General features: G+C 62.0%; 341 protein-coding genes, 7 tRNA genes, 2 other RNA genes and 1 riboswitch. Of the genes, 164 read left to right on the top strand and 186 right to left on the bottom strand.

Annotation, left to right across the window (positions count from 1 at the left end):
* The first annotated feature begins 222 nt into the window (after window positions 1–222).
* The 7 genes from Q9295_RS01750 to Q9295_RS01720 all read left to right on the top strand — a co-directional run bounded on the left by Q9295_RS01750 (window position 223) and on the right by Q9295_RS01720 (window position 6,900).
* Window positions 223–1,539, top strand: coding sequence for a tyrosine-type recombinase/integrase (locus tag Q9295_RS01750; protein ID WP_306678775.1), 1,317 nt, complete (start codon window positions 223–225; stop codon window positions 1,537–1,539).
* Complete coding sequence (locus tag Q9295_RS01745) at window positions 1,539–2,297, top strand: hypothetical protein (protein ID WP_306678759.1); 759 nt, start codon at window positions 1,539–1,541, stop codon at window positions 2,295–2,297. The genes Q9295_RS01750 and Q9295_RS01745 overlap by 1 nt, the downstream gene beginning before the upstream one ends.
* Window positions 2,298–2,386: 89 nt before the next feature.
* Entirely contained in the window at window positions 2,387–2,572 is a 186-nt protein-coding gene (locus Q9295_RS01740) for a helix-turn-helix transcriptional regulator (protein WP_306678758.1), read from the top strand.
* Between the two features lie 105 nt (window positions 2,573–2,677).
* Window positions 2,678–2,953, top strand: a complete 276-nt coding sequence (locus Q9295_RS01735; RefSeq protein ID WP_306678757.1) for a winged helix domain-containing protein — start codon at window positions 2,678–2,680, stop codon at window positions 2,951–2,953.
* Window positions 2,950–3,831 (top strand): DUF7146 domain-containing protein, encoded by an 882-nt coding sequence (locus Q9295_RS01730; RefSeq protein ID WP_306678756.1) that lies wholly within the window; start codon window positions 2,950–2,952, stop codon window positions 3,829–3,831. Before Q9295_RS01735 ends, Q9295_RS01730 begins: the two co-directional genes overlap by 4 nt.
* Entirely contained in the window at window positions 3,828–5,324 is a 1,497-nt protein-coding gene (locus Q9295_RS01725) for a YfjI family protein (RefSeq protein ID WP_306678755.1), read from the top strand. Before Q9295_RS01730 ends, Q9295_RS01725 begins: the two co-directional genes overlap by 4 nt.
* A gap of 658 nt (window positions 5,325–5,982) precedes the next feature.
* The gene (locus Q9295_RS01720) at window positions 5,983–6,900 is read left to right on the top strand and encodes a hypothetical protein (protein WP_306678754.1); all 918 of its coding nucleotides are present in this window, start codon (window positions 5,983–5,985) and stop codon (window positions 6,898–6,900) included.
* A gap of 233 nt (window positions 6,901–7,133) precedes the next feature.
* Here Q9295_RS01720 and Q9295_RS01715 read toward each other — a convergent pair whose 3' ends face one another.
* Window positions 7,134–7,346, bottom strand: coding sequence for a helix-turn-helix domain-containing protein (locus Q9295_RS01715; protein ID WP_306678753.1), 213 nt, complete (start codon window positions 7,344–7,346; stop codon window positions 7,134–7,136).
* Between the two features lie 110 nt (window positions 7,347–7,456).
* Between Q9295_RS01715 and Q9295_RS01710 the strand changes: the two genes are divergently transcribed.
* The 4 genes from Q9295_RS01710 to Q9295_RS01695 are packed head-to-tail and all read left to right on the top strand — an operon-like array spanning window position 7,457 to window position 8,584.
* Entirely contained in the window at window positions 7,457–7,651 is a 195-nt protein-coding gene (locus tag Q9295_RS01710) for a hypothetical protein (protein WP_306678751.1), read from the top strand.
* Window positions 7,648–7,923: a hypothetical protein gene (locus Q9295_RS01705; protein WP_306678750.1), complete on the top strand. Its 276-nt coding sequence runs from the start codon at window positions 7,648–7,650 to the stop codon at window positions 7,921–7,923. The genes Q9295_RS01710 and Q9295_RS01705 overlap by 4 nt, the downstream gene beginning before the upstream one ends.
* A complete protein-coding gene (locus Q9295_RS01700; RefSeq protein WP_306678747.1) occupies window positions 7,920–8,147 on the top strand; it encodes a hypothetical protein in 228 nt (75 codons plus the stop codon). Before Q9295_RS01705 ends, Q9295_RS01700 begins: the two co-directional genes overlap by 4 nt.
* Complete coding sequence (locus Q9295_RS01695) at window positions 8,144–8,584, top strand: hypothetical protein (RefSeq protein WP_306678745.1); 441 nt, start codon at window positions 8,144–8,146, stop codon at window positions 8,582–8,584. The genes Q9295_RS01700 and Q9295_RS01695 overlap by 4 nt, the downstream gene beginning before the upstream one ends.
* A 264-nt stretch (window positions 8,585–8,848) precedes the next feature.
* Here Q9295_RS01695 and Q9295_RS01690 read toward each other — a convergent pair.
* The 10 genes from Q9295_RS01690 to Q9295_RS01645 all read right to left on the bottom strand — a co-directional run bounded on the left by Q9295_RS01690 (window position 8,849) and on the right by Q9295_RS01645 (window position 20,284).
* Window positions 8,849–8,938: transfer RNA gene (locus Q9295_RS01690), tRNA-Ser, on the bottom strand.
* 371 nt (window positions 8,939–9,309) lie between these two features.
* Window positions 9,310–10,029 (bottom strand): alanyl-tRNA editing protein, encoded by a 720-nt coding sequence (locus Q9295_RS01685; RefSeq protein ID WP_306678743.1) that lies wholly within the window; start codon window positions 10,027–10,029, stop codon window positions 9,310–9,312.
* 23 nt (window positions 10,030–10,052) lie between these two features.
* Window positions 10,053–12,479 (bottom strand): DUF3772 domain-containing protein, encoded by a 2,427-nt coding sequence (locus tag Q9295_RS01680; RefSeq protein WP_306678741.1) that lies wholly within the window; start codon window positions 12,477–12,479, stop codon window positions 10,053–10,055.
* Between the two features lie 4 nt (window positions 12,480–12,483).
* Entirely contained in the window at window positions 12,484–13,518 is a 1,035-nt protein-coding gene (locus Q9295_RS01675; RefSeq protein WP_306678740.1) for a cysteine synthase A, read from the bottom strand.
* A gap of 230 nt (window positions 13,519–13,748) precedes the next feature.
* The gene (locus Q9295_RS01670; protein ID WP_306678739.1) at window positions 13,749–15,140 is read right to left on the bottom strand and encodes an aspartate aminotransferase family protein; all 1,392 of its coding nucleotides are present in this window, start codon (window positions 15,138–15,140) and stop codon (window positions 13,749–13,751) included.
* Between the two features lie 297 nt (window positions 15,141–15,437).
* On the bottom strand, window positions 15,438–16,127 hold the full coding sequence (locus Q9295_RS01665; protein ID WP_306678736.1) for a GntR family transcriptional regulator: 690 nt from the start codon (window positions 16,125–16,127) through the stop codon (window positions 15,438–15,440).
* Between the two features lie 108 nt (window positions 16,128–16,235).
* A complete protein-coding gene (locus Q9295_RS01660) occupies window positions 16,236–17,132 on the bottom strand; it encodes an NUDIX domain-containing protein (RefSeq protein WP_306678734.1) in 897 nt (298 codons plus the stop codon).
* Window positions 17,108–17,548, bottom strand: a complete 441-nt coding sequence (locus tag Q9295_RS01655; RefSeq protein ID WP_306678732.1) for a TrgA family protein — start codon at window positions 17,546–17,548, stop codon at window positions 17,108–17,110. The genes Q9295_RS01660 and Q9295_RS01655 overlap by 25 nt, the downstream gene beginning before the upstream one ends.
* 187 nt (window positions 17,549–17,735) lie before the next feature.
* Entirely contained in the window at window positions 17,736–18,962 is a 1,227-nt protein-coding gene (locus Q9295_RS01650; protein ID WP_306678730.1) for an aminotransferase class V-fold PLP-dependent enzyme, read from the bottom strand.
* A gap of 269 nt (window positions 18,963–19,231) precedes the next feature.
* Window positions 19,232–20,284, bottom strand: coding sequence for an ABC transporter substrate-binding protein (locus Q9295_RS01645; protein ID WP_306678728.1), 1,053 nt, complete (start codon window positions 20,282–20,284; stop codon window positions 19,232–19,234).
* A gap of 257 nt (window positions 20,285–20,541) precedes the next feature.
* Between Q9295_RS01645 and Q9295_RS01640 the strand changes: the two genes are divergently transcribed.
* The 9 genes from Q9295_RS01640 to Q9295_RS01600 all read left to right on the top strand — a co-directional run bounded on the left by Q9295_RS01640 (window position 20,542) and on the right by Q9295_RS01600 (window position 26,670).
* On the top strand, window positions 20,542–21,534 hold the full coding sequence (locus tag Q9295_RS01640) for an MDR family oxidoreductase (protein ID WP_306678726.1): 993 nt from the start codon (window positions 20,542–20,544) through the stop codon (window positions 21,532–21,534).
* Between the two features lie 47 nt (window positions 21,535–21,581).
* Window positions 21,582–21,936, top strand: a transfer-messenger RNA (tmRNA) gene (ssrA, locus tag Q9295_RS01635).
* Window positions 21,937–22,152: 216 nt separating this feature from the next.
* Window positions 22,153–22,644 (top strand): SspB family protein, encoded by a 492-nt coding sequence (locus Q9295_RS01630; protein WP_306678724.1) that lies wholly within the window; start codon window positions 22,153–22,155, stop codon window positions 22,642–22,644.
* A 3-nt stretch (window positions 22,645–22,647) separates the two neighbouring features.
* The gene (locus Q9295_RS01625) at window positions 22,648–23,241 is read left to right on the top strand and encodes a class I SAM-dependent methyltransferase (RefSeq protein ID WP_306678722.1); all 594 of its coding nucleotides are present in this window, start codon (window positions 22,648–22,650) and stop codon (window positions 23,239–23,241) included.
* A 242-nt stretch (window positions 23,242–23,483) separates the two neighbouring features.
* Window positions 23,484–24,878 (top strand): class II fumarate hydratase, encoded by a 1,395-nt coding sequence (gene fumC, locus Q9295_RS01620; RefSeq protein WP_306678720.1) that lies wholly within the window; start codon window positions 23,484–23,486, stop codon window positions 24,876–24,878.
* Window positions 24,878–25,063, top strand: coding sequence for a DUF4169 family protein (locus Q9295_RS01615; protein WP_306678718.1), 186 nt, complete (start codon window positions 24,878–24,880; stop codon window positions 25,061–25,063). Before fumC ends, Q9295_RS01615 begins: the two co-directional genes overlap by 1 nt.
* 53 nt (window positions 25,064–25,116) lie before the next feature.
* Window positions 25,117–25,347, top strand: coding sequence for an N-(5'-phosphoribosyl)anthranilate isomerase (locus Q9295_RS01610; protein WP_306678716.1), 231 nt, complete (start codon window positions 25,117–25,119; stop codon window positions 25,345–25,347).
* A gap of 60 nt (window positions 25,348–25,407) precedes the next feature.
* Window positions 25,408–25,629 carry a ribbon-helix-helix domain-containing protein gene (locus tag Q9295_RS01605; protein WP_306678714.1) on the top strand — a complete coding sequence of 74 codons (222 nt, stop codon included), beginning with the start codon at window positions 25,408–25,410 and terminating at the stop codon, window positions 25,627–25,629.
* A gap of 3 nt (window positions 25,630–25,632) precedes the next feature.
* Window positions 25,633–26,670, top strand: coding sequence for a zinc-dependent alcohol dehydrogenase family protein (locus tag Q9295_RS01600; RefSeq protein ID WP_306678712.1), 1,038 nt, complete (start codon window positions 25,633–25,635; stop codon window positions 26,668–26,670).
* Between the two features lie 3 nt (window positions 26,671–26,673).
* Here Q9295_RS01600 and Q9295_RS01595 read toward each other — a convergent pair whose 3' ends face one another.
* The 3 genes from Q9295_RS01595 to Q9295_RS01585 all read right to left on the bottom strand — a co-directional run bounded on the left by Q9295_RS01595 (window position 26,674) and on the right by Q9295_RS01585 (window position 28,320).
* On the bottom strand, window positions 26,674–27,351 hold the full coding sequence (locus Q9295_RS01595) for a DUF1638 domain-containing protein (RefSeq protein WP_306678710.1): 678 nt from the start codon (window positions 27,349–27,351) through the stop codon (window positions 26,674–26,676).
* Entirely contained in the window at window positions 27,342–27,497 is a 156-nt protein-coding gene (locus Q9295_RS01590) for a hypothetical protein (protein WP_306678708.1), read from the bottom strand. Before Q9295_RS01590 ends, Q9295_RS01595 begins: the two co-directional genes overlap by 10 nt.
* 124 nt (window positions 27,498–27,621) lie before the next feature.
* Complete coding sequence (locus tag Q9295_RS01585) at window positions 27,622–28,320, bottom strand: cobalamin B12-binding domain-containing protein (RefSeq protein ID WP_306678705.1); 699 nt, start codon at window positions 28,318–28,320, stop codon at window positions 27,622–27,624.
* A gap of 156 nt (window positions 28,321–28,476) precedes the next feature.
* On the opposite strand from Q9295_RS01585, the gene Q9295_RS01580 reads away from it, so the two are divergent.
* Window positions 28,477–29,577 (top strand): PA0069 family radical SAM protein, encoded by a 1,101-nt coding sequence (locus Q9295_RS01580; RefSeq protein ID WP_306678704.1) that lies wholly within the window; start codon window positions 28,477–28,479, stop codon window positions 29,575–29,577.
* Window positions 29,578–29,595: 18 nt separating this feature from the next.
* On the opposite strand, the gene bmt is transcribed toward Q9295_RS01580, so the two are convergent.
* Both bmt and Q9295_RS01570 read right to left on the bottom strand, forming a co-directional pair.
* Window positions 29,596–30,612 carry a betaine--homocysteine S-methyltransferase gene (bmt, locus tag Q9295_RS01575; RefSeq protein ID WP_306678702.1) on the bottom strand — a complete coding sequence of 339 codons (1,017 nt, stop codon included), beginning with the start codon at window positions 30,610–30,612 and terminating at the stop codon, window positions 29,596–29,598.
* 181 nt (window positions 30,613–30,793) lie between these two features.
* Window positions 30,794–31,108, bottom strand: coding sequence for a DUF1476 domain-containing protein (locus tag Q9295_RS01570; protein WP_306678700.1), 315 nt, complete (start codon window positions 31,106–31,108; stop codon window positions 30,794–30,796).
* Between the two features lie 246 nt (window positions 31,109–31,354).
* Between Q9295_RS01570 and Q9295_RS01565 the strand changes: the two genes are divergently transcribed.
* Window positions 31,355–32,110, top strand: coding sequence for a phosphoribosylaminoimidazolesuccinocarboxamide synthase (locus tag Q9295_RS01565; protein ID WP_306678698.1), 756 nt, complete (start codon window positions 31,355–31,357; stop codon window positions 32,108–32,110).
* A gap of 76 nt (window positions 32,111–32,186) precedes the next feature.
* Complete coding sequence (gene purS / locus Q9295_RS01560; RefSeq protein WP_306678696.1) at window positions 32,187–32,426, top strand: phosphoribosylformylglycinamidine synthase subunit PurS; 240 nt, start codon at window positions 32,187–32,189, stop codon at window positions 32,424–32,426.
* A gap of 94 nt (window positions 32,427–32,520) precedes the next feature.
* On the opposite strand, the gene Q9295_RS01555 is transcribed toward purS, so the two are convergent.
* The 3 genes from Q9295_RS01555 to Q9295_RS01545 form a co-directional block, all read right to left on the bottom strand.
* Window positions 32,521–33,894: a cytochrome P450 gene (locus Q9295_RS01555; RefSeq protein ID WP_306678694.1), complete on the bottom strand. Its 1,374-nt coding sequence runs from the start codon at window positions 33,892–33,894 to the stop codon at window positions 32,521–32,523.
* Window positions 33,891–35,153 carry a hypothetical protein gene (locus tag Q9295_RS01550; protein WP_306678692.1) on the bottom strand — a complete coding sequence of 421 codons (1,263 nt, stop codon included), beginning with the start codon at window positions 35,151–35,153 and terminating at the stop codon, window positions 33,891–33,893. The genes Q9295_RS01555 and Q9295_RS01550 overlap by 4 nt, the downstream gene beginning before the upstream one ends.
* A 72-nt stretch (window positions 35,154–35,225) precedes the next feature.
* Entirely contained in the window at window positions 35,226–35,984 is a 759-nt protein-coding gene (locus Q9295_RS01545) for a cytochrome c biogenesis CcdA family protein (protein WP_306678690.1), read from the bottom strand.
* 142 nt (window positions 35,985–36,126) lie between these two features.
* Between Q9295_RS01545 and Q9295_RS01540 the strand changes: the two genes are divergently transcribed.
* Window positions 36,127–36,360: a sulfurtransferase TusA family protein gene (locus Q9295_RS01540; RefSeq protein WP_306678688.1), complete on the top strand. Its 234-nt coding sequence runs from the start codon at window positions 36,127–36,129 to the stop codon at window positions 36,358–36,360.
* 102 nt (window positions 36,361–36,462) lie between these two features.
* On the opposite strand, the gene Q9295_RS01535 is transcribed toward Q9295_RS01540, so the two are convergent.
* From Q9295_RS01535 to murD, 20 genes are all read right to left on the bottom strand, one after another.
* Entirely contained in the window at window positions 36,463–39,270 is a 2,808-nt protein-coding gene (locus Q9295_RS01535; protein WP_306678685.1) for an Rne/Rng family ribonuclease, read from the bottom strand.
* A gap of 446 nt (window positions 39,271–39,716) precedes the next feature.
* Entirely contained in the window at window positions 39,717–40,628 is a 912-nt protein-coding gene (gene ppk2, locus Q9295_RS01530; RefSeq protein ID WP_306678683.1) for a polyphosphate kinase 2, read from the bottom strand.
* A 118-nt stretch (window positions 40,629–40,746) separates the two neighbouring features.
* Entirely contained in the window at window positions 40,747–42,075 is a 1,329-nt protein-coding gene (locus tag Q9295_RS01525) for a sigma-54-dependent transcriptional regulator (protein ID WP_306678681.1), read from the bottom strand.
* 12 nt (window positions 42,076–42,087) lie between these two features.
* The gene (locus tag Q9295_RS01520; RefSeq protein WP_306678679.1) at window positions 42,088–43,848 is read right to left on the bottom strand and encodes a sensor histidine kinase; all 1,761 of its coding nucleotides are present in this window, start codon (window positions 43,846–43,848) and stop codon (window positions 42,088–42,090) included.
* Between the two features lie 47 nt (window positions 43,849–43,895).
* A complete protein-coding gene (gene purQ, locus Q9295_RS01515; RefSeq protein WP_306678677.1) occupies window positions 43,896–44,564 on the bottom strand; it encodes a phosphoribosylformylglycinamidine synthase subunit PurQ in 669 nt (222 codons plus the stop codon).
* A gap of 194 nt (window positions 44,565–44,758) precedes the next feature.
* Window positions 44,759–44,920 (bottom strand): DUF3563 family protein, encoded by a 162-nt coding sequence (locus Q9295_RS01510; protein WP_306678676.1) that lies wholly within the window; start codon window positions 44,918–44,920, stop codon window positions 44,759–44,761.
* Window positions 44,921–45,072: 152 nt separating this feature from the next.
* Window positions 45,073–46,725, bottom strand: coding sequence for a DNA repair protein RecN (recN, locus tag Q9295_RS01505; protein ID WP_306678675.1), 1,653 nt, complete (start codon window positions 46,723–46,725; stop codon window positions 45,073–45,075).
* 33 nt (window positions 46,726–46,758) lie between these two features.
* Complete coding sequence (locus tag Q9295_RS01500) at window positions 46,759–47,610, bottom strand: outer membrane protein assembly factor BamD (protein WP_306678774.1); 852 nt, start codon at window positions 47,608–47,610, stop codon at window positions 46,759–46,761.
* A 362-nt stretch (window positions 47,611–47,972) separates the two neighbouring features.
* Entirely contained in the window at window positions 47,973–48,905 is a 933-nt protein-coding gene (gene lpxC, locus Q9295_RS01495) for a UDP-3-O-acyl-N-acetylglucosamine deacetylase (protein WP_306678673.1), read from the bottom strand.
* Window positions 48,906–49,110: 205 nt separating this feature from the next.
* Complete coding sequence (gene ftsZ / locus Q9295_RS01490) at window positions 49,111–50,835, bottom strand: cell division protein FtsZ (RefSeq protein ID WP_306678672.1); 1,725 nt, start codon at window positions 50,833–50,835, stop codon at window positions 49,111–49,113.
* Window positions 50,836–51,029: 194 nt separating this feature from the next.
* Complete coding sequence (gene ftsA / locus Q9295_RS01485) at window positions 51,030–52,361, bottom strand: cell division protein FtsA (protein WP_306678670.1); 1,332 nt, start codon at window positions 52,359–52,361, stop codon at window positions 51,030–51,032.
* Window positions 52,358–53,263, bottom strand: a complete 906-nt coding sequence (locus Q9295_RS01480; RefSeq protein ID WP_306678668.1) for a cell division protein FtsQ/DivIB — start codon at window positions 53,261–53,263, stop codon at window positions 52,358–52,360. Before Q9295_RS01480 ends, ftsA begins: the two co-directional genes overlap by 4 nt.
* The gene (locus Q9295_RS01475) at window positions 53,251–54,171 is read right to left on the bottom strand and encodes a D-alanine--D-alanine ligase (RefSeq protein ID WP_306678665.1); all 921 of its coding nucleotides are present in this window, start codon (window positions 54,169–54,171) and stop codon (window positions 53,251–53,253) included. The genes Q9295_RS01480 and Q9295_RS01475 overlap by 13 nt, the downstream gene beginning before the upstream one ends.
* Window positions 54,172–54,202: 31 nt before the next feature.
* Complete coding sequence (gene murB, locus Q9295_RS01470) at window positions 54,203–55,141, bottom strand: UDP-N-acetylmuramate dehydrogenase (RefSeq protein ID WP_306678663.1); 939 nt, start codon at window positions 55,139–55,141, stop codon at window positions 54,203–54,205.
* Window positions 55,142–55,308: 167 nt separating this feature from the next.
* A complete protein-coding gene (locus Q9295_RS01465; protein WP_306678661.1) occupies window positions 55,309–55,545 on the bottom strand; it encodes a DUF2484 family protein in 237 nt (78 codons plus the stop codon).
* A gap of 92 nt (window positions 55,546–55,637) precedes the next feature.
* Window positions 55,638–55,970: a hypothetical protein gene (locus Q9295_RS01460; protein ID WP_306678659.1), complete on the bottom strand. Its 333-nt coding sequence runs from the start codon at window positions 55,968–55,970 to the stop codon at window positions 55,638–55,640.
* Window positions 55,971–55,973: 3 nt separating this feature from the next.
* Window positions 55,974–57,398 carry a UDP-N-acetylmuramate--L-alanine ligase gene (gene murC / locus Q9295_RS01455; protein WP_306678657.1) on the bottom strand — a complete coding sequence of 475 codons (1,425 nt, stop codon included), beginning with the start codon at window positions 57,396–57,398 and terminating at the stop codon, window positions 55,974–55,976.
* Window positions 57,395–58,492 (bottom strand): UDP-N-acetylglucosamine--N-acetylmuramyl-(pentapeptide) pyrophosphoryl-undecaprenol N-acetylglucosamine transferase, encoded by a 1,098-nt coding sequence (locus Q9295_RS01450; protein WP_306678654.1) that lies wholly within the window; start codon window positions 58,490–58,492, stop codon window positions 57,395–57,397. The genes murC and Q9295_RS01450 overlap by 4 nt, the downstream gene beginning before the upstream one ends.
* Window position 58,493: 1 nt before the next feature.
* A complete protein-coding gene (locus Q9295_RS01445; protein WP_306678653.1) occupies window positions 58,494–59,660 on the bottom strand; it encodes a peptidoglycan glycosyltransferase FtsW in 1,167 nt (388 codons plus the stop codon).
* Window positions 59,661–60,038: 378 nt separating this feature from the next.
* Window positions 60,039–61,439, bottom strand: a complete 1,401-nt coding sequence (gene murD, locus Q9295_RS01440; protein ID WP_306678651.1) for a UDP-N-acetylmuramoyl-L-alanine--D-glutamate ligase — start codon at window positions 61,437–61,439, stop codon at window positions 60,039–60,041.
* Between the two features lie 231 nt (window positions 61,440–61,670).
* On the opposite strand from murD, the gene Q9295_RS01435 reads away from it, so the two are divergent.
* On the top strand, window positions 61,671–62,156 hold the full coding sequence (locus tag Q9295_RS01435; RefSeq protein WP_306678649.1) for a hypothetical protein: 486 nt from the start codon (window positions 61,671–61,673) through the stop codon (window positions 62,154–62,156).
* Window positions 62,157–62,284: 128 nt separating this feature from the next.
* On the opposite strand, the gene mraY is transcribed toward Q9295_RS01435, so the two are convergent.
* The 8 genes from mraY to Q9295_RS01395 form a co-directional block, all read right to left on the bottom strand.
* Window positions 62,285–63,367, bottom strand: coding sequence for a phospho-N-acetylmuramoyl-pentapeptide-transferase (gene mraY / locus Q9295_RS01430; RefSeq protein ID WP_306678647.1), 1,083 nt, complete (start codon window positions 63,365–63,367; stop codon window positions 62,285–62,287).
* Entirely contained in the window at window positions 63,367–64,797 is a 1,431-nt protein-coding gene (locus Q9295_RS01425) for a UDP-N-acetylmuramoyl-tripeptide--D-alanyl-D-alanine ligase (protein WP_306678645.1), read from the bottom strand. Before Q9295_RS01425 ends, mraY begins: the two co-directional genes overlap by 1 nt.
* Before the next feature lie 136 nt (window positions 64,798–64,933).
* The gene (locus Q9295_RS01420; protein ID WP_306678642.1) at window positions 64,934–66,448 is read right to left on the bottom strand and encodes a UDP-N-acetylmuramoyl-L-alanyl-D-glutamate--2,6-diaminopimelate ligase; all 1,515 of its coding nucleotides are present in this window, start codon (window positions 66,446–66,448) and stop codon (window positions 64,934–64,936) included.
* A gap of 8 nt (window positions 66,449–66,456) precedes the next feature.
* Window positions 66,457–68,247, bottom strand: a complete 1,791-nt coding sequence (locus tag Q9295_RS01415; protein ID WP_306678640.1) for a peptidoglycan D,D-transpeptidase FtsI family protein — start codon at window positions 68,245–68,247, stop codon at window positions 66,457–66,459.
* Window position 68,248: 1 nt separating this feature from the next.
* Entirely contained in the window at window positions 68,249–68,653 is a 405-nt protein-coding gene (gene ftsL / locus Q9295_RS01410; protein WP_306678638.1) for a cell division protein FtsL, read from the bottom strand.
* Window positions 68,653–69,645, bottom strand: coding sequence for a 16S rRNA (cytosine(1402)-N(4))-methyltransferase RsmH (rsmH, locus tag Q9295_RS01405; RefSeq protein ID WP_306678635.1), 993 nt, complete (start codon window positions 69,643–69,645; stop codon window positions 68,653–68,655). Before rsmH ends, ftsL begins: the two co-directional genes overlap by 1 nt.
* 4 nt (window positions 69,646–69,649) lie before the next feature.
* The gene (locus tag Q9295_RS01400; protein WP_306678632.1) at window positions 69,650–70,159 is read right to left on the bottom strand and encodes a division/cell wall cluster transcriptional repressor MraZ; all 510 of its coding nucleotides are present in this window, start codon (window positions 70,157–70,159) and stop codon (window positions 69,650–69,652) included.
* A 790-nt stretch (window positions 70,160–70,949) separates the two neighbouring features.
* A complete protein-coding gene (locus Q9295_RS01395; protein WP_306678630.1) occupies window positions 70,950–72,035 on the bottom strand; it encodes an Mrp/NBP35 family ATP-binding protein in 1,086 nt (361 codons plus the stop codon).
* 276 nt (window positions 72,036–72,311) lie between these two features.
* Here Q9295_RS01395 and Q9295_RS01390 point away from each other — a divergent pair, with 276 nt between their 5' ends.
* Window positions 72,312–72,527: a DUF1127 domain-containing protein gene (locus Q9295_RS01390; RefSeq protein ID WP_306678627.1), complete on the top strand. Its 216-nt coding sequence runs from the start codon at window positions 72,312–72,314 to the stop codon at window positions 72,525–72,527.
* Between the two features lie 503 nt (window positions 72,528–73,030).
* A complete protein-coding gene (locus Q9295_RS01385) occupies window positions 73,031–74,176 on the top strand; it encodes a benzoate/H(+) symporter BenE family transporter (protein ID WP_306678625.1) in 1,146 nt (381 codons plus the stop codon).
* A 153-nt stretch (window positions 74,177–74,329) separates the two neighbouring features.
* Here Q9295_RS01385 and Q9295_RS01380 read toward each other — a convergent pair whose 3' ends face one another.
* Window positions 74,330–77,179: an ATP-dependent helicase gene (locus Q9295_RS01380; RefSeq protein WP_373457403.1), complete on the bottom strand. Its 2,850-nt coding sequence runs from the start codon at window positions 77,177–77,179 to the stop codon at window positions 74,330–74,332.
* 270 nt (window positions 77,180–77,449) lie between these two features.
* Here Q9295_RS01380 and Q9295_RS01375 point away from each other — a divergent pair, with 270 nt between their 5' ends.
* The 6 genes from Q9295_RS01375 to hisH all read left to right on the top strand — a co-directional run bounded on the left by Q9295_RS01375 (window position 77,450) and on the right by hisH (window position 84,596).
* Window positions 77,450–78,976: an MDR family MFS transporter gene (locus tag Q9295_RS01375; protein ID WP_306678623.1), complete on the top strand. Its 1,527-nt coding sequence runs from the start codon at window positions 77,450–77,452 to the stop codon at window positions 78,974–78,976.
* A gap of 117 nt (window positions 78,977–79,093) precedes the next feature.
* A complete protein-coding gene (locus tag Q9295_RS01370) occupies window positions 79,094–82,534 on the top strand; it encodes a pyruvate carboxylase (protein ID WP_306678622.1) in 3,441 nt (1,146 codons plus the stop codon).
* A gap of 268 nt (window positions 82,535–82,802) precedes the next feature.
* Window positions 82,803–82,877: transfer RNA gene (locus tag Q9295_RS01365), tRNA-Gly, on the top strand.
* Window positions 82,878–83,158: 281 nt separating this feature from the next.
* Window positions 83,159–83,233, top strand: a tRNA-Gly gene (locus Q9295_RS01360).
* Between the two features lie 137 nt (window positions 83,234–83,370).
* Entirely contained in the window at window positions 83,371–83,958 is a 588-nt protein-coding gene (hisB, locus tag Q9295_RS01355; RefSeq protein WP_306678621.1) for an imidazoleglycerol-phosphate dehydratase HisB, read from the top strand.
* The gene (hisH, locus tag Q9295_RS01350; RefSeq protein ID WP_306678619.1) at window positions 83,955–84,596 is read left to right on the top strand and encodes an imidazole glycerol phosphate synthase subunit HisH; all 642 of its coding nucleotides are present in this window, start codon (window positions 83,955–83,957) and stop codon (window positions 84,594–84,596) included. Before hisB ends, hisH begins: the two co-directional genes overlap by 4 nt.
* A 79-nt stretch (window positions 84,597–84,675) precedes the next feature.
* Here the strand turns inward: hisH and Q9295_RS01345 are convergent, their stop codons facing one another.
* Window positions 84,676–84,906 carry an Ada metal-binding domain-containing protein gene (locus Q9295_RS01345; protein WP_306678617.1) on the bottom strand — a complete coding sequence of 77 codons (231 nt, stop codon included), beginning with the start codon at window positions 84,904–84,906 and terminating at the stop codon, window positions 84,676–84,678.
* Window positions 84,907–84,981: 75 nt separating this feature from the next.
* The gene (locus Q9295_RS01340) at window positions 84,982–85,368 is read right to left on the bottom strand and encodes a DUF2147 domain-containing protein (RefSeq protein WP_306678616.1); all 387 of its coding nucleotides are present in this window, start codon (window positions 85,366–85,368) and stop codon (window positions 84,982–84,984) included.
* A 128-nt stretch (window positions 85,369–85,496) separates the two neighbouring features.
* Here Q9295_RS01340 and hisA point away from each other — a divergent pair, with 128 nt between their 5' ends.
* A complete protein-coding gene (gene hisA, locus Q9295_RS01335) occupies window positions 85,497–86,216 on the top strand; it encodes a 1-(5-phosphoribosyl)-5-[(5-phosphoribosylamino)methylideneamino]imidazole-4-carboxamide isomerase (RefSeq protein WP_306678614.1) in 720 nt (239 codons plus the stop codon).
* Here hisA and Q9295_RS01330 read toward each other — a convergent pair.
* Complete coding sequence (locus Q9295_RS01330) at window positions 86,213–87,133, bottom strand: HNH endonuclease (protein ID WP_306678612.1); 921 nt, start codon at window positions 87,131–87,133, stop codon at window positions 86,213–86,215. The two genes, hisA and Q9295_RS01330, sit on opposite strands and share 4 nt — an antisense overlap.
* Window positions 87,134–87,238: 105 nt before the next feature.
* Between Q9295_RS01330 and hisF the strand changes: the two genes are divergently transcribed.
* Both hisF and Q9295_RS01320 read left to right on the top strand, forming a co-directional pair.
* A complete protein-coding gene (hisF, locus tag Q9295_RS01325; RefSeq protein ID WP_306678610.1) occupies window positions 87,239–88,000 on the top strand; it encodes an imidazole glycerol phosphate synthase subunit HisF in 762 nt (253 codons plus the stop codon).
* An 8-nt stretch (window positions 88,001–88,008) separates the two neighbouring features.
* Entirely contained in the window at window positions 88,009–88,323 is a 315-nt protein-coding gene (locus Q9295_RS01320; RefSeq protein WP_306678772.1) for a phosphoribosyl-ATP diphosphatase, read from the top strand.
* A 201-nt stretch (window positions 88,324–88,524) separates the two neighbouring features.
* Here Q9295_RS01320 and Q9295_RS01315 read toward each other — a convergent pair whose 3' ends face one another.
* Both Q9295_RS01315 and rlmB read right to left on the bottom strand, forming a co-directional pair.
* Window positions 88,525–88,944, bottom strand: a complete 420-nt coding sequence (locus tag Q9295_RS01315) for a CoA-binding protein (protein WP_306678606.1) — start codon at window positions 88,942–88,944, stop codon at window positions 88,525–88,527.
* A gap of 174 nt (window positions 88,945–89,118) precedes the next feature.
* Window positions 89,119–89,907 (bottom strand): 23S rRNA (guanosine(2251)-2'-O)-methyltransferase RlmB, encoded by a 789-nt coding sequence (gene rlmB, locus Q9295_RS01310; RefSeq protein WP_306678604.1) that lies wholly within the window; start codon window positions 89,905–89,907, stop codon window positions 89,119–89,121.
* A 97-nt stretch (window positions 89,908–90,004) separates the two neighbouring features.
* Between rlmB and Q9295_RS01305 the strand changes: the two genes are divergently transcribed.
* From Q9295_RS01305 to Q9295_RS01295, 3 genes are all read left to right on the top strand, one after another.
* Window positions 90,005–90,088, top strand: a tRNA-Tyr gene (locus Q9295_RS01305).
* A 335-nt stretch (window positions 90,089–90,423) separates the two neighbouring features.
* Entirely contained in the window at window positions 90,424–91,218 is a 795-nt protein-coding gene (locus Q9295_RS01300; RefSeq protein ID WP_306678602.1) for a dimethylarginine dimethylaminohydrolase family protein, read from the top strand.
* A 99-nt stretch (window positions 91,219–91,317) separates the two neighbouring features.
* Complete coding sequence (locus Q9295_RS01295) at window positions 91,318–92,313, top strand: GT-B fold glycosyltransferase domain-containing protein (RefSeq protein WP_373457406.1); 996 nt, start codon at window positions 91,318–91,320, stop codon at window positions 92,311–92,313.
* On the opposite strand, the gene Q9295_RS01290 is transcribed toward Q9295_RS01295, so the two are convergent.
* On the bottom strand, window positions 92,310–92,909 hold the full coding sequence (locus Q9295_RS01290; protein WP_306678597.1) for a LysE family translocator: 600 nt from the start codon (window positions 92,907–92,909) through the stop codon (window positions 92,310–92,312). The genes Q9295_RS01295 and Q9295_RS01290 overlap by 4 nt on opposite strands.
* 192 nt (window positions 92,910–93,101) lie before the next feature.
* Here Q9295_RS01290 and Q9295_RS01285 point away from each other — a divergent pair, with 192 nt between their 5' ends.
* Entirely contained in the window at window positions 93,102–94,379 is a 1,278-nt protein-coding gene (locus Q9295_RS01285) for an O-acetylhomoserine aminocarboxypropyltransferase/cysteine synthase family protein (protein ID WP_306678595.1), read from the top strand.
* A gap of 69 nt (window positions 94,380–94,448) precedes the next feature.
* Here the strand turns inward: Q9295_RS01285 and Q9295_RS01280 are convergent, their stop codons facing one another.
* On the bottom strand, window positions 94,449–95,159 hold the full coding sequence (locus tag Q9295_RS01280; protein ID WP_306678592.1) for an SIMPL domain-containing protein: 711 nt from the start codon (window positions 95,157–95,159) through the stop codon (window positions 94,449–94,451).
* 171 nt (window positions 95,160–95,330) lie between these two features.
* Between Q9295_RS01280 and Q9295_RS01275 the strand changes: the two genes are divergently transcribed.
* The gene (locus Q9295_RS01275; RefSeq protein ID WP_306678589.1) at window positions 95,331–98,297 is read left to right on the top strand and encodes a hypothetical protein; all 2,967 of its coding nucleotides are present in this window, start codon (window positions 95,331–95,333) and stop codon (window positions 98,295–98,297) included.
* 71 nt (window positions 98,298–98,368) lie between these two features.
* Here the strand turns inward: Q9295_RS01275 and hppD are convergent, their stop codons facing one another.
* The gene (gene hppD, locus Q9295_RS01270; RefSeq protein WP_306678587.1) at window positions 98,369–99,463 is read right to left on the bottom strand and encodes a 4-hydroxyphenylpyruvate dioxygenase; all 1,095 of its coding nucleotides are present in this window, start codon (window positions 99,461–99,463) and stop codon (window positions 98,369–98,371) included.
* Window positions 99,464–99,592: 129 nt separating this feature from the next.
* Between hppD and Q9295_RS01265 the strand changes: the two genes are divergently transcribed.
* A complete protein-coding gene (locus Q9295_RS01265; protein ID WP_306678586.1) occupies window positions 99,593–100,063 on the top strand; it encodes an Lrp/AsnC family transcriptional regulator in 471 nt (156 codons plus the stop codon).
* Window positions 100,064–100,096: 33 nt separating this feature from the next.
* On the opposite strand, the gene cobT is transcribed toward Q9295_RS01265, so the two are convergent.
* On the bottom strand, window positions 100,097–101,098 hold the full coding sequence (gene cobT, locus Q9295_RS01260; protein WP_306678585.1) for a nicotinate-nucleotide--dimethylbenzimidazole phosphoribosyltransferase: 1,002 nt from the start codon (window positions 101,096–101,098) through the stop codon (window positions 100,097–100,099).
* A gap of 84 nt (window positions 101,099–101,182) precedes the next feature.
* On the opposite strand from cobT, the gene cobS reads away from it, so the two are divergent.
* The 5 genes from cobS (at window position 101,183) to Q9295_RS01235 (ending at window position 104,624) form a co-directional block, all read left to right on the top strand.
* The gene (gene cobS / locus Q9295_RS01255; RefSeq protein ID WP_306678583.1) at window positions 101,183–101,926 is read left to right on the top strand and encodes an adenosylcobinamide-GDP ribazoletransferase; all 744 of its coding nucleotides are present in this window, start codon (window positions 101,183–101,185) and stop codon (window positions 101,924–101,926) included.
* A gap of 136 nt (window positions 101,927–102,062) precedes the next feature.
* A complete protein-coding gene (ribB, locus tag Q9295_RS01250) occupies window positions 102,063–103,154 on the top strand; it encodes a 3,4-dihydroxy-2-butanone-4-phosphate synthase (protein WP_306678581.1) in 1,092 nt (363 codons plus the stop codon).
* Window positions 103,155–103,159: 5 nt separating this feature from the next.
* Entirely contained in the window at window positions 103,160–103,660 is a 501-nt protein-coding gene (locus tag Q9295_RS01245; RefSeq protein WP_306678578.1) for a 6,7-dimethyl-8-ribityllumazine synthase, read from the top strand.
* Window positions 103,657–104,136, top strand: a complete 480-nt coding sequence (gene nusB / locus Q9295_RS01240) for a transcription antitermination factor NusB (RefSeq protein ID WP_306678576.1) — start codon at window positions 103,657–103,659, stop codon at window positions 104,134–104,136. Before Q9295_RS01245 ends, nusB begins: the two co-directional genes overlap by 4 nt.
* Before the next feature lie 38 nt (window positions 104,137–104,174).
* Complete coding sequence (locus Q9295_RS01235) at window positions 104,175–104,624, top strand: META domain-containing protein (RefSeq protein WP_306678575.1); 450 nt, start codon at window positions 104,175–104,177, stop codon at window positions 104,622–104,624.
* A gap of 58 nt (window positions 104,625–104,682) precedes the next feature.
* On the opposite strand, the gene Q9295_RS01230 is transcribed toward Q9295_RS01235, so the two are convergent.
* The gene (locus Q9295_RS01230) at window positions 104,683–105,633 is read right to left on the bottom strand and encodes an alpha/beta fold hydrolase (protein ID WP_306678573.1); all 951 of its coding nucleotides are present in this window, start codon (window positions 105,631–105,633) and stop codon (window positions 104,683–104,685) included.
* Complete coding sequence (locus tag Q9295_RS01225; RefSeq protein WP_306678571.1) at window positions 105,630–105,917, bottom strand: SCP2 sterol-binding domain-containing protein; 288 nt, start codon at window positions 105,915–105,917, stop codon at window positions 105,630–105,632. Before Q9295_RS01225 ends, Q9295_RS01230 begins: the two co-directional genes overlap by 4 nt.
* Window positions 105,918–106,030: 113 nt before the next feature.
* On the opposite strand from Q9295_RS01225, the gene Q9295_RS01220 reads away from it, so the two are divergent.
* The 5 genes from Q9295_RS01220 to Q9295_RS01200 all read left to right on the top strand — a co-directional run bounded on the left by Q9295_RS01220 (window position 106,031) and on the right by Q9295_RS01200 (window position 111,256).
* A complete protein-coding gene (locus tag Q9295_RS01220) occupies window positions 106,031–106,618 on the top strand; it encodes a tetratricopeptide repeat protein (protein ID WP_306678569.1) in 588 nt (195 codons plus the stop codon).
* A 5-nt stretch (window positions 106,619–106,623) separates the two neighbouring features.
* Window positions 106,624–109,632, top strand: coding sequence for a helicase-related protein (locus tag Q9295_RS01215; RefSeq protein ID WP_306678567.1), 3,009 nt, complete (start codon window positions 106,624–106,626; stop codon window positions 109,630–109,632).
* A 24-nt stretch (window positions 109,633–109,656) separates the two neighbouring features.
* Complete coding sequence (locus Q9295_RS01210; RefSeq protein WP_306678565.1) at window positions 109,657–110,010, top strand: RNA-binding S4 domain-containing protein; 354 nt, start codon at window positions 109,657–109,659, stop codon at window positions 110,008–110,010.
* A 74-nt stretch (window positions 110,011–110,084) separates the two neighbouring features.
* A complete protein-coding gene (gene fdxA, locus Q9295_RS01205; protein ID WP_306678563.1) occupies window positions 110,085–110,423 on the top strand; it encodes a ferredoxin FdxA in 339 nt (112 codons plus the stop codon).
* Between the two features lie 323 nt (window positions 110,424–110,746).
* A complete protein-coding gene (locus Q9295_RS01200) occupies window positions 110,747–111,256 on the top strand; it encodes a CarD family transcriptional regulator (RefSeq protein ID WP_306678561.1) in 510 nt (169 codons plus the stop codon).
* 117 nt (window positions 111,257–111,373) lie between these two features.
* Here Q9295_RS01200 and Q9295_RS01195 read toward each other — a convergent pair whose 3' ends face one another.
* Window positions 111,374–111,706 carry a YnfA family protein gene (locus Q9295_RS01195; RefSeq protein ID WP_306678560.1) on the bottom strand — a complete coding sequence of 111 codons (333 nt, stop codon included), beginning with the start codon at window positions 111,704–111,706 and terminating at the stop codon, window positions 111,374–111,376.
* 24 nt (window positions 111,707–111,730) lie between these two features.
* Window positions 111,731–112,336 carry a riboflavin synthase gene (locus Q9295_RS01190; RefSeq protein ID WP_306678558.1) on the bottom strand — a complete coding sequence of 202 codons (606 nt, stop codon included), beginning with the start codon at window positions 112,334–112,336 and terminating at the stop codon, window positions 111,731–111,733.
* A gap of 219 nt (window positions 112,337–112,555) precedes the next feature.
* Between Q9295_RS01190 and Q9295_RS01185 the strand changes: the two genes are divergently transcribed.
* The 3 genes from Q9295_RS01185 (at window position 112,556) to Q9295_RS01175 (ending at window position 117,148) form a co-directional block, all read left to right on the top strand.
* Entirely contained in the window at window positions 112,556–113,845 is a 1,290-nt protein-coding gene (locus Q9295_RS01185; RefSeq protein ID WP_306678556.1) for a capsule polysaccharide biogenesis protein, read from the top strand.
* A gap of 102 nt (window positions 113,846–113,947) precedes the next feature.
* Window positions 113,948–115,075 (top strand): polysaccharide biosynthesis/export family protein, encoded by a 1,128-nt coding sequence (locus Q9295_RS01180; RefSeq protein WP_306678771.1) that lies wholly within the window; start codon window positions 113,948–113,950, stop codon window positions 115,073–115,075.
* 3 nt (window positions 115,076–115,078) lie between these two features.
* Window positions 115,079–117,148, top strand: coding sequence for a capsule polysaccharide biogenesis protein (locus Q9295_RS01175; protein ID WP_306678554.1), 2,070 nt, complete (start codon window positions 115,079–115,081; stop codon window positions 117,146–117,148).
* Here the strand turns inward: Q9295_RS01175 and Q9295_RS01170 are convergent.
* Window positions 117,145–118,497, bottom strand: coding sequence for an MATE family efflux transporter (locus tag Q9295_RS01170; RefSeq protein WP_373457401.1), 1,353 nt, complete (start codon window positions 118,495–118,497; stop codon window positions 117,145–117,147). The two genes, Q9295_RS01175 and Q9295_RS01170, sit on opposite strands and share 4 nt — an antisense overlap.
* Before the next feature lie 346 nt (window positions 118,498–118,843).
* The gene (locus Q9295_RS01165; RefSeq protein ID WP_306678550.1) at window positions 118,844–120,502 is read right to left on the bottom strand and encodes a bifunctional helix-turn-helix transcriptional regulator/alpha/beta hydrolase; all 1,659 of its coding nucleotides are present in this window, start codon (window positions 120,500–120,502) and stop codon (window positions 118,844–118,846) included.
* A 216-nt stretch (window positions 120,503–120,718) separates the two neighbouring features.
* Between Q9295_RS01165 and Q9295_RS01160 the strand changes: the two genes are divergently transcribed.
* From Q9295_RS01160 to Q9295_RS01145, 4 genes are all read left to right on the top strand, one after another.
* Entirely contained in the window at window positions 120,719–121,378 is a 660-nt protein-coding gene (locus tag Q9295_RS01160) for a glutathione S-transferase family protein (protein WP_306678548.1), read from the top strand.
* A gap of 133 nt (window positions 121,379–121,511) precedes the next feature.
* Window positions 121,512–122,531, top strand: a complete 1,020-nt coding sequence (locus Q9295_RS01155) for an LLM class flavin-dependent oxidoreductase (protein WP_306678546.1) — start codon at window positions 121,512–121,514, stop codon at window positions 122,529–122,531.
* Window positions 122,532–122,768: 237 nt separating this feature from the next.
* A complete protein-coding gene (parE, locus tag Q9295_RS01150) occupies window positions 122,769–124,730 on the top strand; it encodes a DNA topoisomerase IV subunit B (protein WP_306678544.1) in 1,962 nt (653 codons plus the stop codon).
* The gene (locus Q9295_RS01145; RefSeq protein ID WP_306678542.1) at window positions 124,723–125,397 is read left to right on the top strand and encodes a hypothetical protein; all 675 of its coding nucleotides are present in this window, start codon (window positions 124,723–124,725) and stop codon (window positions 125,395–125,397) included. The genes parE and Q9295_RS01145 overlap by 8 nt, the downstream gene beginning before the upstream one ends.
* Window positions 125,398–125,461: 64 nt before the next feature.
* Here the strand turns inward: Q9295_RS01145 and Q9295_RS01140 are convergent, their stop codons facing one another.
* The 3 genes from Q9295_RS01140 to Q9295_RS01130 form a co-directional block, all read right to left on the bottom strand.
* Window positions 125,462–125,866: a c-type cytochrome gene (locus tag Q9295_RS01140; RefSeq protein WP_306678540.1), complete on the bottom strand. Its 405-nt coding sequence runs from the start codon at window positions 125,864–125,866 to the stop codon at window positions 125,462–125,464.
* 116 nt (window positions 125,867–125,982) lie between these two features.
* A complete protein-coding gene (locus Q9295_RS01135; protein ID WP_306678538.1) occupies window positions 125,983–126,657 on the bottom strand; it encodes an ABC transporter ATP-binding protein in 675 nt (224 codons plus the stop codon).
* Window positions 126,650–127,939 carry an ABC transporter permease gene (locus Q9295_RS01130; RefSeq protein WP_306678536.1) on the bottom strand — a complete coding sequence of 430 codons (1,290 nt, stop codon included), beginning with the start codon at window positions 127,937–127,939 and terminating at the stop codon, window positions 126,650–126,652. The genes Q9295_RS01135 and Q9295_RS01130 overlap by 8 nt, the downstream gene beginning before the upstream one ends.
* A gap of 379 nt (window positions 127,940–128,318) precedes the next feature.
* Here Q9295_RS01130 and Q9295_RS01125 point away from each other — a divergent pair, with 379 nt between their 5' ends.
* Window positions 128,319–128,594 (top strand): hypothetical protein, encoded by a 276-nt coding sequence (locus Q9295_RS01125; protein ID WP_306678534.1) that lies wholly within the window; start codon window positions 128,319–128,321, stop codon window positions 128,592–128,594.
* 99 nt (window positions 128,595–128,693) lie between these two features.
* Here Q9295_RS01125 and Q9295_RS01120 read toward each other — a convergent pair whose 3' ends face one another.
* The 16 genes from Q9295_RS01120 to Q9295_RS01045 all read right to left on the bottom strand — a co-directional run bounded on the left by Q9295_RS01120 (window position 128,694) and on the right by Q9295_RS01045 (window position 146,673).
* Complete coding sequence (locus Q9295_RS01120; RefSeq protein ID WP_306678532.1) at window positions 128,694–129,194, bottom strand: DUF2937 family protein; 501 nt, start codon at window positions 129,192–129,194, stop codon at window positions 128,694–128,696.
* Window positions 129,195–129,393: 199 nt separating this feature from the next.
* Window positions 129,394–130,734 carry a proline--tRNA ligase gene (gene proS, locus Q9295_RS01115; RefSeq protein WP_306678530.1) on the bottom strand — a complete coding sequence of 447 codons (1,341 nt, stop codon included), beginning with the start codon at window positions 130,732–130,734 and terminating at the stop codon, window positions 129,394–129,396.
* A 194-nt stretch (window positions 130,735–130,928) separates the two neighbouring features.
* The gene (locus Q9295_RS01110) at window positions 130,929–132,197 is read right to left on the bottom strand and encodes a glycerate kinase type-2 family protein (RefSeq protein WP_373457400.1); all 1,269 of its coding nucleotides are present in this window, start codon (window positions 132,195–132,197) and stop codon (window positions 130,929–130,931) included.
* Window positions 132,181–133,182: a LacI family DNA-binding transcriptional regulator gene (locus Q9295_RS01105; RefSeq protein WP_306678528.1), complete on the bottom strand. Its 1,002-nt coding sequence runs from the start codon at window positions 133,180–133,182 to the stop codon at window positions 132,181–132,183. The genes Q9295_RS01110 and Q9295_RS01105 overlap by 17 nt, the downstream gene beginning before the upstream one ends.
* 73 nt (window positions 133,183–133,255) lie before the next feature.
* Window positions 133,256–133,564, bottom strand: a complete 309-nt coding sequence (locus tag Q9295_RS01100; protein WP_306678526.1) for a Dabb family protein — start codon at window positions 133,562–133,564, stop codon at window positions 133,256–133,258.
* Window positions 133,561–135,159, bottom strand: a complete 1,599-nt coding sequence (locus tag Q9295_RS01095; RefSeq protein ID WP_306678525.1) for a GMC family oxidoreductase — start codon at window positions 135,157–135,159, stop codon at window positions 133,561–133,563. Before Q9295_RS01095 ends, Q9295_RS01100 begins: the two co-directional genes overlap by 4 nt.
* 85 nt (window positions 135,160–135,244) lie before the next feature.
* A complete protein-coding gene (locus Q9295_RS01090) occupies window positions 135,245–136,024 on the bottom strand; it encodes a 3-ketoacyl-ACP reductase (protein ID WP_306678523.1) in 780 nt (259 codons plus the stop codon).
* On the bottom strand, window positions 136,021–137,505 hold the full coding sequence (locus tag Q9295_RS01085; protein ID WP_306678521.1) for a GMC oxidoreductase: 1,485 nt from the start codon (window positions 137,503–137,505) through the stop codon (window positions 136,021–136,023). The genes Q9295_RS01090 and Q9295_RS01085 overlap by 4 nt, the downstream gene beginning before the upstream one ends.
* Window positions 137,505–138,617 carry an ABC transporter ATP-binding protein gene (locus Q9295_RS01080; protein WP_306678519.1) on the bottom strand — a complete coding sequence of 371 codons (1,113 nt, stop codon included), beginning with the start codon at window positions 138,615–138,617 and terminating at the stop codon, window positions 137,505–137,507. The genes Q9295_RS01085 and Q9295_RS01080 overlap by 1 nt, the downstream gene beginning before the upstream one ends.
* Window positions 138,618–138,620: 3 nt before the next feature.
* Window positions 138,621–139,499 carry a carbohydrate ABC transporter permease gene (locus Q9295_RS01075; protein ID WP_306678517.1) on the bottom strand — a complete coding sequence of 293 codons (879 nt, stop codon included), beginning with the start codon at window positions 139,497–139,499 and terminating at the stop codon, window positions 138,621–138,623.
* On the bottom strand, window positions 139,499–140,395 hold the full coding sequence (locus Q9295_RS01070; protein ID WP_306678516.1) for a carbohydrate ABC transporter permease: 897 nt from the start codon (window positions 140,393–140,395) through the stop codon (window positions 139,499–139,501). The genes Q9295_RS01075 and Q9295_RS01070 overlap by 1 nt, the downstream gene beginning before the upstream one ends.
* A 106-nt stretch (window positions 140,396–140,501) precedes the next feature.
* The gene (locus tag Q9295_RS01065; RefSeq protein WP_306678515.1) at window positions 140,502–141,761 is read right to left on the bottom strand and encodes an ABC transporter substrate-binding protein; all 1,260 of its coding nucleotides are present in this window, start codon (window positions 141,759–141,761) and stop codon (window positions 140,502–140,504) included.
* A 55-nt stretch (window positions 141,762–141,816) separates the two neighbouring features.
* Window positions 141,817–143,343 (bottom strand): aldehyde dehydrogenase family protein, encoded by a 1,527-nt coding sequence (locus tag Q9295_RS01060; protein WP_306678513.1) that lies wholly within the window; start codon window positions 143,341–143,343, stop codon window positions 141,817–141,819.
* A 2-nt stretch (window positions 143,344–143,345) separates the two neighbouring features.
* Window positions 143,346–144,113, bottom strand: coding sequence for an enoyl-CoA hydratase/isomerase family protein (locus Q9295_RS01055; protein WP_306678511.1), 768 nt, complete (start codon window positions 144,111–144,113; stop codon window positions 143,346–143,348).
* The gene (locus Q9295_RS01050; protein ID WP_306678510.1) at window positions 144,110–145,681 is read right to left on the bottom strand and encodes an acyl CoA:acetate/3-ketoacid CoA transferase; all 1,572 of its coding nucleotides are present in this window, start codon (window positions 145,679–145,681) and stop codon (window positions 144,110–144,112) included. The genes Q9295_RS01055 and Q9295_RS01050 overlap by 4 nt, the downstream gene beginning before the upstream one ends.
* Entirely contained in the window at window positions 145,678–146,673 is a 996-nt protein-coding gene (locus Q9295_RS01045; protein ID WP_306678508.1) for a Gfo/Idh/MocA family protein, read from the bottom strand. Before Q9295_RS01045 ends, Q9295_RS01050 begins: the two co-directional genes overlap by 4 nt.
* Window positions 146,674–146,879: 206 nt before the next feature.
* Here Q9295_RS01045 and Q9295_RS01040 point away from each other — a divergent pair, with 206 nt between their 5' ends.
* The 9 genes from Q9295_RS01040 (at window position 146,880) to Q9295_RS01000 (ending at window position 156,334) form a co-directional block, all read left to right on the top strand.
* Window positions 146,880–148,049, top strand: coding sequence for an AI-2E family transporter (locus Q9295_RS01040; protein ID WP_306678506.1), 1,170 nt, complete (start codon window positions 146,880–146,882; stop codon window positions 148,047–148,049).
* A complete protein-coding gene (locus Q9295_RS01035; protein WP_306678504.1) occupies window positions 148,046–148,723 on the top strand; it encodes a P-loop NTPase family protein in 678 nt (225 codons plus the stop codon). The genes Q9295_RS01040 and Q9295_RS01035 overlap by 4 nt, the downstream gene beginning before the upstream one ends.
* Before the next feature lie 44 nt (window positions 148,724–148,767).
* Window positions 148,768–150,960 (top strand): RNA degradosome polyphosphate kinase, encoded by a 2,193-nt coding sequence (locus Q9295_RS01030; RefSeq protein WP_306678502.1) that lies wholly within the window; start codon window positions 148,768–148,770, stop codon window positions 150,958–150,960.
* A gap of 138 nt (window positions 150,961–151,098) precedes the next feature.
* The gene (locus Q9295_RS01025; RefSeq protein WP_306678500.1) at window positions 151,099–152,685 is read left to right on the top strand and encodes a Ppx/GppA family phosphatase; all 1,587 of its coding nucleotides are present in this window, start codon (window positions 151,099–151,101) and stop codon (window positions 152,683–152,685) included.
* Window positions 152,686–152,775: 90 nt separating this feature from the next.
* Entirely contained in the window at window positions 152,776–153,387 is a 612-nt protein-coding gene (locus Q9295_RS01020) for a VOC family protein (RefSeq protein ID WP_306678499.1), read from the top strand.
* Window positions 153,384–153,869, top strand: a complete 486-nt coding sequence (locus tag Q9295_RS01015; RefSeq protein ID WP_306678497.1) for a GNAT family N-acetyltransferase — start codon at window positions 153,384–153,386, stop codon at window positions 153,867–153,869. The genes Q9295_RS01020 and Q9295_RS01015 overlap by 4 nt, the downstream gene beginning before the upstream one ends.
* Window positions 153,870–153,936: 67 nt before the next feature.
* Window positions 153,937–154,650, top strand: coding sequence for a molecular chaperone DjiA (locus Q9295_RS01010; RefSeq protein ID WP_306678495.1), 714 nt, complete (start codon window positions 153,937–153,939; stop codon window positions 154,648–154,650).
* 3 nt (window positions 154,651–154,653) lie between these two features.
* On the top strand, window positions 154,654–155,661 hold the full coding sequence (locus Q9295_RS01005) for an endonuclease/exonuclease/phosphatase family protein (RefSeq protein ID WP_306678493.1): 1,008 nt from the start codon (window positions 154,654–154,656) through the stop codon (window positions 155,659–155,661).
* Between the two features lie 136 nt (window positions 155,662–155,797).
* A complete protein-coding gene (locus tag Q9295_RS01000) occupies window positions 155,798–156,334 on the top strand; it encodes a hypothetical protein (protein WP_306678491.1) in 537 nt (178 codons plus the stop codon).
* Window positions 156,335–156,562: 228 nt separating this feature from the next.
* On the opposite strand, the gene scpA is transcribed toward Q9295_RS01000, so the two are convergent.
* Window positions 156,563–158,689 carry a methylmalonyl-CoA mutase gene (gene scpA, locus Q9295_RS00995; protein WP_306678489.1) on the bottom strand — a complete coding sequence of 709 codons (2,127 nt, stop codon included), beginning with the start codon at window positions 158,687–158,689 and terminating at the stop codon, window positions 156,563–156,565.
* Between scpA and Q9295_RS00990 the strand changes: the two genes are divergently transcribed.
* Window positions 158,671–159,210: a DUF4174 domain-containing protein gene (locus Q9295_RS00990; RefSeq protein WP_306678487.1), complete on the top strand. Its 540-nt coding sequence runs from the start codon at window positions 158,671–158,673 to the stop codon at window positions 159,208–159,210. The two genes, scpA and Q9295_RS00990, sit on opposite strands and share 19 nt — an antisense overlap.
* 91 nt (window positions 159,211–159,301) lie before the next feature.
* Here Q9295_RS00990 and Q9295_RS00985 read toward each other — a convergent pair whose 3' ends face one another.
* From Q9295_RS00985 to Q9295_RS00960, 6 genes are all read right to left on the bottom strand, one after another.
* Window positions 159,302–161,302 (bottom strand): acetyl-CoA carboxylase biotin carboxylase subunit, encoded by a 2,001-nt coding sequence (locus Q9295_RS00985; protein WP_306678485.1) that lies wholly within the window; start codon window positions 161,300–161,302, stop codon window positions 159,302–159,304.
* 122 nt (window positions 161,303–161,424) lie between these two features.
* Entirely contained in the window at window positions 161,425–161,634 is a 210-nt protein-coding gene (locus Q9295_RS00980) for a hypothetical protein (RefSeq protein WP_306678777.1), read from the bottom strand.
* A 310-nt stretch (window positions 161,635–161,944) separates the two neighbouring features.
* Complete coding sequence (locus Q9295_RS00975) at window positions 161,945–162,337, bottom strand: hypothetical protein (protein ID WP_306678483.1); 393 nt, start codon at window positions 162,335–162,337, stop codon at window positions 161,945–161,947.
* 138 nt (window positions 162,338–162,475) lie between these two features.
* Window positions 162,476–162,601: a hypothetical protein gene (locus Q9295_RS00970; protein ID WP_306678776.1), complete on the bottom strand. Its 126-nt coding sequence runs from the start codon at window positions 162,599–162,601 to the stop codon at window positions 162,476–162,478.
* Window positions 162,602–162,824: 223 nt separating this feature from the next.
* A complete protein-coding gene (locus tag Q9295_RS00965) occupies window positions 162,825–163,247 on the bottom strand; it encodes a DUF6497 family protein (protein WP_306678482.1) in 423 nt (140 codons plus the stop codon).
* Window positions 163,248–163,250: 3 nt separating this feature from the next.
* Window positions 163,251–164,783: an acyl-CoA carboxylase subunit beta gene (locus Q9295_RS00960; protein WP_306678480.1), complete on the bottom strand. Its 1,533-nt coding sequence runs from the start codon at window positions 164,781–164,783 to the stop codon at window positions 163,251–163,253.
* Window positions 164,784–164,984: 201 nt separating this feature from the next.
* On the opposite strand from Q9295_RS00960, the gene Q9295_RS00955 reads away from it, so the two are divergent.
* Both Q9295_RS00955 and Q9295_RS00950 read left to right on the top strand, forming a co-directional pair.
* Window positions 164,985–165,332, top strand: a complete 348-nt coding sequence (locus Q9295_RS00955; protein WP_306678478.1) for a DMT family protein — start codon at window positions 164,985–164,987, stop codon at window positions 165,330–165,332.
* 118 nt (window positions 165,333–165,450) lie between these two features.
* Window positions 165,451–166,848: a helix-turn-helix domain-containing protein gene (locus tag Q9295_RS00950; RefSeq protein WP_306678476.1), complete on the top strand. Its 1,398-nt coding sequence runs from the start codon at window positions 165,451–165,453 to the stop codon at window positions 166,846–166,848.
* Window positions 166,849–166,907: 59 nt separating this feature from the next.
* On the opposite strand, the gene Q9295_RS00945 is transcribed toward Q9295_RS00950, so the two are convergent.
* From Q9295_RS00945 to betI, 4 genes are all read right to left on the bottom strand, one after another.
* Window positions 166,908–167,144 (bottom strand): HP1242/YdcH family protein, encoded by a 237-nt coding sequence (locus tag Q9295_RS00945; RefSeq protein ID WP_306678475.1) that lies wholly within the window; start codon window positions 167,142–167,144, stop codon window positions 166,908–166,910.
* A gap of 65 nt (window positions 167,145–167,209) precedes the next feature.
* The gene (gene betA / locus Q9295_RS00940) at window positions 167,210–168,859 is read right to left on the bottom strand and encodes a choline dehydrogenase (protein WP_306678473.1); all 1,650 of its coding nucleotides are present in this window, start codon (window positions 168,857–168,859) and stop codon (window positions 167,210–167,212) included.
* On the bottom strand, window positions 168,856–169,851 hold the full coding sequence (locus Q9295_RS00935; RefSeq protein ID WP_306678471.1) for a threonine ammonia-lyase: 996 nt from the start codon (window positions 169,849–169,851) through the stop codon (window positions 168,856–168,858). The genes betA and Q9295_RS00935 overlap by 4 nt, the downstream gene beginning before the upstream one ends.
* Window positions 169,848–170,444 carry a choline-binding transcriptional repressor BetI gene (gene betI / locus Q9295_RS00930; RefSeq protein ID WP_306678769.1) on the bottom strand — a complete coding sequence of 199 codons (597 nt, stop codon included), beginning with the start codon at window positions 170,442–170,444 and terminating at the stop codon, window positions 169,848–169,850. The genes Q9295_RS00935 and betI overlap by 4 nt, the downstream gene beginning before the upstream one ends.
* A gap of 85 nt (window positions 170,445–170,529) precedes the next feature.
* Here betI and choX point away from each other — a divergent pair, with 85 nt between their 5' ends.
* From choX to choV, 4 genes are all read left to right on the top strand, one after another.
* A complete protein-coding gene (gene choX / locus Q9295_RS00925; RefSeq protein WP_306678469.1) occupies window positions 170,530–171,459 on the top strand; it encodes a choline ABC transporter substrate-binding protein in 930 nt (309 codons plus the stop codon).
* Window positions 171,456–172,361: an alpha/beta fold hydrolase gene (locus tag Q9295_RS00920; RefSeq protein ID WP_306678467.1), complete on the top strand. Its 906-nt coding sequence runs from the start codon at window positions 171,456–171,458 to the stop codon at window positions 172,359–172,361. Before choX ends, Q9295_RS00920 begins: the two co-directional genes overlap by 4 nt.
* A gap of 61 nt (window positions 172,362–172,422) precedes the next feature.
* The gene (gene choW, locus Q9295_RS00915; RefSeq protein WP_306678465.1) at window positions 172,423–173,274 is read left to right on the top strand and encodes a choline ABC transporter permease subunit; all 852 of its coding nucleotides are present in this window, start codon (window positions 172,423–172,425) and stop codon (window positions 173,272–173,274) included.
* Window positions 173,271–174,296 carry a choline ABC transporter ATP-binding protein gene (gene choV / locus Q9295_RS00910; protein ID WP_306678463.1) on the top strand — a complete coding sequence of 342 codons (1,026 nt, stop codon included), beginning with the start codon at window positions 173,271–173,273 and terminating at the stop codon, window positions 174,294–174,296. The genes choW and choV overlap by 4 nt, the downstream gene beginning before the upstream one ends.
* Window positions 174,297–174,350: 54 nt before the next feature.
* Here choV and topA read toward each other — a convergent pair whose 3' ends face one another.
* Window positions 174,351–177,065 (bottom strand): type I DNA topoisomerase, encoded by a 2,715-nt coding sequence (gene topA / locus Q9295_RS00905; RefSeq protein WP_306678461.1) that lies wholly within the window; start codon window positions 177,063–177,065, stop codon window positions 174,351–174,353.
* A 98-nt stretch (window positions 177,066–177,163) separates the two neighbouring features.
* Window positions 177,164–178,357, bottom strand: coding sequence for a DNA-processing protein DprA (gene dprA, locus Q9295_RS00900; protein ID WP_306678459.1), 1,194 nt, complete (start codon window positions 178,355–178,357; stop codon window positions 177,164–177,166).
* A gap of 238 nt (window positions 178,358–178,595) precedes the next feature.
* Here dprA and Q9295_RS00895 point away from each other — a divergent pair, with 238 nt between their 5' ends.
* The 5 genes from Q9295_RS00895 (at window position 178,596) to Q9295_RS00875 (ending at window position 182,318) form a co-directional block, all read left to right on the top strand.
* Window positions 178,596–179,873, top strand: coding sequence for a 4-aminobutyrate--2-oxoglutarate transaminase (locus Q9295_RS00895; protein WP_306678458.1), 1,278 nt, complete (start codon window positions 178,596–178,598; stop codon window positions 179,871–179,873).
* Window positions 179,874–179,977: 104 nt separating this feature from the next.
* Window positions 179,978–180,238: a YMGG-like glycine zipper-containing protein gene (locus Q9295_RS00890; RefSeq protein ID WP_306678456.1), complete on the top strand. Its 261-nt coding sequence runs from the start codon at window positions 179,978–179,980 to the stop codon at window positions 180,236–180,238.
* Between the two features lie 187 nt (window positions 180,239–180,425).
* Complete coding sequence (locus tag Q9295_RS00885; protein WP_306678454.1) at window positions 180,426–181,145, top strand: energy-coupling factor ABC transporter ATP-binding protein; 720 nt, start codon at window positions 180,426–180,428, stop codon at window positions 181,143–181,145.
* Window positions 181,120–181,716, top strand: coding sequence for a CbiQ family ECF transporter T component (locus Q9295_RS00880; protein WP_306678452.1), 597 nt, complete (start codon window positions 181,120–181,122; stop codon window positions 181,714–181,716). Before Q9295_RS00885 ends, Q9295_RS00880 begins: the two co-directional genes overlap by 26 nt.
* A gap of 32 nt (window positions 181,717–181,748) precedes the next feature.
* Entirely contained in the window at window positions 181,749–182,318 is a 570-nt protein-coding gene (locus Q9295_RS00875) for a biotin transporter BioY (protein ID WP_306678450.1), read from the top strand.
* Window positions 182,319–182,330: 12 nt separating this feature from the next.
* On the opposite strand, the gene Q9295_RS00870 is transcribed toward Q9295_RS00875, so the two are convergent.
* The 5 genes from Q9295_RS00870 to metF all read right to left on the bottom strand — a co-directional run bounded on the left by Q9295_RS00870 (window position 182,331) and on the right by metF (window position 186,788).
* Complete coding sequence (locus tag Q9295_RS00870; protein WP_306678449.1) at window positions 182,331–183,446, bottom strand: thiolase family protein; 1,116 nt, start codon at window positions 183,444–183,446, stop codon at window positions 182,331–182,333.
* The gene (locus tag Q9295_RS00865) at window positions 183,443–184,582 is read right to left on the bottom strand and encodes an AMP-binding protein (RefSeq protein ID WP_306678447.1); all 1,140 of its coding nucleotides are present in this window, start codon (window positions 184,580–184,582) and stop codon (window positions 183,443–183,445) included. The genes Q9295_RS00870 and Q9295_RS00865 overlap by 4 nt, the downstream gene beginning before the upstream one ends.
* Complete coding sequence (locus tag Q9295_RS00860; protein WP_306678445.1) at window positions 184,575–185,348, bottom strand: HpcH/HpaI aldolase family protein; 774 nt, start codon at window positions 185,346–185,348, stop codon at window positions 184,575–184,577. The genes Q9295_RS00865 and Q9295_RS00860 overlap by 8 nt, the downstream gene beginning before the upstream one ends.
* Window positions 185,345–185,782, bottom strand: a complete 438-nt coding sequence (gene aroQ, locus Q9295_RS00855) for a type II 3-dehydroquinate dehydratase (RefSeq protein ID WP_306678443.1) — start codon at window positions 185,780–185,782, stop codon at window positions 185,345–185,347. Before aroQ ends, Q9295_RS00860 begins: the two co-directional genes overlap by 4 nt.
* A 136-nt stretch (window positions 185,783–185,918) precedes the next feature.
* Window positions 185,919–186,788 (bottom strand): methylenetetrahydrofolate reductase [NAD(P)H], encoded by an 870-nt coding sequence (gene metF / locus Q9295_RS00850; protein ID WP_306678441.1) that lies wholly within the window; start codon window positions 186,786–186,788, stop codon window positions 185,919–185,921.
* Between the two features lie 87 nt (window positions 186,789–186,875).
* Here metF and Q9295_RS00845 point away from each other — a divergent pair, with 87 nt between their 5' ends.
* The 3 genes from Q9295_RS00845 (at window position 186,876) to Q9295_RS00835 (ending at window position 190,516) form a co-directional block, all read left to right on the top strand.
* A complete protein-coding gene (locus tag Q9295_RS00845) occupies window positions 186,876–187,784 on the top strand; it encodes a LysR family transcriptional regulator (protein WP_306678768.1) in 909 nt (302 codons plus the stop codon).
* Window positions 187,785–188,101: 317 nt separating this feature from the next.
* Window positions 188,102–189,601, top strand: a complete 1,500-nt coding sequence (locus tag Q9295_RS00840) for an ATP-binding cassette domain-containing protein (RefSeq protein ID WP_306678439.1) — start codon at window positions 188,102–188,104, stop codon at window positions 189,599–189,601.
* A gap of 126 nt (window positions 189,602–189,727) precedes the next feature.
* Window positions 189,728–190,516, top strand: a complete 789-nt coding sequence (locus Q9295_RS00835) for an inositol monophosphatase family protein (protein WP_306678437.1) — start codon at window positions 189,728–189,730, stop codon at window positions 190,514–190,516.
* Between the two features lie 63 nt (window positions 190,517–190,579).
* Here the strand turns inward: Q9295_RS00835 and Q9295_RS00830 are convergent, their stop codons facing one another.
* Window positions 190,580–191,320 (bottom strand): rhomboid family intramembrane serine protease, encoded by a 741-nt coding sequence (locus Q9295_RS00830; RefSeq protein ID WP_306678435.1) that lies wholly within the window; start codon window positions 191,318–191,320, stop codon window positions 190,580–190,582.
* 117 nt (window positions 191,321–191,437) lie between these two features.
* On the bottom strand, window positions 191,438–194,884 hold the full coding sequence (putA, locus tag Q9295_RS00825) for a bifunctional proline dehydrogenase/L-glutamate gamma-semialdehyde dehydrogenase PutA (protein WP_306678433.1): 3,447 nt from the start codon (window positions 194,882–194,884) through the stop codon (window positions 191,438–191,440).
* A gap of 105 nt (window positions 194,885–194,989) precedes the next feature.
* Between putA and Q9295_RS00820 the strand changes: the two genes are divergently transcribed.
* Window positions 194,990–195,451: an Lrp/AsnC family transcriptional regulator gene (locus Q9295_RS00820; protein WP_306678431.1), complete on the top strand. Its 462-nt coding sequence runs from the start codon at window positions 194,990–194,992 to the stop codon at window positions 195,449–195,451.
* Here the strand turns inward: Q9295_RS00820 and Q9295_RS00815 are convergent.
* Window positions 195,448–195,762 (bottom strand): hypothetical protein, encoded by a 315-nt coding sequence (locus tag Q9295_RS00815; protein WP_306678429.1) that lies wholly within the window; start codon window positions 195,760–195,762, stop codon window positions 195,448–195,450. The two genes, Q9295_RS00820 and Q9295_RS00815, sit on opposite strands and share 4 nt — an antisense overlap.
* 96 nt (window positions 195,763–195,858) lie before the next feature.
* Here Q9295_RS00815 and Q9295_RS00810 point away from each other — a divergent pair, with 96 nt between their 5' ends.
* Together Q9295_RS00810 and Q9295_RS00805 are read left to right on the top strand one after the other, a co-directional pair.
* Complete coding sequence (locus Q9295_RS00810; RefSeq protein ID WP_306678428.1) at window positions 195,859–195,984, top strand: hypothetical protein; 126 nt, start codon at window positions 195,859–195,861, stop codon at window positions 195,982–195,984.
* Window positions 195,985–196,118: 134 nt separating this feature from the next.
* Complete coding sequence (locus Q9295_RS00805; protein WP_306678427.1) at window positions 196,119–196,256, top strand: entericidin A/B family lipoprotein; 138 nt, start codon at window positions 196,119–196,121, stop codon at window positions 196,254–196,256.
* 212 nt (window positions 196,257–196,468) lie between these two features.
* Here Q9295_RS00805 and Q9295_RS00800 read toward each other — a convergent pair.
* Window positions 196,469–196,554: transfer RNA gene (locus Q9295_RS00800), tRNA-Leu, on the bottom strand.
* A 226-nt stretch (window positions 196,555–196,780) separates the two neighbouring features.
* On the opposite strand from Q9295_RS00800, the gene Q9295_RS00795 reads away from it, so the two are divergent.
* Genes Q9295_RS00795 through Q9295_RS00785 form a run of 3 tightly spaced genes read left to right on the top strand, consistent with a single transcriptional unit; the run spans window position 196,781 to window position 198,412 of the window.
* Window positions 196,781–197,485, top strand: coding sequence for a CoA transferase subunit A (locus tag Q9295_RS00795; RefSeq protein WP_306678425.1), 705 nt, complete (start codon window positions 196,781–196,783; stop codon window positions 197,483–197,485).
* The gene (locus tag Q9295_RS00790) at window positions 197,485–198,123 is read left to right on the top strand and encodes a CoA transferase subunit B (protein ID WP_306678424.1); all 639 of its coding nucleotides are present in this window, start codon (window positions 197,485–197,487) and stop codon (window positions 198,121–198,123) included. Before Q9295_RS00795 ends, Q9295_RS00790 begins: the two co-directional genes overlap by 1 nt.
* Window positions 198,116–198,412 carry a GNAT family N-acetyltransferase gene (locus Q9295_RS00785; RefSeq protein WP_306678423.1) on the top strand — a complete coding sequence of 99 codons (297 nt, stop codon included), beginning with the start codon at window positions 198,116–198,118 and terminating at the stop codon, window positions 198,410–198,412. The genes Q9295_RS00790 and Q9295_RS00785 overlap by 8 nt, the downstream gene beginning before the upstream one ends.
* 344 nt (window positions 198,413–198,756) lie before the next feature.
* Here Q9295_RS00785 and Q9295_RS00780 read toward each other — a convergent pair whose 3' ends face one another.
* Window positions 198,757–199,650: a lytic transglycosylase domain-containing protein gene (locus Q9295_RS00780; RefSeq protein ID WP_306678422.1), complete on the bottom strand. Its 894-nt coding sequence runs from the start codon at window positions 199,648–199,650 to the stop codon at window positions 198,757–198,759.
* 365 nt (window positions 199,651–200,015) lie between these two features.
* Between Q9295_RS00780 and Q9295_RS00775 the strand changes: the two genes are divergently transcribed.
* The 13 genes from Q9295_RS00775 to Q9295_RS00715 all read left to right on the top strand — a co-directional run bounded on the left by Q9295_RS00775 (window position 200,016) and on the right by Q9295_RS00715 (window position 212,711).
* Complete coding sequence (locus Q9295_RS00775; RefSeq protein ID WP_373457405.1) at window positions 200,016–200,198, top strand: Flp family type IVb pilin; 183 nt, start codon at window positions 200,016–200,018, stop codon at window positions 200,196–200,198.
* Window positions 200,199–200,678: 480 nt separating this feature from the next.
* Complete coding sequence (locus Q9295_RS00770; protein ID WP_306678420.1) at window positions 200,679–200,867, top strand: Flp family type IVb pilin; 189 nt, start codon at window positions 200,679–200,681, stop codon at window positions 200,865–200,867.
* Between the two features lie 180 nt (window positions 200,868–201,047).
* The gene (gene cpaB / locus Q9295_RS00765; RefSeq protein ID WP_306678418.1) at window positions 201,048–201,977 is read left to right on the top strand and encodes a Flp pilus assembly protein CpaB; all 930 of its coding nucleotides are present in this window, start codon (window positions 201,048–201,050) and stop codon (window positions 201,975–201,977) included.
* A 205-nt stretch (window positions 201,978–202,182) separates the two neighbouring features.
* Window positions 202,183–203,583, top strand: a complete 1,401-nt coding sequence (locus Q9295_RS00760) for a type II and III secretion system protein family protein (RefSeq protein ID WP_306678416.1) — start codon at window positions 202,183–202,185, stop codon at window positions 203,581–203,583.
* A gap of 3 nt (window positions 203,584–203,586) precedes the next feature.
* On the top strand, window positions 203,587–204,252 hold the full coding sequence (locus Q9295_RS00755) for an OmpA family protein (protein ID WP_306678414.1): 666 nt from the start codon (window positions 203,587–203,589) through the stop codon (window positions 204,250–204,252).
* Between the two features lie 296 nt (window positions 204,253–204,548).
* Window positions 204,549–205,814, top strand: a complete 1,266-nt coding sequence (locus Q9295_RS00750) for a CpaE/TadZ family protein (RefSeq protein ID WP_306678412.1) — start codon at window positions 204,549–204,551, stop codon at window positions 205,812–205,814.
* Window positions 205,815–205,840: 26 nt separating this feature from the next.
* Window positions 205,841–207,292, top strand: a complete 1,452-nt coding sequence (locus tag Q9295_RS00745) for a TadA family conjugal transfer-associated ATPase (RefSeq protein ID WP_306678410.1) — start codon at window positions 205,841–205,843, stop codon at window positions 207,290–207,292.
* Between the two features lie 9 nt (window positions 207,293–207,301).
* The gene (locus tag Q9295_RS00740; RefSeq protein ID WP_306678409.1) at window positions 207,302–208,270 is read left to right on the top strand and encodes a type II secretion system F family protein; all 969 of its coding nucleotides are present in this window, start codon (window positions 207,302–207,304) and stop codon (window positions 208,268–208,270) included.
* 8 nt (window positions 208,271–208,278) lie between these two features.
* Complete coding sequence (locus Q9295_RS00735; protein WP_306678408.1) at window positions 208,279–209,256, top strand: type II secretion system F family protein; 978 nt, start codon at window positions 208,279–208,281, stop codon at window positions 209,254–209,256.
* Between the two features lie 27 nt (window positions 209,257–209,283).
* Window positions 209,284–209,844 carry a tetratricopeptide repeat protein gene (locus tag Q9295_RS00730; RefSeq protein WP_373457398.1) on the top strand — a complete coding sequence of 187 codons (561 nt, stop codon included), beginning with the start codon at window positions 209,284–209,286 and terminating at the stop codon, window positions 209,842–209,844.
* 88 nt (window positions 209,845–209,932) lie between these two features.
* The gene (locus Q9295_RS00725) at window positions 209,933–210,790 is read left to right on the top strand and encodes a tetratricopeptide repeat protein (protein WP_306678406.1); all 858 of its coding nucleotides are present in this window, start codon (window positions 209,933–209,935) and stop codon (window positions 210,788–210,790) included.
* Window positions 210,791–210,798: 8 nt separating this feature from the next.
* Entirely contained in the window at window positions 210,799–211,302 is a 504-nt protein-coding gene (locus tag Q9295_RS00720; RefSeq protein ID WP_306678404.1) for an A24 family peptidase, read from the top strand.
* Window positions 211,303–211,364: 62 nt separating this feature from the next.
* Entirely contained in the window at window positions 211,365–212,711 is a 1,347-nt protein-coding gene (locus Q9295_RS00715) for a DUF8689 domain-containing protein (RefSeq protein ID WP_373457397.1), read from the top strand.
* Window positions 212,712–212,732: 21 nt separating this feature from the next.
* Here Q9295_RS00715 and Q9295_RS00710 read toward each other — a convergent pair whose 3' ends face one another.
* The 3 genes from Q9295_RS00710 to mgtE are packed head-to-tail and all read right to left on the bottom strand — an operon-like array spanning window position 212,733 to window position 215,199.
* Entirely contained in the window at window positions 212,733–213,287 is a 555-nt protein-coding gene (locus Q9295_RS00710) for a hypothetical protein (RefSeq protein ID WP_306678402.1), read from the bottom strand.
* Entirely contained in the window at window positions 213,287–213,832 is a 546-nt protein-coding gene (locus tag Q9295_RS00705; RefSeq protein ID WP_306678400.1) for a 5-formyltetrahydrofolate cyclo-ligase, read from the bottom strand. The genes Q9295_RS00710 and Q9295_RS00705 overlap by 1 nt, the downstream gene beginning before the upstream one ends.
* Window positions 213,829–215,199, bottom strand: a complete 1,371-nt coding sequence (gene mgtE / locus Q9295_RS00700) for a magnesium transporter (protein WP_306678398.1) — start codon at window positions 215,197–215,199, stop codon at window positions 213,829–213,831. Before mgtE ends, Q9295_RS00705 begins: the two co-directional genes overlap by 4 nt.
* 132 nt (window positions 215,200–215,331) lie before the next feature.
* Between mgtE and guaD the strand changes: the two genes are divergently transcribed.
* Window positions 215,332–216,615: a guanine deaminase gene (gene guaD / locus Q9295_RS00695; protein WP_306678396.1), complete on the top strand. Its 1,284-nt coding sequence runs from the start codon at window positions 215,332–215,334 to the stop codon at window positions 216,613–216,615.
* Window positions 216,616–216,639: 24 nt separating this feature from the next.
* Here the strand turns inward: guaD and Q9295_RS00690 are convergent, their stop codons facing one another.
* The gene (locus Q9295_RS00690; RefSeq protein ID WP_306678394.1) at window positions 216,640–216,957 is read right to left on the bottom strand and encodes a ribonuclease E inhibitor RraB; all 318 of its coding nucleotides are present in this window, start codon (window positions 216,955–216,957) and stop codon (window positions 216,640–216,642) included.
* Window positions 216,958–217,112: 155 nt separating this feature from the next.
* On the opposite strand from Q9295_RS00690, the gene Q9295_RS00685 reads away from it, so the two are divergent.
* Complete coding sequence (locus Q9295_RS00685; protein ID WP_306678393.1) at window positions 217,113–217,580, top strand: hypothetical protein; 468 nt, start codon at window positions 217,113–217,115, stop codon at window positions 217,578–217,580.
* 19 nt (window positions 217,581–217,599) lie between these two features.
* On the opposite strand, the gene Q9295_RS00680 is transcribed toward Q9295_RS00685, so the two are convergent.
* The 3 genes from Q9295_RS00680 to Q9295_RS00670 form a co-directional block, all read right to left on the bottom strand.
* Window positions 217,600–218,955 (bottom strand): 8-oxoguanine deaminase, encoded by a 1,356-nt coding sequence (locus Q9295_RS00680; RefSeq protein ID WP_306678392.1) that lies wholly within the window; start codon window positions 218,953–218,955, stop codon window positions 217,600–217,602.
* A 124-nt stretch (window positions 218,956–219,079) separates the two neighbouring features.
* Window positions 219,080–219,877 carry an inositol monophosphatase family protein gene (locus Q9295_RS00675; protein ID WP_306678390.1) on the bottom strand — a complete coding sequence of 266 codons (798 nt, stop codon included), beginning with the start codon at window positions 219,875–219,877 and terminating at the stop codon, window positions 219,080–219,082.
* 131 nt (window positions 219,878–220,008) lie between these two features.
* A complete protein-coding gene (locus tag Q9295_RS00670; RefSeq protein WP_306678388.1) occupies window positions 220,009–220,371 on the bottom strand; it encodes a helix-turn-helix domain-containing protein in 363 nt (120 codons plus the stop codon).
* 346 nt (window positions 220,372–220,717) lie between these two features.
* Between Q9295_RS00670 and Q9295_RS00665 the strand changes: the two genes are divergently transcribed.
* Window positions 220,718–221,677, top strand: coding sequence for an NADPH:quinone oxidoreductase family protein (locus Q9295_RS00665; protein WP_306678386.1), 960 nt, complete (start codon window positions 220,718–220,720; stop codon window positions 221,675–221,677).
* Between the two features lie 196 nt (window positions 221,678–221,873).
* Complete coding sequence (locus Q9295_RS00660) at window positions 221,874–222,644, top strand: Bax inhibitor-1/YccA family protein (RefSeq protein WP_306678384.1); 771 nt, start codon at window positions 221,874–221,876, stop codon at window positions 222,642–222,644.
* A 373-nt stretch (window positions 222,645–223,017) separates the two neighbouring features.
* Here Q9295_RS00660 and rpmG read toward each other — a convergent pair whose 3' ends face one another.
* The 6 genes from rpmG to gatC form a co-directional block, all read right to left on the bottom strand.
* Window positions 223,018–223,185: a 50S ribosomal protein L33 gene (gene rpmG / locus Q9295_RS00655; protein WP_306678382.1), complete on the bottom strand. Its 168-nt coding sequence runs from the start codon at window positions 223,183–223,185 to the stop codon at window positions 223,018–223,020.
* 226 nt (window positions 223,186–223,411) lie between these two features.
* Window positions 223,412–223,839: RNase P RNA component class A (gene rnpB / locus Q9295_RS00650), an RNA gene on the bottom strand.
* Between the two features lie 11 nt (window positions 223,840–223,850).
* Window positions 223,851–224,495 (bottom strand): N-acetylmuramoyl-L-alanine amidase, encoded by a 645-nt coding sequence (locus tag Q9295_RS00645; protein ID WP_306678380.1) that lies wholly within the window; start codon window positions 224,493–224,495, stop codon window positions 223,851–223,853.
* An 83-nt stretch (window positions 224,496–224,578) separates the two neighbouring features.
* Window positions 224,579–225,343 (bottom strand): hypothetical protein, encoded by a 765-nt coding sequence (locus tag Q9295_RS00640; protein ID WP_306678378.1) that lies wholly within the window; start codon window positions 225,341–225,343, stop codon window positions 224,579–224,581.
* Between the two features lie 50 nt (window positions 225,344–225,393).
* Window positions 225,394–226,878, bottom strand: a complete 1,485-nt coding sequence (gene gatA, locus Q9295_RS00635) for an Asp-tRNA(Asn)/Glu-tRNA(Gln) amidotransferase subunit GatA (RefSeq protein WP_306678765.1) — start codon at window positions 226,876–226,878, stop codon at window positions 225,394–225,396.
* Window positions 226,879–226,886: 8 nt separating this feature from the next.
* Window positions 226,887–227,174 (bottom strand): Asp-tRNA(Asn)/Glu-tRNA(Gln) amidotransferase subunit GatC, encoded by a 288-nt coding sequence (gatC, locus tag Q9295_RS00630; RefSeq protein ID WP_306678376.1) that lies wholly within the window; start codon window positions 227,172–227,174, stop codon window positions 226,887–226,889.
* Window positions 227,175–227,426: 252 nt separating this feature from the next.
* Here gatC and Q9295_RS00625 point away from each other — a divergent pair, with 252 nt between their 5' ends.
* Window positions 227,427–228,122 (top strand): metal-dependent hydrolase, encoded by a 696-nt coding sequence (locus Q9295_RS00625; protein ID WP_306678375.1) that lies wholly within the window; start codon window positions 227,427–227,429, stop codon window positions 228,120–228,122.
* A 33-nt stretch (window positions 228,123–228,155) separates the two neighbouring features.
* Here Q9295_RS00625 and Q9295_RS00620 read toward each other — a convergent pair whose 3' ends face one another.
* Window positions 228,156–228,608, bottom strand: coding sequence for a nucleoside deaminase (locus tag Q9295_RS00620; protein WP_306678373.1), 453 nt, complete (start codon window positions 228,606–228,608; stop codon window positions 228,156–228,158).
* 87 nt (window positions 228,609–228,695) lie between these two features.
* Here Q9295_RS00620 and Q9295_RS00615 point away from each other — a divergent pair, with 87 nt between their 5' ends.
* The 10 genes from Q9295_RS00615 (at window position 228,696) to dtd (ending at window position 238,934) form a co-directional block, all read left to right on the top strand.
* On the top strand, window positions 228,696–230,075 hold the full coding sequence (locus Q9295_RS00615; protein WP_306678371.1) for a pseudouridine synthase: 1,380 nt from the start codon (window positions 228,696–228,698) through the stop codon (window positions 230,073–230,075).
* A 290-nt stretch (window positions 230,076–230,365) separates the two neighbouring features.
* Window positions 230,366–231,247 (top strand): 5-bromo-4-chloroindolyl phosphate hydrolysis family protein, encoded by an 882-nt coding sequence (locus Q9295_RS00610; protein ID WP_306678369.1) that lies wholly within the window; start codon window positions 230,366–230,368, stop codon window positions 231,245–231,247.
* Between the two features lie 68 nt (window positions 231,248–231,315).
* The gene (locus tag Q9295_RS00605) at window positions 231,316–232,488 is read left to right on the top strand and encodes a toxic anion resistance protein (protein ID WP_306678367.1); all 1,173 of its coding nucleotides are present in this window, start codon (window positions 231,316–231,318) and stop codon (window positions 232,486–232,488) included.
* Window positions 232,475–233,452 (top strand): DUF2927 domain-containing protein, encoded by a 978-nt coding sequence (locus tag Q9295_RS00600; protein ID WP_373457404.1) that lies wholly within the window; start codon window positions 232,475–232,477, stop codon window positions 233,450–233,452. Before Q9295_RS00605 ends, Q9295_RS00600 begins: the two co-directional genes overlap by 14 nt.
* 142 nt (window positions 233,453–233,594) lie before the next feature.
* Window positions 233,595–234,701 carry an SPFH domain-containing protein gene (locus Q9295_RS00595; RefSeq protein ID WP_306678366.1) on the top strand — a complete coding sequence of 369 codons (1,107 nt, stop codon included), beginning with the start codon at window positions 233,595–233,597 and terminating at the stop codon, window positions 234,699–234,701.
* 88 nt (window positions 234,702–234,789) lie between these two features.
* Complete coding sequence (locus Q9295_RS00590; RefSeq protein ID WP_306678364.1) at window positions 234,790–235,905, top strand: TFIIB-type zinc ribbon-containing protein; 1,116 nt, start codon at window positions 234,790–234,792, stop codon at window positions 235,903–235,905.
* A gap of 28 nt (window positions 235,906–235,933) precedes the next feature.
* On the top strand, window positions 235,934–236,434 hold the full coding sequence (locus Q9295_RS00585) for a GNAT family N-acetyltransferase (RefSeq protein WP_306678362.1): 501 nt from the start codon (window positions 235,934–235,936) through the stop codon (window positions 236,432–236,434).
* Window positions 236,435–236,520: 86 nt separating this feature from the next.
* Window positions 236,521–237,498, top strand: coding sequence for a phosphoribosylaminoimidazolesuccinocarboxamide synthase (locus tag Q9295_RS00580; protein WP_306678360.1), 978 nt, complete (start codon window positions 236,521–236,523; stop codon window positions 237,496–237,498).
* A gap of 60 nt (window positions 237,499–237,558) precedes the next feature.
* A complete protein-coding gene (locus Q9295_RS00575; RefSeq protein WP_306678358.1) occupies window positions 237,559–238,497 on the top strand; it encodes a carbohydrate kinase family protein in 939 nt (312 codons plus the stop codon).
* Entirely contained in the window at window positions 238,494–238,934 is a 441-nt protein-coding gene (gene dtd / locus Q9295_RS00570; RefSeq protein WP_306678356.1) for a D-aminoacyl-tRNA deacylase, read from the top strand. Before Q9295_RS00575 ends, dtd begins: the two co-directional genes overlap by 4 nt.
* A gap of 48 nt (window positions 238,935–238,982) precedes the next feature.
* Here the strand turns inward: dtd and Q9295_RS00565 are convergent, their stop codons facing one another.
* The 3 genes from Q9295_RS00565 to Q9295_RS00555 all read right to left on the bottom strand — a co-directional run bounded on the left by Q9295_RS00565 (window position 238,983) and on the right by Q9295_RS00555 (window position 243,540).
* The gene (locus tag Q9295_RS00565) at window positions 238,983–239,516 is read right to left on the bottom strand and encodes a DUF1176 domain-containing protein (protein WP_306678355.1); all 534 of its coding nucleotides are present in this window, start codon (window positions 239,514–239,516) and stop codon (window positions 238,983–238,985) included.
* A gap of 174 nt (window positions 239,517–239,690) precedes the next feature.
* Entirely contained in the window at window positions 239,691–241,583 is a 1,893-nt protein-coding gene (locus Q9295_RS00560) for an acyl-CoA synthetase (RefSeq protein ID WP_306678353.1), read from the bottom strand.
* A gap of 172 nt (window positions 241,584–241,755) precedes the next feature.
* The gene (locus tag Q9295_RS00555; protein ID WP_306678351.1) at window positions 241,756–243,540 is read right to left on the bottom strand and encodes an ABC transporter transmembrane domain-containing protein; all 1,785 of its coding nucleotides are present in this window, start codon (window positions 243,538–243,540) and stop codon (window positions 241,756–241,758) included.
* A gap of 214 nt (window positions 243,541–243,754) precedes the next feature.
* On the opposite strand from Q9295_RS00555, the gene Q9295_RS00550 reads away from it, so the two are divergent.
* The 4 genes from Q9295_RS00550 to Q9295_RS00535 all read left to right on the top strand — a co-directional run bounded on the left by Q9295_RS00550 (window position 243,755) and on the right by Q9295_RS00535 (window position 247,696).
* Window positions 243,755–244,585: an alpha/beta fold hydrolase gene (locus Q9295_RS00550; RefSeq protein WP_306678350.1), complete on the top strand. Its 831-nt coding sequence runs from the start codon at window positions 243,755–243,757 to the stop codon at window positions 244,583–244,585.
* Window positions 244,582–245,535, top strand: coding sequence for a threonine ammonia-lyase (locus Q9295_RS00545; RefSeq protein ID WP_306678348.1), 954 nt, complete (start codon window positions 244,582–244,584; stop codon window positions 245,533–245,535). The genes Q9295_RS00550 and Q9295_RS00545 overlap by 4 nt, the downstream gene beginning before the upstream one ends.
* 3 nt (window positions 245,536–245,538) lie before the next feature.
* Window positions 245,539–246,324 (top strand): 3-oxoadipate enol-lactonase, encoded by a 786-nt coding sequence (gene pcaD / locus Q9295_RS00540; protein ID WP_306678346.1) that lies wholly within the window; start codon window positions 245,539–245,541, stop codon window positions 246,322–246,324.
* A gap of 136 nt (window positions 246,325–246,460) precedes the next feature.
* Window positions 246,461–247,696, top strand: coding sequence for a mandelate racemase/muconate lactonizing enzyme family protein (locus tag Q9295_RS00535; protein WP_306678344.1), 1,236 nt, complete (start codon window positions 246,461–246,463; stop codon window positions 247,694–247,696).
* A gap of 32 nt (window positions 247,697–247,728) precedes the next feature.
* Here Q9295_RS00535 and Q9295_RS00530 read toward each other — a convergent pair whose 3' ends face one another.
* Window positions 247,729–248,376, bottom strand: a complete 648-nt coding sequence (locus Q9295_RS00530) for a TetR/AcrR family transcriptional regulator (RefSeq protein WP_306678342.1) — start codon at window positions 248,374–248,376, stop codon at window positions 247,729–247,731.
* A gap of 128 nt (window positions 248,377–248,504) precedes the next feature.
* Here Q9295_RS00530 and Q9295_RS00525 point away from each other — a divergent pair, with 128 nt between their 5' ends.
* On the top strand, window positions 248,505–249,629 hold the full coding sequence (locus tag Q9295_RS00525; RefSeq protein WP_306678341.1) for an acyl-CoA dehydrogenase family protein: 1,125 nt from the start codon (window positions 248,505–248,507) through the stop codon (window positions 249,627–249,629).
* 40 nt (window positions 249,630–249,669) lie between these two features.
* Here Q9295_RS00525 and Q9295_RS00520 read toward each other — a convergent pair whose 3' ends face one another.
* Together Q9295_RS00520 and Q9295_RS00515 are read right to left on the bottom strand one after the other, a co-directional pair.
* Window positions 249,670–250,485 (bottom strand): shikimate dehydrogenase family protein, encoded by an 816-nt coding sequence (locus tag Q9295_RS00520; RefSeq protein ID WP_306678339.1) that lies wholly within the window; start codon window positions 250,483–250,485, stop codon window positions 249,670–249,672.
* An 8-nt stretch (window positions 250,486–250,493) separates the two neighbouring features.
* Complete coding sequence (locus tag Q9295_RS00515) at window positions 250,494–251,282, bottom strand: 3-ketoacyl-ACP reductase (protein ID WP_306678337.1); 789 nt, start codon at window positions 251,280–251,282, stop codon at window positions 250,494–250,496.
* 350 nt (window positions 251,283–251,632) lie between these two features.
* Between Q9295_RS00515 and Q9295_RS00510 the strand changes: the two genes are divergently transcribed.
* The 3 genes from Q9295_RS00510 to Q9295_RS00500 all read left to right on the top strand — a co-directional run bounded on the left by Q9295_RS00510 (window position 251,633) and on the right by Q9295_RS00500 (window position 254,508).
* Window positions 251,633–252,634 (top strand): TRAP transporter substrate-binding protein, encoded by a 1,002-nt coding sequence (locus Q9295_RS00510; RefSeq protein ID WP_306678335.1) that lies wholly within the window; start codon window positions 251,633–251,635, stop codon window positions 252,632–252,634.
* 61 nt (window positions 252,635–252,695) lie between these two features.
* Entirely contained in the window at window positions 252,696–253,202 is a 507-nt protein-coding gene (locus tag Q9295_RS00505; RefSeq protein ID WP_306678333.1) for a TRAP transporter small permease, read from the top strand.
* Window position 253,203: 1 nt separating this feature from the next.
* The gene (locus tag Q9295_RS00500) at window positions 253,204–254,508 is read left to right on the top strand and encodes a TRAP transporter large permease (RefSeq protein WP_306678331.1); all 1,305 of its coding nucleotides are present in this window, start codon (window positions 253,204–253,206) and stop codon (window positions 254,506–254,508) included.
* Window positions 254,509–254,636: 128 nt separating this feature from the next.
* On the opposite strand, the gene Q9295_RS00495 is transcribed toward Q9295_RS00500, so the two are convergent.
* Genes Q9295_RS00495 through Q9295_RS00485 form a run of 3 tightly spaced genes read right to left on the bottom strand, consistent with a single transcriptional unit; the run spans window position 254,637 to window position 257,793 of the window.
* Complete coding sequence (locus tag Q9295_RS00495) at window positions 254,637–255,071, bottom strand: MaoC family dehydratase (protein WP_306678329.1); 435 nt, start codon at window positions 255,069–255,071, stop codon at window positions 254,637–254,639.
* A 1-nt stretch (window position 255,072) separates the two neighbouring features.
* Complete coding sequence (locus tag Q9295_RS00490; protein WP_306678327.1) at window positions 255,073–256,239, bottom strand: dihydrodipicolinate synthase family protein; 1,167 nt, start codon at window positions 256,237–256,239, stop codon at window positions 255,073–255,075.
* A 24-nt stretch (window positions 256,240–256,263) separates the two neighbouring features.
* A complete protein-coding gene (locus Q9295_RS00485) occupies window positions 256,264–257,793 on the bottom strand; it encodes an acyl CoA:acetate/3-ketoacid CoA transferase (RefSeq protein ID WP_306678325.1) in 1,530 nt (509 codons plus the stop codon).
* A 322-nt stretch (window positions 257,794–258,115) separates the two neighbouring features.
* Here Q9295_RS00485 and Q9295_RS00480 point away from each other — a divergent pair, with 322 nt between their 5' ends.
* The 3 genes from Q9295_RS00480 to Q9295_RS00470 all read left to right on the top strand — a co-directional run bounded on the left by Q9295_RS00480 (window position 258,116) and on the right by Q9295_RS00470 (window position 261,609).
* The gene (locus tag Q9295_RS00480; protein WP_306678323.1) at window positions 258,116–259,150 is read left to right on the top strand and encodes a LacI family DNA-binding transcriptional regulator; all 1,035 of its coding nucleotides are present in this window, start codon (window positions 258,116–258,118) and stop codon (window positions 259,148–259,150) included.
* Window positions 259,151–259,263: 113 nt separating this feature from the next.
* Complete coding sequence (lepA, locus tag Q9295_RS00475; protein WP_306678321.1) at window positions 259,264–261,063, top strand: translation elongation factor 4; 1,800 nt, start codon at window positions 259,264–259,266, stop codon at window positions 261,061–261,063.
* A 243-nt stretch (window positions 261,064–261,306) separates the two neighbouring features.
* Window positions 261,307–261,609 carry a hypothetical protein gene (locus tag Q9295_RS00470; protein ID WP_306678319.1) on the top strand — a complete coding sequence of 101 codons (303 nt, stop codon included), beginning with the start codon at window positions 261,307–261,309 and terminating at the stop codon, window positions 261,607–261,609.
* Here Q9295_RS00470 and Q9295_RS00465 read toward each other — a convergent pair.
* On the bottom strand, window positions 261,596–261,772 hold the full coding sequence (locus tag Q9295_RS00465; RefSeq protein WP_306678317.1) for a hypothetical protein: 177 nt from the start codon (window positions 261,770–261,772) through the stop codon (window positions 261,596–261,598). The genes Q9295_RS00470 and Q9295_RS00465 overlap by 14 nt on opposite strands.
* 48 nt (window positions 261,773–261,820) lie before the next feature.
* Between Q9295_RS00465 and Q9295_RS00460 the strand changes: the two genes are divergently transcribed.
* Complete coding sequence (locus tag Q9295_RS00460) at window positions 261,821–262,156, top strand: antibiotic biosynthesis monooxygenase family protein (protein WP_306678315.1); 336 nt, start codon at window positions 261,821–261,823, stop codon at window positions 262,154–262,156.
* A 12-nt stretch (window positions 262,157–262,168) separates the two neighbouring features.
* Window positions 262,169–262,423: a GlsB/YeaQ/YmgE family stress response membrane protein gene (locus tag Q9295_RS00455; RefSeq protein ID WP_306678313.1), complete on the top strand. Its 255-nt coding sequence runs from the start codon at window positions 262,169–262,171 to the stop codon at window positions 262,421–262,423.
* Window positions 262,424–262,468: 45 nt separating this feature from the next.
* Here Q9295_RS00455 and Q9295_RS00450 read toward each other — a convergent pair whose 3' ends face one another.
* Entirely contained in the window at window positions 262,469–262,549 is an 81-nt protein-coding gene (locus Q9295_RS00450; RefSeq protein WP_306678763.1) for an excalibur calcium-binding domain-containing protein, read from the bottom strand.
* Between the two features lie 218 nt (window positions 262,550–262,767).
* Window positions 262,768–264,951: an excinuclease ABC subunit UvrB gene (uvrB, locus tag Q9295_RS00445; protein WP_306678311.1), complete on the bottom strand. Its 2,184-nt coding sequence runs from the start codon at window positions 264,949–264,951 to the stop codon at window positions 262,768–262,770.
* A 245-nt stretch (window positions 264,952–265,196) separates the two neighbouring features.
* Between uvrB and Q9295_RS00440 the strand changes: the two genes are divergently transcribed.
* The 3 genes from Q9295_RS00440 to Q9295_RS00430 all read left to right on the top strand — a co-directional run bounded on the left by Q9295_RS00440 (window position 265,197) and on the right by Q9295_RS00430 (window position 266,062).
* A complete protein-coding gene (locus Q9295_RS00440) occupies window positions 265,197–265,508 on the top strand; it encodes an ETC complex I subunit (RefSeq protein WP_306678309.1) in 312 nt (103 codons plus the stop codon).
* Window positions 265,508–265,972 (top strand): GNAT family N-acetyltransferase, encoded by a 465-nt coding sequence (locus Q9295_RS00435; RefSeq protein WP_306678307.1) that lies wholly within the window; start codon window positions 265,508–265,510, stop codon window positions 265,970–265,972. Before Q9295_RS00440 ends, Q9295_RS00435 begins: the two co-directional genes overlap by 1 nt.
* Before the next feature lie 13 nt (window positions 265,973–265,985).
* Window positions 265,986–266,062: transfer RNA gene (locus Q9295_RS00430), tRNA-Arg, on the top strand.
* 33 nt (window positions 266,063–266,095) lie between these two features.
* Here Q9295_RS00430 and meaB read toward each other — a convergent pair.
* Entirely contained in the window at window positions 266,096–267,079 is a 984-nt protein-coding gene (meaB, locus tag Q9295_RS00425) for a methylmalonyl Co-A mutase-associated GTPase MeaB (protein WP_306678305.1), read from the bottom strand.
* A 185-nt stretch (window positions 267,080–267,264) separates the two neighbouring features.
* On the opposite strand from meaB, the gene hrpB reads away from it, so the two are divergent.
* A complete protein-coding gene (hrpB, locus tag Q9295_RS00420) occupies window positions 267,265–269,676 on the top strand; it encodes an ATP-dependent helicase HrpB (RefSeq protein WP_306678303.1) in 2,412 nt (803 codons plus the stop codon).
* A 37-nt stretch (window positions 269,677–269,713) separates the two neighbouring features.
* Here hrpB and Q9295_RS00415 read toward each other — a convergent pair whose 3' ends face one another.
* Complete coding sequence (locus tag Q9295_RS00415) at window positions 269,714–270,040, bottom strand: hypothetical protein (RefSeq protein ID WP_373457395.1); 327 nt, start codon at window positions 270,038–270,040, stop codon at window positions 269,714–269,716.
* Between the two features lie 447 nt (window positions 270,041–270,487).
* Between Q9295_RS00415 and rpmB the strand changes: the two genes are divergently transcribed.
* Both rpmB and Q9295_RS00405 read left to right on the top strand, forming a co-directional pair.
* Window positions 270,488–270,775 (top strand): 50S ribosomal protein L28, encoded by a 288-nt coding sequence (gene rpmB / locus Q9295_RS00410; RefSeq protein ID WP_306678301.1) that lies wholly within the window; start codon window positions 270,488–270,490, stop codon window positions 270,773–270,775.
* 322 nt (window positions 270,776–271,097) lie between these two features.
* Window positions 271,098–272,291 (top strand): MFS transporter, encoded by a 1,194-nt coding sequence (locus Q9295_RS00405; RefSeq protein WP_306678300.1) that lies wholly within the window; start codon window positions 271,098–271,100, stop codon window positions 272,289–272,291.
* Between the two features lie 82 nt (window positions 272,292–272,373).
* On the opposite strand, the gene Q9295_RS00400 is transcribed toward Q9295_RS00405, so the two are convergent.
* The 3 genes from Q9295_RS00400 to Q9295_RS00390 form a co-directional block, all read right to left on the bottom strand.
* A complete protein-coding gene (locus tag Q9295_RS00400; RefSeq protein ID WP_306678297.1) occupies window positions 272,374–272,874 on the bottom strand; it encodes a DUF1993 domain-containing protein in 501 nt (166 codons plus the stop codon).
* Between the two features lie 121 nt (window positions 272,875–272,995).
* Complete coding sequence (gene argF, locus Q9295_RS00395; RefSeq protein ID WP_306678295.1) at window positions 272,996–273,922, bottom strand: ornithine carbamoyltransferase; 927 nt, start codon at window positions 273,920–273,922, stop codon at window positions 272,996–272,998.
* Between the two features lie 65 nt (window positions 273,923–273,987).
* The gene (locus Q9295_RS00390) at window positions 273,988–275,178 is read right to left on the bottom strand and encodes an aspartate aminotransferase family protein (RefSeq protein WP_306678293.1); all 1,191 of its coding nucleotides are present in this window, start codon (window positions 275,176–275,178) and stop codon (window positions 273,988–273,990) included.
* A gap of 498 nt (window positions 275,179–275,676) precedes the next feature.
* Between Q9295_RS00390 and Q9295_RS00385 the strand changes: the two genes are divergently transcribed.
* A complete protein-coding gene (locus tag Q9295_RS00385) occupies window positions 275,677–276,312 on the top strand; it encodes a GcrA family cell cycle regulator (protein ID WP_306678291.1) in 636 nt (211 codons plus the stop codon).
* 89 nt (window positions 276,313–276,401) lie between these two features.
* Here the strand turns inward: Q9295_RS00385 and Q9295_RS00380 are convergent, their stop codons facing one another.
* The gene (locus Q9295_RS00380) at window positions 276,402–278,375 is read right to left on the bottom strand and encodes an AsmA family protein (RefSeq protein ID WP_306678290.1); all 1,974 of its coding nucleotides are present in this window, start codon (window positions 278,373–278,375) and stop codon (window positions 276,402–276,404) included.
* 253 nt (window positions 278,376–278,628) lie between these two features.
* On the opposite strand from Q9295_RS00380, the gene Q9295_RS00375 reads away from it, so the two are divergent.
* From Q9295_RS00375 to Q9295_RS00365, 3 genes are all read left to right on the top strand, one after another.
* Entirely contained in the window at window positions 278,629–279,321 is a 693-nt protein-coding gene (locus tag Q9295_RS00375) for a M48 family metallopeptidase (protein WP_306678288.1), read from the top strand.
* Between the two features lie 102 nt (window positions 279,322–279,423).
* Window positions 279,424–279,675: a DUF6455 family protein gene (locus Q9295_RS00370; protein ID WP_306678286.1), complete on the top strand. Its 252-nt coding sequence runs from the start codon at window positions 279,424–279,426 to the stop codon at window positions 279,673–279,675.
* 99 nt (window positions 279,676–279,774) lie between these two features.
* Entirely contained in the window at window positions 279,775–280,137 is a 363-nt protein-coding gene (locus tag Q9295_RS00365; RefSeq protein WP_306678285.1) for a YigZ family protein, read from the top strand.
* Window positions 280,138–280,178: 41 nt separating this feature from the next.
* Here the strand turns inward: Q9295_RS00365 and Q9295_RS00360 are convergent, their stop codons facing one another.
* The 3 genes from Q9295_RS00360 to Q9295_RS00350 all read right to left on the bottom strand — a co-directional run bounded on the left by Q9295_RS00360 (window position 280,179) and on the right by Q9295_RS00350 (window position 283,423).
* Window positions 280,179–280,553: a hypothetical protein gene (locus Q9295_RS00360; RefSeq protein ID WP_306678283.1), complete on the bottom strand. Its 375-nt coding sequence runs from the start codon at window positions 280,551–280,553 to the stop codon at window positions 280,179–280,181.
* Window positions 280,554–280,710: 157 nt separating this feature from the next.
* A complete protein-coding gene (gene rimO, locus Q9295_RS00355) occupies window positions 280,711–282,072 on the bottom strand; it encodes a 30S ribosomal protein S12 methylthiotransferase RimO (RefSeq protein ID WP_306678281.1) in 1,362 nt (453 codons plus the stop codon).
* Window positions 282,073–282,319: 247 nt separating this feature from the next.
* Complete coding sequence (locus Q9295_RS00350) at window positions 282,320–283,423, bottom strand: histone deacetylase-like amidohydrolase (protein WP_306678279.1); 1,104 nt, start codon at window positions 283,421–283,423, stop codon at window positions 282,320–282,322.
* Between the two features lie 60 nt (window positions 283,424–283,483).
* Here Q9295_RS00350 and Q9295_RS00345 point away from each other — a divergent pair, with 60 nt between their 5' ends.
* Window positions 283,484–283,744, top strand: a complete 261-nt coding sequence (locus tag Q9295_RS00345; RefSeq protein WP_306678277.1) for a DUF167 domain-containing protein — start codon at window positions 283,484–283,486, stop codon at window positions 283,742–283,744.
* A gap of 32 nt (window positions 283,745–283,776) precedes the next feature.
* Here Q9295_RS00345 and Q9295_RS00340 read toward each other — a convergent pair whose 3' ends face one another.
* Complete coding sequence (locus Q9295_RS00340) at window positions 283,777–284,502, bottom strand: response regulator (RefSeq protein ID WP_306678275.1); 726 nt, start codon at window positions 284,500–284,502, stop codon at window positions 283,777–283,779.
* A 147-nt stretch (window positions 284,503–284,649) separates the two neighbouring features.
* On the opposite strand from Q9295_RS00340, the gene mce reads away from it, so the two are divergent.
* Entirely contained in the window at window positions 284,650–285,054 is a 405-nt protein-coding gene (gene mce / locus Q9295_RS00335) for a methylmalonyl-CoA epimerase (protein WP_306678273.1), read from the top strand.
* Window positions 285,051–285,332: a DUF1467 family protein gene (locus tag Q9295_RS00330; RefSeq protein ID WP_306678271.1), complete on the top strand. Its 282-nt coding sequence runs from the start codon at window positions 285,051–285,053 to the stop codon at window positions 285,330–285,332. Before mce ends, Q9295_RS00330 begins: the two co-directional genes overlap by 4 nt.
* A 62-nt stretch (window positions 285,333–285,394) precedes the next feature.
* Here the strand turns inward: Q9295_RS00330 and Q9295_RS00325 are convergent, their stop codons facing one another.
* The 7 genes from Q9295_RS00325 to Q9295_RS00295 all read right to left on the bottom strand — a co-directional run bounded on the left by Q9295_RS00325 (window position 285,395) and on the right by Q9295_RS00295 (window position 291,927).
* A complete protein-coding gene (locus Q9295_RS00325; protein WP_306678270.1) occupies window positions 285,395–286,099 on the bottom strand; it encodes an EI24 domain-containing protein in 705 nt (234 codons plus the stop codon).
* A complete protein-coding gene (locus tag Q9295_RS00320) occupies window positions 286,096–286,674 on the bottom strand; it encodes a nitroreductase family protein (protein WP_306678268.1) in 579 nt (192 codons plus the stop codon). Before Q9295_RS00320 ends, Q9295_RS00325 begins: the two co-directional genes overlap by 4 nt.
* Before the next feature lie 225 nt (window positions 286,675–286,899).
* Window positions 286,900–287,616, bottom strand: coding sequence for a GNAT family N-acetyltransferase (locus tag Q9295_RS00315; protein WP_306678267.1), 717 nt, complete (start codon window positions 287,614–287,616; stop codon window positions 286,900–286,902).
* A 98-nt stretch (window positions 287,617–287,714) separates the two neighbouring features.
* The gene (locus tag Q9295_RS00310) at window positions 287,715–288,182 is read right to left on the bottom strand and encodes a DUF1993 family protein (protein WP_306678265.1); all 468 of its coding nucleotides are present in this window, start codon (window positions 288,180–288,182) and stop codon (window positions 287,715–287,717) included.
* Window positions 288,182–289,960: an aspartate--tRNA ligase gene (gene aspS / locus Q9295_RS00305; RefSeq protein WP_306678264.1), complete on the bottom strand. Its 1,779-nt coding sequence runs from the start codon at window positions 289,958–289,960 to the stop codon at window positions 288,182–288,184. The genes Q9295_RS00310 and aspS overlap by 1 nt, the downstream gene beginning before the upstream one ends.
* Window positions 289,961–290,215: 255 nt before the next feature.
* Window positions 290,216–290,830: an aminotransferase class IV gene (locus Q9295_RS00300; RefSeq protein WP_373457394.1), complete on the bottom strand. Its 615-nt coding sequence runs from the start codon at window positions 290,828–290,830 to the stop codon at window positions 290,216–290,218.
* A complete protein-coding gene (locus tag Q9295_RS00295) occupies window positions 290,788–291,927 on the bottom strand; it encodes an aminodeoxychorismate synthase component I (protein ID WP_306678262.1) in 1,140 nt (379 codons plus the stop codon). Before Q9295_RS00295 ends, Q9295_RS00300 begins: the two co-directional genes overlap by 43 nt.
* Before the next feature lie 249 nt (window positions 291,928–292,176).
* On the opposite strand from Q9295_RS00295, the gene carB reads away from it, so the two are divergent.
* Complete coding sequence (carB, locus tag Q9295_RS00290; RefSeq protein ID WP_306678260.1) at window positions 292,177–295,506, top strand: carbamoyl-phosphate synthase large subunit; 3,330 nt, start codon at window positions 292,177–292,179, stop codon at window positions 295,504–295,506.
* Window positions 295,507–295,616: 110 nt separating this feature from the next.
* Here the strand turns inward: carB and Q9295_RS00285 are convergent, their stop codons facing one another.
* The gene (locus Q9295_RS00285) at window positions 295,617–296,039 is read right to left on the bottom strand and encodes a hypothetical protein (protein WP_306678258.1); all 423 of its coding nucleotides are present in this window, start codon (window positions 296,037–296,039) and stop codon (window positions 295,617–295,619) included.
* Between the two features lie 465 nt (window positions 296,040–296,504).
* Window positions 296,505–297,068 (bottom strand): BrnA antitoxin family protein, encoded by a 564-nt coding sequence (locus Q9295_RS00280; RefSeq protein WP_306678256.1) that lies wholly within the window; start codon window positions 297,066–297,068, stop codon window positions 296,505–296,507.
* Between the two features lie 188 nt (window positions 297,069–297,256).
* Between Q9295_RS00280 and Q9295_RS00275 the strand changes: the two genes are divergently transcribed.
* The gene (locus Q9295_RS00275) at window positions 297,257–298,639 is read left to right on the top strand and encodes a DEAD/DEAH box helicase (protein ID WP_306678254.1); all 1,383 of its coding nucleotides are present in this window, start codon (window positions 297,257–297,259) and stop codon (window positions 298,637–298,639) included.
* An 81-nt stretch (window positions 298,640–298,720) separates the two neighbouring features.
* On the opposite strand, the gene Q9295_RS00270 is transcribed toward Q9295_RS00275, so the two are convergent.
* Window positions 298,721–299,173 (bottom strand): hypothetical protein, encoded by a 453-nt coding sequence (locus tag Q9295_RS00270; RefSeq protein WP_306678252.1) that lies wholly within the window; start codon window positions 299,171–299,173, stop codon window positions 298,721–298,723.
* 264 nt (window positions 299,174–299,437) lie between these two features.
* Here Q9295_RS00270 and Q9295_RS00265 point away from each other — a divergent pair, with 264 nt between their 5' ends.
* Window positions 299,438–300,031 carry a thymidine kinase gene (locus tag Q9295_RS00265; RefSeq protein ID WP_306678250.1) on the top strand — a complete coding sequence of 198 codons (594 nt, stop codon included), beginning with the start codon at window positions 299,438–299,440 and terminating at the stop codon, window positions 300,029–300,031.
* A gap of 74 nt (window positions 300,032–300,105) precedes the next feature.
* Here Q9295_RS00265 and Q9295_RS00260 read toward each other — a convergent pair whose 3' ends face one another.
* The gene (locus Q9295_RS00260) at window positions 300,106–301,062 is read right to left on the bottom strand and encodes a DMT family transporter (protein WP_306678248.1); all 957 of its coding nucleotides are present in this window, start codon (window positions 301,060–301,062) and stop codon (window positions 300,106–300,108) included.
* 90 nt (window positions 301,063–301,152) lie between these two features.
* Here Q9295_RS00260 and Q9295_RS00255 point away from each other — a divergent pair, with 90 nt between their 5' ends.
* Window positions 301,153–302,772: an AMP-binding protein gene (locus tag Q9295_RS00255; protein WP_306678246.1), complete on the top strand. Its 1,620-nt coding sequence runs from the start codon at window positions 301,153–301,155 to the stop codon at window positions 302,770–302,772.
* A gap of 96 nt (window positions 302,773–302,868) precedes the next feature.
* A complete protein-coding gene (locus Q9295_RS00250; RefSeq protein WP_306678244.1) occupies window positions 302,869–303,897 on the top strand; it encodes a hypothetical protein in 1,029 nt (342 codons plus the stop codon).
* An 83-nt stretch (window positions 303,898–303,980) separates the two neighbouring features.
* On the opposite strand, the gene Q9295_RS00245 is transcribed toward Q9295_RS00250, so the two are convergent.
* From Q9295_RS00245 to Q9295_RS00215, 7 genes are all read right to left on the bottom strand, one after another.
* Window positions 303,981–305,183, bottom strand: a complete 1,203-nt coding sequence (locus Q9295_RS00245; RefSeq protein WP_306678242.1) for an SPOR domain-containing protein — start codon at window positions 305,181–305,183, stop codon at window positions 303,981–303,983.
* A gap of 67 nt (window positions 305,184–305,250) precedes the next feature.
* On the bottom strand, window positions 305,251–305,880 hold the full coding sequence (gene upp, locus Q9295_RS00240; RefSeq protein WP_306678239.1) for a uracil phosphoribosyltransferase: 630 nt from the start codon (window positions 305,878–305,880) through the stop codon (window positions 305,251–305,253).
* A complete protein-coding gene (locus Q9295_RS00235) occupies window positions 305,881–306,858 on the bottom strand; it encodes an adenosine deaminase (protein ID WP_306678237.1) in 978 nt (325 codons plus the stop codon).
* A 65-nt stretch (window positions 306,859–306,923) separates the two neighbouring features.
* Window positions 306,924–308,120 carry a phosphopentomutase gene (locus tag Q9295_RS00230; protein WP_306678236.1) on the bottom strand — a complete coding sequence of 399 codons (1,197 nt, stop codon included), beginning with the start codon at window positions 308,118–308,120 and terminating at the stop codon, window positions 306,924–306,926.
* Window positions 308,121–309,428 carry a thymidine phosphorylase gene (locus Q9295_RS00225; protein ID WP_306678234.1) on the bottom strand — a complete coding sequence of 436 codons (1,308 nt, stop codon included), beginning with the start codon at window positions 309,426–309,428 and terminating at the stop codon, window positions 308,121–308,123. It abuts the gene before it with no gap.
* Between the two features lie 5 nt (window positions 309,429–309,433).
* Window positions 309,434–309,850, bottom strand: coding sequence for a cytidine deaminase (locus Q9295_RS00220; protein ID WP_306678233.1), 417 nt, complete (start codon window positions 309,848–309,850; stop codon window positions 309,434–309,436).
* A 66-nt stretch (window positions 309,851–309,916) separates the two neighbouring features.
* On the bottom strand, window positions 309,917–311,032 hold the full coding sequence (locus tag Q9295_RS00215) for a cupin domain-containing protein (protein ID WP_306678231.1): 1,116 nt from the start codon (window positions 311,030–311,032) through the stop codon (window positions 309,917–309,919).
* Window positions 311,033–311,173: 141 nt separating this feature from the next.
* Here Q9295_RS00215 and Q9295_RS00210 point away from each other — a divergent pair, with 141 nt between their 5' ends.
* The 3 genes from Q9295_RS00210 (at window position 311,174) to Q9295_RS00200 (ending at window position 317,121) form a co-directional block, all read left to right on the top strand.
* Window positions 311,174–313,477 carry an NADP-dependent malic enzyme gene (locus tag Q9295_RS00210; RefSeq protein WP_306678229.1) on the top strand — a complete coding sequence of 768 codons (2,304 nt, stop codon included), beginning with the start codon at window positions 311,174–311,176 and terminating at the stop codon, window positions 313,475–313,477.
* A gap of 224 nt (window positions 313,478–313,701) precedes the next feature.
* On the top strand, window positions 313,702–315,594 hold the full coding sequence (locus tag Q9295_RS00205; protein ID WP_306678227.1) for a propionyl-CoA synthetase: 1,893 nt from the start codon (window positions 313,702–313,704) through the stop codon (window positions 315,592–315,594).
* 156 nt (window positions 315,595–315,750) lie between these two features.
* On the top strand, window positions 315,751–317,121 hold the full coding sequence (locus Q9295_RS00200) for a sigma-54-dependent transcriptional regulator (RefSeq protein ID WP_306678225.1): 1,371 nt from the start codon (window positions 315,751–315,753) through the stop codon (window positions 317,119–317,121).
* An 18-nt stretch (window positions 317,122–317,139) separates the two neighbouring features.
* On the opposite strand, the gene Q9295_RS00195 is transcribed toward Q9295_RS00200, so the two are convergent.
* The gene (locus Q9295_RS00195) at window positions 317,140–317,904 is read right to left on the bottom strand and encodes an NAD kinase (protein WP_306678223.1); all 765 of its coding nucleotides are present in this window, start codon (window positions 317,902–317,904) and stop codon (window positions 317,140–317,142) included.
* Between the two features lie 216 nt (window positions 317,905–318,120).
* On the opposite strand from Q9295_RS00195, the gene glyA reads away from it, so the two are divergent.
* Window positions 318,121–319,410 carry a serine hydroxymethyltransferase gene (glyA, locus tag Q9295_RS00190; protein ID WP_306678222.1) on the top strand — a complete coding sequence of 430 codons (1,290 nt, stop codon included), beginning with the start codon at window positions 318,121–318,123 and terminating at the stop codon, window positions 319,408–319,410.
* A gap of 71 nt (window positions 319,411–319,481) precedes the next feature.
* Here the strand turns inward: glyA and Q9295_RS00185 are convergent, their stop codons facing one another.
* A complete protein-coding gene (locus Q9295_RS00185) occupies window positions 319,482–319,853 on the bottom strand; it encodes a hypothetical protein (RefSeq protein WP_306678221.1) in 372 nt (123 codons plus the stop codon).
* A gap of 93 nt (window positions 319,854–319,946) precedes the next feature.
* Between Q9295_RS00185 and Q9295_RS00180 the strand changes: the two genes are divergently transcribed.
* Window positions 319,947–320,720, top strand: a complete 774-nt coding sequence (locus Q9295_RS00180) for an alpha/beta fold hydrolase (protein WP_306678220.1) — start codon at window positions 319,947–319,949, stop codon at window positions 320,718–320,720.
* Here Q9295_RS00180 and Q9295_RS00175 read toward each other — a convergent pair.
* The 11 genes from Q9295_RS00175 to Q9295_RS00125 form a co-directional block, all read right to left on the bottom strand.
* Window positions 320,717–321,574 carry a dimethylsulfonioproprionate lyase family protein gene (locus Q9295_RS00175; protein WP_306678218.1) on the bottom strand — a complete coding sequence of 286 codons (858 nt, stop codon included), beginning with the start codon at window positions 321,572–321,574 and terminating at the stop codon, window positions 320,717–320,719. The two genes, Q9295_RS00180 and Q9295_RS00175, sit on opposite strands and share 4 nt — an antisense overlap.
* Window positions 321,571–322,410 (bottom strand): ABC transporter permease subunit, encoded by an 840-nt coding sequence (locus Q9295_RS00170; protein WP_306678216.1) that lies wholly within the window; start codon window positions 322,408–322,410, stop codon window positions 321,571–321,573. Before Q9295_RS00170 ends, Q9295_RS00175 begins: the two co-directional genes overlap by 4 nt.
* Window positions 322,407–323,369 carry an ABC transporter permease gene (locus Q9295_RS00165; RefSeq protein WP_306678214.1) on the bottom strand — a complete coding sequence of 321 codons (963 nt, stop codon included), beginning with the start codon at window positions 323,367–323,369 and terminating at the stop codon, window positions 322,407–322,409. The genes Q9295_RS00170 and Q9295_RS00165 overlap by 4 nt, the downstream gene beginning before the upstream one ends.
* Before the next feature lie 3 nt (window positions 323,370–323,372).
* Window positions 323,373–324,491, bottom strand: coding sequence for an ABC transporter ATP-binding protein (locus Q9295_RS00160; protein WP_306678212.1), 1,119 nt, complete (start codon window positions 324,489–324,491; stop codon window positions 323,373–323,375).
* A gap of 4 nt (window positions 324,492–324,495) precedes the next feature.
* Window positions 324,496–325,602, bottom strand: coding sequence for a polyamine ABC transporter substrate-binding protein (locus Q9295_RS00155; RefSeq protein WP_306678210.1), 1,107 nt, complete (start codon window positions 325,600–325,602; stop codon window positions 324,496–324,498).
* Window positions 325,603–325,668: 66 nt separating this feature from the next.
* A complete protein-coding gene (locus tag Q9295_RS00150; protein ID WP_306678208.1) occupies window positions 325,669–326,886 on the bottom strand; it encodes an aromatic ring-hydroxylating oxygenase subunit alpha in 1,218 nt (405 codons plus the stop codon).
* Window positions 326,883–328,022 (bottom strand): aromatic ring-hydroxylating oxygenase subunit alpha, encoded by a 1,140-nt coding sequence (locus Q9295_RS00145; RefSeq protein WP_306678207.1) that lies wholly within the window; start codon window positions 328,020–328,022, stop codon window positions 326,883–326,885. Before Q9295_RS00145 ends, Q9295_RS00150 begins: the two co-directional genes overlap by 4 nt.
* Window positions 328,023–328,046: 24 nt before the next feature.
* Complete coding sequence (locus Q9295_RS00140) at window positions 328,047–329,231, bottom strand: aminomethyl transferase family protein (RefSeq protein ID WP_306678205.1); 1,185 nt, start codon at window positions 329,229–329,231, stop codon at window positions 328,047–328,049.
* Window positions 329,228–330,787: a phytoene desaturase family protein gene (locus Q9295_RS00135; protein WP_306678204.1), complete on the bottom strand. Its 1,560-nt coding sequence runs from the start codon at window positions 330,785–330,787 to the stop codon at window positions 329,228–329,230. Before Q9295_RS00135 ends, Q9295_RS00140 begins: the two co-directional genes overlap by 4 nt.
* Entirely contained in the window at window positions 330,768–332,381 is a 1,614-nt protein-coding gene (locus Q9295_RS00130) for a phytoene desaturase family protein (RefSeq protein ID WP_306678202.1), read from the bottom strand. Before Q9295_RS00130 ends, Q9295_RS00135 begins: the two co-directional genes overlap by 20 nt.
* Window positions 332,378–333,745 (bottom strand): aspartate aminotransferase family protein, encoded by a 1,368-nt coding sequence (locus tag Q9295_RS00125; RefSeq protein ID WP_306678200.1) that lies wholly within the window; start codon window positions 333,743–333,745, stop codon window positions 332,378–332,380. The genes Q9295_RS00130 and Q9295_RS00125 overlap by 4 nt, the downstream gene beginning before the upstream one ends.
* 263 nt (window positions 333,746–334,008) lie before the next feature.
* Here Q9295_RS00125 and Q9295_RS00120 point away from each other — a divergent pair, with 263 nt between their 5' ends.
* A complete protein-coding gene (locus Q9295_RS00120) occupies window positions 334,009–334,677 on the top strand; it encodes a TetR/AcrR family transcriptional regulator (RefSeq protein WP_306678198.1) in 669 nt (222 codons plus the stop codon).
* A 5-nt stretch (window positions 334,678–334,682) separates the two neighbouring features.
* On the opposite strand, the gene Q9295_RS00115 is transcribed toward Q9295_RS00120, so the two are convergent.
* The 11 genes from Q9295_RS00115 to Q9295_RS00065 all read right to left on the bottom strand — a co-directional run bounded on the left by Q9295_RS00115 (window position 334,683) and on the right by Q9295_RS00065 (window position 346,445).
* Window positions 334,683–335,360, bottom strand: coding sequence for a DUF1989 domain-containing protein (locus Q9295_RS00115; protein ID WP_306678197.1), 678 nt, complete (start codon window positions 335,358–335,360; stop codon window positions 334,683–334,685).
* 142 nt (window positions 335,361–335,502) lie between these two features.
* Window positions 335,503–335,970 (bottom strand): thioredoxin TrxC, encoded by a 468-nt coding sequence (trxC, locus tag Q9295_RS00110; RefSeq protein WP_306678195.1) that lies wholly within the window; start codon window positions 335,968–335,970, stop codon window positions 335,503–335,505.
* Window positions 335,971–336,027: 57 nt separating this feature from the next.
* Window positions 336,028–336,360 carry an AzlD domain-containing protein gene (locus Q9295_RS00105; protein ID WP_306678194.1) on the bottom strand — a complete coding sequence of 111 codons (333 nt, stop codon included), beginning with the start codon at window positions 336,358–336,360 and terminating at the stop codon, window positions 336,028–336,030.
* Entirely contained in the window at window positions 336,357–337,049 is a 693-nt protein-coding gene (locus Q9295_RS00100) for an AzlC family ABC transporter permease (protein WP_306678192.1), read from the bottom strand. Before Q9295_RS00100 ends, Q9295_RS00105 begins: the two co-directional genes overlap by 4 nt.
* Window positions 337,050–337,184: 135 nt before the next feature.
* Window positions 337,185–340,025, bottom strand: a complete 2,841-nt coding sequence (gcvP, locus tag Q9295_RS00095) for an aminomethyl-transferring glycine dehydrogenase (protein ID WP_306678190.1) — start codon at window positions 340,023–340,025, stop codon at window positions 337,185–337,187.
* A gap of 112 nt (window positions 340,026–340,137) precedes the next feature.
* Window positions 340,138–340,497, bottom strand: coding sequence for a glycine cleavage system protein GcvH (gene gcvH / locus Q9295_RS00090; protein ID WP_306678189.1), 360 nt, complete (start codon window positions 340,495–340,497; stop codon window positions 340,138–340,140).
* Window positions 340,498–340,507: 10 nt separating this feature from the next.
* On the bottom strand, window positions 340,508–341,641 hold the full coding sequence (gene gcvT / locus Q9295_RS00085) for a glycine cleavage system aminomethyltransferase GcvT (RefSeq protein WP_306678188.1): 1,134 nt from the start codon (window positions 341,639–341,641) through the stop codon (window positions 340,508–340,510).
* Window positions 341,642–341,787: 146 nt separating this feature from the next.
* Window positions 341,788–341,885: riboswitch (glycine riboswitch) on the bottom strand.
* Window positions 341,886–342,055: 170 nt separating this feature from the next.
* Window positions 342,056–343,384 carry a glutamate--tRNA ligase gene (gene gltX, locus Q9295_RS00080; protein WP_306678186.1) on the bottom strand — a complete coding sequence of 443 codons (1,329 nt, stop codon included), beginning with the start codon at window positions 343,382–343,384 and terminating at the stop codon, window positions 342,056–342,058.
* 183 nt (window positions 343,385–343,567) lie between these two features.
* On the bottom strand, window positions 343,568–344,593 hold the full coding sequence (locus Q9295_RS00075) for a YcjF family protein (RefSeq protein ID WP_306678184.1): 1,026 nt from the start codon (window positions 344,591–344,593) through the stop codon (window positions 343,568–343,570).
* Window positions 344,590–345,030 (bottom strand): GNAT family N-acetyltransferase, encoded by a 441-nt coding sequence (locus Q9295_RS00070; protein WP_306678183.1) that lies wholly within the window; start codon window positions 345,028–345,030, stop codon window positions 344,590–344,592. The genes Q9295_RS00075 and Q9295_RS00070 overlap by 4 nt, the downstream gene beginning before the upstream one ends.
* Entirely contained in the window at window positions 345,030–346,445 is a 1,416-nt protein-coding gene (locus tag Q9295_RS00065; protein WP_306678181.1) for a YcjX family GTP-binding protein, read from the bottom strand. Before Q9295_RS00065 ends, Q9295_RS00070 begins: the two co-directional genes overlap by 1 nt.
* A 104-nt stretch (window positions 346,446–346,549) precedes the next feature.
* Between Q9295_RS00065 and truA the strand changes: the two genes are divergently transcribed.
* Window positions 346,550–347,320 carry a tRNA pseudouridine(38-40) synthase TruA gene (truA, locus tag Q9295_RS00060; protein WP_306678760.1) on the top strand — a complete coding sequence of 257 codons (771 nt, stop codon included), beginning with the start codon at window positions 346,550–346,552 and terminating at the stop codon, window positions 347,318–347,320.
* Window positions 347,321–347,331: 11 nt separating this feature from the next.
* On the opposite strand, the gene Q9295_RS00055 is transcribed toward truA, so the two are convergent.
* The 3 genes from Q9295_RS00055 to Q9295_RS00045 form a co-directional block, all read right to left on the bottom strand.
* Window positions 347,332–348,063, bottom strand: a complete 732-nt coding sequence (locus Q9295_RS00055; RefSeq protein WP_306678180.1) for an outer membrane protein — start codon at window positions 348,061–348,063, stop codon at window positions 347,332–347,334.
* Window positions 348,064–348,328: 265 nt separating this feature from the next.
* Window positions 348,329–348,402: transfer RNA gene (locus tag Q9295_RS00050), tRNA-Gly, on the bottom strand.
* A 101-nt stretch (window positions 348,403–348,503) separates the two neighbouring features.
* Window positions 348,504–350,075: a bifunctional metallophosphatase/5'-nucleotidase gene (locus tag Q9295_RS00045; RefSeq protein ID WP_306678178.1), complete on the bottom strand. Its 1,572-nt coding sequence runs from the start codon at window positions 350,073–350,075 to the stop codon at window positions 348,504–348,506.
* A 176-nt stretch (window positions 350,076–350,251) separates the two neighbouring features.
* Here Q9295_RS00045 and Q9295_RS00040 point away from each other — a divergent pair, with 176 nt between their 5' ends.
* From Q9295_RS00040 to Q9295_RS00005, 8 genes are all read left to right on the top strand, one after another.
* The gene (locus tag Q9295_RS00040) at window positions 350,252–350,590 is read left to right on the top strand and encodes a DUF952 domain-containing protein (RefSeq protein ID WP_306678176.1); all 339 of its coding nucleotides are present in this window, start codon (window positions 350,252–350,254) and stop codon (window positions 350,588–350,590) included.
* A complete protein-coding gene (locus tag Q9295_RS00035; RefSeq protein WP_306678175.1) occupies window positions 350,587–351,648 on the top strand; it encodes a quinone-dependent dihydroorotate dehydrogenase in 1,062 nt (353 codons plus the stop codon). The genes Q9295_RS00040 and Q9295_RS00035 overlap by 4 nt, the downstream gene beginning before the upstream one ends.
* Window positions 351,649–351,789: 141 nt before the next feature.
* Window positions 351,790–353,169 carry a 1-acyl-sn-glycerol-3-phosphate acyltransferase gene (locus Q9295_RS00030; RefSeq protein WP_306678174.1) on the top strand — a complete coding sequence of 460 codons (1,380 nt, stop codon included), beginning with the start codon at window positions 351,790–351,792 and terminating at the stop codon, window positions 353,167–353,169.
* Window positions 353,170–353,276: 107 nt separating this feature from the next.
* On the top strand, window positions 353,277–354,569 hold the full coding sequence (gene ccrA / locus Q9295_RS00025) for a crotonyl-CoA carboxylase/reductase (protein WP_306678173.1): 1,293 nt from the start codon (window positions 353,277–353,279) through the stop codon (window positions 354,567–354,569).
* A gap of 183 nt (window positions 354,570–354,752) precedes the next feature.
* Window positions 354,753–354,923 (top strand): hypothetical protein, encoded by a 171-nt coding sequence (locus Q9295_RS00020; protein ID WP_306678172.1) that lies wholly within the window; start codon window positions 354,753–354,755, stop codon window positions 354,921–354,923.
* Between the two features lie 52 nt (window positions 354,924–354,975).
* Window positions 354,976–356,502, top strand: coding sequence for an ATP-dependent DNA helicase (locus Q9295_RS00015; RefSeq protein ID WP_306678171.1), 1,527 nt, complete (start codon window positions 354,976–354,978; stop codon window positions 356,500–356,502).
* A gap of 234 nt (window positions 356,503–356,736) precedes the next feature.
* A complete protein-coding gene (locus tag Q9295_RS00010; RefSeq protein ID WP_306678170.1) occupies window positions 356,737–356,973 on the top strand; it encodes an Lrp/AsnC ligand binding domain-containing protein in 237 nt (78 codons plus the stop codon).
* Window positions 356,974–357,138: 165 nt separating this feature from the next.
* Window positions 357,139–359,118 (top strand): methylmalonyl-CoA mutase family protein, encoded by a 1,980-nt coding sequence (locus tag Q9295_RS00005; protein ID WP_306678169.1) that lies wholly within the window; start codon window positions 357,139–357,141, stop codon window positions 359,116–359,118.
* The last annotated feature ends 155 nt before the right edge of the window (window positions 359,119–359,273 follow it).

Raw genomic sequence — 359,273 nt, 5'->3', positions numbered from 1 at the left:
CTGCTCCTTCTCTGGTTGGGCAGACTCTACATCACAGCGAGGGATCTTCCGGGGGGCAGGTCATGGCGGACAGTGAGCCCGCCAGTAAGGCGCTGCCGCCCGTTGCATCCAGTGGCATTATCTCAATAAAACAAGGATATTAGGGTCGTGACGTGTTGCATAGGGTTGCACCCAACAGCAACCATTCATATCTATTTAGGCGGGTATGATGTGGGGTGTATGATGCCGAGGGTCGCCAAAGAGCTAACCGCACTGGACGTAAAACGGCTGGGGCATCCCGGCACTGCAGGCAATGCTACCTTCGCGGTGGGTGGCGTCTCGGGGCTGCTGCTTCAGATCACACCAAACGGGGGCCGCACCTGGCTCCTGCGCGTGACGGTCGGGGATAAGCGCCGAGAGCTGGGTCTTGGCGGCTATCCCGATGTGACACTTGCCCAAGCGAGAGACAGGGCGCGAGAGGCCAAGGACCAGATCCGGCGCGGGATTGATCCGATCGAGGAGCGCAAGGCCGCCCGGGCCGCCCTTGTCTCGGCGCAGAAGCGGAGCATGACCTTTGCGGATGCCGTCACCGGCTGCCTTACCTCAAAGCTGGAAGGGTTCAAAAACCCCAAGCATCGCGACCAGTGGCGCAACACCCTGCAGACATATGCTGTGCCCGAGCTGGGCGGCATGATGGTTCAGGACGTGACCGTGCAGGACGTGCTGCGTGTTCTCAACCAGCCCGTGAACGATGCGGGCGAAACGCTCTGGCAAGCTAAGACCGTCACCGCGGACAGGTTGCGCGGTCGCATCGAGGCGGTGCTGTCATGGGCCACTGTGTCAGGCCACAGGACGGGCGACAATCCAGCGAGGTGGGTCGGCAACCTGAAAGAGCTTCTGCCGGCCGCGAATAAAGTGGCGAAGATAGAGAACTGGCCTGCGGTCCAGATCGAAGATGCACAGCGTTGGCTGAAGGCCATCCGTTCGCGTGAGGGTGTAGGCGCCAGAGGGCTTGAATTCATCGCTTTCACGGCCGTTCGGTCGCAAGAGGTCCGTGGCGCGGTCTGGGACGAGTTCGACATGAAGACTGGAATTTGGACCATCCCTGCCGAGCGCATGAAGATGGACAAAGAGCACCGTGTTCCGCTGTGCCGAGAGGCTATTAACCTTCTCGAGGCCCGGCCAAGGCTCAAAGACAATCCTCTGGTGTTCCCGGCACCGCAAGGGGGTGAAATGTCAGACGCCACGCTCAGCGCGGCCATGAAGCGCGTTCATCTGGCTGATGTTGAGGCCGGAGGCGCGGGGTATATTGATCGGGTCAGCAAGCGCCCAGCAGTGCCTCATGGTCTGCGCAGCACTTTCCGGGATTGGGTGGGCGAGCGCACTGGCTTTCCCGGCGACATGGCCGAGGTCGCGCTGGCCCATAAGGTCGCCAGCGGTGTCGAGGCTGCTTATCGGCGGGGCGATATGATCGAAAAGCGCCGCGCCATGATGTCGGCATGGGCCGATTTTCTGACGGAGAAAGACCCCGGCGGGGCAAACATTGTGAGGATCGGCTGATGTGGTGCCCTGAAGGTTATCTGACGCTTGACGAAATCATGCAGGTCATGGACTTCGACACATATGATATTTTGGTCGGTGCCGATAATCGACCGAAGCCCGAAGACCCTGATGACGAATTACTGGCACATGACGGCACATTGTGGCCGGATAGTTACGAACTTGAAGCCTATCATAACTGGCTCATTGCCGCTCTGATTGAGGCTTGCCGCCATGATATGCGGGTATGCTTGGGTTCTGGAAATCTGATCCGCCTCAGCGATTTCAGCTTCGCCTGGTCAGTATCACACAAGCATGGCCTAAGCAGCGGTGCAGCCTTCGATGCTGCCTTCCTTTCCCGTTGGAGAGGCGGCCCTTTCCCGGATGACTATTTTCTGCGGCGCGATCTGGCCGACATGCAATTTATGCATCTGGAGCGCTCAGGCCTCGCGGTTCGCACCTCAACTACCCTCGAAGCTGTCGCGCCAATCGCCGGATCTCCCCTCTGCATCAAGGAAACTGACTTGCCCGCCCCGCTTCTGGCTATGCGCGTGTGGCTGGTCGAGAACGCTTGGGAAGGACGCATTCAAGGCGCTGTGGAGAAAGCACCCACTGGAGCGGCCATTGTCGCTGCGTTCAGGGAGGGGTTGTTCAAGAACAAAGGCGAAGCGCATCGCATGTTCGGCCAGGACATGAAGCATTTGGCATGGTTGGCACTCTGGAAGGAAGCTGCAGCAATTGAGCCGACCCTCGCCAAGCCGGGCCCCCGTTCCAGATAATTCGAAAACTTATTCCGAATTGTTTTCGGTTCGTGTTCTGAATTCGTTCTTGCAGTTTGCACCCATCGCAACCCGTTGGAGTGCAATGCATGAACGAAACCTACCTCTCCGATGCCCAGCTGGCCGCCCGCTACGGTGTTCATCGCACCACGCCTTGGCGCTGGGTTAAGACTGACCCCGCCTTTCCGCAGCCGGTGAAGCTGTCTCCGCAGTGCTCGCGCTGGAAACTCTCTGACATTGAGGCTTGGGAAAACGCCCGGGCAGCAGCCGCATAAGAAACCGCCACCCCGGGCATGGGGCGGCGGCGGTATTCTTACGGCTGTGCGGATAGCCCGAAGATAGCGCCCATAGCCTCGCCCCGCAAGAATGGAGGCCGAGCAATGGCACATTTCACGATCCATCCTGAAGGCGCAGAACCCTTCACCGCCCAGCTTAAAGGACGTGAGCTCTGGGCTTTGGAGCAGTTGATCCACGCGGGATCGACCGGATGCACCCCCATTACCGAACCGGCCCCGCGCTGGTCCGCATATATCCACCTCCTGCGCAAACGCGGTATCCCCATCGAGACCCGGCACGAGGCCCACGGCGGCCCCTATCCCGGCAATCATGCCCGCTATGTCCTCAAGGCCAATGCAGTAAGGAGGGCTGAGGCATGACCGAAGCCCAGCGCATCACCCGCGCCCTGCAAGGGAAATGGCATGGCCGCTATGGCCTCGCCCGCTGCCCGGCACATGGTGACCGCAAGCCGAGCCTGTCCCTGTCAGATGGCGCGGGCGGGCGTCTTTTGGCCCGCTGCATGACCGGCTGTGATTTCATGGCCGTGCTGGACGCTCTGCGCGGGCTCGGCATCATCGAAGGGCATGGCACTGTGCCGCGGACGGATGCGGCCGAGCTGGCACGATTTGAGGCCGAACAACGCCGGGAGGCCGAGAAGCGGGAACGCCAGGCGCAATCGGTCTGGTCCGAGGCTCTGCCGATCGAAGGCACCGTTGCCGAGGCCTATCTGCGTGCTCGAGGCATCACCTGTGCCTTGTCGGATTGCCTGCGCTTTCATCCCGCCTGCTGGCATCCGAGTGCAAAGCGCCTGCCTGCGATGATTGCCCGGATCGAGGGTGCCGAACGCTTCGCGGTGCATCGCACCTATCTGCGCCCGGATGGATCGGGGAAAGCTCAGGCCGAGCCGTCCAAGGCGATGCTTGGCAATACGGCAGGCGGGGCCGTCAGGCTCTCCGCTTGCCCTGGGCCTCTTGTCGTGGCCGAAGGCATCGAGACCGCCCTGAGCCTCGCCAGCGGCCTGCTGCGCTACCCTGCCTCGATCTGGGCCGCGCTCAGCACCAGCGGCATGATGGGCCTTCGCCTTCCGGCCACGCTGGGACACCTGATCGTTGCGACCGATGGAGACAAGCCCGGTAGCAATGCAGGTATTGCTCTGGCCGAGAGAGCCGCAGCCTTGGGCTGGGATGTCTCCACGCTGGCCGCACCGGACGGGTGCGACTGGAATGATGTTCTCATGAAGAAAGGGGCCGCAGCATGAACGCGATGCCCGAACCGATCCCGTTCAAGCCGGACTGGCCTGCGCCGGATATGACCATTTCTCAACCGGCCCGCCCTGTTGCGCCGGTCATGTCAGCGGAAGAATTCGCCCTGACGTTCGGGGCTTGGGCTGAATGGGTCCAGACCGCCGCGAGGGTCAAGGGAACGCCGGTCGATTATGTCGCTGCCGCGCTTCTCGGCACCGCAAGCGCCATCATCGGCAATGCGCGCTGGGCGACCCCTTGGCAGGGCTGGAAAGAGCCGCCGGTTCTTTGGGTAATGCTTGTGGGCGATCCGTCTGCTGGGAAGTCTCCGGCCTTGGATGCAGTGCTGGACCCCGTGAAGGACATCGAGCGCCGCTTGAGCGAAGAATACAAGGAGCGCCGCCGGGAATGGGAGGACCGGGACGAAATCGCGGCCTTGGCTCTGGCGCAATGGAAGACAGACGCAAAGCGGGCGCTGGCTGAGAGTGACGACACCCCGCGCAAGCCCGATGCGGCAGAGGCTGGAGCGCCCCCCATGCGTGAGCGCGTCACGATTTCGGATGTCACCACGGAAAAGGTGGCCTCCCTGTTGGCGGCCTCTTGGCGCGGCCTTCTGCTGTCGCGGGATGAACTGTCCGGCTGGCTGGGCAGCATGGACCGATACAACGGCGGGGGAGACCGGCCTTTCTGGCTGGAAGCCTATGGTGGCCGCTCCTACACGGTGGACCGCAAAAGCAGCCCTGAGCCTATCATTGTCGATCACCTGAGCGTTTCCATCCTTGGCGGCACCCAGCCCGACAAGCTGGCCCGCCTGCTGGTGAACACCGATGATGATGGCCTGCTTGCCCGCTTCCTGACCGTGTTCCCTGAGCCCGTGCCCTTGTCGCGCCCTGACCGCGAGATTGACAGCGACAAGCTGCAGGCGGCCTTTGAGCGTCTCCGCGCCTTACCTTCCGCATTCGATGACGCCGGGAACAAGCGGCCTTTCCTCGTGCCCTTCTCTGATGCTGCCGCCGATGCCCTGCAAGAATTTCGTGGGGAGTGCCGGAAATGGGAAGCCGAAGCGGCTGGGGTCTTCAAGGGGCACATCGGGAAGATGCCGGGGCTGGTGGTGCGGGTGGCCTGCGTCTTGGCCCATCTGGATTGGGCCGCCATGCCTGGCGCTCCCTTCCCGGATGAAATCGACCAGCGCCATGTTGGCCGGGCCTGCTTCCTTGTGGGTGACCACCTGCGCCGCCATGCCTTCCGGGCCTATGGCGCATCTGAACCGCCTGAAGAGGTCCGCAATGTCCGCAAGCTGGCAGCGCTCTTGCTCAGGGATAAGCCGCGGCGTGTCACCGTTCGGGATATTCAGCGCCGTGAGCTGGGGGGATTGCAGACCGCGAAGCAGATCGAGGCCGCTGCCTCTGCCTTGGAACAAGCCGACTGGCTGCGCCGGGTGGTGGAAGAGACCGGCGGGCGCCCCCGGACCTTCTTTGTCGTGAACCCGAGGATTTGGGAGGCCGCATGAACCGCTGGCTTGCACTGGCGAAAGAGCCCGCTGAAAAGGCCAATCCCTTACCCGACACACTGACAGAACCCGACAAAAGGGCCTTATGTCCGGTTTTGTCGGGGTGTCGGGTAGAGAAAGTGGAAGTAGAAAGGCCCCATCGGCCTGATCTGCTTCAGCCTTCGCCAGATGCCCGCGCAGTTCCGCCCCGCGCGTTCTCGGTCACTGGCCGCCCTCTGACGTGGACGGGCCGTGTGGTCAGCCTGGACGAATGGCGCAAGCTGTCAGCATGGGACCGCCACGGGCCGGATGGGCGGATGTTCTGCGGGGCATGTCAGGCATGGGTGATGCCGGGCGGCTGCTCTCACACAGATGGGGGCACAGCATGACGGCCACTGACCTTAGCCGCCCCATCTGGGGCCTGCCGCATATCGCCAAGGTGCTGGGGGTGTCAGAGGCGACCGTGAGGCGCTGGGCCAAACAGCCCGGCGTTCCGATCTATCGGCCTACCGAGCAAGGTTCATATGTCGCCTTCTCGGGGGAGCTGAGGGCGTGGCTCAAGGGGAAAGGAAGTGCCGCGAGCTGCAACGGGCATCTATTAATTGCATCGGCAAAATCTCGCCGTTGACCTGCTGAGTTGCCCAACCTAACGTTCTCAGATCTTAGGGGTATTTTCAGCATGGATATTTCAATCGAGGATGGCGAAGCCGTCAGCCTGTATTTTGATCTGCGGCCTCAGCATTTCATTGACCTTGAGGTAGCAGCCAAGGCGGCGATTGAATGGTCTCGCGCTATTAGGGCAGCCTCGACCGCTGTAGACCCCGCCTTCGAATACCGTGTGGGGCTGATCGCAGCCGAGCCTGGGTCTTCCAAGTGGCTGGCAAAAATTGAGCGGTCTCGTATCAATCAGATCGCGAAAGACACAAAAGCAGGGTTTGAAAGTATCCCTTTGATTATGCGGCTCGCCATCGGCCTCGCGGTGGCGATACCAACGACAATTGTTCCAAGCTATGATTATTATCTGGGCAATGACGGCTTTTCAGAAACCCAGAAATCAGAGTTGGAAGAGATTTTTCGCAAGGCCTCGGAAAGCCCTGAAGTTCAGGAACACCAAAGGTCAATGTATCGCGAGGCCCAGAAAGATCCGAACATCACTGGTGTGGGTGGAGGTGTTCCGACCTCAAAGGACTGGCGGCCAGACCATATCGTTCCTGCAAGCCAGTTCGCAGAAGCAGAGGGTCTTTTCCGAATTCAGGAGCCTGAAAGCGAGGATGAGAGGACTTTGCGCCCGACGCTGGACGTGGTGCTGGTTACGCCTCGATTAGAGAATGCGAAACGAGCATGGACCTTTAGGCAAGAGGGTATGCCGGGAACTTTCACGGCAGTTATGGCTGACCCTGAATTTCTTGCTGCGCTGGCCGATAACAAAATCCGCGAGCGCATCAGGCTGAATATCCCGATGAAAATTAAGCTTGAGATCAAGGAAATTAAGGTTGATGGCGAGTGGCGCGTGAAACGCCGAGGTCGCTCTGTGATTGAAGTTCTTTCGCCTTCTCCCGATCCAGACGAAGGCGGCGACCATACCACCACGCCGTGAACACTAGGCAAACCAATGCAACGCACCCGATTACCAAGGTGACGACTGGGGATAGTCTCCAGAATGCCATGTAAGAAATGATTGTCGTCAGAGTGACGGCAATCCCTGCGAACCATGTCCGCCGCGTCTCTCTGATCCGATCCACTGGCATAGCGGGCCTCCTATCAGAATTCTGGCATGCATCAAGGCTGCGCGGCAAGTAAACTTCCAGCGCCACCTTACGTTCCCAGCCTTTACGACTTGCTACCGACCGCCACACCCGGCCCAGTCGCAACCTGCCCACCCTCAAGGAACTGGATGCCATGCGTCTCAAGGGCCTTGCGGATAGCCTCGATGGTCGAAGCCCGCAGCTCTTCCCCCCGCTCAAATCGTGCGATGGTGTCCGGCGACACCTCTGCCGCCTTGGCAAGGTCTCGGACCCCAAGGCCCAAGGCTGCGCGGGCCATCTTGCTTTGCAAAGCTATCAAATCGTAACCTCGTTATGATTTATGTTGACCGATGGTGCCTCAGGCCGTATCGTAACCATGTTCTGATTTTATATCAATGGAGACCGACAATGCCGCGCAATAGCGTTCCGGCAACCGCCCCCGGCTTGCCATCCGCCATCCTCCACGAAATCCATGACAGCCTTGTGCTGGCCTTGGACGCGTCCGAGCGCCCCCGCTACAGCCAGCCCGAGCGCGAGGCCCGCAGCTACCTGCGCCATGCCCTGCGCGACACCCGCCGCCTTCTCGGGGAGGCCCGCGCATGAGCTATGAGCCGACCAATCCCGAACTTATCGCCACCGCCATTGGCATGGCCCTTATCAACCGCACCCTGATCGAGGCCACCGACCGCACCAACCACACCGATGTGACCCAGACCCTCGTTTCGGTCCATGAGCATGCGGCCCTTGCTGGCGGCTCCCTCTTGCTGCTGGCCGAGCGGTTGGGCTGTGACGCTGAGGTGCGCCAGCTGGTGGCCGAGGGTCAGGCCCGCATCGCCGGGTATCAGGCATCCGCAGGATTGGAGGGCCGGGCATGAAGGATATGACGCTTTCCCGAGATGCCATCCTGAACATGCGCCAGTGCATCGCTTTGGTTGCGGTCACCTCCAGCTCTCTCCAACATGTCGGTGGGTGTCAGCGCAGCCAGTCCGAAGCCCTGCGCCACCTGCGCGAGGTGATGGTGCTTGCAACCGCCCTGGGGGAGCAGGTGCTGGATGAGGTGCAGCTTGCCGAGCGCCGGGAAGAGAGGGCAGCCGCGTGACCCAGAACCGCAACCAGCGCCGCACCATGAAGCGCAATGCCGCCGCCCAAGCCGCCAAGCTGGCCGCCTGCTGCTTCGACTACAACGGCAGGGAAATGCTGCCCGTGACCGATCCTGTCGCCATCGCCGTGCTTGAGCGGGCCTTCACCCGCATGCTCAAGGCTGGGGGTGAACCTATGGCCGTGCCGCTGTCTGAAGCTGAGGCCAGTGCCTTTCCACTTCACGAGGGGGAGAAGCGCCTGCTGCCCGGTGGGGTGACGTGGCTGGCAGTGGGGGTCGATGTGTCGGGCCGTGGCACCTATGCGATGCAGTGCGCATGGGATGAAAGTCGGGCGCTTGCCCATGAGGGGGCGCGGGCGATGGCTTTGTCACGGCTCAGAGCCTCACTGGCAGAGGCAGGCTTTTCACCGTGGCGCAAGGTGCAGGCAGATGCGTGAGGCTGGGTCCACCCCCCAGCGGGGGGCAGATCGACCGCAGGCACCCGGGGGTGGTCTCAGACTTTGCCCCCTTTGGGGAGACCAGCGTGTGGGCCTTTACGCAAGATATGAGCTAATTGGAGATTTTCAGAACGGTGCGGGGCAAGTTCCCGAAAAGCCTGCCCATTGTCGCAACTGATAGCGCCCAATTGCAAAACAGATGGCGGGCTTATAGGCGGGTAAATCGCCAATAACGCCAAATTATCCAATGATTTCAAGGGGTAATGGCGGACAGTGAGGGATTCGAACCCTCGAGACGGTTCCCCGCCTACACACTTTCCAGGCGTGCGCCTTCGACCACTCGGCCAACTGTCCGTCTGGCGCTCTTAGCCTGTGGCGGCTTTGGGTTCAAGGGGGGCGGTGGGGGATTTTGGAACTTCTCGCGCAGCGCGGAAAACGGCGCAGGCGCTTGATGTCATTTGGGGATTGATGCTGGCGGGCGTCTTTTGGTGGGGCTGGCCGACCGAGGCACTTTAGCGCCTATGATGCTTGCTTTGGCAAAGCGTGAGGGAGGCGACTTGGCCCGCGGCCTTCGCGATCTCGCCCTCGCCTTTCACGTCCCAGCGCCGTCCAACACGCATCCGGATGCATCGCGCGGGAAAGACGTCCAAAGCTTAGAGCAGGCTCTGCTCGAGGCTCGAGGCTCGAGGCTCAAGGCCTGAAACCTACAACCTGCAGCGCTCCCCTTAGCCCCCTGCAAGCGAGATCGAGATGCGGCGGTTTTGACGGCCCTTTTTCTCGATCTTATCCAAGGTGATATGGCCGATCTCGCCGGTGCGGGCGACATGGGTGCCGCCGCAGGGCTGCAGGTCGATCTGGCCCGCCCCCTCGCCAATCTGCACCAGCCGCACCCGTCCCTGCCCCATCGGAGGCCGCACCGACATTGTCTTCACAAGCCCCGGATTGGCCTCAAGCTCGGCATCCGTGATCCAAAGCTCACTGACCTTCAGATCAAGATCGACCAAGGCGTTCAAAGCCTCTTCCAAACGCGCCACATCCGCTGGCGGCTCGGGCATGTCGAAATCAAGTCGGCCGCGATCGGCGCCGATCTGGCCCCCCGTCACCGGCAAAGGCACCACCACCGAGAGCAAATGCAACGCGGTATGCATGCGCATATGCCGATGCCGCCGCCCCCAGTCGAGGCTTTGCAGAACCTCCGCCCCCTCGGGCGGCAAGGCATGGGGCTCCGAGGGCACCAAAGCCACCTCGGCTCCAGCCTTAACCGCCGTGGCAATACCAAGACGCCCGCCCTCCCAACGCAGCCAACCAGAGTCACCCGGCTGACCACCGCCATTGGGGTAAAACACCGTGCGGTCCAAGATGATGCCGCCCTCGGGCGTATGCGCAAGCACCCGCGCGGGCGCGGATTGTAGATAGGGGTCGGTGCGGAACAACAGCTCGGTCATCGGTCCTGCTATAGGCTAAAGGTTCAGCCGCTTTCATCCTTTTCACGGATCACAGCGGCAGCGGCGGGCGCTGCATCGGCTTGGCCGCCCATCTCGGCCAAAGGCCGCGCGCCCCCGACCAGCGACAGCGCACGCACGATCTCATCGACATTGCGCAACGTGACATCGCTTTGGGCCGCGGGAATCTCGATGCCCGCAACGGCGAAACGCTCAATGATCTGATGGTTGATCTCGGTGCGCACCTGCGAGCCAAAATTCACATCGCGCAGGATCACCCGGATCTCAAAGGTCAGGGCATCGGGGCCAAAGCCGGTAAAAGCCACCGCAGGCGGCGGGTTCAAGATCGCCAATGGCTGCGCCTCGGCAATCTCGCCCAGGATCTTCTCTACAAGCCTTGTGTCGGTGCCGTAGGCCACATTCACCGGCACCACCAAACGCCCGGCCAAAGAAAACCGCGTCCAGTTCTTCACCTGCTGGCTGACGAAATCGGCGTTGGGAACGATCACCATCGTGCGGTCAAAGGTCTGCACTTTGGTCGAGCGGACCGAGATTGATTTCACAATGCCTTGGACACCGCCCACCTCGACCCAGTCACCTTCCGAGACCGGGCGCTCGACCAAAAGAATGATCCCCGAGACAAAGTTCTGCACAATGTTTTGCAGACCAAAACCGATGCCGACCGACAGCGCACCGGCGACGATGGCAAGCCCCGAGAGGTCAATGCCGGTGGCGCGGATCGCCACCAAAGCGGCCAAGAAAATCCCCACATAGCCGACGCCCGCGACAAGCGCCGTCTGGCCGCCGCGGTCCATGCTGGTCTTGGGCAAAATGGTGGTGCGCAACGCGCCTTGGATCAGCCGCGTCACCGCATAGCCGGCCAAGAAGATCAGCACGAAGACCAGAAAATCGGTGGGAGAGATCCGCGTCTCGCCCATCTGGAAGCCTTCGCGGAACCGGGTCCAAAGTTCGGTCAGGTCCGAATAGCGCGCGCCCCAGACCAATGCGAAAACCGGCAAAGACAGCAAGGTCAGTGCAAAGCCCGCCAGCACTGGCACCAGCCCATCGGTCGAGGCTTCCGCCTCCGAGCTGCCACGCCGGATCAGCGCCATGGCCCAGAAATCGGCAATAAGGCGTTGGAGAATGAAGATAACGGTGATCAGAGCCAAAGAGATGATCGCCGGGAAGATGATCGCATTGGCCGCCGCCACATAGCCAATGGCCGCCAAGATTGGCCCGCCCACGCCAATCACGCCAATGGCTTGGGCGATCAGGCTCAGCAGCGTCAGCACATAATTCGGCTGCGCCGTGCCATCGCGCGCTTGGCGCAGGACCTGCCCCATACGCCACAGCGCAATGCCGCCGACGATCAGGATCGGCAAGCTCATCACCGCCGTGGTGGCTTCGGAATACTCCTGTGGGTCCATCGCGCGGCTGCGCAGGATCTCGGCCGCAACCGTGAGGCCCATCACCACCGACCAGAACCGCCCCTCAGCCCGCCGCTCGGGCGGCAATGGCAGCATCGCCCCCGCCTCTTGCTGGCGCGGGAAGGCGCGCAATCCCAGCCAAGCGGCAAAGGAGATTACGAAACCCAAAACCGGCAGCGCATCGTTCAGCCGGGTGCCAACCTCGCCCAAAAGCCCGGTGGCCCGCAAGGCCGAGGTCAGAGCCACCACCCCCAAGACCGGCACCACCACCAGCCCAAGCGAGGCGACAACGGCCAAAATCCGGCGCCGCAAAGCACCTCCGCGCAGTTGCAACCGCTCGGCATAAACATCGATCCAGCGCCGGGCATAAATGGCAAGCCCGGCCCAAACCCCCAGCAACAAGACGATCAGTGGCAGATTATCGACCAGCCGGTCCCGCGCATGCGGATCGGCCCAAGCCTCCGTCGTCTCATACCAAAGCCGCATCAGCGTGTCGGAAAAGCCCACCGCCGCTTCCGGCCAATTGGCCGGATTGACCGGCGAGGGCCAAAGCCGCAGCAAAGCATCAGCCTGCCGCTCACGCATCACGCGGTCGATTTCACGGATCAAACCATCGGCGCGCTGATAGGCCTCTTCGGCGGCAATGCCGGGGGCCTGCAAGACCACCAGCCGGTCGGCCAGCTCTTTGCGCCGCGCACTCAGCTCTTCAGCCTCGGTCTCGCCCTCGGCCGGAGCCGGACCCAAAGCCGCGATCTGCTCTTTCACGGTGGCAATGCGCGCGGCATTGGCGGTTTGCGCTGTCGACAAGGCCCCGCGCCAATCGGCCAATTGGCCGCGCAGCTCATCCAACCGCTCATCGCTGGGATCTTTGGTCTCCAGCTCGTCTTCGGCGCGCGCTGCCGTGCGCTCCCAATCTTCGTAATTGACGGCCGCAACCGCTGCGTCTTCTGCCCAAACCTGCCCCGTTAGGGGCAGGCTCAGCACTGCCAGCGTAAGAACCAGCAGGAAGCTGCGCAGAAGCCGCATCAAATTATGCGTCCTCGAAGACCGAGGGCAAAGCCCGTGCCGGACGCGCGAGCCATTCCGGCACCGGCAGACCTTTTTCGCGCAAGAAGGTGGGGTTGTAGATCTTCGACTGATAGCGGCTGCCGTAATCGCAGAGCAAAGTCACGATCGTATGGCCCGGCCCCAATTCGCGCGCCATGCGAATGGCCCCGGCGATATTCACCGCGGTCGAGCCGCCCATGCAAAGCCCCTCTTCCATCGCCAGATCGAAGATCAAGGGCAAAGCCTCGGCATCCGGGATGCGCCAGCTGAAATCGGGGGTGATGCCTTCAAGGTTCGCCGTGATCCGGCCCTGCCCGATGCCTTCGGTGATCGAAGAGCCGGGGCTCTCCAACTTGCCGGTGGTGTAATAGGCGTGCAAAGCCGCGCCCTCGGGGTCCGCCAGACCGATCTTCACGCCCTTGGGCTGCAAAGCCATTGCCACACCGGCCAAAGTCCCGCCCGAGCCGACAGCGCTGACAAAACCATCGACCTTGCCACCGGTCTGCTCCCAAATCTCGGGGCCCGTGGTCTCGATATGGGCCTGACGGTTGGCGGTGTTGTCAAACTGATTGGCCCAGATCGCGCCATTCGGTTCGGTCCGCGCCAAAGCCTCGGCCAGACGGCCCGAGTAACGGATATAGTTGTTGGGGTTTTTGTAAGGTGCCGCTGGCACTTGCACCAGTTCGGCCCCGGCAAGCCGGATCATGTCTTTCTTCTCCTGAGACTGGGTCTCAGGGATCACGATCACGGTCTTGAACCCCATCGAAGCGCCGACCAAGGCCAAACCAATGCCGGTATTGCCTGCTGTGCCTTCGACAATGGTGCCGCCGGGCTTCAAAGCCCCGCGCCGCACGGCGTCTTGGATGATGAACAAAGCGGCCCGATCCTTGACCGATTGGCCGGGATTCAGGAATTCGCATTTGCCAAGAATGGTGCAGCCCGTCATTTCGCTGGCGCGGCGCAGTTTCAAAAGCGGCGTATTGCCGATGGCATGCGCCAAATCGCTGTGGATGTTCATGGCTGGCTCCTTGGCGGTTTGGCTTTAGTCTTAGGGAATTGCGACCCGAAGCTCAAGCGGCGCAAAAGCTGTGCGCGCTCACAGCGGATGACAAATGCGCCGCCTCTGAAGGCCAAAGCCGCGCCGCGCCCCTGCGGCACAAGAACAGCGCCACGACAAAGGGCCGCTCTTGCGAACGGCCCCTGCCCTCATCCCGCCTCTGGCGGATTTTGGTTCTTAGTTTGCGCCGCTCACTTGGCGACCATCAGCCCATCGGCTTGCAGCCCCGCATAGCACTCATCCAAGGACTTGCGCGCGCGCTCGATCAGCACATCGATCTCGGCCGGGGTGATGCACAGAGGCGGTGAGATGATCATCCGGTCGCCGACATGGCGCATGATCAGATCATTGGCAAAGCAACGCTCGCGGCAACGGAAGCCCACGGTGCCGGTTTCCGAGGTGAAAGCCGCCCGCGTCGCCTTGTTCGGCGTCAACGCGATCGAGCCCATAAGGCCCACAAGCTTCGCCTCACCCACCAGCGGGTGATCGGCCAGCTCGGCCCAGCGCTTGGCCAGATAGGGGTTCGCCACATCGCGGACATGTTCAACGATGCCCTCGTCTTGCATGATGCGCAGGTTCTCCAAAGCCACCGCCGCCGCGACCGGGTGGCCGGAATAGGTGTAGCCGTGGTTGAACTCATCGCCACCGACGACCGCTGCCACCTCATCCGACAGGATTGAGCCGCCAATCGGCTGGTAGCCCGAGGAAAGGCCCTTGGCGATGGTGATGATATCAGGCTTGATGTTGAAGGTCTGAGCGGCAAACCAATTGCCGGTGCGGCCAAAGCCGGTGATGACCTCATCAAGGATCAAAAGCACGCCGTATTTTTGGCAAATGCGCTGGATTTCCGGCCAATAGGTCGAAGGCGGAATGATCACGCCACCAGCCCCCTGCACCGCTTCGCCGATGAAGGCGGCAACGTTATCGGGTCCAACCTCAAGGATCTTTTCCTCAAGCTGACGCGCCCGGGCAAGGCCGAATTCTTCGGGCGACATATCGCCACCTTCCGACCACCAATCGGGCTGTTCGATATGCTCGATGCCATCGATCTTGCCGCCATGGGCGTGGATGCCCTTCATCCCGCCCAAGCTGCCACCGCCCAAGGTCGAGCCATGATAGCCATTCCAACGCGCAAGGATCGTCCGGCGCCAGGGCTTACCCTTGGCCTGCCAATAGCGGCGCACCAGACGAATGTTGGTGTCATTGGCTTCCGAGCCGGAAGCGGCAAAGAACACATGGTTCAAATCCCCCGGCGCCAGCTCGGCCAGCTTCGCGGCCAGAGCAATCGCCGGCACATGGGTGGTTTGGAAGAAGGTGTTGTAATAGGGCAGCTCTTCCATCTGCCGCGCCGCCACTTGGGCGAGTTCCTTACGGCCATAGCCGATGTTCACACACCAAAGCCCCGCCATCGCATCTAAGATGCGGTGCCCCTCACTGTCAGTGAGCCAAACCCCCTCACCCCGCACCATGACCCGCGCGCCCTTTTTGCCCAAGGCAGAGTTGTCGGTGAAGGGATGGAAATGATGCGCCGCATCAAGCTTTTGCAGCTCTGCCGTCGGCAGATTGGTGTTGATCATATTCATGAGAGAAACCTCGCAGATTCGGCGGTCCTGTGGTGCCGTCGCCGCAGAGGATATGATCAAAACAGCCCAGCTTCAAGAAATTTGATCAAATTTCTTGAAGCCCCTCCCCACAACCAAAAGGCGGCGCAACACAAGGGCCCGGCAGCCGGGGGCGCTTCGCCCCCCGGACCCCCCGAGAGTATTTAGATCAAGATGAAACCATCTCTTTCAGAACTGTAAATATCCCCGCCGGAGGCCACCCGAGCCGGTTGCGCGGGCACCGCGCAGAGGCGAGATATAAGCTTGCGCCGCAGGCGCTCAATTAACCTCGGTCAGGGCTTGGCGGATGTGATCGACGCCTTGCTGGATGTCGCGCTCCATGGCTTGCGCAAGGGCGGCGGCATCGCCTTGGCGCATCGCTTGCAAGGCATCGGAATGCCGGTCGGGCGAGAGTTGCTGGCCGTAACGCCCGATCACCGCGCGCAGGCTTGGCCCCGCCCGCAGCCAAAGCCCGCGCACGATGTCCAAAAGCACCGGCGCGTCAGAGGCCTCATAAAGCGTGAAATGGAAGCTGTGGTTGGCGGCCAGATAGCCTTGGACATTGCCCGCGCCAATCGCCTCATTCACCGCCGCATCGATGCGCTCAAGCTTCGCGATCAGTTCGGGCGTGATATGGGCCGCGGCCAAAGCCGCCAGCTTCGGCTCAAGGCTCAGCCGCGCGAAGGCCACCTGTTCCAGCATGGCCAGCGTCATCGCCGGCACCGCCACCCGCCGGTTGCCCTGCGGCAAGAGCGCCCCTTCTGCCGTCAGTCGCCGGATCGCCTCACGCACCGGGGTCATGCCCGCATCGAGGTCTTGGATCAGCCCTTGAATTGTCACCGGTTGACCCGGCGCCAATTGACCATAAAGGATCATGTCGCGCAGCCGCGCATAGGTCAGCTCATGCGTCGGAACCTTGCGGTCACGCAGGCTCTCATCTGCCGCTATGGCGCCGTTTGCGTTCATCATACCCTCGGCACTTTCTGCAGCGGCCCTATAGGCTTTCACACAAGCCAAACACAACCATGATGCACAGCTTCTGGCAAGATGATCAAATTTTGCCGCTGGTCCGAGGCGCTATCGACGATGGCGCGCCAAGAGCCGCTCGTGATGGCGGATCAGCCACTGCACCGAGAGGATCAGCGGCGCATTGCTGAACTGGCCACTGTCCAACTCAGCCACGAGATCGTTAAACTCGACCAGATGGCCGCGGATATCTTCCGCCTCTTCGGACAGACCAAACTGCCCCGCCGCCCCATCCGGCAGATCACAAGGCGCCAAATAAGAGTAGAGATATTCCGTCATTGCCCCTGGCGAAGGGTAGTATTCCGCGATCGGCTCTAGCGCGCCGATCCGCAGCCCCGCTTCTTCAAAGGCCTCGCGTCGAGCGGCGTCTTGCGGGGTCTCGCCGGGATCGATCCGACCCGCCACCGCCTCAAGCTGCCAAGGGTTCCGCTCGCCCCGCGCCAAGGGGGCTGTGCGCATCTGCTCCACCAAGAGCACCCGGTCACGGCGAGGATCCCAAGGCAGCACGGTGACGGCATCGGCCGCCACAAAGACCTCGCGGCTGACCACGGGGCTTAGTTCCCCGTCAAAGCGGCGAAAGCGCAGATCGAAGACTTCCGTGGCGAAAAACCCATGGAAGGGCTGGGTGAGATTGAGCCGCTCAGCATCGCCTAAAGCCACCTCACGGCGCCGATCGCTCACGGTGGGCTGCGACACCGCCCTGATCCGCGCCGCCGCCCGCGCCAGCATAGCCGCGCGTCGCGCCCGCAGCCGCTCGGCCGGGACCAGCCCCCGCAGAGCGAGAATGTCCAAAGCCAGCTCTGCCTCAAGCGCCGCATCCGGCGCCGTCAGCCCGCCCGTCGCCGCTTGCCAGAACGCCAGCCGTTCCTTTGCCTGCGCAGGATCATCGCCCCGCACAAGCGCCATCAAAGCATCCATGTCCGTCACCGCCAGCGCCGCGCCGTCCATTCGGTGAGCATCCCACCCACCGCACCGCCGATGATCAGCACCCCCAGCACCCCCGGCGTCAGCATCTTGCGCCCTTGGTCGAGCATGTTTTCAAACACCCCCAGCGCCGCCTCAAGCGGGCCGTCAAAGATCATCTTCTGGGTTTGGCCGTACATCAGATATGTCGCGAAGATCAAAAGCGCGAAGAACACCAAAGTGACCGAGGTGCGCAGGCCCGAGCCCACCGCATCGGCATAGCTCTGCCCCACCAAAGACCCCATCGTGTACCACCCGACAAGCAGGCCGATCAGCGCCGTGATTTCGCGAAAGCGGCCGAAATAGGCCTGCTCGCCCAAAGCCGGAATATGGGCATTGGCGGCGAACCAGCCGATGGCGGCAAAGAAAAGAGCAGCGACGAGTTTTGCAGTGGTTGGCATAATGGCCCCGGTCACTGAGGAAGAATTTCGGCGCTTAGTTTCGGCTTTGTCGCATCTGCGTGCAAGAGAGGAGCTTTACGGCCCCGCAAAGCCGCGGCAACGGGGCATCACCTTGCAAAGCGCGCGCCGAAGCGAGGGCTGGCCCGCTTCGGCGCAATTAACGCAATGTTCATTTCTTAAGGACGCGTTAAAGCACCTGCTCCAAAGCGCCGATCAGCCGAGAGACGTCCTCGGCGCTGGTGTAATGCACCGCCGACATCCGCAGCACACCTTTGTCGCGGTCGATGCCCAAAGCCTCCAGCGGGCGGACGGCGTAGAAATCCCCGGCCCAACAGGCAATGCCCTTTTGGCCCAAAGCCTCCGAGACCGGCTCGGCGGCACGGTTCAGCTCCACCGCCACCGTGGGTGCACGGCGCGCCGCCTCCCGCGGGCCGATCAGCCGCAAGTCATTGCGCGCGCCCAAGAAATCCAACAAGGGCTGGATGACCACCTCTTCATGCGCCCGCATCAGATCATGCACGCCGCGATTGCGCGCGGCCCCATCGCCACTGATGCCGTGATGCGCCGCCAAAGCATCGATGTAATCGGCCATGCCCGCACAGGCTGCCACCTGCGCATGATCGGGGCCGCTTGGCGTGTGACGTTTATAAAGCGTGGCATGGTTGAAGAAATGCCCCTGCCCCGGCAGCTCCATGCCGAAATCGCGGCGGATGACCATGATGCCCTGATGCGGGCCATAGGTCTTATAGGCTGAGAAAAGGTAAACATCCGCGCCCAAAGCGGGCACATCCGGGAAGCCATGCGGCGCATAGCTGACCCCATCGACAATCGTGCGCGCTCCATGGGCTTTCGCGATCGCGGTGATCGCCGCCACATCATTCACCTCGGCAATCACATTCGAGCAATGCGGGAAGCACACCAGCCGCACCTTGCCATCCGCCAGCAAAGCCTCAAGCCGACCATGGTCCAAGGATCCGGTGGAAGGATCCAGCTTCCACTCGCGCACCTCGATGCCTTCGGCCGCCAGACGCCGCCAAACCCCGGCATTGGCCTCATGGTCTTGGTTCGAGACCACGATGGCGGCATCCTGCCGCGCCAGCCATTGCCGCACCGCTTGGGCCAGCACATAAGTGTTGGTGCTGGTTGAAGGCCCGAAAGAGACCTCATCCCCCGCCACGCCCATCATCGCCGCCAAACGGACCCGCGCCTCGTCCATCTCGGCGCCGCCAGCCTGCGCCCCCGGATAGGGACCGTAGGGCTGCACCTTGCGATCATGGTAAAACCGGGTCAGCCGGTCGACCACTTGGATGCAAGGATAGCTGCCGCCCGCATTCTCAAAGAAGGCATGGCTTGAGAGCACCGGCGATTGGAACGCCGGGAATTGCGAACGGACGAAAGCAAGGTCTAGCGCCATCAGGCGGCTCCATCTTAGGGCCGCGCCCGGACACCCCCACGCGATGCGGGGGTATGGGGCCCGGTGCGCGGCAGGTCTTCCAGCCAGACCGTCGGATTTCTCTCCGCCAGCCAGTGCCAGATTTGGCATCAAATCGGAAGCTAGCGAGCCGCCGCAAAAGCCGCAATCCCCCAAACGAAAGCATCCGCCGGTTGCCCGACGGATGCCATACGTTTTCCATACGCAGAACAGACGTAAACCATACGCCCCTTTTACGCCTCAGACCCGGATCAGAAGCCCGATTTGATCAGTTCGAACTCTTCCACCAGCTTGTCGCGCAAAGCGGGCTGCATCGGGGTTTGCAAGAAGACCGTGGTGTCGATCGCATCGACATAAGCCGCTGCTTGCTCTTCCGCCGGGATCGTCGCCATGGCCTCGGGGTTGGTGTTGGCATAGCCAATCGCATCCACGATCGGGCGCGCGCTCGACGGCGCATACATCGAATTCACCCAGTCATAGAGCTTGTCTTCGCTGCCCGGACCGTCCTTCATGTTAACGAAACCACAGAAGAACGAGGTCGAACCCTCTTTCGGTGCGCGATTGAAGCCAACCGGGAAGTTGTCGGCTTTCATGATCGCCACCGGGTCGTTCCACGACCACGAGACCAAGATCTCACCCGAGGCCATCGCCTGCGACAGCTCGGACGGGTCCGACCACCAAGTGCGCACATTCGGTGCCACTTCGCGCAGCCAATCAGCCGCCGCAGTGATCTGATCGTCGCTCACATCATCCCAATTGGTGACGCCGGTGGCCAAGAAAGCCAAAGCCCAAACGTCATCGGAATTGTCGGAAATCGAGATCCGGCCCGCATATTTCGGGTTCTTGAAGACCTCCAAAGATTGTACATCTTCTTCAGGCACTTCGTTCAAATTATAGGCGATCGCCGTATAGGCAAAGTCATAGGGCAGGAACCAAACGCCGCCGTCATCCTTAATGAAGGAAGAGGCGAAAAGAGCCGGGTCGATGTTCTTGAAAGCCTCGACTTTCGAGATATCCCAAGGCTCGATCAGCCCTGCATCGCGGTAGCGCGGCACAGCGCCCGGGCAAGGGTGCACCGCATCGGCGCGGAAGCCCGACGAGACCTTTTGGAACGCCTCATCATCATCGGCATAAAAGACATAGGTCGGCTTCTGGCCGTGCTTGTCGACATAGGGCGTCAAAGCCCCGTCGATCTCCCATCCGGCCCAGTCCAGAATGGTTAATTCAGGATCCGCGGCATGTGCCGAGGAGGCAAGAACCAGTGCGCTTGCGGCACCAGTCAAAAGGCGAGCAGTGAACGTCATGATTACTCCTTCGGCAATAGTAAGGCTTCGGCGGGTTTGCCCTCTTTTATCACTGTTAAAGCTATGCGAGGTTCTGGCCAGCTCACAAGCAATAACTGCGCGGCGCATTGCCTGAATGCACAGTAAAGTAAAGTGGTTTTTGCCTGAACTTGCCTTTGCAAGGCACTGTTCTTGCAAAGAAAAGCCAAGTCTCCTACCGCGACACGCCCCTGGTGGCGGTTATGATTGCCCACCCTTGAAGCCGAAAGGACCAAGCGATGTTTCGCGCAATATTGATGCAGCGTGATGCCGAAGGGAAAGCCACGCCACGGCTGGAAGAGTTGCAAGACAGCGCCCTGCCCGAGGGTGAGGTGACCATCGCCGTCGAATATTCCACTTTGAACTATAAAGACGGGCTCTGCCTGTCGCCCTCTGGCGGCGGTCTGGTGCGCAATTATCCGCATGTTCCAGGCATCGATTTTGCCGGTCGTGTCGAGACCTCCAGCGACCCGCGTTACGCCCCCGGCGATGCCGTCATCCTGACCGGCTGGCGCGTGGGCGAGGCGCATTGGGGCGGCTTTGCCGAGAAAGCGCGCGTCAAAGCTGATTGGCTGGTGCCGCTGCCACAGGGCCTAACGACCCGGCGCGCTATGGCCATCGGCACGGCTGGTTTCACCGCGATGCTGGCGCTGATGGAGCTGGAATCTCAAGGGCTTACCCCCAGCGCGGGTGAGGTATTGGTGACCGGTGCCGCCGGGGGTGTCGGCTCGATCGCCGTGGCGCTTTTGGCCGCCAATGGCTACCAAACCGCCGCCGTCACCGGCCGGCCCGAGACGGAAACCTATCTTAAAGACCTGGGGGCGGCGCGGATCGTGCCGCGCGCGGATCTGGCCGAGGCGATCAAACGCCCGATGGAATCAGAGACCTGGGCGGGCTGCATCGATGCTGTCGGCGGCGAGATGCTGGCGCGGGTTCTGGGGCAGTTGAAATCCGAAGCCGCCGTGGCCGCCGTCGGCAATGCGGGCGGCTTGCAGGTTCCAGCCAATATCATTCCTTTCCTTTTGCGCGGCGTGAAGCTTCTGGGCATCAATTCGGTGACCGTACCCTATCCCCGCCGCCTTGCCGCATGGGAGCGTTTGGCCCGCGAATTGCCGCTGCAAAAGCTGGACGGGATGATCCAAGAGGCCGCTCTGGCCGATGTCCCCGCCTTGGGGGCGGCCATCCTGAAGGGACAGGTTCAAGGCCGTGTTGTCGTAGACATGCGCCTCTAACGCCCTGAAATTCCATGCGGCTTGCTGAGAGCTTTCCAACGCCTCAGCCCCTTGCGGCCCGTCCTTGCCGCGCCTATATTGGGCTTGTTCGGGGCAACCCGGACTATGGTGATAAACGCACCTGTAATAGACGGCTCGGACCCGGGGGCGGTACCCGGCGACTCCACCAAACCTCCCGATCATTGCGGGCGTGTGGGGTCGAAATAGGATCGACGGACGTTCAAAGAGGCCAGCTTTTACTCGGTGAGGTACCACCGTTATCGGTCCAAGATCACAGTTGCCAATGACAACCGTGCTCCGGTGGCGATGGCTGCGTAAGCAGCTCTCAATACCAAATCTAAGCCCTTACGGTTAGCCCCGTAAGGCGGGGTTCGCAGGTACCTGGCAACAGAAACCTGCACTTAGCCCCCCTCTGCATCCACCCTCTGCCAAGTCAGCGCGCCCCAGCAATGGGCCGGCGCGTCCCTCATGCAAGCCCCCCTACATTCGGCGGACTTGTGCTGCGCAAACTGCCGCAACGGCACCTCACCCAAACTTGCGCGCATTTTCCGGCCCGCCACCCCTTTTCACGGCTGGCAAATTGCCTATGCTGCACGCCAATTGCGAAAGGACCACCCCATGACCCGCAGCATCGACTACGGCAATCTGATGCACCGGGCGATGCGCGGTTTGATCCAAAACGTGCTTGAGGATGTGGCCAAAAACGGCCTGCCGGGCGAACACCACTTCTTCATCACCTTTGACACCAATTATCCGGGCGTCGCTTTGGCCGATTGGTTGCATCAGCGCTATCCTGATGAAATGACTGTGGTTTTGCAGCATTGGTTCGACCAGCTCGACGTCACCGATGAGGGATTTTCGGTCACCCTCAACTTCGGCAGCCAACCCGAGCCGCTGGTGATCCCCTTCGACGCTGTGCGCACTTTCGTTGACCCTTCCGTCGAATTCGGCCTGCGGTTTGAAACCCGCGAGGGCGAGGATGACGACGAGGAAGATCTCGCCGACGAGCCGCAAAACGCGGGCGATGACAATGGCGATGACGGCGGTGATGAGCCCCCCACCCCGCGTGCCGCCGAGGTGGTACGCCTTGACCGTTTCCGCAAGACTTAACCTATGACAAGCGACCTTGCTCTTTTCCGGCGTCGCTTGTTGAAAAACCCGCGGCAAGTTTCAGCCGTCGCCCCCTCCTCGCAGACTTTGGCGCGGGCGATGACGCTGGGCCTAGGGCCGCAATCCGGGCCAGTGGTCGAATTTGGCCCCGGCACCGGGCGGTTTACCGCCGCCATTCTGGCCCGCGGCGTGCCGCCTGAAAATTTGACCCTCTTCGAGTTGGACGAGGAATTCGTCGCACATTTGCGGCAAAAGTTTCCCGGTGTGACCGTGCATCAAGCCCCCGCACAAGAGGCGGCCCGGCTGATCACCCAACAGGTGGGCGTGGTGATTTCAGGCCTGCCCCTGCTGTCGATGCCCGAACCGGTGCGCCAGGGGATCGTCGCAGCCGCCTTCGAGATCCTCGCCCCGCGCGGCCGCTATTTGCAATTCACCTACGGCAACCGCCCACCCCTGCCGCCCGAACTGATTGCCGCGTTGGGTCTGACGGTGAGCCGCGGCCACAAAGTCTGGGCCAACCTGCCCCCGGCAAGGGTCTACCGCTTCCGTCGCGGTGCCACGGATGGCCCAACAACCGAAACGGGGCTCAGCCGTTAAGCACGCTTGAACCCAGCATCTATCCTTTCAGGCTGAGCCGGACAGGACGCGATATCATCCAAAATCAGAAAGGCTCCGCCCAAGCCTGGCCTCATTGCGCGCCCAAACGCCTCGAGGCGTGCAGCAGCCGAGTTGAAGTGCGGTCTCGCCCCCAAAGGCCACGCCCATGTATGCAATAGTATACCGATTGATTCCCCCGCCCCCCGGCGCTAAGGGAAGCGTAAGCTCTGCAGGAGGCCCCGATGACCGCAACCCGTACCGAAACCGACAGCTTTGGCCCGCTCGAGGTGCCTTCCGATAAATATTGGGGCGCGCAGACCCAGCGCTCGATCATCAATTTCCCGATCGGCTGGGAGCGTCAGCCGGTCCCGATCATCCGCGCGCTTGGCGTGATCAAAAAGGCCTGCGCTTTGGTTAACAAAGCCCAAGGCGATCTGGCGCCCGAACTGGCCGATGCCATCGCCGCCGCCGCCTCGGAAGTGATTGAGGGCAAATTCGACGACAACTTCCCGCTGGTGGTCTGGCAGACCGGCTCGGGCACCCAGTCGAATATGAACGCCAACGAGGTGATCTCGAACCGCGCGATCGAGATGATGGGCGGGGTGATGGGCAGCAAAAAGCCCGTGCACCCGAATGACCATGTGAACATGGGCCAATCCTCGAACGACACTTTCCCCACCGCGATGCATGTCGCCATCGGCATGCATGCGCGCGATCTTCTGATCCCGGGGCTGGAGAAGCTGTCGAAAGCGCTCTGGGGCAAGTCGGAAGAGTTCAAGGATATCATCAAGATCGGCCGCACCCATACGCAGGATGCGACGCCTCTGACCTTGGGCCAAGAGTTCTCGGGCTATGCCACGCAAGTGGATAAAGGCATCGCGCGGGTCAAAGCCTGCCTGCCCGATATCTACGAGCTGGCGCAAGGCGGCACCGCGGTCGGCACCGGACTCAACACCCGTGTCGGCTTTGACAAGCGCGTGGCGGCTGAGATTGCCGCGATCACCGACTTGCCCTTCGTGACCGCGCCCAACAAGTTCGAAGCTTTGGCTGCGCATGATGCGATGGTCATGTTCTCGGGCGCCTTGAAGACGGTCGCAGCGGCCCTCTTCAAAATCGCCAATGACTTGCGCCTACTGGGCTCAGGCCCGCGCTCGGGTCTGGGTGAGTTGATCTTGCCAGAAAATGAGCCGGGCTCGTCGATCATGCCGGGGAAGGTGAACCCGACCCAAGCTGAGGCACTGACCATGGTCTGCGCTCATGTCATGGGCAATGATGCAGCGGTCGGCTTTGCGGGCAGCCAAGGTCACTTTGAACTGAACGTCTACAACCCGATGATGTCCTATAACGTGTTGCAATCGATGCAGCTTTTGGGCGACGCCGCCTCAAGCTTCACCGACAATATGGTGGTCGGCACGCAGGCCAATGTGGCGCGGATCGACAAGCTGATGAAGGAATCGCTGATGCTGGTGACGGCTTTGGCGCCGACCATCGGCTATGACAACGCGACCAAAGTGGCCAAGACCGCGCATAAGAACGGCACCACTCTGCGCGAAGAAGCGATCGCATTGGGCTTTGTCGATGGCGAGACCTTTGACCGCATCGTGCGCCCTGAAGATATGGTTGGCCCGAAAGGCTGATGGGGGAACTCATCAACCTTCGGCAGGTGAAAAAGCAGGCGGCCCGCAAGGCCGCCCGCAGTGTAGCTGACGCCAATGCCGCCAAGTTCGGTCGTAGCAAGGCCGAGAAATCTTTGGACGAGGCGCGGGCGGATCTGACCAAACGCGCTTTGGATGGGCATCTGCGCGACAAGGAAACCGATTAAGCCTCGGTTAACCTTGCCGAGGCAAACTTGGCGCTTCCGACCTGGAGGCGCCCATGCGACCACTTCCTGCCCCGATCTCTCCCGAACGCTGGATCATGCAGTTGTTCTCTGCGCAAACGGTGGCGGCAGGTGGCATCGTACGTCGACAGGTCCGGGATGTCGAAAGACTGGTCGGGCGCGAGCGATTTTTGCGCGAAGTGAGGCGGCGGGGCTATCGAGCCATTGAAAATGGCGGGTATTTCGTGATCTTCTGCAATACCGATCCGGTTCTCGTAGTCACCTGAGCGGGCTCTCGGCAAGTTTCTTTACAGAAACTTGCAAATTCCTTCGAAGGAATTTGTCTGATGACAACCCGCCCTGCAAAACACTCCCTCACCTTGAAGGGCCACCGCACTTCGGTCTCACTTGAGCCCGAGTTCTGGCAGGCTTTTCAAAGCATTGCCGTAGAAATGGCACTGCCAATCAATCAACTGGCAGCAGAAATCGACGCATCACGTCGCGGAGAGGAAGGCTTGGCTTCGGCAATTCGGGTCTTTTGCTTGAACCACTACCGCTTGAAAGGTTGACCCATGCGCGCCGCCGTCCTTCGTGCCTATCGTGAGCCCCTCTCGATTGAGGAGGTGCCCGATCCGACCTGCGAGGCCGATGGCGTCGTTCTGAAAGTGCTCTCTTGCGGCATTTGCCGCAGTGACTGGCACGGTTGGGTGGGCGAGCATCCCAAGGTGAAGCCGGGCGATATTCCCGGCCATGAATATTGCGGCGAAGTGGTCGAGGCCGGGCCTTTGGCGAAATGGCGCAAGGGCGACCGGGTGATCGCGCCCTTCATCCTTGCCTGTGGCGATTGCCCGGAATGCCGCTCGGGCCAGACCACCACCTGCCGCTCGCAGCGCGTGCCGGGCTTTGGCGATCGCGGCGCTTATGCCGAATATGTCTCGGTACCGCATGCCCACAACCTTGCCCGTCTGCCCGAAAGCCTGAGCCCCGCCTTGGCGGCAGGCCTTGGCTGCCGCGTCACCACTGCCTATCACGCCCTTACCGGGCGCGCGGCCTTGCAGGCGGGCGAATGGCTTGCGGTGCATGGCACTGGTGGGATTGGGCTTTCCTGCTTGCTCCTTGGCAAAGCGCTTGGTGCGCGGGTGATCGTGGTGGATGTCGTTCCGGAAAAACTCGCCCATGCCAAGGCCTTGGGGGCCGAAGCTGCGGTAGATGCGCGGTCCGGCGATGTGGCCGCTCAGATCATCGAAATCACCGGCGGTGGCGCGCATGTCAGCGTTGAGGCTTTGGGGATTGAGGTCACCGCCAATAACTCGCTGCGCTGCCTGCGCCCGATGGGGCGGCATGTCCAGATCGGCCTGCCGGTCGGTCACACCGCGCAGATGCAGATTGACGTCAACGCCATCTACATGCGCCAGCTTTCGGTCTTCGGCAGCCGCGGCATGCCCGCCTGGCGCTACCCCAGCCTTCTGTCGCTGATTGAGACCGGCCGCGTCGATGTCAGCCCGATCGTCGCCCGCCAAGTGGCGCTTTCGCAAGCGACCGAGGAACTACGCGCCTTTGACGGCCCCACCGCCCCCGGCGTGGCGGTGATCTCGGATTTCAGCCGTTGATCCTTACTCGGCCACCCGCGTAAGGGTGGTCGCCAGATCGCCGTAGCCGGTGAAGCGCCGCTCATAGGCCAAGCCCAGACGGGCGGCGCAGGCCTCGGCTTTAGCATCAAGGGCGGGATCATTGATCTGCGCCTGATAGACCAGCTTGGTGTAATTGCCGAAGAACATGTCGCGCAACTCAGGATGCCGGTCGAGGCCCATCGGCTTCCAGACGAAGGCGTCAAACTGGCGCACCAGAAAATCGGTCAGGTAGAAGGCGGTGAACTCCTCCTCGGCCTTCTCGGCAAAGACGGCATTTCCTTCAAAAAACGAATAGCAATGCGGGCCTTCGACCATCTCGACGCCCAGTTCCTTGCACTTTTTCAACAAAAGCCCGCCGGTGCCGCAATCGGCATAAACAACGAAGATCTGGTCATAATCCGCACGCCGTTCCAGCACCGCCGCCTCGACCGCCGTCACGATCTGATCGGGGTAAAGGTGCAGTTTCGCAGGCAGGCATTGCAGGTCCAAATGCGACCAGCCATTGGCTTTCTTCAAGGCCAAGATCTCATGCGCCAAGGCCCCGCAGGCCAAGAGCAAGACCCGCCCCGCAAGGCCGGGCTGCATACCCTCTTCGGTAAGCCCAGCATCCGAAGGCAGGCGAAGGGCGGGATCAGCGGTAACTTCTGCGCTTAGCGCCATTGCCTTATTCCAATAAAGAGAGAGCCAGCCAATGCCGCGAAGCTGATCGCCAGCACCGGCACATGCGCCCAAAAGGCCAAGGCCAATGTCGCGCCTGCGGCGATGATCACGAAGCCCAAGAGCGTCAGGAAATGGGTTAATGGCATATCACTCTCCCTTCCTTTCAAGATGGGCGCGCGGCGGTGCTTTTCCAAGTCACAAAAGCGCAAAAGGCCCCGGAGTTTCCCCCGAGGCCCTGAAAGGCTTCAGCCGCAAAGGGCCAGCGGGCGATTAAGCGCCGATTTGGTTGTGCTTACGCGCCACGAAGGACTTGGCGGTTTCCACAGCCACAGCCGCATCGCGGCAGTAAGCGTCGGCACCAATGGCCTTGCCGAATTCTTCGTTCAACGGTGCGCCACCGACGAGGACGATATACTCCTCGCGCATGCCTTTCTCTTTCATCGTGTCGATCACGACTTTCATATAGGGCATGGTGGTGGTCAGCAGAGCCGACATGCCAAGGATATCGGGCTGCTCAGCTTCCAGAGCTTCCAGATATTTCTCGACCGAGTTGTTGATGCCAAGGTCTTTGACCTCGAAGCCAGCGCCTTCCATCATCATCGCGACAAGGTTCTTGCCGATGTCATGGATGTCGCCTTTGACGGTGCCGATCACCATCTTGCCCATGCGAGGTGCGCCGGTTTCCGCCAAGAGCGGCTTCAAGATGGCCATACCGGCCTTCATGGCGTTAGCGGCCAGCAGCACTTCCGGCACGAAGAGAATGCCGTCGCGGAAGTCAGCGCCAACGATGGTCATGCCTGCGACCAGTGCTTTGGTCAGCACGTCATAGGGGGTCCAGCCGCGCTCGAGCAGGATACTGACGCCCTCTTCGATCTCTTCCTTCAGACCGTCATAAAGGTCGTCATGCATCTGCAGGACAAGTTCGTCATCCGAAAGTTCCGACAGGATAATGTCTTCTTCGTCGGCCATCTGGGCGCTCCGTGGAAAAGTTGTTGTATGGTGCATGGGCCATCAGCGGCAAAACCACTCAGCGGTTTGCGACATGCCCGGACTGAAAGCCGACAGAGACGGGTTTGAGATGCAATTCCGCTGGCACTTGTTCTCTTTTCGTTCTATCATTTATCAATGATCAACGCCCCCCTGCCCCCTGCTAGCGGATTACGACCCGGCGACCGTCTCAGGGCGCGCGGGGCCACTTCTAACGCCAATGGCCGGTATGAAGCAACCAGCCGCGCGGCATTGGATGATGGCTGGGATCTGCCGCATGAAGATCACTTGATCCGAACACAAGTGCGTGACGAGCGGGCGCGCTCGGCGCTCAGCTTCAATCGCTCGCCCGACATTCCCTTTGACCGCTCGGTGAACCCTTATCGCGGTTGTGAGCATGGCTGCATCTACTGCTTTGCACGGCCAAGCCATGCTTGGTTGAACCTTTCACCCGGGTTGGATTTTGAAACCCAGTTGATCGCCCGCCCCGGTCTGGCGCAGGTCTTAGACAAAGAGTTGCGCGCCAAGAGCTATCAGCCGCAGGTGATTGCGATCGGCACCAATACCGATCCTTATCAACCGCTTGAGGCGTCGCGCAAGGTTATGCGTGAGGTGGTTGAAGTGCTCTCCGCCTTCCGCCACCCGCTGGCGATCACCACCAAAGGCACATTGATCGAGCGCGACATTGACCTTCTGGCGCCAATGGCGGCGCAGGGGCTGTTGCGGGTGGGGATCTCATTGACCACGCTGGATGCAGGCCTGTCGCGCAAGATGGAGCCTCGCGCAGCCGCCCCTGCCCGGCGCCTCGCCACGATCCGCAAACTGACCCAAGCCGGTATCCCAGTGCGCGCCATGATCGCGCCGGTGATCCCGGGCCTCACCGATCATGAGCTGGAACCGATCATGGAGGCCGTGGCTGGGGCTGGGGCCGAAGCCGCCAGTTGGATCATGCTGCGCCTGCCGCTTGAGGTGGCGGGCCTCTTCCAAGATTGGTTGGCCGAGAATTACCCTGACCGCGCCGCCAAGGTGATGGCGCGGGTGCGCGATGTGCATGGCGGCAAGGAATACGACCCGGCTTGGGGCAAACGCATGCGCGGTGAGGGGCTTTGGTCGCGGCTGATCGCGCAAAGGTTCGACAAAGCGCTGCCGCGCTATCGGTTGGTGAAAGAGATGCCGCCTTTGCGCTGCGATCTCTTCAGCGCGCCCTTTGCGCGAGGAAATCAGCTGAGCCTCTTTTGAAGGCTCAGCTGTCGTTCATCAGCCCCGGCGACCGCGACGCTCGCGCTTGGGCGCATCCGGATCGTCGCCGGTGCCATCCGAGGCCGAAGAGAAGCCACCAAGATGGGCTTGGATATCCTCGACCGAGGGCGCCGGGCCTTTCGGACGGCTCTCCAAAGCCGCGCGCATTGCCTTCAGATGCTCGGGCATGGTGCCGCAGCAACCGCCGATGATCCGCACGCCAGCATCACGCGCCAAGACGGCATATTCGGCCATCAACTCGGGCGTGCCATCGTAATGGATATGGCCGTCGTGGTATTTCGGGATGCCCGCATTGCCCTTGGCAATGATCGGCCGGGCCGAGCCGGTGGCGGTGAAGCCCAGAACCGTGCGCATCAGATCCGAGGCCCCAACGCCGCAATTGGCCCCAAAGGCGATCGGCGGATTCGGCAGCTTTTCCACCATCTCGGCCATCGCCGCCGAGGTCACGCCCATCATCGTGCGCCCTGCGGTGTCAAAGCTCATGGTGCCGCACCAGGCCATGCCCGCCAAAGCTGCCGCCTCGGCCGCGGCCTTATATTCCTCGGGCGCCGAAATCGTCTCGACCCAAAGCACATCCGCGCCGCCAGCTTTCAGCCCTTCAGCCTGCTCGTGGAAGATCTCCACCGCCAAAGCATGGGTCATCGTGCCCATCGGCTCGAAGATATCGCCCGTCGGGCCAACCGAGCCTGCCACAACCACTTTGCGCCCCGAAGCATCGGCGATCTCGCGGCCCAAAGCGGCGCCAACGCGGTTCAACTCATGCACCTGGCCTTGCAGATTGTGCAGTTTCAGACGCGAGGCATTGCCGCCAAAGGTGTTGGTCAGGAAGATGTCCGAGCCCGCCTCAACCGCATTGCGGTAGAGCGTGCGGATGTCATCTGCGCGCTCGATGTTCCACATCTCCGGCGGCTCGCCCGAGGACAGGCCCATATTGAAGAGGTTGGTGCCGGTGGCCCCGTCGGCCATCAGCCAATCCCGGCTGGATAGCAGGCTGGAAAGCGCGTCCTTGGTCATTGGCTGGGCCCTTTGTGCAAAGGATGAAAATCGATAAAGCGACCTCTGCCACGCGGTTTTCGGCGATGCAAACCCAAACTCATCCACGAAACCGCCAGCCGCTGCCGGCCAAATCGCAAGAACCGCACGCGCCTTTCGGCCCGCGCGGCTTGTAATGTCTTAGACAAAACCTCTGAGGCGATCAGATCTCGCCCATCAGCTGGGTTTTCGCGGTGATCAACAGCTCTTCCATCTTGGCGCGGATTTGATCGGTGCTGGCCTTATCACCCAAATCAGCCGAAAGCTTGCGGACCACATCCTCGGACCCCGCCTCTTCGAAATCGGCCGAGACGACCTCCATCGCATAGGCTTTGGCCTCATCTTCCGACTTGCCCAAAAGCCCCGCGGCCCAGAGGCCGATCAGCTTGTTGCGGCGGGCCTCGGCTTTGAATTGCATCTCGCTGTCATGGGCGAATTTGGTCTCAAAGGCGTTTTCGCGGTCGTCGAACGTGGTCATGAAGATCCCCGACATTGTTATGATAGCCCCCTAGATATGATCACGCGTCGGGCTTGTCGCAAGGGTTAGGCCACTACCCCATTCAGAAAGCCGCCCAAAGCGCGCTAAGGCCTGCTGTGGAACGCTGCGGCGCCGCCCCTGCCCGCCCGCCCCCGCGCCTTGCAGCCGAGCGGGGCTTCCACTATAGCGCAATTGCGAGATGGGGGTGGCGCGGCCGCCCCCGTTTCCTATGGCATCGGAGAGTTCATGGCACGGCGTAAGAAGGTCTACGAGGGCAAGGCGAAGATCCTGTATGAAGGCCCCGAGCCCGGCACTCTGATCCAGTATTTCAAAGACGACGGCGCGCCCCCTGTGGCCGTGGCTCCGGCGGCGAATGAGGGCAAAGGTGTCCTCAACAACCGCCTGAGTGAGTTCTTCATGTCTGGGCTGAACACGATTGGCGTGCCGACGCATTTCATCCGTCGCATCAACATGCGTGAGCAATTGGTGCGCATGGCCGAGATTATCCCGCTGGAAGTCGTGGTGCGCAACTTTGCCGCCGGGGATCTGACCAACCGTTTGGGCATCCCCGAGGGCACGCCTTTGCCGCGCCCGATCGTGGAATATTACTTCAAAGACGACAAACTCGGCACGCCTCTGGTCAGCGAAGAGCATATCATCGCGTTCAACTGGGCCAACCAGCAAGATCTGGACGATATGATCGCGCTGGCCTTGCGGGTGAATGATTTCCTGTCCGGTGTGATGATGGGTGTTGGCATCCGTCTGGCCGATTTCCGGCTTGAACTGGGTCGGGTCTGGGAGGGCGAATTCATGCGGCTGATCGTCGCCGATGAGATCAGCCCCGACAGCTGCCGGCTCTGGGACATGCGGATGACCGAAGGCCCCGATGGCACGATCCCCGATCCGGGCCCCTTGCATGATGTCTATACCGAACTGGCGCGGCGTTTGGGCGTGATGCCCTCAAATGTGACGCACACGACGAAACCCAGCCTGATCAATTAAAGTTCCGTATCAACGGAACTTGCCCCTGCCCGTCCCCAGCGTTATGGGGGCGGGGCATTCGCAGCCGGAGGTCCCGATGAAAGCCCGCGTCACCGTTATGTTGAAGAATGGCGTTCTTGATCCGCAAGGCGAGGCGATCCGCCACGCGCTTGGCTCTTTGGGCTTTGCGGGCGTCAATGGCGTGCGTCAGGGCAAAGTGATCGAGCTCGATCTCGCAAGCACCGATGCAGCCTCGGCTGAGGTCGAAGTGAAGTCGATGTGCGAAAAGCTTCTGGCCAATACGGTTATCGAGAGCTACCGCGTCGAGATCCTCTGAGGATCTCTGTGGTCGGCGGCCGGGGCTCTGCCCCGGGCCCCGGGATATTTACGGACAGAAAATGAGTGAGCCGGGTGCTTGGGTGCAGCCGGCTTTATCGTTTTGTGACGCGGAGGTGGATGCCATCTTTGGCGCGCACAGTAAGGTGCGCGGCGGGCATCGAGTCTTGGCCCTCGATGCGTTCGAAGCGGAAGGCTTTGATGAGAAGCGCGAGGAGAAGCGTGCCCTCAACCATAGCAAAGCCCGCGCCGGTGCAGACGCGGGGGCCAGAGGAGAAGGGCATATAGGCATTGCGCGCCGAGGCACGGCCAGCCTCTGTTTGCCAGCGATCAGGGTCGAAGACGTCCGGGTTATGCCAAAGCCGCTCATGGCGCTGTTGGTGCCAAGGCGAAAGCACGATTTGCGCGCCGGGGGCGACGCTTCGGTCGCGGAAGGTCTCGGGGCAACGGTTTTGCCGCACCATCATGGGGACCGGCGGGTAAAGCCGCAAAGTCTCGCGGAAGCAGTCGCGGGTGAACTTCAGCTTTGAGAGGTCTGAAAAGCTTGGGGAATCCGGCAGGCTTACCACCTCGGCGGCGACGCGGTCTTGCGCCTTTGGGTCCAAAGCCAAGAGATAGAGCGCCCAAGACAGCGCTGAGGCCGAAGTTTCATGCCCGGCGAGAAAGAAGATCGCCACCTGATCCACCATCTCTGCTGGCGAAAAGCCGATGCCACTTTGCGGGTCTGGGGTGGTCATGATCTTGGTCGCGAGATCATCCGGGGCCGTGCCAGCGGCGATCTCGGCGGCGCGCTCATCGGTCAACTGGGTGATCAACTGGCGGATCACCTTGGCCGAGCGGCGGGTGGCGCGGCGGTGCAGCCTTGGCATCCAGTTGGGCAAGGGCAGGAAGGCCGCGAGGTTCAAGATCGGCTGGCTGCGCTGATAGGCGCGGAATTCGTGGAAGACGGCGGCGGCCAGCGCATGGTCGATTGGGATCGAAAAGAGCGTGCGGAAGATCACATCCGCCGCCGCATGCGACATCTCTTCTTCGACCTCGACCCTGCCCCCGGCAAGCGCCTCCATCCGCGCCACAGCGGCATAAGCGGCGTCGCGCATGGCGGGAAAGCTGTCCTTCAGCCGCCCACCCTCAAACGCCGGGTCGATGATGCGGCGCTGGCGATTCCAGGTCTCGCCATTGGTGACAAAGACCGAATTGCCCAAGAGCGGGCGCAGGCCCTCGCCGATACGGTCGGATTTCGGGAAATCATCGGGCCGCTCGTTCAGCACCCGCGCCACGAGGCTGGGGTCATTCACCATATAGCTGCGGAAGAAGGGCGTGCGGAATTCGGCCATCCAAGCCCGGTAAAGCCGCGCTGGTTGCGCCGAGAGGATGTCGCGCCGGAAAAGCCTTAAGTAGGTGAAGAGCGAGACCTTATCGGGTCTCGGCTTGGGCTTCGGGGGCGTGGGGGGAAAGGGGCAGCCGCTCATGTGGTTGATCTATAAAGGTTCACCGGCGTCTCGATCCGGCTTTTTGACGGGGCGCGGCTGCGGAAGCGTTCGGCCAAGGTCAGCGGACCAGCGGTGACGGCGAAGTAATCATAATCGCCTTGCGTGCCGGGCAGCGCGTCAAAGGCGCAGAGGTATTGAAAATGTAGCCGGAAATAACGCCGCTTCAGCTCAGCCTGTTTGGCAGATGATAGCGTTTGGCTGAACGCCGCCGAGAGCACCAAGGGCCAGAGCTTGCCTTCGGGGGCCATACCACTGACTGCCACCGGATCGCAAAGCGCAAAGGCGCAGCCATCGCCCGGGGCGGTGACATCGACCCATGTGATCTGGCTGGCGGTGGAAAGGTCGCGCAGATCGCGGCGCAGCCGCTGCGCTTTCGGCAGGAAAGAGACCATCGGCACCACCTGCCCCAGCGAAAGAAAGCTTAAGCGCGGGCGGGTGGGCAGGCCCTGCGGCCCGGCCACCCGCAAAAGATCAGCCAAGATCGAGATCGCCAGATGCGCGCCCGAGGAATGGCCGACGACCAGAACCTCATCGCAATCTTGCGCCAGAGCCGCGCTGATCTGGGCGCGAAACTCGGCCATGCGGGCTTCAAGTTCAGGCGGGTTGGCGCCACCATTTTGCGCCGAAAAGGCGTAATCATGCATCAGATACCAGGCGAAGGCCTTGTTATCCTTGGCACGGAACCAGCGCAGAACGGCCCAAAGCGTGACGGCAGCTGCGGCAATCCCAAAGCTCCAATGGCTGAAATGAGCCAAGACAGCGCCTATGCCCCATGCCAAGCCCACCGCCAGAGCCAGTTGCAAAAGCAGAAAGACAATCGGGTAAAGCGCTGCAATCATTGGACCTTTGCGCAACCGCATCAGCCGAAACAGCGCGCCCGATCCGATATAGGCCCAAGCGGTGCGCAAAAGTTGCAGGTAAGTGGCGGGGATCGTCTCGGACATCGAGCGTTTGACGATATCGGACCAGACCAGCACCGATATCTCAGCCCGGGTCTGCCGACCCTCGATCACGCTCTCGCTGCGCCAGCTGTAACTGCCGGTGCCGCTGAGAGGCGTCAGCTTCAGTTCATAACCAGAAAGCCGGGCCTGATCGGCGCCTTCTTTGCGGTAAAGCTCGCGGTAACGGCGGGGGTGGAACGGGTCATAGCCCGGGATGTAGAACACCCGACGGCGGAACTGCTCCGCCGCGCCTTGCCCATTCGCCTTGGTCTCAGAAGTTTGCCCTGCCCCACTCATACCCGCGATCATGCGAGAAAACTGCGGCAGAGATAAGGGGCAAGACGGGCAAGATCGGTGCGAAACTGCGGCTTATCCCAGCAAGGGGATGCCCAAACGCTCCATCGCGTCCAACATCCAGCCCGACAGCACCGAGAGCGAAGAGGTGAAAAGGAGAACGCCCATCAAAACCAAAAGCCCGCCCATCGCGATTTCGATCTTGCGCATATGCGGACGCAAGCGGCGCATCAGCCCCATCGCGCGGGTGATGAAAAGCGCGCAGAGAAGGAAAGGCAGCCCCATGCCGACCGAGTAAAGCGCCATGAGATAAAGCCCGCGCGAGACATCGGCCTCGCGCGCCACCATCGTCAGAATGCCGGACAGGATCGGCCCGTTGCAAGGCGTCCAGCCAGCGGCAAAGGCCAGCCCAAGGATGAAGGCCCCAAAAGCACTGCCGCCCTGATCGCCCGCATCGATCCGCGCCTCGCGCATCAGGAACGGGATGCGGATGACGCCAAGGAAATGCAGACCAAAGGTGATCACGATCACCCCGGCGATGCGGTTGAACCATTCTTGATGGGTGAGAAAGAAGATCCCCAGCTTTGAGACCGAAAAGCCCAAGAGAAGGAAAATCGTCGAAAGCCCCATGACGAAGAACACCGCCGGAAGCAGGATCTTGCGCCGCGCTGCGGGCTCATTGGTCATCTCGGTGACAGAGACGCCAGAGATATAGGCCAGATAGGGCGGCACCACCGGCAAAACGCAAGGCGAGAGGAAGGACAACAGCCCCCCCAGCAGCGCCAAGAGCGTGGCCAGCGCAAGGCCCGCATCAATGATCGAGATATCCAGCATAAAGGCTCCTGTCCAATGCGCGTCATAGCGCGGTGCAGGGCTTTGGTCACGCAAGAAGGCGCGCGGCTGCGGTGACGGATGGTCACATTGGTGCGAAGTCGGGAGCAGTTGCCTGAAACAATGCGGCGCGCTATGCGGCATCATGGCAGATTGGGATCAGATGGTGGATTGCGAGGGGCTTTTGTGCCCCCTGCCCGTCTTGCGGGCGCGCAAGCGGCTGGCTGCAATGGCGGCGGGCGAGTTGCTTTGCGTCCGGGCCACCGATGCGATGGCCGCGATCGATCTGCCGCATTTCTGCGCGCAAGCGGGCCACGACTATCTAGAGATGCGGCAGGAAGCTGGCGTCGCCCTGCATCTGATCCGCGCTGCGGGTTAAGTGCAAAGCACCACCTTAGATCGTTGATGCGAGATAGAAAAAAGGGAAGGCAAGTTTCCCTGCCTTCCCTCTTTGTCTCAGCTTAGGCGCGCGGCCAGAGCCTTACTTCTTCGACCACCAGCCGGTGCGGCGGGGCTTGGCCGGGGCGTCGTCAGCCGCGGCTGCCGGAGCGGGTTCGACCTTTGCAGGCTCCGCCGCAGCAGGTGCAGGTGCCGGGGCTGCCGCCGGAGCAGCCTCAACAGGTGCCGCTGCTTCGGTCACAGCTGCCTCGGTCACAGCCGCAGCCTTCGCTTTGGCCGGAGCCTTGGCGCGCGTGCGCGGCTTCGGTGCAGCTTTCACCGGGGCTTCGGTCGCCTCCACAGCAGCCGGCGCTTCAGCTTCGGCTGCCGGGGCTTCAACAGCAGCGACTTCGACCTTGGGTTTGCGGGCCCGCGAGGCGCGCTTCTTCGGTGCGGGCTCGGCTTCAGCCGGAGCTGCTTCCACCGGAGCAGCTGCAACCGGAGCCACCTCCGCCGGAGCTTCAGCAGCGACCTCAGCAACCGCCTCAACCGCAGGCGCTTCCGCCGTCACCGCCGCCGGGGCAGCTTTCGCAGCAGCCGCATTGCGCGGCTTGCGGGTGCGGGTCACGCGCTTCTTCGGAGCGGCCTCAGCCTCGGGCGCAGCTTCAGCGACAGGCTCTGCCGCAACCACCTCACCAGCGGCATCGGCTTCGGTGTCATCCCCTTCGGCCTCGCCGTCGGAATCTGCGCCTTCGGTCTCACCGTTGGTCTCACCATCGCGGCCACCGCGACGACGACGACGGCGGCGGCGCTTTTTCTTGCCATTGCCATCGCCATTCTCGCGCGCCGGCTGACCGCCCTCGGCCGCAGCTTCCGAGCTTGCCTCTTCGGCCTGCTCTTCCTCTTCGGCGATATCGTCGATCAGATCTTCGTCTTCATCCTCATCGACCGGAGCGCCCATCAGCCCGGCATGGCCCGAGATCACCGGAGTTTCCGGCACCACACGGGTCGCGGTCTTGAACTTCTCGATCGCGTAGTCGGGCGAAACCAGCGTCGGATCGGCTTCGATCCGCACCGACATTGCATAACGCGCTTCGATCAAGGCGATATGCTCGCGCTTGTTGTTGATGAGGAAGTTGACGATGCCAATGGGCGCCTTCAACAGCACCTCTTTGGAGCGCTTGCGCGTGCCCTCTTCTTCCAAGGCGCGCAGGATCTGCAAGGCCATCGAATCGTCCGAGCGGATCAGCCCGGTGCCGTGGCAATGCGGGCAAGGCTGCGTGGTCGATTCCAGCATCCCCGGACGCAGGCGCTGGCGCGACATCTCCATCAGGCCAAAGCCCGAGATACGGCCAATCTGAATCCGCGCGCGGTCGGTTTTCAGCTTATCTTTCAGGCGCTTCTCAACAGCGATGTTGTTCTTGCGCTCTTCCATATCGATGAAGTCGATGACGATCAGACCGGCCAAATCGCGCAGACGCAGCTGGCGGGCGACCTCGTCACAGGCCTCAAGGTTGGTCTTCAGCGCGGTCTCTTCGATCGAGCCTTCTTTGGTGGCCCGGCCCGAGTTGACGTCGATCGCAACCAAAGCTTCGGTCACGCCAATAACGATATAGCCGCCGGATTTCAGCTGCACGGTCGGGTTGAACATGCCGCCAAGGTAGCTTTCGACCTGATAGCGGGCGAAGAGCGGGTTCGGCTCGTCGTAGCGCTTCACCTGCTTGGCGTGGCTCGGCATGATCATGCGCATGAAGTCTTTGGCGGTGCGGTAGCCCGCTTCGCCTTCGACCAAAATCTCTTCAATCTCGCGGCTGTAGAGGTCGCGGATCGTGCGTTTGATCAGATCGCCCTCTTCGTAGATCTTGGCGGGCGCGATGCTCTTCATCGTCAGCTCGCGGATCTGCTCCCACAAACGCATCAGGTATTCGTAGTCGCGCTTGATCTCGGGCTTGGTGCGCTTGGCACCCGCCGTGCGGATGATGAGGCCAGCACCTTCCGGCACCTCCATCTCACCAGCAATCTCTTTGAGCTTCTTGCGGTCGGCGGCTTGGGTGATCTTGCGGCTGATGCCACCGCCCCGTGCGGTGTTCGGCATCAAGACGCAGTAACGGCCAGCCAGCGAGAGATAGGTGGTCAGCGCAGCGCCCTTGTTGCCGCGCTCTTCTTTGACGACTTGGACCAGCATGATCTGCCGGACCTTGATCACCTCTTGGATTTTGTAGCGGCGCGCGCGGGGGGTGCGGCGCGGGGCCGAGATCTCTTCGGCGACATCTTCTTCGGCGATGGATTCAATCTCATCATCGCTGTCCGAGGCATGGTCGCCGGCTTTGTCTTCGGTGTCGCCAGTGCCAGCGTCACCCGCCTCTGCCGCATCCAGCTCGGCGGTGTCGACTTCGGGCGCGCCACCTTCGACAGCTGCCTCGTCAAGGCTTAGATCGGTGACCAGCGCGTCAACGACATCCCCTTCTGCATCCTCATGCAGATCGACGACTTCCATGCCCGAGACTTCGACCGCTGCCGTGACCACGGGATCAGCTTCGCTGATCGCGGCGGCTTTCGGCGCGGGGCGTGGACGCTGCTTGCGACGGTCGCGGCGGTTCTCTTCTTCCTCTTCCTCTCGCGCGGCCTGACGCTCTTCATCGAGCAGGGCTTTGCGGTCGGCGACCGGAATTTGGTAATAATCGGGGTGAATCTCGGCGAAAGCCAAGAAGCCGTGGCGATTGCCACCGTAATCCACGAACGCCGCTTGCAGCGAGGGTTCGACCCGCGTCACCTTGGCCAGATAGATATTTCCGGCCAGTTGGCGCTTGTTTAGTGTTTCAAAGTCGAATTCTTCGACCTTGTTTCCGTCGACCACGACAACGCGGGTTTCTTCCGCATGCGTGGCGTCGATGAGCATCTTTTTGGACATTGATTTCCACTGCGCCCCGGCCCCGAACCCGCTCTGCCCCGCAAGGCGGCGCAGCTAAATACGAGAGGAGGGCGGCTTGTCTGTGCGGGATCCATCAGCGCGGCAGCGGGCACGAAAACAGGGGAAATGCCCAAAGGCAGCCCCTTTTCATCCGTCAACTGCAGCGCGCGATCCATCGCGTTCACACCATGGCCCTGCCTTGGCAAGGCCCGTTCACGAGGCCCGCTCCGTCGCTGGCGGAACTGGGCTATACGTACAGCCTTTGTCGAAAGGCCGATCCGACCGCCTTCGGCGACAGACAGCGATGCCGGGCCCGGGGCGGAGAATTCGTCGGGTGCAGATGCACCTTGCCTGAAACATAGGTGCAGAAGGCCATCAAACACAACAGCGTTTTTCGGCGCTGCGCGACCAAGCCTCTACAATCTGAGGTTGTCCATCCGCAAAAATCAATATTTTGATGGAACGTAGAGTCCTTCGGGCAGAACCGCGCGTTCGTAATTTGGGTTGAACACCCGGTCTGGCAGGCTGATCTCGTCATGCGGGACCGGGGCATAGGGCACTTGCGACAAAAGATGCGCGATGCAGTTCAGCCGCGCGCGCTTTTTGTCATTGCCCTCAACAATATACCACGGTGCTTCGGGGATGTTTGAGCGGGCAAACATCTCTTCCTTGGCTTTGGTATATTGCTCCCACCGCACCCGCGCCTGCAGATCCATTGGCGACAGTTTCCACTGCTTCATCGGGTTATGGATGCGCATCAAGAAGCGCAATTGCTGTTCTTGATCGGTGATCGAGAACCAGTATTTCACCAAAATGATGCCCGAGCGGACCAGCATCCGCTCAAACTCGGGCACATCACGGAAGAAATCTTCCACTTGTTGCTCATCCGCAAAGCCCATCACCCGCTCGACCCCGGCGCGGTTGTACCAACTGCGGTCAAAGAGCACGATCTCGCCGCCTGCCGGCAGATGCGGCACATAGCGCTGGAAATACCATTGGCTCTTTTCGCGGTCCGAAGGGGCCGGCAGCGCCACTTCACGCACCACACGCGGGTTCAGCCGCTGGGTGATGCGCTTGATCACCCCGCCCTTGCCGGCGGCATCGCGGCCCTCAAACAGCACCACCACTTTCTTTTTGTGGTGCTGCACCCAGTCTTGCAGCTTGATCAGCTCGGATTGCAACTGGAAGAGCGCACGGAAATAGACCTGCCGATCCATCGTCTCCGGCGCGCCCTCGCGGTAGATGCGCTGGATTTCACGGGCCAGAACCGGGTCGTCCAGCTCAAGCTCATGACCTTCGCCCAAAAGCTCGGCCAGCTCTTCCGCCAACCATTCTTCCGCGCCGCTCAGATCTTCCATAACGCCCTGCCTCACTCAGACCTACACGAGACCCTCGCCAAGAATGGCACAAAAAGATCACCATTATATGACAACGCAAGCCGCCGGGATGCGGCAAGAGCGCCCCGGCGGTTTGAACTTAGGTGTAGTCCGAGCGTTGCAGCGCGTATTTCGCCATTTTCTCGTTCAAGGTGCGGCGCGGCAGGCAAAGCTCTTCCATCACCGCAACGATGCTGCCCTTGTGGCGGCGCATGGTATTGTCGATCAACATCCGCTCGAAGGCTTCGACGTAATCTTTCAGGGGCTTGCCCTCGGTGGTGAGCGCCGGGCCCGAGGCCTCGTTATCCGCCATCAAAAGCGAGGCGATCGAGCCCGAGCCGCGGCGGTTTTGCAGCACAGCGCGTTCGGCGATATTGACCAGCTGACGGACATTGCCGGGCCAAGGCGCTTGCAGCAGCTGAGCCGCCTCTTGCGCGGTGACCTGCGGCGCGTCGCAGCCATATTCTTCCGAGAATTGCTCGGACAGCCGGGTGAAGAGCTGCAAGATATCCTCGCCGCGTGCGCGCAAAGGCGGCAGCACGATGGTCATCGCGCCCAAACGGTAGAAGAGATCCTGCCGCAGCGTCTGCTCCAGCGTCATATCCGGCGCATGTTGGTTGCAGATCGCGATGATCCGGGTCTCGGGCGGGACACCTTGTTCGTTGATGAAGGTCAAAAGCCGCGCTTGCAGAGCATTGGGCAGCGCCTCGATATCCTCAAGGCAAAGCGTGCCGCCACGAGCCTCTTCGACCAGCGGGATGGTGCCATCCTCGGCCGGGCCGAAAAGCTTGGCCGCAAGCTGATCTTCCGACCAAGCCGCGCAAGAGATGGTGACGAATTTCTTCGAAGCGCGCGGCCCCACGGCATGCAAAGCATGCGCCACCAGCGTCTTGCCGGTGCCAGTTTCGCCATCGATCAGCACATGGCTGTCGGCTTGGCCGAGATCAAGGATATCCTCGCGCAGCCGCTCCATCGCTGGGGACGAGCCCACCAGCTTGTTCATGATCGAAGAGCCATCCGACAATTCACGCCGCAAAGCGCGGTTGTCCAAGGTCATGCGGCGGTTCTGCGTGGCTTTTTTGGCAAGCTCGGTCATCCGGTCGGGGTTGAAGGGCTTTTCCAGAAAATCAAACGCGCCAACCCGCATTGCCTCAACCGCCATTGGCACATCGCCATGGCCGGTGATCATGATGACCGGAAGGCCGGAATCTTGAGACATCAGGCGTTTCAGAAACGCCATCCCATCCATGCCGGGCATTTTGATATCGCTGACCACCACGCCCGGAAACTCGGGGCCAATGGCCTTCAACGCCTCTTCAGCGCTGGCGTAAGTCTCGGTGTCAAAGCCCGAAAGGGCCAGCCATTGGCTGATCGAGGCGCGCATGTCCGCCTCGTCATCAACAATCGCCACCTTCATTGCACGCGCCATGCGGGGTCTTCCTTATTCTGCTGCTTCTTGTTTGCGACCAAGGATCGGCAACTGCATCTCAAAGACCGCGCCCCCTTCCTCGGCGTTGCGGGCCGTCAGACGGCCGCCCAGATCCGTCACGATCCCCGAAGAGATCGCCAGTCCAAGTCCGACGCCTTCGCCGGGCTTCTTCGTGGTGTAGAACGGCTCAAAAATACTGCCCAACTCGCCAATGCCGTGACCATTGTCGCGCACCGAGAGCGTCGCCGTCTCGCCCGCCGCCAAAAGCAGATCGATCTGAGGAGCGGTTTGGTCTTTGGTGGCGTCAAGCGCGTTGCGCAGCAAGTTGATGATCACCTGTTCCAGCCGAATGCGATCCGCCATCACCAGCACCGGCTGGCGCGGCAAAGCGCGCGAGATCTTCACAACGCGGGCTTTCAGCTGCGGTTCCATCATCGACAAAGCCGAAGAGATCGAGGCGCGCAGATCCACCGGCTCAAAGGCCTCTCCCCCCTTTCGGGCGTAGGATTTCAGCTGGCGGGTGATCGCGCCCATCCGCTCGATCAAATCATCGATGCGCTGGAAGGAGGACAAGGCCTCTTCCGGGCGGCGGCGCTGCAACAAAAGCCGCGCCCCTGCGAGATAGGTTTTCATCGCGGCAAGCGGTTGGTTCAGCTCATGGCTGACAGCCGCCGACATCTCGCCCAAGGCGGCAAGTTTCGACGATTGCGCAAGGGTTTGCTCGGCCACCTCAAGGTCTTTTTGCACCTTCTCGCGCTCGGCAATCGCGCGCTGCAGCCGCGCGTTCAGCAAGCGCAGCTCGGCCGATTCCTTTTGGAACCCGACCGAACGCTGCCAAGCGCGACGCGACAGAAAGTAGAAGGTCAACGCCATGAGAATGGCAAAGCCCATGATTTCCAGCGCCAAAATGCCGTTCACCTTTTCGCGCACCGAATCGTAAGCGGTGAAGGTGAAGATGCGCCAGCCTCGGAAGGGCACGCGGGTTTCGGTCCGCATCACCGCCTCGCCATGCACATAGGCATCGGGCGGACTTTGCGCCCAACCCTTCGTGGCCGAAAGCGCGCGCTGGATGGCCGAGGGCGGATCGCGCGCCTCAAGCGCCTTTTCCATACTTTGACCGCGCCAAACCGGCTCGGTCGCCAAGATCACGGTGCCTTCGCTGTCGGTGACGAGCACGGCGTCTTGCAGACCGGCCCAAGTGCGTTCGTATTTCATCAGATCGACGGAAACGACGATCACGCCCAGCACTTTGCCATCGGCCCGCAGCGCCCGCGAATAGGTGAAGTCAAAGCCGCCAGCCTCCCGGCGTGAGGCGGTGAAGATCGTATCCTTGGCGCGCTGCGCATCGACAAAAGCCGGGTCGTTGCGGTGCGAGGTGCCCAAGAGGTTGCGGTTGGTCGCCCCCACCACCCTGCCGTCCCCGTCCAAGAGCTGGATCGAGGCCACCGCAATCTCGGATTGCAGCGCGATCAGTTTGGCGGTGGTCTGGGAATATTGCGCCACGCGCAGTGCCGCGATCAAATCGGGGTCGCGCGACAAAAGCAGCGGAACAACCGAGGTCCGCTGGAGTTCAGACATCAGATAACCGGTGTTCAGCGCCAAGCGGACTTCGGCCCGGTTGCGCGTGTCATCGGTAAAACGTTCGGAAAGCCATCTGTTGGTGATCAACACCACGCTGGCCGCCAGCAAAAGCAGCAGGCCAATCACCAGCTTAACCCGCCAGGGCAAGCCTTGGCGGGTCTCTTCCAGCGATGGGTCGGGGGTCTGGCTCATGGCGCCAAGATTAGGCCCCCGCCCGTGCTGTCTCAAGCCGTAGCCCCTTAGGCCAGCGCCATCCCGCCCATGAGCGCAGAGAAGAGTGCGGCACCATCGGTGCTGCCATGCAAAGCCTCGGCGGCGCGCTCAGGATGCGGCATCATGCCCAGCACCCGGCGGTTGGCCGAAAGGACGCCCGCGATATCGCCCATCGAGCCATTGGGGTTCTGGCCATAGGTGAAAGCGATGCGGTCTTCGCCCTTGAGCTGCGCCAAACCTTCGGCATCGATGGTGTAATTGCCATCATGATGCGCCACCGGCACTTGGATCGCTTGGCCCAACTGGTAGTCCGAGGTGAAGGCCGAGTTGGTGGTGGCCACTTTGAGCGTCACCGGTTTGCAGATGAACTTGAGCGAGGCATTGCGCATCAAGACGCCGGGCAAGAGCCCCATCTCGGTCAAAACTTGAAAGCCGTTGCAGATGCCCAGCACATAGCCGCCCTTGGCGGCATGGGCTTTGACCGCAGCGCCGATCGGCGATTGCGCGGCGATGGCGCCGCAGCGCAGGTAGTCCCCGTAGGAAAACCCGCCTGGCACACCAACGACGTCGATGCCCTCGGGCAAGGCGCTGTCCTTGTGCCACACGCGGGAAACCTGGAAACCGGCCCGTTCGAAAGCAACAGCAAGATCGCGGTCGCAGTTCGAGCCCGGGAAGGTGATGACGGCAGCTTTCATCGGCGGCGCTCCTCTCGGCTGGATGGCGCGGGCATATCCCAAGTGCCGTGGCTCTGCCAGATGCTAAAGCGCGAGGATGCGGCTGTTTTATGCGCATGGGTTGCGCGTCTGGCCAAGGGCAGCGGCGGGGGTTTCACACCCCCGCACCCCCGTGGGATATTTTTAGACAGAAAATGGGCAGAGCGCGGTGGCGCTCACCAGGGGCGCGCGATCAGACCGAGCCGTGCCATATCGAGGCGACGCAGACGCTGCTCAAGATCAACGAGCGAGGTCGAGTCGGCCAGAAAAGCCTCTTCAAGCGCGCGGCTGTCAGAGGCGCGCAGGCGGGTGAGGATAGATTTCAAACGATAAAACATCAGTTATTTCCTTTATTCTTGCCCCTCCCACATGGATACTGCAATGCAGCATTGCTAGCGCAGCAAAAGAGAACCCGCCATGCCGCTGCTGCAAGGCTGGCCCCGTGGCATGGTTGATCTGTCTTCAGGGATGGAGTCGGCAGGCCCGGCGCTTAGCTTTCGAGCAGCGCCCTTGCGGCTGCACGCGCGGCTTCGGTGACCGTGTCACCCGCGAGCATCCGCGCCAGCTCTTCGACGCGCTCATCTTGCGGCAATGCGATGACGGTGGAGAGCGTTTGGCCCTTTACCACCCGCTTCTCGACCCGCCAGTGATGCGCCCCAAGCGCCGCCACTTGCGGCGAATGGGTGACGACCAGCACCTGCGCCGAGGAGGAAAGCGCCTTCAACCGCCGCCCCACCGCATCGGCGGTGGCACCACCGACGCCGCGGTCGATCTCATCGAAGATCAACGTCAGGCCGGATTGGTGGCCGGTGAGACAGACCTTCAGCGCCAAGAGGAAGCGGCTCAATTCCCCGCCCGAGGCGATGCGATTGAGCGGGCCCGAGGGCGCACCGGGGTTGGTCGCCACGGTGAAGGTGACGGCATCAGCGCCTTCGGGGCCGGGCTCGCCGGGACGGATCTCGGTGGTGAAGACGGCGCGTTCCATCTTCAAGGGGGCCAGCTCTTTCGCCATCGCCTGATCAAGGCGTTTGGCTGCCTTTTGGCGCTTCTCTTGCACGGCGCGCGCCTCGGCGGCATATGCGGCCTCCGCCTCGCGCAAAGCCGTGGCGAGCTTGGCAAGCCCTGCCTCGCCCGCATCCAAAGCCTCAAGCCGGTCGCTCAGACCTTGGGCGAAGCCCGCGAGATCATCTGGGGCCACGCCATGTTTGCGGGCCAAAGCGCGAATGGCAAAGAGGCGCTCTTCCAGCGCCTCAAGATCCTGTGGGTTGAAGTCCAGCGCTTGCAGCGCCGATTCGACGCCCGACAGAGCTTCGGAGAGTTCAATCGCGGCGCGGTTCAGCGCGGCCAGCGGTTCATCAAGCCGCCCCTCGGCGCGGTCCGCCACGCCTTCCAGCCAGCGCGCGGCATCGCGCATCCGGCCCTCGGCACCTTCATCTGACAAAGCCAAGGCCGCGCGCGAGATATCATCGCGGATCCGCGCGGCGCTTTGCATCAAGCGGCGCTTGGCATCGAGTTCGGCCTCTTCGCCGGGCTGGGGGCCGAGCTTACTAAGCTCGCCCACCGCATGGCGCAGGAATTCCTCTTCGGTCTTGGCGCGGGCGATCGCAGCCTCGGCCGCTTGCAAAGCCTCACGCGCTTGGCGCTGCGCGGTCCAAGCACGCCGCAAGGGGGCAAGATCCAACGCCCCAAATTCATCAAGCAATTGGCGGTGGCCACGCGGGTTCAAGAGCCCACGGTCGTCATTCTGGCCATGCAACTCGACCAAAAGGTCCGAGAGCGCGCGCAGCACCTCGCCGCCCACCCGGCGGTCGTTGATATAAGCGGTTTTACGGCCATCGGCGGTGGTGACGCGGCGCAGGATCAGATCCTCGCCCGCTTCGGCATCCGCAATCCCGGCCTCGGCCAAAAGCGCCCAAGCCGGGTGATCGGTGGCCAGCGAGAAGACCGCCGTCACCTCACCTCGGTCAGCACCTTGGCGGATGATATCGGCGCGCCCGCGCCAGCCGAGCACGAAGCCCAAGGAATCAAGAAGGATCGATTTGCCCGCGCCGGTCTCACCGGTCAGCACGTTCAGGCCGGGGCCAAGCTCCAGCACCAGACGGTCAATGATCAACAGATCGCGGATCTCAAGCGAGGTGAGCATCGACCCAGCCGACGGGCAATTCGCCCATCCCCCTTACAACCATTCGCCGCGGATCATCTGCCGATAAATCGCAGAGAGCCAGTTGTCGCCCTTGGATTCCGGCTTCAGCCCCTTGCCCTTCAACAGCGTGAAGGCATCATCATAGAAAGGCGAGGATTGGTAGTTATAGCCCAAGATCGCCGCAGCGGTCTGCGCCTCTTCCACAAAGCCAAGCGCCAGATAGGCCTCAACCAGACGCATCAAAGCCTCGGCGGTGTGCGAGGTGGTCTGGAAGTCCTGCACCACGGTGCGGAAGCGGTTGATCGACGCGGTGTAATGCTTGCGCTTCAGGTAGAAGCGGCCAATTTCCATCTCTTTGGCGGCAAGATGGTCGAAGGCGAGGTCGAACTTCAGGATCGCCGATTGCGCATATTCGCTTTCGGGATAGAGCTCGATCACATCGCGCAAAGATTTCAGCGCTTGGAAGGTCAGGCCCTGATCGCGGCCGACATCATCAATCTGGTCGTAATAGGACAAGGCCAGCAAATACTGCGCATAAGCCGCGTCTTCATCGCCGGGATAAAGGTCCAGATAGCGCTGCGAGGCCATGCGGGCCTCTTCGTATTTCTTCGATTTATGCAGCGCGAAAGCCTGCATGATCAAAGCGCGCTTGGCAAAGGCGGTATAGGGGTAAAGCCGCTCCACCTCTTGGAAATAGCGCAAAGCATCATCGGGCTTGCGCGAGGTTTCCAAGGCGATCTCGCCCTGACGGTAGATCTCTTCCGCGGTGAAATTCTCAAGCGAGTCGTTCGGCGCATTCTTCGAACCGCCGCATGCCGCCAATACCGAGACAAGCGCCAATGCCGGCAGCGCCAAGCGGGCCCGCGTCACGACAGGCAATGCCATCGAAGCATGCGCCAGAATCGGAGCTGCCGACCGCTTGCCGCGCCCTTTGCCCGTCTCACCGCCTACAGTCTTGTGCACTTCCAAACCTGTTTTCCTTGTCCGGCAGCCGATCCGACCACCTCGCCCGACTTGACCGCGACGTTGAAACCGCTGGCCGCTGGCCGTTTCCGGCAAAGCATTTGGCCCGTCCTAGCACAGAAAATCCGGCGGCGCAAAACGCCTTTATCGGCTTCGGGCGGTTCTACGATGGGTTGAAAAACGCCCAGCCCCCGCCCTGCCCTGCCGCCGCTTGAGACCACTCGGCAAAAAGCCGCCATCGCCCCTTGGATCAGGGCGGTGGCAGCGCACCAAAAGAGGATAGATTAAGCGTGGATCCGGCGCTGCGACGGCAGATCGCCGCGATGCACGCCCACGCCCGGCAGCTTGCCACCGACATTGTCGCCCACCAGCACCAGCTGATAAGCATCGGGGTCGGCGAAAAGCGCGCGCAGCAGCTGGTTCGTCATGGCGTGACCGGCACGGATACCGGTGTAACGGCCAAGGATCGGGCCGCCGGCCAAAGCCAGATCGCCCACCGCGTCGAGCATCTTGTGGCGCACAGGCTCGTCTGCATGGCGCAGGCCGCCGGGGCTCAGCACCCGGTCGCCGTCAAAGACCACAGCGTTATGGACGGTGCCACCCAAGGCCAAGCCATTGCTCTTCATCGCATCCACATCTGACTGACGGCAGAAGGTGCGGCTGTCCGACAGTTCACGCACGAAGGCGCCATTCGACATGTTCAAATGGCGCGACTGCGTGCCGATGGCGCGGTCGGTAAATTCAATGCGGAAGTCGATCTCCAGCATATCCGAGGGCTCAAGCCGGGCCAAAGCCTCGCCTTCACGGTATTCCACGGCCTTCAGCACGCGGATCGCCCGCACAGGTGCATCTTGGCGCACAATGCCGCATGCCAAGAAAGCCGCGACAAAAGGCTCAGCCGAGCCGTCAAGGATCGGCACTTCGGGGCCGTCGATTTCGATCAGCACGTTGTGGATGGCGCTGCCCGACAAGGCGGCCATAACATGCTCGATCGTTGAGACCGAGACGCCAGCGTCATTTTCCACCACAGTGCAGAGCCGCGAGGGCGTCACCGCGGACCAGATCGCGCGGATCATCGGATCAGCACCGCGCACATCGGTGCGGTGGAACCAGATGCCGTAATTGGCCGAAGCCGGGCGCAGGGTCATGCGGACAGGCTTGCCGGAGTGGAGACCCACGCCGGTGAATGTAACCGCAGATTTCAACGTGTTTTGCACGACGATTTAGACCTCTGTTGCCAGTGCCGCTTGGATCAGATGCCAAGGGCCTTGGTTCGAACTTTAGGTAGTTTAGGGGGCGACCAACCTCAACTCACCTTTTGCAACGGTTTGTGACAGTCAGTGTCACAATTGCAAGACCTTGATTTCAAAAGAAAAAGGCCCGGTCTCCCGGGCCTTCTTGCGCTGTTATGTTACAGCGATCTTAGTTGGCCTGACGGCGCAGAAAGGCCGGAATCTCAATCCGATTGTCGTCGCCGGACTGGTCAGGCTCTTCGTCGTAAGCGGTCACCGGCGGTTGCGCGCGGGCCGTTGCGGCCTGGCCACGCTCAGCCCCTTGGTCAAGATGGCCCGCCATGCGGTTGATCAACGAACCGATGCCAAAGCGCGGCTTACCAGCGGCGGCAGCCGGAGCTTGAGCGGCAGCTTGCGGCTGCTGTTGCGGTGCGCGGGGCTGTGGAGCGGCACGCTGCGCCGGGCCTTTGGAGACGGCGGCTTGCAGACGGGCCAAAGCCTCGGGCGAGGGTTGTCCTGCCTGGCCGCGCGGACGCGGCGCCACGAAATCACCAGCATCGCCTTCAATGCTTTGCGGCATGCCACGGGTCATCGCGGTCGGTGCCGGAGCGGGCGCGCGGTAGACCGGGGGCGGCAGGTCGTGGTCTTGGTGCTGATCGTAATCGGCCTGCGGCTCAAAGCTCGGGGCTTCGAAGAGATCGGGCTCTTCGGTATAGGCCTGCTCTTGCGCGGCCGGCGCTTGGTAGCGCTGCGCCGGAGCGGGAGCCGGGGCATAAGCCTCACGGCGCGGCTCGGGGGCCGGGGCCGGGGCATAGGCGCGCGGTGCAGCGGCAGCAACCGGCTCATGCCGCGGCTCGGGGGCCGGAGCAGGCGCCGGGGTCGGGTTCAGCGTCAGCGGCTGTGCCATCGAACGACGGGTGACCGGAGGCTCTGCCTTCTGGGCCGAGGGCGCATCGATCCCGGTGGCCACGACCGAAACGCGCAGACGGCCTTCCATCGTGGTGTCGAGGGTCGAGCCGACGATGATATTCGCCTCAGGATCGACCTTTTCGCGAATGATATTCGCCGCTTCGTCCAGTTCGAACAAAGTCAGATCATAGCCGCCGGTGATGTTAATCAGCACACCTTTGGCGCCATGCAGGCTGATTTCGTCCAAGAGCGGGTTGGCAATTGCCTTCTCGGCAGCTTGGACGGCGCGATCCTCGCCCTCAGCCTCACCGGTGCCCATCATGGCCTTGCCCATCTCATCCATCACCGAACGAACGTCGGCAAAGTCGAGGTTGATGAGGCCCGGACGCACCATAAGGTCGGTCACGCCTTTGACGCCCTGATAAAGGACATCGTCAGCCATGGCGAAGGCTTCGGTAAAGGTCGTGCGCTCATTCGCCAGACGGAACAGGTTCTGGTTCGGAATGATGATCAGCGTGTCGACAACCTTTTGCAGCGCCTCAAGGCCTTCCTCGGCCTGACGCATCCGCTTGTTGCCTTCGAACTGGAAGGGCTTGGTCACGACGCCAACGGTCAGCACACCCAGTTCACGCGCGGCTTGCGCGATGATCGGGGCAGCACCCGTGCCCGTACCCCCGCCCATACCGGCGGTGATGAAGCACATATGCGAGCCAGCGAGGTGATCGACGATTTCCTCGATGGTCTCTTCTGCGGCCGCCGCGCCAACGGTCGGGCGGGCCCCTGCCCCCAGACCTTCGGTCACTTTCACGCCCATCTGGATGCGGGCTTCAGCCTTCGACTGTTGCAGCGCTTGCGCGTCGGTGTTTGCAACCACGAACTCGCAGCCATCCAGCTGCTGTGCGATCATGTTGTTGACGGCATTTCCGCCGGCACCACCCACGCCGAAGACAGTGATGCGCGGCTTCAGCTCTTCGCGCGAGTTGGTCATCGTCAGATTGAGTGCCATAGGTTCCGCCTGTCCGTTTCTTATGCCGCGATCATCTTTCCGCAGGCCTGTCCCTGCCCCGGAAAGCGTCAGTTGGTTCAGACTCTAGCCAGTCCGCAACAAAACGTCACGAGAAAAACGTGCATTCCCCACAAAATATGGGGGAATACGCCGCCCAATAGGCGGGATTTCGCGCTTGCCGCTACGTGTTGGGGTTACCAGTTGTCCTTGAACCATTTGAAGGCCCTTTTCAAAGAGCGCGCCGGGTAGCGTTCGGCCGGGATTTCGAAGTCCCACCATTCGTCTTGCGGATGCGCCGCAAAGAGGCAAAGCCCCACAGCCGAGCTGAAAGCCGGGCCCGTCGCGGCATGCGGCAGACCCTGCACCCGCAAGGGGCGGCCAAGGCGGACGCGCTGCCCTAGGATGCGATTGGCCAGCCCGTCAAGACCGGGGATCTGGCTGCCGCCACCGGTGAGCACGATTTGCTGGCTAGGCAGATGGTCAAAGCCCGCCGCATCCAAGACACTGCGCACTTCTTCCAAGATCTCTTCAACGCGCGGACGCATGATGCCGATCAGCTCGGTCCGACTGATTTGGCGCCGGTCCTTCTCCCAATCGCCAGAGTCGCTGCCGATCTCGATCATCTCACGGTCATCCATGCCGGTGGCATGCAAGCCGCCGTGCCGGGTCTTGATCCGCTCGGCGGTGGAGAAGGGAATTTGCAGACCCTTGGAGATATCTGAGGTGACATGATCGCCGCCCATGCGCACCGCATCGGCATAGATCATGTGTTTCTTCATGAAGACCGAGATACCGGTGGTGCCGCCGCCCAGATCGATGCAGGCCGCGCCCAGCTCTTGCTCATCTTCCACAAGGCTCGACACACCCGAGACATAGGCCGAAGAGGCGATGCCGGCGAGCTCCAGATCGCAGCGCTGGATGCAGTAAAGCAGATTCTGGATCGCCGCCCCATCGACCGACAGAAGGTGCATATCGCAAGCCAGACGGTGGCCGATCTGGCCGCGCGGATCGCCCAGACCCGAGCGGTGGTCCAAAGCGAAGTTGACCGGCTGGGCATGCAAAACCTCACGCCCCGGACCAAGATCGGGCACGTCGCAGGCCGAAAGCACACGCGCCACGTCCTGCTCGGTCACCACGGAATCCGCCAGATCCCACTCACCGGCAAGACCGTAGCTGCGGGGCTCTGCGCCCGAGAAGCTGGCGATCACATGATCCACCCGCACATTGGCCATCTTTTGCGCCGCTTGCACGGCGGTGCGGATCGCCCGCTCGGTCTCATTCATCACCGCGATTTCGCCGAACCGCACCCCGCGTGAGCGGGTCGTCGCAGCGCCAATGATGCGGAACTGCGACTGTCCAGCCATCGAGCCCACGCCGTCATCCGACAGCCGGTGGTCGCCGTCAAAGCGCAAGATCAGACAGGCGATCTTGCTTGAGCCCACATCGAGAATGGCAATAACGCCGCGCTGCATGGCGGCCTTGCGCATGTTCCGCATCGCACGTTGCGATTGATAAAGATCGGTCACAGTTCGGTCTCCATGGGATCAAGGCCTTGCGAGCGACGCAGAGCATTCATGGCATAGGGCGAAAGTCGAAGGGTCGGGCGCGCATCATTGCGCAAATCAACAGCCAGCAGATCGCGGGCGAGAATGTCTTGGGCATGGTCCAGAGCCAAAAGCCGCTCCAGCGCGCGCACCGGATCATCGGGCGGCAGCATGATGCGCTGATCGCGGTCAAGCGCGATGTCCCAACGGCGCTCACCCACCCGGATCATGCCGCGAATACGGGGGGTTAGCGGATCTGCGGCTTGCAAAAGCCGGATCGCTTCGGCGGCGGCCTTATCCGCCCCCTCGCCCGCCAGTAGCGGCAGATCGGGACGGTCGGCGCGGGCATGCAGGCCTGCGACGCGGTGGCCGGTATCATCGATCAACGTCAGACCATCGGCGGTGCGCCAGACGGCAACGGGCACGCGCTCGGTCACCAGAACTTGCAGCACCCCACCCGAGCGCACACGCAGCTCGGCCGATTTAACGGCATCGAGGCTCTCCACACGGGCGCGGGCGGCTTCAAGATCAAGGTCGAAACTTGATTGCGGCAGGTTGAGGTTCAGCTTGGCGCGCACGGCCTCGGCCAAATCATCCGAGCAGCCCTCGACCGAAGCCAGCGAGACGCGGAATTCAGGGCGGCTTTCGAATTTCTCACGGATGTCGGTGAAGACCCCGGTGACCCCCGCAAGCCTTTGTTCATCCGAGAGATAAATGCCAGTGGCCAAGACGAGAACGAAGGTCGGCAGCCCCACCCGCAAAAGCGCGCGCAGATAGGGCGTGAGCATGACACGCTGCATCCGGTAGGCCCAGCGGCTGGGGGCCGGGTCGCGGCGCATCATGGGCTCATGGCCCGAACGACGGGGCGCGCTCAGCGGTCGCATGAGGCGTCCTTCACCAGCCAATCGCAAAGTTGACCAAAGGAGATACCGTGCAGCGCCGCCTGCTCAGGCGCCAGCGAAGTGGGGGTCATTCCGGGCTGGGTGTTGGTCTCCAACAGCACCAGACCAGCCACGCCGCGCGTGTCATCCCAGCGAATATCGGTGCGCGAAAGTCCTTTGCAGCCCAAGGCCTTATGGGCCCGCAAGGCATAGTCAAGGCAGGCCTCGGTCACCTCGGCGGGCATCTTGGCGGGCAGCTCGTGGCGGCTGCCACCCACTTTGTATTTCGCGTCGTAATCATACCAGCCGTCGGTGATGATATCGGTCACCGCCAAGGCACGGTCGCCCATCACCGAGATCGAAAGCTCGCGGCCCGGCGCATAGGTCTCGACCATAACTTCTTTCGGCATGGTCTCGGCCAGACGCGGCGCGTTGGAGCCGGGAAAGACGATATAGACGCCGACCGAGGAGCCTTCGTTATTGGGCTTCACCACATAGGGCGGCGGCAAAACGTGAGACTTTTCAACCTCTTCGCGGCTGGCAATCACACCTTCCACCACTGGCAGGCCAGCGGCGCGGTAAGCCTCTTTGGCGCGATGCTTGTCCATCGCCAGCGAAGAGGCCAGCACGCCCGAATGCGTGTAGGGAATGGAGAGCCATTCCAAAATGCCTTGGACACAACCATCTTCGCCCCAACGGCCATGCAGGGCGTTGAAGACAACATCTGGTTTGATTTCAGCAAGTTGCGAGACGAGATCGCGGCCGGCATCGACCTCGAAAACCTCGTGGTAACCAACCTCGCGCAGGGCTTTGGCGCATTCGAACCCGGAGACGAGAGAGACCTCACGCTCCGCGGACATGCCGCCTTTCAAAACCGCAACGCGGGGAAATCTGCCCGATCCCGCCGCCATCTTTACTGCCTCACGGGGCTATTTTGCCCCTTTATTTGCCCGCGTGTTCTCCGACACGCATGATTTCCCATTCTAACGTGATCCCGCTGTTTTCGTAAACCTTTTTTCGCACCTCTTCGCCCAAGCTTTCGAGATCTTGGGCGGTGGCGTTCTCGGCGTTGATCAAGAAATTGGAATGTTTGGGCGACATTTGCGCGCCACCAAGCTTGGCGCCGCGCAGACCGGCGTCGTCGATCACCTTCCAAGCCTTCAGCTCATGGGTGTCATCGGCCTGTCCGGTGGAGGAGCGACCCAAGGGGTTGCGGAAGGTGGAGCCGGCGGATCTATCCTTGGTAGGCTGTGAGGCATCGCGCTTGGCGAGCTGATCTTCCATCCGTGCCGCCAAAGCCGCCGGATCACCAGCCGGGGCGCGGAAAGTGGCGGAGATCACCACGGCACCTTCGGGCAGATCGGACTGACGATAGCGGAAGTTGAGAGCGCTGGCGGGAAGGGTTTGCAGCGCACCCTCACGGGTGACGATCTGAATTTCCTCAAGGAAATCAGCGACGTAATGGCCGTAGCATCCGGCATTCATCCGCACCGCCCCGCCGATCGAGCCGGGGATGGTGCGCAGGAAGGTGAGATCCAGCCCCGCCTCGGCGGCCTTGCGGGCCACGTGGGCGTCCAGAGCGGCAGCGCCAACAACCACCTTATCCCCTTGAATTTCAATAGAATTGAAACCGCGACCCAGCCGGATCACCACGGCGCGCAAGCCACCATCGCGCACGATGAGGTTGGAGCCGACGCCCATTGGAAAGACCGGGACCTCTGGGGGAAGTTCCCTAAGGAAATCAGCAAGATCTTGCGCATCGGCGGGTTGGAAGAACCAATCCGCAGGCCCTCCGACGCGCAGCCAAGTGAGATCGGCCAGCGGGCGATTGGGGGTCAGCGTGCCGCGAGGGCTGGGCATGGTGTAGGATTGCGTGCTCATGCGCTTTGGTAGCCGGGAACGGGTCCGGGCCGCAAGGGAGCTGCGAAAAGCACAGCTGGAAAACGTATGGCTTAGGTATGGCCGAGGTATGGCTTTGCGCATGACGCGGGGCGAAGCCGCACATGCCGGAGCGGAGCCGTAGTCAGGCCCAGACTTAAGGCCCGAAGTCAGACGCGCGGGGAGCCGCGCAACCAGCGCCAGACATAGATCAATGGCCAGCGCAGCAGGCTGGCGCCAGCAGCGACGAAAAGCATCCCCCAGATCGGGCCAGAGGTATAGGTCAACCATCCAGCCAGCGGAATGCCAATGGCAATCAGCGCATAGGCCGCGCGCCAATGGTGGTCACGACTGGGCAACATCGCAATCAAATTGGCGGCCAGCAGCCAAAGGAGGCTGCATGTCATAGGGATCAGCATCGAAGAAGCTCACGAGTAAAAGACATCAGGCGCAAGAGAAAACTATGCGCCTCAGAAAGACGGGTCGGGTTCGGGGTGTCTCAGATCACGACAATGGTACTGAAAAGGCCCAAGCCATAGAGGGCGAAAAGAGCCAAGCCCGCCCAGCGGTTGAGGGCGGAAACAATACCGATGACCATTGCAGCCCCCGGCCCTACCAAAAGCGCCAGCGCGATCAGCGTTTCGAGCAGACCGGAGAGATAATGGCCGGTGGCGATGCTGGCGAGATAGGCAAAGATCGCAGCGGCAATCACGATCACCCCTATGACCGCCAGAACCAACCGGCGCCGTCCGCGCCGCCAACCGACAAAAGCTCCGACCCCGGCCACCACAGAGATGACGGCCAGCACTGCAAGGACGAGCGCGAACTCCATGCGTCAGGCGGCCTGACCGACCAACTTGGCCGGCAGAGCATTGGCCCAAGTGCTGATCGTCCCGGCACCAAGGCAGACGAAGATATCGCCGGGACGGGCTTGCTCGCGGAAGAGGCGGGCGAGATCCGCCTCATCGATGCAGGCGCGGGCGTGGCGATGGCCGTGGGCGATCAGGCCCGCCACGAGATCATCGCGATTGGCACCCGGGATCGGCTCTTCACCGGCGGCATAGACATCGGTGATCGCGACGACATCGGCCTCGTTAAAGCAGGTGCAGAAATCTTCGAAGAGATTGGCCAGACGCGAGAAGCGGTGCGGCTGGTGGACAGCGATCACGCGCGCACCGGGGGTATTTGAGACCGCTTGGCGCGCGGCTTTCAGTACCGCGGCGATTTCCACCGGGTGATGGCCGTAATCATCGATGATGGTGGCGCCGTCGACTTCCCCAACTTTGGTGAAGCGGCGGTTGACGCCTGCGAAGCCGGCAAGCGCTTCGCGGATCTCGGAACGCTTCATGCCCAGATGGCGCGCAACGGCGACGGCGGACAGAGCGTTCGAGACGTTGTGTTGGCCGGGCATCGGCAGGGTGCAGCCCTCGATGCGGGACTCTTCGCCTTCGGCTTGCAAAAGGATGTCGAACTTCGAGGTGGCGCCGTCGAAGGTAAGGTTCACCGCGCGCACATCAGCTTGGGCGTTGAAGCCGAAGGTCAGGATGCGGCGGTCGGTGATGCGGCCGACAAGGGCCTGCACCTCGGGGTGGTCGGTGCAGCAAACCGCGACGCCGTAGAAGGGGATGTTGGAGACGAAATCGACAAAGCCTTTGCGCAAAGCTTCGATATTGCCCCAATGCTCCATATGCTCGGGGTCGATATTGGTGACGATGGCGATGGTCGCGGGCAGGCGGTTGAAGGAGCCGTCCGACTCGTCAGCCTCAACCACCATCCACTCCCCTGCTCCGGCGCGGGCGTTGGAGCCATAAGCATGGATCACGCCGCCGTTGATGACGGTGGGGTCAAAGCCGCCCTTGTCGAGAAGCGTCGCCACCATCGTGGTGGTGGTGGTTTTGCCATGCGTGCCTGCCACGGCGATGTTGGAGCGCAGGCGCATGAGTTCCGCCAGCATCTCGGCGCGGCGGACGACGGGAAGCTTGCGGCGGCGCGCCTCTTCCAGCTCGGGGTTGCCCTTTTTGATCGCCGAGGAGATCACGATCACGGCGGCATCGCCGATATTCTCGGCCCGCTGGCCTTCGAAGAAGCGCGCGCCCAGTTTCACCAGACGGTCGGTGATTTTTGAGGCTTTGGCGTCAGAGCCTTGGACGGAATAGCCCAGCGTGATCAGCACCTCGGCAATGCCGGACATGCCGATGCCGCCGATGCCGACGAAATGGATCGGGCCAAGTTCCAGCGGCAATTTGGTGGCGGCATTCATGTCGGGTCTCCTGCCAACTCTTCAACTAGGGCAACAAGGCGGGCGGTGGCGTCGGGCTTGCCTTCGGACAAAGCATGGCGCGCCATCTGCTCGGCAGCTTCAGGATTGCCGAGGATCGCGGCGATGTGGCCCGCGAGACTTGGCGCGTCAAGCAGGTTTTCGGGGATAAGGACGGCGGCATTGGCATCGGCCAAGCCGCGCGCATTGGCGGTTTGGTGATCTCCCGTGGCGGCGGCGAAGGGGATCAGGATCGAGGGGCGACCAATGACAGAGATATCAGCGATGGAAGAGGCGCCCGAGCGCGAGATGACGAGTTGCGCCTCGGAAAGGCGGCGGGGGATGTCGGCGAAGAAAGGCGCAATCTCGGCGCGCACCCCGGCTTCGGCATAGGCCTTTGCGGCGCGCTCGGCATCTTCATTGCGGGCCTGATGGGCGATGCGCAGGTTGTCGCGGAGGCCTTCCGGCAGCTGGGCGACGGCGGCGGGGACGACATCGGAGAGAATGCGCGCGCCTTGGCTGCCGCCGATGACAAGAAGCGACATCGGGTAATCGCCGGGGGCGATATAGGGCGCGCGGGCGCGCTCAAGAATGGCGCCGCGCACCGGATTGCCGGTGGGGATGCCGGTGACGCCTTGGGGCAGATCGGTCGGCCAAGTGCCGCAGGCGATGCGGTCGACGCGCGGCGCGAAGATCTGGTTCACGCGGCCAAGGACACCATTTTGTTCATGGATCATGCGGGGTTGGCGCAGGAGCCAAGCGGCGCTCAGCGCCGGGATCGACGGATAGCCGCCAAAGCCCACCGTGACGGCGGGCTTGTCGCCCAGCTGCGAGGCGACGGCTTTCACCACGCCCCCCGCGATGCGGAAGGGCACCATCAGTTTCGCCAGCGCCCCGCCCCGTGCGAAAGTGGCGGAGGCGGTTTTCTCTATCGTGACCTCGGGTGGGAAGCCGCCCGCATAGCGCGCGCCACGCTCATCGGTGGAGAGCTTCACCCGCCAGCCGCGCGCCAGCATCGCCTCGGCCAAGGCTTGGGCGGGGAACATATGCCCGCCCGTGCCACCGGCTGCGATCAAGAGAAGCTTTGCGCGTGCCATCTTAGCGCCCGCTCCGCCGGAACACATCCGACATGCGGTCGCGGGGCCGGGTGCGGGTCATGGCCAGAAGCGCGCCGACCGTCAGGCCAGCCGCGATCAGCGAAGACCCACCGTAAGAGATAAAGGGCAAGGTCATGCCTTTGGCGGGCAAAAGCCGCACCGCCACGCCCATATTGATCATCGCCTGCACGCCGAAAAGGCAGGCAAGCCCCGAACCGGCGAGCCGGGTGAACGTGTCTTGCTCGGACATCAGCCGGGCCAGCGAGCGCACGACGATAAGGCCGAACAGCGCCAGAATGATGAGGACCAAGATCAGGCCATATTCCTCGGCCGCGACGGCGATGATGAAATCGGTATGCGCATCGGGGAGCGACCATTTCACCTGGCCCTCGCCGACGCCAACGCCAAAGAAGCCGCCCTCTTGGATGGCATTGGTGGCATAGCCAAGCTGGGTGCGCGGGTCGATATCGGGCGAGAGGAAGCCGTCAATCCGCCGGGCAAAGTGCTCAGACGCGCCATAGGCGATGACCCCGCCCCCGGCGACAAGACCGGTGATCCCAACGATCAGGATCATCGGCGCACCGGCGACGAAATAGATCACGCCCCAGGAGAAGAGGACCAAGGCCGATTGGCCAAAGTCGGGCTGCATGGCAAGGAAACCGACCACGATGCACAGAAGCCCAAAGGACAAAAGTTTGCCCGGAGGGCCCCCGACCTGCTGGCTGGCGGCCATCAGCCAGGCGCTGACCACGACGAAACCGGGCTTCAGGAACTCGGACGGTTGCAGCGAAAATCCGCCGATCGAGAGCCAGCGGACCGCCCCCTTGCCGTGATCCTCGCCCACGAAGGGCAAAGCCATGACCAAGATCATCGCGCAGACAAAGCCCAAAACGCCCAGACGGCGGACATTGCCGGGTGACATCATCGAGACGGAAATCATCACCGCCAAGCCCATGCAGCCAAACATCGCCTGCTTTTGGACATAGTAAAATGGCTCAAGTCCGTTGCGGCTTGCCAGCGGCACCGAGGCCGCAAGCCCCAGCAAAAGCCCAAGGCCAAAGAGCACGAAAATCGACGTGAGCGTCCATTTATCGATGGTGCGCCACCAGCGCGGGAGCACCGGCTCCGTGACCGGAACAGGTGAAGATCCATAGACCATTTCAGTCATGGGGAGCCGCCTCGATTTATACTGCCTCTGGCCCGGATGTTCCCCCCGAGCTCTTTCGGGAAGTCTAGCGGCATTCCCGATCCATGGCTAGCGACAATGCAGGGCAATGCGCACAAGGCTTGGTGAAGATGAAAAGCTTTGGGTTTGCGCGATCAAATAGGCCGCCAAAGGCTTCCTCGCCGAAGTCTTTCAAACAGAACGGGGGGCTTCCGCCCCCCTTGAACCCCCCGAGGATATTTAAGTTCTGAAAGAATTAAGAGTTCTTTCATTTCTTTCAGAATTCTAAATATCCCCGCCGGAGGCCCCCCTCGCCGGTTGCGCCGCAGGCGCAGAGGCGAGAGAAAAAGCTTGCGGCGATAGCCGCGCCATTGGATCCGGTTAGGCCAAGAGTGCGGCGACGCGGGCGGTGAAGTCTTCGCCGCGTTTCTCAAAGTTGGGGTATTGGTCAAAGCTGGCGGCGGCGGGGGCGAGGAGCACCACCTCACCCACTTGCGCATCTTCGGCGGCGCGGGCGGTGGCGCGCTCCATTGTCTCGCAGATCTCATAGGGCGTTTGGCCCAGTTGCAGCGCGAAATCAGGGGCGGAATGGCCGATGAGATAGGCTTTCACCACCGAGCCGAGATGCGGCGCAAGGGCTGCGATGCCGCCCTCTTTGCCCATGCCCCCGGCGATCCAGCGGATTTTCGGGAAGGCTTGCAGGGCCTTAGCGGCCGAATCCACATTGGTCGCCTTGCTGTCATTGATAAAGCGCACGCCCGCTTTCTCGCCCACGAGTTGGCTGCGATGCGGCAGGCCGGCAAAGCTGTGCAGCGCCTCTTCGATCAGTTTCGGTGCCAGCCCCAAGGCGCGGGTCGCGGCGTAGGCCGCACAAGCGTTTTGGTGGTTATGCGCCCCCGGCAGGCCCTTAATGCTGCGCAGATCGATGGACGCCACCTGCTTGCCCTTGCGCCATTCGGCCAAGAAGCCTTTGCGGGCAAAGACCGACCAGCCGAAGCCTTCGAGCTTTTGGCCCGAGGAGATGCGGATCACCCGATCATCACTCGGCCCCTGCGCCATTTGGCCGGCAAGGAACCGCCCCTCGATCTCATCCACGCCGATCACCGCGCGGTCCGGCCCGCCTTCGGCGAAGAGGCGGCGCTTGGCGGCGAAATAGCCGCCGGGGCCGTTGTGACGATCCAAGTGATCGGGCGAGAGATTGGTGAAGACCGCAACATCGGGGGTAAGCGCGCGGGCGAGCTCGGTCTGGTAGCTGGAAAGTTCCAACACCACCACCTCGCCATCCTCGGGCGGGTCGATCGAGAGCACGCCTTTGCCGATATTGCCGGCCATTTGGCTGGGTTTTCCAGCCGCTTGCAGGATGTGATGGATCAGCGCGGTGGTCGTGGATTTGCCGTTTGATCCGGTCACAGCGACGGCGCGCGGCGGGGTCTCGAAATTGTCCCATTCGGGCCGCGCCCAGCTTTGGAAGAAAAGCCCAATGTCATTATCAACCGGCACGCCCAGTTCCAGCGCGCGGGCGATCACCGGATGCGCATGGGGGTAGAGATGCGGGATGCCGGGGCTGGTGATGAGGGCGGCCACGCCCTCAAAAGCGGCATTGCGGGTGAGATCGGTAAGGCTCAGCCCCTCGGCCTCGGCCGCGGCGCGGGCCTCGGCGCTGTCGTCCCAGAGAAGCGGCTCTGCCCCGCCGGCGCGCAGCGCCTTGGCCGTGGCCAGACCCGAACGGCCAAGACCGAGAACGGCAACTTTAGCGCCTTTATAGCCGATGACAGGGATCATGATCGCTTCCTTGCTGTGCGCGCCTAGATTTATGGGAGGGGCCGGAAAAGGAAAAGGGGGCGCGCGCGTGATCCGAGCCGGGGCGCAGTGCGACACGGAACCATCGGGACGGCGGCGCGGGGCGCGGTTGCGCATTATTTGCTGCTTGGCAGCGAAAGAAGAAAGTGAACATGTTGCGCAACTGTGACGAGAATGGGATAGATTGCCTCGTCCATAGAGGAGACGAATTTCATGACTTTTAAATTCAGCGCGCTTGGTGCCGCAGCCCTTTTCGCCGCCAGCTTCTCGGCAGCCTCGGCGCAAGAGCTGGTCGGCGAGGCCGGCGGCTGGGAGATTTACCGCGACGCCAGCATGGGCGGCGGCTGCTATATGACCTCGGCCTTTGAAGATGGCTCGATCGTCCAACTGGGCTATGACATTTCCGAGGATGCCGCCTTCTTCACCGTCTTCAACGGCGACTGGACCGATATCACCGAAGGTGAGGTCTATCCGATGACCTTCGACATCGACGGTCAGCCTTGGACGGCCGATGGCCATGGCATGAACACCGGCGATCTGGGTGGCATTTTGGTGATGGTGGAGAATGAGGATTTCTTCGTCGATCTGGCCACGAAGAACAGCCTGATCGTCTCGAACGAAGCCGGTGAGGTTGCGCATCTTGATCTGGGCGGCACCCGTGATGCTGTGATTGCGACCTCGGATTGCGTCACCGGCTGATCGGTTTGCGAAGAAAGGGGCTGCGAGAGATTGCAGCCCTGCTCTTTGGCCGATGCTGCGCGCTGAAACGAAAAACCCCGCCCTTTTGAGGCGGGGTTTTCTTTTGGCCTGATCGCGCGGCTTGGCGCTTAGCGAACCTTCAGCGTGGCAAGGCCGATCGCGGCAAGGATCAGCGAGATGATCCAAAAGCGGATCACGATTTGCGGCTCGGCCCAGCCTTTTTTCTCAAAATGGTGGTGGATCGGCGCCATCAAGAAGATGCGCTTCTTGGTGCGCTTGTAATAAAGCACTTGGATGATGACCGAGAGCGCCTCGACCACAAAGAGGCCGCCGACGATGGCCAAAACGATCTCATGTTTGGTGCAGACGGCGATGGCACCCAAAGCGCCGCCAAGCGCGAGGCTGCCGGTGTCGCCCATGAAGACGGCTGCCGGAGGGGCGTTGTACCACAAAAAGCCAAGACCACCGCCAAAGAGCGCTGCGGCGAAGACCAGAAACTCGGAAGTGCCGGGGACGAAATGCACACCGAGGTAGTTGGAATAGACGGCGTTGCCGACGGCATAAGCAATGATGCCCAAAGTTGCAGCGGCGATCATCACCGGCATGATCGCCAGACCGTCCAAGCCATCGGTCAGGTTCACCGCATTGGCGGCGCCGACGATCACGATCATGCCAAAGGGCACGAAGAAGACGCCAAGATTGACCAAAGCATCCTTGAAGAAGGGCAAGGCCAGCTGGTGGGTCAGCCCCTCGGGGTGGAACATGGCGGCGGCGTAGCTGGCAAGACCGGCGATGATCAAGCCAAGCACCATCCGCACCCGCGAGGACACGCCTTTGGTGTTTTGCTTGGTCACTTTGGCATAGTCATCGGCAAAACCAATGAGGCCAAAGGCCAAAGTCACCAGAATGACGATCCAGACATAGGGCACATCAAGCCGCGCCCAGAGCAGCGTCGAGACCATCAGCGCCGACAGGATCAAAAGCCCGCCCATCGTCGGCGTGCCGGATTTGGCAAGATGGCTTTGCGGGCCATCATCGCGGATCGGCTGGCCCTTGCCCTGTTTGCGGCGCAGAAAATCGATCAAAGGGCGCCCGAAGAGGAAGCCGAAGATCAAGGCCGTGGCGAAGGCTCCACCAGCGCGAAAGGTGATGTAGCGAAAAAGGTTAAAGAAGCCGCCGTCATCTCCAAGATCCGCAAGCCAGTATAGCATTATTCTGTCCCTTCCATTGGGGCGGCTCTCTGGCCGAGTTTGCGCATCTGGTCAACGACGAGGCTGACTTTTGAGCCTTTGGAGCCCTTCACAAGCACGATATCACCCGCATCGAAAAGCTGGCGGGCTTGCGGGGCGATCTCGGCTGCGGTTTCGACCCAAATGCCGCGTTGGGCGCGGGGGAGCGTCTCGTAAAGCGCGTGCATGCGCGGGCCGACACAGTGAATCGTGGTGATTTTGGCAAGGCCCGGATGGCGGGCGACGGCGCGGTGCATGGCGATCTCATCGGGGCCAAGCTCTAGCATATCGCCCAAGATGGCGATGCGGCGGCCATTGCCGACACGGCCAATGCCATGGGTCGGCTCAGTGGCGATCAGCACGTCGAGCGCGGCGGCGAGCGAGACCGGGTTGGCGTTGAAGGCGTCATCGATGAGGTCGAAGAAGGTCTCATCGACTTGGTCAAGGAGGATGCGTTCGCGGGTGCCGCGACCGGCGGGCGGGGCCCAGCGGCCAATGTCATGTGCCGAGATCACCGGATCCGCGCCAAGCGCAGCGGCAGCGGCCAAAGCGCCAAGCGCATTCAGCGCGAAATGCTTGCCGGGTGTGGCGACCTTATAAAGGAGCGGGCCTTGCGGTGAGGTTCCGCGGCAGACCGTCGCCTCCCCCGCCGGGGTGGCGCTGTCGAGATGCCAAGCGGCGGATTTGGCGGTGCCGAAGGTGACGGTGTTCTGGGGCGCGGCGGCGATCATGCGGGCCGAGGTCGAAAGATCGGCATTGATGATGGCTTGGCCTTCAGGCTCTAGCCCGGTGAAGATGCTGGCTTTTTCATCCGCGATGCCGTCGATGTTTTCAAAGGCGGCCAGATGCGCGGGCGCGATGGTGGTGATCATCGCGACATGCGGGCGGGCGAGTTGGGCCAGGGGCGCGATCTCACCGGGGTTGCTCATCCCGATCTCGATCACAGCGAAATCGGCGTCTTGCGGCAGGCGGGCGAGGGTGAGTGGCACGCCCCAATGATTGTTGTAGCTCGCCTCGGCGGCATGGACTTTGCCTTGGCCGGAGAGGATGGCGCGCAGCATTTCCTTGGTCGAGGTCTTGCCGACCGAGCCGGTGATCGCGACAACGCGGGCCTTTGCGCGCGCGCGGCCAGCGGCGCCGAGGCGGCTGAGGCCTTCGAGCACGTCATCCACAATAAGGAGTGGCGCATCGGGGGAAAGGCCCTCGGGGATGCGGGAGACGAGCGCGGCGGCGGCGCCCTTCTCAAGCGCCTGCGCCACGAAATCATGGCCGTCGCGGATGTCTTTCAGCGCGACGAAGAGATCGCCCTTTTGCAAGCTGCGGGTGTCGATGGAGACGCCAGTGGCGCGCCAGTCTTGCGTGGCGCGGCCTTGGGTGGCTTCGGCGGCTTCTGTTGCGGTCCAGAGGGTCATTTCGGCACCTTGTGGCAGGCCGCGGGGGGCTGTCTGCCCCCCCACGCCATTTGTTTCTCGAACCAATGGCGAACCAAATGGCGTACCCCCGAGAGTATTTCCGTCAAGATGAAAGGGGTAAGGGTCGGGCTTGCCATCAGATCAGGCCGTCTAGGGCGGCGACGGCGATCGAGGCTTGCTCGACATCATCGAAGGGGAAGACATTGCCTTGGATGGTTTGGCCGGATTCGTGGCCCTTTCCGGCGATGAGGAGCGCGTCGCCGGGTTGCAAAGCATCGACGGCGCGCAGGATGGCTTCGGCGCGGTCGCCGACCTCAGTGGCTTCGGGACAGGCGGCGAGGATGGCAGCGCGGATCGCGGCGGGCTCTTCGGAGCGCGGGTTGTCATCGGTGACAAAGAGCACATCGGCATTGTCGCGGGCGGCAGCGCCCATCAAGGGCCGCTTGGTGGTGTCGCGGTCGCCGCCCGCGCCGAAGACCACGATGATCCGGCCCATCACATGCGGGCGCAAGGCGCGCAGAGCGGTTTCCAGCGCATCCGGAGTATGGGCGTAATCGACGAAGACGGCGGCGCCGTTTTGCCGTGTGGCGGCCAGTTCCATCCGGCCCCGCACCCCGGTGAGTTGCGGCAGGCAGCTGAGCACGGCACGCGGCGATGCCCCGGCGCCGATGGCAAGGCCTGCGGCCAGCGCCACGTTTTCGGCTTGGAAGGCTCCAATGAGGTTGAGCCGGGTCTGGAACACCTGCGGGGCATTCGGGTCGCCGTGCCAGATGAAGCGGACCTCTTGCCCGGTGGCATCGGGTCGCGTGGCGGCGATTTGCAGATCAGCCCCCTGCCCTTTGCCCACGCAAAGCAGCTCAAACCCGGTCTCCAGCGCCAGCTCGGCGATCTCGGAGCCATGCGCGCCGTCGAGATTGACCACGGCCACCGCCTCATCGGGCAGAAGGCGGGTGAAGAGCCCGGCTTTGGCCTCGAAATAGGCCTCCATCGTGTGGTGATAGTCGAGATGGTCTTGGGTGAGATTGGTGAAACCGGCGGCTTTGAGGCGCACGCCTTCCAAGCGGCGCTGGTCGAGCCCGTGGCTCGAGGCCTCCATCGCAGCATGGGTGACGCCAGCCCCGGCGGCATCCGAGAGCATGCGGTGCAGCGTCATCGGATCGGGGGTGGTGTGCGAAGAGGGTGCGGACCAAGCGCCTTCAACCCCGGTGGTGCCGATGTTGATCGCGGCATGGCCAAGCGCGGTCCAGATCTGCCGGGTGAAGGTGGCGACGGAGGTTTTGCCATTGGTGCCGGTGACGGCGACCATCGTCTCGGGCTGGGCGCCGAACCACAAAGCCGCGGCATAGGCCAAAGCCTCACGCGGGTCTTTGACGACGACGAGGGCCACATCATTGAGACCGATCGCCTCGGCGCCGATCACCGCTCCCATTGGGTCGGTCAGGATGGCGGCGGCGCCTTGCTCTACCGCGGTGGCGATGAAATCGGCACCATGGCGCAAAGAGCCCGGCAAAGCCGCGAAGAGCATGCCCGGACGCACGGCACGGCTGTCGGCGGTGATGCCGCTGAGCTCTGGGTTGCGGCCTTCGCGGGCGTTGAGCCCCAGATCATTCAACCGCTTCAAACCTGCCACACCGGCCCCCGTTTCTGCCATTCACACCATCAGTTGCTTGAGGCTGTTAGCGTGGTTTCTTGGGCGAGTTCAACCTTGGGACGGAGGCCCATCAAGGGCGCGGTGCGCCGGATGATCTCGGCCGTGACCGGCACAGCGGTCCAACCGGCGGTGCGTTTGGGCTTCGGGCCGGTGCTGTCGACCGGCTCGTCCAGCGTGACAAGCACGACATAGCGCGGCGCGGAGGCTGGGAAGACCGAGGCGAAGGTGTTGATCACTTTGTCTTTATAATAGCCGCCGGTGCGTTTGGGCTTATCGGCGGTGCCGGTTTTGCCGCCGACCTCATAGCCGGGCACCTCGGCCAGGCTGGCGGTGCCGGTGGTGACCACGCCGCGCAGCATATCAACCGAGTCGCGGGCGACTTTTTCGGACAGCACGCGGGTGCCTTTGGCGGCGGCAGTCTGTTTGATCAACGTGGGTTTGACATAGATGCCGCCGTTGCCAATGGCCGCATAGGCTGCGGCAAGGTGCATCGGACTGGCCGACATGCCGTGACCGTAAGAGGCGGTGATGGTGACGATATCGGGCCATTTCTTCGGGATCAAAGGCTTGGCGCCGGGAGCCTCGACCAGTTCGATGGGCAGGGGGTCAAAGAGGCCGAGAGATTTGAAGAAAGCCTGCTGGCGCACGCCACCGATCATCAGCGCGATACTGGCGGTGCCGACGTTGGAGGATTTGCCGATCACATCGGTCACGGTCAGGAGGGGGCCGTAATTCTTGCCCTCAAACTCTTTGATCCGGTGCTTGCCCCAGACCATCGGCGCATTGGCATCGACCAAAGTGTCGGGGTTCACAAGGCCAAGCTCCATCGCCTGCGCGGCGGCGAAGATCTTAAAGGTCGAGCCAAGTTCGTAGACGCCCTGCACAGCGCGGTTGAAAAGCGGGCTGTCCGAGGCTTCGTCATTCTTGCCGATCAGCGGCACGGGGCGGTTGTTGGGGTCAAAGGTCGGGGCCGAGGCCAGAGCGATGACCTCGCCGGAATAGACATCCATGATGATCGCCGCACCGCCCTTGGCATCAAGCGCAGTGATGCCGGCTTGCAGCACCTCTTCCACGGTGGCCTGCACGGTGAGATCGATGGAGAGCTGCAAAGGCTCACCGCCTTGGGCGGGGTCGCGCAGCCGCGCATCCATTGCCTTCTCAATCCCAGCGGTGCCGATGACCTCGGCCGAATGCACGCCCTCGGCGCCGAAGGAATAGCCGCCCAAGACATGGGCGAGCAGGTTGCCATTGGGGTAAAGCCGCATCTCACGCGGGCCGAAGAGCAGGCCCGGATCGCCGATGTCATGCACCAATTGCATCTGCTCGGGCGACATCACCTTGCGGATCCAGACGAAGCGGCGACCGTCAGTGAAGCGACGCTCCAAAGCATCGGCTTTGAGATCGGGGAAGATCTCGGCCAAGGCCTGAGCCGTGCCTTTGGGGTCCACCATATCATGCGGATGCGCGTAAAGCGCATGGGTGGTCATATTGGTGGCGAGAAGCCGACCGTTGCGGTCCACGATATCGGCACGCTGCGCCACGATCTCGGCACCCGGAGCCGAGGCGACCGGCTCCATCGGTTCGGTATTGGCCAAATGGCCCATCCGCACCCCGATGAGCACGAAGAAGGAGGCAAAACAGGCCGCCATCAGGCCCAAACGTGCGGCGGCGCGCGAATGGGTGCGCTCTTGCATCGCCTGCTGGCGGTTGTGGATGTTCTCGCGCTCGATCAGATCGGGGTTGGAGCCATCGGCGCGGGCGCGCAACACACGGGCAAGCGGGCGAAGCGGAGTGCGCATCTTAGAGCCCCTCCCCTGCGGCGGTGGCGACGATTGCTTCGACCTGATCGGCGATATTGTCATCGACGGCGGCCATGCCGCTGAGGCTGTCGATCGGACCGGTGATCGGCGCGATCTCGGGGACCGGCATCACGACTTGGGCGACGGCGCCGAATTGCTGCGGCTCCATCGGCAAGAGTTTGAGCGTGTCAAAGTTCAGACCGGCAAGATCGCGCAGCCGCTCGGGGCGGTTGAGATAGGCCCATTCGGCGCGCTGGACGGAGAGCGCTTCGCGCAGATTGGCGATCTCATTTTGCAAGCCGCGCACTTCGCGCAAAGCGGCTTGAGTGGCGTAATTCTCGCGGTAGGCCCAAAAGCCAAGCGCGATCAGGCCCAGAAAGGTCAGAACATAAAGCACGGGGCGCATCAGCGGCGTCCTTTGCGGCTGAAGGAAGGCAATCCGAGATCAGCGTGTTCGATGGTTTTGGCGGGGGCATCGGTGCGGATGCCGACGCGCAATTTGGCGCTGCGCGAGCGCGGGTTGGCGGCGATTTCCTCATCCGAGGCGGCAATGGCTTTGCGCGACACCATCTTGAAGCGCGCGGTCACGGTGGCGGCTTCGGGGGCGTAGCGGTTGGCCGAGGGCTCTTGGCCAGAGGCGGCCTGGAAGAAGCGTTTGACGATGCGGTCTTCAAGGCTGTGGAAGGTCACCACGGCGAGCTTGCCGCCGGGTTTCAGCGCGCGCTCGGCGGCGGCAAGTCCTTCGGCCAGTTCGGTGAACTCGGCGTTGACCGCGATGCGGATGGCTTGGAAGCTGCGGGTCGCGGGATGGCTTTGACCGGGTTTGGGGCGCGGCAATTGGCGGGCGATGATCTCGGCCAGCCGCAGGGTATTGGTGATCGGATCTTTCAGACGCTCGGCCACGATGGCGCGGGCGATGCGGCGCGAGGCATGCTCTTCGCCGTAATGGTAAAGCACATCGGCGATATCCGCCTCGGCGGCGGTGTTGACGAAATCTGCGGCCGAGGGGCCGTCTTGCGACATCCGCATGTCGAGGGGGCCGTCCTTCATGAAGGAAAAGCCCCGCTCGGCCAGATCAAGCTGCATGGAGGAGACGCCAAGGTCCAAGACCACGCCGTCAAGCTGCGCGCCTGCCAGATCATCGAGATTGGAAAAGGTGCCGAGTTTCAGCGAGATAGCGGGCATCTCGGGCAGCCATTTCGCCGCCATTTCATGCGCCAAAGGATCGCGATCGATGCCGATGACATGATCTGCGCCAGCGGCCACAAGACCGCGTGCATAGCCGCCCGCACCAAAGGTGCCATCGACCCAAGTGCCCGCAACGGGGGCCACAGCCGCCAGCAAGGGCGTCAGGAGAACCGGGATGTGAGGATCGGAAGCCATGGCAGTGGCAGTCATTGGCTTACCCCATACGCGACGCGCGGCCCACCAGGGTCAGCGGATCAACATCATCATCATCTTCGTCTTCTTGCTCGGCCGCATAGACCTCGGCGCGGTAAAGCTTGAAGCGGTTGGTGGCCCCGGCGAAAACCGCCTCGCCACCATGGGTGGTCAGGTCGGCGCCAAGAAAGCCCATCTTCTCGCGCACCTTTTGCGGCAAGACAATGCGGCCATCGGGTTCAATCTCGACCATGACGGAACGGGAGATCAAGTCGCGCTCGGCGCGGTCACGTTCGGGCGAGCCAAGCTCCATAGCCTCGATACGCGCGGCCAGAGCATCCGCGCCAGCCTTCGAATAACATTCAACAAAACGGCGCGCTTTGCCGCCGTAGACCATGTACAGCCGGGCCCCGCCCTTGTCACCTTTTTGGAGATCGTCTGCGTCCAGAATGCGACGGAAGGCCGCCGGGATCGAAACCCGGGCCTTCTTATCCACCGACTGGTGAATCTCGCCTCTGAATGCCTCAGCCATCTGTCCCGTGGCCTTTACCAAAAAACTTCATCAATCCCGGCGAATGAAAATGGGCGGACCGGGTTGCTGCCACTTCCCGATCCGCCCTCTGTCCCATCGCTGGGGCGTCCAGCTACGCGTGCCACCTGGGGGAGATGTCTGCTCGCGCGCGCGCCGGATCTGTGTTGCGTCGGATGAAAGGGGCTGCCTGTATGAAGCTGCCTATCGCCTTGTTCGGGGTCTTGTTGCCGCCCCAGCGTTTTTATTTGCCCATCTCATCTTCCGTGATGAAGGGATCGCACGGGACGCGATGGGATGGCAAGGGATTTTTCGGGACGCAACCCCTGAATCGCCGATCACTTTTGGCCAAAAGAATCGACTTGGCGGGGAGATTCGGAGCTCACAGAGCTATCCTTAGGGATCACGCCAGCGTGTGCCTCTAGATATGGTGCCAAATGTGACGGACCAGTTTTTCCCATCCAATCCCATTTTTCTGCAAGTCATCCGGGGAATTGCAGAAATATCACATCTTGCAGGGGGGTCGTTTGGCGCGACCAGCCCGAGAATCGGGCGCCGAAGGGCGAGAATCGGCACTCGTTCCCGTGAAATCCCGTGAGCGGCGATTCGCAGGCGGAGGCGATTCCAGAATCACCGCCCCGTGATCGGTGCGTGATTCGGACGATGGGGAACTCTAGACCGCCCCTGCCCCGCCCCGCGCGGAAGAGGGCAAAGAAAAACGCCCCGCCCGAAAAGCAGGCGAGGCGCTGAGACAGTCAGTAAGTACAGTCAGTAAGTACAGGCGGAGCGCTTGTCAGGCGATGCCGCCCGCGATGAGGCGGTTTGCCAGCGTGGCATAGGCCTCGGCATGGGGGCCGTCGCCCGCCGCGATCGGCGTGCCACTGTCGCCCGCCAAGCGCACATCCAAAGCCAGGGGCAGCGCGCCAAGGAAGGGCAGATCAAGCTTCTTGGCCTCGGCTGCGACGCCGCCGTGACCGAAGATATGATCCTCATGCCCGCAATTGGGACAGATATAGGTCGACATATTCTCAATGAGCCCCAGCACCGGGGTTTTGAGCTTGGCGAACATGTCGATCGCCTTGCGCGCATCGAGCAGCGCCACGTCCTGCGGGGTCGAAACCACAATCGCGCCGGTGAGCTTGGTCTTTTGGCACAAGGTCAGCTGCACATCGCCAGTGCCGGGCGGCAGGTCGATGATCAGCACATCCAGCGTGCCCCAGTTCACTTGGCCGAGAAGCTGCTGGAGCGCGCCCATCAGCATCGGGCCGCGCCAGATCACCGCCTCATCTTCACGCAACATCAAGCCCAGCGACATCATGGTAACACCATGCGCTTGCGGCGGCTCGATGGTCTGGCCGTCGGGGCTGGCGGGGCGCACGGTCACGCCCATCATCTTGGCTTGGCTGGGGCCAAGGATATCAGCATCGAGAAGCCCAACTTTGCGGCCTTGTCGTGCCAGAGCCACGGCGAGGTTCGAGGAAACGGTGGATTTGCCCACCCCGCCCTTGCCACTGCCGACGGCGATGATGCTCGCGATGCCCGAGATCTGCTGCGGCCCGCCCTCTTGCGGCTTGGGGTGCCCGCCGATCTTCAGCTGCGGCGGCGGCTCTTTCTTGGCCGGGCCATGCGCTGTCATCACCACCGAGACCTGAGCGACACCGGGCAGCGCCTTCAGCGCCGCCTCGGCCTGCGCTTGGGCAGGTCCAAAGGCGCGGGCTTCGTCCGGCGTTGGGGCCTCGATGACGAAGCGGATCGCAAAGCCTGCGGGCGTTTCATCGACCACGAGCGCACGAATCAAATCGCGCGAGGTCAGGCTGCCCCCGCCCGGCAGCGCAATGCCAGCCAAGAGTTCAAGAATAGTGTCGCGGGTTACGGCCATGAAATTCTTCCCCTTCGTATGCCGCGCAAGGTCAGGCGGATTGGCGAAAAGGGCAAGAGGGCTTCGAGCCGCACCTAAAGGCTGCGCCAAGGCGAAGTTCGCTGACTGCCCAATTAGGCGGCAAAACCCTTAGGAATAATGACGTTTTTATGACGCCAAGCCATGCGGACGCTGCATGGCGGCAATGCGGAGCCATCCATTGTGCAGGTGCAGCATAAGGTCCAAGTTAGCGTCAACAGCGAGACAGGATTTTCCGCGACTCGCTTGCAACAAGGCATGACGCAAATGGCATATGTAAATTCCGCCGCCTACGCCCAACCCAGCCGCCTGGCTGGCCTTTACGCCTCGCTGATGGGGGCTTTGGCCCGTCGCCGGCTTTACAACGAGACCCTGGCCGAGCTGCGGCAGCTGTCGGACCGCGATCTGGCGGATCTGGGCATCTCGCGCTTCTCGATCACCGAGCTTGCACATGAGGCGACTTACGGCAAATAAGACCTGATGGGGCGCAAGCCCCTGAAGACCCTCAGAATTCAGATTGCCCGGGCCCCGCTCCTCCTCCCTTGGGGTCCCCGCAAAAGCGGCGCTGCCACTCCTCCTCCCTCGGCAGCGTCGCACCCTCTAGCTTCGGTGACCTCACCTCCTCCTCCCCGAGGTCACTGGACGAAGCGGCGGCCCCCGCTCCTCCCCTGGGGTGCCGCCGCGCTCTTTTCGGGACCGGTCGGTCCCAGACGATTTTCGTAGGCCGCTCCTCCTCCCTTTGGCCTGCGGAACCAGCGGCGGTGCCCTCCCTCCTCCCTCAAGGCACCGTCGCGCTTCAACATCGGGCCCTTCCCTGCCCGAGATTTTCGTAGGCCGCTCCTCCTCCCTGCGGCTGGCGGAACCAGCGGCGGTGCCCTCCCTCCTCCCTCAAGGCACCGTCGCCCCTTCCTTTTTTCCCGACCGCCCGTAATAGTTTGCGCGATTTGCGCCGACGGAGGAGCGCTGATGGAGGGGCCATGCGAGCATCCGTGATTACAGCCGCCTTCGTGGCGGCATTGGTGGGCTATGGCTCAACCATCGCCCTGGTGCTGGCCGCCGCCGCTGCGGTGGGCGCGACGGCGGAACAAACCGCAAGCTGGCTTTTGGCAGTCTGCTTGGCCAAGGCGGTCGGCGGAGCGCTGCTTTCCTTTTGGCACCGGGTGCCGGTGGTGTTGGCTTGGTCGACACCCGGCACGGCTTTGGTGGCCGCAACCCAAGGGCTGAGCCTTGAGATCGCGGTCGGAGCCTTCGTGCTGACCGGCGTGCTGATCGCTTTGACCGGGCTCTTGCGCCCCTTGGGCCGCGCGGTGGCGATGATCCCGGATGGGATTTCGGGCGGAATGCTGGCGGGGGTGCTTTTGCCCTTCGTGCTGCAAGGCGCGGTGGCGGCCGAGACCGCGCCGCTTTTGGTGCTGCCGATGCTGCTGGTCTTTGCACTGGTGCGGCTAAAAAGCCCCGCCTTTGCCGTGATCGTGGCCCTTGTGGCAGGCGTGGCGCTGGCCTTTGCCAGCGGCAGTCAGATGCCTGCGCTGAGCCTATCGCTGCCGCAACTGGTGCTGATCTCTCCCGCCTTTGAACTGAGCAGCGTCATCGGCCTTGCGATCCCGCTTTATCTTGTCACGATGGCCAGCCAGAACCTGCCCGGCTTTGCCACCATGCGCGCCGCCGGGTTTGAGCCGCCGGTGCGCAGCGCTTTGGGGGTGACGGGGCTGGTCTCGACGCTTTCGGCGTTCTTTGGGGCCCATACGACCAGCATGGCGGCGATCACGGCGGCAATCTGCATGGGCGATGATGTTCATCCTGATCGGAGCCAGCGCTGGAAAGTGGGCCTCGCCTATGCCGGCTTCTGGGTGCTCTTGGGCCTTTTCTCGCCGCTGCTCCTGACGCTGCTTGGCGCCCTGCCCCCCCAGGTCATGATGGCCTTGGTCGCCCTGGCCCTCCTCGGAGCTTTGACCGGAGCGCTTGCCACCGCCATGGCCAAGCCCGAGCAACGCTTCGCCGCCGTGCTGACGCTGGCCGTCACCACGGCGGGCGTACCGTTCCTTGGCATCGGCGCGGCCTTCTGGGGCTTGGTCTTGGGGGTCGCCTTCCAACTCCTTGAGCGCACGCGGCCCAAACCATAGAAAAGCCGGAGGCGCTTCGCCCCGCCGAGGACATTCAGAATTCTTTAACTTCTTTCAGAACTCTAAATATCCCCGCCGGAGGCCTCCCCTCGCCGGTTGCGCCGCAGGCGCAGAGGCGAGAGATCATCTTGCGGCGATAGCCGCGCTATTTCCTTAAAACGGCATATCGTCGGCTTGGTCGGCGGGCATCACGAAGCGGGCGACGATCTTCTTCTCGCCGGCTTTATCGAACCGCACATCAAGCTTGTCACCCTCGATATCCACGACCTCACCATAGCCGAATTTGGTGTGGAACACCCGATCACCGATGCTGTAGCCGCTGATCGCGGCGGCATCGATGGTCATATTCCGCGCCTCGCGCGGCTGGGCGATCGGGCGCGAGCTTTGGCGTTCTTGCAAGCGCTTCCAGCCGGGCGAGTTATAGACATCCGCTTTTGACACCCGCTCTTCAAGATGCGAGCCAAAGCCGCCAAAGCCCGCCGCCGCCCCATAGCCGCCGCCCATCAGGCTTGGCGGGGTGATCACATCGACATGGGCGCTTGGCAGCTCATCAATAAAGCGGCTGGGGAGTTGGCTTTGCCATTGGCCGTAAACCCGGCGGTTCGAGGCGAAGGAGATCGTGCAAAGCTCCTCGGCCCGCGTGATGCCGACATAGGCGAGGCGGCGCTCTTCCTCGATGCCCTTTTGCCCGGATTCGTCCATGCTGCGCTGGCTGGGGAAAAGGCCATCCTCCCATCCCGGCAGGAAAACCACCGGGAATTCCAAACCCTTGGCGCCGTGCAGCGTCATGATCGAGACCTTCTCAACCGACTCTTCCGCGTCGTTATCCATAATCAAACTGACGTGATCCAGAAAACCTTGTAGGTTTTCGTGATGCTCCAAGCCTTTGACGAGTTCCTTCAAGTTCTCGACGCGCCCTGGTGCTTCTGGGTTTTTGTCCTTCTGCCACATGTCCATGTAGCCAGACTCATCCAAAATCATCTCCGCGAGACGAATGTGGTCACCCTCCAGAATCGCCAAGAAATTCTTATCGACGTCCAAGAGGCTTTGAATTCGGATTAGTTGCTGTTTGATTTGCTCGCTTTGACCAGCCGAGTTAGCAGACTTGGGGTCTTCAATAAGCAGGTCAAAGGCAACCTCGCCTCCTTCGAGAACCTCGAACTCTGAAAGTTCAGCGCTTAGCTGCGACATAAGCTCATAATGCGACGCGATCCGCGCCTGAAACTTCGCAATTTCCTGAGGATTATCCCTGTTAACGATCAAGTTGTGCCAAAGGTCGATGCCCTCGACAAAGACCTTTAGCTGTGAAGCTGCCTTAGCGCTCAGACCCTTGCGGGCCAGAAGGCTGCGTGCGCCTTCGTGCAGGCTCATGCCGATGGCGCGGGCCTCAAGCTGGATCTCTTGCTGCGCCTTATCGCCAAGGCCGCGTTTGGGCAGATTCACCACGCGCTCAAAAGCAAGATCATCCTCGGGCGAGACGGCGAGGCGGAAATAGGCCATCGCATCGCGGATCTCTTGGCGCTCGTAAAAGCGCGGGCCGCCGATGACGCGGTAGGGCAGACCGATGGTGAGGAAGCGGTCCTCAAAAGCGCGCATTTGATACGAGGCGCGGACGAGGATGGCGATTTCATCTAAGGAAAAACGATCAAGCGGGCTAGCAAGCACCTGTTGGTATTTCGCTGAAGCTTCAGCCTGCTTAGTCAGCAACCATTTGACAAGCTTTTCTACCCGTTCATCGCTATAAGCGATTTTCTCTTCAATTACGGCTTTAAAGAAGGCCCGACGGGTAGCCCACTTAAGTCCGCCTAAAGCAATTCGCAGCAAATTATTGTGAGCCAACATAGACCGCAAGTTTAGTCGATTTTTTGCAGCAACGTGCCTTCCGGATCGAAGAGCCTCGACCTCTTCGCCGATCCAGCGCGCCTCTTCCTCACCGTCCCAATGGCCGATGAGGCGGACCTTTTCGCCGTCCTCAGCCTCGGTCCAAAGCGTCTTGCCCAAGCGGCCGGCATTGCCTGCGATAACGGCGGAAGCCGCGGCAAGGATATGCGGGGTGGAGCGGTAGTTTTGCTCAAGCCGGATCACCGTGGCGCCGGGGAAATCCTTCTCAAACTTCAGGATGTTGCCGACCTCGGCGCCGCGCCAGCCGTAGATCGACTGGTCGTCATCCCCCACACAGCAGATGTTCTGATGCGCCTGCGCCAAAAGCCGCAACCAGAGATATTGGGCAACGTTGGTGTCTTGATATTCGTCGACAAGGATATAGCGGAACCAGCGCTGATACTGCGCCAAAACATCCGGGTGGTTTTTGAAGATCTCCACGCAATGCAGCAGAAGATCGCCGAAATCGCAGGCGTTGAGGCTGCGCAGACGGGCTTGATACTCGGCGTAAATCTCGGTCCCGAGGTTGTTATAGGCCGAAGCATCGGTGACGGGCACGCGGGCGGGCGTCAGCGCGCGGTTCTTCCAAGCGTCGATGAGCCCCGCAAGCATCCTTGGCGGCCAGCGCTTGTCGTCGATGTTGCGGGCTTGGATCAACTGCTTCAAGAGGCGCAACTGATCGTCGGTGTCGAGGATGGTGAAGCTGGGTTTCAGCCCGACCAACTCGGCATGGCGACGCAGGATTTTCACCGAGAGCGAGTGGAAGGTGCCCATCCACGGCATGCCCTCAGCCACCGGGCCAAGCAAGCGGAAGACCCGCTCTTTCATCTCGCGCGCGGCCTTGTTGGTGAAGGTCACCGCAAGGATCTCATTCGGGCGGGCGCGCTGGGTGTTCAGGATATGAACGATCCGTGTCGTCAAAGCCTTGGTCTTGCCGGTGCCAGCCCCCGCGAGCATCAGCACCGGGCCATCCATCGCCTCAACCGCAGCACGTTGCGCGGGGTTGAGGTCGTCCAGATAGGGTGCAGGTCGCGCGGCCATTGCGCGCTGCGACAAAGGCACGGGGGCTCCGGCGGCGGGGCCAGAGGCGTTCAGCGGGTCGGTGTCATCCCAAGCGTTCATAGCGTGAAGATAGCGAGGCTTTGGGCCAAGGGAAAGCACCGTTCTTGGATTGTTCACCAAGCGATGCGGCTTTCTCTGCGCGGCGGTAAGGCCCCTGCAACCCAGCATCGCTCCGGCGCGTTACCTGGGCGGTTGCAAGACGCCGAGCCGAGGGCGCGCAATTGACATGCCGTCGCAGGGGGCAAATAGATTTCATGACAGGATCTGCCCTTTCTCTGTGCCGACGCCGCATCCCTCCCCTTCCGCTTATTTTGTTTCAGATGGTGTTCGATGACTGTTGACCCCCAAAGCCCAGCGCCGCGTACGGCTGTGGAGCAAGGTGCCTCATCCGTGCGGTTGGTGATTGCCTCGGTCGCGGTGCTGTTGCTGCTGGCGGCGCTGGACCAGACCATCGTCTCGACCGCCTTGCCGACGATTGTCGCTGATCTGGGCGGGCTCGATCATCTCAGTTGGGTGGTGACGGCCTATATTCTGGCCTCGACCGTGGTGGCGCCGCTTTATGGCAAGCTGGGCGATCTTTATGGCCGGCGGAAGATGGTGATCATCTCGGTCACGATTTTCCTTCTGGGATCGGTGCTTTGCGGCGTGGCGCAGAGCATGGGCTTTTTGATCACCGCCCGCGCGATTCAAGGTTTGGGCGGCGGCGGGTTGTTCGTGCTGGCGCTGTCGATCATTGCCGATGTGCTGCCGCCCGAGGAGCGCGGCAAGATCCAAGGCGTCTTTGCTGGGGTCTTTGGCGTCTCTTCGGTGATCGGGCCCTTGTTGGGCGGCTGGTTTGTCGAAGTGGCCAGTTGGCACTGGATTTTCTTCATCAACCTGCCGATCGGGATTGCGGCTTTGGCAGGGTTCATTTGGGGCTTTCACGCCCCGGCGGTGCGGGTCGCGCATAAGATCGACTATGCGGGGGCGGCCCTGCTGACGCTGACTTTGGGATCACTGATCCTTGTCACCTCGCTGGGCGGGCGCAGCATCGCTTGGGACGGCCCGGCGGCGCTGAGCTTGTTGGCTTTGGCGGTGCTGGGGCTTTTGGCCTTCCTTTGGGTCGAGACCCGCGCGGCCGAGCCGGTGCTGCCCCTAAGCCTGTTTCGCGGCAATGTGTTCAACGTCACCTCGGGCATTGGCTTTGTGGCGGGGGCGATGATGTTCGGCACCGTGACCTTCATCCCGGTCTGGCTGCAAATCGCGCGCGGCGCCTCGCCCACACAATCGGGCTGGGAGATGATCCCGCTGACCTTTGGCATCCTGATCGCCTCAACACTTTCAGGGCGATACATGGCGCGGACCGGGCGTTACCGGATTTTGCCTCAGGTGGGCCTTGTGATCGCGAGCTTTGGCATGGCGGTGCTGACGCAGTTGGATCCTGCGATGCCGGCACCGCTTTTATGGGCTGCCCTGATGGCGATTGGCGCTGGGATGGGCACGATTTTCCCGGTGATCACCACGGCGGTGCAAAACACCGTGCCGCGCGCGCAGATCGGCACCGCCACCGCCGCCGGGCTGATGTTTCGCCAGATCGGCGGCTCTGTCTCGGTTGCGGCCTTTGGTGCAATCTTTGCGGCTGGGATGTCGGCCTCGCTTGGCGCCGCCGGATCGGGGGCGGTGCATGTGGCCGAGTTGGGGCCGCAAATGATGGCCGGATTGGACGAAGCAGACCGCGCGATGATCGGCCAAGCGGTGTCAAACGCGTTGCATCCGGTCTTTTGGATCAGCCTTGCCTTGGTGCTGATTGGGCTGGTGCTGACCTTGGTGCTGAAAGAAGTTCCGCTGACCAATCGCAACGTGCCGAAGGGCGAATAATGCCCCCTTTCCGCAATGGCGCAAAAGCCTGCGATTTTGTCGCAGGCCGCCCTTGCGCTGCACTGCAGCATCCATAGAGTGACGTAATGTAACCTATCCTCGGGAGACCCCGCGCTTATGCCCGACTTCAAAAAAATCCTCGTTGCCAATCGCGGCGAGATCGCCATCCGCGTCATGCGGGCTGCCAATGAGATGGGCAAGAAAACCGTCGCCGTCTACGCCGAGGAAGACAAGCTGAGCTTGCACCGTTTTAAGGCCGATGAGGCTTACCGGATCGGTGAGGGCATGTCTCCGGTGGGCGCCTATCTCTCGATCCCCGAGATCATTCGGGTGGCGCGGATGTCCGGGGCAGATGCGATCCACCCGGGCTATGGGCTTTTGTCGGAAAATCCTGATTTTGTTGAGGCTTGCGACGCAGCGGGGATCACTTTCATCGGGCCTCGGGCCGAGACGATGCGCGCGCTTGGCGACAAGGCCAGCGCGCGGCGGGTGGCGATGGAGGCCGGGGTGCCGGTCATTCCGGCGACCGAGGTCTTGGGCGAGGATATGGCGCTGATCAAGCGTCAAGCCAAAGAGGTCGGCTATCCTTTGATGCTGAAAGCCTCATGGGGCGGTGGCGGGCGCGGGATGCGGCCGATCCTGTCCGAGGATGAGCTGGAGGCGAAAGTCCGTGAAGGCCGGCGTGAGGCCGAGGCGGCTTTCGGCAATGGCGAGGGTTATCTGGAGAAGATGATTCTGCGCGCGCGACATGTCGAGGTGCAGATCCTTGGCGACCGCGAAGGCAATGTCTGGCATCTGTGGGAGCGCGACTGCACCGTGCAGCGGCGCAACCAAAAGGTCGTCGAGCGCGCCCCTGCCCCCTACCTCTCCCAAGCCCAGCGCGAAGAAGTTTGCGAGATGGCGCGGCGGATCTGCGCCCATGTGAATTACGAATGCGCCGGCACGGTCGAATTCTTGATGGATATGGATGAGGGCAAGTTCTACTTCATCGAAGTGAACCCCCGCGTGCAGGTCGAGCATACCGTCACCGAAGAGGTGACCGGGATCGATATCGTGCAGGCGCAGATCCTGATCGAAGAGGGCAAATCTTTGCCCGAGGCGACCGGTGTGGCCTCGCAAGCCGATGTGAAGCTGAACGGCCATGCCTTGCAGTGCCGCGTCACCACCGAAGACCCGCTGAACAATTTCATCCCCGATTACGGGCGCTTGTCGGCCTATCGCTCGGCCACCGGCAATGGCATCCGGCTGGATGGCGGCACCGCTTATGCGGGCGGTGTGATCACGCGCTATTACGATTCGCTCTTGGTGAAGGTCACCGCCCATGCGCAGACGCCGGAGAAGGCGATCTCTCGGATGGACCGGGCCTTGCGCGAGTTCCGCATTCGCGGCGTGGCCACGAATATCGAGTTTGTCATCAACCTCTTGAAGCACCCGACCTTTCTTGATGACAGCTATACGACCAAATTCATCGACACCACGCCCGAGCTGTTCCAGTTCAAAAAGCGCCGCGACCGGGCGACGAAGCTGTTGATTTATATCGCAGATATCACGGTGAACGGGCATCCTGAGACGGCGGGCCGCGTAAAGCCCCCGGCCGAGGCCCGCGCGCCGAAAGCGCCGCGCCCCAAGGCCGAGCCTGCGATGGGCACCCGCAATTTGCTGGAGCAAAAGGGCCCGCAAGCGGTGGCAGATTGGATGCGTCAGCAGAAAAAGGTGCTGATCACCGACACAACCATGCGCGATGGCCACCAGTCGCTGCTGGCGACCCGGATGCGCTCGATCGATATGATCAAGGTGGCCCCGGCCTATGCGGCGAACCTGCCGCAGCTTTTCTCGGTCGAATGCTGGGGTGGCGCGACCTTCGATGTGGCTTACCGCTTCTTGCAAGAATGCCCATGGCAGCGCTTGCGTGATCTGCGCGCGGCGATGCCCAATGTGATGACGCAGATGCTGCTGCGCGCCTCGAACGGGGTCGGCTATACGAATTATCCCGACAATGTGGTGCAATCTTTCGTCAAACAGGCCGCCGAGACCGGGGTCGATGTGTTCCGCGTCTTCGATTCGCTCAACTGGGTCGAGAATATGCGGGTGGCGATGGATGCGGTGATCGAGGCGGGCAAGCTCTGCGAAGGCACGATCTGCTACACCGGCGACCTTCTGAACCCTGAGCGGGCCAAATATGATCTGAAATATTACCTCGACCGCGCACAAGAGCTGAAGGCGGCGGGCGCGCATGTCTTGGGCCTGAAGGATATGGCCGGGCTGATGAAGCCCGGTGCGGCGCGGGTGCTGGTGAAGGCGCTGAAGCAAGAGGTTGGCCTGCCGATCCACTTCCACACCCATGACACCTCGGGGGCGGCGGCGGCGACGATCTTGGCGGCTTGCGATGCCGGGGTGGATGCGGTCGATGCGGCGATGGATGCGTTTTCGGGCGGCACCTCGCAGCCCTGCTTGGGCTCGATCGTGGAAGCCTTGCGGCATACCGAGCGCGACACCGGGCTTGATATGGCTTCGATCCGCGAGATCTCAAGCTATTGGGAAGGCGTGCGGAATGAATATGCGGCCTTTGAATCGGGCCTGCCCTCGCCTGCCTCGGAAGTTTACTTGCATGAAATGCCCGGCGGCCAATTCACCAACCTGAAGGCGCAGGCGCGCAGCTTGGGGCTGGAGGAGCGCTGGCAAGAGGTGGCGCAGGCCTATGCCGATGCCAACCAGATGTTTGGCGATATCGTGAAGGTGACGCCCTCGTCGAAAGTGGTCGGCGATATGGCGCTGATGATGGTGGCGCAGGGGCTGAGCCGGGCGCAGGTGGAAGACCCGTCGGTGGATGTGGCTTTCCCGGATTCGGTGGCCGATATGCTGAAGGGCAATCTCGGCCAACCGCATGGCGGCTGGCCGCAGGGCATCTTGCAAAAGGTGCTGAAGGGCGAAGCGCCTTTGACCGAGCGTCCGGGCAAATCGCTGCCGCCGGTCGATCTGGAGGCGACGCGCGCCAAGCTTTCGGCCGAACTCGACGGGCTGGCGATCGATGATGAGGATCTGAACGGATACCTCATGTATCCCAAGGTCTTCCTTGACTACATGGGCCGCCACAAGACCTATGGCCCGGTGCGCACCCTGCCGACGCGGACCTTCTTTTACGGCATGGAACCCGGCGAGGAGATCACCGCCGAGATCGCCTCGGGCAAGACGCTGGAGATCCGTCTGCAAACCGTGGGCGAGACCACGGAAGATGGCGAGGTGAAGGTGTTCTTCGAGCTGAACGGTCAGCCTCGGGTCATCCGAGTGCCGAACCGGGCGGTGAAGGCCAAAACCGCCGCGCGCCCCAAAGCGGTCGAGGGCAACCCGCAGCACATCGGCGCGCCGATGCCGGGGGCGGTGGCTTCGGTTGCTGTGGCGGTCGGGGCAAAGGTGCGGGCCGGGGATCTGTTGCTGACCATCGAGGCGATGAAGATGGAGACCGGGCTGCATGCCGACCGTGAGGCCACGGTGAAAGCCGTGCATGTCACCGCTGGCGCCCAGATCGAGGCCAAGGATCTTTTGATCGAGTTGGAGTGATTTTCTAAGGCGGCAGAGCAAAGAATCTGTCGCTGAATTTAGAGAGAATCTTCGCGCGAAGGCGGCCCGAAGGGGCCGCCTTTTGCATGACGCACGGGCAAGGCTTGTGCCGAGGCGCTTCTTGCAAGCCTTTGATGCGACGGCAGAAAGAAAATAACCGCGATTTCCTTAAGGTTTTCGCACCCTGTCAAAAAAACTTCTTCGCCGCGTGATTTTTCCCCTTGCGGAGGCCCGTGCCGCCGACTAGATCAGCGCCAGTCCAGACGGTGCGGGCGTAGCTCAGGGGTAGAGCATAACCTTGCCAAGGTTAGGGTCGTGAGTTCGAATCTCATCGCCCGCTCCAAATGGACCAAAACGAAAAGGCGATCCTTCGGGATCGCCTTTTGTCATTTCAGGCTGCCGGTTTGGCGCAAGGCTTTCGAGGCCTGAAGCAGCCCCGCCCCCGACGGTTTTACGTTTTCCCGCCGCACTCCGCGACCGCTTTGCCCTCGGCGCTGCCCCTTCCCTACCTGCGAAACCCCGGAAATTGGCCTACTCTCCTTTCAGGCGAAAAAACTCTGCAAGAAATCTGTTTTCCGCCCTTGCGCCCCCCGAAAGCATCGGCTAAATCCCCGCTTACGGAGTGCGGGCGTAGCTCAGGGGTAGAGCATAACCTTGCCAAGGTTAGGGTCGTGAGTTCGAATCTCATCGCCCGCTCCAAATCGAAAAGGGCGCCTTTCGGGGCGCCCTTCGTCGTTTCAAACCCTTGCCGGATAAGGCCCAAGGGTTTACCAGCCGCCTAAGGGGCGCCTTGGTCGCGCCCTTCCCCTTGTTTGAGAACCGCGACGGAGCATCCCATGCGCAAGGTCGAAATCAGCCGAAACACCGCCGAGACCGCGATCACTGTTGCGGTCAATCTGGATGGCAGCGGCGCTTATGACAACCAAACCGGGGTTGGCTTCTTCGACCATATGCTGGACCAGCTGGCCCGCCATAGCCTGATCGATATCACGGTGCGGGCGAAGGGGGATTTGCACATCGACGACCACCACACGGTCGAAGATGTCGGCATCGCTTTGGGTCAGGCTTTGACCAAGGCCTTGGGAAACAAGGCAGGTATCCGGCGCTATGGCCATTTCCGGCTGGCGATGGATGATGCGCAGGTGGCTTGCGCGCTGGATCTCTCGGCGCGGCCCTTCCTGATCTGGAACCTGCCCTTCCCGACGCAGAAGATTGGCACTTTCGACACCGAGCTTGTGCGTGAGTTCTTCCAAGCGCTCTCCACCCACGGCGGCATCACTTTGCATGTCGATCTGATCCATGGCTTCAACAGCCACCACATCGCCGAGGCCTGCTTCAAAGCCGTCGCCCGCGCCTTGCGTGAGGCGGTAGAGCCTGATCCGCGGATGGCAGGCGTGCTGCCCAGCACGAAAGGTGCATTGTGAGCCTTACTGTTCTGGTTGATTACGATTCGGGCAATCTGCACTCGGCCGAAAAAGCCTTTCAGCGGATGGCCTTAGAGGGCGATGCTGGCGAGGTTCTGGTCACTTCGCGCCCCGAGGATGTGGCGCGGGCGGACCGGATTGTCCTGCCGGGAGACGGCGCCTTTCCGGCCTGCCGCAAGGCCTTGGGCGCTTACGGCGGTCTTTTTGAGGCGATTGATGAGGCGGTCACCCAAAAGGGTCGCCCCTTCCTTGGCATTTGCGTGGGCATGCAGATGCTGGCCTCATGGGGCCGGGAATATGAGGATACCGCCGGTTTTGATTGGATCGGTGGCGAGGTGGTGCGGATTGCCCCCTCGGACCCAAGCCTGAAGGTGCCGCATATGGGCTGGAACGATCTGGTGATCGATCAGCCGCATCCGGTGCTGGACGGGCTGAAGACCGGCGATCACGCCTATTTCGTGCATTCCTACCACTTCTTGGTAGAGAACCCCGCCCATCTGCTGGCCCATGCCGATTACGCCGGGCCGATCACGGCGATTGTCGGGCGCGACACGATGGTGGGCACGCAGTTCCACCCGGAAAAGAGCCAAGGTCTTGGTTTGCGGCTGATTTCTAACTTCTTGAAGTGGAAGCCGTAAGGTTTTCGGCACCGGCGGGGGCATTCTGCCCCCACAGTCGCTGAGGATATTTAGGTTCTGAATGAGGGATGAAGGCTTGTTAGCCGCCACAGCGTTTGCAGGGGCGGTAACCGGTGGCTTGCGCCTCGGCGGGGCTGGGAAAGATCCTTACGTTTCGTTGCAGCGGCTTTGCCGGGCAGCCGTCGCGGCAGTGGATGCCGGTGGTGAGGACGGCCCAAGTGAGACCCGTGAGGCTGCGCGCCTCATGCAGGGCCCATTCGGCATCATCGGGGGCGCGGCCCAAGTCGCGGTTGAGTTTCGGTTTTACCATGGGGCCTCCTTGTGCCCCCAAGGCTAGTGCTCGGGCCGCGTGGCGGCGACCCGAAGCTTGCGCAAAAGCGGCGGCTTACTTCACCCGCGCCCAGTTTTGCTTGGCGCAGATCAAGCCACCCATCACGCAGCCCGACAGCCGCAACTTATCGCCACTGAGCGCAATGGTGCCGTAATAGGTTTTGCCATTCGAAGGCCGGAAGACCGAGCCTTCGTAATTGCCACCCCCTTGTGCCGCCATATCAGTGACGATCTGTTTGCCTTTATTGTCAGAGGCATAGGTGCTGCCATCGGCCTTATAGGTCTGGGTGATCGTGCCACAAAGCGCCGCGCCGCAAGGCTTGATGGTGACATGGGCAAAAGCGCCATCATCCACCTCGGTCTGCCAAACCCCTTCCAGCGGATCGGCTGCGGCAAAGCTGGCGCAAAACGTCAAGCTGGCGGCAAGAGCAAGTATCTTCATTGGTTCCCCCTCCCTGAGGTGTAAAAAATCCTTGCGCCGCAGGGTCAACCGATCAAGCGTGACGTTGGGTCCCTTCCCTTCTGGCCGCGCCCGTGGCAGGAGGCGCCCAGCGATAAGTGGAGCCCGTCATGATCCTGTACCCCGCCATCGACCTTAAAGACGGCAAATGCGTGCGCCTTTTGCGCGGCGATATGGAGAAGGCCACGGTCTTCGGTGAGGATCCGGCAGCACAGGCGGCAGCCTTTGAGGCTTCGGGCTGCGAATGGGTGCATTTGGTCGATCTGAACGGCGCTTTCGCCGGTCAGCCGGTCAATGCGGCGGCGGTTGAGGCGATCTTGGCGCGGATCAAAGTGCCAGCCCAGCTCGGCGGTGGCATCCGCGATCTGGCAACGATCGAGATGTGGCTTTCGAAAGGCTTGGCACGGGTGATCTTGGGCACGGTGGCGGTGGAGAACCCTGCGTTGGTGCGCGAGGCGGCAAAGGCTTTCCCCGGCAAGGTCGCCGTGGGGATCGATGCGCGCAAAGGTCTTGTCGCGACCAAGGGCTGGGCCGAAGAGACCAATGTGCAAGTCACGGATCTTGCACGCAGTTTCGAAGACGCCGGGGTGGCGGCGATCATCTACACCGACATTGACCGCGACGGTGCGATGCAAGGCCCGAATATCGAAGCAACTGAGGCTTTGGCCCGCGCCGTCTCGATCCCGGTGATCGCCTCGGGCGGGGTGAGCCGGATGGAAGACCTGCTGGCCCTGCGCGACACCGGCGTGATCGCAGGCGCTATCTCGGGCCGCGCGCTATATGATGGCGCGATTGATCTGGCTGCGGCGATTGCAGCGCTGAAGGGTTAATCCCAAGGCAAGGGGCCCTCCGAGGCCCCCTGCCCGAAGACATTTTCACGATGCCACTTAAGATGCGCCGGATGCGGCGCGTCCCAAGCATAGAGCGGCGGCAAGAGCCGCCCGCCGGGCGCCATCAACCGGTCTGTCACTTCGCTGGGCACCTTATTGCGCGAGACAAGGATCGAGTGATCATCGGCGACCGAGATCAGCCCGCGATCAAACATCCAATGCAATGTGCCGGTCAAAGCAAGGCCGTTGCGTGTGGTATCGGGGCCACCAGAGGCAACGGGGTGTATATGCGCCGCCTGCACCTCGGGCCGGCCGCCGCCATTGCGCAGCCGCAGGCCCGAGATAGCGCAGCGATAATCATAGGCCGCGCGCACTTTGCGGCGAAAGGCAATGTCGCGATAAGGCCGGCTGACCAGCCGCTCGATCACCGGGCGCTCGAAAGGTGCAGGGGCTTCGTCCAGTTCAGGACGCGGCGCATCATAGCGGCGCGCTTCTTGTTCGATCAAATCCGCTGGCAAGCCATGCCGGACGATGGCGGCGAATTCCGCCTCGGGCAGGCGGCGCACCGCAAGCTGCACCGCCCCGCCTGAGCGCGGCAACCCATCCGGACCGGTTAAGGCGGCTTCAAGCGGCCGACCGTTGATTAACCGCGGCACCTCACGGTCGAAGGGCAGGTAGCTTTGCGGCGCGATCAGGGCGAGGTAGCGGCCCTCGGCCCCAGGCTTGGGGATGACCCGATCGATCTTGGCGGCGGCGAAATAGCCGCGCGGGCCGGCTTTCACCGGCTCATAATAAACGACCCAATCTCCGACGCCCTCCCGGATGGCACTGAGATACTGACGAGGGAAATCGTAAACGCGGTCAGGTTCGTCTTCGTAGATCGAATCGGCCTTGTGCAGCAAAACCAGCTTCGTCATCGGCCCAGGAAAGCAGATTGTGATAGATTGGCATAGGGGTTCGGTGCAGCATGACCTGCGCAGCCTCCCCTTGCCTTTTTGCCCTCAGCGCGGCATTCAACGCCCATGCTGAAGACCCGTATCATTCCCTGCCTGGACGTGGCCGACGGCCGTGTCGTGAAAGGCGTGAACTTCGTTGATCTCATCGATGCCGGCGACCCGGTCGAGGCCGCAAAGGCCTATGACGCAGCGGGCGCGGATGAGCTGTGCTTCCTCGACATTATGGCGACGGAAGAGAACCGCGGCACGATGTTCGATCTGGTCACGCGCACAGCCGAGCAGTGCTTCATGCCGCTGACGGTGGGCGGTGGCGTTCGGACGGTGGCAGATGTGCGCGCACTCTTGCTTGCTGGGGCTGACAAGGTCAGCTTCAACTCGGCCGCGGTCGCCAATCCGGATGTGGTGGCGCAAGCGGCGGACCATTTCGGCTCGCAATGCATTGTGGTGGCAATTGATGCCAAGACGGTGGAGCCCGGCCGCTGGGAGATCTTCACCCACGGCGGGCGGCGCGCGACCGGCATTGATGCGGTGGAATTTGCGGTGCAGATGGCGGCCAAAGGGGCGGGCGAGATCTTGCTGACCTCGATGGACCGTGATGGCACCAAGGCGGGCTTCAACCTAGCCTTGACGCGCGCGGTCGCCGATGCGGTATCGGTGCCGGTGATCGCCTCGGGCGGCGTTGGGACTTTGGACCATCTGGTCGAAGGCGTGATCGAAGGCCATGCTTCGGCGGTGCTGGCGGCCTCGATCTTCCACTTTGGCACCTATACGATTGGCGAGGCCAAGGCCCATATGGCAGCGGCTGGCATTCCGATGAGGCTGGCATGAGCCGTGAGTTGAACGCGATCGAACGGCTGGCAGAGACCATTGCTGCACGCAAAGGCGCCGATCCTGACAGCAGCTGGACAGCAAAGCTCTTTGCCAAAGGCCCGGAGAAATGCGCCGAGAAATTCGGGGAAGAAGCGGTTGAGGCGATCATCGAAGCAGTCAAAGGCGACCGCGCGCATCTGATCACCGAAGCAGCGGATGTGATCTATCACTTGCTGGTGATGCTGGCCGCCCGCGATGTCTCGCTTGCAGAAGTGATGGACGAGCTGGCCCGGCGTGAGGGCACTTCGGGAATTTCCGAAAAGGCTGCCCGTAAGGCCTGAGGCTGGCCTTGGGGGCGCTTCGCCCCCCAAACCCCCAGAGGATATTTTCAGACAGAAAATGAGGCGGGACACCTCCTCGTCTTTTTTCTGTCTTCAAATATCCCCGCCGGAGGCAACGCCGAGCCGGTTGCGCGCCGCAAGGCGCGCAGAGGCGAGACATAAGCTTGCGCCTGAAAGGCGCTCTAGTTTTTTAGGTTTAGATCAGAGTTTTAGGCGCGGGAGCTCGATGGCGGGACAATGATCTTGCACCGCCAAAAGCCCAGCGTCGCGGGCGCGCATCATGGCCGCGTCATCCATCACGCCAAGCTGCAACCAGACTGATTTCGCACCTTGCGCGATCGCCTCATCCACCACGGCGCCGGCCTCTTCGCTGCGGCGAAAGACATCGACCATATCGATGGGGCCGTCTTTCTCGACAACCTCGGCCAGCGAGGCGCGCACCACCCGGCCCAACGCCTCTTGGCCCGCCACGCCCGGGTTCACCGCAATCACCTCATAGCCGCTTGCAGCCAAGAAGGCGGCAACGCGGTGGCTGGCGCGGTCGGGCTTTGGTGACCAGCCTACCACCGCGATGCGGCGGCTTTGAGTCAGGATCTGACGGATTGTTTCACTCTCGCTCATCGCACCAGCCAATCAGAAAAAAGCGCCCGAGCCTAGGGGGCCGGGCGCAAAAGTTGCGGAACGAGGGACAGTAGATACGCAAGGCGGGGCGTTCCGGCCGCCGCCTCATGATCTACATTTAGAACCCTAAACCTTTGGTTAAAGCCCGCTCGCGCAAGCGTGATCAGAAGCGCCTTAGCGCGTGGATGCGGCGTACAGCGCCACGGCGGCAGCGTTCGAGACATTGAGGCTGCCAAAGCCGCCCGCGAAGGGGATGCGCGCGATCATATCGCAGGTCTCGCGGGTTTTATCGCGCAGACCCGGTCCTTCCGCGCCCATCACCAGCGCCAAAGCGCGGGTGCCGGCTTGCTCAAGCGCTTGCGGCAGGGTGAGCTCGGCCTCACCATCGAGCCCGATCAGGATATAGCCCATGCCCTTCAGCTCGGCCATCGTATCGGCGAGGTTGGTCACGCGCAGATAGGGCTGACGCTCCAAAGCGCCGCTGGCGGTTTTGGCCAAGGCCCCGGTCTCGGGCGCGGAATGGTGGCGGGGCGCGATCACCGCGCGGGCGCCGAACACCTCGGCCGAGCGCAAGACGGCGCCGGCGTTATGCGGATCGGTCACCCGGTCCAAAAGCACGACCAAAGGTGCGCCCTCGCCCGAAACCGCCACATCGGCCAGCGAGCCCCAATCCAAAGGCTTCACTTCCAAAGCGGCGCCTTGGTGGACCGAATGCTCTTCCAAGGGGGCCGAGAATTTGCGCGGATCTTCGATCTCGGGGGTGATTCCCGATTCGGCCACCGCATCGCCCAGCCGGTCGAGCGCGTTTTTCGTCACCAACAGCCGCAATTTTTTGCGTTTGGGGTTCAGCAGCGCATCGCGCACCGCATGCAGACCAAAGAGCCAAACCGTCTCTTTCGCCTCGGCTTTCGCCCTGCGTTCCTTGTCCACAATCCATGTGGGCTTAACCGACCCCGGCTTCATCGCGCATCTCCGATTTTCATTTCTTCCCTATAGCTTGCAAAAGCTGCACGTTCCACCCTTGACGCCCTGAGAACCCCCCGCTAAACCCCGCCCCATCGGGTGACGAGCTGCAAGGTGCGGCAGCGGACTGTAACTCCGCCGGGGCGACCCACGCCTGGTTCGATTCCAGGGTCACCCACCATCCCCTTCCTGCGGATGGTGGTCCGATGTCAGAAGGCCTGCGGGCCGGGATGCGCGAACCGGATTTATCTTAGAACCGAAGCTTCCCCGAAACGATCCCCCTACAACCGGTTGAATATACCACTGTTTTCGGTGGCTTTGCTTGTTCTGTTAGAGGTCTTGGCGCCTTGCCCGCTTTGGGCGTGGCAGAGCCGCTTTGCACCAAATTGGGCTGGCAGTGCGATTCGGACGCTGCGCGCCTCTCTTCTCAGATGGGGCATGGCCCGCGTCCAAGCGCCAAGATTGCGAGAGGGCATTCTCTATGTCAGGGTGAGGCAAAATTTCAGAAAGCCCATCATGACCGATCATTCTTTCCGCTTCACCCATGCCATCACCCGCCGCCCCGCGCAAAGCATCATCCGGGGTTTGCGCGCTGTGGATACCGGCAACCCTGATCTGGCGCTGATGCAATCGCATCACGCCGATTACATCGCGGCTTTGAAGGCGACCGGCGCCACGGTGATTGAGCTGGGCGCGCTAGAGGATTACCCGGATTCGGTCTTTGTCGAGGACACCGCTTTGTGCCTGCCGCAGGGGGCTGTGATCATGCGCCCCGGTGCGCCTTCGCGTCTGGGGGAAGCGGCGGAAATGGCGCCGCATCTGGAGAAGCTTTACGCTGAGATCCGCCGGATTGAAGGGGCCGAGAGCTTCATCGAAGGCGGCGATATTCTGGTGACCGAGCGCGAGATCCTTGTGGGTCGCTCGGCCCGCACCAATGGTGAAGGCGTGGCGGAACTGACCCGGCTGGTTTCGGACTGGGGTCACACGGTGCGCGAGTTGCACACGCCGCCCGGCGTGCTGCATTTCAAAACCGATTGCAGCTTGATGGATGGCGAGACGGTGCTCTCGACCGACCGGCTGGCGGCCTCGGGTTGCTTTGCCGATTACCGGGTGATTGCGGTTGCGGAAGGCGAGGAAGCCTCGGCCAATGCAATCCGGTTCAACGACAAGGTCCTGTTCCCGGCTGGCTTTCCGCGCACGCGGGATCGACTGGTGGCGGCGGGCTATGATGTGGTTGAGATCGGCAACAGCGAATGCGCCAAGATCGACGGCGGCATGTCCTGCCTTTCGCTGCGCTTCACCCCGCGCTGACGTCCCTGCCCGGCAGCGCGGCCCGCGCCGCCCTGCCCCTCTCGGGGGCCTTTGCGGAAAAAGGAACCCGCCGTGACCCAGCCTAAGCCTGCCCAGCCGATGCCTGTGCGCTCGCAAACGCCCTTCACCATCGCAGCGGTGCTGCAAGAGGGGCGGCTTGGTTATGAGGCCTTGCTGCTGGCGGCCTCGCTACGGGCCAGCAATCCGGGCTTTGCCGGGCGGCTTTGCTTTATGGAGCCGCAGCCGGGGCCGCTTTGGCCTGAGGATCCAAGGGTCTCGGACGAGCGCTTACGCGAGCGGCTCCAAGAGCTGGGAGCCGAGATTTTGCCCTTTGAGAGCAAGGTCTTCGGTGCAAGCTATCCGCATGGCAATAAGATCGAAGGACTGGCGGCTTTGCCGGAAGGGCCGTTTCTTTTCCTTGATACGGATACGCTGATCACTGGCGATCTTGGTGCGCTGGAGATTGATTTCACCAAACCCTCGGCCTCGATGCGACGTGAGGCGACTTGGCCGCAGGTGGAGCTATATGGCCCCAGCTATGCACAGATTTGGGGCGCGCTTTATGAGCGATTTGGGGTGGATTACGCCGCATCGCTCGACCCAAGCCAGCCCGAGGATTATTGGCAGCGCCACCTTTACTTCAACGCCGGATGGTTCTTCCACGACAGCCCGCAAAGCTTTGGCGCGCGCTTTGTGGAATTTGCGCGCGAGATCCGCGACAATCCGCCGGAAGAGTTGATCTTGCAGGAAATCTACCCGTGGCTTGACCAGATCGCCTTGCCCTTGGTGGTGCAAAGCTTTGGCGGCGGGCGCCCCGGTCCGGGGCTGGCGGGGCTCGACGGTGATGTGACCTGCCATTACCGCAGCCTGCCGCTTCTCTATGCGCGCGAGAGCGATGCGGCGGTTGCGATGCTGGAAGCCGTGGCTGCGAACAAGCCCAACCGGCGGATCCTGCGCGACTGGCCGCAAGCCAAGCTGATGATTTACCAAAACAAAGGCCGCAAAGCGCGCGGGCTTTTTGACCGCAATGATCTGCCGCGCCGCGAACAAGCGATCCGCAATACCCTGCGCCGTGAGGGCCTCTGGCTGCGCTAAAGCTTCAGCGTCACCACCGGCCAGAGCGACAGCACCAAAAGTGCTGCCATGGTCCAGTTGAAGGCCCTTAGGCGCTTCGGGTGGTCGAGCCAGCCGCGCAACACCTGCCCCGCCGCCGCCCAGATCATCACCGAGGGGAAGTTCACCACCATGAAGACCACCGCGATGGTCAGATAGGCCAGCGCCGAGGGGGTGGCGACATAGGCGGTGACTGCGCCCAAGGCCATGGTCCAAGCCTTGGGGTTGACCCATTGGAAGGCGGCCGCTTGCAGGAAGGTCATCGGCGTTGCGCGCGATGTCCCCTCACCCGGCGCGCCGGAATGGGCGATCTTCCACGCCAGCCACAGCATATAGGCCACCGAGCCGATCTTCAGCAGCGTCAGGCTGGGCGGCCAAGCAGTGAAGATGCCGGCGACGCCAAGGCCGACCAGAAACACCATCAAAGCATGGCCGATGCTGATCCCCAGCATATGCGGCAAAGTCCGCCGCAGGCCAAAGTTCACCCCGCTGGCCAAAAGCATCATATTGTTCGGCCCCGGCGTGACCGAGGTCACGAGGCCAAAACCGATCAAAGCGATAAGTAGGTCATAGGTCATGACGCAATCATTGCGCAGGCTTTTCGATTTGGCTGCGAAATTGTTGTGTCGGTGACAAAATATTCTCTGCTGGCCCTTTGAAAGAGGACGGCCACGCCATCTCGCGGGTCGCCGGCTCAGCCAATTGCTTCTGTTATTGCCGTTACGGCAACCCTCCCCTAACGTCGCGCGCAACCAGTATCGGAGGACTGCATGTCAGACACACCTTTGGGTTTTGATACCCTTGCCATTCATGCCGGCACGGCGCCTGATCCCGCGACCGGCGCGCGGCAGGTGCCGATCTATCAGACCACGGCCTATGTCTTCCGCGATGCTGACCATGCCGCCAAGCTCTTCAACCTTGAAGAAATCGGTTACATCTACTCGCGCCTGACCAACCCGACCGTCAGCGCCTTGGCCAATCGCGTTGTTGCGCTTGAGGGCGGTGCGGGCGGGATTGCCTGCTCTTCCGGCCATGCGGCGCAGATCATGGCGCTTTTCCCGCTGATGGGGCCGGGCAAGAATATCGTCGCTTCGTCAAGGCTTTACGGCGGCACGATGACCCAGTTCAGCCAGACGATCAAACGCTTCGGCTGGTCGGCGAAATTCGTTGATACCGATGATCTGGGCGCGGTCGCGAAGGCTTGCGACAAGAACACCCGCGCGATTTTCTGCGAAACCATTGCGAACCCCGGTGGCTATGTCACCGATATCCCGGCCTTGGCCAAGATCGCCGATCGCAAGGGCATCCCGCTGATCGTCGACAACACCACCGCCACGCCGTGGCTGTGCAAACCGATTGAACTCGGTGCCACTTTGGTGGTCCATTCGGCGACGAAATACCTCACCGGCAATGGCACGGTGACCGGCGGGATCGTGGTCGACTCAGGGCGGTTCAACTGGTCGGCGAATGATAAGTTCCCCAGCCTGTCGCAGCCCGAGCCCGCCTATCACGGGCTGACCTTCCACCCGGCCTTGGGCGGCATGGCCTTCACCTTCCACTCAATCGCGGTGGGCCTGCGCGATCTGGGCATGACGATGAACCCGCAAGGCGCGCATTACACGCTGATGGGGATTGAAACCCTTGGCCTGCGGATGGAGCGCCATGTCGCCAACGCCCGTAAGGTTGCGGAATGGCTGGAGAAGGACCCTCGCGTCGAGGCGGTGTCTTATGCTGGCCTGAAGTCGAGCCCGTCCTACAAGCGCGCCAAGAAGATCGTGCCCAAGGGCGCAGGTGCGCTTTTCACCGTCTCGCTGAAATCGGGCTATGACGGCTGTGTGGATCTGATCAATAAGGTCAAGCTCTTCAGCCATGTGGCGAATCTGGGTGACACGCGCAGCTTGATCATCCACCCCGCCTCGACCACGCACCGCCAGTTGGAGCCTGCGCAGCAAATCGCTGCTGGCGCACCGCCGAATATGGTGCGGCTCTCGATCGGGATTGAGAATGTCGAGGATATCATCGCCGATCTCGATCAGGCGATGGGCTGATCCCGCAGCGATCTTGCGATAAAAAAGGGCCGCGGATGCGGCCCTTTTCTTTGGCGCGGGGTGGAAGGATCAGTCTTCCAGCTCATAAACCACGGTGACATTGGCCTGCATCGAAAGCTGGCCTGCCTCAACCGGAACGGCTTCAGCCGAGGCCGCCGCTTGCTTCATCATCGGCGCGGGGCCGCCGCCATAGCCCGAGGACTCGCTGATCTCTTGGATTTTGCCCAGCTTCAGCCCGGCAGCCTCGGCGTAGAGCTTTGCCTTGGCGGCGGCATCTTCCACCGCAGCTTGGCGCGCCGCATCCATTGCGGGTCGCGGGTTTTGCAGGCCAAAGGTCAGCGAATTCAGCGTGTTGGCGCCGTCTTGCACGGCCGCATCCAGCACCGCGCCCAGACCGTCCAGCTTGCGCAGCTTCACGGTGATCATATTCATCGCCGTATAGCCGGTGATCTGCGGGCCTGATGCGCTGCTGTCATAGCCCGACCAATTGGGATTGACCGTGAGGTTCGAAGTTTGCAGATCACGCCCCTCAACGCCCGCATCCCGCAACCTTTGCAGCACCGCCTCAAGCGCGGTGGAGTTGGCGGCCAGCGCCTCGGCAGCGGTGGCGCCAGTGGTGGTGACGCCCACCTGCAGCGTGGCCAGATCCGGCGCGATCTCGGACGCGCCCTCACCCGTCACGGTGATCCGGGCGGGGTCATGATCGGCAAAGGCCGGAACAGAGAGCGGCAGCGCCAGCAAAAGCCCCAGAGCCGTGGCGGGAAACAGGCGGTTCAACATCGTGGTCTCCTTGACCTTACACTCACTTCGTCTCTTATAACGCGCCAGCCTTGCCAAAGCTTGGTCAGGTAACAGGGCTTTTTCTTTCTTTAGGCAAAAAGCTGCTATAGGAAGATGGAACCCCTCAGCGGCGCGTTCCCGCAACCAGTTTTTCCATGTTAGATCCAAGGCATGAAACCAAGTTTTGCCCTAAGCTTCACCGAAGATTCGATCCAACTTTTGCACCGTGCGGGCAAAGGATGGGTGGTTCTTGGTGACACCGCCTTTGACGCCCCCGACCTTGAGGAGGCGCTGGAATACATGCGCGGCACCGCGCTTGGGTTGGAGCCTGCGGGCGTTTTCACCAAACTGGTGATCCCCAATTCGCAGATCCGCTATCTCGAGATCGAAGCGCCAGGCCCCTCGGATGACGAGCGCATTGCGCAAATCCGCACCGCACTTGAGGGCAAGACCCCCTACCCGGTTGAGGATCTGATCTTCGACTGGTCCGGCAAGGGCAAGTTGATCCGCGTGGCGGTTTTGGCGCGCGAGACGCTTGAAGAGGCCGAGGCTTTCGCCTCAAGCCACAAGTTCAACCCCTTGTCCTTTGTTGCGATCCCCGATTACGGCGATTTCTCGGGCGAGCCGTTCTTTGGCCCCTCCTCAGCCGCACCGGCGCTGCTGCCCGAAGGCGACGCGGTGGAGCAAGACCGCAGCGCCATTCGCATCGTGGCTCGAGGCGGCTCTGCCGCGCGGGTCGAGGATGCAGGATCGGTCAGCGATCCGACGGCCGAGGGTGCGGAGGCGGCGCTTGAGGTTAAAGCTGACGAGGCCCCTGCGCCTGAGCTTGCGTCGCAACCAGAGCCGGAACCCGAGGCAAGCCCCGCGCCGCAAGCGCAGGCGGCTTTTGATCTGGAGGCCAGTGACAGCTTTACCCCACCCGTAGCCGAACCTGTAACCGCGCCCGTGGAAGAGCCTGAGCCTGTCGCACCGCCACCTTCGGCCAGCTTTGCGCCAGAAACTCTTGCCGCCGCCCCTGAGGATATCACGGTCGAAGAAACCGCTGATCTGCGCCCTGAGGCGCCGGTGGCGCAAGCGGTTGAAATCGCCCCAGAAAGCCAGGACGATCAGGCCGAGCCTGCTCAGCTTGCCAGCCCCCAACCACCTGCGGCCGAGGATGAAGCCCCCTTCACCTATGTGCATGATGATGACGGCTTTTCGGACGACGACGATCTGCGCGCGGCCGATCCCATCCCGTCGCGGGCGAGCCGCCCGGCGGATGTGAAACCGGCGCAACTTGATCCGATCAGCGATCCGCTTTTGGACGATGACCTGCCACCCGTGCCGCCTTCCGCGGCCATTGCGGCCTTCGCCAGCCGCCGCTCGGCCGATGCCTCGGGCCGACCGCCGGCTCTTGGCGCCGCCTCCCGCCCTGATCCGGCCGTTTTGGCGCGCGCTGCCCGTGGCAAACCGATTGAAGACCTGCCCCCGATGCCCCGCGCTGGTCACCCCGGCAGCCGGCCTACAACGGCGCAAAGGCCTTCGGTTGCCAAAACGATAAGCGGCCTGGTCGCCTCTCAAGCCCTTGGGGGAAAAGGTAAAACCGCCAAGACCAAGACCGCTGCTGTGAAGCCGCAGCCTGCAGCTCGCAGTGCAGCCGCAGCTGCCGCTTCGGGTGATGCCGCTCGTTCGCTGACCCGCCCAGGCGGCACGTTCGGCGCTTTGCCGCCGCCGCGCCCACGGCCTCGGGCTGCTCTGTTCTTGACGCTTGTGGCGCTTTTGCTGGCCTGTATGGCGCTGATCGCGGCGTGGTCGACCTTCTATCTGGCCTCGTCCTCGCCTCAGGATGGCACGGAGGCGGTGGCTTATGCTGCCGCCGACACCCCCGGCATAGATGATGAGATGCTGGCCGATGGCGAAGGGGAGTTGATCGAAGGCGCCGCGCAAGAGGAGGCCGACTTCGCTGCCCTCGATGCCGCGCCCGACAGCGACACAGACACGCTGGCGGGCAATGATGCCGCCACTTTGACCGAGGAAACCGCCGTGCCTGTTGCCGAGGCGGCACCGGATACTGCCGTTTCCTCGGAGGCACCGCCCGCTCAGGCCTTGGCCGAAAACCAAGACGAGATTTTCTTGGCCAGCTCGGACATGCCGCCGCCGGCTTTGGATGCTTTGGCCCTGCCGCAACCCACGGCCGCTGGCGATGCGCTGCCCAATGATCAAATGCCGCCGCCTCCGTTCGGCACCGTATATGCCTTTGACGACAAAGGGCTTTTGATCCCAACACCCGGCGGCATCGTCAGCCCCGACGGCGTGCTGCTGATCGCCGGCAAGCCCCCTGTCCTACCCCCGGCCCGCAGCGAAGCTGCCACGGCTTTGGCCCTTGCCGCCGCCCCTGCGCAACCCCTGAGCCCTGCGGAAGCCGCAGCCGCCGCAGCGGCCCCCGAGGCGCAGCCCAACCCCGAATTGGCCAATCGCCGCCCGAAATCGCGCCCCGAAACGCTTGAGCCGACGCAAGACGATGCGGCCCTGTTGCAAGAGGGCGCGGAGCCCGTTCAAAGCGCCGGCATGCGCCCGCGGGAGCGGCCGCGCAGCGTTCTGGCCGCAGCCGAGGCCGCCCGCAGCCAGACCGAAAGCGCCTCGCTTGCCCTGACGCCCAGTGCGGCCGAACAGGCCGAGGCTGCAGCAGAGCTGGCCGCTGCCACCGCCGCTGAGGCGGAGAACCCTTCGATCGTGGCGATCTCACGGCGGCCTGTCGCGCGCCCCAAGGATATGAGCCGTGCCGTCGAAGCTGCCGTTGCTGCAGCGATTCGCGCGCCCGAACCTGAGCCCGAACAAGCGACGGCCAGAGCTGCCGTCGAAGAGGATGATGGCGAGCCCGAGATTGTCGCCTCGGCCGCGCCTAAGATCCCCAGCAGCGCCAATGTGGCCAAGCAGGCGACCTTCCGAAAAGCGATTAATCTTTCGAAGGTTAACCTGATTGGGATCTATGGCACGCCCTCGAAACGCTATGCTTTGGTGCGCCAACCCAATGGCCGCTACCGCAAGGTCAGCATTGGCGACAAGGTGGACGGCGGCCGGGTTGAGGCCATTACCCAGACCGAGTTGCGCTATCAAAAAGGCGGTCGCCTGATCTCTTTGGCGATGCCGAAGGGCTGACCGCCAAGCCGTTAAGCATAAGGGGCGCCCCGCAAGGAGCGCCCCTTATCTGTTAAGATCTGATGAATGCTTCAGCTGGCTTTCAGCACGCCGCGGGCGATTTGATCGGCCTCAATCGACTCGAAAAGTGCTTTGAAATTGCCCTCGCCAAAGCCGTCATCGCCCTTGCGCTGGATGAATTCAAAGAAGATTGGCCCGATCACGGTTTTAGAGAAAATCTGCAACAGGATGCGGGTCTCGCCGCCATCCACCACGCCTTCGCCATCGATCAAGATGCCGAATTTCGCCAGTTTCTCGATCGGCTCTTCGTGGCCTTTCACCCTTGCAACAGATTGATCGTAATAGGACATCGGCGGCTTCGGCATGAATTTCACGCCGCGCTCTGCGATGGCATCGGTCGAGGCGTAAATGTCGCTAGAGCCGACCGCGATGTGCTGGATCCCCTCACCATTATAGCGCTTGAGGTATTCGACGATCTGCCCGGTCTCACCGCGATCCTCATTGATCGGAATGCGAATACGGTTGCAGGGCGAGGTCAGAGCGCGGCTGTAAAGCCCTGAATGTTTGCCCTCGATGTCGAAGAAACGGATTTGGCGGAAGTTGAACAAATCTCCGTAAAATTTGAACCAATGATCCATGCGGCCTTTGTGGACGTTATGGGTCAGGTGGTCGAGATAGCCAAAGCCGACGCCTTCGGGCTTGGGCTGGCCAAGCCATTCGAAATCTGCGCCCCAAGGATCGGCGCCTGCGCCATATTGGTCCGTGAAATAGATCAGACTGCCGCCGATACCGACGATGGCGGGCCAGTCAAAGGTCTTCACGCCAGTGAAGGGCTCGGCGCCAGATTTCACCGCATGATCAAAGGCATGCTGAGCATCCACCACGCGCCAGCCCATCGAGGGCGCGCAAGGGCCATGCTCTTCGACAAAATTGCGGGCATGGCTTTGGGGGTCATCGTTCAGCACATAGGTGATGTCGCCCTGTTGCCAAAGCTCGATCGCGCGATGCTTGTGGCGGGCGGTCATGACAAAGCCCATGCGATGGAACAGATCGCGAAGCTCTTGCGGCTCAGGATGCGAAAACTCAACGAATTCAAAACCATCGGTCCCGGCGGGGTTTTCGGCGCTGATTACGGTTTTCGGGGCGTCATGCGGAAAGGGGCCCATGCTGTCACTCCTGCGGGTTTACGGCAAATGATCTGGCATGATTTTAGCGCAAGCCTTGCACGATGTTTGCGCATTATGCATGCTTCAGAGGCCTATCACTGTTAACCCCACGCACAAATGTGGATGTAGATGCAACAAAATGACGAAACGGATCTACGGCTCCTAGCGGCTTTGCAACGCGATGCCACGCTGACCGCGCAGGATTTGGGTGAGCGTTTGAACCTCTCGCCCAGCCAAGCGGCCCGTCGACGGCAGCGGCTGGAGCAGACCGGCGTGATCACCGGCTACCGCGCCACGGTCGCGCCCGAACGGGTAGGTCTAGGGGTTGAAGCCTTCATCCAAGTGATGATGGCCGCGCACTCCGAAGCAAATGCCAATGATTTCAGGCGGATGTGCGACCGGCGCGAAGAGATCGTCGGGGTTTGGGTAATGACCGGCGAGGCAGATTTCATGCTGCGCGTCTGGTGCGCGGACCTTGCCGCACTCTCACGGCTGGTGCAGCAGGCGCTGCTGCCGCACCCGGCGGTGGCGCGGGTGCAAAGCCAGATCGTGATGGACCGGGTGAAAGCGGATGCGCCGCTGCCGGTCTCGGCGGGGTAGCGGCCCGGGGGGTGCGCCCCCCGGGCCAAAGGCTCAGGCGCCGCTGACGCCGGCTTCAGCGAAGGTCGCCATGCCGGTGTGGCAGGCGACGGCACCTTTCACGACCGAAAGCGCCAAAGCCGCGCCAGAGCCTTCGCCAAGCCGCATGTTCAGCGACAAAAGCGGCGTTTTGCCAATGGCTTCCAAGAGGCGGCCATGCGCGCCCTCCGCGCTAAGATGGCCCGCGATGCAGTGATCCAAAGCCGCCGGATTGGCGCGCTGCAAAACAGCCGCCGCGGCGCAGCTGATAAAGCCGTCGAGCACAACCGGCACATTGTGGTGACGGGCAGCAAGATAGGCACCGCTCATCGCGGCAATCTCACGCCCACCAAGACGGCGCAAAACCTCAAGCGGATCCGTCAGTTGCCCCTCATGCGCGGCAAGGCCTGCCGCAACGGCGGCCTCTTTGCGCGCAAGGCCCGCATCATCGACGCCGGTGCCGCGCCCGGCCCAGCCGGTGCCACCAAAAAGCGCCGAGGCGATGGCGGCCGCCGAGGTCGTATTGGCGATCCCCATCTCACCAGCAACTAAGATATCGGCCTGCGGATCGACCGCATCCCAGCCGATTTGCAGCGCCTCGAAGAGGTCTTCTTCGCTCATCGCAGGGCTTTGGGTGAAATCCGCCGTCGGCTGGTCAAGTCGGATCGGATGCACCGACATCGCCGCACCCGCCAGCTTGGAAAGCTGGTTCACCGCCGCGCCCTCGGCTTTAAAATTCGCCACCATTTGCACGGTCACTTCAGCCGGGAAGGCCGAGACGCCCCGCGCTGCAATGCCGTGATTCCCCGCAAAAATAACCACTTGCAGCCGATCCGCCGCAACCCGACCGCGCCAAGAGGCCAGCCATTCCGCCAAATGCTCAAGCCGACCCAAAGAGCCCGGCGGTTTGGTCAGAACGGCATCGCGCGCCCGCGCAGCCTCGGCCGCGGCGGCATTCGGCGCGGGCAAATCCTGCAAAGCTTGGCGAAAATCGTTGAGGGACGCGATGCCAGCCATACTGGTCTCCACAATTGAACATAAGGCGCGATCTGGCTACCTCAGGACGGCAGGTGGGGCCAGAGCACAAAGCGGGGACGGCAGATGCAAAATGATGCGGTGAGACGGCTGAGCGATGCGGTGTTTTCGGCGATGGCTTTGCTGACGCGGCTGCCGGTGCCGGGTCACCGCCCGATGGGGGCCGAAAGCGCTTGGGCTTGGCCGCTGGTCGGCGCGCTTTTGGGCGGGTTGGCGGCGTTTTTGGCTTCGGCACTGCGGTGGATGGATGTGCCTGCTGGCCCCACGGCTGCGGTTGTTTTGGCGTTTTTGGCGCTGTTGACCGGCGCTTTGCATGAGGATGGGCTGTCAGACGCCGCCGACGGGCTTTTGGGCGGGCGCGACCGGGCGCGGCGGCTGGAGATTATGAAGGACAGCCGGATTGGCAGTTACGGCGCTTTGGCTTTGGTGCTGGTGATGCTGTGCAGTTGGGCCGCACTGGCGGCATTGATCGGCACGGGCGCGCATTGGCCGGCGCTGATTGCGGCGGCGGCCTTGTCGCGCGCGGGGATGGTGGTGGTGATGCACCTGCTGCCCAATGCGCGGCCCAGCGGCTATTCGGCTGCAACCGGGCGTCCTTCGGCGCAAGGCGCGGCGCTGGCGGTGGGCTTGGCCGCCCTTCTCGCCCTAATTCTGCTCGGCAGCGCTGCGCTTGCGGCGATCCTTGCCGCCAGCCTCACCTCGGCGCTTCTGGCCATGGCCGCACAAAGGATGATTGGCGGGCAGACTGGTGACATCTTGGGCGCGAGCCAACAGCTGGCCTTTGCGGCCTGCCTCACCCTGCTGGCATGAGCGCCGCTGACGTGGCGGCGACAAACCGACCTCTGGCCTTTGCGGCCTCATCGCGTTATCCCGCAGGGACGCACTGCATAGATTCCATCTGAAATTCCACGGCTCTTCTCCGCCAGATCCTACAAGGCTGCAAAGCATGTCCGAACGCATCGATTTCTCTGACGCCATTTCCTCGCCCGAGGAGATCATCGAGGACGCCCGCAACGGCCGGATGTTCATCCTTGTCGATCATGAGGATCGCGAGAATGAGGGCGATCTGGTGATCCCGGCGCAGATGTGCACGCCGAATGCGATCAACTTCATGGCCACGCATGGCCGGGGCTTGATCTGCCTTGCGATGACCGCCAAGCGCATCGACGCTTTGGGCCTGCCGCTGATGAGCCCGAAGAACTCTTCGCGCCATGAGACCGCTTTCACCATGTCGATCGAGGCCCGCGAGGGTGTGTCGACCGGGATCTCGGCCGCTGACCGGGCGCTGACCGTGGCGACCGCGATCGACCCCAGCAAAGGTGCCGCCGATATCGCCACCCCGGGCCATATCTTCCCGCTGCGCGCCCGCGATGGTGGCGTGCTGGTGCGCGCTGGCCATACCGAAGCCGCTGTCGATGTGGCGCGTCTGGCAGGGTTGAACCCGGCAGGCGTGATCTGCGAGATCATGAATGACGATGGCACCATGGCCCGCCTGCCCGATCTCGTGGGCTTTGCGCAGCGCCATTCGCTGAAAATCGGCACTATCAGCGATCTGATCGCCTACCGCCGCCGCCACGACAACCTCATCAACGAAAAGGCCGTCTCGGCGGTCAGCTCGGCGCATGGCGGCGATTGGCTGATGCGGGTGTACTCGGACGAGACCCAAGGCGCGGAACATGTTGTTCTGACCAAGGGCGATCTTTCCACCGATGAGCCGGTTTTGGTGCGCGTCCATGCTTTGAACCCGCTGGAAGACGTTTTGGGCGTGGGCGCCTCGGGCACCCTGCCCGCCGCGATGAACCTGATCGCTGCCGAGGGCCGCGGCGTTGTCGTGCTCTTGCGCGACACCGCGATGAAGCTTGTCGGCGCCGGTGAGCATTCGCCGCAGACCTTGCGCCAATATGGCTTGGGCGCCGAGATCCTTGCCTCGCTGGGTCTTTCCAAAATCATCCTCGTCACCAATTCCACCGCTCCCAAGGTCATTGGCCTTGATGCTTGGGGTTTGACCATCGCGGGCACCCGCCCGATTGCAGAGTAATCCCTATGGCATCCTCGATCACCCATCACACCCTGCCGCTGCCGAGCTTTGATAAGCCGGTCAAACTTTTGATCGTCGTCTCTCCCTATTACAAAGAGATTGCCGATAATCTGGTCACCGGCGCCAAAGCCGTGGCCGAGGCTGCAGGCGCCACCGTCGACGTCATCGAAGTGCCCGGCGCTTTGGAAGTGCCGACCGCGATCGCTTTGGCCGAGCGTATGGCCAAATATGACGGCTATGTCGCGCTGGGTTGCGTCGTGCGGGGCGAGACCACGCATTACGAGACCGTTTGCAACGACAGCTCGCGCGGGATCACGCTTCTCGGCCTGCAAGGCGCTTGCATCGGCAACGGCATCTTAACGGTTGAGAACATCGACCAAGCCATCGTGCGCGCCGATGCCAATGGCCAGAACAAGGGCGGCGGTGCTGCGGCAGCGGCCTTGCATCTGATCGCCTTGGCGCGTGGCTGGGCTGGCGCGGCAAGCGGGATCGGGTTCCGGGCATGAGCGACGAGACCTCTTTCACCCCGCCCACCAAGCGCCAGATGAAATCGGCCGCGCGGCTATATGCGGTGCAGGCCTTATTCCAGATGGAAACCACGGGTCAATCGATCCGTGAGATCTGCATCGAGTTTGAGAACCACCGTTTCGGTGCGATCTATGACGGCGAAGAGATGACCGAGGGCAACTCGGAGCATTTCCGCGCGATCATCGATCATGCGGTGAACTGGCAGGCCGCGATCGACCAGCTGACCGACCGTGGTCTGGTGGCAAAATGGCCGATCGACCGGATCGATCCGGTGCTGCGGGCTTTGTTCCGTGCCGCTGGGGCCGAGATCACCCAGATGGATACGCCGCCGAAAGTGGCGATCAATGAATATGTTGACGTCGCGAAAGCCTTCTTCCCGGAAGGAAAAGAATCCAAGTTTGTCAACGCGGTACTCGATCATATGGCAAGAGAGGCCAAACCTTCGGCCTTCTGATGCGTTATAAGCTTAGGATGTAATTGGAAGGATCTGAAATGACCCGCCTGTCCTTTGCTAAAATCGCTGCCCTCACTGCGGCCCTTGGCTTGGCCGCAGTGCCCACCTTCGCCCAAACCCCCAACAATCTGATTGGGGAATGGCATCTGGTGGGGATCAACGGTCTGCCTGCCAATCCCGGCGTGACGCTCAACTTTGAAGCACCCGAGACGGGCAAGGCTGAGGCCGCCTTCAACGGCAAAGCGCCATGCAACCGCTACTTCGGCACCTATACAACCGAGGCCGACCGGGTGACCTTCTCGGGCGTGGCCGCCACGATGATGGCCTGCCCGAAGCTTGACGAAGAGGGCGTCTATTTCAAAACGCTGGAACCCATGACGCAGATTGGCATGGTTGAGGGGCATCTGGTGCTGATGGGGCCGCAAGATACCGTGCTGGAATACAGCCGCGAGGTCTCGGACAGCACTTGCATCACTTGCGGCAAATAAGGCCAGCAGGGGCGAATTGAGATGAGAGAACGGCGGGGCTATCCCCGCCGTTTTTGTCTTAGCGATGTTTGTCGAAAAGCGAGACCGCGCTGTCGAAGAAGGCTTTGCGCAGCTCTGGCCCCTCCATCATGATCTCGTGCAGGGCACTGGGGTAGACCTCCAGCTCGCCCTTCGGCCAGTCGTCCATCCGCTGATAGATCGGCATCGGCTTCACCACCCGCTCGCGCGCGCCGACGCAGGTCAGAGCGGGAACATTCGGTGCTGGCATCGACATCAGTGCTGCGCATTCACGCAAAGCCGCCCGCAGCCAAGCGACCGAAGGGCCGCCAAGCCCAAGCTTCGGCTCTTCCCGCAGCTGCGCGACCATATAGTCCCACATCTGCGCGTCATTCGTCAGCGGGTTGCCTGTGAAAGCCACGTCCAACACATTGGATTTGCGGCTGGTGCTGGGCACAAACCGTTCGGTCATCCGCAGCTCATCGGCATAACGGACCAACAGCCGCGCGGTAAGCCTTTTGTACCAAGGGATCACAATCCCCCACATCGGAGCCGAGAAGACCGACGCCTTAAAACCCAGATCGCGGTGAAGCGCGCGCAAGGCGATGCAGCCGCCCATCGAATGACTAAGAAGCATCAAAGGCTGCGGCAGGCCTTCCTTTGCGACCAAGCCCAGCAAAGCATCCAAATCGCGTTGATATTCATCGAAATCAACGACATGCCCTTTCATCGGATCGGCCAAAGCACGAGCCGCCAGCCCTTGGCCCCGCCAATCAAGGCTGACAACACTATAGCCGCGCGCCAGCAAATCCGCTGCCGCACGGCCGTATTTTTCGACATATTCGGTGCGGCCGGGCAAGAGCACCACGGTGCCCTTTTTGCCCCCGGCCCAAACGGCGGCGCGGATCCGCACGCCATCCGCCGTCCACAGCCAGACCGCGTGTCCCTCGGTCGGACCATCGGCCCGCGCAAGATCAAAAGGGGCTGGCTGCAGCGCGGCGTTTAGGCTCACGACAGAACAGAGCCCAGTTTCATCGCAAGACCCATCGAGCCATCGACCGTAAGCTTGCCGGTCATGAAGGCCATGGTCGGGTTCATCTCGCCATCGAGGATCGCTTTGAACACCTCGGCGCTGGCGGTCAGCGTCACATCGGCCTCTTCATCGCCCGCGCGCACGCCGGTGCTGTCCATCATGATGGCGCCTTCGCCCTTCACGATAAACTTGGCCACGGCATCAAACCGGGTGCCAACTTTGGCCGACAGCTGCTCAACAGCCGCATCAATCACTGCGCTCATCCCTAAAGTCTCCCTTTCGTGACCCTGCTGCCTCTGGCAATCCCCTGCCATTCGGCTACCATCAACATATGAAAGTCCCCTTTAGGTTAGACAATTGTATCGTTGCGGCACTTGTGTCGCTCTTTATTGCCGCCCCCTCTGGGAGGGCGCAAGAGCTTGCCGCTCCAGATTCGTCGACGCCTGTCGAAAAGGCCGAAAACCCTGGCCCGGTGCTGCAAGGCCAGGCAAAACTTGACGATCTTTACCGCCGTCTCGCCGTGGCACCCGATGCGGGTGAGGCAGGCCGGATCGAGGCTGAGATCCGTATTGAATGGTCAAAATCCGGCTCTCCGGCGATGGACCTTCTGTTGCAGCGCGGGGCCGACGCTTTGGCAGTGGGCGAGACCCAAGCCGCGATTGAGCATCTCACCGCGCTGATCGATCATGCGCCCGATTTTACCGAAGCCTATACCGCCCGCGCCTCGGCCTATTATACCGCCGGTGAGATTGGCCCGGCTTTGGCGGATCTTGGCCAAGTGCTGCAAAACGACCCGCGCAATTTTGATGCTTTGGTCGCGCTTGGCATGCTTTTGGAAGAAAGCGAAAAGCCGCAAAAGGCGCTAGAGGCGTATCGCGCGGTGCAGGCTATACATCCCTGGCTGACGGACGTAAACGACGCCATCGACAGGCTGTCTAAGGGCCTTGAGGGGCAGGAGCTGTAATTCCCATGCTATCCACGGGGCGGGTGACGGCGGTCCTTGGGCCGACGAACACCGGCAAGACTCATCACGCGATCGAACGCATGCTGACCCATCGCACCGGCGTTATGGGGCTGCCATTGCGTCTTTTGGCGCGTGAGGTCTATGACCGGGTGGTGGCGAAGATCGGCCCCTCGACGGTGGCTTTGGTCACCGGCGAAGAGCGGATCATCCCACCGCGCACGCAATATTGGATCTGCACCACCGAGGCGATGCCGCAAGAGATTGGCGCGGATTTTGTCTGCGTCGATGAAATCCAGCTTTGCGCCGACCCGGACCGCGGCCATATCTTCACCGACCGGCTTTTGCATGCGCGCGGGCTGGTCGAGACCTTGTTCCTTGGCGCCGATACGATGCGCGGCGCGATCTCGGGGCTGGTGCATCAGCATATCTATGTCAAACGCGACCGCTTCTCGACGCTCAGCTATGCCGGGTCGAAGAAGATCAGCCGGATGCCGCCGCGCTCGGCCATCGTCGGCTTCTCGGTCGAGAACGTCTATGCGATTGCCGAGTTGATCCGACGGCAGAAGGGCGGCTGTGCGGTGGTGATGGGGGCGCTTTCGCCCCGCACCCGCAATGCGCAAGTGGCGCTCTATCAAAATGGCGAGGTTGATTACCTTGTTGCCACCGATGCCATCGGCATGGGGCTAAACCTTGATATCAAACATGTCGCTTTTTCCTCGACCCGCAAATTTGACGGGCAAAGGATGCGTGACCTCACGCCGCAAGAGATTGCCCAGATCGCCGGGCGCGCCGGGCGGCACACCGAGGATGGCACCTTTGGCGTCACCGGCGAGGCCCGCCCCTTCGATGAAGATCTGGTCGATGCGATTGAGAGCCACCGCTTCTCGCCGGTGAAAAAGCTGATGTGGCGCAATTCGGATCTCGAATTCGGCTCGGCCGAGCGGCTGATCCGCAGCCTTGAGGCACCGACCTCGAACGATTGGCTGTCGCGCGCGCGGGACGCTGATGACGTTTTGGCGCTGAAGGCGCTTTCGGCCTTGCCCGAGGTCCGCGACCGGCTGACCGATGCCAAACGCGTGCGGCTTCTCTGGGATGTGTGCCGGATCCCCGATTTCCGCAACGGCTCGGATTCTGATCACATCACGCTCCTGACCCGGATTTTCGAATTCCTCTGCGGGCGCGGCTTGGGCGGTGGGCGAATCCCCACCGACTGGATGGCGAAAGCGGTGGAGCGGATCGACAAAACCACCGGCGACATCGATGTTTTGTCGCGCAGATTGGCCCATATTCGTACTTGGACCTATGTCACCCAGCGCAAGAACTGGGTCGATGACGAATCCCATTGGCGCGAAGAGACCCGCGCTGTAGAAGACCGCCTGTCAGATGCGCTTCATGCGGCTCTGACTCAACGATTTGTCGACCGCCGCACATCATTGTTATTGCGGCGGTTGAAGCAGAAGGAGGATCTCGTGGCCGAGGTCAGTGACAAAGGCGAAAACCGCGGCGAAGTCACCGTCGAGGGGCAATTCGTCGGGAAGTTGGAAGGGTTCCGCTTCCAGCAAGATGCGACTGGTTCGGCCGATGAGGCAAAGACCCTGCGCCAAGCTGCCATGACGGCGCTGCGGCCAGAGTTCTCCCTCCGCGCAGATCGGTTCTACAATGCGCCCGACACCGAGATGGACTTCACCGAGCAAGGTGGCCTGATGTGGGGCAACTCGGCGGTGGGCAAGCTGGTCAAAGGCAGTGATCCTTTGAAGCCGGCGGTTGAGCCCTTCGTCGATGAAGAGGCTGGCGAAGAGGTGGTCGAGAAGGTCCGCCGTCGCTTGCAGCATTTCATCGACCGCAAAGTCGCCGCGCAATACGAGCCGCTGATGGCTTTGGGCCGGGATGAGACCTTGCAGGGCTTGGCCCGTGGCTTCGCCTTCCGCCTGACCGAAGCGCTTGGCGTTCTGCCGCGCGAAGACGTCGCGCAAGAGGTCAAAGAGCTGGATCAAGAATCCCGTGCGAGCTTGCGCAAGCATGGCGTGCGCTTTGGTCAATATACCGTCTTCCTGCCCGCACTTTTGAAGCCCGCCCCCACCCGGCTGCGGCTGGTGCTGTGGTCTTTGTGGAATGACCTGTCGGAATTCCCCGAAAGCCCGCCTCCGGGCCTCGTGACCATTCCGAATATCGCTGAAGTGCCGAAGCGCCACTATACGCTCTCGGGCTATCACCCGGCAGGCGTGCGGGCGATCCGTATCGATATGCTGGAACGTCTGGCCGATATCCTGCGCCAAAAAGACAGCCGCGCGGGCTTTGAAGCCACGCCGGATATGCTGTCGATCACCGGCATGACCTTGGACCAATTCGCCGATCTGATGGGCGGCTTGGGCTATAAGGGCGAGAAGGCCGAGCGCGCCAAGGCCAAAGCTGCCGAAGCCGTGGTGCCGCAAGCCGTGATCGAAGAGGCGATTGAGGCGGCTGCCGCTGCCGGTCAGCCGATCCCCGAAGGCGTGTCGCTGCTGGCCCCGGTTCCTGAAGAGGCGCCTGCTCCGGAAGCTGCCGCTGAAGGCGAAGCTGCCGAGGGCGAAGCCGCAGCTCCGGTCGAGATGGAGACCTATTACTCCTTCACCTGGGCGCCGAAGCCGCGCTTCCAGCGCCCTGAGCGCGCCCCCCGTGAGGGCCAGCCCCGCCGTGGCCGCCCGCAAGGTGAGCAAGCCCAAGGCGACAAGCCCCAAGGCGAGCGTCCGCAGGGTGACCGCCCGCGCGGCGATCGCCCCCGTGGCGACCGTCCCAAAGGCGATCGCCCGCAGGGTGACCGTCCGCAAGGCGAGCGCCCGCAGGGTGACCGTCCGCAAGGCGAGCGCCGCGACTTTGGCAAGGGTGGCAAGCCCGCTGGCAAAGGCGGCAAGCGCGACTTCGATAAAGGTGGCGACCGCGAGCGCAAGTTCGAGGCCCGTCCGCCGCGCGCTGAAAAGCCGATCGATCCCGACAATCCCTTCGCCGCTCTCTTGGCGCTGAAGGGCAAGGTCTAATCCTTGGCAGGGCCGGGAAACAGGGTGACGGGCGCAAAGCCCCTCCCCTCTCCGGCCCTGCGCGACTCTCCCGGGGCAATGCCCGCCCAAGCGCCCCGCCTGCGCATCGACAAATGGCTCTGGCAAGCGCGGTTTTTCAAAACCCGCGGCCTGGCCGCCGAACTCATCGAATCCGGTCACCTGCGCGTCAATGGCCAGCCGATCCACCGCGCCTCACGCGAGGTTGGCCCCGGTGACACGCTGACCTTTCCTCAGGGAAAAAATATCCGTCTCATCCGCATAACCGGAACAGGCGTCCGCCGCGGCCCAGCATCTGAGGCAATGACGCTCTTTATTGACCTTGATCCGCCCGCTGCGACACCGCATCGGCTTGATTGATCCGGCCCGCTGGACTAGTCAGACGCTGATCTTCGCCATCCGCCCTTGTCGGAACCAGCGCTTCGGAACCCACCATGACCTATGTCGTCATCGACAATTGTATCGCCTGCAAATACACCGACTGTGTTGAGGTTTGCCCGGTCGACTGTTTTTACGAGGGTGAGAACACGCTTGTGATCCATCCGGACGAATGCATCGATTGCGGCGTCTGTGAGCCCGAATGCCCGGCCGATGCGATCCGTCCCGACACCGAGCCGGATATGGAAGTCTGGGTCGAGTTCAACCGCAAATATGCCGAGCTTTGGCCGGTGATCACGCAAAAGAAAGACCCGATGCCCGGGTATGAAGAGCGTGATGGCGAAAAGGGCAAGTTGGAGAAATACTTCTCCGAAGCCCCCGGCGCTGGCGACTAAGCAAGACTTTTCGCGGCCCCTCGCTTTCGGCGGGGCGCATTTTGATGATGCCGCTGACGCCTTGGATCACGCTGCCAAGGCGTTTACGAATTCTCCAACTCTATGCGACATAAGCCCGCTTCGCCCCCTGCTGCGTCGCAGTTGGAATCGGGGTGATTCTGTGTTATATAGCTTTCATCGACACCCATGGAGACTTCGCCCTGCCTCAGTGCTGCTCGCCTGAGACAGGCAAATTCGTGACAAAGCCACCGTCTGACCGAAAGGCCTCCTTTCGGAAGGGCGACGATTGTTGCGATGAAGTCCCTACCCGAGGATATGACTGAATGACCAAGTCGAAGAAGCCCGAGTTTCGTCCCAACGAGTTCGTTGTCTACCCCGCGCATGGCGTGGGCAAGATCGTCTCGATCGAAGAGCAGGAAATCGCCGGTTTCCGGCTTGAGCTGTTCGTGATCCATTTCGAAAAAGACAAGATGACCCTGCGGGTGCCGACCCATAAGGCCACCGAGATCGGCATGCGCGCTCTTTCGGCGCCGGATGTGGTGTCGAAAGCATTGGACACGCTGAAGGGCAAGGCCAAGGTCAAGCGCCTGATGTGGTCGCGCCGCGCGCAGGAATATGAGCAAAAGATCAACTCCGGTGATCTGATGGCGATTGCCGAGGTCGTCCGCGACCTGCACCGCACCGATGATCAGCGCGAGCAATCTTACTCCGAGCGCCAGCTTTATGAGGCGGCTTTGGAGCGTCTGACCCGCGAAGTCGCGGCTGTCGCAGGGCTGGAAGCTCCGGCGGCGCAGAAGAAAGTCGACGAAGTTCTGACCAGCCGCGCCGCCTAAGCGCAGCCTGCCCCGCTTTTGAAGAACGTTCGAAAAGGTCACAAGGATCATGGAAAAGGGCGGCCCATTGGAGCCGCCCTTTTTCTTTTGTCCTGCGCGTTTTAGCGGGCGTAGCTCTCAGGAACCGCGGTGGGGCAAGAGGATAATCAATGTCCCCAAAACGCAAACCGCGGCGCCGATCAGATCCCAGCGATCCGGCCTTTGCCCCTCGGCCAGCCAGAGCCAAAGGATCGAGGCCGCGACATAGATCCCGCCATAAGCCGCATAGCTGCGCCCCGCCGCCTCGCTGGGCACCAGCGTTAAAAGCCAAGCGAAAAGCGCCAATGAGGCCAGCCCCGGCAGCAGCCAGAGCGGCGTCTTATCGAGCCGCGCCCAAGCCCAAAACGCAAAGCATCCCGCAATCTCGGCCATTGCGGTCAGCGCGAAAAGGCCAAGGACGGCAGGGCTCATCGCTTTACCCTCAAAGCCCCGCGCTTAGTCCCACTCGCGCAGCCGCGCCACATAGCGCGCCATGGTGTCGATCTCGAGGTTGATGCCATCGCCCTCAGCGACCTCACCCCAAGTGGTGACCTGCTGGGTATGCGGGATCAGGTTCACGCCAAACTCGCAGCCCGAGACCTCGTTGACGGTCAGCGAGGTGCCATTCAGCGCAACCGAGCCTTTCGGCGCGATGAACTTGGCAAATTCTTCCGGCGCGCGGAAGGTCACGCGCAGCGAGCCGCCCTCTTGCCGCAGCCCCACGACCTGTGCCACGCCGTCAACATGGCCCGAGACGATATGCCCGCCAAGCTCATCGCCCACCTTCAGCGCCCGCTCAAGGTTCAGCCGCTTGCCCGCCACCCAAGGCTTGGTGCCAAGGTTGGTCTTTGAGATCGTCTCAGCCGAGATCTGCACGTCAAACCAGCCCTGCCCCGCGGTCTCGCCGCGGTCGATCACCGTCAGACAGACGCCCTCGCAGGCGATGCTGGCGCCGATATCGATGCCCGAGACGGCATAGCTTGTGCCGATCCGCGCCCAGAGATCCGCCTCTTGGCGAACCTCAAGCACCCGCCCCACATCGGTCACAATACCAGTGAACATGCCCGTCTCCTTGCGACTTCTCGCGCTGCATTCCATTGGCACAGACCTAAGCCTTGAGCTGCCCGACTGGCAAGCCCCCGGCACGCCGTTGCCGGCGCGCGCCCGCCGCGCCTGCGCCCAAATTCCGCCGTTCTCCTTAGGAAAACTGCCAGCATCGCAGGTTTCGGCTTCACAGAGGTCAAAATGCGCGCATAAGGGCAGCGAGGCTGATGGCAAACGATGCGATTATCTGGGCAAGACAAGACCTTTCTCTTCCTCCAAGGGCCGCATGGCCCCTGGTTCGCCCGTTTGGCCGCCATGCTGCGCCGCTCGGGCGCCAGTTGCTGGCGCGTTGGCTTTAACCGGGGCGACCGCGCCTTTTGGCCTGATACTGCCAGCTACATCCCCTTCCGCGACGCGCCCGAAGCTTGGCCCGAGACCTTTACCGCCCTCCTCGACCGGCATCAGATCACCGATCTGGTGCTTTACGGTGACACCCGCCCGATCCACGCCCGCGCGGTCGAGATTGCCCGCGCCCGTGGCCTGACGGTGCATGTCTTCGAAGAGGGCTATCTGCGGCCCTATTGGGTCACCTATGAGCGTGGCGGCGCCAATGGCCATTCGCGGCTGATGGAGATGAGCGTCGCCAAGATGCGTCAGGCCCTAGAGCGCGCCGATATGGAGCTGCCCGATGCCCCTGCGCGCTGGGGCGACATGCGCCAACACATCTTTTGGGGCGCGATTTACCATTGGTTCGTGATGACGGGCTTTTGGGATTACCGCAATTTCCGCCCGCACCGCGCGCTGACCGTGCGGCAAGAGTTCATGCTTTACCTGCGCCGTCTGGCCTTCCTGCCCTTCCACGCATTGGAGCGTCGCATCGCCCAAGCTCGGATCCGTTACGGCGGATTTCCCTATCATTTGGTGATCTTACAGCTGGAGCATGATGCCAGCTTCCGCGACCACTCGCCCTTCACCACGATGACCGAGTTTCTCTCAGTGGTGACCGAAGGCTTTGCCAAAGGCGCCGCCCCGCACCACCACCTGGTCTTCAAAGCGCACCCTTTGGAGGACGGCCGCGTGGCGATGAAGCAGCAGATCACCAAACTCGCCCGCGCGCATGGCGTCCTTGACCGGGTGCATTTCGTGCGCGGCGGCAAGCTGGCGGCCTTGCTCAACCAAGCGCGCTCAGCGGTGACGGTGAATTCCACCGCCGGTCAACAGGTGCTCTGGCGCTCGCTGCCGCTGAAGGCCTTTGGTCAGGCGGTCTATTCCAAGCCCGAGTTCGTCTCGGCCCAGCCGGTTGAGCAATTTTTCGCCCAGCCCACCCGCCCCGATACCCGCGCCTACCGCGACTATCGTCATTATCTTTTGGAAACCAGCCAAGTGCCCGGCGGCTTCTATTCCTCGCGGGGGCGGCGTGAGCTGCTACGACAGGTGGTGGATATGATGCTGTCACCACAAGATCCCTATGACGCTTTGGACAGCGGCAACGCGGCACCGCGGCAACAGTTGCGACTGGTCAACTGACGCCGCAAAAACTGCACGCTTTCAATTTGCTCACTGATTACTTAAGGTTGCCCACAAAACTTGAGGCAAATCCGAGAAGGAGCCCGAGCAGTGAGCATCAGGATGACCCGCAGGGCTTCGGTCCTTGGCGCCTTGGCGTGCCTAACCACGGCTGCGGGCTGCGGCCTGCCCCGGCCTGGGCCGAATAAAAAAGAGATCTTCGCAGGATCGGTGCTGAATGGCGGCGATGCCTTCGTTGTCACCGTTAACCCTCGGGTGACGCGCGCCACGTCTGTGCTGCCGTCCTTTGGCTTCTCCTCAAGCTTTAAGAACGCCGGAATCGTCGGCTCGGACACCCTGTCGCCCGGCGATGTTCTGGGCGTGACGATCTTTGAGAACGTCAAAGATGACCCGCTTTTGGGCAATACCGGCCAGCGCGTCTCGGCGCTGACCGAGGTGCAAGTGGATGGACAGGGCTATATTTTCATCCCCTATGCCGGGAAGATCAAAGCCGCAGGTCAAACGGTCGACGGCCTGCGCCAAAACATCACCCGCAAGCTGGATGAGCAGACCCCGGACCCGCAGATCACCGTGACGCGGCTGGCGGGCGATGGCTCTTCGGTGACGATTTCGGGCTCGGTCGTGGCGCCGGGCGTCTATCCGATTGAGCGCCCGACCCGCACTTTGGCGGCGATGCTGGCCAAGGCCGGCGGCGTGGCGATTGAGCCTGCCGTGGCTTTGGTCCGCGTCACCCGTGGCGGCAAAACCGGCAAGGTCTGGCTTAAGGATTTGTGGTCCAATCCCGGTTTGGATATCGCCATGCGCCCCGGCGACCAGATTGTGATCGAACGGGACGAGCGCCGCTTCACCGCGCTGGGCGCCACCGGCTCGCAAGCCTTGGTGCCTTTCCAGTCTGAGACCCTTTCCGCGATCGAGGCTTTGGCCACCGTCGGCGGGCTGCAAACGATGGCCGCCGATCCCACGGGCGTCTTCATCTTCCGCAATGAGCCGGCCGAGATTGCCAATATTGTCTTAGGCCGCAAGGACTTGCGCGGCGATCAGCGCATTGTCTATGTGCTCGACCTTACCCGCCCCAATGGCATGTTTGAGGCGCGCGATTTCCTGATCCGCGACGGCGACACGGTCTATGTCACCGAAGCGCCTTATGTGCAGTGGAACAAGACGCTTTCGGTGCTTACCGGCTCGGCCGGGGCGGCCTCGTCGCTCGATTCGCTGGGCAGCGGCAGCTAAGACGTGGCCGTCTTGCGTGACCCAAAACCCGAAGCCGCCGTGGAGATCCCCCGGCGGCTTTTTCATCAAAACCTCTCCTTTCTGCGCGACCGCCGCTTGCAGCGCATCCTTGCACTTGCGGGGCATGAGTTGCGGCTTGGCCTGCCTAAGACGGGCGACGGGATCGCGGTCTGGGGGGCCAGCCCCACGGCTTGGCGCGGCGAGGCTTTGGCCGCCAAGCGCGGCGCGCCCTTGGTGCGGATTGAGGATGCCTTCCTGCGCTCGCTGCGGCCCGGTCGGATGGGCGATGCGCCGATCGGTCTGATGGTCGATCCGCGCGGGGTGCATTTTGATCCCACAGATATGTCGGCGATCGAGCATATCCTGACCACAGATGCCTTGGACAATTCGAACCTTTTGCAGCGCGCAAAGGACGGATATGCGCGCATCCGCCAGTTGGATTTGTCCAAATACAACATTCACGACCCTGCGCTTCCGCCCCCTGCTCCGGGCTATGTTCTGGTGGTGGACCAAACCGCGGGCGATGCCTCGCTGCGCGCCTCGGGTGCCACGCAGGCCCGTTTCGACGAGATGCTCGAGGCCGCGCGTGAGGCACATCCCCATGCGCCGATCGTGATCAAAACCCACCCCGAGACCGCCAACGGCTTGCGCCCCGGCCATTACGGCGCGCAGCATCTCGCCCCCGGCGTCACTCTGCTGAGCACCCCTGTCTCGCCTTGGGCGCTCTTGGATGGCGCGATTGCGGTCTATACCGTCTCGTCGCAGATGGGGTTCGAGGCAATCCTTGCCGGGCATAAACCGCATGTCTGGGGCCACCCCTTCTATGCTGGTTGGGGGCTCAGCCATGATCGAACCCCGCCGCCGCGCCGGGGCCGCATCCTCACCCGCAACCAGCTTTTCGCGGGCGCGATGATCCTTGCGCCGATCTGGTATGACCCCTGCCGCGACCGGCTTTGCCGCTTTGAAGAAGCGCTCGACCAGCTTGAGGCCGAGACCCGCGCTTTCCGACAGGACCGCGAAGGCTATGTCGCGGGCGGGATGCGCGCTTGGAAGCGCAACCGTCTGCAAGCCTTCTTCGGCGCGCAGAAGCCTTTGATCTTCAAGGCCTCTGCCGAAAGCGCCGCGGCCACGGCGGCGCGCCTCAACCGCCCGTTGATGATATGGGCTGGGGCCGCCTCAGCAGATCTGCCCAAGCCTTGCCTGCGGATCGAGGACGGCTTTTTGCGCTCGCGCGGCCTTGGAGCCGAGTTGGTGCCGCCCCTCTCGCTCGTCGCGGATGACCTTGGGATTTACTACGATCCCAGCCAGCCCTCGCGGCTGGAAGAGTTGCTCCTAAGCCCTCTGCCCCCGGGTGGCCGCGCCCGGGCCGAGGCATTGCTTGAAAAGCTGCGCAAACATGCGGTGACGAAGTACAACCTTGGCGGCGAGATGCCCGACCTGCCGTCCGGTCACCGCATTCTGGTGCCCGGTCAGGTCGAAGATGACGCCTCGCTTCGCCTTGGTGGCGGCGATATTCGCAGCAACCTCAAGCTCTTGCAGGCAACCCGCGCCGCCAACCCCGATGCCGTGGTGCTTTATAAACCCCATCCCGATGTCGAGGCTGGGCTGCGGCCCGGTGCCATCGAACCCACGGAAGCGCAGCTATACGCCGATCAGATCCTCACCCACACCGATATGGCGGCGCTTTTGCCGCTGGTGGATGAGGTCTGGACCATGACCTCGCTTACCGGGTTTGAGGCGCTCTTGCGCGGCAAGAAGGTCACCACCTTTGGCGCGCCGTTCTATGCCGGTTGGGGGCTGACGCGCGACCTTGGACCCGTGCCGCAACGCCGCCTGCGTCGCCCCGATGGCAGCCTGCAACCTCGGCCAGATCTGCTGCACCTGATCCATGCCGCGCTGATCGCCTATCCGCGCTATTGGGATCCGGTCTCGCTCCGTCCCTGCCCGCCCGAGGTGGCGCTGGAGCGGCTGGCAAACGGGGATATCCCCCACCCCGGCCCGCTGAACCGATTGATCTCAAAGGTGCAGGGGCGCCTTGCCTCACATGCGCATCTCTGGCGGCGGTCGCATTAGCCCTTTGGCGCGAGCAGCCAAAAGCGCGCGAGCAAGCTGCCCGCTGCCACTGTCAGACCGATGACCAGCCCAAGCCAAAGCCCAGCCCCGCCCATGCCCATCTGGAAGGCCAGCACATAGGAAATCGGAATGCCGATCACCCAATAGCTGAGCGCCGCCAGCACCATCGGCACGCGGGTGTCTTGCAGCCCGCGCAGCACGCCCAAGGCGATGACCTGCATCGCATCGGCCAGTTGGAAAAGTGCCGCAAAGGCCAAAAGTTGCACGCCAAAGCGCATAATCTCGGCGCTGCCCGCTTTGGTCTCGTCCAAGAAGATCCCGATGATCAGCCCCGGCACGCTGAGGAAAAGCGTCACCACCAACACCGCCACCGCAGTGGAAAGCAAGATCGCCACCAATGCCGCGCGGCGCAGCTCTTGCGCCTCGCCGGTGCCGTGGAAGCGCGCCACGCGGATGGTGCCAGCGCTTGAAAGTCCCATATGGATCATGAAGGCGATCGAGGCCGCCTCAAGCGCGATGCCATGCGCGGCCAGCTCATGCGTGCCAACCCAGCCCATCATCAAAGCACTGGCGGCAAAAAGCCCGCCTTCGGCCAAAGAGGTCAGGCCAATCGGCCAGCCCAGACGCTGCACTTGACCAAAGGCAGCCCAGTCAGGGCGCCAGAAGTTCTGGAAAAGGTGGAACTTGCGCAAGGCGGGCAGCCAAGCCGCATAGGCCCAAAGCAGCAGATACGAGGCTGTCTGAACCGTGACCGAGGAGATCGCCGCCCCCGTCGCCCCAAGCTCTGGCGCGCCCCAATGGCCGAAGATCAAGGCATAGGCCAGCATCGCATTCAGCCCCACCGCCGCCAGCGTCACCCAAAGCACCGCCTGCGTGCGCCCTAAGGCCGCCAGATAGCTTTGCAGCACCGCGACGCACAGCGCCGGCACCATGCCAAGCCCGGCAATCTGCAAAAACTCGGCAGCAATCTCAACCACATCGGGTTGCTGGCCCAAGAAGCTGAGCAGATTGCCCGACCAGTAAAACAGCGGATAGGTCGCCACGCCATAAAGGATCGACAGCCACAGCCCCATCCTTGTGTCGCGGCGCACTTGCGTTTCATCACCCCGCGCCAGCGCTCCGGCGACCATCGGCATCACGGCTTTCGAAAAGCCTGCCCCGAGCACCCAAATGATGAAAAAGAATGAGGTGCCCAGCACGACCGCGGCCAAAGGCACCACGCCATACCACCCCATCATCACGGTATCGGTCACATGCAGCGCAATTTGAGCCAAATGCGATCCGACAAGCGGCAAGCCCAATATCAAGGTGGCTTTGGCTTGCGAGGAATAGGCCATTCTTTGTGTCATAGCAGAGGTATGACTGGGCTATATCGTTGAAGCAAGTAAAGAAATTCGCTGCATCGCGGCGTATAATTTACCCTTTGCAGCCTTACCTCGGCTTTACCAGCGCGCAAGGCGCATCCTTCCGACTGCGACCAATGCGAAACCAAAGACAGGCAAATGAAATCGGGGTGACCATCCTGACGACGGCCACCCCATTGATCATTAAAAAAGGAACTGAGATAAAGTTGGTATCGCAAATTGCCCGCGACTGATCCGAGATAGCCACATCACAGATCCGGCCGCATACCTCATTTGCGGTAGATCCGAAAATAAAGTGACCCTAGGTCAGGTTTTCCTACCCTTAGCCCTTTCAAGGCAGTCGCGCGATCATCAGCTCGACCTCTTCCAAGACCAGCGGCCATTCCTTGAAGAAGAGCAACTGCCCCGTTTCAGGCAGAAACCGCATGGTGAGCTGCGGGTAGTCCATCGCCAGCTCGCGCATCGTCTCCATCGGGGTTTGGGGATCCTGATCGCCCAGCAACAGCACCACCGGTACGATGCAGCGGCGCACAACGTCAGACCAATCCTTCTCGGACCCGATGCACTCGCGCGCAAAAGCCTCATGCGCCGAGCGTTCGCGCGACAGGCACACATCCGATCCGATCAGGATGGCCTCGCGCACTTCGGGACGGTCAAAGGTTTCAATATCAGCGCGGCTATTGCCGTTCACTTGCGCAAAGAAAACGTCCTTGCCCAAACGCCGCGCGAGGCTAAAGCCAGCCTGCACCAAGAAGGGCAAGACTTTGGGCGCGTAACGGGCATTTGACAAAATGAAACGCTGCCATTTGTCCATCCGCTCATATTGCGCGGCATGGCGCAGTGGCAATTGGCAGGCCGCCCCCACGATGCCCGAAATCAGATCGGGCCGTCGCAGGCTAAGGTTCATTGCAAAGCGCAGATCCGCCCCCATCGGCAAAGCAATCGCGCCCTGCACCGCAAGATGATCCAGCACCGCGATATAATCTTGGCTCACCGCGCCCAAATGATCGGCGGCTCGCAAATGCAAATCGGTCAGCCCATAGCCCGCCCGGACCGGCACAATCACCCGCAGCTTGCGTGCCCTGGCATGCCGCTCGGCCGAGGCGGGCCAGCGGATCAGGCCATAATCCATATGCATGAAAAGAATCGGCTGGCCTTTCGGATCGCCAAATTCGATCCAAGTGAGCCGCCGCCCATCCGCCAACCACAATTCCCGCACATCGCGCGGCTCCAGCGCCCCGCCGCGCGGGACCGAGCGGGAGGGCGCCTCGCTGGGCATCGCCGCCACATCCATCAACCCTAGGACCACCCGAACCAGCTCACTCTGGCTATGGGTCTCGGTCTTTTGCAGGATAGAGCGGACCTGCGTGCGCACCGTCTCGGCCGAGCGGCCGCGCGCCTCGGCGATATCCTTGATCGGAAGGCCCAAGGTGATGCCGCGCACAATTTCTACCTCGGCGGGGGTAAGGCCAAAGGCCTCTTGCACGATGAGCTCAAACCCCAAGGGCCAGACAAGCTCGGTCGAGACGACCAAGGCCAAAGACTGCGCTTTGCTGACGACGGGGCTCACCCGTAAAATCACCGGGCTGCCGGTGATGGAGGAGCGGATGCGCAATGTCACCCTTTGCTCGGCCCGCCCCCCGGCCACTTTGCGGATCACCCCTTGCAGCAAGGCGCGGTCTTCCGGCTCGAACGGCAGATCGACAAAGGGCCCGCCCTTGCTGATACCAAAGGCCACAGCCCCCGGCCGGTTGCAATCGGTGATCTTCGCGCTGCCATCGGATAGAAATGCCGCCGAGCGCGGGATGTCAGCCAAGACCGAGCGGTCCTGCGCATCGGTGGCGGCATCGTAGCGGTCTAGAAACACCGTCGCGCGGTGCAAATGGGCATCCAGCTCGGGGTTATCCAAAGCGCGACCAAGGTCACGACGCAGCGGTGCGACCTGCTCCTCCCAGACCTGCAACAAATCCTCAAGCTTGATGGGGTCCACGGCGACATCATAAAGCCGCTCAACGATCGCTGCCCTTAGGTCGCGATCGGCCTGGTCTGCTGAGGAAGGCAGCGGGGGTGACTGGGCCATCTGCCAATTTAGCCCCCGAGGCGGGTCCATGAGCAAGGGGGGGAATTCCACATTTTACAATGGACCTTGAGCTAAACTTGCGCGACACCTTTGGCCTGACACAGGCTTCAGGACAGGCAAGAGCTCATGCTTACCCTCTATGGCGTCTATCGGTCCCGCGCATCCCGTCCCTTGTGGCTTCTGGCCGAATGTGGCGCGCCTTTCACCCATGTGCCGGTGATCCAAACCTACCGATTGGCGGATCCGCAGGCCCGCGAAACCACCCTGCACACCGGATCTGCGGCGTTTTTGGTGGTCAATCCAATGGGGCAAATCCCCGCGCTGACCGATGGCGATCTGCTTTTGACCGAATCGCTGGCAATCACCGCCCATATCGCCCGCCGCTTCGGCGGCGCACTCGGACCGCAAGATGAGCCTGAGCAAGCGCTGATGGAACAGTGGTCGCTTTTCGCTGCCACAGGGATCGAAACCCCAGCGCTGGAGATCCTTGCCACGCTGCAATCAGGCGCCACGAGCCTGCCTGAAAGTCAGGCCGCCCTTGCCGTCGCGGCCGAGAAATTGCGCCGCCCGCTGCGTCGACTTGAGCAGCATCTGGCCGCAAAGGATTGGCTGGTGGGCGACCGCTTCACCGTAGCCGATATCAACACCGCCGAATGCCTTCGCTACGCCCAAGGCCACGCGCCTTTGATGGCCGAATTCCCCGCCACCAATGCCTGGCTTCAACGCTGCCAAGCCCGCCCCGCCTTCCAAGCTATGTGGGCGGCGCGGCTGGCAGAACCGGAATAAGCAGCGCAGCGCACCAGCCGTTGCCCCAACGGCACATTGACTGTGCGCTGAAGCGGGGCCAGCGCCCTTCCCTCGCCGCCCCGGGCACCCTACCTAACGGGGCAACAGTGAACGCAACGGGAAGGGCCCCGCCATGAAGAAAATCGGTTTTCTCTCCTTCGGCCATTGGTCCGAGCAACAAGGCTCGGCCGTGCGCTCGGCTTCGGATGTGCTTTTGCAATCGATCGAACTGGCCGAGGCCGCCGAGGAACTCGGCGCTGATGGTGCCTATTTCCGCGTGCATCACTTCGCCCGCCAACTCGCCTCGCCCTTCCCGCTTTTGGCGGCAATCGGCGCGCGAACCAAACGGATCGAGATCGGCACCGGCGTCATCGATATGCGCTATGAGAACCCGCATTACATGTTTGAAGATGCAGGCGCGGCTGACCTGATCTCGGGTGGGCGGCTGCAACTGGGCATCTCGCGCGGCTCGCCTGAACAGGTGATCGATGGCTGGCGCCATTTCGGCTATGCCCCGGCAGAGGGTGAGACGGATCAAGATATGGCGCGCGAACATGCGATGACCTTCCTTGGCCTTCTGGACGGCAAAGGCTTTGCCAAGCCCAACCCACGCCCGATGTTCCCCAACCCGCCGGGCCTTCTGCGGCTCGAGCCCTTCTCCAAGGGCCTGCGCGAGCGGATCTGGTGGGGCGCGGCCTCCGACGCCACCGCCGAATGGGCGGGCATGCTGGGCGTTCATCTGCAAAGCTCGACCTTGAAAAAGGACGAAGGCGGCGGGCCTTTGGGCGCGCAGCAAGCCAAGCAGATCCGCAAGTTCCGTGCAGCCTGGAAAGAGGCAGGCCATGAAGGCACGCCCCGCGCCTCCGTCAGCCGCTCGATCTTCCCGCTGATGAACGACACGGACCGGATGTATTTCGGCTCGGGCCGCCCCGAGCAGGATCAGATCGGCGAGATCGACAATATGCGTGCGGTCTTTGGTCGCTCCTATGTGGGTGAGCCGGACCAGTTGATCCAGATGCTGCGCGAGGATGAGGGCATCGCCGAGGCCGATACGCTGCTTCTGACCGTGCCCAATACGCTGGGCGTCGATTACAACGCCCATGTGATCGAAAGCATCCTGAAACACGTCGCCCCGGCGCTTGGCTGGCGTTAAAACCCACTCCCGCCGCCCGCTCTTGGCAGGCTGCGGGAGCCTCCGGCGGGGATATTTAAGGTTCTGAAAGAGACCTCTCCCCCTCTTTCAGAACCTAAATATCCCGGGGGTGAGCCCGCAAGGGCGAGGGGGCAGCGCCCCCTCCCTGCCCTGACCCGCCGTCCAAGCGTCTCACCAGATCTTGCGTTTGCCCCCTTGGGAGTGGTCTAATGCCAGCGCCCAATGAAAGAGCAGACCATGGCAAACGACCTCCTCTCCCAGGCCGAATCCAACTCCTATGACGCCTCCTCGATTGAGGTTCTGGAGCCGCTTGAGGCGGTCCGTCTGCGTCCGGGCATGTATATCGGCGGCATTGATGAGCGCGCTTATCACCACCTTGCCGCCGAGATCATCGACAACTCGATGGACGAAGCCGTTGCCGGCCATGCCAACCGGATCGAGGTTGAGCTGCATGCCGATGGCTCGCTGACCATCCGCGACAACGGCCGCGGCATCCCGGTCGATCCACACCCGAAATACCCCGATAAATCCGCGCTGGAGGTGATCCTCTGCACGCTGCACTCGGGCGGCAAATTCAACGGCAAAGCCTATGAGACCTCGGGCGGGTTGCACGGCGTGGGCTCTTCGGTGGTGAACGCACTTTCCGATATGATGCGGGTCGAAGTCGCCCGCAACAAAGAGCTTTTCGCGCAAGAATTCTCGCGCGGCATCCCGCAGGGCAAGCTGCAAAAGCTGGGGCCGACCCAGAACCGCCGCGGCACTTCGGTCACCTTCCACCCCGACCCGCAGATCTTTGGCCAACAGGCCTTCAAACCGGCGCGGCTGATGAAGATGGCCCGCTCGAAGGCCTATCTCTTCTCGGGCGTCGAGATCCGTTGGAAATCCGCCATCCCCGATGGCGACATGCCGCGCGAGGCGGTCTTCCACTTCCCCGGCGGTCTGGCCGATTACCTCTCGGACCAGCTGGAAAAGGTCACCACCTATGCCGACCGCCCCTTCGCGGGCAAAGTCGGCTTCCAAGAGAAATTCGGCGTGCCGGGCTCGGTCGAATGGGCGATCAACTGGACGCCCGCCCGCGACGGCTTCATCTCCAGCTACACCAACACCGTGCCCACGCCCGAAGGCGGCACCCATGAGACCGGCTTTTGGGCCGCGATCCTAAAGGGCATCCGTGCCTATGGTGAGCGCGTGAAGAACCGCAAAGCCGAGCAGATCACCCGCGACGATATGCTGACGGGCGGCTGCGCGCTGATCTCGGTCTTCATCCGCGAGCCGCAATTCGTGGGCCAAACCAAAGACCGGCTTGCCACGGAAGAGGCGGCGAAATGGGTCGAAAACGCCGTGCGCGACCATTTCGACAACTGGCTGGCGGCGGATCCGAAATCCGCAGGCGCGATCCTCGATTTCCTGGTCCTGCGCGCCGAAGAGCGGCTAAAGCGCCGTCAAGAAAAGGAAACCCAGCGCAAGACCGCCACCAAGAAGCTGCGCCTGCCCGGCAAGCTGGTCGATTGCTCCAACACCGACCGCACCGGGTCTGAGCTGTTCATCGTCGAGGGCGACTCGGCCGGCGGCTCGGCCAAAGGCGCGCGCGACCGCACCTATCAGGCGCTTTTGCCGCTCAAGGGTAAGATCTTGAACGTGCTTGGTGCGGCCTCAAACAAACTGCACGACAACTCCGAGATCCGCGACATCTGCGAGGCTCTGGGCGTCGGCATGGGCACGAAATTCCGCGTCGACGATCTGCGCTATGACAAGATCATTATCATGACCGACGCCGATGTCGACGGCGCGCATATCGCCTCGCTCTTGATGACCTTCTTCTTCACCCAGATGCGCCCCCTGATCGACAAGGGCCACCTCTACCTCGCCTGCCCGCCGCTCTACCGCCTGACCCAAGGCGCGCATCGGATCTATGTCGCGGATGACGTCGAGAAAGAGCAATGGCTTGCGAAGGGCTCGGTCGGCGGCAAGGGCAAGATCGATGTGCAGCGGTTTAAAGGTCTGGGCGAGATGGATGCCAAGGACCTGAAAGACACCACGATGAACCCGCAAACCCGGAAATTGATCCGGGTGTCGATTGATGACGACGAGGGCGGCGAAACCGGCGATCTGGTCGAGCGATTGATGGGCAAAAAGCCCGAATTGCGCTTCCAGTATATTCAGGAGAATGCGCGGTTTGTGGAGGAATTGGATGTTTAAAGCTGCCAAGAAGCACTGGCTCTTCGGCTTCGGTGCAATCTTATCGGCAGCTTACATCACTGCACTAATCGCGTTCACGGGGCTCTATAAGCCAGAGCGTCTGAACGCTCTCCAAGCGATGCCCCTGAATGAGCTAGGCGACTTTCTTGCAGGCGCCTTCGGGCCGATGGCCATTTTCTGGGTGGTACTCGGCTTCATACAACAGGGGGCAGAGCTTCGTAACAGCGTGGCCACGCTTGAGATTCAGGCAAGGGAATTGGCCAACTCGGCCGAGCAGCATCGTGCGCTGGCACAAGTCTCTAGAGAGCAGTTGGACTATGAACGCGCGATCAATGAGACGGAACACGCCGAGCGAAAAAAGCGCCGCGAACCGGTGTTCTCGGCAACATTAACACAAGTTGGCGCATCGTCGCTCAGCCACGGCAATTATGAATTCACCGTGACGAACGGCGGCGGCGAAGCACATAATCTAACTTATACTCTACTTAGTGATGGCAACGCCCTAAGTTCGGGCAAAACCGCATACGCTGGCCGCGGCTGGATATCGCAAAAACACGTGCTCAGCCTACCGTTTAATAGCAGAAATGCATTTACCGCAGCGGTGTCATTCACGGACGAAGATGGCGAGAGTCGCCGCGTCAATGTTCCCACAATAAAACCCTTCTAACCCTCACCTTGACTAAAATACTCTGCGGGGGTGTGGGGGTGCAAAACCCCCACCCTTGGCCAGCCTAAAGCTGCAACCCCTCCACATATTCAGCGAGTTGCACCAGACGCTCCGGCGTTGGGCTTTGGATACCGTCGCCTGCATCATAGGGCACCATCCGGCTTTCGAGCAAAGGCCCGAAATTCGGCATCACCGCCCCCCCGTCATGGGTGCCGGTATAGCCCCAGATCTTCGCCATCATGCGCAGCCGGGGAAACTCGCCCTTATTGCGCTGGGTCAGCGTGGTCAGATCGGCCGGGCGCTTTTCTAAAGCCGAGGCCAGCTCGCCATCGCCCTTGCCGCCCACACCGTGGCAGCTGGCGCAATAGCTTGCGAAATCTTCGGCCCCGCTGGGCTGCGCCTCCTCAACGCAAGCGGAAAGGGCAAGGCAGGCCGCCAAAGCAGCAGGGAGTTTCAGTGCAGCACGCATGGCGGAACCTTTCGTAAAACCGCAGTTTCTCACGGCCGAACGGGCCACACATTGACAGGGATCAAACTTTTTAGCGGCTCGCAAAGCATAAACCCCGCGAACCGCTCTACGGGGGATCACACCACCCGGCCGGCCTCAAGCCGCACCACCCGGTCCATCCGGGCAGCAAGCTCCATATTATGGGTGGCGATCAGCGCGCCCATGCCGGTGGCGCGGACCAGCTCCATCAACGCACCAAAGACCTGATCCGAGGTGCCGGGGTCCAAGTTTCCGGTCGGCTCATCAGCCAGCAAGAGCCGCGGCTCATTGGCCAAAGCGCGGCAGAAGGCAACGCGCTGCTGCTCGCCGCCCGACATCGCTGCTGGGCGGTGCTGTGCACGACCCGCCACGCCCACACGGTCCAGCAGGCTCATCGCGCGGGCTTCAGCCGCCGCCTTATCAACCCCATTCGCAAGCTGCGGGATCACCACATTCTCCAAAGCGGTAAATTCCGGCAGCAGGTGATGGAATTGGTAAATGAACCCCACCTCACCGCGCCGCGCCTCGGTCATCGCGCGGTCGCCAAGGCCGGTCATCGCCCGGCCGCCCAGCATAACCTGCCCCGCATCCGGGGTATCGAGCAGCCCCGCGATATGCAGCAAGGTCGACTTGCCCGCCCCCGAGGGCGCCACCAGAGCCACAACCTCGCCCGCCGCCACCGACAGCGAAGCCCCTCGCAGCACCTGCACCTGCGACGGCCGGCCGTGATTATAGCCCTTCTCAAGGCCCTCAAGCACCAAAGCATCACTCATAGCGCAGCGCCTCCACCGGGTTCATCCGTGCCGCACGCCGGGCCGGGAAGATCGTCACCACAAACGACAGCACCAATGAGAGCAAAGTCGCGGTGATGACATCGGTCAATTGCAGCTTCGCCGAGAGCTGGTAGATCGGCCGAACCGAAGAATCCCAAAGCCCGCCGCCTGCAACCATATTGATGAAATCGAATATCGGCGTGAAGTAATAGGCAAAGAGGCTGCCCAAGATCACGCCAGAAATCGTGCCAACAACGCCCGTCAACGCCCCGCAAAGGAAGAAGATTCTCAGAACGCTGCCCTCGGTCAGCCCCATCGTGCGCAAAATACCAATGTCGCGGCCCTTGTTCTTTACCAACATCACAAGGCCCGAGATGATATTGAGCGAGGCGATCAGCACCAAAATCGACATGAGGATGAACATCATATTGTCCTCCACTGTCAGCGCCCGCAGGTAGTTCCCAGCGCTTTGCTGCCAGGTCCAGACCATGCCATTTTGCCCAGCCGCCTCCTGCAATTGCGGCACATAGCTGTCAATCGCTTCAGGGCTTTGCACCATCACCTCAAACTCATCGGCGATGCCTTCGGCATTGAAGAAACTCTGCGCCTCCTCCATCGGCAGATAGGCGCGGGTGCGGTCAATCTCGGGGCTACCCGAGGTGAAAACGTAGACCAACTCATAGGACATCACCCGCAGTGAAGATCCGCCCATGGCCGTTTTGGGACCATCGGGCGAAATCAGCCGCAGCCGGTCGCCCACCTGCAAGCCCAAGTCACGCGCGATGCCTGAGCCCAATGCGATCCCTTCGGAGAGCCGGGTGATTTCGCCGAAATCGTCGCCGCCCGTGGTTAGAGATGGGATCGCTTCAATATCTTTTACCGACATCCCATAGACTTGCACGCCGGACGAGCCATTGCCCGCCGTTGTGACCATAGCTTGACCCCGCACCAAAGGTGCCACCCGCACGACACCGGGCACAGCCGCCAACCGCTCGGTCGCCACTTGCCAATCCTCAAAACCGCGCAGCCGGCGGCCCTGATCATCGGCCCGCCAATTGTAAACCGTCGCATGGCCATTGGCGCCCAAGAGCGTGTTAACGAATTCCTCACGAAAGCCAGCGCGGACGGCCATCACCGCCACCAGCGCAAAAACCGACAAGGTGATGCCGATGACCGAGATCCAGGTCATGACCGAGACCCCACCCTCGGCCTTACGCGCCCGCAGATAGCGCCAAGCGATCATCCATTCAAAGCGCGAAAACGGTGCGGTTCTGCCTGCCATCGACCTCAATCCACTGGCGGCCATATCGCTGCAAATCACTTGCAGCTCTGGCCTTGATTGGGCGCGAAAGTCGCTGTTCCAGTCGCAAAGGTCAAGGAACTGGCGGATAACTGGCACAGTCGTGACCGCGCCGGTCAGCGCTTCCTCTCATCCGACGTCTCCGGCGCCTGCCGTGATCCGTCTGGTTAAGACAATCACCATAATCCCCGCCCCGTAAATCGAGCCGTGCTTAAGCAAATCGACCGATTTCCCCCCAACGGGCGGAAAGAGGCCGGTGCCTAAGATGTCGTCATTCTGCAGCTAGACAAGTGCCTCACAAGGACGTGTAGTTACGCCAAGGTGCGGCGGCGCCTTTTACATTTTCAGTGGAGTATCCAAATTGCGTATCGTTCCCGTTTTGGCCGTGATCGCGGCCGCCTCTTTCCTAAGCGCCTGTAAAGAGGAAGTGAGTTGCACCGAAGCTGAAGCCGCGCGCAAAGCCGAAGAGCTGACCACCAAGATCACTGCGCTGGCCACGACCAACCCTCCCAAAATGACCGAATTGATGCCGAAGGTCCAAGAGCTTGCCACCGACGCTCAGGCCAACGGCGGCACTGCGGACCTGTCCGCCACCTGCAAAGCGCTCGACGCCATTATGGTCGAGATCGACAAGTAAAGCGCTCGACTTAGAAATGACCTTGCTGGGGGCGGTAAAGACCCATCGCCCTCGGCTCTTACGAGCGTCGTAACGTCGCGCAGTGACGGGTACCGGCCGTCAGTCGTAACTATAGGCGCGCCGCCGGAATGGCCGCTTCATCAACGCCAGAAGCGCCGCGATCAGCCCCCAACCCGACAGGAAGCCCAAGCCTGCACAGCCCAGGCCTGCCGTGGTCACGGGCACGGCAGGCGCAAAATCCTGCCATGTCGCCTGCAGCAGATCCTGATCCGCCATCCGCTGCGGCATTGCCAAACGTTCAAACACACCAGCCAAGCGCAACATCGTCAGATCGTTTCGCAAAGACTCGGCCCGGCTGAACGTCGCGCGCAGATCGCGGGCGTGTTGACCCGCAAATCCATCGGTACCAAGCGCGAGCAAGGCCTCTTCCCGGGTTAGGCCTGCTCCCTCGGCCGAGCGGTCGAAATCCGCTTCGACTTGGGTCAGCGCATCCACCTGCCCCGCCAGCCGTTGCAGATATTGCTGCGAAAATTCGGGGAACTGTGACAAGCCCACCGCCCCCGCCAATCCGCCCGCAAGGGTCAGCATCCGTCCGAACATGCCCGCCTCCGTTTTTCGGCACTGTGTCACGGATCTCGCCTTTGAGCGAGAGGCAGCGCCGATTTAGGCGATAAAGCTATCCCTCCTGCGCCATGATTCGCACGGCGGGGTTAAAGATCAATGAAAAGGCGCCAAGCAAAGTGATTGCCTGGCGCCTTTTCAGCACATTCATCGTCACTTCAGCGCCAAAGGCGCGGCTTCACCGATGTGCAGCGTAGATCTCTACGATCCGCTCCACCGCGGCTTCCGGCGACAACTCTTCGCTTTCGCCGCTGCGGCGCGAGGTCAGCTCGACCACGCCCTTTTGCAAGCCGCGCGGCCCGACCGTGATGCGCCAAGGCAGACCGATCAGATCCATCGTGGCGAATTTCGCGCCAGCGCGTTCGTCGCGGTCGTCGTAAAGCGGCTCCAAGCCTTTGGCGAGCAAAGCTTTCTCCAGCGCCGCGCAAGCCTCATCCGCCGCTGCATCGCCTTGCTTCAGGTTCACGATGCCAACCGGGAACGGCGTGACGCCTTCGGGCCAGATGATGCCCTTTTCGTCATGGCTCGCCTCGATAATCGCGCCCAAAAGCCGGCTCACGCCGATGCCATGCGAGCCCATCTCGACCGGCACTTTGCTGCCATCGGGGGTCACCACGGTCGCGCCCATCGCTTCAGAGTATTTGGTGCCGAAATAGAAGATCTGGCCAACCTCGATCCCGCGGCCAACCTTTTGATGTTCCGCCGGAATCTGGTCGAACAGCGCCGCGTCATGCGTCTCGTCGGTGCGGGCGTAAAGCGTGGTGAATTCGTCGCAAACCCCAGCCACTTCGGCACGATTGTCGTAATCCACCGCGCGATCACCCAACTTCAAAGCGGTGACGCGGTCGTCATAGAAGACCTCGGATTCGCCGGTGTTGGCCAGCACCAAGAACTCATGGGTGTTGTCGCCACCGATCGGGCCCGAGGCCGCGCGCATCGGGATCGCCGTCAAGCCCATCCGTTCATAAGTCCTTAAGTAAGAGACCATATGACGGTTGTAGGCATGCAAAGCGGAGTCGCGATCGATGTCAAAGTTATAGCCATCCTTCATGAAGAATTCACGGCCGCGCATCACGCCAAAACGCGGACGCATCTCGTCACGGAACTTCCATTGGATGTGGTAAAGGGTCAGCGGCAGGTCCTTGTAGCTGCTGACATGCGAACGGAAGATGTCAGTGATCATCTCCTCATTCGTGGGGCCGTAAAGCATGTCGCGCTCATGCCGATCTTTGATCCGCAGCATCTCTTGGCCGTAATCGTCGTAACGGCCGGATTCGCGCCAAAGATCAGCAGGTTGCAGGGTCGGCATCAAAAGCGGGATATGGCCGGCGCGGATCTGCTCTTCATGCACGATCTGCTCGATCCGCTTCAGCACCCGGTAGCCCAAAGGCAGCCAGGAATAGATCCCGGCGGCCTGCTGTTTGATCATGCCCGCCCGCAGCATATAGCGGTGCGAGACGATCTGCGCCTCTTTGGGATCTTCTTTCAGGACGGGCAGAAAATAGCGGGAGAGACGCATTGGGGCCTCGCAAGGAAAAGGGTCCTCGGTTTCCTAGCGGCTTGGCGGCCATCTCGCAAGGCGCGAGGCCCGCATCAGCGGGCCTCGGCTGCAGGAAAACATGTGTTTCTTGGGCCTGCTTCCCCCCAAGCATACTAACGGCTCGGCTGGTCTAGACGCCTGCCAAGCGCGACCCTCCCAGCCGCGGCTCGCTCTTAGCCGATCAATATCGCCCTGAAATCATTCACATTCGTCAAAGTCGGCCCGGTGACGACCTGTCCACCGACCTGCTCAAAGAACCGGTGTGCGTCATTCGTTGCCAAGGCTGCAGCGGCATCCAAACCTGCGGCGACGGCCTGCACCAGCGTTTGCGGCGTCACAACCGCCCCCGCCACTTCGGCGGCGCCATCGACGCCATCGGTGTCACAGGCAATGGCGTGAATGCCCTCTTGCCCCTGCAAAGCCAGCGTCAAAGCCAAGGCAAATTCTGCATTGGGTCCGCCGCTGCCATCGCCGCGGCGTGTGACCGTCAGCTCTCCTCCGGAAAGCAGCAGCACCGGCGCATCTCCCGGGCGGCGCGCGGCGGCAAGCTCCAAGGCCATCGCGGCCTGCGCCGCAGCCACATCCCGCGCCTCGCCCTCTAAAGCGTCGCCCAGTACCCGCACCTCAACCCCCAGCTCGCGGGCAATTTCTGCCGCAGCTTCAAGGGATTGCGCCGGGGCCGCGAAGATGTGGTTGCTGACCTGCGCCAATCGCGCATCCTTGGGCGGCACCACACCCGAGTGCGCCAACGCGGCCCGCACATGGCCGGGCACCGAGATCTGCCAGCGGTCCAGGATCGCCTCCGCCTCGGCCGGGGTCGTCGCATCGCCCACCGTCGGGCCCGAGCCGATGAAGGCCGGATCATCCCCCGGCACGTCCGAGATCATCAGTGCCAGCATCTGTGCAGGGTAAGCCGCCGCCGCCAACTGGCCGCCCTTCACCCGGCTCAGGTGCTTGCGCAAGGTGTTCATCGCCGAGATCGGCGCCCCCGAGGCCAGCAGCGCCGCATTCACCGCCTGCTTTTCGGCCAAAGTTACGCGCTCACTTGGCGCGCAGAGCAGGGCCGAGGCACCGCCGGAAATCAGCGCGAGCACGAAATCATCTGGCCCAAGCCCGTCCAAAAGCGCCAGCATCCGCGCCGTCGCATCGGCCCCGGCTTGATCCGGCACCGGATGGGCCGCCAAAGCAATTTCAATGCCTTGGCAAGGGCGACCATAGCCATAGCGGGTGATCACTAGCCCTTCGCAAGGCCCCCAAACCGCTTCAACCGCCTCCGCCATCCGGGCCGAGGCTTTGCCGGCCCCCACAACCACAACCCGCCCCTCAGGCTTCGGTGGCAAATGCGCGGCCAAGGCGCGCATCGGATCGGCCACCTCGACGGCGCGGTCGAAAAGACGCCGCAAAAAGGCGGGGCGATCGGTCAGATCATTGCGTTGAGGCACGGGTGATCAACTCCACAGGAGACAAAATTTCGGCGGCAGGTTTCACACCTTCTTCCAGCCAAGCAAGCAGGTTTGCAGCCATCGCCTGACCGAAGCCCGCGATATTGCTGCGCACCGAGGTCAGGCTGGGAAACACCAGCGCGCTTTCCTCGATATCATCGAAGCCGGCCACTTTCAGATCCGGCCCCACTCGGCGGCCAATCTCGGCACAGCCAGACATAATTCCCAATGCGGTCAAATCGTTAAAGCACAAGACCGCATCAACGTCGGGGTAATCTTTGGCCAGCCACAGCGCCGCCTCACGGCCAAAGGCGCGGTTCGGACGCCCAGTCAGCACCCGCTCGGGCAGGCCCCTTTCAGCCAAAACCGCGCGATAGCCCGCAAGCCGCGCCTCGGTGACCGAGCGGCCCATCAGCCCCCCCGCAAACGCTATCCGCTTGGCGCCTTGCTGCAACAGATGCAGCGTCGCAAGCCGGCCTCCTTGCGGCCCATCGGGTGCCGCAAAGGGGAAAAGCTCGGTGTCAGGATGCGCGTGGCGCAACACCTGCAAGGTCGGAATGCCCGAGCGCGCGATTTGCTCAAAGCCCCGCTCCACGGCGCCATAGGCCGAGGATAAGATCAGCCCCGAGACGCCATGTTCGATCATCGCGCCCACGACTTGACCTTGCACCTCGGCATCTTCATCCGTGTTGGCAACCACCGTCGCATAGCCCCGCGCCGAAAGCGCCATCTGCACCGATGTGGCAAACTCCGTGAAGAACGGATTGCGCAAGTCATTGATGACAAGACCAATAAGTCCCACGTTCGAAGACCGCAGGTTGGCCGCCGCACGGTTATAGACATAGCCAATCTCGCGCATCACCCGGCGCACATCCTCGCGGGTTTCACGCTTCACCAAAGGTGAGTTCTGCAAGACGAGCGAGACGGTGGATTTGGAAACCCCCGCCGCCTTGGCCACGTCGATGATGGTCGGACGCCGCTCCATCTTAACGCCGCCCCGACTGTGCAGAGCGCTTATAGCAGCAAGGTATGGTCAGCAGCGGCAACATAGCAGCCCCTCAGCAACTCAGGTCAAAGACCAAAATGCCGTCCAGCCCACCAACCGCCGAAGCCACAAGGCGCGCGCCAAGACGGCGGTGATCTGGATGGTCCTGATAGGCGGAAAGCGCCTGCCAATCTTCAAAATCAATCGTGAAACCATGAAGATAGCCTCGTTCAATCTGCTCGGGGCTTTCGCTCTTGCCAGCGCGAATGTCCAGCGCCCCCGACAATTTCTGCGTGATCTTCCCCAGATCGGCAAAGAGCGCCGCAATCTCAGCCTCCGTCATCTCGGGACGGAATTTCACCAAGACAATATGGCGGATCATTGGAGCGCCCCTGAGCCTGGCCGCGCCGCCTTAATCATATCGGCGGCCTTCTCCGCAATCATGATCGTCGGCGCATTGGTGTTGGACGAGACCACCCGCGGCATCACCGAGGCATCAACGACCCGTAAACCCTCGATCCCGTTGAAACGCAGCTCGGGGTTCACCACCGCTTGCGCATCCTGCCCCATCCGGCATGTGCCGGACGGATGGTGATCGGTCTTTGCATGCTGGCAGGCGTAATCGAAATAGTCCTGATCTGTCCGCACATTAGGCCCCGGCAGACGCTCGGCCAGCACATAGGGGTGCAGCGCCTCTTGCGCCATCATCTCCCGCGCCAGCTTCAGCCCGCGGATCGACATTTCGCGGTCATGCGGATCCTCCCAATAATTGGGGTCAATCAGCGGTGCGGCCAAGGGATCGCTGGATGCCAGCCGCACCGTCCCGCGCGAGCGCGGCCTCAGATAGGCTGAGTTCAGCGTCACCCCACCTTGCGGCATCGCCGCAACACCGGCCTCGATCCCCGAGCCAAGCCCCAGATGGAACTGGATATCGGGGCTCCGCGCGCCCTCCTCGGCATACCAAAAGCCCCCGGTCTCAAAAAGGCTCGAGGCGACAGGTCCCCGCCGGGTCAATAGATACTGCAACCCCGCCAAAGCCGAGAGATGCGGCTTGGCGAAACGGTCATAGGTATGCGGGCCGGTGCATTCGGCAATGACGAAAAGATCCAAGTGATCTTGCAGGTTAGCCCCAACCTCCGGCTGATCCAGCACCACCGGAATCCCAAGATTTCGCAGCTCATCCGCTGGCCCGATACCGGAAAGCTGCAACAGACGCGGCGAACCTATGGCCCCGGCAGAGAGGATCACCTCACTCGAGGCCCGCAATACCCCATCAGGCGTCTCCACCCCCACGGCCCTGCCCTTCTCGACCACAATTCGCAGCACCTGCACCCCGGTTTTCACCGTCAGATTGGGCCGATGCTGGGCCGGGCGCAGATAGGCAATGGCGGCCGAAGAGCGCCGATAATGTCGCTGCGTTAGCTGATAATAACCGACCCCGTCTTGGCTCTCGCCGGTCAAATCATGATTGCGCGGGATGCCCATCTGAGCGGCCGCCGCAAACCAAGCTTCGCAAATCGGCAAGGGCGCACGCGGCTGGCTGACGCCCAAAGGGCCGCCCTTGCCGTGATAGCGATTGTCAAAACTGTCGTTGTCCTCGGCTTTTCGAAAATAGGGCAGCACATCTTCATAAGACCAGCCGGAGCAACCAAGTTGGCGCCATTCATCGTAATCCAGCGCATTGCCGCGGGTGTAGATCTGCGCATTGATCGAGGAACCACCACCGATCACCTTCGCTTGCGTGTAGCGGATTTGCATCCCCTTCATGTGGCGCTGCGGCACGGTCTGCCACCCCCAAGAGCCGATGCCCTTGGTCATCTTCGCAAAACCCGCAGGCAGGTGGTAAAAAGGATGGGAGTCGCGCCCCCCCGCCTCGAGCAGCAAGACCTGCGCTGTCGGGTCCTCAGAGAGACGCGCGGCCAGAACCGAGCCCGCTGAGCCGCCACCGATGATGATGTAATCATACGCTTTTTGCATCATACCCCTCCTTCCGACGCTTCCGCCGGCGCCAAGAATTTTTGAAAATTCTTGGCAAAATTCTTCAGAGAATTTTGCGACCCGCTCACAGCCGCGGCACCGAAAGGCCGCCGTCCAGCGGCACCACCATGCCCGTGGCGAATGCCATTTGACCCAAGGCCAAAGGCACCACGGCCCGGCCAATATCCTCCGGCGCGCCCCAGCGTTGTGCGGGAACCAAGCCGGCCTCGATCCGGGCGCTGTATTTCTCTTTCACGCCAGCGGTCATCTCGGTTGCGATGATACCGGGGCGCAGCTCAAAGACGCCGATGTTGAGTGGTGCAAGGCGTAGGGCAAAGAGCTTTGCCATCATCGAAGCGCCTGATTTTGAAATACAATATTCGCCGCGTTCGATGCTGACCATCTCAGCCGAGGCCGAGGTCACAAAGCTGATCGAACGGTAATGCCGGGACTGCCGTGCCACCATGCGCCGCGCCACCTCTTGCGCCAGAAAGAAGGTGCCGCGCAGATTGACGTCAAGGACATGATCCCAAGCCTCGGGCGTGATCTCCAAAAGATCGCCGCGGATTTTGGCCGGAACACCGGCATTGGCGACAAAGCAGCTGATCGGCCCAAGCGAGGCCTCAACCGCGGCAAGCAACGCCGCCGCGCCTGAGGTCTGCGCCATATCATATTGATAATATTGCGCCTCATGACCCAAACCGGCCATGCCTTCGCGCACCGCAGCGGCATTGGCCTCTGGCAAGGAGGCAACAGCGATGCGAAACCCTGCCCCCTGCAAGGCTTGCGCGATGCCAAGGCCGATGCCTTGCTGACCGCCAGTGATCAGGGCCAGAGGCTTCTGGGCAACAGGAGGCTGGCTCATGGCAGGCTCCGGATATGCGCGCCCGCCCGCGTGGCCAGCGCTGCGATGGTCAAGGAAGGGTTAACCGCCGCCGAAGTCGGCAGGACCGAGGCGTCGACGATATAAAGATTGTCGAAGTCATGCGCTTTGAGATTGGGGTCCACCACAGACTGCGCCGGATCTCGCCCCATCCGCGCGGTGCCGCATTGATGGCTGGGTTTCGACTTCGGGAAAGCTTGCGCAAAGACGATCGGCCAGCCGGCCTTTCGCAAAGCGGCTTTCAGCTTTTTCACCAAAATATCATGCGCTTGCACATTGGTGCGCCGCCAATCGAGCACCACACCATCGCGCCAAAGCACCCGCGAGTTGGGATCCGGCAGATCCTCGGACATCGCCAGAAGATGCATCGAATGATCCGCAATATGCCGCGCGGCCCACAAGGGCAGCCCGGATTCCCCGGCCAATATCATCCCTGTCACCCGGCCCAGCATCTGCACATTGCCCAAAGGCGCCCCACCCGGCCCGCCGGTCAGATACCAATCGTTAAACTGAATCGTCTTTTCATAGATGGTGCGGTTGCGCCGCAAAGGGTTCCAAGCCACCACGCCCGTGAGGTTATGGTTCATGAAATTGCGACCCAATTGGTCCGAGCTATTGGCCAGCCCCTGCGGATGCTCGGCATTGGCCGAGGCCAAAAGCAGGGCCGCCGACATCACCGCGCCCGCGCAAAGGCAGATCACCGGCGCGCTCATCACTTCACGCTTGCGCTGCCGCTCGACCTCCACCCCGGTCACCCGTCGGCCTTCGCTCAGAACCCGCACCACCCGCGTCTCGGTCAGCAAGGTGACATTGGGATACTTCAAAGCCTCGGCCAGACCGCAGCTTTCGGCATCGGATTTTGCCCCCGTCGTGCAAGGAAACGCGTCCCAGGTCGTCGGCGCGCGCTTCAGCCAAGCCTCGATATCCACGCCGACCGGCAAGGCGGTGGGGTGCAAGCCTTGCGCCGCCAAGGCCTTGCGCAATGCGGCCACATCAGGCTCATCGGGCACCGGCGGATAGGGGTAGCGCGCCGAATGCGGCGGCTCGGAAGGGTCATTCGCGCCATCCTCGCCGCGCACGCGGTAAAGCTGCTCGGCCTTGGAATAATAGGGCTCCAAATCCGCATAACCAATCGGCCAGCCCGGCGTTCTGCCCCCCATATGCTGCAAAGGCGCGAAATCTTCCGCGCGGTATCGGGTCAGCACCGCGCCGTAGAACTTCGAATTGCCGCCGACGCAGGCATAATTCCCCGGCTCAAACTCTTGGCCCGAGGCGTCTTTCCACAGTTCCTTCGGCTTGAAAAACCCACGCCGAAAGATCGCATCGGGGTCACGAGCCTCGGGGCGATCCATAAGCCGCGCGCCGCGCTCAAGGATCACGATCCGACGGCCCGAGGGCGCCAGCGCGGCGGCCAGCGTGGCCCCGCCCATGCCGGAACCGATGATCAGAATGTCAGGCTGCATCAGGGGGTAATCCGTGCCTCGGTCTGCGGATCAAAGGCCACGGCCTTTTCCATATTCACCGCAAACTCAAACCTTTGCCCCGGATGCACCGCCGCATCCGCCCGCATCCTTGCGATCACATCCTTGCCCGAAAGGCTCATGGTGACGAAGGTATCCGCTCCCGCAGGCTCGGTCACTGTGACCACATTCGACAGCGGCCGGATCGACCCCGAGTTGCGATCCGCCCCTTCCGGATCGGTGATCGCCTCGGGCCGGATCCCCAGAAGGATCTCGCGCCCCGCCCAAGCGGTCAGGTTGCGCTGATTGAGCGCCAGAAGCACCCGGTTGCCCTCGGCATCACTCAGCTCGGCATGCGGCGCATCGCCTTCCAGCACCACTTTTGTCGGGATGATATTCATCGCCGGGCTGCCCATGAAGGTCGCCACAAACAGGTTCGCCGGCTGATCATAGATCTCCTTCGGCGTGCCGAGTTGCTGCACAAACCCCTTGTTCATCACCGCAATCCGCGTCGACAGCGTCAGCGCCTCGATCTGGTCATGCGTCACATAAACAATTGTCGTCTTCAGCTTTTGATGGAGTTTCTTAATCTCAGTCCGCATATCGACGCGCAGCTTTGCATCAAGGTTCGACAACGGCTCATCGAACAAAAACACATCCGGGTCGCGCACCAAGGCCCGCCCCATCGCCACCCTTTGCCGCTGCCCACCGGAAAGCTGCCCCGGCTTGCGGTCCAAAAGATGGTCGATTTGCAAAAGCTTAGCCACATCGGCCAAAGCCTTGTCGCGCTCGGGCTTCGGCACGCCATGCATTTCAAGCCCGAAGGTCATATTCTGGCCCACGGTCATATTCGGGTAGAGAGCGTAGGACTGGAACACCATCGCGATATTGCGCTTCGACGGATGCACCCCGTTCATCACGCGATCCTTGATCCGGATCTCACCGCTGGTGATGCTTTCCAGCCCCGCGATCATATTGAGAAGCGTGGACTTTCCACAGCCCGAGGGCCCGACGAGGACCAAAAACTCGCCCTCCTCCACCGCGATATCGACTTGGTGCAAGACCTGAACCGAGCCGTAAGATTTGGTGACGTTGGAAATATCAAGAAAGCCCATCGGTCAGCCTTTCACAGAGCCAGCCATCAGACCGCGGACGAAGTAACGCCCCGCGACGATGTAGACAAAAAGAGTGGGAAGAGCGGCAAGGATCGCGCCGGCGAAATGGACGTTATATTCCTTCACGCCGGTCGAAGATTGCACGAGGTTATTCAGCGCCACCGTCATCGGCTGGTTGACCCCACCGAAGGAGGCACCGAACAGGAAGTCATTCCAGATATTGGTGAATTGCCAGATGATCGTGACCACTGCGATCGGGCCAGAGACCGGCAAAAGGATGCGCCAGAAGATGCGGAAGAAGCCCGCGCCATCGATCTGCGCGGCGCGCACCAGCTCGGTCGGGAAGGCGGCATAATAGTTGCGGAAGTAAAGCGTGCTAAAGCCGATGCCGTAGACCAAATGCACCAAAATCAGCCCGGGAACCGAGCCTGCAAGGCCCAGCATCCCCAAGACCCGCGCCATCGGGATCAGCACGATCTGGAACGGGATGAAGCAGGAAAAGAGCATCAGCCCGAACACCCAAACATCGCCGCGAAAGCGCCATTTGGTCAGGATATAACCGTTCATCGCGCCGATCATCGTGGACAAAGCCACCGCCGGCACCACCATCATGATCGAATTGAGGAAATAGGGCTTCAACCCGGTGGGCGAGACGCCAATCTGCGCCGTCGACCAAGCTGATCCCCAAGCCTCAAGCGTCCATTCGCGCGGCAAAGCCATCATATTGCCGCCGGTGATTTCCGGCAGCGGTTTCAAGGAGTTCACCACCATCACATAAAGCGGCAGCAGGTAGAACAAAGCGAACAGGATCAGCACCAGATAGATGAAGGCGCGGGTCACGCGGCCGGTCGAGACTGAAGTGTCTTGGGTCACAGCGGACATCACTTCTTCTCCTTCAGCTCGGCGTAAAGGTAAGGCACCATGATCGCCGCAATCGTCATCAGCATGATCACCGCCGAGGCCGCCCCCACCCCCATCTCATTGCGGGTGAAAGTGTAGGAATACATGAAGGTCGCGGGCATCGCGGTCGCCCGCCCCGGCCCGCCATTGGTCAGTGCGATCACGAGGTCATAGGATTTGATCGCGAGATGGCTCAGGATCACGAAAGCGCTCAGGAAAGCCGGGCGCAACAGCGGGATCACGATGCGCCGATAGAGCTGCCAGTTCGACGCACCATCAATCTGCGCCGCCTTTAAGATCTCATTGTCGATGCCGCGCAGCCCCGCCAAGAACATCGCCATCACAAAGCCCGAGGTCTGCCAGACCGCCGCGATCACAATCGTATAGATCGCCATCGTATTGGATTTGATCCAATTGAAGCTGAAACTCTCCCAGCCCCATTGATGCATCACATTCTCAAGCCCGATGCCGGGGTCGAGGAACCATTTCCACGCCGTGCCGGTCACGATGAAGCTTAGCGCCATTGGGTAAAGGTAGATCGGGCGCAAGCCGCCCTCGCCGCGGATTTTCTGGTCCAGAAAGATCGCCAACATCAGCCCAATCGCGGTGCAGATGATGATGTAAAGGCTTGCGAATATGGCAATATTCTTCAGCGCGATGTTCCACTCGGGCAGCGAAAACAGCCGGTGATAATTCGCCCACCCGACCCAAGTGTCGAACTTTGGCAGCATCTTTGAGCCGGTGAAGGACAAAAAGATCGTGAAGATGATGAAGCCGTAAACAAACAGGATCGTCACCGCGAAGGAGGGCGCAAGCACTAGCTTGGGCAACCAATCCTGAAGGCGCGTGCGAAAATCGGCCGGTGCTGGCGCAGCCATAAAGGTGCTCCCTTCCCTGCGGGCGGTGAAAACTCAAACGAGATCGGGGGCTTACCCCCAGTGGCAAGGCTCCGAGGGCGGCCAAACCGCCCCCGGACAGTCTCGCTTATTGCGCCGCAGCCACGGCATCGGCCAAAGCCGTCGCCGCCGAAGCGCCATCGCTGTATTCGCCGTTCACCACGGCGGTGATCACGTCATAGGTGGCGTTTTTCACCGCAGCCGGTGCGCCGTGGCCATGCGCCATCGAGCCGTGAAGCGCGCCATTCGCGCTGGCTTCGGCCAGATCCTTCATGCCCTTCTTGCCGCAATCATCGAAATCGGTGTCCGGCACATCGGTGCGAGCCGGGACCGAGCCTTTGACCACGTTAAAGGCGGCTTGGAAGGTCGGGCTTTCAATCGCCGATGCCATCGCGGCTTGGGCGGCTTTCTTGCCCTCGCCTTGCACGTTGAACATCACGAATTGGTCCGAGTTAAACGTGACCGAACCTTGGGTGCCCGGGAAGCGAATGCAGACGAAATCCGTGCCCGGCACTTTGCCGGCCTTCAGGAACTCGCCCTTGGCCCAGTCACCCATGAACTGCATGCCGGCCTCGCCATTGATCACCATGCTCGAGGCAAGGTTCCAATCGCGGCCCGAGAAGTTGTCGTCAAAATAGGTGCGCAGCTTCAGAAGTTGGTCGAAAGCCGTCGCCATTTGCGCGCCGCCCAGCGCCGCCGGGTCCAGATCCACAAAGGCCGCTTTGTAGAAATCAGAGCCTTGCGCCAGCACCAAAGCGTCAAAGACGGTGCCGTCCTGCCACGCTTGGCCGCCATGCGCGATCGGGGTGATCCCGGCCTCTTTCATCTTATCCAGAACCGCGACCAGCTCGTCGAAATTGGTCGGCTCGCCAAGGCCGGTCGCATCCAGAGCGGCTTTGTTGATCCAAACCCAGTTGGTCGAGTGGACGTTGACCGGAGCCGCGATCCAATGGCCGTCATATTTCGAAAACGCCTGCAGCGCCGCCGGGATCACCGCATCCCAGCCCTCAGCCGCTGCAACCTCATCCAAATTGCCCAGAACGCCGTCTTCTTTCGCCCAGTCCAGGATGTCAAAGCCCAGCATCTGCACGGCCGTCGGCGCATCGCCTGCGGTGACGCGGGCGCGCAAAGCCGTCATCGCCGCTTCACCGCCGCCACCGGCGACCGGCATATCGACCCAGCCAATGCCCTTGCTGGCCAAATCCTCTTTCAGCACGTTCAGAGCCGCGGCCTCCCCGCCAGCGGTCCACCAGTGCAGAACCTCAACATCCTCGGCCACGGCCATGCTGGCGGTCGAGGCCAGCAGCGCCGCTGCCATTGTCATCTTCAAGCCCTTGAATCCACGCATACGGTTTTCCTCCCATCGTTGCGTTGTATTCAGTCCCTGCCCCAGCTGTCCGAGGTCAGATGCTTTTCACCCAAGGTGCGCGGCTGCGACCGATGCGCATGACCAGCGATTTCACCTCAAGAAATTCCTCCATTCCGTAGCGACCATTCTCACGCCCCAGACCCGATTGCTTCATTCCTCCAAATGAAACCTCGGCGAAGCCATCCATCCAAGTGTTGGTCCAAACCGTGCCAGCCTGCGCGCGGCGAGCAAACTCAAGACAGGTGTGGACATTCTCACTCCACACCCCCGCCGACAGTCCGTATGAGGCATCGTTGGTCAAGCGGATCGCTTCGTCAAGCGTCCGGAAGGTCAGGACCGAAAGCACCGGGCCAAAGACCTCATCGCGGGCAATCGCCATCTCTGGACGTACGCCGGTGATGACGGTGGGCTGGTAGAATTCCCCCGTCAAACCCGGCACGGAAAGCGCGCCGCCGCCCATGGCAATCTTGGCACCATCCGCTTTTGCGGCCTGCACAAAACCGTCAATCTTTTGCTGATGCGCCGGGGTGACGATCGCCCCCACTTGGGTGCGCGGATCCAAAGGATCGCCAAAGGCCACCTTGCGCGACAGCTCCATCACGCGGGCGGTAAAGGCCTCGGCAATATCCTCATGCACGATGATCCGGCTGCCCGCATTGCAGCATTGTCCAACGTTGAAATAGACGCCAAAGGTCACCGCATCGGCGGCGCTTTCCAGATCGGCATCGGGGAAAATCACCTGCGGGTTCTTCCCGCCCAGCTCCAGCGCCACCTTCTTCAGCGTGCCCGAGGCGGCGGCGGTGATCGACCGCCCCACCGCCGTCGATCCGGTGAAAGTCACCATATCCACCGACGGATGTTCCGCCATCAAAGCGCCAACCGGCTGGCCCAGACCCAGCACGATATTGACCACGCCCGCAGGCATCCCCGCCTCGTTCAAGATCTCGCCCAAGATCGCCGTGGTCGAAGGCGTCATCTCCGAGGGTTTCACCACGCAGGTGCAGCCCGCAGCCAGCGCATAGGGCAGCTTTTGCCCCAAGATCCAAAACGGGAAATTCCACGGCGTGATGATCGAGACGACGCCAATCGGCTCTTTCATCACCATGGCGAGCATATCCTCGCCCAGATTATTATGGCTGTCGCCATGCGACGTGCGGGCGAGTGAGGCCGCATAACGCCACAGATCCGCCACGCCGCCACATTCGCCGCGCGACTGGCTGATCGGCTTGCCGGATTCCAACGTCTCCAAAAGCGCCAGCCGCTCGACGTTTTTCTCAATCAAATCCGCCACGCGGAAGAGCACCGTGGCGCGCGCCTTGCCCGAAAGCCCGCTCCAACGGCCATCGTCAAAGGCCGCCCGCGCCGCCGCAATCGCGGCCTCTGTCTCAGCGACCCCGCCCCGCGCCGCCCGGCTCACCACCACGCCATGTGAGGGCGAAATCCGCTCGGTCACCACACCATCGGCGCTGTCACAATAGACACCATTGATGAAATGGCGCGCGTGGTAGGGGGTTTCCGGCAAAGCCATGGACACAGCCGGAATCAGGGTCAAATCGCTCATCGTTACAGTCCTGTAAATTGTGGCGGGCGCTTTTCGCGGAAGGCGGCAACGCCCTCTTCGCGGTCGGCACTGGCCCCGATGGCAGCCGAGCCCAAGGCCTCGACCATAGCGGCACGATCCTCGCCTTGCGCGGCATGGATCATCGCCTTGTTGATCTCAACCGAGCGCGGCGACAGGCCCAGCGCCTTCTCGGCAATGGCATGGGCGGCGGCATTTGCATCCTCGGCCAGTTCGGCAATGAAGCCCAGCTGGAGCGCGCGCTCGGCACTCAGGCGGCGGCCAAAGAGCGCCATTTCCTTCAAAACCGGCTCGGGGATCAGCCGCGCCAGCCGCTGCGTGCCCGACCAACCCGGCACCACACCGACGCCCGCTTCCGGCAAGGCAATGGTGGCACTCGGAACCATCACGCGAATGTCGCAAGCCGCGGCCAGCTCCAGCCCGCCGCCAAAGGCATGGCCATTCATCGCCGCAATCGTCGGCTTGGCCAGCCGCGCCAGCCGGTCAAAGAGGCGATGCCCGCTGCGCACCCAATGGCGCGCAAATTCCGCCGGACCCAAAGGCCCCCAAGCGTTGATATCCGCGCCCGAGCAAAACGCCCGGCTGCCCTCGCCCGTCACGATCAAAGCCCGCACAACTGGGTCGCCCTCAACCCGCTCCAGATGTCCGGCCAATTGCGCCAGCATGTCATTGGTGAAGCAATTAAGCTTGCTGGGGTTATTGAGCCGCAGCTCGGCCACCGCGCCGGAAATCGTCAGATCCAAAGAGCTCATGCCGACCACCCCATCGGACCTTCCGCCAAAAGGCTCAGCGGCATCGTCACCGCATTCTCCGCAATCCGCACCCGGCCTTCAGATGCCGCCACAATATCCCGCTCAGCATTGATGCCGGGCATGATCTCGGTGGCCACCAGCCCTTGATCCGACAGCCGCATCACGCAGCGTTCCGTAATATAAAGCACGTCTTGTCCTTGTTCCCGCGCACGCTCACCCGAAAAGGTGACATGTTCGACTTCTGCAACCATCTTGGTAAATTTCCCCGGCTGGGAGACACGAAGGCCTGATTTGTCCAAGTCAATCTGCGCGCCAGCCTCAAACCAGCCCGAGAAAACCAGCTTCTTCGCGGCCGAGGTGATATCGACAAACCCGCCGCAACCCGCCGTCAAATAGGGTTTCTTGCCCAGTTTTGAGACATTGACGTTGCCCTGCACATCAACCTCCATGAACGAGAGGAACGACATATCGAACCCGCCGCCTTGGAAGTAGATAAACTGCTGCGGCGAAGGCACATAGGCATCGGCATTCGAGGCACAGCCAAAGGCAAATCCGGTCAATGGCATGCCGCCCACCGCGCCCTGCTCAATCGCCCAAGTGACCGCCTGCGCTTGGCCCTCTTCCAGCAAAACGCGCGGCACCATGGCCGAGATGCCAAAGCCCAAATTGGCTGTCATCCCCTTGCGCAGCTCCATCGCGGCGCGCCGGGCGATGACCTTCTCAACCCCATGCTCGGCCAAGGAGAAGCTTGACCAAGGCCGGATCACCTCACCCGAGATCGCCGGATCATAGGGCGTCTCAGTGGTTTGTTTTTGCTCACGATCTTGCACGATAAGATCGACAAGATGCCCCGGCACCCGCACATCATGCGGCCGCAAAGACCCGCGCGCGGTGACCCGCTTCACCTGCGCAATCACCAGCCCGCCATTGTTGCGGGTGGCAATCGCCTGCTCCAAGCCGCCCAGATAAGCACCCTCATGCTCATAGGTCAGATTGCCCCATTCATCCGCCGTGGTGGCGCGCAGAATGCAGACATTGGGCTGGATATTGGGGAAATGCAGCCAAGTCTCGCCGCCGAATTCGACGCGAGAGACAATCGGCTTCGCCGCCGCTTTGGCGTTCATCGCGCAGCCCTGCCGCACCGGATCGACAAAGGTCTTCAGCCCGACCCGCGTCATCACCCCCGGCCGCCGCGCCGCCGCCTCGCGGTGCATGTCGAACATGATCCCCGAAGGCACGTTATAGGCCTCAACCCGTTCTTCGGTAATCATTTTCCAGATCTCGGGCATCGGCAGATTGGACGAGCCCGAAGGGTAAGACCCCGCCAGAACCCGCGCCAAAAGCCCGTCCTGCGCGATCCAATCAATCCCCTTCACGCCATACATATCGCCCGCCGCAATCGGATGCAGCGTGGTCAGCCCCCGCGGATGCCCCTCGGCCCGGAAGCGCTCGCCCAAGGCTTTCAGCACCAGATCCGGGCAGCCCAAGGCCGAAGAGGACGAGACCGTAACCACCGCGCCATCACCGATGCGCGCAACCGCCTCCGCGGCCGAGACCAGCTTGCTCATACCGCACCGCCGATCTTCACCGCTTGCTTCACCCCGGTCCGCGCCGCCTCCCGCACCGCGAAAGCCACCGTGAGCGAGGCAACCCCGTCCCAGCCATCCGCCGCCGGACGGCCCTTGCCTTCGACCGCAGAAGCAAATTCCGCCACGCCCATGCTGTAAAGATTGTGCTCCGAGAAGGGGATAGCCTCGCGCCCCGCCGCACTCACCAGCTCAATCTCGCCCAAGGGCCGCTGCGTCATCACGCCCCGCGCAAAGATCGACCCCTCGGTGCCATGCACCTCCAGCCCCGAGCCTGCAAAGGGATGGGTGAAGCTCTCATGGGAAAACACCATCGCGCCCGAGGGCATCGACCAGATCGACATCGCCGAATCCTCGACCCCCTGCCCCAGCCCCGAGGCCGCCATCTGCGCCACCACCTCTTGCGGATCTTCCCCCAGCAAGAACCGCGCCACATCAGCGTTATGCACCGTGATATCGGGGATCACGCCGCCCCCCGCGCCGGGATCGGTGATCCGCCAGCCCTGCAAATGCGGCGGCAGATGCACGGCATGGAAAATCCGCAACGAAAGCACCCGACCAATCCGGCCGCCCTCGATCAACTCCCGCACCTTGCGATGACTGCCCGAGCAGCGCAAATGATGGTTGGTGGCAAAAACCACCCCCGCGGCATCGGCCGCCTCAACCATCTCCCGCGCCTCAGCCACGCTCATCGCCAAGGGCTTTTCGCACAAAACATGCTTGCCCGCCGCAATCGCCGCCAAAGCCTGCGCGCGGTGCTTTTCATTGGTCGAGGAGATATAGACCGCATCCCCCGCCGCCAAAGCCGCCGTCAGATCGTCGCCCGAACCCGCAATCCCATGCGTGGCCGCAAATTCCGCCGCCCGCGCCGCCGTGGTCGAGACGACATGCACCACCGCATGACCCTGCCCCCGAAAGGCGCCGATCATATGTTCAGCCGCAATCGTGCTTGCCCCAACCAGTATCCAGCGCATCGGCTCTCCCTCCTCAGACTGAAAATTGGACCGTTCCAAAAATAAGTATTGGACCGTTCCAATTGGGTCAAGAGATTCGCAACTGCACAATTGCTAGCGCTAACAGGGCCCATCTCAAAGCGCAATTTCCCCCGAATAACCCAAGATTTTCGCCGCACCCTTGCAAGCCGGCATTGCCTCTGCCATCTGAGGGAAAAGGAGACGCCATGGCCCTTCCTGTCAGCCAACAGATGAAATATTGGGGCATCGCTTTTGCGGTGTTTCTCGTTGCGCTTTGGGCGATGGGCAATGTGCTCTTGCCCTTCCTTTTGGGCGGCGCGATGGCCTATTTCCTTGATCCTGTTGCAGATCGTCTGGAACGGCTGGGCCTTAGCCGCACCGCTGCTACAGCGGTGATCTCCATCGTCGCACTTTTGATGATGGTGCTTTTGGTGCTGGCGATCATCCCCCAGCTGGTGCAGCAGCTCTCTGCGCTGATCAATGCCGCTCCGGGGATTTTCCAAAGCCTGCAAGAAACCCTGCTGACCTATTTCCCCTCGCTGACCGATTCCACCTCGACCATCCGCCAAACCTTGGCCGATATCGGCGCGGCGATCCAATCGAAGGGCGCGGATCTTGCCACGGGCATCGTCAGCTCGGCCCTCGGCCTCGTCTCGGTCGTGGTCTTCTTGCTGGTGGCCCCTGTGGTGGCCTTCTACCTCCTTCTGGACTGGGACCATATGATCGAGCGCGTCGACTCGCTTTTGCCGCGCGAACATGCCCCCACCTTGCGCCGCCTTGCGCGTGAGATTGACGCCGTTCTGGCAGGCTTCGTGCGCGGTCAGGTCTCGGTTTGCCTGCTCCTTGGCGCCTATTATTCGGTGGCTTTGATGCTGGCCGGGCTGCAATTTGGCCTGATCGTCGGCGCCATTGCCGGCACTGTGACCTTCATTCCTTACGTCGGCGCTTTGGTCGGCGGCGCTTTGGCGATCGGTCTGGCTTTGGTGCAATTCTGGGGCGATTGGGTCTCGATCGGCATCATCGCCGCGATCTTCGCCATCGGCCAGTTTGTTGAGGGCAATATCCTCACCCCGAAACTGGTGGGCAAATCAGTGGGCCTGCACCCCGTTTGGCTTTTGCTCGCCCTTTCGGCCTTCGGCACCGCCTTTGGCTTTGTCGGCATGCTGGTTGCGGTGCCGGTGGCCGCCGCGATCGGCGTCGTCACCCGTTTCGGGATCGAACAATATCAGGCCAGCCTTCTCTACCGCGGTCCAGACGCCGATCAGGCGGGTTTAAGCCAAGCCCCCGGACCGCTGGCGCAAGTCAGCCTGCCCTCGGCCATGGCTGAGCCTGCCCAGCCCGCCACGCGGAAAACCAACGAGGGACAAGGGGCGTGAGCCGCCAACTGATCCTCGACCTCCCCGCCAAGGAAAGCATGACCCGGGCCGAGTATTTCGTGGCCCCGGCCAATGCCTTGGCTTTGGCCGCCTTGACCGGCTGGCAGGCTTGGCCCGCTGGCAAGATGCTGCTGCTTGGCCCCTCGGGCGCGGGCAAATCGCATCTGGCGCAGATCTGGGCCGCCGAAAGCGGCTCGACCGTGATTGAAGCCGCAGAGCTGCCGGATGCCGATCTTGTCGCGCTGGCGCGCACCGGCGTGGCGGTGGAAAACGCGCAAAATCTGGCCGGAGACCGCGCCCGCGAAAGTGCGCTCTTCCATCTGCACAACCTTTTGGCCGAAGGCCGCCGCCCGCTTCTGGTGACGGCCCCCACCCCGCCGCGCGATTGGGGGCTGACTGTGCCCGACCTTCTGTCGCGCATGCAGGCCGCCTCGGTCACCCGCATAGAAAGCCCCGATGACGCGCTTCTCTCTGCGGTGCTGGTGAAACTTTTCTCCGACCGCCAATTGGCCGTCGCGCCGAACCTCATCCCCTTCCTCGTCGCGCGCATTCCGCGCTCAATCGGGGCGGCGCGAGGTCTGGTCGCAGCCCTCGACAGTGCCGCTTTGGCAGAAGGTCGCCCGGTGACGCGTGCTTTCGCGGCGGGGCTTCTGGACAGTGACGAGACAGAGTGAAAGACTGCCCCGAAGCCGCCATCCCGTCGTTCATTCTGGGTGCCATGACCTCTGCAGATTTCCTCAAATCCGGCTTCGCTGCCCCTGTGGCTCTGCCCGAAGGCGAAACCACCAGCCCGCGCCGTTTCTTCAACCGCGAGCTTTCGTGGCTGGCCTTTAATTGGCGCGTGTTGGACGAGGCCGCGAACCCCGCCGTGCCGCTGCTCGAACGTCTGCGCTTCCTGTCGATCTCGGCCACCAACTTGGACGAATTCTACACCGTCCGCGTCGCAGGCCTGCGCGCTTTGGTCCGCACCGGCAACAAAACCCTTTCTGACGATGGCCGCGCTCCGGCCGAGCAACTGGCGCTGATCCATGCCGAGGCGCGGGCGCTGATGCAGACCCAGCAGACCACCTACAAGGCCCTGCGCAGCGAGATGGAGGCCGAAAGCATCAGCCTTCTGAGCAACTCCAAACTCACCGCCCGCGACCAGAAGTTCCTGGAACAACACTTCCTCAGCAATGTCTTCCCGGTGCTCTCGCCCTTGGCGATCGACCCCGCGCATCCCTTCCCCTTCATCCCCAACACCGGCTTTTCGCTGGCGCTGCAACTTGAGCGGATCTCCGACAAACGCGTGCTGAAAGCGCTTCTGCCGATCCCGCAGCAGATCACCCGCTTCATCCGCCTGCCCGGCAAGGACGGCGAGAACCGCTTCTTGCCGCTGGAAGAGCTGCTCCTTCTGCACCTCGACATGCTCTTCCCCGGTTACGCCAACCGCGGCCATTGCCTCTTCCGCGTCTTGCGCGACAGCGACCTTGAGGTCGAAGACGAGGCCGAAGATCTGGTGCGCGAATTTGAAGTCGCCCTCAAACGCCGCCGCCGCGGCGAGGTGATCCGGCTGAAAATGTCCTCGGGCGCGCCCGATGAGCTGCGCGCCTTGATCATGGAGGAGCTCCAGATCACCGAATCCGAGATGGTCGAGGTGCGCGGCCTTCTCGGCATCGCCGATCTCAAAGAACTGGTGCTCTCCTCTCGCCCCGACCTGCTCTGGCCGCGCTTCTCCCCCCGCGTGCCGGAACGCGTGCAGGACCACGAAGGCGATATGTTCGCCGCCATCAAGCAAAAGGATATGCTGCTGCATCATCCTTACGAGACCTTCGACCTCGTCGTGCGCTTCTTGGAGCAAGCCGCCCGCGACCCCAACGTCTTGGCGATCAAACAAACCCTCTACCGCACCTCATGGGACAGCCCCGTCGTCACCGCGCTGTGCGAAGCGGCCGAGGCTGGCAAATCCGTCACCGCTTTGGTGGAGCTCAAGGCCCGCTTTGATGAGGCCGCCAATATCCGCCAAAGCCGCCGGCTTGAGCGCGCAGGGGCGCATGTCGTCTACGGCTTCATGCATTTGAAAACGCATGCGAAAATCAGCACCGTCGTGCGGCGCGAAGGCGACAGCCTTGTCACCTATACCCATTACGGCACCGGCAATTACCACCCGATCACCGCGCGGATCTACACGGACCTCTCCTTCTTCACCTGCGACGCGCCCTTGGGCCGCGATGCCACCAAGGTCTTCAACTTCCTTTCCGGCTACGTGCAACCGCAAGGGCTTGAGAACCTTGCGATCAGCCCGATCAGCCTGAAACCCCGCCTTCTTGACCTCATCGCGCGTGAGGCCGATCACGCCCGCGAAGGCCGCCCCGCCGCAATCTGGGCCAAGATGAACTCCCTGACCGAGCCCGAGGTGATCGACGCGCTTTACGCCGCCTCCAACGCCGGGGTGAAAATCACCCTCGTCGTGCGCGGCATCTGCTGCATCCGCCCCGGCGTGAAAGGCCTGTCGGAAAACATCCGCGTCAAATCCATCGTTGGCCGCTTCTTGGAACACAGCCGCATCGTCTGCTTCGGCTCGGGCCATGCTTTGCCCTCTCGCAACGCGCGCGTCTTCTTTTCCTCCGCCGATTGGATGGACCGCAACCTCAGCCGCCGGGTGGAAACCTTGGTCGAGGCGCATAACCCCACCGTCAAAAGCCAGATCATGGGCCAGATCATGGCGGCCAATCTGGCTGATGAAACCCAAAGCTGGGTGCTCACCGCTGATGGCACCTATATCCGCGATCTGCCCGAGCCGGGGGCCGAGACCGACCGCCCGCTCTTCTCCTGCCACAAGTTTTTCATGGAAAATCCCTCCCTTTCGGGGCGTGGCACCGCCGGGGCGAAAGATGTGCGGCGCATCACCACCTCGGATGATCCCGCCTGATGCGGCCCGAAGACAGCGCGCGTGGCCCTTATGCGCGCTGTTTCATCGCAGCCTCACCCGCGCAAAAGCGCATCGCTGCACGGTTGACCGCCTTTTGCGCGCCTGACATTCAGGGGCTCTACTACAAGGGATTCGACTATGGCGCATGACGGTCCTCAGGCGAACGACACCCCGCCCGACCCTGCCAAACCGCATGATGCTGGCGACGAGTCTTCCCCCTTTGGTGGCTCCCTCTTCAACGATCCCTCGGCCCGCGCGCTCAGCCGCGTCGGCGTGGTCGATGTCGGCTCCAACTCGGTGCGGATGGTGGTCTTTGACGGCGCTGCCCGCAGCCCGGCCTATTTCTTCAACGAAAAGGTCATGTGTGGCTTGGGCAAAGGCCTTGCGCAAACTGGCCGCTTGAACCCTGAAGGCAAGGCCCGCGCCTTGCAAGCTTTGAAGCGGTTTTCCTTGCTGGCCAAAGGGATGAAGGTCTCGCCCTTCCATGTCGTCGCCACCGCCGCCACCCGCGAGGCGATCGACGGCCCGGAATTCCAAGCCCAAGTCTTGCGCGAAACCGGCCTTCAGCTCCATGTCGTCGACGGCGCCGAAGAGGCGCGGCTTTCGGCCCAAGGCGTGCTCTTGGGCTGGCCCGATGCCAAGGGCATCGTCTGCGACATCGGCGGCAACTCGATGGAGTTGGCCCGCATCGGCAATGGCCGCGTGGAAAGCCGGGTCTCGACCGAGCTTGGCCCCTTCCGGCTGCAACAAATCGAAGGCGGTGCCAAAAAGCGCAAAGCCCATATCGAGGCGATTTTGGCCGAAGCCGCCCGCGCCATCCAACCGCAGAATGAGCGGATCTATCTGGTCGGCGGCAGTTGGCGGGTGATCGCGCGCCTCGACATGGAGCGGCGCGGCTACCCGCTCACCGTCTTGCACGAATACCGCATGACGCCCGCCGATCTCTTGGAAACTTTGGACTGGCTCGGAACCGCCGATCTGGCCGCCTTGCGCAGCCGCACCGGCACCAGCGCCGAGCGGATGGAGCTGGTCCCGCTCGCCTGCGAAGTGTTGCGCGAAATCATCCGCGCCCTCAAACCCTCTGAAATTGACGTCTCTTCCTACGGCATCCGCGAGGGCCTGCTTTACGAGCAAATGCCCGAACGCCTGCGCCAGCGCGACCCGCTGATCGAAGCGGCGCGGATGGCCGAGCAGACCCAAGCCCGCATCCCCGGCTTTGGCAAAAAGCTCTTCCACTTCCTGTCGCCGCTGTTCAAAGACTGCAGTTTTGAGCGCCTTCGCCTGATCAAAACCGCCTGCCTTCTGCATGACACCACATGGCGCGCGCATCCCGATTACCGGGCCGAGGCCTGTTTCGACAACGCCACCCGCGCCAACCTTGGCGGCCTTGATCACCCCGGCCGGGTCTTCCTCGGCCTGTCGCTGCTGCACCGCTACAAAAACAGCCGCTCCGGCAGCCGGATGGAGCCTTTGTTCAAGCTTCTGCCCGATGAAGACATCAATCAGGCCGAGGTTTTGGGCAAAGCCATGCGCTTTGGCGCCATGTTCGCGGTGGAAGACCCCGCCGATGCCGGTGCGCTGAAATGGCAGCCCAAGCGCAAGCAACTGGTGCTCACCCTCACCGAGCAAGGCGTCGGCCTCTTTGGCGAGGTGGCGCAAGCCCGCTTCGCCTCACTCGCCCAATCGCTGAAGGCCGAAGCCAAGGTCATCGCGCCCAAATCTTAAGCGCATAGACGGTCTTCTCCGCGCGAAACCTTGCCGCCGCCCAACCGCTGGCGCTAGGTTTCGCCAAAGCATCCCCCGCAGGAGACCGCAATGCCGCTGCGCTTCGACCATATCGCCATCTCTGCCCTCTCGCTGGAAGAGGGCGTGGCCCATGTCGAAGCGGCCCTCGGTGTCGCCTTGCAGGGCGGTGGCCAGCATGCGCATATGGCAACGCACAACCGGCTTTTGGGTCTTGGCGATCTCTACCTTGAAGTCATCGCCGCCGATCCCTCGGCCCCGAAGCCCGCTTGGCCGCGCTGGTTCGACCTTGACCGTTTCACCGGCCCGCCGCGCCTGACCAATTGGATCCTCGCCTGCGATGACATCGAGGCCGTCCTTGCCGCAGCCCCCGCCGGTGCCGGCAAACCCGTCGCCCTCGCCCGCGGCGATTACCGCTGGCAAATGGCCGTCCCGGCGAATGGCCAACTCCCCTATGACGGCGCCTATCCAGCGCTGATCCAATGGCAAGGCGATAAACACCCCGCGCAAGCGCTCAGCGATCTCGGCATCCGGCTGACCCTTTTGGAAGTCGCCCATCCCCAAGCCGAAGCCCTCCGCAGCGTCCTGCCGCTGCAAGACCCCCGCGTGCAGATCCTGCCCGGCCCGCACAAAGCCCTGCGCGCCACTTTCTCCACCCCACATGGCACGCGCGTGATCGCATGATCCGCCCGGCCGCAGCCTCCGACGCCCCCGCCATTGCGGCCCTGATGAACCATTGGATCGAAAACACCGCCGTCACCTTCAATCCAACCCCGAAAACCCCCACCGAGATCGAGGCGATGATCGAAGCCCGCGCCGCCGCCGGCCATGCCTTCTTCGTCGCCACTGAAGACTCCAAACTCCTCGGCCAAGCCCATTACGGCCAGTTCCGCGCAGGGCTAGGCTATGCCACCTGCATGGAACATTCGATCTCGCTGGCCCCCGATGCCTCCGGCAAAGGCCTCGGCCGCCTGCTCATGCAAGCGATCGAAGACCACGCCCGCTCCGCAGGCGCGCATCAAATGATCGCCGCCGTCTCGGCCGAGAACCCCAAAGGCCGCGCCTTTCACGAAAAACTCGGCTACCGCCTCACCGCCACCATCCCCGAAGCCGGCTTCAAATTCGGCCGTTTCATCGACCTGCACCTCCTTTTGAAACAACTCTGACATTCCCGTGCGCGCGCCCGCGCCCCGCTTGCGAGAGCCCCGCCCTGCCCGCTAAGATCGCCGCATCATGTCGATCTGGACCCGCATCGCCGCCGCCCTCGCCGCCCTCGCCAAGGGCGAGCCCTTATCATCCGTCTTCGACCTCCTGCGCGGCGCCGCAGCCCCCGAGCAATCGGTCGGCTTCACCATCGCCGTCCTCGCGCTTGGCGCCAAAATGGCCAAGGCCGATGGCACGGTCTCCCGCGCCGAAGTCACCGCCTTTCGCCGCATCTTCCGCTTTCCCCCCGGCGAAGAGGAACATGCCGCCCATGTCTTCGACCTCGCGCGCCAAGACGTGGCGGGCTTTGACGCCTATGCCCGCAAAATCGCTCGGCTTTTTAACCCCGAGGGCAAGAAGATCTGCGCCGATGATCACCATATTCTGGTCGATATCCTCGAAGCGCTCTTCCAGATCGCGCTGGCCGATGGCTCCTATCACCCCGGCGAGGACGCTTTCCTCACCCATGTCGCCGATGAATTCGGTCTGGATGAGCCCTGCTTCCAAACCGTCCGCGCCCGTCTGGTCGAAGGCGCCCCCCGCGACCCTTACGACGTGCTCGGCCTGCCGCGTGGCGCCTCAAAGGACGCCGCAAAGGCCGCCTGGAAGCTTCTCGTCCGCGACACCCATCCCGATGTGATGCAGGCCCGCGGCGTCCCGCCCGAGGCGATGCAACTGGCTGAACGCCGCTTGCGCACGATCAATGAGGCCTGGAAACAAATCTCCAGCCAAAAGGCAGCCTGAGCCATGGCGCTGCGGCTGGCCAGCTTCAACGTCGAATGGTTCAACGGACTTTTCGACGATGCGGGCCAGCTTTTAGCCGACACCCAGCCCTCGGCCCGCTACGGCATCAGCCGCGCCCAGCAGATCGCCGCCCTTGGCCTGATCTTCCGCGCGATGGACGCCGATGCGGTGATGGTGATCGAAGCCCCCGACACCAATTCGCGCCGCTCCACCATCACAGCGCTTGAACATTTCGCCGCCCATTTCGGCCTGCGCGCCCGCCGCGCCCTGCACGGCTTTTCCTCTGATACCGAGCAGGAAATTGCGCTCCTCTACGACCCCGATGTGATCACCGCCAAACATGACCCGATCAGCAAGCCGGTGCCGCGCTTTGACAGCAGCTACCGCGCCGTGCTGGACCCCACCCGGCCCAAGACCTCCATCCAGTTTTCAAAACCCCCGCTCGAGGTCGCCCTCACCGCCCATGGCCGCAAGCTGCGGCTGATCGGCGTGCATGCCAAATCCAAGGCCCCGCATGGCGCCACCACGCCCGAAGCGGTGATGCGGCTCTCGATCGAGAACCGTCGCAAGCAAATCGCGCAATGCCTTTGGCTGCGCGCGCGGGTCGAGGCGCATCTGGCGCAAGGCGACAGCCTCATCGTGCTGGGCGATCTCAACGATGGTCCGGGCTTGGACGAATATGAAAAGCTTTTCGGCAAATCCGGGGTCGAGATCGTGCTCGGCTGCGACGCCGCCCCCGCGCTGCGCCTGCGCGACCCGCATGCCGAGCTGGCGCTGCAATCCAAGGTTGGCATCACGCCCACAACGGCGCGCTTCTACCTCAAGCCCGCCAATCGCTATTTCGAGGCGCTTTTGGATTTCATCATGGTCTCGCCCGATCTGGCCGCGACCCAGCCGATCTGGCGGATCTGGCATCCGTTCAACGATCCCGCCATCTTGGCCCAGCCGGATCTGCAACAGGCGCTGCTGCAGGCCTCAGACCATTTCCCGGTCACCATCGACCTGCCTTAAACGCCACAAATGCCGCCCGGCGCCGCCCCGCTTGGCCAAATCCCGGCAATCCCCCGCCCAAAGCGCATAACGTGATTTGTGGCCCCCGCCAGTGCTCCCCATATTTGGCGAAAGCTTGGCTCGAAAGGCCCCGAACATGACCCGCGCCCTTCCCCCGTCCCGCGCCGCAACTGCAACCAACGCGCACGCCGCCGTATCTCGGATTCCAGCCTCTCGGATCCCAGCACCCATCGCCGCCGCCCCCCTTGCGCTCGCGCTCACCTTCGCCCTCGCCGCCAGCCTCGCTTTGCCTGCCAAAGCCCAAAGCAGCGATCTCAGTGATCTCAGCGAGAAGGGCAGCTCGCTGATGGAAGAAGGCGGCAAGTTGATCCTGCGCGGCCTGCTCTCCGAGATGGAACCGGCGCTCGACGATATGGCCCGCGCCTTGGACGAGGCACGCCCGCTGATCGAAGAGATCGGTCCGCAGATCAGCCAATTGCTCGAGGTGATGGGCGACATCCGCTATTACGAGCGGCCGTTGATCCTGCCCAATGGCGATATCATCATCCGCCGCAGCAAAGACGCACCGCCCTATGACCCAAGCGCCCGCGCCCCGTCACCTTCGGTGCCCCGAAAAGCCCCCGAACTCTTAGGCCCGGTCCTGCCCGGCCCGAATGGTGAGACTGAGCTCTAACCTAGGCTCACCGCCGCCCCTCTCCGCCGCACAGGAACCGGACGCCTCCCCCCTCGGCCAACCATTTTCTGTCTCTAAATATCCCGGGGGGTCCGGGGGGCTGGCCCCCCGGCTCTGGTGGCTGTCCGGGGGACGCCCCCCGACGCCGCAGAAACGCGCAACGGCGCAGGTCATGCCCAAAGCCATACCTGAGCCATACGCAAACCATACGAGAAACAGACCTAAGGGTCAGCCCCGCGCCGCCCGGATCAGCTCCAAGATATCGCGCGCCGCACCGGGGATATTTGTCCCCGGCCCAAAGATCGCCTTCACCCCGGCAGATTTCAGGAACTCATAATCCTGCTGCGGGATAACCCCGCCACAAATAACAAGAATATCGCCCGCACCTGCCGCTTGCAGCGCCGCGATCAGCTTCGGCGCCAAAGTCTTATGCCCCGCCGCTTGGCTGCTGATGCCGATCACATGCACATCATTGTCGATCGCATCCTGTGCAGCCTCTTCCGGGGTCTGGAAAAGCGGCCCCACATCCACGTCAAAGCCAATATCCGCAAAGGCCGTGGCAATGACTTTCGCCCCGCGATCATGGCCATCTTGGCCCATTTTCACCACCAGCATACGCGGGCGGCGGCCCTCTTCTTCTGCAAACTTTTCAACGTCTTGCTGGATCTGGGCGAAGCCCGCATCGCCCTCATAGGCGGCGCCATAAACCCCTGCCAAAGTCTTCACCTCCGCCCGGTGCCGGCCAAAGACACCTTCCATCGCCAGCGAGATTTCCCCCACCGTGGCCCGCGCCCGCGCGCAGTCTACCGCCGCTTCCAGAAGGTTCCCCCCCTCCGCCGCGCGCCGCCCCAGTTCCAAGAGCGCCGCATCGCAAGCCGCTTGGTCCCGGCTGGCCCGAATTTGATTCAGCCGCGCGATCTGTGCGTCCCGCACCATCACGTTATCAATATCAAGGATATCAATGGGATCCTGCTGGGCGAGCTTGTATTTATTCACCCCGACGATCACCTCATCGCCCCGGTCGATCATCGCCTGACGCCGCGCCGCCGTCTCCTCAATCCGCAATTTCGGCATGCCCGAGGCCACAGCCTTGGTCATCCCGCCCATCGCCTCAACCTCTTCGATCAGCTTCCAAGCTTCCTCAGCCAGCTGATGGGTCAGGCTTTCGACGTAATAGCTGCCCGCCAGCGGGTCGATGACATTGGTCACCCCGGTCTCTTCTTGCAAGATCAGCTGCGTGTTCCGCGCGATCCGGGCCGAGAATTCCGTAGGCAAAGCAATGGCTTCGTCCAAGGCATTGGTGTGCAGGCTCTGCGTGCCGCCCAAGGCTGCCGCCATCGCCTCATAGGCGGTGCGGATCACGTTGTTATAGGGATCTTGCTCTTGCAAGCTCACGCCCGAGGTCTGGCAATGGGTCCGCAGCATCAAACTGCCGGGTTTTTGCGGGTTAAATTCGGACATGATCCGGTGCCAAAGCATCCGCGCCGCCCGCAGTTTCGCCGCCTCCATGAAGAAATTCATGCCGATGGCGAAGAAGAAGCTCAACCGCCCGGCAAAATCATCAACATTCATCCCCCGCGCCAAAGCCGCGCGCACATATTCACGGCCGTCGGCCAAAGTATAGGCCAGCTCTTGGACAAGGTTCGCCCCGGCCTCTTGCATGTGATAGCCCGAGATCGAAATCGAGTTGAATTTCGGCATGTTAGCCGAAGTATATTCGATGATATCGGCGATGATCCGCATCGAAGGTTCAGGCGGGTAGACGTAAGTGTTCCGCACCATGAACTCTTTCAGAATATCGTTCTGAATGGTGCCCGAAAGCTGCGCACGATCGACGCCCTGCTCCTCGCCCGCCACGATGAAATTGGCCAAGATCGGGATCACGGCCCCGTTCATCGTCATAGAAACGCTGACTTTTTCCAGCGGGATCTGATCGAAGAGGATTTTCATATCCTCAACCGAGTCGATCGCCACACCGGCCTTGCCCACATCCCCCTCAACGCGCGGATGGTCGGAATCGTAGCCCCGGTGCGTCGCCAGATCGAAGGCGACGGAAACCCCTTGCTGCCCCGCCGCAAGCGCCTTGCGGTAAAAGGCGTTCGACTCTTCGGCGGTGGAAAAACCGGCATATTGACGGATCGTCCAAGGCCGACCGGCATACATCGTGGCGCGCACGCCGCGGGTGAAAGGTGCCACACCCGGCAGCTCTCCCATCTGCGGCAGGCCTTGCACATCCGCCGCCGTATAAAGCGGCTTTACGGTAATGCCTTCCAGCGTCTGCCAATTCAGGCTTTCGGGCGCGCGGCCCTTCAGCTCTTTTGCGGCAAGGGCGGCCCATGCAGTCAGATCGGTCATCTTTCTCTCCGTCTTGGGCGCTGCAAGGAGCAGAGCCGCTTGGGGTTTGGCGCCAGCTGTCCTATATCTTGGACATGAAGCACCTGAACCGCCGTCATTTTCTTTTCCTCGCCGGGGTGACGCCTCTGACCGCTTGGGCAGAAGGCGCGTCCCCCTTTGAGCCGGTGCCGGCCGTGGATGTCTCCGAGGCCGATCTGATTTTTGTTCGCCGTCCGGTGGTGGTCTTTGCCGATACCCCGAACGACCCTGCCTTCATCCGGCAGATGGAGCTTTTGGCGCGCTACTTCCACGAGTTGGAGCAGCGCGACGTCATCCTCATCACCGATACGGACCCTGCGGCCCGATCGGAGCTACGCCAAAGGCTGCGGCCGCGCGGTTTTTCGCTGGTGTTGATGGACAAAGACTGGTCATCAACCATCCGCAAACCTTTGCCGTGGGACGGGCGCGAGGTTGTAAATGCCATCGACAAGATGCCGATAACCCGTTCAGAATCTTTAGAAAAAAGCCCAGCCGGCCGGTAAAGCGGCGCCCTTGCAAGCGCCACTAATGAGCCATTGCTGGCTCCGTCCCGAGGTCTTTGCAGAGACCGAGACTGCGGTTGAGCAAAGGCGCTCATTCAAACTCCATGATCACATCATCCACCCGCAGGCTGGCCCCTGCGGTGGCATTAACCTTTTTCACCACGCCCTTGCGCTCGGCCTTAAGGATGTTTTCCATCTTCATCGCCTCGACCGTGGCCAAGGCTTGGCCTTCCTGCACCTCTTCGCCCTCAGCGACATTGATCTTCACGACCAATCCCGGCATCGGGCAAAGCAGGAAGCGCGAGGTGTCCGGCGGGGTTTTCTCAAGCATCAGGCCCGCAAGGTCTTTTTGGCGCGGGGTCTGCACATGCACCTTGAGGTCAGCGCCGCGCAGGCGCATGCGGAAGCCCATCGGGATCTTCGAGGTCTTGATCACCAAAGGCGTACCATCAATCGTCAGACGCGCCAAAGCCTGCCCCGGCGTCCAATCGGATTCGACGCGCAGGCTTGCCCCATCCGCAAAGGCGACGGTTGAGCCCGCAGCATCGGCATAGATCTTCACTGCAAAGGACTGATCTTGCAGCGAAACCACCCAATCATCGCCCACACGGCGGGTGTGGTTGTCCATCGTACCAGAGATCCGGCTGCGACGGATTTCGGCCACGCGGTGCATCGCGGCAGCGGCAGCGGCCACGCGCTGCAAGAGCGGCGTGTCGAGCGTCGCCCCTTGGAAGCCCTCGGGATATTCCTCGGCGATGAAAGCCGTCGTGATATCGCCGCTGACAAAGCGCGGATGGTCCATCACCGCGCCAACGAAGGGCAGGTTGTGGCCAATGCCTTCGACCTCGAAAGTGTCAAGCGCGATGCGCATTTCCTCAATGGCTTGCGCGCGGGTCGGCGCCCAAGTGCAGAGCTTTGCGATCATCGGGTCGTAGAACATCGAGATCTCGCCGCCCTCAAAGACGCCGGTGTCATTGCGCACGATGCCATTTGCGGTCGGGCCTTCGACCGGCGGGCGGTAGCGGGTCAACCGACCGATCGAGGGCAGGAAGTTGCGGTAAGGATCCTCGGCATAGAGCCGGCTTTCCATCGCCCAACCGTTGATCTTCAGATCAACTTGGGCAAAGGGCAAAGCCTCGCCCGCCGCGACGCGGATCATCTGCTCGACGAGGTCAACGCCGGTGATCAACTCGGTCACCGGATGCTCCACTTGGAGGCGGGTGTTCATCTCAAGGAAGTAGAAATTGCGGCTGCCGTCGACGATGAATTCGACTGTGCCGGCGCTGGTATAGCCCACCGCCTTGGCCAAGGCGCAAGCTTGCTCCCCCATTGCCTTGCGGGTGGCCTCGTCAAGGAAGGGCGACGGTGCCTCTTCGATGACCTTTTGGTTGCGGCGCTGGATCGAGCATTCGCGCTCATGCAGATAGACGCAATTGCCATGGCTGTCGGCCAGCACTTGGATTTCAATATGGCGCGGCTGGGTGACGAATTTCTCAATGAAAATACGGTCATCGCCGAAACTGGCCGCGGCTTCGTTCTTGGAGGACTGGAAGCCCTCGGCCGCTTCGGCGTCATCCCAAGCGATGCGCATCCCCTTGCCGCCGCCGCCAGCCGAAGCTTTGATCATCACCGGATAGCCGATCTCGCGGCTGATCTTCACCGCCTCATCCGCATCTGAGATCAGGCCCATATAGCCCGGCACGGTCGAAACCCCGGCCTCTTGGGCCAGCTTTTTCGAGGTGATCTTGTCACCCATCGCCTCAATCGCCGGGCTCGGCGGGCCGATGAAGACCACACCTTCCGCCTCAAGCGCGGCGGCGAAATCGCGCCGTTCCGAAAGGAAGCCATAACCCGGATGCACGGCTTCCGCCCCGGTTTGCCGCACTGCATCAAGGATCTTGTCGATCACGATATAGGATTGGTTGGCAGGCGAGGCGCCGATATAGACCGCCTCATCCGCCATTTTCACATGCAAAGCATTACGGTCGGCATCGGAATAGACCGCAACTGTCTGAATACCCATGCGTTTTGCCGTCTTGATGACACGGCAGGCGATCTCGCCCCGGTTGGCAATCAGGATCTTCTTGAACATGACGTCCCCTTCAACAGGCGCGCGCAGCAGGGCGCAGGGCAAAAGAAATGGGGCCGCCCAGGCGTGATGCCCCGACGACCCCATGATGTGCTGAGATGCCCTGCCCGAAGGCGGGGATCAGATCAGTAGCAAGCCGGCAGACCGACGTTGACGCCGCAGGATGCAGCGCCAGCAAGGCCACCGAGGGCCGCGCCAGCGACCATGTTTTCATCCAGAGCATCGGCGACAAGGGCGCCAGCCGCCGCGCCAGCAAGGCCGCGCGACGTGGGATCCTGCATGCAGCCAGCAAGCGGAAGGGTGAGAAGAGCGAAAGCAAGAACGGTTTTGCGCATAGGATACTGCCTCTGATTGCGTTTTTTATTGCGCAACATTTTACCGCAACCTCAGGGGAAGCAAAGGGGAAATCCGCCACAAAAACCGCATCGGCAGTCCGCCGCCGAATGTTAAAGAAATAGGGCATAGACGCGAGGCGATTGCGCAGCACAGTTTCATTCGGCCGACCTTCGGCTCCGAATGCGCGCAGGGCAGAGCCCGCGAGATGGGCCCGCCCAAGGCCCGCATCCCCAACAACCGCCTTTGGCTGGCCCAGAAGGCGGCCAGCCATAAAACGACGCAGAGACAAGACCTTGGGCGGAGACATTCTCAGTCCTCGTCCTCGTCCCAGTCATACTGGGCGGCGTCAGCACCGGTGGAGAAGACCTCGGGGAACGAGGCCTCGGCGCGCTTGACGTCGATCTTCAACAAAGCCTCATAGGAGGCCGGGTCGAAGGGGTCTTCAGCCGGAACAACCTCGCGGCCGAAGAGCCACGAAAGTCGGCCAGCATCAAGGTTGCCACGCTCAAACGGCTCTTCGCCGAAGTGCTGCCAGAGCGCTGCCATAAAGCCTTGGTCGGCTTGCCGGTCGCCGAATTTGCGGTCCTTGAACCGCTCACGACGAATGATCTTGGCCGGACCGTCTTTGTGGTTGGCGCGGCGGATCAGGAACTGGTGGTCAGTGCTGGGCAAACGCCCAGGAAACCCACGGTGTTTCAACATGGGGAAATCCCCCGAGTTAGGGGACAAAAGTCCGGTGATTTGGGGAGGTTTGCAGCCCCAACAGCGCGACCTGCGCGCCGCTCTTGGGCGAGACTGTCAGGGCCGGCGGTCGATGCCGCACGGCCCTGACAAAAATTCTTACTTGTACTTGCCGGTGTAGGTCGGCTCAACCGAGACCGACTCGTCCACATAAACGACTTCTTCTTCTTTTTGTGCGCAAGCGGCCACGAAGCCAACCATAGCGAGTGCCATAACGATACGCATGCTCTTTTGCATCCTCTACTCCATAGTTCTTGGGGGGTCAGATCCAGCACCATGCCAGACTGCCCCCATTGCGAGGTCCAGGCCGCTTGGGTTCGGCCTTCAATCAGTCTAGCCGAGAACCCGCGCGAATGACACGCCAGGCCGCCCAAGTTGTTCGGCTGTGGCTGGGTTACATCAGCTTTTCGCGTCTGGCTACAAAAGAAATCAACATGTTGTGCAAGCATCAGAACATCTCCCAGATGCAGGCGCCATCCTGCAAAGAGAAGGCTTCAAAAAACTGCACAGCATCGGGGGCTTGCTCGCCAAAAGGCACCGGCTGGTCGGCGAAGACGATCACAATTTGTTGCGGCGGCGGGACCATGCCATCCGTGCGCGGCAAGGCATAGCTGGTGCACAGCGCCTCCATATCGGCACTGGCGTCCTCTTCGGCCTTAAGGCCCGGAACCACAAAGCGGAACCGCGCGGTGGCGCCACTTGGCCCCTGCAAATCGGTGATCACATCCAGCACATGCACCGCACGCCCCGAGGGCACGGCGATCGCCTCACCCGTGACCTCGGCCTCGGGTGCGCTTTGCTCTTCACATGCGCCCGCGGCCAGCAAGAGGCTGGCAGCGGTAGCAAGGGCAAGGCGCGATGCGATCTTCATGGATTACAGCGGGATATTGTCGTGTTTTTTCCAAGGGTTGGTCAGCTTTTTGCCGCGCAGTGAGGCAAAGGCCCGCGACACCCGACGCCGGGTCGAGCGCGGCTGAATCACCTCATCAATAAAGCCCCGCTCGGCGGCAACGAAGGGATTGGCGAAGCGGTCCTCGTAATCCTTGGTCCGCGCCGCGATCTTTTCTTTGTCGCCCAGCTCACTGCGATAAAGGATCTCAACCGCGCCTTTGGCACCCATCACCGCGATCTCAGCGGTGGGCCAAGCATAGTTGAAATCGCCGCGCAGATGCTTGGAGGCCATCACGTCATAGGCGCCGCCGTAAGCTTTGCGGGTGATCACGGTGACCTTCGGCACCGTCGCCTCGCCGTAGGCAAAGAGCAGTTTCGCACCATGTTTGATTACGCCGCCATATTCTTGCGCCGTGCCGGGCAGGAAGCCGGGCACATCGACCAGCGTCAGGATCGGGATCTCAAACGCGTCGCAGAAGCGCACAAAGCGCGCGGCTTTGCGGCTGGCGTCGATATCAAGACAGCCCGCCAAAACCATCGGCTGGTTGGCCACGACGCCGATGCTTTGCCCTTCCAGCCGGATAAAGCCGGTGATGATATTGCCCGCAAAGTCCTTTTGGATCTCATAAAAATCGCCCTCATCGGCGATCTTCCCGATCAGCTCTTTCATATCATAGGGCTGGTTGGGATTGTCGGGGATCAGCGTATCAAGGCTGCTCTCGATGCGTGCAGGATCGTCAAAGAACGGCCGCACCGGCGGCTTTTCGCGATTGTTCAGCGGCAGGAAATCGAAGAGCCGGCGGATCTCGGCCAAAGCCTCGACGTCATTCTCAAAGGCGCCATCAGCCACCGAGGACTTCTTGGTATGGGTCGAAGCGCCCCCAAGTTCCTCCGCCGTAACCTGTTCATTTGTTACGGTTTTGACCACATCGGGGCCAGTGACGAACATATAGGACGAATCCTTCACCATGAAGATGAAGTCGGTCATCGCCGGCGAATAGACCGCGCCACCCGCGCAAGGCCCCATAATCACCGAAATCTGCGGCACCACACCCGAGGCCAGAACGTTGCGCTGGAACACCTCGGCATAGCCTGCCAGCGAGGCAACGCCCTCTTGAATCCGCGCACCGCCAGAATCATTAAGCCCGATGACTGGCGCGCCGTTCTGCATGGCCATGTCCATGATCTTGCAGATCTTTTGCGCATGGGTTTCCGACAGAGAGCCGCCGAACACCGTGAAATCTTGACTGAAGACATAAGTCATACGGCCATTGATGGTGCCCCAGCCGGTGACCACACCATCGCCCGCAGGCCGCTCGGCCTCCATGCCGAAATCGGTGCAGCGATGGCGCACGAACATGTCGAACTCTTCGAAAGAGCCCTCATCAAGCAGCAAATCAATGCGCTCGCGCGCGGTCAGCTTGCCCTTGGCATGCTGCGCCTCAACCCGGCGCGCGCCGCCCCCGGCCCGCGCATTGTCGCGCCGCGATTCAAGCTCGGTCAGAATGTCTTTCATGGGTACCCCTTGCCAAGCAGACCCGCTGGAACCGCAGGGCTTTCGTTAAACATACCGCCGTTGCAGCAATGCGAAAAGCGGAAAGGCGAAAATTTGCAAACACTTGACACAAAGCCTTACGCAAATTGCAAACAAGCAAATGTTTGCCAGCTTCAAAGGCGCGCGCTATGGCAGCAGCATCACGCGCAGAGAGGGGCGATCATGCCGCAGCTATCCGTTCCGTTCATGACCATCGGCCTGCTTTTGGCCTCGAACATCTTCATGACATTCGCTTGGTATGGGCATCTCAAGTTCAAATCCGCCCCGCTTTTTGCGGTGATTTTCATCAGCTGGGGCATCGCATTTTTTGAATATTTGCTGCAAGTGCCCGCCAATCGGATCGGCCACGGCCACTACAACGCCGCCCAGTTGAAGACGATCCAAGAGGTGATCACGCTCACCGTCTTTGTGGCGTTTTCCTACTTCTACCTCAAAGAGCCACTGACCGCGAAGACGCTGATCGGATTTGCTTTTATCGGCGTTGGAGCTTGGTTCATCTTCTCGAAGTAACCGCGCTGACCCGCCGCACCAAGGTGCCTGCGGCGCTACACGCTTAAAGGGCCGACCAAATCACCTTGCTGAGCGCTTTGCAAAGCCTGTAATAACTTTGCAAAGAGGAGCGGAAGCGATGGCCACTCAAAAGCTTTATGCCGGCGTAAAACTGCGCGAGATCCGTGGCCGCTTGGCGCTGACGCAGAAGGTTTTTGCCGACAAGCTTGGCGTCTCCCTGCCCTATCTGAACCAGATGGAGAACAACAACCGGCCCGTCTCGGCCGGGGTGGTTCTGGCTTTGGCACAAGAGTTCGGGCTGGATGTGACCGAACTGACGGTCGGCGAAAGTGAGCGTTTGGTCAGCGATATGCGGGAGGCTTTGGCCGATCCGGTCTTTACCGCGACCGCACCTGGACTTGCCGATTTGCGACTGGCCGCCTCAAACGCACCGGCCTTTGCCCGCGCTTTCCTAGACCTGCACCGGGCCTATCGTCAGAGCCATGAGCGGCTGGCCTCATTGGATGAGGCCTTGGGGCGAGAGGGCACTTCTTTGAAACCCTCGCCTTGGGAAGAGGTGCGTGACTTCTTTCACTATTGCGACAATTACATCGATTCCGTGGACCGTGCCGGTGAGGCATTTGCTTCCCAGGCAAGTGCAGGAAAAGACGTGGTTATTCTGGCCGAAGAGCTGCTGAAAAACCATGGCGTCTCGGTGCAGTATTCGGACAATTCCGAGATCAGGCATTACGATCCGCGCCTGCGGCGTCTGCATCTGAGCGCCCGAGCCCACAGTCCCACACGGCGCTTCCAACTGCTGCATCAACTTGCTCTGATGACCCAAAATGGCCTTCTCGAGGCCACCTTAGACCTTGCGCGCTTTTCCACCCCCGAGGCGCGCGACATCGCCAAAATCGGTTTGGCCAATTACTTCGCCGGTGCGGCGCTCTTGCCCTACCGCGCCTTTCAAGAGGCGGCAAAAGAGACCCGCTACGATCTGGAACGCCTTGCCGATCTCTTTGGCGCCAGCATCGAGCAGGTGGCGCATCGCCTTTCCACCATGCAGCGCCCCGGCGCCAAGGGCATCCCCTTCTTCTTCGTTCGTGTCGATCAGGCGGGCACGATCACCAAGCGCCACTCGGCCACGCGTCTTCAATTTGCCCGCTTCGGCGGGGCCTGCCCGCTGTGGAACGTGCATGCCGCTTTCGAGACGCCCGGCAAGTTCTTGCGGCAATTGGCAGAAACCCCGGACGGGGTGCGCTACCTTTGCCTGGCCCGCGACATCTCAAAACCCGCCGGTGCCTATCTCGCTCCGGTTCGCCGCTACGCGATTTGTCTTGGCTGCGAGGTGCAGCATGCCCATGAACTGGTCTATGCGGATGGGCTGGATCTCAAGGGCCGGTTTGAGCCGATCGGCATTTCCTGCCGGATTTGCGAGCGCCGCGACTGCCATCAACGCTCGGTACCGCCCCTAGAGCGGCGCTTAAAAGTTGACCCCGATCGCCGGGGTCTTTTGCCTTATGAAATCGCCGATTAGGCGGATCAAACCCCGGCCGAGGCCTCTGAAGAGGCGACCGGCCGGAGACATCGATCAGATCAGCCGCGCAGGGCGCGTGCGATCTCATCTTTGATCTGCGACCGTTCGCGGCGCAGATGCTCTTCGGCTTCTTCAGTGATCAGATCCAGCCGAGTCTCTGCGCGGTGCACCTTGTCATTCACCGCGTCATATTGCTCCAAGAGCTTGGCGAAGCGCGGGTTTTCAGCTTTCAGAGCTGAGATCTTGGCACCCTCGCCGGGAAATTCTTCTTGCAGAGTATGCGGCGTGTTCGACATGTCATTCTCCTTCTAACCCGTTCAATGTGAAGGAGAATGACAGGCTCTACTTTGATCCCGATCAATTAGCGCTGAGACGTTTGCCAATTTGGATTGATCCAAGGCTCAGAGTTCAGCGCAGCAAGCGGCGTGCGGCCCAAGATATGGTCTGCCGCCTTCTCGCCCGTCATGATCGAGGGGCCGTTCAAATTGCCATTGGTGATCTGCGGGAAGATCGAACTGTCGGCCACCCGCAGCCCCTCAACGCCGATCACCCGGCATTCATTATCCACCACCGCCATCGGATCGGAAGCGCGGCCCATCCGACAGGTGCCGCAGGGGTGATAGGCGCTTTCGACATGATCGCGCAGGAAGCCATCAAGCTCTTCGTCACTTTGCAGAAGGGTGCCGGGCTGGATCTCGGATTTGACGAAAGGTTGCATCGCCTCTTGGCCGAAGACCTCACGGGTGAGGCGGATGCAGGCGCGGAAATCTTCCCAATCCTCGGGCGTGGACATATAGTTAAAGCGGATCACCGGCGCGTCCTCGGGGCAGCCCGAGCGCAAGGTGACCGAGCCGCGCGATTTTGAGCGCATTGGCCCGACATGGGCTTGGAAGCCATGACCACCCGCTGCCGCCTTGCCATCATAGCGCACGGCAATGGGCAGGAAATGATATTGGATATCGGGATATTCGACCCCGGCTTTCGAGCGGATGAAGGCGCAAGCCTCGAACTGGTTTGAAGCGCCAAGTCCGCCCCCCGTCAACAACCATTGCGCGCCGACCCAAGCTTTCCCAAACAAGTTCCAGTACTTATACAAAGTGACCGGCTGGGCCGCGGCAAATTGCATGTAGATTTCCATATGGTCTTGCAGGTTCGCCCCGACGCCGGGACGATCTGCCACCACCTCAATCCCATGCTCGCGCAGATGCGCCGCATCGCCAATGCCCGAGAGCATCAAAAGCTTCGGAGAATTGATCGAAGAGGCGGCGATGATCACCTCACGCCCCGCGCGGATGATCTGACGACCAGCCTTGGTGTCGACTTCAACCCCCACGGCGCGCTTGCCCTCCATCACCACCCGGCGTGCGAAACCACGAGCGATATGGACATTGCCGCCCTTCAGTGCGGGTTTCAGATAGGCATTGGCGGCGGACCAGCGGCGACCTTTCCAGATCGTCGCCTCCATTGGGCCAAAGCCCTCTTGCTGCTCGCCGTTGTAATCGGCGGTCACCGGATAGCCCGCCTGCCGACCGCTTTCGATGAAGGCATCAAACAGCGGGTTCGAGCGCGGGCCGCGGGTGATGTGCAAAGGCCCATTCGCGCCGCGCCAGTCAGGCCCCTGCCCGCCGTGGCTGTGCTCCATCCGCTTGAAATAGGGCAGCACATCGGCGTAGCGCCAGCCGTCGGCGCCCATCTCGGCCCAGGTGTCATAATCGCGCGCGTGACCGCGCACATAGACCATGCCGTTGATGCTGGAAGAGCCACCGACGACTTTGCCGCGTGGCGTTGCAAGGCGGCGACCGCCCAGATGCGGCTCGGGCTCGGACTGAAAGCCCCAGTCGTAAATGCCCATATTCATCGGATAGGACAAAGCGCCAGGCATTTGAATAAAAGGCCCCGCATCAGAGCCGCCGGTCTCGATCACGATAACACGCTTGCCTGCCTCGGCGAGACGATAGGCCATTGCGCAACCGGCGGACCCTGCACCCACAATGACGTAATCGGCGTTCATGCGACCAATTCCTTTGTCTTATCAACAAGCTCTGAGAAGCGCGCGAAGGGGATATTGCTGCCGCTTGCCACCACGAGAACCGTCTTGCCCGCGACCGGCACCCGCCCTGCCAAGACCGCCGCAAGCGCCACAGCGCCGGAGGGTTCAAGAACCAGCTTCAGCTCATCAAAGGCGGTGCGCATGGCGCGCGCCACCTCGGCATCCGTGACGGCAAGACCGCGCACTCCGGCGGCTTGGCAGGCTGCAAAGGGCGCTTCACCCGGCATCGTGGCTTGCAACGCATCGCAAATCGTGGCGCCGCCGGGTACTTTGACGCGCTCTCCCGCCGCCAAAGAGCGGCCCATTCCGTCATAGCCCTCGGGCTCTGCCGCCCAGATCTCGGCGCGGGGGTTTGCAGCGCGCAGCGCCAAGGCCGCCCCTCCCATCAAGCCGCCGCCGCCGACGGGGGCCACCAAAACGTCAGGTGCGGCCCCGATCTGCGCGATCGCTTCAAGCGCGGCACCGGCCTGACCGGCCACGATCGCGGGATCGTCAAACGGATGCAGCAGGACCAAGCCCTGTTCACCCGCGAGTTGGATCGCCAAGGCCGAAGCTGCTTCCTCGCGCGGGCGATCACCGTGATGCGAAAGAACGACTTTGGCGCCGAACCCCTCGGTCGCTCGGCGCTTCATTTCGGGCGCATCGGCCGGCATGACGATGGTAACTGGCACGCCAAGCTCGCGCCCGGCAAGCGCCAGCCCTTGGGCGAAATTGCCCGAAGAATAGGCCACCACGCCACGCTGACGCTCTTCTGCGCTCAACCCGCAGAGCCGCCAATAGGCACCGCGCAGCTTAAACGAGCCAGCCTTTTGCAGTCCTTCGGCTTTGACAAAAAGCGCCGTCGCTCCAGTCATCTTGGTCAGCGGTTCGCTTTGCAGCAGCGGCGTTTCACGCGCTACGGCACGGGTCGCCGCATAGGCTGCGTTCAAAATTTCTTGTGTAGGCAAAGTCATAGCTGGGTCTGCGCCCTCAATTGATTCAGTTCAGCCTCAAGCGTTGCCAGCGCCATCTTCACAGCGGCAGCCCCATCCGGGGCCCCCGTTTTCAACACTTCACGCAGGTATAAACCGTCAATCAAAGCACCCATCGTCTCAGCGATACGCGGTGCATGCGCGCCAACCTCAGGCCGCAGTGCGGCGCTCAGATTGCTGCGCAAACGGCGTTGGTAGATCGCAACCAAACGCTTTGCCTCAGGCACGGTTTGCGCCAGAACCCAGAAGTTGAGCCAAGCGCCCACAGCCTCGCGGCGAAAATTGCTGGGGCTGAAGCTGGCGTGCAATATGGCACGAACGCGGCTCTGCGGCCCTTCGGCCACCGCCAAAGCGCCCCGCACCTCGGCGCCATATACAGTAAGAATATGGCGCATCGCCGCCAAAAAGATCTCTTCTTTTGAGCCGAAATAATGATGCGCCAGCGCCGCCGACATGCCCGCACGTTTGGCGATTTTGCTGACGGTTACATCCAATGATCCAGCCCGCCCGATTTCTACAATCGTGGCTTTCACCAGCGCGGCCTTACGGATAGGTTCCATACCAAGCTTCGGCATTTTTTCGGACTCAACAATTCTCTTGCCAAACCGACGAAGCACGAAGTTTATTGACTCGTCAATCAACAAAAACCGGGGAGCCACCATGACTATCCGCACCATGCTACTCACCTCCGCCGTGACCTTTGCTTGCGCCGGCAGCGCTTTTGCCGCTGGCTGCGACAAGATTGTCTTCTCGGATGTGGGTTGGACCGACATCACCGCCACCACCGCCGCCACCACTTTGGTGCTGGAAGCGCTTGGCTATGAGACCGAGACCAATATCCTTTCCGTTCCGGTGACTTACGCCGGCTTGGCCGAGGGCGACATCGATGTCTTCCTGGGCAACTGGATGCCGACGATGGAGGCGGATATCGCCACCTACCGCGAGGCCGGCACCGTCGACACCGTGCGCACCAACCTTGAGGGCGCGAAATACACCCTTGCCACCAATGAGGCCGGTGCAGCGCTTGGCATCACCGATTTCAACGCGATCAAGGATCATGCCGAGGCGCTTGAGTCGAATATTTACGGCATCGAGGCCGGCAATGACGGCAACCGCCTGATCTTGGACATGATCACCGCCGACCAATTTGGCTTGGGCAAATTCAACATCGTTGAAAGCTCTGAGCAAGGCATGCTGGCTGAGGTCGACCGCAAAACCGGTGCGGGCCAGCCGATCGTCTTCCTGGGCTGGGAGCCGCATCCGATGAACGCCAACTTCAAGCTGACCTATCTTGCAGGCGGCGATGAGGTCTTCGGCCCCGATTTCGGCGGTGCGATCGTGGCGACCAACACCCGCAAGGGCTATGTCGCTGAATGCCCCAATACCGGTAAGATGCTGCAAAACCTCAGCTTCACGCTTGCGATGGAGAATGAGATCATGGGCGCCATCCTCAATGACGGCACCGATCCGCGCGAGGCAGCCAAGGCCTGGCTCGCAGCCAATCCGGCGGCTTGGGAAGCGTGGTTGGACGGCGTGACCACCAAGGATGGCGGCGATGCAAAAGCAGCTGTGACGGCCGCCCTGCAATGATCAGGCCCTCCCGGATCGCGGCGGCGGTTCTGGTTGCAGCCTCCCTTTCGGCTTCGTTTTCGGCACCGGCACTGGCAGAAGTTCTGCCGGTGCCCAGCCAAGAAGGCTGGAATGCGGCACGTCAGACCGTCACTTTGAAGTCAGGCCAGACCATCGGCTTTGTCGAGATGGGCGATACGGCGGGCGCGCCGTTGATCCTGATCCACGGCTACACCGACAACAGCCGCAGCTGGTCGCTCTTGGCGCCCGAGCTGATTGCGGGCCGGCATATCTACGCCATTGACCTGCGCGGTCACGGCAAATCCTCGGCCCCTGAGTGCTGCTATACGCCGTTGGACTTGGCCTCGGATCTCGACGGCTTTATGCAAGCCAAAGATATCGCCAAGGCCGATGTGGTGGGCCATTCGCTGGGCTCGATGACGGGGGCGGTTTTTGCAGCCCTGCACCCCGAAAAGGTTGATCGGCTTGTGCTGATCAGCTCGGCACTCGCTGTGCCGCAGGCGAGCGCTGACTGGTTGTGGGAAAACGTTCCCACGCTGCCAGAAACCATTGATCCGAATAGCCAATTCATGCTCGATTGGTATTGGAACCCCACGCCGGTTGCGGTGGATTTCATCGACCGTGAGCGCGCCGAAAGTGCGGCCACCCCGCGCCAGACCTGGCAAGGCGTGCTCGAGGGTCTCTCGGCAACCGATTGGTCGCCCCTGGCAGCACGGATCAAAGCGCCAGTGCTGATCATTTGGGGCGCGCAAGACGGTCTTTTCGATGCGGCCACCCAAGATCGGCTGAAAGCGGTTCTGCCGCAGGCCAAGCACGAGACTTACGCCGAGAATGGCCACAATATGTTTTGGGAGATTCCTGAGACAGTTGGTCCAGTGATTGCAGGTTTCTTGGCCGATTGATTGGCCTTTGCCCGCCTCCGCCATTTTGGGGGCGGGCACCACCCAAACAGGCGATAGACACATGGACTGGTTTCAAACCACATTTCCTTGGCTCTTCGATAAAATACCGGTTGGTTGGGCGGCCAAACAAGCGGTCGACTGGCTTAAAAACAATGCGCGTCCGCTGTTTGACGGCATCAGCGATGCCTTCGGCTGGCTGATCAGCGGCACGTTGTCTTTGATCCAATATCCGCACCCCATGATCGTGGTGGCGCTGTTCGTCGCCCTCACATGGTATCTGCAGCGGTCTTGGAAGATCTGCTTGCTGGTGCTCATCGGCTTCCTTTTCATCCTGAACCAAGGCTATTGGAAAGCCACCACCGAAAGCCTGGTGCTGCTTTTTTATTCTTGCATGCTTTGCATGGCGATTGGGGTGCCGATTGGCATTGCGGCTGCGCATCGGCCAAGGCTTTACGCCGCGATGTCGCCGATCCTTGATTTGATGCAGACCTTGCCGACCTTCGTTTACCTTATCCCGGCCGTGGTTTTCTTCGGCCTTGGCATGGTGCCGGGCCTCTTGGCCACGGTGATCTTCGTGGTCCCTGCCCCGATCCGGCTGACCTATCTGGGCATCTCGGCCACGCCGCAGGCCTTGGTCGAGGCCGCCACCGCCTTTGGTGCCACGCCGCGACAGAAGCTCTGGAAGGTCGAGCTGCCCTATGCCCTGCCGCAGATCATGGCGGGGTTGAACCAGACCATCATGCTGTCGCTTTCGATGGTGGTGATCGCCGCGATGGTTGGCGCCAATGGCCTTGGCATCCCAGTGGTGCGCGCGCTTGGCCAAAATAACTCGGCCCTTGGGTTTGAATCTGGGCTGGTGATCGTGGTGGTCGCGATCATGCTGGACCGCATGCTAAGGGTGACACGCAAATGAGCCGCGCAGCCGTAGAATTCGACAATGTTTCCATCGTTTTCGGCGATGCGCCCGAGCGCGCCTTGCCACTGATGGATGCGATGAAGTCCCGCGCTGACGTTCAGGTCGAGACCGGCCAAGTGCTGGGCGTGCACAATTGCAACCTCACCGTGGCTGAGGGCGAAATCCTGGTGCTGATGGGGCTTTCCGGCTCGGGCAAGTCCACTTTGCTGCGCGGGGTCAATGCGCTGAACCCCGTGGTGCGGGGTGAGGTGCGGGTTCTGGACGGCGATCAAATGGTCTCGGTCACCCATGCTGATCCGGCAACTTTGCGCCGCTTGCGGGCCAACCGAATTGCGATGGTGTTTCAACAGTTTGGCCTGCTGCCCTGGCGCACGGTGCGCGAAAATGTCGGCCTTGGGCTTGAACTCGCCGGCATTCCCCCGGCCGAGCGACGGCCGCGTGTCGACCAGCAGCTGGCCTTGGTGAACCTCTCACAATGGGCGGATCGCAAGGTGGGAGAGCTGTCGGGCGGCATGCAGCAGCGCGTCGGCCTTGCCCGCGCCTTTGTCACCGAAGCGCCGATCCTTTTGATGGATGAGCCCTTCTCCGCGCTAGACCCCTTGATCCGCGCCAAGCTGCAAGACGAGCTGTTGGACCTGCAGGCCAAGCTGCGCCGGACCATCGTTTTCGTCAGTCACGATCTGGATGAGGCCTTCAAGATCGGCAACCGCATCGCTTTGATGGAAGGTGGCCGGATCGTGCAATGCGGCACCGCGCGCGAGATCATTGCCAACCCGGTTTCCGACTATGTGGCTGATTTCGTGGCGCATATGAACCCGCTTGGCGTGCTGACAGCCAGCGATGTCATGGTGCAGGGTGACGGCGGAACGGTTGAGATCGCTCCCGAGACGCCGGTCAAACAGGTGATGGAGATGCTGCGCAGCGGCTCTGAGGTGATCGCCGTGGTGCAAGGCGGCGCAAAGCTGGGCGTCATCCGCTCGGGCGATGTGATGCGCAAACTTTTGAACCCGCGCGCCTAAATCAAAAAGCCGCCCCAAGTTTCGGAGCGGCTTTTTGCGAACTTCGTCCAAAGCTTACTCGGTCGCGTCTGCCTTTTTCGCCGCAGGCTTTTTGGCAGCGGTCTTTGCCGCCGCAGGCTTTTTCGCCACCGCCTTCTTAGCCGCTGGCTTCTTCGCCGGAGCAGCAACCGCCTCGCCCTCAACCGCCTCAGCCGCCGCCTTTTTAGCCGGAGCCTTCTTCGCAGCCGGCTTTTTAGCCGGGGCCTTCGCCTTGGCCGCAGGCTTTGCCGCCGCCTTGCGCGCGGGCTTTTTGCCGCCCTTTGCGGCCTTCTCCGTGATCAGTTCAAGCGCGCGCTCCAGCGTCACCTCTTCCGGTGTCTCGTCCTTGGGCAAGGTGGCGTTCACCTTCTCCCATTTGACGTATGGGCCGTATTTCCCAGGCATAACCTGCACTTCGCCGCCGTCAGGATGCGCGCCAAGGCTGCGCAAAGGCTGCGCTGCGGCACCACGTCCGGGGCCACGGCTCAGCTTTTGCGCCAAAACCTCAACCGCGCGGTTCATGCCGATGCTGAAGACCTCTTCCACATCGGGCAGGTTGGCATAGGTGCTGCCATGCTTCACATAAGGTCCAAAACGGCCAATCGCCGCCTCGATCATCACGCCATCTTCGGGGTGATTGCCCACCTGACGCGGCAAAGACAGCAGCGCCAAAGCGCGCTCCAGCGTCAAACCATCCGGCGTCCAGCCTTTGGGCAGGCTGGCGCGATCGGGCTTGGGCTTTTCTTCCGTCGCTTCGCCACGCTGCACATAAGGGCCAAACCGGCCCGAGCGCAGCGAGATCTCGGCTCCATTCTCATCATGGCCCAAAATCCGCCCGTCCGAGGCGACATTTTCCGCATCGCCCGCCAAAGGCCGCGTGTAGCGGCATTCGGGATAATTGCCGCAACCGATAAATGCGCTGCCCGAGCGCGCGGTTTTCAGATGCAACCGCCCGGAGCCGCAGGTCGGGCAAGCGCGCGGATCGCTGCCATCTGCCCGAGCCGGGTAAAGATGCGGAGACAAGAAATCATCAATCTTATCAAGCACCTCAGAGATCCGAAGATCCGAGGTTTCGGCCACAGCGGCGCTGAAATCACGCCAGAACCGTGCCAGAACTTCCTTATAATCCCGCTCGCCCGCCGAGACATCGTCCAACTCATTTTCAAGATCGGCCGTGAAATCATATTCCACATAGCGCTTGAAGAAGTTGGCCAAGAAAGCGGTGACCAAACGGCCTTTATCTTCGGGGAAGAGCCGGTTCTTGTCTTTGCGAACATATTCGCGGTCCACAATGGTGGACAGCACCGAGGCATAGGTCGAGGGGCGACCGATGCCCAGCTCTTCCATCCGCTTGACCAAAGTCGCTTCGGTATAGCGCGGCGGGGCTTGAGTGAAATGCTGATCCGGCGTGATCGCGCCCTTCTCGACGCCCTCGCCTTGCATGATCTGCGGCAGACGACCTTCGTCATCCTCATCGCCATCTTGCTTGTCGTCGCGGCCCTGATCGTAAACTTTCAGGTAACCATCAAAAAGCACGACCTGACCATTGGCGCGCAAAGCCACCTGCCCATCCGGGCTGGTGACATCGACCGAGGTCCGCTCCATCCGTGCCGCCGCCATTTGGCTCGCGATGGTGCGCTTCCAGATCAGATCATAGAGCTTGCGTTGATCATCCTCGGCCCGGATCTTCTCGGGGCCCATCGCCATATCCGTCGGGCGGATACATTCATGCGCTTCCTGCGCATTCTTGGCCTTGTTTTTATACATCCGCGGGCTGTCGGGGACGTAGGATTTGCCGAAGCGCTTCTCAATCTCGCTGCGCGCCGCCATCACCGCTTCGGGCGCCATATCGATGCCGTCGGTCCGCATATAGGTGATGTGGCCGGCCTCATAGAGACGCTGGGCTGCGTTCATGCACTGCTTGGCGCCCATGCCATATTTGCGGCTGGCCTCTTGTTGCAGCGTCGAGGTCATGAATGGCGGCCAGGGGTTGCGCGTGGCGGGCTTCGATTCCACGCCGGCAACCGAAAATGTTCGAGAAGTGACAGCCTGCACCGCCAATTCTGCAGCAGTCGCCGTTGGAATGTCAAATTTTTGCAGTTTCTTGCCACCCAAGGTGACCAAGCTCGCTTCGAATTCTTGGCCGCGCGGGGTGCGCAGCACCGCCTTCACAGACCAATATTCTTGCGCCTTGAACGCCTCGATCTCCATCTCGCGCTCGACGATCAAGCGCAGGCAAACCGACTGCACACGACCGGCGGATTTCGCGCCCGGCAGTTTGCGCCACAGCACCGGCGAGAGGGTGAAGCCCACCAGATAATCCAGCGCGCGACGGGCGAGATAGGCCTCAACCAGCGGCGTGTCGATGTCGCGTGGCTCCTTCATCGCCTTGGTCACCGCTTCTTTGGTGATGGCGTTAAAGGTGACGCGCGAGACGGTTTTGCCCTTCTTCAGGCTGGATTGCAGCGCTTCTTTCAGGTGCCACGAAATCGCCTCGCCCTCGCGATCAGGGTCGGTTGCGAGGATCAGGGTGTCATCGGACTTCAGCGCTTCGCTGATCGCACGAATGTGCTTTTTGCTGTCCGAGGCGACTTCCCATTTCATGTCGAAATCATGCTCGGTATCGACCGAACCGTCCTTGGGCGGCAGGTCGCGCACATGGCCGTAAGAGGCCAAGACCACGAAGTCTGGACCAAGATATTTGTTGATTGTCTTGGCTTTAGCTGGAGATTCGACGACGACAACTGGCATGGAATCCCCTTAGGTCCAACGGCACGGAGGCGGGGGCTAGATGTGGGGCAAAGCGGTCTATTGTCAACCGCACCGCTGAGCGATGTGCAGTGACGCGATCAAATGCCCGCTGAGCTGCGGCTTAGAAGCCCGCCCGGTTGACGAAGGATTTCCCCCTCAAGCTCAAGCAGCAAAAGGGCGGGTGCCAGATGCGCCGGGGGCATCGCGAGATCGCGGATGAGTTGATCTTCGGCCAAGGGGCTCGGCCCAAGGCGGGCAAGTATGCGCGAATGCAGCTCGGACATCTCAGACAGCGGACGGGTGGCGGGCACCGGGCCGGGCAAGGGCGGCGGGGCTTTCTTGGCAAGGGCCGCCCGAATCTCAGGCTCTGGGGGCTGAGCCGAGGGCGAAAGTGGGGACGGCTGGCCCAAAGCCTCAAGCACATCGGTTGGGTTGCGGATCAGGGCTGCGCCGTCGCGCAAAAGCATATTGCAGCCGGCGGCGCGCGGATCAAAGGGGTGACCGGGCACGGCCATCACCTCACGCCCCTGATCGGCGGCATTGCGGGCGGTGATCAAACTGCCTGAGCGGGCCGCGGCTTCCACGACGACCACGGCTTGCGATAGGCCTGCGATCAGCCGGTTGCGGAGAGGAAAATGTCGCGTCTGCGGATTTGCCCCCATCGGTTGCTCGGAAATCCGCACCCCTTGCTCGCGGATTTTTTGGGCAAGAGCGGCGTTCTCTTCAGGGTAGATGACATCAACCCCGCCCGCTTGCACGGCGATCGTACCCGTCGGCAAAGCCGCCTCATGCGCCGCTTTGTCGATGCCGCGCGCAAGACCCGAGACGATGGCGTAGCCCGCCTGCCCCAGCCCTTCGGCCAGCCGCGTGGCCATGCGCAGCCCTAAGGATGAGGCATTGCGCGCGCCCACCAAGGCAAGCTTCGGCCTTTGCAACAAGCCGATATCGCCCTGCACCCAAAGGAGCGGCGGCGCATCCGGCAGCTCCATCAGGGCAGCAGGATAGCCATCATCCCCGAAACAAAGCGCATATGCGCCCGCAATCCGGGCTTCGGCATATTCGGCCTGCGCAACCTCTGCCGGACAGCAGCGGTAATCCTTCACCCCCGCGGCCAACGCAAGTTCAGGCAGGGCCGCCAAAGCATCGCGTGCCGAGCCGTGTTCGGCCAACAGGCGATGAAAGGTGACAGCGCCAACCCTGCGGGAGCGAATGAGACGAAGCCAGTCAAGCCGTTCGTCCTCTGAACGGGGTGGTCTGGGGTGTGTGGGGGTCGAAAAGAAGCCGTCCGCCATGCCCAACCTCGCCTCATCCGCGAGTCGCACAATGGCGCCAGAGCGGTTAACGAAAGCTGAAGAGACGCAGAAATATTTTTGCCGCGCTCACGCCCCTCTCTCCACAGTCGCAAATCCACCACATCTGGCCCGATCCAAGCCAAGCAACTGGCGCTAACTCCTCGATTGATCGGCCTGAGGAATTTTGATCAAATAGCCGCAGAATTCGGGGCAGACTCGCCCCTAAGGGAGCCATGCCATGAAGAATGCAGATGTTGCTAAGCGCCGGGATGAGGCGATTTCCCGCGGCGTTGGGATGCAAACCCAGATCTATGCGGATAAGGCGCTGAACGCCGAGGTTTGGGATATCGAAGGCAATCGCTACATCGACTTTGCCGCCGGGATCGCCGTGGTCAACACCGGCCACCGTCACCCCAAGGTCATGGCGGCGGTTCATGCACAGCTCGATAAATTCACCCACACCTGCCATCAGGTGATGCCTTACGAAAATTACATCGCGCTGGCCGAGCGACTGAACGGGCTTGTCCCCGGCGATTTCGCCAAGAAGACCATCTTCGTCACCACCGGTGCCGAAGCTTGCGAGAACGCGATCAAGATCGCTCGGATCGCCACTGGGCGCGATGCGGTGATCGCCTTTGGCGGCGGCTTCCACGGCCGGACCTTCATGGGCATGGCGCTGACTGGCAAGGTTGAGCCCTACAAAAAAGGCTTCGGCTCAATGATGCCGGGGATTTACCACGTCCCCTTCCCGATGGGCCCGCAAGGCATCTCGACCAAAGACGCCATGGCGGGGATTGAAAAGCTCTTCAAAGCCGATCTCGACCCGGCCCGCGTCGCGGCCATCATCTTTGAGCCGGTGCAAGGCGAAGGCGGCTTCAACCCCGCGCCTGCCGATCTGGTGAAAGCCATCCGCGCGCTTTGCGACCAACACGGTATCGTGATGATCGCAGATGAGGTGCAGACCGGTTTTGCCCGCACCGGCAATATGTTTGCGATGGAAGCTTACGGCGTGGCCGCCGATCTGACCACGATGGCCAAGGGGCTGGCAGGTGGTCTGCCGCTGGCCGCCGTCACCGGCAAAGCCGAGTTGATGGATGCGGCCAACCCCGGCGGCCTGGGTGGCACCTATGCCGGCAACCCGCTTGGCATTGCCGCCTCGCATGCCGTTTTGGACGTGATCGAGGAAGAGCAGCTTTGCGCCCGCGCCAACGAGTTGGGCAGCCGCTTGAAGCAAAAGCTTGAGGAAATCCGCGCCACGACGCCTGAGATCACCGACATCCGCGGCCCGGGATTCATGGTGGCGGTGGAATTCGCCAATCCGTCCAGCAAAGAGCCCGACGCCGGTTTCACAAACCGCGTCCGGGTTGAGGCGCAAAAGCGCGGGCTGATCCTTTTGACCTGCGGCGTTTACGGCAACGTCGTGCGCTTCCTTGCCCCGATCACCATCCCCGAGGCGCATTTCACCGAAGCGCTTGGCATCATCGAAGCCTCGGTCGCGGCAGCGCGCCAAAGCTAAGCCGACCTTCTTCCCCCCCCTGCGGCAGATATCTCTGCCGCAGGGAACCGAATTCGATCCGAGGCGTTGGTGGCATGCTCTGTTCATCACCTCGGGAATTCACAATGAAACTCCTCTTCATCACACCGATTGCCGCGCTTGCTCTGGCAGGCTGCGTGGCGACGCCCGAACAAAACACAACCGTGGGCGCCCTGACCGGGGCTGCGGTGGGCGCAGCTGTTTCTAACAAAAGCGACCGCGTGACAGGTGCTCTGGCAGGCGCCGCAGTGGGCGCGATCGCGGGCACCTATCTCGGCAAAACCAATCAGCCGGGCAAATGCTACTACCGCGATGCGAACGGCAACCGCTTCATCGCGAACTGCTGATCCTTCGATCTGAAAAAGTTTACGTTTTGGTAACGAGTGCGGGGCAGGTTTTTACCTGCCCTTTTCTACATCTGCCCGGCATCCCCTGCCCCCCTTTGGCATTTTGCCATTGTCACTTTGACGCCTGCACGGTTATCTCGCGCCCGAGATGCGGCCGCAAATCCTCAGCGCCGCGATGGGAGGCCTTATGGCGGGGATCACCCTACGCGATTTGGGCTATGCGGCGGCGGGCAAGGTCATTCTGGCGGGGCTGAACCTGCAGCTTGACCAGCGTCGGATCGCCATTATCGGCCGCAATGGCAGCGGCAAGACCACGCTTTTGCGGCTGATCGCGGGGCTGGTTGCGCCCTCGCATGGCGCGGTGACGGTCGAGGGGATTGACCCCTACCGCGACCGCAAAGGCGCGCTGCAACGCATTGGCATCCTCTTTCAAAACCCTGAACATCAAATCCTTTTCCCCACCGTGGAAGAGGAGTTGGCCTTTGGCCTGCGCCAGCAGGGCATGACGCAGAAAGACGCACTGCGCCGCACCCGCGACGCACTCGCCGCCGAGGGCCGTGCGCATTGGGCGCAAGCCTCGGTCTCCACGCTCTCAGGTGGCCAAAAGCAATGGCTTTGCCTGCAAGCGGTGCTGTTGATGGCGCCCGAGACCATCCTTCTCGATGAGCCCTTTTCCGGCCTTGATCTGCCCGCCATCGCTCGCGTCACGCGCCGGCTTGAGGCTTTGCCGCAGCGGCTGATCACGATCTCGCATGACCCCGCCAGCGCCGCCAAGGCCGAGCGGGTGATCTGGCTGGAGGCCGGACGGCTGCATGCCGATGGCCCGGCGGATCAAGTTTTGCCGCAGTTCACCGCCGAAATGGCGCGGATCGGAGAGGCCGATGCTGACGCTGACCTCGCCGGTTGAGACCCCTCTGCACCGCCTGCCCGCTGGCGCCAAACTTGCCGGACTGGCGGTTTTCACCCTGGGCCTTTTCCAGATCAGCAACCTTTGGGTATTGGCCGGTCTGGCCTTGGCGCTTGCCGCTTTGCAGCTGAGTTTCGGGCGGCGCTTTGCATCCCACGCGCTGCGGATGCTGAAACCGCTTTGGCCTTTCGTGCTGGTGCTGGCCTTGTGGCATCTGTGGACCGGGGCGCTGGCCGATGGAGCTTTTCTGGTGCTGCGCATGGGGCTTGCCGTTGCAGCGGCCAACCTTGTCACCATGACCACCCGCCTTTCCGACATGCTCAGCGTTTTTGAGATGCTGGCCCGCCCGCTCTCGCCCCTGCTGCCGCCACGCCGGCTGGCGATGGCCTTCGCTTTGGTGATCCGCTTCATCCCCAATCTGGCCGAGCGTATGGCGCTTTTGGCCCAAGCCCACCGCGCTCGCAGCGCGCGCCGTCCGGGCTGGCGGTTGGTGGTGCCGGCCGCCCTCGCCGCCCTTGACGCCGCAGATCAAGCGGCTGAGGCCTTGCGCGCGCGGGGCGGCGCTGATTAACCTGCCCCCTTACCCAGTTTTAGGAGATTTTGATGGAACGTAGCCTGACCCATATCGCGCTTTTCGCAGCCCTGATTGCGGTGCTTGGGCTTGTCCCGCAGATCACTCTGGGCGCCGGTGTTCCCATCACCGCGCAAACGCTGGGTGTTATGCTCTGTGGCACCGTTCTCGGCGCGCGGCGCGGCGCTTTGGCGGTGTTGCTTTTCATGGCATTGGTCGCGGCCGGTCTGCCGCTTCTGTCGGGCGGTCGCGGGGGGATCGGCGTCTTCACCCAGCCCTCCGCAGGGTATTTCATCGGCTTCCCCTTTGCCGCCTTCGTCGCCGGCTGGGTGATGGAGCGCACCACTTTGCCGGTCGGCATCGCGGCTGGTGCCGCTTCCGTCATCGGCGGCATCGCGGTGCTTTACATCTTTGGCATCAGTGGCATGGCCATCGTGCTTGGGAAAACTCTGTCCGAAGCTGCAATGCTTGGCATGGCCTTCTTGCCGGGCGATGTGATCAAGGTGGTGCTGGCGGGTCTGGTCACCCAAGCTATTGCGCAGGCCCGCCCCGGCTCGCTCTTGTCGCGCCCGCAAACCCTGCCTGTCTCTGCGTTCAACTGATCCTTTAGCGCCCTAATCGGCGCTGAAGACCATCGCTGCCCCAATGCCACCCGCCGAGGCAATGGCAGCCAAACCGGGCCCCTTTGCGGGTCCGGTCACCCTGCATAGGTCGTGAAACAGACGCACCGCCAAGATGCTGCCCGAGGCGCCAATCGGATGACCTCGCGCCAAGGCGCCGCCTTTCAGATTGACCAGCGTAGGGTCCAATCCTGCCCCGCGCAGACAAGCGATGGCTTGCACCGCATAGGCCTCCATCACCTCGGCCTGATGCAGGTCTTGCGGTCGCAGCTTGGCCTTGACCAAGGCCTGCGCAATCGCAGGAATCGGCGCAAGACCGGGCTGCGTCGGGTCAGCCCCCAAAGTGGCCGCGCCAGTGACCCTCAGCCCTCGCCCTTGCGCAATATCATCGGCGACCACCAGCACGAATGCGGCGGCATCCGCCGCCACAGCCGTATTGGCGGCCGTCAAAACTTGGCCCTCCTGCCCCGGCAAAGCCTTGGCACGCCTTGCCACCTCCGGCGTGAGCTTGCGGGTGAAGGGATCGCGCTGCAGGCCTGCCAGCGGCACAACCTCATCTGAGAAATCCGCTGCCAAAGCACGGGCATGACTTTCAACCGCATATTCATCGGCCTCAACTCGGGAAATGCCCAGCCGCGCCGCCAGAGCAGCCGCGGCCTCTGCCATGCCAGGATCGCGGTCGGGCCACGGCGTGAAGGGCGCCTGATCATAGGCCCGCGCTGCGCCGCCAAAAGGATCAGCCATGGCCCGCAAGGGACGCAAAGAGTGGCTTTCGGCGCCGCCCGCAAGCACCACTCGCACCTGCCCCGCTGCAACCAGCGCGACCGCCAGACCAATCGCGTCCAACCCGCCCGCGCATTGCCGGTCGATCGAAAGCCCTGCCACACGCTCGGGCAAACCTGCCGCCAATGCGATGCGCCGTGCCGGATTTCCCCCTGCTCCCAAGGCGTTAGAACAAATCAGCTCATCGACGTCCCAAGGCTGCAACCCCGCATCCGCCAGAACCGCCTGCAGCACCGGAGCCGCCAAATCTTCGATCCGCAGTCCGCGAAAGGCACCGCCCTGCGGCGCCACAGCGCTGCGTCGGGCCGCAACAAGGCGCGGGGTCACCGCAGCCCCCGCACCGCTGCAAGGTCGGTTTTGCCAGCTGAAGTCACCGGCCAATCGGTCAAGAACCGGATCGAGCGCGGCGCTTTCATCGCCCCCAGTTGGGCGCGCAACGCCGCCATCAGCGCCGCTTCTTGCGCGGGATCCCCCTGCACCACCGCATGCAAAACATGGCCTCGCTTGGGGTCAGGCTCGGCCAGAATCGCAGCGCGTTGGACGCCGGGCAGCGTCTCCATCAGCGCCTCGATCTCTTCGGGGAAGACGTTGTGATCGGCCACCGTGACCATGCGGCCTTTGCGGCCATGCAAGTAGAGCTCACCCCCTTGCAGCCGCCCCATCTCGCCCACCGAGAGCCAGCCGTCATGCCAATGCGCCCCGCCTGGGTCAGAAGCATAGCCATTGAAAAGATAGGGACTTTTGACCCATACCTCGCCATTGCGAATGTCGATCTCCACCCCCGGATAGGCGCGCCCCACGGAAGCTTCTGGCGTCTGAGCATCGGCCAAGGTGATGAATGAAGCCTCGGCCGCACCGTAGAATTCGCGCACATCAGCCTGCGGAGCAAGCTGGTGCAAATGCGCGCGCAAAGCCGCGTCCAGTTTCGAGCCGCCGACCAGCACAAGCCGCAGTTCGGGCATCGGCTCGGCCAGGCCCCGCAGTTGCGCCGGGGTCGCGTAAAGGAGTTCAACTGCCCGCTCTGCCAGCGCCACACTCTGCCGATCCGCCCGCAAACCGGCCAAGAGGTGCAGCTCGGCGCCAAGGCATGCCGCCTCCATCGCCCCGTAAAGCGACAGCGAGTGCTCTAAGCTGCCCAAAACCGCGACGCGACGCCCCGGCCCGATATTGAAAAGCTGCGCGTGCACCGCGAAGGACCGGGTCCAACTGGCGATGCTGCGATGGATCCGTCTGGGCGTGCCGGTTGAGCCCGAGGTCAGCGTCTCGAACCCGTCAGTTGCGGGCGCAGGCGCCTGCGGCAAACCGATGCGAACCCCCCCCCCTTGCGCCAACGCCGCATGGATCGCCGAGGCGCCCTGAGCCGGATCGATAATGGACGCAGCGGCGGCGGCAGACACCGCCGCGCCGGACGGGCCCAGAATCTGGGCCAGAGGATGCAGGGTGAAAGCCGCCAGATCAGCCATGCGGCCGGCCGAAGCCCTTCGCCAAGGCCAGAGCCGCATTGCGCAGCAACGCCATATCGACACCAACGGCGGTAAATGTGGTGCCCAATTCAAGGCAGCGGCGTGCAAAGGCTTGATCCAGCGTCAAAATACCAGACGGCACGCCCACCGCCTTCAGCCGCAAAATCGCCTCTTCCACTTTAGACACCACATCAGGATGACCGGCATTGCCGGGGTGACCAAGGCTGGCCGCCAGGTCGGAAGGCCCGATGAAGACCGCATCCACCCCGTCCACGGTGGCGATTTCCTCTAGGCGCGACAAAGCCTCACCGGTTTCGACCTGAACGATCAGGCAAAGCTCATCCTCGGCCCGATTGACGTAATCCTTAATCGCGCCAAAGCGGCTTGCACGGGTCAGGCCCGAGACGCCTCGGATGCCACGCGGGGCATAACGCATGGCGCGGACTGCGGCTTCGGCCTCGGCGGGGGTCTGGATATAGGGCAGTAAAAGGGTCTGCGCCCCTAAATCAAGCGCGCGTTTGATCAGCACTGTGTCGTTGGCCTGCGGGCGCACGACCGGTGCAATCGGATAAGCGGCAACCGCCTGCAACATGGGTACCAGATCGGGCAAGTCCGTGACGGAATGTTCGGTATCTAACAGTATCCAATCAAAGCCAGTCCCGGCCAGAAGCTCAGGCACCACAGGGCCAGCGATCGTGTTCCAAATGCCGATCTGCGAATGGCCAGCTTTAAGAGCACGCTTAAAGGTGTTGATCATTAAGGTCATTTCGCCACCAAGCTTGCCATGCGCCGCACTGCCAAAAGATAGCCCTCGGTGCCAAAGCCAGCGATCACGCCTTCAGCACGGGCCGAAACGAAGGAGTGGTGCCGGAAGGCTTCACGCTTATGAATGTTCGAAATGTGCACTTCGAGAACTGGCCCCGCAAAGGCGTTCAGAGCATCGAGAATGGCCACAGAGCTGTGGGAATAGGCGGCAGGATTGATGATAATCCCGGCAGCAACGCCCCGCGCGGCTTGGATCAAGTCGACAAGCACGCCCTCATGATTGGACTGCTCTGCCCGCAGGCTGAGGCCCAGTTCGCTGGCCAGCTCGCTACAGGCAGAGACGACATCCGCCAGCGTTTCATGACCGTAAATCTCGGGCTCACGCAGGCCCAGAAGGTTAAGATTTGGGCCGTTCAGCAGCAGGATTTGCGTCATCGCCAGCGTTCCCTTGGGCAGTTGCGCGCCGACCTTAGCCTATAGCGCCCCCGGAACAAGAGCCTAGCAAAAAAGACGGCCCCCGCCGGAGCTAAGGGGCCGCATAGGGAGAGAAATTTCAGGCAATGGTTTGAAGTCAGGCCACTTTTTCTAGGGCAATCTTCGGCTGGACACCCAAAGCGCGGAGGACCTCACGCGTCATTTCCGGACGATTGAGGGTGTAGAAATGCAAGTCATCGACGCCGCCCTCGATGAGGCGGTCGCAAAGCGCTGTACATTGTGCCAAGGCGTAAAGCTCCTCCCGCCCGTCGGCGATGGCGCGGGTGAAGGCCTCATCGAGCCGTTTGGGAACGGCCGTGCCGCAACGCAAGGCGAATTTGCGCGCGCCCTCCCAAGAAATGATCGGCAGGATGCCGGGGATGATCGGCGCCGTGATGCCGGCTTTGGCGCAAGCGTCGCGAAAGCGGAAGAACGTGTCCGCGTCGAAGAAAAACTGGGTTAACGCGCTGCTGGCACCCGCGTCGATCTTGCGTTTGAGCCATTCGACATCTGAGGCACCAGCCGCTGCATCTGGGTGCGGCTCAGGATAAGCGCCGACACGGATCTTGAATTTGCCGCTCTGGGCCAGCGCCTCCACAAGTTCGACCGAGGAAGCAAAACCCTCTGGATGTGGACTGAACCTCTGGGCGCCTTTCGGCGCATCCCCGCGCAGAGCGACGATCTCCGTCACGCCAGCCTCGGCGTAAGCTGCTGCAATCTCTAGAGTTTCGGCCCGTGTCGCATCAACGCAGGTCAGATGCGCCGCGACGTTCAGCCCGTAATTGCGCTGGATCGTTGCCACCGCATCATGGGTCAACTTGCGTGTCGTTCCGCCCGCGCCATAGGTGACCGAGACGAATTCCGGCTGCATCGGAGACAGAGCCTGAACAGTGTCCCAGAGCCGGAAGGACGCATCCAGCGTCTGCGGCGGGAAGAATTCAAAGCTGATGCGCGGCGATTGGGTCATGACAGTCTCCTTCGACGCGCCTCTTGTCGCACCTTAACGAATGTGAGACCAATTCATAGTTTTCAGCATCATTATGTGGTTGACCTCATGTACATTGAGTTGCGGCACCTGCGGACGATCCGGGCGATCCATCAAGCTGGCGGTTTGGCGCGGGCGGCGGATCTGTTGAACATGACGCAATCAGCGCTGAGCCATCAGGTCGCGGGGCTGGAAGCTCAGGCCGGGATGGAGCTTTTTGTGAGGCGTTCCAAGCCCATGCGGCTTTCAGCGGCCGGTTATCGAATGCTTAAGGCGGCTGAGCGTATCTTGCCGGAAATGGACGCGATGGAGGAAGAATTCCGCGCTTTACGGTCTGGAAAATCCGGAAGGCTGCATATCGCCATCGAGTGCCATGCTTGTTTTGATTGGCTTTTTCCGGTGCTCGACCTGTTCCGGCGGGCTTGGCCGGAGGTGGATGTGGATATTCGGGCGGGGTTTGCTTTTGATGCGTTTCCCGCGCTGCACCGGGAGGAGGTGGATCTGGTGATCGCCTCGGAGGCGGGGCCGATGCCGGGGGTGGGGTTTAATCCTTTGTTTGACTACCATCCGACCTTTGTGGCCGCGTCAAATAACCCACTGGCAGATAAGGACTTTATCACGGCTGAAGACTTTCGCGATCAGGTTTTGATCACCTATCCGGTGGGGCGCGACAAGTTAGATGTGTTCAGTGAAATCTTAACGCCAGCCAAGGTGGAACCAAGGGCGCATCGGACGGCGGAATTGACGGCGGTGATCTTGATGCTGGTGGCCTCGGGGCGCGGGGTGGCGGTGTTGCCGGACTGGGTGATGCGGGAAGTGAAGTGGCATTCTGACTATGTTACCAAGCCCTTAGGGCCTGATCCGGTGACAAAGCGGATGTATGGCGCGACCCGCGAAGAGGATGTTGCCAAACCCTATATCGCGCATTTCTTGCGGTTGGCGCGGACCGAGCCGGTGAAGTTGCAGCGCGATTTGTGAAGGCAAAGGTTAACGCCCCGCCAAAGTCGTTAACCGCCGGGACCAGTGCCAAAAGACGTATGGCTGACGTATGGCAAAGGTATGGGCGACGTATGGTTTCCGGCCTGACATCGGAAAACCCTGCAAAAGCTTAATCTCTTGGCGAATCGCCTAGGCCTCGGCAGGATCACGCCATGATGATGCACAAGGATCAGACCTTCGGCCCTGTCTTTGCCCTGCGTGACGCGCAGGGCGGCGCCTAAGGCACATCCTTCAGGTTCGCTCTGCCAAGATGGCGCTTGTCGCCCCCTTCCCCCTTGTCAGACCGGACCTCTCTCATGAGCTTGATTGCCACCCGCGCGCTTTCGCTGACCCTTGGCCTGCCGCTTTTCGCTGGGCTGAACCTGAACCTTAATGCTGGAGACCGGCTGGGGCTTGTCGCTTGCAATGGGCGCGGCAAGTCGAGCTTGCTGGCGCTGCTGGCGGGCGAGATCGAGCCGAGCGGCGGCGAGATCACCCGCGCGCGTGGCTTAACCTTTGCCCATGTCAGCCAAGACGTGCCGCCCGCGATGCTGGCGCGGAGCTTGGCCGAGGCGGTCGAGGCGGTGGTTCCGGGCGAGGAATGGCGCGCGGGCATCGCGCTTGATGCTTTGGAGGTGCCTTGGGAACTGCGCGACCAACCTTTGGCGGCGCTCTCCGGCGGCTGGCAGCGCACAGCACTTTTGGCGCAAGCGGCAGTGCTGGAGCCGGACCTTTACCTTTTGGACGAGCCGACCAACCATCTGGATCTGGCGCGGATTGGGGTGCTGCAAGGCTGGCTTGCCGGGCTGCCAAAGGCCTGCGGGGTGATCCTGACCAGCCATGATCGAGCCTTTCTGGATGCGGTCTGCACGCGGACTTTGTTTCTGCGGCCCGAGGCGAGCCGGGATTTTGCTTTGCCCTATTCCAAGGCGCGGGCGGCTTTGGAGATCGCCGATGCCTCGGACGCAAGGCAGCATGAGAATGATCTGGCCAAGGCCGATCAGCTGCGCCGCCAAGCGGCAAAACTGAAGAATATCGGGATAAATTCAGGCTCGGACCTTTTGGTGGTGAAGACCAAGCAGCTGACCGAACGGGCGGAGAAGATCGAAAGCGCGGCGCGGGCGGCGCATCGGGACCGCAGCGCGGGGGCGATTAAACTCGATTCCGCTGAGGCGCGGGCGCGGGCCTTGCTGGCCTTGGATTGCGAGGTGCGGGTGCCGGGGGATACGGGGCCTCTGCTCTTCCGCACGGGGCCGAAATGGATTGGGCCGGGCGACCGGGTGGTGCTGTTGGGGGCCAATGGAGCGGGCAAGACGCAACTGGTGAATGCGGTGCTGGCGGCCTGCCAAGGCACGCCGCTGCAAGGTGTGAAGCCTGCGGGCAGCATGGTCTTGGGCCATGCCGGGCAGATGCTGGAGGAGTTGGACCCCAAAGCCTCACCCTTCGCGCTGGTGACGCAATATCTGGCTGACCAATCGGCGCGGAGCCAGTTGGCTTCGGCCGGGATTGGGCCGGATTGGCAGGGTAAGAAACTGGGGCTTTTGTCGGGCGGGCAAAGGGCGCGGCTGATGTTGCTGCTGCTGCGGTTGCGGCGACCGAACTTTTATCTCTTGGACGAGCCGACCAACCATCTGGATATCGAAGGCCAAGAGGCTTTGGAGGCGGAGTTGCAGACCCAAGGGGCGGCGGCGCTATTGGTCAGCCATGACCGCGCTTTCATCCGCGCGGTGGGCACAAGGTTTTGGTGGATCAAGGGCCAAAAGCTGGAAGAGATCGACAGTCCCGAGCCCTTCTTTGCCAGCCAAGCCATGGGCTGAAGCAACGCCGCGACGCGCAGCGCTTTTGGTCAAGCTTGCGCCCTTTCCTTCTGCGCGTTTTGACCTTATAGACCCGTGGTTCCACCACAGCCGCCAGACTTTTGTCCGACCAGCCGGAGACCCGCGATGCAGGGAAGCGCCAACCTCAATCTGATGATCAAGGCCGCCCGTCGTGCCGCCCGCTCGTTGATCAAAGACTTCCGAGAGGTTGAGAACCTTCAGGTCTCGGCCAAAGGTCCGGGAGACTTTGTGACCAAGGCGGACCGCGAAGCCGAGCGGATGATCAAAGAGGATCTGATGGGCGCGCGGCCGACCTATGGCTGGCTGGGCGAAGAGACCGGCGGCCAAGAGGGTCAAGACCCGACCCGTCGCTGGATCGTGGATCCGCTGGATGGCACCACCAACTTCCTGCACGGCATGCCGCATTGGGCGATCTCGATCGCTTTGGAGCATAAGGGCGAGATCGTCTCGGCGGTGGTTTATGACCCGGCCAAGGATGAGATGTTCTGGGCGGAAAAAGGTGCCGGTTGCTGGCTGAACGACAACCGTCGCCTGCGGGTTTCGGCGCGGAAAAACATGCATGAGGCGGTGTTTGCCACCGGCGTGCCGTTCGGGGCGCGCAAAACCTTGCCCGCGACGATGAAGGATTTGGCGGCCTTGATGCCGGTCAGTGCCGGGGTTCGGCGCTGGGGCGCGGCGTCGCTCGATTTGGCCTATGTGGCGGCGGGCCGCTACGAGGGCTATTGGGAGCGCGAGTTGGGCGCTTGGGACATTGCGGCCGGGATTTTGCTGGTGAAAGAGGCCGGCGGCTTGGTCTCGGGCATCCGTGAGGATCAAGATCCGGTGCAGTCGGGCTCGATCATCGCGGGCAATGAGGTGATGTTTGAGAGCTTCCGCAAGGTGATCCGCGGCTAAGCGGCGGTTCCTTATGAAATTTCAAAGCCGTAGCCCTTCGGGGCTGCGGCTTTTTCTTTTGGGTTAGCGGCGCGGCACTTTCGGGATGCGGCTTTGCGCGAGGGCATAGCGCGCCTCGGGATGCGGGGGGGCGCCGTGGGTTTGGCTCCAATAGCTGCGGCCCCCGAGCCGGCGCAGGAGCGGTAGGGTCAGTACCAGACCGGCGACAAAGCCACCGACATGGGCCCAATAGGCGGTGCTGGCGGCCTCGGTCGGGGTGGAGAGGCCGGAGAAGATTTGCAGGCCGAACCAGAAGCCCAAGACCGCCCATGTGGGCAGCGGCTGGATGCGAAAGAAGATGATGAAGAAGAGAAAGACATCAACGCGGGCGCGCGGGAAGAGGAGGAGATAGCCGCCCATGACGCCGGCAACGGCGCCGGATGCACCGACCATTGGCGCCATCGAGCCCCAGTCGACAATGAGTTGCAGGGCGGCGGCGGCGAGGCCTCCGGCCAGATAGAAGGCAAGGAAGCGCAGCCGGCCCATACGCTCTTCAAGGTTGTCGCCGAAGATCCACAAAAAGAGCATATTGCCGATGATATGCATCCAGCCGGCATGCAGGAACATGTGGGTAAAAAGGGTGTGATAGCCCTCGCCGTAAGCGATACGGGCGGGGATCAGGCCCCAATGGGCAAAGATCTCATAGATCTGCCATTCCTCGAGCGTCAGCTGATAGCTGAGGAATATCAATACATTGGCCGCGATCAGCAGCTGGGTGACGAAGGGCTGCATGCCCGAGGGGTTGTGGTCGCGAATGGGGAACATGGGGCAAGAGTTTCGCATGATGAGCTGGGGGGTCAATCCCCTGCCCCAAGGCGGCTGAGCGATGCAAAAAGGCCCGCCTTTGGAGCGGGCCTTTCTTTGGTTTGCGGGGCCTGTAGCTTAGTCTTCCGAGACTTCGGCCAAGAGGCGCGCGTTGCCGCCCGAGGCGGTGGTGTCGATGCAGATGTGACGCTCATGCGTGACATGGGCGCGGTCAGGCATGCCACCGATCAAGGGCAGGATCGGGCCGGTCCGGCTGGCCAAAGCTTGCGCATAGGCGCGGCCTTGGGCCGCTTCGCCCCACCACAAAGCGCCGGAGAAGCCGTTGAGACGCGCCAGTGCCTCGGGTGCGAGGTCAGCGGCTTCGACGGCGTTGCCCCCAAGCCCGCGCACGGCGGCGGCTTGGGCAGCAGCGGCGGCGGCACCCGGCCCCATGCACAGAAGAGGCGCACGGGGGGTGAAGCGCAGCCGGTTCGACTCGCCGGTCGGACCGGGCAGATCGAGGACCGGGCTTTCGACGACCGGGGCCGGAGCGGCAAGCTTCTTCGCCACCTCAGCCTCATTCGCCGCGGCACCGGCTTGGCCTGCAAACGAGGCCTCGATCCGGGTGAAGCGGTGCAGATAGTCCGGGCCGCCCGCTTTCGGTCCGGTGCCAGACATGCCTTCACCACCAAAGGGTTGGCTGCCAACAACCGCGCCGATTTGGTTGCGGTTCACATAGGCGTTGCCGACGTTCAGCTTCTCGGTGACCTCTTGCACGCGGTCATCGATGCGGCTGTGCAGACCGAAGGTCAGCCCGTAGCCGGTGGCGTTGATCCGGTCGACCAAGGCACCGACTTCGCCTGCCTTGAAGGTGGCGACATGCAGAACCGGGCCGAAGACCTCTTTGCCCATCGCCTCGACGCCCGAGACTTTGATCACGGTCGGCGCAAGGAAGGTGCCGCCTGCAGGGACGGTCATCTCTTTCATCACCCGGCCCTCAGCGCGGGCCTTGGCGACGTGTTCGGAGATGGTCTTATGCGCGGCGGCGTCGATCAGCGGGCCAACATCGGTATCGAGCTTCCACGGCTCGGCCAAGGTCAGCTCATCCATCGCACCGAAGAGCATCTCGGTCACCGGGCCTGCGATATCCTCTTGCAAGTAAAGGCAGCGCAGGGCCGAGCAACGCTGGCCGGCGGATTGGAAGGACGAGGCCAGCACGTCGCGGACGGCTTGTTCCGGCAGCGCGGTCGAATCGACGATCATCGCGTTGAGACCACCGGTTTCGGCGATCAGCGGGGCGGTCGGCGAAAGGTTTGCAGCCATCGCGCGGCGGATGCCTTGGGCGGTGGCAGTCGAGCCGGTGAAGCAGACACCATTGACGCGGGCGTCCGAGGTGACAGCGATGCCAACCTCGGTGCCGCCGGGCAGGAGTTGCAGCGCGGTGGCCGGGACGCCGGCTTCATGCAGAAGCTTCACCGCATAGGCAGCGATCAGCGGGGTCTGCGGCGCGGGCTTGGCCAACACGGCATTGCCAGCCGCCAAAGCGGCGACGATTTGGCCCGAGAAGATCGCCAGCGGGAAGTTCCACGGGCTGATGCAGGTGAAGATGCCATGCGGCGGATGGGTCAGAGATTCCGCGCCATTGGCGTAATAGCGCAAGAAATCAACCGCTTCGCGCAGCTCTGCCACCGCATCGCCAAGGGTCTTGCCTGCTTCACGGGCAAGGAGCGCGAAGAAGGCGCCGAAGTTGGCCTCGTAAAGATCGGCGGCGCGACGCAGGATCGCGGCGCGCTCTGCCGGGGCGGCGGTCCAAGCCTGCGCATGGGTGAGAGCGCTGTCGACATCGGCAGCACTTGCAGCCAGCATATGACCGACCAATGCGCCGGTGGCGGGGTTCTTCACTTCCGTGCGCGCGGCACCGGCAACGGGGCCTGCCAGCATCGGTGCGGCTTCGAACAGCGTCTCTTGATGCGGGGCGCGGGCCTCTTCGATCCGGGCCAGATCAACCGGCGAGGTCAGATCAAAGCCTTTGGAGTTTTGACGGCCCGGGAAGATCGCCAGCGGTGCGGCAACGGCGGCGGAGGGGATGTGGACCAGCTCCTCGATCCGGGTCAGCGGGCAAGCGGCAACCTTTTCAGCCGGCACGTCTTCATCAACGATCTGGTTCACGAAGCTGGAGTTCGCGCCGTTTTCCAACAGGCGGCGGACCAGATAGGCCAGAAGATCGCGGTGCGCGCCGACCGGCGCATAGATCCGGCAGCGGGTCTTGTGATCGACATGGACGATGTCATGCAGACGCTCACCCATGCCATGCAGGCGCTGGAATTCGTAATCTTCCGGCGAGACATTGGCGGCGGCAGCCATGTGCAGAATGGCGGCGACAGTATGGGCGTTGTGGCCAGCAAATTGCGGGTAAACGCGATCGGTCATCGCCAAAAGCTTGCGCGCATTGGCGATATAGCTGACGTCGGTGGCCTGTTTGCGGGTGAAAACCGGGAAGCTTTCAAGGCCAAGCACTTGGGCGCGCTTGATTTCGGCATCCCAATAGGCGCCTTTCACCAGACGGATCATGATGCGGCGGTTGAGACGCTCGGCCAAAGCATAAAGCCAGTCGAGGGTGGCGCCGCAACGGCGGCCGTAAGCTTGCACCACGACGCCAAAGCCGTGCCAGTCGCGCAGGGCGGGGTCTTCGAGCACGGCCTCGATGACTTTGAGCGAAAGCTCAAGCCGATCAGCCTCTTCCGCGTCGATGTTGAAGCCAAGGCCGGCGGCTTTGGCAAGGCCAGCCAGCGCGCGGACGCGAGGGACAAGCTCTTCCATAACGCGCTCTTCTTTCGCGACTTCGTAGCGCGGGTGGAGGGCGGAGAGTTTGACCGAAATGCCGGGGTTCGAGCGGATGTCTTGACCTTCGGCCGCATCGGCGATGGCGGTGATGGCTTTGGAATAGCTCAGGTGGTAGCGGCGGGCGTCAGCTTCGGTGCGGGCGGCTTCGCCCAGCATGTCGTAGCTGTAGGTATAGCCTTGTTTTTCCAGCTCGGTGGCGCGTTTCATCGCCTTTTGAATGGTCTCACCCAGCACGAACTGGCGGCCCATTTCCTTCATCGCGCGGGACACGGCGGTGCGGATCACCGGTTCGCCCAAGCGTTTGACGGCGGCGCGGAGGTGGCCGACGACGCCTGGCTCGCGCTCGTCCAGCACTTTGCCGGTGAGCATCAGCGCCCAGGTGGAGGCGTTCACCAAAGAGGAGGCGGATTTGCCAAGGTGGCGGCCCCAGTCGGAGGGCGCGATCTTGTCTTCGATCAGCGCATCCATCGTCTCGGCATCCGGCACGCGCAGAAGCGCTTCGGCAAGGCACATCAGAGCGATGCCTTCATCGGTCGAAAGACCGTATTCGGCGAGGAAAACCTCCATCAAGCCGGGCTTCGTCGCGGCGCGGATGCGGCGGACGAATTCGGCGCCAGCGGCGGTGATCGCGGCGCGCTCGGCGGGGGGCAGGTTCGCCTCTTGCAGAAGGCTGCGCACGAGGGCGTCTTCATCCCGCAGGGATTGGGTTTGGATGATGTCCCACGGGGTTTGGGTGGTCATGGCGCTCTCCTTAAGTGCAAAGCCCAGAATACAGGGGAAACGCCGGGCTGTTTTCCCGCATTTGCTATGCTATGCAGCCGGATTGCCTGATTTTTGGAGAAAGACATGCCAAATAGCCTTCCGGTGTTGGATCGGTTCGATCGGGCGATCTTGAGCATTCTGGCTGCCGAGGGGCGGATACCGGCGGTGGAGCTGGCGCGCCGGATTGGGTTGTCGAAAAGCCCGGTGCAGGCGCGGATGAAGCGGCTGGAGGAAGAAGGTGTGATCGCCGGATATCGGGCGATCCTTGACCCGGTAAAAATGGGCGTGGCGCATGTGGCTTTTGTCGAGGTGCGCCTGTCAGACACCCGCGAGGCGGCTTTGCGGGCCTTCAACAAAGCGGCGATCGCCGTGCCGGAAGTTGAGCAATGTCATATGATTGCAAGCCGGTTCGACTATCTTTTGAAGGTGCGCACCGCCGATATCTCGGATTATCGCCGGGTGCTGGCCGAGCGGATCTCGGCCCTGCCCTATGTCGCCTCGACCTCGACCTATGTGGCGATGGAGGCGGTAAAGGAGGCGCTTTAACAGGCCTGATGCGGCGGCTTTTTGCCATCGGCCTGATGGTCCATGCCACCGCGCGTATCGCGCGATGGGTTATGCGCGGCGGTCAACACGCCCCTGCGCGCAGGCAGGCGCAGCAAGAACCGCGCAGCAGGCGAATCAGCTGGCAGGGCTGCGGCCTGGCGACTGCGGCGGATGGTGAAGAGTTCGCGGTTTGGCATCAGGATGATCTCGCTTTTGGGCCGGCCTCTTAGCGTCGAGCCTTCGGCATTGGCGCAGGTGAGAAACTGCCAAGCCGCCGCCATGTTCCCTGTCGCAGCAAAAGCCCGGATCACAGCCCTGCGAGCCAGCGGGCCGCGCAGGACCGGGAACGAAAAGCGCTTGCAGACGTTGGCCCAGTGAGAATGCACATTTGCAAAGAGGAGTTGGCGATGGCGACCGATCCAAAGACCAATGAGCCCGCAAAAGTTCAGGGCGACAAGCCCAATGCCGCACCGAAGCCGCCCGCCCATGAGCAGCGGCAAGATCAGCCCTTGAAGCAGGTCAATGAGGACTAGGCCCGACACTAAGGCTGACAGCTGGGCGCGGGTCCAACTGCGGTTTATTTTGCCACTGTTCGCCTCGTACCGGGAACCTAAAGGGAGCATTGCTCGTTGGTGCGGGCAAGTAGCCCCCGAAAGAGGACCATGTAATGATTAAGATTTTTGCGTTCGGCGCTGTGCTTTTGTCGCTTGCCGCCTGTGACACGATCGAGGGTGCGGGCCGTGATATGCAAAAGGCCGGTGCAGCCGTCAGCGCTGAAGCGCGTGAGGCTAAGAGCGAGCTCTAAACTCGTTGCGCAAGCTAGAGCAAAGCCCCGCCCCTTCGGCGGGGCTTTGTCAAATCTGGCACTAGGGCCAGTGTTTTGGCACAGCATCTTGGCACAGGGCACAATTTGCTGAGACCAAAAGCGTCAAAATTCTAGGCTGCAAGCCTGCTCCCTCGCCACACCGAGGGCTTCAGGGCTTAAGTTAAACCCTTGGAATAATTCAATAATTTTGCTGGTACCCGCGGCCGGACTTGAACCGGCACGGCCTTGCGGCCAACAGATTTTAAGTCTGGTGTGTCTACCATTTCACCACGCGGGCAGCGGGCGCACCATAGCGAAGCTGCGCGCAGGGGAAAGCCCCAGAACGCGATTCTGAGCGACCAAATCTGCAAAACTTTTGGCGCGGCCTGCGGCGGGCACCGAAACGGGATGCACAAAAACCGAAGCCAGCATTGCGCAATTGGCAAAGCGCGCCGCTCTGCCATGATTGACAAGCCCAAGGGGCGGCTCCTTTATAACGCCAAAGACTTATCGGGGGGGAATTTATGAACAAGGTTTATCCGACCGCCGCCGCCGCGCTGGAGGGGAAGCTGCGCGACGGCATGCTCATCGCGGCCGGGGGCTTTGGCCTTTGCGGCATCCCAGAGCTGTTGATCACTGCGATCCGCGATTCGGGCGTGAAGGGGCTGACGGTCGCCTCGAACAACGCTGGGGTCGACGGGTTCGGGCTGGGCCAGCTTTTGGAGACCCGGCAGGTCAAGAAGATGATCTCCTCCTATGTCGGCGAAAACGCTGAATTTATGCGCCAATATCTGTCGGGCGAGCTGGAGTTGGAATTCAACCCGCAAGGCACCTTGGCCGAGCGGATGCGGGCGGGCGGCGCGGGCATCCCCGGCTTTTACACCGCAACCGGCGTTGGCACGGTGATCGCTGAGGGCAAAGAGCATCACGACTTTGATGGACGGACTTATATCCTTGAGCGCGGTTTGGTTGCCGATCTGGCGATTGTGAAGGCTTGGAAGGCCGACCCCTCGGGCAACCTTGTGTTCCGCAAGACGGCGCGGAACTTCAACGTACCTGCGGCGACCTGCGGCAAGTTCTGCGTGGTTGAGGTGGAAGAGGTGGTGCCGATGGGCAGCCTTGATCCCGATACGATCCACCTGCCCGGCATCTATGTGCATCGCATCGTGCAAGGCACCCATGAAAAACGCATCGAACAGCGCACCGTGCGCAAGCGGGAGGCTGTGTAATGTCGGAAGCAAAAGGCTGGGACCGCAACGGCATTGCCGCACGCGCGGCGCAAGAGCTGCGTGATGGCTGGTATGTGAACCTTGGCATCGGGATTCCGACCTTGGTGGCCAATTACATCCCCGAGGGGGTGAATGTGACGCTGCAGTCGGAGAACGGCATGTTGGGCATGGGCCCCTTCCCCTTTGAGGGCGAGGAAGACCCCGATCTGATCAATGCCGGCAAGCAGACGATCACCGAGCTGCCGCAGACCGCCTATTTCGATTCTGCGCAAAGCTTTGCGATGATCCGGGGCGGCAAGATTGCCATGGCGATCTTGGGCGCGATGGAAGTGGCCGAGAATGGCGATCTGGCCAATTGGATGATCCCGGGCAAGCTCGTCAAAGGCATGGGCGGGGCGATGGATCTGGTGGCCGGCGTCGGCCGCGTGGTGGTGGTGATGGATCACACCTCGAAACATGGCGAGTCGAAGGTGCTGAAGGAATGCACTCTGCCCTTGACCGGTAAGGCCGTGGTCAACCGCATCATCACCAATCTTGGCGTGCTAGACGTGGTGCCGGGCGGGTTGAAACTGGTTGAACTGGCGCCGGGCGTATCGGAAGATGAGTTCCGTACAGCAACGGAGGCCACACTTGTCTGAACATGTGCATAAAGTAACCCGTGAACATGGCGAAACCAAAGGCCGCTTCTTTATCCGCAAGGATGGCGAAGAGGCCGAGCTGACCTATTCCATCACCACCCCCACTTTGATCATCGCCGATCACACCGGCGTGCCAGACAGCTTCCGCGGCACGGGCGCAGGGCTGGCCTTGGCCGAAGCCCTTGTGGCTGCGGCGCGGGCGGATGGGTTCAAGATCATCGCACTTTGCCCCTTCGTGAAGGCGCAAAGTCTGAAGCATCCCGAATGGGCGGATGTCTTCTCTCGTTAAGATGAAGCGCGGGACGCGGGTCTCAGCGCCATCTCCGAGGTAGATTTAATGAAAAAGGCGGCGCCTGCGGGGCCGCCTTAATCATTTCTTTACCATGCGAGCCTTAGTTTGGCCGGGCGGAACAGGCTGGGAAGCCGATGACCGCTTCTGGAAGAGATGGCGCGCCCTGCTGCGGCCCAACCCCGCCGCAGGATGCGTCCATTTCCCCAAGACGAGCGCCTCGTGCTTTTCCGCATCGGGTCTATGCTCTTTCAGAACCAAACGATCCCGGGGGGAACTGGCCTACCAAGCCAGAAGGGGGCAGAGCCCCCTGCCCCTTGGTGCGCACCTTTTGCCTTATGCGCTTAGCCGCCGGCCATTAAGACTTTAAAGACGCAAGGATCGCTCACCAGCATGGGAGGGGTCTGGCACAGGCCTTGCGCCACCTGCCAAGCGGCCAGCACTTTGGGAACGTAATCGCGTGTCTCGGCATAGGGCGGCACGCCTGAATTTTTGCGCACGGCCCCCTCGCCAGCGTTATAGGCGGCCAGCACCAGCACCGGATCGCCGCCGAACTCTCCCATCAGCCAATCAAGATAGGCCACGCCGCCTTTGATGTTTTGCGCAGGATCGGTGGAATCACTCACCCCGAATCGTTTGGCGGTATCGGGCATGAGTTGCATCAGGCCGGTCGCGCCGGCACTGGAGACCGCCTCTTTGCGCCCTGCACTCTCAATGCCCATCACCGCCAGCACCAAAGCCGGCGAGACTTTGGTGCCGATGGTCGCAACCAGAACATCGCGGCCATAGACCTCGGCCAGAGTTTGCATCGATTGCATCCGAGGTGCGGCAACGCTGGCCCCAGCAGGTCCTTGGCTCAGCGCCGCCATCGCGCTGGGGAAACGGTCAGCGCCATCCGAGATACCGGGGGGCACCTTGTCCCAAAACCAAGCATAGTTGGATTTAGGAGCGGGCAGCGCCGGTGCCTCGCCCGGCGCGGGCAGAAGCGTGTCGGACTTCAAGGCGGGATCTTTCCAAGTGGTGGCAGCCAAGCGGCGGGCTTGTTCGGCCGGATCGATCTGCACCGTGATCAGCGCCCCCGCGACTCGGTCAGCGGCTTTGATGCGACGGAAGGTGAAGTCCTCTTGCGCCGCCGAAGGGCCTGCCACCGTAAGGCTAAGCGCCAGAGCGGGCAGAAAAGCGCGGCCCGGGCCGAGTCTTTGACTGTGCCTGCGCGGGCAGGCTTTTGGTCTGCGCATGTCCTGCGGCCTGCTCATTGTTCTTTTGGGAAGACTCGCAGAACTGGGCCTGCGCGCAAAGCGGATTTGGTGCTCAATAAAGGCAATTTTGACAAAATTGGCCCAAAAACCACGCAGATTCGGGGGCTCCCCAACGAGTCCGGAAGAAAATAGTGATTTAAGTTTTGTTTATTTTCAGATACTTACTTGAAAAGTTACTAAAATCTTAGCATTGCCACAAAACGCCTAGATCGCAGCAAACCGTTGCCACGATTGGACGGCTATAAGGGGTCATCCCAAGCGGGAACGGAACGGAACAGAGGCCGAGACGGACCAACGCAACGGATATGATCTTTAGTGAGCACCTTGAAAGGGACACCGAAATGATGAAAGCTTTGAACATCCTGAACCGCTTCAAAAAAGATGAAGATGGCGCTGTGACCGTTGACTGGGTCGTGCTGACCGCTGCCGTTGTTGGCCTGGGCATCGTCGTTATGGCCGCCATCCGTCCGGCCGTTTCGGGCCTGTCGACCAACATCGCTGGCACCATCACCGGCGCAGCAAACTAAGCTGAGCGAAAGACAGTCGCCTTGTGTGACTGCTACGGCCGCGCATCCCAAAAGGGTGACGCGGCCTTTTCTATGCTGGGCGAGACGGTCACGTTCCATCGCTTCACAGACAGGGCCAAATTCCGCGAATTTGATGCAATGATCGAAGCTGCACCCAACTCGTGCCATGTTTGGCGATCAGCCTTGGCCCACCTTTGGGGGTGAGCAGCTGTGACGGCAGCGCGGCCAGGTGGCTCTGAATGGGCTTGACCAAAGGGTGTTGGACATTGCCGCCCCGCAAATGCGGAACGGGAAGCCCCGGTCGATAGAAGCGAAGGCAGAGAATGGCCGCAGCACAACGATGGGCGGGACCGGTCAGGCCCGCTGCGGCTTCGCTCGATGCCATGAAATGCTCTTTTGCGGTGCAAAGTTTCGCCGCAATGGCCCGCCTATAATTCGAATCACAAGGGTGCTTGGTCCGCGCCCAGAACGAGGAAAGCCATGCCGAAGATGATCCAGTCGTTTTGCAGATCTGAAGATGGCGCCGTCACGATCGATTGGGTGATGATTACCGCACTGATCGTCGGTTTGCAGATCGCGGTATTGCTGACTCCGATGCGCGAAGCGCTGCTTGGGGTGTCGGGCACCATTGCCGATACCGTGACCAGCGCCGGCAGCGCGCTGCAATAACGCGAAGCGCAGGCGCCCTTCACTGTGGCGACTGTGGTGGAATCTGCACGATTGTAGCATAAGAGTGGTGCAAGCCGAACTTGCACAAAGATCTTGCGAAGGGCCGCAGCCTGCCTGCGCGCGCCAAAAGAATGACAGCAGGCGGCCAGGCCGCCTCATGGTGGGATAGGGGAAACGGATATGCGAGCAGTCTTCGCATTGGTCCTGGTGTTCGGCGTGGCGCTTGCGGGCCTCGCCGTTTACATGGCGCAAAACTACGTTGGACAGTCACAGGCCGCAGTGGCCCGTGCGCAAGAGTTCCAGCAACGCACCGGTCCGCTGGTTCAGGTCTATGCCGTGAACAAAGCCATGAGCTTCGGTGCTCCGCTGACCAAGGATGATGTCGAAATCGTCTATCTGCAGCAAAGCTTCTTGCCTGCCGGCGCCTATTTGGTGCCGCAAGAAGGCCAGACCATCACCTATACCGCGGCCGAGCCGCCCAAAGGTGATGAGGTGCAGATCGTGACGCCAACCGGACCGCTTTTCCCCGAGAATGAGGATCGTCCGCGCTATATTATGCGCTCGATGGAGCCGCATGAGATTGTGCTGGCGGGCCGTGTGACCGATCCGGGCCAAGTGGCTGGGCTGACGGGCAAGCTGGAAAAGGGCATGCGTGCCTTCCAGATCAAGGTCAGCGCCACGTCCGGTGTGGCCGATTTCGTGATCCCTGAAAGCTACATCGACATCTATTGGACCGGTGCGGGCGGTGAAAATGTCAGCGGCAACGTGACCCGCCTGATCGGCAGCGCCTACCGGGTGATCGCGGTGGACCAAGCCTCGGGCGAGGGTCAATCGATGAACAGCGGTGGCGCCAAGACCGTCACCGTGGCCGCCACGCCCGAACAAGTTGGCCTTTTGGCGCAAGCGCAAGCGACCGGCAGTCTGACCATGTCGCTGGTCGGCAGCCAAGACGATGTGGCCACGGACTTGATCGAAGTGGACAGCAACAAGCTCTTGGGCATCGTCAAAGAAGAGGTTGTCGTCGTGGAAGCCGAGGTCGAAAAGACCTGCACCATCCGCACCCGCAAGGGCGCAGATGTCGTCGAAATCCCGATTCCCTGCACCAATTAAGTCACAGTCGACGGGGCGCGCGACCACATCATCTGGGCTCGCGCCCTTTTAATTTCACCAAGAATTGCGCTCTGTTGCATGTTATCCACATAAAGAATTTGCCGCAAACAGTTGATTCTTGCAAAAAATCGCCGGTTCCTTCAGATTAATCGGCAATGCGGGCGAAAAGACCCGATCCGAGGCGTGGTCGAAAGGGCAGATCACAATGTACATGAAACGTTTTCTAGCAGCTGGCGTCTTGGGCGCGGCTCTGGCCTCTACGGCGATGACGCCGGTGGCGGCCGAAGTGCTTCGGGTGGCCACCGGACAGGCCTCCTCGGCACTGAACGTGCCGATGAACCGCGCCGTGGTGGTGGAGAGCGACGTTCCTTTTGCTGAACTGTCGATTGCCAATCCGGGCATCGCCGATATCTCGACGCTTTCGGATCGCTCGATCTATGTCTTGGGCAAAGCGCCCGGCCGCACCACGCTGACGCTGCTTTCCGCCGATGGAAAACTGATTTCCAACGTCGATGTGCATGTCACGCCAGATATTGCCGAGTTCAAAGAGCGGTTGCAGCAGATCCTGCCCGGCGAGAAGATCGAAGTGCGGACCGCCAATGACGGCATCGTGCTGTCGGGCACAGTATCCTCGACGGCGAAACTGGACCGCGCGCTCGATTTGGCGCACCGCTATGCGCCGGATCGGGTGTCGAACCTGATGGTGGTCGGCGGCACGCAGCAGGTGATGCTGAAGGTGCGCTTTGCCGAGATGCAACGCTCGGTCTCGAAGAACCTCTCTTCGTCACTGGCGATCAACTCCAACAGCAGCACAGTGGGCGGCGCGGTTGAGACCGGCACCTGGCTTCAGGGGTCGAATGCTCTGGGCACCTCTCCGGTGACGACGCGCGGCAGCGCCAATAGCGCGATGCTCTTGGGCTTTTCTGCCGGCGCGTTTGAATTCGGCGTGCTCTTGGAAGCCTTGGAATCCAAAGGCATGGTCCGCACTCTGGCCGAGCCGAACTTGACGGCGCTTTCGGGCCAAGAGGCGAAATTCCTTGCGGGCGGCGAATATCCGATCCCGGTTGCCTCGGGCGATGACTCGATTGCGATTGAGTATAAGCCCTTTGGTGTTGAGTTGAACTTCACCCCGGTCGTGGTGGATAGCGACATCATCAACCTGACGATCAACGCCGCCGTCAGCTCGATCGACAGCACGATCACGCTGGAATCGTCTGGCTTCTCGATCAATGCCTTCAAGCGGCGCGAGACCTCGACCACGGTTGAGATGCGCGACGGCGAAAGCTTTGCCATCGCGGGGCTTTTGCAAGATGACTTCCGCGATCTGAACGGCCAGGTGCCGTGGCTGGGCGATATTCCGATCATCGGCGCGCTCTTCCGCAGCGCGGAATATCAGCGCGCGCAGACCGAACTTGTGATCATCGTCACGCCGCATCTGGTGACGCCGGTCCAAGGCCAAGCGCTTGCCCTGCCGACCGACCGCGTCCGCATCCCGACCGAGCGCGAGCTTTTCTTGTTCGGCGATGTCTCAAAAACCCCGAAAGGGGCGGCGGGCGAAGTGGCGCGGCAGGACTTCTCGTCCTCCTACGGCTATGTGATGGAGTAAGCCATGACCCGGATGTTTCAGGCTATTCTGTCCTCGGGCGCGCTTTTGACGCTGGCAGCTTGCGGCGAATCGACGACCAGCTTTGACCGTGAACTGGGTGCTGGCGTCGATGGAGGCCAATTCGGCAATGCCACGATGCACAACACTTTGCTGCAATCGGGCGAGATGGAATATACCGTCGCCCTGGCGCAGCGTTTCTCGAATGAAGTGCCCGACACGGTGACCTTCGCCTTCAACCGCGCCGAGCTGACGGCCGAGACGATGGCGATCTTGGACAAACAGGCGAATTTCATCCGCCAGTTCCCCGAAGTGCGCTTTAAGGTCTTTGGCCATACCGATCTGGTGGGCAGCCAAGGCTACAACTACAATCTGGGTATGCGCCGCGCCAATGCGGTCGTGAACTACCTTGTGGGCAAGGGCATCTCGCGCTCGCGGCTTGAAGCCGTGGTCAGCTACGGCAAGACCCGGCCGATCATCCAAACCAACCAGCCCGAGCAGCGCAACCGCCGCACGGTGACGGAGGTTTCGGGCTTTGTGTCGAACCATCCGATGGTGTTGAACGGCAAATATGCGGCTGTGATCTGGAAAACCTATACCACCAGCCTGGCCGAGCGTCCGCATCCTGAAAATGTCGTGATCGAGACGCAGACCAATCCGTCGACGAATTAAGCCGGCCCGAAAGGGACGGCGCACAGATTCGCTATATAAACAAGGTTAACGATGGGCCGGGACGCCAAAGCGCCCGGCCCATTCCATTATCAAAAGACGCAGCAGTGACCCGCAAATACCAAGGATTGACGCCAATCTGGCCCCAATCTCGCCGTTATCCACGGTCATTTTTAAGCTGTTAGGAACGGTCATGGCAGGGAACAACTGCCATGCGGTCTTCGGGGCGAAGCAAGAATCAGACGTTGATTCTGAACCTTACAGCGCCCGGTTGAACCGCCAGAAAGGGCATGAGGCAGATGACGAGTGTAGCTACACTGCAACCGGAACCCGCACCGATCATTGCGTGCACCGTGTCGCGCGATGTGCAGAACTTTGAGATTCTCATCGACGATATGGAAGCCGAGCTGGGTGAAGCCTGGGGCGATCTGGGATTCGACGATGCCTTGGTTTTCCTGGACCAGCCTGAGTCCAAATCACTGGAATTCATCGCGATTGCGGTGGATGCAAATGATGAAAGTGATCTGAGCCGGATCAGCGACGTGATCCGCCGCGCCAAAGAAAGCGCGATCAGGGTCATCTTGGTTGCCAATGAAGTGAGCCCGATGGCTTTGCACCAGCTGATGCGGCTGGGGGCGGATGACTTCGTCCCCTACCCCCTGCCCGAAGGCGCGCTGCGCGACGCCGTTGAGCGGGTGCGCCGTCCCGAGCAGGACACCATCGCCCCAAGGATGGCCCCTGCGACCAGTGAAGAGGCCCCTACCCCGGCCTTCAAGGCCAAGGGCGACCGTCATGGTGTGCTGTTGCCGGTGCATGGAATGGCCGGCGGCTGCGGCACATCGACCTTTGCGGTTAACCTCGCTTGGGAGCTGGCCAATGCCGATAAGACGGCACCGCGCGTCTGCCTCATGGATCTTAATTTCCAATATGGCTCGGCCGCGACCTATCTGGATCTGCCACGCAAAGAGGCGATCTTTGAGATCCTGACCGATCCGACCGCTGCGGATGCCGACAGCCTGATTAAGACCATGCAGCAGTATAACGAGAAGCTGCATGTCTTCACCGCGCCCGGCGATATGCTGCCCTTGGATATCATCTCGGGCGAGGATCTGGGCCGGTTGATCGATCTGGCTCTGGCCAATTTCGACTATGTCGTGATCGATATGCCCACCACCGTGGTGCAATGGACCGAAGCGGTGCTGACGCGGGCACATATCTATTTTGCCATGCTTGAGCTGGATCTACGCTCGGCGCAGAATATTTTGCGCTTCGTGCGGGCTTTGAAGGCGGAAGGCTTGCCGCATGAGAAGCTGCGCTATGTGCTGAACCGTGCGCCGAAATTCACCGATCTTTCGGCAAAAAGCCGGGTGAAGCGGATGGCTGAAAGCTTGGATATCGACATCGAAGTGCAGCTGCCGGACGGTGGGTCCCAAGTGACGCAAGCCAATGACCACGGCTTACCGCTGGCGAGCAGCGCCCATAAAAACCCGCTGCGCAAAGAGCTGCAAAAGCTTGCCAAATCTTTGCATGACCTGAGCAAGTCTGCCGAGACCGGCAAGAAATAAGACCGCGCAAATAAAGGGTTAGATGAATGTTCAGCCGCTTCAAAAAAGATGGCGCCCCTGCCAAGCCCGCGGTCCAATCCCCCGCTTCGACCGCGGCACCTGCGGCGGCACGTCCGGCCCAAGCTGCGCCCTCGACGGCGATGCGCCCTGCGACGGGTGGGGCACCACGCAGCGCGGCCGAAGTGGTGGCGGCCGATAAAGAGGTCAAACGCAAAGCGCGGATGATGGAGCTGAAGCTTGAGCTGCACAAACGGCTCTTGGAGACGCTGAACCTTTCCGCGCTGGAACATGCCAGCGAGCAAAGCCTGAAGCAGGAGATCTCGGCCCTCGCCTCGGAGGCGCTGGACGAGATGTCGGTTGCCTTGAACAAGGACGACCGGCTGAACCTGGTGCAAGAGCTTTATGACGAGGTCATGGGGCTTGGCCCGCTGGAGCCTTTGCTGAAAGACGAGACCGTTAACGATATCTTGGTGAACGGTCCGAAACGGGTTTTTGTTGAGCGCGCCGGCAAGCTGGAGCTGACCGACGTTACCTTCCGCGACGAGCGACATCTGCTGCGCATCATCGACAAGATCGTCTCGGCCGTGGGCCGGCGCGTCGACGAATCAAACCCTTATTGCGACGCGCGACTGGCTGACGGCTCGCGCTTTAACTGCATGGTGCCGCCGGTGGCGGTGGATGGCTCGCTGGTATCGATTCGGAAGTTTAAGAAAGAGAAGCTGCAAATCTCGGATCTGGTGCGCTTTGGCGCTTTCACCGAAGAGATGGCGGCCTATCTGCAAGCGGCTGTGTCCTGCCGGTTGAACATCATCGTCTCGGGCGGCACGGGCTCGGGGAAAACCACCACGCTGAACGCTTTGTCGTCTTTCATCGACAATACCGAGCGGGTGCTGACCATCGAAGACACCGCCGAACTTCAGCTGCAACAGGTGCATGTGGGCCGGATGGAAAGCCGCCCGGCCAACGTTGAAGGCAAAGGTGCCGTCACCCAGCGCGACTGTCTGCGCAACGCTTTGCGGATGCGTCCGGACCGGATCATCGTGGGGGAAACCCGCGGCGAGGAGGTCATCGACATGTTGCAAGCGATGAACACCGGCCACGACGGCTCGATGACCACGATCCACGCCAACAACCCGCGCGACGGCATCTCGCGTCTGGAAAACATGGTCGCGATGGCCGGCATCGACATGCCGCTAAAGGCGGTGCGCAGCCAGATCGCATCCGCTGTGAACCTGATCGTGCAGGCCTCACGTCTGCAAGACGGCTCGCGCCGCATGGTCTCGATCACCGAGATCACCGGCATGGAGGGCGAGGTGATCTCGATGCAGGAAGTGTTCCGCTATGAGCGCTTGGGCATTGAGCCTTCGGGCAAGATCATCGGCCGGTTCAACGCCACTGGCATCCGCTCGGCCTATTCTGATCGCTTCCGGCAGTGGGGTTACGACCTGCCCGCCTCGATCTACGAACCCATCGTTTAAGGTAGCACCATGCAGATCAGTGCAGCGCCCCTCATCTATATTCTGGTTTTCGTGGCGGTGGTGGTCCTTGTCGAGGGGCTCTACCTTACCGTCTTTGGCAAATCGATCAGCCTGAACAACCGGATCTCGCGGCGGCTGACGCTGCTGGAGAAAAATGGCAACCGCGAGCAAGTGCTGGAGCAACTCCGCAAGGAGATGAGCCAACACCTGAACTCAAGATCGATCCCGCTCTATTCGATTTTGGCCAAGAAGGCGCAACGGGCGAATATCGCCTTTTCGCCCTCGCAACTGGTTGGGATCATGGCGGGGCTGTCGGTGTTCTCCTTCCTTGCGCTGACCGTTGGCACCGAAGCCGCCTTTGGCATTCGCGTCTTCTTGGCGATCGGCATGGGGGTTGGCGGCGTCTATGTCTGGATCAACAACAAGGCCAAAAAGCGCATGTCGCTTTTGGAAGAGCAACTGCCCGATGCGGTTGAGCTGATGGTGCGCTCTTTGCGGGTGGGTCACCCCTTCTCGGCCGCGATTGGCATTGTGGCCAAAGAGGTCGCCGATCCTTTGGGGTCAGAATTTGGCGTGATCGCGGATGAAGCCGCCTATGGCCGCGATATCGCCGAAAGCTTGAAAGCCTTTGCCGAGCGGATGGACAGCCAGGATTTGCGCTTCTTGGCGGTGGCCGTGGCGATCCAACAAACCTCGGGCGGCAACTTGGCCGAGATCCTTGAGGGCTTGGCCAAGGTGATCCGGGCACGGTTCAAACTCTTCCGCCGCGTGCGCGCCATCACCGCCGAGGCCAAATGGTCGGGCATGTTCCTTTCGGCTTTCCCGATCCTGGCTTTGGTGATGATCAACGTGCTGAAGCCGGATTATTACGACGACGTGCGCCAGACCGCCGCCTTTGTTCCGGCAGCCCTTGTCGTGCTGGCATTTTTGGTCATCAACGTGATCTTTATGAAGATCATGGTTAATATCAAGGTCTGAGGGTCGCCATGCTCACCGCGTTGAATGCGAAATTGGTCGATATGATGGGCCCGCTGGGGCCGCTGATCGCCTTGGGTTTGGCGGGGCTGCTGCTGATTTTGGTCGCACTGCCGACGATGATGAACAAGCAGCGCGACCGGTTCTCGGAGTTGAAGAGTGAGGCGCGCACCGGCAAGCCGGAAGACCGCACCTTGCGCCGCGACACCGGCGGACGCGCCGAGAAGCTAGAGCGTTTTGCGCATTTCCTTGAGCCGCAAAAGGCCGAGGAGATGTCGAGCATCCGGCTGAAGCTTTTGCGCGCGGGCTATCCCGACAAAAGCGCCGTGCATATGTATCACGCGGCGAAGATGGTCTTCGGCCTTGGCGCGCTGGCGCTTGGAATCCTCTATGCGCTGCTTAAATCGGCCAATGAAGAGGTCACGACCCAGTCGATGATCATCTACACTCTGCTTCCCGGCGCCTTGGGCTATTACCTGCCGCAATACTGGGTCAACAAGCGGATGACCCAGCGCCAGAATGAGATCACCGAAGGCTTCCCCGATGCGCTGGACATGATGCTGGTCTGCGTTGAGGCAGGCCAGTCCTTGGACCAAGCCATTCTGCGCGTGGCCAAGGAAAGCCGCGCCGGCCACCCGGCTTTGGCCGATGAGTTCGACCTCATCAGCAATGAGGTGAAGGCCGGTAAGGAGCGCGTCACGGTGTTGAAGGATATGTCGGACCGTGTGGGTCTGCCCGACGTTGCCTCCTTCGTGACCACTTTGGTGCAATCGGCCACCTTCGGCACCTCGATCGCCGATGCCTTGCGTGTCTATTCTGCCGATATGCGCGACAAACGCGTGATGCGGGCCGAAGAGAAAGCGAACCTGTTGCCGACCAAGCTTACACTTGGCACAATGCTTTTCACTGTGCCGCCCTTGCTGGTCATCCTGATCGGCCCTTCCGTCCACGGCATCGCTACGATGATGGGCGCGATGGTGGGCAATTAGTAAGGCCAATGGCCGTTCAGGGACGACGTGACGAGACCAGTTACAGCGCTTTTGACGATTCTTCTGCTGGCCGCCTGTGGCAATACGGGCGGCCTTGGCGCATCGCGGAACGCACCTTATGGTGTTGATCCCAAAGGAAATGCGGTTGACCCGCTGCTGGTGGGGCACCGGCTGATGGAAGCGGGCGAATATGAGCTGGCGCTGAAGGCCTATTACGGTGCAGCCGGCACGCATGGGGTGAATGCAGATACACTCTCGGCCGTCGGTTCGGCCAATCTGAAGCTGGGACGCCTGGGCCAAGCCGAGCAGATCCTGCGCCGCGCGATCGAGGCTGAGCCCGGCTTCGTGCCCGCGCTCAACAACTTGGGCGTGGTCTTGATGGAACAAGGCAAGATGGGCGAAGCGCGGCGGGTTTTCGAAGAAGCCTATGCGCGCGACAGTGGCCAATCGGACTCCATCCGGCAGAATCTGATGCGTGCTATCGCGGCAACCGAGGCCAATGTATATGATGGCGGGCAAGAGGATCCGGGGCAGTATCAGTTGGTGCGCCGCGACAAGGGCCAATATGTGCTTTTGACGCAGCTGTAAGCGGCCAAACTTGATTACTGAGACGCTATTCTAAGACGACGACGAGACCACTGAGACGAGACCGAGCGGTCAACGAAAAGGACGCAAAATGCGCCACATGTCTATTCTCGCGCTGTGCCTTGGCGGCACGGCACTGCTGTCGGGCTGCGGTGGCGGCTCGGATGCGCAGGTGCAACGCGCGATCAAAGACGTCAATGTCATCGATGCCTCGAACCTGAATGACCTGATGCTGACGGTGGGCGATCCGAATGAATCGGTCGCCTATTTCCGGGGCGCTTTGCAGAAAGATCCAACCCGGGTTGATCTGATGCGCGGATTGGCCAAGTCTTTGTCGCGCGCCGGCAAACCCACGGAAGCGGCTGGCGTTTGGGAGAAGGTCACCGCGACGGCCGATGGCACGATGGAAGATCGGGTGATGCTGGCGGACGCCTATATCCGCTCGAATCAATGGGATAAGGCCAAACAGGTCTTGAACTCGATCCCGCCGACCCATGAGAGCTATGACCGCTACCGGCTGGAAGCGATGGTCGCTGACAGCGAGAAGAACTGGAAGAAGGCCGACAGCTTCTACGAGATCGCGGCCGGCATGACGGCGAAACCCGCGGGCGTGTTGAACAACTGGGGCTTCTCCAAACTGACCCGCCGCGATCATGCGGGGGCTGAGCGGCTCTTCACAGAGGCGCTGAAATATGACCCCAGCGCCTTTACCGCCAAGAACAACCTTGTGATGGCGCGGGCCGCACAGCGCAAATATGACCTGCCGGTGGTCGAGATGACCCAGACCGAACGGGCGGAGCTTCTTTACACGATGGCGCTGGCCGCGATCAAACAAGGCGATGTCTCGGTCGGCAAGGGCCTCTTGCAACAGGCCGTCGATACCCATCCGCAGCACTTCGAGGCCGCCGCGCGCAGCCTTGCCGCGCTCGATGCCAATGTCAGACCCTGAGGCGAACCATGGATCTTACCAACCCTCCCTTGCGTGAAGCACTGATTTTCCTGCCTTTCGTGCTTCCGATCGCGATCTGGGTCGCTTGGAGCGATATGGCGCGGATGAAGATCCCCAATAAAGCCGTGATCGCGATGGCGGCGCTTTGGCCGCTGCTGGGCTGGCTGGTCTTCCCCTGGCAGCTTTGGCTTTTGGGCATCGGCATCATGGTGATCGTGCTGGTCGTGGGCTTTATCGGCAACATCGCGGGGCTTTTCGGCGCGGGAGATGCGAAATTCGCCGCCGCGATGGCAGGCATCTTCACCGCCGGGGATCCGATGTTCATCGCCGCTCTCTACGCCATTTGCTCGATCGGAGCTTTTGTGGTCCACCGCGGCTTGCGCGCCATCCCCGCGGTGACGCGGATGACGCCCGAGTGGAAGAGCTGGACCCATAAGAAATTCCCGATGGGACTGGCTTTGTCCGCGATGGTGGTGATCTACCTTCTCGCCGCCTTCCTGCCCAAAGGCTGACATTTTTGCCCGCTACGGACTGCTGAAAGGCCCGATCTGTGGGCCCAGCAGAGGGGCTGTTGATGAATATGCAAGCCAATGCGGCGCCGCTGGCGGCAAACCCGGGGCAAAACTCGGGGGTGCAGCCGCCCCCTACCCCGCGGACGATGGCCGAGGTGGGCATCAACCCGGTGATGCTGCGCGACATTCTTTTGAAGACGATGTTCCGCACCAACCAATCCTTGGTGTCGGAGATTGCACGTTCGATCTGCCTCTCGGTGCCTTTGACGCAAGAGCTGATCGATATGGCGCGCGGCCAGCGCATGCTCGAAGCGATGGGCACGATGCATGCCACTTCGGGCAATGAAATGGGCTATCAGCTGACCGATGCTGGCAAGGCGCGCGCTTTGGATGCGCTCTCGCAATCGGAATATTACGGCGCTGTGCCGGTGCCGCTGGAAAGCTACCGCGCCCAGATCGCCCGCCAATCGGTGCGCAACATCAAGCTGAGCCGCGCTCAGCTGATGGCTGGGATGGGGCATCTGATTCTGCCGCCCGATCTTTTGTCGAACCTTGGCCCCGCAGTGACCTCGGGCCGATCGATCTTGATGTACGGCCCGCCGGGCAACGGCAAATCCTCGATCAGTCACGGCATCCGCGCCGCCTTGGGCGATAAGATCTATGTGCCCAGAGCGATTGAATATTCTGGTCAGGTGATCTCGGTCTATGACCCGATCGTCCATGCCTCGGCCGAGGCAAATATGGATGATCCGACCGCGCTGCGCCGGACCTCGAACCGCTATGACAACCGCTATGTCTATTGTGAGCGGCCTTCGGTGATCACCGGGGGCGAGCTGAGCTTGGACATGCTGGACCTGACCTATAACCCCACGGCACGAACCTATCAGGCGCCTTTGCAGCTGAAGGCGACGGGCGGCATCTTCATCATCGACGACCTTGGCCGCCAAGCCGAGCCGCCGCAGAAGATCGTCAACCGCTGGATCGTTCCGCTTGAGGAAAACCGCGATATTCTGGCGCTGCAATCAGGTGAAAAGTTCACCGTGCCCTTCGACACTTTGGTGATCTTCTCCACCAACTTCCATCCCAATGAGATCTTCGACGGCGCGGCTTTGCGGCGGATCTTCTTCAAGATCAAGATCGACGGGCCGGATCAGCAGAACTTCCTGAAGATCTTTGCAATGGTCGCCAAGAAGAAGAATATGCCGCTGGATGAGCGCGCATTGATGCATCTTCTGAAGGTAAAATTCCCAACCATTCAAAACAATTACGCCAATTATCAGCCGGTCTATCTGATCGACCAAATGATTGCCGTTTGCGAGTTTGAGGGCATTCCCTATCAGATGACGCCCGAGCTGATTGATCGCGCTTGGGACAATATGTTTGTCAAAATGGAAACAATCACGCGCTGATTGGCAATTAAAATCGGCGCATTATTGCAATGACTCCAGCTGATGGGTGAGCCACTCACCTGTCGCTGGATCAAGCACCTTGGTGGTAAAAACGATCATTACCCCCGGAGCAAAGAGAATTTCACCCTTTGACTCCACATCCCCGTCGATAATCAGAGTTTTGCGCAGCCATAAAACCTTATAGCGGCAATCCTCCCAGTCGAGAAACTCCTCGGCTATTATTTCCAATTCGGAAACAACTGCTTCTGCCGGAAGGCTGTTGGTTTGACGGCTGCCCTCGATCCGGGCCTTGCCGCCTTGGGCGCTGATCTGGGCCAAAGAGGGCGGCAGTGCGGCCCAAGTATAGCGCAGAGTGAAGCCCTCGCTCTCGCTGCCCAGCGGCCATAGCCCGTGCAGCAGTTGCGAGGTGAAGCCGCTGCCACGATAGGTCAGCACATCCTCGGTGATGGAGAGATAGTCCAGCGTGCCGCCCGAGCGGAAATGCAGCTGGGCGGGCGGCTCTTCGGCGGTGAAACATCCGGCGGCGGCGGGCGACGCCAGAAAGAATAGCCCCGCAACCCATGCCGCCAAACGCATCAAGCGAACTCCCGAAGACCCTCATCGGTGATGATCAGATCGAGACGCTGATCAAAAGCGTCGATCGGCACTTCGTCGACCTCTTGCGCGGCGAAGGCAAAACCCACCGCCAAAGTGGGGCGTTTGGAGCGCAAAAGCTGCAAAGTGCGGTCGTAAAAGCCGCCGCCATAGCCCAAACGATAGCCGCGCGCGTCAAAGGCCAAGAGCGGCACGATCAGCACGGCGGGCTCAATCCAAGCGCCCTCGGCCGGGACTTGGGTGCCAAACCCACCGTCTTCCATGGCGCAGCCCGGGCTCCATTCGCGGAACTTCAGGGGCGTGGCTGGAGCCGGGATCACCGGCACGCCCACCGGCCCGCGATGGGCGATCATGGCGGGCAATGGGTCAATCTCGGTGCGGATCGGCAGATAGCCCGACAGCGCGACACCAGCATGGCCAGCGAGGAAATCTGCAAGGATTTCCGCCGCTTGGCCTTGGCCACGCGCAAAGGCCTCTTTGCGGGCCGCATAGGCGGCCTTACGGGCCAAAGATTTCACATCTGTCATAGCAGCATCACCGTTGCGAGGCCCAAAAAGGCAAAGAATCCAACGACATCCGTGACGGTCATCACGAATGTTCCCGAAGCAAGCGCCGGGTCAAAGCCCATGCGGTCCAGTGCGAGCGGCACCAAAATGCCTGCCAAAGCCGCGACGCAAAGATTGATCACCATGGCCAGCGCCAGCACCACGCCCAGCATTGGCAGGCCCAGGATCAGCCAGCCAGCGAGGCCCATCAAGATCGCAAAGCTGAGCCCGTTGATCGCTCCCACCGCCGCCTCACGCCGCACCACGCGCATGGCGTTTGAGACGGTAAGGTCGCGCGTCGCCAAGGCCCGCACCGCGATGGTGAGGCTTTGCGTGCCAGCGATCCCGCCCATCGAGGCAATGATCGGCATCAACGCCGCAAGGATCACGATCTGGCCGATGGTGGATTCGAACTGGCCGATCACCAAAGCCGAGATGTTTGCAGTCAGCAAGTTGATGAAAAGCCAAGGGATTCGGCTTTTGATCGTGTCAAAAACCCCATCTTGGATCGAGCTTTCGTCGCCGACCCCGGCCAGACGCAGCATGTCTTCCTCATGCTCTTCATCCAGCACATTCATCGCATCATCGATGGTGATAACGCCCACAAGCCGGCCGTTTTCATCGACCACGGGGCAGGAAATCAGGTGATATTGCTGGAAAATATAGGCCACATCGGCCTCGGGATCGGTGGCGCGCACCGTGCGATAGCTGTCCTCGATGATCTCGCGCAGGGGTGTGCTGCGGGCGGCGGAAAGGATGCGGCCTAGCGTGACATAGCCCGTCGGCTTCATCCGCGGATCGAGCAGGATCACATGGTAGAACTGATCGGGCAGCGTGTCCGAGCCGCGCAGGAAATCGATCGCCTCGCCCACGGTCCAATGCTCAGGCGCAACCACGACCTCGCGCTGCATAAGTCGACCGGCGGAATATTCCGGGTAGCCCATCGCCCGCTCAACCGCGACGCGGTCGGCGCGCTCCAAAGCACCCAAGATCTTCTCTTGGTTCGGCTCGTCAAGATCTTCAAGGATATCAACGACATCGTCGGTCTCAAGCTCACGCACAGCCTCGGCGACGACATCGTCGGGCAGGAAGTCGATCACCTCTTCGCGGATCGATTCGTCGATCTCGGAGAGCAAGTCCCCATCGACGCCCCCGCGCCAAAGGGTCAGCAACTGCTCGCGCTCACCTTGGCCGATTTGCTCCAAAAGGTCGGCGATATCGGCGGGATGGAGCGGCTCAAGCAGGGCTTCCAGCGCCTCGGCGTTGCTGTCGTGCAAGGCCTCACGCACGGCCGTCAGCCGGGCCGAGGCTTCAGCCTCATCGTCACGGTTTGCCCAATCTTCTGCCATGCACCCTCACAACCAATTGCCCCGACCTTACCGGAAGCAGTTTCTGGGAAACAGAAGAAAGCGGCGAATTCCCTTTGAGGCCCGACGGCTTATGATAAGGCACCGCAGTACCCTTGACCGACTGGAGCGAAGATGGCCGACCTTCTTTTGGGGCAGGTTCTGTCCTTCACCGCCGATCCCTTTGTCGAAGGCCCCAGCGCCGCCCGCCATATCAGCGAGGGCGCGGTGCTGGTCGAGCATGGCCGCATTGCCGCGGTGGGAGAGGCTGCGGCGCTGAAGGCCGCGCATCCGCAGGCGCAGCGCCATGACTATGGCCGCGCTCTGATCAGTGCGGGCTTTGTCGATGCCCATGTGCATTACCCGCAGACGGCGATGATCGCCTCATGGGGGAAGCGACTGATCGACTGGCTGAACGGTTACACTTTTCCCGAGGAAATGCGCTTTACGGACCCAAGCTATGCGATTGAAATTGCAGAGCGTTATCTCGATCTTACCTTGAGCCACGGCACGACCAGTTTCTGCACCTATGCCACGATCCATCCCGGTTCGGTCGATGCGATCTTTGGCGCGGCACAAAAGCGTGGGCAGCGGATCTATGCCGGTAAGACCTGCATGGACCGCAATGCGCCCGAGGGGCTGCGCGATACCGCGCAGAGCGCCTATGACGACAGTAAGGCGCTTTTGCAGAAGTGGCATGGGGTTGACCGGCTCTCCTACGTCATCACGCCGCGCTTCTCGCCCACCTCAACGCCCGAGCAACTGGCGGCGATGGGGCAGTTGTGGCGCGAGCACCCCGATTGCCTGATGCAAACGCATCTGTCGGAGCAGACCGATGAGATCGCTTGGGTGAAGGACCTTTTCCCGCAATCGCGCGACTATCTGGACACCTATGAGGCGCAGGGCCTGCTGCGCGAAGGCGCGCTTTATGGCCATGCGATCCACCTGACAGAGCGCGAAAAATCTCGGCTGATCGAGGCCGGGGCGAGCCTTGTGCATTGCCCAACCTCGAACACCTTCATCGGATCGGGGCTGTTTGACATGGGGCTGGCGCGGCAGTTGCGGGTTGGGCTGGCCACCGACACGGGCGGCGGGTCAAGCTTTTCGATGCTGCACACGATGGCAGCAGCCTATGAGATCGCCCAGTTGCGCGGTGAGGCTTTGCATCCGGCGCAGCTGTGGTGGCTGGCCACCCAAGGCTCGGCCCGGGCTTTGCATGCCGAGCATCAGATCGGCAATATCGCGGCCGGAATGGAGGCGGATCTGGTGGTGGTCGACCTCGCCTCGACCTTCGGGATCGAGCAAGCCACGCGGCGGGCGTCGAACCTATGGGAGCAGCTTTTCCCGACCATCATGATGGGCGATGATCGGGCGATCCATGAGGTTTGGATCGGCGGCAAGAAGCAGGCGCGCAGCTAAGCCACGCGCCTTGCAAGCGGTTGATTAGGCGTCGATTTCCCAGCCGTCTGGGTAGAAATCAAACTCCAGCGCGATCTCGGTCGCGCGGGATTCCCAGCGCCACACCTCATCAGCGTTGAACTCGATCGGGCCGTAAGAGGCGATCACGGTTTCATTGTCGTTCAACCGTTTAACCTTGTAGCCCTTGGCCTTCAGCGCCTGCTCGAAGCCGTTCCAATTGGCATCAAGCTCTTCGACGAAAAAGGCGTAATCGACCACGGCGCGCTGCGGCAGCTTGACCCCTTTCGACTGGCGGAAGGTGTCATAGGTCTCTTTTTTCTGGGCGGAATAGTTGTGTTTCATGGCCCCCTTCTACGCCAGCTCAAAGCGCTTCTCAACAGTGGCTTCTTAGGCCTCACGGGGCGACGACGAGCGCATCTGAGCTGCCGGTTTCGCTTGCGCCGCGCCGCCTCTCGCCGCAACAATAGCAGCAGTTCAAGAACCACCCGAGAGATCTTATGCGTGCCATCGCCATTCTTGCTGCCCTTGCCATGGTCGGGGGCCTGTTTTTCCCTTGGCTAAAGTCCTCGGTGCCGGAACTGGGGATCGTGCCGTGGGAGATGGTTAAGCTGCTCGAGCCTGACCTGAAGACGGTGCAGGACATGGCCAGCCATTCGCCTGAGCTGCTGGCGTTCCTGTCCACTTTCGCGCTGGCGGCGCTTTTTGCAGTGCTGGCCATGATCGGCCTGCCCTCGCGGCTGCTGGCCTTTTTGGCCGGTGGCGGTGCCGTGGCAATGGTGGCTTACGGCGTGTTTCAGCTGCAAGATCAGGCGCGCGCGATGGGGCTGCCGATCCCGTCGAGCGATAATATCGCTGAGCTGTTGCCGCGCCTTACTGACTTTCTGGGTCTAGGGGCGATGCTTTGGGCAGGTGGGGCGGCAGTGTTGTTCCTGACCGCCCTCATTGGTTTTCCCTCGCGCCGTTAAAGGCTTAGCAGGCTGGCGGCTAGCCTGCCAGCTTGGCCGCCAGATGGTTCTGACGCTCGATCACGCGCGGCAGATCGATGGTGGCCATCTGGCTGTCGCGCACCACGCGGCGGCCCTCGACCCAAAGGTCGCGCACCTTCTGCGGGCCGCAAAAGACCAAAGCGGCCACCGGATCCCAAGCGCCCGCGGCCTCAACCCCGCGCAGATCCCAAAGCGCGATATCGGCGCGTTTGCCGGGCTCGAGACTGCCGCAATCCGACCGCCCCAGCACCTGCGCACCGCCCAAGGTGGCGATCTCCAAAGCCTCGCGTGCGCCCATCGCATCCGCCCCCAGAGCGACGCGCTGCAAAAGCATCGCCTGCCGCATCTCGCCCGCCAGATTGCCGGCGTCATTTGAGGCCGAGCCGTCGACGCCAAGCCCAACCTTCACGCCGCGATCCCGCATCGCCCGCACCGGCGCGATGCCCGAGCCAAGACGGCAGTTTGAACAGGGGCAATGTGCGACGCCGGTGCCGGACCGCGCGAAAAGCCCGATCTCGGCATGGTCAAGCTTGACGCAATGGGCGTGCCAAACATCAGGACCGGTCCAGCCCAGATCCTCGGCATATTGGCCGGGACGGCAGCCGAATTTCTCCAAGGAATAGGCGATATCCTCTTCGTTTTCCGCAAGATGGGTGTGGAGCATCACACCCTTTGCCCGCGCCAAAAGCGCCGCATCGCGCATCAGATCGCGCGAGACGGAGAAGGGCGAGCAAGGCGCAAGGCCAACCCGGCACATCGAACCTTCAGCGGCATCGTGGAAGCCATCGACCACCCGCTCCATGTCTTTAAGGATCGCCGCCTCGACCTCGACCAGACTGTCGGGCGGCAGGCCACCGGCAGATTCGCCGATGCTCATCGCGCCGCGCGTGGGGTGAAAGCGCAGCCCCACTTCGGCGGCGGCATGGATGGTGTCTTCCAGCCGCGCGCCGTTGGGATAGAGATAGAGGTGGTCCGACGTCAGCGTGCAGCCCGAGAGCGCCAGCTCGGCTAGGCCGGTCTGGGCCGAGGTAAAGATCTCCTCAGGCCCAAAACGCGACCAGATCGGGTAAAGCGTCTTCAGCCAACCAAAAAGCAGCGCATCTTGGCCGCCCGGCACCGCGCGCGTGAGGCTTTGGTAAAGGTGGTGATGCGTGTTCACGAGGCCGGGCGTGACCACGCAGCCCGTGGCATCGACAATTTCAGCCCCTGCCCCCACCTGGCCCGAGGCAAGCAATTCCTTACCCACTTCGGCGACCACGCCGCCGCGAATGAGCACCTCGCCGCCCGCGATTTCGGCGCGAGAGGCGTTCATCGTGACAACGGCGGCGGCATTACGAATGAGAATATCAGTCATCGTTCCCTCATTCCCCTTCGGTGGAACGATGTGGCGGACCGACAGAAGGGGGAAGGACTCGGGCACCCGCGCTCCGCAGATTACGCGGCGCGCGGGGCGCGATCAACCGCAAGGCGCGCGGGGATTACCCCTGAAGAAGCGAAAGGACTTTCGCATGCAGCTCGGGCGATGAGGCCGCCAGCACTTGGCCGCCCTGATGCACCGGATTGCCCTGCCAGTCGGTGACCACCCCGCCGGCCGCCTCGATCACCGCGATCGGGGCCTGCACGTCATAGGCTTGCAAGCCCGCCTCGATCACCAGATCGATCTGGCCCGCCGCCAGCAAGGCATAGGCGTAGCAATCCATGCCATAGCGGGTCAGCTTGGCCTCACGCGAGACGCGGCGGAAGGCGGCGCCCTCGGCCTCGGTGCCGACTTCGGGGAAGGTGGAGAAGAGGATTGCCTCTGAAAGCGCGCGGGCGGGACGGGCTTTCAAAGTGGCCCGGCCCATCGGGCCGTTGACTTCGGCCCGGCCAAGGCCGCCTTCGAAACGCTCTTGGATATAGGGCTGGTCGATGATGCCGTAGATCGGGCCAGAGGCGTCCGAGACCGCGATCAGCACGCCCCAAGTTGGCGTGCCAGACAGGTAGCCACGGGTGCCATCGATCGGGTCCAGCACCCAAGTCAGGCCAGAAGTGCCCGATTTTGCACCAAATTCTTCACCATGGATGCCATCATGCGGGCGGCGCTGCGCCAAGATCTCACGCATACGCTCTTCGCTGAGACGGTCGGCCACGGTCACCGGGTCAAAGCGGTCGCTCTCTTTGTTTTCGGCCGAGAGCCCGGCTTGGCGAAAGTGCAAAAGGGTCGCCTGCCGCGCCACATCAGCCAAGGCATGCGCCGTTGCCACCAGGTCTGCCGCTTCTTCCGCCGTCACACGCATCCGCGCTTCTCCCAACTCGCGGGCCAGTATAGGGCCCAAAAATGATGATGCCCCGGCGTAGTGAGCGCCGGGGCAAGGGTCAAGTTCACATCGCGCCGCCAACAGGGGGAAGGCGGCCGATGGGGCAGATGTCAGGCAGCTTCCGAGAGCACGCGCGCCAGGTCAAACAACCGACGGCGCTGCGCTTCGGGGATAGCGTAGTAAGAGCGCACCAGATCAAGCGCCTCTTTATCGGCCATGAGGTCGTTGCGCGCGGTCGCAGGCGCAGCCTGCTCCTCGGCAAGTCCTTCAAAGAAGAAGGCAATTTGTGCGCCAAGCGCATCCGCAATATCCCAAAGGCGCGAGGCGCTGACCCGGTTCATCCCGGTTTCATACTTTTGGATTTGCTGAAACTTAATGCCAACCTTATCGGCAAGCTGCTGCTGGGTCATCCCCACCGTCCAACGGCGATGACGAATACGTTTGCCCACATGGGCGTCAACTGGATGCTTCATTCTTTACACAACTCCGAAAAGCGCCTTTCCCAGCGCGGGGTCCCCTGGTCATTTACAAGCATAAATCGTGCCACCACCAAGATGTATCTGAAAAAAATCTAATTCCAAATGAATGCCACTCAAAATCTAACTATTTGGGCTGTTACAATTCGCCATCCGTATAACAACCTGCGGAAGCTGTCGAGATGCAATACTATCGCCTCACACGACTTCGTGACTCGCGCAATGCGGTATTGGCAGTTTGCATTTGCATTTTGCAATGCGCCAGTCACATTCAGGACAATTGTGCACTGGAGATGCTTCAGCCGCCGGCATAAATTGCCCCCATCGCGATAGGAGAGACGGAGTGAAGGCTTGGGTGATTGAAACGTTGGATCAGCCGATGCAGTTGGTCGAGCAGCCGCGCCCCACTCCCGCTCTGGGAGAGGTATTGGTGCGGGTGCGCGCCGCGGGGCTGAACTTCGCCGACCTCCTGATGGCGCGGGGCAACTATCAGCACCGCCCCACCCTGCCCTTCATCCCGGGCATGGAGCTTGCCGGCACGGTTGAGGCTTTGGGCCCGGGCGTGACGGGCGTTGCTCTTGGCGCGCATGTTGCGGCCTATCTGCCAAGCGGTGCTTTTGCCGAATGGGCCGTGGTCCCGGTCGCGCGCCTTCTGACCCTGCCCGAGGCCATGCCCTTCGCCCATGCCGCAGGCTTTCAGATTGCCTATGGCACCTCGCATCTGGCTTTGGCCGATCAGGCGCGGCTGCAACCGGGAGAAACGCTATTCGTCACCGGGGCGGCGGGCGGTGTCGGGCGCACGGCGGTTGAGATTGGCCATCTGATGGGCGCGCGGGTGATTGCCCAAGTGCGCGGCGACGCTAAGGCCGCATTGGCGCGCGCGGCCGGTGCGGATGTGGTGATTGGTGATGATGTCGATCTGAAGGCCGCCTTGCGAGAGCTGGGCGGCGTGGATGTGGTCTATGACACCGTCGGTGGGCCGGGGTTTGAGGCTGCCTTGCGCGCCACCCATCCCGGCGGCCGCATGTTGGCGATTGGCTTTGCCGGTGGCGAGGTGCCGCAGGTGCCGCTCAACCAGCTTTTGGTGCGCAATGTCTCGGTGATCGGCTTTTGGTGGGGCGGCTATTTGACGCTGGCACCGCAGAAGATGGATGCCTCATTGGCCGAGCTCTTGGACTGGTATGCGCAAGGCAAGCTGAAGCCGCATATCTCGGCTGAGCTGTCCCTCGCCGAGCTGCCGCAGGGGCTTGAGGCGATCCGCAACCGAAGCGCCACAGGTAAGATTGTGATCTCGCTGCCATAAAGGCAAAGCGGTGTTGCAGCTTAGGAGGGCGCCTCCCCCTGCGCGCGGCTCTGTAAAACTCATGCAACTGCGTGTGAGTAAAGGCCATTTTCTGGCCAGTTACGCTTGAAATGAAACACAGAAGCCACGATATTGAGCCATGAGGCCGCGCCGGCCTAAATCGGCGTTGCCCTTAGGGACAACATCGGAGGCTTTCATGGCTCAATACGATACCATCCGCAGTGTAGGCGTTGGCGCCCGCGCTGCTATTGACGAGGGTCTTAAGGCCCATATGAACAAGGTCTACGGGCTGATGTCCGTGGCGATGCTGATCACGGCCGGTGCTGCCTGGGCTCTGGGTGGCCTCTCGATGAGCGCGACCCCGACCGAATATGCGCTGGGCAACGGCAAGTACCTGACCGAGCTTGGTTATGCGCTATACGTCTCGCCCCTGAAATGGGTGATCATGTTCCTGCCGCTGGTGATGGTATTCGCCTTTGGCGCGATGATCAACCGCATGTCGGCGGCTAGCGCTCAGCTGTTCTTCTATGTCTACGCAGCCCTGATGGGTCTGTCGCTGTCGTCGATCTTCTTGGTCTTCACCGCGACCTCGATCGCTTCGACCTTCCTTGTCACCGCAATCGCTTTTGCGGGCCTGTCGCTCTACGGTTACACCACCAAGCGTGACCTGTCGGGTATGGGCACCTTCTTGATGATGGGTGTGATCGGTCTGGTTGTGGCCTCGATCGTGAACATCTTCCTTGGCTCGAGCGCGCTGCAATTCGCGATCTCGGTGATCGGTGTGCTGATCTTTGCGGGTCTGACCGCGTTTGACACGCAGAACATCAAGAACACCTACATCCAGCATGCCGCTGCGATGGACCAAGAGTGGATGGCCAAGTCGGCGATCATGGGGGCACTGAACCTCTATCTCGACTTCATCAACCTCTTCATGTTCTTGCTGCAATTCCTTGGCAATCGCGAGTGATCTGCCTGCAAGGTTAAAGAAAGGGCCGAGGGTAACCTCGGCCCTTTTTCTATGCGGTACGGGATGTAGCTGAGAGCACTACAGATTCGCCCCACCGCCACGCGGGACGGCCTGAGGCTGAGAGGGTTAGGCCCCTTGCCTCTGCCCCACTGAAAGGCCACTCAGGGCTTAAAAGAGCCGCACAGGGACCTCCCGAGGCTTGGCCTATCTCGACCTTAGAGAGTAAGTTGTTGACGCCCGTCGCGGCGCTCTGAGCACCCCGGGCGAAACCGCTCAGCAGAGCTCGCAGAACTTGGCGCCGGAAATGCAAAAAGCCGCCCCCAAAGGTGCGGCCTTGCATTGCGTCGGCTTGATGCCTGACAGAGGGCAGATCTTACTTGATCTTGCCTTCTTTATACTCGACATGCTCGCGCTTGACGGGGTCGTATTTCTTCACAACCATCTTTTCGGTCATGGAGCGGGCATTCTTCTTGGTCACGTAGAAGTGCCCGGTGCCCGCCGTCGAGTTCAGACGGATCTTGATCGTAACCGGCTTGGCCATTGTCGTATCTCCTGTCACAGGGAAACACGTGTCCCCCGGCAAATCCTTGAGCCCGCCTTTTATCCGGCGAGGGCGCGGAGTCAACAGCGAAACCCAAAGCAGATGGCAGAATCTTGCTTTCCTTACGTTTGATCGCTGTTTTAGCGGGGGCCAGCGCCCACACGCCCGGGGTATTTGAGTTCTGAAAGGGGGCAAGCAGCCCTAAGCGCGTGGCCTTGGGCGTGTTTTGTGCGGATGGCCTATAAGCCGGATTCTGTCCAGAAGGCTTGCGCCCCCTTGGATGACCATTCCTCTAGCCCCCACCTTACGGAGGGGGTCCAGCTGCCAACCCGGGCCTCTCGGGCTGAAGCATCCCTGCGGCGGTATCGGGCGAACCCGACCTGCCCCGCGCGAGGCCCCTATTCGGCATTGCTCCGGGTGGGGCTTGCCATGCCGGTCCTGTTACCAGTCCCGCGGTGGGCTCTTACCCCACCGTTTCACCATCACCGCCTGTGGCCTGAGCCGTGACCGAAGTCGAAAGGCGGCTGTCTCTTCTCTGTTGCGCTTTCCCTGGGGTTACCCCCGCCGGGCGTTATCCGGCACCCTTGCTTCATGGAGTCCGGACTTTCCTCGCGCGCCCTATTACCCGGCGCCCGCGGTCATCCAGCCATCCGCACCGGGCCGCATTAAGCCTGCGCCCCTGCCCCGTCAATCGTGAAAGCAGAGCCGGGAAAGCGGCGGGCAAGGTCGGCGGCCGCACTGGCATCTACTGCACTGAGCGGGCCTTGCGCCCAAGGCCGGAAGCGCAGCCGGAAGGCGGCAAGGAGCAGCGCGTCTTCGACTGCCGGATAGCCAAAGCGCAAGGCGGCATCGCGGAAGCCGGCCGGTGCTGCTTGCGGTGCTTCGGGATCGGGCCAGACCGAGAGGCCTTGCGCCGCCAGACGCCGCCAATCAAAGCGCGGGCCGGGATCGGATTTGCGCCCCGGTGCCATATCGGAATGCGCGATCACGCGATGCGCCGGGATCTGCCAGCGACGAAGGATCCCTGCCAGAAGCTGCTCAAGGGCCGCCATCTGAGGCTCGGGGAAAGGGTGGGTGCTGGGATTGGCAAGCTCGATGCCGATCGACTGGCTGTTGACGTCATCCCTGCCCGCCCAAGCGCCTGCGCCCGCATGCCAAGCGCGGGCAGCCTCGGGCACCAAAGCCTCGGTCCGTCCATCCTCGCCGATCAGCCAATGGGCCGAGACCTCATACGCGGGATCACAAAGCCGCTCGCGCGCCTCGGTAAAGCTTTGCATCGCAGTGTAATGCAGCACGACAAGCGAGGGCATGAGGCCGCCGCGCCGCTCGGTGAAATTCGGAGATGGGAAGGTCGCTTCTGAGAGCGGCGGCGAATCGAGGCTCGCCGGCGCGCTCATTGCAGGGCGGTACGGAAGGGACGCGGATCCCAACCGCAGGCAAAGCCGTCACCATCGGGATCAAGACCCATCCGGTCCTTATCCGGGCCGCCTTTGGCCAAGAAGGCCTGCTGTGCCAGATCCGGGGAGGCGTATTTCGAGCAGGCGACCAGCGGATCGCGCAGGCCAAAGCCGCCCCGGGTATAAAGCTGGGTGCCAGGATTGTTTGTGGTGCGCAAAGCGTAATCCACGATATTCGGCCCCTGCTCCCCCGGACGCACCGGCAGATCCTTGGGCTGCACCACCACATATTGCGCGCGGTTTTGCTCAATCCGTTGCTTGTCGCTGGCGATGGTCTCGCGCGAGGAGACGGCGTTGAAATCTTGTTCGTCCGAGATCCCGGCATGGCCGGCGGCGGCCATCTCACCCGATTCCACGCGGATGCCAGCGGGCGCATCGCCGCGCGGACGGTTGGGGTCAAGCGTGCCCAAAGCAGCCCCGTCGCTGATCGCAGGCGCGCTGTAGCTGGGCGCGGCGGCGCTGGGGGTGACGCCCTGAGCCCGGTCGATCGCCGCAGAGGCGGCGGCAGGGTTGAAGCCCCCCGCAGGCGCGGCGGTTGCCGGCGCTTGCGGCTGGGCCACCACGGCGGGTGCACCGCTGTTTTGGCGGATATAGCTGTTGTAATCCGTGAATCCGACACCGGCCCCGGAATCCGGCACCGAGGGCTGGCAGGCCGCCAGCAAAGGGACGGCGAAGAGCAGAGCGGCGGAACGGCGGAACATCACTGCCTCATGGGTGGCGGAAGGGAGATAGGTTTGGCTTTGCGCCGCCCCTACCACCATTTCGTTGGTTTGGAAACAAATCCGGCGGCTTGCTCTAGCACATAGGCGTGATTGAGAAGCCCCGCTTCGTCCCACGGACGGCCGATCAATTGCAGCCCCAAGGGCAGCCCTTGCGCGTCCAGCCCCACCGGCACCGAGACGCCCGGCAGACCGGCAAGGTTCACCGTGACGGTGAAGACATCGTTGAGATACATCTCAACCGGCGAAGCCGTCGCCATATCACCCAGACCAAAGGCCGAGGACGGGGTGGCAGGCGTCAAGATCGCCTCGACGCCGTCGGCAAAGACCGCCTCGAAGTCGCGCTTAATCAAAGCGCGGACCTTGCGGGCGCGGTTGTAATAGGCGTCGTAGAAGCCAGCCGAGAGCACATAGGTGCCGACCATGATCCGGCGTTGCACCTCGGGGCCGAAGCCCTCGGCGCGGGTTTTCTCATAAAGCTCGGTGATGCCGTCAGCCGGGCCCAATTTGGCGCGGTGACCATATTTGACACCGTCATAACGGGCGAGGTTGGACGAGGCCTCAGCGGGCGCGATCACATAATAAGCAGGCAGCGCATATTTGGTGTGGGGCAGGCTGATGTCGCGGATCACGGCCCCGGCGTCGCGCATCATCTCAATGCCACGATCCCAAAGCGCGCCGATCTCAGCGGGCATGCCCTCCATGCGGTATTCTTTCGGAATACCAATGACTTTGCCTTTGATGTCGCCGGTGAGAGCGGCTTCGAAATCCGGCACAGCCATGTCGGCGCTGGTCGAATCCTTGGCATCATGGCCGGACATTGCGCCCAGCATGATCGCCGCATCACGCACCGATTTGGTCATCGGGCCGGCTTGGTCAAGCGAGCTTGCAAAGGCAACAACGCCCCAGCGCGACACGCGGCCATAGGTCGGCTTGATGCCGACGATGCCAGTGAAGGCGGCGGGCTGGCGGATCGAGCCGCCGGTATCGGTGCCGGTGGCAGCCAAGCACAGATCAGCCGCCACAGCCGCCGCCGAGCCGCCCGAAGAGCCGCCGGGGGTCAAAGCCACGTCCGAGCCTTCCCGGCGCCACGGGTTCACCGCATTGCCGTAGCAGGAAGATTCGTTCGAGCTGCCCATGGCAAACTCGTCCATGTTCAGCTTGCCCAGCATCACCGCACCAGCGTCGAAAAGCTTGGTGGTGACGGTGGATTCGTATTCGGGCTTGAAGCCTTCAAGGATGTTCGAAGCCGCCTGCGAGGGCACGCCCTTGGTGCAGAACAAATCCTTGATCCCCAAGGGGATGCCGCACATCGCCGGCGCATCGCCGCTTGCGATCCGGGCATCAGCCGCGCGCGCTTGTTCCAGCGCGATCTCGGGGGTTTTATGCACAAAGGCGTTCAGCGGGTCGCTGGCGTCAATTGCCGTCAGGCAAGACATCGCCAGATCCACGGCCGAGATCTCGCCTTTCCGCAACGCATCCCGCGCATCAGAAATCGTCAGCTGGTTCGCCGTCATATTCGCGCTCATTCCACCACCTTCGGCACCGCAAAGAAGCCCTCACGCGCCTCGGGCGCGTTCTTCAGAACGAGGGTTTGGATATTGCCATCCGTCACCACATCGGCGCGGCGCGGCAGCCGCATCGGCGTGACCGAGACCATCGGTGCCACGCCTTCGACGTCCACCTCATTCAGCTCTTCCATCATTGCCACAATGCCCGACAATTGGTCGGCAAGCTTCGGCAAATCACTTTCTTCAACCCGAATCCGGGCCAATTTGGCGACTTTGCGCGCGGTTTCGATGTCGATCGGCATGGGGACCCCCGGTTCTAGCGTCCGTTCTGACATGCGCGGCAAGGGACTGATGCGTGGCACGGACGGCCCTCGTTTAGCGGCCCCGCACCCGCCCTGCAAGCATCTGACGCCCGAGATTGCGCGACCTTTGATCAATCTCAGGCGGTTCTATGGGTTGGAATGCCGTCCTCCTGCCCCTAGTTTACCCCTTAGGCCCGGCGTTTTGCCTCTTTCACGGCCCGCCCTATCCAGACCTATTTTCAGGAGAGCCCCATGCAGATCACTTGGCTTGGCCATTCCAGCTTTCGCATCGAGATCGAAAGCGCAGTGTTGCTGGTCGATCCTTGGCTGAACGACAACCCAAGTTTTCCCAGCGAACGGCGGGCCGAGGCTTTGCAAGGTGTGACGCATATCCTTTTGACCCATGCGCATGGCGACCATGCCTCTGAGGTCGTGCAGATCGCAGCCGAGACCGGCGCGCCGGTGGCCTGCATCCATGAGGTCTCAGCTTGGCTTGCAGGGCAAGGCACGCAGGTGATCGGTTTTGGTAAGGGCGGCACGATTGATCTTGGCGGTGCCAAGGTGACGATGGTGAACGCCACGCATTCCGCCTCGATCGATTTTGGCGATAAGGGGATTTTGCCAGCAGGCTCGGCCGCAGGTTTTATGATTTCGGGCGACGATCATGTGATCTACGTCTCGGGCGACACCGATATCATGGCCGACATGGCTTGGATGGGAGAGCTGCACCGCCCCGATATCGGCATTCTCAGCTGTGGCGGCCATTACACGATGGATATGGAGCGGGCGGCTTGGGCGGCACGGAAGTATTTCGCCTTCCGCTGGGTGATTCCCTGCCATTACAAGACCTTCCCGATTCTCGCCCAAGACGCAGCGCCTTTGCGCTCGGGCCTGCCGCCCGGCACCGAGGTGATCGAGCCCGAGGTTTTGGAGCCTATCCGCTTCTAATCCATATGCGGCACGGGGGCGGCGCTGTCGCCCCTATTCGCGGCGGGCGAGGAAGAATTGCCGCAAAAGCTGCTCAGCCTCACGCCCGCTGATGCCGTCATAGACCTCGGGCCGATGGTGGCATTGCGGATGCGAGAAGACCCGCGCCCCATGCGCCACCCCGCCCGACTTTGGGTCCGCTGCCCCATAGTAAAGCCGCGCAATCCGCGCCGCCGCGATGGTGCCCGCGCAGATCGGGCAAGGCTCTAACGTGACGTAAAGGTCATGGCCGATCAGCCGCTCGGACCCCAAAGCCGCGCAAGCGCCACGGATCGCCAAAACCTCGGCATGGGCGGTTGGATCGCTCAATTCTCGCGTGCGATTGCCTGCTTGCGCCACAACTTCGCCACCCGGGGCGACGACGACGGCCCCCACCGGGACCTCACCGCGCAAGGCCGCTGCCTGCGCTTCTTCCAGCGCAAGCGCCATATAGGACCGGAAGGCCAATTGCCCCTGCCTCCTGAAACAAATACTCTGGGCGCTTCCCGGGGGGCGACACCCCGATCTCTCCCGCCCGCGTAAAGGTTTCCGCAGATGGCCGACAAAGCAACCCCTGAAGGCGAACGGATCGCCAAGGTCCTGTCCCGCCGGGGCGTCGCCTCGCGGCGCGAAGCCGAAAGGCTGATCGAAGATGGCGAGGTGACGGTGAATGGTAAGCGCATCACCTCACCCGCGCTGAATGTGACGGCGAAGGACCGGATCACGATCTCGGGCCACCCCTTGCCGCCCGAAGAGCCGGCGCGGCTTTGGCTTTATTACAAGCCCGAGGGTCTGGTGACCTCGGCCTCGGATGAAAAGGGCCGCGATACGGTCTTTGACCATCTGCCCGAGGATATGCCACGGGTGATGTCCGTGGGCCGGCTCGACCTGAACTCGGAAGGTCTGCTTTTGCTGACCAATGACGGCGCGCTGAAGCGCCGGCTTGAGCTGCCTTCCACCGGCTGGCTGCGCAAATACCGGGTACGGGTGAATGGCAATCCGACCGATCCCGAGCTGGAACCCTTGCGCAAAGGCATCTTGATCGATGGCGAGCAATTCCAGCCGATGCAGGTGACCTTGGACCGGATCCAAGGTGCCAATGCTTGGCTGACCGTGGGTCTGCGCGAAGGCCGCAACCGCGAGATTCGCCGCGCGATGAACGAGATTGGCCTTTATGTGAACCGGCTCATCCGGGTGTCTTACGGCCCGTTCCGGCTGAACGATCTGCGCCCTGGCCATGTCGAAGAGGTGCGCCAAAAGGTGCTGCACGAGCAGCTGGGCACCGGTTCCGAGGTCGCGCCTGAAGAAGCTCCGAAGCGCCGCTTGGCCCCGCGCCGCCCGGCGGAGGCTGGCAAGCCCGCCGCCCGGTCGGCTGCCACCACGCCCTTTGCACCGCGCAAACATTCCAGCCAAAGTGATGCACGCGCCCGTGAAGATTGGGCGCGCGAGGACCGTACCCGCGATCACAAAGGCGGAAGTGGCAAGTCCCCCGCCGCCCGAGACCCGCGCTCAACCGACCCGGTGAAAGAACTGGGCCGCGCTTGGAAAGAGGCCGTTACGCCAAGATCCGGCGACCGCCCCGCCCGCTCGGGGGCAACACAAGGTGAGACGCGCGGACCGGCGACAGGCGCTGGCAAATTCGCGCCCCGCGCCGAGGGGAAACTCACCTCGCGCCCGGCCGCAGGGAAACCTGCTGGCGGCAAGCCCGTGGGCCGCTTTGTCGACCGCGACGAGGCGCAAGGCCTTGGCAAATCGGGCGGAAAGCCCAGTGGGTCTTCGCGTGGTGGCTATGCGGGTAAAACCGGCAGCGGCCCAGCCTCTGCACCGCGCAGCTCTGGCCCGCGCAGCTCTGGCCCGCGCGGCTCATCCTCTGGTGGCCCCTCCTCTTCTGGACCAAGCGGTCGCGGCCCTGCCCGTCCGCGTCGCGGCAGCTGAGCCGTACGGCGCGCCGCCTTTAAGGCGCAACTCCCAGATCCGCAGGCCGCAGCGCGCCAAAGCTGCCGCGGCCTGCCAGACCAGCGCTCCGAATCCAAGGGGGAGCAAAGCCGCGCATTTCCCCCAAGCCCCGCTGGCGCGGCCCATTGCTCTGGGCTAGGATTAGCGCCAACGTGCTGTCGGTCTTGTGCTTATGGAACTTGCCTTATGTCCTCTTCCGCACTGAAAACCCTGTCTTTGGCGCTGCTGGTGGCGCTGGTGTTCTACGTCGCTCGGTCGGGAGGCGTCTGATGGCGCAGCGTTATGGCGGAAAATACAGCCCCCAAGGCGCGCGGCCTGCGCAGCCGGGCCAAACGCCCGCCCCGCCGCCTGAGCCAAAAGTTCGGGTCACCGGCCGCTGGCGGGCCAATGTGCTGTTTCTCTCAGCCTTTGCCTTTCTGTTCCCCGCCTTTGGCAAGGCGCCCGATGCCATGCTTTTGGGGCTTTGCGCAGGCGGTTTGCTGATCCTGTCGGCTTGGCTTTCGCGCGAAGGCTTGCGCGCCCGTGCTGAATGGACGGCGCGCCGCGTGGCCCGTCGCCCAGCAATCCCTCGGCTCCTTTTTGGTGCTGCAACCACGGGCGCGGCTTTGGCTTTGGGCGGGCTGATCGCGCATGGCCTGTCGATCATTCCGGCCTTTTATGCCCTCGCCGGTGCGGCTCTGCACTACGGGGCCTTTGGGATGGATCCGATGCGCGACAAGGGCATGGAGGGCGTTGACGCCTTTCAATCAGACCGTGTCGCCCGTGTATTGGCCGAGGCTGAGGCCAGCCTTGCCGCAATGAAAGACGCCATCCTGCGCGCCTCGGACCGCCGCGCAGAGGGCCGCGTGGATCAATTCGCCGCGCGCGCCCGCGCGCTGTTTCGCCAGATCGAAGCCGATCCCGGTGATCTGACCGCGGCGCGCAAATATCTCACGGTGTATTTGACCGGCGCCAAGGACGCGACGGTCAAATTCGCCGATCACTATGCCCAGACCAAAGACGCCCAAGCGCGTGACGATTGGGAGGCTTTGCTGACCGATCTTGAGACCACGTTCGCCGACCGTTCCAAAGCCCTTTTGGCCAATGACCGCACCGATCTGGATATTGAGATTTCCGTGCTGCGCGACCGGCTAAAAATGGAAAACCGCTAGAGAACTGCTCTTAACGCTTTGCCGCGAGTGCATTCGCCCCGAGCCCATCTGCATCAAGGATATCTTTCATGGCCCCCACCAAGACCCCCGATGCCACCCTTGCCTCTGAAGTCCAATCTGTCGCGGCTGTCGTGCTGGCTGAACCTTCGACAGAGATTGTCGCATTGAAAGATGCGCCTTCCGCCAAGGCGGCCGAAATCCGCAAGCGGATGGACCAGTTGGACATTTCGAACACGCAGTCGATCATCTCCTTTGGCTCCTCGGCGCAGGCTGAGTTGCAAGTAATCAGCCAAGAGATGTTGCAAGATGTCAAAAACAAGGATGCCGGCCCTGCCGGGGATTCCTTGCAAAACATCGTCACCACCATCCGCGGTTTTTCCGTCAGCGAGTTGGACCTGCGCCGCAAAGCCAGCTGGTGGGAGCGCCTTTTGGGCCGCACCGCGCCTTTCGCAAAATTCGTTGCACGTTATGAAGATGTGCAAAGCCAGATCGACCGGATCACCGAGGATCTGCTGAGCCATGAGCATAAGCTTCTGAAGGACGTTAAGTCCTTGGATGTGCTCTATGATAAAACTTTGGACTTCTATGACGAGCTGGCACTTTACATTGCTGCTGGTGAGGCGAAGTTGGCCGAGCTTGATGCCAATGACATCCCGGCCAAAGTGGCCGCAGTTGCCGCTGCACCCGAAGATGACCAAGTTTTGAAAGCGCAAGAATTGCGCGATCTTCGCGCGGCGCGGGACGATCTGGAGCGTCGGGTACACGACCTGAAGCTGACCCGTCAGGTCACGATGCAAAGCCTGCCCTCGATCCGTTTGGTGCAGGAAAATGACAAATCTCTGATCACCAAGATCAACTCGACCTTGGTCAATACCGTGCCTTTGTGGGAAACCCAGCTTGCACAGGCCGTGACAATTCAGCGCTCGCAAGAAGCGGCGGTTGCGGTGAAGCGCGCCACCGATCTCACCAATGAGCTTTTGGAATCCAACGCCAAGAACCTGCAAGAGACCAACCGTGTGGTCCGCACGGAAATGGAACGCGGCGTCTTTGACATTGAGACTGTGAAGCGCGCCAATCAGACGCTGATCGACACGATCAACGAAAGCCTGGCGATCGCTGACGCAGGCAAGGCCAAACGTGCCGCTGCCGAGCAGGATCTCGTCAAGATGGAGGCAGAATTGCGCGATACTTTGGCCTCGGCCAAAGCGCGCTCGACCGCCTCAGGCGCTGCACAGGGCTAAGGTGGTCTCGCTGCGCGCCCTTCCCCGTCTGTCGCTCGCCAGCGCCGCTCTGGCGATGGCAGCGGCTTGCGTGCCGACAGCGCCGCCCAGCCCCGGAGGCCGCGGCAATATGCCGGTGCCTCTGCCTACGCCTTTGACCGAAGCCGCGCCGGAAAGCGCGAAATCGGCCGCGGCGCGGGTCTATTACGCGCAAGTTCAGCAAGCCTTGCTGCAACAGGGCCTGCTGCGCACCGATGGGGGCGGGCAAGATACGCCCTACACCGACCGTATCTTGGCCGAGAACTTCCTGAAGATCGCGCTTTTCGATGAATATAGCCGCAGCGCTGGCGGCTTTGTTCAAAAAGAGGCTGCCTCTTCTTTGCGCAAATGGACTGGGCCGGTGCGGGTTGGCTTGCGCTTTGGCGCCTCGGTCCCGGCCGAGCGACAGGCGACGGATCGCGCGCGGGTTGGCTCTTATCTGGCGCGGCTGAGCCAGATCACAGGCCACCCGATCTCGCTCTCGGACGCCTCGCCCAACTTCTGGGTCTATGTCGTCTCTGAAGATGAGCGCGAGGCGATGGGCCCTGCTCTGCGCGCCGCTTTGCCGGGGCTTTCTCCCCAAGATGTCGCCGGCGTCACGCAGATGCCACGGACGACCTATTGCCTTGTCTATGCGCTTTCCTCTGGAAATTCAGGCCATTACACGAAGGCTGTCGCCGTTGTGCGGGCCGAGCACCCCGACCTGCTGCGCCAATCCTGTTTTCATGAAGAGATCGCCCAAGGCTTGGGCCTTGCCAATGACAGCCCGCGCGCGCGGCCGTCGATCTTCAATGATGATGAGGAATTTGCGCTTTTGACCCGCATGGATGAGCAGTTGTTGCGTATCCTTTACAACCCCGGCTTGCGGCCCGGGATGACGATCGAGGAAGCCCGTCCTATCGTGCAGCGTCTGGCCGAACAGATGGTCTACGGCGGGTCGAGTTAGGCGTAACAGCGGCATTGCAGGGGCGTTTTGGCACGCGATTTCCCCCTTCAATCCCGACGCACCTCGACTATGTTAGTTTTATCAACCGGGCAGTCTGCCCGCGCCCCAGCTTTGGGGCCAAATCCGACAGGAGGCACCGCTCATGGTCTTCGATTTCCTTAAAGGCGAATTCGTCGACGTCATCTCATATCTCGATGACACCCGCGACACGATGGTTTGGCGCTTCGACCGTCGCGGTCAGGCGATCAAGATGGGGGCCAAGCTGACGGTGCGCGAAGGCCAAGCAGCTGTTTTCATTCACGAAGGCCAGCTGGCGGATGTCTTTGGCCCCGGTCTCTACATGCTTGAGACCAACAACATGCCGATCATGACGACACTGCAGCATTGGGATCATGGCTTCCAATCGCCGTTCAAATCCGAGGTCTATTTCGTCAACACGACGCGGTTCAACGACCAGAAATGGGGCACCAAGAACCCGATCATGGCGCGCGACCCCGAGTTTGGTGCCGTGCGGATCCGCGCTTTCGGCACCTATTCGATGCGCGTCACCGATCCGGGCAAATTCCTGACCGAGATCGTCGGCACCGATGGTGAGTTCACCACCACCGAAGTCTCGCTGCAAATCCGCAACCAGATCGTGAATGCCGCAAGCCAAGCCTTGGCAGGTTCCGGCATTCCGGTGCTGGATATGGCGGCCAATCTTGAGGATCTGGGCAAGATCATCGCCGATAAGATCGCGCCGAAAGTCGCGGAATACGGCCTTTCGATCCCCGAGTTCTACATCGAGAATATCTCGCTGCCGGAAGAGGTTGAAAAGGTCATGGACAAGCGCACCTCGATCGGGGTGGCAGGTGATCTGAACAAATACATGCAGTTCAACGCGGCGGAAGCTTTGGCCAATCCGGCTTCGGGCGCGGGCGGCATGATGGGGGCTGGCATGGCGGCCGGTATGGGTCTTGGCATGGCGCAGAACCTTGGGCCTTGGGGCGCGGCTCCGGCAGCGCCCGCCGCTGCGGCACCCGCAGCGCCGCCGCCTCCGCCGCCTGCGGCAAAGACTTGGCATGTCGCTGAAAATGGCGCCACCAAGGGCCCCTTCTCGGAAACCGAGTTGCAGCAGATGATTGCAAGTGGCGCCTTGAGCCGGACCACCTTGGTCTGGACCGCCGGCCAAGACGGCTGGAAAGCCGCCGCCGAGACCGCGCTGTCGCGGCTTTTGGGCCAAGTACCGCCGCCCCCGCCGCCGATGTGACCGAGGCTCTGGGGGTGAATTGCCCCAGAAATGGCGCAAGGGGGGCCGCGTGCCCCCCTCTCATTCCTGAAATTTATCTTATGCTTCAATGACCCAGCCTTCAGAACATCGTTACCCCTGCGACCAATGCGGTGCCCAGTTGCGTTATGCGCCGGGTCAGACCTCGCTGACCTGTCAGCATTGCGGAAATGTCCAAGCATTGCCGGAGGTTGCAGCCAAGACCCGCGCGCGCGCCTTGATCGAGCATGATCTGAAGCGGGGCTTGCGCGATGATCTGCCGGATGCGGCCTCATTTGATGTGCGCACGGTGCATTGCACCTCATGCGGGGCGTTGATCGAGCTTTTGGGCACATCGCATGCCACCGAATGCCCGTTCTGCGCCTCGCCGGTGGTGCTCGACAGTGACCCGCAGCGCCTGATTAAACCGCAGGCCTTGGTGCCCTTCCAACTCACCGAAGGCCAAGCCCGCAATGCGATGACCGATTGGCTGGGCAATCTGTGGTTCGCGCCAAACTCTTTGGTGGAATATGCCCGCAAGGGCCGCGCGCTCTCGGGCGTTTATGTGCCGCATTGGACCTTTGATGCCTCAACTTACTCGCGCTACGTCGGTCAGCGCGGCGTCCATTATTACGAGACGCGCACCGTCACGGTGAACGTGAACGGCAAGTCCGAGCAGCGGCAAGAGCAGGTGCGCAAGACCCGCTGGTATCCCGCCTCGGGCCAAGTGGCGCGGGATTTCGACGATGTGGTGGTCTTGGGCGCAACCAGCCTGCCGCGCGTCTTGGCCGAGCGGTTGGAGCCTTGGGATCTTGGCGCTTTGCAGCCCTATTCACCGGATTATCTGGCCGGTTTTCAGGCCGAGGGCTACACCGTCTCGCTGGCCGATGCCGATCGCCAAGCCAAGGAGCATATGAGCCAAGTGATCGTCGGTGATGTGCGCCAAGACATTGGCGGCGATGATCAAAGGGTCAATTCGGTCGACACCGATTGGTCGGCTGAGACCTTCAAGCATATCCTGCTGCCGGTCTGGATGGCGGCCTATAAATACAACGGCAAAAGCTATCGCTTCTTGGTCAACGGCCAAACCGGTGAGGTTCAGGGCGAGCGGCCTTGGTCGGTCTGGAAGATCGCCTTTGCGGCGATACTGGCGGCCATTGTCGCGGCGGGGCTGTTCTATGTGCATGAAAAGGGTGGGTTCCGCTGAAGCCCTACGCTGTTGAAGGAAATGCCTGATGACGATCCTTCGCCCCGAACGCCCCAGCGATGCGGCTGAGATCGCCGCATTGACCACCCGTGCCTTTGCCACCGCCCCGCACAGCGGCGGCAATGAGGCCCAGATCATCGCCGCTTTGCGTGACGCAAGGGCGCTGACGCTCTCGCTGGTGCTTGAGTCGCCGCAGGGGCTGATCGGCCATGCCGCTTGGTCCCCGGTGCAGATCGCGGATGGGACGCAGGGATGGTATGGCCTTGGGCCGGTCTCGGTTGCCCCAGAGGCGCAGGGCTTGGGCCATGGTGGGCGGTTGATCCATGCGGGCATGGCGCAACTCGCGCAAGACCATGCTGCAGCAGGTTGCGTGGTCTTGGGCGATCCGGCCTATTACAGCCGCTTTGGCTTTGCGGTGGTGCCGGGGATCACCTTCCCCAATGTGCCTGCGGAATATTTCATGGCTCAACCCTTGCAGGGCAGCCTGCCGCGGGGCGAGGTCACCTATCACAAGGCCTTCTACGCCTGACCCGCGCAGTGGTCCTCTCTTGACACCCCCCCGCCCCCGGTCCATTCCGCGCCCATTCCCTAAGCCCGCCTGAACCGGAGGCTCTGATGTCGCTCGACCTGACCCGCGTCCTGCCCCATGCACGGATCGCTGAACTGCCGAACCCCTATTTTGGCAAGGTCCGCGACTGTTATGACCTGCCGCCCACTGATGCCGCGCCCGAGGGCCAGCGCCTGCTGATCTCCTCGGACCGGATTTCGGCCTTTGACCAGATCTTGGCCTCGATCCCGTGGAAGGGCCAAGTGCTGACCCAGACGGCGCGCTATTGGTTCGATGCCACCGCCGATATCTGCCCCAACCATGTGATGGCCTATCCCGACCCCAATGCGGTGATCGGCCGCCGCCTGCAAATTCTGCCGGTGGAAGTGGTGGTGCGTGGCTATCTGGCGGGCACCACCTCGACCTCGATCCTGACGCAATACAAGGCTGGCAAACGCGAGATGTATGGCCATGTCTTGCCAGACGGTTTGCGCGACAATGAGGCCTTGCCGCAGGCGATCATCACGCCGACCTCGAAGGCCTTTGACGGGGGCCATGATGAGCCGCTGACGGCGGAAGAGATTGTTTCCCAAGGGCTTTTGACCCAAGCGCAATGGGATGAGGTCTCGGGCTATGCTTTGGCATTGTTCGCACGCGGCCAGAAGATGGCGGCCGAGCGTGGGCTGATCTTGGTTGATACCAAATACGAATTTGGCACCGATGCGCAGGGTCGCATCCTGCTGGCCGATGAAATCCACACCCCCGACAGCAGCCGCTATTGGATCGCCTCGGGTTATCAAGAGGCGCTGGAGAACGGCACCCGGCCGCCGAGCTTTGATAAAGACGTGATCCGCTCTTGGGTGGTGGCGCGCTGCGATCCCTATAAGGATCCGCTGCCAGAAATCCCGCCCGAGATGATCGCGCAGACCGCGCAGGTCTATATCGATGCCTTCGAGGCGATCACCGGCCAGAGCTTCCGCCCCGACAGCTCTGCCGCCACGCCTCTGGACAGAGTGCGGGCCAATCTTGCGCATTGGTTCGCCTGACCGTTTGCGCTAACAGCGGCCAATCCGATAGTCTGCGCCGGAACCTTTAGGGAGAGTGCGATGATTCTCAGCTGTGGCGAGGCGCTGATTGATATGCTGCCGCGCGTGTCGACCACGGGCGAGGCTTGCTTTGCCCCCTATGCGGGCGGCGCGGTGTTCAATACCGCCATCGCCTTGGGCCGTCTCGGCGCGCCGGCGGCGTTTTTCTCGGGCGTCTCGACCGATATGCTGGGCGAGATTTTGGCCGATACTTTGACGGCCTCGAAGGTGGATGTCAGCCTCCTTGCCCGCTCGGACCGCCCGACCACGGTGGCCTTCGTGAAGCTGGTGGAGGGTCAGGCGACCTATGCCTTTTATGATGAGGCGACGGCGGGGCGGATGTTGTCCTCTGACCAACTGCCCGCGCTACCCGAGGCCGTCTCGACCCTGTTTTTCGGCGGGATTTCCCTTGTGAATGATCCCGCCGCCAGCACCTATGAGGCATTGCAAGCGCGCGAGGCCCCTGCCCGCGTCACCATGATCGACCCCAATATCCGCCCCGGCTTTATCGAGGGCAAAGAAGAGGCCTATCGCGCCCGGATCGAGCGGATGATCGCGCAGGCGGATTTGGTGAAGCTTTCGGACGAGGATCTCCTGTGGCTTGAGGGCGAGGGCGATCTTGGTGACCTCGCGCGCGGTATTCTGGCGCGTGGGCCGAAGGTGGTCTTCATCACCGAAGGTGCCAAAGGTGCGCGGGCGCTGACCGCGACCGAAGACCGTTTTGTCGCCGCCCGCAAGGTTGAGGTCGCTGATACCGTGGGCGCAGGCGATACGTTCAACGCGGGCGTTCTGGCCGCGCTTCAGCAGGCGGGTGCGCTGAGCAAGGCGCGTGTCGCCTCGCTGACCGCTACAGAGTTGGATGCCGCATTGGCCCTTGGCATCCGCGCCGCCGCCGTTACCGTCAGCCGCCCCGGTGCCAACCCGCCTTGGGCGCATGAGCTTGAGGCCCCTGCCGCATGAGGGCCGTGCTACAACGTGTGAGCCGCGCGCAAGTCTCGGTCGCGGGCGAAGTGGTCGGGCGCTGCGGACCGGGGTTGATGATCCTTGTCTGCGCCATGCAGGGCGATACGGATGCCCATCCCGCCAAGCTCGCGGCCAAAATCGCCAAGATGCGGATTTTCCAAGACGATCAGGGCAAGATGAACCGCTCAGTCCGCGATATCGGCGGATCTATTTTGGTTATCAGCCAGTTCACCCTTGCCGCCGATCTGCGCGGCAATCGGCCCGGCTTTTCCACCGCCGCCCCGCCCGAAGACGGCAAACGCCTTTACGAGGCCTTTGCCGAAGCCTTGACCGCCGAAGGCCTGCCCGTCGAGCGCGGTATCTTCGGCGCCGATATGGCGGTGGAATTGGTCAATGACGGGCCGGTGACGATCTGGGTCGATACCGAGGCATAAAGCCCATGCGGGGGCTACGCCCCTGCATGCGCCCGTGCCAAACCTAGATTATTTGAACGGATTGCTCGGCTTTTGCTCGTTAATGACCGTACCGCAAGTGATCAACGCATCGATCGAGGCGCGGCTGCCCGACAGCGAGTAGTCCTGCACTGCACCACCATCAGCGGTCCGCAGGAAAAGCCGATTGCCCCTGGCAACCTCCAAGATGAATTCCGACCCGGAATCGCCTGTCGGCAAGGTGAAGAGCACCGAGTTTTGCGTCAGCTCGGCATTGGTCAGGCTCCATTGCGGCAAGCGGTCAATCTGCAATTGCAGATCTGCGCTCTCGCCGCTGCCAAACTCCCAAGCCTTTGAGAAGAACTGCAATTGGACCGAGTAATCTTGGAAGATCCAAAGCGAGAAGCTTTCCGAGGCATCGCCCACCGCCGCCTGACAGCCCATGCTCCCATCGTCCCAAGCCACAAGCTCAACCTGCCAATGCTTGTGCTGAAACAGCACCTCGGATTGGAATGAGCTTTGTTGGCCCAAAGCCGGCGTCGCAAGGGTCAGAGCGGCCAAAAGCGCGCAGCGGATGTTCAGCATAACGTTCCACACAAATTCCTAGAGTTGTGCGCTAGTTTTGCGAAGAGGCGGCGCAGATAGCAAATGAAACTTTTTGTCATGCAGCCCGCCCCGCCGTGGCTGTTGCGGCCTCCGGCGGGGATAGTTTGATACAAATAAAGGGAATGGCCCCGTTTCGATATAGCGCTTGGGCGCTTACTCTTGCCACTGCCAAGGATTGATAAAGGCGTTGAGAACCTTGGCCACGCTGGCATCTTCGACCGCGCCTTCGCGGGTAAGCACTGCAACAAGGCCGCGCTTTTTATCCTCAACCACTTCGGCCACATGCGCCGGGATGCCCGCAGACTTCAGCGCCGCATCATAGACGCGGGTGATCGCCATACGGCGCAAGTCAGGCTTGAAAACCTTGCCCACAGCGGTTTTCGGCAGCTCTGGCAGGATCTCAATCACCTTGGGTCGCGCAGCGCGTTCGGCGATGTGTTTATCGGCATAGCTCGTCAGCTCCGCGACGCTGACTTCGGCGCCTTTGACCAGTTCGACATAGGCGCAAGGCAGCTCACCCGAATGCGCATCGGGCTGGCCGATGGCGCCGACAAAGCCGACCGCCGGATGGCCCATCAGCGCCTCTTCGATCAGCGCGGGGTCGATGTTATGGCCGCCGCGGATGATCAGATCCTTGGCGCGCCCGGTGATGAAGAGATAGCCCTCGGCGTCCAACCGCCCAAGGTCGCCAGTGCGCAAGAAGCGGCCCTCGGCAAAGAGGTCTTTGTTCTTATCGACTTCCGTATAGGTCGAGCCCTCATAGACACCGGGGTTCGCCACACAGATCTCGCCCACCTCATCCACCGCGCATTCGCGAAAGCCAATCGCGCCCTCTTTAGAGAGGATACGGACATGGGTATGCGGGAAGGGCAGTCCGACCGAGCCGATTTTCTTAGTGCCGCCGGGCGGGTTCACGGCGACAAGGCAGGTGCATTCGGTAAGACCGTAACCTTCGACAATCTCGACCCCGGTTTCCTTTTTGAACCGGTTATAAAGCTCAATCGGCAGCGGCGCCGAGCCCGAGAAAGCATTGCGCAGGGTCGAGATATCGGCATTGACCGGGCGCTGCATCAGGGCCGCCAATGCGGTCGGCACGGTGATCAGATAGGTGCATTTCCACCGCTCGATCAGCTTCCAGAGGTTGTCGAACACCCCCTCGCCCCGGTAGCCCGCCGGGGTCGGGAAGACGACATGCGCGCCCGAGGCGATCATCGACATCAGGATCGGATAGGCCGCGAAGACGTGGAACAAGGGCAGCGGACACATCACCACATCTTCGGGGGTGAAGAGGAGCTTCTGCCCCAGCCAGCCGTTATAGACCATGCCCGAGAATTTATGCTGCGCCACCTTCGGCAGGCCGGTGGTGCCGCCAGTGTGGAAATAGGCGCAAACCCGATCTTCGGGCGTATCGGTGAAGGTCAGCCGATCCGAGGGTTGCCGCGCAAGAGCGGCATGAAAGCTGATCACATCGGCGCGGTGCGCCACGGGATTTTTCGGCCGGATCAACGGCACGATCAGCTTTTTGGCACCCGTGAGATAGGTCCAAAGATCGACCTCAACCACGGTTTTCACATTGGGGGCAAACTTCACCGCCTCGGCCACCTTTTGCGCCAAATCCGTCTTCGGGAAGGCGCGCAAGGTCACCACGACTTTGGCATTGGTCTCGCGCAGGATGGCGCTGATCTGCTGCGGCTCCAAGAGCGGGTTGATCGGATTGACGATGCCCGCGACCGCGCCGCCGAGCAAGGTAACGGCCGTCTCCATCGCATTGGGCATGACATAGGCAACAACGTCTTTTTCACCCACGCCAAGACTGCGGAAGAGATTGGCCGCGCGCGTCACCTCAGCATGCAGAGCGCTCCACGTCAGGCTGCGCGCCGGGGCTTTGGGGGCAGAGAGCAGCTGATAGCTGATCGCCGGACGCGCGCCATGCGAGGCTTTGGCACGGCTGAGGAAATCATACATCGTGCGGGCGACATCAAGATCGGCCCAGGCTCCCTCGGCCTCAATCGCCATCACATCTGCGCGGCTTGCGAAATCTGCCATCGTGGTTCTCTCCTTCCACCCCTCTTCTGTGGAGGGCCAATCCCGCAAAGGATGAAAGGGATGGCTTGCTTTGCCAACCTTTTTCGCGCCGAGCCGACGCAACGTCGCCAAAGGAGACGTTGCGTTCACGCCCTTGTGCGGCGCTTTGGGGGCGGGAACCCCGATTGTGGTTTCAGTTGGCGCCGTCGGTGAATTGGAGCCGCGCGAGACGTGCGTAAAGCCCGTCTTGGGCGACCAGTTCATCGTGAGTGCCTTGGGCAACGATCTTGCCGCCGTCAAAGACGACGATGCGGTCTGCGCGCTTCACGGTGGCCAGACGGTGCGCCACGATCAAGGTGGTGCGGCCTTTGGCCATGGTTTCGACGGCCAATTGCACAGCACGCTCGGATTCTGCGTCGAGAGCGCTGGTCGCCTCGTCCAAAAGCAGGATCGGCGCGTCGCGCAGGATGGCGCGGGCGATGGCGATGCGCTGGCGCTGACCGCCCGAAAGCATCACCCCACGCTCACCAAGGTAAGTGTCATAACCATCGGGAAGCGCTGCGATGAAATCATGTGCGGCGGCGGCGAAAGCGGCGGATTCCACATCGGCATCCGAGGCCTCGGGGCGGCCAAAGCGGATGTTCTCGCGGGCGGTGGCAGCAAAGATCACCGGATCTTGCGGCACCAAGGCCAAAGCTTTGCGGAAGTCCTGCCGCGCCATGTCGCGCAGATTCACACCGTCCAGCGTGATCCGCCCAGCCTGCGGGTCATAATGGCGCAGCAAAAGCTGCAAAACCGTGGTTTTGCCGGCACCCGAGGGGCCAACCAAGGCCACCGTCTCGCCGGGGGCAACGGTCAGGCTCACCCCCTTTAGCGCCGAGCTGTCAGGGCGCGAGGGGTAATGGAAGCCCACATCCTCAAGCCGGATCTCGCCACGCAGGGGCTGCGGCAAGGCCTTGGGCTCGGCCGGATCTTGCACAGCATCTTCGGCGGAAAGGATCTCGACCAAACGCTCGGTGGCCCCTGCGGCGCGCATCAACTCGCCCCAGATCTCGGACAGAGCACCAACGGCACCCGCCACCATAACCGCATAGATGACGAATTGGATCAGCTCGCCCACGCTCATGGCCCCGGTGCGCACATCGCGCGCCCCGACCCAAAGGACGCCAACGATGCCCGCGAAGACGAGGAAGATCACGATCACCGTCATCACCGCCCGAGTGGCGATGCGGGCATTGGCGGAACGCAGGCTGCGCTCGGTCAGCGTGGCAAAGCTGCGCTGGGTTTGCGCCTCATTGGTATAGGCCTGCACGGTCTGCACCGCGCTCAGCGCCTCAGACGCCTGCCCCGAGGAGGCCGCGATCCAATCTTGGTTCTCACGGCTAAGGCTTCGCAGCCGCCGCCCCAGCACCACGATCGGCACCACCACGGCAGGCACGATCAACAAGACCAACCCCGCCAGCTTGGCCGAGGTGGCAAGCAACAGCACAAGCCCCCCCAGCAACATCAAGACATTGCGCAAAGCGACCGAGACCGAAGAGCCAATGACCGACAGGATAAGCGTGGTGTCGGTGGTGATCCGGCTCAGGATCTCACCGCTCATCACGCGCTCATAAAAGCTAGGGCTGAACCCCATCACCTTGTCAAAGACAGCGCGGCGAATATCGGCCACGACATGTTCGCCCAGCCGCGTGACCAGCCAGTAGCGCAGCCCCGTGCCCAGCGCGAGCAAGGCGGCAATACCAAGGAAGGCACCGAAATATTGATCCAAAAGCGCCACATCGGCGGATTGGAACCCATCCACCACGCGCCGAACCGCCAAAGGCAAGATCAGGCTTAACGTTGCCGTCAGGATCAGCGCCAGCCCAGCGCCAAGCGCCAGCAAGCGGTAAGGCCGCAGGAAGGGCGCGAGCCCAGCCAAAGCGCCAACACGGCGCGAGGCGGGACGCTCTTCGGTAGTCACAGGGCTGCGGGCCATCGGGCTGCCTTTATGTCAATGCTTTGTACAACAGGGTCTTATGCAAAGGGCTGGGACTGCGGAAGGCAAGCCCTAGCGGATGCGGGCCGGGTTTACGTCCTCGCCTGCCATGGGGCAAGCGCAGCTTTGTCGCGGCGGCCATGCGGCTTGCACTTGCGGGCGGGCTTGGGGCAGCATCGCGGCAGGGCCTTTGCCCCGTTATGAAGGAATGCCTATGCCCTCTTCTCTGCGCTTCACCGCCCCCGATGGGGCCAGTCTCGCCTATCAGGATGAGGGTCAGGGGCTGCCCGTGCTTTGCCTTTCCGGCCTGACGCGGACCATGGCGGATTTCGACTATGTCGCCCCGCATCTGACCGGCTGCCGGGTGATCCGGATGGACTATCGTGGCCGAGGCGAGAGTGATTGGACCGGCCCGCAGACATACAACGTGCCGACCGAGGCCGGTGACGCGCTGGCGCTTATGGACCATCTGGGGCTTCAACAAGCGGCAGTCTTGGGCACCTCGCGCGGCGGCATCAACGGCATGTATCTTGCCGCCACCGCCAAGGCGCGGCTCTTGGGGCTGTGCCTCAATGACATTGGCCCGGTGATCCACCGTCCGGGGCTTGAGCGGATCCGCGATTACATCGGCCGCCGCCCCGCCGCCAAAACCCATGCGGAAGCGGCCGCCAAGATGCCTCATGTGATGGAAGGCTTTGCCAATGTCCCCGCCAGCCGCTGGCTGCAAGAGGTGCAGCATTTCTACGATGAGACGCCCAGCGGCTTGCAGCTGAAATACGACGCCGCTTTGCGTGAGCCCTTCTTGGAGGGCCTCTCCCAGCCTCCCGCCGATCTTTGGCCGATGTTCGAGGCCTGCACTGGCCTGCCTTTGGCGCTGATCCGCGGCGAGAACTCGGACCTTCTGACGCCTGAGGCCACCGCCGAAATGCAAGCCCGTTGCCCCGACATGATCCTCGCCGGGGTGCCCGACCGCGCCCATGTCCCCTTCCTTGATGAGCCGCAATCCCTTATGGCCATTGGCAAATGGCTTGAGAGATTAAGATGACCAGCTTTGCAATGATCGAGGCGGCTGCCGCGCGCATGGCCGGCCATATCCGCCAAACCCCGCTGCTGCACGCGCCACTCCTCGACCGCCTTGCCGGTCGCCGCGTGCTGGTCAAAGCCGAGGCTTTGCAGATCACCGGCAGTTTCAAGGCGCGCGGTGGCTGGTCCGCCGTCTCGGCCCTGCCGCCCGGAACGGGCGTGCTGGCAATGTCCTCGGGCAACCATGCGCAAGGCGTGGCTTGGGCCGCCGCCGCGCATGGGATCAAAGCCGTGATCTTGATGCCTTCAGACGCTCCGGCGGTCAAAATCGCCAATACCAAGGCCTACGGTGCCGAGGTGGTGCTTTATGACCGCGCCACCGAGGACCGCGATGCCATCGCCGCCCGTCTCGCGGCCGAGCGCGGGCTGGCGCTGATCCCGCCCTTTGACCATCCGCAGGTCATCGCGGGCCAAGGCACTGTCGGACTTGAGCTTGCCAAGCAGACCGCAAGCTTTGGTCTTGGTCCCACGGATGTGCTGGTGCCCTGCGGTGGCGGCGGCTTGGCTGCGGGCATCGCCCTTGCCGTGGCGCAAAAGGCCCCGCATCTTCGTGTCCGCACTGTCGAGCCAATGGGATTTGACGATGCCGCCCGCTCGCTCGCCAGCGGCACTTGGCAGCGCAATCCTTCGACCATCGGCACGATCTGCGATGCGATCACCACGCCCTCGCCGGGCCAGTTGACCCTGCCGATCCTGCTTGAACACGCCGGTCCCGGCCTTACCGTCAGCGATGCGCAGGCCCTGCAAGCCGTGGCCGAGGCCTTCACCCATCTGCGCCTTGTGGCCGAGCCCGGCGGCGCCGTCGCCCTTGCCGCCGCGCTCTTCACCCCGGGCCTTGGCGATACGGTGATCTGCGTCGTCTCAGGCGGCAATATCGACCCCGCCCTCTTCACCCAAAGCTTACAAGTCTAATCTATGCCCCATGTTTTTCTCCCCGACCTGCGGCTCAACGTGCAAATCGAAGGCCCCGAGACCGCCCCAGCCTTGGTGCTGATCCACGGTCTTGGCGGCGATCTGCGGCTTTGGGATGGGCTGGTAAAGCACCTGCCCCACCACCGCATCTTGCGCATGGACCTGCGCGGCCATGGCCAAAGCGACACCCCCGAGCCGCCCTATAAAATGGGCACAATGATCCGCGATGTTGAACGGCTGATTGAACATTTCGGGCTGAAAGACGCCGTGGTCATCGGCGTCTCCTTGGGCGGCATGATCGCCCAAGGCCTTGCCGTCAAACGGCTCGACCTTGTCCGCGGGTTGGTGCTCTCCAACACCGCCCCCCGCATCGGCACCGTCCCGCAATGGCAAGAGCGCATCGCCGCGGTCGAAACCTCGGGCGTCGGGGCCATCGCCGAAGCAAGCTTCCAGCGCTGGCTCGGCCGCGCCTGGCGCGACAACCCCGCCCTCCCGGCCTTGCGCGACACGCTCCTCGCCACCAACCCCAAAGGCTGGATCGGCGCCGCTTCCGCCATCTCCGGCACCGATTTTTACGAGACCACCGCCACCCTGCGGCTGCCCACACTTGTCATCGCCGGGGCCAATGACGGCTCCACCCCGCCAGACCTGATGCGCGAAACCGCCGACCTCATCCCCGGCGCGCGCTATCAGCTGATGCGCCGTGTGGGCCACCTGCCAATGCTGGAAGACCCGCCAGCCTATGCCGATCTCCTGAATGGCTTCCTTACCGCCATCGGCCACAACTAAAGCATTTGCGGCATATAGAGGTCGCAAACCGCTCTGCCTTCCCTCAACCCCCGCCTTACCCTTCGCCTTGATAAAAATACTCTGCGGGGGTCCGGGGGTGCAAAACCCCCGGCGCCTGCCAGCCAGCGGGGCAGATATGAAACTCAAAGACCTGGAAATTTTCATCGTCGCGCCACCGGCTCCGGGCTGGGGCGGGCGCTATTGGATCTTCCCCAAAATCACCACCGACAGCGGCATCGTCGGCTATGGCGAATGCTATGCCTCGACTGTCGGACCCAAGGCGATGAAGGCCGTCATCGAGGATGTGTTCGAACGGCATATGCTGGGCGAAAACCCCGAAAACCTCGAGTTGATGTATCGCCGGGTCTATTCCAGCGGCTTCACCCAGCGCCCTGACCCCACGGTGATGGGCGCTTTCGCCGGGCTAGAGATGGCCTGCTGGGACATCCTTGGCAAGATGCGCGACCGCCCAGTCTGGGCGCTTCTGGGCGGGCGGATGAACGATAGGGTGCGCAGTTACACCTATCTTTATCCCGAGGACGGCCAGAACCACGCCGAATTCTACAACAACCCCGATTGGACCGCCGAAGCCGCCGCCAAAGTCGTCGACCAAGGCTTCACGGCCGTGAAATTCGACCCCGCCGGCCCCTATACGATCCGCGGTGGCCACCAACCGGCGATGAGCGACATCTCCCGCTCGGTTGAATTTTGCAAAAAGATTCGCGAGGCCGTGGGCGACCGCGCGGACCTCCTCTTCGGCACCCATGGCCAATTCACCACCGCAGGCGCGATCAGACTTGGCCGCGAGCTCGAGCCCTATAATCCCCTGTGGTATGAAGAGCCGATCCCACCGGACAATCTTTTGGAATTCGCCGAGGTTGCGCGTTCGGTCCGCATCCCGCTGGCCACCGGCGAGCGGCTGACCACCAAAACCGAGTTTGGCACCCTTCTGCGCGCCGGCGGCGTCAAGATCTTGCAGCCTGCCCTCGGTCGCCTCGGCGGCATCCTTGAGGCCCGCAAACTCGCCGCCATTGCCGAGATCTTCAATGCCGAGATGGCACCGCATCTCTACGCAGGCCCCGTCGAATGGGCGGCCAATGTGCATCTGTCGGTCTCGATCCCGAACCTGCTGATCGCCGAGACGATCCAGACCGGAGGCGCCTTCCATCTGGCGCTCATTCGCAACAGCCTCAAATGGGAGGGCGGCTATATCCTGCCGCCCGAAGGCCCCGGCCTTGGCATCGATTTCGACGAAGATCTCGCCCGCGCGCATCCCTATACCGGCACCGGGCTGCATTTGCAGATGCAAGAAGCGCCCTGTGATTACAGCCACGGCAACCGTTTTGAGGGCGGCGCGCCCGCAGGCACCTGAAGCCATAAGCCTAGGGCCGCCGTCCAGCGGCCCTAGGGTTTCAAAATCCGCAAGACCGCCTCGCGCACGAAGGCCCAGCGCTGCGCCAAAGCCGCATCACTCGACAGGTCCCGGTCATAGATCACCGCCCCGGTGTAGCGGTTGTTGAGATAGTGATAGCACAAGGCCGCGATGGTCATATTGACCCCGATCGCCTCCAACCCCTCGCGAAACACCCCCGCCGCGCGCCCCCGGGCCAGCACATCGCTGACCGAGGTCAGAAGCGGCGAATGCATATCGCGGATGCGCGCCGACTGCGCCAGATACTTGCCCTGCAGCAAGTTCTCGCCATTCACCAGATTGAGAAAATCGGGGTGTTTGACGAAATACTCCCAAGTGAAATCGATCAAGGCAGTGATGGCAGCCTCAGGCTCCAGCCGGGCCAGATCCAACTTGGCCTCAGCCGCGCGCATCGCGCCATAGCTTGCCTCGAGCACGGCAATGTAGAGCTGCTCTTTATTGCCAAAGTAGTGATAAATCATACGCTTATTGACTGCGGCCCGCTCGGCCACGCGGTCGATCCTTGCCCCTGCAAAGCCCGCTTGCGAGAATTCAATCAACGCCGCCTGCAAGATGCTGTCCGCCGTGCCAACAGGGTCACGGGCGCGCTTCTCCACCGCGCCTTCCGGCTCTGCGCTCATCTTTGCCCCCATCGCCCCTACTCTGACGGCCCGAAACTAGGGGCTTTGCCGCAGCATCGCAATTGACCAAGCCGCCTCGCCTCCGATAAGTAACCACATAGTTACTTATACAACACGGGGAGGCCCTCATGTCAGACGTTCATGAGCAATTGCGGGATATGGCGCGGCGCTTTGCCGAAAGCGAAGTGCGTCCTTTGGCGGAAGAGCTGGACCGGGATGAGCGGTTCCCGGCAGAACTTTACACCAAAATGGCCGAGCTTGGCCTGTTCGGCATCACTCTGCCGCCCGAACATGGCGGCGCGGGCATGGATTGCCACGCCTATGCTTTGGTGATGGAAGAGCTGTCGCGCGCCTATGCCTCGATCGCGGATCAATGCGGGCTGGTGGAGCTTTGCGCCACGCTTTTGTCGCAGCATGGCACCGATGCCCAGCGCGCCCAATGGCTGCCCGATATCCTCGCCGCCCGCAAACGCGTGGCCTATTGCATCACCGAAGCCGGAGCTGGCACCGATGTCAGCGGCATCACCACCACCGCAACGCGGACCGCGGATGGTTGGCTTCTGTCAGGCAATAAGCTCTGGATCCAGAACGCCCCCAATGCCGAAGTGGGCTTCGTGCTGGCGCGCACCGATAAGGCCGCTGGCAAGCGCGGGATGAGCATTTTCGTGGTGGATCTGGCCAGCAAAGGCGTCAGCCGTGGGCCGAAAGAACATAAAATGGGCCAACGCGCCTCGATGATCGGGGCCTTGCATTTTGATGCGGTGCAACTGCCTGCTGACGCGCTTTTGGGCGTCGAGGGCCGCGGCTTTCATGCGATGATGTCGGTCTTGGACAAGGGTCGGGTCGGCATCGCCTCGCTGGCCTTGGGCATCGCTCAGGCCGGGCTTGAGGCTTGCGTCGAATATGTAAAGACCCGCCAGCAATTTGGCCAACCGCTGGCCGAGATGCAGGGCGTGCAATGGATCTTGGCCGATATGGTCAAGGACATCAGCGCCGCGCGGCTCTTGATCCATGATGCGGCCCGCAAGCTGGACAATGGCGAGCCTGCGACCATGGCCTGTTCGATGGCAAAATGCTTCGCCTCGGATACGGCGGTGGCGCAATCGGCCAATGCGGTGCAGCTCTTCGGCGGTTCGGGCTATATTCGTGGGTTCGAGGTCGAGCGGCTTTACCGCGATGCCAAGGTGACCCAGATCTATGAGGGCACCAATCAGATCCAACGCAGCATCATCGCGCGGGAATTGCTGCGCTGAGAAAGGTTTAGGGGCGGGGATCACTCCCCGCCCCTTTGCATTATTCCAGCCCGAAGAAGCTCATCGTCGCATTCGCTTGGCCCATCAAAGCATGGTAGCCAATATGCGTCCGACAGCCCCGCGCCGCCGCCGCCTCAAGGAAGCGGGTGACATTGGGTTTCATGATCATCTCGGAGATGATCTGATTGGGGCTCAGCCGCGCGGGGTCGACCACGAAAGGATCTTCTTCGCGCATACCGACCGGGGTGGCATTGGCGACGATGTCAAAGCCCTCGGGCGCGGCCTCACCCGGTGCCACATCAAGGCCGGGATAAGCTGCTTGGAGCGAGGACAAAAGCCATTCCAGCTTCTTCCTGTCCAGCTCCACAATGCGCAGTTTGGCGACACCGGCCTGCGCCAGTTCGACCGCGCAAGCCGCCCCCGCGCCGCCTGCCCCGATCAAGAGCACCGATTTGCCTGCCGGATCGATGCCTTCCGAGCGCAACCCGTTCACATAGCCCACACCGTCGAAGATATCGCCGGTCCAAGAGCCATCCGCCTCGATCCGGATCGAGTTGGCGGCGCCCACCACGGTGGCGCGCGGCAGAACCAGATCGATCACCGGCATCAGTTTCGGCTTATGCGGGATGGTGGCGATGATGCCCGCGAGGTTCTTGAACGACCGCAAGCCTTTGATCGACGTCTCAAAATCCGCCTCGCTGAACTGCAAAGGCACAAAAACCACATCGTGGCCGCGCTCAGCCGACAGGCGGTTGTAAAGCTGGGTCGAGCGGACCTGCCGGATCGGGTCACCGATCACCACATAAAGCCGGGTCTCGCCGGTCACGCTGAGCAAAGCTGCGTTGGGATCTGCCATGGTCGTTCTCACAGGGTTTGGACGGACATGCCGCCGTCAAGGTTCAGGATTTGCCCGGTGGCATAGGGCAGATCGCCCGCAGCCAAAGCGGCCACGGTGCGGCCCACATCCTCGGGCTGGCCGATGCGCGGGATCAGCGTCAGCTTTTCGTTGTCGATGCGCTGCTGATAGGCGGCCAAAGCCATGCGCGACATATCGGTCTCGATCACGCCGGGGCGCACGTCATAGACCGAGACGCCAAACTCGGCCATCCGGGCGGCAAAGACCGAAGCCACCATCCCGGCCGCAGCCTTCGATACGCAATATTCGCCGCGGTTGATCGAGGCGGTATGGGCCGAGACCGAAGAGATCATCACAAGGCTGCGGAACCGCCCCTCAGCCGGCTGCACCGCCATGCGTTTGGCCACCGCTTGGGTGAAGAAGAACCCCGCTTTGGCATTGAAGAGCATGCAATGGTCGTAGCTGTCCTCTTTCGCTTCAAGCACGTCCTCGCGGCGCAAAGCGCCCACGCCCGCGTTGTTCACAAAGCAGCTGATCGGGCCCAGCGCCGCCTCAACCTCGGCCACCATTGCGGCATGGCCTGCGATATCGCCAACATCGCCCAACAGCACATGGCTGCGCACGCCAAATTCTGCGGCTTCCTTTGCCGTGGCCTCGGCGCTTTCGCGATCCGAGCGGCCGTGAATCACCACATCAAAGCCGCGCTTGGCCAAAGCCAAGGCGATGCCGCGCCCGATGCCGCGTGACGATCCGGTCACGAATGCGACGCCCGCGCTTTGCCGGTCCGTTTGGTCCATAGTCGTTCTCCTCACCATTGCGCATAGTCCTGCAGCAAGCTGGTAAAACGTTCAACCAATTTTCTGGATGATCCGCAGAGGCACCTTGGAAGGACACAGGGGCACGCCGCTTCCTTCGTCAGATGATTCGCAGAACCTGTCAGCCAGAGAGCTGCAACGACCCATAGAAAGCGATGTTTGAGCAATAAAACAACTCAGCCATATTCTTGGCTGTGCAGCGCTGTCCATTTCCCTGTTGATATATCGTTCTACTAACCGTACGGTTCCCCCATGATTGGCTCTCTGCCTGAGGAGGAGGGGGCGACCATCTCGGGGTCGGACAAAGGCCCCGGGTCACTGTGGAGGATCACATGAAAAAGACCCTGCGCGCCGCTTTTGCGGCCGTCACACTTATGGGCACCGCCGCGGGCTTTGGCACCGCAGCTTCGGCCGAGGAGGCAATCGTCCTCCACGGCGCCAGCGCCTATACCAGCGACCACATCTTCAACCGCGCAATGGCCAAGTTCACCGAAAAGGTGACCGAGTATTACGGCAAGCCGGTTGAATTCGTGATGCACGAGAACGGCGAGCTCGGCAATGAAGCCAGCTACTTCACGCTGATGGCGCGCGGCACCTCGGTCGACTTCGCAGTCGTCGCCCCGGCGCACCTGACCCAAGTGGTGAAATCGGCTGGCGTACTCGACACCCCCTTCCTTTTCCGCGACACCGCGCATTGGAAAAAAGCCATTGAGCAAAACGCCTTCGGCCCGGTCATCGAAGAGATCGAGACCAAAGGCCGCGTGAAAGTGCTGGGGCTGGGTGGCGGCGCTGAGCGCAACATCCTGTCCAACAAGCCCGCGACCAATCTTGAAGAGCTGGCCGGCCTGCGTATGCGCGTGCAAGGCACCCCGATCCATGCCACCGCTTTCGGCGCCATTGGCATTGAGCCGAGCGTGATCGCCTATAATGAGATCTACAACGCGATCCAAAGCGGCGTGATCGACGCGCTGGAGAACGAAGCTTCGACCAACGCTCAGATGCGTTTCTACGAAGTGGCTCCGGAAGTGATCCGCACCAGCCATATCGTGACTGTGCGCCCGCTCTTGTTCTCCTCGGCCACGCTTGAGCGTCTGCCGGAAGATCTGCAAGCTGCGATCTTGAAAGCCGGTGAGGATGCCGCCGCCTTCTGGCGCGAGACCGAGACCGCCGAAGACGTGGGCGCGCTTGAGCAACTGGCGGCCGAAAACAAGCTGCGCATCCACACCTTCACCGATCTGGAAAAGATGCATGAGCTGGTGGTGCCGGCGGTTGATGCCTATGCCGAAGAGCTGGGCGCTGCCGACATCATCAAAGCTGTCCGCGCGATCGAGTGATCTGGTGACGCAAACTGTCATGGCCCCGCTTTTGGGGCCATGATGGCAAAGGAGTATCCCCATGCGCTTCGTGCTGGACCTATATTACAAGCTTTTGCTCTTGGCCGTGGCCGCATTGAGCATCTTCCTTCTCATCCCCGTTGGCCTGCAAGTCCTTGCCCGCTTTGGCAAAATCGTGCCGCACTATATGTGGACCGAAGAGATGTCGCGCTTTTGCCTGATCTGGCTGATCATGATCGGCAGCGCGGTGGCCGTGCGCGAAAACACCCATTTCGACATTGACCTTCTGCCCAAGGCCAAGACCCGTCTGGGAGAGCTTTGCGGCATTCTGGCGGTGCGTCTGGCGATCTTTGGCTTTGGCATCGTCTTCCTGATCGGCAGCCTCGAGTTCGCCGAATTCGGTATGATCCTCAGCTCGGAAATCACCGACCTCAATCTGGTCTGGGTTTACGGCATCTTCCCCTTCGCAGCGATTGGCTGGCTGATCTTCACGGCCGAAGCCATCGTCACGGCGATCTCGAAATACCCGCGCGGCCAAGAGCTTACCGCGCCTACGGCCGGAGACTGATATGGCCATTGAATATGTCGCCGCGCTGATTTTCGGCACCTTCATCCTGATGCTCGTGCTGCGCGTGCCGGTGGCCTTTGCGCTGGGCATCGCCTCGCTGCCGCCGTTGCTGTTTGACCCCCGTGTCTCGCTCTTCATCTTGGTTGAGCAGATGTACAACTCCTACAACTCGTTCCTCTTGCTGGCCGTGCCCTTCTTCCTTTTGGCCGCCAACGTGATGAATGCGGGCACCATCACCGATAAGATGCTGAGCTTCTCGCGCTCGATGGTGGGGCATATGCCCGGCTCTTTGGCGCAGATGAACGTTGTGCTCTCGGTGCTCTTTGCAGGCGTGTCGGGCTCGTCCACCGCCGATGCGGCAAGTCAGAGCAAAATCTTCATCCCCGCGATGGTGAAAGAGGGTTACGACAAGAACTTCTCGGTCGCCAATACCGCGGTTTCCTCGGTGCTGAGCGCGGTCATTCCGCCCTCGATCATCATGGTGATCTGGGCCGGCACTTTGTCGATCTCGGTTGGCCAGCTTTACATCGGCGGCATTCTTCCCGGCATTATGCTGGCGCTGGCGATGATGGTCACGGTGCATATCTATGCCAAAATGCGGAATTATCCGCGTTACGAACGCGCGACGTTCAAAGAGCTCCTGCGCACCGGCGCCTTGGCAATCCCGGCGATGGGCCTGCCCTTCATCATCGCTGGCGGCAAGATCTTTGGCTGGTTCACCGCAACCGAAGCGGCGGCTGTGGCCAGCGTCTATGCGATCTTCTTGGCCGTGGTGCTTTACCGCGCGATGGACCTGCGCAGCCTTGGCCGCGCCTTCCTTGAGACCGGTAAGTTCTCGGCGATCTCGCTCTTCTGCCTTGGCACGGCTTCGGTCTTTGGCTGGCTTTTGGCCTATTACAAGATCCCCACCGCATTGCTGTCGCATGTGGTGGAATGGGAGATGGGGCTGATCGCGACCGGCTTCTTCATCGCCTTCGTCTTCCTGATCGTCGGCGCTTTCCTTGATGCGATCCCGGCCATCGTGATCGTCGGCGCCATTCTGCAGCCCCTGACCGTGGCCGCAGGCATGGATCCGATGCATTACGCGCTGATCGGTATTGTCTCGCTGGCCTTTGGCTTGGTGACGCCGCCTTACGGGTTGTGCCTGCTGATCGCTTGCGCGGCCTCGGACACGAAGATGCGCGATGCGCTGAAGGATACGTTGATCATGCTGGTGCCGCTCTTCTTGGTGCTGGTCTCGGTGATCATCTTCCCTTCGGTCTATCTCTGGCTTCCCAATCTGGTCGGTCCCGACGCGGGTCCGTAACCGCGAGGTGGCAGGGTCAGGATTGGCGTTTTCCTCCTGATCGGTTTTGGCCCTGCCCTATCGCCCAGATGAAAACACCCGCTCTGGGCCAGAGCGGGTGTTTTTGTATTTAGCGATGCTTTTGGGCGTCAGGCGTTGGGCACCCATTTCAGGATATGCTTGGCCACCGCCAAAAGCTTGCCCGTCTCGGCATCCTCGACCCGCACATCGGCTTGCGAGCGGCGGGCAGCTTCGTCAATCGAGGCAATCTGATAGCTGATGGCGATGGTGGTGCCGATCGGCACCCCCGCCAAAAACCGCACGGAATCATAGCCCAAAGAGACCGGCGTCTCCCCTGCCCCGCGCGCATCGGCGCAAGCCATTGTCGAGCAAGCCGACATATAGCCAACAATCAGCGCCCCATGCGCGATGCGACCGCCATAAGGCGTTTGCCGCATCGCAGCCTCATCGACGTGATTGGGCGACAGATCCCCGGTGATCCCCGCGAAAAGATAGACATCCGATTCCGAGACGGTCTTGCGAAAATGCCAAGTCTGGCCGGGCTGAACGTGGAAATCCGCCAATTTAAGCCTCAACCCCACGGGTCAGCATCAGCGCTTTCATCCGCGCCAAAGCTAGCTCGGGCTTTTCCAAAAGCCCCGCCGCATCGGCAAGACGGAAAAGCTCGGCCAGATGCAGGGTCGAGCGCGCGCTCTCTTGCCCGCCCGCCATGGTGAAATGCTTCTGGTTACCATTCAGCCAAGCCAAGAACACCACGCCGGTTTTGTAAAACCGCGTCGGCGCGGCGAACATCAACCGCGACAAAGGCACGGTCGGATCCATGATCGCCCGGAAGCCTTCCGCATCGCCATTGGTCAGCTTCTCCAAAGCCGCCGCCGCCGCCGGGGCGATCGGGTCGAAGATCCCCAAAAGCGCATGCGAGGAATGGCTGCCGTCGCCTTGGATCAGCGAGGGATAGTTGAAGTCATCGCCGGTATACATCGACACGCCTTCCGGCAGCTGCCGCCGCATCGCGACCTCTTTCTCCTCCGAGAGAAGCGAAACCTTGATGCCTTCGATCTTGGCGGCATTGTCGCGCATCATCGCAAGGCAATGCTCCATCGACTGCCAATGATCCGCGCCGCCCCAATAGCCTTCCAGCGCCGGGTCAAACATCTCGCCCAGCCAATGCAGGATCGCCGGCTGACGCAGGCCCGAGAGTACGCGGCCGTAAACCCGCGCATAATCCTCGGGCGTTTTGGCGGCACGGTTCAGCGCCCGGCTCGCCATCAAGATCACGCGAGAGCCAGCGGCCTCGACCGCCTCGCACTGCATCTCATAGGCAGCGATGATCTCATCAATCGTATGCTCACGGGACAGATCCAGATGATCCGTCCCTGCCCCGCTGGCGATCAAAGCGCCGGGGCCGAAAGCCCGCGCCTCGGCCGAGGCGCGCTGGATCAGCTCAAGCGAGGTCGCCCAATCCACGCCCATGCCGCGCTGCGCAGTGTCCATCGCCTCGGCTACGCCCAGACCCAGCGACCAAAGCCGGTGACGGAAGGCCAAAGTAGTCTCCCAATCCACTGCAGTGGTGATCCAAGGATCGTTGCCGGCCAAAGGGTTAATCGTCAAATGCGCCGCCGAATAGGCGATGCGGTTCCAGCTTTTATTCACTGGCGCCGCAAATGGCGCCGCACCGGACAGGGTGAAAGGCGCAAGGCTGCCATCAGCCTGCGGAAGAATGATGTTCATGGTATCTCCGAAAGGTTGGGGCGGTCAGGCGATGAAATGACGGGCATCCATCAGGCGCGGATTGCGCAGGATGGGGGTGAAACCCAGATGATCAAGCACGTCTATTTGCAGGTCCAGTCCCGGCGCATATTCGATCAGCTCCACGCCCTCGGGCGTCAGCCGGAAGACCGCGCGCTCGGTCACATAAAGCACGCTTTTGCCCTCGGCCTTGGCCTGCGCGCCCGAGAAGGTGATGCCCGCCACATCCGCGACCAGCTTTTGCACCTGCCCCTGCGCGTCAATGACCAGCTTGCCATTTTCCACATGGCTCCGCGCACCCTTGGTGTCGAAGCTGCCACAGAAGACCACCGCTTTGGCCTTTTGGGTGATGTCGACAAAACCACCCGGCCCTGAGATCTGGCCGTTGAAATGCGACACGTTCACATTGCCATGCCCGTCCATCTCGGCCAACCCAAGGAAGGTCATGTCGAGCCCGCCGCCCGAGTAAAGATCGAACTGCTCGGGCGAAGACAGGATCGCCGCCGGATTGGCCGCGATGCCAAACATATCGCCGGTCAGCAAATCGCCGTTATGGATGCCCTGCTCGATAGTGAACCAGAAATCCTTCTGCCGTCCCTCGGCGACGATCTTCTCGGCCACACCAGCCGACATGCCAAAGCCAAAGTTCAGCGTCGATCCCGGCACCAGCTCTTCCGCCGCCCGCGAGACCACGATGCGCCGCGCGGCATCTTCCTTGCCGGACGAGGTTTCAACCTTGCCATGCTCAAGACCCGCCAGCGCCAGATTGTAAGCGCCGCGATAGGTTTGCGCCTGATCCGGCACCACAAGGATATAATCGATCAAATTGCCCGGAATGGTGACCTCGCGCGGGCGAATATCGCCGTCGGCGACCAGCTCACGCACCTGCGCAATCACGATACCGCCCGAGTTGCGTGCGGCCATCGCCACCGAATAGCTGTCGAGATCGGCGGGCTCATCTCGTGCCGACACATTGCCCGAAGCATCCGCAACCGAGCCGCGCACCACGCCGATATCCACCGCAAAGGGCTTGTAGCGCAGCACATCTTTGCCATCGATCTGCATCAGCTCGACGATTTCTTCGGTGGTCGCTGTGTTGCAGCGCCCACCCTGCTGGCGCGGATCGGCAAAGGTGCCAAGGCCGACATGCGTGAAAAGCCCCGGCCGCCCGGCACCGATCTCGCGGAACAGATGCATCAAAACGCCGCCCGGCAGGCAGTACGCTTCAATCTCATTCTTCTGCGACATCGACAAAAGTTTCGGCGACCAGACCCAATGCCCGCCGATCACCCGCCGCACCATGCCATGATGGGCGAAGCGGTTCACCCCGCGTCGATCCTTATCGCCAAAGCCCAAAGCATGCACCAAAGTCATATCCTTGGGACTGCCGTGGGTGACAAAGGCCTCTTCAAAGCAGGCAAGGACTGCGTCCGGCTCCAACAAGCCACCGCCTGCACCGGTGCTGCCGACCGTGCGGCGCTCGGGCATCGCAGCAAGGATCGCCACCAATTCCTCTTTTGTAACGATTTTGACCAATCTACCCTCCCTAGGCTTGCGGCCCCACCTCCGCCTTCGGGAAAGCCGCTCAGTTTGGTATAACGTTATATCAACACGCCCCCTAGCGTCAACGTGGCCCGCAGAGGCGCACAGCGGCAGCTCTTGAATGACAGATGCTTAAAACTTCACAGTTTTGAACAAGTGGCACGAAGGGTTAGACAAGATGAGACCGCCGATAACCGAGCTACACGCAACGTAACTCTGCAATAACGATTTACTGAATAAGGCAGAGCGCCTATCCCGCATGTCAAAACCCGGCTATGGTAAACCAAAGGCCAATATTCGGTTAAGTGAGCGCTTGATGACCAAAGCCAGAACCTCGCAAAAGGTGACCATCGTCGATATTGCGCGTGAAGCGCAGGTCTCCACCTCGACGGTGTCTCTGGTGCTGCGCAAATCTGGACGAATCTCGGCCGAGACGGTGGCGCGGGTGCATGAGGTGATCCGCAAACTCGGCTACACCTACAACCGCAACGCCGCCAATCTGCGCCAACAGAAAAGCCAGTTGATCGGTCTGGTGATCAACGACATCCGCAACCCCTTCTTTGCCGAAGTCACCTCGGGCGTGCAGCAAGCGCTTGAGGGCACCGACGTGATGTTCTTCTTGGTCGACACCAAGGATGAGATCGACGAGCAGGACCGCGTGTGCCGTTCTTTGCGCGAATTTGGCATTGGTGGGCTGGTGATTTTCCCTGTCGCCTCCACCCGAAAGAAGTTCTTCCGCGATTTGACAGCAGATGGCGCGCCGGTCTGCGTGATCTTGCGCAACCCCGGCGATCCACAAACCAATTTCGTCGGCCCCGACAACCGCGAGGCCGCCCGATTGGCCACCCGGCACCTATTGTCACTCGGCCATCGCAAGATCGCCTATCTCGGCGGCGAGGCAGAAGGCCAAGCGCGGCGCGAACGCTTGGAAGGCTATCATCTGGCACTGACCGAAGCCGCAATACCGCTTGAGACCGCCGTGGATTTCGCCGGCAAGCCAGACCGAGACACCACCGCCGGCCTCGTCGCCCGCATGATGTCGCGCGAAGACCCGCCCACCGCCGCGGTTTGCCACAATGACAACGTGGCCATCAGCGCCATGCACAGTTTGCGCGCGATCGGCAAAGAACCGGGCCGTGACATCTGCATCGTTGGAATCGACGGCATCCCCCAAGGCGCCGAGGTGCTGCCCGGCCTGACCACCGTGCAAATGCATGGTGCCGAAATCGGTCGTCGCGCGGTTCAACTCATCCTTGCGCGGATGCAAAACCCCGGCCAACCCATCGAGACGGTAACCCTGCACCCCGAATTGATCATCCGCGGCTCTTGCGGCAGCACTGCTCAACCTTAATCCGCACTGCCATGCGAGACAAAAGCCCCCGCGATACGGCTTTTTTTCATTAGCAAAACCTTCGCCGCGTCTTCCCTCTTCCCGGCCCTGCCGCGCCACGCTATATCCGCGCCATGACCGAGCTTTCATTGATCCGCAACTTCTCGATCGTGGCCCATATCGACCACGGTAAATCCACCCTCGCCGACCGGCTCATTCAGATGACCGGGACGGTGGCGCAGCGTGACATGAAGGCTCAGCTCCTTGACTCGATGGATATCGAGCGCGAGCGCGGCATCACGATCAAAGCCAACACGGTGCGGATCGAATATCCCGCTAAGGATGGCAAAACCTATATCCTGAACCTGATCGACACCCCCGGCCACGTCGACTTCGCTTATGAAGTATCGCGGTCGATGCGGGCTGTCGAAGGCTCGCTGCTGGTGGTGGACGCCAGCCAAGGCGTTGAGGCCCAGACTTTGGCCAACGTCTATCAAGCGCTTGATGCTGGGCACGAAATTGTGCCGGTTTTGAACAAGATCGACCTGCCCGCCGCCGATCCAGATCGGGTGAAGCAGAACATCGAAGATGTTATCGGCCTTGATGCGTCGGATGCTGTGCCGATTTCGGCCAAAACCGGCCTTGGCATTCCCGAGGTGCTGGAAGCGATCGTGACCCGCCTGCCGGCCCCGCAAGGCGACCGCGACGCGCCGCTGAAAGCCATGTTGGTTGACAGCTGGTACGACCCCTATCTGGGCGTGGTCGTGATGCTGCGCGTGATGGACGGCGTGGTCAAAAAGGGCGACCGCATCCGGATGATGCAAACCAATGCCGTTTATGGCATTGATAAACTTGCAGTTTTGAAGCCGCAAATGGTTGATATCCCCGAGCTTGGGCCCGGCGAGATCGGCATTTTCACGGCTTCGATCAAACAAGTGCGCGACACCAAGGTTGGCGATACCGTCACCCATGAACGCAAGGGTACCGAAGAGCCGCTTCCGGGCTTCAAGCCGTCAGTTCCGGTGGTCTTCTGCGGCCTTTTCCCGGTGGATGCCGCTGATTTCGAACCTTTGCGCGACGCGATTGAAAAACTTTCGCTGAACGATGCCTCCTTCTCAACCGAGATGGAAACCTCAGCCGCTTTGGGCTTTGGGTTCCGCTGTGGTTTCCTGGGTCTTTTGCACTTGGAAGTCATCCGCGACCGGCTTGAGCGCGAATATGACCTTGATCTGATCACCACCGCTCCTTCGGTGGTCTTCAAGCTCTATATGAAAGATGGCGAGGTGCGTGATCTGCACAACCCCGCTGACATGCCCGACCTGACGCTCATCGACCACGTTGAAGAGCCCCGTATCAAAGCCACCATCATGGTCCCGGATGAGTATCTGGGCGATGTGTTAAAACTTTGCCAAGATCGTCGCGGCATCCAACTCGACCTCAGCTACGCCGGCCAGCGTGCGATGGTTGTCTATGACCTGCCCCTCGCCGAAGTCGTCTTCGATTTCTACGATCGGCTGAAATCGGTCACCAAGGGCTATGCCAGCTTTGACTACACGATCTCGGAATATCGTGAAGACCACTTGGTCAAAATGTCGATTCTGGTGAACGATGAGCCGGTCGACGCTTTGGCGATGATGGTCCACCGCGACCGCGCCGAGTCGCGCGGCCGCGGTATGGTCGAAAAGCTGAAAGACCTGATTCCGCGGCACATGTTCAAAATCCCGATCCAAGCCGCCATCGGTGGCCGCGTGATCGCGCGTGAGACGCTAAGTGCGATGCGCAAAGACGTGACCGCAAAATGCTATGGCGGCGACGCCAGCCGCAAGCGAAAGCTTTTGGACAAGCAAAAAGCCGGTAAAAAGCGTATGCGCCAGTTCGGCAAGGTCGAGATCCCGCAAGAGGCCTTCATCTCGGCCCTCAAGATGGACGACTGACGCCAGTTACGTCCTGCTTAGCGTGTCATTTACCAAAGGCGCCGCGGGTCATCCTGCGGCGCTTTTGCATTTTACGCATCATTATGGGTCGAAGTGCACTTCGGCTGTATCGGATAATTGCACAATTCACCGAACCTCGGGACTGCACTGCGGGCCCGCTCTCCACGCAGCGTCATGGTCAACTGCGCGACGGGCATCGGTTGGCTTAACCTCTCATTAATCCAGATGGTGCAAGCTGCACGGATGAACGGTTCCATCCGCACAATTCTATTCCTGCTCTTTCTTGCCAACTGTGGCGCAAGCCCCGCACCCGAATTCTTTGGGGCGACCCGGCATGATGTGCGCCGCGATGGCCGCGACTACGTCATTTTCCGCAAAGAGAGCCGGGTTGAAATCATCCGCCTCGGCCGTGTGAAGAATGGGGATCATCACAAAGTACGCGCTACGATGATTGCCTTAATCCCCGACGTAACAGGTTGCGAAATAAACGAAAAATCACTGCAAGGTGACTCTGGGGAAATGCGCGGCAGCCTTATCTGCGAATAAGAAGAACCCAAGCCAAATAGGCTCCGGCAGCGGCAAAGACGAACGCCCATACCGGCGCGCCATTATAAAATTCCACGCATGCCCAGCCGAATGCCAGCACTGTGCAAAGCCAGCGCACCCATATCTTTGCAAAAAAAGGATGCTTGGGATCAAGAAGTTGCATGATTTAATCAGCTTTCCATGGCAGGCTGGCACAAAAGGAGCGTCCAGCATGCCGCAAATTGCCCAGGACTTCCACGGCCAAACGGTGATTACCACCTTTGAGACCACGCCCGGCTTGGCCTTCGATCTCATGGAGTCTTTGCAAAAGGCTTATGCGGAATGCATTTCCAAACAACCCGGCTTTATCGCGGCGGGGCTGCATATCAATGATGCGCGCACGCGCGTCTGCAACTACTCGCAATGGCAAAGGCGAGAGGATTACCAGGCCATGCTTCGCACCGACGAAATGCGCGAAAGAAACCGCCATATCAACGGGTTATGCAAAGGGTTTGAGCCGGTAATGTATGACATCATTGCCAATTATGAGAGGCTAACGCCTTCTTGAAGGGAGAGTAAAATGGGTATCGAAAGCATCATCATTCTGATCCTCGTCGGTGCAATTGCAGGTTGGCTGGCGGGTCAGATCGTCAAGGGATATGGCTTCGGTCTTGTTGGAAACATCGCCGTCGGCATCATCGGCGCATTCATCGCAAGCTGGCTGTTGCCGCGTATCGGCATTTCCATCGGTTCCGGCATCATTGCAGCGATCATTCACGCCACCATCGGCGCAGTGATCCTTTTGGCACTCCTCAAACTCGTGCGGCGGGCGTGAAACCGGCCGCCGATCCACTCTGACTTGAGAAAAGTTGGAGCGGGGTCACCTTTCGCAGGCGACCCCGTCTCCGTCCCGATCCAGTCCGTAAATATCATCTCCGACGACATAAACCGGCCCGCGCACATAGGCAGGGCCGTTGCCACTGCCACCCGCACAATCCACATCTGATGCAATTGGCACGCAGGCGCCCTCATAATTAGGATCGCAGCTTTGTGCCGAAGCGGGCAATGCGAAAAGCGGAGCAACGAGCACCGTCGAATATAGACGTTTCAAAGCGATTCATCCTCTTCCCGTTAAGGAAGATTAACGAACCGTTAATAGGAAACCAGTTATTTCGCCGCTTAGCGCCGGCCGCGACTGCGCACCCCGCCACGTTGTCCCGGCCGACCCGCCGTTGACCGCCCCGATGCCTTCACGGCCAATTCCGCCGCCTCTTCCACGGCCGATTGGCGCGCCAAAGGATCATCCGAGACCGCAAGTTCAACGGCTTCCAACCGCTTGATTTCATCACGCATTCGGGCTGCCTCTTCGAACTCAAGGTTCTCTGCAGCCTTGCGCATAGCGTGACGCAGAGCGTCCAAATGCGCCGCCAGATTCTGCCCGACATTCGCCTTTTCAACCTTGGCGGTGACACGACTTTGGTCAGTATCCCCCTGCCACAGCCCCGCCAACACATCGTCAACGTTCTTCTTAACCGTTTGCGGAGTGATGCCGTGCTCAAGGTTATAGGCGCGCTGCTTTTCACGCCGCCGCTCGGTCTCGGCCATTGCGCGCTCCATGCTGCCGGTGATCCGGTCGGCGTAAAGGATCACCCGCCCCTCAGCGTTGCGCGCGGCCCGACCAATCGTCTGAATGAGCGAGGTTTCCGAGCGCAGGAAGCCCTCCTTATCGGCGTCCAAAATCGCGACCAAACCGCATTCGGGAATGTCCAAGCCTTCGCGCAAAAGGTTGATGCCAATCAGCACGTCAAAGGCGCCGAGACGGAGGTCACGCAAAATTTCTATACGTTCGATTGTGTCAATATCCGAGTGCATATACCGCACACGAATGCCCTGCTCATGTAGGTATTCTGTAAGATCTTCAGCCATCCGTTTGGTCAAAGTCGTAACCAAAACCCGCAAGCCACGGGCAGAAACGCGGCGGATTTCGTCTAAAAGATCGTCGACCTGCATGTCGACAGGTCGGATTTCCACTTCGGGATCGATCAATCCCGTTGGACGGATCACCTGTTCGGTAAAGACGCCACCGCTCTGCTCAAGCTCCCAAGCCGCGGGCGTCGCCGAAACGAAGACCGATTGCGGCCGCATCGCGTCCCATTCTTCGAATTTCAAGGGGCGGTTGTCCATGCAAGAGGGCAGCCGGAACCCGTGTTCGGCCAACGTCATCTTGCGCCGGAAGTCGCCTTTATACATCCCGCCGATCTGCGGGACAGAAACGTGGGATTCATCAGCAAAAACAATGGCGTTATCGGGGATAAACTCGAACAAAGTCGGCGGCGGCTCCCCCGGCGCGCGCCCGGTCAGCCAGCGCGAATAGTTCTCGATCCCCGCGCAAGAGCCGGTGGCTTCCATCATCTCAAGATCGAAGTTTGTGCGCTGCTCCAGCCGCTGCGCCTCAAGCAATTTCCCCTCCCCCGTCAACTGCTTCAATCGGTGAAAGAGCTCATCCTTGATGCCCTTGATCGCCTGCTGCAAAGTCGGGCGCGGTGTAACGTAGTGCGAGTTCGCATAGATGCGAATTTGCTGGAAACTGTTGGTTTTCGCCCCAGTCAAAGGGTCAAATTCAACAATCGCTTCAAGCTCTTCGCCAAAGAAGCTGAAACGCCAGGCGCGGTCCTCAAGGTGGGCGGGCCAGACCTCAAGACTATCGCCCCGCACCCGGAAAGAGCCGCGCTGGAAGGAGCTTTCCAGTCGCCGATATTGCTGCGCGACCAGTTCCGCCAGCACTTTGCGCTGATCGTAAAACTGCCCAACAATCAGATCTTGCGTCATCGCCGAATAGGTCTCGACCGAGCCGATACCGTAAATACAGCTCACCGAGGCGACGATGATCACATCATCGCGCTCCAGCAGTGCCCGCGTCGCCGAGTGGCGCATGCGGTCAATCTGCTCATTGATCTGACTTTCCTTCTCAATATAGGTGTCGGTGCGGGCGACATAGGCCTCGGGCTGGTAGTAATCGTAATAGGATACGAAATATTCCACCGCGTTATCGGGGAAGAAGCCTTTGAATTCGCCGTATAATTGCGCAGCCAGAGTCTTATTTGGTGCCAAGATAATCGCAGGCCGCTGCGTCTCTTCGATCACCTTGGCCATGGTAAAGGTCTTACCGGTGCCGGTCGCACCCAAAAGCACCTGATCGCGCTCACCGGCCAGCACACCCGCGGATAGTTCAGCAATCGCAGTGGGTTGGTCGCCAGCCGCCTGAAACGGCGTCTGCATTTCAAAGCGGCGCCCCCCCTCAAGCTTGGGGCGCGTCAGCACCTCGGGGCGCGTGGTCAGGGCGTCGGTGGTGTTGTGAGGCATGGTCTGGGGTCCTGCGGGCGGGAATCCCTAACGGGACGAGTAAAATTGGCTCTAGCAGATTTGATCTGTCTTTGTTCCCTTTCAAGGCGCAAATCGCAGAATTATTACAATGCCACCGGCGCGACCGGGCCCCTGCCCCACAAAACTGCCTATGAACCGCTGCACCGCGCCCAAGCGGAGGCTTGCGCTTTGCAGGCATTTCAGCCAGAAAGCCTGAAAAAGCTGACGCAAAGCCCGAGGTTTCCATGCGCGCCCGTATCTATCAGCCCGCCCGCACGGCAATGCAGTCCGGCACCGCCAAGACCCAGTTTTGGGTGCTGGAATATGCGCCGGCCTCTGCGCGTGAGGTTGATCCGCTGATGGGCTGGACTTCGACCAGCGACACGCAAACCCAAGTTCGCCTGCGCTTTGACAGCCGGGAAGAGGCTTTGGCCTATGCCGCCTCGAAAGGGATCGAGGCGACGGTGATCGAGCCGCAGCCGCGCAAAGCCAATATTCGCCCGCGTGGTTATGGCGAGAATTTCGCCACCGATCGCCGGGGCGCTTGGACGCATTGATGACGCAGCGTATCGCCGAAGAAAGCCCGCTCACCGAAGATCTTGAGCTGCTTTTTGCGCGCCATACCGCTGATATGCACGCCGACACGCCGCCGGAATCGATCCATATGATGGATCGCGGGGCCTTGGCGCGCGAAGGCGTCCGCCTTTTCGTGCTGCGTGAGGCGGGCAAGCCCTCGGCGATGGGGGCACTTAAACGCATCAATGCCGAGCATGCTGAGCTGAAGTCGATGCATGTCTTGGCCGAATCTCGCGGTCGTGGATTGTCGCGCCAAATACTTGAACATTTGGTTAACGCCGCCAAGGCCGAGGGCTACACCCGCCTCTCGCTTGAGACCGGCATTCAACCCACCTTCATCGCCGCCCGCGCCCTTTATGAGCGGGCTGGCTTCAGCACCTGCGGGCCGTTTGAAGGCTATGGCCCTGATCCGAATTCGGTTTTCATGACGCGCGCGCTGGTTTAAAAGCCAGCTTACTGGTCCCGTAGCTCAGCTGGATAGAGCAGCTGCCTTCTAAGCAGCGGGTCGGGGGTTCGAGTCCTCCCGGGATCGCCACTTCTCTTTCACATCATACCAGCGCCCCTTGCGCTAAGGGCCACGCCCCAGCAACCGCAACATCTCAGCGGCGGCCGCTTCAGCGCTGCTCTGGCCTGACAAGACCTCTTCGCCAAAACGCGCCATCAGGCCGCGTGCGGGCTCGTGCGTCAAAACCGCCAACAGCCCTTGGCGCACCTCTTCGACGAAGGCCTCTTGCGCTTGCTCGGCGCGGCGCGCGGCCCAATGCCCCTCGGCTTGTCGCCAGTCGGCCAAAGCCTGCATCTCAACCCACGCCAGATCCAACCCATCTCCGGTGGCCGCACTGACACAAAGCGCCTTTGGGAACCCCTCAGGATCCTGAGGGCGGCGGCGCAACAGCCGCAAAGCTCCGGCATAATCGGCCTGCGTCCGCGTCGCGGTCTCGCGCAGGGCTCCATCGGCCTTATTCACCAAAATAAGGTCCGCAATCTCCATAATCCCGCGCTTCACGCCTTGCAGCTCATCCCCGCCCGCCGGTGCCATCAGCAAGATGAAAAGATCGCAGAGCCCTGCAACCATCGTCTCGGACTGACCAACCCCGACGGTCTCGATCAAGATCACATCGAAACCCGCCGCCTCACACAAGGCCACCGCCTCACGGCTGCGCCGGGCCACACCGCCCATCTGCGCTTGGCTGGGTGAGGGGCGGATGAAAGCCAAAGGATGCCGCGAAAGCCGCTCCATCCGGGTCTTATCGCCCAAAATCGAACCGCCCGAGCGGGCCGAGGAAGGATCAACCGCCAGCACCGCCACCCGCAGCCCGGCCTCCACCAGCATCATCCCGAAAGCTTCGATGAAGGTGGATTTCCCCACCCCCGGCGTCCCCGAGAGCCCAATGCGCAAGGCTTCGCGGTCACGGCCAAGGCCGCTCAGCAGCGCCAAAGCCGCCGCGCGATGATCGCTGCGCGCGCTTTCGACCAATGTGATCGCCCGCGCCAAGGCGCGCCGGTCGCCGGACCGAATGGCCTCAGCGGTTATCTGATTTGACCTGTTCATCCGACATTCCTGCCCGAGCCGGTGCCAAAGTGCCAGCACCTAATGCTTTGACAACCGGCCGCCAGAGGCCGCCGCCGCCTTATGCGCCCTTTCGCGCATAAGGCGGCTTCAAAAACCTGCGGCGGCAGCCGCGCCTTTGGATCACGCCGTCTGGCATCACGCGCTTTGGCTTGCCATAAGACCGCATGGTCCAGCTTCCGGTCACCCAGATCCTCCCCGCCTTGCGTGCCGCCCTGCGAGAGCGCGGCCTTGCCGTGCTGCAGGCCCCTCCGGGCGCGGGCAAAACCACCCTCGTGCCGCTCGACCTGCTCGCATCAGGGCTTTATCCGGACCGCATCTTAATGTTGGAACCTCGGCGGCTTGCGGCGCGCGCCTCGGCCGAGCGGATGGCAGAGGCTTTGGGAGAAAGCGTCGGCCAGACCGTTGGGTACCGGATCCGTGGCGATGCCAAAACCTCAAGCCAAACCCGGATCGAGGTGGTCACCGAGGGCATCCTCACCCGGATGATCCAATCGGATGCCGAACTTCCCGGCGTCTCTTGCGTGATCTTTGACGAATTCCACGAACGTTCGCTGCAAGCGGATCTCGGCCTTGCCCTCGCGCTTGAGATCCGCAGCGCCCTGCGCCCCGATCTCGCACTTTTGGTGATGTCCGCAACCCTCGACGCCGCCCCGGTGGCCGCGCTGATGGGCGATGCGCCGATCCTGACCGCCGAAGGCCGCGCCTTCCCCGTCGAGACGCGCTGGCTGCCCCGCCCAACCGACCCAAGCTTGCGCTTTGAAGCGGCCATAGCGGGGCTGATCCGGCAAGCCATTGATGAAACAGCACAAGGCGGCCTTCTCGCCTTCCTTCCCGGCGAAGGTGAGATCCGCCGCGTCGAAGCGATGCTCAGCGGCCTTCCCGGCTGCAGCATCCGCCCGCTCTTTGGCGCGATGGATTTCGCCGCCCAACGCGCCGCGCTTGCCCCGGCCGAAGGGCGCAAGATCGTGCTGGCCACCTCGATCGCCGAAACCTCTCTCACCCTGCCCGACATTCGCATCGTGGTCGACGGGGGCCGCGCCCGCCGCGCGCGCTTTGACCCCGCCTCGGGCATGTCGCGGCTCGTGACCGAGCGCGTCACCAAGGCCGAGGCCGAGCAGCGCCGCGGCCGCGCTGGCCGGGTGGCCGAGGGCATTTGCTACCGGCTTTGGAGCAAGGGCGAAGAGGGCGCACTCGCCGCCTTCCCCCCGCCCGAGATTGCGGCTGCCGATCTCGCCCCCTTGGCGCTGGAACTGGCGCAATGGGGCTCAGAGGCGTTGCCCTTCTTGACCCCGCCCCCCGCCGCCCCATTGGCCGAGGCCAAGGCTCTGCTCACCGATCTGGGTGCGCTGCAGCTTGGACGGATCACCGCACATGGCCGCAAACTCGCCGCCCTGCCTTTGCATCCGCGAATCGGCCATATGTTGACCGTCGCCGGCCCAGCCGCCGCCCCGCTGGCGGCTCTGCTGGAAGAGCGCGACCCTCTGCGCGGCGCGGGCCCTGACCTTCTCTTGCGGCTCAAGGCCCTTGATCGCCCTCCGGCCGAGGCGCACCGCCCCACGCTCGATCGCATCCGGCTTGAGGCGAAACGTCTCGCGCGGCTTGCCCCGCAGGCCGAGATCCAGGGGCTAAGCCCGGCCCAACAGGTGGCCCTCGCCTATCCTGATCGCATCGGCCTGCGGCGCAAGGGCGATGCGCCGCGTTACCTGCTCTCAGGCGGCAAAGGCGCGGTTCTGCCCGCTGGCAGCAGCCTTGCCGCAGCGCGGCTGATCGTGGCCAGCGATCTCGACGGAGACCCGCGTGAGGCCAGCATCCGCCAAGCGATCGCTTTGCCGGAAGATGAATTCCGCGCGCTCTTTTCGACGCAAATTCAGTGGCAAGAGGCGGTCTCTTGGAGCCGACGCGAAGGTAAAGTCGCCGCGCGTCGGCAAGAGAGCTTTGGCGCCCTGATCCTTGACGACCGCCCTTGGCCGCAAGCGCCCGAGGAGGCGCTGGCCACCGCCGCGCTCGATGGGTTGCGCCAGATCGGCCTAAGCTGGACCGCCTCGGCCCGGCGTCTGCGCGCCCGCATTGCTTTGGCGCGCGACGACAGCTGGCCCGAGGTCAGCGATGAGGCGCTCCTTGCCTCGGCCGAGGCTTGGCTCCTGCCCTATCTGACCAAGGCCCGCACCGAGGCCGATCTGCGCAGCCTTGACCTGACCCCGGCGCTGAAGGCGCTTCTCAGCTGGGACCAGCAAGCCACGCTGGACCGGCTGGCGCCTGCCAGCTTCGTCACGCCCTTGGGCCGCGCCGTGCCGATTGATTACGACGGGGATCAACCCGGCATTGAGATTCGCTTGCAAGAAATGTTCGGCGTCACCCGCCACCCGGCGGTTGGTGCGCATCAGATGCCGCTGCGTGTGACGCTTTTATCGCCCGGTCAGCGCCCGGTGCAGGTCACGCTGGATCTGCCGGGCTTTTGGGCCAAGTCCTATGCCGATGTGCGCAAGGATATGCGCGGCCAATACCCGCGTCACCCTTGGCCAGAGGACCCGACCCAAGCCGAGCCCACCTTGCGCGCCAAGCCGCGCGGCACCTGAAGCGCCGCGCAAGGTTTCGTTTTGAGAAATCAGCGCCTTAGCCGGCGCAATACGCCTCGGCCATCGTGCCGAATTGCTTATAACGCTCCCAGAAAGCGTCATCTGCGGCGCGTTGCGAGACCCAAACCGCATGGGCGGCATCGGGGTCTTTGAAGAATTTAGCCGCGCGGCGCTGATCGGAATTGGTCAGCACCATATCCGCCACTTGTTGGATGCAGCCGCACAAAGGCCGGCTCGCCCCGGCGCGATCCGAACGAACGCAGGCGGATTCGACCGGCCCTGCCAGCGCAAAGCTGGTCATAAGCGGAAGCACAAGCGGAAGGGAAAGGGCAACAAAGCCCAGTCGCATCGTCGATTTCTTCATCATCTGCCTCATTGCCGGTGGCGTGGAGAACCTCAAGCGCCAGCGATCATTTTTCTGGGTCTGACTCTGACAAAAATCAGCGATTCTTTCAATGCTGCGCCGCAGCTCGGCCGCCATTTGCCGAAAGGCGCAAAACTTTGACAGCGAATCTGCGTCAAACCACAAGATAATGCGCCAATGCGGCGCTTTAACTTTGCCTCCTTGCCCGAGCGCAAAACCCGATCACGCAAAATGTTACCCTGCGATCTGGCCAGAATTGCCCCGGCAAGGGGCTGGAACCCAGCGCCGATTCGTGGCATTCACCTGCCCAGACAAGCCGGTTGCAGGTGGCTGTCGCTGGCTTCGTGCTTGACGAGACCGCGCTTTCGACTTACACGCCCGCAATCGAATTCGAGGGCCGGGATTCCCCGTTTCTCTTCCGTTTTGACGAATCGAAGGAATACCAGAATGTCGCGCGTCTGCGAACTTACGGGCAAAGGCCCGATGTCCGGCAACACCATCAGCCACGCCAACAACAAGACCCGTCGCCGGTTCTTGCCGAACCTCAACGAGATCTCGCTGATCTCGGATACGCTCGGCAAAGCTTTCCAGCTGCGCATCTCGGCTGCCGCTCTGCGCACCGTTGACCACCGCGGTGGTCTGGACGCCTTCCTTGCCAAGTCGAAAGACGAAGAGCTGTCGACCGCTGCGCTGAAAATCAAGCGCGAGATCGAAAAAGCTCAGGCTGCGGCCTAAGCCTTCTAGGCGATTTAAGTAAAGGCCCCGCCGGTCGCGACCCGGCGGGGCCTTTCGCATGCGCAAAGACCAGCGGGCCGGGTCAAAGACCGGGCTTTGCCCCCGGCCCCACAGGATATTTCTGTTCTGAAAGAGGGGGTTGTCTTTCAGCACTCATCTATCCCCGCCAGCGGCATCCCAGTCCGGCCAAAGCCGCGACCTTTGCCGCTTTCACGCTGCATAAGATGCCACAGGTCCGGAGCCAGCTTTCCCATAGGCTGCGCCCTCCCCTTCCCCTTCACCAAGGGGGGCGATATGCCTCGCTGACCCTCAGGAGGCCCAGATGACCCCGCAAGACGCCAAGAAAGCCCGGATCGCGATGGCTGCGATGTTTGCCAGCAATGGCGCATTGATGGGGGCTTGGGCGCCGCAGATCCCGCTTTTGTTGCCGCGCCACCAGATTGGCGAGACCCTGCTCGGCGGGCTGATCTTGATCTTGGGATTGGGGGCGGTGACGTCAATGCTGTTCACCGGACGGCTGATCGGGCGCTATGGCTCGGTGCCGGTGTTGCGGATGTTTGCTCTGGCGGTGATTCCTGTGCTGCCGCTGGTTGTCCTTGCGCCTTCGCTTTGGACCGTGGCCTTGGCGATGGCGATCTTTGGCGGCTTCGTCGGCTCAATGGATGTGGCGATGAACGCCAATGCTGTGGAAGTTGAGCGCAGGCTCGGCCGCGCGATCATGTCCTCGTCGCATGGATTTTGGAGCTTGGGCGGCTTTGTCGGGGGCACCTTGGGAAGCTTCCTCATTGCCCAAGCGGGCGCAACAACCCAAGCTTTGGTCATCGCAGCCTTGGCAGCTGTGATGATCCTCACCGCATTGCCCCATCTGCGCGGTGAGCCGCCGCAGCCGCAAACCAGCCAAGCCCAGCCCCGCGGTGCGCTTTTGCCGCGCGATACCGGCCTTTGGCTCTTGGGCATCATGGCGCTGTTTTGCATGGTGCCCGAAGGGGCCGTGCTCGACTGGGCCGCGCTTTATTTGGGCAAAGAACTCATGGCGAGCCCCTTCACTGCTGGCCTTGGCTTTGCCTTCTTCTCGGGCGCGATGGCGGTGATGCGCTTTATGGGAGACGGTCTGCGCAACCGTTTTGGCGCGGTGCGGACCTTGCAGATCTCGGGCCTGTTGGGCGCGGCGGGTCTGGTGATTGCCGCTGCTGCCCCGCATCCCTATGTGGCGCTTTTCGGCTTTGTGCTGGCGGGGTTGGGCGTGGCCAATATGGTGCCCATCATGTTTTCAGCTGCGGGCAACTATCCCGGCCACGCTGCGGGCACCGCAATTTCCACTGTGACGATGGTGGGTTACGCGGGCATCCTGATCGCGCCCTCCTCGATCGGCTGGCTTGCCGAGCATCTGGGCTACCGGCCCACCTATGCCGGCTTGGCGCTCTTGCTTTTGGTTGTCACCGCCAATGCCGGCCGGGCTGCGCGCGCGGATGAGCTGCAAAAGGTCAGCGGGCCGCAGGCCGAGAAGCTGGCTTGATCTTCAAAGGCAGGGGCGCGAAAGACCGCCCCCCCCCGCCCCCCTTTGGCCGGCCAAGGCGGTCCAACCGCCGCTTGGCACCTTAGGCCGCGACCCCCATGAAATCGGCCTTGCCGACCTCAATCCCGTTGTGGCGCAGGATGTTATAGGCGGTGGTCAGGTGGAAGTAGAACTGCGGCACCGCATAAAGCGACAGGTAATCGCGCCCCGCCATTTGCATCTCACGCCCGGCTGAGGGGAAGGTGACGACCCGCTCCCCCGCTTCTTCGTAAAGCGCAGGATCAAAGCTGGCGATATAGTCGCGTGCCAGCGCGATCCGGGCTTGCAGCTCGGCAAAGCTGCTCTCGGTATCCTCGAATTTACGCGGGGTGATGCCGGCGAGCCGTGCCGAGGCGCGCGCGGCAAAGTCGCAAGCCAGTTGCACCTGCGCGGTCAGCGGAAACATATCGGGGAAAAGCCGAAATTGCAGGATGGCATCGGGGGTGATCTTGCGCGCCTCACAATGCGCCTCGGCCTTGCTCAGAAGGCCAGAGAGGCCCGCCAAGAAGCGATCAAAGGTCAGGACGGAAAGCGCGTGCATCATGCTTATGCTCCGGTAAATGGGCTCGGCGCTATCGTGCCGCAATGGGCCGCAGGCGCAAGGGTGAAACGGAAACGGCCAGCCCCTTGCAGGCTGGCCGTCCGCTACCTTGCTCTATGATCGCTCAGCCGCCAAGGCACCAGCGCATCACGGCTTTTTGCGCATGGAGGCGGTTTTCAGCCTCATCGAAGATCACCGAATGCGGGCCGTCCATCACCGCCGAGGTCGCCTCATCATTGCGATGCGCGGGCAGGCAATGCATGAACAATGCGTCGGATTTGGCGCGGCTCATCAGCTGCTCATTCACCTGATAGGGGCGCAGCTGGTTGTGGCGGCGCTCTTTGGCACTCTCGGGGTCATGCATCGAGACCCAAGTGTCGGTGACCACCAGATCAGCGCCTTCCACGGCGGTGAAAGGATCGCGCTGGATGGTGACCTTGCTGCCCTTTTCCCGCGCGAACTGGATGAACTTATCTTCCGGATCAAGGGTTTCCGGGCCAGTGAAGGTGAAGTCAAAGCCAAATTGCCCAGCCGCATGCAGGAAGCTTGCGGCGACGTTATTGCCATCGCCACACCAGACCACCTTCTTGCCGGCAATCGGACCGCGATGCTCTTCATAGGTCATCACATCGGCCATGATCTGGCAGGGATGGGTGCGGTTGGTCAGGCCGTTGATCACCGGCACCGTGGCATGTTCGGCCATCTCAAGGAGCGTGGCCTCCTCAAAGGTGCGGATCATGATGAGGTCAACATAGCGCGACAGCACCCGGGCGGTATCGGCAATGGTCTCGCCATGCCCAAGCTGCATTTCCTTGCCCGAGAGCACCATGGTCTCGCCGCCCAACTGGCGCACGCCGACGTCAAAAGACACACGAGTGCGGGTCGAGGGCTTTTCGAAGATCAGCGCGACCATATGGCCCTTGAGCGGCTGGTCATCATCCGGCGCGCCTTTCGGCCGGCCCTTGCGGGCGGCTTTCATGGCATGGGCGGCATCGATCATGCCGCGCAACTGGGCGGCATCGGTTTTGTGGATATCAAGAAAGTGGTTCATGTTGTTTCGCTTTTCTAGCGGCAGCCGGGGGTTTCACACCCCCGGACCCCCGTGGAGTATTTGGATCAAGATGAAACGTTTGCGGCTTTGCCGGCCGTACTGCAGGCCAGATCAAGGCGGGTGAGCGCCTCGGCAATATCCACATCGGGGATGTTAAGGGCGGGCAGAAGGCGCAAGACATTATCCGCCGCCGCGACCGTGAGAACGCCCGCGTCATAGCCCGCCGCGACAAGATCCCCGCTCGGGATCTTGCACTTCAGCCCCAGCATCAGCCCCTCGCCCCGCACGGCTTCAAGGACATCGGGATGGCTTGCGACCAGTGCCTCAAGCCCTTGGCGGAAGAGACCGGCCTTGCGGTTGACCTCGGCCAAGAAGGCGGGGGCCGAGATGATCTCGATCACTTTGGCGCCCACCGCGCAACCGAGGGGGTTGCCGCCATAGGTGGAGCCATGCGTGCCCGCGCCCATGCCAACCGCTGCGGCCTCTTTGGCCAAGACCGCGCCCAGCGGGAAGCCACCGCCGATGCCCTTGGCGACCATCATGATATCGGGAGCGACGCCCGACCATTCTTGCGCGAAAAGCTTGCCGGTGCGGCCGACACCGCATTGAACTTCATCGAAGATCAGCAAAGTGCCGGTGGCATCGCAGCGTTCACGCAGCGCTTTGAGCATCGCGTCACCCGCCGGGCGAATACCGCCCTCGCCCTGCACCGGCTCAATCATCACCGCACAGGTTTGCTCGGTGATCGCGGCCGTTGCCGCCTCAATATCGCCCCAAGCCAATTGCCGGAAGCCCGGCATCAAAGGCCCGAAGCCCTTCACCATTTTCTCGGAACCCGCCGCCGCAATCGCCCCGGTCGAGCGGCCGTGGAAGGCGCCTTCAAAGGCCAGGATCTCGATCCGCTCGGGCTGGCCCTTCTCATAATGGAAGCGGCGCGCCATTTTGATCGCCAGTTCCGCCGTCTCGGTACCCGAATTTGTGAAGAACACCGTATCGGCAAAGCTGCGCTCGACCAGCAAAGCGGCCAGCCGCTCTTGCTCGGGGATCGTATAGATGTTCGAGACATGCCAGAGCTTCTGTGCCTGCTCGGTCAGGACCTGCACCAGTTCACGCGGGGCATGGCCCAAGGCGTTGACGGCGATGCCCGAGCCCAAATCGAGGAAACGTCGCCCATCCGTTGCAGTCAGCCAGCAGCCTTGCCCGGTCTGAAACGACAAAGGCGCGCGGTTATAGGTTGGCAGGACGGGAGCGATCATCTTGAATTCCTTAAGACGGAAGCCCTAGGCGTAGGCCCGGGCGAATTGATCTGTCAATGTCTGGAAGAGGTGTTTGCAGGCTTCATCAGCCGCGCAAACGGGGACCAGCCGTATTATCGGCGTCGGAAGAGGGCGATGTAGGGCGCGCTGGTCATGCCGCCCGCATAACGCAACCGCGCCTTCAGGAAAAGATGATTCCGCGTCTTGCCGGTGTAAGATGCCTCGGGCGGGGTCAGTAGGCTCTGAAAAAGCCGCAACTCTTGCGGTTTGCAGAACGTAAACATCCCCTGGCGCGGCCGGGGGGCCAAGCCTCCCCGGCCTTCTTTCACAAGCCCTTCACTGGCCAACACCGCCCGCGGCCGCCAGACCATCGGCGGCTAAACTCCGAATTTCTTGGTGAACCTGACGTTTGCGCGCAATTAGCGGCACGACCCGCCCTTGCGGCCCCCCTCGGCAAGAGGATAAGATGCCCCCAACCTCAGACAGGCGGAGAGACAGATGTCCTGGACCGACGAGCGCGTCGAGACGCTCAAGCGCATGTGGGCCGAAGGCCAGTCGGCCAGCCAGATTGCCAAAGAGCTGGGCGGCGTGACCCGCAATGCGGTGATTGGCAAGGTGCACCGGCTGGGCCTGTCGAACCGCGTCGGCGGCAAGGAAGAAGACGAAGCGGCGCCCGCCGCAGCGGCTCCGGCTGCGGCCCCGCCACGAGTCGAGCCTCCTGTTGCTCCGAAGGCCGAGCCGGTGGCCCCGAAGCCCGAGCCGGTCGCCCCGCGCGCGCCCGTTGAACGCCCCGCGCCCGCCCCTGTGGCGGCCAATCCGGTGCCTCCGGTCACGGCTTTGCCGATCCCGATGCGCAAGGCGATCATCATCGCGGGCCAGCCGCTGCCGCCGCAGCCAAGCTTGAATGAAATCTCGCCCGAAGCTCTGGCCTCGGTGCGCGAGGTGGAAAAGCGCGCCCGCAAGCTGACCCTGATGGAGCTGACCGAGCGCACCTGCAAATGGCCGATCGGCGATCCGGCGACGGATGATTTCTGGTTCTGCGGCCTGCCGAGCTTGCCCGGCAAACCCTATTGCGAGGCGCATGTCGGCGTCGCCTTCCAGCCGATGAGCGCGCGTCGCGACCGTCGCCGCTAGGGTCTCGCCAAACCGAAGAGAAAAACCCGCGCAAGCCATGCTTGCGCGGGTTTTTCTTTTTGATCAGATATTTGCACCTCAAGGGCGGCTTAATCGCCGCCCAAAATGCCCTCAAGCATCCGCCGCGCTTCACTGTCCAAAGCCTCGCGCGCGCGGCGGCGGGCGGCATCTGACAGCCCCTCGCCTTCCAGCGCTTCAACGCCGAAATCGTCGCGCAGCTTGGCCTCCAGCGCGGCCTTGGCGCGGGCTTCCGCCTCTTTGGCCTCGGCCTCCATCTTCTCGCGCGCAATCGATTCCAGATCCAGCCGGAAGCTGAGATCCGACCACGGCCCGGTGATCACCAAAGGCACCATCACCCCGCCCGAACCATCCGCGCCCGCCAAAGCCGTCGGTCGCAGCCGGTAGCTCAGCCGCCGCGCGCCGAGATCGACCTCACCCGCGCCAGTTGCGGTGACATAAGGTGCAATCAGCTGCAAATCCCTGTTCGACAAGACCCCGTCTGCGATGGTGAAACTGGCGGCGATCCCGTCAAAGATCGTCCGCTGCCCCTCGCCCACATAGCTTGCGTCCAACCGCTGCAACATGCCGGCAATGTCCAGCCCCTTCAGCTCACCCTGCCCCAGCGACAAAGCGCCATCGCCCTTCAGCCCCGCCATGATCTCATCCATCGAATTGCCGACGCCAAGGAAATTGAAGGTCAGATTGCCCTGCGCGATCAGCCGATCCCAGCCCGAGACATCCATCAACAAGGGCTGCATCTGCATCCCCGCCAGCGAGAGCTTGCCGCCGACAGAGAGCCCGCCGCGTCCATTTACAACAAATTCCCCCGTGATCGCGCCACCGTAAGCCGATAATTTGCGAATATCGAACACGGCGCGGGATCGGTCCAGGGTCATCACCACACGGGTCTCGCCCAGCTTCACCAGCCCCAGATCAACCGCGCCAGCGACCAAAGCCAGTTCGGCATCAACAATGCCAAGGCCCGAAACATCGATCCTCTCGGTCGGCCAGCCTTCGGCCTTCATGCCGCCGCTGGCGCCACCGCCCTGCCCGCCGCCAAGTCCGGTCAGCGACAGGCTTTGCGCCGCCAGTTGTGCCGAAAGCTTGGGCCGGTCCTTGCCGGGTTTAAGGTCCAGATCCCCCGTCAACACATTGCCATCGGCCCGCAAAGTGGCCGAGCGCAGATAGGCCGCGCCCTTGCCATCCAGCGTCAGCTGCCCCTCAAGGCCGATGCCGGTCTTGCCCAAGCCTTGCGGCAGTTCCGGCGTCGCCGCGCCCGCCAAAGCCGCCACAGTGGCCAGATCCGACAGATCTGCCACCAACGCCCCCTCGGCCGCCATCGGCTGCCAGCCGCCGCGCCCTTCAAAGCGCAAGGAAGAGCCGCCGACCTTGGCCGACAGCGTCACCGGCACCACGCGCCCTTCCGTGAAAGTGGAAAACGCCCCCGCTTCAGCCGCCAAGCTGACTGCATGGCCCTGCAACAGCGCCGAGGCGGTCAGGGTGAAAGCCCCGGCAAAATCCGGGATCGCCAACCGCAAATCCACCGCATCCAAAGCCACATCGCGGCCCGTGGAATGGTCAATGAAGCGCAAAGTGCCGTTGCGGATCAGCCCCTCTTCCAAAGTGTAGGACCGCCCCACTCCGGGCGTCTCAGCGCTGACCTCACCTGCCGCACCGCCGCCGCCAAAGACCCAATTCTCGCGACCATCCTTGGCCCGCTCAAGCAGGATCTGCGGCCGCTCGGCGCGCAGGCCCAGCACTTTCACCTCGCCTCCCAGCAAGGCCGAGGCATTGAATTCAATGGTTAAACTGTCGGCACGCAGCATCGGCCCAGCTTCGGACCACTCCGCATTGGCAATGCTCACCGGCCCGGTCGTCACGCCTAAGACCGGCCAAAACTGGGCCGAGACTTTGCCTTCGATCTGCAAGGCGCGGCCGGTCAGCCGTTCAAATTCGGCTGCCGCCGTCTGCGCAATCCGTTCCGAGGGGATCAACAGTAAAACCCCCACCGCCAGCACAGCCAGCACCACCAAAGCCCCAACTGCCCGCAACAGCCACCGCATCGGCGCCCCACTTTCTAGGTTTATGAATTATGAAGCGTTATAAATCGTTAAAAATCCTAAAGCCGGGCCGGAGTCTCGGCAAGCAAGCGCAGCAGACCGCCGCATCACATGACTGCGATGACCCGGACTGACGCTTGCGTGAGCGGGGCTTCCACGCGCCTTCCAGAAGCTGTTAAGCTGAGCCAGCCTAAGGCCGCGATCGCGCCGACAAAGCGGCCCAGGCTCCCCTCTTCGCGCATTTTCTTGGTCTTGAATGTCCGTGTTCCGCCCGTTCGCCGCCCTCCTCAGCCTTCTCGGCCTTGCCGCCTGCGCAAGCCCAGTGGAGCCGCTCCCCACGCCCCGCCCCGACAGCGCCGAGGCCCGTTTTGTTGCCGTCGCAGCCCGGATTGAACCGGTTGCCGAGGCCTTTTGCCGAGAATTGCGCCGCGGCCCAAAGAATTGCGATATCCAGATCGCCGTCGATGACCGCCCCGGCCAAGCCCCCAACGCCTTTCAAACGCTGGACGGACGCGGCCGGCCCTATGTGGTCTTCACCCTCTCGCTGATCAAAATGGCGCGCAACGCGGATGAACTGGCCTTCGTCATGGGCCACGAATCAGCCCATCACATCGCGGGCCACATCCCCCGGCGGCTGGAAAGTGCCCAAGCCGGAGCGATGCTCGCCGGCGTTTTGGCAGCGCAAGGCGGCTGGACGCCCGAAGAAATCCTCCAAGCTCAAGCCATCGGCGCCGACATCGGTGCGATGCGTTATGCGCAAGAGTTTGAGCTTGAGGCCGACGCGCTTGGCAGTGCCATCGCGCTGCGGGCGGGCTATGATCCCATCATCGGCGCCCGGTTTTTCGACCGGCTGCCCGATCCGGGCCAAGGTTTTCTCAACAGCCATCCGCCCAATGCCCGCCGCAAAGCGGTGGTGGCTGAGGTCGTCGCCCGTGCGAGCGGCAGCTAAGACGCCCCCGTTCAGAAAGCCGTAACTGCTTGATCTGCATCAAAGCCCGCGCCGCCTGCCCCTGTCAGCCTTGGCCTTAGCCCAATTCTGCAAGGAGCCCCCATGTTCGGTTTCCCCGAAAGCCCCCGCGCTTGGCCCCTCACCCGCGTCATGGCGGGCCGGGCCGGTTTGAACCTGCGCCAAGCCGTGCTCGAGGGCTGGCTGTCGCGCCAAGAGCTGGCCTGTTTCATCTCGCGCTGCGAAAGCTGCGCCTGCCACGCGCCCTGCGACCGCTGGCTCAGTACCAGCCCAGCACCCGGCGAAATCCCCAGTCACTGCCCCAACAAATCCGGCCTCGAGGCCCTTGCTCCCTGAGTGTTTTCGCCGTTCAGGCCCCATCTTGCTTGACCAAACCGCCTTGCTTGACCAAACCGTCTTGCTTGACCAAATCGCAGGCGCGGGCCAGAAGACGGCATGATCCGCATTGACGATGTTCTGCGCGACCGCGGCTCGCGCTATGCCGTCTCCGGGGGGCCTGTCGAGGGCCGCGCCGGGGCCGAAGCCTTTATCAAAGCCTTGAAACGCGAAAAGAAATTCGCCAAGGCCACCCATAACAGCTGGGCCCTGCTCTGCCAAAGCGAAGGCCCGATCAAGAATGATGACGGCGAAAGCGGCGCTGGCGCGGTGATCCTAAAGATGCTCGAGCGCGAGGGTTTGCGCGATTACGTCATCGTCGTGACCCGCTGGTATGGCGGCGTGCATCTCGGCGGCGACCGCTTTGCCCATGTCGTGACCTGCGTGCGGGCTTTGCTCGACGCCAAACGGGCGGGTGGCTAACCCGACCCGCTCCAACCGGGGCTGGAGCGGGGGATCTGCACCTAAACCCGACGCCAAAGGTTAACCGCGAAAATCGCCGTGCCGATGATCAGCGCGCCTTCGGCCAAAGGCAGCACGGGCCCGACGGTGCTGGCTGGCAACCGGCCCGACATCATCAAATAAAGCGCAATCAACAACACCAGCGCCCCCAATTGGTGCAGCCAGAAATGCGTTTTGCCCATCCAGCCCTCTGCCAGTCCCGGAATAAACCGGTACAAAAGCCCAAAGACCACCATCAGCGTGAAGCCCAAAAGGTTAATATGAGCATGGACCGAGACCAAAGAATGGTCGCCCGAGCCGCCCATATAGATGCCCAGCATCATGCCCACGAGCAAATAAAGCGCCGCAATTTTCAGAAATGCCGAAGATACATTCATATTTCGCTCCAAAGTTATGATGTCGGCAAAATGCCAAAATGAACCGGATGCAAAATCAAGCGCGCGCTTGGGCAAAATCAACCCAAGCGCGTCGCGAGCAAGGCTTACAACTTTAAATAAAGCGCCCGCATGGGGCGAAGGTCAACGGATTTTAGATTTAAACCCGGCTGCCCCAAAGGTCATATTCCCCGGCCTCATCGACCTCAACGGTGACGATATCGCCGGGCTTCAGCCCCTCAAAACCCTCATCGATGAACAAATTGCCATCGATTTCCGGTGCATCGGCTTTGGTGCGGCAAGTAGCGCCTTCGGCGTCCACCTCATCCACGATCACCTCAAGCCGCTGGCCGACTTTTGCCGCCAATTTCGCTTCCGAGATCGCTTGCGCCTTCTCCATGAAGCGCGCGTAACGCTCTTCCTTCATCTCTTCCGGGACATGATCCGGCAGGTCGTTCGAGCGCGCGCCCTTCACATTCTCATAGCGGAAGGCGCCGACACGCTCGAGCTGCGCCTCATCCATCCAATCGAGAAGGGTCTGGAATTCTTCTTCCGTTTCACCGGGATAGCCGACGATGAAGGTCGAGCGCAGCACGATTTCCGGGCAATCGCGACGCCAAGCCGCAATCTCATCCAAAGTCCGAGCCGAGGCCGCGGGCCGCGCCATCCGCTTCAAGACATCCTGATGCGCATGTTGGAAGGGGATGTCGAGATAGGGCAGGATCAGCCCCTCGGCCATCGCGGGGATCAGCTCGCGCACATGCGGATAGGGATAGACGTAATGCATCCGAACCCAAGCGCCAAGGCTGCCAAGGTCACGCGCAAGGCTCAGGATCGGGAATTTCTCCTCGCGCCCCTTCCAATCGGTGCCGTAAGCCGAGGTGTCTTGGCTGATGATGAGCAGCTCTTTCACGCCCGCTTCGACCAGCTTTTCCGCTTCCCGCAGCACCGCTTTCGCCGGGCGCGACTGCAGCCGGCCGCGCATATCGGGGATGATGCAGAATTTGCATTTATGATCACAGCCTTCCGAGATTTTCAGATAGCTGAAATGCCGCGGCGTCAGGCGAACACCCGAAGCGGGCAAAAGATCAATGAAGGGATCGGGCGACGGCGGCACCGCCAAATGCACCGCATCAAGCACGGATTCATATTGATGCGGACCGGTCACCGCCATCACTTTGGGATGCGCGCCGGTGATATATTCGGGCTCAGCGCCCAAACAGCCGGTGACAATAACCCGGCCATTTTCATTCAAAGCCTCGCCAATCGCCTCAAGGCTCTCGGCGCGGGCGGAATCGAGGAAGCCGCAGGTGTTCACGATCACCGCATCGGCACCCTTGTAATCGGGGCTGATCGCATAGCCTTCAGCGCGGAGCCGGGTCAGGATCCGCTCGGAATCGACCAAGGCTTTCGGGCAGCCAAGACTGACCATGCCAATCGTCGGCTGGCCCTCGCGCCGCTGATCGGCAGGGACATGGGCACGGGCAAGGTCGGGGCGAATGATGGGCGGATTTTGCGACATGGGCGGTGCTATAAACCATGCGCGCCCGCGCAGGAAGGGCGATGACGTGATCCAATTGTGCGGCTACCGCCGCGTTCTTTGGTCTTGGCAAATGTTGCACAGCCTGGCTGAGGGTGCCGGTGGGGGTTTCACCCCCACACCCCCGAGGATATTTTTATTCTGAAAGGGGCATGGAGGCGCCTTCGCGCCTCCCTTCCGCGGCAGCGCCGACTTTGCCCCCTCGATGGGGGCGAAGCCGGCTCCTTGGCTAACGGTCGAAGTAAAGTGCGAGTTCGTCGATCCAAGCTTCGGCAAAAGCGTCGAATCGCGCGTTGGGTTGCCGCGCCTCCAAGGTGCGAGCCATCGGATCGGGCGCGCGGATCGCGCTGCCGGTCAGCTCTTCCAAGACCGCATGGCCGCAGAATGGGACATGCACCTCCGAATAGCCGCCTTCATGCACCAAGACCAAGCGCCCGGCGCACAGCTCTTGCGCCGCCGCCTTCACTTGCGCGGTCATCTGCCGAAACGTCTCGGTCGTGGCCAGCATCCGCCCCAGCGGGTCGAAGGCCGAGGCATCATAGCCGCAGGCAACCACGATCACATCCGGTTGGAACCGGTGCAAAGCTGGCAGAACGATGCGCTCCATCGCGGCGATATAGCCCTTATGTCCCAGCCCCGGCGGCAGCGGCACATTGATATTGCTGCCTTTTGCAGCTCCCTCGCCACGCACATCCGCTTGGCCCGTGTCCAAAGGATAATTGGCCTCTTGGTGCAGGCTGATCGTCAGCACCTCGGGGTTGTTCAGGAAAATCGCTTCGGTGCCATTGCCATGATGGACATCCCAATCGACCACCGCGACCCGTGCCGCGCGCCCTTCGGCGCGGGCGGTCTCAATCGCGATGGCGATATTGGCCATCAGGCAAAAGCCATTCGGCCAATCGGGCAGACAGTGATGTCCCGGAGGCCGCGACAAGGCATAGGCATTGGCGACCTCGCCTTTCAACACCGCCCGCAAGGCCTCAACCGCCAGCCCGGCCGAAAGGGCGGCGATCTCAAACCCTCCGGGACTGAAAGGCGTGCGCAGACCCAGCTCGCCGCCCCCCGCATCTGAAGCAGATTTGAACCGGGTCAGATAGCTCTCAGGGTGGACACGCGCCAATTCCTCCCAACGCGCCCCCGGCGCCGAACCTGTCCGCATCTCCGCCCAAAGCCCTGACACTTCGGCAAGGTTTTTCAGCCGCCGCTTGGTTTCAGGGCTTTCGGGCAGGCCTGCGTTCATCGGCTGAACAAAGCCGCCCACTGGCAGGGTCAGCGCGTAATTGCCGCCCCCGTGCCAAAAGCAACGCTCGTCCCAGTAAAAGGCGGTCGTCATCATGTCTCTCCCTTTGGCACAAGGTTTGACATGGCCCAAAGCCAAGGTCAAAAAGAGCTTATGGCCCGCCCTTCCCTTCCCGATCTGACCGCCCTCGCCCAGCCGCAGGCGACCATCGCCATCCGGGTCACGCCCAATGCGCGGCAAGCCGGGCTCACCACGGGCGATCCCATTCGCATCTCTGTAACGGAGGTGGCCGAGGATGGCCGCGCCACCGCCGCGGCCCAAGCGCTTCTGGCCCGCGCTTTAGGGGTGGCCAAAACTCGGCTGACCTTGATCCGGGGGGCCACCTCACGCGACAAGGTTTTCCAACTGGATTAACGCCTTAGGCCCTGCCACCCGGAACGCCCCTTTCATCCGTCATGTCGGCGAAATGGCGCGCTTTGTGCCAGCCGGTCGTCAAGCATCCGCACCAGCCCCAACACTCCTTCGGCCGAACGGTGTAAGGCATGGCTTGCCGCCGACAGATCCGCATCTTTTGTCTGCTGCGCCAGTCCGGACAAGAACCCGGCAAGATAGCGCCGCTCTTTCGCATCAGGCCCGGCGCCCATCGCGATGGCCGCGCGCTGCAAATCATCATGCAGCGCCGCGCGATCGACCGTCACTTCGCCTTCCTGCAAAGGCACGCTGCAGCGGTCCGGCAGCAACGCCAGTATCGCGCGTTGAAAGGCCGCCAAGCCAGCAATCGGCTTTTCCAAAAACCCATCCGCCCCGGCGGCCAGCGCCAATGCCTCGCCCATCGGGTCGCCGCTCATCGCCAAAAGCGCCGGCCGCTCCCTCTCAGAGGCCATAGCGCCGATCAGATCTTCCCCCCGGCCATCGGGCAGGCCCAGATCCACCAAGACCGCATCCGGCCGGTAAACCCGCAAATGCGCCTGCGCATGTTCCAAAGTTTCCGCCCGTCGCAACCGCGCCCCCGACCGCTGGCTCAAAAGACGCAAAGCTTCCGAGGCGAAGCGGCTGTCTTCCACCGCCAAAAGCGTGATCCCCTGCAAGGGCAGCCGGTCAAAGGCCAATCCCGGCACGGGGGGCGCCAACACAAAGGGCTGCGGAGCAATCGTGGGCAGGTTCAGCGGCATCGCAGCTCTCCCTCCTAGCATCAAGAATGCCACTCTAGCGCCAAAGATCTAAACGTAAGATTAACAACGCCCCTGCGACGCGCTGGCCCCTTGCGACGCGCCCAAAGCCCAAGCATAACCGCGCCAAACGCCCTGAAAGGAGCCGTCATGATCGGACGCCTGAACCATGTGGCCATCGCCGTGCCCGACCTTGCCGCCGCGATCGCGCAATACCGCGACACTTTGGGGGCCGATGTCGGCGCGCCGCAAGATGAGCCCGATCACGGCGTGACCGTGGTCTTCATCACTTTGCCAAACACCAAGATCGAACTGCTCTACCCTTTGGGGGAGAACTCGCCCATCGCGGGGTTCTTGGCGAAAAACCCCTCGGGCGGCATTCATCACATCTGCTATGAGGTCGATGACATTCTGGCCGCGCGCGACCATCTTAAGGCACAAGGTGCGCGGATCTTGGGCTCGGATGAGCCGAAGATCGGGGCACATGGCAAGCCGGTGCTGTTCCTGCATCCCAAAGATTTCAACGGTTGCCTTGTCGAATTGGAGCAAGCATGACCATCACCGGCGCCATCGTCGTCTTCGCGGTTCTGTGGTTCCTGATCTTCTATCTGGTGCTGCAAATCCGCACGAGAACCCAAGCGGAAGAGGGTCACGTCGTGCCCGGCACGCCTCCGGGCGCCCCCGCGCGTGAGGATGTGGGCCGCAGCGTCAAGATCGCCACTCTGATCACGATTGTTGCATGGCTGGTGGTCGTGGGCGTCATCATGTCGGGCTGGATCAGCCTGCGCGACATCGACATTTTTGACCGGCTCGACATTCACAAGCGGTCCTAAGACCCGCCAATCCCAATGGGCCCCTCGCGCGGGGCCCATTTTTTTGCCAAGAGTTTTGCGCTTTAGATCTGGTTCTGGGCCGACCTAAGGCTTTGGAAAAGGTGGGTAAACGTCGCCACCCCCAGAACCGGCACCAAAAGGTTCAGCACCGGCACCGAAAGCGGCACCGCCATCAAAGTCCCGGCAAGCCAGATTCTCGCAGCATTCTTCTTACGCATCGCCGCCGCCTCGGCTTTCGGCAAGCGGCGCATGGCCACGCTCATGAAGAACTCTCGCCCCAGCAAAAGCCCGTTCACCGCCCAGAAGATCACCGGATAGAACGGGCCGGTGAGTGGCAAAAGTATAAGAAATGCCAAAAGGTTAACCAACAGCAAGAGGCCCAGCAGATTGACAGTCTCAATCATTGATGCGCCAAAGCTCGCGCCCTGCGCGGGCGGCAGCATCGGGTAATGCTTGGCCTCCACCGCGCGGGCGACGGTTTCGGTGAAAAGGCTGATGAAAGCCCCCGCCACCGGCACCATGAGAAAGATCGAAAGCCCCAGCATCACCAAAAGTGAGGCCCAGCCTAAGATGCTATGAACGCTTTGGATTTCACCGATCCAAGGCAGGTTTATCGCCTCAGGGGTCAGGCTTTGCAGCCCCCAAACCAGCAGCGCATAGACCCCGAAGAGAAGCGCAAAAGCCCCCGCGATCCCAGCCAAAAGCACCAGCAGAAAGCGCCGGTCGCCCATCTGGCCCAAGGCCTTGAAGAAAGCGCCTAAGATCAAGCGCTGACCCAAGTGGCAATGCGCGCCAAATCAGGCCGCGGCCGGTCCGGCGCATCCGCCGCCGGCGTGCCGATATGCACGATCCCGGCCACCGACTCGCCCTCAATGCAGCCAAAGGCCGCGGCACAAAAGGCCGCATCATGCGCCGGCCAGCCGGTCAGCCAATTGGCGCCCCAGCCCGCCGCCGTTGCGGCATTGACCAGTCCCAAGCACAAGGCCCCGGCGGAATACATCTGCTCAACCACCGGGATCTTGTCCGAGGCTTTGGGCGAGAAGATCACCACCACCGCAAGCTGACCCTTGTCATATTGCCCACGCCCTTTGGCGATCTTCTCGGCATCACCGCCCAGCTCGACCGCCCGCGCCTCCGCCAGATCCGCGATCCGCGCGAAGGCTGGCTTTTCCAGCACCAAAAGCCGCCACGGCTCGAGCTTGCCATGATCCGGCACCCGCAAAGCCGCGGTCAGGATCTCTTCCAAGGCGGTACGGTCCGGCACCGGCCCCGCGAAAAGTTTCGCTGGCCGCGAGCGGCGCGCGGAAAGGAAAGCAAAAGCTGCGGGATCACGGGCGGGCATATAAACTCCGGCAAAAGCTGCACTGGCGCTAACCTAGGCCCGCCGCACCCGCTTCGCCAGACCCCACACCAGAATTTCCCAAGGCTGGGGGCGCTTCGCCCCCCAGACCCCCCGAGGATATTTAAGGACAGATGAAAACCGCTCTGACAGAACGTAAATTTCCCCGCCAGAGGCCCTGCGCCGCAGGCGCTCAAAAGCTTGCGGGCGCAAGGCCGCGCCGCTGGATCAGCCTTGCAGCGGATCACTCGCGTAGCGCGCCAGGCTGGTCAGATCCGACAGACGCTCGCGCTGGCGGCCCTGATCGTCAAAATTGCTCGGCGCAAGCCAGACCCGGAAGGCCTCTGACAAAGCCGGCCAATCCTCGCAAGTGATGGCAAACCAAGCGGTATCGCGGTTGCGCCCCTTTACCACCAGATGGTTGCGGAAGACGCCCTCATAGCTGAACCCGAGCCGCTGCGCCGCCCGGCGCGAGGCCATGTTCAAGGCATTGCACTTCCACTCATAGCGCCGGTAGCCGGCCCGAAAGGCCCAATCCATCATCAGCCACATCGCTTCCGTCGCCGCCAAACCGCGCTGCATCTCCGGGCTGATGCAGATATGCCCGACCTCGATCGAGCCCGCTTCCGGCGCGATCCGCAGATAGCTTGCAATCCCGCCGCAATGCCCGCTCACCCGGTCGCGCATCACGAAAAACCGAGGGTCTTCCGCCGCTTCACGCTCTTTCGCCCAGCGGTGATAGGCCCCGGCCGAGACGAAAGGCCCGTAAGGCATATAGTCCCAAAGTGCCTCATGCCCGGCAAAAGCGCGGTGCAGATCGGCGGCATGAGCATCCGCCGACAAAGGCTCCAGCCGCACCACCCGGCCCTGCAAGGCCTCATGCCCGGGGCGCTCTGGCACCGCCCAATCATGGACCTCACGTCCCAACCGCGCTTCGTCCCTCACCGCCGCATCCTCCTGCCCTGTCGCGCAAGGCTAAGCCGCAGCGCGATGCCCCACAAGGCCGCCGACAAGGCCAGTTCCGCGCAATGATAGCGCCAATTTCAGAACCGGAAATCAGCCGGATAGGAATGGATCCCGTCGAAATCCTCTTTCCCCAAAGCCAGCCCGGCACTGCGCAAAGCCGCATAGCCCATGGTCATATGAAAGAAGAAATTGGGCAGGCCATAAAGATAGAGATATTGCGCCCCGGTCTGCTCGACATCGGCGAATCCCGCCCGATGCGTGATCACCCGGCTCTCTGCACCCTCAAACTCCGCAGGTCGCATCGAGCCCAAAGTCGCCCGCGCCACCGCCAGCCGAGGCCCCAAATTCTCGGGCAAATCCACCGCATCCCGCCCCGCCAAAAGGCAGCAAACCCGCATGGAAAAGCCCGCAGCAATGGCAAATTGGCTGCGGGCTGGGAAGGTATCGGCGATTTGCGCATCCAAGGCATCCGGCCCCGCCAGCGCCACTATGTCACTGATCCGCGACAGATAATGGCGAAAGACGGGCACCGAAGCCTGATACATCAGCTTTCCTTTGGCACCACCCGCAGGTTCAGCTCGCGCAGCTGCTGCAAGGTCGGCTCCGAGGGCGCATTCATCAGCAAATCCTCGGCGCGCTGGTTCATCGGGAACATGATGACTTCGCGGATATTGGTCGTATCGGCCAAAAGCATGACCAGCCGGTCAATCCCCGCCGCACAGCCACCATGGGGCGGCGCGCCATATTTGAACGCCTTCACCATGCCGCCAAAGCGCTTATCGACTTCCGAGTTCGGATAGCCGGCCAGCTCAAAGGCCTTATACATGATCTCCGGCTTATGGTTCCGGATACCACCCGAGATCAGCTCATAGCCGTTGCACGCGAGATCATACTGATAAGCGTAGACATTCAACGGATCGCCATTCAGCGCCTCCAAGCCACCCTGCGGCATCGAGAAGGGGTTGTGGCTGAAGTCGATCTTGCCCTCGTCGGTCTTCTCATACATCGGGAAGTCGACGATCCAAGCAAAGCGGAAGCTGTCGGTCTCGGTCAGACCCAGCTCACGGCCAATCTCATTGCGGGCACGACCGGCAACGGATTCAAAGACTTCCGGCTTGCCGCCCAAGAAGAAGGCCGCATCGCCCAGATCCAGACCCAGTTGCAGCCGGATCGCCTCGGTCCGCTCGGGGCCAATCGCTTTCGCGATCGGGCCAGCGGCTTCCATCGAGCCATCCTCGGCCTTGCGCCAGAAGATATAGCCCATGCCCGGAAGACCTTCCTTCTGAGCGAAAGCGTTCATCCGGTCAGCAAATTTGCGGCTGCCACCGGTCGGCGCCGGGATCGCGCGGACCTCAGTGCCTTCGTTGTTCAGCAAATTGGCGAAGATCGCAAAGCCCGAGCCGCGGAAATGTTCGGAAACATCCTGCATTTTGATCGGGTTGCGCAGGTCGGGCTTGTCCGAGCCATACCATTTCAACGCATCGCGATAGGCGATCAGCGGCCATTCGCTGTCCACTTTGCGGCCCTTGCCGAAATGCTCAAAGAGGCCTTGGATCACCGGCTGGACGGCGGCGAAAACGTCTTCCTGCGTGACGAAAGACATCTCGATATCAAGCTGGTAGAAATCGGTGGGCGAGCGGTCGGCGCGCGGATCTTCATCGCGGAAGCAGGGCGCGATCTGGAAATAGCGGTCAAAACCAGCCACTTGGATCAGCTGCTTGAACTGCTGCGGCGCTTGCGGCAGGGCATAGAACTTGCCCGGATGCAGACGCGATGGCACGAGGAAGTCGCGCGCGCCTTCGGGCGAGGAGGCCGTGATAATCGGGGTCTGGAATTCGGTAAAATTCTGATCCCACATCGCATTGCGCAGCCAGCGCACCACATTCGAGCGCAGCATCATGTTCTGATGCATCGTCTCGCGGCGCAGGTCGAGGAAGCGATAGGTCAGACGGGTTTCTTCGGGATATTCCAGCTCGCCAAAGACCGGCAAAGGCAGCTCGTCCGAGGCACCCAAGACTTCGATCTCGGTCGCATAGACCTCAATCTCACCGGTCGGGATCTTCGCGTTCACCAGCGAGGCATCGCGCGCCTTCACCCGGCCATCAATCCGCACCACCCATTCCGAGCGCACCTTCTCCAGCGCCGCACAGGCCGCCGAGTCGCCATCGCACAGCACCTGCGTGATGCCGTAATGGTCGCGCAAATCGATGAACAGCACGCCACCATGATCTCGCACCCGGTGGACCCAGCCCGACAAGCGGACGGTCTCGCCCACATGATCCTTGTTCAACGCGGCACAGGTATGGCTGCGATAGGCGTGCATCATACATCCCCTTCCGAGGGCAAAAATTCCATCGCGCCGATACACTCCGCCCCGCCGCCCAAGTCAACCCCGAGCTTGCCCTTAGGCACAGCGTCGCCGCCTCCGGCGGGAGTATTTTAGATCAAGATGAATACTCATCCGGCAAGTTCGCTCGAAGATAAGATGAAAAAGCGCGGCAGCCTCCCCCGCCCCGTCGCCCTTTCATCTTGACCGAAATACTCCGGGGGGTCCGGGGGGCTGGCCCCCCGGCCGCCTTCAAGAAGACCAAACCGCAGGCATCAGCCCCCGCAAAGCATTGCCAACCCAAAGCCGCACCTTTGGCAGATCCTCGGGCAAAAGGACCTCTTCCGGGCAGCCAAGTTCTGCCCGCAAAACGCCGGGCAAAAGCCCGCAAGTTAGGGGCGGCGTGCGCAGCCCCTGCCCGCGGTCAAAGAAGAGATTGGTGATGGTGCCCTCGGTCACTTCACCGCGCTCGTTGAGGAAGAGAAGCTCATCCAAGCCCTCCGGCATCCCCGCCCGCGCCGCGTCATAGAGCCCGCGCTTGGTGGATTTCACCGCCAAAGCCGGGTCACCGGACTGCACCCGCTCGGCAGAAAACCCCAGCCGCCAGAGCGGTTTCGCAGGAGGCAGTGCGGCGATCTGCCAATCGGCCTCACCTGCGGCCTCCACCGAGAAGCGCAGCCGAGCAGGCTCTGTAGGCAAAGCATCCGGCAGCTTCAGGGCCGCAAGCCCCCAGCCCAGGGCTAGAGAAGACCGCGCCAGCCGCGCGCGATGCAAATCCAGCCGGGGCAAAGCCGCCCCGTCCCACAGCATCGTCTCGATCAGCCTTAGCCCCGGCGCACGGCCGAGTTCACGAAGCGCGCTTTCCACAGCGCCTCCTCCCATTCGCCTGCCACGGTGGAGCCATGCGTCAAAGCCCCCCCGACATTGAGCACAATCTCAGAGCCACTGACCGCCAAAGTCCGGATCGCCACCGAGAAATCCGAAGCCCCATCCGGCCCCATCCATCCCACAGCCCCGCAATAGATCCCACGCGGATGCGGCTCCAACTCGCGGATGATCTCCATCGCCCGGATCTTCGGCGCGCCCGTCACCGAGCCACAGGGGAACAAAGCCTCCATCAGCCCCGGCAAAGTCGCCGGCGCCTCCAGTTCGGCCACCACGGTCGAGGTCATCTGATGCACCGTGGCATAGCTCTCAATGGCATAAAGCGCGGGCACCCGCACCGAGCCGACCTTGGCCAGCCGCGAGATATCATTGCGCAACAGATCGACGATCATCAGATTCTCGGCCCGGTCCTTCACCGACCCGGCCAAATCCGCAATCAAAGCCGCATCCGCCGCCGCATCCGCGCCGCGCGGCCGCGTGCCCTTCATCGGCCGCGTCTCGATCCGGCCCCCCGCCTCGGTGCGGAAAAACAACTCCGGGCTGCGCGAGACGATCACCGGGCCTTGGCCCAGATCGACATAGGCGCCATGCCCCACCGCCCCGGTGCGCCGAAACGCGCCGTAAAGCCCCAAGGGCGTTCCCTCAAGCAACTCAGCCCGCAGCGGGAAGGTCAGGTTCACCTGATAGCAATCGCCCGCCGCGATATAGTCAAAAACCCGGCCCGCCGCCGTGGCATAATCGGCTTCCAAGACCACCGGCTCGGGCGCCGAGATCGATGTCGCCAGCCCCTCTTCCGCCGCCTGCGCCAAAGCCGCATCGGCGGCCAAGGGGCGCTCAAACACGCCCAAAAGCACCAAAGGCCCCGGCGCAACCTCTGGCATCAAAGCGCCAAGCTTCGGCTCCAAAGCATAGCCCGCCTCATAGGCGATATAGCCCGCTACCCAAGCGCCCGCCGCCCGCGCGGCCTCGGCTTGGGCCAAGGCTCCGGCCACCTCAGACGCAGAATAAGCCGATATGACCGCAAGCGGCGCTGCAAACAGCGCCGGCTTTCCCTCCGGTCCATGCTCAACAAGGATCACGACAGCCCCCCACTTCCCCTCCGCCTTACGCCGCCTCAGACCCTCATACCAGAGGCTTTCCCGACCGCATTGCCCTGAAATCCGACGCAAGGCCCGAAGAAAGCCTGCCATGCCCCAGCCAAAGCCACTTTCAAAATGACAGCCAAAGCTTGGCCCCTGACGTTTCGCCACCGACCACCCGTTTCACCCTTGCGCCCAAGGCAACGATGACTATAACCCCGCCAGTTTGCGCATATTCAGGGGGCCGCCATGCCAAAAAGAACCGACATCCAGTCGATCATGATCATTGGCGCGGGTCCCATTGTGATCGGCCAGGCCTGCGAGTTTGACTACTCCGGCGCCCAGGCCTGTAAAGCGCTGCGCGAAGAAGGCTACCGGGTCATCCTCGTGAACTCGAACCCCGCAACGATCATGACCGATCCGGGTCTGGCCGATGCGACTTATATCGAGCCGATCACCCCCGAAGTCGTCGCCAAAATCATCGAGAAAGAACGCCCCGACGCGATCCTGCCAACGATGGGCGGCCAAACCGGCCTCAACACCGCTTTGGCGCTGGCTGACCTTGGCGTGTTGGAAAAGTTCAACGTTGAGTTGATCGGCGCCAAGCGCGACGCCATCGAAATGGCAGAAGATCGCAAACTCTTCCGCGAAGCGATGGACCGTATCGGGCTGGAAAACCCCAAAGCCACCATCGTGGCCGCGCCGAAACTGCCCGATGGCAAATTCGACATCAACGCCGGTATCGCGCAGGCGATGAAAGACCTTGAGATCATCGGTCTTCCCGCGATCATCCGCCCCGCCTTCACCCTTGGTGGCACCGGCGGCGGGGTCGCCTATAACCGCGACGACTACGAACATTTCATCCGCTCCGGCCTTGAGGCCAGCCCCGTCGCCCAAGTCTTGGTCGATGAGTCGCTCTTGGGCTGGAAAGAGTTCGAGATGGAGGTTGTGCGCGACAAAGCCGACAACGCCATCATCGTCTGCGCGATTGAGAACATCGACCCGATGGGCGTGCACACCGGTGATTCCATCACCGTGGCCCCTGCTTTGACGCTCACCGACAAAGAATATCAAATCATGCGCAACGGCTCGATCGCCGTGCTGCGTGAGATCGGCGTCGAGACCGGCGGCTCCAACGTGCAATGGGCGATCAACCCTGCCGATGGCCGCATGGTGGTGATCGAGATGAACCCGCGCGTGTCGCGCTCCTCGGCTTTGGCTTCTAAAGCCACCGGTTTCCCGATTGCGAAAATCGCCGCGAAACTGGCGGTTGGCTATACGTTGGATGAGCTTGACAACGACATCACCAAAGTCACCCCGGCCTCGTTTGAGCCGTCGATTGACTATGTCGTCACCAAGATCCCGCGCTTTGCCTTTGAGAAATTCCCCGGCTCGCAGCCGAACCTGACCACCGCGATGAAATCGGTGGGTGAGGTCATGGCCATCGGCCGCACCATCCACGAGTCGTTGCAAAAGGCTCTCGCCTCGCTTGAAACCGGTCTCACCGGCTTTGACGAGATCGCGATCCCCGGCGCGCCCGACCGTGCCGCCATCTCCAAAACCCTTGCCGAAGCCACGCCCGACCGGCTGCGCGTCGTCGCCCAAGCGATGCGCGAAGGCTTCACCAATGATGAGATCCAAGCGATCACCTCTTTCGATCCGTGGTTCTTGGCCCGCATCCGCGAAATCATTGATGCGGAAGCCAAAGTCCGCAAGAACGGCCTGCCCGTCACCGCTGAAGGCCTGCGTGAGCTGAAGATGCTCGGCTTCACCGATGCCCGTCTTGCCAAGCTGACCGGCCGCGACGAGGGCCAGGTCCGCCGGGCGCGCAAGAACCTTGGCGTGAAGGCCGTCTTCAAGCGCATCGACACCTGCGCGGCTGAGTTCGAGGCCCAAACGCCCTATATGTATTCCACCTATGAGATGCCCGCGATGGGCGATGTGGAATGCGAATCGCGCCCCTCTTCGGCCAAGAAAGTCGTCATCCTTGGCGGCGGCCCGAACCGGATCGGTCAGGGCATCGAGTTCGATTATTGCTGCTGCCATGCCTGCTACGCGCTGACCGATGCGGGCTATGAAACCATCATGATCAACTGCAACCCCGAGACCGTGTCGACCGACTATGACACCTCGGACCGGCTCTATTTCGAACCGCTGACGCTTGAGCATGTGCTCGAAATCCTGCGCGTTGAGCAAGAGAACGGCACACTTCACGGCGTCATCGTGCAATTCGGCGGCCAAACCCCGCTGAAGCTTGCCAATGCTCTGCATGAAGAAGGCATCCCGATCCTCGGCACCACGCCGGACGCCATCGACCTCGCCGAAGACCGCGAGCGGTTCCAAGCGCTGCTGAATGAGCTTGGCCTGAAACAGCCGCACAACGGCACCGCCCGCTCGCGCGATGAGGCCTTTGCCGTCGCCAAAGACGTGGGCTACCCGCTGGTGATCCGCCCCTCCTTCGTCCTCGGCGGCCGCGCCATGGAAATCGTCCGTTCGGACGAACATCTTGAGCGCTACATCGCCACCGCCGTGCAAGTCTCGGGCGACAGCCCGGTGCTTCTCGACAGCTACCTCACCGGCGCGGTCGAGGTCGACGTGGACGCCCTCTCCGATGGCACCAACGTCCATGTCGCGGGCATCATGGAGCATATCGAGGAAGCCGGCGTCCACTCGGGCGACTCTGCTTGCTGCCTGCCGCCGCACCAACTCTCGGCCGAAACCGTCGAAGAGCTGAAGCGCCAGACCGTGCAAATGGCCCGCGCTTTGAACGTCGTCGGGTTGATGAACGTGCAATTCGCCATCAAAGACGGCGTGATCTACGTGCTCGAGGTCAACCCGCGTGCCTCGCGCACCGTGCCCTTCACCGCCAAAGCCACCGATTCCGCCATCGCCTCGATCGCGGCACGGCTGATGGCGGGTGAGCCTTTGTCGAACTTCCCGGCCCGCGCGCCCTATCCGCAAGGCGTTGGCCCCGACAGCCCGCTGCCCTTGGCCGATGCGCTGACCCTCGCCGACCCGATCACGCCGTGGTTCTCGGTCAAAGAGGCCGTGCTGCCCTTCGCCCGCTTCCCCGGCGTTGACCCGCTTCTGGGGCCGGAAATGCGCTCGACCGGCGAGGTGATGGGCTGGGATCGCACCTTCGCTCTGGCCTTCCTCAAGGCGCAAATGGGCGCAGGCATGTCCCTGCCCGAGAGCGGCCGCGTCTTCCTGTCGGTCAAAGACAGCGACAAGACCGAGCCGCTTGCCGCCGCCGCCCGCGACCTGATCGCGCTTGGCTTCAGCATCGTCGCCACCAAAGGCACCGCCGCTTGGCTTGCCACCCATGGCGTCGAGGCGGAATCCGTCGCCAAAGTCTATGAGGGCCGCCCGAATATCGTCGACCGTCTGAAGAACGAGGACATCGCTCTGGTGATGAACACCACCGAGGGCAACCAATCGATCTCCGACAGCCGCGACATCCGCCGCGTCGCTCTGATGGACAAGATCCCCTACTTCACCACCGCCGCCGCAAGCATCGCCGCTGTGGCCGCGATGAAGGCCCGGGGTGAGGGTTATGGCGTGCGGACGCTTCAGGGGTGATTGAGCTTCGGCTCTGACCCGGGGGCGCAAGACGCGCAAACCAGCGCGATTGATGCTAGAACTCTATAGAAAGGCGGCTCTTAGCGTAGAGCCGCCTTTTTGTATTCTTATCACAGGCAGGATTGCGGCGCACCTTCGGCGACAATTGCTTGCCAATCTGGCCCAAGAGTTTGACGAGCCGACAAGGCGTTATTGTAGCCTTGTGACCCCTTGTGAACGATCTGGATAACCATATCTTGAGTTTTCGTCCCGTAGGTGTCGAAGGTTCCATAGGATGTGAACATTCCCCCGGTAATTGCCGAGTGTGACTGATCACCAACGACGACAAATCGATCAGCGCCTCGCTTGATCACCTCAATCGCCGCAGTTCTAAAGGTGATGTCTCTGGTTCCTTTGCTGCCGCACAGATCCTCAGCCTCTGTGGAAACTTTGAAGGAGGTTTGGGTTAAGGGCTGCACACTCGTCTCTACGCAGCCGGCGGCGAAAAAGCATAGCGTTACAATTCGAAATGCCCGAAGCTTAAAACCGTTCATTAAATGTATCTCCGACAATAGATTAATTGGCTAATCTTAATTAACTGACACTAAAATAGAACCCCGATCAATGGACGTAACGCAATTCCGATTTGGCCCCAGCCAAATCGGGACGCGACTGCCTGCCCCCGGCAGGCGCGTATCCGCGCCAGCCAAGGCTGCCGCGCCCCTCTCGTCATTCCAAGACCCAACCCCCATTGCCCTGCGGCTTGCGCCTGCGGGCAAACGGGCCGGGCGGCTCTCCACTGGAGAGCCACCTTGCGGCCCTCTCAGCGCCCCAGCCCCCGCTTTCGCCGCAAAAATCTGCGCGCCGCACCGCTCTTGCCCCTCCCAGTCCAAGCCCATTGCCCCATAGCTTGCGCCTTAGGGCAAACGGGTCCGAAGGCTCTCCACTGGCGAGCCCCCTTGCGGCCCTCTCAGCACTCCAGCCTCGGCCTTCCCACCAAAAGCCAGCCAGCCACCCTCTCACAGCCCCGCTTTAAGATCCCTTAACGTCTCGCTCAGATAATCGATGGTCTTCTCGTCGCGCTCCCCCGCCGCCCGCGCCTCTTTCAAAAGCGCCGTATAGTCGCGGATCATCGCCAGACGGCTTTCGCGCTCCTCACGCTCGGCGGCGTAGTAATCCACATCCTCGGGGCCGTTCAACACGCCGCCCAGCCGCGCATGCATGAAGCTCGACAGCACCTCGGCCATCCGCGTCGTATGCCCGCGCCCCATGGACCGAAAGAACCGCAGCACATCCGCTTCCACCCAAAGCGTCACCTTAGCCTTTGCCCCAGGCCCGGGCCGCGTCGCAATATCAAGCCATGCCTCGGGCACCGCGCCGCGCCCCGGCGTGGCGGCATGCAGTGCCTCCTCCAGTCGCCGCAGCCCCTCGGCCATCTGATGGTAATGCGCCTGCCGCCTCTCAGCCTTTGTCATCGTAGCACCTCCGGCCCGCAACCTTGCCAGAACCCGCCGCAAAATCGGTAAATCCAACGTGCGGCGCAAAACCAGACGCAAGCCATACGCCCGCCATACGTCAGCCATACGTGGTTTTCCTTGACTTTCGTGGCCAATGCCCCCATCTCCCCCCTGTCCGTCAGCCCGTGCCGCGTGAGCACCAAAAGGCCCGGACGCAGGTTCCCACCATCACGCAGGGGCGCCGACGGCGCGCACGGTCATCGGGGTTCCCCGAGGGCGAGGGCCGCTCGTCCCTTGACGTATGGAATGACCAAATGACCACATTTGAATCCCTCGGGCTTTCGCCCAAACTGTTGCTGGCGTTGGAAAAAACCACGCTGAAAGCGCCGACGCCCATTCAGGCGCAGGCGATCCCGCATATCATGGAAGGCAAGGATGTGCTGGGGCTGGCGCAGACCGGCACCGGGAAGACCGCCGCTTTCGGCCTGCCGCTTCTCCATCGCTTGCTGGATATCCCCAATCCGCCCGGCGCGCGCAACGTCCGTGCCCTCATCCTCGCCCCCACCCGCGAGCTGACTTTGCAGATCAAAGACAACCTTGAGATCTTCACAAAAGGTACTCATATCAAGGTGGTAATGGTCGTCGGCGGGGCTTCGGTGAACAAGCAAGCCCAGGCTTTGGCGCGCGGCGCTGACGTCTTGGTCGCCACCCCGGGCCGCCTGATTGACCACCTTGAGCAGGGCCATGTCAGCCTTGAGAAATGCGGCTATCTCGTCTTGGACGAGGCCGACCACATGCTCGACATGGGCTTCATCCATTCCTTGCGCAAGATCGCCAAACACATCCCCTTGCGGCGGCAAACTCTGATGTTCTCGGCCACAATGCCGAAAGATATCAATGAGATCGCCGACACCTATCTGCGCAACCCGGTCAAAGTGCAGGTCAATCCGCCCGGCAAACCGGCTGAAAAGGTGACGCAAGGCGTCCACTTCCTGCCCAACAGCGACAAGGCGCGCCAGCTTGAGACCTATCTCAAGACCCATCCGGGTGAGCAGGCCTTGGTCTTCTGCCGCACCAAGCATGGCTCGGACAAGCTGGCTAAGGTCTTGGCGCAATGGGGTTTCCGCGTCGGCGCCATCCATGGCAACCGCAGCCAAAACCAGCGCGACCGCATCCTGACCGAGTTCAAAGCCGGTGAGGTGGACGTGCTGGTCGCAACCGACGTCGCCGCCCGCGGCATCGACATCCCGACCGTCCGCCATGTCTACAACCACGACATGCCGAACGTGCCCGAAAACTACGTCCACCGCATCGGCCGCACCGCCCGCGCCGGCGCCGAGGGCTCCTCGATCAGCTTCTGCGCCCCGGCCGAGATGTCTGAGCTGCAAGCCGTTGAAAAGCTGCTGAAAAAGACGTTGCCGGTGCTGGGTGGCGCGCCTTGGGCGGCCGATATCGTGGCCGCAGCGCCACGCCCCGGTCAGAACCGCGGCCCGCGCCCGCAGGTCGGTGGCCGTCAGGGCCAGAAGATGAGCGCCAACCCCGCTAAGGCCAAGGGACCGCGCCCGCAGGGCCAAGGTCAAGGTCAGGGCCAAGGTCGCCCGCAAGGCGGCAAGCCGCAGGGCCAGGGCCGCCCCCAAGGCGGGCGTCCGATGGGCGGCGGGCAAGCGCCGCGCCGCAATCCCTCGCGCGGGGCGTAAACCAATTGGAAAGGGCGGAGCTGCGATGCTCCGCCCTTTTTCCATTCCAGCCTGTCAGGTTCGCTGCAAAGCGACCCAGCCTCAGCTGACCTCAACTTCCAAATTCAGCTTCATATCCAAGAGGATCTGCTGAATGGCCAAAGTCTCGCGCAGCATGCGCTTGGCCTCATTGACCGAGATTCGGCCATCCGAGATCGCCATGTGATACTCACTCATCAGCATGGCAAAGCGCTGCGCCAGCACCACGACATCCTGATTAACGCCCTTCGAGCTGGCATTGCGCCGCTCGGCATCATAGCTCAGCGTGATCCCCTTCAACTCGGCCAGCGCCGAGGTGACATGCGGAAAGCGCGCCGCAGCCTCAAGCTGGGCGACCACATCGATCGGCATGAAGCGATCATCATGCTCATCACTGTCCGAATAATAGCGCCCCAAAGTCGCCTTAGACTTGCCGGTCAACTCACAAGCCGCTTCGATTCCGACATCCTTTACAAGGGCTTCGGTGTGCTTTTTCAAATAGCTCGATGCAGACATTGTATGCTCCGGTCTGGGTTTGGCTCCGGCTTGGGCTGCGCAAACGCATGGGAAAACTCTTCTCTTTTTCCCATTAAGCCGCTGAGCTGCAAATGTCATTTATAAAGCTGTGCCGGGAAACCGGAAGCGTTGTGAATGATCGGTCTTTGCACCGGCTTTAAAAGCGGGTCCGTTGCGCAGCCCTGGCAGGCAGCGACAAAATGCGCGACGGACCTGCTTTGCCGCTCCCTTGCCAAGCCGCAGCCGTGGCTCTAGCAAGCCCCTATGGCCAAGCTTTATTTCCATTATTCCACGATGAATGCCGGCAAATCGACGCTGCTCTTGCAGGCGTCGCACAACTACCAAGAAGGTGGGATGGAGACCCTCTTGATCACCGCGCAGTTCGACAACCGCGCAGGTGAGGGCCGGATTGGCAGCCGCATTGGCATCGGCTGCGAGGCCGATACGTTCGCCCCGGACGAGGATCTTTTCGAGAAAATTCAATCCCGGCAATCACTTGGCCCATTGGCTTGTGTCTTCATCGATGAGGCGCAGTTCCTGTCAAAAGCGCAGGTCTGGCAGCTGGCTTGCGCGGTGGATGATCTGAAAGTGCCGGTGATGTGCTACGGGTTGCGCGTCGATTTCCAAGGCAATCTCTTCCCCGGCTCGGCCGCGCTTTTGGCATGGGCCGATGAGATGCGTGAAATCCGCACGATCTGCCATTGCGGTAAGAAGGCCACGATGGTGGTGCGCAAAGGCGCCGACGGCCGGGCGATGAAGGACGGCGATCAGGTGGTGATTGGCGGCAATGAGACCTACCAGAGTCTCTGCCGTCGGCATTGGCGCGCCGCCGTGACCGAGGTTGACCCGACGGCATAGCGCCCCAAACACCGTTGCAGCCTGCGTTGCGACGCAACGTTATTTGGCGGCCAATTGCCCCAGATGCCCCGACGTTAAGCCAGCTGATTTGAACGCGTTTCGCTGCCCGAGTCCTCGCTCATTTTCGCCCGAAGCGCGATCAGCAAACCCGCCCCCGCGATCAGCGCCATGCCCGCCCAAGCGGTCAGATCCAGCGCCTCATCCCAGACGATCCAAGTCCAAAAAGCCGAGCTCGGCAGGATCATATATTCCAGCACCGAGGCGCGTCCGGCATCGGTCAATTGATAGGCCCGGATCGACAGCCCAACCCCCACAAGTGAGCCCAAAGCCATCCCCAACAAGACCCAGTTTGTGTAGCCCGAAGGCCAGACAAAACCGCGCAGAATGAAGCCCGCAGAACCGGGCGGAACTTCAAGATGAAGCGCCGTCATCACTGCCAAACCGATCAGGCCCAAGACCCCCAAACTGACGAAGAAACCCGCCAGCAAACACTCGGCCGTTTCGCCCTCACACCACTGCCGGGTGGCAATATTTCCCAAGCCATAAAGGGCTCCGGCCAGCACCGGCAGGCCTGCGGCAAGCGTGGCTCCGGCCAAGGCCGAAGGCCCCAAAACCAAGATCACGCCCAGGAAACCAAGCCCCACAGCAAGGATGCGGAAGGGGCCAATCCTGTGCCCATAAACCAATCTTGAGATCAGCAGCACGAAGATCGGCGCGGTGAAAAGTCCCGCCGCCACAATGGCCACCGGCAGAAAGCCAAGCGCGCCAAAATAGATCATGATCGCCACCCCATGCAGGGCCGAGCGCGCCACCACCCCACCCCAACGCTTTGGCCGCATCCGCAAGCCCAAAAACGGTGCCGCAGCAAAGAGCATCATCAGCGCCAAAACCGACCGGCTGAGATGCACTTGCCACAGCCCCAACTCGCCCGCCACGGCCCGCACATAGTTGTCGGCAAGACCCACGATGGCGGCATAGGCAAGGATCAGCCCGGTGGCGGCGAGAGTACGGTCGGGCTGCGCTATTGTCATTGTCCTGCCGGCTTGCTTCTTTTAGGCCAAGTGAAGCCCGGCAGGCGGGGCGATGCGCGCCTGATTGCGACACATCTGAAGGGGGATTCTATGGGTTGGCTGTCGGATGAGGCGGGTCTTGAAAAATGCGCCGCAAATTTTGTGCCCCTCACACCGCTTTCCCATCTGCGCCGCGCTGCTGAGATCTTTGCGCATCGTACCGCCCTTGTTTGGAAGACCACCCGCCTCAACTACGCCGATTACGCGACCCGCGTGACCCAGCTGGCCAGCGCCTTAGCCGCGCGTGGCGTCGCGCCCGGAGACGTGGTGGCGACCCTGCTGCCCAATATCCCTGCCCAAGCCGAGGCGCATTTTGGCGTGCCCGCCTGTGGCGCGGTGCTCAACACCATCAACATCCGGCTTGATGCCGATACGGTTGCCTATTGCTTTGACCATGCCGGCGCCAAGCTGGTGCTGTGCGACACCGCTTTTCTGGCTTTGGCTGAAGCGGCGATCGCCCGGATGGAAGGCCCTGCCCCCCAGATCATCGAGGTGACCGACCACGGCTTCACCGCCTCGGGCCGCTATCTGGGGTATGAAGATCTGCTGGCCGAGGGCCGCCCCGATTTCGATTGGCTGATGCCAGAGGATGAATGGGAAAGCCTTGCGATCAATTACACCTCCGGCACCACCGGCAAGCCCAAGGGCGTGGTCTATCACCACCGCGGCGCCTATCTGGCCACCACGGCCAATGCACTGGCTTGGCGGATGCAAAGCTTTCCCGTGGTGATGAGCATCGTGCCTTTGTTCCATTGCAATGCTTGGTGCCAAGCTTGGATGGTGCCGATGATGGGCGGCACTTTGGTCTGCTGCCGCGATGTCACCGCCAAAGCAATCTACGACGCCATCGCCGATGAGGGTGTGACCCATTTCGGCGGCGCGCCGATCGTGCTCAACATGATTATCAACGCCAAAGACGAAGACCGCCGCGACTTCTCGCATATCGTCGAGGTCTTTACCGCAGGCGCACCGCCCCCCGCCGCCACCTTGGCTGCGGTGGAGCCTTTGGGCTTTAACGTCACCCAAGTCTACGGGCTGACCGAGACCTATGGCCCGGCGCTGGAATGCCTGTGGCAAACCGAATGGGAAAGCGCTGTCGGCGACGAGCGCGCGGCGCTGAAGGCGCGTACCGGGGTGGCAATGGCCATGCTGGAAGCCGCGGGCGTCCATGACGACAAGGACCAGCAAATCCCCCGCGACGCCGCCCATCTGGGCGAGATCGCCATGCGCGGCAATCTGGTGATGAAGGGCTATTACAAGAACCCCGAAGCCACCGCCGAGGCCTTCCGTGGCGGCTGGTTCCGCTCGGGCGACATCGCCTTCCAGCACCCTGACGGCTATGTGAAGATCACCGACCGCGCCAAAGACATCATCATCTCGGGCGGCGAGAACGTCTCCTCGGTCGAGGTCGAGGGCATCTTGATGAAGCACCCCGCTGTCTCGCTTTGCGCAGTCGTGGCCAAGCCCGATGAGAAATGGGGCGAAGTGCCTTGCGCTTTTGTTGAGGTAAAACAAGGCCTTGAGGTGACTTCAGCCGAGTTGATCGCGCATTGCCGGTCCCATTTGGCAGGCTTCAAGACCCCCAAACTGGTGATTTTTACCGAGCTGCCGAAGACCTCGACCGGCAAGATCCAGAAATATGAGCTGCGCGCGGTGGCAAAGCTGGCCTGAGGCGGCAGAAAGACGCGCATGCACAAAGGCTTGGCAAGCCCTGTTGTGAAGCCCGGCCCTGCCGGTTAGTGTCCGGCTCAGGTCAAAGGACGCTGCATGACGGCTCTGAAGAAGTATTCAAGGTTAGAAAGCACCGGGCTCTGGCGCGAGGGGTCCGATGGTCAGCGCCGCGAGGTCATCGTCCGCATGGGCGAGGCCACCTTGATGCTGGCCGATCCGCGCTCGGAACAGGTGTTGTCGCATTGGTCGCTGCCTGCCGTGACCCGGCTGAACCCCGGCCAGCGCCCTGCCCTCTATGCCCCCGGAGAAGATGCCGAAGAAGAGCTTGAGATCGCCGACGACGATATGATCGGCGCGCTGAAGACCGTGCAATCAGCCGTGCGCGCGGCCACGCCCCGTCCGGGCCGGCTGCGCGGGGCTTTGACCGGTGGCATCACGCTGGCGATCGTGCTTTTTGCGGTGACGGTGCTGCCCGGCGTGCTGACCCGTCACACGGCTTCGGTGGTGCCCGCCGCCAAACGGGCCGAGATTGGCCAGCGCGCGCTGGATGACATCACAAGGCTCACCGGTCAGCCCTGCACCGGAGAGACCGGCCTGCCGGCGCTGTTCCGCCTTTCCGAACGCATCTTTGGGTTGGAAGACACGCCCATCCTTTACGTCCTTCCCGAAGGGTTGCAGCAGCCCGCGCATTTGCCGGGCGGCGTGATCCTTTTGCCCCGCGCCTTGGCCGAGGCGGGCGAGGATGCGCAGGCTTTGGCCGGCGCGGCTTTGACGGAAGGCGTGGCCTCTCACACCGTTGACCCGATGCTGGATATTCTGGACCACGCCGGGCTGATCAGCACCTTCCGCTTGCTGACCACGGGCGAGCTGCCCGCCAATGCGCTACAGGGCTATGGCGAGGATTTCCTGCGCCACAGCTATCAATTGCCGCCGACAACCAGCCTTGTCGCCGCTTTTGAGGCGGCGCAAATCCCGATGACGCCCTTTGGCCGCGCGCTGGAAGGCATGGCACAACCGCAGGCCGCACAAGTGGTGGTCGAGGCCGATCCCTATAAGGGCCTGATGCCCAGCCCGTTGCTGTCAGACACCGATTGGGTGGCGCTGCAATCGGTCTGCGAGGGGTAAAGCCCGCCCCCTCAAAGAAAACGGAGCCCTTTCGGGCTCCGCTTCTTAGCTTCCGCTTCCACTGCTCGATCGGCGGTCTGCCCTTACTGCACTATCCTTGCATCACCAAAGCCAAGGCCGCGCGCGGCACTCAGCGCCGCCTTGGCCTGATCGGCCGAGCCAAAGGGCCCTGCGTAGACCACGGTCAAAGCACCATTCTTCAACTTGGCCCGCGCCACCGGCAACCCCTTGCCGCGCAGCTGACCCGCAGCGCCATCGGCATTGCTTGGTACGCCAAAGGTGCCGACCTGCACGAATAGCCCCTTGCCGGTCTCTTTGGCTTTCGCCTTCGCAGGCGCCGCCATGCTGGATTTGGTCACCAATTTCTCGCCGCTCTTCATCGAGAGCACATAGCCGTCTTCGGTCGAGCTGCTGCCATCGCGATGCCGCACCACAATCTTCACCGGCCGACGCTTGGTGACACTGTCTTCCACCAGTTCGGCAGGTGTGGTGCGCGTCCAGACCTGATCCATCGCCCCCACACCCTCGGCGGTCTGCTGACCACGGTAGGGATTCAGACGATCATCGGTCCAAGCCATTTTATATCCCGCAGGGGGCGCATCCATTGGCAGCTTGGCACTTTTAACCGGCGCTTTCGGCTGGGCCACTTCCGCAGAGCGCGCCGAAGGCGCCGCTGCGACAGCAGCTTGGCCCCCAGCCGCCGCATCCAGATTTCCGGCCACAAGTTTGGGGAAGGTCGCGCCGGTCATGGTCCCGTCGCCTTTGGTGCAAAGAAGCTTTGATCCGCCGCCATGCACCTCATAGCGCTTGGCCACTGGCGCATCGGCCGGGCAAGCCAGCCGGTACCCCTCACCAGCCGTAACCGCAGGGGCCTCTGCCACCCGCTCAGACGTCGGCACTGCGACGACCCGAGCGGTCTTAGAGAGCGGTGCGGCAACCGGAGCTGTCGCCACAACGGCCGGAGCTTTTGGCGCTGCCGCCTTCGCCGCCGGAGCCGCCTTGGGCGCAGCAGGCACCCCAACGGGGGCTTGCGGAGCCTCAGCCACCTCGATCGGGCCCGAGGCACCATAGCCGCAAAGCTGCTTGCGATCGCGCGTGACGCGCGGCACCCAAGTCACCTGCCCCGCATAACCCGCGCGCAAGAAGACACAGCCCCGGCTGTCAACATATTGCTGCCCCTTAAAGCTGGCCGGCGGCATCTCAGCCGGCCGCGCAAGATCCGCAAAAGCAGGCAGCGCCCCGCAAAGGCTGGCCAAAACGGCGGCAGAAATCACTTTTCCAAACATAACTACCCCCAAGGAGCTTGAGGAAGTATTGGAACAAGTGGGACTCCGAGTAAAGGGAAAATACCCCTTATTTCGTGCCAAACATCCGGTCGCCCGCATCCCCTAGTCCTGGAACAATATATCCATGATCATTAAGCTGCGCATCTACCGCTGCTGTGACGATCGGCACATCGGGATGGGCCTCTTTCATCCGCTGAACCCCCTCGGGCGAGGCCAAAAGGCACAGAAACCGAATGTTTTTCGCGCCGGATTTCTTCAGCAAATCAATCGCCGCCACACTGGAATTTCCCGTCGCCAGCATCGGATCAACCACGATCGCCAAGCGATCCTCCATCTGCTCGGGCAGCTTGCAGTAATATTGCACTGGCTGCAGCGTCTCGGGGTCGCGGTAAAGCCCAACAAAGCCCACCCGAGCCGCCGGGATCAGCTCTAAAATCCCATCCAGCAAGCCATTGCCCGCGCGCAAGATCGAGATCAACGCCAGCTTTTTGCCGTCGATGGTCGGCGCCTCCATCGGCATGATCGGGGTCTCGATCTGCTTGGTGGTCATCGGCAAAGAGCGCGTGACCTCATAGGCCAGCAAAAGTGAAATCTCGCGCAACAGCTTGCGAAATGACGCGGTTGAGGTCTCCTTCTCCCGCATCAGCGTCAGCTTGTGCTGGACCAAAGGGTGGGAAACGACGGTCAAATGGTCCATTTAAGCCTCCAGCAGTTTGGCAATCTTGGTTTTCGTATCGGTATCGCAAAAAGCCGCCTCAAGCGAAACTTTTGCGATGCGCCGGAATTGCCCCTCGTCCCAATCGAAGGCCCGGTGCAATTCTTCGTATTCGCGCGTCATGGTGGTGTGGAAAAACGGAGGGTCATCAGTTGAGATCGTGACCTTAACCCCACGGCGGTCCAATTCATGCACCGGATGGGCGCGGAAATCCTTATAAACGCCCAAAGCCACGTTTGAGCCTGGGCAGACCTCCAGCACGATGCCGCGCTCGGCCAATTCATCCACCAAGGCCAGATCTTCAATGGCGCGCACGCCATGCCCCAGCCGCTCGGGCGCCAGCGCCGCCAATGTGTCGCGGATGCCCTCAGGCCCCGCCCATTCGCCAGCATGGGCGGTCAGCCGCAAGCCCGCCTCGCGCGCGCAGTCAAAGGCCCAGCGAAAATCCTTCGGCGCGCCAGCCTTCTCATCACCTGCAATACCAAAGCCGGTGATCCAATCCCCCGCCGTCTCCGCCGCGCAAATCGCGGTCTCGCGGGCCTTCTCAGGGCCAAAATGCCGAATACAGGTCACAATCCCGCGCAAGGTGATGCCCATTTTACGCTCCGCCTCATCCGAGGCCTCCTGGATCGCCAAGAGATACTCGCGCCAAGCCCCAAGATCGCGCCCCCCGCAAAAATCCGGGCTGAGGAAAGTCTCTGCATAAACAACCCCATGCGCGGCCGTTTCCTCCAGCACTGCAAGGGTCAAGCGGCGATAGTCTTCAGGGCTTTGCAAGACGGAGGTGGCGGCCTCATAGACCTTCAGAAAATCCCAAAAATCCTTGTAACGATAATTGCCGCGCGCGTCGAAAATGCCCGAGATATCAACGTGCTTCTCTTTAGAAAGCCCGCGCACGAAGGCTGGGGGTGCGGCCCCCTCCAAATGCAGATGCAATTCAACCTTTGGCAATTCGCGCACAGCAAAACCCTTTCATCTTGATCTAAATACTCCGGGGGGCGCGGGGGGCTGGCCCCCCGCCCGGCTCACAGAAACGACCGCCCCGGCCCCTGCCCCGACACCCCCAGATGCGCCGCGACTGAGGCTGCCACATCCACAAACCCGCGCAAACCGATCGGTTTGGCACCATAGCCCCACCCGACGATCGGCACCCGCTCCCGCGTATGATCGGTGCCGGTCCAAGTGGGATCATTGCCGTGGTCGGCGGTGAAAATCGCCAGATCCCCAGGCCCAAGCCGCGCGAGAAACGCGGGCACACGGGCGTCAAAGGCTTCCAAAGCCCGCGCATATCCCGCCACGTCTCGCGGGTGGCCGTAAAGCGAGTCAAACTCGACAAAGTTCGCAAATGTCAAAGAACCGGGCTCGGCATCGCCCCCAAGGCGGATAAGATGTTCGAATAAGTCAAGATCGCTTTTGCCCTTCCAGAGCCTCCCGATGCCTTGCATCGAGAAAATATCTCCGATCTTACCAATCGCATGCGTTTCGTGCCCAGCCTCAGTCACCCAGTCCAGCAAGGTCGGCGCAGGCGGGGCAATCGCAAAGTCGCGGCGATTGGCGGTGCGCTTGAAATTCCCAGGCTCCCCGATAAAGGGCCGCGCAATCACCCGTCCGACCTTGCGTGCATGCAGCAAGGGCGCAAGGTCAGCGCAAAGTTTCAACAAGCGCTCCAGCCCAAAGGCCTCTTCATGTGCCGCGATCTGAAACACGGAATCCGCTGATGTGTAGCAGATTGGCCAGCCGCTCCGCAGATGCTCGGCGCAATGCGCCTCGATGATCGGCACGCCCGAGGCATGGCAATTGCCCAAGATGCCATCCGTCCCTGCTAAACGGCAGACCTCCGCCACCAAATCCTTTGGAAAGGCTGGTATTTGGTCGGGGAAATAGGTCCAATCCCAAGGCACTGGCACCCCTGCCAGCTCCCAATGCCCCGAAGGCGTGTCCTTGCCGCGCGAGACCTCTTCCGCAGCCCCCCAAAGCTCCTGAGGCACAGCATCGAACCCCGGCATCGTCACGCCAGAGGCCAGTTGCACCGCCGCTCCAAGACCCAAGGCATCGAGATTTGGCATATGCAGCGGCCCCGAGCGGCCCACATCCGCCCGCCCTGCCGCACATTCCTCGGCGATATGGGCAAGCGTTGACGCGCCATCATCGCCAAATTCCGCCGCATCCGCTGCGCCACCCGCGCCCACGGAATCAAGCACGATCAGAAAGGCCCGCGTCATCTAGTTTATCCTTTGCAATACCAAGGGGCGCGGCTGCGGCGCCTGCGGTCCCAACTGGTAGGCGCGCTGCACCGCGGCCGCCGCCGCAAATGCCGCCTCTTCAGTGGCCGCATGCACAAAGGCCAAGGGTCGCTCTGGCCCAACTTCGTCCCCTAAGGCCGCCAGATCCGAAAACCCGACCGAGGGGTTCACGCGGTCCGCCTCGCGCAAGCGTCCGCCGCCCAAATGCACCACGGCATTTCCTAAGGCTTCGGCATCGATTTCAGTCACATAACCCGCTTCCAAGGCCGGAACCTCAAGCATCACCGCAGAAGCCGGCAGCCGATCCCGCCAACGATCAACGAAATCGGCAGGCCCGCCTTGCGCCGTCACCAGCGCGCCAAACTTCTCGGCTGCTGCACCTGAGCGCAGGGCCTCGGCGACCCGCCCCTCACCGTCTGTGGCATCCGCAGCCAAGCCCGCCATCGCCAAAACCTCACCACCCAAAGCCACCGTCAAATCCCACAACGCGACGTTGACCGCTTTCCCCGTCAGCGTCTCCATGACCTCAATCACCTCCAGAGCATTGCCCGCGGCCGAGGCCAAAGGCTGGCTCATATCACTGATGAGCGCCGAAGCCATGCAGCCCGCGCCTTGCGCCGTCTCGACCAAGGCGCGTGCCAACGCCTCCGCCTCGGCTTCGGTCTTCATAAAGGCGCCCGAGCCGCATTTCACATCCAACACCAAGGCCTCAAGCCCCGCCGCCAGCTTCTTCGACAGGATCGAGGCGGTAATCAGATCAATGCTTTGCACCGTTCCGGTGACATCACGAATGCCGTAAAGCCGCCGATCCGCAGGGGCCAAGCCTTGGCTGGCTGCAACGATCGCACAACCCTGCGTCGCCAGTTGGCGGCGCAACTCAGCCTCGCTCAGCGCGGTGCGGAAGCCCGGGATCGCCTCAAGCTTGTCCAAGGTCCCGCCGGTATGGCCAAGCCCGCGGCCCGAGATCATCGGCACATAGGCGCCGCAGACCGCCAGTGCCGGCGCCAGCAACAGCGAGACACAATCGCCGACCCCGCCGGTCGAGTGTTTGTCGATCACCGGCCCCGGCAGATCCCAGCTCAAGACTTGACCTGAATCGCGCATCCCACGCGTCAGCGCGACCCGCCCCTCCTCGCCCAGACCTTGCAAAACCACCGCCATAGCAAAGGCCCCGGCTTGGGCATCGCTGACGGTGCCGTCCGCCAAGCCTTTGGCAAACCATACCAAAGCCTCGGCGCTGGGGCGCCCGCCGTCACGGATTTGTGCGATGATCTGGCGGGCATCCACCGGCGTTACGCCCGGTCCATATGCGCGGCAGAGAAGACGCCGGGCAAAAGTTCGGCCACCGTCAACTGGCGGCGTTTGCCGTCGACCGTGGCCAAAGTGACCACGACGCCGGCAGCGGCAAATTCCGCGATCTTCTGTCGACACCCGCCGCAGCAAGGCACCGGCTCGGGGCTGTCGGCGATGACAGCGATCTCTTCAATCACCGTATCGCCCCCTGCCACCATGGCTGCGATCGCCCCGGCTTCGGCGCAAGTGCCTTCGGGATAGGCCACATTCTCGACGTTGCAGCCCTGATAGACCTGCCCGCTGGCCGCCCGCAAAGCAGCGCCCACTTTGAAGCGCGAATAGGGTGCCCAAGCCCGCTCTCGCACCGCAGCTGCGGCTTCCACCAGATCCATACCCGTCTCCGTTTCTCTGACCATTTGGTCAGGATGCAGCGCCGCGGCTCAGGCCGCAAGCGGCAGAATGCGCGGCGCGCGGGCGCTGGCCTAAGGGGCCAAAACCTCGGTGGGCGGAGCGCCGGGCAAAGACACCTCCAGCAGCTCCAAATCCTTCGAGGGCGCGGCGTAACGCGTTGCCATTCCTGGGGGAATGACGAAAGCATCGCCCGGCTCCAAGGCGTAAGGCGCCTTGCCCTCACCCTCGAGAACCATGGTGCCGCGCATCACGAAGGTGAAAAGAATATCGCCGTGATGCTTTGTCCAAGGCACTGCAGCGCCAGTGGGTCTGGCCACCATGACGCTGGCGACGCCCTTGGTTGCGGCATGGATTGTGGTGTCGCGGGCCTCAAATCCCGGGATGCGGAAGGGCGCGAAATGCCCCTCGGCGCCGATATTATGCACGAAGCGCTGGCCCTGCCATTCGCGCTCGGGGCGATAATGCGGGGTCGGCAGGGTCATCTCATGGTCAATCTCAGTGACATGATCGGCAGGAACGCCGATTTCCACCACTTGCACGCCTTCGGAATGCAGCACTTTATGGCGGATGCCGGGGGGCTGGATGAAGCAGTCTCCGGCATGGATGCGGCGAATATCCCCTTGATCTTCATAAAGAACATCAACCCAACCTGCGGTGCAGAAGATCAGCTGAAACCCCACTTTGTGGTAATGTACCATATCGGGCACCGGCCCATCGGGCACCCGGATATGGCTGGCGATCATCGCCCCGCCCAGCCGCGTCGGCACCAGATCGCGGTATTCCATCCCGGCCCGCCCGATCACCCAAGGCGCTTGATCGGCCAACCGGCGCACCACGAACGCATGCTGCGTTGCCGGGGTGATCACCGGAGGGTTCAGCGCATCGATCTCAATCCTTGTGCCATTGGGCGCGGTCAAAAGCCGCGCACCGCCCGCAAAGGCAGGGTCGTCGGTCAGAAACCGCAGACACCCCGGAGCCTCAGCTGCACCGCGTTCGATCCGCAGCCGTATTCCGTGGCCTGAGAGCACAGCCACTTGCGGATCATCCGCCGGAAAGATGCTGTCCAATCTTAGACCCAAGACCTTAGTATAGAACGGTAAATCCTTGCGCAGCTCCTGTGTCGGCAGGCGGACTTCGGCCCGAACCTCGGCATTATGCCCGCTCTCGCCCTTGCTTTGGCTTTCCATGATTGCGTCCCTGTTGATTGCGGGCGATGCTGAAACCGGCCGCAGGGATTTGCAAGCAGCGCCTAAAGCTGTTGCGCGCATGCCGTGTCTTGGCCGTGTTTCGGAAATGGTTTAATACTGAACCATCTCAGGGAGGGACCGATGGCCGAAGATCGCCAGGACGCGCGTCAGGAAGAGGCAAAACAATCCGCTCGGCAGGCCGCGCTGGATTATCACGAGTTTCCAAAGCCCGGAAAACTAGAGATCCGTGCCACCAAGCCCTTGGCAAACGGTCGCGACTTGAGCCGCGCCTATAGTCCCGGCGTGGCTGAGGCCTGCCTTGAGATCAAAGCCGAACCTGCCACCGCCAGCCGCTACACCAGCCGCGGCAACCTTGTCGGCGTCGTCTCAAACGGCACTGCAGTGCTGGGCTTGGGCAACATTGGCGCGCTGGCCTCAAAGCCGGTGATGGAGGGCAAGGCCGTGCTCTTCAAGAAATTTGCCAATATCGATTGCTTCGACATCGAGGTGAACGAATCCGACCCCTATAAGCTGGCTGAAATCGTCTGCGCGCTAGAGCCGACCTTCGGCGCGATCAACCTGGAAGACATCAAAGCTCCCGATTGTTTTATCGTTGAACAATTGTGCTGTGAGCGGATGAACATCCCGGTTTTCCACGATGATCAGCACGGCACCGCCATCGTTGTCGGCGCAGCCGCGACCAATGCGCTGCATGTTGCGGGCAAAAAGTTTGATGAGATCAAGGTGGTTTCAACCGGCGGCGGGGCGGCGGGGATCGCTTGCCTTGAGATGCTGGTGAAACTGGGCGTGCGGCGCGAGAATGTCTGGCTCTGCGATCTGGACGGGCTGGTTTATAAGGGTCGCACGGTCCAGATGACCCCGCAGAAAGAGGCCTTTGCCCAAGGCACCTCGCCTGCCTCGCTGAGCGATGTGATCGGTGGCGCGGATCTCTTCCTTGGCCTTTCCGGCCCCGGCGTTCTGACCCAAGAGATGATCGTCCAAATGGCGAAAGACCCGATCGTCTTTGCCCTTGCCAACCCCAACCCCGAAATTCTTCCCGATGATGTCCGCGCCGTGGCTCCGAGCGCGATCATTGCCACTGGCCGGTCGGATTTCCCCAATCAAGTCAACAACGTCCTGTGTTTCCCCTTCATCTTCCGGGGCGCATTGGATGTGGGCGCCACCACGATCAATGACGCGATGGAGCTGGCCTGCATCGAAGGCATCGCCGCCCTAGCGCGCGCCACCACCAGCGCCGAAGCCGCCGCCGCCTATCACGGCGAGGTCCTGAGCTTTGGCCCGGATTACCTGATCCCGAAGCCCTTTGACCCACGGCTGATCGGTGTTGTGGCCAGCGCCGTTGCCCGCGCCGCGATGGAAAGCGGCGTCGCCACCAAGCCGATCGCCGATCTCGACGCTTACCGCGAGAAGCTGAACGGCTCGGTCTTCAAATCCGCCCTGATCATGCGCCCGGTGTTCGAGGCCGCGCGTCAAGCCACACGCCGCATCATCTTTGCCGAAGGTGAGGATGAGCGGGTGCTGCGCGCCGCCAATGCCATTTTGGAAGAGACCACCGAAAAGCCGATCCTGATCGGCCGCCCCGAGGTCATCGCCATGCGCGCCGAACGCGCTGGCCTGCCGATCCGCCCAGACCGCGACTTCGAGATCGTGAACCCCGAAAGCGACACCCGTTACCGCGATTACTGGCAGACCTATCACCAATTGATGGAGCGGCGCGGCATCACCCCCGATGTGGCCCGCGCCATCATGCGCACCAATACGACCGCGATTGCCGCCATCGCCGTGCAGCGCGGTGACGCCGATAGCATGATCTGCGGCACCTTCGGGCAATACCTCTACCACCTTGATCATGTTGTGAATGTTCTGGGGCGTGACGGCCTGCGCCCGCATGGCGCGCTTTCCTTGATGATCCAAGAAGACGGCCCTCTCTTCGTTGCTGACACCCAAGTAAACCCGGTGCCGACGCCCGAACAAATCGCCGAGACCGCTATTGGCGCGGTGCGCCACGTCCGCCGCTTTGGTGTGACGCCGAAGGTGGCACTTTGCAGCCATTCCAACTTTGGCAACCTCGACAGCGATTCCGGACGACGGATGCGGGCGGCCTTGGCAATCCTTGACGCACAGAATCCGGGCTTTGAATATGAGGGCGAGATGTCGGTCGACGCCGCTCTGGACCCCGAGTTGCGCGCAAGGATCTTCCCCAGCACTCGGATGGAGGGCGCGGCCAATGTGCTGATCTTCGCCTTCACCGATGCGGCAAACACTGCCCGTAACATGCTGAAAATGCGCGCGGGCGGGCTTGAGGTCGGGCCGATCCTGATGGGGATGGGCAACCGCGCCCATATCGTCACGCCTTCGATCACCGCGCGCGGGCTTCTGAACGTCTCAGCCATCGCGGGCACACCGGTCGCGCATTATAGCTAAGACACTCATGAAACAGGGTCGGCAGCAACGATCTGCCGACCCCCAGAAGTTTGCAAACTTATCACTTCGGCAAAATCCAACCCTACAAAGCTGGCAGGTTTGCAACCTTCGCAGGGTTGTGATCCCAGAAATTGCAAATTTCCCCAAGCCGTTGCCGGTAACATCGTTGCGCGAACACGACCCCTGACGTAACACCATTGCGTGAGTGATGGGGGATTTTCGACATGGGTTACGCGCAGGTCTATGCGGATTGGCAAACCGATCCCGAGGCGTTCTGGATGAAGGCCGCCGAAGCGATTGATTGGGAGCGCAAGCCCAGTGCTGCCCTCGATGCGACGCGGGCGCCCTGTTATCAGTGGTTCACGGATGGGCTGACCAATACCTGCTGGAATGCGGTCGACCGCCATGTCGCCGCCGGGCGCGGCGAACAGCTGGCGATCATCCATGACAGCCCCGTCACCCAGTCACAAACCCGTCTCACCTATGCTGAGCTGCAAGACCGCACCGCGCGGCTCGCTGGCGCCTTGCAGGCCAAAGGTGTGACCAAAGGCGACCGGGTCATCATCTACATGCCGATGATCCCCGAAGCACTGGTGGCGATGCTGGCCTGCGCCCGGATCGGCGCGATCCACTCGGTGGTCTTCGGCGGGTTTGCCGCCAATGAGCTGGCGGTGAGGATCGATGATTGCACGCCGAAAGCCATTCTCGCCGCCTCTTGCGGCATAGAGCCAGCCCGCATCCTGCCTTACAAGCCGCTCCTCGATGCTGCCATTGCTCAGGCCAGCCATAAGCCAGAATTCTGTGTCATCCTGCAACGGCCGCAGGTCAGCGCCGAGCTGACCTTGGGCCGCGACCATGATTGGACCACGCTCACTGAGACCGCCCCCCCGGCGCCTTGCGTCCCGGTCGAGGGCACCCACCCTGCCTATATCCTTTACACCTCTGGCACGACGGGAGCGCCGAAAGGCGTGGTGCGCCCGACCGGCGGTCATATGGTGGCCCTGCACTGGACGATGCGCGCGATCTATAATTGCGGTCCGGGCGATGTCTTCTGGGCCGCCTCAGATGTGGGTTGGGTCGTCGGGCACAGCTATATCTGCTACGCGCCTCTCTTGGCGGGCTGCACCACTGTGGTCTTTGAGGGCAAACCCGTCGGCACGCCCGATGCCGGCACCTATTGGCGGGTGATCGAAGAGCACAACGTTCGCGCGCTTTTCACCGCCCCCACCGCCCTGCGCGCCATCAAACGCGAAGACCCCGAGGGCGCTTTGGTGCAGAACTACGATCTGACCTCGTTGAAGGCGCTTTACCTTGCCGGAGAACGTGCCGATCCCGACACCATCCAATGGGCGCAGCGCCATCTGAATGTGCCGGTGATCGACCATTGGTGGCAAACCGAGACCGGCTGGGCCATTGCCGCCAACCCGATGGGGATTGAGGCTTTGCCGGTGAAGATCGGCTCTCCTTCCGTCGCCATGCCCGGTTATGCGGTGCATGTTTTGGATGAGGCCGGTCATCCAGTGCCCCCCGGCACTTTGGGAGCCATCGCGGTCAAACTGCCCTTGCCGCCCGGCACGCTGCCCGGCCTTTGGAATGCCGAGGCGCGCTTTAACAAAAGCTATCTTGCGCATTTTCCCGGATATTATGAGACCGGTGATGCAGGTTACGTCGATGAGGACGGCTATCTTTACATCATGGCGCGTACCGATGATGTGATCAACGTGGCCGGACACCGGCTTTCCACCGGCGCGATGGAAGAGGTTCTGGCCAGCCATCCGGACGTGGCCGAATGCGCCGTGATCGGGGTGGCGGATGCGCTCAAAGGGCAATCGCCTTTGGGCTTTTTGTGCCTCAACCGCGGCTGCGAGCGTGAGATCTCGGCGATCACCGCCGAATGCGTGCAGCTGATGCGCGACCGCATCGGCCCGGTCGCAGATTTCAAACGCGCGCTGGTGGTGAACCGGCTGCCAAAGACCCGCTCGGGCAAGATCTTGCGCGGCACGATGGTGAAGATCGCCGATGGCACCGAGTGGAAAATGCCCGCCACCATCGACGATCCGGCGATCTTGGATGAGATCGGCGATGCGCTGCGCAGCCTTGGGCTTGGCAAAGCCTAACCACATTGGGGCAAGGGCTGGACTTGCCCCAATGCGCCATGCAAGCTTGGCCCTGAACATGGGAGCAAGGGATGCAAAGCGCGCCACAGCCACCGCCGTTTGACCCGCAGATCATGCGGCGTCTTTCCCTTGCTGGCCCTGCGTGAAAGGGTCTGCATGACACGCCCTGCCCCAACCGTGCTTTTGGTCGAGGATGCGCCGTCTTTGCGCACCATTTACCGCTCGGTTCTGGGGGCTGCAGGGTTCTCAGTCCATCTGGCAAGCACCGCAGCCGAAGGGCTGGCCGCCTTCCACCGCCACCGCCCGAACATCGTGCTGCTGGATTTGGCCCTGCCTGACCGCGACGGGCTAAGCTTGATGCGCGAAATCCTCGCTCTGACGCCCGATGTCTGCATCATCACGATGACCACCGACACCTCGGTCACGCTTGCGGTCGAGGCAATGCGCGCGGGCGCCTACGATTTTTTGGTCAAGCCCTTCGAAGACGACAGGTTTCTCTCTGCCGTCCAATCGGCCAATGCCGAGATGGAAAGTGCCACCCGCGCCCCGCCCCCCCGCCGCCGCATCGCCGGGAGTGCAGAGCAAGCCGCCTTCATCGGCTCTTCGCCCGCTATGGCGCGGGTCCAAGCGATCCTTGGCCAAGCCGCCCGTTCGATGGCCACAATCTTCATCACCGGCGAAAGTGGCACCGGCAAGGAACTTGCAGCCCTTGCCGTGCACGGCCGCTCACACCGCGCAGCAGGCCCCTTTATCGCGCTGAACTGCGGCGCGATCCCGCCAGACCTTCTGGAATCCGAAGTGTTTGGTCATATGAAAGGCAGCTTTACAGGCGCGATCACCGATAAGCCCGGTGCCGCCGCAGCGGCCGATGGCGGCACTTTGTTCCTGGATGAGATTTGCGAAATGGCGCCGCACTTGCAAACCAAGTTGCTGCGCTTTTTACAGACCTCGACCATCCAGCCGGTGGGGGCGGTACGGACGCGCAAAGTGGATGTGCGGATCATCTGCGCCACCAATCGCAACCCGATTGAGCAAGTGCGGCGCGGCCTTTTCCGCGAAGACCTTTACTACCGGCTTTACGTCGTGCCGATCGATATGCCGCCCCTGCGCGCGCGCGGCGCGGATGTGATCGAGATCGCCGAAGCCGCCTTGCGCCGCTTTTCCGCCGAAGAGGGCAAAACCTTCACCGGCTTCAGCGCCGATACAAAGGCTGAGCTGCTTTCACAAAGCTGGCCCGGCAATGTGCGTCAACTTCTGAATGTCATCCGCAATGTGGTGGTGCTGCATGACGGCGGGCTGGTCACGCCCGAGATGCTGCCCAGCAGCTTGACGGCCGAAACATCCCCCCCAAGAAGCCCGCATCCCGCGCCCACCACGGGCCAGACGCTTGCCCAAATTGAGCGCGAGGCGATTGAGCAAGCCTTGGCGCGGCATGGTGGCTCGGTGCCGCTGGCGGCGCGAGAGTTGGATGTCTCGCCCTCAACGCTCTATCGCAAGCTTGAGGGCTGGGGTATGCGGCGCGCTTAGCGCAACGCTCTGTCGGCGCTAGATAAACTGCTCACCGATCAGACGTTCTTCCAAGCCATGACCGGCATCGAACAGCAGCCTATGCGTGATTTCAGGCACCGAGAACACCTCGACCGAGACAACATCACGCACCGATGAGCGGCTGTCAGCATCGGCCATCACCGGGCGTTTTGCAGGATCAAGCACCTCAAACCGCACCCGCGCGGAATTGGGCAGAACCGCGCCGCGCCAGCGCCGCGGGCGGAAGGCCGACATGGCCGTCAAAGCCAGGACATCCGAGCCGATGGGCAAGATCGGGCCATGCGCCGAATAGTTGTAAGCCGTTGATCCTGCTGGCGTCGCAACAAGAGCACCATCGCAAGCAAGTTCAGCCAAACGCTCGCGGCCATCGATCAAAACCCGTAGCTTTGCCGCTTGCGAGCCTTGGCGCAGCAAAGACACTTCGTTGATTGCCAAAGCCTCGGTCACCTTGCCGCGGGCATTCTCGGCCCGCATGGCAAGCGGGTTGATCTTGGCTTCTTCCGCCGCCGCAAGACGCTCAAAAAGCGCGTCTTCGGCATAGCCATTCATCAAAAATCCGATGGTGCCGCAGTTCATCCCATAGACCGGCAGGTCACTTTTCGACTGGGCATGAAGCGTGTGCAGCATAAAACCATCGCCGCCCAAAGCCACGATGACATCGGCGCGGCGCGCCTCGGCCTGACCATAGATTGCCGTGAGTCGCTTGAAAGCGGCACTCGCGGCGGCGGCTCGGCTGGCGGTGAATCTGATCCGGGGTTTCATGGCCAGACCTTGGCCTTGCGGCCCGGCAAACTCAACCCCCGGCCTTTTGCAGATCTCCCCAATCGCGGCAAAAAGCGCCTATCGGCGCGCTCTGAGGTCGATACGGGTCAAAAGGTTTCGCGCAACCGCCGAAACCTGTCGCTTTCTCCTCTTTCTTACGCCCCCCCCATGCCCTAAATAGCCCAGTCCCATTTTAGGCCTGCGAAGGATTTGCCCATGAACGCCCGCGACTCCGGCTTCTTCACCGACACGCTCGCCGCGCGCGACCCCGAACTCTACGGCGCGGTCCGGTCCGAATTGGGCCGCCAGCGTCATGAGATCGAACTGATCGCCAGCGAAAACATCGTCTCGCTTGCTGTGATGGAAGCGCAAGGCTCTGTTCTGACGAACAAATATGCCGAAGGCTATCCGGGCAAGCGCTATTACGGCGGCTGCCAGTTTGTGGACGTAGCCGAGACGCTGGCGATCGAGCGCGCCAAGCAGCTGTTCAACTGCAACTATGCCAACGTGCAGCCGAATTCCGGCAGCCAGATGAACCAAGCCGTGTTCTTGGCGCTCTTGCAGCCGGGCGACACCTTCATGGGTCTGGACCTGAACTCGGGTGGCCACCTCACCCACGGCTCGCCGGTCAACATGTCGGGCAAATGGTTCAACGTGGTCTCTTATGGCGTGCGCCAGCAAGACCAGCGTCTGGATATGGAAGAGGTTCGCGCCAAAGCTTTGGAGCACCGCCCGAAACTGATCCTCGCCGGCGGCACCGCCTATAGCCGCGAGTGGGATTGGGCTGCCTTCCGCGCCATCGCCGATGAAATCGGTGCTTATCTGCATGTCGATATGGCGCATATCGCAGGCCTCGTGGCGGGTGGCGTCCATGCTTCGCCGCTGCCGCATGCCCATGTCGTCACCACCACCACGCATAAATCTCTGCGTGGCCCGCGCGGCGGCATGATCCTGTGCAATGATGAAGACATTGCAAAGAAAATGAACTCGGCCGTCTTCCCCGGCCTGCAAGGCGGCCCGCTGATGCATGTCATCGCCGCCAAAGCCGTGGCTTTCGGCGAAGCCCTGCGCCCCGAGTTCAAGGCCTATGCGGCCCAAGTCAAAGCCAATGCCGCGGCACTGGCGGATGAGCTGATGAAGGGCGGCATCGATATCGTTTCGGGCGGCACCGACAACCACCTTTGCCTCGCCGACCTGCGCCCGAAAAAGGTGACCGGCAAAGCGACCGAGGCAGCCTTGGGCCGCGCGCATCTGACCTGCAACAAGAACGGCGTGCCGTTTGACCCGGAAAAGCCCTTCGTGACCTCGGGCATCCGTCTGGGCACCCCGGCTGGCACCACCCGCGGCTTCAAAGAGGCCGAGTTCCGCCAGATCGCGCGTTGGATCGTCGAGGTTGTCGACGGTCTGGCCAAGAATGGCGAAGCTGGCAATGCCGAGGTTGAAGCCAAGGTGAAAGCTGAGGTTGAGGCACTCTGCGAGCAGTTCCCGCTTTACCCGACTTTGTAATTTTCAGCTGATTTGCTGATCAAAGGGCGCGCGATCTTCGTGCGCCCTTTTCCTTTTCGAACATCGGCGTTTTAGATGAGCCCACGCCAGTACAGCACCCCGGCAGCCAAGGCCGAGGCCGCCCCCACCGCAAAGGCCACTCTTGCGGTGGCGCCAAGCACCGCCATTCGGCGCGACTCGGCCCGGTTGATCGCGCCCAGATGGCGCACACAAATATCATAGGCCTGCGCAACTTCGCCTTCATCGATGCGCACCAAGAGCTTGGGGTTCTTCGCCATCTCGCTCGCCTCGCCCAGAAAGCGCGCAGCCTGCAACACCTTACGCGGCAAGCGCCGACCGGCCTTGCGCACTTTTTGCGAGAGCGTCTGCCCGCGCAGTTGCAGCTTTTGCTCCAAAAGCTCGGACACGCGATTGGTCATTTGGATGATCGTCACAGCACTCATAAGGCCCCCCTCCCCGATCCGCAAATCTAGCCAAGCCTTGGCCCGTTGCAACGGCTCTGGCGGGCAAAGCCCAGATTAGCTATGCATCGACGCATGCTTGCCACGATCCACCACCCCGCGACCGCAGGCGCCACGGCGCCGCCTCTTGTCATCGCCCACGGGCTATTCGGCTCGGCGCGCAACTGGGGCGTCGTTGCGCGCCGCTTGGCCGACACGCGCGATGTGATTGCGGTCGACATGCGCAACCACGGCGAAAGCCCGCGTTTTGCCAGCCATTCCTATATCGATATGGCGGCAGATCTGGCCGAGGTGGTGGCTATGGTTGGCGGCGAGGTGGACATTTTGGGCCATTCGATGGGTGGCAAGGCGGTGATGCAGCTCGCTTTGACCGCGCCGCAAGGCCTGCGCCGGATCATCGTGGCCGATATCGCACCCGTGGCTTATAACCACGATCAAGCCCCCAATGCCCGCGCCATGATGGGGCTGGATCTGACGGATCTTAACAGCCGGGCCGAGGCGGATCGTCGGCTGGCGCTGACCATTGACGAGCCGGGCCTGCGCGCCTTTTTCCTCCAATCGCTTGACCTTAAAGCCGAGGGAGGCCCGCGCTGGCGGCTGAACCTGCCGGTGCTAGAAGCTGAGATGCCAAAGATCGTCGGCTGGCCGGGCACGCTTGGTCAGTTCGAAGGCGCCGCCCTTTTCCTCACCGGCGCCGAAAGCCATTATGTGCGCCCCGAGCACCGCGAGCATATCCGCGCGCTTTTTCCCAAGGCGCGCTTTGCCAAGCTGCCGGGTGCGGGTCATCTGCTGCATGCCGAAAAGCCGCGTGAATTCGAAGAAACCCTCCGCGTGTTCCTGAACGCCTAGACCACGTCCCGAAGCCGCAAAGCCTCAAGCGCTTGCCAGTCGGCGGCGGGCAGGACATAGGCCGGAAGTGCGGTGTCTTTGCTCCAGCCGTAAAGGCAAAGGAAAGGGTTCGGCCCGACCTTGGTCAAATGCGGCCGATGGGCGGGGTTCCAAACCGGCTGATGCGCTGGCTTTTCCACCAAAGGCCGGTCCGGGCCAAAGCGCCAGCCATGTGGGCCGGTTAAGGGCGCGTACAGCTCGGGCGCAGGGTGCGCGTGATCGCGGTAAAGCACATGCGGCGCGATAAGAAAGATCCCAAGGTCGAAATCCTCGGCCCTCACCGGCGCATCCGCCCCGATCAGCGTGCAATAGGCATGCCCTTTGGCAAAAGCCGCGCCAATTTCCGCAGGTGGATAAAGATCATAGGTGATCCAATCCAGCAAAGGTGCAGCCGCGGCAATGGCACCAACAAGACCGGGATGCCCGTCAACCGCCGCGAGCGCCGGAGCTAGATGCGCCTCGACCAGCGCATTGGCGCGAGGGGTGGGCAAGTGCAACGCCCCCTGCCCCCAACGGGCCAGCAGTTGACGGATCTCCCCCACGCCCGGTCCTGGCAAGCTGGCAAGGTAGCGGTCGCATTCCTCGAGCAGTAAGCGGATCAGCGCCCCCGGCCCCGGTGCAAGATCCTCGGGCGGTGGAAGCCCGCGATCCTGTAAGACCTGCCAAGGCGGGCGGCGGTCATCGGCGGCAGCCACCCGGTAAGCCTCCAACTGCGCCGCCGAAAGCTTGCCCTCGCCGTAAAGCGCCATCGCCCGGCCATAACGCGCCCGGCCCGAACCGCGCGCGCCCAAAGGCAGGCCGAGAAGCCCGCTCATTCATTGCTCCGATAAGCCATCCGCTCATCCGCACGGGCGCGGGCGGCAGAGCGGTTCATGATGATCCCGGCCAGAACCACGCCAAGCCCCACCACAACCACCATCAATGTGGCCAAAGCGTTGATATCCGGCGTGACGCCAAGCTTGACCTTGGACCAGATCAGCAGAGGCAAGGTGGTTGACCCCGGCCCGGTGGTGAAGGAGGTGATCACCACATCATCAAGGCTGATGGTGAAGGCCAAAAGCCAACCCGACATGATCGCCGGGAAGATCACCGGCAGGGTCACATCGAACATCACCTGCCAAGGCCGCGATCCCAGATCCATCGCCGCCTCTTCAATGGCGCGGTCGGCTTGGCTCATCCGCGCCTGCACCACCGTGGTCACGAAGACCATGGAAAAGGTGATATGCGCCAAGGTCACCGTGGTGAAACCGCGCTGCGCCGGCCAGCCGATCCATTCGGCCAGCATGATGAAGAACATCAGGCTCGAAATCCCGGTGATCACCTCGGGCATGATTAGGGGCGCGGTGACCAGCCCCGAGAACAACGTCCGCCCGCGGAATTTACGAAACCGCGCCAAGGCGATGCCCGCCATCGTACCCAGAATGGTGGCGATGGTGGCCGAGATCACCGCGATCTTCAGCGACAGGATCAGCGCTGCCACCACCTGCCGGTTTGAAAACAGCGAGGCATACCATTTGGTGGAAAACCCGCCCCAAACCGTTGCCAATCGGCTTTCGTTGAAGCTGTAGACGATCATCGACAGGATCGGGATGTAGAAAAATGCAAAGCCAAAGGCCAGCATGGTGATCAAAAACATCGGGCGGCGCTTCATTTGCTGCCTCCTGCTTTGGCCTGATAATGGCTGTAAAGCATGGTCGGCACCACCATCAGCAACAGCAGCATCACCGCGATCGCCGAAGCCATCGGCCAATCCCTCGCCATGCTGAACTCATCCGAAATCAGCCGCCCAATCATCGGGCTTGAAGCATTGCCGACCAGCGAAGGGATCACCAACTCGCCCGCCGCCGGGATGAAAACCAGCATACCGCCGGCGATGATCCCTGGCACCGATTGCGGCAAGGTCACGTCCCAAAAGACCCGTGCGGGGCGCGAGCCAAGGTCCATCGCGGCCTCGTCCAGCGTCGTGTCAAGCCGCTCAAGGCTGGCGTAAAGCGGCAAGATCATGAAGGGCAGATAGGTGTAGACCATGACCAGCACGACGGCGAAATTGCTGTTCATCATCGGGATCGAGCGCACCGCCCAATCGATTGGCACAAGGAAATTCCACGCGTCGGTCAGCATCCCGTTGAACCAGCTGTTGCGGCCCATCAGCCCCATCCATGCGTAAACGCGCAACAGGAATGAGGTCCAGAACGGCAAAATCACCAGCATCAACAGGATGTTGCGCCAGCTTGGCGCCACGCGCACCAAGCCCAGCGCCATCGGATAGCCGATGAAAAGGCACAAGATCATCGCGATCCCGGCATTCATCACCGAGGTTAGGAAGGCCCGCAGATAGAGCCCATCCGAGAGCACCCGCTGATAGGGCTCCCAGTTCAAAAGCGGCACCTCACCGCCCCAGCTGATCGGCGGCGCGGTCGAGGTTTTGGTGGCGACCGACATCGCCACCACGATCAGGAACGGCACAAGGAACAAAAGCAAAAGCCAGATATATGGCCCGCCGATCAGAATGTCGGACCAGCCGCGCCGGTCAAGCCAACGCGCGAAGGCCCCGCCCTGCCGGGGCTCTACCGGGGCGGTGGCATCGCGGAGCGTGCTGGGCTCTGCCATGACCTAATCCGCCAATACGATGGCCGAGCCGGGATCGAAGCTCAGCCAGATCTTGTCATCCCAATCGGCCACGCGGGCGGCTTCCATGCCGCGCCGGGCGTTCACCGCATGGGCCTGCACCAAAGCCCCCGAAGGCAAGGCGATGCGGTAAAGGCTGTCTTTGCCGAAATAGGCCAGATCCTTGACCATGCCCTCAACAGCATTGGGGCTCTCGGGGCGCTCTTTGGTCAGGTTCAGCTTTTCGGGCCGCACCGCCAAGGTGACCGCCTGCCCCTCAACCACCCCCGGCACATCGCGCGCCAGAATGCGCCCCCCCAAAGCGGGCACATCTACCACAAGATGCGCGCCCTCACGCCCCGCCACTTTCGCCTCAAACGAGGTGATCGAGCCGATGAAGCTGGCCACGAAACGGCTGTTCGGGAATTCATAAATTTCGGTCGGACTGCCGATTTGGCGCACCACGCCCTTGTCCATCACCGCGATCCGATCGGCGAGTGTCATCGCCTCTTCTTGGTCATGGGTCACCACGATGAACGTCACCCCGGTGCGCTGCTGAATGGACATCAGCTCAAACTGCGTATGTTCGCGCAGCTTTTTGTCCAAGGCCGCCAAGGGCTCATCGAGCAACAAAAGCTTCGGCTGCCGCGCCAAGGCCCGCGCCAAAGCCACCCTTTGCCGCTGCCCACCCGAGATCTGATGCGGCTTGCGCCCGGCAAATTGCGTCAGCTGCACCAAATCCAGCATCTCGCGCACCCGCGCATCCCGCTCGGCCTTGGTCATCTTTTCGTGCTTCAGACCATAGCCAATATTCTTGGCCACAGTCATATGCGGGAACAAGGCATAGGATTGGAACATCATATGCACGGGCCGATCCCAAGGCTGCACGCCCGCCATATCGCGCCCATCAAGGAAGATCCGCCCCGCCGTCGGCTCTTCAAACCCGGCCAGCATCCGCAGCAAGGTGGTCTTGCCGCAGCCCGAGCCGCCCAGCAAGGCAAAGATCTCGCCCTTCTCGACGGTCAATGAAACATCATTGACCGCCTTGAAGCTGCCGAAGGATTTAGAGACCCCTTCGATCCGAAGAAAGGGCGCGGCACCCGTGCCAGCATCCGGCAAGGCCATAGGCTCAACCGCCCGTCTTGATCTTGGTCCAGACGCGCGTCATCGCCTCTTCTTGCTCATCGGTTTGCGGCAGCGGGGTGAACATCCGCGCCATCACCTCGGCATCCGGGTAAACCGCCGGATCGGCGGCGATTGCCGGATCGACAAAGGCCGTCGCCGCCTTATTGGCATTGGCATAGCCGGTGAAGTTGGTGCAGGCCGCGATCACCTCGGGCTGCAACATGTAATCGATGAACTTATGGCCATTCTCGGCATTGGGTGCATCGGCGGGCATCACCCAGAAATCAAACCAGCCCGGCGAGCCGGTCTTGGGCACGAAATAGGCCAAGTTGATATCGATCCCCGCCTCGGCCGCCCGGGCGCTTGCCACGCCGTAATCGCCCGACCAAGTGTTGGCCGCGCAAAGCTCTTCATTGGGCAGGGTGGTGAGGTAATTGTTGTTGTCAAAGGTGGTGATGTATTGCCGCACCGGCGCCATCACCTCGGCCAGCTTTTGATACTCGGCCTCTCCGGCGGTATTGGGATCAATCCCAAGATATTTCATCGCCATATAGCCAAAATCGGTGGGGCTATCGAGCACCGAGATCCCGCAATCCGCCAATTTCGAGGCATACTGCGGGTCAAGCAAGATCGCCAGATCGCTAAGGTCAACATCCTCGCCCAGTCGCTCGCGCACCATATCGACGTTATAGGTCATCCCGACCGATCCCCACATATAGGGCACGCCATATTCCGCGCCGGGGTCCGAGGTATCGGCCACTTTCATCAGCTCAGGGTCCAGATTCACCAGCCCCGGCAACTTGGATTTGTCGAGTTTCTGGAACACCCCGGCTTGGATGAAGCGCTGCATCGACATGCCCGCGTGCAGAACCACATCATAGCCTGAAGAGCCCGCCAAAAGCTTGGCCTGCGCCTCTTCCGAGCTGGAATAGAGGTCATAGACCACGCCGATCCCGGTCGCTGCCTCAAAATCCGCCAGCGTGGTTTCACCGATGTAATCGGCCCAGTTATAGACATTGACGGTGCCCGCTTGCGCCCAAGAGGGCCGCACATAGGGCATGGCCAAACCACCGGTAAGAGCAGCAAGTGTAGAGCGACGTGTCAGCTTCATGGGTCTTCTCCTCTGTTGCGGGGACCATCTGGCGTGGCCTTGTTTGATCAAAAGTCTAATCAGAACTTAACGTCTGCCAAGCTTTTCCTTCAGCAAAGCTTGATTGAGCGCTGAGATGCCCTCTTCCGCAGGCGGATCGGGCTGCGTCATCACCGGTAACAAACTGCGCAGCCGGTCGTGGTGACGGCGCAAGCCATATTCCATGTCCGACAGGTGAAAGCCGTCAAAGGCCTGCGAGCGCATGGATTCGTTGGACCAAATCGTCAGTTGCTGATCCTCGGCCGAGGTGTCGCGGTCGATCCGCATCGCCAGATACCGCGCCAGTCTTTGCGCGCGGCTCTCATTGGCAAAGCGGTAGCCACGTCCCGTGAGCCGTGTCTTGCCGGGGCTGCGCGGCAGGTCATGGTAGAACTGCGCGCCCTCGGGCGTGAAGGCAAAGACCGTGTTGGGGAACAGCCCGTAATAGGTCCAGCTTTTGCGCAGATGCTCGGGCAGATGGTCTTGGGCGGGCGCATGTTTGACATAATGCTGGACCGACCAGCGCCGCCCCGGTCGATCGCCGAAAAAGCCGATCGAGACATGCAGCCCGTCGTCCAAGTAGAGATCGCGGTAATCGCGTCCGTAAAGCTCTTGCAGCGCCGGATGGGCCAGCGCCACATGGTAGCCCTCATTGTCGACATCGCGCACCGATTTCCAATTCACTGGCAACTCGGTCTCCCATTGCGGCTCTCCGATCGGCAGGATGTCTTCGGCGCGATAGGCCGCGAAATCCGCATCATAAGGGGCCAGCAGGGTGGCGACCGAGGGTTGCGGGCCGGGGCGGAAGCGCAGGAAGATGAAGCCGTGGAAGATCTCCATCTCAATCGGTTTCAGCCCGAATTTCGACTTATCAAGATCGCCCAAAGTGGTCGGCTGCGCCGCGCCGCGCAAAGAGCCGTCAAGGTTATAGACCCAACCGTGGAAGGGGCAGACCACAGCCCCACGACATTGGCCTTGGGTGCCATCCACCACCCGCGCGCCCCGGTGGCGGCAAAGATTGTGGAACGCCCGCACAATGCCATCTTGGCCGCGCATAATCACCGCGCGCTCGTCAAACAGGTCAAAGGCCAGCCAATCGCCCGCGGCAGGGATATCACTCACATGCCCCGCCACCTGCCAATGGTTCAAAAACACATTGTCGCGCTCCAGCTCAAACATCGCTTGGCTGCGGTAGGTCCATGATGGCAACCCGCTGCGGTCCCAGTCCTTTGGAATCTCATGAGATTTCATGGCAAGTTCGATCATTCTACCCCCTCCAACTCGTGCAGAACCCAAGAGTGGAACCTGTGGATTTCATATTCTTCCGGCATCAGCCTTGCGGCCTTGAAACTGGGTGAGCGGATGCCGCGATGGTTCATCTCAGAGGCCGCGCCGTCCTGCTCCATGACGATTTTGGCAAAGCGGGCGACCTCGGCGGCGTCGAAACCGGGCTGCGCCAAGGTCTCCGCGCTGAAATGCCATTCTGCAATCAGCCGGGTCTTCTCAGGCCCCAAAGGCACCAGCCGGACCGAGCGCACGTAATCGACATGCGCCACCACATAAGCAGAGGGCCAAAGCGTGATGAAATGATAGCCTTCGGCGCGTTCCGCCTCGGTCAGATCGGGAAAGACCGGACCGCAGGCGGTGCCGTCCATGGTCCAAGTCTCGGTGCCCGGCTTCAGATTGCCCAAGGGCGCGGCACTGGGCTGATAATCCAGCGCCTCAGAAGCCCCCATGATGCCCTTCGCATAGATCGGCACCCGGTCGCACAGCTCGGGATGGATGCCCGGACAATGCAGGCACTCCGAGTAATTCTCCCAAAATCCCTTCCAATTGCAGTCCATCTCGACCTGCCAGCGGTGGCCGGTGACAAGGCTCTCCATCGGCCAATGCGCCAGATGGTCCAGCGGCTGATCGGCGAAGATCTCGGGCGGGGTGGGTGAGAGGTTCAGGAACACAAACCCCGCCCAGACCCGATGCGCCACTTTGCGCAAGCCATGGGAATGGCGGTCGAAATCCGCCGTTGGAACGGCATGGCCGGTGGAGACCAACCGCCCATCCGCCGCGGCAAAAGACCAAGCGTGATAGGGGCAGCGGATCAGTTTGCCCAAGGGCTGCGCGTCCTTTTCACAAAGCTCCGAGCCGCGATGCGGGCAGGAATTGTGATAGGCTGCAAGGCTGCCATCATCGCCCCGCGCCACGATGACCTCGGCCTGCCCCACCAAAGCGCGGCGCAGGCTTCCCGGCGCGTAATCCGCAAGCCGCCCCACCATCACCCATTGCCGCGCAAAGATCGTGGCCATCTCCCGCGCATACCAATCGCCGTCCAGATAGGCCGCGCGCGGCAGCCCCTCCGGGCAATGCTCCAAACGCGGCGAGTTGGGATGGCTGAGATCATGCATGCGCGCCCCCTTTCCACACCATGACTAGACCCGCCCCGGCGGGGTGGCCCGCTTGCGGGCGGGGTTGAAGAAGGGCCGCTCGGTCAAGGTGACGGGCAGCATCAGCTTGGCATATTGCAGCTCGCGCATCGCATAGATCTCGACCCAAAGGTCCTGCGCCGCTGCATATTTCGCCTGCACCTGCGCGATCGCCAGATTGGCCTTTAGCGCCGGAGACCAAGCGGCCGCCGTCACCACCCCCGCCTCCACCTTCTTGCCGTGATAAAGGATCGCGCCCTCGGCACTGATATTGCCGGGAATATCGATGCCAATCAGCGCCCAGTCCGACCCCTTTGCCTTCTCGGCCAAAAGCGCGCGGCGGCCGGTGAAGTGGCCCTTTTCCCAGTCGATCATCCAACCAAGCCCCAGCTCAAACGGGCTGCGCGCGCGGTCCTCGCGCAGGGCCTGATGCACCGGGATAAAGTCCATATTGGTGATGATGAACCCGGCCTCGATCCGCGCCAAATCGAGCGCATCACTGCCAATCGGGCGAATGCCCCAAGGCGCGCCAGCCGCAAAAAGATGGTCCCAGAAGGGCAAGGCCTGATCGGGCGTCAGCCAAAGCTCATAGCCCAGATCGCCGGTGAATCCGGTGCGCGAGATGGTGATCTCGCCGCCCTCAAAGGGATATGTCGCCATGCGGAAGGGCTTTAGCCCCTGCACATCAAAGCCCGCCGCTTCCAGCACCGAGGCCGAACAGGGCCCTTGCAGCGACAAAGCCGCAATCGCTTCGGTCACCTCTTCGACATGAACCTCAAACCCCGTCGAAGAGGCCAAAAGCCAAGGCAAATGCCGCTCTTGGCAGCAAATAAGGTAATCCTCTGGCCCATGGCGGAACAGAGTCCCGTCATCCATGATCTTGCCCGCATCATCGGTCCAAGCGGTGTAATGCACCCCGCCGACCGAAAGCTTCGCTGCATTGCGCAAGGTGAGGCGGTTCAGATAGGCCGCCGCATCCCGCCCGGTGATGCGATATTTCACCATCGGGCAAAGGTCATAGACCGAGGCGCCGTTGCGGATCGCGGTATATTCCATATCCGCATCGCCAAAGCAGAGCGCGGTCATATAGCCGCCCCAAGGCCCCCAGCGGTTCAGCGTATTGGCCGCCGAGGTCCGGGCATGAAAGGGCGTTTGCAGCAAAGGCGTGCGGAAATGCGTAAGCGCGCTCATGCCAAGGCTCCCTCTTTCGCGGTGGTGCGGGCTTTGGCCTGCAAGATCGCCTCGGCGGCATTCCAGCCTGCCGCACCATTGATGCCGCCGCCGGGATGGCTGCCCGCCCCCGCCAGCCAAAGCCCCGGCAGAGGTGCAGCATATTGCGCAGCGGCAAAGGTCGGTCGGTTGAAGAGCATCTGCTCCACCGCCAACTCCCCATGGTGCCAATTGCCGCCGACCATGCCAAAACGCGCCTCAATATCCTGCGGCATCAGCATCTCGGCATGCAGAACCGAGGCGCGCAGACCCGGCGCCTGCGCCTCCAGCACGGCAAGGCTGCGCTCCAGCATCTCGGCCCGCGCGGCCTCCAGCCCGGCCTTCGGCGCATGCGGGGCAAATTGCACGATGGCCGAAAGGATGTGGTGACCGCTCGGGGCCAAGCCCTGCTCAAAGGCCGTGGGCAGCAGCACCTCCATCACCGGCTCAGCGGGCACCTCACCATATTTCACCGCATTGAACGACCGCTCAATGGCCGCGGCCGAGGGCGCAATCACCAGCCGCGATTGCAGATCCGCGCCACGGAAGTTGGGGGCCGCACTCAAGGCCAGATGCAGCTTCGCCGCCGCCCCGCGTGAGCGGATGTGGTCGATCTTTTGCGCAAAGCCCGCATCCAGATCCGCCGCCCCCACCAATTTCTGAAAGGTTGTCCGTGGGTTGATCGCCGAGACGACCAGCCGCGCGCGCAACGCCTCACCACCCTGAAGCCGCACGCCAACCGCCTGATCGCCCTCGATCAAGAGCCGCTCGACGCTGGCGTTGCAGCGGATCTCCACCCCCGCCGCCTCGGCCGCGCGGGACATCGCCCCCGCCAAAGCCGCCATGCCGCCCTTCGGCAGCAAAGGCGAGGCCCCCCGCGCCAAACGGTCCAGATAAAGGATCAGCGAGTTCGGGGAGCGCGGCCCAAGCCAAGCGCCAAGCGTCGCGTCAAAGCAAAGCAAAGCCTTTAGCCGCGCGTCGCTCAGCTCATCCTCGGCCACGTCATAGACATCGATCAGCACCATCCGCAAAAATTCGCGGAAATCGGCCTTGCCCAAGCTGCGGATGCCAAGCCCGCGCTTGGCCAGCTCAAAATACCGCGTCTCACCCGCCAACCGCAAAGGCCGCATCTGCCGGAAGGGCGCCAGCACCCGCGCAAAGGCCGAAAGCTTGCCATGCAGCTCGGCCCAGCCTTGCGCATCATGGCCGGAAGTCTTCCCGGCCGTTACCGCCAAGGGCGCGAAATCGCCGGATAAAACCGTGGTCACCAAAGGCGCATGAAAGCTAAGCCCATGGCGCTGCAAATCCATCGCCGCGACCAGCCTGTCGTCCAGCCCTTGGGTCAGATGCGCCAAAGCAGGCGCGCGGTATTGGGGAGCAAACTCCCGCTCCCCTGCCCCGCCGCCGGTGGTCGCAGCCGCTTCCAGCAGCACCACCTTGCGTCCCTTTTGCGCCAGCCGGGTGGCGCAGGCCAAGCCGTTGACGCCGCCGCCGATGACCAAGACATCCAAGCCGCGCTCAGAGAACGGTGTAGGCATCGCGCATCCCCCCTTTCACGCCCGCATCGCGCAAAACTTCCGCCGCCGCATTGCGCCCCGGCGCGCCCATCACGCCCCCGCCGGGATGGGTGGACGATCCGCACATCCACAAGTCCTTGATCGGACTGCGATATTGCGCATAACCCGGCACCGGACGGTTGAAGAGCAACTGGTCAAAGGTCAGCTCACCTTGGAAAATATTGCCCTCGGTGAGGCCGACTTCCGCCTCCAACTCGCGCGGCGTGCGCACTTCGACATGCAAAACGCGGTCCTTGAAGCCGGGGCTATAGGCCTCAATCTGGTTGAGACAGGTGTCACGGAAGGCATCCCGGTCGGCATCCGTCCAGTCGCGGCCCGCGATCTTCGGCGGCGCATATTGCACGAAACAGGACATGAAATGCTTGCCCGGCGGCGTCATCGTCGGGTCGATCATCGTGGGGATCATCACGTCTTGGAAGGGATCGCGGCTGAACTGCCCATTCTTCCAATCGTCGTAGCCACGCTCCATTTTCTCAATGGAATCCGTGAAATGCAGATCGCCTTTGATGTTCGGCGCGCCTTCGGGCAGCGCGGGGAAGACCGGGGCTGCATCCAAAGCGATGTTCAACTTCCCCGAAGAGCCGCGGATTTTAAACGCCTTCACCCGTTTGACAAAATCGTCCGGCAGTTCGGCCTCATCGACATGTTTCAGGAAGGTGCGCTTCACATCCATGTTCGAGATGACGCGCTTGGCGCGGATCTCATCGCCATTCGACAAAACCACCCCGGTCGCGCGGCCGCCCTGCACCAGAACCTTTTCAACGCCGTGGCCGACCCGAACCTCGCCACCCTGATCCTTCAGACTTGCCGTCAAAGCCCGTGTGATCGAGCCCATCCCGCCCCGCGCAAAGCCCCAAGCGCCGACATTGCCGTCCACATCGCCCATGTAATGGTGCAGCAAAACATAGGCCGAGCCGGGGCTCATCGGCCCCAAAGCCGTGCCAATGATCGCCGAGACCGCCAGATAGCCCTTGATGATCGGGCTTTCGAAATACTCGTCCAGAAAGTCCGAGATCGACATGGTCCAAAACTGCACCATCCGCGCCCGCATTTCCTCGGACAGCGTGCCCATCTCGCGCCCCAGCCACATCAGCTCGGACAGATCGCGCGGCCGGAAGCTTGAAGGATCAGGCGGTGTACGCATCAGCATCGGCCGGATGAAGCGGCAAAAGCGCAAGATGTCGCGGGCGTAGATGTCATAGGCCTCGGCATCGCGCTTCGAATGCCGCGCGAATTCGCGCCGATTGGCATCATGGTCGCGGTACATGCCCAGATATCCGCCGCCCTCTTGGAAGACCGCGCCGCCCTCATAGGGCAGGATTTGCAGCCCGTATTTCGGCAGTTCCAGATCGCGCATGATCTCGGGCCGGAAGAGCGAGCTTACATAAGAACAGTTCGAATAGGTGAAGCCGGGGAAAAGCTCACGGCTGACCGCCGCCCCGCCGACCCAGTCGTTTTTCTCGACAACGCAGACCTTTAGCCCCGCGCGGGCAAGGTATCCTGCCGTCACCAACCCGTTGTGGCCCGCGCCAATGATCACCGCATCATAACTCATTCGGCAGCATCCAACGTGCCATCGGCCTGATCTTGCAGCGTCAAATCCACCGCCAGTTCCACCGCCTTCAACGTGTCGGTGAGGCAAGAGGCCTCCGTCCCATGCGCCTCGCACATGAACCAAGGCTCGCGGCTGTCAGGCTCTACAATCACCCCCAGATCATGCAGGTAATAGGCCATCCGGTCATAGAAGGAGTAATCCGAGACCTTCCAATCGCGATAATTGTCCGGCGCTTCCTCGGCAAAGAAGATGCCGAACATGGACGCATGCCCCGAGAAGCTATGCGCGATGCCGCGCGCGTTCAGGATGCCCGAGATGCCCGATTTCAGCGCCTCGCCATAACTGGCAAGCGTCACCAAAGCCGGGGTCTCATCCAAGATCCGCAAGCATTCTTCCGCCGCCGCAAGGCTGACCGAATGCGCGGTATAGGTGCCGCCATGGCTCGCCCCGCCAAAGCGGAAGGACCGCATCACATCCTCGCGCCCCGCGACCAAAGCGATCGGATAGCCATTGGCCACGGCTTTGGCGAAAGTGGTGATGTCAGGCCGAATGCCCAAAAGCCCCTGAATGCCACCCTTGCCGACCCTAAAGCCGGTTTTCACCTCATCAATGATCAGCAAAACCCCGTAACGGTCGCAAAGATCGCGGGCGAGTTGCACATAATCCCGCCGGGCCGAGATGCCGCAGCAATTGCCCTGAATGGGCTCAATCAGCATCGCCGCCATCCGGTCGCCATGCTGCTTGAACGTATCCTCCAGCCTTTGCAGGTCATTCATCGGCACCAAATGGGCGAGCTTTTTCACCGTCTGCGGGATGCCCTTGCCATATGGCACCATCTCGGGATCGCCATTCGAACCCGGCGTCCAGCCCTCCATATCGGCCATCCACATCGCGGCATCGAACAGCCCGTGATAGCCGCCTTCGACCAGCAAATATTCCTCGCGGCCTGTATGGGCGCGCGCCAGCCGCAGCGCCGCCATCACCGCCTCGGTGCCCGAGTTCGAGAACCGCACCAGTTCCGCCGCTGGCACCATTTTGGCGATCCGGTCGGCGACGATCAGCTCGCGCTCGGTCGAAAGCGCGAAAACCCCGCCCACTTCCATACCCTTACGCGCCGCCGCATCGACCCGGTCATCGGCATAACCCAAGATCGCCGGGCCGTAGCCGAGGCGGTAATCGACGTAAGCATTGCCATCAATGTCCCATGTCCGCCCGCCCTTGCCGCGCGCGACATAGACGGTGCGGTCGTCGCCCCAATAGCGAAAACTCGACGAGACCCCCAAGGGCAGGCGCTGCACCGCGCGTTGAAATTGCGCGTTGGATTTCGTCAAATCGCGGCTCGGCGGGGACAATCTCGGGGTCATCTCTGGCTCACTTCAAGCTTGGGATGTCTCAGCCTGTCACGCCATTGACTGGACTGTCAATCAGAGAGAAGATGCACCGATGAACGACCTCTCGCCCCGCGCAACCCCAGTGTTTGAGCGTTCAGTGACAGGCAACAAGGCTGGGATATCCGCCAAGAGATCCCGCAACGCCCCTCAGGCGCTTGAAGCGGCGGGCAAATTTACGGCATGAAGGCAGCAGCCATTTCAGGCGCTTTGGGATCTGCTACGAAGGGAAACGCACCATGACCGCAGCCAGCCCGAAGCCTTCGACCTCCAGCGCAGAGGCCCCCGATCCCGCCCCCCGCCCCCGCACCATGAGCCGCGAGGCCCGACGCGAGCAGATCATCGAGGCGACGATTCGCACCCTCGCCGCGCGCGGTTTTGCCCGCACCACCCTGACCGAGGTGGCGCGCGAGGCGGGCCTTTCCCACGGCCTCGTGCTCTTTCATTTTGAGACCAAAGAGAAGCTTTTGGCCGACACGCTCGGCGCCTTGGCCGAGGAATATCGCGACAATTGGCAGGCGGCTTTGGCCAGTGCTGGCCCCACAGCCGCCGAGCAACTCTCGGCGCTCATCGACGCCGATTTCGCGCCCAATCTCTGCACCCCCGATCGTCTGGCCGCTTGGTGCGCCTTCTGGGGTGAGGCACAAAGCCGCCCGATTTACCAAGAAAACTACGGCGACAAGGACGCCGCCTATAACGCCCGGATGGAAGAAATCTGCGCCGAATTGGTCGCCGAGGGCGGCTACACGGCGGCGCCGAAATACCTCGCCCGCATCCTGCGCCTGACCATCGAGGGCACTTGGCTCGATCTTATGTCGATGAAAGACCCCTATGACGCGGCCGAGGCGCAACGCACCGCCCGCATCTGCGCCTCGATCCTCTTCCCAAAACATTTCAAAGCCGAATGAAGGGCTTAGCCTTCAATCATCACCTGCAAGCCTTTCGGAGATTTGGCATCGCCATTGATGGGCGACAGGTCCATCGGGCAGCAAGACAGCACCAAAATCGCATCGCGAACCGCCCGCAGTCGCACATAGTCTCCGGGCTTAGACACCGGTGCCAGCCAGTCAATCCCACCATCCGCGCGCGGCGGCGTGTTCATCCACAGATTGAACGGGCAGGGGATTTCCCCAATCGGCGCGCCAATCGCCGCCATCGCCATCCGCAGATTGTCGCTGCAATTGTCATGCGGATCGGGATGGCCGAGCTCGGTATAGCGGTGCTGGCAGCAGGCCGCGATCAAGGTGTCATGCACGCCCGGTGACGTGTCTTCCAACATCTCCAGCAAGGCGCGCCGTTTGTTGGTAATAAGCGCATCTCCGGGTCGCGGCGTCAGCTTGCGCAAGGTTGGCCGCATATGCTCCATCGAAAGGAACTCACGCCGATCTTCGGCAGAAAACGCCCAGAAATCGCCAACTTGCTGGCCCTGGTGATTGGTCAGCCGCGCCACCTGCCCTGCCTTTAGGCGAAAGGCCCGCCCCTGCCGCGCCGGCACTTCATAAACCATTCCAGGCCGCAATTGCCCCTCTGGCGCCAACACCTCTGTGGCCGAGGCATTGCGCACCAAAACATCTTCCAAACCCGTGGTCATCTGATCTCCCCAATGCGCTGCTTCGGGCCAAAGCCCCGCACGCAAATCATCCGCCCCCTCCCCCGGAGGCATGGAGATTAAAGACCGACCGAGGCCAGAAAACCTAATGGAAACTGCAAGCTGCAGAGGTCAGGCAGAAACCTTAAACCCGATGCTGGCGCAGAAAGGCCAAGATATCCGCCGCGGGTCGGCTGCCCGCCAGCCGCGCCACCTCGCGCCCCCGCTTGTAAAGGATCAAAAGCGGAATGCCTTGGATGCCGAGCCGGGTCGAGATTTTCGGATGATCTTGCGTGTTGATCTTCGCAAAACGCACGCTTTGCGGCAAAGCCTTCGCCGCCTTAGCAAATTCCGGCGCCATCGCCCGGCAGGGCCCGCACCAAGGCGCCCAGTAATCCACCAAGACCGGCAGCCCGTCATTGCGGGTCATCTTGTCATGCGTGGTGGGGTCCAGCTCGGCGACTTTGCCCTCCAACAGGGCCTCACCGCAGCTGCCACAACGCGGCCCCTGCGCCAAACGCGCCTGCGGCACCCGGTTGGCCTGACCACAGGTGGCGCAGGTCAGCCGCAAAGCCTCGCCCTGCCGTGCCGGATCGGCTGTGAATTCACCCATTTTGCGCCTCCGCTATCCTAGCCCTGAGATCGGCACCGAGGCCGCCAAGATCAAGCCCTAGCCGCCCAGCCCCAAGAACCAGAACGTCGCTGCATAGCCCGCCGCCCCGGCCAAAGTGCCGCCAACGATGGATTTTCTCGGCCAGAACCCGGCGAATGTCGCCATAACGCCCATCGCCAAAGGCAAAATCTCTCGCGGTGCCGGGTAGATCTGCGGCAGCACCGAGGCCACAAACAGCGTCGCAATCGCCGCCGGTCCGGTCGAGGCCAAGAACCGCGCCATCACCCCGCCGGGGGCCTGCTCGCGCTTCATCAAAATCACCGGCAAAGCGCGAAAACCCCAGTTGGCCAGCCCCGCCAACAGCGCCATAATCAGCAAATCCGGGTTCATTTCCGCACCACCCCTGCCAAAGCGCCGCAGATCATTCCGGCCAGAATGCCTTCTGTGCTGGACCAGATCACCGTGCCCGCCACCGTCGCCACAGCCGCGACCGCAATCGCCGGCACCGCTTTGCGGGTCAGGATCGACAAAAGCAGCGACAGGAACAAAGCCGCCAGCATAAAGCCCAAGCCCGCATTCAGCGCCGGATAAGCCGCCAAAGCACCGCCGCCCGCCCAAGCGCCTAAGCCAGTGCCCGAGATCCAAGCCGCATAGGCCGCAAGGCCCAGCCCGAACATCCAAGCTTCCGAGAATTTCTGCCCCCGCGCCAGCGAGCCCAAGGCCTGACCAAAGACCTCATCCGTCAGGCCCCAACCCCATGCCCAAGCGTGTTTTCTAGAGGCCTCAGCCCCAACCTCTTTCATCAAAGCCGGGCCGTAAAGCACATGCCGCAGGTTCATCGCGATCAGCGTGAAGGCCGAAACCAGCACAGGTGCACCGCTGGTAAACAAAGCCAAAGCAAGGAATTGGCTCGCCCCGGCATAGATCAGAACCGAAAGCATTACCGCCTCGAACCAGCTGAGATCGGCCTTTACCGCAGCGACACCAAAAGAGAACGCAATCGGAAAATAGCCCAGCGCAATCGGCAGCCCGGTTATCAGTCCAGCCCCGAACCCCGGGCCTTCAGTCTTCGCAGTCATGACGCACCTTCTCTTAACCCATTCGGGATGCGCCAGCGGCCGACATCTGTCAACCACAGCCCCACTTTCACAGCAAAACAGCCGAGGTATGCCCCCGGCTGTTCTGAAACCCAAGCGTCTAGGAAAGCGGCCGGATTACTCCGCCGCCTCCATATAATCCTCGATCGGCGGGCAGGTGCAGATCAGGTTACGGTCGCCATAAACGTTGTCGACCCGGCCCACCGGCGGCCAATATTTGTCGACCCGGAAGGCGCCGGGCGGGAAGCAGCCAGCCTCGCGGCTGTATTTGCGATCCCATTCGCCGACCAGCGCCGCCACGGTATGCGGCGCAAAGCGCAACGGAGACTCTTCAGCCGCAATCTCGCCCTTCTCCACCGCCCGGATCTCTTCCCGGATCGCCAAAAGCGAGGTGATGAAGCGGTCAATCTCGGCCTTGGTCTCGGATTCCGTCGGCTCCACCATCAGCGTCCCCGTGACCGGCCAAGACATGGTCGGCGCGTGGAAACCATTGTCGATCAAGCGCTTGGCGATATCATCCACCGTCACGCCCACATCGGCAAAGGGCCGCGTGTCCAAGATGCACTCATGCGCGACCCGGCCTTTGTTGCCCATGAAGAGGATCGGATATTCGCCCTTCAACCGGCTCGCGATATAGTTGGCGTTGAGGATCGCCACCCGCGTCGCCTGCGTCAGACCCGCCCCGCCCATCATCAAGCAGTAAGCCCAAGAGATCAGCAGGATCGAGGCCGAACCCGCCGGTGCCGCCGAAACCGGACCTTCCTCGCCCCCGGTCTCTGGATGCCCCGGCAGATGCGCTGCCAGATGCGCCTTCACACCAATCGGCCCCATGCCCGGCCCGCCGCCGCCATGCGGGATGGCAAAGGTCTTGTGCAGGTTCAAATGGCTCACATCGCCGCCAATCTCACCCGGCTTCACCAGACCGACCAGCGCATTCATATTCGCGCCGTCGATATAGACCTGCCCGCCGTGGTCATGGGTGATCTTGCAAACCTCGCTCACCGTCTCCTCAAAAACGCCGTGCGTCGACGGATAGGTGATCATGCAAGCCGCCAGTTTATCGCCCGCCGCCGCTGCCTTGTCGCGGAAGTCGTCCAGATCCACATCACCATTCGGTGCGGATTTCACCACCACCACCTGCATCCCCGCCATCTGCGCCGAAGCCGGGTTGGTGCCATGCGCCGAGGTCGGGATGAGGCAGATCTTGCGATCCACATCCCCCCGCGCCCGGTGATAGGCGAGAATGGTCAAAAGCCCAGCATATTCGCCCTGCGCGCCCGAGTTCGGCTGCATGGAAAACGCATCATAGCCAGTGATCTCGCAAAGTTTCTCGGTCAGATCCGAGATGGCTTCGGCATAACCCGCCGCCTGATCCGCCGGCACGAAGGGGTGCAGGGTCGAGAATTCCGGCCAAGTGATCGGCATCATCTCGGCCGCAGCATTCAGCTTCATCGTGCAAGACCCCAGCGGGATCATCGCACGATCAAGCGCCAGATCACGGTCCGACAGCCGCCGCATATAGCGCATCATCTCAGACTCAGCCCGGTTCATATGGAAGACCGGATGGGTGAGATAATCCGAGGTCCGCAGCATCTCTTCAGGGAAGCCCAAAGCGGCGCGATGCGGCGGCAGGCCCGGAATACCAAAGGCGCGCAAGACCTTAACCAGCACCCGCTCATCCGTGGTCTCATCCAGCGAGATGCCAATCCGGTCATTGCCAATCTTGCGGAAGTTCAGCCCCTCGGCCCGTGCCGCAGCCAAAATCCCAGCTTGCCCCACGCCAACCTCAACCGTGATCGTGTCGAAGAAGGCCTTGGGAGAGACTTTCGCCCCCGCCGATTTCAACGCCCGCGCCAGCCGCTGGGTCAAGAAATGCACCCGCTCGGCAATCGCCCGCAAGCCCTTCGGCCCGTGGAAGACCGCATACATCGAGGCCATCACGGCCAGCAAAGCCTGCGCCGTGCAAACGTTCGAGGTCGCCTTTTCACGCCGGATATGCTGCTCGCGGGTCTGCAAGGACAAACGGTACGCCTTGCCGCCCTGCGCATCGATCGAGACACCGACAATCCGCCCCGGCATCTGCCGCTTATGCGCATCTTTCACCGACATAAACGCCGCATGCGGGCCGCCAAAACCAAGCGGCACGCCAAAGCGCTGGGTCGAGCCGATGGCAATATCCGCCCCCATCGCGCCCGGCTCTTTCAAAAGACACAAGGCCAGAAGATCGGTCGCCACCACCGCAATCGCCCCGGCCTCATGCAAGGCCGCAATCTGATCGGTGAAGTCGGTCACATGGCCGTAAGAGCCCGGATATTGGAAGATCGCACCAAAAACCTGAGCCGGATCAAGGTTCTCCGCCGCATCCTCAATCACCTCAATGTCCAAAGGCAAAGCGCGGGTCTTGATCACCGCAATGGTTTGCGGATGGCAGAAACGATCGACAAAGAAAGCCTTTGCCTTGGATTTCGCCAAACGCTCGGCCATGGCCATGGCTTCTGCCGCCGCCGTCGCCTCATCCAACAAGGACGCATTCGCCACATCCAACCCGGTCAGATCGCAAACCATGGTCTGGAAGTTCAGCAAAGCCTCCAACCGGCCTTGCGCGATCTCGGGCTGATAGGGCGTGTAAGCCGTATACCAAGCCGGATTTTCAAAGATATTGCGCTGGATCGCCGGGGGCGTCACCGTGCCGTAATAACCCTGCCCGATCAGGCTGGTCATCACCTTATTCTTGGCCGCCACCTCATGCATCCGCGCCAAAAGCTCATGCTCGGACAAGGGCGCCCAAGACAAAGCCTTCTTCTGCCGGATCGCCTTCGGCACCGTCTCTTCGATCAGCGCATCCAAGCTTGCAGCACCCGTCACCGCCAACATCTCAGCCATCTCTGAGGGCGAAGGCCCAATATGGCGGCGATTGGCGAAGTCATAGGGGTTATAATCACTCGGCGTAAAAGCCATTGGCCCACTCCCGGACAGCAGAAGGCCCAAAGCCTCCCCATTTCATCTGTCCTAAAATATCCCGGGGGGTCCGGGGGGCTGGCCCCCCGGCGCTCTCAACCTTGCGCGGCGCTTAGCCGATCAACTCGTTATACTCAGCCTCATCCATGAACTGGTCGAGCACCGAGAGATCATCCACCTTCATCTTGAAGAACCAGGCCTCGCCAGTCGGATCCTCATTCACCAAGGACGGCGTGTCGGAAAGCTTTTCGTTCACCGCAACGATCTCGCCATCCAAAGGCGCCAGAATGTCCGAGGCGGCTTTCACGCTCTCAATGACGCAGATCTCATCGCCTTCGCCGACCATATTGCCGGTGTCGGGCAGTTCAACAAACACCACATCGCCCAAAGCGGTGGCGGCATGTTCGGTGATCCCCACCACGACCAGATCGCCCTCAACCCGCAACCATTCGTGTTCTTTGGTATATTTCATCTCTCGCTCCTCAGCGTTTGTAATTGGTCGGGTGGAAGGGCATGGCGCTGACGGTGACCGGCAAGCGTTTGCCGCGCACCTCTCCCTCAATCTTGGTACCCAGTGCAGACAGTGCGGGGGGCACATAGCCCATAGCGATCGGTGCCTCGACCGAGGGACCAAATCCGCCCGAGGTCACAGCCCCCGCAACATCCGCGCCGTCAAAGAGTTCCGTGCCTTCGCGCATCGGCGCCCGGCCCTCAGGCCGCAAACCCACCCGCACCCGCGACGGCCCCTCGGCGAGTTCGCGCAAGATCCGCTCGGCGCCGGGGAAGCCGCCCTCCCGCGCGCCCCCTGCCCGGCGCGATTTCTGGATCGCCCAAGTGAGCCCCGCTTCCACCGGAGACACGGTTTCATCCAGATCATGACCGTAAAGGCAAAGCCCGGCCTCCAGCCGCAAGGAATCCCGCGCGCCCAGCCCAATCGGCATCACCGCCTCATGCGCCAAAAGCGCCTTGGCCAGCCCCTCAGCGCCATCATCCGGCACCGAGATCTCAAAACCATCCTCGCCGGTATAGCCCGAGCGCGAGATCCAAAGCGCCCCAAAGACCGTATCGACCGAGAGCACATCCATAAAGCGCATCGCCGCGACCTGCGGCACCAGACCCGCCAGAACCTCCTCGGCCCGCGGCCCTTGCAGCGCCAGCAAAGCGCGGTCTTTCACCGCCACAACCTCGGCCACAGCGCCCAGATGCAGCTCCATATGCGGGATGTCATGCGCCTTACGGCCCGCATTCACCACCACATAGAAATGATCGCCGCGATTGGCGAACATCAGATCATCCAAGATCCCGCCCGCCTCATTGGTGAAAAGCCCATAGCGCTGGCGGCCCTCGGGCAAGCTGGCCACATCCACCGGCATCATCGCCTCAAAAGCGGCAACCAAAGCCTCCATCGAGCCCTTCGGGCGCAGCAAAACCTGCCCCATATGGCTCACATCAAACAGCCCCGCCGATGCTCTTGTGTGAAGATGCTCCTTCATCACCCCGGCAGCATATTGCACCGGCATCTCATAGCCCGCGAAGGGCACCATCTTACCTTGAAGGCTGGTGTGAAGGTCGTGCAGACCCAAGCGCAAAAGGTCGGACAAGCTGTCCCTCCCCATTTTGGCCGGAAAAACCCCGGCACCGAACACGGCAGTGAACCCTGCCGCCCGATGCCCCCTCTGTCCTTGCCCCCGCTTGCGCGGCCTTGGGCGCCTGAGAATGTTATCCCTTCGGCGGACGCGTCACGCGCCTCTCTCCAGAGTCTTTTGCAGAAACGGTCCCTTGCGCCTGAGAGTTTACCGGGGCGGTTGCTCCTTCGGCACCGTGTGGTGTGACCCGCACGGATTCTCCCGATCCTGCATCCATAGGGTTAGCCTATCGCGCAACGGCTGAGCAAGCAAAAACGGAATGCGACGGGATACAAAGGCAGAAAGCGGCGCGACTTCCCCGCCAAACCCTTGCAGCCAAAAGAAAACCCCCGCCCAAGATTTCCTTGGAGCGGGGGCCATTTTCGCAAAGCCTATCGTCAAAAATCAGACTTTGGGCGCTTTCAAAAGCGGCATGAAATCCGCCATCTCCGGACCGGAATCGCGCCCCGTCAGCACCCGGCGCAGCGGGCGGAAGAGATCCTTGCCCTTGCGGCCCGTGGCGGCCTTCACCGCCCCAGTCCACTCGCCCCAGCTTGCCGTGGTCCAAGGCTGCGCTGGCAACAAAGCCACCGCTTGGGCGACAAACTCAGCATCCGCCTCATCCACCAAAGGCTCCGCCCCATCGCGGACCAGCGCCCACCAACCGGCCAAATCGTCAAGCACGGTGATATTGCCCTTGGTCGCGGCCCAGAAGGTCTCAGCCAAATCCGCTGGCACGCCCAAAGCGTCAATCCGCGGCTTCACCTCGTCATAGCCCTTGGCCTGCACCGCCGCGCGGGTCAGCGGGAAGAGATCCTCGGCATCAAACTTCGTCGGCGCCGAACCGAAGGACGTCACATCGAACCCTTCGGCCAGCTCATCCAGCGAGCCAAAGAGTTCCACCGGCTTCGACGAGCCAAGCCGCGCCATCAGCGACAGCAATGCCATCGGCTCCACGCCCCGCGCCCGCAGATCGCGCAAGGACAAGGTGCCAAGCCGCTTCGACAGCTCCTCGCCCGCCGCCCCCGTCAAGAGCGAGTGGTGCGCGAAAGCCGGAGGCGTGCCGCCCATCGCTTCCATGATCTGGATCTGCGTTGCGGTATTGGTCACATGGTCGGCGCCGCGCACGATATGCGTGACCCCCATCTCGATATCATCGACCGAAGAGGCAAAGGTATAAAGCACTTGCCCATCGGCACGGATCAGCACCGGATCGGAAACCGAAGCCGCATCGATCGACAAATCGCCAATGATGCCGTCTTTCCACTCAATCCGGGTCTGGTTCAGCAAGAAGCGCCAGTAACCCAGCTTGCCCTCGGCCCGCGCCGCCTCTTTCTCGGCCTCGCTCATATTCAGCGAAGCACGGTCATAGACCGGCGGGCGGCCCATCGCGGCTGCTTTCTTGCGCTTCAGGTCCAGCTCGGTCGGCGTCTCAAAGCATTCGTAGAAACGGCCCGCTTCCTTCAGCTTCGCTGCTGCCAGCTCATAGCGATCATAGCGCGCCGATTGCCGCTCAACCCGGTCCCATTGCAGGCCCAGCCATTCCAGATCCTGCATGATCGCATCGGAATATTCCTGCTTCGAACGCTCCTGATCGGTATCATCCAAACGCAGGATGAAGGTGCCGCCATTCTTGCGGGCGATCAGATAGTTCATCAACGCAGTGCGCAGATTGCCCACATGGATATAGCCGGTGGGCGAGGGGGCGAAGCGGGTGACAACGGGACGGGTCATGGGGTAGCTCCTTGGACCCGCATCCTCTGTCACACCCCCCAAAGAATGTCCAGTTTTGCGCCACATCCCGCCGCGTCAAAACCCGCAGACCAAAGCCGCCCCCCTGCCCCATTCATCTTGACTTAAATACTCTCGGGGGGCCAAGGGTCACAGGGCGGGGCGAAGCGCCCCCGGCCTGCAACATCAGTCGCGCGCGCCCCGCGGGATAAACCCGGTCAAAGCCCGCCCCACCACGGTCGAGGTCGAAGGCCGCGAGACCGAGTTGAAACTCAACGGCCGACAAAGCTCCATCGCCGCCAAACCAATCCGCGCCGTCAAAGCGCCATTGACCACGCCTTCGCCAAAGCGCCGCGACAGTTTTGAGGCCAAACCGCCCCCCGCCAAAGATCCCACCAGATCATCCATCAAAGCCACTGCCCCCGTCGCGAGCAATGCGGTGAACACCCGCCGCATCAGCCCCAAAGAGCCAATGCTGCCCGAGCGTCCGCCATAGATCTCGGCAATCCGCCGGATCATCCGCAGATTGGTCACCAAAGCCACCGCCACATCCGCCAAAGCGATCGGCACGAAAGCGGTGACCAGTGCCACCCGGCCAGCGGCGCTTTCCACCTCGGCTTGGGCGCGGGCATCCAAAGGCGCCAGAAGCGTGCTCTCGGCCAAGGCCAAAAGCGCATCGGCATCCATCACATCCGCCTCATGTTCAGCGAGCCGCGCCCTGCCCCAAGCCGTATCAGGCCGCTTGGCATAAAGCCGCGCCAGATTGCGGGTGACGCGCCGCGCGCCTGCCAGATCGCCCGAGGCCAAGGCCGCATCGGCATGGGCGCGAAAGCCATCCAGTCGCGAAAGCCGCGCCACCGCCGCCCATTCGCGAAAGGCCACCACCAAAGCCGCGACCAAAGCCAAGCCCACCAAAGACGCCGCAATCGCCCCCAGCAAAGGCTGGCGCGCCAAGAGATCCTCGACAAAGCGCCAAGCCGAAACCGACAGCCAGAAGGTGAACAAAGCCCCAAAGGCCCAAGCCGCAAAGCGCCATGCGCCCGAGGCCCGCACAGTCGCAATCTGCCCCGCCGCCAGCATCGCCCGCCCCTGCGGCGGGTCGATCACATCATCGACAAAGGGCGCCGAGGAAGGATCAGCCTCCTCCTCAACCTCCAAGAGATAGGGGCGCGGCCCGCGCTCCTGTGGCTCAAACGGGTCCCGTTCCCTCATTCCGCACGCCTCCAGATCATCCGCAAATCCGGCAGCCCCTCTTCATTACAGGCGCCATTGCTGCGTTCCGTCTCGACAAAGCCCTCACGGGTGTAAAAGGCAATCGCGCCCAGATTGTCCTGAAAAGTCAGCAAGGTAAGCCGAGGCTCCACCGCCTTGGCATCCTCCAAAAGCGCCTTACCAATGCCCTGCCCGCGCGCCCCTGCGGCCACATAAAACCCACCGATCACGCATTGCCGCACTGCAATAAAGCCCAGCGCGCGCCCCCTATCATCCCGCGCCACCCGCACCCGGTGGCTCGCGATCATCCGAGAGACAAAGGCCAGATCCTCATCGCGGCTGTGCAGGATCGGCATCCAAGCCAGCTCGCGCAGCCAATCGCCCAAGATCTGCGCCAAAGCGCCCGCATCTTCGGGGCGCGCATCCACAATCTGCATCAAAGCCGGTCCCCAAACAGGAACTCCGCCGCCCGGTCCAGCCGGATATGCGGCAGCCCCTGCCCCGGGGCGAGCCCCATCCGCGCGGGCGCAAAGCCCATAAGCGCGAAATCGGCATCCAGCCATTGCGCCGCCCCCTCCCGCGCCGGGTTCAACACCCGCAACGGATCATGCGGCAAAGCGCCGGGATACATCACCGCCTGCTTGCCACTGGCCAAAAGCCGCCCCCGCACCGCCGGCAGGCTTTCGCCCTCACGCTCAACCCGCTCTTCCACCGTGGCCCGGACCGAGGCAATCGACATCGCCGCCACCTCTGCCCCGGCATAGGCCGCGCGCGACTTCGCCTCAGCCAAAAGCGCCTCGGTAATAGCGGTCAGCTGCGGGTGCTGCTCATGGTGCAAATGATCCGCCTTGGTCGCCGCAAAGAGGATCTTCTCCACCCGATGCGCGCCCAAAAGCGAGGTCAGCCAGCTCGCGCGCCCCACCCGAAACGCGCCCAAAACCTCGGCCATGACGCGGCGCAAATCCGCCACCGCCTGCGGGCCTTGATGCAAGGCCCCCAAGACATCCATCAAGACCACCTGCCGGTCGAGTTTGGCAAAGTGATCGCGGAAAAACGGCGTCACAACTTTGGATTTATAGGCCTCATAGCGCCGCTCCATCTCGCGCCAAAGACTGCCGCGCGCCGTCGTGGCAGGCTGCGGCAAGGGCGCGAAGGTCAAGACGGGGCTGCCCGCCAGATCCCCCGGCAACAAGAACCGCCCCGGCGTGCAATCGGCAAAACCCGCCTCCCGCGCGGCGTGCAAATAGCCCGTGAAAGCCTGCGCCAAAACCTGCGCCTCAGCCTCATCAAGCTTGCGCGCGCCGTCCACCGCCCGCGCCTCGGCCACGAAATCAACGGCTTGGCTACGGCTGTTGATCCGGCTCAGGGTCTCTTCCGACCATTCCGCATAGGACTTCTCCATCAAGGACAAATCCAAGAGCCATTCGCCGGGATAATCGACGATATCGAGATGAATCACCTGCGGGCCGCGCCAGCCCGCCAAGAACCCCGCAGGTTTCACCCGGAACGACAGCCGCAACTCCGAGATCGCCCGCGTCGAATCCGGCCAACGCGGCACCTCGCCGGTCAAAGCCGCCAAATGCCCCTCGAAGTCGAAACGCGGCAAGGTCATGTCGGGTTGCGGCTGCAAATGCACCAGCTCAATCCGGCCCTCGCGCTCGGCGCTCAGCTGCGGCATCCGGCCCCGGTGCAGCAAATTGGCGATCAGCCCGGTGATGAACACCGTCTTGCCCGCGCGCGACAGCCCGGTGACCCCGATGCGCAAAACCGGCTCAAACAACAGCCCCGAGACCGAGGCCTGCACGCCCTCAATCCCGCGTGCCAATCCATCGGTGATGCCGAAACCTGCCAATCCACTCTCCTTAAACCCCGTTCAAGATAGGGGGCGGCGCACGACTTGGGAAGGTGCACCGCGCGCCAGTGGACGTTGCTGCCGCTTTCGGCTATCCGGCCCCCATGCCGCGCTATGCTTTCAAGATCGAATACCACGGAGCCCCGTTCTGCGGCTGGCAAAGGCAGGCGGGTGGCCTGCCTTCGGTGCAGCAATCGGTGGAAGAGGCTTTGGCGCGGCTTGAGCCCGGCGATCATCGCATTGCCGCAGCGGGCCGCACCGATGCGGGCGTCCATGCCACCGGCCAAGTCGCCCATGCCGATCTTGCCAAAGACTGGCAGAGCTTCCGGCTGGCCGAGGCGCTGAATTGGCACCTCAAACCCCAGCCCATCGCGATCACCGCCTGCGCGCAGGTGCCGGATGATTTCCATGCCCGCTTTTCCGCGATGGAGCGGCGCTACACCTTCCGCCTCATCAGCCGCCGCGCACCGGCGACGCATGACAAAGGCCTCGTCTGGCAGGTCTCGCAGCCTCTGAACGCCGAAAAAATGCGCCAAGGGGCCGCCCATCTTATCGGCTTGCAGGATTTCACCACCTTCCGCTCGGTGATGTGTCAAGCCGATAGCCCTGTGAAAACGCTAGACGAAATCCGCATCGAAGAGCTGGACTATCCCGGCGGGCAAGAGTTCCGCTTCTACTTGCGCGCCCGCAGCTTCCTGCACAACCAAGTCCGCTCCATCGTCGGCACATTGGAACGCGTCGGCGCTGGCAGTTGGTCACCAGACCGCGTGGCCGACGCGCTGGCGGCGAAAAACCGCGCCGCTTGTGGCCCGGTCTCGCCACCCGATGGGCTTTATCTGACGGCAGCAGGCTACCCGGCCGATCCTTTCGCCTGAAGCCAAGCCCATCAGAACTTGAAGCTGATCCCCAACTTCAAGCGCTGTGAGCTCATATCGCCGCCGATGACTGTCGGAACATTGGGCATGCCGGGGCTGATATTGTCGCCCGACGCATCAGCGCTGCCGAAATGGATGTATTCATATTCAGCCCGCAGCACCCACTTCTCAGATAGCGCGTGATCGATACCAATCCCCGCCAAAAGGCCCCAGCCCAATGCGCCGCTGGCATCGATCACGCCGGGACCACAGGGCGCGGCTGTGCAAGTGTCGACGAACGTCGCCCGCGCATCCGAATAGGCCAAGCCAAGCTTGCCATAAAACAGGCTTTTATCCCGGACCACACCAAGGCGGCCTGCCAGCGTGCCATACCAGCCTGCCTCAACCCCGCCTGCCGCATCATAGGGATCCCCAAAAGGGTCGTTGAACGGCGGAAAAGCCGACCCCTCAGCCTCCGAGCGGCCGATTTCCAGTTCTACACCATAGACTTGCGTATCTCGCTGCCAATTATAGCCACCAAAGATCCCCCATTGCGCGCCTTTGGTGTCCACGTCGAAACTATAGGGCGGGAAGCCGGGAATGCCGCCGTTATAACTCGTATCGTCAAATTGGCTGGAGTTGCGGCCATGCCCAGCCGTCAGGCCGATATAGGCGCCACTCCAATCGATGCTCTGCGCATTCACCGCCGCGCCTTGCGCGAAAAGACTGCCCGCAAAGGCAACCATCAAGACCTTGTGCATCATTTTAAACCTCTCAATTCACTCAATAAAAGCCGTGTCCCAAGAAATCGCGAGGCACGATTCTCTTTGTACAACAGCACAGAATCATCACTTTAGCGTTAAAATGCCAACCAAAGAGGCTATCGCTAACTAAAGATTAGCAGTTAAGCCCGAACAGCGACCAAGCCTCAGCTCCTGTCGCCATAGGGCAAAAAATGCTCAGCCCCTGCAAAAGCTAGCATAATCGCCAAGCCGAAACGGCGGCTTAGACTAAGAATTTTAAGGAGATTGGAGCGGGTGACGGGAATCGAACCCGTACCATTAGCTTGGAAGGCTAAGGCGCTACCACTACACCACACCCGCCGCTCTGGCCGCTTCCTAACGGAATTCGACCTGCCCTGCAAGCACTTGGCGGCGCGCGTTGCCCAAAACGGCCCCCGCGCGCCGGTGTTGCCTGCCAACGGCTATTTCTTCACGATCCGCCCATCGAGATAGGGCTTATAGGGCGCGTTTGCGGCGATATATTCGGCCACCACATCCGCCAGATCCGGGCCGTAATCATAGGCCTTGTCGGCATCCACGAAGACCGAGAATCCATCCCCGCCCTGACGCACATAGTTATTGGCCACGACAAGATATTTCGCCGCACCGTCAATCGGCCCCCAAGCCTCGCCCGCCCTCACCTCGACATCGCTGATCCGGCTGCCCACCGGCTGAGCAATATCAAAGGCATAGCGCAGCCCCGCCACCTGCAAGAAGCGCCCGCCCTTTTCCTCATATTGGCTGACCGCATTCTCCAAAGCCGCCAACACCGTCTCGCCCGAGACCTCAAAGGTCGAGAGCGTGTTCTGGAACGGCAGCACCGTCAGCACCTCGCCCATCGTCACCTCGCCCGCATCGATCGAGGCCCGCAGCCCACCCGAGTTCACCAGCGCAATCACCACCCCCTGATCGGCGACCCGCGCCAAAGAGGCATCTGCCACCAGATTGCCCATGGTGCATTCCACCTGCCGGCAATTGTCGCGGTTGCCGTCGATCTCCGCCGCCGTCTCGGCCACAACTTTGCTGCGGATCTCATCGAGAGGCACCGCCAGCTCGGCAATCCGCTCAACCGTCGGCGCATCCTCCGCCACCGCCTGATCCATAATCAAAGGCTCACCCGTGGCCGAGATCACCTCGCCCGCATCGTCGAATGTCACATTCAACTCGCCCAGAAACTTGCCGTAAGCATAAGCCTGCACGATGGCCGTTTTGCCAACCATCGTCGGATAGGGGCCTTTGGCATCGGGGCTGGTGTTCGACAGGTACGTGTTGTCATGGCCGCCCACGATCACATCGACCCCCGTGGTCCCCTCAGCCACCCGCTGATCGACCAGATAGCCCGAATGGCTCAGGACGATGATCTTATTCACCCCCTCGCCCGTCAGCCGATCCACCTCGCCCTGCACCGCCTGCACAGGATCGGTGAAGACCACATTCTTGCCCGGCGAGGCGATTTCCGGCGTGTCCAAAGGCGTCAGTCCGATCAGCCCGATCTTCTCGCCACCGCGCTCAATCACCACGGATTTCTGGATCTTATCCTTCAGCAAAGGCTCACCCGAGATATCGGCATTCGACATCAACACCGGGAATTTCACCGCCTCGACAAAGCCCTTCAGCACCTCGGGCCCATCATCAAACTCATGATTGCCCACGGTCATCGCATCATAGCCAAGCTTGTTCATAAACTCGGCCGTCATCACGCCCTTATAATGGGTGTAGAACAGCGTGCCCTGAAACTGATCGCCGCCATCGACCAAGATGGAGTTGTTCGACCGCGCCCGCGCCTCGGCCAGCGCCGTCACCAACCGGGCCGAGCCACCAAAGCATTCCCCCGCGCCATTATCCTCGGCCGAGCAGGGCCCGTCCGAAGAGGAAATCGGCTCATAGCGGTCATGGAAATCATTGGTGTGCAGAATGGTCAAAGCGTAATCGGCTTGCGCCATGCCTGAGCCAAGGCCCAAAGCCGCCACCGTGCAAAGCAGTGTCCGATGCATCGTCAACCTCCAACTTGGCGAAAGACCTTCAGACTGGGCCGCATCCGTTCCCCTGTCAAAGCCGATGATGCGCGGCGGCCCCTTCCCGCCAAACGCACATAAACGCTTGGTCACAGCGCCCCGCCGCCCGCCTTCGGCCCATTGACCGAGCCGCCGTTCCGGTGCAATGCAAAGCGATGCTCATCTATAAGATCCTCCGCCGCCCCGAATGGGATGCCTTCCGTGCCGCGGGTGAAACCGCCGGCGCGCCGGTCGATCTGCAAGACGGCTACATCCACTTCTCTACCGCCCCGCAACTGGCTGAAACCGCGGCCAAATGGTTCGCCACCGAAAGCGATCTGGTGCTGGTGGCTTTCGATGCCGCCACCCTCGGCCCCTCCTTAAAATGGGAGCCCTCGCGCGGCGGCGCACTCTTTCCGCACCTCTACCGCCCCTTGCGGCTTGATGAGGTGGTCTGGGACAAATCCCTGCCCCTTGGGGCCACCGGCCATATCTTCCCCGAAGGTGTCTTTTGAACCTGCTCGAATCCTCCGGCCTGGCAATCCTGCGCCAGATTGATCCCGAAACCTCGCATGCTCTGGCGCTTAAGGGCTTGAATTCCGGCCTTTTGCCGCTGCCCGGCCCGATCACCTCGCCCCGGCTTGGCACCATGATGGCCGATCTGCCGCTTTTGAACCCGGTCGGCCTTGCCGCAGGTTTTGACAAAAACGCCACCGCCGTGGCCAAGCTGTCGCGCGCGGGCTTCGGCTTTATCGAGGTCGGCGCCGCGACACCCTTGCCGCAAGATGGCAATCCCAAGCCGCGGCTTTTCCGCCTCAAAGAAGACCGCGCCGCGATCAACCGCTTTGGCTTCAACAATGACGGCATGACCGCCATCGCCGCCCGGCTCGAGCAGCGCAAACGGGGCCCCGTGCCGGTCGGCCTCAACCTTGGCGCCAATAAAACCTCGCAAAACCGCGCCGCCGACTTTGCCCGCGTTCTGGCCACCTGCGGCCCGCATGTCGATTTCGCCACCGTCAATGTCAGCTCCCCCAACACTGAAAAGCTGCGCGATCTGCAAGGCCCCGCCGCCCTCGCCGCCCTCCTTGAAGGCGTGATGGAGGCCCGCGCCAGCCTGCAAGTCCCGATCCCGGTCTTCCTCAAAATCGCGCCCGATCTCAACGAAGATGAGCTTGCCGCCATCGCCGAAGTCGCGCTCTCCTCGCGCCTCTCGGGCATCATCGCGACCAACACCACGCTGTCGCGCGAAGGTTTGAAATCTGCACATAAGGGCGAGGCTGGCGGCCTTTCCGGCGCTCCAGTGTTCGAAAAGTCCACAAGGACGCTGGCGAAACTTTCGCAACTCACCCAAGGCCAACTGCCGCTGATCGGCGTTGGCGGCATCTCCAGCGCCGAGGAGGCCTATGCCAAAATCCGCGCCGGAGCCTGCGCGGTGCAGCTTTACACCGCCATGGTCTACCACGGCCTGTCGCTCGCCGCCCGCATCGCCAAAGGCCTCGACCGACTCCTCACCCGCGACGGCTATGCCAACGTCGCCGAGGCTGTCGGCACCGACCGCGACCGCTGGCTCTAACCCCTCTCTGGCACCACTCCCCCTGCCCATTTCATCTTGATAAAAATACTCCACGGGGGTCCGGGGGTGTGAAACCCCCGGCTGCCGGCCCAAACGCAACCTCAGCATTGAGCCGCACCCAAAACCCGTTAACCTGCCTGCATGTTCCAACCCGTCGCCGTCCCGCAATGGCTGCTCCTCTTGATCCTCGGCTTTGCCGCGATCAGCTTCGTGACGCATTTCCTTTTCCCATCCGTGCGTTGGTTCTTCCGCCACCGGGCCGAGCGCGCGCTCGACCGTCTCAACGCAAGGCTCGACCGCAAGATCGACCTCTTCAAACTCGCCCGTCGCAGCGACATGGTGGCCCGCCTCGCCTATGACCCCAAGGTGATCGAGGCCGCGATGGCCCATGCCGCCGAGACCGGCGTCCCGGTCGCCGTCGCCTTCGAAGAGGCCCGCCGCTACGCCCGCGAAATTGTTCCGGGTTTTTCCGCCACGGTCTATTTCGGCTTCGGCACCCATGCCGCAAAATGGCTCAGCCGTCGGCTCTTCCGCGTCCGTGTTGGCAAGATCGACCCAGCTCTGCACCAGATTGATCCGCAGGCCACTATGGTCTTCGTGATGAACCACCGCTCAAATGTCGATTATCTTCTCGTGACTTGGCTGGTGTCCGAGCGCAGCGCCATTGCTTATGCGGTCGGCGAATGGGCCCGCGTCTGGCCCCTCTCGGGGCTTATCCGCTCGATGGGCGCTTATTTCATCCGTCGCGGCGGCCATAACGCGCTCTACCGCAAAGTGCTGGCCCGCTATGTGCAAATTGCCACCGCCGAGGGCCAGACCCAAGCCATCTTTCCCGAAGGCGGCCTGTCGCTCGACGGCCGCATCGCCCCGCCCAAACTCGGCCTCCTCAGCTATATCCTCGAAGGCTGGAGCGCCGACCAACGCGACGTGGTTTTCATCCCCGTCGGCCTCGCCTATGACCGCGTGCTCGAAGACCGCGTGCTGGTCGAGGCCGCCAAATCCGGCACCCGCCGCTTCCGTTTGCGCCCCCTGCGCGTCGGTTATCAGGCCTTGCGCTTTTTCTGGGCGCGGCGGCGCGGCAAAACCTCGGGCTTCGGCACCGCCGCCGTCGCCTTCGGCCCGCCGCTCTCGCTGCGCAGCTTCCTTTCAACCGCCCCGCAAGACCCGGTCGACAGCCTCGGCCGTCAGCTCATGCAAAGCATCGCCGAAGCCGTGCCGGTGCTGCCCGTCCCCCTGACCGCCGCCGCGCTCGCCCAAAATCCCGCCAGCAAAACGCAGCTTTTGCAGCATATCGAAGAGCTTACCCAAAACCTTGAAGCCAGCGGCGCGGTTCTGCACCTGCCCCAAGGCGGCGCCAAGGCCACTTTGGCCGAAGGCCTGACCCAGTTACAAACCCGCGGCCTCATCTCCGACAGGCTGCACCCCATCCCCGGCAAAGAAGCGCTTTTGGCCTTCTACGCCGCGTCAATCCCGCAGCCAGCGCCACCGCCACACGACAATGCCGCAACGCAGCGGACATAAAATTACAAAACTACAACTCCAACCATTGCATTCTTGCGCGGCCAATTCTAATCCTTGCCGCAAGACCGCGCCCGATTCTGCGGCGCGGCATGCCAATGGAGAGTGCAATGGCTCTGGACCATGCAAGCGGCATCGCCGCCTATGATGCGCCCGTGAAGGATCTCTACGAGATCGGTGAGATGCCGCCCTTGGGCCATGTTCCCGCGCAAATGTATGCTTGGTCGATCCGCCGCGACCGCCATGGCGCGCCCGAAGATGCGATGCAGTTGGAAGTCGTCGACACTTGGAAGCTCGGCAGCCATGACGTTCTGGTCTTGGTGATGGCGGCAGGCGTGAACTACAACGGCGTCTGGGCCGGTCTCGGCGTGCCGATCTCGCCCTTCGACGGCCATAAGCAAGATTTCCACGTGGCGGGCTCGGATGCTTCGGGCATCGTCTGGGCCGTGGGCGACAAAGTGAAGCGCTGGAAAGTCGGCGACGAGGTCGTGGTGCATTGCAACCAAGACGACGGCGACGATGAAGAATGCAACGGCGGCGATCCGATGTTCTCACCCACCCAGCGCATCTGGGGCTACGAGACCAATGACGGCTCCTTCTCGCAATTCACCCGCGTGCAGGCCCAGCAGCTGATGCCCCGCCCCAAGCACCTGACGTGGGAGGAATCGGCCTGCTACACCCTCACCCTCGCCACCGCCTACCGGATGCTCTTCGGCCATGCCCCGCATGACCTGAAGCCCGGCCAGAACGTGCTCGTGTGGGGCGCTTCGGGCGGCCTCGGCTCCTACGCGATCCAGCTGGCCAATACCGCTGGCGCCAATGCGATCGGCGTCATCTCCGACGAATCCAAGCGCGATTTCGTGCTGTCCTTGGGCGCCAAAGGCGTCATCAACCGCAACGACTTTTCCTGCTGGGGCCAGCTGCCAAAGGTTAACTCGGAAGAGTATAACACTTGGCTCAAAGAGGCCCGCCGCTTCGGCAAAGCGATCTGGGACATCACCGGCAAAGGCGTCAATGTCGATATGGTGTTCGAGCATCCCGGCGAGGCCACTTTCCCGGTCTCCTCGCTGATCTGCAAAAAGGGCGGCATGGTGGTGATCTGCGCTGGCACCTCGGGCTTCAACTGCACCTTCGACGTGCGCTATATGTGGATGCACCAAAAGCGCTTGCAGGGCAGCCATTTCGCGCATCTGAAACAAGCCGCCGCCGCCAACAAACTGATGGTCGAGCGCCGCTTGGACCCCTGCATGTCCGAGGTTTTCCCGTGGGCTGAGATCCCCCAAGCGCATACGCTGATGTGGAAGAACCAGCACAAGCCCGGCAATATGGCGGTGCTGGTGCAGGCCCCGCGCACGGGCTTGCGCACCTTTGAAGACGCGCTCGAAGCCGGCCGTAAAGGTTAACAAAACCGGTCAAAACCTGCGTATTTTCACGCAAAGCCGCTGCAAACTTGGCCCTTTGCAGCGGCCCCACCGCCCGCATCTGCGCTTTTCGCTTGTCTAGACGCGCCGTCACAGGCTTTGCTTTGCGAAGGGTCACAGCACCCTTTGCAAAGCAAAGCGCGGAACCGGATCAGCGGGGGCCACATGCGGCACGATTGGGTGTTCGATGTTCTGCACGATATGCTGAGCTATGCGCGCCGCAATGACCTGCCGGACCTGGCCCTTCATGTCGAGCGCACCCTGGCCGCAGCCGAGGTCGAGATCGCCAAGGCCGATCCCCCGCGCCGCCCCGCCCGCTCGGAAACCAAGCACTAAGCCCCGCCCGGTTGGGGTGGCCCTTCCCGCTTGTCCCGGCTAATCTGCCGCGATGAAGCCCCCCGCCCTTACCTTCTCCGACGATCAGGCCCAGGCCTGGGACCGCCTCGCCGCCGAGCTGAACGCCCATGGCGTCGACCTGGCCGAGGGCCTCACCACCCCGCCGGTGGAAGGCAGATCGATGGTCCTTGCGATCACCGGCAAAGCGGGTTCGGGCAAAACCATGTTGCTCGCCAGCCTTTACAACGCCATGCGCGAGGCCGGGGTCGAGATCATCTCCGGCGATTACGAGAGCAAAAAGCGCAAAGAGCGCCGCAGCCTCGCAATCCTCGCCCCCACCAACAAGGCCGCTTCCGTTTTGCGCCTGCGCGGTGTGCCCGCCACCACGATCCACCGCATCCTCTACACCCCGGTCTATGACCCGGAATATGAAAAGATCGCCGAATGGCTCTCGGGCCAAGGCCCACGCCCCACGATCGAAGGTTTCAGCGAACAGGCGCTCGACCGCGCACATGCATTTTTCCAACAAGTCGCCTCGATTCCGGGCGCACTTGCCGCCGCTGGCTTGAAAGGATCGGACTTTATTAAGGGTTGGAAGCGGCGCGAGGATCCTTTGGACATCGGCTTCGTCGATGAGGCCTCGATGCTTGACCAACGCCAGTTTGACGACCTGCGCGAGATCTTCCCGCGCCTCGTCCTCTTCGGCGATCCGGCCCAGCTTGCCCCCGTCGGCCTCTCGGGTGAGATGGTCTTCGACAAACTCGGCCCCACCCGCCAGTTGCACCTCAACCGCATCCACCGCCAAACCCAAGACAACCCGATCCTCGACCTCGCCCATGCTTTGGCCGACGAAAACCTCACCTTCGACGGCTTCGAGCGCATGGTGCAAGAGCGCGCCCGCAACGATGACCGCGTGGTCTGGTCCGAGCGGGTCGACAGCGATCTCATGGCGCGCAGCCCGGTTCTGGTCTGGCGCAACGCCACGCGGATCAAACTGATCCAAGCCTTCCGCATGGCGCATGGCGCGCCCGAAACCGACCTCCTCCCCGGCGAACCCTTGGTCTGCGACGGGATCGAACTGCCGCTTAAACACCGCAAAAAGCGCATCGACCTTGAAGCCCGCGGGTTAATCAAGGGCGCGCAGGTGATCTACCTTGGTCCGGGCTCGCGCACGGGCTTTGCCAAGCTGCACGTCCTTGGCACCGAAGACCCGCAACTCTCCGCCGCCTCGATCATCAAGATCGAAAAACCCGATGAGGAAGAACCCTTCATCCCACATGCCGCCACGATGGGTGCGGCCTTCCTGCACGGCGCCGCCGTCACCATCCACAAGGCGCAAGGCTCACAATGGCCCGAGGTGCAGGTCTTCGCCCCCGACCTCTCCGCCGCCGCTTGGGCCAACCGGACCGAGGCCGGGGTGCCGCTCTGGAAGCGCCTCGCCTACGTCGCGATCACCCGCGCCGAAAAGCGCCTGCATTGGATCGTGCGCAACCGCCTCGCCCGCCCCACCACCCCGCTCTCGGTCGCTGATCTCAAACAGGCCCCCGCCCCCCTCGCCCTGCAAGCCCAAGAAGACTAACCCGAAAACGCCGCCGCCCGGATCACAGCGCCCCCTCCCGGCCTTTTCATCTTGATAAAAATACTCCGCAGGAGGTTTGGAGGGGCGCGCAGCCCCTCCAAGAGCCACCCGCGCCCCCGTTTCATTGATAAAAATACGCCGCGGGAAGGTCTGAAGGGGCGCGAAGCCCTCCAGCCCCCGTTGCAGCGCCAGCCCTTCCGCCTTACCCTCGGCGCCATCCAAAGGAGGCCCCAAATGGCGCTGGTATTCGTCCAATTTCGCTGCACCCCCGGCAAAACCTATGAGGTGGCCAATGCCATCTGGGATCTGGAAGTGGTGAGCGAGCTTTACTCGACCTCTGGCGAATGGGATCTGATCGCCAAAGTTTATATCCCTGAAGATCAAGACATTGGCCAATATCTGGCCTCAAAGCTCTTCATCGTGCCGCATGTCTCGCAGACGCTGACCACGATGACCTTCAAGGCCTTCTAAGCGGCCAAAGCCCCGGCGATGCCGCAACGGCATCGCTGCGGCGCAGCGATTGACAAGGTGCGATTGTTGCAGCTATCCATTTTCCAGCGAAATAATATTGCGCAGCCAGATTCGGATGAGAGCCCAAGTCTCCTCCCCTTGCGCAAGCCTGCGACGGAGAATGCGATGACGGAAGCAGCCAAGCCCCAGACCGAAACCTCGGTCAAAACCGACAAGCCTTGGCTCTTTCGCACCTATGCCGGACATTCCACCGCAAGCGCCTCCAACGCGCTTTACCGCTCGAACCTCGCCAAAGGCCAAACCGGCCTTTCCGTCGCCTTCGATCTGCCCACCCAGACCGGCTATGACAGCGACGATCCCCGCGCCAAGGGCGAGGTCGGCAAGGTCGGCGTGCCGGTGGCCCACCTCGGCGATATGCGCGCGCTTTTCGCCGATATCCCGCTGGAGCAGATGAACACCTCGATGACGATCAACGCCACCGCCCCTTGGCTCTTGGCGCTTTATATCGCCACCGCCGAGGAGCAAGGCGCTGATATCTCAGCCCTGCAAGGCACGGTGCAGAACGATCTCATCAAAGAATATCTCTCGCGCGGCACCTATATCTGCCCGCCGAAACCCTCGCTTCGGATGATCACCGATGTCGCGGCCTACACTCAGGCGCATCTGCCGAAGTGGAACCCGATGAACGTCTGCTCCTACCATCTGCAAGAGGCCGGAGCCACGCCCGAGCAAGAGCTGGCCTATGCCCTCGCCACCGCCGTCGCGGTGCTCGACGACCTCAAAACCAAGGTCTCGCCCGCCGATTTCCCCGCCATGGTCGGCCGCATCTCCTTCTTCGTCAACGCCGGCATCCGCTTCGTCACCGAGCTGTGCAAGATGCGCGCCTTTGTCGAGCTGTGGGACGAGATCACCGAGACCCGCTACGGCATCCAAGACGCCAAATTCCGCCGCTTCCGCTATGGCGTGCAGGTGAACTCCCTTGGCCTCACCGAGCCGCAGCCGGAAAACAACGTCTACCGCATCCTTCTCGAAATGCTCGCCGTCACGCTTTCGAAAAACGCCCGCGCCCGCGCCGTCCAACTCCCCGCTTGGAACGAGGCCTTGGGCCTGCCGCGCCCCTGGGACCAGCAATGGTCGCTGCGCATGCAGCAAATCCTCGCCTATGAGACCGACCTCTTGGAATATGACGACCTCTTCGACGGCAACCCCGCCGTTGACCGCAAGGTCCAAGCCCTGAAAGAGGGCGCGCGGGCCGAGCTGGCCCAGATCGACGCCATGGGCGGCGCCGTCGCCGCGATCGAGCATATGAAATCCCGTCTGGTCGAGGCCAATGCCGCGCGCATCGCCCGCATCGAATCCGGCGAAACCGTGGTCGTCGGCGTCAACCGCTGGCAAAAGGGCGAGCCCTCCCCCCTCACCGCCGGCGATGGCGCGATCATGGCAGCCGATCCTGCGGCCGAGGCCGACCAGATCGCCCGCCTGCAAGCTTGGCGCGCCGCCCGCGACAGCGATGCCGTCGCCGCCGCCCTGACCGAACTGCGTGAGGCCGCCCGCTCCGGCGCCAATATCATGCCCGCCTCCATCGCCTGCGCCCGCGCCGGCGCCACCACCGGCGAATGGGGCAATGTCGTACGCGCGGCCTTCGGCGAATACCGCGGCCCGACCGGCGTGTCGAAATCCCCCTCCAACCGCACCGAAGGGCTTGAGCCGATCCGCGCCGCCGTCGATGCGGTCTCGCAAAAACTCGGCCGCCGGCTCAAATTCGTCATGGGCAAACCCGGCCTCGACGGCCATTCCAACGGCGCCGAGCAAATCGCCGCCCGCGCCCGCGACTGCGGCATGGACATCCATTACGAGGGCATCCGCCTCACCCCCGCCGAGATCGCCGCCGCCGCCGCCGACCAAGAGGCCCATGTCTTGGGCCTCTCCATCCTCTCCGGCAGCCACCTCGCTTTGATCGCCGACACGCTCGAGGCTTTGCGCGCCGCAGGCCTGCGGCTCCCCGTCGTGGTCGGAGGCATCATCCCCGAAGAAGACGCCGAGGCCCTGCGCCAAATGGGCGTCGCCGCGGTCTATACGCCGAAGGACTTTGAGCTGAACCGGATCATGATGGACATCGTGGGGCTGGTGGATGAGGCGGCGTAGGGGGCCAGGTCCAAACTACTGCACGCCAGCAGGCGGCGGTTCATCCCTCAGTTAAGAACCGCCGCGGAAGGCACTTCATGAAGAGTTTCTCTAGGGTCAGGACTCGTTCTTGTGTCATAGCCAGAAGATGACGGTTGCGGCGAGGGCGACGACGG

It is taken from the genome of Pseudogemmobacter lacusdianii, assembly GCF_030848395.1.
Classification (GTDB): Bacteria; Pseudomonadota; Alphaproteobacteria; order Rhodobacterales; family Rhodobacteraceae; genus Pseudogemmobacter; species Pseudogemmobacter lacusdianii.
This window is presented reverse-complemented; position numbering and strand designations above follow the sequence as displayed.

What these genes read in the sequence shown, in the direction of transcription:
- Q9295_RS01285 (WP_306678595.1), top strand. Translation starts at nt 93,102, where the DNA reads ATGTCAGACACACCTTTGGGTTTTGATACCCTTGCCATTCATGCCGGC.
- cpaB (WP_306678418.1), top strand. Translation starts at nt 201,048, where the DNA reads ATGCGAGCAGTCTTCGCATTGGTCCTGGTGTTCGGCGTGGCGCTTGCG.
- recN (WP_306678675.1), bottom strand. Translation starts at nt 46,725, where the DNA reads ATGCTCACCTCGCTTGAGATCCGCGATCTGTTGATCATTGACCGTCTG.
- Q9295_RS01565 (WP_306678698.1), top strand. Translation starts at nt 31,355, where the DNA reads ATGGCACGGCGTAAGAAGGTCTACGAGGGCAAGGCGAAGATCCTGTAT.
- aroQ (WP_306678443.1), bottom strand. Translation starts at nt 185,782, where the DNA reads ATGACGCAAATCCTGCTGCTGAACGGCCCAAATCTTAACCTTCTGGGC.
- gcvT (WP_306678188.1), bottom strand. Translation starts at nt 341,641, where the DNA reads ATGGGGAGGGACAGCTTGTCCGACCTTTTGCGCTTGGGTCTGCACGAC.
- Q9295_RS00100 (WP_306678192.1), bottom strand. Translation starts at nt 337,049, where the DNA reads ATGACTGCGAAGACTGAAGGCCCGGGGTTCGGGGCTGGACTGATAACC.
- Q9295_RS00390 (WP_306678293.1), bottom strand. Translation starts at nt 275,178, where the DNA reads ATGATCGCTCCCGTCCTGCCAACCTATAACCGCGCGCCTTTGTCGTTT.
- Q9295_RS00140 (WP_306678205.1), bottom strand. Translation starts at nt 329,231, where the DNA reads ATGAGCGCGCTTACGCATTTCCGCACGCCTTTGCTGCAAACGCCCTTT.
- Q9295_RS01120 (WP_306678532.1), bottom strand. Translation starts at nt 129,194, where the DNA reads ATGTTCGGACGGATGCTGACCCTTGCGGGCGGATTGGCGGGGGCGGTG.
- Q9295_RS00460 (WP_306678315.1), top strand. Translation starts at nt 261,821, where the DNA reads ATGCCGCAAATTGCCCAGGACTTCCACGGCCAAACGGTGATTACCACC.
- Q9295_RS01040 (WP_306678506.1), top strand. Translation starts at nt 146,880, where the DNA reads ATGGCCCTTCCTGTCAGCCAACAGATGAAATATTGGGGCATCGCTTTT.
- Q9295_RS00530 (WP_306678342.1), bottom strand. Translation starts at nt 248,376, where the DNA reads ATGAGCGCAGAGCCGGAAGGCGCGGTGGAGAAGCGCGCCCGTGACCCT.
- Q9295_RS01715 (WP_306678753.1), bottom strand. Translation starts at nt 7,346, where the DNA reads ATGGCCCGCGCAGCCTTGGGCCTTGGGGTCCGAGACCTTGCCAAGGCG.
- Q9295_RS00185 (WP_306678221.1), bottom strand. Translation starts at nt 319,853, where the DNA reads ATGAGTGCTGTGACGATCATCCAAATGACCAATCGCGTGTCCGAGCTT.
- Q9295_RS00710 (WP_306678402.1), bottom strand. Translation starts at nt 213,287, where the DNA reads ATGCGTTTGGCGGCATGGGTTGCGGGGCTATTCTTTCTGGCGTCGCCC.
- Q9295_RS00830 (WP_306678435.1), bottom strand. Translation starts at nt 191,320, where the DNA reads ATGTTCCCCATTCGCGACCACAACCCCTCGGGCATGCAGCCCTTCGTC.
- Q9295_RS01745 (WP_306678759.1), top strand. Translation starts at nt 1,539, where the DNA reads ATGTGGTGCCCTGAAGGTTATCTGACGCTTGACGAAATCATGCAGGTC.
- Q9295_RS00245 (WP_306678242.1), bottom strand. Translation starts at nt 305,183, where the DNA reads ATGTTTGGAAAAGTGATTTCTGCCGCCGTTTTGGCCAGCCTTTGCGGG.
- Q9295_RS01075 (WP_306678517.1), bottom strand. Translation starts at nt 139,499, where the DNA reads ATGTCCGCTGTGACCCAAGACACTTCAGTCTCGACCGGCCGCGTGACC.
- Q9295_RS01155 (WP_306678546.1), top strand. Translation starts at nt 121,512, where the DNA reads ATGAAGAAAATCGGTTTTCTCTCCTTCGGCCATTGGTCCGAGCAACAA.
- Q9295_RS01660 (WP_306678734.1), bottom strand. Translation starts at nt 17,132, where the DNA reads ATGGACGGCGCGGCGCTGGCGGTGACGGACATGGATGCTTTGATGGCG.
- Q9295_RS01080 (WP_306678519.1), bottom strand. Translation starts at nt 138,617, where the DNA reads ATGGGCTTTCTTGATATTTCCAACGTCACCAAATCTTACGGCTCGGTT.
- Q9295_RS00005 (WP_306678169.1), top strand. Translation starts at nt 357,139, where the DNA reads ATGACGGAAGCAGCCAAGCCCCAGACCGAAACCTCGGTCAAAACCGAC.
- choV (WP_306678463.1), top strand. Translation starts at nt 173,271, where the DNA reads ATGAGCCGCGCAGCCGTAGAATTCGACAATGTTTCCATCGTTTTCGGC.
- Q9295_RS01435 (WP_306678649.1), top strand. Translation starts at nt 61,671, where the DNA reads ATGACTTTTAAATTCAGCGCGCTTGGTGCCGCAGCCCTTTTCGCCGCC.
- Q9295_RS01380 (WP_373457403.1), bottom strand. Translation starts at nt 77,179, where the DNA reads ATGAACGCTTGGGATGACACCGACCCGCTGAACGCCTCTGGCCCCGCC.
- Q9295_RS00045 (WP_306678178.1), bottom strand. Translation starts at nt 350,075, where the DNA reads ATGCATCGGACACTGCTTTGCACGGTGGCGGCTTTGGGCCTTGGCTCA.
- Q9295_RS01145 (WP_306678542.1), top strand. Translation starts at nt 124,723, where the DNA reads ATGTTTAAAGCTGCCAAGAAGCACTGGCTCTTCGGCTTCGGTGCAATC.
- Q9295_RS01020 (WP_306678499.1), top strand. Translation starts at nt 152,776, where the DNA reads ATGCCGCTGCGCTTCGACCATATCGCCATCTCTGCCCTCTCGCTGGAA.
- metF (WP_306678441.1), bottom strand. Translation starts at nt 186,788, where the DNA reads ATGACCCAATCGCCGCGCATCAGCTTTGAATTCTTCCCGCCGCAGACG.
- ppk2 (WP_306678683.1), bottom strand. Translation starts at nt 40,628, where the DNA reads ATGGAAGATCTGAGCGGCGCGGAAGAATGGTTGGCGGAAGAGCTGGCC.
- Q9295_RS00605 (WP_306678367.1), top strand. Translation starts at nt 231,316, where the DNA reads ATGGCCCCCACCAAGACCCCCGATGCCACCCTTGCCTCTGAAGTCCAA.
- dtd (WP_306678356.1), top strand. Translation starts at nt 238,494, where the DNA reads ATGAGGGCCGTGCTACAACGTGTGAGCCGCGCGCAAGTCTCGGTCGCG.
- Q9295_RS00360 (WP_306678283.1), bottom strand. Translation starts at nt 280,553, where the DNA reads ATGAATGTATCTTCGGCATTTCTGAAAATTGCGGCGCTTTATTTGCTC.
- Q9295_RS00120 (WP_306678198.1), top strand. Translation starts at nt 334,009, where the DNA reads ATGACCGCAGCCAGCCCGAAGCCTTCGACCTCCAGCGCAGAGGCCCCC.
- gcvP (WP_306678190.1), bottom strand. Translation starts at nt 340,025, where the DNA reads ATGGCTTTTACGCCGAGTGATTATAACCCCTATGACTTCGCCAATCGC.
- Q9295_RS01170 (WP_373457401.1), bottom strand. Translation starts at nt 118,497, where the DNA reads ATGACACAAAGAATGGCCTATTCCTCGCAAGCCAAAGCCACCTTGATA.
- Q9295_RS00250 (WP_306678244.1), top strand. Translation starts at nt 302,869, where the DNA reads ATGACGGCTCTGAAGAAGTATTCAAGGTTAGAAAGCACCGGGCTCTGG.
- Q9295_RS00750 (WP_306678412.1), top strand. Translation starts at nt 204,549, where the DNA reads ATGACGAGTGTAGCTACACTGCAACCGGAACCCGCACCGATCATTGCG.
- Q9295_RS01700 (WP_306678747.1), top strand. Translation starts at nt 7,920, where the DNA reads ATGAAGGATATGACGCTTTCCCGAGATGCCATCCTGAACATGCGCCAG.
- Q9295_RS01705 (WP_306678750.1), top strand. Translation starts at nt 7,648, where the DNA reads ATGAGCTATGAGCCGACCAATCCCGAACTTATCGCCACCGCCATTGGC.
- Q9295_RS01445 (WP_306678653.1), bottom strand. Translation starts at nt 59,660, where the DNA reads ATGACTGAAATGGTCTATGGATCTTCACCTGTTCCGGTCACGGAGCCG.
- Q9295_RS00365 (WP_306678285.1), top strand. Translation starts at nt 279,775, where the DNA reads ATGATCCGCATTGACGATGTTCTGCGCGACCGCGGCTCGCGCTATGCC.
- Q9295_RS00030 (WP_306678174.1), top strand. Translation starts at nt 351,790, where the DNA reads ATGTTCCAACCCGTCGCCGTCCCGCAATGGCTGCTCCTCTTGATCCTC.
- pcaD (WP_306678346.1), top strand. Translation starts at nt 245,539, where the DNA reads ATGCCCCATGTTTTTCTCCCCGACCTGCGGCTCAACGTGCAAATCGAA.
- Q9295_RS00545 (WP_306678348.1), top strand. Translation starts at nt 244,582, where the DNA reads ATGACCAGCTTTGCAATGATCGAGGCGGCTGCCGCGCGCATGGCCGGC.
- Q9295_RS00835 (WP_306678437.1), top strand. Translation starts at nt 189,728, where the DNA reads ATGCAGGGAAGCGCCAACCTCAATCTGATGATCAAGGCCGCCCGTCGT.
- Q9295_RS00220 (WP_306678233.1), bottom strand. Translation starts at nt 309,850, where the DNA reads ATGGTCAGAGAAACGGAGACGGGTATGGATCTGGTGGAAGCCGCAGCT.
- Q9295_RS01015 (WP_306678497.1), top strand. Translation starts at nt 153,384, where the DNA reads ATGATCCGCCCGGCCGCAGCCTCCGACGCCCCCGCCATTGCGGCCCTG.
- Q9295_RS00515 (WP_306678337.1), bottom strand. Translation starts at nt 251,282, where the DNA reads ATGGACCAAACGGACCGGCAAAGCGCGGGCGTCGCATTCGTGACCGGA.
- Q9295_RS01370 (WP_306678622.1), top strand. Translation starts at nt 79,094, where the DNA reads ATGCCCGACTTCAAAAAAATCCTCGTTGCCAATCGCGGCGAGATCGCC.
- Q9295_RS00200 (WP_306678225.1), top strand. Translation starts at nt 315,751, where the DNA reads ATGACACGCCCTGCCCCAACCGTGCTTTTGGTCGAGGATGCGCCGTCT.
- Q9295_RS00480 (WP_306678323.1), top strand. Translation starts at nt 258,116, where the DNA reads ATGACCAAAGCCAGAACCTCGCAAAAGGTGACCATCGTCGATATTGCG.
- rimO (WP_306678281.1), bottom strand. Translation starts at nt 282,072, where the DNA reads ATGTCGCAAAATCCGCCCATCATTCGCCCCGACCTTGCCCGTGCCCAT.
- Q9295_RS01670 (WP_306678739.1), bottom strand. Translation starts at nt 15,140, where the DNA reads ATGAATATGATCAACACCAATCTGCCGACGGCAGAGCTGCAAAAGCTT.
- Q9295_RS00590 (WP_306678364.1), top strand. Translation starts at nt 234,790, where the DNA reads ATGACCCAGCCTTCAGAACATCGTTACCCCTGCGACCAATGCGGTGCC.
- Q9295_RS00320 (WP_306678268.1), bottom strand. Translation starts at nt 286,674, where the DNA reads ATGCCCGCCCGTGATCCCGCAGCTTTTGCTTTCCTTTCCGCGCGCCGC.
- choX (WP_306678469.1), top strand. Translation starts at nt 170,530, where the DNA reads ATGACTATCCGCACCATGCTACTCACCTCCGCCGTGACCTTTGCTTGC.
- Q9295_RS01005 (WP_306678493.1), top strand. Translation starts at nt 154,654, where the DNA reads ATGGCGCTGCGGCTGGCCAGCTTCAACGTCGAATGGTTCAACGGACTT.
- Q9295_RS00760 (WP_306678416.1), top strand. Translation starts at nt 202,183, where the DNA reads ATGTACATGAAACGTTTTCTAGCAGCTGGCGTCTTGGGCGCGGCTCTG.
- Q9295_RS01585 (WP_306678705.1), bottom strand. Translation starts at nt 28,320, where the DNA reads ATGGCCGACGAAGAAGACATTATCCTGTCGGAACTTTCGGATGACGAA.
- Q9295_RS01750 (WP_306678775.1), top strand. Translation starts at nt 223, where the DNA reads ATGCCGAGGGTCGCCAAAGAGCTAACCGCACTGGACGTAAAACGGCTG.
- Q9295_RS01330 (WP_306678612.1), bottom strand. Translation starts at nt 87,133, where the DNA reads ATGACGAAGCTGGTTTTGCTGCACAAGGCCGATTCGATCTACGAAGAC.
- Q9295_RS01180 (WP_306678771.1), top strand. Translation starts at nt 113,948, where the DNA reads ATGACCCGCAGGGCTTCGGTCCTTGGCGCCTTGGCGTGCCTAACCACG.
- Q9295_RS00860 (WP_306678445.1), bottom strand. Translation starts at nt 185,348, where the DNA reads ATGACCTTAATGATCAACACCTTTAAGCGTGCTCTTAAAGCTGGCCAT.
- Q9295_RS00675 (WP_306678390.1), bottom strand. Translation starts at nt 219,877, where the DNA reads ATGCGTGTGACGGCGGAAGAAGCGGCAGACCTGGTGGCAACGGCGCAT.
- Q9295_RS01070 (WP_306678516.1), bottom strand. Translation starts at nt 140,395, where the DNA reads ATGGCTGCGCCAGCACCGGCCGATTTTCGCACGCGCCTTCAGGATTGG.
- Q9295_RS01740 (WP_306678758.1), top strand. Translation starts at nt 2,387, where the DNA reads ATGAACGAAACCTACCTCTCCGATGCCCAGCTGGCCGCCCGCTACGGT.
- Q9295_RS00020 (WP_306678172.1), top strand. Translation starts at nt 354,753, where the DNA reads ATGCGGCACGATTGGGTGTTCGATGTTCTGCACGATATGCTGAGCTAT.
- glyA (WP_306678222.1), top strand. Translation starts at nt 318,121, where the DNA reads ATGAACGCCCGCGACTCCGGCTTCTTCACCGACACGCTCGCCGCGCGC.
- Q9295_RS00135 (WP_306678204.1), bottom strand. Translation starts at nt 330,787, where the DNA reads ATGCCTACACCGTTCTCTGAGCGCGGCTTGGATGTCTTGGTCATCGGC.
- Q9295_RS00875 (WP_306678450.1), top strand. Translation starts at nt 181,749, where the DNA reads ATGGAACGTAGCCTGACCCATATCGCGCTTTTCGCAGCCCTGATTGCG.
- Q9295_RS00255 (WP_306678246.1), top strand. Translation starts at nt 301,153, where the DNA reads ATGGGTTGGCTGTCGGATGAGGCGGGTCTTGAAAAATGCGCCGCAAAT.
- scpA (WP_306678489.1), bottom strand. Translation starts at nt 158,689, where the DNA reads ATGACCGATCTGACTGCATGGGCCGCCCTTGCCGCAAAAGAGCTGAAG.
- Q9295_RS01425 (WP_306678645.1), bottom strand. Translation starts at nt 64,797, where the DNA reads ATGACCCTCTGGACCGCAACAGAAGCCGCCGAAGCCACCCAAGGCCGC.
- Q9295_RS00810 (WP_306678428.1), top strand. Translation starts at nt 195,859, where the DNA reads ATGGCGACCGATCCAAAGACCAATGAGCCCGCAAAAGTTCAGGGCGAC.
- Q9295_RS01060 (WP_306678513.1), bottom strand. Translation starts at nt 143,343, where the DNA reads ATGAGCGATTTGACCCTGATTCCGGCTGTGTCCATGGCTTTGCCGGAA.
- Q9295_RS01735 (WP_306678757.1), top strand. Translation starts at nt 2,678, where the DNA reads ATGGCACATTTCACGATCCATCCTGAAGGCGCAGAACCCTTCACCGCC.
- Q9295_RS00580 (WP_306678360.1), top strand. Translation starts at nt 236,521, where the DNA reads ATGTCGCTCGACCTGACCCGCGTCCTGCCCCATGCACGGATCGCTGAA.
- Q9295_RS01390 (WP_306678627.1), top strand. Translation starts at nt 72,312, where the DNA reads ATGACGCAAATGGCATATGTAAATTCCGCCGCCTACGCCCAACCCAGC.
- Q9295_RS01395 (WP_306678630.1), bottom strand. Translation starts at nt 72,035, where the DNA reads ATGGCCGTAACCCGCGACACTATTCTTGAACTCTTGGCTGGCATTGCG.
- Q9295_RS01340 (WP_306678616.1), bottom strand. Translation starts at nt 85,368, where the DNA reads ATGAAGATACTTGCTCTTGCCGCCAGCTTGACGTTTTGCGCCAGCTTT.
- murD (WP_306678651.1), bottom strand. Translation starts at nt 61,439, where the DNA reads ATGATCCCTGTCATCGGCTATAAAGGCGCTAAAGTTGCCGTTCTCGGT.
- Q9295_RS00525 (WP_306678341.1), top strand. Translation starts at nt 248,505, where the DNA reads ATGTCAGACGTTCATGAGCAATTGCGGGATATGGCGCGGCGCTTTGCC.
- Q9295_RS00380 (WP_306678290.1), bottom strand. Translation starts at nt 278,375, where the DNA reads ATGCGGTGGCTGTTGCGGGCAGTTGGGGCTTTGGTGGTGCTGGCTGTG.
- Q9295_RS01190 (WP_306678558.1), bottom strand. Translation starts at nt 112,336, where the DNA reads ATGTTCACTGGTATTGTGACCGATGTGGGGCGGGTGCTTGAGGTTCGC.
- Q9295_RS00535 (WP_306678344.1), top strand. Translation starts at nt 246,461, where the DNA reads ATGAAACTCAAAGACCTGGAAATTTTCATCGTCGCGCCACCGGCTCCG.
- Q9295_RS00510 (WP_306678335.1), top strand. Translation starts at nt 251,633, where the DNA reads ATGAAAAAGACCCTGCGCGCCGCTTTTGCGGCCGTCACACTTATGGGC.
- Q9295_RS01520 (WP_306678679.1), bottom strand. Translation starts at nt 43,848, where the DNA reads ATGAGCCAGACCCCCGACCCATCGCTGGAAGAGACCCGCCAAGGCTTG.
- Q9295_RS01580 (WP_306678704.1), top strand. Translation starts at nt 28,477, where the DNA reads ATGATCAACGCCCCCCTGCCCCCTGCTAGCGGATTACGACCCGGCGAC.
- hppD (WP_306678587.1), bottom strand. Translation starts at nt 99,463, where the DNA reads ATGGGCCCCTTTCCGCATGACGCCCCGAAAACCGTAATCAGCGCCGAA.
- Q9295_RS00455 (WP_306678313.1), top strand. Translation starts at nt 262,169, where the DNA reads ATGGGTATCGAAAGCATCATCATTCTGATCCTCGTCGGTGCAATTGCA.
- Q9295_RS00015 (WP_306678171.1), top strand. Translation starts at nt 354,976, where the DNA reads ATGAAGCCCCCCGCCCTTACCTTCTCCGACGATCAGGCCCAGGCCTGG.
- Q9295_RS01535 (WP_306678685.1), bottom strand. Translation starts at nt 39,270, where the DNA reads ATGTCCAAAAAGATGCTCATCGACGCCACGCATGCGGAAGAAACCCGC.
- Q9295_RS00840 (WP_306678439.1), top strand. Translation starts at nt 188,102, where the DNA reads ATGAGCTTGATTGCCACCCGCGCGCTTTCGCTGACCCTTGGCCTGCCG.
- Q9295_RS00385 (WP_306678291.1), top strand. Translation starts at nt 275,677, where the DNA reads ATGTCCTGGACCGACGAGCGCGTCGAGACGCTCAAGCGCATGTGGGCC.
- nusB (WP_306678576.1), top strand. Translation starts at nt 103,657, where the DNA reads ATGAGCGACGAGACCTCTTTCACCCCGCCCACCAAGCGCCAGATGAAA.
- Q9295_RS00820 (WP_306678431.1), top strand. Translation starts at nt 194,990, where the DNA reads ATGCCAAATAGCCTTCCGGTGTTGGATCGGTTCGATCGGGCGATCTTG.
- trxC (WP_306678195.1), bottom strand. Translation starts at nt 335,970, where the DNA reads ATGGGTGAATTCACAGCCGATCCGGCACGGCAGGGCGAGGCTTTGCGG.
- Q9295_RS00375 (WP_306678288.1), top strand. Translation starts at nt 278,629, where the DNA reads ATGTCCGTGTTCCGCCCGTTCGCCGCCCTCCTCAGCCTTCTCGGCCTT.
- Q9295_RS01215 (WP_306678567.1), top strand. Translation starts at nt 106,624, where the DNA reads ATGCTATCCACGGGGCGGGTGACGGCGGTCCTTGGGCCGACGAACACC.
- rsmH (WP_306678635.1), bottom strand. Translation starts at nt 69,645, where the DNA reads ATGACTGCCACTGCCATGGCTTCCGATCCTCACATCCCGGTTCTCCTG.
- Q9295_RS01385 (WP_306678625.1), top strand. Translation starts at nt 73,031, where the DNA reads ATGCGAGCATCCGTGATTACAGCCGCCTTCGTGGCGGCATTGGTGGGC.
- Q9295_RS00705 (WP_306678400.1), bottom strand. Translation starts at nt 213,832, where the DNA reads ATGACAGATGTGAAATCTTTGGCCCGTAAGGCCGCCTATGCGGCCCGC.
- Q9295_RS01400 (WP_306678632.1), bottom strand. Translation starts at nt 70,159, where the DNA reads ATGGCTGAGGCATTCAGAGGCGAGATTCACCAGTCGGTGGATAAGAAG.
- Q9295_RS00150 (WP_306678208.1), bottom strand. Translation starts at nt 326,886, where the DNA reads ATGATCGAACTTGCCATGAAATCTCATGAGATTCCAAAGGACTGGGAC.
- Q9295_RS00125 (WP_306678200.1), bottom strand. Translation starts at nt 333,745, where the DNA reads ATGACCCCGAGATTGTCCCCGCCGAGCCGCGATTTGACGAAATCCAAC.
- Q9295_RS01140 (WP_306678540.1), bottom strand. Translation starts at nt 125,866, where the DNA reads ATGCGTGCTGCACTGAAACTCCCTGCTGCTTTGGCGGCCTGCCTTGCC.
- Q9295_RS00345 (WP_306678277.1), top strand. Translation starts at nt 283,484, where the DNA reads ATGGCCCGCCCTTCCCTTCCCGATCTGACCGCCCTCGCCCAGCCGCAG.
- Q9295_RS01540 (WP_306678688.1), top strand. Translation starts at nt 36,127, where the DNA reads ATGGCAGATTGGGATCAGATGGTGGATTGCGAGGGGCTTTTGTGCCCC.
- Q9295_RS00350 (WP_306678279.1), bottom strand. Translation starts at nt 283,423, where the DNA reads ATGACGACCGCCTTTTACTGGGACGAGCGTTGCTTTTGGCACGGGGGC.
- Q9295_RS00555 (WP_306678351.1), bottom strand. Translation starts at nt 243,540, where the DNA reads ATGGCCCGCAGCCCTGTGACTACCGAAGAGCGTCCCGCCTCGCGCCGT.
- Q9295_RS01235 (WP_306678575.1), top strand. Translation starts at nt 104,175, where the DNA reads ATGACCCGCCTGTCCTTTGCTAAAATCGCTGCCCTCACTGCGGCCCTT.
- Q9295_RS00575 (WP_306678358.1), top strand. Translation starts at nt 237,559, where the DNA reads ATGATTCTCAGCTGTGGCGAGGCGCTGATTGATATGCTGCCGCGCGTG.
- Q9295_RS00845 (WP_306678768.1), top strand. Translation starts at nt 186,876, where the DNA reads ATGTACATTGAGTTGCGGCACCTGCGGACGATCCGGGCGATCCATCAA.
- Q9295_RS00370 (WP_306678286.1), top strand. Translation starts at nt 279,424, where the DNA reads ATGTTCGGTTTCCCCGAAAGCCCCCGCGCTTGGCCCCTCACCCGCGTC.
- Q9295_RS01625 (WP_306678722.1), top strand. Translation starts at nt 22,648, where the DNA reads ATGACAAGCGACCTTGCTCTTTTCCGGCGTCGCTTGTTGAAAAACCCG.
- Q9295_RS00755 (WP_306678414.1), top strand. Translation starts at nt 203,587, where the DNA reads ATGACCCGGATGTTTCAGGCTATTCTGTCCTCGGGCGCGCTTTTGACG.
- Q9295_RS00205 (WP_306678227.1), top strand. Translation starts at nt 313,702, where the DNA reads ATGGGTTACGCGCAGGTCTATGCGGATTGGCAAACCGATCCCGAGGCG.
- Q9295_RS00210 (WP_306678229.1), top strand. Translation starts at nt 311,174, where the DNA reads ATGGCCGAAGATCGCCAGGACGCGCGTCAGGAAGAGGCAAAACAATCC.
- lepA (WP_306678321.1), top strand. Translation starts at nt 259,264, where the DNA reads ATGACCGAGCTTTCATTGATCCGCAACTTCTCGATCGTGGCCCATATC.
- Q9295_RS00720 (WP_306678404.1), top strand. Translation starts at nt 210,799, where the DNA reads ATGGATCTTACCAACCCTCCCTTGCGTGAAGCACTGATTTTCCTGCCT.
- mraY (WP_306678647.1), bottom strand. Translation starts at nt 63,367, where the DNA reads ATGCTATACTGGCTTGCGGATCTTGGAGATGACGGCGGCTTCTTTAAC.
- carB (WP_306678260.1), top strand. Translation starts at nt 292,177, where the DNA reads ATGCCAAAAAGAACCGACATCCAGTCGATCATGATCATTGGCGCGGGT.
- Q9295_RS00960 (WP_306678480.1), bottom strand. Translation starts at nt 164,783, where the DNA reads ATGAAAGACATTCTGACCGAGCTTGAATCGCGGCGCGACAATGCGCGG.
- hrpB (WP_306678303.1), top strand. Translation starts at nt 267,265, where the DNA reads ATGGTCCAGCTTCCGGTCACCCAGATCCTCCCCGCCTTGCGTGCCGCC.
- Q9295_RS01420 (WP_306678642.1), bottom strand. Translation starts at nt 66,448, where the DNA reads ATGGCAGAAACGGGGGCCGGTGTGGCAGGTTTGAAGCGGTTGAATGAT.
- murC (WP_306678657.1), bottom strand. Translation starts at nt 57,398, where the DNA reads ATGAATGCCGCCACCAAATTGCCGCTGGAACTTGGCCCGATCCATTTC.
- Q9295_RS01465 (WP_306678661.1), bottom strand. Translation starts at nt 55,545, where the DNA reads ATGACATGCAGCCTCCTTTGGCTGCTGGCCGCCAATTTGATTGCGATG.
- Q9295_RS01245 (WP_306678578.1), top strand. Translation starts at nt 103,160, where the DNA reads ATGGCATCCTCGATCACCCATCACACCCTGCCGCTGCCGAGCTTTGAT.
- gatC (WP_306678376.1), bottom strand. Translation starts at nt 227,174, where the DNA reads ATGCCGATCGACATCGAAACCGCGCGCAAAGTCGCCAAATTGGCCCGG.
- Q9295_RS00715 (WP_373457397.1), top strand. Translation starts at nt 211,365, where the DNA reads ATGAATATGCAAGCCAATGCGGCGCCGCTGGCGGCAAACCCGGGGCAA.
- fdxA (WP_306678563.1), top strand. Translation starts at nt 110,085, where the DNA reads ATGACCTATGTCGTCATCGACAATTGTATCGCCTGCAAATACACCGAC.
- Q9295_RS00985 (WP_306678485.1), bottom strand. Translation starts at nt 161,302, where the DNA reads ATGTTCAAGAAGATCCTGATTGCCAACCGGGGCGAGATCGCCTGCCGT.
- Q9295_RS01555 (WP_306678694.1), bottom strand. Translation starts at nt 33,894, where the DNA reads ATGAGCGGCTGCCCCTTTCCCCCCACGCCCCCGAAGCCCAAGCCGAGA.
- Q9295_RS00440 (WP_306678309.1), top strand. Translation starts at nt 265,197, where the DNA reads ATGCGCGCCCGTATCTATCAGCCCGCCCGCACGGCAATGCAGTCCGGC.
- Q9295_RS00405 (WP_306678300.1), top strand. Translation starts at nt 271,098, where the DNA reads ATGACCCCGCAAGACGCCAAGAAAGCCCGGATCGCGATGGCTGCGATG.
- Q9295_RS01225 (WP_306678571.1), bottom strand. Translation starts at nt 105,917, where the DNA reads ATGAGCGCAGTGATTGATGCGGCTGTTGAGCAGCTGTCGGCCAAAGTT.
- Q9295_RS01595 (WP_306678710.1), bottom strand. Translation starts at nt 27,351, where the DNA reads ATGGCGCTAAGCGCAGAAGTTACCGCTGATCCCGCCCTTCGCCTGCCT.
- Q9295_RS00895 (WP_306678458.1), top strand. Translation starts at nt 178,596, where the DNA reads ATGAAGAATGCAGATGTTGCTAAGCGCCGGGATGAGGCGATTTCCCGC.
- Q9295_RS01375 (WP_306678623.1), top strand. Translation starts at nt 77,450, where the DNA reads ATGACTGTTGACCCCCAAAGCCCAGCGCCGCGTACGGCTGTGGAGCAA.
- murB (WP_306678663.1), bottom strand. Translation starts at nt 55,141, where the DNA reads ATGAGCACGCAATCCTACACCATGCCCAGCCCTCGCGGCACGCTGACC.
- rpmB (WP_306678301.1), top strand. Translation starts at nt 270,488, where the DNA reads ATGTCGCGCGTCTGCGAACTTACGGGCAAAGGCCCGATGTCCGGCAAC.
- Q9295_RS01605 (WP_306678714.1), top strand. Translation starts at nt 25,408, where the DNA reads ATGACAACCCGCCCTGCAAAACACTCCCTCACCTTGAAGGGCCACCGC.
- Q9295_RS01640 (WP_306678726.1), top strand. Translation starts at nt 20,542, where the DNA reads ATGTTTCGCGCAATATTGATGCAGCGTGATGCCGAAGGGAAAGCCACG.
- Q9295_RS01200 (WP_306678561.1), top strand. Translation starts at nt 110,747, where the DNA reads ATGACCAAGTCGAAGAAGCCCGAGTTTCGTCCCAACGAGTTCGTTGTC.
- Q9295_RS00505 (WP_306678333.1), top strand. Translation starts at nt 252,696, where the DNA reads ATGCGCTTCGTGCTGGACCTATATTACAAGCTTTTGCTCTTGGCCGTG.
- Q9295_RS00550 (WP_306678350.1), top strand. Translation starts at nt 243,755, where the DNA reads ATGCCCTCTTCTCTGCGCTTCACCGCCCCCGATGGGGCCAGTCTCGCC.
- Q9295_RS01130 (WP_306678536.1), bottom strand. Translation starts at nt 127,939, where the DNA reads ATGGCAGGCAGAACCGCACCGTTTTCGCGCTTTGAATGGATGATCGCT.
- Q9295_RS00775 (WP_373457405.1), top strand. Translation starts at nt 200,016, where the DNA reads ATGAAAGCTTTGAACATCCTGAACCGCTTCAAAAAAGATGAAGATGGC.
- topA (WP_306678461.1), bottom strand. Translation starts at nt 177,065, where the DNA reads ATGCCAGTTGTCGTCGTCGAATCTCCAGCTAAAGCCAAGACAATCAAC.
- Q9295_RS00680 (WP_306678392.1), bottom strand. Translation starts at nt 218,955, where the DNA reads ATGACTGATATTCTCATTCGTAATGCCGCCGCCGTTGTCACGATGAAC.
- dprA (WP_306678459.1), bottom strand. Translation starts at nt 178,357, where the DNA reads ATGGCGGACGGCTTCTTTTCGACCCCCACACACCCCAGACCACCCCGT.
- Q9295_RS01590 (WP_306678708.1), bottom strand. Translation starts at nt 27,497, where the DNA reads ATGCCATTAACCCATTTCCTGACGCTCTTGGGCTTCGTGATCATCGCC.
- Q9295_RS01645 (WP_306678728.1), bottom strand. Translation starts at nt 20,284, where the DNA reads ATGACGTTCACTGCTCGCCTTTTGACTGGTGCCGCAAGCGCACTGGTT.
- Q9295_RS01195 (WP_306678560.1), bottom strand. Translation starts at nt 111,706, where the DNA reads ATGAGCCCTGCCGTCCTTGGCCTTTTCGCGCTGACCGCAATGGCCGAG.
- Q9295_RS00040 (WP_306678176.1), top strand. Translation starts at nt 350,252, where the DNA reads ATGCTCATCTATAAGATCCTCCGCCGCCCCGAATGGGATGCCTTCCGT.
- Q9295_RS01300 (WP_306678602.1), top strand. Translation starts at nt 90,424, where the DNA reads ATGACCGATCATTCTTTCCGCTTCACCCATGCCATCACCCGCCGCCCC.
- Q9295_RS01650 (WP_306678730.1), bottom strand. Translation starts at nt 18,962, where the DNA reads ATGGCGCTAGACCTTGCTTTCGTCCGTTCGCAATTCCCGGCGTTCCAA.
- Q9295_RS01730 (WP_306678756.1), top strand. Translation starts at nt 2,950, where the DNA reads ATGACCGAAGCCCAGCGCATCACCCGCGCCCTGCAAGGGAAATGGCAT.
- Q9295_RS00165 (WP_306678214.1), bottom strand. Translation starts at nt 323,369, where the DNA reads ATGGCAGAGCCCAGCACGCTCCGCGATGCCACCGCCCCGGTAGAGCCC.
- Q9295_RS00980 (WP_306678777.1), bottom strand. Translation starts at nt 161,634, where the DNA reads ATGCGCAAAACCGTTCTTGCTTTCGCTCTTCTCACCCTTCCGCTTGCT.
- Q9295_RS00790 (WP_306678424.1), top strand. Translation starts at nt 197,485, where the DNA reads ATGTCGGAAGCAAAAGGCTGGGACCGCAACGGCATTGCCGCACGCGCG.
- rpmG (WP_306678382.1), bottom strand. Translation starts at nt 223,185, where the DNA reads ATGGCCAAGCCGGTTACGATCAAGATCCGTCTGAACTCGACGGCGGGC.
- Q9295_RS00640 (WP_306678378.1), bottom strand. Translation starts at nt 225,343, where the DNA reads ATGTTCCGCCGTTCCGCCGCTCTGCTCTTCGCCGTCCCTTTGCTGGCG.
- argF (WP_306678295.1), bottom strand. Translation starts at nt 273,922, where the DNA reads ATGAACCACTTTCTTGATATCCACAAAACCGATGCCGCCCAGTTGCGC.
- Q9295_RS01525 (WP_306678681.1), bottom strand. Translation starts at nt 42,075, where the DNA reads ATGGCGCGTGCAATGAAGGTGGCGATTGTTGATGACGAGGCGGACATG.
- uvrB (WP_306678311.1), bottom strand. Translation starts at nt 264,951, where the DNA reads ATGCCTCACAACACCACCGACGCCCTGACCACGCGCCCCGAGGTGCTG.
- hisB (WP_306678621.1), top strand. Translation starts at nt 83,371, where the DNA reads ATGCGCAAGGTCGAAATCAGCCGAAACACCGCCGAGACCGCGATCACT.
- hisA (WP_306678614.1), top strand. Translation starts at nt 85,497, where the DNA reads ATGATCCTGTACCCCGCCATCGACCTTAAAGACGGCAAATGCGTGCGC.
- Q9295_RS01610 (WP_306678716.1), top strand. Translation starts at nt 25,117, where the DNA reads ATGCGACCACTTCCTGCCCCGATCTCTCCCGAACGCTGGATCATGCAG.
- Q9295_RS00265 (WP_306678250.1), top strand. Translation starts at nt 299,438, where the DNA reads ATGGCCAAGCTTTATTTCCATTATTCCACGATGAATGCCGGCAAATCG.
- ftsL (WP_306678638.1), bottom strand. Translation starts at nt 68,653, where the DNA reads ATGCGCCCCGTGCTTTATGTTCTGACCTTTCTGGGCCTGATCGCGCTT.
- Q9295_RS00500 (WP_306678331.1), top strand. Translation starts at nt 253,204, where the DNA reads ATGGCCATTGAATATGTCGCCGCGCTGATTTTCGGCACCTTCATCCTG.
- Q9295_RS00595 (WP_306678366.1), top strand. Translation starts at nt 233,595, where the DNA reads ATGGTCTTCGATTTCCTTAAAGGCGAATTCGTCGACGTCATCTCATAT.
- ribB (WP_306678581.1), top strand. Translation starts at nt 102,063, where the DNA reads ATGTCCGAACGCATCGATTTCTCTGACGCCATTTCCTCGCCCGAGGAG.
- Q9295_RS00950 (WP_306678476.1), top strand. Translation starts at nt 165,451, where the DNA reads ATGGCCACTCAAAAGCTTTATGCCGGCGTAAAACTGCGCGAGATCCGT.
- Q9295_RS01460 (WP_306678659.1), bottom strand. Translation starts at nt 55,970, where the DNA reads ATGGAGTTCGCGCTCGTCCTTGCAGTGCTGGCCGTCATCTCTGTGGTG.
- Q9295_RS01600 (WP_306678712.1), top strand. Translation starts at nt 25,633, where the DNA reads ATGCGCGCCGCCGTCCTTCGTGCCTATCGTGAGCCCCTCTCGATTGAG.
- Q9295_RS00690 (WP_306678394.1), bottom strand. Translation starts at nt 216,957, where the DNA reads ATGAAACACAACTATTCCGCCCAGAAAAAAGAGACCTATGACACCTTC.
- gcvH (WP_306678189.1), bottom strand. Translation starts at nt 340,497, where the DNA reads ATGAAATATACCAAAGAACACGAATGGTTGCGGGTTGAGGGCGATCTG.
- Q9295_RS00465 (WP_306678317.1), bottom strand. Translation starts at nt 261,772, where the DNA reads ATGCAACTTCTTGATCCCAAGCATCCTTTTTTTGCAAAGATATGGGTG.
- Q9295_RS01725 (WP_306678755.1), top strand. Translation starts at nt 3,828, where the DNA reads ATGAACGCGATGCCCGAACCGATCCCGTTCAAGCCGGACTGGCCTGCG.
- Q9295_RS01095 (WP_306678525.1), bottom strand. Translation starts at nt 135,159, where the DNA reads ATGCAAAAAGCGTATGATTACATCATCATCGGTGGCGGCTCAGCGGGC.
- purQ (WP_306678677.1), bottom strand. Translation starts at nt 44,564, where the DNA reads ATGAAAGCTGCCGTCATCACCTTCCCGGGCTCGAACTGCGACCGCGAT.
- Q9295_RS00270 (WP_306678252.1), bottom strand. Translation starts at nt 299,173, where the DNA reads ATGTCTGCATCGAGCTATTTGAAAAAGCACACCGAAGCCCTTGTAAAG.
- Q9295_RS00105 (WP_306678194.1), bottom strand. Translation starts at nt 336,360, where the DNA reads ATGAACCCGGATTTGCTGATTATGGCGCTGTTGGCGGGGCTGGCCAAC.
- Q9295_RS01615 (WP_306678718.1), top strand. Translation starts at nt 24,878, where the DNA reads ATGGGGGAACTCATCAACCTTCGGCAGGTGAAAAAGCAGGCGGCCCGC.
- parE (WP_306678544.1), top strand. Translation starts at nt 122,769, where the DNA reads ATGGCAAACGACCTCCTCTCCCAGGCCGAATCCAACTCCTATGACGCC.
- Q9295_RS00745 (WP_306678410.1), top strand. Translation starts at nt 205,841, where the DNA reads ATGTTCAGCCGCTTCAAAAAAGATGGCGCCCCTGCCAAGCCCGCGGTC.
- Q9295_RS00890 (WP_306678456.1), top strand. Translation starts at nt 179,978, where the DNA reads ATGAAACTCCTCTTCATCACACCGATTGCCGCGCTTGCTCTGGCAGGC.
- Q9295_RS00780 (WP_306678422.1), bottom strand. Translation starts at nt 199,650, where the DNA reads ATGCGCAGACCAAAAGCCTGCCCGCGCAGGCACAGTCAAAGACTCGGC.
- Q9295_RS01450 (WP_306678654.1), bottom strand. Translation starts at nt 58,492, where the DNA reads ATGGCACGCGCAAAGCTTCTCTTGATCGCAGCCGGTGGCACGGGCGGG.
- Q9295_RS01550 (WP_306678692.1), bottom strand. Translation starts at nt 35,153, where the DNA reads ATGAGTGGGGCAGGGCAAACTTCTGAGACCAAGGCGAATGGGCAAGGC.
- Q9295_RS00955 (WP_306678478.1), top strand. Translation starts at nt 164,985, where the DNA reads ATGCCGCAGCTATCCGTTCCGTTCATGACCATCGGCCTGCTTTTGGCC.
- Q9295_RS00010 (WP_306678170.1), top strand. Translation starts at nt 356,737, where the DNA reads ATGGCGCTGGTATTCGTCCAATTTCGCTGCACCCCCGGCAAAACCTAT.
- rlmB (WP_306678604.1), bottom strand. Translation starts at nt 89,907, where the DNA reads ATGAAGCCGGGGTCGGTTAAGCCCACATGGATTGTGGACAAGGAACGC.
- Q9295_RS01010 (WP_306678495.1), top strand. Translation starts at nt 153,937, where the DNA reads ATGTCGATCTGGACCCGCATCGCCGCCGCCCTCGCCGCCCTCGCCAAG.
- Q9295_RS00520 (WP_306678339.1), bottom strand. Translation starts at nt 250,485, where the DNA reads ATGGCAGATCCCAACGCAGCTTTGCTCAGCGTGACCGGCGAGACCCGG.
- Q9295_RS00560 (WP_306678353.1), bottom strand. Translation starts at nt 241,583, where the DNA reads ATGGCAGATTTCGCAAGCCGCGCAGATGTGATGGCGATTGAGGCCGAG.
- Q9295_RS01510 (WP_306678676.1), bottom strand. Translation starts at nt 44,920, where the DNA reads ATGTTTTATCGTTTGAAATCTATCCTCACCCGCCTGCGCGCCTCTGAC.
- Q9295_RS00400 (WP_306678297.1), bottom strand. Translation starts at nt 272,874, where the DNA reads ATGATGCACGCGCTTTCCGTCCTGACCTTTGATCGCTTCTTGGCGGGC.
- Q9295_RS01545 (WP_306678690.1), bottom strand. Translation starts at nt 35,984, where the DNA reads ATGCTGGATATCTCGATCATTGATGCGGGCCTTGCGCTGGCCACGCTC.
- Q9295_RS00965 (WP_306678482.1), bottom strand. Translation starts at nt 163,247, where the DNA reads ATGAAGATCGCATCGCGCCTTGCCCTTGCTACCGCTGCCAGCCTCTTG.
- Q9295_RS00670 (WP_306678388.1), bottom strand. Translation starts at nt 220,371, where the DNA reads ATGAAGCATCCAGTTGACGCCCATGTGGGCAAACGTATTCGTCATCGC.
- ccrA (WP_306678173.1), top strand. Translation starts at nt 353,277, where the DNA reads ATGGCTCTGGACCATGCAAGCGGCATCGCCGCCTATGATGCGCCCGTG.
- Q9295_RS01290 (WP_306678597.1), bottom strand. Translation starts at nt 92,909, where the DNA reads ATGACCTATGACCTACTTATCGCTTTGATCGGTTTTGGCCTCGTGACC.
- Q9295_RS00155 (WP_306678210.1), bottom strand. Translation starts at nt 325,602, where the DNA reads ATGAAGCTGACACGTCGCTCTACACTTGCTGCTCTTACCGGTGGTTTG.
- Q9295_RS01630 (WP_306678724.1), top strand. Translation starts at nt 22,153, where the DNA reads ATGACCCGCAGCATCGACTACGGCAATCTGATGCACCGGGCGATGCGC.
- Q9295_RS00145 (WP_306678207.1), bottom strand. Translation starts at nt 328,022, where the DNA reads ATGCATGATCTCAGCCATCCCAACTCGCCGCGTTTGGAGCATTGCCCG.
- Q9295_RS01685 (WP_306678743.1), bottom strand. Translation starts at nt 10,029, where the DNA reads ATGACCGAGCTGTTGTTCCGCACCGACCCCTATCTACAATCCGCGCCC.
- Q9295_RS00645 (WP_306678380.1), bottom strand. Translation starts at nt 224,495, where the DNA reads ATGCCCTCGCTTGTCGTGCTGCATTACACTGCGATGCAAAGCTTTACC.
- Q9295_RS00175 (WP_306678218.1), bottom strand. Translation starts at nt 321,574, where the DNA reads ATGAGCGGGCTTCTCGGCCTGCCTTTGGGCGCGCGCGGTTCGGGCCGG.
- Q9295_RS01065 (WP_306678515.1), bottom strand. Translation starts at nt 141,761, where the DNA reads ATGCGTGGATTCAAGGGCTTGAAGATGACAATGGCAGCGGCGCTGCTG.
- Q9295_RS01265 (WP_306678586.1), top strand. Translation starts at nt 99,593, where the DNA reads ATGCAACAAAATGACGAAACGGATCTACGGCTCCTAGCGGCTTTGCAA.
- Q9295_RS00435 (WP_306678307.1), top strand. Translation starts at nt 265,508, where the DNA reads ATGACGCAGCGTATCGCCGAAGAAAGCCCGCTCACCGAAGATCTTGAG.
- Q9295_RS00975 (WP_306678483.1), bottom strand. Translation starts at nt 162,337, where the DNA reads ATGTTGAAACACCGTGGGTTTCCTGGGCGTTTGCCCAGCACTGACCAC.
- Q9295_RS00470 (WP_306678319.1), top strand. Translation starts at nt 261,307, where the DNA reads ATGAACGGTTCCATCCGCACAATTCTATTCCTGCTCTTTCTTGCCAAC.
- Q9295_RS01275 (WP_306678589.1), top strand. Translation starts at nt 95,331, where the DNA reads ATGAAACCAAGTTTTGCCCTAAGCTTCACCGAAGATTCGATCCAACTT.
- Q9295_RS01185 (WP_306678556.1), top strand. Translation starts at nt 112,556, where the DNA reads ATGCGATTATCTGGGCAAGACAAGACCTTTCTCTTCCTCCAAGGGCCG.
- Q9295_RS01280 (WP_306678592.1), bottom strand. Translation starts at nt 95,159, where the DNA reads ATGTTGAACCGCCTGTTTCCCGCCACGGCTCTGGGGCTTTTGCTGGCG.
- Q9295_RS01415 (WP_306678640.1), bottom strand. Translation starts at nt 68,247, where the DNA reads ATGCGCACTCCGCTTCGCCCGCTTGCCCGTGTGTTGCGCGCCCGCGCC.
- Q9295_RS01160 (WP_306678548.1), top strand. Translation starts at nt 120,719, where the DNA reads ATGCTTACCCTCTATGGCGTCTATCGGTCCCGCGCATCCCGTCCCTTG.
- Q9295_RS00160 (WP_306678212.1), bottom strand. Translation starts at nt 324,491, where the DNA reads ATGGCCTTGCCGGATGCTGGCACGGGTGCCGCGCCCTTTCTTCGGATC.
- Q9295_RS00585 (WP_306678362.1), top strand. Translation starts at nt 235,934, where the DNA reads ATGACGATCCTTCGCCCCGAACGCCCCAGCGATGCGGCTGAGATCGCC.
- aspS (WP_306678264.1), bottom strand. Translation starts at nt 289,960, where the DNA reads ATGCACGCCTATCGCAGCCATACCTGTGCCGCGTTGAACAAGGATCAT.
- Q9295_RS00215 (WP_306678231.1), bottom strand. Translation starts at nt 311,032, where the DNA reads ATGGAAAGCCAAAGCAAGGGCGAGAGCGGGCATAATGCCGAGGTTCGG.
- Q9295_RS00130 (WP_306678202.1), bottom strand. Translation starts at nt 332,381, where the DNA reads ATGAGTTATGATGCGGTGATCATTGGCGCGGGCCACAACGGGTTGGTG.
- Q9295_RS00865 (WP_306678447.1), bottom strand. Translation starts at nt 184,582, where the DNA reads ATGGCTGATCTGGCGGCTTTCACCCTGCATCCTCTGGCCCAGATTCTG.
- choW (WP_306678465.1), top strand. Translation starts at nt 172,423, where the DNA reads ATGGACTGGTTTCAAACCACATTTCCTTGGCTCTTCGATAAAATACCG.
- betA (WP_306678473.1), bottom strand. Translation starts at nt 168,859, where the DNA reads ATGAACGCCGATTACGTCATTGTGGGTGCAGGGTCCGCCGGTTGCGCA.
- Q9295_RS00490 (WP_306678327.1), bottom strand. Translation starts at nt 256,239, where the DNA reads ATGAACATCATTCTTCCGCAGGCTGATGGCAGCCTTGCGCCTTTCACC.
- Q9295_RS00195 (WP_306678223.1), bottom strand. Translation starts at nt 317,904, where the DNA reads ATGAAACCCCGGATCAGATTCACCGCCAGCCGAGCCGCCGCCGCGAGT.
- Q9295_RS01000 (WP_306678491.1), top strand. Translation starts at nt 155,798, where the DNA reads ATGACCCGCGCCCTTCCCCCGTCCCGCGCCGCAACTGCAACCAACGCG.
- ftsZ (WP_306678672.1), bottom strand. Translation starts at nt 50,835, where the DNA reads ATGGCACTCAATCTGACGATGACCAACTCGCGCGAAGAGCTGAAGCCG.
- Q9295_RS01295 (WP_373457406.1), top strand. Translation starts at nt 91,318, where the DNA reads ATGCCTGTGCGCTCGCAAACGCCCTTCACCATCGCAGCGGTGCTGCAA.
- Q9295_RS00725 (WP_306678406.1), top strand. Translation starts at nt 209,933, where the DNA reads ATGCGCCACATGTCTATTCTCGCGCTGTGCCTTGGCGGCACGGCACTG.
- cobS (WP_306678583.1), top strand. Translation starts at nt 101,183, where the DNA reads ATGCAAAATGATGCGGTGAGACGGCTGAGCGATGCGGTGTTTTCGGCG.
- Q9295_RS00920 (WP_306678467.1), top strand. Translation starts at nt 171,456, where the DNA reads ATGATCAGGCCCTCCCGGATCGCGGCGGCGGTTCTGGTTGCAGCCTCC.
- Q9295_RS00735 (WP_306678408.1), top strand. Translation starts at nt 208,279, where the DNA reads ATGCTCACCGCGTTGAATGCGAAATTGGTCGATATGATGGGCCCGCTG.
- gatA (WP_306678765.1), bottom strand. Translation starts at nt 226,878, where the DNA reads ATGACGGCGAACCAGCTGACGATTTCTGATGCGCGGGATGCGTTGCGG.
- Q9295_RS01720 (WP_306678754.1), top strand. Translation starts at nt 5,983, where the DNA reads ATGGATATTTCAATCGAGGATGGCGAAGCCGTCAGCCTGTATTTTGAT.
- Q9295_RS01055 (WP_306678511.1), bottom strand. Translation starts at nt 144,113, where the DNA reads ATGAGCTCTTTGGATCTGACGATTTCCGGCGCGGTGGCCGAGCTGCGG.
- Q9295_RS01570 (WP_306678700.1), bottom strand. Translation starts at nt 31,108, where the DNA reads ATGACCACGTTCGACGACCGCGAAAACGCCTTTGAGACCAAATTCGCC.
- mce (WP_306678273.1), top strand. Translation starts at nt 284,650, where the DNA reads ATGATCGGACGCCTGAACCATGTGGCCATCGCCGTGCCCGACCTTGCC.
- gltX (WP_306678186.1), bottom strand. Translation starts at nt 343,384, where the DNA reads ATGACCCGTCCCGTTGTCACCCGCTTCGCCCCCTCGCCCACCGGCTAT.
- Q9295_RS01655 (WP_306678732.1), bottom strand. Translation starts at nt 17,548, where the DNA reads ATGCCAACCACTGCAAAACTCGTCGCTGCTCTTTTCTTTGCCGCCATC.
- Q9295_RS00115 (WP_306678197.1), bottom strand. Translation starts at nt 335,360, where the DNA reads ATGACCACGGGTTTGGAAGATGTTTTGGTGCGCAATGCCTCGGCCACA.
- Q9295_RS00660 (WP_306678384.1), top strand. Translation starts at nt 221,874, where the DNA reads ATGGCTCAATACGATACCATCCGCAGTGTAGGCGTTGGCGCCCGCGCT.
- Q9295_RS00565 (WP_306678355.1), bottom strand. Translation starts at nt 239,516, where the DNA reads ATGCTGAACATCCGCTGCGCGCTTTTGGCCGCTCTGACCCTTGCGACG.
- Q9295_RS01030 (WP_306678502.1), top strand. Translation starts at nt 148,768, where the DNA reads ATGACCTCTGCAGATTTCCTCAAATCCGGCTTCGCTGCCCCTGTGGCT.
- Q9295_RS00740 (WP_306678409.1), top strand. Translation starts at nt 207,302, where the DNA reads ATGCAGATCAGTGCAGCGCCCCTCATCTATATTCTGGTTTTCGTGGCG.
- hisF (WP_306678610.1), top strand. Translation starts at nt 87,239, where the DNA reads ATGCTGAAGACCCGTATCATTCCCTGCCTGGACGTGGCCGACGGCCGT.
- Q9295_RS00795 (WP_306678425.1), top strand. Translation starts at nt 196,781, where the DNA reads ATGAACAAGGTTTATCCGACCGCCGCCGCCGCGCTGGAGGGGAAGCTG.
- betI (WP_306678769.1), bottom strand. Translation starts at nt 170,444, where the DNA reads ATGCCGAAGCTTGGTATGGAACCTATCCGTAAGGCCGCGCTGGTGAAA.
- Q9295_RS00685 (WP_306678393.1), top strand. Translation starts at nt 217,113, where the DNA reads ATGCGTGCCATCGCCATTCTTGCTGCCCTTGCCATGGTCGGGGGCCTG.
- Q9295_RS01710 (WP_306678751.1), top strand. Translation starts at nt 7,457, where the DNA reads ATGCCGCGCAATAGCGTTCCGGCAACCGCCCCCGGCTTGCCATCCGCC.
- meaB (WP_306678305.1), bottom strand. Translation starts at nt 267,079, where the DNA reads ATGAACAGGTCAAATCAGATAACCGCTGAGGCCATTCGGTCCGGCGAC.
- Q9295_RS01135 (WP_306678538.1), bottom strand. Translation starts at nt 126,657, where the DNA reads ATGAGTGATGCTTTGGTGCTTGAGGGCCTTGAGAAGGGCTATAATCAC.
- Q9295_RS00625 (WP_306678375.1), top strand. Translation starts at nt 227,427, where the DNA reads ATGCAGATCACTTGGCTTGGCCATTCCAGCTTTCGCATCGAGATCGAA.
- Q9295_RS01315 (WP_306678606.1), bottom strand. Translation starts at nt 88,944, where the DNA reads ATGAGCGAGAGTGAAACAATCCGTCAGATCCTGACTCAAAGCCGCCGC.
- Q9295_RS00180 (WP_306678220.1), top strand. Translation starts at nt 319,947, where the DNA reads ATGCTTGCCACGATCCACCACCCCGCGACCGCAGGCGCCACGGCGCCG.
- Q9295_RS00970 (WP_306678776.1), bottom strand. Translation starts at nt 162,601, where the DNA reads ATGCGTATCGTTATGGCACTCGCTATGGTTGGCTTCGTGGCCGCTTGC.
- Q9295_RS00230 (WP_306678236.1), bottom strand. Translation starts at nt 308,120, where the DNA reads ATGACGCGGGCCTTTCTGATCGTGCTTGATTCCGTGGGCGCGGGTGGC.
- Q9295_RS01475 (WP_306678665.1), bottom strand. Translation starts at nt 54,171, where the DNA reads ATGGCGGCGGGATCGGGCAGATTTCCCCGCGTTGCGGTTTTGAAAGGC.
- Q9295_RS00280 (WP_306678256.1), bottom strand. Translation starts at nt 297,068, where the DNA reads ATGGCTGACGTATGGCGGGCGTATGGCTTGCGTCTGGTTTTGCGCCGC.
- Q9295_RS01085 (WP_306678521.1), bottom strand. Translation starts at nt 137,505, where the DNA reads ATGCAGCCTGACATTCTGATCATCGGTTCCGGCATGGGCGGGGCCACG.
- Q9295_RS00415 (WP_373457395.1), bottom strand. Translation starts at nt 270,040, where the DNA reads ATGAAGAAATCGACGATGCGACTGGGCTTTGTTGCCCTTTCCCTTCCG.
- Q9295_RS00055 (WP_306678180.1), bottom strand. Translation starts at nt 348,063, where the DNA reads ATGATGCACAAGGTCTTGATGGTTGCCTTTGCGGGCAGTCTTTTCGCG.
- upp (WP_306678239.1), bottom strand. Translation starts at nt 305,880, where the DNA reads ATGGACCATTTGACCGTCGTTTCCCACCCTTTGGTCCAGCACAAGCTG.
- Q9295_RS00615 (WP_306678371.1), top strand. Translation starts at nt 228,696, where the DNA reads ATGGCCGACAAAGCAACCCCTGAAGGCGAACGGATCGCCAAGGTCCTG.
- Q9295_RS00935 (WP_306678471.1), bottom strand. Translation starts at nt 169,851, where the DNA reads ATGACTTTGCCTACACAAGAAATTTTGAACGCAGCCTATGCGGCGACC.
- Q9295_RS00610 (WP_306678369.1), top strand. Translation starts at nt 230,366, where the DNA reads ATGGCGCAGCGTTATGGCGGAAAATACAGCCCCCAAGGCGCGCGGCCT.
- truA (WP_306678760.1), top strand. Translation starts at nt 346,550, where the DNA reads ATGCCGCGCTATGCTTTCAAGATCGAATACCACGGAGCCCCGTTCTGC.
- Q9295_RS00275 (WP_306678254.1), top strand. Translation starts at nt 297,257, where the DNA reads ATGACCACATTTGAATCCCTCGGGCTTTCGCCCAAACTGTTGCTGGCG.
- Q9295_RS00770 (WP_306678420.1), top strand. Translation starts at nt 200,679, where the DNA reads ATGCCGAAGATGATCCAGTCGTTTTGCAGATCTGAAGATGGCGCCGTC.
- Q9295_RS00340 (WP_306678275.1), bottom strand. Translation starts at nt 284,502, where the DNA reads ATGCCGCTGAACCTGCCCACGATTGCTCCGCAGCCCTTTGTGTTGGCG.
- Q9295_RS01680 (WP_306678741.1), bottom strand. Translation starts at nt 12,479, where the DNA reads ATGCGGCTTCTGCGCAGCTTCCTGCTGGTTCTTACGCTGGCAGTGCTG.
- Q9295_RS00260 (WP_306678248.1), bottom strand. Translation starts at nt 301,062, where the DNA reads ATGACAATAGCGCAGCCCGACCGTACTCTCGCCGCCACCGGGCTGATC.
- Q9295_RS00285 (WP_306678258.1), bottom strand. Translation starts at nt 296,039, where the DNA reads ATGAACGGTTTTAAGCTTCGGGCATTTCGAATTGTAACGCTATGCTTT.
- Q9295_RS01500 (WP_306678774.1), bottom strand. Translation starts at nt 47,610, where the DNA reads ATGGCATTGCCTGTCGTGACGCGGGCCCGCTTGGCGCTGCCGGCATTG.
- Q9295_RS00805 (WP_306678427.1), top strand. Translation starts at nt 196,119, where the DNA reads ATGATTAAGATTTTTGCGTTCGGCGCTGTGCTTTTGTCGCTTGCCGCC.
- bmt (WP_306678702.1), bottom strand. Translation starts at nt 30,612, where the DNA reads ATGACCAAGGACGCGCTTTCCAGCCTGCTATCCAGCCGGGATTGGCTG.
- proS (WP_306678530.1), bottom strand. Translation starts at nt 130,734, where the DNA reads ATGCGTCTCTCCCGCTATTTTCTGCCCGTCCTGAAAGAAGATCCCAAA.
- Q9295_RS01675 (WP_306678740.1), bottom strand. Translation starts at nt 13,518, where the DNA reads ATGAACATCCACAGCGATTTGGCGCATGCCATCGGCAATACGCCGCTT.
- Q9295_RS00330 (WP_306678271.1), top strand. Translation starts at nt 285,051, where the DNA reads ATGACCATCACCGGCGCCATCGTCGTCTTCGCGGTTCTGTGGTTCCTG.
- Q9295_RS01105 (WP_306678528.1), bottom strand. Translation starts at nt 133,182, where the DNA reads ATGGAGCGGCGTCCGACCATCATCGACGTGGCCAAGGCGGCGGGGGTT.
- Q9295_RS00075 (WP_306678184.1), bottom strand. Translation starts at nt 344,593, where the DNA reads ATGAGGGAACGGGACCCGTTTGAGCCACAGGAGCGCGGGCCGCGCCCC.
- Q9295_RS01480 (WP_306678668.1), bottom strand. Translation starts at nt 53,263, where the DNA reads ATGCGACCGCTGAGCGCGCCCCGTCGTTCGGGCCATGAGCCCATGATG.
- Q9295_RS00880 (WP_306678452.1), top strand. Translation starts at nt 181,120, where the DNA reads ATGCTGACGCTGACCTCGCCGGTTGAGACCCCTCTGCACCGCCTGCCC.
- Q9295_RS01100 (WP_306678526.1), bottom strand. Translation starts at nt 133,564, where the DNA reads ATGATCCGCCATATTGTCTTGGTGAAATTCCGTCCCGAGATGACGGAG.
- guaD (WP_306678396.1), top strand. Translation starts at nt 215,332, where the DNA reads ATGGCCGACCTTCTTTTGGGGCAGGTTCTGTCCTTCACCGCCGATCCC.
- Q9295_RS01345 (WP_306678617.1), bottom strand. Translation starts at nt 84,906, where the DNA reads ATGGTAAAACCGAAACTCAACCGCGACTTGGGCCGCGCCCCCGATGAT.
- mgtE (WP_306678398.1), bottom strand. Translation starts at nt 215,199, where the DNA reads ATGGCAGAAGATTGGGCAAACCGTGACGATGAGGCTGAAGCCTCGGCC.
- Q9295_RS01665 (WP_306678736.1), bottom strand. Translation starts at nt 16,127, where the DNA reads ATGATGAACGCAAACGGCGCCATAGCGGCAGATGAGAGCCTGCGTGAC.
- Q9295_RS00070 (WP_306678183.1), bottom strand. Translation starts at nt 345,030, where the DNA reads ATGCAGATTGTGGATGCGCGCCCCGAAGATGCGGGCGCTTTGGCGCAG.
- Q9295_RS00310 (WP_306678265.1), bottom strand. Translation starts at nt 288,182, where the DNA reads ATGTATCAGGCTTCGGTGCCCGTCTTTCGCCATTATCTGTCGCGGATC.
- Q9295_RS00945 (WP_306678475.1), bottom strand. Translation starts at nt 167,144, where the DNA reads ATGTCGAACACGCCGCATACTCTGCAAGAAGAATTTCCCGGCGAGGGT.
- Q9295_RS01050 (WP_306678510.1), bottom strand. Translation starts at nt 145,681, where the DNA reads ATGAGCAAGCTGGTCTCGGCCGCGGAGGCGGTTGCGCGCATCGGTGAT.
- fumC (WP_306678720.1), top strand. Translation starts at nt 23,484, where the DNA reads ATGACCGCAACCCGTACCGAAACCGACAGCTTTGGCCCGCTCGAGGTG.
- putA (WP_306678433.1), bottom strand. Translation starts at nt 194,884, where the DNA reads ATGACCACCCAAACCCCGTGGGACATCATCCAAACCCAATCCCTGCGG.
- Q9295_RS00885 (WP_306678454.1), top strand. Translation starts at nt 180,426, where the DNA reads ATGGCGGGGATCACCCTACGCGATTTGGGCTATGCGGCGGCGGGCAAG.
- purS (WP_306678696.1), top strand. Translation starts at nt 32,187, where the DNA reads ATGAAAGCCCGCGTCACCGTTATGTTGAAGAATGGCGTTCTTGATCCG.
- Q9295_RS00990 (WP_306678487.1), top strand. Translation starts at nt 158,671, where the DNA reads ATGCAGTCAGATCGGTCATCTTTCTCTCCGTCTTGGGCGCTGCAAGGA.
- Q9295_RS01025 (WP_306678500.1), top strand. Translation starts at nt 151,099, where the DNA reads ATGGCGCATGACGGTCCTCAGGCGAACGACACCCCGCCCGACCCTGCC.
- Q9295_RS01045 (WP_306678508.1), bottom strand. Translation starts at nt 146,673, where the DNA reads ATGCGCTGGATACTGGTTGGGGCAAGCACGATTGCGGCTGAACATATG.
- cobT (WP_306678585.1), bottom strand. Translation starts at nt 101,098, where the DNA reads ATGGCTGGCATCGCGTCCCTCAACGATTTTCGCCAAGCTTTGCAGGAT.
- Q9295_RS00170 (WP_306678216.1), bottom strand. Translation starts at nt 322,410, where the DNA reads ATGAAGCGCCGCCCGATGTTTTTGATCACCATGCTGGCCTTTGGCTTT.
- Q9295_RS01090 (WP_306678523.1), bottom strand. Translation starts at nt 136,024, where the DNA reads ATGAGCCAGCCTCCTGTTGCCCAGAAGCCTCTGGCCCTGATCACTGGC.